The sequence below is a fragment of the Xanthomonas hawaiiensis genome (genome assembly GCF_031834635.1).
Taxonomy (GTDB): Bacteria; Pseudomonadota; Gammaproteobacteria; order Xanthomonadales; family Xanthomonadaceae; genus Xanthomonas_A; species Xanthomonas_A sacchari.
Genome location: NZ_CP115873.1, coordinates 1688996 through 2145937 on the forward strand (window position 1 = coordinate 1688996; position 456942 = coordinate 2145937).

The 456942-nt window shown below is 69.1% G+C and carries 388 protein-coding genes, 6 tRNA genes, 1 other RNA gene and 1 pseudogene (2 of these 396 only partly in view); 214 read left to right on the forward strand and 182 right to left on the reverse strand.

Going from position 1 to position 456942, the window contains the following annotated elements:
* On the reverse strand, nucleotides 1-1460 hold the 5' portion of the coding sequence (locus tag PG878_RS07350; RefSeq protein WP_209029754.1) for an aminotransferase class III-fold pyridoxal phosphate-dependent enzyme. It extends 37 nt beyond the left edge of the window; 1460 of the gene's 1497 nt are visible here — the first part of the coding sequence; the start codon lies at nucleotides 1458-1460; its stop codon lies off the left edge, out of view.
* Between the two features lie 128 nt (nucleotides 1461-1588).
* Here PG878_RS07350 and PG878_RS07355 point away from each other — a divergent pair, with 128 nt between their 5' ends.
* The 3 genes from PG878_RS07355 to PG878_RS07365 all read left to right on the forward strand — a co-directional run bounded on the left by PG878_RS07355 (nucleotide 1589) and on the right by PG878_RS07365 (nucleotide 5368).
* Nucleotides 1589-2020, forward strand: coding sequence for an Lrp/AsnC family transcriptional regulator (locus PG878_RS07355; RefSeq protein WP_010344072.1), 432 nt, complete (start codon nucleotides 1589-1591; stop codon nucleotides 2018-2020).
* Nucleotides 2021-2152: 132 nt separating this feature from the next.
* Nucleotides 2153-3202 (forward strand): tRNA preQ1(34) S-adenosylmethionine ribosyltransferase-isomerase QueA, encoded by a 1050-nt coding sequence (gene queA / locus PG878_RS07360; RefSeq protein WP_209029755.1) that lies wholly within the window; start codon nucleotides 2153-2155, stop codon nucleotides 3200-3202.
* Nucleotides 3203-3520: 318 nt separating this feature from the next.
* Nucleotides 3521-5368, forward strand: coding sequence for a S8/S53 family peptidase (locus PG878_RS07365; RefSeq protein WP_209029756.1), 1848 nt, complete (start codon nucleotides 3521-3523; stop codon nucleotides 5366-5368).
* Nucleotides 5369-5619: 251 nt separating this feature from the next.
* Here the strand turns inward: PG878_RS07365 and PG878_RS07370 are convergent, their stop codons facing one another.
* Nucleotides 5620-7431 carry a DUF885 domain-containing protein gene (locus tag PG878_RS07370; RefSeq protein ID WP_209029757.1) on the reverse strand — a complete coding sequence of 604 codons (1812 nt, stop codon included), beginning with the start codon at nucleotides 7429-7431 and terminating at the stop codon, nucleotides 5620-5622.
* A gap of 255 nt (nucleotides 7432-7686) precedes the next feature.
* Between PG878_RS07370 and PG878_RS07375 the strand changes: the two genes are divergently transcribed.
* Nucleotides 7687-8514, forward strand: coding sequence for a DUF4349 domain-containing protein (locus PG878_RS07375; protein WP_209029876.1), 828 nt, complete (start codon nucleotides 7687-7689; stop codon nucleotides 8512-8514).
* 370 nt (nucleotides 8515-8884) lie between these two features.
* Here PG878_RS07375 and PG878_RS07380 read toward each other — a convergent pair whose 3' ends face one another.
* From PG878_RS07380 to PG878_RS07395, 4 genes are all read right to left on the reverse strand, one after another.
* Nucleotides 8885-9178, reverse strand: coding sequence for a hypothetical protein (locus tag PG878_RS07380; RefSeq protein ID WP_010344067.1), 294 nt, complete (start codon nucleotides 9176-9178; stop codon nucleotides 8885-8887).
* A 66-nt stretch (nucleotides 9179-9244) separates the two neighbouring features.
* Nucleotides 9245-10675, reverse strand: coding sequence for a DUF2867 domain-containing protein (locus PG878_RS07385; protein WP_209029758.1), 1431 nt, complete (start codon nucleotides 10673-10675; stop codon nucleotides 9245-9247).
* 30 nt (nucleotides 10676-10705) lie between these two features.
* Complete coding sequence (locus PG878_RS07390; RefSeq protein WP_017909067.1) at nucleotides 10706-11020, reverse strand: metalloregulator ArsR/SmtB family transcription factor; 315 nt, start codon at nucleotides 11018-11020, stop codon at nucleotides 10706-10708.
* Between the two features lie 230 nt (nucleotides 11021-11250).
* The gene (locus PG878_RS07395) at nucleotides 11251-12192 is read right to left on the reverse strand and encodes a LysR substrate-binding domain-containing protein (protein ID WP_209029759.1); all 942 of its coding nucleotides are present in this window, start codon (nucleotides 12190-12192) and stop codon (nucleotides 11251-11253) included.
* A 213-nt stretch (nucleotides 12193-12405) separates the two neighbouring features.
* Here PG878_RS07395 and PG878_RS07400 point away from each other — a divergent pair, with 213 nt between their 5' ends.
* Both PG878_RS07400 and PG878_RS07405 read left to right on the forward strand, forming a co-directional pair.
* Nucleotides 12406-13332 carry a DMT family transporter gene (locus PG878_RS07400; protein WP_244663448.1) on the forward strand — a complete coding sequence of 309 codons (927 nt, stop codon included), beginning with the start codon at nucleotides 12406-12408 and terminating at the stop codon, nucleotides 13330-13332.
* Nucleotides 13333-13410: 78 nt separating this feature from the next.
* Complete coding sequence (locus PG878_RS07405) at nucleotides 13411-13923, forward strand: DinB family protein (RefSeq protein ID WP_209029760.1); 513 nt, start codon at nucleotides 13411-13413, stop codon at nucleotides 13921-13923.
* A gap of 30 nt (nucleotides 13924-13953) precedes the next feature.
* Here the strand turns inward: PG878_RS07405 and PG878_RS07410 are convergent, their stop codons facing one another.
* Together PG878_RS07410 and PG878_RS07415 are read right to left on the reverse strand one after the other, a co-directional pair.
* Nucleotides 13954-14874, reverse strand: a complete 921-nt coding sequence (locus tag PG878_RS07410) for a peptidylprolyl isomerase (RefSeq protein WP_244663447.1) — start codon at nucleotides 14872-14874, stop codon at nucleotides 13954-13956.
* A 101-nt stretch (nucleotides 14875-14975) separates the two neighbouring features.
* Nucleotides 14976-16706: an XVIPCD domain-containing protein gene (locus PG878_RS07415; RefSeq protein ID WP_209029761.1), complete on the reverse strand. Its 1731-nt coding sequence runs from the start codon at nucleotides 16704-16706 to the stop codon at nucleotides 14976-14978.
* Nucleotides 16707-16875: 169 nt separating this feature from the next.
* On the opposite strand from PG878_RS07415, the gene PG878_RS07420 reads away from it, so the two are divergent.
* Nucleotides 16876-17241: a PadR family transcriptional regulator gene (locus PG878_RS07420; protein WP_017912024.1), complete on the forward strand. Its 366-nt coding sequence runs from the start codon at nucleotides 16876-16878 to the stop codon at nucleotides 17239-17241.
* Nucleotides 17238-18167 carry a sensor domain-containing protein gene (locus PG878_RS07425; RefSeq protein WP_209029762.1) on the forward strand — a complete coding sequence of 310 codons (930 nt, stop codon included), beginning with the start codon at nucleotides 17238-17240 and terminating at the stop codon, nucleotides 18165-18167. Before PG878_RS07420 ends, PG878_RS07425 begins: the two co-directional genes overlap by 4 nt.
* Before the next feature lie 50 nt (nucleotides 18168-18217).
* Here PG878_RS07425 and PG878_RS07430 read toward each other — a convergent pair whose 3' ends face one another.
* Together PG878_RS07430 and PG878_RS07435 are read right to left on the reverse strand one after the other, a co-directional pair.
* Nucleotides 18218-19528, reverse strand: coding sequence for a polyhydroxyalkanoate depolymerase (locus PG878_RS07430; protein WP_209029763.1), 1311 nt, complete (start codon nucleotides 19526-19528; stop codon nucleotides 18218-18220).
* A 63-nt stretch (nucleotides 19529-19591) separates the two neighbouring features.
* Nucleotides 19592-20197, reverse strand: a complete 606-nt coding sequence (locus tag PG878_RS07435; RefSeq protein WP_209029764.1) for a class I SAM-dependent DNA methyltransferase — start codon at nucleotides 20195-20197, stop codon at nucleotides 19592-19594.
* Between the two features lie 79 nt (nucleotides 20198-20276).
* Here PG878_RS07435 and PG878_RS07440 point away from each other — a divergent pair, with 79 nt between their 5' ends.
* Complete coding sequence (locus PG878_RS07440; protein ID WP_010344054.1) at nucleotides 20277-20732, forward strand: CopD family protein; 456 nt, start codon at nucleotides 20277-20279, stop codon at nucleotides 20730-20732.
* Nucleotides 20733-20875: 143 nt separating this feature from the next.
* Here the strand turns inward: PG878_RS07440 and PG878_RS07445 are convergent, their stop codons facing one another.
* From PG878_RS07445 to PG878_RS07560, 24 genes are all read right to left on the reverse strand, one after another.
* Entirely contained in the window at nucleotides 20876-21835 is a 960-nt protein-coding gene (locus PG878_RS07445; protein WP_209029765.1) for an acetyl-CoA carboxylase carboxyltransferase subunit alpha, read from the reverse strand.
* A gap of 80 nt (nucleotides 21836-21915) precedes the next feature.
* On the reverse strand, nucleotides 21916-22848 hold the full coding sequence (locus tag PG878_RS07450; protein ID WP_209029766.1) for a hypothetical protein: 933 nt from the start codon (nucleotides 22846-22848) through the stop codon (nucleotides 21916-21918).
* The gene (dnaE, locus tag PG878_RS07455) at nucleotides 22836-26426 is read right to left on the reverse strand and encodes a DNA polymerase III subunit alpha (protein ID WP_209029767.1); all 3591 of its coding nucleotides are present in this window, start codon (nucleotides 26424-26426) and stop codon (nucleotides 22836-22838) included. Before dnaE ends, PG878_RS07450 begins: the two co-directional genes overlap by 13 nt.
* A 159-nt stretch (nucleotides 26427-26585) precedes the next feature.
* Entirely contained in the window at nucleotides 26586-27281 is a 696-nt protein-coding gene (locus PG878_RS07460) for a ribonuclease HII (RefSeq protein WP_209029768.1), read from the reverse strand.
* Nucleotides 27278-28561, reverse strand: a complete 1284-nt coding sequence (gene lpxB, locus PG878_RS07465; protein WP_209029769.1) for a lipid-A-disaccharide synthase — start codon at nucleotides 28559-28561, stop codon at nucleotides 27278-27280. The genes PG878_RS07460 and lpxB overlap by 4 nt, the downstream gene beginning before the upstream one ends.
* Before the next feature lie 23 nt (nucleotides 28562-28584).
* The gene (gene lpxA / locus PG878_RS07470; protein WP_209029770.1) at nucleotides 28585-29376 is read right to left on the reverse strand and encodes an acyl-ACP--UDP-N-acetylglucosamine O-acyltransferase; all 792 of its coding nucleotides are present in this window, start codon (nucleotides 29374-29376) and stop codon (nucleotides 28585-28587) included.
* A 19-nt stretch (nucleotides 29377-29395) separates the two neighbouring features.
* Complete coding sequence (gene fabZ / locus PG878_RS07475) at nucleotides 29396-29866, reverse strand: 3-hydroxyacyl-ACP dehydratase FabZ (RefSeq protein WP_209029771.1); 471 nt, start codon at nucleotides 29864-29866, stop codon at nucleotides 29396-29398.
* Nucleotides 29863-30885 carry a UDP-3-O-(3-hydroxymyristoyl)glucosamine N-acyltransferase gene (lpxD, locus tag PG878_RS07480; RefSeq protein ID WP_209029772.1) on the reverse strand — a complete coding sequence of 341 codons (1023 nt, stop codon included), beginning with the start codon at nucleotides 30883-30885 and terminating at the stop codon, nucleotides 29863-29865. The genes fabZ and lpxD overlap by 4 nt, the downstream gene beginning before the upstream one ends.
* A 341-nt stretch (nucleotides 30886-31226) precedes the next feature.
* Entirely contained in the window at nucleotides 31227-33647 is a 2421-nt protein-coding gene (gene bamA / locus PG878_RS07485; RefSeq protein WP_209029773.1) for an outer membrane protein assembly factor BamA, read from the reverse strand.
* Between the two features lie 80 nt (nucleotides 33648-33727).
* Entirely contained in the window at nucleotides 33728-35086 is a 1359-nt protein-coding gene (gene rseP, locus PG878_RS07490) for an RIP metalloprotease RseP (protein WP_209029774.1), read from the reverse strand.
* A 26-nt stretch (nucleotides 35087-35112) separates the two neighbouring features.
* The gene (dxr, locus tag PG878_RS07495) at nucleotides 35113-36318 is read right to left on the reverse strand and encodes a 1-deoxy-D-xylulose-5-phosphate reductoisomerase (RefSeq protein ID WP_209029775.1); all 1206 of its coding nucleotides are present in this window, start codon (nucleotides 36316-36318) and stop codon (nucleotides 35113-35115) included.
* 5 nt (nucleotides 36319-36323) lie between these two features.
* Nucleotides 36324-37148, reverse strand: coding sequence for a phosphatidate cytidylyltransferase (locus PG878_RS07500; protein ID WP_209029776.1), 825 nt, complete (start codon nucleotides 37146-37148; stop codon nucleotides 36324-36326).
* Entirely contained in the window at nucleotides 37145-37885 is a 741-nt protein-coding gene (uppS, locus tag PG878_RS07505; protein ID WP_160970844.1) for a polyprenyl diphosphate synthase, read from the reverse strand. The genes PG878_RS07500 and uppS overlap by 4 nt, the downstream gene beginning before the upstream one ends.
* A 38-nt stretch (nucleotides 37886-37923) precedes the next feature.
* The gene (gene frr / locus PG878_RS07510) at nucleotides 37924-38481 is read right to left on the reverse strand and encodes a ribosome recycling factor (protein WP_209029777.1); all 558 of its coding nucleotides are present in this window, start codon (nucleotides 38479-38481) and stop codon (nucleotides 37924-37926) included.
* A 195-nt stretch (nucleotides 38482-38676) separates the two neighbouring features.
* Nucleotides 38677-39399 carry a UMP kinase gene (gene pyrH, locus PG878_RS07515; protein WP_010344040.1) on the reverse strand — a complete coding sequence of 241 codons (723 nt, stop codon included), beginning with the start codon at nucleotides 39397-39399 and terminating at the stop codon, nucleotides 38677-38679.
* An 81-nt stretch (nucleotides 39400-39480) separates the two neighbouring features.
* Nucleotides 39481-40977, reverse strand: coding sequence for a GGDEF domain-containing protein (locus tag PG878_RS07520; protein WP_209029778.1), 1497 nt, complete (start codon nucleotides 40975-40977; stop codon nucleotides 39481-39483).
* Nucleotides 40978-41095: 118 nt separating this feature from the next.
* Nucleotides 41096-41974: a translation elongation factor Ts gene (gene tsf / locus PG878_RS07525; RefSeq protein WP_209029779.1), complete on the reverse strand. Its 879-nt coding sequence runs from the start codon at nucleotides 41972-41974 to the stop codon at nucleotides 41096-41098.
* A 153-nt stretch (nucleotides 41975-42127) separates the two neighbouring features.
* Nucleotides 42128-42925 (reverse strand): 30S ribosomal protein S2, encoded by a 798-nt coding sequence (gene rpsB / locus PG878_RS07530; protein WP_017908839.1) that lies wholly within the window; start codon nucleotides 42923-42925, stop codon nucleotides 42128-42130.
* Nucleotides 42926-43200: 275 nt separating this feature from the next.
* Nucleotides 43201-43914: a fimbrial biogenesis chaperone gene (locus tag PG878_RS07535; RefSeq protein ID WP_209029780.1), complete on the reverse strand. Its 714-nt coding sequence runs from the start codon at nucleotides 43912-43914 to the stop codon at nucleotides 43201-43203.
* A gap of 17 nt (nucleotides 43915-43931) precedes the next feature.
* The gene (locus PG878_RS07540; protein ID WP_209029781.1) at nucleotides 43932-44252 is read right to left on the reverse strand and encodes a hypothetical protein; all 321 of its coding nucleotides are present in this window, start codon (nucleotides 44250-44252) and stop codon (nucleotides 43932-43934) included.
* An 81-nt stretch (nucleotides 44253-44333) separates the two neighbouring features.
* Nucleotides 44334-45356, reverse strand: a complete 1023-nt coding sequence (locus PG878_RS07545; RefSeq protein ID WP_209029782.1) for a Csu type fimbrial protein — start codon at nucleotides 45354-45356, stop codon at nucleotides 44334-44336.
* Nucleotides 45353-47722, reverse strand: coding sequence for a fimbria/pilus outer membrane usher protein (locus tag PG878_RS07550; RefSeq protein WP_209029783.1), 2370 nt, complete (start codon nucleotides 47720-47722; stop codon nucleotides 45353-45355). Before PG878_RS07550 ends, PG878_RS07545 begins: the two co-directional genes overlap by 4 nt.
* Complete coding sequence (locus tag PG878_RS07555) at nucleotides 47673-48413, reverse strand: fimbrial biogenesis chaperone (RefSeq protein ID WP_209029784.1); 741 nt, start codon at nucleotides 48411-48413, stop codon at nucleotides 47673-47675. Before PG878_RS07555 ends, PG878_RS07550 begins: the two co-directional genes overlap by 50 nt.
* Before the next feature lie 14 nt (nucleotides 48414-48427).
* Nucleotides 48428-48931 (reverse strand): Csu type fimbrial protein, encoded by a 504-nt coding sequence (locus PG878_RS07560; protein ID WP_048491225.1) that lies wholly within the window; start codon nucleotides 48929-48931, stop codon nucleotides 48428-48430.
* Between the two features lie 225 nt (nucleotides 48932-49156).
* On the opposite strand from PG878_RS07560, the gene map reads away from it, so the two are divergent.
* From map to PG878_RS07605, 9 genes and pseudogenes are all read left to right on the forward strand, one after another.
* The gene (gene map, locus PG878_RS07565) at nucleotides 49157-49933 is read left to right on the forward strand and encodes a type I methionyl aminopeptidase (protein WP_010344028.1); all 777 of its coding nucleotides are present in this window, start codon (nucleotides 49157-49159) and stop codon (nucleotides 49931-49933) included.
* A 29-nt stretch (nucleotides 49934-49962) separates the two neighbouring features.
* Nucleotides 49963-52563, forward strand: coding sequence for a [protein-PII] uridylyltransferase (locus PG878_RS07570; protein ID WP_209029879.1), 2601 nt, complete (start codon nucleotides 49963-49965; stop codon nucleotides 52561-52563).
* Nucleotides 52563-53573 carry a 2,3,4,5-tetrahydropyridine-2,6-dicarboxylate N-succinyltransferase gene (gene dapD / locus PG878_RS07575; protein WP_209029785.1) on the forward strand — a complete coding sequence of 337 codons (1011 nt, stop codon included), beginning with the start codon at nucleotides 52563-52565 and terminating at the stop codon, nucleotides 53571-53573. The genes PG878_RS07570 and dapD overlap by 1 nt, the downstream gene beginning before the upstream one ends.
* Before the next feature lie 752 nt (nucleotides 53574-54325).
* Entirely contained in the window at nucleotides 54326-54907 is a 582-nt protein-coding gene (locus tag PG878_RS07580) for a nuclear transport factor 2-like protein (protein WP_311186031.1), read from the forward strand.
* A gap of 228 nt (nucleotides 54908-55135) precedes the next feature.
* On the forward strand, nucleotides 55136-55492 hold the full coding sequence (locus PG878_RS07585) for an arsenate reductase (RefSeq protein WP_209029786.1): 357 nt from the start codon (nucleotides 55136-55138) through the stop codon (nucleotides 55490-55492).
* On the forward strand, nucleotides 55489-55947 hold the full coding sequence (locus PG878_RS07590) for a GNAT family N-acetyltransferase (protein WP_209029787.1): 459 nt from the start codon (nucleotides 55489-55491) through the stop codon (nucleotides 55945-55947). Before PG878_RS07585 ends, PG878_RS07590 begins: the two co-directional genes overlap by 4 nt.
* A gap of 161 nt (nucleotides 55948-56108) precedes the next feature.
* Complete coding sequence (dapE, locus tag PG878_RS07595; protein ID WP_209029788.1) at nucleotides 56109-57239, forward strand: succinyl-diaminopimelate desuccinylase; 1131 nt, start codon at nucleotides 56109-56111, stop codon at nucleotides 57237-57239.
* Between the two features lie 253 nt (nucleotides 57240-57492).
* Nucleotides 57493-59184: an asparagine synthase B gene (gene asnB / locus PG878_RS07600; RefSeq protein ID WP_209029789.1), complete on the forward strand. Its 1692-nt coding sequence runs from the start codon at nucleotides 57493-57495 to the stop codon at nucleotides 59182-59184.
* Nucleotides 59185-59219: 35 nt separating this feature from the next.
* A pseudogene (locus PG878_RS07605) lies at nucleotides 59220-59792 on the forward strand (LysE family translocator).
* Between the two features lie 86 nt (nucleotides 59793-59878).
* On the opposite strand, the gene PG878_RS07610 reads toward PG878_RS07605, so the two are convergent.
* The 4 genes from PG878_RS07610 to PG878_RS07625 form a co-directional block, all read right to left on the reverse strand.
* Complete coding sequence (locus PG878_RS07610; RefSeq protein WP_209029792.1) at nucleotides 59879-60964, reverse strand: GGDEF domain-containing protein; 1086 nt, start codon at nucleotides 60962-60964, stop codon at nucleotides 59879-59881.
* 220 nt (nucleotides 60965-61184) lie between these two features.
* The gene (locus PG878_RS07615; protein ID WP_209029793.1) at nucleotides 61185-62261 is read right to left on the reverse strand and encodes a GGDEF domain-containing protein; all 1077 of its coding nucleotides are present in this window, start codon (nucleotides 62259-62261) and stop codon (nucleotides 61185-61187) included.
* 334 nt (nucleotides 62262-62595) lie between these two features.
* On the reverse strand, nucleotides 62596-63642 hold the full coding sequence (locus tag PG878_RS07620; protein ID WP_209029794.1) for a right-handed parallel beta-helix repeat-containing protein: 1047 nt from the start codon (nucleotides 63640-63642) through the stop codon (nucleotides 62596-62598).
* An 82-nt stretch (nucleotides 63643-63724) separates the two neighbouring features.
* Nucleotides 63725-66109, reverse strand: coding sequence for a penicillin acylase family protein (locus PG878_RS07625; RefSeq protein ID WP_209029795.1), 2385 nt, complete (start codon nucleotides 66107-66109; stop codon nucleotides 63725-63727).
* A gap of 190 nt (nucleotides 66110-66299) precedes the next feature.
* Here PG878_RS07625 and bfr point away from each other — a divergent pair, with 190 nt between their 5' ends.
* From bfr to PG878_RS07680, 11 genes are all read left to right on the forward strand, one after another.
* The gene (gene bfr, locus PG878_RS07630; RefSeq protein ID WP_026143459.1) at nucleotides 66300-66791 is read left to right on the forward strand and encodes a bacterioferritin; all 492 of its coding nucleotides are present in this window, start codon (nucleotides 66300-66302) and stop codon (nucleotides 66789-66791) included.
* A gap of 566 nt (nucleotides 66792-67357) precedes the next feature.
* Nucleotides 67358-67801: a DUF2147 domain-containing protein gene (locus tag PG878_RS07635; protein WP_425510498.1), complete on the forward strand. Its 444-nt coding sequence runs from the start codon at nucleotides 67358-67360 to the stop codon at nucleotides 67799-67801.
* A gap of 117 nt (nucleotides 67802-67918) precedes the next feature.
* Nucleotides 67919-68812, forward strand: a complete 894-nt coding sequence (locus tag PG878_RS07640; RefSeq protein WP_209029882.1) for a TorF family putative porin — start codon at nucleotides 67919-67921, stop codon at nucleotides 68810-68812.
* Between the two features lie 3 nt (nucleotides 68813-68815).
* Complete coding sequence (locus PG878_RS07645; protein WP_209029796.1) at nucleotides 68816-70459, forward strand: xylulokinase; 1644 nt, start codon at nucleotides 68816-68818, stop codon at nucleotides 70457-70459.
* On the forward strand, nucleotides 70446-71087 hold the full coding sequence (locus PG878_RS07650; protein ID WP_209029797.1) for a class II aldolase/adducin family protein: 642 nt from the start codon (nucleotides 70446-70448) through the stop codon (nucleotides 71085-71087). Before PG878_RS07645 ends, PG878_RS07650 begins: the two co-directional genes overlap by 14 nt.
* 49 nt (nucleotides 71088-71136) lie before the next feature.
* Nucleotides 71137-72585, forward strand: coding sequence for an aspartate aminotransferase family protein (locus tag PG878_RS07655; RefSeq protein ID WP_209029798.1), 1449 nt, complete (start codon nucleotides 71137-71139; stop codon nucleotides 72583-72585).
* 3 nt (nucleotides 72586-72588) lie between these two features.
* Nucleotides 72589-73227, forward strand: a complete 639-nt coding sequence (locus PG878_RS07660) for a hypothetical protein (RefSeq protein ID WP_209029799.1) — start codon at nucleotides 72589-72591, stop codon at nucleotides 73225-73227.
* Between the two features lie 84 nt (nucleotides 73228-73311).
* Entirely contained in the window at nucleotides 73312-74463 is a 1152-nt protein-coding gene (locus PG878_RS07665) for an MFS transporter (protein ID WP_209029883.1), read from the forward strand.
* A complete protein-coding gene (locus tag PG878_RS07670) occupies nucleotides 74453-74596 on the forward strand; it encodes a hypothetical protein (RefSeq protein ID WP_209029800.1) in 144 nt (47 codons plus the stop codon). Before PG878_RS07665 ends, PG878_RS07670 begins: the two co-directional genes overlap by 11 nt.
* Nucleotides 74586-76028: an aldehyde dehydrogenase family protein gene (locus PG878_RS07675; protein ID WP_209029801.1), complete on the forward strand. Its 1443-nt coding sequence runs from the start codon at nucleotides 74586-74588 to the stop codon at nucleotides 76026-76028. The genes PG878_RS07670 and PG878_RS07675 overlap by 11 nt, the downstream gene beginning before the upstream one ends.
* A gap of 145 nt (nucleotides 76029-76173) precedes the next feature.
* Nucleotides 76174-76836: a TetR/AcrR family transcriptional regulator gene (locus PG878_RS07680; RefSeq protein ID WP_209029802.1), complete on the forward strand. Its 663-nt coding sequence runs from the start codon at nucleotides 76174-76176 to the stop codon at nucleotides 76834-76836.
* 167 nt (nucleotides 76837-77003) lie between these two features.
* Here the strand turns inward: PG878_RS07680 and PG878_RS07685 are convergent, their stop codons facing one another.
* From PG878_RS07685 to PG878_RS07695, 3 genes are all read right to left on the reverse strand, one after another.
* Nucleotides 77004-77897: a hypothetical protein gene (locus PG878_RS07685; RefSeq protein WP_209029803.1), complete on the reverse strand. Its 894-nt coding sequence runs from the start codon at nucleotides 77895-77897 to the stop codon at nucleotides 77004-77006.
* 65 nt (nucleotides 77898-77962) lie between these two features.
* Nucleotides 77963-80206 carry a DNA topoisomerase IV subunit A gene (gene parC, locus PG878_RS07690; protein ID WP_010344001.1) on the reverse strand — a complete coding sequence of 748 codons (2244 nt, stop codon included), beginning with the start codon at nucleotides 80204-80206 and terminating at the stop codon, nucleotides 77963-77965.
* A gap of 57 nt (nucleotides 80207-80263) precedes the next feature.
* The gene (locus PG878_RS07695; RefSeq protein WP_244663444.1) at nucleotides 80264-81148 is read right to left on the reverse strand and encodes a helix-turn-helix domain-containing protein; all 885 of its coding nucleotides are present in this window, start codon (nucleotides 81146-81148) and stop codon (nucleotides 80264-80266) included.
* Nucleotides 81149-81289: 141 nt separating this feature from the next.
* On the opposite strand from PG878_RS07695, the gene PG878_RS07700 reads away from it, so the two are divergent.
* From PG878_RS07700 to PG878_RS07720, 5 genes are all read left to right on the forward strand, one after another.
* Nucleotides 81290-81739, forward strand: coding sequence for a MarR family winged helix-turn-helix transcriptional regulator (locus tag PG878_RS07700; protein WP_209029804.1), 450 nt, complete (start codon nucleotides 81290-81292; stop codon nucleotides 81737-81739).
* A 10-nt stretch (nucleotides 81740-81749) separates the two neighbouring features.
* Complete coding sequence (locus PG878_RS07705; protein WP_209029805.1) at nucleotides 81750-83234, forward strand: efflux transporter outer membrane subunit; 1485 nt, start codon at nucleotides 81750-81752, stop codon at nucleotides 83232-83234.
* A gap of 10 nt (nucleotides 83235-83244) precedes the next feature.
* Nucleotides 83245-84426: an HlyD/EmrA/EmrK family protein gene (locus PG878_RS07710; RefSeq protein WP_209029806.1), complete on the forward strand. Its 1182-nt coding sequence runs from the start codon at nucleotides 83245-83247 to the stop codon at nucleotides 84424-84426.
* An 8-nt stretch (nucleotides 84427-84434) separates the two neighbouring features.
* Complete coding sequence (locus PG878_RS07715; protein WP_209029807.1) at nucleotides 84435-86012, forward strand: DHA2 family efflux MFS transporter permease subunit; 1578 nt, start codon at nucleotides 84435-84437, stop codon at nucleotides 86010-86012.
* A gap of 191 nt (nucleotides 86013-86203) precedes the next feature.
* Nucleotides 86204-87736, forward strand: coding sequence for a GDSL-type esterase/lipase family protein (locus PG878_RS07720; protein ID WP_209029808.1), 1533 nt, complete (start codon nucleotides 86204-86206; stop codon nucleotides 87734-87736).
* A gap of 328 nt (nucleotides 87737-88064) precedes the next feature.
* On the opposite strand, the gene PG878_RS07725 is transcribed toward PG878_RS07720, so the two are convergent.
* The gene (locus PG878_RS07725; RefSeq protein WP_209029809.1) at nucleotides 88065-88412 is read right to left on the reverse strand and encodes a helix-turn-helix domain-containing protein; all 348 of its coding nucleotides are present in this window, start codon (nucleotides 88410-88412) and stop codon (nucleotides 88065-88067) included.
* Nucleotides 88413-88662: 250 nt separating this feature from the next.
* On the opposite strand from PG878_RS07725, the gene PG878_RS07730 reads away from it, so the two are divergent.
* Entirely contained in the window at nucleotides 88663-88860 is a 198-nt protein-coding gene (locus PG878_RS07730) for a hypothetical protein (protein WP_010343993.1), read from the forward strand.
* Nucleotides 88861-88934: 74 nt separating this feature from the next.
* Here PG878_RS07730 and PG878_RS07735 read toward each other — a convergent pair.
* The 3 genes from PG878_RS07735 to PG878_RS07745 form a co-directional block, all read right to left on the reverse strand.
* Nucleotides 88935-89019 (reverse strand) — tRNA-Leu (locus PG878_RS07735).
* 189 nt (nucleotides 89020-89208) lie between these two features.
* Nucleotides 89209-90723, reverse strand: a complete 1515-nt coding sequence (locus tag PG878_RS07740) for a hypothetical protein (RefSeq protein WP_209029810.1) — start codon at nucleotides 90721-90723, stop codon at nucleotides 89209-89211.
* Between the two features lie 141 nt (nucleotides 90724-90864).
* Complete coding sequence (locus PG878_RS07745; protein ID WP_209029811.1) at nucleotides 90865-91320, reverse strand: VirK family protein; 456 nt, start codon at nucleotides 91318-91320, stop codon at nucleotides 90865-90867.
* Between the two features lie 351 nt (nucleotides 91321-91671).
* Here PG878_RS07745 and PG878_RS07750 point away from each other — a divergent pair.
* The 5 genes from PG878_RS07750 (at nucleotide 91672) to PG878_RS07770 (ending at nucleotide 99623) form a co-directional block, all read left to right on the forward strand.
* Nucleotides 91672-91756 (forward strand) — tRNA-Leu (locus PG878_RS07750).
* Nucleotides 91757-91995: 239 nt separating this feature from the next.
* A complete protein-coding gene (gene rnr / locus PG878_RS07755) occupies nucleotides 91996-94335 on the forward strand; it encodes a ribonuclease R (RefSeq protein WP_425611777.1) in 2340 nt (779 codons plus the stop codon).
* Nucleotides 94336-94440: 105 nt separating this feature from the next.
* A complete protein-coding gene (locus PG878_RS07760; protein WP_209029813.1) occupies nucleotides 94441-94908 on the forward strand; it encodes a GFA family protein in 468 nt (155 codons plus the stop codon).
* A gap of 341 nt (nucleotides 94909-95249) precedes the next feature.
* On the forward strand, nucleotides 95250-95996 hold the full coding sequence (gene rlmB / locus PG878_RS07765) for a 23S rRNA (guanosine(2251)-2'-O)-methyltransferase RlmB (protein ID WP_209029814.1): 747 nt from the start codon (nucleotides 95250-95252) through the stop codon (nucleotides 95994-95996).
* Nucleotides 95997-96680: 684 nt separating this feature from the next.
* On the forward strand, nucleotides 96681-99623 hold the full coding sequence (locus PG878_RS07770) for a ligand-binding sensor domain-containing diguanylate cyclase (RefSeq protein WP_209029815.1): 2943 nt from the start codon (nucleotides 96681-96683) through the stop codon (nucleotides 99621-99623).
* A gap of 71 nt (nucleotides 99624-99694) precedes the next feature.
* On the opposite strand, the gene PG878_RS07775 is transcribed toward PG878_RS07770, so the two are convergent.
* The 13 genes from PG878_RS07775 to pstS (PG878_RS07835) all read right to left on the reverse strand — a co-directional run bounded on the left by PG878_RS07775 (nucleotide 99695) and on the right by pstS (PG878_RS07835) (nucleotide 110251).
* Nucleotides 99695-100123 carry a hypothetical protein gene (locus PG878_RS07775; RefSeq protein ID WP_209029816.1) on the reverse strand — a complete coding sequence of 143 codons (429 nt, stop codon included), beginning with the start codon at nucleotides 100121-100123 and terminating at the stop codon, nucleotides 99695-99697.
* Nucleotides 100124-100139: 16 nt separating this feature from the next.
* Nucleotides 100140-100760, reverse strand: a complete 621-nt coding sequence (locus PG878_RS07780; protein WP_209029817.1) for a hypothetical protein — start codon at nucleotides 100758-100760, stop codon at nucleotides 100140-100142.
* A gap of 32 nt (nucleotides 100761-100792) precedes the next feature.
* Nucleotides 100793-101125 carry a low molecular weight protein tyrosine phosphatase family protein gene (locus PG878_RS07785; RefSeq protein ID WP_209029818.1) on the reverse strand — a complete coding sequence of 111 codons (333 nt, stop codon included), beginning with the start codon at nucleotides 101123-101125 and terminating at the stop codon, nucleotides 100793-100795.
* 107 nt (nucleotides 101126-101232) lie between these two features.
* Complete coding sequence (rnt, locus tag PG878_RS07790; RefSeq protein ID WP_010343983.1) at nucleotides 101233-101886, reverse strand: ribonuclease T; 654 nt, start codon at nucleotides 101884-101886, stop codon at nucleotides 101233-101235.
* Nucleotides 101887-101927: 41 nt separating this feature from the next.
* Nucleotides 101928-102674 carry an HvfC family RiPP maturation protein gene (locus PG878_RS07795; protein ID WP_209029819.1) on the reverse strand — a complete coding sequence of 249 codons (747 nt, stop codon included), beginning with the start codon at nucleotides 102672-102674 and terminating at the stop codon, nucleotides 101928-101930.
* On the reverse strand, nucleotides 102671-103522 hold the full coding sequence (locus PG878_RS07800) for an HvfB family MNIO-type RiPP peptide maturase (protein WP_209029820.1): 852 nt from the start codon (nucleotides 103520-103522) through the stop codon (nucleotides 102671-102673). Before PG878_RS07800 ends, PG878_RS07795 begins: the two co-directional genes overlap by 4 nt.
* A complete protein-coding gene (locus PG878_RS07805) occupies nucleotides 103509-103910 on the reverse strand; it encodes an HvfA family oxazolone/thioamide-modified RiPP metallophore (protein WP_209029821.1) in 402 nt (133 codons plus the stop codon). Before PG878_RS07805 ends, PG878_RS07800 begins: the two co-directional genes overlap by 14 nt.
* 178 nt (nucleotides 103911-104088) lie before the next feature.
* Nucleotides 104089-104799: a phosphate signaling complex protein PhoU gene (gene phoU / locus PG878_RS07810; protein WP_209029822.1), complete on the reverse strand. Its 711-nt coding sequence runs from the start codon at nucleotides 104797-104799 to the stop codon at nucleotides 104089-104091.
* A gap of 130 nt (nucleotides 104800-104929) precedes the next feature.
* Nucleotides 104930-105757 (reverse strand): phosphate ABC transporter ATP-binding protein PstB, encoded by an 828-nt coding sequence (gene pstB / locus PG878_RS07815; protein WP_209029823.1) that lies wholly within the window; start codon nucleotides 105755-105757, stop codon nucleotides 104930-104932.
* A 19-nt stretch (nucleotides 105758-105776) separates the two neighbouring features.
* Nucleotides 105777-106643: a phosphate ABC transporter permease PstA gene (pstA, locus tag PG878_RS07820; RefSeq protein WP_160965750.1), complete on the reverse strand. Its 867-nt coding sequence runs from the start codon at nucleotides 106641-106643 to the stop codon at nucleotides 105777-105779.
* Nucleotide 106644: 1 nt separating this feature from the next.
* Nucleotides 106645-107619 carry a phosphate ABC transporter permease subunit PstC gene (gene pstC / locus PG878_RS07825; protein ID WP_209029824.1) on the reverse strand — a complete coding sequence of 325 codons (975 nt, stop codon included), beginning with the start codon at nucleotides 107617-107619 and terminating at the stop codon, nucleotides 106645-106647.
* A gap of 238 nt (nucleotides 107620-107857) precedes the next feature.
* Entirely contained in the window at nucleotides 107858-108955 is a 1098-nt protein-coding gene (gene pstS / locus PG878_RS07830; protein WP_209029825.1) for a phosphate ABC transporter substrate-binding protein PstS, read from the reverse strand.
* 282 nt (nucleotides 108956-109237) lie between these two features.
* The gene (gene pstS / locus PG878_RS07835; protein ID WP_010343974.1) at nucleotides 109238-110251 is read right to left on the reverse strand and encodes a phosphate ABC transporter substrate-binding protein PstS; all 1014 of its coding nucleotides are present in this window, start codon (nucleotides 110249-110251) and stop codon (nucleotides 109238-109240) included.
* Between the two features lie 258 nt (nucleotides 110252-110509).
* Between pstS (PG878_RS07835) and PG878_RS07840 the strand changes: the two genes are divergently transcribed.
* From PG878_RS07840 to PG878_RS07855, 4 genes are all read left to right on the forward strand, one after another.
* Complete coding sequence (locus PG878_RS07840) at nucleotides 110510-111760, forward strand: porin (protein ID WP_209029826.1); 1251 nt, start codon at nucleotides 110510-110512, stop codon at nucleotides 111758-111760.
* Nucleotides 111761-111976: 216 nt separating this feature from the next.
* Nucleotides 111977-112276 (forward strand): hypothetical protein, encoded by a 300-nt coding sequence (locus tag PG878_RS07845; protein WP_311186032.1) that lies wholly within the window; start codon nucleotides 111977-111979, stop codon nucleotides 112274-112276.
* 106 nt (nucleotides 112277-112382) lie between these two features.
* Nucleotides 112383-113072, forward strand: a complete 690-nt coding sequence (locus PG878_RS07850) for a carbonic anhydrase (protein WP_209029828.1) — start codon at nucleotides 112383-112385, stop codon at nucleotides 113070-113072.
* Between the two features lie 10 nt (nucleotides 113073-113082).
* Entirely contained in the window at nucleotides 113083-114660 is a 1578-nt protein-coding gene (locus PG878_RS07855) for a SulP family inorganic anion transporter (RefSeq protein ID WP_425611765.1), read from the forward strand.
* 277 nt (nucleotides 114661-114937) lie between these two features.
* On the opposite strand, the gene nth is transcribed toward PG878_RS07855, so the two are convergent.
* Genes nth through PG878_RS07870 form a run of 3 tightly spaced genes read right to left on the reverse strand, consistent with a single transcriptional unit; the run spans nucleotide 114938 to nucleotide 116798 of the window.
* The gene (gene nth, locus PG878_RS07860) at nucleotides 114938-115621 is read right to left on the reverse strand and encodes an endonuclease III (protein WP_209029829.1); all 684 of its coding nucleotides are present in this window, start codon (nucleotides 115619-115621) and stop codon (nucleotides 114938-114940) included.
* Nucleotides 115618-116004: a hypothetical protein gene (locus PG878_RS07865; protein WP_209029830.1), complete on the reverse strand. Its 387-nt coding sequence runs from the start codon at nucleotides 116002-116004 to the stop codon at nucleotides 115618-115620. Before PG878_RS07865 ends, nth begins: the two co-directional genes overlap by 4 nt.
* Nucleotides 116005-116015: 11 nt before the next feature.
* On the reverse strand, nucleotides 116016-116798 hold the full coding sequence (locus PG878_RS07870) for an enoyl-CoA hydratase/isomerase family protein (RefSeq protein WP_209029831.1): 783 nt from the start codon (nucleotides 116796-116798) through the stop codon (nucleotides 116016-116018).
* Between the two features lie 160 nt (nucleotides 116799-116958).
* Between PG878_RS07870 and PG878_RS07875 the strand changes: the two genes are divergently transcribed.
* The 5 genes from PG878_RS07875 (at nucleotide 116959) to PG878_RS07895 (ending at nucleotide 121659) form a co-directional block, all read left to right on the forward strand.
* Nucleotides 116959-117660 carry an FKBP-type peptidyl-prolyl cis-trans isomerase N-terminal domain-containing protein gene (locus PG878_RS07875; RefSeq protein ID WP_010343966.1) on the forward strand — a complete coding sequence of 234 codons (702 nt, stop codon included), beginning with the start codon at nucleotides 116959-116961 and terminating at the stop codon, nucleotides 117658-117660.
* A gap of 113 nt (nucleotides 117661-117773) precedes the next feature.
* Nucleotides 117774-118574, forward strand: a complete 801-nt coding sequence (locus PG878_RS07880; protein ID WP_010343964.1) for an NUDIX hydrolase — start codon at nucleotides 117774-117776, stop codon at nucleotides 118572-118574.
* The gene (locus tag PG878_RS07885) at nucleotides 118571-119452 is read left to right on the forward strand and encodes a sulfurtransferase (RefSeq protein WP_209029832.1); all 882 of its coding nucleotides are present in this window, start codon (nucleotides 118571-118573) and stop codon (nucleotides 119450-119452) included. The genes PG878_RS07880 and PG878_RS07885 overlap by 4 nt, the downstream gene beginning before the upstream one ends.
* Nucleotides 119453-119505: 53 nt before the next feature.
* The gene (locus PG878_RS07890) at nucleotides 119506-120441 is read left to right on the forward strand and encodes a DUF1684 domain-containing protein (protein WP_244672447.1); all 936 of its coding nucleotides are present in this window, start codon (nucleotides 119506-119508) and stop codon (nucleotides 120439-120441) included.
* A 294-nt stretch (nucleotides 120442-120735) separates the two neighbouring features.
* Nucleotides 120736-121659, forward strand: coding sequence for an IS110 family transposase (locus PG878_RS07895; protein ID WP_311185984.1), 924 nt, complete (start codon nucleotides 120736-120738; stop codon nucleotides 121657-121659).
* Nucleotides 121660-121752: 93 nt separating this feature from the next.
* Here PG878_RS07895 and PG878_RS07900 read toward each other — a convergent pair whose 3' ends face one another.
* The gene (locus PG878_RS07900; protein ID WP_209030307.1) at nucleotides 121753-122328 is read right to left on the reverse strand and encodes an N-acetylmuramoyl-L-alanine amidase; all 576 of its coding nucleotides are present in this window, start codon (nucleotides 122326-122328) and stop codon (nucleotides 121753-121755) included.
* Between the two features lie 22 nt (nucleotides 122329-122350).
* Here PG878_RS07900 and PG878_RS07905 point away from each other — a divergent pair, with 22 nt between their 5' ends.
* From PG878_RS07905 to rlmKL, 5 genes are all read left to right on the forward strand, one after another.
* Complete coding sequence (locus tag PG878_RS07905) at nucleotides 122351-122842, forward strand: MOSC domain-containing protein (protein ID WP_209030308.1); 492 nt, start codon at nucleotides 122351-122353, stop codon at nucleotides 122840-122842.
* On the forward strand, nucleotides 122839-123366 hold the full coding sequence (locus tag PG878_RS07910) for an alpha/beta fold hydrolase (RefSeq protein WP_209030309.1): 528 nt from the start codon (nucleotides 122839-122841) through the stop codon (nucleotides 123364-123366). Before PG878_RS07905 ends, PG878_RS07910 begins: the two co-directional genes overlap by 4 nt.
* A 14-nt stretch (nucleotides 123367-123380) precedes the next feature.
* Complete coding sequence (locus tag PG878_RS07915) at nucleotides 123381-123884, forward strand: GNAT family N-acetyltransferase (protein WP_209030337.1); 504 nt, start codon at nucleotides 123381-123383, stop codon at nucleotides 123882-123884.
* A gap of 166 nt (nucleotides 123885-124050) precedes the next feature.
* Nucleotides 124051-125664 (forward strand): ABC-F family ATP-binding cassette domain-containing protein, encoded by a 1614-nt coding sequence (locus PG878_RS07920; protein WP_209030310.1) that lies wholly within the window; start codon nucleotides 124051-124053, stop codon nucleotides 125662-125664.
* A gap of 404 nt (nucleotides 125665-126068) precedes the next feature.
* On the forward strand, nucleotides 126069-128243 hold the full coding sequence (gene rlmKL, locus PG878_RS07925; protein WP_209030311.1) for a bifunctional 23S rRNA (guanine(2069)-N(7))-methyltransferase RlmK/23S rRNA (guanine(2445)-N(2))-methyltransferase RlmL: 2175 nt from the start codon (nucleotides 126069-126071) through the stop codon (nucleotides 128241-128243).
* 223 nt (nucleotides 128244-128466) lie between these two features.
* Here rlmKL and PG878_RS07930 read toward each other — a convergent pair whose 3' ends face one another.
* The 3 genes from PG878_RS07930 to PG878_RS07940 form a co-directional block, all read right to left on the reverse strand.
* Nucleotides 128467-129513: a response regulator gene (locus PG878_RS07930; protein ID WP_209030312.1), complete on the reverse strand. Its 1047-nt coding sequence runs from the start codon at nucleotides 129511-129513 to the stop codon at nucleotides 128467-128469.
* A 22-nt stretch (nucleotides 129514-129535) separates the two neighbouring features.
* The gene (locus PG878_RS07935) at nucleotides 129536-133612 is read right to left on the reverse strand and encodes a CHASE domain-containing hybrid sensor histidine kinase/response regulator (RefSeq protein WP_209030313.1); all 4077 of its coding nucleotides are present in this window, start codon (nucleotides 133610-133612) and stop codon (nucleotides 129536-129538) included.
* A 297-nt stretch (nucleotides 133613-133909) separates the two neighbouring features.
* The gene (locus tag PG878_RS07940; protein ID WP_425611766.1) at nucleotides 133910-135211 is read right to left on the reverse strand and encodes a DUF445 domain-containing protein; all 1302 of its coding nucleotides are present in this window, start codon (nucleotides 135209-135211) and stop codon (nucleotides 133910-133912) included.
* 159 nt (nucleotides 135212-135370) lie between these two features.
* On the opposite strand from PG878_RS07940, the gene PG878_RS07945 reads away from it, so the two are divergent.
* Nucleotides 135371-135751 carry a VOC family protein gene (locus tag PG878_RS07945; RefSeq protein WP_209030320.1) on the forward strand — a complete coding sequence of 127 codons (381 nt, stop codon included), beginning with the start codon at nucleotides 135371-135373 and terminating at the stop codon, nucleotides 135749-135751.
* A gap of 39 nt (nucleotides 135752-135790) precedes the next feature.
* On the opposite strand, the gene PG878_RS07950 is transcribed toward PG878_RS07945, so the two are convergent.
* From PG878_RS07950 to aptA, 5 genes are all read right to left on the reverse strand, one after another.
* The gene (locus PG878_RS07950; protein ID WP_209030321.1) at nucleotides 135791-136633 is read right to left on the reverse strand and encodes a ParB N-terminal domain-containing protein; all 843 of its coding nucleotides are present in this window, start codon (nucleotides 136631-136633) and stop codon (nucleotides 135791-135793) included.
* Nucleotides 136634-136795: 162 nt separating this feature from the next.
* The gene (locus PG878_RS07955) at nucleotides 136796-137110 is read right to left on the reverse strand and encodes an EthD family reductase (protein WP_019801912.1); all 315 of its coding nucleotides are present in this window, start codon (nucleotides 137108-137110) and stop codon (nucleotides 136796-136798) included.
* Between the two features lie 222 nt (nucleotides 137111-137332).
* Nucleotides 137333-138838, reverse strand: a complete 1506-nt coding sequence (locus PG878_RS07960) for a CoA-acylating methylmalonate-semialdehyde dehydrogenase (RefSeq protein ID WP_209030323.1) — start codon at nucleotides 138836-138838, stop codon at nucleotides 137333-137335.
* A 26-nt stretch (nucleotides 138839-138864) separates the two neighbouring features.
* Complete coding sequence (gene ald / locus PG878_RS07965) at nucleotides 138865-139974, reverse strand: alanine dehydrogenase (protein ID WP_209030339.1); 1110 nt, start codon at nucleotides 139972-139974, stop codon at nucleotides 138865-138867.
* A gap of 67 nt (nucleotides 139975-140041) precedes the next feature.
* Nucleotides 140042-141430 carry an omega-aminotransferase AptA gene (aptA, locus tag PG878_RS07970; protein ID WP_425611767.1) on the reverse strand — a complete coding sequence of 463 codons (1389 nt, stop codon included), beginning with the start codon at nucleotides 141428-141430 and terminating at the stop codon, nucleotides 140042-140044.
* A 185-nt stretch (nucleotides 141431-141615) separates the two neighbouring features.
* Here aptA and PG878_RS07975 point away from each other — a divergent pair, with 185 nt between their 5' ends.
* Both PG878_RS07975 and PG878_RS07980 read left to right on the forward strand, forming a co-directional pair.
* Entirely contained in the window at nucleotides 141616-142164 is a 549-nt protein-coding gene (locus PG878_RS07975; protein ID WP_017912340.1) for a cupin domain-containing protein, read from the forward strand.
* Nucleotides 142165-142234: 70 nt separating this feature from the next.
* Nucleotides 142235-143737, forward strand: coding sequence for an aldehyde dehydrogenase (locus PG878_RS07980; protein ID WP_209030327.1), 1503 nt, complete (start codon nucleotides 142235-142237; stop codon nucleotides 143735-143737).
* 163 nt (nucleotides 143738-143900) lie between these two features.
* On the opposite strand, the gene PG878_RS07985 is transcribed toward PG878_RS07980, so the two are convergent.
* A complete protein-coding gene (locus PG878_RS07985) occupies nucleotides 143901-144422 on the reverse strand; it encodes a DUF1203 domain-containing protein (RefSeq protein ID WP_209030328.1) in 522 nt (173 codons plus the stop codon).
* 169 nt (nucleotides 144423-144591) lie between these two features.
* The gene (locus PG878_RS07990) at nucleotides 144592-145185 is read right to left on the reverse strand and encodes a hypothetical protein (RefSeq protein ID WP_209030329.1); all 594 of its coding nucleotides are present in this window, start codon (nucleotides 145183-145185) and stop codon (nucleotides 144592-144594) included.
* A gap of 590 nt (nucleotides 145186-145775) precedes the next feature.
* Between PG878_RS07990 and fdhD the strand changes: the two genes are divergently transcribed.
* The 5 genes from fdhD to PG878_RS08015 all read left to right on the forward strand — a co-directional run bounded on the left by fdhD (nucleotide 145776) and on the right by PG878_RS08015 (nucleotide 155585).
* Nucleotides 145776-146615 (forward strand): formate dehydrogenase accessory sulfurtransferase FdhD, encoded by an 840-nt coding sequence (gene fdhD, locus PG878_RS07995; protein WP_209030330.1) that lies wholly within the window; start codon nucleotides 145776-145778, stop codon nucleotides 146613-146615.
* Nucleotides 146612-148960 carry an FdhF/YdeP family oxidoreductase gene (locus PG878_RS08000; RefSeq protein WP_209030334.1) on the forward strand — a complete coding sequence of 783 codons (2349 nt, stop codon included), beginning with the start codon at nucleotides 146612-146614 and terminating at the stop codon, nucleotides 148958-148960. The genes fdhD and PG878_RS08000 overlap by 4 nt, the downstream gene beginning before the upstream one ends.
* Nucleotides 148950-149198, forward strand: a complete 249-nt coding sequence (locus PG878_RS08005) for a hypothetical protein (RefSeq protein ID WP_209030335.1) — start codon at nucleotides 148950-148952, stop codon at nucleotides 149196-149198. Before PG878_RS08000 ends, PG878_RS08005 begins: the two co-directional genes overlap by 11 nt.
* Before the next feature lie 668 nt (nucleotides 149199-149866).
* The gene (locus PG878_RS08010; RefSeq protein ID WP_311186033.1) at nucleotides 149867-153931 is read left to right on the forward strand and encodes an Ice nucleation protein; all 4065 of its coding nucleotides are present in this window, start codon (nucleotides 149867-149869) and stop codon (nucleotides 153929-153931) included.
* Nucleotides 153932-154301: 370 nt separating this feature from the next.
* Nucleotides 154302-155585, forward strand: coding sequence for an MFS transporter (locus PG878_RS08015; protein WP_209031096.1), 1284 nt, complete (start codon nucleotides 154302-154304; stop codon nucleotides 155583-155585).
* Here the strand turns inward: PG878_RS08015 and PG878_RS08020 are convergent.
* The 3 genes from PG878_RS08020 to PG878_RS08030 all read right to left on the reverse strand — a co-directional run bounded on the left by PG878_RS08020 (nucleotide 155566) and on the right by PG878_RS08030 (nucleotide 159775).
* Nucleotides 155566-156903, reverse strand: a complete 1338-nt coding sequence (locus PG878_RS08020) for a diguanylate cyclase (protein WP_209031097.1) — start codon at nucleotides 156901-156903, stop codon at nucleotides 155566-155568. The two genes, PG878_RS08015 and PG878_RS08020, sit on opposite strands and share 20 nt — an antisense overlap.
* A 79-nt stretch (nucleotides 156904-156982) precedes the next feature.
* The gene (locus PG878_RS08025) at nucleotides 156983-158290 is read right to left on the reverse strand and encodes an NAD(P)/FAD-dependent oxidoreductase (RefSeq protein ID WP_244672600.1); all 1308 of its coding nucleotides are present in this window, start codon (nucleotides 158288-158290) and stop codon (nucleotides 156983-156985) included.
* Between the two features lie 105 nt (nucleotides 158291-158395).
* The gene (locus PG878_RS08030) at nucleotides 158396-159775 is read right to left on the reverse strand and encodes a glutamine synthetase family protein (protein ID WP_209031098.1); all 1380 of its coding nucleotides are present in this window, start codon (nucleotides 159773-159775) and stop codon (nucleotides 158396-158398) included.
* Between the two features lie 244 nt (nucleotides 159776-160019).
* On the opposite strand from PG878_RS08030, the gene PG878_RS08035 reads away from it, so the two are divergent.
* From PG878_RS08035 to PG878_RS08085, 11 genes are all read left to right on the forward strand, one after another.
* Nucleotides 160020-160775 carry a gamma-glutamyl-gamma-aminobutyrate hydrolase family protein gene (locus tag PG878_RS08035; RefSeq protein WP_209031099.1) on the forward strand — a complete coding sequence of 252 codons (756 nt, stop codon included), beginning with the start codon at nucleotides 160020-160022 and terminating at the stop codon, nucleotides 160773-160775.
* Between the two features lie 5 nt (nucleotides 160776-160780).
* Nucleotides 160781-162163 (forward strand): glutamine synthetase family protein, encoded by a 1383-nt coding sequence (locus tag PG878_RS08040; protein WP_048489867.1) that lies wholly within the window; start codon nucleotides 160781-160783, stop codon nucleotides 162161-162163.
* 858 nt (nucleotides 162164-163021) lie between these two features.
* Entirely contained in the window at nucleotides 163022-164386 is a 1365-nt protein-coding gene (locus PG878_RS08045) for an aspartate aminotransferase family protein (RefSeq protein WP_209031100.1), read from the forward strand.
* Nucleotides 164387-164475: 89 nt separating this feature from the next.
* Nucleotides 164476-165612: a polyamine ABC transporter substrate-binding protein gene (locus PG878_RS08050; protein ID WP_209031101.1), complete on the forward strand. Its 1137-nt coding sequence runs from the start codon at nucleotides 164476-164478 to the stop codon at nucleotides 165610-165612.
* A 559-nt stretch (nucleotides 165613-166171) separates the two neighbouring features.
* Nucleotides 166172-167425: an HlyD family secretion protein gene (locus PG878_RS08055; RefSeq protein ID WP_209031102.1), complete on the forward strand. Its 1254-nt coding sequence runs from the start codon at nucleotides 166172-166174 to the stop codon at nucleotides 167423-167425.
* Nucleotides 167422-168999: a DHA2 family efflux MFS transporter permease subunit gene (locus PG878_RS08060; RefSeq protein ID WP_209031103.1), complete on the forward strand. Its 1578-nt coding sequence runs from the start codon at nucleotides 167422-167424 to the stop codon at nucleotides 168997-168999. The genes PG878_RS08055 and PG878_RS08060 overlap by 4 nt, the downstream gene beginning before the upstream one ends.
* Before the next feature lie 13 nt (nucleotides 169000-169012).
* Nucleotides 169013-170503 (forward strand): efflux transporter outer membrane subunit, encoded by a 1491-nt coding sequence (locus PG878_RS08065; RefSeq protein ID WP_209031440.1) that lies wholly within the window; start codon nucleotides 169013-169015, stop codon nucleotides 170501-170503.
* A gap of 174 nt (nucleotides 170504-170677) precedes the next feature.
* Complete coding sequence (locus tag PG878_RS08070; RefSeq protein ID WP_209031104.1) at nucleotides 170678-171820, forward strand: ABC transporter ATP-binding protein; 1143 nt, start codon at nucleotides 170678-170680, stop codon at nucleotides 171818-171820.
* Between the two features lie 83 nt (nucleotides 171821-171903).
* Nucleotides 171904-172779 (forward strand): ABC transporter permease subunit, encoded by an 876-nt coding sequence (locus PG878_RS08075; protein ID WP_209031441.1) that lies wholly within the window; start codon nucleotides 171904-171906, stop codon nucleotides 172777-172779.
* The gene (locus tag PG878_RS08080) at nucleotides 172776-173627 is read left to right on the forward strand and encodes an ABC transporter permease subunit (RefSeq protein ID WP_209031105.1); all 852 of its coding nucleotides are present in this window, start codon (nucleotides 172776-172778) and stop codon (nucleotides 173625-173627) included. The genes PG878_RS08075 and PG878_RS08080 overlap by 4 nt, the downstream gene beginning before the upstream one ends.
* Nucleotides 173628-173931: 304 nt before the next feature.
* Nucleotides 173932-175296, forward strand: a complete 1365-nt coding sequence (locus PG878_RS08085) for an NAD-dependent succinate-semialdehyde dehydrogenase (protein ID WP_209031106.1) — start codon at nucleotides 173932-173934, stop codon at nucleotides 175294-175296.
* A gap of 173 nt (nucleotides 175297-175469) precedes the next feature.
* Here the strand turns inward: PG878_RS08085 and PG878_RS08090 are convergent, their stop codons facing one another.
* The 10 genes from PG878_RS08090 to PG878_RS08135 all read right to left on the reverse strand — a co-directional run bounded on the left by PG878_RS08090 (nucleotide 175470) and on the right by PG878_RS08135 (nucleotide 183941).
* Nucleotides 175470-176465, reverse strand: a complete 996-nt coding sequence (locus PG878_RS08090) for a magnesium and cobalt transport protein CorA (protein WP_209031107.1) — start codon at nucleotides 176463-176465, stop codon at nucleotides 175470-175472.
* 50 nt (nucleotides 176466-176515) lie between these two features.
* Nucleotides 176516-177601, reverse strand: a complete 1086-nt coding sequence (locus PG878_RS08095) for a lipoprotein N-acyltransferase Lnb domain-containing protein (protein WP_425611778.1) — start codon at nucleotides 177599-177601, stop codon at nucleotides 176516-176518.
* Nucleotides 177602-177792: 191 nt separating this feature from the next.
* A complete protein-coding gene (locus PG878_RS08100; RefSeq protein ID WP_019801191.1) occupies nucleotides 177793-178674 on the reverse strand; it encodes a CorC family transporter in 882 nt (293 codons plus the stop codon).
* A 111-nt stretch (nucleotides 178675-178785) separates the two neighbouring features.
* Nucleotides 178786-179415 carry a hypothetical protein gene (locus PG878_RS08105; protein ID WP_209031109.1) on the reverse strand — a complete coding sequence of 210 codons (630 nt, stop codon included), beginning with the start codon at nucleotides 179413-179415 and terminating at the stop codon, nucleotides 178786-178788.
* Between the two features lie 174 nt (nucleotides 179416-179589).
* Complete coding sequence (gene ybeY, locus PG878_RS08110; RefSeq protein WP_209031110.1) at nucleotides 179590-180075, reverse strand: rRNA maturation RNase YbeY; 486 nt, start codon at nucleotides 180073-180075, stop codon at nucleotides 179590-179592.
* 53 nt (nucleotides 180076-180128) lie between these two features.
* Nucleotides 180129-181010 (reverse strand): hypothetical protein, encoded by an 882-nt coding sequence (locus PG878_RS08115; RefSeq protein WP_244672601.1) that lies wholly within the window; start codon nucleotides 181008-181010, stop codon nucleotides 180129-180131.
* 106 nt (nucleotides 181011-181116) lie between these two features.
* On the reverse strand, nucleotides 181117-181671 hold the full coding sequence (locus tag PG878_RS08120; RefSeq protein ID WP_311186034.1) for a hypothetical protein: 555 nt from the start codon (nucleotides 181669-181671) through the stop codon (nucleotides 181117-181119).
* An 8-nt stretch (nucleotides 181672-181679) separates the two neighbouring features.
* Nucleotides 181680-182666 (reverse strand): PhoH family protein, encoded by a 987-nt coding sequence (locus tag PG878_RS08125; RefSeq protein WP_209031112.1) that lies wholly within the window; start codon nucleotides 182664-182666, stop codon nucleotides 181680-181682.
* 364 nt (nucleotides 182667-183030) lie between these two features.
* Nucleotides 183031-183447 carry an ACT domain-containing protein gene (locus PG878_RS08130; RefSeq protein ID WP_209031113.1) on the reverse strand — a complete coding sequence of 139 codons (417 nt, stop codon included), beginning with the start codon at nucleotides 183445-183447 and terminating at the stop codon, nucleotides 183031-183033.
* On the reverse strand, nucleotides 183444-183941 hold the full coding sequence (locus PG878_RS08135; RefSeq protein ID WP_209031114.1) for an OsmC family protein: 498 nt from the start codon (nucleotides 183939-183941) through the stop codon (nucleotides 183444-183446). The genes PG878_RS08130 and PG878_RS08135 overlap by 4 nt, the downstream gene beginning before the upstream one ends.
* 71 nt (nucleotides 183942-184012) lie before the next feature.
* On the opposite strand from PG878_RS08135, the gene PG878_RS08140 reads away from it, so the two are divergent.
* Complete coding sequence (locus tag PG878_RS08140; protein WP_209031115.1) at nucleotides 184013-184675, forward strand: ArsR/SmtB family transcription factor; 663 nt, start codon at nucleotides 184013-184015, stop codon at nucleotides 184673-184675.
* Nucleotides 184676-184692: 17 nt separating this feature from the next.
* On the opposite strand, the gene miaB is transcribed toward PG878_RS08140, so the two are convergent.
* Together miaB and PG878_RS08150 are read right to left on the reverse strand one after the other, a co-directional pair.
* Nucleotides 184693-186117, reverse strand: a complete 1425-nt coding sequence (miaB, locus tag PG878_RS08145) for a tRNA (N6-isopentenyl adenosine(37)-C2)-methylthiotransferase MiaB (RefSeq protein ID WP_209031116.1) — start codon at nucleotides 186115-186117, stop codon at nucleotides 184693-184695.
* A 66-nt stretch (nucleotides 186118-186183) separates the two neighbouring features.
* Nucleotides 186184-186801 carry a glutathione S-transferase family protein gene (locus PG878_RS08150; protein ID WP_209031117.1) on the reverse strand — a complete coding sequence of 206 codons (618 nt, stop codon included), beginning with the start codon at nucleotides 186799-186801 and terminating at the stop codon, nucleotides 186184-186186.
* 76 nt (nucleotides 186802-186877) lie between these two features.
* Here PG878_RS08150 and PG878_RS08155 point away from each other — a divergent pair, with 76 nt between their 5' ends.
* The 7 genes from PG878_RS08155 (at nucleotide 186878) to PG878_RS08185 (ending at nucleotide 193000) form a co-directional block, all read left to right on the forward strand.
* Nucleotides 186878-187852 carry a helix-turn-helix transcriptional regulator gene (locus tag PG878_RS08155; RefSeq protein ID WP_209031118.1) on the forward strand — a complete coding sequence of 325 codons (975 nt, stop codon included), beginning with the start codon at nucleotides 186878-186880 and terminating at the stop codon, nucleotides 187850-187852.
* Nucleotides 187853-187951: 99 nt separating this feature from the next.
* Nucleotides 187952-188908, forward strand: a complete 957-nt coding sequence (locus PG878_RS08160) for a lytic transglycosylase domain-containing protein (protein ID WP_209031119.1) — start codon at nucleotides 187952-187954, stop codon at nucleotides 188906-188908.
* Nucleotides 188909-189054: 146 nt separating this feature from the next.
* Nucleotides 189055-189684, forward strand: a complete 630-nt coding sequence (gene petA / locus PG878_RS08165; protein WP_209031120.1) for a ubiquinol-cytochrome c reductase iron-sulfur subunit — start codon at nucleotides 189055-189057, stop codon at nucleotides 189682-189684.
* Nucleotides 189685-189687: 3 nt separating this feature from the next.
* Entirely contained in the window at nucleotides 189688-190950 is a 1263-nt protein-coding gene (locus PG878_RS08170; protein WP_152243390.1) for a cytochrome b, read from the forward strand.
* Nucleotides 190943-191689, forward strand: a complete 747-nt coding sequence (locus PG878_RS08175) for a cytochrome c1 (RefSeq protein ID WP_209031121.1) — start codon at nucleotides 190943-190945, stop codon at nucleotides 191687-191689. The genes PG878_RS08170 and PG878_RS08175 overlap by 8 nt, the downstream gene beginning before the upstream one ends.
* A 170-nt stretch (nucleotides 191690-191859) precedes the next feature.
* Nucleotides 191860-192495, forward strand: coding sequence for a glutathione S-transferase N-terminal domain-containing protein (locus tag PG878_RS08180; RefSeq protein ID WP_010342124.1), 636 nt, complete (start codon nucleotides 191860-191862; stop codon nucleotides 192493-192495).
* A 73-nt stretch (nucleotides 192496-192568) separates the two neighbouring features.
* Nucleotides 192569-193000, forward strand: a complete 432-nt coding sequence (locus tag PG878_RS08185) for a ClpXP protease specificity-enhancing factor (RefSeq protein WP_010342123.1) — start codon at nucleotides 192569-192571, stop codon at nucleotides 192998-193000.
* 248 nt (nucleotides 193001-193248) lie between these two features.
* On the opposite strand, the gene PG878_RS08190 is transcribed toward PG878_RS08185, so the two are convergent.
* From PG878_RS08190 to PG878_RS08205, 4 genes are all read right to left on the reverse strand, one after another.
* The gene (locus PG878_RS08190) at nucleotides 193249-193593 is read right to left on the reverse strand and encodes a DUF3301 domain-containing protein (RefSeq protein ID WP_209031122.1); all 345 of its coding nucleotides are present in this window, start codon (nucleotides 193591-193593) and stop codon (nucleotides 193249-193251) included.
* Between the two features lie 271 nt (nucleotides 193594-193864).
* Nucleotides 193865-194980 carry a DUF2272 domain-containing protein gene (locus PG878_RS08195; RefSeq protein WP_209031123.1) on the reverse strand — a complete coding sequence of 372 codons (1116 nt, stop codon included), beginning with the start codon at nucleotides 194978-194980 and terminating at the stop codon, nucleotides 193865-193867.
* 407 nt (nucleotides 194981-195387) lie between these two features.
* Nucleotides 195388-196266, reverse strand: coding sequence for a carboxylating nicotinate-nucleotide diphosphorylase (gene nadC, locus PG878_RS08200; RefSeq protein ID WP_209031124.1), 879 nt, complete (start codon nucleotides 196264-196266; stop codon nucleotides 195388-195390).
* Nucleotides 196263-196532: a Trm112 family protein gene (locus tag PG878_RS08205; RefSeq protein WP_010342118.1), complete on the reverse strand. Its 270-nt coding sequence runs from the start codon at nucleotides 196530-196532 to the stop codon at nucleotides 196263-196265. Before PG878_RS08205 ends, nadC begins: the two co-directional genes overlap by 4 nt.
* A gap of 58 nt (nucleotides 196533-196590) precedes the next feature.
* On the opposite strand from PG878_RS08205, the gene purE reads away from it, so the two are divergent.
* Together purE and PG878_RS08215 are read left to right on the forward strand one after the other, a co-directional pair.
* Nucleotides 196591-197094, forward strand: a complete 504-nt coding sequence (purE, locus tag PG878_RS08210; protein WP_209031125.1) for a 5-(carboxyamino)imidazole ribonucleotide mutase — start codon at nucleotides 196591-196593, stop codon at nucleotides 197092-197094.
* Nucleotides 197091-198239: a 5-(carboxyamino)imidazole ribonucleotide synthase gene (locus PG878_RS08215; protein WP_209031126.1), complete on the forward strand. Its 1149-nt coding sequence runs from the start codon at nucleotides 197091-197093 to the stop codon at nucleotides 198237-198239. Before purE ends, PG878_RS08215 begins: the two co-directional genes overlap by 4 nt.
* A gap of 95 nt (nucleotides 198240-198334) precedes the next feature.
* Here PG878_RS08215 and PG878_RS08220 read toward each other — a convergent pair whose 3' ends face one another.
* The gene (locus tag PG878_RS08220; protein WP_209031127.1) at nucleotides 198335-198910 is read right to left on the reverse strand and encodes a Fe-Mn family superoxide dismutase; all 576 of its coding nucleotides are present in this window, start codon (nucleotides 198908-198910) and stop codon (nucleotides 198335-198337) included.
* 125 nt (nucleotides 198911-199035) lie between these two features.
* Between PG878_RS08220 and grxD the strand changes: the two genes are divergently transcribed.
* From grxD to ppnN, 6 genes are all read left to right on the forward strand, one after another.
* Nucleotides 199036-199356: a Grx4 family monothiol glutaredoxin gene (grxD, locus tag PG878_RS08225; RefSeq protein WP_010342114.1), complete on the forward strand. Its 321-nt coding sequence runs from the start codon at nucleotides 199036-199038 to the stop codon at nucleotides 199354-199356.
* Nucleotides 199353-200093: an SDR family NAD(P)-dependent oxidoreductase gene (locus tag PG878_RS08230; protein WP_209031128.1), complete on the forward strand. Its 741-nt coding sequence runs from the start codon at nucleotides 199353-199355 to the stop codon at nucleotides 200091-200093. Before grxD ends, PG878_RS08230 begins: the two co-directional genes overlap by 4 nt.
* A complete protein-coding gene (locus tag PG878_RS08235; RefSeq protein WP_209031129.1) occupies nucleotides 200090-200689 on the forward strand; it encodes a MarC family protein in 600 nt (199 codons plus the stop codon). Before PG878_RS08230 ends, PG878_RS08235 begins: the two co-directional genes overlap by 4 nt.
* A 265-nt stretch (nucleotides 200690-200954) precedes the next feature.
* Nucleotides 200955-203336, forward strand: coding sequence for a TonB-dependent receptor (locus PG878_RS08240; protein ID WP_209031130.1), 2382 nt, complete (start codon nucleotides 200955-200957; stop codon nucleotides 203334-203336).
* A 662-nt stretch (nucleotides 203337-203998) separates the two neighbouring features.
* Entirely contained in the window at nucleotides 203999-207220 is a 3222-nt protein-coding gene (locus PG878_RS08245) for a TonB-dependent receptor (protein ID WP_209031443.1), read from the forward strand.
* A 109-nt stretch (nucleotides 207221-207329) separates the two neighbouring features.
* Nucleotides 207330-208718 carry a nucleotide 5'-monophosphate nucleosidase PpnN gene (gene ppnN, locus PG878_RS08250; RefSeq protein ID WP_209031131.1) on the forward strand — a complete coding sequence of 463 codons (1389 nt, stop codon included), beginning with the start codon at nucleotides 207330-207332 and terminating at the stop codon, nucleotides 208716-208718.
* Here ppnN and PG878_RS08255 read toward each other — a convergent pair.
* The gene (locus PG878_RS08255; protein ID WP_209229328.1) at nucleotides 208711-209817 is read right to left on the reverse strand and encodes a sensor histidine kinase; all 1107 of its coding nucleotides are present in this window, start codon (nucleotides 209815-209817) and stop codon (nucleotides 208711-208713) included. The genes ppnN and PG878_RS08255 overlap by 8 nt on opposite strands.
* Before the next feature lie 169 nt (nucleotides 209818-209986).
* Here PG878_RS08255 and PG878_RS08260 point away from each other — a divergent pair, with 169 nt between their 5' ends.
* The 7 genes from PG878_RS08260 to PG878_RS08290 all read left to right on the forward strand — a co-directional run bounded on the left by PG878_RS08260 (nucleotide 209987) and on the right by PG878_RS08290 (nucleotide 216830).
* Nucleotides 209987-210451, forward strand: coding sequence for a GspH/FimT family pseudopilin (locus tag PG878_RS08260; protein WP_311186049.1), 465 nt, complete (start codon nucleotides 209987-209989; stop codon nucleotides 210449-210451).
* Nucleotides 210448-210957 carry a type IV pilus modification protein PilV gene (gene pilV, locus PG878_RS08265; protein ID WP_209031444.1) on the forward strand — a complete coding sequence of 170 codons (510 nt, stop codon included), beginning with the start codon at nucleotides 210448-210450 and terminating at the stop codon, nucleotides 210955-210957. Before PG878_RS08260 ends, pilV begins: the two co-directional genes overlap by 4 nt.
* Entirely contained in the window at nucleotides 210954-211910 is a 957-nt protein-coding gene (locus tag PG878_RS08270) for a PilW family protein (RefSeq protein WP_209031134.1), read from the forward strand. Before pilV ends, PG878_RS08270 begins: the two co-directional genes overlap by 4 nt.
* On the forward strand, nucleotides 211907-212467 hold the full coding sequence (locus PG878_RS08275) for a pilus assembly PilX family protein (RefSeq protein ID WP_209031135.1): 561 nt from the start codon (nucleotides 211907-211909) through the stop codon (nucleotides 212465-212467). Before PG878_RS08270 ends, PG878_RS08275 begins: the two co-directional genes overlap by 4 nt.
* Entirely contained in the window at nucleotides 212464-216147 is a 3684-nt protein-coding gene (locus tag PG878_RS08280; protein ID WP_244672602.1) for a pilus assembly protein, read from the forward strand. Before PG878_RS08275 ends, PG878_RS08280 begins: the two co-directional genes overlap by 4 nt.
* The gene (locus PG878_RS08285; RefSeq protein ID WP_280515123.1) at nucleotides 216140-216589 is read left to right on the forward strand and encodes a type IV pilin protein; all 450 of its coding nucleotides are present in this window, start codon (nucleotides 216140-216142) and stop codon (nucleotides 216587-216589) included. Before PG878_RS08280 ends, PG878_RS08285 begins: the two co-directional genes overlap by 8 nt.
* Nucleotides 216590-216753: 164 nt before the next feature.
* Nucleotides 216754-216830, forward strand: a tRNA-Asn gene (locus PG878_RS08290).
* 44 nt (nucleotides 216831-216874) lie between these two features.
* Here PG878_RS08290 and PG878_RS08295 read toward each other — a convergent pair.
* A complete protein-coding gene (locus PG878_RS08295) occupies nucleotides 216875-217411 on the reverse strand; it encodes a GspH/FimT family pseudopilin (protein WP_209031136.1) in 537 nt (178 codons plus the stop codon).
* Nucleotides 217412-217545: 134 nt separating this feature from the next.
* Here PG878_RS08295 and uvrB point away from each other — a divergent pair, with 134 nt between their 5' ends.
* The 21 genes from uvrB (at nucleotide 217546) to PG878_RS08400 (ending at nucleotide 238377) form a co-directional block, all read left to right on the forward strand.
* On the forward strand, nucleotides 217546-219576 hold the full coding sequence (uvrB, locus tag PG878_RS08300) for an excinuclease ABC subunit UvrB (protein WP_019799001.1): 2031 nt from the start codon (nucleotides 217546-217548) through the stop codon (nucleotides 219574-219576).
* Nucleotides 219577-219674: 98 nt separating this feature from the next.
* Nucleotides 219675-219749 (forward strand) — tRNA-Val (locus PG878_RS08305).
* 179 nt (nucleotides 219750-219928) lie between these two features.
* Nucleotides 219929-220165, forward strand: a complete 237-nt coding sequence (locus PG878_RS08310) for a hypothetical protein (protein ID WP_425510502.1) — start codon at nucleotides 219929-219931, stop codon at nucleotides 220163-220165.
* 295 nt (nucleotides 220166-220460) lie between these two features.
* A complete protein-coding gene (locus PG878_RS08315; protein ID WP_425611768.1) occupies nucleotides 220461-222095 on the forward strand; it encodes a type IV secretory system conjugative DNA transfer family protein in 1635 nt (544 codons plus the stop codon).
* A 401-nt stretch (nucleotides 222096-222496) separates the two neighbouring features.
* Complete coding sequence (locus PG878_RS08320) at nucleotides 222497-222919, forward strand: hypothetical protein (RefSeq protein ID WP_209031139.1); 423 nt, start codon at nucleotides 222497-222499, stop codon at nucleotides 222917-222919.
* A 60-nt stretch (nucleotides 222920-222979) separates the two neighbouring features.
* Nucleotides 222980-223993, forward strand: a complete 1014-nt coding sequence (locus tag PG878_RS08325; protein WP_209031140.1) for a VirB8 family type IV secretion system protein — start codon at nucleotides 222980-222982, stop codon at nucleotides 223991-223993.
* A complete protein-coding gene (locus PG878_RS08330) occupies nucleotides 223990-224751 on the forward strand; it encodes a TrbG/VirB9 family P-type conjugative transfer protein (protein ID WP_209031141.1) in 762 nt (253 codons plus the stop codon). The genes PG878_RS08325 and PG878_RS08330 overlap by 4 nt, the downstream gene beginning before the upstream one ends.
* Nucleotides 224748-225920, forward strand: coding sequence for a TraB/TrbI/VirB10 family type IV secretion system protein (locus PG878_RS08335; protein WP_209031142.1), 1173 nt, complete (start codon nucleotides 224748-224750; stop codon nucleotides 225918-225920). The genes PG878_RS08330 and PG878_RS08335 overlap by 4 nt, the downstream gene beginning before the upstream one ends.
* A gap of 19 nt (nucleotides 225921-225939) precedes the next feature.
* Nucleotides 225940-226983, forward strand: a complete 1044-nt coding sequence (gene virB11 / locus PG878_RS08340) for a P-type DNA transfer ATPase VirB11 (protein ID WP_209031143.1) — start codon at nucleotides 225940-225942, stop codon at nucleotides 226981-226983.
* Nucleotides 226984-227127: 144 nt separating this feature from the next.
* The gene (locus PG878_RS08345; protein WP_209031144.1) at nucleotides 227128-228003 is read left to right on the forward strand and encodes a lytic transglycosylase domain-containing protein; all 876 of its coding nucleotides are present in this window, start codon (nucleotides 227128-227130) and stop codon (nucleotides 228001-228003) included.
* Between the two features lie 68 nt (nucleotides 228004-228071).
* The gene (locus PG878_RS08350) at nucleotides 228072-228479 is read left to right on the forward strand and encodes a TrbC/VirB2 family protein (protein ID WP_425510534.1); all 408 of its coding nucleotides are present in this window, start codon (nucleotides 228072-228074) and stop codon (nucleotides 228477-228479) included.
* On the forward strand, nucleotides 228472-228783 hold the full coding sequence (locus PG878_RS08355) for a VirB3 family type IV secretion system protein (protein WP_160967317.1): 312 nt from the start codon (nucleotides 228472-228474) through the stop codon (nucleotides 228781-228783). Before PG878_RS08350 ends, PG878_RS08355 begins: the two co-directional genes overlap by 8 nt.
* Nucleotides 228784-228955: 172 nt before the next feature.
* Entirely contained in the window at nucleotides 228956-231427 is a 2472-nt protein-coding gene (locus tag PG878_RS08360; protein WP_209031146.1) for a VirB4 family type IV secretion/conjugal transfer ATPase, read from the forward strand.
* Nucleotides 231428-231493: 66 nt separating this feature from the next.
* Entirely contained in the window at nucleotides 231494-232267 is a 774-nt protein-coding gene (locus PG878_RS08365) for a hypothetical protein (protein WP_209031447.1), read from the forward strand.
* Between the two features lie 81 nt (nucleotides 232268-232348).
* Nucleotides 232349-233428, forward strand: coding sequence for a TrbL/VirB6 family protein (locus PG878_RS08370; RefSeq protein WP_209031147.1), 1080 nt, complete (start codon nucleotides 232349-232351; stop codon nucleotides 233426-233428).
* Nucleotides 233429-233460: 32 nt separating this feature from the next.
* A complete protein-coding gene (locus tag PG878_RS08375) occupies nucleotides 233461-233949 on the forward strand; it encodes a DUF4189 domain-containing protein (RefSeq protein ID WP_209031148.1) in 489 nt (162 codons plus the stop codon).
* A 412-nt stretch (nucleotides 233950-234361) separates the two neighbouring features.
* The gene (locus tag PG878_RS08380; protein ID WP_209031149.1) at nucleotides 234362-234850 is read left to right on the forward strand and encodes a DUF4189 domain-containing protein; all 489 of its coding nucleotides are present in this window, start codon (nucleotides 234362-234364) and stop codon (nucleotides 234848-234850) included.
* Nucleotides 234851-234973: 123 nt separating this feature from the next.
* Nucleotides 234974-235519: a DUF4189 domain-containing protein gene (locus tag PG878_RS08385; RefSeq protein WP_209031150.1), complete on the forward strand. Its 546-nt coding sequence runs from the start codon at nucleotides 234974-234976 to the stop codon at nucleotides 235517-235519.
* 220 nt (nucleotides 235520-235739) lie between these two features.
* A complete protein-coding gene (locus PG878_RS08390) occupies nucleotides 235740-236006 on the forward strand; it encodes a DUF4189 domain-containing protein (RefSeq protein ID WP_244672620.1) in 267 nt (88 codons plus the stop codon).
* Between the two features lie 199 nt (nucleotides 236007-236205).
* Nucleotides 236206-236541, forward strand: coding sequence for a hypothetical protein (locus PG878_RS08395; protein ID WP_209031152.1), 336 nt, complete (start codon nucleotides 236206-236208; stop codon nucleotides 236539-236541).
* Nucleotides 236542-236766: 225 nt separating this feature from the next.
* Nucleotides 236767-238377 carry an alpha-glucosidase gene (locus PG878_RS08400; protein WP_209031153.1) on the forward strand — a complete coding sequence of 537 codons (1611 nt, stop codon included), beginning with the start codon at nucleotides 236767-236769 and terminating at the stop codon, nucleotides 238375-238377.
* 773 nt (nucleotides 238378-239150) lie between these two features.
* Here the strand turns inward: PG878_RS08400 and PG878_RS08405 are convergent.
* The gene (locus tag PG878_RS08405) at nucleotides 239151-241913 is read right to left on the reverse strand and encodes a TonB-dependent receptor (protein ID WP_209031154.1); all 2763 of its coding nucleotides are present in this window, start codon (nucleotides 241911-241913) and stop codon (nucleotides 239151-239153) included.
* Between the two features lie 487 nt (nucleotides 241914-242400).
* Nucleotides 242401-244494 (reverse strand): glycoside hydrolase family 97 protein, encoded by a 2094-nt coding sequence (locus tag PG878_RS08410; RefSeq protein WP_209031155.1) that lies wholly within the window; start codon nucleotides 244492-244494, stop codon nucleotides 242401-242403.
* A 239-nt stretch (nucleotides 244495-244733) separates the two neighbouring features.
* Between PG878_RS08410 and PG878_RS08415 the strand changes: the two genes are divergently transcribed.
* From PG878_RS08415 to PG878_RS08425, 3 genes are read left to right on the forward strand one after another with little or no spacing between them, the layout of a single operon-like run.
* Entirely contained in the window at nucleotides 244734-246935 is a 2202-nt protein-coding gene (locus tag PG878_RS08415; protein ID WP_209031156.1) for an alpha-L-rhamnosidase-related protein, read from the forward strand.
* Nucleotides 246932-248416: an MFS transporter gene (locus PG878_RS08420; protein WP_209031157.1), complete on the forward strand. Its 1485-nt coding sequence runs from the start codon at nucleotides 246932-246934 to the stop codon at nucleotides 248414-248416. The genes PG878_RS08415 and PG878_RS08420 overlap by 4 nt, the downstream gene beginning before the upstream one ends.
* An 8-nt stretch (nucleotides 248417-248424) precedes the next feature.
* On the forward strand, nucleotides 248425-250098 hold the full coding sequence (locus PG878_RS08425) for an alpha-amylase family glycosyl hydrolase (RefSeq protein WP_209031448.1): 1674 nt from the start codon (nucleotides 248425-248427) through the stop codon (nucleotides 250096-250098).
* Between the two features lie 133 nt (nucleotides 250099-250231).
* Here PG878_RS08425 and PG878_RS08430 read toward each other — a convergent pair whose 3' ends face one another.
* Entirely contained in the window at nucleotides 250232-251296 is a 1065-nt protein-coding gene (locus PG878_RS08430; protein WP_209031158.1) for a LacI family DNA-binding transcriptional regulator, read from the reverse strand.
* Nucleotides 251297-251627: 331 nt separating this feature from the next.
* On the opposite strand from PG878_RS08430, the gene thrS reads away from it, so the two are divergent.
* The 22 genes from thrS (at nucleotide 251628) to PG878_RS08540 (ending at nucleotide 274802) form a co-directional block, all read left to right on the forward strand.
* On the forward strand, nucleotides 251628-253532 hold the full coding sequence (thrS, locus tag PG878_RS08435; RefSeq protein WP_209031159.1) for a threonine--tRNA ligase: 1905 nt from the start codon (nucleotides 251628-251630) through the stop codon (nucleotides 253530-253532).
* Nucleotides 253533-253580: 48 nt separating this feature from the next.
* Nucleotides 253581-254120, forward strand: a complete 540-nt coding sequence (gene infC / locus PG878_RS08440) for a translation initiation factor IF-3 (protein ID WP_081613216.1) — start codon at nucleotides 253581-253583, stop codon at nucleotides 254118-254120.
* A gap of 396 nt (nucleotides 254121-254516) precedes the next feature.
* A complete protein-coding gene (gene rpmI, locus PG878_RS08445; RefSeq protein WP_010342861.1) occupies nucleotides 254517-254714 on the forward strand; it encodes a 50S ribosomal protein L35 in 198 nt (65 codons plus the stop codon).
* A 10-nt stretch (nucleotides 254715-254724) separates the two neighbouring features.
* The gene (gene rplT, locus PG878_RS08450) at nucleotides 254725-255084 is read left to right on the forward strand and encodes a 50S ribosomal protein L20 (RefSeq protein ID WP_010342859.1); all 360 of its coding nucleotides are present in this window, start codon (nucleotides 254725-254727) and stop codon (nucleotides 255082-255084) included.
* A 204-nt stretch (nucleotides 255085-255288) separates the two neighbouring features.
* Nucleotides 255289-256284 (forward strand): phenylalanine--tRNA ligase subunit alpha, encoded by a 996-nt coding sequence (pheS, locus tag PG878_RS08455; RefSeq protein WP_010342858.1) that lies wholly within the window; start codon nucleotides 255289-255291, stop codon nucleotides 256282-256284.
* 130 nt (nucleotides 256285-256414) lie between these two features.
* The gene (gene pheT / locus PG878_RS08460) at nucleotides 256415-258793 is read left to right on the forward strand and encodes a phenylalanine--tRNA ligase subunit beta (RefSeq protein WP_209031160.1); all 2379 of its coding nucleotides are present in this window, start codon (nucleotides 256415-256417) and stop codon (nucleotides 258791-258793) included.
* Between the two features lie 23 nt (nucleotides 258794-258816).
* Nucleotides 258817-259116 carry an integration host factor subunit alpha gene (locus PG878_RS08465; protein ID WP_003466661.1) on the forward strand — a complete coding sequence of 100 codons (300 nt, stop codon included), beginning with the start codon at nucleotides 258817-258819 and terminating at the stop codon, nucleotides 259114-259116.
* On the forward strand, nucleotides 259097-259453 hold the full coding sequence (locus PG878_RS08470) for a MerR family transcriptional regulator (protein WP_009597860.1): 357 nt from the start codon (nucleotides 259097-259099) through the stop codon (nucleotides 259451-259453). The genes PG878_RS08465 and PG878_RS08470 overlap by 20 nt, the downstream gene beginning before the upstream one ends.
* A gap of 100 nt (nucleotides 259454-259553) precedes the next feature.
* Nucleotides 259554-259630, forward strand: a tRNA-Pro gene (locus PG878_RS08475).
* 572 nt (nucleotides 259631-260202) lie between these two features.
* A complete protein-coding gene (locus PG878_RS08480) occupies nucleotides 260203-260895 on the forward strand; it encodes a polysaccharide biosynthesis/export family protein (protein ID WP_150409446.1) in 693 nt (230 codons plus the stop codon).
* Nucleotides 260892-262325, forward strand: a complete 1434-nt coding sequence (locus tag PG878_RS08485) for a GumC family protein (RefSeq protein WP_209031161.1) — start codon at nucleotides 260892-260894, stop codon at nucleotides 262323-262325. Before PG878_RS08480 ends, PG878_RS08485 begins: the two co-directional genes overlap by 4 nt.
* Nucleotides 262326-262638: 313 nt before the next feature.
* Nucleotides 262639-264099 carry an undecaprenyl-phosphate glucose phosphotransferase gene (locus PG878_RS08490; RefSeq protein WP_209031162.1) on the forward strand — a complete coding sequence of 487 codons (1461 nt, stop codon included), beginning with the start codon at nucleotides 262639-262641 and terminating at the stop codon, nucleotides 264097-264099.
* 178 nt (nucleotides 264100-264277) lie between these two features.
* Nucleotides 264278-265558 (forward strand): polysaccharide biosynthesis protein GumE, encoded by a 1281-nt coding sequence (locus tag PG878_RS08495; protein WP_209031449.1) that lies wholly within the window; start codon nucleotides 264278-264280, stop codon nucleotides 265556-265558.
* Nucleotides 265555-266652, forward strand: a complete 1098-nt coding sequence (locus tag PG878_RS08500) for an acyltransferase family protein (protein WP_209031163.1) — start codon at nucleotides 265555-265557, stop codon at nucleotides 266650-266652. The genes PG878_RS08495 and PG878_RS08500 overlap by 4 nt, the downstream gene beginning before the upstream one ends.
* A complete protein-coding gene (locus tag PG878_RS08505) occupies nucleotides 266649-267782 on the forward strand; it encodes a glycosyltransferase family 4 protein (RefSeq protein ID WP_209031164.1) in 1134 nt (377 codons plus the stop codon). The genes PG878_RS08500 and PG878_RS08505 overlap by 4 nt, the downstream gene beginning before the upstream one ends.
* Nucleotides 267779-268828, forward strand: coding sequence for a glycosyltransferase (locus PG878_RS08510; RefSeq protein ID WP_209031165.1), 1050 nt, complete (start codon nucleotides 267779-267781; stop codon nucleotides 268826-268828). Before PG878_RS08505 ends, PG878_RS08510 begins: the two co-directional genes overlap by 4 nt.
* Nucleotides 268825-270327 carry a lipopolysaccharide biosynthesis protein gene (locus PG878_RS08515; RefSeq protein WP_209031166.1) on the forward strand — a complete coding sequence of 501 codons (1503 nt, stop codon included), beginning with the start codon at nucleotides 268825-268827 and terminating at the stop codon, nucleotides 270325-270327. Before PG878_RS08510 ends, PG878_RS08515 begins: the two co-directional genes overlap by 4 nt.
* A gap of 52 nt (nucleotides 270328-270379) precedes the next feature.
* A complete protein-coding gene (locus PG878_RS08520; protein WP_209031167.1) occupies nucleotides 270380-271567 on the forward strand; it encodes a GumK N-terminal domain-containing glycosyltransferase in 1188 nt (395 codons plus the stop codon).
* A gap of 53 nt (nucleotides 271568-271620) precedes the next feature.
* Nucleotides 271621-272412 carry a polysaccharide pyruvyl transferase family protein gene (locus PG878_RS08525; RefSeq protein WP_209031168.1) on the forward strand — a complete coding sequence of 264 codons (792 nt, stop codon included), beginning with the start codon at nucleotides 271621-271623 and terminating at the stop codon, nucleotides 272410-272412.
* Nucleotides 272399-273190, forward strand: coding sequence for a WecB/TagA/CpsF family glycosyltransferase (locus tag PG878_RS08530; protein WP_209031169.1), 792 nt, complete (start codon nucleotides 272399-272401; stop codon nucleotides 273188-273190). The genes PG878_RS08525 and PG878_RS08530 overlap by 14 nt, the downstream gene beginning before the upstream one ends.
* Before the next feature lie 74 nt (nucleotides 273191-273264).
* Nucleotides 273265-273735, forward strand: a complete 471-nt coding sequence (locus PG878_RS08535) for a cupin domain-containing protein (protein WP_209031170.1) — start codon at nucleotides 273265-273267, stop codon at nucleotides 273733-273735.
* A 68-nt stretch (nucleotides 273736-273803) separates the two neighbouring features.
* Nucleotides 273804-274802: a TraB/GumN family protein gene (locus PG878_RS08540; protein WP_209031450.1), complete on the forward strand. Its 999-nt coding sequence runs from the start codon at nucleotides 273804-273806 to the stop codon at nucleotides 274800-274802.
* 130 nt (nucleotides 274803-274932) lie between these two features.
* Here the strand turns inward: PG878_RS08540 and dxs are convergent, their stop codons facing one another.
* The 8 genes from dxs to PG878_RS08580 form a co-directional block, all read right to left on the reverse strand.
* Nucleotides 274933-276846, reverse strand: coding sequence for a 1-deoxy-D-xylulose-5-phosphate synthase (gene dxs, locus PG878_RS08545; protein WP_209031171.1), 1914 nt, complete (start codon nucleotides 276844-276846; stop codon nucleotides 274933-274935).
* Between the two features lie 150 nt (nucleotides 276847-276996).
* A complete protein-coding gene (locus PG878_RS08550) occupies nucleotides 276997-277656 on the reverse strand; it encodes an HNH endonuclease (protein WP_026143548.1) in 660 nt (219 codons plus the stop codon).
* A 112-nt stretch (nucleotides 277657-277768) separates the two neighbouring features.
* A complete protein-coding gene (locus tag PG878_RS08555; RefSeq protein ID WP_209031172.1) occupies nucleotides 277769-279553 on the reverse strand; it encodes an acyl-CoA dehydrogenase C-terminal domain-containing protein in 1785 nt (594 codons plus the stop codon).
* Nucleotides 279554-279656: 103 nt separating this feature from the next.
* Nucleotides 279657-280304, reverse strand: a complete 648-nt coding sequence (locus PG878_RS08560; RefSeq protein ID WP_209031173.1) for a response regulator — start codon at nucleotides 280302-280304, stop codon at nucleotides 279657-279659.
* Nucleotides 280305-280416: 112 nt separating this feature from the next.
* On the reverse strand, nucleotides 280417-281127 hold the full coding sequence (locus PG878_RS08565) for a sensor histidine kinase (RefSeq protein WP_209031174.1): 711 nt from the start codon (nucleotides 281125-281127) through the stop codon (nucleotides 280417-280419).
* Nucleotides 281124-284357: a serine/threonine-protein kinase gene (locus tag PG878_RS08570; protein WP_209031175.1), complete on the reverse strand. Its 3234-nt coding sequence runs from the start codon at nucleotides 284355-284357 to the stop codon at nucleotides 281124-281126. Before PG878_RS08570 ends, PG878_RS08565 begins: the two co-directional genes overlap by 4 nt.
* The gene (locus PG878_RS08575; protein ID WP_209031176.1) at nucleotides 284354-285199 is read right to left on the reverse strand and encodes an FHA domain-containing protein; all 846 of its coding nucleotides are present in this window, start codon (nucleotides 285197-285199) and stop codon (nucleotides 284354-284356) included. Before PG878_RS08575 ends, PG878_RS08570 begins: the two co-directional genes overlap by 4 nt.
* 46 nt (nucleotides 285200-285245) lie before the next feature.
* Nucleotides 285246-286073 (reverse strand): DUF6689 family protein, encoded by an 828-nt coding sequence (locus PG878_RS08580; RefSeq protein ID WP_244672603.1) that lies wholly within the window; start codon nucleotides 286071-286073, stop codon nucleotides 285246-285248.
* Nucleotides 286074-286314: 241 nt separating this feature from the next.
* Between PG878_RS08580 and PG878_RS08585 the strand changes: the two genes are divergently transcribed.
* The gene (locus PG878_RS08585) at nucleotides 286315-287718 is read left to right on the forward strand and encodes a S8 family serine peptidase (protein WP_209031178.1); all 1404 of its coding nucleotides are present in this window, start codon (nucleotides 286315-286317) and stop codon (nucleotides 287716-287718) included.
* Nucleotides 287719-288342: 624 nt separating this feature from the next.
* Entirely contained in the window at nucleotides 288343-290823 is a 2481-nt protein-coding gene (locus PG878_RS08590; protein WP_209031179.1) for a S8 family serine peptidase, read from the forward strand.
* Nucleotides 290824-291123: 300 nt separating this feature from the next.
* Here PG878_RS08590 and PG878_RS08595 read toward each other — a convergent pair whose 3' ends face one another.
* The 5 genes from PG878_RS08595 to PG878_RS08615 form a co-directional block, all read right to left on the reverse strand.
* Complete coding sequence (locus PG878_RS08595) at nucleotides 291124-292122, reverse strand: HlyD family secretion protein (RefSeq protein ID WP_209031180.1); 999 nt, start codon at nucleotides 292120-292122, stop codon at nucleotides 291124-291126.
* An 8-nt stretch (nucleotides 292123-292130) separates the two neighbouring features.
* Nucleotides 292131-292337, reverse strand: coding sequence for a DUF1656 domain-containing protein (locus PG878_RS08600; protein WP_209031181.1), 207 nt, complete (start codon nucleotides 292335-292337; stop codon nucleotides 292131-292133).
* The gene (locus tag PG878_RS08605) at nucleotides 292321-294489 is read right to left on the reverse strand and encodes an FUSC family protein (RefSeq protein ID WP_209031182.1); all 2169 of its coding nucleotides are present in this window, start codon (nucleotides 294487-294489) and stop codon (nucleotides 292321-292323) included. Before PG878_RS08605 ends, PG878_RS08600 begins: the two co-directional genes overlap by 17 nt.
* On the reverse strand, nucleotides 294486-294983 hold the full coding sequence (locus PG878_RS08610; protein WP_019799679.1) for a MarR family winged helix-turn-helix transcriptional regulator: 498 nt from the start codon (nucleotides 294981-294983) through the stop codon (nucleotides 294486-294488). The genes PG878_RS08605 and PG878_RS08610 overlap by 4 nt, the downstream gene beginning before the upstream one ends.
* Before the next feature lie 280 nt (nucleotides 294984-295263).
* Nucleotides 295264-295740: an LEA/WHy family protein gene (locus PG878_RS08615; protein ID WP_209031183.1), complete on the reverse strand. Its 477-nt coding sequence runs from the start codon at nucleotides 295738-295740 to the stop codon at nucleotides 295264-295266.
* A 325-nt stretch (nucleotides 295741-296065) separates the two neighbouring features.
* On the opposite strand from PG878_RS08615, the gene PG878_RS08620 reads away from it, so the two are divergent.
* The 3 genes from PG878_RS08620 (at nucleotide 296066) to PG878_RS08630 (ending at nucleotide 297376) form a co-directional block, all read left to right on the forward strand.
* Nucleotides 296066-296141 (forward strand) — tRNA-Phe (locus PG878_RS08620).
* 314 nt (nucleotides 296142-296455) lie between these two features.
* A complete protein-coding gene (locus PG878_RS08625) occupies nucleotides 296456-296734 on the forward strand; it encodes a hypothetical protein (RefSeq protein WP_244672604.1) in 279 nt (92 codons plus the stop codon).
* Nucleotides 296735-296830: 96 nt separating this feature from the next.
* Nucleotides 296831-297376: a lipocalin family protein gene (locus PG878_RS08630; protein ID WP_209031184.1), complete on the forward strand. Its 546-nt coding sequence runs from the start codon at nucleotides 296831-296833 to the stop codon at nucleotides 297374-297376.
* Between the two features lie 217 nt (nucleotides 297377-297593).
* On the opposite strand, the gene PG878_RS08635 is transcribed toward PG878_RS08630, so the two are convergent.
* The 3 genes from PG878_RS08635 to queG are packed head-to-tail and all read right to left on the reverse strand — an operon-like array spanning nucleotide 297594 to nucleotide 300503.
* The gene (locus PG878_RS08635) at nucleotides 297594-297980 is read right to left on the reverse strand and encodes a hypothetical protein (RefSeq protein ID WP_209031185.1); all 387 of its coding nucleotides are present in this window, start codon (nucleotides 297978-297980) and stop codon (nucleotides 297594-297596) included.
* A gap of 28 nt (nucleotides 297981-298008) precedes the next feature.
* Entirely contained in the window at nucleotides 298009-299349 is a 1341-nt protein-coding gene (gene xseA / locus PG878_RS08640) for an exodeoxyribonuclease VII large subunit (RefSeq protein ID WP_209031186.1), read from the reverse strand.
* A 26-nt stretch (nucleotides 299350-299375) separates the two neighbouring features.
* Entirely contained in the window at nucleotides 299376-300503 is a 1128-nt protein-coding gene (queG, locus tag PG878_RS08645; RefSeq protein WP_209031187.1) for a tRNA epoxyqueuosine(34) reductase QueG, read from the reverse strand.
* A 23-nt stretch (nucleotides 300504-300526) separates the two neighbouring features.
* Between queG and PG878_RS08650 the strand changes: the two genes are divergently transcribed.
* The 6 genes from PG878_RS08650 to PG878_RS08675 all read left to right on the forward strand — a co-directional run bounded on the left by PG878_RS08650 (nucleotide 300527) and on the right by PG878_RS08675 (nucleotide 308089).
* Entirely contained in the window at nucleotides 300527-302014 is a 1488-nt protein-coding gene (locus PG878_RS08650; protein WP_209031188.1) for an NAD(P)H-hydrate dehydratase, read from the forward strand.
* Nucleotides 302011-302493, forward strand: coding sequence for a tRNA (adenosine(37)-N6)-threonylcarbamoyltransferase complex ATPase subunit type 1 TsaE (tsaE, locus tag PG878_RS08655; protein ID WP_209031189.1), 483 nt, complete (start codon nucleotides 302011-302013; stop codon nucleotides 302491-302493). Before PG878_RS08650 ends, tsaE begins: the two co-directional genes overlap by 4 nt.
* Nucleotides 302494-302573: 80 nt before the next feature.
* A complete protein-coding gene (locus tag PG878_RS08660; RefSeq protein ID WP_209031190.1) occupies nucleotides 302574-304154 on the forward strand; it encodes an N-acetylmuramoyl-L-alanine amidase in 1581 nt (526 codons plus the stop codon).
* A gap of 134 nt (nucleotides 304155-304288) precedes the next feature.
* Nucleotides 304289-306169, forward strand: a complete 1881-nt coding sequence (mutL, locus tag PG878_RS08665; RefSeq protein ID WP_209031191.1) for a DNA mismatch repair endonuclease MutL — start codon at nucleotides 304289-304291, stop codon at nucleotides 306167-306169.
* Nucleotides 306169-307098, forward strand: a complete 930-nt coding sequence (locus tag PG878_RS08670; protein ID WP_209031192.1) for a DUF1684 domain-containing protein — start codon at nucleotides 306169-306171, stop codon at nucleotides 307096-307098. Before mutL ends, PG878_RS08670 begins: the two co-directional genes overlap by 1 nt.
* A gap of 13 nt (nucleotides 307099-307111) precedes the next feature.
* The gene (locus tag PG878_RS08675) at nucleotides 307112-308089 is read left to right on the forward strand and encodes a TraB/GumN family protein (RefSeq protein WP_209031193.1); all 978 of its coding nucleotides are present in this window, start codon (nucleotides 307112-307114) and stop codon (nucleotides 308087-308089) included.
* 180 nt (nucleotides 308090-308269) lie between these two features.
* Here PG878_RS08675 and phaR read toward each other — a convergent pair whose 3' ends face one another.
* The 3 genes from phaR to gluQRS all read right to left on the reverse strand — a co-directional run bounded on the left by phaR (nucleotide 308270) and on the right by gluQRS (nucleotide 310718).
* The gene (gene phaR / locus PG878_RS08680; protein WP_010342976.1) at nucleotides 308270-308782 is read right to left on the reverse strand and encodes a polyhydroxyalkanoate synthesis repressor PhaR; all 513 of its coding nucleotides are present in this window, start codon (nucleotides 308780-308782) and stop codon (nucleotides 308270-308272) included.
* A 208-nt stretch (nucleotides 308783-308990) separates the two neighbouring features.
* Nucleotides 308991-309731 carry a beta-ketoacyl-ACP reductase gene (gene phbB, locus PG878_RS08685; protein ID WP_209031194.1) on the reverse strand — a complete coding sequence of 247 codons (741 nt, stop codon included), beginning with the start codon at nucleotides 309729-309731 and terminating at the stop codon, nucleotides 308991-308993.
* Nucleotides 309732-309791: 60 nt separating this feature from the next.
* Nucleotides 309792-310718, reverse strand: coding sequence for a tRNA glutamyl-Q(34) synthetase GluQRS (gene gluQRS / locus PG878_RS08690; RefSeq protein WP_209031195.1), 927 nt, complete (start codon nucleotides 310716-310718; stop codon nucleotides 309792-309794).
* A gap of 104 nt (nucleotides 310719-310822) precedes the next feature.
* On the opposite strand from gluQRS, the gene htpX reads away from it, so the two are divergent.
* Nucleotides 310823-311707 carry a protease HtpX gene (htpX, locus tag PG878_RS08695; protein WP_010342979.1) on the forward strand — a complete coding sequence of 295 codons (885 nt, stop codon included), beginning with the start codon at nucleotides 310823-310825 and terminating at the stop codon, nucleotides 311705-311707.
* Between the two features lie 96 nt (nucleotides 311708-311803).
* Here the strand turns inward: htpX and PG878_RS08700 are convergent, their stop codons facing one another.
* The 3 genes from PG878_RS08700 to PG878_RS08710 form a co-directional block, all read right to left on the reverse strand.
* Nucleotides 311804-313876, reverse strand: coding sequence for a GGDEF/EAL domain-containing response regulator (locus PG878_RS08700; RefSeq protein WP_209031196.1), 2073 nt, complete (start codon nucleotides 313874-313876; stop codon nucleotides 311804-311806).
* Between the two features lie 188 nt (nucleotides 313877-314064).
* The gene (locus PG878_RS08705; RefSeq protein ID WP_209031197.1) at nucleotides 314065-315261 is read right to left on the reverse strand and encodes a BaiN/RdsA family NAD(P)/FAD-dependent oxidoreductase; all 1197 of its coding nucleotides are present in this window, start codon (nucleotides 315259-315261) and stop codon (nucleotides 314065-314067) included.
* Nucleotides 315258-315803, reverse strand: a complete 546-nt coding sequence (locus PG878_RS08710; protein WP_209031198.1) for a YaeQ family protein — start codon at nucleotides 315801-315803, stop codon at nucleotides 315258-315260. The genes PG878_RS08705 and PG878_RS08710 overlap by 4 nt, the downstream gene beginning before the upstream one ends.
* Nucleotides 315804-316287: 484 nt before the next feature.
* On the opposite strand from PG878_RS08710, the gene PG878_RS08715 reads away from it, so the two are divergent.
* Both PG878_RS08715 and PG878_RS08720 read left to right on the forward strand, forming a co-directional pair.
* Nucleotides 316288-316497, forward strand: a complete 210-nt coding sequence (locus PG878_RS08715; protein ID WP_209031199.1) for a cold-shock protein — start codon at nucleotides 316288-316290, stop codon at nucleotides 316495-316497.
* A 206-nt stretch (nucleotides 316498-316703) separates the two neighbouring features.
* A complete protein-coding gene (locus tag PG878_RS08720) occupies nucleotides 316704-317396 on the forward strand; it encodes a glutathione S-transferase family protein (RefSeq protein ID WP_209031200.1) in 693 nt (230 codons plus the stop codon).
* 33 nt (nucleotides 317397-317429) lie between these two features.
* Here the strand turns inward: PG878_RS08720 and PG878_RS08725 are convergent, their stop codons facing one another.
* Nucleotides 317430-318323: an alpha/beta hydrolase gene (locus PG878_RS08725; protein WP_209031201.1), complete on the reverse strand. Its 894-nt coding sequence runs from the start codon at nucleotides 318321-318323 to the stop codon at nucleotides 317430-317432.
* Between the two features lie 671 nt (nucleotides 318324-318994).
* On the opposite strand from PG878_RS08725, the gene PG878_RS08730 reads away from it, so the two are divergent.
* Nucleotides 318995-320566: a protein adenylyltransferase SelO gene (locus PG878_RS08730; RefSeq protein WP_209031202.1), complete on the forward strand. Its 1572-nt coding sequence runs from the start codon at nucleotides 318995-318997 to the stop codon at nucleotides 320564-320566.
* A gap of 18 nt (nucleotides 320567-320584) precedes the next feature.
* Here PG878_RS08730 and PG878_RS08735 read toward each other — a convergent pair whose 3' ends face one another.
* Entirely contained in the window at nucleotides 320585-321289 is a 705-nt protein-coding gene (locus PG878_RS08735; protein ID WP_244672605.1) for a TetR/AcrR family transcriptional regulator, read from the reverse strand.
* Nucleotides 321290-321351: 62 nt separating this feature from the next.
* Here PG878_RS08735 and PG878_RS08740 point away from each other — a divergent pair, with 62 nt between their 5' ends.
* From PG878_RS08740 to PG878_RS08750, 3 genes are all read left to right on the forward strand, one after another.
* A complete protein-coding gene (locus PG878_RS08740) occupies nucleotides 321352-322509 on the forward strand; it encodes an efflux RND transporter periplasmic adaptor subunit (protein WP_209031203.1) in 1158 nt (385 codons plus the stop codon).
* A gap of 6 nt (nucleotides 322510-322515) precedes the next feature.
* Nucleotides 322516-325638: an efflux RND transporter permease subunit gene (locus tag PG878_RS08745; protein ID WP_209031204.1), complete on the forward strand. Its 3123-nt coding sequence runs from the start codon at nucleotides 322516-322518 to the stop codon at nucleotides 325636-325638.
* Between the two features lie 84 nt (nucleotides 325639-325722).
* Nucleotides 325723-326280 (forward strand): adenine phosphoribosyltransferase, encoded by a 558-nt coding sequence (locus PG878_RS08750; protein WP_209031205.1) that lies wholly within the window; start codon nucleotides 325723-325725, stop codon nucleotides 326278-326280.
* Between the two features lie 48 nt (nucleotides 326281-326328).
* On the opposite strand, the gene PG878_RS08755 is transcribed toward PG878_RS08750, so the two are convergent.
* The 3 genes from PG878_RS08755 to PG878_RS08765 form a co-directional block, all read right to left on the reverse strand.
* Nucleotides 326329-326835: a DUF6985 domain-containing protein gene (locus tag PG878_RS08755; RefSeq protein WP_311186035.1), complete on the reverse strand. Its 507-nt coding sequence runs from the start codon at nucleotides 326833-326835 to the stop codon at nucleotides 326329-326331.
* 8 nt (nucleotides 326836-326843) lie between these two features.
* Entirely contained in the window at nucleotides 326844-328220 is a 1377-nt protein-coding gene (gene dbpA, locus PG878_RS08760) for an ATP-dependent RNA helicase DbpA (RefSeq protein WP_209031207.1), read from the reverse strand.
* Nucleotides 328221-328426: 206 nt separating this feature from the next.
* On the reverse strand, nucleotides 328427-329116 hold the full coding sequence (locus PG878_RS08765; RefSeq protein ID WP_209031208.1) for an alpha/beta fold hydrolase: 690 nt from the start codon (nucleotides 329114-329116) through the stop codon (nucleotides 328427-328429).
* A 139-nt stretch (nucleotides 329117-329255) separates the two neighbouring features.
* Here PG878_RS08765 and PG878_RS08770 point away from each other — a divergent pair, with 139 nt between their 5' ends.
* Nucleotides 329256-331154, forward strand: coding sequence for an ATP-binding cassette domain-containing protein (locus PG878_RS08770; protein WP_209031209.1), 1899 nt, complete (start codon nucleotides 329256-329258; stop codon nucleotides 331152-331154).
* 161 nt (nucleotides 331155-331315) lie between these two features.
* On the opposite strand, the gene PG878_RS08775 is transcribed toward PG878_RS08770, so the two are convergent.
* The gene (locus PG878_RS08775; protein WP_209031210.1) at nucleotides 331316-331759 is read right to left on the reverse strand and encodes a barstar family protein; all 444 of its coding nucleotides are present in this window, start codon (nucleotides 331757-331759) and stop codon (nucleotides 331316-331318) included.
* Complete coding sequence (locus PG878_RS08780) at nucleotides 331756-332226, reverse strand: guanyl-specific ribonuclease (RefSeq protein WP_209031211.1); 471 nt, start codon at nucleotides 332224-332226, stop codon at nucleotides 331756-331758. The genes PG878_RS08775 and PG878_RS08780 overlap by 4 nt, the downstream gene beginning before the upstream one ends.
* 296 nt (nucleotides 332227-332522) lie before the next feature.
* On the opposite strand from PG878_RS08780, the gene PG878_RS08785 reads away from it, so the two are divergent.
* The gene (locus PG878_RS08785; protein ID WP_209031212.1) at nucleotides 332523-333134 is read left to right on the forward strand and encodes a superoxide dismutase; all 612 of its coding nucleotides are present in this window, start codon (nucleotides 332523-332525) and stop codon (nucleotides 333132-333134) included.
* A 422-nt stretch (nucleotides 333135-333556) separates the two neighbouring features.
* Here the strand turns inward: PG878_RS08785 and PG878_RS08790 are convergent, their stop codons facing one another.
* The 3 genes from PG878_RS08790 to PG878_RS08800 all read right to left on the reverse strand — a co-directional run bounded on the left by PG878_RS08790 (nucleotide 333557) and on the right by PG878_RS08800 (nucleotide 338715).
* Nucleotides 333557-334444: an endonuclease/exonuclease/phosphatase family protein gene (locus PG878_RS08790; protein WP_209031213.1), complete on the reverse strand. Its 888-nt coding sequence runs from the start codon at nucleotides 334442-334444 to the stop codon at nucleotides 333557-333559.
* A 172-nt stretch (nucleotides 334445-334616) separates the two neighbouring features.
* Nucleotides 334617-336866, reverse strand: coding sequence for a beta-glucosidase family protein (locus PG878_RS08795; protein ID WP_209031214.1), 2250 nt, complete (start codon nucleotides 336864-336866; stop codon nucleotides 334617-334619).
* A 76-nt stretch (nucleotides 336867-336942) separates the two neighbouring features.
* Nucleotides 336943-338715, reverse strand: coding sequence for a M14 family metallopeptidase (locus PG878_RS08800; protein ID WP_209031215.1), 1773 nt, complete (start codon nucleotides 338713-338715; stop codon nucleotides 336943-336945).
* A 155-nt stretch (nucleotides 338716-338870) separates the two neighbouring features.
* Between PG878_RS08800 and PG878_RS08805 the strand changes: the two genes are divergently transcribed.
* Nucleotides 338871-340427, forward strand: coding sequence for a POT-type proton-dependent oligopeptide transporter (locus PG878_RS08805; protein ID WP_209031216.1), 1557 nt, complete (start codon nucleotides 338871-338873; stop codon nucleotides 340425-340427).
* A gap of 8 nt (nucleotides 340428-340435) precedes the next feature.
* On the forward strand, nucleotides 340436-341071 hold the full coding sequence (locus tag PG878_RS08810) for a rhomboid family intramembrane serine protease (RefSeq protein WP_209031217.1): 636 nt from the start codon (nucleotides 340436-340438) through the stop codon (nucleotides 341069-341071).
* A gap of 148 nt (nucleotides 341072-341219) precedes the next feature.
* Here the strand turns inward: PG878_RS08810 and PG878_RS08815 are convergent, their stop codons facing one another.
* Entirely contained in the window at nucleotides 341220-341426 is a 207-nt protein-coding gene (locus tag PG878_RS08815; protein WP_209031218.1) for a hypothetical protein, read from the reverse strand.
* Between the two features lie 230 nt (nucleotides 341427-341656).
* Between PG878_RS08815 and PG878_RS08820 the strand changes: the two genes are divergently transcribed.
* The 3 genes from PG878_RS08820 to PG878_RS08830 all read left to right on the forward strand — a co-directional run bounded on the left by PG878_RS08820 (nucleotide 341657) and on the right by PG878_RS08830 (nucleotide 343556).
* On the forward strand, nucleotides 341657-341941 hold the full coding sequence (locus PG878_RS08820) for a GNAT family N-acetyltransferase (protein WP_209031219.1): 285 nt from the start codon (nucleotides 341657-341659) through the stop codon (nucleotides 341939-341941).
* Between the two features lie 104 nt (nucleotides 341942-342045).
* Entirely contained in the window at nucleotides 342046-342879 is an 834-nt protein-coding gene (locus PG878_RS08825) for a DUF3298 and DUF4163 domain-containing protein (protein WP_209031220.1), read from the forward strand.
* Between the two features lie 143 nt (nucleotides 342880-343022).
* Nucleotides 343023-343556 (forward strand): MarR family winged helix-turn-helix transcriptional regulator, encoded by a 534-nt coding sequence (locus tag PG878_RS08830; protein ID WP_209031221.1) that lies wholly within the window; start codon nucleotides 343023-343025, stop codon nucleotides 343554-343556.
* Between the two features lie 191 nt (nucleotides 343557-343747).
* On the opposite strand, the gene PG878_RS08835 is transcribed toward PG878_RS08830, so the two are convergent.
* Both PG878_RS08835 and PG878_RS08840 read right to left on the reverse strand, forming a co-directional pair.
* The gene (locus PG878_RS08835; RefSeq protein WP_244672606.1) at nucleotides 343748-344530 is read right to left on the reverse strand and encodes an anti-sigma factor; all 783 of its coding nucleotides are present in this window, start codon (nucleotides 344528-344530) and stop codon (nucleotides 343748-343750) included.
* On the reverse strand, nucleotides 344527-345060 hold the full coding sequence (locus PG878_RS08840) for an RNA polymerase sigma factor (protein ID WP_040902346.1): 534 nt from the start codon (nucleotides 345058-345060) through the stop codon (nucleotides 344527-344529). Before PG878_RS08840 ends, PG878_RS08835 begins: the two co-directional genes overlap by 4 nt.
* Nucleotides 345061-345141: 81 nt before the next feature.
* On the opposite strand from PG878_RS08840, the gene PG878_RS08845 reads away from it, so the two are divergent.
* Both PG878_RS08845 and PG878_RS08850 read left to right on the forward strand, forming a co-directional pair.
* Nucleotides 345142-346449, forward strand: coding sequence for a S8 family serine peptidase (locus PG878_RS08845; RefSeq protein WP_209031222.1), 1308 nt, complete (start codon nucleotides 345142-345144; stop codon nucleotides 346447-346449).
* Nucleotides 346450-346553: 104 nt separating this feature from the next.
* Nucleotides 346554-347339: a hypothetical protein gene (locus PG878_RS08850; RefSeq protein WP_209031223.1), complete on the forward strand. Its 786-nt coding sequence runs from the start codon at nucleotides 346554-346556 to the stop codon at nucleotides 347337-347339.
* A gap of 177 nt (nucleotides 347340-347516) precedes the next feature.
* Here PG878_RS08850 and PG878_RS08855 read toward each other — a convergent pair whose 3' ends face one another.
* On the reverse strand, nucleotides 347517-349703 hold the full coding sequence (locus PG878_RS08855) for a M3 family metallopeptidase (protein WP_209031224.1): 2187 nt from the start codon (nucleotides 349701-349703) through the stop codon (nucleotides 347517-347519).
* A gap of 331 nt (nucleotides 349704-350034) precedes the next feature.
* Here PG878_RS08855 and PG878_RS08860 point away from each other — a divergent pair, with 331 nt between their 5' ends.
* Entirely contained in the window at nucleotides 350035-350526 is a 492-nt protein-coding gene (locus tag PG878_RS08860; RefSeq protein WP_209031225.1) for a glutathione peroxidase, read from the forward strand.
* A 252-nt stretch (nucleotides 350527-350778) separates the two neighbouring features.
* On the opposite strand, the gene PG878_RS08865 is transcribed toward PG878_RS08860, so the two are convergent.
* From PG878_RS08865 to PG878_RS08875, 3 genes are all read right to left on the reverse strand, one after another.
* Nucleotides 350779-351558, reverse strand: a complete 780-nt coding sequence (locus PG878_RS08865) for a ferredoxin--NADP reductase (protein ID WP_026143480.1) — start codon at nucleotides 351556-351558, stop codon at nucleotides 350779-350781.
* Nucleotides 351559-351662: 104 nt separating this feature from the next.
* Complete coding sequence (locus tag PG878_RS08870; protein ID WP_010344394.1) at nucleotides 351663-352061, reverse strand: hypothetical protein; 399 nt, start codon at nucleotides 352059-352061, stop codon at nucleotides 351663-351665.
* 25 nt (nucleotides 352062-352086) lie between these two features.
* On the reverse strand, nucleotides 352087-353970 hold the full coding sequence (locus tag PG878_RS08875; protein ID WP_209031226.1) for an ABC transporter ATP-binding protein: 1884 nt from the start codon (nucleotides 353968-353970) through the stop codon (nucleotides 352087-352089).
* Nucleotides 353971-354119: 149 nt separating this feature from the next.
* Between PG878_RS08875 and PG878_RS08880 the strand changes: the two genes are divergently transcribed.
* Complete coding sequence (locus PG878_RS08880; RefSeq protein WP_209031227.1) at nucleotides 354120-354380, forward strand: hypothetical protein; 261 nt, start codon at nucleotides 354120-354122, stop codon at nucleotides 354378-354380.
* 411 nt (nucleotides 354381-354791) lie between these two features.
* Here PG878_RS08880 and PG878_RS08885 read toward each other — a convergent pair whose 3' ends face one another.
* From PG878_RS08885 to PG878_RS08895, 3 genes are all read right to left on the reverse strand, one after another.
* Nucleotides 354792-355694 carry a dimethylarginine dimethylaminohydrolase family protein gene (locus PG878_RS08885; protein ID WP_209031228.1) on the reverse strand — a complete coding sequence of 301 codons (903 nt, stop codon included), beginning with the start codon at nucleotides 355692-355694 and terminating at the stop codon, nucleotides 354792-354794.
* A 303-nt stretch (nucleotides 355695-355997) separates the two neighbouring features.
* Complete coding sequence (locus tag PG878_RS08890) at nucleotides 355998-356438, reverse strand: carboxymuconolactone decarboxylase family protein (protein WP_209031229.1); 441 nt, start codon at nucleotides 356436-356438, stop codon at nucleotides 355998-356000.
* An 84-nt stretch (nucleotides 356439-356522) separates the two neighbouring features.
* Nucleotides 356523-357401 (reverse strand): RNA polymerase sigma-70 factor, encoded by an 879-nt coding sequence (locus PG878_RS08895; RefSeq protein ID WP_209031230.1) that lies wholly within the window; start codon nucleotides 357399-357401, stop codon nucleotides 356523-356525.
* Between the two features lie 101 nt (nucleotides 357402-357502).
* On the opposite strand from PG878_RS08895, the gene PG878_RS08900 reads away from it, so the two are divergent.
* Nucleotides 357503-359023 (forward strand): fumarate hydratase, encoded by a 1521-nt coding sequence (locus PG878_RS08900; protein WP_209031231.1) that lies wholly within the window; start codon nucleotides 357503-357505, stop codon nucleotides 359021-359023.
* A 109-nt stretch (nucleotides 359024-359132) separates the two neighbouring features.
* On the forward strand, nucleotides 359133-359768 hold the full coding sequence (locus PG878_RS08905) for a glutathione S-transferase family protein (protein ID WP_209031232.1): 636 nt from the start codon (nucleotides 359133-359135) through the stop codon (nucleotides 359766-359768).
* Between the two features lie 177 nt (nucleotides 359769-359945).
* Here the strand turns inward: PG878_RS08905 and PG878_RS08910 are convergent, their stop codons facing one another.
* On the reverse strand, nucleotides 359946-361097 hold the full coding sequence (locus tag PG878_RS08910; protein ID WP_153750421.1) for a phospholipase A: 1152 nt from the start codon (nucleotides 361095-361097) through the stop codon (nucleotides 359946-359948).
* Between the two features lie 142 nt (nucleotides 361098-361239).
* Complete coding sequence (locus PG878_RS08915; RefSeq protein WP_209031454.1) at nucleotides 361240-361725, reverse strand: DUF456 domain-containing protein; 486 nt, start codon at nucleotides 361723-361725, stop codon at nucleotides 361240-361242.
* Between the two features lie 239 nt (nucleotides 361726-361964).
* Here PG878_RS08915 and PG878_RS08920 point away from each other — a divergent pair, with 239 nt between their 5' ends.
* On the forward strand, nucleotides 361965-362183 hold the full coding sequence (locus PG878_RS08920) for a cold-shock protein (RefSeq protein WP_209031233.1): 219 nt from the start codon (nucleotides 361965-361967) through the stop codon (nucleotides 362181-362183).
* A gap of 78 nt (nucleotides 362184-362261) precedes the next feature.
* Here PG878_RS08920 and PG878_RS08925 read toward each other — a convergent pair whose 3' ends face one another.
* Both PG878_RS08925 and PG878_RS08930 read right to left on the reverse strand, forming a co-directional pair.
* Nucleotides 362262-362744 carry a glycine zipper 2TM domain-containing protein gene (locus tag PG878_RS08925; protein ID WP_010344410.1) on the reverse strand — a complete coding sequence of 161 codons (483 nt, stop codon included), beginning with the start codon at nucleotides 362742-362744 and terminating at the stop codon, nucleotides 362262-362264.
* A 360-nt stretch (nucleotides 362745-363104) separates the two neighbouring features.
* Nucleotides 363105-363539: a hypothetical protein gene (locus tag PG878_RS08930; protein ID WP_209031455.1), complete on the reverse strand. Its 435-nt coding sequence runs from the start codon at nucleotides 363537-363539 to the stop codon at nucleotides 363105-363107.
* 130 nt (nucleotides 363540-363669) lie between these two features.
* Here PG878_RS08930 and PG878_RS08935 point away from each other — a divergent pair, with 130 nt between their 5' ends.
* The gene (locus tag PG878_RS08935) at nucleotides 363670-364482 is read left to right on the forward strand and encodes a tRNA threonylcarbamoyladenosine dehydratase (protein WP_209031234.1); all 813 of its coding nucleotides are present in this window, start codon (nucleotides 363670-363672) and stop codon (nucleotides 364480-364482) included.
* Here the strand turns inward: PG878_RS08935 and PG878_RS08940 are convergent.
* The 3 genes from PG878_RS08940 to PG878_RS08950 all read right to left on the reverse strand — a co-directional run bounded on the left by PG878_RS08940 (nucleotide 364479) and on the right by PG878_RS08950 (nucleotide 367426).
* Complete coding sequence (locus PG878_RS08940; protein WP_209031235.1) at nucleotides 364479-365918, reverse strand: putative bifunctional diguanylate cyclase/phosphodiesterase; 1440 nt, start codon at nucleotides 365916-365918, stop codon at nucleotides 364479-364481. The genes PG878_RS08935 and PG878_RS08940 overlap by 4 nt on opposite strands.
* 470 nt (nucleotides 365919-366388) lie before the next feature.
* Nucleotides 366389-367183 carry a TatD family hydrolase gene (locus tag PG878_RS08945; protein WP_209031236.1) on the reverse strand — a complete coding sequence of 265 codons (795 nt, stop codon included), beginning with the start codon at nucleotides 367181-367183 and terminating at the stop codon, nucleotides 366389-366391.
* Between the two features lie 6 nt (nucleotides 367184-367189).
* The gene (locus PG878_RS08950; protein WP_209031237.1) at nucleotides 367190-367426 is read right to left on the reverse strand and encodes a DUF6116 family protein; all 237 of its coding nucleotides are present in this window, start codon (nucleotides 367424-367426) and stop codon (nucleotides 367190-367192) included.
* A gap of 173 nt (nucleotides 367427-367599) precedes the next feature.
* On the opposite strand from PG878_RS08950, the gene PG878_RS08955 reads away from it, so the two are divergent.
* The 6 genes from PG878_RS08955 to PG878_RS08980 all read left to right on the forward strand — a co-directional run bounded on the left by PG878_RS08955 (nucleotide 367600) and on the right by PG878_RS08980 (nucleotide 373338).
* The gene (locus PG878_RS08955) at nucleotides 367600-368415 is read left to right on the forward strand and encodes a glycine zipper 2TM domain-containing protein (protein WP_209031238.1); all 816 of its coding nucleotides are present in this window, start codon (nucleotides 367600-367602) and stop codon (nucleotides 368413-368415) included.
* Between the two features lie 111 nt (nucleotides 368416-368526).
* Nucleotides 368527-369690 (forward strand): acyl-CoA dehydrogenase family protein, encoded by a 1164-nt coding sequence (locus tag PG878_RS08960; RefSeq protein ID WP_244672607.1) that lies wholly within the window; start codon nucleotides 368527-368529, stop codon nucleotides 369688-369690.
* Nucleotides 369691-369738: 48 nt separating this feature from the next.
* A complete protein-coding gene (locus PG878_RS08965) occupies nucleotides 369739-370278 on the forward strand; it encodes a GNAT family N-acetyltransferase (protein WP_209031240.1) in 540 nt (179 codons plus the stop codon).
* A 94-nt stretch (nucleotides 370279-370372) separates the two neighbouring features.
* On the forward strand, nucleotides 370373-371050 hold the full coding sequence (locus PG878_RS08970) for a glutathione S-transferase family protein (protein ID WP_209031241.1): 678 nt from the start codon (nucleotides 370373-370375) through the stop codon (nucleotides 371048-371050).
* 52 nt (nucleotides 371051-371102) lie between these two features.
* On the forward strand, nucleotides 371103-371657 hold the full coding sequence (locus PG878_RS08975) for an NADPH-dependent FMN reductase (protein WP_017909019.1): 555 nt from the start codon (nucleotides 371103-371105) through the stop codon (nucleotides 371655-371657).
* 262 nt (nucleotides 371658-371919) lie between these two features.
* Nucleotides 371920-373338 carry a replicative DNA helicase gene (locus PG878_RS08980; protein WP_048491354.1) on the forward strand — a complete coding sequence of 473 codons (1419 nt, stop codon included), beginning with the start codon at nucleotides 371920-371922 and terminating at the stop codon, nucleotides 373336-373338.
* Nucleotides 373339-373418: 80 nt separating this feature from the next.
* On the opposite strand, the gene PG878_RS08985 is transcribed toward PG878_RS08980, so the two are convergent.
* A complete protein-coding gene (locus tag PG878_RS08985; protein ID WP_209031242.1) occupies nucleotides 373419-373913 on the reverse strand; it encodes a hypothetical protein in 495 nt (164 codons plus the stop codon).
* Nucleotides 373914-374411: 498 nt separating this feature from the next.
* Here PG878_RS08985 and PG878_RS08990 point away from each other — a divergent pair, with 498 nt between their 5' ends.
* From PG878_RS08990 to PG878_RS09000, 3 genes are all read left to right on the forward strand, one after another.
* Nucleotides 374412-375833 (forward strand): cryptochrome/photolyase family protein, encoded by a 1422-nt coding sequence (locus tag PG878_RS08990; RefSeq protein WP_209031243.1) that lies wholly within the window; start codon nucleotides 374412-374414, stop codon nucleotides 375831-375833.
* Between the two features lie 94 nt (nucleotides 375834-375927).
* The gene (locus tag PG878_RS08995) at nucleotides 375928-377382 is read left to right on the forward strand and encodes a WS/DGAT/MGAT family O-acyltransferase (protein WP_209031244.1); all 1455 of its coding nucleotides are present in this window, start codon (nucleotides 375928-375930) and stop codon (nucleotides 377380-377382) included.
* A 94-nt stretch (nucleotides 377383-377476) separates the two neighbouring features.
* Nucleotides 377477-378181 (forward strand): YiaD family glycine zipper/OmpA-like lipoprotein, encoded by a 705-nt coding sequence (locus PG878_RS09000; protein WP_425510506.1) that lies wholly within the window; start codon nucleotides 377477-377479, stop codon nucleotides 378179-378181.
* 90 nt (nucleotides 378182-378271) lie between these two features.
* On the opposite strand, the gene PG878_RS09005 is transcribed toward PG878_RS09000, so the two are convergent.
* Nucleotides 378272-379375, reverse strand: a complete 1104-nt coding sequence (locus PG878_RS09005; protein WP_209031246.1) for a LysR family transcriptional regulator — start codon at nucleotides 379373-379375, stop codon at nucleotides 378272-378274.
* Nucleotides 379376-379501: 126 nt separating this feature from the next.
* Here PG878_RS09005 and PG878_RS09010 point away from each other — a divergent pair, with 126 nt between their 5' ends.
* The 6 genes from PG878_RS09010 to PG878_RS09035 all read left to right on the forward strand — a co-directional run bounded on the left by PG878_RS09010 (nucleotide 379502) and on the right by PG878_RS09035 (nucleotide 387227).
* A complete protein-coding gene (locus PG878_RS09010; RefSeq protein ID WP_209031247.1) occupies nucleotides 379502-379726 on the forward strand; it encodes a hypothetical protein in 225 nt (74 codons plus the stop codon).
* Complete coding sequence (locus PG878_RS09015) at nucleotides 379723-380496, forward strand: SDR family NAD(P)-dependent oxidoreductase (protein ID WP_209031248.1); 774 nt, start codon at nucleotides 379723-379725, stop codon at nucleotides 380494-380496. The genes PG878_RS09010 and PG878_RS09015 overlap by 4 nt, the downstream gene beginning before the upstream one ends.
* Nucleotides 380497-380507: 11 nt before the next feature.
* Complete coding sequence (locus tag PG878_RS09020; protein ID WP_425611779.1) at nucleotides 380508-381701, forward strand: efflux RND transporter periplasmic adaptor subunit; 1194 nt, start codon at nucleotides 380508-380510, stop codon at nucleotides 381699-381701.
* 135 nt (nucleotides 381702-381836) lie between these two features.
* Nucleotides 381837-385007 carry an efflux RND transporter permease subunit gene (locus tag PG878_RS09025; protein WP_209031250.1) on the forward strand — a complete coding sequence of 1057 codons (3171 nt, stop codon included), beginning with the start codon at nucleotides 381837-381839 and terminating at the stop codon, nucleotides 385005-385007.
* 31 nt (nucleotides 385008-385038) lie between these two features.
* On the forward strand, nucleotides 385039-385773 hold the full coding sequence (locus PG878_RS09030; protein ID WP_209031251.1) for an SDR family oxidoreductase: 735 nt from the start codon (nucleotides 385039-385041) through the stop codon (nucleotides 385771-385773).
* Nucleotides 385767-387227, forward strand: a complete 1461-nt coding sequence (locus PG878_RS09035; RefSeq protein ID WP_209031252.1) for an efflux transporter outer membrane subunit — start codon at nucleotides 385767-385769, stop codon at nucleotides 387225-387227. Before PG878_RS09030 ends, PG878_RS09035 begins: the two co-directional genes overlap by 7 nt.
* Before the next feature lie 391 nt (nucleotides 387228-387618).
* On the opposite strand, the gene PG878_RS09040 is transcribed toward PG878_RS09035, so the two are convergent.
* The 4 genes from PG878_RS09040 to PG878_RS09055 all read right to left on the reverse strand — a co-directional run bounded on the left by PG878_RS09040 (nucleotide 387619) and on the right by PG878_RS09055 (nucleotide 392709).
* The gene (locus tag PG878_RS09040; protein WP_209031253.1) at nucleotides 387619-388611 is read right to left on the reverse strand and encodes a GGDEF domain-containing protein; all 993 of its coding nucleotides are present in this window, start codon (nucleotides 388609-388611) and stop codon (nucleotides 387619-387621) included.
* A 509-nt stretch (nucleotides 388612-389120) separates the two neighbouring features.
* The gene (locus PG878_RS09045; protein WP_209031254.1) at nucleotides 389121-389294 is read right to left on the reverse strand and encodes a hypothetical protein; all 174 of its coding nucleotides are present in this window, start codon (nucleotides 389292-389294) and stop codon (nucleotides 389121-389123) included.
* 461 nt (nucleotides 389295-389755) lie between these two features.
* The gene (locus tag PG878_RS09050) at nucleotides 389756-390649 is read right to left on the reverse strand and encodes an SDR family oxidoreductase (protein ID WP_209031255.1); all 894 of its coding nucleotides are present in this window, start codon (nucleotides 390647-390649) and stop codon (nucleotides 389756-389758) included.
* Nucleotides 390646-392709 carry a glycoside hydrolase family 15 protein gene (locus PG878_RS09055; RefSeq protein ID WP_244672608.1) on the reverse strand — a complete coding sequence of 688 codons (2064 nt, stop codon included), beginning with the start codon at nucleotides 392707-392709 and terminating at the stop codon, nucleotides 390646-390648. The genes PG878_RS09050 and PG878_RS09055 overlap by 4 nt, the downstream gene beginning before the upstream one ends.
* A gap of 11 nt (nucleotides 392710-392720) precedes the next feature.
* Between PG878_RS09055 and PG878_RS09060 the strand changes: the two genes are divergently transcribed.
* From PG878_RS09060 to PG878_RS09070, 3 genes are read left to right on the forward strand one after another with little or no spacing between them, the layout of a single operon-like run.
* A complete protein-coding gene (locus PG878_RS09060) occupies nucleotides 392721-394079 on the forward strand; it encodes an alpha/beta hydrolase (protein ID WP_209031256.1) in 1359 nt (452 codons plus the stop codon).
* Nucleotides 394076-395599 carry a GMC family oxidoreductase gene (locus PG878_RS09065; protein WP_209031257.1) on the forward strand — a complete coding sequence of 508 codons (1524 nt, stop codon included), beginning with the start codon at nucleotides 394076-394078 and terminating at the stop codon, nucleotides 395597-395599. The genes PG878_RS09060 and PG878_RS09065 overlap by 4 nt, the downstream gene beginning before the upstream one ends.
* Before the next feature lie 37 nt (nucleotides 395600-395636).
* Nucleotides 395637-396440, forward strand: coding sequence for an SDR family NAD(P)-dependent oxidoreductase (locus tag PG878_RS09070; protein WP_209031258.1), 804 nt, complete (start codon nucleotides 395637-395639; stop codon nucleotides 396438-396440).
* A 403-nt stretch (nucleotides 396441-396843) separates the two neighbouring features.
* Here PG878_RS09070 and ssrA read toward each other — a convergent pair.
* Nucleotides 396844-397195, reverse strand: a transfer-messenger RNA (tmRNA) gene (ssrA, locus tag PG878_RS09075).
* Nucleotides 397196-397756: 561 nt separating this feature from the next.
* On the opposite strand from ssrA, the gene PG878_RS09080 reads away from it, so the two are divergent.
* Nucleotides 397757-400006 carry a S8 family peptidase gene (locus tag PG878_RS09080; protein WP_209031457.1) on the forward strand — a complete coding sequence of 750 codons (2250 nt, stop codon included), beginning with the start codon at nucleotides 397757-397759 and terminating at the stop codon, nucleotides 400004-400006.
* Between the two features lie 630 nt (nucleotides 400007-400636).
* On the opposite strand, the gene smpB is transcribed toward PG878_RS09080, so the two are convergent.
* The gene (gene smpB, locus PG878_RS09085; protein ID WP_010344270.1) at nucleotides 400637-401140 is read right to left on the reverse strand and encodes an SsrA-binding protein SmpB; all 504 of its coding nucleotides are present in this window, start codon (nucleotides 401138-401140) and stop codon (nucleotides 400637-400639) included.
* A 58-nt stretch (nucleotides 401141-401198) separates the two neighbouring features.
* Between smpB and PG878_RS09090 the strand changes: the two genes are divergently transcribed.
* On the forward strand, nucleotides 401199-401630 hold the full coding sequence (locus tag PG878_RS09090; RefSeq protein ID WP_148828116.1) for a type II toxin-antitoxin system RatA family toxin: 432 nt from the start codon (nucleotides 401199-401201) through the stop codon (nucleotides 401628-401630).
* 5 nt (nucleotides 401631-401635) lie between these two features.
* On the forward strand, nucleotides 401636-401890 hold the full coding sequence (locus PG878_RS09095; protein WP_209031259.1) for an RnfH family protein: 255 nt from the start codon (nucleotides 401636-401638) through the stop codon (nucleotides 401888-401890).
* Nucleotides 401891-401917: 27 nt separating this feature from the next.
* Here PG878_RS09095 and PG878_RS09100 read toward each other — a convergent pair whose 3' ends face one another.
* On the reverse strand, nucleotides 401918-402316 hold the full coding sequence (locus PG878_RS09100) for an outer membrane protein assembly factor BamE (RefSeq protein WP_010344267.1): 399 nt from the start codon (nucleotides 402314-402316) through the stop codon (nucleotides 401918-401920).
* Nucleotides 402317-402419: 103 nt separating this feature from the next.
* On the opposite strand from PG878_RS09100, the gene fur reads away from it, so the two are divergent.
* On the forward strand, nucleotides 402420-402842 hold the full coding sequence (fur, locus tag PG878_RS09105) for a ferric iron uptake transcriptional regulator (RefSeq protein WP_026143876.1): 423 nt from the start codon (nucleotides 402420-402422) through the stop codon (nucleotides 402840-402842).
* A gap of 922 nt (nucleotides 402843-403764) precedes the next feature.
* Here the strand turns inward: fur and recN are convergent.
* The gene (gene recN, locus PG878_RS09110; RefSeq protein ID WP_209031260.1) at nucleotides 403765-405426 is read right to left on the reverse strand and encodes a DNA repair protein RecN; all 1662 of its coding nucleotides are present in this window, start codon (nucleotides 405424-405426) and stop codon (nucleotides 403765-403767) included.
* 111 nt (nucleotides 405427-405537) lie between these two features.
* Between recN and hrcA the strand changes: the two genes are divergently transcribed.
* From hrcA to PG878_RS09140, 6 genes are all read left to right on the forward strand, one after another.
* Nucleotides 405538-406596: a heat-inducible transcriptional repressor HrcA gene (gene hrcA / locus PG878_RS09115; RefSeq protein ID WP_209031261.1), complete on the forward strand. Its 1059-nt coding sequence runs from the start codon at nucleotides 405538-405540 to the stop codon at nucleotides 406594-406596.
* Between the two features lie 161 nt (nucleotides 406597-406757).
* Nucleotides 406758-407279, forward strand: coding sequence for a nucleotide exchange factor GrpE (gene grpE / locus PG878_RS09120; RefSeq protein WP_010344263.1), 522 nt, complete (start codon nucleotides 406758-406760; stop codon nucleotides 407277-407279).
* 143 nt (nucleotides 407280-407422) lie between these two features.
* On the forward strand, nucleotides 407423-409348 hold the full coding sequence (dnaK, locus tag PG878_RS09125; RefSeq protein WP_209031262.1) for a molecular chaperone DnaK: 1926 nt from the start codon (nucleotides 407423-407425) through the stop codon (nucleotides 409346-409348).
* 159 nt (nucleotides 409349-409507) lie between these two features.
* The gene (gene dnaJ / locus PG878_RS09130) at nucleotides 409508-410638 is read left to right on the forward strand and encodes a molecular chaperone DnaJ (protein ID WP_209031263.1); all 1131 of its coding nucleotides are present in this window, start codon (nucleotides 409508-409510) and stop codon (nucleotides 410636-410638) included.
* Between the two features lie 423 nt (nucleotides 410639-411061).
* Nucleotides 411062-411982 carry a pyridoxal kinase gene (gene pdxY, locus PG878_RS09135; RefSeq protein ID WP_209031264.1) on the forward strand — a complete coding sequence of 307 codons (921 nt, stop codon included), beginning with the start codon at nucleotides 411062-411064 and terminating at the stop codon, nucleotides 411980-411982.
* Nucleotides 411979-413091: a prephenate dehydrogenase gene (locus PG878_RS09140; RefSeq protein WP_209031265.1), complete on the forward strand. Its 1113-nt coding sequence runs from the start codon at nucleotides 411979-411981 to the stop codon at nucleotides 413089-413091. The genes pdxY and PG878_RS09140 overlap by 4 nt, the downstream gene beginning before the upstream one ends.
* A 330-nt stretch (nucleotides 413092-413421) precedes the next feature.
* Here the strand turns inward: PG878_RS09140 and PG878_RS09145 are convergent, their stop codons facing one another.
* The 5 genes from PG878_RS09145 to PG878_RS09165 all read right to left on the reverse strand — a co-directional run bounded on the left by PG878_RS09145 (nucleotide 413422) and on the right by PG878_RS09165 (nucleotide 417856).
* Nucleotides 413422-413634: a hypothetical protein gene (locus PG878_RS09145; RefSeq protein ID WP_209031266.1), complete on the reverse strand. Its 213-nt coding sequence runs from the start codon at nucleotides 413632-413634 to the stop codon at nucleotides 413422-413424.
* A 118-nt stretch (nucleotides 413635-413752) separates the two neighbouring features.
* Nucleotides 413753-415519, reverse strand: a complete 1767-nt coding sequence (locus tag PG878_RS09150) for an ABC transporter transmembrane domain-containing protein (protein ID WP_209031267.1) — start codon at nucleotides 415517-415519, stop codon at nucleotides 413753-413755.
* Nucleotides 415516-416109, reverse strand: coding sequence for an IMPACT family protein (locus tag PG878_RS09155; protein ID WP_209031268.1), 594 nt, complete (start codon nucleotides 416107-416109; stop codon nucleotides 415516-415518). The genes PG878_RS09150 and PG878_RS09155 overlap by 4 nt, the downstream gene beginning before the upstream one ends.
* A gap of 56 nt (nucleotides 416110-416165) precedes the next feature.
* The gene (locus PG878_RS09160) at nucleotides 416166-417305 is read right to left on the reverse strand and encodes a hypothetical protein (RefSeq protein WP_209031269.1); all 1140 of its coding nucleotides are present in this window, start codon (nucleotides 417303-417305) and stop codon (nucleotides 416166-416168) included.
* A complete protein-coding gene (locus PG878_RS09165) occupies nucleotides 417302-417856 on the reverse strand; it encodes an RNA polymerase sigma factor (protein ID WP_010344250.1) in 555 nt (184 codons plus the stop codon). Before PG878_RS09165 ends, PG878_RS09160 begins: the two co-directional genes overlap by 4 nt.
* A 219-nt stretch (nucleotides 417857-418075) precedes the next feature.
* On the opposite strand from PG878_RS09165, the gene PG878_RS09170 reads away from it, so the two are divergent.
* Nucleotides 418076-420961, forward strand: a complete 2886-nt coding sequence (locus PG878_RS09170; protein WP_209031270.1) for a bifunctional diguanylate cyclase/phosphodiesterase — start codon at nucleotides 418076-418078, stop codon at nucleotides 420959-420961.
* 353 nt (nucleotides 420962-421314) lie between these two features.
* On the opposite strand, the gene PG878_RS09175 is transcribed toward PG878_RS09170, so the two are convergent.
* The 9 genes from PG878_RS09175 to PG878_RS09215 all read right to left on the reverse strand — a co-directional run bounded on the left by PG878_RS09175 (nucleotide 421315) and on the right by PG878_RS09215 (nucleotide 433702).
* Nucleotides 421315-421908 (reverse strand): LOG family protein, encoded by a 594-nt coding sequence (locus PG878_RS09175; RefSeq protein WP_010344248.1) that lies wholly within the window; start codon nucleotides 421906-421908, stop codon nucleotides 421315-421317.
* Between the two features lie 145 nt (nucleotides 421909-422053).
* On the reverse strand, nucleotides 422054-423490 hold the full coding sequence (lpdA, locus tag PG878_RS09180) for a dihydrolipoyl dehydrogenase (RefSeq protein WP_209031271.1): 1437 nt from the start codon (nucleotides 423488-423490) through the stop codon (nucleotides 422054-422056).
* A 148-nt stretch (nucleotides 423491-423638) separates the two neighbouring features.
* Entirely contained in the window at nucleotides 423639-424853 is a 1215-nt protein-coding gene (gene sucB, locus PG878_RS09185; RefSeq protein WP_209031272.1) for a dihydrolipoyllysine-residue succinyltransferase, read from the reverse strand.
* A 47-nt stretch (nucleotides 424854-424900) separates the two neighbouring features.
* Nucleotides 424901-427726, reverse strand: coding sequence for a 2-oxoglutarate dehydrogenase E1 component (locus PG878_RS09190; RefSeq protein WP_209031273.1), 2826 nt, complete (start codon nucleotides 427724-427726; stop codon nucleotides 424901-424903).
* A 185-nt stretch (nucleotides 427727-427911) separates the two neighbouring features.
* Nucleotides 427912-428811 carry a GNAT family N-acetyltransferase gene (locus PG878_RS09195; RefSeq protein ID WP_209031274.1) on the reverse strand — a complete coding sequence of 300 codons (900 nt, stop codon included), beginning with the start codon at nucleotides 428809-428811 and terminating at the stop codon, nucleotides 427912-427914.
* 7 nt (nucleotides 428812-428818) lie between these two features.
* Nucleotides 428819-430060, reverse strand: coding sequence for a ribosomal protein uL16 3-hydroxylase (locus PG878_RS09200; RefSeq protein ID WP_209031275.1), 1242 nt, complete (start codon nucleotides 430058-430060; stop codon nucleotides 428819-428821).
* Between the two features lie 249 nt (nucleotides 430061-430309).
* Nucleotides 430310-430912 carry a DUF3060 domain-containing protein gene (locus PG878_RS09205; RefSeq protein ID WP_209031276.1) on the reverse strand — a complete coding sequence of 201 codons (603 nt, stop codon included), beginning with the start codon at nucleotides 430910-430912 and terminating at the stop codon, nucleotides 430310-430312.
* Nucleotides 430913-430979: 67 nt separating this feature from the next.
* Nucleotides 430980-432347, reverse strand: a complete 1368-nt coding sequence (gene purB, locus PG878_RS09210; protein ID WP_209031277.1) for an adenylosuccinate lyase — start codon at nucleotides 432345-432347, stop codon at nucleotides 430980-430982.
* Nucleotides 432348-432382: 35 nt separating this feature from the next.
* Nucleotides 432383-433702, reverse strand: coding sequence for a hemolysin family protein (locus tag PG878_RS09215; RefSeq protein WP_209031278.1), 1320 nt, complete (start codon nucleotides 433700-433702; stop codon nucleotides 432383-432385).
* Between the two features lie 373 nt (nucleotides 433703-434075).
* Here PG878_RS09215 and PG878_RS09220 point away from each other — a divergent pair, with 373 nt between their 5' ends.
* Both PG878_RS09220 and PG878_RS09225 read left to right on the forward strand, forming a co-directional pair.
* Nucleotides 434076-435068 carry a YiiG family protein gene (locus tag PG878_RS09220; RefSeq protein ID WP_209031279.1) on the forward strand — a complete coding sequence of 331 codons (993 nt, stop codon included), beginning with the start codon at nucleotides 434076-434078 and terminating at the stop codon, nucleotides 435066-435068.
* A gap of 324 nt (nucleotides 435069-435392) precedes the next feature.
* Nucleotides 435393-436826, forward strand: coding sequence for a class II fumarate hydratase (locus PG878_RS09225; RefSeq protein ID WP_209031280.1), 1434 nt, complete (start codon nucleotides 435393-435395; stop codon nucleotides 436824-436826).
* Between the two features lie 225 nt (nucleotides 436827-437051).
* Here the strand turns inward: PG878_RS09225 and PG878_RS09230 are convergent, their stop codons facing one another.
* The 7 genes from PG878_RS09230 to PG878_RS09260 form a co-directional block, all read right to left on the reverse strand.
* Nucleotides 437052-437492: a hypothetical protein gene (locus tag PG878_RS09230; RefSeq protein ID WP_209031281.1), complete on the reverse strand. Its 441-nt coding sequence runs from the start codon at nucleotides 437490-437492 to the stop codon at nucleotides 437052-437054.
* Nucleotides 437493-437646: 154 nt separating this feature from the next.
* Entirely contained in the window at nucleotides 437647-438207 is a 561-nt protein-coding gene (locus tag PG878_RS09235) for a DUF2884 family protein (RefSeq protein WP_209031282.1), read from the reverse strand.
* A 41-nt stretch (nucleotides 438208-438248) separates the two neighbouring features.
* Nucleotides 438249-439073, reverse strand: a complete 825-nt coding sequence (locus PG878_RS09240; RefSeq protein WP_010344233.1) for a DUF4097 family beta strand repeat-containing protein — start codon at nucleotides 439071-439073, stop codon at nucleotides 438249-438251.
* A 43-nt stretch (nucleotides 439074-439116) separates the two neighbouring features.
* Nucleotides 439117-440109: an ABC transporter permease gene (locus PG878_RS09245; RefSeq protein ID WP_209031283.1), complete on the reverse strand. Its 993-nt coding sequence runs from the start codon at nucleotides 440107-440109 to the stop codon at nucleotides 439117-439119.
* Nucleotides 440106-440987, reverse strand: coding sequence for an ABC transporter ATP-binding protein (locus tag PG878_RS09250; RefSeq protein WP_209031284.1), 882 nt, complete (start codon nucleotides 440985-440987; stop codon nucleotides 440106-440108). The genes PG878_RS09245 and PG878_RS09250 overlap by 4 nt, the downstream gene beginning before the upstream one ends.
* On the reverse strand, nucleotides 440984-441346 hold the full coding sequence (locus tag PG878_RS09255) for a GntR family transcriptional regulator (protein ID WP_209031285.1): 363 nt from the start codon (nucleotides 441344-441346) through the stop codon (nucleotides 440984-440986). The genes PG878_RS09250 and PG878_RS09255 overlap by 4 nt, the downstream gene beginning before the upstream one ends.
* A gap of 2 nt (nucleotides 441347-441348) precedes the next feature.
* On the reverse strand, nucleotides 441349-441591 hold the full coding sequence (locus PG878_RS09260) for a hypothetical protein (RefSeq protein WP_209031286.1): 243 nt from the start codon (nucleotides 441589-441591) through the stop codon (nucleotides 441349-441351).
* Between the two features lie 128 nt (nucleotides 441592-441719).
* Here PG878_RS09260 and PG878_RS09265 point away from each other — a divergent pair, with 128 nt between their 5' ends.
* The 7 genes from PG878_RS09265 (at nucleotide 441720) to PG878_RS09295 (ending at nucleotide 448674) form a co-directional block, all read left to right on the forward strand.
* Entirely contained in the window at nucleotides 441720-442286 is a 567-nt protein-coding gene (locus tag PG878_RS09265) for a glutathione peroxidase (RefSeq protein ID WP_209031287.1), read from the forward strand.
* Nucleotides 442287-442382: 96 nt separating this feature from the next.
* The gene (locus PG878_RS09270; protein WP_209031288.1) at nucleotides 442383-443333 is read left to right on the forward strand and encodes an FKBP-type peptidyl-prolyl cis-trans isomerase; all 951 of its coding nucleotides are present in this window, start codon (nucleotides 442383-442385) and stop codon (nucleotides 443331-443333) included.
* A gap of 15 nt (nucleotides 443334-443348) precedes the next feature.
* The gene (locus PG878_RS09275; RefSeq protein WP_209031289.1) at nucleotides 443349-444695 is read left to right on the forward strand and encodes a UDP-glucose dehydrogenase family protein; all 1347 of its coding nucleotides are present in this window, start codon (nucleotides 443349-443351) and stop codon (nucleotides 444693-444695) included.
* Complete coding sequence (locus PG878_RS09280; protein ID WP_010344225.1) at nucleotides 444685-444921, forward strand: SlyX family protein; 237 nt, start codon at nucleotides 444685-444687, stop codon at nucleotides 444919-444921. Before PG878_RS09275 ends, PG878_RS09280 begins: the two co-directional genes overlap by 11 nt.
* Before the next feature lie 27 nt (nucleotides 444922-444948).
* On the forward strand, nucleotides 444949-445638 hold the full coding sequence (locus tag PG878_RS09285) for a DUF2058 domain-containing protein (RefSeq protein WP_209031290.1): 690 nt from the start codon (nucleotides 444949-444951) through the stop codon (nucleotides 445636-445638).
* A gap of 2 nt (nucleotides 445639-445640) precedes the next feature.
* Nucleotides 445641-447785, forward strand: a complete 2145-nt coding sequence (locus tag PG878_RS09290) for an acyltransferase family protein (protein WP_209031291.1) — start codon at nucleotides 445641-445643, stop codon at nucleotides 447783-447785.
* A 115-nt stretch (nucleotides 447786-447900) separates the two neighbouring features.
* The gene (locus PG878_RS09295; protein WP_209031458.1) at nucleotides 447901-448674 is read left to right on the forward strand and encodes a transporter; all 774 of its coding nucleotides are present in this window, start codon (nucleotides 447901-447903) and stop codon (nucleotides 448672-448674) included.
* Nucleotides 448675-449199: 525 nt separating this feature from the next.
* Here the strand turns inward: PG878_RS09295 and PG878_RS09300 are convergent.
* The 4 genes from PG878_RS09300 to PG878_RS09315 all read right to left on the reverse strand — a co-directional run bounded on the left by PG878_RS09300 (nucleotide 449200) and on the right by PG878_RS09315 (nucleotide 455153).
* Nucleotides 449200-450111, reverse strand: coding sequence for an NAD-dependent epimerase/dehydratase family protein (locus PG878_RS09300; protein ID WP_244672610.1), 912 nt, complete (start codon nucleotides 450109-450111; stop codon nucleotides 449200-449202).
* Nucleotides 450112-450191: 80 nt separating this feature from the next.
* A complete protein-coding gene (gene metH / locus PG878_RS09305) occupies nucleotides 450192-452948 on the reverse strand; it encodes a methionine synthase (RefSeq protein WP_209031292.1) in 2757 nt (918 codons plus the stop codon).
* Nucleotides 452949-453021: 73 nt separating this feature from the next.
* Entirely contained in the window at nucleotides 453022-454167 is a 1146-nt protein-coding gene (locus PG878_RS09310; protein ID WP_209031293.1) for a homocysteine S-methyltransferase family protein, read from the reverse strand.
* A complete protein-coding gene (locus PG878_RS09315) occupies nucleotides 454164-455153 on the reverse strand; it encodes an ArsR/SmtB family transcription factor (RefSeq protein ID WP_209031294.1) in 990 nt (329 codons plus the stop codon). The genes PG878_RS09310 and PG878_RS09315 overlap by 4 nt, the downstream gene beginning before the upstream one ends.
* 126 nt (nucleotides 455154-455279) lie before the next feature.
* Here PG878_RS09315 and PG878_RS09320 point away from each other — a divergent pair, with 126 nt between their 5' ends.
* The gene (locus tag PG878_RS09320) at nucleotides 455280-456428 is read left to right on the forward strand and encodes an acyl-CoA dehydrogenase family protein (protein WP_010341462.1); all 1149 of its coding nucleotides are present in this window, start codon (nucleotides 455280-455282) and stop codon (nucleotides 456426-456428) included.
* 356 nt (nucleotides 456429-456784) lie between these two features.
* Here PG878_RS09320 and PG878_RS09325 read toward each other — a convergent pair whose 3' ends face one another.
* Nucleotides 456785-456942 carry the 3' end of a multidrug efflux RND transporter permease subunit gene (locus tag PG878_RS09325; RefSeq protein WP_209031295.1) on the reverse strand. 3016 nt of this gene lie beyond the right edge of the window, so only the last 158 of its 3174 coding nucleotides appear in the window; the start codon falls outside the window, past its right edge; its stop codon occupies nucleotides 456785-456787.

Here is a 456942-nt window from a genome sequence, read left to right on the forward strand (position 1 = left end):
CGCAGGGCGCGGCCGATCAGCCCGACCAGCAGGTCCAGCTCGTCGCTGTCCATCGCGAAGTGCGGGGTGAAGCGCAGCGAATTCTCGCCGCCGTGGATCACGTTGACGCCGTGCTGGCGCAGCCACTCCTCGGTGGAGCCGGCGCCGTAGCACTTGTACTGCGGGGCCAGTGCGCAGGAGAACAGCAGGCCGGTGCCCTGCACCTGGGTGATGGCGCCGCCGAGCTCGGCCTTGAGCTTCTCCAGCTTCTGCACCGCCTCGGCGCCGCGCTCGCGGATGTTGGCGCGCACCTGCGGGGTCAGTTGCGCCAGGGTGGCGGTCGCCACGTCCAGCGCGCGCGGATTGCTGGTCATGGTGTTGCCGTAGGTGCCCTTGCGGTACACCTGCGCCGCGTGCTCGGTCACCGCCAGCACCGACAGCGGGTACTGCGCGGCGTTGAGCGCCTTCGAATAGGTCTCCAGGTCCGGCGGGTCGAGCTGCTCGAAGCCGGGGTAGTCCACCACCGACAGCACGCCGTGCGCGCGCAGGCCCGCCTGGATCGAGTCGACCAGCAGCAGGCTGCCGTGGCTGCGGGTCAGTTCGCGTGCGGCGGCATAGAACGCCGGCGGCAGCGCGCGGCCGGGGTCGCCTTCGCCCATCACCGGCTCCAGGAACACCGCCTCGATGAAGCAGCCGTGCTGCTCGGCCTCGGCGAAGGCGCGGCGCAGCGCCTCCACGTCGTAGGGCGCGATGGCGATCAGCGCGTCGTCGCCGCGGTAGCTGGCCAGGTGCTGCAGATAGGTCTTGCGGCTGGAATCGGAATACATGCCGGGCCGGTCGGTGCGGCCATGGAAGCTGCCCTTGACCACCAGACGCTTGATCTTGGCGCCGGCGTGGCGCGCGCCCGGATCGGTCTGCAGCTTGGCGTTGATGTCGACGATGCGCGCGGCCAGGCCCACCGCTTCGGAGCCGGAGTTGAGGCACATGAAGCGGGCGTACGGGCAGCCGCCGCGGCGGTGGCCGATCTCCGCGCGCAGCGCGCGCTCGAAGCGCAGCTGCGCCAGGTTGGGGGTCATCACGTTGGCCATCACCTGCGGCCGCGCCATCGCCTCCAGCACCGCTTCCGGGGTGTGGCCGAAGCCGAGCATGCCGTAGCCGCCGGCGTCGTACAGCACGGCGCCCTTCAAGGTCACCACCCACGGGCCGCGCGCGCTCAGCGCCACGTACGGGGTCACCGCGTCGTCGGCGTAGAAATTGACGAAACCGGCCTGCAGGTGGCGGATCTGCTCGGCCTCGTCCAGTTCCAGCAACTCGGCGAATTCGGCAGCGATGCGCGCGTAGTCGTCGCCCGCCGCCTCGATCGCCGCGCGCAGCGCCGGATGCGAGGCCGCCAGGCGTTCGATGCTGGCGTCGTCCAGGCCACGGGTCAGGCGGTCGCCGGCATGGGCACGGAGCGGGGCGAGGGGGCCGAGTACGGTCATGGGCGATCTCCTGAAGGCGGGCTGTCTGGTGACGATCCTGTCTATTATCGGGACAGGATCGTCGAATGGCAGCGTGAATCCGTGCAGGAATTGACGCGATTTCGTCGATTCGACGAAAATCGCGGGTCATGAAGATCACCGCCTCCGACGACGCCCTGCTGTCGCTGCTGCGCGAGGACGCGCGCGCCTCCACCGCCCAGATCGCCCGCCGCCTCGGCCTGTCGCGCACCACCGTGCAGAGCCGGATCGAGCGCCTGGAGCGCGAGGGGGTGATCTGCGGCTACACCGTGCGCACCCGCGACGACTACGAACAGGGCCACATCCGCGCGCACATCCTGATCACCGTGCTGCCGAAGAAGATGACCTCGGTGGTCAAGGCGCTGCGCGAGATCGACGCGGTGCGTGTGCTGCATTCGGTCAGCGGCTCCTTCGACCTGATCGCGCTCGGCGTGGTGCCGGGCGTCAACGACATGGACGAACTGACCGACCGCATCGGCGCGCTGGATGGGGTGGAGCGCACGACCTCGTCGATCATTCTGTCCACAAAATTCGAGCGGTGAAGCGCAGGGATTCGGGATTGGGGATTCGCAAGAGCAGGAGCGGGTTCCCCGGGCTTTGCCAATCCCCACTCCCGAACCCCCAATCCCGGCGCCGCTACAATGGCCGGCCCCATTCCCGATCTCCCCGGCGCCTTGAAAAAGTCCGATTTCCACTACGACCTGCCTGAAGACCTGATCGCGCAGGCGCCGCTGGCCGAGCGCTCGGCCAGCCGGCTGCTGCTGGTGCCACCGGCGCCGGCGCCCTTCGCCGATCGGCACGTGCGCGACCTGCCCGAGTTGCTGCGTGCCGGCGATCTGTTGATCTTCAACGACACGCGGGTGATCCCGGCGCGGCTGTTCGGGCAGAAGAGCACCGGCGGGCGGGTCGAGATCCTGATCGAGCGGCTGCTCGGCGGCCAGCGCGCGCGGGCGCAACTGGGCGTGAGCAAGTCGCCCAAGGCCGGCGCACGCATTGCCCTGGATGCCGGCGGCGAGGCCGAGGTGCTGGGCCGCGATGGCGAGTTCTACCAGTTGCAGTTCCATGTGGACGGCGCGCTGGAGCACTGGCTGCAGCAGGCAGGACGCTTGCCGTTGCCGCCGTACATCCGCCGCGAGCCGGGGCTGGACGACCGCGAGCGCTACCAGACCGTGTTCGCGCGCGAGGCCGGCGCGGTCGCCGCGCCGACCGCGGGCCTGCATTTCGACGCGCCGCTGCTGCAGGCGCTGCAGCAGCGCGGGGTCGAGGTCGGGCATGTGACCCTGCACGTGGGCGCCGGCACCTTCCAGCCGGTGCGGGTGGAAGCGCTGGAACAGCACCAGATGCACCGCGAGTGGCTCAACGTCGGTGCCAGCCTGGTCGAGCAGGTGCGGCGCACGCGCGCGGCCGGCGGCCGCGTGATCGCGGTCGGGACCACCGTGGTGCGCGCGCTGGAGAGCGCGTCCAAGGACGGCGAACTGCATCCGTTCGCCGGCGAAACGCAGATCTTCATCCTGCCCGGCTACCGCATCCGCAGCGTCGACGCGATGGTGACCAACTTCCATCTGCCCGAGAGCACGCTGCTGATGATGGTCTCGGCCTTCGCCGGCCGCGAGCGCATCTTCGCTGCGTATCGCCACGCCATCGCCCAGCGCTACCGCTTCTTCAGCTACGGCGACGCGATGCTGCTGTGGAGCAGCGAGACGCCGGCAGAACGCGCCGGATAACGCGCCGCGTCGCCGCGCCCGCACACTGGCGCGCTGCGGCGCCTCGCGCCCTGGATCTGCGCATGCCAGACAGCGCGCATGCGCACGCGATTGCGTCATCGCATCGCGACCTCGGTGCTCACTCCCGATCGTCTTGCCGACGCTGCCGCATCGATGCGACACATGCGCGGACTGTGATGCGCGGCGTGCAGCGTCTGCCTGAGTAGACGATGCCGCGCATGCGGTAGGGGAGCTGCGCATGCCTCTCGTCCTTGTTGGTTGGAACCCCTGTTCCGGTGCCCCGATGAGCGGGGCATCCCCCAGTCAAAGGATGAGTCCATGAAGAAGACATCGACCGAACTGCTGCTGGCCGCGCTGCTGGCGAGCCTGGCCGTCGCCTCCGCGCACGCGCAGCCGCAAGCAGCCGGCGGCGGCAAGTTCCCGGCCAAGCGCATGCTGCAGGAAGCGACCATGCCGCGCACCGATACGCAGGGGCGACGCCTGTACGCGATCGACCTCAACCCGTTCGTGCTGCAGGAGACCACACGCCTGTACGCCAAGTCCCGTCCCTCGGACTACCGCACGCTGGATCCGGCGATCCGTGCGCACGAGAACAGCACCGGCATAGTCCACTTCGCCGACCAGATCGCGCAGTTGCCGGGGGTGAAGATCGAGCGGGTGCTGTCGACGGTCTCCAGCACCGTCTATGCCTGGATGCCGGAGCGCACCGCGACGCAACTGCTCAAGGCCGACTGGGTGGTGTCGGTGCGCGGGGTCGAGGCGGCGCACGCCACGTTCTCGGCCGCGGGCGACATCGTCAATGGTGGCGAGATCACGTCCTGGGCGCTGCCGTATACGCAGACCAACGACGGATTCACCACCTCCAATCCCGCTTATCTGCTCGATGCGGTACTGGACAATCCGCCGCATCCCGAGCTCAACGTGGTGTATCGCCAGGATTTCCCGACGCTGTCGCCCAACCCGCTGCACAGCACCGCGACGGCCGGCCTGATCGGCGCCAGGCAGAATGGGCAACTGGTGCGTGGCGTCAATCCAGGCCAGCCGATCAAGGCGTTCGGCCTTGCCGATCTGAACGAAAGCACGGTGGCCACGGCGCTGGATGCCGCAGTGCGCTACGCCGAGGCGTCGGGCGAATTCGCCGTCTTGAACATGTCGTTCAATCAGAGCCCGGGCGGGACCTACAACCCGTTCAACGCCAGCAATCGCTGGGGCCGCCGCATGCGCGCGGCGAGCAATCGCTTCTTCATCACCCAGTCGGCGGGCAATGCCTACACGGTCGGGCTCTCGCCGCTGGAGCAGGACGCGTGCAAGGTGGCGTTCGGCTACGTCGATCCGCAGACCCAGCAAGGGTTTGCACGCGACATGGACGGCATCGTCGTGGTCGGTGGACTGCAGCGCGACGGCTCGCGTTTCGGGGGCGCCGAGAATAGTTATCGGTGGGGCGGCTATGCCAAGGGATCGACGGTCGGGCCCTGCATCGAGGCGTGGGCACCCGCGCACGAAATCACCAACCTCATTTACGATGGCGGCACCGAAGCGGTTTCCGGCACCTCGTTTGCCGCGCCGATCGTCGCCGCGATCGCCTCGCGCTACGGCAACACTCAGACCCGGCCGATCGAACGCGAGGCCTACATCAAGGCCGGCCTCAGCAACACCGGCTACAGCGAGGCGGGCCTGCCGCTGCGCAAGGTGCAGTACGTCGCGCCGTCCTCGCTCAACCTGATCAAGCGCCTGCCGATCATCGGTGCGACCTCGCCGACCAATTCGGACAACCTGGCCTCGCTGTACGACGGCCGCTTCTTCAGCGACACGGACTATTGGAACGCCCGCACCAACTGGGGCAGCGTCACCGTGAACCTGGGGCAGATGCGCAAGGTCACCGGCGTGCGCATCACCGTGCGCACCGCCGCCAGCGAAACCGCGGGCACGCCGCAGCCGATCGACTTCGCCGTTTCCGCTGGCCGTCACGGCGCGGTGTTCGGCGGGAGCTCCAGTCCGGGACCGGTGTACTTCGACAATCCGCAGTACTACACCGAGCCCGACCAGTCGGACGTGGCGCCGGTGTACATCGCCCTGGATGGCAGTGTCTCCCAGTACCTGAAGATCGAGGCCAACAACCTGTACTCGTGGCTGGCCTACTCGGAAATCGAGGTCTACGGCGAGTGAAGCGTACAGGCGCCGCGGCTGAGCGCGGCGGCGCCTGCAACGCCTTGCTGATGGTTATGCCCTGGGCTGATGCGGTCACGGCCTAATCGTGGCGAGAAGACCACCGCGCGCTATGCGCATTCAACCGCGCTCACGCTTCCGTTTGCACATCTTCGCCTCCTTCGGCAGCCCCCTCACCCGAGGGGGCGCTTCTCCAACTGCCTCAGCGACCGGGACGTTACCAATCCCAAATCCCGACTCCCCAATCCCCGTTACTTGATCGGCTCGTCCAGCATCAGCTCACGCACGAACCGCACCGGCGGCGCGCCGTAGGACAGCACTTGGTCGTGGTAGGCCTTGAGGTTGAACTTGGCACCGAGCTTGTCCTGCATCGCCTTGCGCAGGTCCAGGTGTTCCTGCACGCCGACGAAGTAGGTCGGCAGTTGCGCCGAGGTCAGCTGCGCGCGGACCCACTTGCCCTCGGCCTCGCTCTGCTGCTGGAAGGTGTCGTGGACCATCAGGTGCAGCGCCTGTTCCTTGCTCCAGCCGTCCACGTGCACGCCCTGGTCGAGCAGCGCGTTGGCGATGCTGCGCAGGTAGAACTTCAATTGCACCAGGTGGAACAGCGGATCGTTGTCCAGATAACCCTGCTCCTGCATCATCCGCTCGGTGTACACCGCCCAGCCTTCGGCGAACACGCCCGAGCGCAGCACGCCGCGCAGCGTGGACGGGAACTTGGCCGAGTGCCAGCCTTCCACGTAATGCCCGGGCACGCCCTCGTGGATGCTCAGCAGGTGGATCATGCGGCTGTTGTATTCGCGCAGGAACGAGTCGGCCTGCTGCGCGGTCCAGTCGTCGGGAATCGGCGACACCGCGTAGAAGGTCTTCAGGTTCTTGTCCAACGGGCCCGGCGAATCGCAGTACGCCACCGCCACGCCGCGCTGGAACTCGGGCATGAGGATGATGTCCACCGGCGCGTCGGGCAGGGTCACCAGATCCTTCTTGCGCACGAAGTCGGTGGCGTCGGCAAGCGAGGCCTTGGCGGCCTCGACCACCTTGTCGCGCGCCGGATGCTGCGCATAGGCCAGCTCCAGCGCCGCCTCGATCGCCTTCTGCTGCTGTTCGTCGCTCGGCGCGTCGACCAGGGCCGGCGCGCCGGGGGTGTCCTTGAGCACGGTGCGGGCGATGCCGTACATGTCCTGGCGCACGCGCGTGAGCTCGGCCTCGGCGCGCTGCTTGATCTCGGCGCGCGACAGCGACGAGTTGAGCGCGAACTTCAGTTTCTGGTCGTACTTCTCTGCGCCGAGGCGGAAGTCGCCTTTGGCGTTGGGCACCAGGGTCTGGTCCAGCCAGGTCTGCTGTTCGGCCACGGCCTTCTTCAGGCCCTCGATCGCCGCCTGCAGGCGCTGCGCGTCGGCCTGCGGCAGTTCCTGGATGTGCGGGACGATGAAGCTGTCGACGATGCTGAGGATGCCGCGGTTCTGCTTGGCCACGGTCTTGGCGCTGATCTCCGACACGCGGGCCGGGTCGAGGTTGGCGCGCGCTTGCGCGAACAGCGCCGGGATCTTTTCCATGCGCGCGGTGGCCGACTTCAGCCGCTCCGGCAGCGGTGCGAACTCGCGCGCCATCAGCCCGTAGATCGCGCCGCCGGCCAGGCCGTTGTAGACCTGCGGGTCGGTCGCCCAACCCTGCGCCACCTCGCTGTTCCAGATGTCCGACTGCAACTGGTTGCGCAGGATCGCCGCGTCCACCTGGTTCTCGCGCGAGAGCTTGGCCACGTCGAGCTTGTCCAGCTCGGCCAGCAACTGCTTGCTCGCGTCCAGGCTCTTCTGCCGGCCGGCGGCGCTGAGGTCGTCCAGTTCGCTGTCGTAGCGATGGTCGCCGGTCTGGGTGGCGCCGACCGGGGACAGCTGCATCCAGGTGTCGACGGCGCGCTTGGACAGCGCGGCGAAGCTGGCGTCGGCGGCTGCGTCGGGCGCGGCGGCGGCCTGGCCGGTGGCGTTGCTGGCGGCGGGCGCGTCGGCGGGTTTCTGGCAGCCGGCGAGGGCGGCGAGCAGGGCGGCGGCGAGCAGGTGCTTGCGCATCGGGGTTCCTGGTATGGGTCGATCCGCCAGGGTAGCGCCGCTGTGGCTGCCGGCGCCCCTGCCATTGGATTACCCTTGATGCTTTCGCCATTCAGGAGCACCGCAATGCAGGACAAGGGACGTCGCCATCATGGCCATGTCGCACGCGATACCGTGTTCGATCCGGAAGCCGCGGCCGCAGCGGCTGGCACGGTCGCTGTCGTAGCGCCTGCGCGTCGGCGCTGGTGTCGCTGGGCCGCCTCCCTGGCGCTGGCGGTGTCGATCGCGGCCTGCAGCCGCGGCGGCGAGAGCGCGGCGCTGCCGGCCGCCCATCTCTATTCCGCCGATGCCGCCAGTAGCGCGGCCAGTGCCGCCGAGGCTGCGGCGCAGGCGGCAGACGCGGCCGTCGCAGCGCCGCCGCCGAGTCCCGGCGCTTCCGCCATGCCGTCCCTGGCTTATGAGCACGAGGTCGATGTGGCGCTGCCGGCGGCGCAGATTCCCGCACGGCTCAAGCAGTTGCAGGAACGCTGCCGGACATCCGGTTTCGGCGCATGCACGGTGTTGCAGGTCGAACAGCGCGGCGGCGAGCGGCCGCGCGGCGAACTCAGCGTGCGGATCGCGCCCGCCGGGGTCGAGCCGTTGATCGCGCAGGCGGGACAGGGCGGCCAGATCGAGAGCCGCACCACCCATGCCGAGGACCTGGCGCAGGCGGTGCAGGACAACGATGCGCAGCGCCAGCGCCTGCAGGCCGAGCAGCGGCGCCTGCAGGAGTTCCAGCAGCGCCGCGATCTCAGCGTGGCCGACATGATCGCGCTGTCGGAGAAGCTGGCCGCGGTGGAGACGCAACTGCTCTCCACCAGCCAGGAAGCCGCACAGCAGCGCCGGCGCCTGGATACGCAGCGGGTGACGCTGACGTTCTCGGCGCCGACCGCCGAGCGGAGCCGTAGCGACATCGGCGATGCGCTGCACGACAGCGGCGAAATCTTCGCCGGATCGATCGCCTGGGCGATTCGCGCGGTGGTGGGGCTGGCACCGTTCGTGCTGCTCGGCTATGCGGTGTGGCGGCTGATCGCCTGGCGCCGACGTCGGCGTCGTTCGGCCTAGGAGACAGGAACTGTTCCCGTCCGATGGGATCGGGCGGGAGTGGATGGAGGTGAGTGCGCGCGGTGTTGCCACGCGTTGCCGACGGAACGGTGGCACGCCATCCAGCAGCCGTGGACGATGATGGGTGGCGGGTCGCGGCTGAAGCCGCTCCTACCGTTCTTCTCGTCTGACACTCAAGCGCGAGCAACAGCAAGACGACTCCTGCTGGGGCTCGCGATACCTTGGCTCGGGGCACTGTGGGAGGGACTTCAGTCCCGACGCCTTAAGGTCGGCTACCTGGGGCACGGCTGGCGTCGCTGGAAAGCAAGGATGCTGGCCATGGGCATGCCAGGACGCTGCGCCATGCGGCGCAACGCCCCGGATGCAGGCCTCAGCCCTCGTCCTGTTCGAACTCCACGACCACGTCCAGTTCGAACGCCAGGGCTTCCACGGCCTCGCGCACCTTCTGTGCGGTGGCGGCATTACCGGCGTCCACTTCCACTTCGTGGGTGCCCGGTCCCTGGTCGTCGGGCAGGCCGGCGGAACTGGAATCGTCGTCGTCCATGTGCGGCATCAGATCGTCGATTTCCTCGACGTGCTCGATGCCGTCCAGGCTCGACAGCAGGTTGATGATGGCGCGGGCGTCGTCCTCGCTGCCGGTGATGCGGATGCGGAGCTGGGGCATGGGCCTTCCTCTTGGGGGGAAGGCGCAGGCTAGGCAGGCATCGGCTAAGGCGGGGTGATGACGCGCTCAGCGCGCCGGCGCAACGTCCGGGCCGGCATGCTCGGCCACCGGCAGCAGCAGCGCCTCGGCGGCCGCGCGCAGCATGGTCGGGGCGATGTAGCGGCGATGCGCGGCGGCGATCAGCGTCATGTATAGGTGGCCGAAGCGATTGCGGCAGGCCACGCGCGTTTCCAGGCTCAGCTCGGCGCTGCCGTCGTCGCGCAGCGTCACGCCGACGCAACTGCGGAACACCAGGTGGCGGTCGTCGGCACCGAGCAGCACCTGCACGCGTCGCGCCTGTGCGGACGAGGCCTGCGCCAGCACCGGGAACCGCCCGGCGAACAGCTGATCGCGCTGCGGCGACAGCAGCGAGGACACCGGGCAGCCCAGCGGCGAGGTGCGTAGCCGCAGCGGTGCCACGAGAAGGTTGCGCAGGCGCATCAGCCAGGTCACGCCACGCGGCGGGTGCTGCAGGAAACCGTCCAGCAACGCCGTCATCAGCGCATGCGCCCCCAGCGGCCGCAGCGCCTGCGCCGGCACCGTCAGCCGCACGCTGTCCTGGTGATGATGCGTGGGCAGCTGCGGTTCGAGCAGCGAGCCGGGCAGCAACTGCGGCGTCACCTGCGCACGCGACAGGCGCGGCGCCAGCGTCGCGAAGCCGGCCGGATGCCGCCAGGCGCCCAGCGCCTGCCGCAGGCGTCCGCTGAGCGCACGCAGACCGGCGCACCAGGCCAGGCGCCGGCTGCCCGGCGAGGCCGCCAGCGACAGCCGGACCGTCGGCACGGATCGCGCCTGTGCCTGCGGCGATGCCAGCAGGGCAGCGACCGGGGCCGGCAGCAGTTCGGTGAGGGTGGCGATGTCGGCGGTACCGGCCAATACCTGCGCGCGCACGTCGTCGGCAAGCGCGCCACCGGCTTCGTCGCTGTGGCAGGACAGGGCGAAGAACGCCGGGTGCCCGGACTGCGCGCGCAGCGGCGCGAACTGGTGCCAGGTGCCGCCGCCGAAGCGCACGCTGAACAGGCAATCGGCGGGCAATTCGACATGGCGCAGCGCGGCGAGGAAATGCTGCGGATCCTGCTCCAGTTGCGCCGGCGAGGCGGTGCTGAAACGCAGCAGCGCGCCGCCGCTGCCGGTGATCGCGGTGAACATGCGATGCCCGGCATGGCAATGGAACGGATGGCCGCCGGCGCCGACCGCGAACGAGTACAGCGCGGTGGACTCGCCGTTGCCGAAATCGGTGCCGGCCAAGCGCGCCGAGGGTTCGTCCAGGGCGTCGCGGAATTGCGGATGCGCACGCTGCCGCAGGCAGGCCTGGGCGATCAGCGGATCGCCGGCGCCGACCCCGAGCTGGGCGATCAGGATGACCTCCACCGGCAGGCCGCCGCTGTAGGAGGGCAGGCGCACCGAGGGGAATCCGGTTTGTGCGGCGGCGTGTTCGCTGAGCGGTGCGGCGGTCATCGGCGGACTCCTGTTGCCGTGGCGGAAGGATCAGGCGGTGCGCTTGGCCTGCCTGCGCGACTCGCGCTTGAGCGGGCCGGCGCTGGGGCAGATCTCGAAGGCGAACCCACTGAGGGTGTTGACCAGGTTGTCGGGGGTGAGCCGGTAGACCACGAACTGGCCGCGGCGCTCGCTCGCCACCAACCCGGCCGCTTCCAGCACCGACAGGTGCCGCGAGATCGCCGGCGCGCTCATCGCGAAGCGCTGCCCGATCTCCCCAGCGGTAAGTTCCTGGGCCGACAGGTAGGCCAGGATCTCGCGGCGCGGGCGCGAGGCGAGGGCTTCGAAGACGCGGTCGATGGACATCGGGACTTAGCTAATTAACGAATTGGTTAATTAATGGCGTGGTATGTGCCGCTTGTCAATGGTGTTTGGCTGGCAGCCCGTGGTTGAGTCGATGCGCGCGTGGTTTCCCGTAGGAGCGGCTTCAGCCGCGACGGGCTTTACCGGTAGCGCCCCGTCGCGGCTGAAGCCGCTCCTACGGCGCGATCGATACCGCGCGCTCCTGCACGTGTGTCCTGCGACACACGGCAGCGCTAACCCGCCTTCGGCGGCAACCCGAGCAGTTCTGCCGGCAGCGCCGGCATCGGCGTGCGTTCGTCCAGCGCCTCGCGCTTGAGCCAGTCGATGAAGTGGCTGGCGGCCGGGCTGAGCAGGCGGTGGGTCGGATGCACGATGTAGTAGGAATAGCGCGCGGTCAGCGCCGGCCCGGGCAGGCGCACCAGCTCGTAGCGCTGCAGGTAGGGCTGGGCGATGTGCTTGCGCGCCAGCACGGCGCCCACGCCGTAGACGGCCGCGCGCATCGCATCGGTGCTGTCGTTGAAGGTGTGCATCGGCGGCAGCGCCACGCCGCGCACGCCGGCGGCGCGGAACCAGTCGCGCCAGCCCTGCGGCGACATGTCGGTGAGCAGCGGCAACTGCGCGATCTGCTCGGGCCGGCGCAAGGTCGCCAGTTGCGGCAGGGCCGGCGAGGCCACCGGGAACAGGGCATCGTCCATCAGGTGGTGCGAGGTCAGCCCCGGCCAGGCGCCCTGGCCATAGCGGATGCCCAGATCCGGGCCGCCCTCCTCGAAGCGCGAGAACGCCGCATCGGTCTGGATGTCCAGGCGCACGTGCGGATATGCCTGGCAGAAGCGCGGCAGGCGCGGCAGCAGCCAGCAGTACGAGAGCGAGCGCAGCGTGGTGATGCGCAGCGGTGCGGTGTCGGCCTGCGGATGCAGGTTGCCGGCCACCGCGGCGATGTCGGCCAGCGCCGCGCTGGCGGCATCGGCCAGTTGCCGGCCTTCGGCGGTCAGCTTGACCCCGCGCGCATGGCGCTGGAACAGCGTCGCGCCGAGCAGGGCTTCCAGGCGCCGCACATGGTGGCTGACCGCACTGGCGGTGAGATGCAGTTCCTCCGCGGCATGGGCGAAGTTCTGGTGGCGCGCGGCGGCGGCGAACACGCCGAGCGCGGGCAGCAGGGACGGACGCAGTTGCACGGTCAGACACGCGGCAGATTTGTGGCTCGCGACGATACTACGCGCTTGTAGCCCCTGCTGCACCGCGCGATGCTGGCAGCCGAACACGACATGCGCGGCCGGTGGCGATGCGAGGTCGGTGCAGGGGCACCGACGGGCGTTCGCCGCCGGCAGCCGATGCGTGGCGTCGCACGATCGCTGCGGCGCGTTGCCGATCGACCGCGAGCCTCCGCCATGCCCACCGCCGAACCCCCCTTGCAGCCGGCCATCGCCTCGGCCTCTCCCACGCCTGTGTCCGACCCCGCAGTACCGCGCGACTGGCGCACCCCGCTGGAGCTGGGGTTCCTCGGCGTCGTCTGGGGCTGCTCGTTCCTGTTCATGCGCGTGGCCGCGCCGCAGTTCGGCGCGTATGCGCTGGTGGAACTGCGCCTGGCGCTGGGCGCGGCGGTGCTGCTGCCGTTCCTGTGGCTGGCGCGGGCGCGCTTCCCGCTGCGGCGCTGGCCGACCCTGGCGGCGATCGGCGTGCTCAACTCCGCGCTGCCGTTCCTGTTGTTCGCCTGGGGCGCGCAGCATGCGCCGGCCGCGATCGGTGCGATCTGCAATGCGATGACCGTGCTGTTCACCGCGTTGATCGCCTTCCTGTTCTTCGGCGAGCGCATCGGCACCCGGCGCGCGCTGGCATTGCTGGTCGGCTTCATCGGCGTGCTGGTCTTGGCCACCGGCAAGTCGGCCGGGCTCAGCGTCGGTCCGTCCGCCTTCGCCGGCGCCACCGCCTCGCTGCTGTACGGCATCGGCTACAACCTGGTGAAGCGGCACATGGGCGACCTGCCGCCGGCTGCGTCGGCGGCGGCCACGCTCGGCTGCAGCGCGCTGCTGCTGGCGCCGCTGGCGTGGACGCATTGGCCGACCGCGCCGGTGTCGGCGCTGGCCTGGGCCTGCGCGGGCGGCCTGGGTGTGGTCTGCACCGGCCTGGCCTACCTGATGTACTACCGGCTGATCCAGCGCATCGGCCCGGCCCGCGCCTCGACCGTGACCTACCTGATCCCGGTGTTCGGCGCGCTGCTGGCCTGGTGGTTCCTGGGCGAGCCGCTGACCTGGACCATGCTGCTGGCGGGCATGCTGATCCTGGGCAGCGTCGCCTTCAGCCAGCGCGCACGCTAGCAGCACAGCTTGCGGGCGTGCGCGAGGACGCCGATGCTGGCGCCCGCGGCCCATTCCCTTCGCCTGGAGAACGACGCAATGACCGATTCCCTGCTCGCATCGCAGTTCGCGTTCAAGGCCTGGGCCAACGCCGAACTGCTGCAGGCGCTGGCGCAGATCGATGCGGTTGCGTATCCGGCGCAGCGTCAACGCGCGATCCGGCTGCTGAACCATACCTACGTGGTGGACCGGATCTTCGCCGCGCACCTGGAGGGCGGCACGCACGCATACACGGCCAGCAACACGCCGCAAATGCCGGAACTGGAGGCGCTGGGTGCGGCGGTGGCCGAATCGGACCGATGGTATGCCGATTACGTCGCCCGGCTCGACGCGCCCGCCTTGCAGCAGACGCTCGCGTTCCGTTTCACCGATGGCGATGCCGGCCGCATGAGCCGGCAGGAAATGCTGTTCCACGTGCTCGCGCATGGCGCCTTCCACCGCGGCAACATCGCCATGCTGCTGACCGAGTGCGCGGTGGAGCAACCGCGCGAACTGTTCACTCGCTTCCTGCACACGCAGCAGCCGCAGCGGCGCAGCGTCGGCGACGCCTGAGCGCGCGCCGTCCGCCGCGCGCATGCAGCGTCACTGCGGCGGCGCGCGCACCGGCAGCGGCACGTTGCACAGGTCGATATGCCCGGCCGGACGCTTGTAGAAATCGTCGCGGCGGTTGCGCCGCGCCTCGGCCACCTCGCGGAAGGTGCGGCTATCGGTGCGCAGCAATTGCAGCGGGGTGCGCTCGGCGTCCGGCACGTCGCTGGCCAGGCGGATCGCGCGGATCGGCGTGCGTTGCTCGGGTTTTTCGTAGAAGCCCATCGGGTCCGGTCCGCGCGGGATCACGCTGAGCAGTTCCATGCCCTTGACCACGCGGCCGACCACGCTGATGTTGCGGTCCAGTTGCCGCGGCGATTGCCCGGTGACCACATACAGTTCGGCGCCGATGCTGCTGTCTTCGTCGTTGTTGCGGCCGGCACCCACGGTGCCGTAGCAATGCGCCAGCCAGGCGGTGCCGGCCTTGGGATCGCGCGCCACCTGAAAGCCGTCGACGAAGCCCACCTGCGGCGCCCAGCCGTCGCGGTCGGGCAGGGGCTGGAACGCCAGGCCCGCGGCCGCGCGCTGGAATTCGGCGGGCAGGTGGGTCCTGGCGCTGCCCAGCGACTTGGCCTTGCCCGGCTCCTCGCCATCGGGGTCGCCGAACTGCACCACGAAATTGTCCTGCGAGCGGTAGATGCTCAGGCCGTCCCAGAAGTGCTCGTGGGCCAGGGTGCGGATGTTGCCGACGTGCTGTGGCGCGAACGCCGGTGCCAGTTCGATGATCACCCGGCCGGTGTCCAGCTCCAGGTACAGCGTGTTGGCCGGATCCAGCGTGCGCCAGTCGCTGGGCTTGGAGGCGTCCAGGATCTGTTGCGGGCTGCGGTACGGCACGGCCGGCGGTGGTGCCCCCGCCCATGCGGCGGAGGCGGACAGCGACAACGCGAGGGCGAGCAGGGAAGTGCGCAGCGGCATGAGGGCGGCCCGGTCGGTGAGCGCTCGATTCTCACCGAAGCGGCCGCCGCTGCCAATGCGCCGTCGGCACGGCGCGACGGCCGTGCCGGTTTCAACGCGGCTCAGGATAGCGCGCGCCGCTGCGGTTCCTGCGTGTCCTGCACCGGCGCCTGGGTCGGCACCGGCGGCAGCGCGGCCAGTTGCCTGGCGCTCTCGGCGGCCGGGATGGTCGCCGCCTGCGCGGCGTCCACGTAGGCCACGCGCTTGTCGGCGGACATCGGGTCGCCCTGTACCGCGAATACGCGGCCGTTGTCGTTGCGCAGGACGTGATCGACCTGGGTCAGGCCATCGCGCCGCGCCGCCAGCAGCAGGCCGCTCGCGACGTTGGCGTCGTAGGGCGTGAGCTTGCGCTCGATCGCCTGTTGCATCGCCTGCTGTTGCGGATCGGCGGCGGCGCGCGTGGGCGCTGACGGTGATGGCGGGTCGGGGCGGTCGACCTGCGCGTCGATGCGGACCAGGTCGCCGCCCGGCGTGCCGCCGGCGCTGCTGGACACGCGGAACAGGCGCTCGCTCAGCCCGTACTGGGAATTGCCCAGGTTGCGCGCCAGGCCGATCGCGAAGTCCTGCGGACTCTGCTTCGCATATTCCGCCGCCTCGTGCGCGGTCATCGGACTGGCCTGGGCGGCGCGCTGGTACTGCTGGCGCAACGCGTCCATCTGCTGTTCGGAGAAACGCAGGGTGGCGTTCTGGCCAACCCTGATCGGTGGGTTGGCCGTGTCGGTGTCCTTGCCGGTGAGCGCGGCGTTGAGCAGTTGCGCCTGGTTGTGGTCGACCTTGTCGAAGGTGAACTGGTAGCTGCGTTCGTCCACGCGCTCCTTGCCCGCCGGGTCGAACTGGCGGGTCAGGGTCATCGGCACGTTGCCGGCGTACTGCAGCTTGCCGACCACGCTGGAACTGCCGTCGGCATAGGTGGTGCGCACGTTCTCGCCAGTGTTGCGCTGGCCGCCCAGTTCGGCCTTGAACGGACCCAGGCCGAGTTGCGCGCGGGTCTGCGAGCTCATGGTCAGGCTTTCGACTTTCTGCACGTCGCCGACGCCGGGCGCGTTGGTCGCGAGCTTGCCGCTGGCCAGGAAGTCGCGATAGGCGGCTTGTGCCTGCGGCTCGCGCAGGTCGAAGGTGGCGGTGCGCATGGTCGCCTGGCCCAGCGCATCCTGGCGGCCGAGCATGGCCTGGGCGACGTCGGTCTTCAGCCCCACCGCTTCCAGACGCTCCACCGCCTGGGTGGGGCCGACCGCGACGCGCACGTGGTCGGCATCCACGCGCTGCACCGCATAGCTGATGCCGGCCGCGTCGGTGCGCTCGCTGGACGTGGCGAAGCCGCGGAACGCGGCCTCCATCGAGGTCTTGGCGAACACCTGGCCATCGAGCTTGACGCTGCCGCCTTCCGGAATGGTCAGCGGGTTGAAGGGATTGACCTGGGCGGCGGCCTCGGCGTTGGCCTGACCGGGCAGGCTGACCTCGTAGCGGCCGCGTTCGCCGGCGACCTGGCTCAGGCTGCCGTCGGCGGCCAGGCGCCCGGCCTTGAAGGAGCCGCCGATGCGCTGGCCCTGGGTGAACTCCATTTCCACGTTGAACACGGTGTTGCCGTTGTCCTGCTTGCTGCCGGCGCCGACCTTGCCGGTCTGCACGACCGCGTACTCCAGCGGGCCGCGCCGAGCCTCCACGACGTTCCGGCTGGACTCGACCGAGGCGGAGTCGGCGGCGGGATCCCATTTGATCGGGCCGTTGGAGAACTGGTTGCCGGAACTGGCGAAGCTCGCTTCGGTGGCCTGCCCGGGGTGTGGGGAACTCATGCGTGACCTCCTGGATGGCATGCACAAAGGAAGGTCCGGCAGTGTAGTCAGCGCGGTGTTGCCGAAACGTTTGTCGCCGGCAACGCCAGCGCGAGCGGCCCTATGACCAACGGCACAGGGACTATGTCGAACTATGCACTAGTATCCACCTCAACCTAGCGGGGGCGCCATGGTCGAGCCGGATGCACAGCTGAAGAAATTCCAGAAGGAACTGAGCGCCGGCACCGTGTCGCTGGCCTTGCTGGCGGTGCTGGCCGCGGCCGAGGCGCCGCTGTACGGCTACCTGATCGCCAAGCGCCTGGAGCAGGTGGGCGAGGGCGTGCTCAGCGGCAAGCAGAGCGCGCTGTACCCCGTGCTGCGCAACCTGGAGGCGGCGGGGCTGCTGTCCAGCCATGTCGAGCCGTCGGTGGCCGGACCGCCGCGGCGCTATTACCGCATCACCGCGGCGGGCCTGACCACGCTGCGGCAATGGGCCGCGGCGTGGCGCGCCACCCGCGATTCCGTCGATTCCGTGCTGAAGGGGATTTCAGAATGAGCAGCGCACACGCCACACCGCGGCCCTTGCCGACCACCATTCCCGACTACCTGGCGCAGCTGCGCGCGGCGCTGGCCGGCGCCGACCCCGCGCTGGTCCAGGACGCGCTGTACGACGCGGAGGAATACCTGCGCTCGGAGCTGGCCGAGCAGCCCGGCAAGAGCGAGGCCGAGGTCATCGCCGGCGTCGCCGGCAGCTACGGCGCGCCCGAGGAGGTGGCCGAGATCTACCGCGAGACCGAAGTGACGGTGAACCGCGCGCTGAAGCCGCCGGCGCCGCCCAAGCGCAAATCGTTGCTCGGCCGCTTCTTCGGCGTGGTCGCCGACCCGCGCGCCTACGGCAGCCTGTTCTACATGCTGCTGTCGCTGGTCACCGGCATCTTCTACTTCACCTGGCTGGTGACCGGCGTCAGCGTGTCGGCGGGCTTGCTGATCCTGATCGTCGGGGTGCCGCTGCTGGTGCTGTTCTTCGGTTCGGTGCGGCTGCTGTCGCTGGTGGAGGGCCGCGTGGTGGAAGTCCTGCTGGGCGAGCGCATGCCGCGACGGCCGCTGTACAGCGCACCCGAACAGCCGTGGCTGCAGCGCATCGGGCAGATGTTCACCGATGCGCGGACCTGGACCACGATGCTGTATTTCCTGCTGATGCTGCCGCTGGGGATCTTCTACTTCACGGTGTTCGCGGCCTTGCTGAGCACGTCGCTGCTGATGCTGCTGGCGCCTGCCGCGCTGTTCGCCCCGGATGTCGCGGATCTGACCGTTCATGTCGGTCCGCTGCACTGGATCGGCAGCGAGGCGTGGCTGCCGTTGCTGCTGGTCAGCGTGCTGGGCGCAGCGCTGTTCTTCGTCACCCTGCACCTGTCGCGCGGCTTCGGCAAGGCGCATGGCCTGCTCGCCAAGCACCTGCTGGTGCGCAGCGAGGCGCCCTGACGTCCTGATGCAGGATCGCCCGCGGCGGAGCGCCGCGGGCGAGTTGCCGCTCAGCCCGCCTTGCGGCTGCCGCGGCGCTTGAGCGGGGTGACGTTGCCGGCCGCCGGCGCGCGGCTGGCGCCGGCATTGGCGGCGATGAAGCTGCGCACCTGCGGATACACGATGTCGCGCCAGCGGCGGCCGCTGAAGATGCCGTAATGACCGGCGCCTTGCACTTCCAGATGCTGGCGGCGCGCGGCGGGGATGCCGGTGCACAGGTCCTGCGCGGCCGCGGTCTGGCCGAGGCCGGAGATGTCGTCCAGTTCGCCCTCGATGCTGAGCAGCGCGGTGTCGCGGATCGCGGCCGGGTCGACGCGTTCGCCGTCGATCACCCATTCGCCGCGCGGCAGCAGGAACTCCTGGAACACCACGCGGATGGTGTCCAGGTAGTAGGTGGCCGGCATGTCCAGCACCGCGTTGTACTCGTCATAGAAGCGGCGGTGCGCCTCGGCGTCCTGCAGGTCGCCCTTGACCAGGTTGGCGTAGAAGTCCCAGTGCGACATGAAATGCCGGCTCGGGTTCATCGCCAGGAAGCCGATGTGCTGCAAAAAGCCCGGGTAGACCTCGCGACCGTGGCCGGGGTAGGCCGGCGGCACGGTGTGGATGACGTTGTGCTCGAACCAGGACAGCGGATTGCGCGTGGCCAGGTTGTTGACCTCGGTGGGACTGCGGCGCGCGTCGATCGGCCCGCCCATCATCACCAGCGAGCGCGGCGTGGTCTCGCCGCGTCCGGCCATCAGCGACACCGCCGCCAGCACCGGCACGGTGGGCTGGCACACGCTCATCACGTGCAACGACTCGGCGCCGATGTGGCGGATGAAGTCCTGCACGTAGCGCACGTAGTCGTCCAGGCCGAAGTCGCCCTCGGCCTGCGGCACCATGCGCGCGTCGATCCAGTCGGTGACGTAGACCTTGTGGTCGCGCAGCAGGGTGCGCACGGTGTCGCGCAGCAGCGTGGCGTGGTGGCCGGAGAGCGGCGCCACCACCAGCACGGCCGGCTGCTTCTTGAGTCCGTCCACCACCTTGGCGTCGTCGCTGAAGCGCTTGAAGCGCAGCAGGCGGCAGAACGGCTTGCGCAGCACTTCCTGCTCGACGATCGGCAGCGCGTGGCCGTCGACCTCGACATGGTCCAGCGCCCAGGCCGGCTTCTCGTAGTCCTTGCCCAGGCGGTGCATCAACTCGTTGCTCGCGGCCAGGCGCTCGGCGCCGGGCAGCGTCGACCACAGGCTGTTGGGATCGGAGAAGATCTTGGCGTTGGCTTCGGCCTGGTGCACCCAGGGGGCGAGCAGGTTACGGGTCAGTTCGTGCCACTGGTAGAGCATGCCGGTGTTTCCATCCTGAGCGTATGCTGCCGTGCAGCATAACGCATCCGCGCGGTTTGCACCTTAATGGGGCACCAGACCAATCGTCTCCAGGGCCGCCGCATCGCCCGCCAGCGCTGGCGCCAGCCAGCAATGACTGCCCACCGGGCGCAGCCCGAGCGCACCGAACTGACGCCGGTACCAGCGCGCCGCGCGTGGCTGGAAGCCGGCATGGTCGCCGTAGAAGTCGTCTTCGGCGGCGAAGGTCTCCAGGAACGCCACGCCGCCGCACAGTTCTACCAGGCCGGGCAGGCCCTGGCGCAGTTCGCGGCTGGGCACGTAGTGCAGCACGTCCGAGCACACCAGCAGGTCCACCGGCGCGCACGGCCGCAGCCAGGCGAAATCGCCGAAGCGCGCCGGGTGCAGGTTGCGGTGGCGGCCATAGCGGGCGACGGCGTAATCGCTGCTGTCGAAGCCGAGATAGCGCAGCTTCGGCCGCAGCTTCAGCAGCGGCGCGCGCCAGGCGCCTTCGCCGCAGCCGATGTCGAGCACGCTGCGGATCGGCCGTTCCAGGTAGTACTCGGCCTGGGCCACGGCGAGCGCGACCTTGCGCGCCAGGCGCGCGGCATCGCCGATGCCGTCGCGGCGATACCAGCGCTGGAAGTAGTCGGCGTCGTACTGTTTGTCCATGCGGGCGTGTGGTCCGTGCGGGCGCCGGACGAATCGGCGAAAATGGCCGCACATCCTACGCCAGCGACCTGGAGCCAGCATGCAACTCTACCTGTGGATCAAATCCTTGCATCTGCTGTTCGTGATCGCATGGATGGCGGCGGTGTTCTACCTGCCGCGGATCCTGGTCAACATCGCCGAGAGCGCGGGCCAGCCGCAGGTGCAGGAACGCCTGGCGCTGATGGGGCGGCGCCTGTACCGCTTCGGCCACAGCATGTTCGGCCTGGCGCTGCTGCTGGGGCTGACCCTGTGGCTGGGCTACAAGGTGCTGCCGGACTTCCCGACCATGGTCGCGCCCGGCCACAGCGGCTGGCTGCACGCCAAGCTCGGCCTGGTCGCGCTGATGCTGGCCTACTACATCTTCACCGGCCGCTGGCTCAAGCGCGTCGGCCAGGCCGGCGCGCTGCCGTCCTCGCGCGCCCTGCGCCTGTTCAACGAGGTGCCGGTGCTGGCGCTGCTGGTGGTGATCTGGCTGGTGCTGGCGAAGCCGTTTTGAGCGGGGATTGGGGAGTCGTAAAAGCGGGTCCCGTGCTCCGTGTTGCATCACGGAGCAACCCATAGCAGTTCGGTGCCCATGGGATCCGCTCTTGCGAATCCCCAATCCCGAATCCCCAATCCCGAGGCGCCGCGCGCGGCGCCTCAGGCCGTCTCGTACGCCCCGTAGCTGCGCAGGCGCGCGTAGCGCTTCTCCAGCAGTTGTGCGATCGGCAGCTTTTCCAGGGCGTCCAGTTCGTTGAGCAGGACCGCCTTCAGGCGCTTGGCCATCTGCGTGGGGTTGCGGTGGGCGCCGCCGATCGGTTCGCGGATCACCTTGTCGACCAGGCCCAGCGCGGACAGGCGCTTGGCGGTCAGGCCGAGCTGCTCGGCGGCATCCTTGGCCTTGGCCGCGTCCTTCCACAGGATCGAGGCGCAGCCTTCCGGCGAGATCACCGAGTACGTACCGTACTCCAGCATCAGGGTGCGGTCGCCCACGCCGATCGCCAGCGCGCCGCCGGAGCCGCCTTCGCCGATCACGGTGCAGATCACCGGCACCTTCAGTTCGGCCATCTCCAGCAGGTTGCGCGCGATCGCCTCGCTCTGGCCGCGCTCTTCGGCACCGATGCCGGGGTAGGCGCCGGGGGTGTCGATGAAGGTCAGCAGCGGCAGCTTGAAGCGCTCGGCCAGCTTCATCAGGCGCAGTGCCTTGCGATAGCCCTCCGGGCGCGGCATGCCGAAATTGCGCGCGATCTTGCTCTTGGTGTCGCGGCCCTTCTGGTGGCCGATGATCACCACCGCGCGGCCGTCGATGCGGCCGAGGCCGCCGACGATGGCCTTGTCGTCGGCGAACGCGCGGTCGCCGGCCAGCTCCTGGAACTCGTCGCAGAACACGTTGATGTAGTCCAGCGTGTACGGGCGCTGCGGGTGCCGCGCCAGCTGCGAGATCTGCCACGAGGACAGGTCGCGGAAGATCTGCGCGGTACGCACCCGCAGCTTGTCCTCCAGCGCGCCCACCTCGGCGTCGACGTTGACCGCCGGGCCGGTGCTGGCATTGCGCAGTTCCTGGATCTTGGCTTCCAGATCGGCGATGGGTTGCTCGAAGTCGAGGTAGTTCGGGTTCATTGGAAGCCGTGGAGAACGTGAAGTGGGGAGTTTAGCCGAATGCCGCGTGGCGGCCCGTACGCGGCCGTCCGGTACCCGGCTCAGGGGCCGGTCACCAGCGCAGGGCTGTTCATGATCTGCTGGATGCCCTCGACGAAGTCGTTGACGCGTTTGTTGTCGTCCACCGACAGGCCGCTGAACAGGCGCGCGGTGGCATGGGTGAAGTCGATCTGCGTGGACACGTAGGTCTTGCGCAGGCGCTGTTGCTCGGCCGGATCGGTCGCATGCAGGTAGGCATTGACCAGCGCGCGCAGCGGCCCGGCGTGCGCCTCCATCACTGGCGGCAAGGCCGGCAGGCGTTCGGCCGCGGGCGTGACCCGGCGCTGCGGCGGCTGCCAATCGCGCGGCTGATGCGCCGCGACATAGCCAGGGGCATCGTGGCTGCTCTCGACGTAGGCGACGAAGTCATCGGGCGCGAAAATCTTGCGCATGCGCCGGCCGCCGCTGCTGTCGACTGCGCCGACGGCATTCTCGGGGAATGGGGTATGCACGTCGAAGTCCCAGTCCTTGACGATGAACAAGTCGTGGACTTGCCCGTAGCGGCCTTTCAGTGCCACGCCCCGCACCTCGACGACCCCGTCGCCCTGAAACTCGCGCGGACGGGCGGTGCTGGTCCAGTAGATCTCGTCGATCCAGTAGTAATCCGACAGGGTGGGGTTGACCAGGGTGCCGTCGTGATCGGCGTACACGATGAAGGGCACGCGTCCGAGTTGCGCGGTCTGCAGGGTGTGCGCGCCCGGCGCCAATTCCAGGGCCAGTTCGGCATGTGCGGGGATGCTGTGCGACTGTCCATCGACCTGGATCGGCAAAGCCTGCCCGGTCGGATTGTCGAAGCGGAAGGTTTGCGGACCCTTGCCGCAGGCAGTCAACAACAAAATGCAGCAGGACAGAAGCAAAAAGCGCACGCGGATATCCAGAACGTAGGGAAAAAAGAGACGGTAGATTCGGCTTGCAGCGAGGGTCAACTCGCCCACGGCGGGCTGTACTTGACCTTCACCGCACGCACCGCCGGGTCGCCGCGCAGGGCGTCCAGCAGTTGCGGATCCACACGCACCGAATGGCTGCCGTTGAGGTCGAGCATGCCGGCGATGCCGCCTTGCGCCGACTGCAGCAGCAGATCCAGGCGCAACGGCGTCTTGCCAGGGCGGTGGCGGGCCAGCAGGCCGTCGATGCGTGGCCAGGCGCTGCGCTGGCGCAGGTCCAGGCGCAGCGACAGGCGCTGCGCGTGGTGCGTGCAGATCTGCTCGTAGTCCCAGCACTGGCGGATCCGCATCGCGTAGCCGCCGTTGAATTCGTCCTCGCGCACGCCGCCCTTGACGATGAGGATGCGGTCGCGGGTCAGCAGGTGGCCGAATTCGGCGATGGCGTCGGAGAACGCGCTGCACTCGATGCGGCCGCGGCCGTCCTCCAGTTGCACGAACACCTGGCTGTCGCCCTTGCGGCGCACGCCGACCACCTGGCCGGCGAGGATCGCGCTGACCTCCGGGCGCCAGGCGCGCTTTTCGCCGTCGCCGCCGCCACCGCGGCCGCCGCCGGACTGGGCGCAGATCTTCTCCAGCGCGCCCAGGTCGCAGCCGACCAGCTCGCGCACTTCGTCGCGGTACGGATCGAACGGATGGCCGCTGAGGTAGAAGCCCAGCGTCTCGCGCTCGCCGGCCAGCAACTGGCCCAGCGGCCATTCCTTGCTCTCCGGCAGGTCCAGGCGCAGCGCCGGCGCGCTGGTATCGGCGCCGCCGAACAGCGAGTTCTGCCCGGAGGCGCGCTCGCGCGCCATCTGCTCGGTGGCCTTCATCACCTCCGGCAACTGCAGCATCAGCGTGGCGCGGTTGGCGCCCAGCCCGTCCATCGCGCCGGCGTTGATCATCGCCTCGAGGGTGCGCTTGTTGAGCTTGGCCGATTCCACGCGGGTGCAGAAATCCAGCAGCGAGGCGTACTCGCCGCCGCGCTCGCGCTCGGCCACGATCGCCTCGCAGGCGCCGCGGCCCACGCCCTTGATCGCGCCCAGGCCGTACTGGATGGTGTCCGGCGTGGCCGCCTCGAACATGTACGCCGAGGCGTTGATGCGCGGCGGCAGCACGGTCAGGCCGAGGTTGCGCACCTCGTCGAGGAAGCCGACCACCTTGTCGGTGTTGTCCATGTCCGAGGACAGCGTGGCCGCCATGAACTCGGCCGGGTAGTGGCGTTTCAGCCACGCGGTCTGGTAGCTGACCAGCGCGTAGGCGGCGGCGTGCGACTTGTTGAAGCCGTAGCCGGCGAACTTCTCCATCAGGTCGAAGATTTCGTCGGCCTTGGCCTCCCCGACGCCGCCCTTGGCCGCACCCTCGCGGAAGATCTCGCGGTGCTTGGCCATTTCCGCCGGCACCTTCTTGCCCATCGCACGGCGCAGCAGGTCGGCGCCGCCCAGCGAGTAGCCGCCGACGATCTGCGCCATCTGCATCACCTGCTCCTGGTACACCATGATGCCGTAGGTGTCCTTCAGGATCGCTTCGGTGCGCGGATCGGGATAGACGATCTCCTCCTGCCCGTGCTTGCGCGCGTTGAACGAGGGAATCAGGTCCATCGGGCCGGGGCGGTACAGCGACACCAGCGCGATGAGGTCCTCGAAGCGGTCGGGGCGGGCGTCCTTCAGCAGCCGGCGCATGCCCGAGGATTCGAACTGGAACACCGCGCCGGTGTTGCCCGAGGCGAAGATGCCTTTGTAGGTCGGCGCATCGTCGAGCGGGATCGCGGCGATCTCCACCGGCGGGATGCCGGCGCGCGCGTGGCGCACGTTGATCGCCTTCACCGCCCAGTCGATGATGGTCAGGGTGCGCAGGCCGAGGAAGTCGAACTTGACCAGGCCGACCTGCTCGACGTCGTCCTTGTCGAACTGGGTGACCGGATTCCTGCCGAGATTGTCGACGTCGTGTTCGGCGAACAGCGGGCAGAAGTCGGACAGCGGCGTCGGCGCGATCACCACGCCGCCGGCGTGCTTGCCGGCGTTGCGGGTCAGGTCCTCGAGCTGCCGCGCCAGGTCCATCAGGTCGCGGACGTCGTCCTCGGCCTGGTAGCGCTGGATCAGCTCCGGCGAGGCCATCTCGCTGTCCTTGCCTTCGCCCATCGCGTCCTTCAGCGTGATGCCGAGGATGTTGGGGATCAGCTTGGCGACGCCGTCGACCAGGCCGTACGGGAAGCCGAGCACGCGGCCGCAGTCGCGCACCACCGCCTTGGCCGCCATGGTGCCGTAGGTGATGATCTGGCTGACCCGGTCGCGGCCGTACTTGCGCGCCACGTAGTCGATCACCTCGTCGCGGCGATCCATGCAGAAATCGATGTCGAAGTCGGGCATCGACACGCGTTCCGGGTTGAGGAAGCGCTCGAACAGCAGGTTGTACGGCAGCGGATCCAGGTCGGTGATCTGCAGCGCCCACGCCACCAGCGAGCCGGCACCGGAACCGCGGCCCGGGCCGATCGGGATGCCCTGGTTCTTGCCCCATTGGATGAAGTCGGCCACGATCAGGAAGTAGCCGGGGAAGCCCATCTTGATGATGGTGTCCAGCTCGAACTCGAGCCGGTCCACGTAGTCCTGGCGGGTCTTGCCGGGCGCCAGCGGGTTCTTCTCCAGGCGCGCGGCCAGGCCGTCGCGCGACTGGCTGCGAATCCAGCTGTCCAGCGTCTCGTCGTCGGGCACCGGATAGGCGGGCAGGAAGTAGGTGCCCAACTGCATCTCGATGTTGCAGCGTTGCGCCAGCGCCAGCGTGTTGTCGATCGCGTCGGGGATGTCGGCGAACAGCGCGGCCATCTCCTCGGCCGACTTCAGGTATTGCTGGTCGCTGTAGTCGCGCGGGCGCTTGGGGTCGTCGAGCACGCGGCCGGAGGAGATGCACACGCGCGCCTCGTGCGCGGCGAAATCGCTGGCGTACAGGAAGCGCACGTCGTTGCTGGCGATCACCGGCAGGCCGCGGGTGCCGGCGGCGTGCAGGGCGAACTGGTTGAACGCCTCCTCGCCGTCGCGGCCGGTGCGGGTCAGCTCCAGATGCAGGCCGTCGCCGAAGATGCGCTGCCAGTCGGCCAGTTGCTGCTCGGCCAGGTCGTGGCGGCCTTCGCTGGCCAGGCGCCCGGCCAGGCTCTCGCGGCCGGCCAGCGCGAACAGGTTGTCGCTGCCGGTCTGCAGCCATTCCGGGCGCAGCGCCACGCCGCCTTCGCTGCGGTGGCCTTCCAGCCAGGCGCGGGTCAGCAGCCGCGACAGGCTCAGGTAGCCGTCGCGATTGCGGCACAGCACGGTCAGCCGCCACGGCGCCTGGGTGCCATCGGCGATCAGCAGGTCGGCGCCGGCGATCGGCTTGATGCCCACGCCCTCGGCGGCCTTGTAGAACTTGACCAGCGCGAACAGGTTGTTGAGGTCGGTGACCGCCAGCGCGGGCAGGTCCAGTTCCACCGCGCGGCTGAGCAGGTTGGCCTGCTTGGCTTTCTTCGGGTCGGCCTGATCCGGTTTCTCGGGCACACGGATGGTCGAATCCGCCAGCGAGAACTCGGTGTGGATGTGCAGATGGGCGAAGCGGGAAGTGGACATGCGGAACCAGAGCGATGCCCGGGCAGGGTAGCGGCGGGGGGCGAGCCGGGCAAGGCTTGACAGCGAGGGGCGGGGATTCGGGATTGGGGATTGGGGATTCTTTTGCGGTCTCACTGCACGTTGAGTGCGCGTGGTTGCCCGCCTATCCCGCCGAACGTCCTACGCGAGTTGCAGCGATTCCAGTGGCTCCGCAATCTTCGCGGCAGACTCCTGGCCCGCCAGGGCCATCCGCACGGGCGCGAAGCTGCGTCGATGGTGGATGCAGGGGCCATGCGTGGCCAGCGCCGCCAGGTGCGCCGGGGTGGCATAGCCCTTGTGCAGGTCGAAGCCGTAGTGCGGGTGTTCGTCGTGCAGGCGCTGCATGATCCGGTCGCGGGTGACCTTGGCCACGATCGAGGCGGCCATGATCGCGCGGTCCAGGCCGTCGCCGCCGACCAGCGCCTCGGCGGCGCAGGGCAGGCCCTTGGGCACGCGGTTGCCGTCGATGCGGGCGAAGCCGGCCACGTGGGCCACGCCCTCGACCGCGCGGCGCATGCCCAGCATGGTCGCCTGGTAGATGTTCAGCCGGTCGATCTCCTCGGCCTCGATCAGCACCACCTGCCAAGCCAGCGCCCGCTCGACGATGCGCGCATACAGCGTCTCGCGCCGCGCCGCGGTCAGCTGCTTGGAATCGTCCAGCCCGTTGATGCGGGTGCGCGCCGGATCGAACACCACCGCCGCCACCGCCACCGGCCCGGCCAGCGGGCCGCGCCCGGCTTCGTCGACGCCGGCGTAGAGCCGGGAATCGGGAGTGGGGAATGGGGAATGGGACAAAAGCGACTGCTGCGGCGACGGCGGGGAAAGGGAGCGCTTCATGCCGTTGCTCCTGACGAATCCCGAATCCCGATTCCCGAATCCCGGCCTTCCAGCAATTCGAGCACCGCATCGGCCGCGCGCGCCGAGGCGTCCTGGCGCAGCAGCAGGTGCAGGCGTTCGTATTCGGGCTGCAGCGCCGCCACCGCCTGCGGGTTGCGCAGCCAGTGCAGCAGCGCGGCGGCCAGGGCGTCGGGGGTGCAGGCGTCCTGCATCAGTTCCGGCGCCAGGTCGTGGCCGGCGAGGATGTTGGGCAGGGCGTAGCGGTCGACCTTCAGCAGGCCCAGCGCCTTGACGATGCGGTAGGTCAGCGGGGCGACCTTGTAGCCCACCACCATCGGCCGCTTCACCAGCATGGCTTCCAGGGTCGCGGTGCCGGAGGCCAGCAGCACCGCGTCGGCGGCGAGCAGCGCGGCGCGCGCGTGGCCATCCAGCACCTGGGTGGCGGCCGGCGGCAGGGCCGAGCGCGCGAGTTGCTCGGCGATCAGCGCCTTGCACGCGGCATTGGCGGCCGGCACCAGCACGCGCGCCTGCGGAAGCTGTTGCAGCACCTGCGCGGCGGCGGCGAAGAAGGTGTCGCCGAGCTTGCCGATCTCGCCCAGGCGGCTGCCCGGCAGCACCGCCAGCACCGGCACGTCGGCCGGCACGCCCAGGGACGCACGCGCCGCGCCGCGGTCTTCGTGCAATGCGATCGCATCGGCCATGGGGTGGCCGACGAAGCGCGCGTCCACGCCGTGTCTGGCGTAGATCGGCGGCTCCATCGGGAACAGGCACAGCACCCGGTCGGCGCTGGCGCCGATCTTGGCCGCGCGCTGCTCGCGCCAGGCCCACACCGACGGACTGACGTAGTGCACGGTGCGCAGCCCGCGCTGTTTCAGCCAGCGCTCCACGCCGAGATTGAAATCGGGAGCGTCGATGCCGACGAACACGTCCGGGCGCCAGGCCAGCAGCCGCTCGCGTAGCGCGCGGCGCAGTTTCAGCAGGCGCGGCAGATGCCGCAGCACTTCCAGCAGGCCCATCACCGCCAGTTCGCTGGCATCGAACCAGGTCTGGCACCCGGCCTGGCGCATCGCCTCGCCGCCGACCCCGGCGAATTCCGCGTCGGGATAGCGCGCGCGCAGCGCCTCGATCAGCCCCGCGCCCAGCAGGTCGCCGGAGGCTTCGCCGGCGACCAGGGCGATGCGCAGCTTGGCTGCGCCGGGAATGGGGAATGGGGAATGGGGAATGGTAGAAGCAACAGCGGAGCCCGGGCCGGGCGGGCGACCGCTCTTCCCATTCCCCATTCCCGATTCCCCATTCCCGGCACTCATCGCAACAACGGCCGCTCGCTGGACTCGATGAATTCCAGCATCGCGCGCACGTCCTCGCTGCCTTCGGCCAGCACCGCCAACTGGTGCTTGGCCTCGGCCAGCGGCAGGCCGGCCACGTACAGCGCGCGGTAGGCGCGCTTGATCGCGGCCACGCGTTCGGGGTCGAAGCCGCGGCGCTTCAGGCCTTCGCTGTTGATGCCGCGCGGGCGCCCCAGGGAATTGCCGCCGACCATGGTGAACGGCGGCACGTCGCCGTTGATCAGTGCGCCCATGCCGAGGAAGGCGTGATCGCCGATGCGGCAGAACTGGTGCGCGCCGGCGAAGCCGCTGATGATCACGTGATCGCCCACTTCCACATGCCCGGCGAGGGTGGTGTTGTTGGAGAACACGCAGTGGTTGCCGACGATGCAGTCGTGGGCGACGTGGGTATAGGCGAGGAACCAGTTGTCGCTGCCGACCCGGGTGATGCCGCCGCCGCTGCCGGTGCCGCGGCTGACGGTGACGAACTCGCGGATCACGTTGCGGTCGCCGATCACCAGTTCGGTGCGTTCGCCAGCGAACTTCTTGTCCTGCGGGTCGCCGCCGAGCGCGACGTGGCCGACCAGGCGGTTGTCGCGGCCGAGTCGGGTCGGGCCGACGATGCTGCAATGCGAGCCGATCTCGCAACCTTCGCCGATCTCCACCTCGGCGCCGATCACGGTGAAGGCGCCGACGCGCACGTCGGCGGCGAGTGTCGCGCCGGGATCGATGACCGCGGAGGGGTGAATCAGGGGGGCGTTGGCGCTCATCGCAGATCTCCTGCCAGGGTCATTCGCGGGTGCCGGCGCACAGCACTTCGGCGCAGGCCACGACCTTGCCGTTGACCTTGGCCTCGCCGTAGTACACCGCCATGTTGCGGATCACCCGCTTGATTTCCACATGCAGTTCCAGCACGTCGCCTGGCACCACCTGGCTGTTGAAGCGGGCGTTGTCGACCTTGACCATGTAGAACAGCTTGGACTGCGCGTCGCGACCCATCGCCAGCTGGGTCAGGATGCCGCCGGCCTGCGCCAGCGCCTCGATGATCAGCACGCCCGGCATGATCGGCTGGCCCGGGAAGTGGCCCTGGAAGTACGGCTCGTTGATGCTGACGTTCTTGTGCGCGATGATCCGGCGGTTCTCGAAATCCAGCGAGACCACCTTGTCCACCAGCAGGAACGGGTAGCGGTGCGGGAGCAGTGCGCGGATCTGGTTGATGTCCGGCAGGGTGGCGTCCGGCAGGGGCTGATCGTGGCTCATTCCTTCTCCTTGCTGACAGACAGGATGCGACGGGCCAGGGCATCGAGCTGTTTGAAGCGCGCGGCGTTCTTGCGCCACGTGCGGTTGTCGGTCAATGGGGTGCCGGACGAGTACTCGCCCGGCTCGTGGATGGAGTTGCGCACGACCGACTTGCCGGTGACCACGACCTTGTCGCAGATCTCCAGGTGGCCGACCACGCCGACCGCGCCGCCGAGCATCACGTAGCGGCCGATCCTGGCGCTGCCGGCGATGCCGGTGCAGCCGGCGATGGCGCTGTGCGCGCCGATGTGCACGTTGTGCGCGACCTGCACCAGGTTGTCCAGGCGCACGTCTTCTTCGAGAGTGGTGTCTTCCAGCGCACCGCGATCCACGCAGGTGTTGGCGCCGATCTCGCAATCGTCGCCGATGCGGACGCCGCCCAACTGCGGCACCTTGATCCAGCGGCCGGCGTCCATCGCCAGGCCGAAACCGTCGGCGCCGAGCACCGCACCGGGGTGCACGCGCACGCGCTGGCCCAGGCGCACCCGGGTGACCAGGGTGACGCGGGCGATCAGTTCGCTGCCGGCGCCGACCTGGCAGTCCTCGCCGATCACGCAGCCGGGGCCGATCACGCAGCCCTCGCCGATCGTGCTGCGCGCGCCGATGCTGACGAACGCGCCGACGTGCGCGCTGGCCGCGACCTGCGCGCTGGGATCGATGCTGGCGCTGGGATGGATGCCGGGCGGCCGCAGCGGCGCCACGTCGAACAGCGCGGCGATCTTGGCGAAGGCGACATACGGGTCGCGCGCGATCAGCGCGGTGCCCGGCGCGGCCTCGGCATCGTCGGCGCGCAGCACCACGATCGCCGCGGTGCTGTCGGCCAGTTGCGCGCGGTAGCGGGGATTGGCCAGGAAGCTGAGCTGTCCCGGGCCGGCTTGCGCCAGCGTGGCCACGCCATGCACCGCGACGCTGCCGTCGCCATGCACCTGCAGGCCGAAACGCTCGGCGATCTCGTCAGCGGTATAGGTCGAAGTATTCACCGGGAGATTCTACCGTGTGCCACCAGCACGGTCATACGTACGGCCGCGTAGGGCGCGCCGACACAGCGTGCACTGCCCGACCCTCATCCGCCCCTACAGGGCACCTTCTCCCGATGGGAGAAGGGAGTCAGCCCCTCTCCCATCGGGAGAGGGGTTGGGGTGAGGGTACGGCCACAAGCGACACACTCGCAGGCGCGGGAGCGTGGGGCGTCAGCGCGAATGCGGTGACGAGCTCGGGGCGCGCCGAAGCGCGGGGATTAGGCAGGCCAAGCCCCAGCAGGGTTTCGCGCAGCGAAAACCTGGCTGCCAGGGCGACGCCCTGGCAGCGGGTGGGCAGTTCGTCAGAACTGCCCACCAAAGGTGAACTGCAGACGCTCGATCTCGTCGTTGTCTTCCTTCTTCAGCGGAATCGCGTAGCTGATCGAGATCGGACCGACGGGGGCGCGCCACAGCAACGCGATACCGGTGGAGGCACGCAGTTGATTGGACTTGAAGTTGTCCACGCCGTTGAACACGTTGCCGACGTCCACGAACGCCGAAATGCGCGCCGACGGGCTGTCGAACAGCTTCGGGAAGTACATTTCCGCCGAGCCCACGGTCTTGAACGAGCCACCCAGCGGCTGGCCGCGGCTGTATGAGGCGGTGGCCTCCGAGCGCGGGCCGAGGGTGTTGTCCTCGAAGCCGCGCACCGAGTTGGTGCCGCCGGCGTAGAAGTTCTCGTAGAACGGCAGGCCCGACGCCGTCACGCGGCGGACCAGGTTGGTGCCGTCGCAGGCCTGCGCCGTGTACACCGGCGTGCCGGAGCTGTTGGTGGTGGTGGTGCCGCAGATATCGCGCGACACGTCGCTGCCGTAGCTGTCGCCGTAGCCGAATTCGGCGCGCGTGTTGAGCACCAGTGCCGGCGAGATCGGCCAGTACTTGGAGATCTGGTAGTTGAGCTTCCAGTACTCCACGGTCGAGCCGGGCAGGGTGGCTTCCAGACCCACGCGCTGGTACATGCCGCGGGTCGGCATGAAGTAGTCGTTGCGGGTGTCGCGCGCCCAGCCCAGTTCGCTGCGCCAGGCGTGGAAGGTCTTGGTCCCCATCGCATCGATGTAGTTGATGATCGCCTGCGGGGTGTAGCCGGGGTAGGTGGTGATCTGGTTGCTGTCGATGCCGAACATCAGCGAGACGCTGTCGGTCTCGGTGATCGGCACGCCGAAGATCACCTGCGCCGCGCCGTTGGTGCTGTTGTACTGCGCGGTGCCGAAGTCGGAGTAGTCCAGCTTGCGCCACGACAGGTTGTAGCCCAGCGACACGCCGTCGTCGGTGAAGAACGGGTTGGTGTAGGAGAACGCGTAGCGCTCCTGGTAGCTGCTGCGCGAGGCGTCCACCGCGACGCGGTTGCCGCCGCCGAGGAAGTTGTTCTGCGACAGCTGCACCGAGGTGGTGACGCCGTAGGTCTGCGAGTAGCCCAGGCCGAAGGTGAAGCTGCCCGAGGTGGTCTCCTTGACGTTGTAGACCACGTCGACCTTGTCGTTGCTGCCCGGCACCGGCGGCGTTTCCACGTCCACCGACTCGAAGTAGCCCAGGCGCTGCAGGCGGATCTTGGAGCGGTCGATCGCCGCCTGCGAGTACCAGGTGTCCTCGAACTGGCGCATTTCGCGGCGCAGCACTTCGTCGGAGGTGCGGGTGTTGCCGCGGAACACGATGCGCCGCACCGACACGCGCGGGCCCGGGGTCACCTGCAGGTTCACCGCCACCGTGCGCTTCTCGCGGTCGGTGGTCGGGATCGGGGTGACCTTGGCGAAGGCGTAGCCGATGTTGCTCAGGGTGTTGGTGATCGCGTCGGAGCTGTATTCCAGCAGCGCGCGCGAGAAGGTGTCGCCGGCCTTGGGAATGACCAGCTTCTCGATCTCTTCCTGCGGCAGGATGGTGTCGCCGGTGACCTTGATGTCGGAGATCTTGTACTGCTCGCCTTCGGTGATGCCGGCGGTCAGGTACATGTCGCGCTTGTCGGGGCTGATCGCCACCTGGGTGGAGTCGACGCTGAAGTCGACGTAGCCGCGGTCCAGATACCAGGAGTTGAGCTTCTCCAGGTCGCCGGACAGCTTCTCCTTGGAGTACTGGTCGTCGCGGCGGTACCAGGACAGCCAGTTGTGCTCGCGCGACTCCCAGTTCTCCAGGATGTCCTGGTTGAGGAACTTCTCGGTGCCGATCAGGTTGACGTGGCGGATCTTGGCCGCCTTGCCTTCCTTGATCGCGATGGCCACGTCGACGCGGTTGCGGTCCAGCGGGCTCACCGTCGGGGTGATCTCGACGTTGTACTTGCCGCGGTTGTTGTACTGGCGGGTCAGCTCCTGGGTCACCCGGTCCAGGCTCAGCCGGTCGAAGGTGCCGCCCTCGCTGAGGCCGATGTCGGACAGGCCCTTGAGCAGTTCCTCGCTCTTGATGTCCTTGTTGCCGGTAACGGTCAGCTTGTTGATCGCCGGACGTTCCTTGACTGTGACCACCAGGATGTTGCCCTGGCGGTCGACGCGCACGTCCTCGAAGAAGCCGGTGCGGTACAGCGCGCGGATCGCCTCGGCGACCTTGGCGTCGTCCACGGTGTCGCCGCGTTCCACCGGCAGGTAGGTGAACACGGTGCCGGACGAAATGCGTTGCAGCCCGTCGACGCGGATGTCGCTGGCGGTGAAGGGCTCCGCTACCTGGGCCAGGGCCGGCAGGCTGAGGCTGGCGGCGAGGGCGAGGGCAAGCAGGCGGCGAGTGGGAAATCTCGTCATGTCACGTCCGGTAGAGGTCGATATCGTTGTTGCATGGGCGCCGGCGCAAGACGACAGCGGGTCGAGTGGATCGGCGCGGGTCATCGCAGGGCCTGCCCGAAGAGGTCGTTGTAGAACGCCAACCCCATCAGTCCTGCCAGCAACGTCAGGCCCACGAACTGCCCCGCCGCCATGGCGCGCTCGCTCAGCGGGCTGCCCTTGACCAACTCGATAAGGTAATACAGCAAGTGCCCGCCGTCCAAGATCGGGATCGGCAGCAGGTTCATGATCGCCAGGCTCAGCGACAGCAGCGCCAGGAAATTCAGGAACCCGTCCGGCCCTTCCTTGGCCGAGATGTTGGCGACCTTGGCGATGGTGATCGGGCCGGACACGTTCTTCAGCGAGGCGTCGCCGGTCAGCATGCGGCGCAGGATGCCGAGGGTGTCCCCGGCCAGCCGGCCGGTCTCGCGGAAGGCCATCGGGATCGCCGCCAGCGGGCCGTAGCGCAGGGTGGCGTCGTAGGCCGGCCGGCGCTGCTCGCCGATGCTCACGCCCAATTGCCAGGTCGGCGCGCCCTTGCCGGCGGTCGGCTTGAGATGGACCTCCAGCGCCAGCCGCTCGCCGTTGCGCTCGACCTCGATCAGGCCGTTGCCGCCCTCGCGGCCCAGCGCCTGCACCCGCGGCGCGACCTGGTCGGCGCTGGTGATCGGGCTGCCGTCCACCGCCAGCACGCGGTCGCCGGGGCGCAGCACGCCGTCGGCGGCCGAGCCGGGGGCGACGTTGGCGATCACCGCCGGCTGCAGGGTGAAGCGCCAGGTCAGGCCGGCCAGCGCCGGCACCTGCCGCTCGTCGAAACCGACCGGGAGCTGCGACAGGCGCAGGGTCCGGGTATGGCTGGCGCCGTCCTGCGCGTCCTCGGTCTGCACCGCCACGTCCTCGCGGTCCATGGCGGCGACGGTCAGCTGCATGGCGGCCTCGCTCCAGGTCGCAACATCGCGGTCGCCGACGCGGACGATGCGCTCGCCGGCCTGGAACCCGGCCTGCTGCGCCAGACCCTCGGCGCGGCCGACGAGGGGCGCGTAGTCCTGCTTGCCGATGACGAACATCGCCCAGAGGAACGCCACGCACAGGATCAGGTTGGCGATGGGGCCGGCGGCGACGATGGCGATGCGCTGCCACACGCTCTTGTTGTTGAAGGCCTGCGCGCGCTCGGCCGGGTCGACCTCGGCCTCGCGTTCGTCGAGCATCTTCACGTAGCCGCCGAGCGGGATCGCGGCGATCGCGAACTCGGTGCCGTGGCGGTCGTAGCGCGACCACAGCGGCTTGCCGAAGCCCACCGAGAAGCGCAGCACCTTGACCCCGCAGCGGCGGGCCACCCAGAAATGCCCGAACTCGTGGAACGTCACCAGGATGCCCAGGCTGACCAGCATCCACCAGATGGAGCCAACGAAATTACCCATGCGCGTGGCTCATGGCGGCGTGGGCATCAAGCATGGGCGAAGTGGCGGGCAATGGCGAGTTCGGTGATCGTGCGCGAGTGCGCATCCGCCGCCAGCAATGCGTCCAGGGAATCGGCCGCGACCGCAGGCAGCTCGGTCAGGGCGTTCTCGACCAGCGCAGGAATCGATAGGAAACCGATTCGGCCCTGAAGAAAGGCTGAAACAGCCACTTCGTTGGCCGCATTCAGGATCGCCGGAGCGCTGCCGCCGGCCTGCATCGCGCGCCAGGCCAGGCCCAGGCACGGGAAAGCGTCCAGGTCCGGCGCCTCAAAGTCCAGCCGGCCCTGCGCCAGCAGGTCCAGCCCGGCGACCCCGGAGGCGATGCGCTCCGGCCAGCCCAGGCCCACCGCCAGGGTGGTGCGCATGTCCGGCAGACCCATCTGCGCCAGGGTGGAACCGTCGATGAACTCGACCAGCGAATGCACCAGGCTCTGCGGGTGCACCAGCACCTCGATGCGCTCGGGCGCCAGCGCGAACAGGTGGTGGGCCTCGATCACTTCCAGGCCCTTGTTCATCAACGTCGCCGAATCGACCGAGATCTTCGGTCCCATCGACCACTTCGGGTGCGCCACGGCCTGCGCCGGGGTCACCGCCTGCAGGCGCGCACGGTCCCAGCCGCGGAACGGGCCGCCGGAGGCGGTCAGCAGCACCCGCCGCACCTCGGCGCCGGTCTGGCGCGAGCGCAGGCACTGGAAGATGGCGTTGTGCTCGCTGTCGATCGGGATGATCTCGGCACCGGCGGCCGCGGCCGCCGCGGTGACCAGTTCGCCGGCCAGTACCAGCGCTTCCTTGTTGGCCAGCAGCAGGCGCTTGCCGGCGCGGGCGGCGGCCAGGGTCGAGGCCAGGCCGGCGGCGCCGACGATGGCGGCGACCACGCTGTCGCAGGCGTCGCTGGCCACCAGTTGGTCCAGTGCGGCGTCGCCGGCATGCGCCTGGGTTGACAGCCCGGCCGCGCGCAGGCCGTCGCGCAGCGCCGGGTACAGCGCCGGATCGGCGATCACCGCATGCGCGGGGCGATGCGTGGCGCACAGCGCCAGCAGCGCGTCGACGTTGCGCCCGGCCGCCAGCACGCCGGCGCGCAGGCGCTGCGGATGGCGCGCGATCACGTCCAGCGCCGAGGCGCCGATCGAGCCGGTGGCGCCGAGCACGGCGATGGTGCGGACCGCCGGGTCCTTGCTGTGCTGCGTGTTCACTGGCCTCAGAACCCGAAGATGTCCTTGCCCAGGGCGAAGATCGGCAGCGCCGCCAGCACCCCGTCGATCCGGTCCAGCACGCCGCCATGGCCGGGAATCACGTTGCCCGAGTCCTTGGCGCCGACGTGGCGCTTGAGCAGGCTCTCGAACAGGTCGCCGACCACCGAGGCCAGCACGCTGACCGCGGCCACGATCAGCAGCCCGGGCAGGTGCGGCAGGGTTACCCCGGCCAGCCAGCCGAAGCCGGCGGCCACGATCAGGCCGGCCAACAGTCCGCCGATCAGGCCTTCCACGGTCTTGTTCGGGCTGATCCGCGGCGCCAGCTTGTGCTTGCCGAACTGGCGGCCGGCGAAATAGGCGCCGGAATCGGCGGCCCACACCGTTGCCAGGGCGGTCAGCAGCCAGCGGTGGCCGTTCGGCTCGCTGGCGTGGATCAGGCCCAGCGCGGCCCAGGCGGGCACGATCGCCAGGGTGCCGGCGGCGAGCTTGAACACCCGCGCATAGGTGGCGTGGTCGGAGCCGAAGCGGTAGAAGCCCAGCCACAGCAGCGCCACGCACCACCAGCCGGCGCCGATCAGGGTGGTCAGCTGGAACAGCACCAGCGAGCCGGCCGAGGCCCACACCAGCAGCACCATCAGCAGCAGGTTGAGCATCAGCAGGATGGTGCGCGGCAAGGTGTCGTCGACCTCGGCCAGCTTCAGCCATTCCCACAGGCCGATCAGGAAGATCAAGGCGGCCAGCGCGACCAGCCACTGGGTCGGCAGCAGCAGGATGGCGCAGATGGCCAGCGGGGCCATGATCAGCGCAGCGATGACGCGGGTACGGGTCATGCGGAAACGTTCTCCGTCGCCGCTTCGGCGACCTGCGCGCTGGTGAGGCCGAAACGCCGCTCGCGGCGGGCGTAGTCGTCCAGGGCTTGTTGCAGCACCTCGGGGCCGAACTCGGGCCAGAGGGTCTCGGTGAACCACAGTTCGGTATAGGCCAGCTGCCACAGCAGGAAGTTGCTGATGCGCAGGTCGCCGCCGGTGCGGATGAACAGGTCCGGCGGCGGCAGGTCGGCCAGCGCCATGCGCGCCGACAGCGCGTCCTCGTCGATCTGCTCCGGGCGCAGGCGCCCGGCGGCGACGTCCTCGGCCAGCGCGCGCGCGGCCAGGGCGATGTCCTGGCGGCCGCCATAGCTGGCGGCGATCGACAGGTGCAGGGCCTGGTTGTCGCGGGTGCGCGCCTCGGCCTGGGCCATGCGCTCGCACAGCGACGGCGCGAAGCGCGAGCGGTCGCCGATGAAGCGCACGCGCACGCCGCGCCGCTGCAGCTCTTCGACCTCGCGATCGAGCGCGTGCAGGAACAGCTTCATCAACGCATCCACTTCCTCCTGCGGGCGCCCCCAGTTCTCGCTGGAAAAGGCGAACAGGGTCAGCGCGCCGATGCCGCGCTCCAGGCAGAAGTCGATGGTGCGGTTGACCGCACGCGCGCCGGCGCGGTGGCCGATCACGCGCGGCCGGCGGCGGCGCTGCGCCCAGCGGCCGTTGCCATCCATGATGATGGCCAGATGGCGGGGCAGGGACATGGGGATGGGGTCGGAAGGCATGGCCGGCAGGCGCAGGCTCAGACCGCCATCAGTTCCTGTTCCTTGCCCTTGACCACGTCGTCCACGTCCTTGATCGCCTTGTCGGTCAGCTTCTGGATGTCGTCCTCGCTGGCGCGGGCCTCATCCTCGGTGACCTTCTTGTCCTTCAGCAGATCCTTGACCTGCTGGTTGGCGTCGCGGCGGATGTTGCGGATCGCGACCTTGGTGTCCTCGCCTTCGCCGTGCACGACCTTGGACAGTTCGCGGCGGCGCTCCTCGGTGAGGGCGGGCAGGTTGAGGCGGATGGTGGTGCCGGCGGTGTTCGGGGTCAGGCCCAGGTCCGAGGCCAGGATCGCCTTCTCGACCGCGCTGACCATCTGCTTTTCCCACGGGGTAATGGTCAGCGAGCGGGCGTCGGCGACGGCGACGCTGGCGACCTGGCTCAGCGGCATGTCCGAGCCGTAGTAGTTGACTTTCAGGTGCTCGACCAGGGCGGTCGACGCGCGCCCGGTGCGCACCTTGATGAGCGTATGACGCAGCGCGTCGATGCTCTTGGCCATGCGGGTCTGTGCGTCTTGCTTGATTTCGTTGAGCATCGCCGGTGTCCGTGCTGAATCTGAATCGGACGATTATAGCCTGCTGGGAGTGGGGAATCGGGAATGGGGAATGGCAAAGGCGGATCCCTGCGCGCCTAACTGAACGCCAATGTTGTGAGAATCGGGGCTAGCGCCAATGTTGCAGTGCGCAACGCTGTCGCGATTCCCTAATCCCGATTCCCCATTCCCAGCTTTTCAGCCCCGACCCTTCACCAACGTGCCGATCTCGGCGCCGCGCAGGATCTTCAGCAGTTCGCCGGGCTGGCCCATGTTGAAGATGCGCAGCGGCAGGTCGCTGTCGCGGGCCAGGGCGAAGGCGGCGGTGTCCATCACTTCCAGGTTGCGGGCGATGACCTCGTCGTAGGTCAGGCTGTCGAAGCGCACGGCGTCGGCGTGCTTCTTCGGGTCCTTGTCGTACACGCCGTCGACCTTGGTCGCCTTCAGCAGCAGGTCCGCGCCGATCTCGATCGCGCGCAGCGCCGCGCCGGAGTCGGTGGTGAAGAAGGGGTTGCCGGTGCCGGCGGCGAAGATCGCGATGCGGCCTTTTTCCAGGTGGCGGATCGCGCGGCGGCGGATGAAGTCCTCGCACACGTCGTTGATCTTGATCGCGCTCATCACCCGCACCTTGGCGCCGAGCTTCTCCAGCGCGTCCTGCATCGCCAGCGCGTTGATGACGGTGGCGAGCATGCCCATGTGGTCGCCGGTGACCCGGTCCATGCCGTTGGCTGCAAGGCCGGCGCCGCGGAAGATGTTGCCGCCGCCGATCACCAGCGCCACTTCCGCGCCGGCCTGCTGGGCCTCGATCACCTCATGCGCGAGGCGGTTGATGATCTTGGGATCGATGCCGTAGTCCCCGTCTCCCATCAGCGCTTCGCCGGACAGTTTCAACAGGATACGGCGATAGGCGAGCTGGGACATGGCGACCTCGTTGGGGGATGACGGGCAAACCACACGATTTTAGCCGATGCGCGCCAGTGCGTCTGCGCCGTCGGCGATGCTTCAGCGTTGCGCCTCCCCGCACGAGCGCGCGGTGACGCGATTGCGGCCGCCGTGCTTGGCGCTGTACAGCATGTCGTCAGCCGCCTGCAGCAGTTCCTGCGCGCTGTTGAAGCGCTCGCGGCCGCCCTGGGTGGCCACGCCGGCAGAGAAGCTGATGTGCAGCGGCCCCTGCTTGGTCTCGGCCATCGGCCGCTGCGCGATCTCGGCGAGGATGCGCCGCATCACGCCCAGCGCGGCCTCTTCGCCGGTGTTGGGCAACAGCACCAGGAATTCCTCGCCGCCGAAGCGCGCCACGGTGTCGCTGGCGCGCAGCATCGGCTGCAGGGTCTGCGCGAATGCGCGCAAGACCTGGTCGCCGACCAGGTGACCGTGCGCGTCGTTGATCTTCTTGAAATCGTCCAGGTCGATGAAGGCCACCGACAGCGGCCAGTCGTGGCGATTGGCCAGTTCGAACTGCTGCTTGAGCAAGGTATCCAGCTGGTGGCGGTTGAACACGCCGGTGAGCGCGTCGCGGCTGGCCTGCTCGGCCAGGCGCCGTGCGTGCTGCTCGTACTCGTCGGCGCGCTGGCGCACGCGGTTGGCTTCCTGCACTTCGCGCAGGTTGCGCAGCACCATCAGTTCGCGGGCATGGCTGATGATCGCGTCGACCCGCTCCGGCTGTGCGATGCGCACATCGAAGATCGGGCTGACCGCCGGCAGCGCCTCGGCGATGTGGCCCACCACCTCGTCGAAGCGGCGGCTATCCAGTTGCAGGTCGCGATAGGCGCGCTGCATGGCGTGGGTGCGTGCGGCTTCGGGATCGTCGCCGAGCCAGATGTCGGCGATGGCGCCGGACAGCCGCACGCAGATGTCGAAGGGCTCGGTCGCGGGGGTGGCATCGCTGCCGCTGCCGATACTGCGCTGCAGGTAGCTGGGCAGCTTCCACTTGTGCGCGAGCCAGGCGCCGACCTCGGCGCGGTCGGCGCCCAGGTGCTCGCGCTCCAGCGCACTCAGCCGCTGCGGATCGCCGGCGGCCTCGTGCAGCAGGGCGGCGTAGCGGTCGTGGCAGACGTGCAGCAGGGCCAGCGCGCCCATGTCCTGCAGCAATCCGGCCAGCATCAGTTCCTCGTGCTTGCGCAGCCCGGCGGCCTGGCCGAGCAGGCGGCTGGCCAGCGCCGCCAGCACGCTGCGTCGCCACAGCCGTTCCTGCGGCTCGCCGCTGCCGCCGCGCAGGCTCTGCACCATCGAGAAGCCCAGCGCCAGGCTCAGCGCGGCGTTCAGGCCGAGCATGGTCAGCGCCTGGCCCAGGTTGTCGACGCGGCGCCGGCTGGCGTACAGCGGGGAATTGGCGATGCGCAGCATGCGCGCGCTCAGTGCCATGTCCATGGCGATGGCATCGGCGGTGGCGGCCAGATCCACGTCCGCATCCTGTGCCAGTTCGATGATGCGCAGCGCCACGCCGGGCGGCGAGGGCAGGTCGCGGGAGTGGCTCAGGATCGCTTCGAGTTCAGGATGCATGCACTTCCGATACGGCGTGGAATGAGAGATGGGGAGGAGCTTGTCCTGGCCTGCGCAGCGTACACCCGTAAAAAAAAAGCCGCGACAATGCGCGGCTCTTTTCTTCCCGGGCGCGGGATCAGGCCAGGCCGGCCTGCTTCATCACTTCGGCGGCGTAGTCTTCCACCACCTTCTCGATGCCTTCGCCCACGGCCAGGCGCTGGAATCCGACCACGTCGGCGCCGGCGGCCTTCACCGCCTGCTCCACGGTCTGGTCGGTGTTCAGCACGTAGGGCTGGCCGTACAGGGTGACTTCGTTGACGATCTTGGCGATCTTGCCGCTGATGATCTTCTCCAGGATGTCGGCCGGCTTGGCCTTGTCCTTCTCCGACATCTTGGCCAGCTCGATTTCCTTTTCCTTGGCCACGAACTCGGCCGGGACGTCGGACGCCTTGATGTGCGGCGGGTTCATCGCCGCGATGTGCATGGCGATGCCGCGGGCCAGGTCGGCGTCACCACCCTTGACCTCGACCAGCACGCCGATGCGGCCGCCGTGCACGTAGGCGGCGACGTTGTTGGCGCTGTCGATGCGCACCAGGCGGCGCACCTGCACGTTCTCGCCGACCTTGGCGATGACCGCGGCGCGGGCTTCCTCGACGGTCTCGCCGCCGGGCAGCTTGGCGCTCTTCAGCGCCTCGACGTCGGCGGCGCCGGAGGCCAGGGCGGCCTGCACGACGGCGTCGGTGAAGGCCAGGAAGTTGTTGTCCTTGGCGACGAAGTCGGTCTCGGAGTTGATTTCGACCAGGACCGCCTTGCCGCCGTCCTGGGCCATCGCGATGCGGCCTTCGGCGGCGACGCGGTCGGCCTTCTTGTCGGCCTTGGCCAGGCCCGACTTGCGCAGCCACTCGGCGGCGTTGTCGATGTTGCCGGCGTTCTCGGTGAGCGCCTTCTTGCACTCCATCATGCCGGCGCCGGTGCGCTCGCGCAGTTCCTTGACCAGGGAAGCAGTGATTTCCACGGGATGTCCTCACGAAAGGTGGGAAAAGGCCGGCTTGCGGCCGGCCGGTAGATCTGGGAAGCGGGCGCCGCACAGGCGGCGCTCGCGAAGCCGGGCGCGCCGAACGCGCCGGGTGGCGGCTGCGCATGATCGCGCAGCCGCATGGCGCGCCGGTTACTCGGCGGCGGGAGCGGTCTCTTCGGCCTTCTTGCCGTTCTTGCGCGGGCCGCGGCCCTTGTCGTCGCCGCCTTCGGCGAACTCTTCCTCGCGCACGCTGGCGGCGTTCGGCGCAGCGGCCTTGCCTTCCAGCACGGCGTCGGCGGCGGCGCGGGCGTACAGCTGCACGGCGCGGATGGCGTCGTCGTTGCCCGGGATGGCGTAGTCCACCAGGTCCGGGTTGTAGTTGGTGTCGACCACCGCGATCACCGGGATGCCGAGCTTCTTGGCTTCCTTGATGGCGATGTCTTCATGGCCGATATCGATGACGAACAGCGCGTCGGGCAGGCGGTTCATTTCCTTGATGCCGCCCAGCGAGGCTTCCAGCTTGTCGCGCTCGCGGCGCAGGGTCAGCACTTCGTGCTTGACCAGCTTGTCGAAGGTGCCGTCGGTCTCGGCCGCTTCCAGCTCCTTCAGGCGCGCCACCGACTGCTTGACGGTGCGGAAGTTGGTCAGCGTGCCGCCCAGCCAGCGCTGGGTCATGAACGGCTGGCCGCAACGCTCGGCTTCTTCCTTCACCGCGTCGCGGGCGCTGCGCTTGGTGCCCAGGAACAGGATGGTGCCGCGCTTCTGCGCGACGCTGGAGATGAAGTTCATCGCGTCGTTGAACAGCGGAACCGTCTTCTCGAGGTTGATGATGTGGATCTTGCCGCGCGCGCCGAAGATGTACGGCGCCATCTTGGGGTTCCAGTAGCGGGTCTGGTGGCCGAAATGGACGCCGGCTTCCAGCATCTGACGCATGGTGACCTGGGGCATTGCAGTGACTCCTGATGGGGAACCGGCCGTGCGCGGGCAGGAATGGGTGAAGCGCGCGCATGACGGCGGCCTTGCGGGCCGCACGACGATTCCGGGGTTGGGCCTCCCTGCCGCCTCCGTGGCCGAACTCCTTGCGGAGCACCCCGGCACGGGCGATGGCGGCAGGTGTGAATTCGCCGGTGCGTCCGGCGTGGACGGTCCATCGGCCCATGACGGGCACGACGAAGCCGCGCACTATACCTGGCGGGGGCTGGTGGCGCAATGTGCCGGGCGGTTCACTCGGCGGGCAGGGCCTGCAGCGGCGTCTCGTCGTCGAGCCTGGCCGCGAAGTGGCCGCCGGGCGCGGTCGCGGCGGCCGGCAGCGGCCAGCGCTTGTAGGCGCCGGCCAGGACGTAGCCGGAGAGGCTGGGGAACAGTGCCAGGGTGCGGCCGTCGGCGCCGACGAAGCTCAGGTCGCTGAGCCGGGCGTGGGCGCTGCCGCGGTTGTGCACCACCAGCTCCGGCCCGCGCGCGCCGGCGCTCAGGTGGGCGCTCAGGCGCGGCACGGCTGCCGGGTCCGCCGCGCTCAGGAATACCGGGGTGGAATAGCGCAGCAGCAAAGGCGGGGGTTGCGTGGCGGGCGCCGGTGCGGCCGGGTCGGCTGGGGCGGGGCGTTCCTCCAGCACCAGGCGGTAGGCGCTTTCGTCGGCGCTGGCCGGTCCGGGACGCACCAGCCGCAGCAGTTGCCGCCCCTGCGCCGGGATGTCGATCGATTGCGGGCTGGTGCGGACCTCGTCGGTGCGCTCAAGGTCGTCCATCCCGTCGGTCTGCCGCCACCGGTACACCTGCACCTGGGCCTGCCAGGGGCGGTCCTGGGTATTGCTCAGCCAGATCTCGGTGCTGGTCTCGCCGGGAGCCAGTTGCACCAGGGTCGGGCTGATCCGCACCCCGGCCGCATCGGCACTGCCGGCCAGCGCCAGCAGCAGCGCCGGCAGCAGGCGCGCGCGCATGCGGCGGGCGCGGCCCACTAGAACGCGACCGTGGCGTAGCGCGCCGGGATGCGCGGCGCGGCGCCGGCCGCGGGCAGGCTCAAGGCCAGGGCGGTGGCGGCGTCGGGCGCGGGCACGCCGTCGATGCTCACCTGGTAGGCCAGTGGGCGGTTGCAGGCGACCGTCGGCAGCGCCCCGGGCTGCGGACGCGCCGCAGCGCCGATTTCGCAACTGCGCTCGATGCGGATGCCGATCCGCAGCATGGCGGCGCCGCTGCCGGCCCCTGGCTGCGCCGAGGCGTCGACGCCGGCCACGCACAGGCTCGCCAACAACAGCGGTCGCAGGAACGGCACGGTCATCGAGCGGGACTCCGGGGAGGACACAGCCAATAGCGGCCCGCCCCCCGGCAACTTGACCGGCGCGACGGCGCCGTTCAGGCATCAGTAGGTGACGGTGACCTTGACCACGTCGCTGTAGCTGCCCGGGGCGGGGGTCTGCCGCGCAGGCACCCGCCCGTACAGGGTCAGCGACTGTGCGCTGCCGGTCCCGGTACCGGTCTGGGTATCGGTATTCAGGGTGCTGCCCCAGCGTTGGGTGCGCGCGGCGTCGCGGTACAACTCGTAGGTCAGGTACTGGCCGCTGGCGCTGCGCATGCGGCGCACGTTGCCGCTGGCGTTCTGGCCGTTGTCCAGGCTCACCTGCCAGGCGGTGCGGGCGCGGCAGTTCATGCTGAGCGTGGTGGTGTAGTTCAGCGCATTGTCGATCAGGCCCGATTGGGTGCCGAAATCCAGGTCGGCGATGCTGGCGATGGTGCAGGTCGGCGCGGCGGTGGCGCTGGCCACGAACGGGAACTGCACCGAGGTGCCGCCGCCCTTGCCGCCGGTGGTGCAGGAGGCGGGAATCACCGCGGGGTTGCCGACCAGCGGCTCGTCGTAGCGGTACTGCAGGTTGGTGTACACGCCGCTGAAGCTGTTCTGGTAGGTCCCGGTGGCGATGCCGCTCTGCAGCGGGACGCGCGCATAGATGACGTAGGTGGCGGTGCCGGTGCCGCCGGTCGCCAGCGACGCGTAGGTCAGGTCCACCTGCAGCGGGGTGGAGCCGCTCAGGGCGCTGCCCCAGATCAGGCTGCGCGCGCTGTCGCGGTAGAGCTGGAAGCCGAGGATGTCGTTGAGCGGATTGAGCATGCGCCGCGGGGTGATGCCGAAGCCGGCGCCCTGCGCGCCCTCGCCGATGTTCAGACACATGCGCACGTAGATCGTGCCCAGCACGCTGATCGCGCCGGTCTGGCAGGTCACCAGGATCTGCGCGGTGGTGTCGGTGGCGGCGGTGTCGGAGAGGGTGCCGAAACTCGCCGCCGTCGCCTGTGCGGTGCAGGTGGTGGTGGCGGCGGCGCGCTGCGGCAGCAACGCCACGGCCGCCAGCAGCAGCGCCGTCAGCGCCATCGGCCAGGCACGCGCGCTCATGGCGTCGTCTCCTGCACGCAGCGCAGCGGACCCAGCCGGGTGGGCGGCGCCTGCGCCGGGCGTTCGATCCGCAACCGGCAACGGCGTCCTTGCATGTCCACCTCCAGGTCGTTGCGGCCGGGCGCGAGTCCTTCCACATAGGCCTGGCCATCGTAGCCCACCACGGTGTCGACGCCGGTTCCGCGCACCCGGCTGCCGACCGGCAGCGGTGTGTCGGCGGCATCGTGCAGTTGCACCAGCACGCCGTCGCTGCGACGGATCGGAAACGCGACCACCACCCCGGTGCGGTCGCGCGGTACCACGATCTGGTCGACCTGCTCCGGCCGCAGCTCCGCCGGCAGGCGCATCGGATCGATCGACAGGCGGTTGTGCTGCCATGCCAGCAGTGGCGTGACCAGCAGGAAGCCGCGCGCATCGGTGCGGCCGATCGGCCGGTTCTCCAGCAGCACCGGCACGTCGGCGACGCCGCCTGTGGAGACCAGGGCGAAGGCCTGGTCGAGGTCGCGGCCGCGGAACCAGCCGCCGCCGATCCAGGCCAGGCCGCCCGAGGCTTCGGCATAGCCGTAGCGTTGGCCGCCGGCGCTGGCGATGCCGCCGGCATAACGGGCGCTGGCGCTGCGCCAACTGGCTTCGGCGAGCCCGCCGCCGCCGTCCTGGCCGCCGCGTGCCTGCAGCCGCCAGCCGCTGCCGCCGTCGGCGGCGGCCGCCTGGCTGAGGTCCGCCGTCGCACTGGTGCGCGCGCCGATGCGCTGCATGGCGACGCCCGCCTGACGGCGGCCGTCCAGTGCGATCGACCAGCCCAGGTACACGCTGCGGTCGCTGGCCTGGTCCAGGTTCTGGTTGATGCTCAGGTTCAGCGACGATTGCCGCGGCAGGGCGCGGGTCCAGAACAGGCTGGCATAGCGCTGGTCGCCGCTGTCGGGATAGGCCAGGCGCACGTAGCTCAGGGCGATGTTGCCGACGCCGTCCCAGGTGCTGCCGAACAGGGCGCGTTCGCTGACCCGCGGCGGCGCGGCGCCGTAGCGCGCGGCCACGTCGCGATAGCCGGCCTGTGCGCGCTGGGTGTCCATGGCCAGGTTGAAACGGCCGTTGTTCCAGCGGTAGCTCAGCGCGTACTGCAGGCCGTGCTGCCCGGCCGCGCCGCCGTGCGCCAGCGAGGCGCCGAACACGCCGGCGCGCGGCAACAACCACAGGCTGCCGACCCCGGCATTGCGCACGCCGGCCCCGGCCTCGGCGTGGGCCTCGGCAGTGAAGCGCGGACCGAGGCCGCGCCGCCAGCTGGCGCTGCCGACGGTGTCGCCGGCATAGGCGAAATCGGCGACGCCGTACTGCTCGCGTACCCTGCCCAGCGCCAGCGACCAGTCGGTCAGCCCGCTGGCCAGCAGGTCCTGGGTCGCATAGAACGGAAAGGCCAGCGAGCGGGTGCGCCCGTAGGCGTCGGTGATCACCACCTGGGCATTGCCGGCGCCGTCCACGCCCGGCGCCGCGGACAACTGGAATGGCCCGGCCGGCAACTGCGCGCCGTACTGGCGGATGCCGTTGACGTACAGATCCACGCTGGACGGCACGGCCACCTCGCCGAGGAACTCCGGCAACGGGGTGATGGCGCGATACGGCTGCAGGCCGAAGTCGCTGCCCACCCGGACGCCGCCCAGGCGCACGGTGCGGCTCCAACTGGTGCTGCTGCTGAAGGTGTCGCCCAGCACCACGCTGGTCATGCGCTCGGGCAGCGACCACTGCCATTGCGTGTCCAGGCGGATCGCCTGGGCGCCCCAGTCGCGTTGCGGCTCGCGGTACAGGCGGCCGACGAAGGACTGCCGCAGCAGGCCCGCGCCCAGGCCGAACACGCGCAGCTCGCCGCTGGCGGTGAGATTGCTGGCGCCGCCCTGGCGGCTGGCGTAGAGGTCGTAGTCGAGCAGGGCGCCTGGGGAACTGGTCGCCGGCAGCGACGGGACGCCGCCGCGCGCGTCGATCCGGGTGGTGGCGACGTCCAGCAGCGCCACCGGTGCGTCGATCTCCACCTTCTGCAGGCTGGCGTCGTAGCGGAAGCGCACGCCGTCCAGGTCGCCCAGGGCGATCGCTGCGGTGGCGTCGCTGCCGTCCACGCGCAGGCCGAGCTGGCGCAGGGTGGCGGCGCTGGCGCGCAGTTGCGCGCCGTCGCGCTGGAACTGGAACAGGCCGGGCTGGCGGGTCTGGTTCAGGGTGACCTCCAGGTACAGGGTCTCCTGCGCCGGTGCCGCGGCCTGGGGCTGGGGCGCGGCCTGCGGCTGGGCGACGGCGAGCGCGGCAGTGCCGACCCACAGCGCCAGCAGCAGTTCAAGGCGCCGCGGTGTCCACGACCAGCGACTGCGCGTGCGGCTCGCCATTGATCCTTGCCTCGAACGTTCCCTGTATCTGCGCCAGCGCCGCCGGCAGCGGCCAGCGCTTGCGCTGGCCCGGCAGCACGTAGCCGGCCAGGCCGTCGGCGATCGCGGTGCGCCGGCCGTCGCCGGCGACGAACTGCAGGTCCACCAGTTGCGCGTGGCCGTTGCCCTGGTTGGCCACTTCCAGCGCCGCGGCGGCGCCGTCGCGGACCAGCCGCGCGCGCAGCGTCGGCGCGGTGGCGATGGCGGGCTGCAGGAACACCGGCACCGAATAGCGCAGCACGAACTGCAACCCGGCGCTGGCGCCGCTGGCGGGATCCTGGCCGGGCAACTCGTCAACGAGGATGCGGTAGGCGTCCTCGTGCGCGCCGGGCGCGGGGTCCAGGCGGATCACCCGCACCAACTGCCGCGCGTGCGGCGCCAGTTCCAGCATCGGTGGGCTGAGCGCGATGCGGTCGCTGGGGTCGAGCACATCCTCGCCGTCGCGCTGCTGCCAGCGGAACACGCGCACCTGCGCGCGCAGCGGCACGTCGCCGCTGTTGCTCAGCCACAGGCCCTGCGCGGTCTCCTCGGCACGCAGGGACACCGAGGTCGGCGCCACCTGCAGGCTCGCGGCGACAGCCGCGCCGGCCGCCGCCAGCCACAGTGCGGCGAGCGCGGGCAGGCGCAGGAAGGAAGGCAGTCGCGAACGCATGCAGGCGGCTCCGGTTACCAGGTGACGGTGGCGGTGACGACGTCGCTGTACGAACCGGCAGGGTAGTTGGTGCTGGCGACCTGGCCGTAGACGGTGATCGGTTGCACTGCACCATTGCCGGTGCCGGCCTGGGTGTCGGTACCGATGGTCGAGCCCCAGTTCTGGGTGCGCGCGGCATTGCGGTACAGCGCGTACGGCACGCGTGCGGTATTGCTGACGTCGGCGCTGCCCATGGTGCGGGTGGTGACCGTGGCACCGGAGCCGGAACCGGCGTTGAGCGCGATGTTGTACGGCGTGCCGGAGGTGCAGCGCACGTTCAAGGTGCCGGTGCTGTTGATCGCGGTCTGGGTGGAATTGACGCTGCCGAAATCGACGTCGGTGGGCGCGGTCTGGATGTCGCAGACGCTGGTGATCTGGATCTTGACGTTGAAGGTGCGCGAGTCGGACTGGGCCCAGGCCAGGCCGGTCCCGGCGGCGAACAGCACGAGGAAGGCGAGAACGCGATGGAAGAGGTACATGGCAGGGTTCTTCGGTGAGGGCGGACAACCGCCGGTGCCGATGCAGTGCAAAATGCGCGCCAGTTCACACTATTTTGGATCGCTATCCAGCTTCCACATGAGATGACGACCACAACACGTCGCGTTCATCACGGTGAAGGCGACGAGGGGCAAGGCCGCGTGCCAAAAAGCCGGCAAACCGCCCGGCGCGTTCAGCCAGGGCCGGGATGAGCGATAATGACGGCCATGACCGTCAATCTGAAAACTCCGCAGGACATCGAGAAGATGCGCGTGGCCGGCCGCCTGGCCGCCGAGGTACTGGACCTGATCGGCCCGTACGTGAAGCCCGGCGTCACCACCGCCGAGCTGGACCGCATCTGCCACGACCACATCGTCAAGGTGCAGGGCGCCGTCCCGGCCAACGTCGGCTACCGCGGCTATCCCAAGACCGTGTGCACGTCGGTGAACAACGTCATCTGCCACGGCATCCCCAGCGACAGCAAGGTCCTCAAGGACGGCGACATCGTCAACATCGACGTCACCGTGATCAAGGACGGCTGGCATGGCGACACCAGCCGCATGTACTGCGTCGGCACGCCCTCGGTGATGGCGCGGCGCCTGATCGAGGCCACCTACGAGGCGATGTGGCGCGGCATCCGCGCGGTCAAGCCGGGCGCCACGCTCGGCGATGTCGGCCATGCCATCCAGCAGTACGCCGAGAGCGAGCGCTTCAGCGTGGTGCGCGAGTACTGCGGCCACGGCATCGGCAAGGTCTACCACGACGAACCGCAGGTGCTGCACTACGGCCGGCCGGGCGACGGCCTGGTGCTGAAGCCGGGCATGACCTTCACCATCGAGCCCATGATCAACGAGGGCACGCGCTACACCCGCGTGCTGCCGGACGGCTGGACCGTGGTGACCAAGGACCGCAAGCTGTCCGCGCAATGGGAGCACATGGTCGCCGTCACCGACGATGGGGTGGAGGTCCTGACCCTGTCGCCGGGCGGCCTCGGCGAGCCGTGAGCCTGCTGCCGGCCGGCGCCGATGCCGGCATGCCCGGCGCCGGTGTCGACGACGCCGGCTGGGCGGCCGCAGTCCGGCAACTGCTGGCGCAGACCGATGCGCGGCTGAGCAAGCGTTTCGACCAGGGCGACGACATCGACCGCCTGCTGGCGCTGCGCGCCCGCGCCCTGGACCAGTTGATCCGCCACGCCTGGAGCCGCTGCGTGCCGCGCGAGGCCGGGCTGGCCCTGTTCGCGGTCGGCGGCTATGGCCGTGGCGAACTGTTTCCCCGCTCGGACATCGACCTGCTGGTGTTCGGCGAGCTCGACCCGGCGCACGAACCGGCGCTGGCGCGGCTGTTCCCGCTGCTGTGGGATGCCGGCGTGCCGGTGAGCCATGCGGTGCGCTCGGCCGCGCAGTGCACCGCCGCCTGCGCCGACCAGACCGTGCTGACCGCCTTGATCGAGGCGCGCCCGTTGCAGGCCGACGCCGCGGCCAAGGCGGCGCTGGCGGTGGCCATCGCCCCGCAGCGGGTGTGGCCGCCGCGCGAATTCTTCATGACCAAGCGCGAGGAACTGCAGGCCCGCCACCAGCGCTTCGGCGACACCGCCGACAACCTGGAGCCGGACATCAAGGACGGCCCCGGCGGCCTGCGCGATCTGCACACGCTCGGCTGGATGGCGCTGCGCGCGTTCGGCGTGCGCGACCTGGAGCCGCTGATCGGGCTGGGCCACGTCGGCGGCGACGAAGCCGCGGCGCTGCGCCGCGAGCGTCGCGAACTGGCGCGCCTGCGCTACGGGCTGCACCTGGTCGCCAACCGCCCGGAAGAGCGCTTGCGCTTCGATTACCAGAAGGCGCTGGCGCAGCGCCTGGGCTTCTCCGACGACCCCGAGAGCCTGGGCGTGGAGAAGATGATGCAGCGCTTCTACCGCAGCGCGGCGATCGTGCGTCGGCTCAGCGACCGCCTGCTGCAGCGCTTCGAGGAGCAGTTCGACGGCGAGGCGCAGCCGCAGCCGCTGGACGGCGGCTTCTCGCTGCGCCGCGGTTACCTGGCCGCCGACGACGAGCGCTGGCCGCAGGCCGACCCGGTGCAGGTGTTCGCGTTGTTCGCCACCTGGGCCGCGCACGGCGAGATCCGCGGCCTGCATTCGCTGACCGCGCGCGCGCTGGCCGAGGCGCTGCCGCACCTGCCGGCCTACGCCGACGCCACGACCACCGCGCGCGAGCGCTTCCTGGCGCTGCTGCGCGGCCCGCGCGCGGTGCAGACGCTGACCCGGATGGCGCGGCTGGGCGTGCTCGGGCAGTGGATCCCGGCGTTCGCGCAGGTGTCCGGGCGCATGCAGTTCGACCTGTTCCATGTGTACACGGTCGACCAGCACACGCTGATGGTGCTGAAGAACATGGCGGTGTTCGCCAACGCGCGCGCCGACGAGCGCTTCTCGATCGCGCATGAAGTGTGGCCGCGGCTGCGTAAGCCGGAACTGTTGCTGCTGGCCGGCCTGTTCCATGACATCGCCAAGGGCCGCGGCGGCGACCATTCGGAACTGGGCGCGGTGGATGCGCGCGCGTTCTGCGCTGCGCATGCGCTCAGCGCCGCCGACACCGACCTGGTCGCCTGGCTGGTCGAGCAGCACCTGCGCATGTCGGTGACCGCGCAGAAGCAGGACATCGCCGATCCGGAGGTGATCCATCGCTTCGCCAGCCTGGTCGGCGACCGCGAGCGGCTGGACTATCTGTACCTGCTGACCTGCGCCGACATCGCCGGCACCAGCCCCAAGTTGTGGAACGCGTGGAAGGATCGGCTGCTGGCGGACCTGTACTTCGCCGCGCGCCGCGCGCTGCGCGAAGGCCTGGAGCATCCGCTGCCGGTGGCCGAGCGCCTGCAGGAAGCGCGCGAGGCCACGCGCGCGCTGATGCACATCCAGGGCCACGATGACGTCACCATCGACCGCCAGTTCGCCGGCATGCCGGACGAGAGCTTCCTGCGCTTCCGCCCCGAGCAACTGGCCTGGCAGGCGACCTCGCTGATGGAGGTGGAACTGGGCGGCACCCTGGTGAAGGTGCGCCCGGTCACGCCCGACGACGCGGCGCTGGAAGTGTTCGTGTACTCGCCCGACCGCGACGGCCTGTTCGCCGCGATCGTGATGACCCTGGACCGGCTCGGCTACGGCATCCATCGCGCGCGGGTGCTCGACGCCCCGCACGGCGCGATCTTCGACACCTTCGAGGTGATGCCCGCCGATGCCTTCGCCAGCGGCGACCTGGCGCAGTTGCAGGCAGGGCTGCGCGAGGCGCTGGCCGGCGACCTGGCGCGCCTGCGCCCGGCGCGACGGGTGGTGCCGCGGCAACTGCGGCATTTCCGCTTCGCCCCGCGCATCGAGTTCCGCGAGAGCCTCGACGGCCGCCTGACCCGGCTCGGCCTGGTCGCGCCGGACCGCCCGGGACTGCTGGCGGACGTGGCCCAGGTGCTGCGCCGGCACCACCTGCGCGTGCACGACGCACGCATCGCCACCTTCGGCGAGCGCGCCGAGGACCTGTTCCACATCACCGACGAGCACAACCTGCCGTTGCCCGAGGCCGCCCGCCAGGCGCTGCAGGCCGCGCTGCAGGCGTGCCTGGACCCCGATACCCCGCCTGGAGACCCCCGCTGATGGCCACCAAGAAGCCTGCCGCCAAGAAGTCCGCTGCCAAGACGGCGGCGCCCGAGAAGACGGCCCCGAAGAAGACCGCCAAGCCGGCTGCGGCCAAGCCTGCGGCGCCGACCGCGTCAGCCAAGCCGGCCAAGCCCGCGCCGAAGCCGCTGCGCGCCAAGCCGGTCGCCGTGCCCAGCGCCGACGAACTGAAGTTCACCATCGACAGCGCCTTCGAGCGCCGCGCCACGCTGACCCTGGACGAGATCGAGGGATCCACCCGGCCGGTGGTCAACCGTGTCATTGACGGCCTGGAAAGCGGCGAGTTCCGCGTCGCCGAGCCGGACGGGCACGGCGGCTGGAAGGTCAACGAGTGGCTGAAGAAGGCGGTGCTGCTGTACTTCCGGGTCAACGAGATGGCGGTGGTGGAAGCGCAGCCGGCGCCGTTCTGGGACAAGGTGGAGGCGCGTTTCGCCGGCTATCACGAAGCCGAGTTCCGCAAGGCCGGGGTGCGCGTGGTGCCGGGCGCGGTGGCGCGTCGCGGCAGCTACTTCGGCAAGGACGTGGTGCTGATGCCGAGCTTCACCAACATCGGCGCGCACGTCGGCGAGGGCACCATGGTCGACACCTGGGCCACGGTCGGCTCCTGCGCGCAGATCGGCAAGCACTGCCACCTGTCCGGCGGCGCCGGCATCGGCGGCGTGCTTGAACCGCTGCAGGCCAGCCCGACCATCATCGAGGACCACTGCTTCATCGGCGCGCGCTCGGAGGTGGTGGAGGGCGTGGTGGTCGGCCACCACAGTGTGATCGGCATGGGCGTGTTCCTGGGCCAGAGCACGCGCATCTACAACCGCGCCACCGGCGAGATCTCCTACGGTTATGTGCCGCCGTACAGCGTGGTGGTGTCCGGGCAGTTGCCGTCCAAGGACGGTTCGCACTCGCTGTACTGCGCCGTGATCGTCAAGCAGGTCGACGCCAAGACCCGCAGCAAGACCAGCGTCAACGATTTGCTGCGCGGGCTGGCTGATTGAGGATGGCGAGACCGGGGCCAGCCCGGTCTCGCTTTGGCGTGCTGCTTCTAAAGCCCTTCTACATAGCCTTGAGCTCAAGGTAACAGCAAGGGCTTTCGCCTTGCGGCGAGTTACTTTTCTTTGCTTGTGCAAAGAAAAGTAACCAAAAGAAAGCACACCCTGCCTACGCGCCCTCCGCGCTGCGCGCTCCGGGTCCGCGGATGCACCGGGGATCCGCGGAAGGGGCATCCTGCCCCTGCCGCGGACGGCGCACATCCATGTGCGCCGCCCTTCGGGTGTTTCCCCGGTCCATCCGCCGCTGCGGAAGGGAACCCAGTAGATCAAAAGCAAACGCAAAGGCGGTAAAGCACGCAGGGGCTTCCGTCATCATCGGAGTGCCGGTATGTCGAACCTCCGGCGAATCCAATGCCAGTGTGCCGTCTGCGGGCAGACCGCACACCCGGCGTACATCGGTGGCCGGATACGCTGCCACACGCGGATTTGAGCGCTGCCGAGGCAGTGTGCATCGGATCGACATGCCCGGGCAGATGTTGCCGGGTGCTGCACTGCCACGACAGGAGACGCCAATGCGGAGGATGAAATGGGCTTGCTGGATGACGGTAGCGGTCGCGCTGTCCGGGTGCGGTCGCGAGGGCGCGTTGGCGCAAACGGCACCTGCGGGCGGCCACGCGCCTACCGCGGCCGACGCTTCGCCAAGCCCCGCGTCGGCCGCGACGGCTGCGCAAGCGCCTGCGACGACGGAGAGCGCCAGCGTGGCAAGTGAACCATTGTCCTGCGCTGCCGAGATCGGTGCCGACGCGGCGGCGGCGCGCGTGGCGACCTGTCGCTCGGTGTCGCCGGCCACGCATCCGCCCTGCAACGCCGCCAACAGTTGCGCGATGATCGACGACGAGATCGCCCGCAGTTGCGCGCTGCTCGGCCGCGACGGACCAACCACGGCCGGCTGCGGCCCGGCCGCCGACAGTCCGCAGGCCGCGGCCGACGTGGTGCGGCGCTACTACGCGGCGATCAATGCGCGCGACTACGCCACGGCCTGGCAGCAGTGGGGCGAGGACGGACGCCCGGGGCAGTCCTACGCTGCGTTCGAGGCCGGCTTCGCGCAGACGCGCGCGGTGAAGGCGACGATCGGTGCGCTGGGCCGCAGCGACGGCGCCGCCGGCTCGGTGTATCAGCCGGTGCCGGTCACCGTGGAGGCGACGCTGGCCAACGGCACGCGGCAACGCTTCCGCGGCCACTACGTGCTGCGCCGGGTCAACGGCGTGGACGGGGCTTCGGCGGCGCAACTGCGCTGGCGGATCGACTCGGCGCAGCTCAAGGGAGTGCCGACGCAGTGAGGCAGGGGGCTTCTTCTTGCGCCTGGGAGGCCGATGGCGCACGCGGCGGGTAAGATCACGCGCGCTGCTGCCTGTCGATGACGGAGTGCCCCGGTTCGTCTCCTGATGGCATCGACCGCCGAAAGGCTGTGTGTGGCGCGTTGGGGTCGATCTGTCCTGGGCCGACCGACCCTCACCCCAACCCCTCTCCCGGTGGGAGGGGCTTTATTCGCTTGATGGAACATTTCGATGACGACGTTGTACGGATTGAAGAACTGCGACACCTGCAAGAAGGCGACGAAGTGGCTGGACCGCTTCGGCGTGTCCTACACCTTCGTCGACTACCGCGAGCACAAGCCGACCCCGGAGACCCTGCTGGAGTGGGCCGGGCAGGCCGGTGGGTTCGACGCGCTGGTCAACAAGTCCTCCACCACCTGGCGGCAGTTGCCCGAGAACAAGAAGACGCCCGGCTCCGATGCCGAGTGGAAGCTGCTGCTGCGCGAATACCCGCAGTTGATCCGGCGACCGGTGGTGGTGACCGACGACGGCAAGCTCAGCCAGGGCTTCTCCGACAACGGCTTCAAGCAGCGGTTCGGGATCGCGTGACCGTCCGCCCGTACCGGGCCGAGGACTGGGCGCGCCTGTGCGCCATCCACGATGCCGCGCGCCTGGAAGAACTGCAGGCGGCGGGCCTGCCCGATGCGTTCCTGCCGCTGCCGATCGCGGCCGAGCGCGAAGGCCTGTTCGACTACCGCGTGCAGGTCGCCGAGTGCGATGGCCAGGTGCTCGGCTTCGTCGCCGACGATGGCGCGGAGCTGGCCTGGCTGTACGTGGATCCGGCCGCGCGCCGGCGCGGCATCGGCCAGGCGCTGGTGGCCGCGGTGCAGGACGCCAGCCCGGCCGGCCTGACCCTGGAACTGCTGGAGGGCAATGCCGCGGCGCTCGCGTTCTACCGCGCCTGTGGCTTCGTCGAAAGCGGCCTGCAGCGTGGGCGCATGCCCGGCAACGAGGCCTTCGCGGTGCGCGTGCAGTGCATGCGCTGGCCGGGCGTCGCGTCGTAGCGACGGCCGCGCCTGCGCCGCGCATCCGCCAGGCGACACTGGCCGATGCTTCGAATCCGCCAGCACCACTCGTACACTGCGTTTGCGGTGTCGCCCGCACGCGACGGTGTCGCTGGCGATCGTCATCGCGTCCCCCTCGTGTCTTCCAACGGTGTTCCTGCATGTCCGATGTCCTTGAACTCGCCTGCGACCTGATCGCCCGCCCGTCGGTCACCCCCGACGATGCCGGCTGCCAGGCACTGATCGCGCAGCGGCTGCAGCGCGCCGGTTTCGCCATCGAGCGGCTGCGCTGCGGCGAGGTCGACAACCTGTGGGCGACCCACCGCGGCGGCGATGGCCCGGTGCTGGCGCTGCTCGGGCATACCGACGTGGTGCCGCCGGGGCCGCGCGAGGCCTGGAGCAGCGATCCGTTCGCGCCGCAGGTGCGCGATGGCGTGCTGTACGGGCGCGGCGCCGCCGACATGAAGGGCAGCGTGGCCGCCTTCGTGGTCGCCGCCGAGCGGTTCGTGGCCGTGCAGCCGCAGCACCCGGGTACGCTGGCGCTGCTGCTGACCAGCGACGAGGAAGGCGATGCGATCGACGGCGTGCGCCACGTGGCGCGCGTGTTCGCCGAGCGTGGCGAGCGCATCGACTGGTGCATCACCGGCGAGCCCTCGTCCACCGAGCGGCTCGGCGACCTGCTGCGGGTCGGTCGTCGCGGCAGCCTTTCCGGCACCCTGCGCGTGCGCGGTGTGCAGGGGCACGTGGCCTATCCGCACAAGGCGCGCAACCCGATCCACCTGGCTGCGCCGGCGCTGGCCGAGCTGGTCGCGCGGCATTGGGACGACGGCTACGAAAGCTTTCCGCCGACCAGCCTGCAACTCTCCAATATCCATGCCGGGACCGGCGCCAACAACGTGATCCCCGGCGAACTGCAGGTCGCCTTCAACCTGCGCTACACCCCGCACTGGGATGCGCCGCGGCTGGAAGCGGAGATCGCCGCGCTGTTCGATCGCCATGGCCTGGACTACGCGCTGCGCTGGCACCGCAGCGGCGAGCCGTTCTACACCCCGGAAGGCACGCTGCGCCGGGTGGCGCGCGAGGTGCTGGGCGAGGTCGCCGGCGCGCCGCCGGAGGAGAGCACCGGCGGCGGCACCTCCGATGCGCGCTTCATCGCGCCACTGGGCGCGCAGTGCATCGAGGTCGGCCCGGTCAACGCCAGCATCCACCAGGTCGACGAGCACGTGCGCGTGGCCGACCTGGAGGCGCTGCCGGATCTGTACCTGCGCCTGATCGAACGGTTGCTGCGGTAACAGTTGCGCCGACCCGCGCGCCGGGTTACGGTCGCTGCATGACCTCGCTGTCCGTCCTCCGCTCGATCAACGCCAACGGCCGCAATAATGCGCTGGCGAATAATCGTGCGCGGCCGATGCGGGTCTGCGACTAGGCGCTACCAGAAACACCACGCCCAGCCACCAGAAAACCCGCATCGGCCGATGCGGGTTTTTTTGTGCCTGGTGTGTGCCTCTCCCTTCGCACCAACACCCCACGATCAGGAGTTTCCCCATGTGTTCGATCTTCGGCATCTTCGGCCTGCAACCGGGCGACGACCTGCAGGCGCTGCGGCGGCAGGCGCTGGACTGCTCGCAGCGGCAGCGCCACCGCGGCCCGGACTGGAGCGGCGTGTATGTCGACGACGGCGCGATCCTGGTCCACGAGCGGCTGGCCATCGTCGATCCGGCCGGCGGTTCGCAGCCGCTGCTCTCCGACGACGGGCAACTGGCGCTGGCGGTCAACGGCGAGATCTACAACCATCGCGAACTGAAGAAGCAACTCGCCAAGCCCTATGCCTTCCAGACCGGCTCGGACTGCGAGGTGATCAACGCGCTGTACCGCGAGACCACGCCGGAGGCGCTGCTGAACCGCCTCAATGGCATCTTTGCTTTCGCGCTGTGGGACAAGGCCGCCGGCCGTGTGCTGATCGCACGCGATCCGATGGGGGTGTGCCCGCTGTACTGGGGGCATGATGCGCAGGGACGGCTGCGGGTGGCCTCGGAGATGAAGTCGCTGGCCGACAGCTGCGCCGATGTCGCCCAGTTCCCGCCGGGTCACTATTACGACAGTGCCAGCGGCGAACTGGTGCAGTACTACCGCAAGCCGTGGCGCGACTACGCGGCGGTGCAGGGCGTGGAGGTGAGCAAGCAGGAACTGCGCGAGGCCTTCGAGCGCGCCGTGCATCGCCAGTTGATGACCGACGTGCCGTACGGCGTGCTGCTGTCCGGTGGACTGGATTCGTCGCTGGTGGCGGCGGTGGCCGCGCGCTTCGCGCGCAAGCGCATCGAGGAGAACGACGAGGCCGAGGCCTGGTGGCCGCGCCTGCACTCGTTCGCGATCGGCCTGAAGGGCTCGCCGGACCTGGCCGCCGCGGCGATCGCCGCCGAGGCGCTGGGCACCGTGCATCACGGCTTCGAATACACCTTCGAGGAAGGCCTGGACGCGCTGCCGGAGGTGATTCGGCACATCGAGACCTACGACGTCACCACCATCCGCGCCTCCACGCCGATGTTCCTGCTGGCGCGGCGGATCAAGGCGATGGGGGTGAAGATGGTGCTCTCCGGCGAAGGCAGCGACGAGATCTTCGGCGGCTATCTGTACTTCCACAAGGCGCCGAACGCGCGCGAATTCCACGAAGAGCTGATCCGCAAGCTCGACGCGCTGTACAACTACGATTGCCTGCGCGCCAACAAGTCGATGATGGCCTGGGGCGTGGAGCCGCGCGTGCCGTTCCTGGACGTGGAGTTCCTGGACGTGGCCATGCGCATGGACGCCCAGTACAAGATGGCCGGTACCCGCGCCGACGGCAGCAAGCGCATCGAGAAGGCGGTGCTGCGCGAAGCCTTCGAGGGCTACCTGCCCGAGTCGATCCTGTGGCGGCAGAAGGAGCAGTTCAGCGACGGCGTCGGCTATGGCTGGATCGACGGGCTGAAGGCGCATGCCGAGGCGCAGGTGAGCGACCGCGAACTGGCCGCGGCCGACAAGCGCTTTCCGGTGAACCCGCCGCAGACCAAGGAAGCCTATTACTACCGCAGCCTGTTCGAACGCGTGTTCCCGACTCCGGCCGCGGCCGAGACCGTCCCCGGCGGCAAGTCGATCGCCTGCTCCTCGCCGGCGGCGATTGCCTGGGACGCCAGCTTCGCGGCGATGGCCGATCCCTCCGGCCGCGCGGTGGCCGGGGTGCACGCGCAGGCGCTGGGGTGACCGGCGCCAGCCTGCTGGCGATCGCCGGGGTGCTGATGTTGGGGGCGATCAGCCCCGGCGCGAGCTTCTTGCTGGTGGCGCGGCTGGCTGCCGGACGCTCGCGCGCGGCCGGGTTCGGCGCGGCACTGGGCATGGGCGTGGGGTGCGCGCTGTTCGCGTTGGCGGCGTTGCTCGGCCTGCAGGCGTTGCTGGAGCGGGTGCCGGCGCTGCATCGCGCGTTGTCGGTCGCCGGTGCCGCCTATCTGCTGTGGCTGGCCTGGCGGGCGTGGCGCACGCCGGCGCCGGCCGTCGCGCCGGAACAGTAAGTCCCGGCGGTGCGTTCGGCCTTCGTCATGGGCCTGCTGACCCAGCTCGGCAATCCGCAGACTGCGCTGGTGTTCGCCAGCCTGTTTGCCGCACTGCTGCCGGTGCAGCGCGTCGCGGTCGAGTATGTGGCGCTGCCGCTGCTGGCCTTCGCCATCGATGCGTGCTGGTTCGCGCTGGTGGCCGCGGCGCTGTCCGCGCCGGCGCCGCGGCGCTGGTGGATGCGCGCGCGGCGGCCGCTGGACCTGCTCAGTGCGGTATTGATGAGCGGGTTGGGTCTGCGCCTGCTGTGGCGCGCGGTGTAGCCGCGGAGCGCAATGCCGCGTCGCAAAGCCTGTCGCGGTCGCGTCTGCCGCTGGATGCGCGCGTGCAACGGCGAGCGATCCTGCAGCTATGCCGAATCCATGGCCTGCGTCGTGGTGTCGGACGGATGCTGCAGGGCGGCCAGGGGCGCTGGCGGCGCGTGACCGTCCAGGCGGATCCGGCTCTTGCCGTCGCGCTTGGCCGCATACAGCGCACGGTCGGCACGCTTGAGCAGATCGGAGATGTCGCCGTCCGGGCGCAGGCGTGCGACACCGGCGCTGAACGTGAAGGCCACACGCTTGTCGCTGGTCCGCTGCACCCGTTCCAGCAACCGCTGCAAAAGATCCTCGGTCTGCGTGTCGCTCATGCCGTCGAGCACGATCCCGAATTCATCGCCGCCGAGTCGGCCGGCCCGGCAGCCTTGCTCCAGCCTTGTCAGTTCCGCGGCCAGCGCACGCAACACGGCATCGCCGACATCGTGGCCATGGGTGTCGTTGACCTGCTTGAAATCGTCGATGTCCAGCATCGCGAATTGCAGCGTGCCGCAATCGCGGCGCGCGCTCGCAAGCGCGTGCAACTGCGCCATCAGGGCGCGGCGGTTGGCCAGCCCGGTGAGCGCATCGGTCTCGGAAATGCGTCGGTAGTCTTCCTTCAACCGGTAGGTGGTCAGCATGCTGCGCGCGAACGTGCGGTTCATCGCCAGGCCGATCAGCGACACCGCCACGACCAGCAGCCCCAGCAGCGTTGGATCGCCATCGGCGGCCAGCGGCAGCGGTCGACCGATCAGCATGATCGTCCAGATGTAGGCCAGCGCCAGCAGGTAGTCTCGGGTAAAGGGGAACAGGAGGTTGATGCCCAAGCACAGCGTGGCGGTCGTCGGCAGCCACCAGAATGTGCCGTGTAGGCCCATCTGGCGCAGTTCGACCTGGTACGCCCACGACAGCAGCAGCACGTACAGTGCGCCGCTCATACGCCATTGCCAGAAACGGCGAACCAGCAGCGTGCTGGCCACGGCGCCCAGCAGGGCGGCGAGCAGCATCGCGTTGACCAGGGTCCATGGTCGCTGCAGATACGGATTGAGCAGCAGCGTCGCCACCCAGATCGACAGGGTCAGCGCCTGGATGGCGGTGGTCGAGCGGCCCAGCAGGTGGCGGATGTGCTCCGGGTACGTCATGTGCTGCGCAATGCTGCGTCCCGGCGGGTTGGTGAAGTGCGGGCGCCGACGCGCAGGCACTGGAGCGGTGCGAGCTTATCGGCATCCCGGCGCGTGAGCTTGAGCGGTGGCGACGCGCCCGGCTTGGCCCGCCTGTTCGCAGCGCCGGCATTGGCCATTGCGCTTGCGCCCGTCACGCCGTGGCGGAGACGGACGCCGTCACGTCCACCGACGTCGCGCGCTACAGCGGCGTGGCCGCCGGCAGGCCGGGATCGTGCGCGAACGCCGCGGGCGTGCCGGCCGCGGCCGGCGTGGCGCCGTCCAGGCCAAGGCTGCCCTGGCCCGCGTGCCGGGCCGCGGCCAACGCGCGGTCGGCCCGTGCGAGCAGGTCGGACACCTCGCCGCCGGCCGGCAACGAGGCCAGGCCGATGCTGCAGGTGAACGCGGCCCCGTCCACGCGCAGGTTGCGGATGCGCTGCTGCAGGCGCTGCAGCCGTTCGCTCGCCTTGGCTTGCGACACGCCCTCGAACAGCAGGCCGAATTCCTCGCCGCCGAGACGGCCGACACGGCAGCGCGGATCCAGCCGCACCAGCTCCGTCGCCAGCGCCTGCAGCACCGCATCGCCGACGTGGTGGCCGTGCTCGGCGCCGATCCGCTCGAACTCGTCGATCTCCAGCATGGCCAGCTGCACGGCGTGCCGAGCGCCGATCGCGGCCTCCAACTCGGCGATGAGCGCACGCCGGTTGGGAAGGCCGGTCAGCGCATCGGTAGCGGCCAGGCGTCGATCGTTTTCCTGATGCGCGTAGTGGCTGCGCAGGGCGGTGACGACGACGTGGTTCATGGCCAGCCCGATGATCGTCACCGCCGCCACCAGCAGTTCCAGCAGCGGCAGGTCGGCCGCGGTCGGCACCAGGCTGTCGTGCCAGCTGAGCATGATCGCCCAGGTGCAGGCCAGGGCCAGCAGATAGTCGCGGGAGTGGCAGAACAGCACGCTGTAGCCCAGGCTCAGGGTCACCGCCACCGGCAGCATCCAGGTCGCGCTGGCGCCGCCCATGTGATGCAGCTGCAGCCGGAACGCGGCGTCGAATGCGATCGCCGACAGGAAGGCGCCCAGCCGCCATTGCCAGGATTGCCTGGCCATGCGCATGACCGCGGCGCTGCCAAGCATGGCGACGAACGCCAGCGCGTAGCGCGGGTCCAGTGGATGGCGCAGGTCGGGGTTGCATAGCAGCAGCGCCAGCCACACGCACAGGGTCAGGCCCTGGATCGCCAGGATCGGCCGGTCGAGGGTACGGCGGACATGAAGGTGGTAGTTCATCTGCTCTCCCAGAGCGCGCCGCGGCACTCCAGCGCCTGCAGCACGGCCGGTCGGTGGTCCAGCGCGGTCCGTCGGTCGCTGGGGCGTCGTCACCGGTTAGCGGCCGCTGCAGGGAGAGCTTGAGCGGCTTTGCCGCGTTCGCCGACGCACCCGTCGTGGTCGGCGCGGCGGGCAGATGTCTGCTGCCGGATGGGCGAGGCAGGGGACGCAGGCCGCACAGGCCCGGGCGTGGTCATGCGCAGGCGCGAAGGCTGGCGGTCGCCTGCCGCGTCAGGCCGCCACGCCACCCTGCCGAAGCAGGGCGGTGTGCCGCAGGCGCGGCGGCCGCGTGCGCCTACTCGAAGCGCACGCAGTGGCCGTAGCGTTCGGGCTGGATGTCGATGCCCGAGGCATCGGCCTGGTTGTTCTTGCGCCACAGGTTGGGGCGGAAGTCCGGGCCGGTGCAGTTGGCCGCGCTGTCCACGCCGATGGTGTAGGTGTAGGGATTGCCGCGGAAGGTGTTGTTCTCGAAGGTGTTGTCCTGGCTCATGCTGTTGTCCCAGCACAGGATCTGCGGCGTGCGCTGGCGGATCGAGCAGGTCAGGTAGAGACCGGCGCCCTTGTTGTCGATGAACTGGTTGCCCGCGAACAGGTTGCGTCGCGCGTCGGCCAGATAGACGCCCTGGCTGCCGTTGCGCTCCAGGCGGTTGTCGCGGATCTCGCTGTCCTCCAGGTGCTCGGTGGTGATGCCGGCGGCGACGTTGTCGTGGATCACGTTGTCGATCAGCTTGACCTTGGCGGTGCGGTTGAACGACACCCCGTCCCAGGTCGCGCCGGACACGTCGTTGTGCGCGATCAGCAGGTCGCGGCTGTCGAACTCGCTGAGCAGGCAGGCGCTGCGGCACTTGCTCACGCGCAGGTGGGTCAGCTGGATGTTCTGGCCGTTGCGCACCACCACCAGGCTGTTGCTCAGGTACGGGCGCTCGGGCATGAACTCCTTGTCGATGGTGCCGCCGACGATCTGCAACTGCTCCACGCGCACGTCGCGGATCGGCCGGATCGGGCGCTCGTTCTGGTAGTCGCCGATGACGATGGTGGGTTGCTGCACGTGGTCGCGCATGCGCAGCACGGTGCTGTCGCCCTGGCCGCGCAGGCGCAGGCCGTCGCGCTGGATCGAGATCAGCTTGCCGACCGGGAATTCGCCGGCGCTCAGGCACACGGTGGCGGGCTTGCCGTCGTTGGGGACGCGGTCGATCGCGGCCTGCAGGTCGTCGCCGGGTTCGGCGCGCACGCTGCAGTCGGCGGCGGCAGTGGGCGCGTCGGCGGCCGGCGCGGCGCTGGCGGAGAACGACACGGCCGCGGCGAGCGGCAGCAACAGGGCGAGCAGGGGAGGGCGCTTCATCGGTAGGCAGACTCGGCAGTGGGGGGAGGGAAGGCGGCAGGCCAGCGCATGCGGGCAGACGCCAGCGCGGACCGAGATCAGGTCATTGTGGTGCGGACGGGCTTAATGTCAGCGTGTACAAGGTCGGGCCGGGCAGGAACTTTGTGGCACGGCCCTGCACCCAGTCGGCGTGGCCGGCGCCCCAGAACGGCGACAGCGGATGGCCGCTCTGGCCGCCCGGCATGTGCACGATGCCGTCGGCCTCGTGGCCGGGCGCCACCACCATGCGTTCGGAGGCGCCGAATTCCGGGCGCTGCACCCGCGGCATGTTGTCGTCGCCGGGGAGCGGGGTGTCCGGCATGCACAGCCAGCCGCGCAGCGGCCCGGGCAGGCCCTGCGCCAGCGGATGGCAGATCGCCGCGCGGTTCTCCAGGCCCCAGCGGCGCGTGTCCAGCGGGCCTTCGGCCTGCAGGTGCGTGCGCACCTCGGCGGCGGCGTCTTCCAGCAGCGCCTGCCAGCTGCCGTAGCGGCGCGGCAGCAGGTGCAGCGGCTGTTGCTGCAGCAGCGGCCAGGCCACGCCTTCCAGTTGCGGCAGCGCCGGTGGTGCGGCATCGGCCTCCGATCCTGTACGCGCCGGTGCGATCAGGCCGTCGCGGATCCGGGTCAGCACCGCCAGGCGCCAGGCGCGCACCAGGGTGTAGCTCGCCGAGCCGATGCTGGCGCGGCCTTCCCAGTGCTTGGACGCTTGCGCCACGGCGTGCAGCGCCGGCGTTGCCGCACCGGCATCGCGTTGCTGCAGCAGCGCCCACCAGCGCTGCAGGAACAGGGCACGGTCGTCGAGCTGGATCGCCAGCAACTGCCGTTCGTCGAGGTGCGGATGCAGGCGCAGGTCGTCGCGGATCTGCTGCGCGCGTGCGCCCAGCGCGTAGCCGCCGTCGCCGAGCGGCGCCTGCGCGGCACCGCCCACCACGCGGGCGTTGGCGGTCCACAGTTGCCCGTCGGCGGGGTCGATGCGCTGCGGCGACTGGGTGGTGGACAGCGGCCACGGCGCGCAGCGCGCGTCCGCCGGCACCGACGCGCGCACGTCGTGCGTCACCGCATCGGCCGCGCAGTGCGCGCCGCGTAGCGGCAGCGGGCCGAGTACGCGCCAGCCGATGTGGCCGTCGCGGTCGGCCAGCACCAGGTTCTGCGCTGGGGTGGCGATGCTTTGCGCGCGTGCGAAGGCATCGGGAAGGGACGTGGCACGGGCGAAGTCGGCCAGGCCCAGGTTCAGCGCGCCCGGCAACTGCGCCGCCCAGCGCTGCGCCAGGGCGCTGCCGTCGGGTTCATGCTGCAGGATCGGACCGTAGGCGGTGTCTTCCACCTGCAGCACGGTGTCGGGCGCGCCCGACACCCGGATCCGTTCGCGGTGCACGGTCACTGGCGTGCAACCAGGCTGCGGCGTCGCGGTGCAGGGCGTGAGCCGGTACCAGTCGGCGGTATCGGCATAGCTGTTGGTGAAGCCCCAGGCGATGTGGCCGTTGCTGCCGACGATCACCGCCGGCAGGCCGGGCAGGGAGAAGCCCGATACGTCCACGCGGCCGCCCGGCGCCTGTGCATCGGCATAGCGCAGGCGCACCCGGAACCACAGGCTGGGCGCGCGCAGGGCCAGGTGCATGTCGTTGGCGACGATGGCGCGGCCGTCGGCGGTGCGGCTGCCGGCAATCGCCCAGTTGTTGCTGCCCGGGGCAGTGGCGGCCACCGCGTCGGCGTTGGCCTGTGCAGCCCCGTCCGGCAGCCTGCGCAGATCGACCTGGCCGGCGTCGGGCAACACCGCGTCGCCGACGGCGCTGCCATCCAGCGCGGCGTCCCAACTGCTGCCTTCGTGGCGCAGCAGGGCGTACAGCGGCGCCGGCAGGCGCTGCTGCAGACGGTACAGGTCCAGCTTGCGATCGAGCTGCTTGCCCTGCAGGTCGAAGTACATTGCCTGGCCGGCCAGCGCCGAATCCACCGGCTGCCACTCGCGCGGCGCGGCGAACAGCAGCAGATACGGCCACGGCCGCACCCGCAGCGCGTGCAGGCCCTGGTTGACCCCGGCGCTGTAGGCCTGCAGCGCCGCCGCATGCGTGCCGGCGAACGCGGCCAGCTGCGCGCTGCTGCGGGCGCGCAGGCGCTGCGCACGGCGTGCCTTGTCCACGCCCAGCGCATGCGGGCCGACCAGCTCGGACAGTTCGCCGGCCGCGGCGCGGCGCAGCAGGTCCATTTCGAAGAAGCGCTCCTGCGCGTGGACGTAGCCGAGCGCGCGCATCGCATCGGCCTCGTCGGCGGCCTCGATGGTGACCGTGCCCAGTGCGTCGCGCTGGATGCTCACCGGTGCCCGCAGGCCTTGCAGCGGCGCGTTGCCGTCCAGCGTGGCCAGGCTGCCGCGCAGCAGCAGCCAGACGCCCAGGACCAGGGCGGCCGCCAGCAGCAGCGTGCCCAGCAGCAGGCGTTTCCATCGACTGCGCATCGTCTCTCTCCGGTGACAAGTGTCCGATTCTAGACACGCGTGCGTGTCGTTCCCGCGTAGGTGCGGCGCGCTGTGCGCGGGGTCACGCATCCCGGGTGGTGCGACTCGGGATGTGAATGATTCCGATTGGAACGCGGCGCGGCGGCATCGGGCACTATGGCGCCCTCAGTCGACCCCACGGAGCCCGCCCATGAAGGGACACCCCGACGTTGTGCAATGCCTCAAGGAGCTGCTGCGCGGCGAACTGGCCGCGCGCGACCAGTATTTCATCCACTCGCGGCGTTACGAGGACCAGGGCCTGCTGGCGCTGTACGAGCGCATCAACCACGAGATGGAAGAGGAGACCGAGCACGCCGATGCGCTGCTGCGGCGCATCCTGTTCCTGGAAGGCGACCCGGACATGCGCCCGCATGCGTTCGAGCCCGGGCGCACGGTCGAGGAAATGCTGGAGAAGGACCTGAAGGTCGAGTACGAAGTGCGCGCCAACCTGGCCGCAGGCATGAAGCTGTGCGAGCAGCACGGCGACTACGTCAGTCGCGACGTGCTGCTGGCGCAGTTGCGCGACACCGAGGAAGACCATGCCTGGTGGCTGGAACAGCAGCTCGGTCTGATCAAGCGCATCGGCATGGCGCTGTACCAGACCTCGAAGATCGACGGGCACGTGTCCGGCAAGGACGCCTGATCCAGACGCGCGCCTCCCGCCCGCGGGAGGCGCCGATGCATTGAGCGGGGAATTTCCCCGCCACCGCGGCCGTGCGATCGCCGGCTGCCTGCGACCGGCCGCTGGTGCCGGTCGGCACCTCTCTCGCTGTGCCGCATCGGCAATGCCGCCCCGCATGCGCGGCGGCCCATTCTCGATGCGATGGCGGTTGTCGCCGCGGTCTGCTGGCCGCAAACGCCGACCAGCGTTCTGTCCCCCGCGTTTTTCGACGCTGCCGATCCAGTCGGATCGCGCGCCGCGCCCGGCTGTTTCGTCGGCTGGTGTGGCCGACGCGGTCGCCGCATGCGCTGCGATGCCGTGGCCGTGGCGTGCGATGGATGGCCGCCGTGTTCGCTATGGGTTGTTGCAATGCCGCAAAGATCGGCCGGCACATGCCTGGCGCCGCACAGGCAATTCCTTTGAATCCAGGCGGTTGCGCGCTTCGTCGCGCCCGTGGCGAACGCCGCGCGGACAATGCTTGCAAAACGCTAGTGATCGCTATACGGTAGTTTTCACTACTTAATTGCGCGATGGCGAGGGGGCGTTCGATGCAGGCGAGTCTGGGAATCAAGCGGTATGGCGCGGTGGGTGTGGCGGTCGCGGGATGGCTGCTGGCGCCGGCCATGGCAGGTGCCGCACCGGCCGCGGCGCAGGGGCTGTGGCTGACTGCGGCCAAGGACGCAGTGGTGGAGTTCGCGCCGTGCGCGGATGCGGCCACGGCCTTGTGCGGACGCATCGTCTGGGACAAGGACGCCGGCACCGCCACCGATACCTGCGGCGTGCAGATCGCGCGCCTGGGGCGCGAGGACGGCGACACCTGGCGCGACGGCTGGGCGTTCGATCCGCGCAGCGGCAAGCGCTACAAGGCGACGCTGCGGGCCAGCGGCAAATCGTTGGACCTGCGCGCCTTCGTCGGCGTGGAAGTGCTCGGCGAGACCGAGCGCTTCACCCGCGTGCAGGCGCTGCCCAGCACGCCGGTCTGCGCCAAGTAGTCCACCGCCGCGCGCGCAACGCGCCGGCGCCATCGACGTGCGGGGCCAGCGACGGCCACCGCGCGTCCCACCTTCCTCAGCGAACCAGGGGAGATTGAGATGACGGCAGTCCGCTTCATGGCGACCCTCGCGGGCGCACTGGCCCTGCACGGCGCGTGCTGCGCCCAGGCCCACGCCCAGCAGGCCGACACCGATGGCATGGTCAACTACGAGTTCCAGAACCAGATCAAGCTGATGAGCGAGCAGCGCACGCGCGGCGTGTCCGACTCGCTGATGCGCCCGTCGCTGAAGTGGACCACCCAGTTCGTGCACGCCAGCGGCTTCGTCGCGTTGCTGGAGGTGGCCAAGGTCAGCAAGAAGCAGTTCCTCGACGGCGATGGCTTGGGCATCACCGCCGCGGCCGGCTACCGCTTCGGCAATCCCGATGCCTGGCATGCCGGTGTCGGGCTGGCCACCGAGCGCTTCCCCGGCGCCAGCTTCCTGGCCCCGCACCGCATCGACCTGGAGATCGGCACGCCAGAGGACTTCCGCCGCACCGACTACGACAGTAACTTCGGTGTGCTCGAACTCGGCTACGGCGCGATCGAAGGCCGCGTGCTGTACGTGTTCTCCAAGACCTACCGCGGCGCCGACACCGGCGGGGTATGCGCGCAGATCCTGCAGTTCGCCGCCGATCCGACGACGGCGCTGCGTTGCTTCGCCCGCGGCGAGCACGATTCGCGCGGCACCCTGCTGGGCGATCTCAACTACCAGACCCCGCTGCTGCCGTCGGTATTGCCGTCGACCACGCTGCGCCTGCACGCCGGCTACCAGAAGCTGCACAACTTCAGCGAGGGCAGCTTTGCCGACTACCAGATCGGCGTCACCCACAAGCGTTGGGGCCTGGACTGGAACCTGGACTGGGTCAGTACCCGGGTCAACGCGCATGAGCTGTACTGGGTGCAGGACGGCGCGCGCATCCGCAAGACCGATGGCGACACCCTGGTGGCCTCGATCGGCTACACGTTCTGACCCATGCGCAGCGAACTGCTCGATGCCGACCGGGGCGGCGACCAGCCGCTGGTGCTGGCGGTGGACCTGGGAACCTCCGGCTGCAAGTGCGCGCTGGTCACCCTGGACGGCCAGGTGATCGCCTGGGCGTTCGAGCCGGTGCCGCTGCATGTGCACGGGGTCTGCGCCGAGCAGGATCCGCGCGACTGGTGGAACGCGCTGCTGGTCACTGCCGCGGCGGTGCTGCAGGGCGGCGAGGCGCTGCGCCGACGGGTGACCGCGGTGTGCTGCTCGACCCAGGGCGAATGCACCGTGTGCGTGGACCGCGACGGCCAGGCGCTGGGCAACGCCATGCTGTGGCTGGACATGCGCGGGCAGGCGGCGATCGCGCGGCGCCTGCGCGGGCGCTGGCTCAACGTGCGCGGCTACGCGCCGCTGAAACTGCTGCGCTGGTTGCGCCTGAGCGGCGGCGCGCCGGCCGGCAGCGGCAAGGACTGCGCCGGCCACATCGCCTACCTGCGCGACCACGAGCCGCAGCGCTACCAGCGCACGCACAAGTTCCTCAACGCGCTGGACTATCTCAACCTGCGCCTGACCGGGCGCTTCTGCGCCACCGCCGATTCGGTGCTCACCACCTGGGTCACCGACAACCGCGACCCGATGCGCATCCGCTACGACGACGGCCTGCTGCGCTTGCTCGGCATCGAACGCGACAAGCTGCCGGACCTGGTGGCCTCCACCGAGGTGCTGGGGCCGTTGCTGCCGCAGGTGGCGGCGCAACTGGGGCTGTCGCCGCAGACCCGGGTGATCGCCGGCGCCATCGACAACTCGGCGGTGGCGGTGGCCGCGGCGGTCGAGGACTACGCCGCGCATCTGTACCTGGGCACCTCGTCGTGGCTGGGCGCGCACGTGCCGCGGATGAAGACCGATGTATTCAGCAACATCGCCGCGGTGCCGTGCGCAGTGAGCGGGCGCTACCTGGCCACCGCGCTGCAGTCCACCGCCGGCGCCAACCTGTCGTTCCTGCGCGACCGCATCCTGTTCCATCCCGACGAACTGCTGCGCGACGAAGAACGCCCGGACGTGTACGAGGTGCTCAACGTCATCGCCGCGCGGGTGCCGGCCGGGGCCAACGGCCTGGTGTACATGCCGTGGCTGTTCGGCGAGCGCACCCCGGTGGAGGACCACAGCCTGCGTGCCGGGCTGGTCAACCTGTCGCTGATGCACACCCGCGAGGACATCATCCGCGCCTTCATGGAAGGCGTGGCGTTGAACACGCGCTGGATGATGGAGCCATTCGGTCGCCTGCTCGGCCGCGATCCCGGCGTGATCGCTGCGGTCGGCGGCGGCGCGCAGTCGGACCTGTGGTGCCAGATCATCGCCGACGTCGGCGGCCAGCCGATCCGGCAACTGCACAACCCGATCCAGGCCAATGCGATCGGCGCCACCTTCATCGCCGGCGTGGGCCTGGGCCGGCTGCGCTTCGCCGACCTGCCGGCGCTGCAACGCGCGCGCCGGGTATACGAGCCGTCGCCGCACAACCGCGCGCTGTACGACGACCGCTATGCGACGTTCCGCGAGTTGCAGCGCACCCTGGCGCCGATCTACCGGCGCATGAATCCCGTTCCCGAATGCGTGCCGGAGGTTCCCCAGCATGGTGGCCCATGAACAACGTGCGCGCGTGGTCGCGCTGTGCGTGGAACTGTCGCGGCGCGGCTACCTGGCCGGCACCGGCGGCAACGTCGCGCTGCGCCTGGATGCCGAACGCTTCGCGGTGACGCCGTCGGCCATCGATTACCTGGCGATGCGCGCCGAGGACATCTGCGTGGTGCGCCTGGCCGACCTGCGGCACCTGGAGGGTGACGCCACGCCGTCGGTGGAGACCGGCCTGCATGCGCAGGTGCTGCGCCGCCGGCCCGACGTGGCCTGCAGCATCCACACCCACCAGCCGGTGGCCAGCGCCTGCGCGCTGCTCGGTGCGGCGCTGCCGGTGGAGGATCCGGCATTGCAGGCGGCGATCGGCACGCGCGTGCCGATGGTCGGCTACTTCCCGTCCGGCACCGGGCTGCTGGCCTGGCTGCTGGCGCGGCAACTGCGGCCGTCGAGCAACGCCTACCTGATGCGCAACCACGGCGTGCTGTGCTGTGGCCGCAGCCTGGAACTGGCGGTGCAGGCGGTCGAGGCACTGGAGCAGGTGGCGCGCGATCACCTGGCGCGCCGCATCGAACGCCGCGCGCTGCACGACGCCGGCCTGGCCGCACCGTTGCGCGCCGTCCTCAACGCACTGGAGGCCTGACCACATGCACGCCTTTTCCGTTTCCGTTCCCCCGAACCCGGCACCGACCATGAGCCAGACCCCCGCCATTTCGCAGTGGCCCGATGTGGACCAGTTGTACGCGCGCTTCCATGCGCTGGTGAACCAGCCGATGCGGCCGATCGGCGCGGCCGGCATGGCCAAGGTGATGCGCTACTTCGACGAGCGCTGCCAGGGCTCCAAACGCCTGGGCGAGGCGGCAAAGCAGGTGATCCCCGGCGGCGTGCAGCACAACCTGGCGTTCAACCATCCGTTCCCGCTGGCCATGCACAGCGCCGAGGGCGCGTACCTGACCGACGTCGACGGCAACCGCTACATCGACTTCCTGCAGGCCGGCGGCCCGACCCTGCTCGGGTCCAACCCGCCGGAACTGCGCGAGCATGTGCAGGCGGTGCTGGACCAGTGCGGCCCGGTGACCGGCCTGCTGCACGAATACGAGGTCAAGCTGGCCGAACTGGTCTGCGCCAGCATGCCGGCGGTGGAGATGCTGCGCCTGCTCGGCTCCGGCACCGAGGCGGTGATGGGCGCGGTGCGCCTGGCCCGCACCCACACCCGCAAGAAATGGATCATCAAGATCGGCGGCGCCTACCACGGCTGGAGCGACCAGCTGGTGTACGGCATGCGCCTGCCGGGCACCGGGCGCATGGAGGCGATCGGCATCCCGCGCGGCGCCACCGCCTACACCCAGGAATGCCACCCCAACGATCTGGAGGCATTGCGCCGCAAGCTGCAACTCAACCGCCTGCGCGGCGGCACCGCCGCGGTGCTGCTGGAACCGCTGGGGCCGGAGAGCGGCACGCGGCCGGTGCACCACGACTACAACCGGCAGGTGCGCAAGCTCTGCGACGAGTTCGGCGCGCTGTTGATCTTCGACGAAGTGGTCACCGGCTTCCGGCTGGGGCCGGGCGGTGCGCAGGGCTACTTCGGGGTCCTGCCGGACATCACCGTGCTCGGCAAGTGCCTGGCCGGCGGCTATCCGATGGCCGGCGCGATCGGCGGCCGCCGCGAGGTGATGATGAGCCTGGTCGGCGGCATCGGCACCACCGCGCGGCGGGCCTTCGTCGGCGGCACGCTGTCGGCCAATCCGCTGTCTTGCGTGGCCGGCTACCACGCCTTGCTGGAGGCGCAACGCAGCGACGCCGCCGGCCAGGCCGGCCGCGCCGGCGATCGCCTGCGGCAGGGCCTGGAGGCGATCATCCGCCGCCTCGGCCTGCCATACGTGGTCTACAACATGGGCTCGATCGTGCACCTGCAGACCTCCGGCGTGCTGCTGCTGGACACCGGCAATCTGTACAAGCTGTGGCGCGTGCGCAACGAGGCCAAGGAGCGCAAGCACATGATGGAGGAGATGGGCGCGGCGTATTCGGCGCACGGGCTGATCACCCTGGCCGGCAGCCGCATCTACACCAGCCGCGCCGATACCGATGCGGTGGTCGACGAGGCGTTGAACCGCTTCGACGACGTGTTCAAGCTGGTATAGCGCATGCCCACCCTCTCGCACATCGAAGCGCTGTGGCTGCAGACCCGCGAGCGGCTCGCGGCCAAACGCCTGCTCGGCGACGATGCGGCGGCGCTGGCGTTGCGCTGTCCGGGCACCACGGCGATGTGCTGCGGCGCGCTCGATACGGAGCGGCCGCAGTGGCTGGACTGGCGCGACCCGGCGCTGCCGGCCGCGGCGCAGGTGCACGCGCAGGTGTACGCACGGCGTCCGGATGTCGGCGCCAGCGCCTGGTCGGCCGGCCTGTTCGGCCTGCGCCTGGCCGACGTCGGCGGGGTGCTGCCGCAGGTGTTCGACGAGCAGGCGCGGCACATCGGGCCGATGCCGGCGCCGCTGGCGGGGGCCGATGCGCTGGCGACGGTACCGCCGGATGGCGGCAGCGCGCTGCTGCTCGGCGGACGCCCGCTGTGCCTGGGCATCACCGCGCAGCGGCTGGCGTTGAACGTGGAATTGTTCGAGAAATGCGCCAAGGCCTATGTGCTTGCCGCGGCCACTGGCGGCCAGGTGCGGGAGCTGCCCTGGTGGGTCCGGCGCATCGCCAACGGGCGCCTGCGCAAGGACCAGAGGCGCGCCGCCGCGGCCTTCGCCACGGGCGAACTGCCGGCCGAAAGCAAAGGCTACTGAGGGTCCACTGCGATGACCGCCATGCCATCTCCGTCTTCCAGCGCGGCAAGCGCCGTCCAGGCGAGGCGTCCGCTCGCGGCGGCCTTGTCGATCGGCGCCATCGCCCTGCTGATCCTCGGCGTGCAGCCGATCGTGCTCGGCGCGCTGGTCGAGCAGCGCCTGATCACCCTGCCCGGCGTGGGCGTGGTGGCGATGGGCGAGATCATCGCCCTGGGCATCGGCGTGGCATTGGGCGATGCGCTGCTGCCGGTGTCCTGGCAGCGCGCCACCGCGATCGTGGCGGCGTTGCTGGCCGCGGCGCTGAACCTGGCCACGGTGCAGGCGCAGGGCGATGCGGCCTTCGTCGCGCTGCGCGCGGTCGCCGGCCTGGCCGAGGGCCTGCTGGTCTGGGTGGCCACGGTCAGCATCGTGCGCGCGGCCACCCCGGACCGGGTCACCGCGGTGTTCATGGTGCTGCAGGCGCTGGCGCAGATCGCGCTGGCGGCGGCGCTGGCGCTGTGGGTGTTGCCGGCCGCCGGCTGGCAGGGCGGCTTCGTGGCCATGGCCGCGACCTGCCTGCTGGTGCTGCCGCTGGCGGCGGCCCTGCCGGCAGCGGCGAGCCAGGCTCCCGCCGCCAGCGCCCAGTGCGCGGCGACCGCCACCGCCAGGCTGCGCTGGTCGCCGGCGACGCTGGCGCCGCTGCTGGTGGCGTTCCTGCAGATGTCGGCGATCGGCGCGCTGTGGGCCTACCTGGAGCCGCTGGCGCTGCGCGCGGGGCTGGACGCGCATGCGGCGCAACTGCAGACCTCGTGGGTGCTGGGCATGCAGATCGTCGGCGGGCTGGCGGCGATCTATTGGGTGCGGCGACTGTCGGTGACGGCGACCCTGACCCTGGGCAGCGTGGCGCTGTGCCTGGTGGCCGCGGCGATGTACCGGGTTCCCGGCAATGCGGCGCTGGGCTTTGCCGCGGTGTGCGTGGCGTTCGGTTTCGCCTGGATGTTCCTGATGCCGTTCCATGTCGGCCTGGCGCTGCGCGCCGATGCGCAGGGGCGGGTGGCGGTGCTGGTGCCGGCCGCGCAATTGATCGGATCGGCCTGCGGCCCGCTGCTGGCCTCGCTGCTGCTGCACGCCGACGATCCGGCGCCGGTGCCGCTGGTCGGCCTGGCTTTTGCGGCGGCCGCGGCGTTGCTGGCGCTGTGGATCGGCCGGCGGCAACGCCACGCGACTGCCTTGCAGGCCGGCTCGCATGCGCGGTGATGAGCGCCATGCGCGTGCGCCGATCGCCGCCGCGATGCGTGCCGGCATGCCGTGCGTGGCGCAGGGCAGGGCGCTGCTGCGTGCAGCAGGATCGCCGACTACCGCCAAGCAGGAGAACGGCGATGTCGCCTGAGTCCGTGCAGGACACCGCGCCGGAGACGATCGCGGCGCTGTTCGCCGCGCAGCAGGCCACCGCGCTGGCCTGGCGCGACGCCTCGGCGAACGCGCGGCGCGCGCGCCTGCGTGCGCTGCGCGATGCGCTGCTGGCGCGACGGCAGGCGCTGATCGCCGCCTTCGCCGCCGATTTCGCCAAGCCGGCGCTGGAGGTGGAGTTGACCGAAGTGCTGCCGGTGGTCGACGAGATCGCCACCGCCATCGCCCAGCTGCCGCGCTGGATGCGTCCGCGCAAGGTCGCGCCGACCCTGCTGGCCCTGGGCACGCGCGCGCGCATCGCGTTCCAGCCCAAGGGCCGCTGCCTGATCATCGGACCCTGGAACTATCCGGTCGCCACCGTGCTGGGGCCGCTGGTGTCGGCGTTGGCCGCCGGCAACACGGCGCTGATCAAGCCCTCCGAATTCACCCCGCAGGTCAATGCGGTGCTGCAGGCGGTGCTGGAGGAAGCGTTCGCGCCGGAGGAGGTGGCCCTGGTGCAGGGCGGCGCGGCGACCGCGCAGGCCTTGCTGGCGTGTCCGTTCGACCATGTGTTCTTCACCGGTTCGGCGTCGGTGGGCCGGCAGGTGATGGCCGCGGCGGCGCGGCAGTTGACCCCGGTGACGCTGGAGCTGGGCGGCAAGTCGCCGGTGATCGTCGACCGCAGCGCCGACCTGCGCCGTGCCGCCGAGGTGATCGTCTGGGCCAAGCTGGTCAACGCCGGCCAGACCTGCATCGCACCGGACACCTTGTTCGTGCATCGCGATGTCAGTGCGCGCCTGCTCGCGCACTGCCGCGCCCTGCTGGCGCAACGCTACGGTGCCGACGCGCAGGCGGTCGCCGCCAGTCCGCATCTGGCGCGCATGATCCACCCGGCGCATGCCGCGCGCGTGGCCGCGCTGATCGACGAGGCGCGCGCCAGTGGGGCACAACTGCTTGCCGGCGGTGAGCACGATGCGGCGCGACGCTACGTGGCGCCGACGCTGCTGGCGCAGGTGCCGGCGCAGGCGCGCATCGCGCAGGAAGAGATCTTCGGCCCGGTGCTGCCGGTGGTCGAGTTCGATCACCTCGACGAGGTCCTCGACCGGCTCGATGCCGCGCCCAAGCCGCTGGCGCTGTACCTGTGGAGCCGCGACCGCGCCGGCATCGCGCGGGTGCTGGCGCGCACCAGCTCCGGTAGCGCGGTGGTCAACCACTGCCTGCAGCAGTTCGTGCACAGCGGTTTGCCGTTCGGCGGGGTCGGCGCCTCGGGATTCGGCAGCGCGCACGGCGTGCACGGCTTTCGCACCTTCTCGCACGAACGCGCGCTGCTGCACGGCGGGCGCCTGCCGATCGTCAAGGCGTTCTTTCCTCCGTATACCGCCTTGCAGCAGCGCTTGGCCGCCGGCCTCAGCGGCTGGCTGGCGCGACGCTGAGCGTCGTTGCCGATGGGCGAGGGACGCGCGCGGTAAGATGCGATGTCGGCGCGTGCAGCGGCGTTGCGGCGCATGACGCGCACGCAGGACCGCGGCGATGCGCGCCGCCACGCGGCCTCTGCCGCGCCATCACCATCGAGATCCCATGTCCGCCGACACGCCGCGTTCCCCCGCACCGCACCGCCCGCGCCTGACCGGGAACAAGGTGCCGGCCCAGCATCGCGCCACCGAGACGTACGAACAGATCCTCTCGGTCACCGCGCAACTGCTTGGCGACGTCGGCGTGGAGCGGCTGTCCACCAACCTGGTGTGCGCGCGCGCCGGGCTGACGCCGCCGGCGCTGTACCGCTATTTCCCCAACAAGTACGCGCTGCTGTCGGAACTGGGCCGGCGGCTGATGGAGCGGCAGAACCAGCTCATCCCCAAGTGGATCACCCTGCAGGCGATGAGCGGCACGCGCGAGGAACTGCAGCGCGCGCTGGCCGGACTGGTGCTGGATACCTACCGGGTCACCAAGGCGACCGAGGGCGGGGTGTGGGTGCTGCGCGCATTGCGCGCGGTGCCGGCGCTGCAGCAGGTGCGCCTGGATTCGCATGCGCAGGTGACCAAGGGCCAGGTGCGCTTCCTCAGCGAGGCCTTCCCCGACGCCGACCCGCGCCAACTGCGGCTGGTCAGCCGCATCGTGGTCGACCTGATCTATGCGACCGTGGAGTTGCTGTTCGACACCCGCCTGAGCGCCCGCGCGGTCGCCGACACCGTGGCGGCGATGATCGCTAGCCATATCGAGCAGTTGCGCGATGGGATTTAGCGAGAGCGTCTCGCACTCGAGAACGGGTGCGCAGACCATTTGTGCTTCTTATCGCCGGAGCGGCCGGCGCTAGCCGCGACACGCTGAGGTGTCGCGGCTGAAGCCGCTCCTACGATGGAAGCGGATCCACGTCGGTATTCCCCGTAAATTCCGATCCCGCGGATGTCTCACCAAGAGGCGACGACGGTGCCCTTCTTGACCAGTTCCACCTTGTCGCTCGCGCTGTTGTAGCGCAGATACACGCTGCCGTACTTCTCGAAGATGATGCGCTGATTGGCATTCATCCTCAGGCTGTTGTCACCAAGATCAATGCCCATGTTGTAGGTGGACTGGTCAAAGTTGATGCCGACATTACCTAGCGCGCCGCTGTCGAAGTGAATGCCGTTCTGCCAGCCGTGCGTGCCTGGCTGGATCTGGATCGCATGCGTGCCGGCAACGCTCGAGCCAGGCGTGTTCAACAGATTGAGGCCGATCGTCGACCCGCCGTTTGTATACGAGGTCAGTTCGCCATTGAACAGGATGCTGGTGCCGTTCGTTGCCACGTTGCGCTCTGCGATCCCGTCGTAACCATGGAACAGTTCGCTGTGGAAACCCGCCAGCCAGGGCGAACCGGTGCTGCGCTGGAATGCGCGAACGGTAGCGCCCACGCTCTGCGAGCTGTCTTGCGTGGCATTGGGGTGCGTGGTCGCGTTGAGCTGGATGTAGAGCGGCCAACTGTAGGAATTCTGCTGATCGGACTCGGAGATCAACGACAGGATCTCGTTGGTGTAGCCAGGGCCGACATTGGATGTATCGCGCCGCCCCCATCGCACCGAGGTGTCCAGCGCCGGCGAGGACACCGGCGTACTGGAAAAATCCATGTACTGGCTCAGTTGTTCGCCGACGCTGGTAATGGCACCGGCGTTGGCGGCCACCAGGACGGCGACACCGAACAGCATCACCCGGTTGACCGTCACCACACGGCGCAGGCGTTGGTCCTTAGCCTGGAGTTGTTGCTCCAGCCGCTCCACCCTGGCAATCAGGGAAGCGTCATTGCCGGCATTGCTCACGTTCTCGTTCATCGTTGCGGTCCTTCGTTGAGGTGATTGCCATGCCGGCGCTCGACGAGTGTCCTGCGAAGCTACGCTTACTCCACCGCCAGATCGTCGACCTTCTGCCAGCCGCGCGGCAGCAGCCCGCCGCGGCTGGCGCGGGCGCCGAGGTAGGCGTCCAGGTCCTTGAACGACAGCGACATGGTGCGCTGGCCGCTCTTGACCAGCAGCGTGTTGCCCGGCGCCACCGCGGCGATCGCCACCACCCGCTCGGTGCTGAGCTTGGCCTTGGGGATGTCGATGATCTTGTTGCCCTTGCCCTTGTCCAGCTCGGGCAGGTCGGCCACCGGGAATGCCAGCAGATGGCCGGCGCTGGTGACCGCGACGATGCGGTCGCTGCCGGCGCCGCTCACCGGCGCGGGCGGCAGCACCTTGGCGTTCGGGGTCAGGTTGAGCATGGCCTTGCCGGCCTTGTTGCGGCTGGTCAGGTTCTCGAAGCGGGTGACGAAGCCGTAGCCGTGCGAGGACGCCAGCACCAGGCGGCTGTCGTTCTCGCCGCTGGCGATGGCCTGGAACGACGCGCCGGCCGCGGGCGAGAAGCGCCCGGTCAGCGGCTCGCCGTTGCCGCGCGCCGAGGGCAGGGTGTGGACCAGGGTCGAATAGGCGCGGCCTTCCGAATCCAGGAACGCCACCTGCTGCGTGCTGCGCGCGCGCACCGCCGCCAGCAGGCCGTCGCCGTCGCGGTAGGACAGCGCCGCCGGGTCCACGTCGTGGCCCTTGGCCGCGCGGATCCAGCCCTTCTCCGACATCACCACGGTCATCGGCTCGCTCGGCACCAGCTCGGTCTCGTCGATGGCCTGGGCCGCGCCGCGCTGCACCAGCGGCGAACGCCGCGCATCGCCGAACTTCTTGGCGTCGGCCGTCAGTTCGTCCTTGATCAGCTTCTTCAGCTTGGTCTTGCTGGCCAGCAGCGCCTGCAGTTGCTCGCGCTCCTTGGCCAGCGCGTCCTGCTCGCCGCGGATCTTCATCTCTTCCAGCCGCGCCAGCTGGCGCAGGCGCGTTTCCAGGATGTAGTCGGCCTGTTCCTCGCTGAGTCCGAAGCGCGCGATCAGGGCGGGCTTCGGCTCGTCCTCGGTGCGGATGATGCGGATCACTTCGTCCAGGTTGAGGAACGCGGTCAGCAACCCTTCCAACAGGTGCAGGCGGCGCTCGACCTTCTCCAGCCGGTGGTTGAGGCGGCGCACCACGGTGTCGCTGCGGAAGCGCAGCCATTCCTCCAGCAGGGTCTTGAGGTTCTTGACCTGCGGGCGGCCGTCCAGCCCGATCACGTTGAGGTTGACCCGGTAGCTGCGCTCCAGGTCGGTGGTGGCGAACAGGTGGCCCATCAGCTGCTCGGCGTCGACCCGGTTGGAGCGCGGCACCAGCACCACCCGCACCGGGTTGGCGTGGTCGGACTCGTCGCGGATGTCTTCCAGCCACGGCAGCTTCTTGGCGCGCATCTGCTGCGCGATCTGTTCGATCACCTTCGACGGCGACACCTGGTAGGGCAGCGCCGTGACCACGATGTTGGCGTTTTCCTTCTGGTAGGTGGCGCGGGCGCGCACGCTGCCATGGCCGGTTTCGTAAATGGTGCGGAGGTCGGCGGCCGGGGTGATGATCTCGGCGGTGGTCGGGTAGTCCGGGCCGCGCACGTGTTCGCACAGGTCGGCGACGCTGGCGTCGGGGTCGTCGAGCAGGCGGATCAGCGCGCTGACGATCTCGTTGAGGTTGTGCGGCGGCACGTCGGTGGCCATGCCCACGGCGATGCCGGTGGTGCCGTTGAGCAGCAGGTGCGGCAGCCGCGCCGGCATCCAGGTCGGCTCGTCCAAGGTGCCGTCAAAGTTCGGCGACCAGTCCACCGTGCCCTGGCCGAGTTCGCCCAGCAGCACTTCGGCGATCGGGGTCAGCTTGGACTCGGTGTAGCGCATCGCCGCGAACGACTTCGGGTCGTCGGTGGAACCGAAGTTGCCCTGGCCCTCGATCAGCGGGTAGCGGTAGGAGAACGGCTGCGCCATCAGCACCAGCGCTTCGTAGCAGGCGCTGTCGCCGTGCGGGTGGTATTTGCCGATCACGTCGCCGACGGTGCGCGCGGACTTCTTCGGCTTGGCCGTGGCGTTCAGGCCCAGCTCGCTCATCGCATAGATGATGCGCCGCTGCACCGGCTTGAGTCCGTCGCCGAGGAACGGCAGGGCGCGGTCCAGCACCACGTACATGGAGTAGTCGAGGTAGGCGCGTTCGGCGTATTCGCGCAGCGGCAGCTGTTCGAAACCATGGAAGGCGGGGCGGGCGAGATCGGTCATGCGCGGGAAGTACCTATAGGGGAACGCGGCGCCAGGCGCCGCAGGTCAGCCGGTCGATTATCCGGATGCGGCTGGCGATGCCAAGCCGCGCGTGCCGCCGGCGCTGGCCAGGTAACGGGCCGGAGGATGGCCGAAGCGGCCGCGAAAGGCGGTGACGAAGGCGCTGGGGCTGCTGTAACCCAGGCGGAAGGCGGTGTCGGCGACGCTGGCGCCGTCGCTGAGCCGGCGCAGCGCCTCGGCCAGCCGCGCCTGCTGGCGCCAGCCGGCGAAGCCGAACCCGGTCTCGTCGCGGAAGTGCCGGCTCAGGCTGCGCGGCGACAGCCCGGCCCAGTGCGCCCATTGCGCCAACGAGCGGTCGTCGGCGGGGGTTTCCAGCAACTGGGTGGCGATGCGCAGCAGGCGCCGGTCGCGCGGCATCGGCAGGTGCAGGTGCTCGACCGGGGCGTTGCGCACCTCGTCCAGCAGCACCGCGCACAGGCGCTGCTGCGCGGCCTCCAGTTCCAGCGGCACGCCCCACTGGGTCATCCGCCGCAGTACCTCCCGGAACAGGCCGTTCATGCCGATCACGCAGGTCCGCGGCGGCAGGTCGGCGCAGACGTCGGGGCGGATCAGCACCAGGTAGCTGCGCACCCGCCCGGACACCTGCACCGTGTGCAGTTCCTGCGGCGGCATCCAGCCGGCGCAGCCCGGCGGCAGCGACCACTGGCCGTGGGCAGTGCGGGTGCCCAGCACGCCGTCCTCCACGTAGATCAACTGGCCGCGCAGGTGACGGTGCCAGTCCACCTCGCGCCGCAGCGACACCGGCGAATGCGCCAGGAACGCGACCGCCGGCGGCCCATCGGCGCGTTCGAACCACTCCAGGGCGCGCGGGTCCAGGGCGCTGTCGGAACCGTTCGCGACCGGGGAGGGGACGGCATGGGTTGGCGCGATTTCGATATCCATTGTCCGGATTGTAATACCGAGCCAGGCGCGGCCACCGCTACAGTGCGCTCGCCGTCAGTGTTCCTCCGCTGCAACGCAGCATCTAATTTCCATGGGGATATTTTCTTGACATATATTTCTAAATGAAAATAATAGGTGCCCATGAACTGCGCTCCCTCCCTGCCTGGCCCGCCCTCGTTCGGCCTGCTCCTGCGCCAGGTGCGTGACGGCCTGATGCGCCGCCTCGACCAGGCCATGACCGGGCTGGAGCCGGACCTGGGCTTCAGCCACTACCTCGGCATGAAGGCCCTGGCCTACATGGCGCCATGCACCGCCAACGAACTGGCCCAGGCCATCGACCAGAACCCCAGCGCGGTGACGCGCCTGCTGGACAAGCTGGAAGACCTGGGCTGGGTGCGCCGCGAGGCGCATGCGCAGGACCGCCGCGCGCTGCAGATCGTGCTCACCGACGACGGCCGCGCGCTGTGGCAGCAGCTCAAGCAGCGCGGCGACGACGCCATCGCCGACGCGCTGCGCGATCTGTCCGCCGAAGAGCGCGAGCAACTGTTCTCGTTGTTGGCCCGCGTCCGCGACTCCCTCAATTCGCACTGAACCCGCCCACATGACTCTGTCTTCTTCTCCTTTCCGCCTGCGTCCATTCGCGGTCGCGGCCCTCACCCTGGCGCTGGCGGCCTGCGCCAGCAGCCGTGGCCTGGAACCGCAGGGGCGCCGGCTCGATGCCGACCGCCAGTTGCACATCGACAAGACCCTGGCCGCCGACGCACTGGCGCCGGCGCCGTGGCCGCAGCAGGACTGGTGGAAGGCGCTGGGCGATCCGCAGCTCGACGCGCTGATCGCCGAGGCCCTGCAGGGCACGCCCAGCCTGGGCGCCGCCGACGCGCGACTGCGCCTGGCGCAGGCGCAGGCCGGCGCCGCCGATGCCGACCGCGGCGCCAAGCTGTCGCTGTCGGCCGGCTACACCGGCCTGCAACTGCCCAAGGGCCTGGTCGGCGACGAGATCGGCGGCAAGTACATCCACAACGAACAGGCGCTGCTGGACTTCAGCTACGGCTTCGACCTGTGGGGCGGCAAGCGTGCGTCGTGGGAGGCGGCGGTGGACCAGGCGCATGCGGCCGAGGTCGACGCGCAGGCCGCGCGCCTGGACCTGTCGGCCGGCGTCGCCCGCGCCTACGCGCAGCTGGGCTACGCCTGGCATCTGTATGACCTGGCCGGCGCCGAACTGGCGCGCTCGGAGAACAGCCTGACGCTGGTGCGGCAGCGCCGCGATGCCGGCATCGACAGCAACCTGCAACTGCGCCAGGCCGAGGCGCGGGTGCCGGCGGCGCGCCAGCAGCAGGCGGCGGCGCAGCAGCAGATCGACGAAGCGCGCACCGCGCTGGCGGCCTTGCTCGGCCGTGGCCCGGACCGCGGGCTGCAGATCGAGCGGCCGCGCCTGCTCGATCCGCAGGCCGCGCGGGTGCCGTCGGTGCTGCCCAGCGACCTGCTCGGCCGCCGGCCCGACGTGGTCGCCGCGCGCTGGCGGGTGGAAGCCGCCTCGCAGGGCATCCATGCGGCCAAGGCGCAGTTCTATCCCAGCATCAATCTGAGCCTGCTGGGCGGCGTCGCCGCCACCAACCCGGGCGACCTGTTCAAGAGTTCCTCGGTGCTGGGCCTGCTCAGCCCCGGCGTGAGCCTGCCGCTGTTCGACAGCGGGCGGCTGCGCAGCCAGTTGGCCGAGCGCGACGCGCAGTACGACCTGGCGGTGGCCAACTACAACCAGACCCTGGTGGCGGCGCTGCGCGAGGTGGCCGACCAGGTCAACGCCGCGCGCTCGCTGGCCGAGCAGGCGCAGCAGCAGGCGCAGGCGCTGGAGACCGCGCAGGCCGCCTTCGACCTGTCGCAGCAGCGCTACCGTGCCGGCATCGGCAACTACCTGGACGTGCTCAGCGCGCAGCAGCAGTTGCTGGACGCGCAACAGCGCCTGGCGTCCCTGCAAGCCAATCAGATCCTGGTCTCGGTGCGCCTGAATCAGGCGCTGGGCGGCGGCTACGACGCCACCTCCGCCGCTGACGCGCCGAGCTCTTCTTCCGCACCTTCGCATTCCTGAGATCGCTGCAATGAATCAGACAACGACCCCCGCTTCCTCCGCTCCCGCCCCCAGCCGGCGCGGCAAGCTGCTGCGCGGCCTGGCCGTGGTAGTGGTGCTGGTGCTGATCGCGCTGGCGATCTGGTACTTCCTGGTCGGCCGCTGGCACGAGGACACCGACGACGCCTACGTGCAGGGCAACCTGGTGCAGATCACCCCGATGGTGGCCGGCACCGTGGTGCGCATCGACGCCGACGACGGCATGCGCGTGGAGCGCGGCCAGCCGCTGGTCAAGCTCGACCCGGCCGACACCGAGGTCGCGCTGCAGCAGGCCGAGGCCAATCTGGCGCGGACCGTGCGCCAGGTACGCGGTCTGTACCGTTCGGTCGAGGGCGCCCAGGCCGAACTGTCCGCGCAGCAGGTGACCCTGCAGCGCGCCCGCGCCGACGTCGCCCGCCGCGCCAGCCTGGTCGCCACCGGCGCGATCTCCGCCGAAGAGCTGGCGCATGCCCGCGACCAGCTGGCCGCCGCCGAGGCCGCGGTCAGCGGCTCGCGCGAGACCCTGGCGCGCAACCGCGCGTTGATCGACGAGAACGGCGTGGCCGACCAGCCCGACGTGCAGGGCGCCGCCGCGCAGGTGCGCCAGGCCTTCCTCAACAACGCCCGCAGCGCCATCGTTGCGCCGGTGTCCGGCTACGTGGCGCGGCGCTCGGTGCAGGTCGGCCAGCGCGTGCAGCCCGGCACCGCGCTGATGGCGGTGGTGCCGCTGAACCAGGTGTGGGTGGACGCCAACTTCAAGGAAACCCAGCTCAAGCACATGCGCCTGGGCCAGCCGGTGGAACTGGAGTCGGACGTGTACGGCGGTGCGGTGACCTACCGCGGCACCGTGCAGAGCCTGGGCATCGGCACCGGTAGCGCGTTCTCGCTGCTGCCGGCGCAGAACGCCAGCGGCAACTGGATCAAGATCGTGCAGCGCGTGCCGGTGCGCATCGCCATCGACGCCAAGCAGTTGGAGCAGCACCCGCTGCGCATCGGCCTGTCGATGAAGGCCGACGTCAACCTGCACGACCAGAACGGCGGGGTGCTGCCGACCAAGCCGGCCAGCGGCACGCTGCTGGATACCGACGTCTATGCGCAGCAGCTGCAGCAGGCCGACGCGGCCGTGAAGCAGATCATCCACGCCAACCTGCCCGACGCCGCCAAGGCGAACTGAGCCCGGCCATGTCCAACCAAGCTGCCGCTCCTGCCGCGCCCGGGGCTCCGGGCGCACCGGCCGTCGGGTTCCGCCCGGCCAGTGTGGCGTTGTGCACGGTGGGCCTGGCGATGGCCTCGTTCATGCAGGTGCTCGACACCACCATCGCCAACGTGTCGCTGCCCACCATCGCCGGCAACCTCGGCGCCAGTTCGCAGCAGGCCACCTGGGTCATCACCTCGTTCGCGGTCAGCAATGCCATCGCGCTGCCGCTGACCGGCTTCCTCAGCCGCCGCTTCGGCGAGACCAAGCTGTTCGTGTGGGCCACGCTGGCCTTCACCGCGGCCTCGCTGCTGTGCGGCCTGGCCCAGAGCATGGGCATGCTGGTGGTGTCGCGCGCCCTGCAGGGCTTCGTCTGCGGCCCGATGTACCCGATCACCCAGAGCCTGCTGGTGTCGATCTACCCGCGCGAGAAACGCGGCCAGGCGCTGGCGCTGCTGGCGATGATCACCGTGGTCGCGCCCATCGCCGGGCCGATCCTCGGCGGCTGGATCACCGACAACTACAGCTGGGAATGGATCTTCCTGATCAACGTGCCGCTGGGCATCATCGCCGCCACCGTGGTCGGCGCGCAGTTGCGCGATCGTCCCGAGCCGACCGAACGCCCGCGCATGGACTACGTCGGCCTGATCACCCTGATCATCGGCGTGGGCTGCCTGCAGGTGGTGCTGGACCTGGGCAACGACGAGGATTGGTTCAATTCGACCAAGATCGTCGTGCTGGCCGCGATCTCGGCGGTGGCGCTGGCGGTGTTCCTGATCTGGGAACTGACCGACAAGGATCCGATCGTCGACCTGCGGCTGTTCCGCCACCGCAACTTCCGCGCCGGCACCATGGCGCTGATCGTGGCCTACGCGGCGTTCTTCAGCGTGTCGCTGCTGATTCCGCAGTGGCTGCAGCGCGACATGGGCTACACCGCGATCTGGGCCGGCCTGGCCACCGCGCCGATCGGCATCCTGCCGGTGATCATGACCCCGTTCGTCGGCAAGTACGCCTCGCGCTTCGACCTGCGGCTGCTGGCCAGCATCGCCTTCATCTTCATGGCCACCACCAGCTTCATGCGCTCGGACTTCAACCTGCAGGTGGATTTCCCGCACGTGGCCGGGGTGCAGTTGCTGATGGGCGTGGGCGTGGCGCTGTTCTTCATGCCGGTGCTGCAGATCCTGCTCTCGGACCTGGACGGGCGCGAGATCGCCGCCGGTTCCGGCCTGGCCACGTTCCTGCGCACGCTGGGCGGCAGCTTCGCCGCCTCGCTGACCACCTACCTGTGGGCCAAGCGCACGCAGCTGCACCATGCGCACCTGACCGAGCACATCTCCACCTACACGCCGGGCATGCAGGAACAGGTGCAGATGATGGGCAACGGCAGCCTGCAGAACGGCGCGGCGCTGCTCAACAACACCATCAACCACCAGGCCTCGCAGATGGGCTTCAACGACATCTTCTACCTGCTGGGCTGGACCTTCCTCGGGATCATCTTCTTCCTGTGGCTGGCCAAGCCGCCGTTCGGCGGCGGTGGTGGCGCGGCGGCGGCCGGCGGCCACTGAGGCCGGGGTTCGGCCGGCGCGGACCGGAGACAGTCCGCGCCGGCGATGCGATCGCGTCGCGTGCGTTCCATTGCACGATGGCGTGTCGTCCAGCATGCGTGCCCGGGGTGGCGCCCCGGCGCCGCGACACTTGCCGCTGCCGCGGCCCGCGCACCAGAATCGGCGCTCCGCAGCCTTCGGCAGCCCCCCCCATGCAGCGTCTTCTCCGCGCCCTCGGCGCCCGCTTCGTCACCGCGTTTCCGGGCGCGGCCGTCTTCGCGCTGCTGTGCCTCGGCGCGCAGCCGGCGCATGCGCAGGCCGCGTCGCCGCCCGCGGCCTCGCCGGTGCCGGTGACCCCGGCCGATCGCCTGCAAGAAGCCTGGTGGGCCGAGCGCCACCAACAGGTGCTGGCGCAGGTGCGTGCGCATCCGGAGGCGCCGCTGCTGCTGATCGGCGATTCGATCACCCAGAACTACGAAAAGGCGCAGGCGCCGGACGAGGACTTCCAGTCGACCTGGCAGACCTTCTACGGCAGCCGCGGCGCGCTCAACCTCGGCTTCAGCGGCGACGCCACCGAACACGTGCTGTGGCGCCTGCAGCACGGCGAAGTCGACGGCCTGCGGCCCAAGGTCGCGATGGTGCTGATCGGCACCAACAACACCGGCCACGAGGGGCAGGGCGCGGCGGACACCGTGCGCGGCATCGACGCGGTGGTGGCCACGCTGGAGCAGCGCCTGCCGCGCACGCGCATCCTGTTGCTCGGCCTGCTGCCCAGCGGACTGTCGGCGCAGAAGAGCGCGCGCGATGCCGAGGTCAACCGCGCGCTGGCAGTGCGCTACGGCGACAACCCGCGGGTGACGTACCTGGACATCGGCACCGTGTTCCAGCGCGCCGACGGCACGCTGGAACAGGGCCTGTTCTACGATCCGCGGCAGCGGCCGGGCAGCGGCGCGCTGCACCCGGACACGCGCGGGCAGCGGCGCATGGCCGAGGCCATCGAGCCGACCCTGGCGCGGCTGCTCGACGAGGCGCCACGGGTGCCGCTGGACGCGATGACCGACGTCGACACCGCACGCATCGCGGTGCCCTGGCTGGAGCAGGATTCCTACGACTGGTACGGCCGCCACCATGCCGCGCTGGACGCGGCACGCCAGCTGCAACCGCAGGTGGTGATGCTCGGCGACTCGATCACCCATTTCTGGGCGGGCGCGCCGCAGGCGATCCGGGTGAACGGCGCGCAGGCCTGGCAGCGCACCTTCGGCGGCGCGCGCGTGCTGAACCTGGGCTTCGGCTGGGACCGCACCCAGAACGTGCTGTGGCGGCTGCGCCAGGGCGAGGTCGACGGCCTGGCGCCGCGCTGGGTGGTGATCAACCTCGGCACCAACAATCTCACCGGCACCGAGCATGCGCGCGCCAACACGCCGCAGGAGACCGCCGACGGCGTGGCCGCGGTGGTGGCCGAGATCCGGCGGCGCCTGCCGCGCAGTCGGATCGTGCTGATGGGCATCTTCCCGCGCGGCTTCGCCGCCGATGCGCCGCAGCGCGCGCCGATCCTGCAGACCAACCGCCTGCTGGCCGCGCGCTTCGGCCACGACCCACAGGTGCGCTGGCTCGACATCGGCGCGCGGTTCCTGCAGCCGGACGGCACGCTGCCGGCGGCACTGATGCCGGACAGCACCCATCCCAGCGAAGCCGGCTACCGCATCTGGGGCGATGCCCTGCGCGAGATCGGCGTCGGCGGCTAGAAAGCAGTCGCAGACAACGCGCTTCGCCGCCGCTCAGCGGGTAGGTCGTCGTCCTCGTGGGAACGGTTTCAGCCGCGACGAGGCGCTGCCGACGATGTCGCGTCGCGGCTCTAATAAATCGTTTTGCCGCAGATCAAGCAGGCACGTCGTGACACCCTCGTAGGAGCGGCTTCAGCCGCGACGGGTCTTCCCGAGAACGCCTGTCGCGGCTGAAGCCGCTCCTGTGGCGGGCTTGCGTCGTTGTTGGAGGCGCCCTGAAGCCGCTACTACGCGCGGCCTTCCTTCATGACGCGATGTGCCACAAGGCGGCCGCGGCCGCGAGTGCGCCTCAGCCGCCGCTTGGCTTGAGCAGTTGCAATACCGCTTCGCGGTGGCCCGGCGGCGCGTTGCGATAGCGCGCCAGCAGCGCGCGCTCCTGCGCATCCTGCGCCAGCAACGGATAGTCGGAGGGCAGATCCTGCACGCGCTTGCCCGGTCCCACGCCGCACACCAGTTCGTCGAGCGAGCGGTTCAGCACGCTGCGCAGCGTCGGCAGCAGGCGGAAGCTGGGCGTTTCGCGGTCGTTCTCCCAGGCCGAGACCGACGACTTGGTGACGTCCAGCGCGAAGCCCAACTGCTCCTGGGTGAGCCCTGCAGCTCTTCTGGCTTCGCGCAAGCGCTCGCCGAAGCTATTCATCGCGGTGGGCCTCGGGGACGGCGGGCCTACCAAGATATGGAGCATCCGCCGGCTTGTCGTACAGCTGCGCTTGACTCGAATTGTTTGGAAATACAATACTCGCGCGGTGCGGAACGCACGGACGCGCGAGGATGCGCATGCAGGACAAGGACGTCATGGACACGAGGGTGTCGGCGCCGCGGTGCGCCGCCGCGCTGCGCCGGCCGACAACGGCACGACACGGCGACCGCCGGTGCGTGGGGGAGGGCGCATGGCCACCTACGAAGTGAGACTCCGGCGCGTCGCGCAACTGGAGCCGTCCTTGCAGGTGCTGGTGCATGCCGCCAATGCCTACCTGGCCGCGCGTGCGGCCGAGCGCCACAACCCCGGCTACCGTGCCTACAAGGTGGCGGTGTGGGTGAAGGGCGTGCGTGTGGACATCGGTCCGTTGCGTCCGCCGCAGCGCTGAGCGTCGCGGCCTGCATGCAGCCAACAAAAAACCCGCCGAAGCGGGTTTTGAGATCATGCTCGACCTGTCGGTCGTGGTGCCCAGGAGAGGACTCGAACCTCCACGGTTTTACCCGCTAGTACCTGAAACTAGTGCGTCTACCAATTCCGCCACCTGGGCAACTCAGAACGAGAATTGTGCGCGTGGCGGCGGACGCTGTCAAGCGCTTTGTCGCGCCAATTCGGTCGGCAGGGATGCGCCCTTGGCGGCGCTCGCTCCGGACCACGGCACCGCCGATGCGTGACGCCGCAGCGCTCGTCTCGTGCGATGGCTGCGCGCATGCGCCTCGGCAAGGGCGCAGCTTCCGCCTCAATAGCGCAGCACGGCTGCCAGGATCTTCGTTGCACGCGGCTCCGGCAGGTCGGCAGTGCGTTCGGTGATGGCGTCCAGCAGCGCGCGCTTGCGTCGCTCGCCCAATGGCGTATAGGTGTCGCTTCGGTCGATCCAGTCGTCGATCGCCAGCAGCCACCAGTGACGGTCCGCTTCGCCGACGTGCAGTGCCAGCAGCTGCGTCAGACCGTCCCAGAGGCTGCGCATGCGCATGAGTCTGTGCAGTCGCGCGCGGCAAGCGGCATCCGTCGCTGCATCGCCAAGGACGTGCAGGATCAGCGCATCGTCGAGCGTCACCGCGCTGTTCCGAATGGCGTCGTGCACTGTCTCCATGACCCTGCCGCCACCCAGTTGCAGCAGTCGGGCGATGGTCGCCGTGGGGAGCGGTTGCCCCAGGCGCAACAGGCCCTTCAGTGCCTGCTGGCGCACGCTCGCGCGCGTGGCGAGCAGGCGCATGCGCAGGCGCGCCGCATCTTCGGGCTCGGCTTGTTCGGCAAGCGATGTGAGGGCGCCGAGCTGGGCGTCCTGGCTGTCCTCATCCAGTGCCGCGCGCCATGCGATGCGCGGGTCGGCGCCTTGTTCGCGCGTGAGATAGGCCGCCAGGCGGCGGACGCCGGACGCGCGATCCAGCAGCGCGCGCGGCAGCGCAGCGGCGGCGGTCGCCGGGTCCGCCGACGCAAGTGCCTGCAGGCATTCCCGGCGCACGGCAGGGTGCGGCGCATGCAATCCGGCCGCGGCGATCGCCACGATGGATGCCGCATCGAGCGTCGCCTGGGCATGGCGCAGCGCATGCAGACCGATGCGCGGGTCTTGCTGCATGAGCGCCTGCCCGTGCAACTGGGTGTTTTCGCGTTCGATCGACGCCCTGTAGGCCCAGGCGCGCAGCGCCGGATCGGTGGACGCACGCGCCCGCTGAAGCAGAGCGTCGTTGGACGGGTCCAGCATCCAGCCTTCCACGTTCGCTTCGAGCCATCCGTCGGATGCGCGCTCCCATCGCTGCAGCCGCAGGACCAGCGGCCACGCGTCCAGCACCGCATCGGCGCTGCAGCCATCCAGCAGTCGCTGGACCGCTTCGCGCGCGGCGAAGCGCACTTGCGGCACCCAGTCGGCGGATCGCAACAGCGCAGCGACCAGGCTCAGATAGCAGGGGAACTGGCCGAGATTCCAGACCGCCTTCTGCCGTTCCCGGCCATCCGGATGCGCGCACGCCAGGAACAGCAACGACTGCCGCGCGTCCTCGCGCATCGGACACGACAGAATGTTCTGCAGCGTGTCGGCCGACCAGGTTGCGTAGGCAGCGCTGGTCCAGGCACGCAGCCGTTGGTCGATGATTGCCAGGCCGTTCGCGCTGGTCGTGGGCAGGAACGTTTCCGTGACTTCGGGGCGACGGTTGCCCATCAGCGGAGCCAGCGCCTGCAGCAGGAGCTGCGGCAGTTCGGCGCAAGCCGTGGCAGGCGCAGGTGGCTGTTTGGAGTGCCGGAACAGGGCGGCCACCAGGGACGAAGGCGAGGCAGGAAGTCTCGCACCGGCGCGGACGGCTGCCAAGTTCGCGGGGCGCCCCTGAGATGAGGCGGCCCGCGAGTCTGCGGCAGGCATCTTCCAGACGCCTGCTGCCCTGCCTGCTGGCCGAGCGGGTCAGTAACCGACGTTGAAGCGCAGGCCCTGGTTGATCGCGCAGCGATAGCCCAGGGTGCTGCCGGTTTGCTGGTAGCTGGGCAGGGCGAACACGACCATGCTGAAGTCCACGGTGTTGTCCGGATGCACCTGGTAGCGCAGGAACTGCTGGATCGGCTTGCCGTCGCGACCGACGGTGACGTGCTCGTCGGCGAAGGACAGGGTGCCGTCGGCGGTGACGCGGTAGGCGCCGATGCGCAGGCCGCCGCGGGTCTGGCTGGGCGTGGCGCCGCCGGAGGTGGGCGTGCACTGGCTCAGGTCGATCGCCACGGCGACCGAGGCGCCGCTGTCCAGGGCGCGCTGGATCTCGGTGAGGGAGTTGAGCGTGGCGTCGTCGGCGCCGGCCGTGGCGGCGGAGGCGCTGGCGGCGCTGGCGAACAGGACGGCGGCGAGCAGGGAGGCGGACAGGCTGTGCATGGGGATGCTCCGGAGCGTGGGGGAGGGCGACGGATTGCCGGATGCAAACTAGCGGGGCGCCGATCCGGGTCAACCGACAAAATCGCGAACTTCCGGCGCCGTCACGCCGGATCTTCGAAGCGGGTCCGCTTGTGACAGCGCCGTGTCGGCATCCGCATCGCACCTGCGGTTTTGCGCCGATTGCGTGCACCGCCGACGCGTACGCACTGGCACCGCTGCGCGACGGTCGGCGCATGCGCGTGCGGCGGCTTGCCCCGGCGGGATCACGGCATCGGCGCCGGCGATCGCGAGCGGATGCGAAATAGGCGTTGACAAGGTGGCGCGGGCACCGCAGAATTCGCGGCCTTCAGCGCCCAGGTGGCGGAATTGGTAGACGCACTAGTTTCAGGTACTAGCGGGTAAAACCGTGGAGGTTCGAGTCCTCTCCTGGGCACCAAGAGCAAGACCGCGAGAGCGCTGAACTCTCGCACCGACCGGCCCGCTGACGCGGGCTTCGTCGTTTCTGGGGCGCATACCCGCGGGGCCAGTCCCACCCGATTCGGGTGATGCCCCCCTGCATGGGAGTACCATGCCCGGATGACAACCCGCAAAAGCAAGTCCGGCAAGCCCGGCAAATCCGCCTCCAGCGACGCTTCCACCCCCGACACGCCGAAGAAATCGCGTTTGCCCGCCTGGATGCCCAGCTTCCTGCGCCGTGGCCCCAAGCCGCCGCTGCAACCCCTGCACCCGCCGTCGCCGCCGCGGGGAGTTGCGCCTGAGGTGGCCCCCGCACCCGCCGCGCCGATCCAGGACCCCTACGCCGCGCGCGAGGCCGAGCGCTATGCGCAGCCGATCGCCAGCCGCGAGGCGATCCTGCAATTGCTCGAACGCTGCGACGGCCCGCAGACCCTGGACGAACTGGCCGAGCAGCTCGGCCTGACCGAGCCGACGCGCAAGGAAGCGCTGAGCAAGCGCCTGGGCGCGATGCTGCGCGAGGCGCAACTGGTGCAGAACCGCCGTGGCGGCTACGCGCCGCTGCAGCAGACCAACCTGATCCCCGGCGTGGTGATCGCCAATCCCGATGGCTTCGGCTTCCTGCGCCCGGACGAGGGCGGCGACGACCTGTTCCTGCCGCCGTACGAGATGCGCAAGGTGCTGCACGGCGACCGCGCGTTGGCCAACGTCACCGGCATCGACCGCCGCGGCCGCCGCGAAGGCAGCATCGCGCGCGTGCTCGAGCGCGGCCTGACGCGGATGATCGGCCGTTTCAGCCTGGAAGCCGGCATCGCCTTCGTGGTGCCCGACGACAAGCGCATCCAGCGCAACGTGCAGATCCCTGCCGACGCCGTCGGCGAGGCCCGCGATGGGCAACTGGTGGTGTGCGAACTCACCTCCGCGCCGGACGCGCGGCGCCCGCCGATCGGCAAGATCATCGCCGTGCTGGGCGACAAGCTGACCCCGTCGCTGCTGGTGGAAGCGGCGATCCACGGCCACGAGCTGCCCTACGAGTTCCCGCAAGAGGTGCTGGACGAAGCCGCAGCGGTGCCGCTGACGGTGGAGCCGGCGGCGATCAAGGGCCGCGTGGACCTGCGGCAGACGCCGCTGGTGACCATCGACGGCGCCGACGCCAAGGACTTCGACGACGCGGTGTTCTGCGAGCCCAACGCCGACGGCTTCCGCCTGGTGGTGGCGATCGCCGACGTGTCGCACTACGTGCGCCCGGGTACGCCGCTGGATACCGAGGCGGTCAAGCGCGCGACCTCGGTGTACTTCCCCGGCTTCGTGGTGCCGATGCTGCCGGAGACGCTGTCCAACGGCATCTGCTCGCTCAACCCCAAGGTCGACCGCATGTGCTTCGTCTGCGACATGCAGATCGATCGCCAGGGCGAGGTGGCCGGTGCGCGCTTCTACGAGGCGGTGATGAACTCGCACGCGCGGCTCACCTACGAGCAGGTGTGGCAGGCGGTGGGCGAGAAGGACGAACAGGTGCGCAAGGACGTGGCCGCGGTGCTGCCGCAGCTGGAGCGGCTGCACCAGCTGTACCAGATCCTGGCCAAGGCGCGTGCGCGCCGCGGCGCCATCGAGTTCGAGACCGCGGAAGTGCGCTTCGTGCTCGACAACACTGGCGAGGTGACCCAGGCCGGCATGCTGGTGCGCAACGACGCGCACAAGCTGATCGAGGAATGCATGATCGCCGCCAACGTGGCCGCGGCGCGCTACCTGCTGGAGACGCACATCCCGGCGCCGTTCCGCGTGCACGAACGGCCGCCGGAATCCAAGTACGCCGACCTGCTGGAGTTCCTCAAGGAGTTCAAGCTGAGCCTGCCGGCGTGGAGCAAGGTGGTGCCGGGCGACTACACCAAGCTGCTGAAGAAGGTGCGCGAGCGCCCGGACGCGGCGCTGCTGGAATCGGTGCTGCTGCGCAGCCAGAGCATGGCGGTGTACTCGCCCGACAACGCCGGCCACTTCGGCCTGGCGCTGGAGGCGTACGCCCACTTCACCTCGCCGATCCGCCGCTATCCGGACCTGCTGGTGCACCGCGCGATCAAGTACGCGCTGACCCGCGGCGCGCCGGACAAGTACCTGTACGCGCCGCGCGCGATGGCGGCGCTGGCGCTGCAGTGCTCCGAGCGCGAGCGCCGTGCCGACGAGGCCGAGCGCGAGGTCGACGAGCGCTACCGCGCGGCGTGGATGGAGAAGCACGTCGGCGGGCAGTTCGACGGCGTGGTCAGCGGCGTGACCAGCTTCGGCCTGTTCGTCGAGCTGGACCAGTCCAAGGTCAACGGCCTGATCCACGTGACCCAGTTGCCGCAGGACTATTACCAGTTCGACGCCACCCGCAAGACCCTGACCGGCGAGCGCCGTGGGCGCGAGTTCCGCCTGGGCGACCGCGTGCGCATCGTGGTGCTGAAGGCGAGCATGGAGGAGCGCAAGATCGACTTCCGGCTGGTCGAGGAAGGCGCGTCGGCACACGACGAGTTGCCGCCGCCGCCACCGCGTGGGCAGCCGGCCAAGCGCAAGAAAAAGAAGTACTGACGGCGCAGCGTCGCGGCCGGCCGCCTGGCGGCCGCCGCGATCGCGTCTGCCTTGCATCGCGCGGGGGCGACACCTGCGCGATGCGGTCCGCAGCGGAGAGCAGACATGGAGCAGGAGTACGGCGGCGGTTGCCAATGCGGCGCGGTGCGCTTCCGGGTGCGTGGAAACCTGCACGACGCCTCGATCTGTCACTGCCGGATGTGCCAGAAGGCGTTCGGCGCCTACTACGCGCCGCTGGTCTCGACCCGCGGCGCGGAACTGACCTGGACCCGCGGCACGCCCAGGCGCTTCGCCTCGTCCAACCTGGTGCAGCGCGGCTTCTGCGCCGACTGCGGCACGCCGCTGACCTACGAGGCCCCGGACGGCGTCGCCATCGCGGCCGGCGCCTTCGACCATCCGGAGGCCTTGCCGCCGACGATCCAGTACGGCATCGAGGCGAAGCTGCCGTTCGTGGACACCCTGCATCGCCTGTCGGCGATCCGTACCGAGGGCGATCTGGCTGCCGCCCCGTTCCTGGCCGATGTCGTCTCGCGCCAGCATCCGGATCACGATACCGAGCGCTGGCCGGTTTGAGGTACTACCGGCGGTGCCGACGTCGCGTCGAGCGTCGTCGGGAGATCTCTGGCGACGTCGGGTAATCGGGGTCAGGCAGCACACCGGGGCTCTCACCGTCATCGCGTCGGGACTGAAGTCCCTCCCACAAGGCCGCGCCGCGACCTGTGTGATCGCGTTGCATCGGCGATCCTGCAGCCGCGACAGCATGCCGCGGACCTCGCGGGAAACAGAAGGTCCGGCCAAGCCGCCTCTACCAATCCCGAATCCCCAATCCCCAATCCCCAATCCCGGCCCCCAGGCATGACGCCAGCGGCCGCAACCCCTACCATGCCCGCTTTCCTTTCGCGTAGTCCCGCCTCATGAGCAAGCAGAACCAGTGGATCGTCGGCGTCAATGCCGTGGCCTCGTCGATCGAGAACGACGCGGACAACGTGCGCGAGGTGCTGGTGGAGGCGGGCAGCAAGAATCCGCGCCTGCAGGAGATCGAGGAGAACGCGCGGCGCAAGGGCATCGACGTGCGGCGGGTGAACACGCAGGCGCTGGACGGTGTCGGCGGCGCGGTGCGCCACCAGGGCGTGGCCGCGCGCTACGCCGCGGCGCGGACCTGGTCGGAAAACGAGTTGGAAGGCCTGGTCGGCGCCGCCGAGGGCCGTGCCCTGCTGCTGGTGCTGGACGGCGTGCAGGACCCGCACAACCTCGGTGCCTGCCTGCGCAGCGCCGCCGCGGCCGGGGTGACGGCGGTGGTGATTCCCAAGGACAAGTCGGCCCCGGTCAACGCCACCGTGCGCAAGACCTCGGCCGGCGCCGCCGACCGCCTGCCGATCGTGGCGGTGACCAACCTCGCGCGCTGCCTGCGCGAGCTGCAGAAGCAGGGCGTGTGGATCTACGGCCTGGCCGGCGAGGCCGAGACCTCGCTGTACGCGCAGGACCTGCGCGGCAACGTGGCGCTGGTGCTGGGCGGGGAGTCCGACGGCCTGCGCCGGTTGACCCGTGAGCATTGCGACGGCCTGGTGCGGATCCCGATGCCGGGCGAGATCGAGAGCCTCAATGTCTCCGTCGCCGCCGGCGTGACCCTGTTCGAGGCAGTGCGCCAGCGCATGGGCTGAGTGCCCAAAAGCCCCTCTCCCTCCAGGAGAGGGGTTGGGGTGAGGGTCCGGGGGCGAAGCCCCTCGCGCACCAGGCCGACACCAAGCTTCGCCCTTTTGCCCTCATCCGTCGCCGCAATCGGCGTTTCCCCAGGCTGCGCCCGTACCCTCATCCGCCCCTGCGGGGCACCTTCTCCCGGAGGGAGAAGGGAGGCGCCAGCGCCCCTCTCCCTCCGGGAGAGGGGTTGGGGTGAGGGTCCGGGGGCGAAGCCTCTCGCGCACCAGGCCGACACCAAGCTTCGTCCTTTTGCCCTCATCCGTCGCAGCAATCGACGTTTCCCCAGGCTGCGCCCGTACCCTCATCCGCCCCTTCGGGGCACCTTCTCCCGGTGGGAGAAGGAGGCGCTCGCTCGCGCTGACCAGCCCGGCTTAACCGTCGCGCAATCTTCACGCGTTCTTTTTCGGTGGCCTGCTACCGCCTGCACCCGCAGCGCCGCATTTTTGCCTACCATGGGCGCTCGTCCCGTGTTCTGTTCCGGTAATGAGTCTGCGTCGCCCCCGTCCCCTTGACGCTGGCCCCCCGCGCCAGGGTCCTGTCGCGCCCCGTCTGCGTCGGATCGGGTCGGGACAGTGAACGTCGCCAGGGGGAAGGGGGAAGCGGCGCGCGCACGCGACCGCGGGCGCGCGTGGCCGCCTGCATGGCCGGTGTTGCTGATCCTGTTGCTGGTGCTGGGCGTGGCGTGGCGCGCGGTCGCCGCCGACGGCGCCGCAGACGGCGTGCCCCCGCTGCGCGATTACGCGATCGATTCCTGGACCTCGCGCAACGGCCTGCCGCACAACTCCCTGCGCGATCTGGCGCAGACCCCGGATGGCCGCCTGTGGTTCGCCACCTGGGAAGGACTGGTGCGCTACAACGGCCTGGACTTCACCGTCATCGACCGCAGTACCCACCCCGGTCTGCCCGACAACGGTGTCGGCTCGCTGTACGTGGACCGCGCCGGCGCGCTGTGGCTCAGCGATTCGCGCGGCAATCTCGGCCGCCACGATGCGGCCGGCCAGTGGCGCTTCTGGCGGCAGCCGCCGGGCTGGCCGCATGCGCTGATCCACGCCATGACCCAGGACCGCGACGGCCGCATGTGGCTGCTGTTCGAAGGCAACGGCCTGGGTTGCCTGTGGCCGGACGGCCGTTTCGATTACCAGCCGGCGCCGCGCGACCTGCCGTTGGCGGCGAGCTTCCCGCACCTGGCCGCCGACGACCAGGGGCGGGTCTGGATCGGCAGTCTCGACGGCTTGCTGTATCGCGACGCGCAAGGCGTGCTGCGGCGTGCGCCGGCCGCGTTCGGTCTGCCGCCCGGGCTGGCCTGGCCGTATCGGGCGCCGGACGGCTCGCTGTGGCTGGTGGCGGGAGAGAACCTGTACCGGATGCAGGGCGAGCGCGCGGTGCTGGTGCAGCACCTGCCGGGCTACGGCCATTTCACTTCGATGCTGCGCGATCGCGATGGCGCGATCTGGCTCGGCACCGAGAACCAGGGGCTACTGCGGATCAGTGCGCATGGCATCGAGCGCATGCTGCCGGGCGACGTGCTGCCCAATGGGCGCATCGTCAGCCTGCTGCAGGATGCCGAGGGCAGCGTCTGGATCGGCGCCAATGGCGGCCTGTTCCGCCTGCGCGAGACCCTGTTCGCCGGCTACACCCGCCGCGACGGACTTAGTGGCGACTACGTGCGTGCGCTGCTGGAGACGCCGGACGGCGCGCTGTGGATCGGCAGCGCCGCCGGGCTGGACCGGATGGCGCCGGACGGTCGCATCGCCCCGGTCGCGCTGCACGACGCGCCCTCGGTGCTGAGCCTGGCGCGCGGCAGCGACGGCGACCTGTGGATGGGCACCTATGCCGATGGCGTGTTCCGCCTGCGCGATGGTCGGGTGGTGCGCCATTACGGAACGCGCGAGGGCCTGCCCAGCGGGCAGGTGCGTGCGCTCAGCGTCGATGCCGCGGGCACGGTCTGGATCGGCACCCGCAGCGGAGTGATGCGCATCGACGGCGATCGACTGTCGGCGCCGGACGTGCCGGGCCTGCCGCACGGCCTGATCACCGCGCTGGCCAGCGTCGACGGCGCGCTGTGGATCGGTTCGGTGGAAGGCGCGGCGGTGCTGCGCGACGGCCGGGTGCGGACGCTGGCGCTGGAGCCGCTGGGCGGCGCGCGCACCGTGTTCGGGTTCCAGGCCTTGGGCCGCGACATGTGGATCTCCACCGATCGCGGCCTGCACCGCGACCGCGACGGCCGCCTGGCACGGGTGGGACTGGAGCAGGGCATGCCGGTGGATACGGTGTTCCAACTGGTCCGCGACCGCCTCGGCAACGTCTGGATCAGCAGCAACCGCGGCGTGCTGCGCACCACCGCGGCGGCGCTGGACGCGGTCGCCGACGGCCGCCAGGCGCGGCTGCAGGTGAGCCGCTACGACGAGATCGACGGCATGTCCAATGCGCAGGGCAACGGCAGCTCCGGGCCGTCGATGCTGCTGCGCCACGACGGCACGGTGTGGCTGGTCACCGCCGGCGGCGTCAGCATGGTCGATCCGCGGCGCCTGGCGCGCTTTCGCGATCGCCTGCCGCCGCCGGCGGCGATCGAGAGCGTGTTGCTGGACGGCCAGCCCTTCCCCTGGCAGACCAGGACGGAACTGCCTGGCGCCAAGCGCATCAGCGTGTCCTATGTCGGCCTGAGCTATCTGCTGCCCGAGCGCATCCGCTACCGCACCCGCCTCGACGGCCTGGACAGCGGATGGATCGACCGCGGCAACCAGCGCAGCGTGGAGTTCATCGGCCTGCCGCCGGGCGACTACACCCTGCACGTGGCCGCGGCGCATCCGGACGGTGCCTGGAGCACCCGCGAAGCCGTGTGGCGCTTCAGCGTGGCGCCGCTGTGGTGGCAGCGGCACAGCGTCCATGCGGCCGCCGCGGCGGCGCTGCTGCTGGCGCTGGTGCTGCTGTACCGCTACATGATCGCGCGCTACAAGCGCCGCGCTCGGCGCCTGGAGCAACTGGTGGCGCGACGCACCAGCGCGCTGCGGCTGCAGACGGAGCGCCTACTGCAGGCCGATGCCGAAAAGAGCCAGTTGCTGGCGGAACTGCAGCGCCAGGCCACCGCGTTCGAGCGCCTGGCGCACGAGGATGCGCTGACCGCCTTGCCCAACCGACGTCACTTCGACGAGGTGCTGGTGCATAGCATGCAGCGCGCGCAGCGCAGTGGCGCGCCGCTGTGCCTGTTGGTGATGGACATCGACCGCTTCAAGCAGATCAACGACGGTTACTCGCATGCCACCGGCGATGCGGTGCTGCGCGAGGTCGGGCAACTGCTGCTGAGCGCCTGCCGCGCCTCCGACCTGCCGGCGCGCCTGGGCGGCGAAGAGTTCGCGGTGCTGCTCGGCGACACGCCGCTGGCCGACGCCGAGCGCCTGGCCACGCGCCTGCGCGACCTGTTCCATGCACGCCTGCAGTGGGCGCCCGAGGCGCCGGCGCTGCGCGTCACCTTCAGCGGCGGCCTGGTCGCGCTACGCCCGGACGACACGCCGAGCCAGTGGCTGGAACGCGCCGATGGCGCCCTGTACCGCGCGAAAGGGTTGGGGCGCGATCGGGTGTGCGTGGGCTGAGGGCATGCGACCGGGCATGCCGATCGGGCGCCGTCGTTCTACCTTGTACCGTGATCGCAGGCGCGCGCGTTTCAGCGTGTGGCGTGACGGTCCAGCATCTCCAGCGCCATCTGTGCTGCCTCACGGGTGTCTGGATGTTCCGACCGCAACGACAGCGCCAGCCCCGCGCGCAAGGACGGATCCGCAAAGGCGGCGGCCAACTGCGTGACCCAGTAGCGGCTGCCGTCAGGTAGCGCCGGATCGTCCAGCGCCTCGCGGATCGCGGCAACGGCGGCGTTGCGGTCGCAGGCATGGAACACGTCCTCGACCAGCGGGTAGACGCCCCAGCCATCGCCGTTGCCGAAGGAGCGCAGGAACAGCGACAACGCGGCGCGCTCGGGAGCGGAGAGAAACAGGCGTCTCGCCGCGTCGTAGGCGTCGACCAGGTCCTGGGTGAGCTGTTCGTCGTCGGGCAGCGGTTGATGCGCGCGCAGGAAGGACAGGGCGTCGGTCGTGTTCACTGGGAGGCGTTCGGCGTCACGGCGCGCCATGAGGCGCGTTGTCCTGCGGTGGTGCAGTGCCTGCTTCAGTCGCTGCAGCGTCAGTGGCGGTGCCAGGACGGTTGCGCAGTTGCCGCCCCAGGAACAGCACGATCGCCAGCGCGAACAGGTTCACGCCAAAGAAGAGCGTTGTGCCCGACTGGAACAGAGTGAACGTGAAGCGGCTGCCGAACAGAAAGTTCGCGCTGGCTTTGAACGGGGCGAACTGCACGACGGCGGTGAGGTGGAAGCCGCAGTTGAACACGTAGCTGGCGAGCGGGCTGCCGAAGGTGGGCACCTGCGCCAGCCAGAACGCCCGGTTGACGCGGACCGCGTTGGGCCGGCCTTCCAGTAACTGGATGCCGCAGTAGATACCCCAGCTGTAGAGCGCGGCGAACGCGGCGCAGATGAGCCAGTCGGCCGGCTGCCGCAGATTCGGCACCTGGCTGACGATGGCAAGAACGCCGATGACGGCGCCGCCGATGTCGAGAATGCCGATGCTGCGGCGCTTCCATGCTTGCATGACGCGGTCGTCCTGGTGGGGCGCCTTGGCCGGCGCGGCGGCGAGCGTAGCACGCGTGCCGGCGTGTCTCGGGATGGCGGTCGTGCTTGTGCGCATGCACGCCTCGGAGCGGTCGCCGAGGACCAGGATCAGCGCGCAGGCAGGTGGCGCGATACCTTCGCGGTCAGCACCTGCACCAGTGCCGGGTCCATGTAGCCGTAGTCGTCGGGGATGTCGAGGCAGACGATACGCGCGCGGCCGAGGTGGCGTTTGAAGCGGCGCGACAGCTCGGCGTGATGCATCGGTTCCATGACGAAGACGATGTCCGCCCATTCCAGCAGTTCCGGCGTGACCGGGGTGTTCGCATCGTGGTCGACGCCGGCCGAGGCGGTTTCCACGCCGGGCCAGGTGGCGAACACCTGTTCCGCGGTCGGGCTGCGCAGCCGGTTGCGGCTGCACACGAACAGCAGGTGGCGGGTCATGCGCGCCGCTGTCGGCGTGTGCGCGGCGCTACCACGGGTGGCTCGGCCGCAATGCCGCCGGGCCAACGGGACGGCGGCGCGCGCGTGTCGTGCAATCCATGCCGCGGCTACGGCGCCACGCCGACCTGCGGCGCCGGCCAGGCGTTGGCGATCTTGCAGAACAGGCGCGCGGTCTGCTCGGTGTCGTAGACCGCGCTGTGCGCGTCGGCGGCGTTCCAGTCGAAGCCGGCGGCCTGCACTGCGCGCGCCAGCACGGTCTGGCCGTAGGCGATGCCGGCCAGGGTGACGGTGTCGAACACGCTGAAGGGATGGAACGGATTGCGCTTGTGACCGCAGCGGGCGACCGTGGCGTTGAGGAAGTTGAGGTCGAAATGGGCGTTGTGGCCGACCAGGATGGCGCGCTGGCAGCCGTACTTCTTCACCGCCGCGCGCACCGGCGCGAACACGTGGTCCAGCGCCTCGCGTTCGGGCTTGGCGAAGCGGAACGGGTGGTCCAGGACGATGCCGGTGACCTCCAGCGACTTCGGATCGATCAGGGTGCCGGGCGCCGGCACCACGTGCGCGCTGGCGGTGACGCCGGGATACAGCTGGCCGAAATCGTCCATCTCGATCGGCACCACCGCGATCTCCAGCAGCGCGTGCTTGTTCCAGTCGAAACCGCCGGTTTCCACGTCCACCACCACCGGCAGGTAGCCGCGGAAACGCCGCGACATCGGGGTGATGACCAGGGGTTGCGAGGGACTGTCGACCGAATCGTTCATCCGCCAAGGTTAGCAGAGCGCGGCCGCCGGCCGCCGGGGCGTTACGCAGGCAAGCGCGTGCCGAGCACGCTGTCCTGCGCGCGCAGCCGTTCCAGCAGAGCCGCGCCCTCGTGCAGCAGGGCGTCCGGCGCAAGGCTGTGCGCGGCGGCCAGCTCCAGCAGCAGCGCCCGCCCGCTGCGCGTGCCCGGCGGCAGCGCCGCCAGCACGGCGTAGGCCAGCGGCGCCAGTTCGGCGAAGCGGACCTGGCCGTCGGGTTCGCGCCGCGCCAGCAGGCAGGTCGGCTGCGCCGGGGCCGTGTCCGGCTGCCAGGCCGGGCCGATGCGCTGCACCGGCCAGCGGTAGCGCAGCAGGCGCAGCCACGGCGACAGCAGCGGAATGCCATCGAGCAGGTCGCCGCGCGGATCGTGCGGCGGCAGCACGGCGTCGTCGATCTGCACCTGCAGTTCCACGGTTTCGTAGTGCGCCAGTTCGGCCAGCCAGGGACGCTGCGGATCGGGTGCGCGCTGCTGCAGGAACGCCACCATTTCCTCGCCCAGGCGCGGGAACAGCGGCGTGCGGGCGCGGTGCTCGGCGCAGAACGCGCGCAGCAGCGCCGTCCAGTCGGCGTCGCCGAGGGTGGCGCGCAGTACCGGGAACTGGCCGCCCAGCAACTGCGCCAGGTTGTCGAAGAACAGGGCGCGATACACCGCCAGGCGCTGCGGCGGGATGCCCGCCGGCGCCGGGTAGCGCTGCGGATCGCGCAGGTGCCGGGTCAGGGCGAATTGCTGCGCGCGCAGGGTCTCGCTCATGCAGGCGAAGACGGCGCATGTGCCTGCGCGGTGCGGATGCACTGCACTTCGTCCAGCAGTTCGCGTAGCGGCGGGAACTGGCCGTCGCGCTCGAGCACGGTGGGGCGCACGCCGTGCAGGCGGTAGGCAGCGGCGAGCAGGTCCCATACCGGGTCGGCCACCGGCGCAGCGTGGGTGTCGATCTTCAGCCCGCTGGCGGCGTCGTCGCGATGGCCGGCGACGTGGTACGAGGCGATGCGCGCGCTGGGCAGGGCGGCGAGGAAGGCCAGCGCGTCGTCGCCATGGTTGCACGCGTTGACGTGCACGTTGTTGACGTCCAGCAGCAGGTCGCAATCGGCCTCGTCCAGCACTGCGGCCACGAACGCGGCCTCGCTCATCGCCTGGCCCGGCGCGGCGTAGTAGGAAACGTTCTCCACCGCGATGCGCCGGCCCAGCGCGTCCTGGACCTGGGCGATGCGCGCGCCGACGTGGCGCACCACCTCATCGGTGAATGGCAGAGGCAGCAGTTCGTAGAGGTGGCCGTCGTCGGCGCTGTAGCTGAGGTGTTCGCTGTACAGCGCGACCCGGTGCCGGTCGAGGAACTGGCGGGTCTGCTGCAGCAGGGTGGTGTCCAGCGCCGCCATGCCGCCCAGCGACAGGGACAGGCCGTGGCAGCTGAGCGGATGGCGCGCGCTCAGCGTCTGCAGCAGTTCGCCGGGGCGGCCGCCGACGCCGATCCAGTTGTCCGGCGCGCATTCGAGGAAATCGAACGCATCCGCCGGCGCCTGCAGCAGGTCCTGCAGCAGGCCGCGACGCAGTCCGAGGCCGGCACTGGCCGCGGCCAGCGGCCTCGGTTCAGAGGCTGCCACCGCATTTGCCCTCGCCGCACTTGCCTTCGGCCATGGCCTTGTCGTCGTGCTTGGCCTCGGGCGTGGCGGCGGCGCCGGCCGCCGCGGGCTTGGCCGGCGTCGCCGCCGGGGCGTGCGCACCGCAGCTGCCGTCGCCGGCCTTGGCGCCGCAGCCACCTTCGCTGGCCTTGGCCGGGTCGGCGGCCTGCCCGGTAGGCGCCGTCGGCGCGGGCGGCGGCGTTGCCGGCGTGGTCGATCCGCTGTCTTGCGGCGGGGGCACGGCGGCCTGCGCGCCCAGCGCATAGCCCTGGGCGAGGTCTGTCATGGCCAGGGCGGAGGTGGACAGGCCGATCCCGCCGAGCAGGACCGCACCGACGAGGGCAGAGGACGAACGGGACGCGTTGGACATGCGCAGGCTCCTGGCGATGGGCGGACGCCGGCCATGGCGGCCGACAGTGCGCCAAGCCTACTCGCTGGCGCACGCCGCTGCATGCGGCAGTGCGTGGCGACAAAAAAGGCTCCGCTGCGCACGGAGCCCGGGGTGCCGCGACAGCGGAACGGCGCAGGGCCGGTCCGCAGGGCAGGGGTCAGATGCCGCTGGTGGAACTGGTTTCGTCGCGCTTGTCGCGCGGCGGCAACGGCTCGTCGCCATGCACCAGGAACCACACGTTTTCGGCGATGTTGGTGGCGTGGTCGCCGATCCGCTCCAGGTTCTTGGCCATGAACAGCAGATGCGTGCACGGTGTGATGTTGCGCGGGTCTTCCATCATGTAGGTCAGCAACTCGCGGAACAGCGCGGTGTACTGCGCATCGAGCTGCGCGTCACCCTGGCGCACCCGCAGCGCGGCGTCGGCGTCGTTGTTCTGGTAGGCGGCCAGCGCGGCGCGCACCTGCTGGGCGGCGAGCTTGCCGAGCTGGCGCAGGCCCAGGGTCTGCGGCATCGGCGGCGACATGTTCAGCGCGATCGAGCGCTTGGCCACGTTGGCGGCGTAGTCGCCGATGCGTTCGACGTCGGCGGGGATGCGCAGGCCGGCCAGGATCTCGCGCAGGTCGCGCGCCATCGGCCCGCGCAGCGCCAGGCGCATCACGTCGTGGCTGATGGCGTGCTCGAGCGCGTCGATCGCTTCGTCGTTGACGACGATGCGCAGCGCGGCGTTGTCGTCGCGGCGTTCGACCACGTCCAGCGCCGCTTCCAACTGCGCCACCGCGGTTTCGCCCATGCGCACGATCTCGGCGGCGAGGCGATGCTGTTCTTCGTCGTAGCTCTTCACGATGTGCTCGTTGGGCTGAGTGTTCATGTCGTAGGTCCAATAGGTGCGTTGGTGTCGCCGCGGCCATGCCTGGCGCTGCGGTGCTGGCGTCGCCGGGCGCCCGCCCGGAGGGCGACGGGCGCCGCCGCTGCGGCGAGGCAGCGGCGGCCGCGGCGGCTCAGCCGAAACGGCCGGTGATGTAGTCTTCGGTCTGCTGCTTGTTCGGCTGCGAGAAGATGATTTCGGTGCGGTCGTGCTCGATCAGGTCGCCCAGGTACATGAAGGCGGTGTAGTCGGACACGCGCGCGGCCTGCTGCATGTTGTGGGTGACGATGACGATGGTGTAATCGTTCTTCAGCTCTTCCACCAGTTGCTCGATGCGGCTGGTGGAGATCGGGTCCAGCGCCGAGGTCGGCTCGTCGAGCAGCAGCACGTCCGGGCGCAGCGCCACGGCGCGGGCGATGCACAGGCGCTGCTGCTGGCCGCCGGACAGGCCCAGCGCGCTCTGCCCAAGCTTGTCCTTGACCTCGTCCCACAGCGCGCCCTGGCGCAGCGCCTGCTCGACGCGGTCGGCCATGTCGGCCTTGGACAGCTTCTCGTGGTGGCGGATGCCGTAGGCGACGTTCTCGAAGATGGTCATCGGGAACGGCACCGGCTTCTGGAACACCATGCCGACCTTGCTGCGCAGGCGGTTCATCGGGTACTTCGGCGACAGGATGTTCTCGCCGTCCAGCATCACTTCGCCGCGCGCTTCCAGCTTCGGGTACAGCGCATAGATGCGGTTGAAGATGCGCAGCAGGGTGGACTTGCCGCAGCCGGACGGGCCGATCAGCGCCGTGACGCGCTTCTCCGGCACTTCCAGGTTGATGCCCTTCAGCGCGTGGTACTTGTCGTAGTAGAAGTCCAGGCCGCGCGCGGCGATCTTGACCGGCGACGGCGCCAGTGCGGTGTGACCGTGGGGCATGGCGATGCGATGCATCGGTGCGGCGTTGTGGTGATCGTTCATGGCCGGGTCCATAGGGGGCTCAATCGTTGGATGTCTTGTAGCGCCGCAGAATGCCGCGGGCGCCGAGGCTGACCAGCAGCACGAACACGGTCAGCACCAGGGCGCCCGACCAGGCCAATTGCTGCCAGGTGGGGTAGGGGCTGCCGGCGAAGGAGTTCATCACCACCGGGACGCTCGCCATCGGCTGCATGATGTTGTTGTTCCAGTACTGGTTGCCGAACGCGGTGAACAGCAGCGGCGCGGTCTCGCCGCTGATCCGCGCCAGCGCCAGCAGCACGCCGGTGACGATGCCGGCCGAGGCGCTGCGGTACAGCACCTGGATGGTCACCTTCCATTGCGGAATGCCCAGGGACAGGGCCGCTTCGCGCATCTGCGCCGGCACCAGCCGCAGCATCTCGTCGGTGGTGCGCACCACCACCGGCAGCACGATGAAGGCCAGCGACAGCGCACCGGCCATGGCCGAGAAGCGCCCGCCGGTCTGCATCACGTACAGCGTGTACACGAACAGGCCGAGCACGATCGACGGCGCCGAGAGCAGGATGTCGTTGACGAAGCGCACCACCTGGCCGGTCTTGCGCGCGTTGCCGTATTCGGCCAGCCAGGTGCCGGCGGCCACGCCCAGCGGCGTGCCGATCAACAGCGCCAGGCCGCACATCACCGCGCTGCCGAAGAACGCGTTGGCCAGGCCGCCTTCTTCGCCCGGCGGCGGGGTCATGCGGGTGAACAGGTCCACGTTGATGCCGGAGATGCCCTTGGCCAGCAGGGTCCACAGGATCCAGCCCAGGAACACCAGCCCGAACAGCGCGGTGAGGCAGGACAGCAGCAGCGCGAACACGTTGATCACGCGGCGGCGGTTGTACAGGCGGTGGGCGACGTCGGCGGCCATCTCAGTTGCCCTCCTTGCGCGACAGTTGCGCCAGCATCAGGCGGGCGATCGCCAGCACGATGAAGGTCACGATGAACAGCACGAAGCCCAGCAGCAGCAGCGCCGAGCGGTAGGTCTCGGTGGCTTCGCCGAAGTCGTTGGCGATCAGCGCGGCGATGGTGGTGCCCGGCTCCAGCAGCGACGGCGACAGCCGTACCGTGTTGCCGACCACGAACGCCACCGCCATGGTCTCGCCGAGCGCGCGGCCCAGGCCCAGGAAGATGCCGCCGATCACCGCCGAGCGGGTGTAGGGCAGCACGATGTCCCAGCTCACTTCCCACTTGGTCGAACCCAGCGCGTAGGCCGATTCCTTCAGCCGCGTCGGCACGGTCAGGAACACCTCGCGCATCACCGAGGAGATGAACGGGATCACCATGATCGCCAGCACGAAACCGGCGGTGAGCAGGCCGATGCCCAGCGGCGGCCCCTGGAACATCGGGCCGATCAGCGGCAGCGTGCCGAGGTGGTCGTTGAGCCACGGCGTGCCGTACTCGGTCATCACCGGGACCAGCACGAACAGGCCCCACATGCCGTAGATGATCGACGGGATGCCGGCCAGCAGTTCGATCGCGGTCCCGATCGGGCCGCGCAGCCAGCGTGGCGACACCTCGGTGAGGAAGAAGGCGATGCCGTAGCTCACCGGCACCGCGATCAGCATCGCGATCAGGGCGGTCACCAGGGTGCCGTAGATCGGCGCCAGCGCGCCGTACTTGTTCTCGACCGGATTCCATTCGGTGGAATAGAAGAAGCTCAGGCCCTGCATCTGCAGGGCGTGGCGGCCGCCCCACAGCATCGACAGCGCCGCACTGGCCAGGGCGACGAGGACGAACACGACGGTGGCGGTGAGGATCCAGCGGAACAGACGGTCGGCACGGGCGTCGCGCAGGTCGCGTCCGCGGGGCGCAGTGATCGCTTCGGGAATGACGGTGGCGTTCATGGGCTCGGTATGTGTCGGAGTGCGCGGCGGCGCGATCCGATCGTGGCCGCGGCGGGGGTGGCCGCGCGCGGTGGGTGGCTGCGTCGCTCCCGCACAGGCGGGAACCCGAAAGTCCGAAGTACGTGATGCCGAGACGGCGACCGGCGATGCACGATGCAGCGCCGGTGCCGGCGCGCGCGCGACGCCTCACGCGTCCGCGCGCGTGCTTCCGCCGGCGAGGGCGGAAGCGCTGTCGCGCTTACTTGAACTCCTTGGCCCAGTACGCCTCGATCTGCTGCACCAGTTCCGGCGGCAGCGGCACGTAGTGCAGGGCGTCGGCCTGCGGCTGGCCCTTCTCGAAGGCCCACTTGAAGAAGTCCAGGGTCGCCTTGCTGCGCGCCGGGTCCTTGGCCTGCTTGTGCATCAGCATGAAGTTGGTGGCGGTGATCGGCCAGGCCTGCGCGCCCGCGGCGTTGGTGATGACCAGGTTGAAGTCCTTGGCGTTGGCCCAGTCGGCCGACGCGGCGGCCGCGGCGAAGCTCTCGGCGTTGGGCTGCACCCAGTTGCCGGCGGCGTTCTGCATCGATGCGTACGGCATCTTGTTCTGCAGCGCGTAGGCCAGTTCGACGTAGCCGATCGAGCCCTTGATCTGCTGCACGTACGAGGCCACGCCTTCGTTGCCCTTGCCGCCGACGCCGCCCGGCCACTGCACCGAGGTGCCTTCGCCGACCTTGCCCTTCCACTCCGGGCTGACCTTGGACAGGTAGTTGGTGAAGTTGAAACTGGTGCCCGAGCCGTCGGAGCGGTGCACCAGGTTGATCTTGGCGTCGGGCAGGGTCACGCCCGGGTTCAGCGCGGTCAGCGCCGGGTCGTTCCACTTGCTGATCTTGCCCAGGAAGATGTCGGCCAGCACCGGGCCGGTCAGGCGCAGCTTGCCCGCGTCCATGCCGTCCAGGTTGACCACCGGCACCACCCCCCCAATCGCCGAGGGGAACTGGCCGAGGCCGGCCGCGGCCAGTTCGGCGCTGTCCAGCGGCTTGTCGGAGGAACCGAAATCGACCGTGCCGGCCTTGATCTGGGCGATGCCGCCGCCGGAGCCGATCGACTGGTAGTTGATCTTGTTGCCGGTGGCCGCGTTGTAGTCGGCCGACCACTTGGAGATCAGCGGATAGATGAAGGAGGCACCCGCACCGGAAATCTCCGCCGCGGTCTTGGCGCCGGCGGCCGGGGCGGCAGCGGGCGACCCGCCCGCCGCGTCGGCGGCACCCTGCTTGTCGCCGTTGCCGGGCTGGCAGGCGGTGACGGCGAAGGCCAGGGCGAGGGACAGGACGGCAATGCGCGCCGGCTGCAGTTTCATGGGGGTCACTCCGTAGCGAAGAGCGCCGGGACATCCGGCGGATGCTCGCTATGAAATGATATTTTTGTTACAGCCAGATGACTTGCGGATTGGGTGGCGGACGCCATCACGGGATGCGGCGTTCGCGCCGCCCCGCAAGGCCTGCGCGGGGCAGGGGGCATGCCACCCGTCGGCGTCGCGACGGCGCCGCCAGCGGGCACAAAAAAAGACGCGGACCCTGCGGTCCGCGCCCTGGAGTATCGCCGTGCCGGGCGCGTGCGCCGGCACGGGCGAGACGCCGGCTTACTTCATGTTCTGCGCCCAGTAGGCTTCGATCTGCTTGACCAGCGGCTCCGGCAGCGGCACGTAGTCCAGCGCCTTGGCCTGCGCCTGACCCTGCTCGAACGACCACTTGAAGAAGTCCAGCGCGGCCTTCGACGACGCCGGCTTCTTGGCCTTCTTGTACATGATGGCCCAGGTGGTGGCGGTGATCGGCCACGCGTCCTGGCCCGGCGCGTTGGTCATGATCAGGTTGAAGTCCTTGGCCGACTTCCAGTCCGCGGTGGCGGCGGCAGCGGAGAAGGTCTTGTCGTCCGGCATCACGAAACGACCGGCGGCGTTCTTCATGCCGGCGTAGCTGAGCTTGTTCTGCAGCGCGTAGGCGTACTCGACGTAGCCGATGCCGCCGCGGATCTGCTTGACGTAGGCGGCCACGCCCTCGTTGCCCTTGCCGCCGATGCCGGCCGGCCACTGCACGGCGGTGCCTTCGCCGACCTTGCTCTTCCACTCCGGGCTGACCTTGGACAGGTAGTTGGTGAAGTTGAAGCTGGTGCCCGAACCGTCGGAGCGGTGCACGATGGTGATCTTCAGGTCGGGCAGGGCCAGGCCCGGGTTCAGCGCGGCGATCGCCGGGTCGTTCCACTTGCTGATCTTGCCGAGGAAGATGTTGGCCAGCGTGGTGCCGTCGAGCTTCATCGCGCCCGGGGCCACGCCCGCCACGTTGAACACCGGCACGATGCCGCCGATCACGACCGGGAACTGGCCCAGGCCGAACTTGTCCAGCTCCGCGCCGCTGAGCGGCTTGTCGGAGGCGCCGAAATCGACCGTGGCCGCCTGGATCTGCGCGATGCCGCCGCCGGAACCGATCGACTGGTAGTTGACGCGGTTGCCGCTTTTCTCGGCATAGGCAGCCGACCACTTCGACAGCACCGGATAGACGAAGCTGGAGCCTGCGCCGGTGACATCGGTGGCTTGCGCCGCGAGCGAAAACGTAGCGACCGCGGCGGCTGCCAGCAGTCGGAGCTTGAGGGAACGCATCGGGAGAACTCCTGGAATAGGTGGGAAGCCGGCACCCCTGCCGGCATCGGCTGCATTCCAAGACTTTTTCATGAACGTCTGAAGAAAATCAGATGTCAGTCCGGTGACAGCCTTCCCGGACGGGGATGCCTTCGTTTCGAAACGAAGCTGACTCAAAACCGTCATGTCTTTGACGGAATCTTTACAAATGGTCGGGCCGTCGCACTGGGGCCGCACCGCACCCATACCACCCTGCCACCACCCATCGGAGACATCCTAATGCGTTCTCATGTTCTCGCCACGGCGATCCTCGCCAGCCTCGGCCTGGCGGCCGCGCCGCAGGCGTTCGCGGCGAAAGCCAAGGCCAGCAGCAACCCGCCCGCCGTCAGCGCTGCCCAGTTGCAGCAGCTGCAGGCCCAGATCGAAGCGCTGCAGACCCAGGTCCAGCAGCTGCAGGCGCAGTCGGAGGCCTTGCAGGCGCAGTCCGACGCGCAGTCGGAAGTGAATGTCGTGCAGGCCCAGGCGACCGAATCGGCGCAGGCCAGCGCCGCCAAGGTCGACAAGCTCGCCAAGCTGGTCAACGACAACAAGATCGGCGGCCGCATGTTCTTCGACCTGACCAACATCGACCGCACCAGCGGCGGCGCCAAGACCGCCGCCAGCGGCACCGGTCTGGACGTCAAGCGTTTCTACCTGACCGTCGACCACAGCTTCAACGAGATCTGGTCGGCCAACCTGACCACCGACTTCCAGTACAGCTCGGCGCTGTCCAACACCCAGCTGTTCGTCAAGAAGGCCTACGTGCAGGGCAAGTTCGACGACGCCTTCGCGCTGCGCATCGGTGCCGCCGACATGCCGTGGGTGCCGTTCGTCGAGAAGTACTACGGCTACCGCTACGTCGAGAACACCCTGACCGACCGCCTGAAGTACGCCAACTCTTCCGACTGGGGCCTGCACGCCTTCGGCGACCTGGGCGCGCAGGTCAACTACGCGATGTCGGTGGTCAACGGTGCCGGCTACAAGAACCCGACCCGCGGCAAGGGCATGGACGTGGAAGGCCGTGTCGCCTACATGCCGATGCAGAACCTGGCCATCGCCGTCGGCGCCTACTCGGGCAAGTTGGGCAAGGAAACCGACATCCTCGACGCGCAGCACGACTACACCCGCGCCGATGCGATGGTCGCCTACGCCGATTCCAATTTCCGTCTGGGCGGCGAGTACTTCCAGGCCAAGAACCTCAACAACGTGCTGACCCCGGCCACCGACAAGTCCAGCGGCTGGTCGGTGTGGGGCAGCGTGGCGCTGACCGACGGCGGCATCAACGCCTTCGCCCGTTACGACAAGACCGACCTGAGCAAGACCATCGACCCGACCCTGGCCGACAAGTACTGGAACGTCGGCGTCGAGTTCCCGGTGCTGAAGAACCTGAAGCTGGCGACCGTGTACAAGTACACGCACCAGGACAACGCCAGCAAGAAGACCGACGTGGAAACCAAGGAATTCGGCGTCTGGGGCGACCTGTCGTTCTGATTCGCGGAGATTCCGCACGATGTACGGAAGGCGGCGCAGTGCGCCGCCTTTCTTTTTTTGCGGCATGCGCGCCAAGGCCCACGCGATGGGGCGCGTGCCGGGGTGCCCTTCACGGTTCGCGTCGACCGCCGTGGACGATGCGATGAATTGTGCGGCGCAGCACTTGTCATCGCCGATGCGCCTTCCTACTGTCGAAGCATGCTCGCTCGCCTGTCCATGCTGCTGTTGACCGCGTTGCTGGCGCTGTCCGCGATCCGTGCAGGATCGGTCGCGGCAGCGGCACTGGCGGCGCTGTGTGCGAGCGCCTGCGCCAGCGATGTCGACGCCGGCCTCGGTGAGATCCCGCCCGCGCTGGAAGCGCCCGACGTCGATCCCGATCCATACGACGCACCGCTCGCGGTCGCGCCCGCGGTGTTTCCGCCGGCTCTGCTGATCGGGCCTGTCTTGGCCGCGCGGGCGGCAGCGCCTTGCCGCAGCTATCGCCGCCCCGCGCTGCGCCCTCCATCCCGGGCCTGACGCCTGCATCGCCGCTGGCGATGCCGATCCCTCGCTTCTGCTGCCTGCGTCTGCGTCGTACCCGCTGCGGTGCGGCCTCTCTCCCCCCGTGCCTGGAGATATCCCCATGCAACGTCTGCTCGACGGCTTTCGCCATTTCCGCAACGAGGTCTATCCGCGCCAGCGCGGACTGTTCCGGCAACTCGCCGCCGGCCAGACCCCGCACACGCTGTTCATCACCTGTGCCGATTCGCGGGTGATGCCGGAACTGATGTTCGCCGCGCAGCCCGGCGAGCTGTTCGTCTACCGCAACATCGGCAACGTGGTGCCGCCGTACTCGCAGCACGTCAGCGGCGTGGTCGCGGCGATCGAGTACGCGGTGGCGGTGCTGCAGGTCGAGCACATCGTGATCTGCGGCCATACCGATTGCGGCGCGATGAAGGCCGTGCTCAATCCCGCGTCGCTGCAGGACGTGCCGACCGTGGCGGCCTGGCTCAAGCACACCGACAGCGCGCGCCAGGTCGCCGCGCAGCATGGCCATGCCGCCCATGCCGAGGAGGCGCTGCACTGCCTGACCGAAGAGAACGTCGTGTCGCAGCTGGACCACCTGCGCACGCAGCCGGTGGTGGCGGCGCGGCTGGCGCGCGGCGCGCTGCGCATCCACGGCTGGATCTACGACATCGGCCATGGCGAGATCCGCGCCTTCGACGCCGAGCAGGGGCGGTTCCTGCCGCTGCTGCCGGACGCCGGACGGCGCCCGCCCGATGCCACGCCGCCGCCGCGCCTGGCGCCGGTCCTGCGCAACGTCGCCGTCTGAGGAGCCGCCCATGCACACCATGACAGAGCACGCTCCGGCCGGCGCCTCCGCGCTGGCCCGTTACCTGCGCGGCGGCGCCTTCGGCCGCGACCTGCTGGCCTCGGTGGTGGTCTTACTGGTCGCCTTGCCGCTGTGCATGGGCATCGCGATCGCCTCGGGCATGCCGCCGGCTGCCGGCCTGATCACCGGCATCGTCGGCGGCCTGGTGGTCGGGCTGATCGCCGGCTCGCCGCTGCAGGTCAGCGGCCCGGCGGCGGGGTTGGCGGTGCTGGTGTTCGAACTGGTCCGCGCGCACGGCGTGGCGGCGCTGGGGCCGGTGATCCTGCTGGCCGGCGCGATCCAGCTGGTGGCCGGGCTGTGTCGCGCCGGCGTGTGGTTCCGCATGACCTCGCCGGCGGTGGTCGCCGGCATGCTGTCAGGGATCGGCATCCTGATCGTCGCCTCGCAGGCGCACGTGCTGCTGGATGCGGCGCCGCAGGCGCGTGGCCTGGAGAACTTCGCCGCGTTGCCGGCGGTGCTGTGGCGCGCGCTGGACGCCGGCGTGGGCCGCGCCGCCTTGCTGGTCGGCCTGGGCACCATCGCGATCATGCTGGCGTGGGAGCGCTTGCGTCCGCAGCGCCTGCGCTTCGTTCCCGGCGCCTTGCTGGCGGTGGTGGCGATGACCGCGCTGGTGCAGGTGCAGGCGCTGGACGTGCGCAAGGTCGACGTGCCGGCCAACCTGCTCTCGGCGATCCGGGTGCCGAGCCTGACCGACATGCTCGGCGTGCTCGATGCCACACTGCTGCTGTCGGCGCTCACCTTCGCCTTCATCGCCAGCGCCGAGACCCTGCTGTCGGCGGCGGCGGTGGACCGCATGCACCAGGGGCCGCGCACCCGGTACGACCGCGAACTGGCCGCGCAGGGCGTGGGCAACATGCTGTGCGGCTTGCTCGGCGCGTTGCCGATGACCGGGGTGATCGTGCGCAGCGCTGCCAACGTGCAGGCCGGCGCGGCCACGCGCGTGTCGACCATGCTGCACGCGGGCTGGCTGCTGGTGTTCGCGTTGCTGCTGCCGTGGCTGCTGCGGATGACGCCGGTGGCGTGCCTGGCCGGCATCCTGGTCTACACCGGGCTGAAGATGGTCAAGCTGGGGCAGGTGCGCGAACTGGCTGCGTATGGCCGCGGCACCGCCGCGATCTACCTGGCGACGACTTTCGCCATCGTCGCCACCGACCTGCTGACCGGCGTGCTGATCGGCTTTGCGCTGTCGTTGCTGCGGCTGGCGCTGCAGCAGTCGCGGCTGACGGTCGGGGTGCATGCGCATGAAGACGCCGCTAGCGACGCGGGAGCGGGCGAGGGGGGCGGCAAGCTGCGCCTGTCGCTGGAGGGCTCGGCCACCTTCCTGCGCGTGCCGACGATGGCACGGACCCTGGAGCGGCTGCCGCCGAATACCGAACTGCACCTGGACGTGGCGCGGCTACGCCACGTCGACCATGCGTGCCTGGAACTGCTGCGCGACTGGAGCCGCAACGCCGCGGCCCGCGGCTGCGCGCTGGTGGTGGACTGGAAGGAACTGGACCGGCGTGTGGAGGGGCAGCGTGCGGCGTAGTCGGTGGCGTGGCCGGCCGTGTTTCCTGTGAGCGATTCGAAGATCTGTAGGAGCGGTTTCAACCGCGATGCGCAGACGAGGCAGTGTCGGCGGCGGAGAATGTCGCGGCTGAAGCCGCTCCTACAAGTGCTGCATCCAGCGAGCGCTTCGGTGGAGGTGTAGGAGCGGTTTCAACCGCGACGAACGCAGCGGCGGACGTCGTGTCCGGTTCACCTTGCCGGAGCCGAAGGCCCGCAGCTCTGCGCCGGCCAAAACTCCAGACCATCCTGCAGTCCGCTCAACCCGGCGTCTTGTCCTTGTACCGGCACAGGTCGCGGATCGCGCACTGCGGGCAGTCGGGCTTGCGCGCCTTGCACACGTAGCGGCCGTGCAGGATCAGCCAGTGGTGCGCGTCGTGCAGGAACTGCGCCGGCACGCGCTTGAGCAGGGAATCCTCGACCGCGCGCACGTCCTTGCCCGGGGCCAGCCCGGTGCGGTTGGCGACGCGGAAGATGTGCGTGTCCACCGCCATGGTCGGTTCGCCGAAGGCGGTGTTGAGCACGACGTTGGCGGTCTTGCGGCCGACCCCGGGCAGCGCTTCCAGCGCGGCGCGCGCACGCGGCACCTCGCCGCCGTGCTGCTCGACCAGGATCTTGCAGGTGGCGATGACGTTCTTGGCCTTGGCGTTGAACAGGCCGATGGTGGAGATGTAGCGCTTCAGCCCGTCCTCGCCCAGTGCCAGGATCGCGGCCGGGGTGTTCGCCACCGGATACAGGCGCCGCGTGGCCTTGTTGACGCCGACGTCGGTGGCCTGCGCCGAGAGGATCACCGCGATCAGCAGTTCGAACGGGGTGCTGTATTCCAGCTCGGTGGTCGGGCTGGGATTGAGTTCGGACAGGCGCGAGAACAGCTCGTGGATCTCGTCCTTGCTCAGCAGGCGTCCGCGCCGTGCAGGCGTGCTTGCGCTCGCGGTCGCGCTCATCGGCCGCCTCGCTGTGCGGCCTTGGCCTTGGCGCGGGCCAGGATCGCCGCGGCGGCCGCAGGCAGGGCCGGCGCGCTCGGTGTGGCCGTGGTCGAGGCGGCCGGTGTCGCCGCCGCACGTCGTGCCTGGCGCGCATTGGCGCGCCGTTGCATCCGCGCGGTGCGCGCCCGGTAGCGTGCGCGTGCGGCCCAGGCATCGCGCAGGCGCTGCTGCGCGGCGAGCAACTGCGCGCGCAGGTGCGGATGCGCCGGGTCCAGCGCGTCGTCGCCGGGATCGGTGCCCGGGTAGTCCATCAGGCCGCCGTCGATCGCGGCATCCAGATCGTCGTCCAGGATCCAGCGCAACAACTGCAGCGGCGAGGCGGGAGCGGGGGCGTGCGACATCGTGCGCGGGCTCAACGGTTGCGGAACTGCGGCGGGCGCCGCTCCAGGAAGGCGCGGGTGCCTTCGCGCATGTCCTCGCTGGAGAACAGCAGGCCGAACTGCGCGGTCTCGTACTCCAGCCCCTGTTCGATCGCGCTTTCGCCGCCGATCTGGATCGCGTCGAGGATGCCGCGCAGCGCCAGCGGCGCGGCATCGGCCAGTTGCTGCGCGAGCTGCAGCGTGGTCGCCTGCAGGTCGCCGGCGGCGACCACGCGGTTGACCAGGCCCAGTTGCAGCGCGCGCGCCGCATCGATCGGCGCGCCGAGCAGGCACAGTTCCAGCGCCGCGGCGCGGCCGACCAACCGCAGCAGGCGCTGGGTGCCGCCAAAGCCGGGAATCAGCCCGAGATTGATCTCCGGCTGGCCCAGGCGCGCGCCCTCGGCGGCCACGCGCAGGTGGCAGGCCATCGCCAGTTCCAGCCCGCCACCGAGGGCGAAACCGTTGACCATCGCCAGCACCGGCTTGGGCATGCGCTCGATCCGGCGCATCAGGCGTTGGCCCAACTGCGAGAAATCGCGGCCCTGTACCGGTGTCAGTTCGTTCATTTCGGCGATGTCGGCGCCGGCCACGAAGGCCTTTTCGCCGGCGCCGGTCAGCACCACCACGCGGATCTGCGGGTCGTTCGCGGCGGCGGCGAAGGCCGCATCCAGCGCCTGCAAAACCTGGCGATTCAAGGCGTTGAGCTTGTCGGCTCGATTCACGGTGAGGATGCGGATCGCACCCTGGGTAGCGGCGAGGACCGGCGTGCCGGACATGTGCATTCCTGGTTGTTAAAAAAAAGTAATGGGAACTCTGGGCGGGCCGCATCAGTCAGAGCAGCGTCGTCGGTAGCGGTTACGCGCCGCGGCGGCTATCCTAACGCGTCATCTCAGGCGGCACGGGCCGCCCTGTGCCACCACCCTGGAGAATTGTTTGATGAAGTTGCGTTCTATTGCGGTCGCTGTCGCGGCCCTCGCCCTGAGCGGCAATGCGTTCGCCCAGGACACCTCGTCCGAGAAGGGCAAGCTGAGCTATTACTTCGGCTACGACTACGGCAACAACCTTGCCGAACTCACCGGCCGCGGCGAGCAGCTCGATATCAATGCGGTGGTGAAGGGCTTGCAGGACGCCTACGCCAAGAAGCAGCCGGCGGTCAGCGCCGACCAGCTGAAGCCGGCGGTGGAAGCGTTCCAGAAGCGCGAGCAGGCCCGCGCCCAGCAGGCCAAGGCCGACTACGAGAAGGCCGCTGCCGAGAACAAGACCAAGAGCGACCAGTTCATGGCCCAGAACAAGGCCAAGGCTGGCGTGCAGACCCTGCCCAGCGGCGTGCAGTACCGCGTGATCGAGGCCGGTACCGGCGCCAAGCCGACCCAGGCCAGCACGGTGCAGCTGGAAGTGGCCGGTCCGTACCCGTTCGGCCAGCGCCCGGCGCAGGCGCGTCCGGCGCAGCAGATCCCGGCGATCAAGGTCAGCGAAGTCGAGATGCAGGCCATGCGCGACACGCTGCTGCAGATGCCCGCCGGCTCCAAGTGGGAAGTGACCCTGCCGCCGGACAAGGCCTACGGTGCCGACCCGCGTACGCCGTTCCCGCCGAACGTGGCGGTGCAGTTCGAGATCAAGCTGGTCAGCGTCAAGTAAGCACGCTGTTTCAGTGCACGACGATTGCGCCGGCAGCGATGCCGGCGCAATTTTTTTGGGCAGGCGACGACGGCGCCGACGAATCGCGCTAGGCTGGCAAGGTGTCGAATCCGATGGATCCCGTTCCGCATGCCCCGCTCACGCCCTGCATCGGTATCTGCCGTCTCGATGCGCAGGGCTATTGCACCGGCTGCCTGCGCAACGGCGACGAAATCGCAGGCTGGCGCCGCATGAGCGACGCCGAACGCCGCCGCTACATGGACGAGGTGCTGCCGGGCCGCGGCTGGTCGCCGTCGCCGGGGCAGCGCCTGGCCGAACGCGCGCACCTGCTGCGCGCGCTGCATCCGTTGCAGCAGCCGCCGACGGGGCCGGGCTGGAACCACCACGAACTGCAGGATCTGCTGCCGGACGGCGCGCCGGTGGAAGCGGCGGTGCTGGCCGGTCTGGTGCCGCGCGCCGACGGCACCCACGTGCTGCTGACCCGGCGCACCGACAGCCTGCGCCACCACGGCGGCCAGGTCAGTTTTCCCGGTGGCCGCATCGAGGCCAGCGACGCCGATGCGGTGGCCGCGGCGCTGCGCGAGAGCGAGGAAGAGATCGCGCTGGCGGCGTCCCAGGCCGAGCCGTTGGGGTATCTGGATCCGTTCGTCACCATCAGCGGCTTCCGGGTGATGCCGGTGGTCGCGGCGATCGATCCGCGCTTCGTGCCGCAGCCGCATCCGGGCGAAGTGGCCGAGGTGTTCGAAGTGCCGCTGGCCTACCTGATGGCGCCGGACAACCTGCGCAGCATCGAGACCGATTACCGCGGACGCCCGCGCGTCGTGCTGGAGTACGGCTGGCCCGGCCAGCGGATCTGGGGCGCGACCGCGGCGATCCTGCTCAACCTGCGCCGCCGACTGGAGCAAGCCGCATGACCGCAACGTCCCCCGCATGGCACATCCTGGTCGAGGCGCCGGCAGTAGCCGCCGCGCTCGGCGATCCCGCGCTGCGCCTGGTCGATGCGCGGTTCGCGCCGGCGGCGCTGCTCGATCCCGCCGCTGCAGCGGCCGCGCGGGAGGCCTATGTGCAGTCGCACCTGCCGGGGGCGGTCTACGCCGATCTGAACGCCGATCTGTCCGATCTCGGCCGTCCCGGCCTGGGTCGGCACCCGTTGCCGGACGCCGCGGCGTTCGCGCGTACCCTGGGCGAGTGGGGTATCGGCCCGCAGCACCAGGTGGTGGTGTACGACGCCGGCGACGGCAGCATGGCCGCGGCGCGGTTGTGGTGGATGCTGGGCCTGCTCGGCCATCGCCGGGTCGCCGTACTCGACGGCGGTCTGGCCGAATGGCGCCGGCTGGGCCTGCCGGAAACCGACGCGGCCTCCGCGCCGTCGCCGCTGCCGCCGTATCCGCAGGTCTTCGATGCCGCGCGCATCGTCTCCGCCGAGGAGGTCGCCGCACGTCTGCACGAGGCGCCGGGCTGGTTGCTGGATGCGCGCCCCGGCGAGCGCTTCCGTGGCGAGGTGGAACCGATCGACCCGCTGCCCGGGCACGTGCCTGGCGCGCTCAACCGGCCGCTGGCGCAGAACCTGCGCGACGGCCGCCTGCGCCCGGCGCAGGAACTGCGCGCGGAACTGCAGCCGTTGCTGCAGGGGCGCGATCCCCGCGAGGTGGTGCTGATGTGCGGTTCCGGCGTCACCGCCTGCCATCTGCTGCTGGCGCTGGAGCATGCCGGCCTGCACGGCGCGCGCGTGTATGCCGGCTCCTGGAGCGGCTGGATCGCCGATCCGGCGCGGCCGCGCGCCGTCGGCTAGGGCCGCGGCACACACCGAACGCATGCACGATGGCGCACCACAGGGGGAGCACCATGCGCTGGCGTGAGGCCTGCGGGCTGGCGTTGATGCTGGGCCTGGCGGCCTGCGGCGAGCGGCGCGGGTCGGCCGATGGCGCCGACGCCTCGCCGCGCGCGCAATCGGCCACGCATTATCGCGAGGCGGTGGAGCGCAGCCGCGCGCAGCGCCTGGCGACGTTGCGCGCGCCTTCGGGCTGGTTGAGTTTCACCGGCTCCGGGCGTCTGCACAGCGGCGTGCACCGGGTCGGCAGCGCACCGGACAACGACGTGCAGTTGCCGGCCGGTCCGGCGCATCTGGGCATGCTGCAGGTGGATCTGCAGGAGGGCGTGCACTTCCAGCCCGCCGCGGACGCGACGGTGCAGGTGAACGGCCAGCCGTTCGCCGGTGGGCGCCTGGAGACCGACGCGGCGCACGACACCCAGACCCGGCTGGCGCTGGGGGCGCAGGAGTTCTACGTGGTGCGCACCGGCAACCTGTTCGGCTGGCGCTTCCGCGATCCGCAGGCGCCGGCGCGCGCGCGCTTCCGCGGCATCGACTACTTCCCGATCGATCCGCAGTGGCGGGTGGTGGCCGACTGGCATCCGGTGCCGGCGCCGCAGGCGATGGTGCTGCTCACCTCGATCGGCACCCCGCAACCGCTGGCCCTGGTCGGCAGCGCCGAGTTCGTGCTGCGGGGGCGGCGCTACCGCCTGCAGGTGCTGCGCGACGGCGCCAGCCAGCGCCTGTTCCTGCCGTTCTCCGATCGCACCAGCGGCCGCGAGAGCTATGGCGGCGCCCGCTATCTGTTCGTGCCGGCGCCGCAGGGCGATCGCATCGTGCTGGATTTCAACCTGGCGCAGAACCCGCCGTGCGCGTTCACCCCGCACGTGGTGTGTCCGCTGGCGCCGGTGGGCAATCGCCTGGACGTGCCGGTGACCGCCGGCGAGAAGAACTATGTCGGCGCGCATTGAGCGCGCAGGAATCTCGTAGGAGCGGCTTCAGCCGCGACCGTGCCGTTCCAGGTGAAGCCAGATCGCGGCTGAAGCCGCTTGTGTCAAATGAGGGTCTATCGTTGCAGGTGAGAGCGGAGTGCGGCAGGCCGTTTAGCCGCAGTGCCAGCAAGCACGAGTAGGAGTCAGCGCCGCCGCACCCCGTATCTCCTGCCTCATCAGCCCGAACAGTTGCCCGAGTCGCGAGCTCGAACTCCACAAGCATGGGCGTCGGCAGGAGTGCTCTCGTGCCTGAGTCTACTGCGGAGAACGTCTATGCGACGCTATGTCGGGATCGATGTATCCAAGGCCGAACTGGTCATTCATGTCCTGCCGGACGAGCAGACCTGGACCCAAGCCAATACGCCACAGGGGCAGCGTGCGCTGGCCCAACGCCTGGCCGAGCTGGGCTGCGAGCGGATCGTGCTGGAAGCCAGTGGCGGCTACGAACATGCCGTGCTGCAGGTGCTCCGAGAGGCGGACCTGCCGGCAGTGCGGATGGCCGCTGATCGTCCGCGCAAGCTAGCCCAGGCCTTGGGCCTGCATGCCAAAACCGATGTCCTGGACGCGCGCCTGCTGGCCATCGCCGCCCAGCACATCCCGACCACCCCCACGCCCGTGGTGCCCGGGCACCAGCAGTCTCTTCGCGAACTGCTGGACCTGCGTGCCACCCTGGTGGGCCAGCGCGATGCCCATCGGCGGCGCCTGGAGCACATCACCCGCCCTGAGGTGCAACGCCACTGCCGAGAGGTGATCGCCCTGCTGAACCAGCAGATCCAGACGTTGACGCAGGAGATCGGGCAGCAGGGCAAGACCTGCTCGAGCCTCCCTAAGGTGCCTGGGCTCGGCACGATCCTGCGCGCGGTTCTGGCCGCGCGGTTGCCAGAGCTGGGCACGCTGCCGCCACGCAAGCTCGCTGCCCTGGTCGGGCTGGCCCCGTTCAATCACGACAGCGGCTGCTGGAAAGGCCAACGCCGCATCAAAGGCGGACGTGCCGACGTGCGGCGCGTGCTGTACATGGCCACCTGGGCCAGCATCCGCGCCGAATCCCCCTTGGCCAACACTTACGCGCGCATGCGCGCAGGCGGCAAACCGGCCAAGGTCGCCATCGTCGCCTGCATGCACAAGTTCCTGCGCTGGCTCAACGCCATCGCGCGCGATCAGGCCCCGTACGCTCCTCCTGCCATCGCAGGTGCATGACAGTTGACTCCTACGGGAGCGTGCGAATGCGACGCTGTCTGCCACTCCATCGCGGCCGGCATCAGCCGTTCCAATCCAACGCCTACAGGGCGGTCACGCAGGCGGCGCATACGGCGCCAGCGCCACCGCCTCCAGTACCTGCGGCCAGGGGAAGCGCGGCCCCGGATCCAGCTTGCGCTGCACCTGCCGCGTCGGATCGTCGCTGGCCGGTTCCAGGCTGCGGTCCAGCGCCTCGTGTCCGGCGATGTGGCGCAGCTGCGGCAACTCCGCACGCAATTGCTGCAGCAAGTCGATGAGTGCCTGGATCTGCGCCGGGGGGTAGTCCTCGCGCATCGCCTGGTGGCGCGAATCCAGCCACAGCGGATAGCGCCCGCGGTTGACCAGTTCGATGCCCAGCGACTGCGGGTTGTAGCCGCGCACGTGATGCGCGATGCGCTCCGCGGGCACGTAGCGATGCACGCTGCCGTCGCGGTCGATGTAGAAGTGGCCGCTGTTGCCGGTGCCCGACGGATACAGCACACGCTCGCCGTACAGGCGCGCGCTGGCCAGGTCCGGCAACTCGGTGCAGTGGATCACCGCCAGCGTGATGCTGTCCGGCGCGCGCTCCTGCAGCAGGCCGACGTAGGGCAGGGGCGCATCGTGGATCGGCAACGGCGAGGTGGGCGACATGCGCGGATGCTAGCATTCGCCGATGACCCTGAATTCCGAAAGCCCGCTGGCGACCCTGCTGGCCACACTGCCGCGCGCCGGACGCGTGGAATGGATCGGCCTGCGCCCGGCGCGCGACGTGCCGATGCACGCCGTCGACGCCGCCACGGCGCAGACCGAGGGCGGCCTGCACGGCGACCGCTATGCCGGCCGCAACGGCAAGCGTGGCGTGACCCTGATCCAGGCCGAACACCTGCCGGCGATCGCCGCGCTGGCCGGCCATGCGGCGGTGGCGCCGGCGACCCTGCGGCGCAACGTGGTGGTTTCCGGCATTCCGCTGATCGCCCTGAAGGGGCGCCGCTTCCGCATCGGCGAGGTCGAACTGGAAGGCATCGCGCCGTGCGATCCGTGCTCGCGCATGGAGCAGGCGCTGGGGCCGGGCGGCTACAACGCCATGCGCGGCCACGGCGGCCTGTGCGCGCGCATCGTGCAAGGCGGCACGCTGCGGTTGGGCGATGCGGTGGTGGCGCTGTGAGCCGCGGCCACTGCATCCTCTCGCACGGCTTCGAGAGCGGGCCGGACGCGATCAAGGTGACCGCACTGGCCGAGGTCGCGGAGCGTCTGGGCTGGACCCATTCGCGCCCGGACTACACCGACCTGGACGCACGCCGCGACATCAGCCCGCTCGGCGACGTGCCAACGCGCCTGCAGCGCCTGCTCGAATTGGCGCAGGCGGCGGCGCAGCGCGGGCCGCTGGTGCTGGCCGGTTCCAGCCTCGGCGCCTACATCGCCGCGCAGGTGTCGCTGCACGTGCCGGTGCGTGGTCTGTTCCTGATGGTGCCGCCGACGCGCATGGGCCACCTGCCGGCGCTGGACGCGGCGCCGGTGCCGACCTCGGTGGTGCACGCCTGGCGCGACGAGCTGATTCCCGCCGCCGAAGTGATCGCGTGGGCGCAGGCGCGCGCGGCGCGGCTGCTGCTGGTCGACGACACGCATCGCCTGGGCGAGCACGTGGCGACCTCGGCGCAGGCCTTCGCCGAGCTGCTGGAGCGTCTGTGAGCGCATCCGGCGACATGTTGCTGCGCGCGGAGCGGCCGGCCGACGCGGCGGCGATCGAGGCGCTGACCCTGGTCGCCTTCTTCCGCGTCACGCACAGCCGCCACGACGAGCAGGACATCATCGAACGGCTGCGCGCGGACGGCGCGCTGACCCTGTCGCTGGTGATCGAGCACGAGGGCTACGTGGTCGGCCACGTCGCGGTCTCGCCGGTGCGCCTGTCCGACGGCAGCCACGGCTGGTACGGCCTTGGGCCGCTGTCGGTGGGGCCGGGCCACCAGGGTCAGGGCCTGGGCGCGCGGCTGGTGCGCGAGGCGCTGGCGCAGTTGCAGGCGCTGGGCGCGGCCGGCTGCGTGGTGCTGGGCGATCCGGCGTATTACGCGCGCTTCGGTTTCCGTCCGGAACCCGGGCTGACCCTGCCGGGCGCGCCGATCGAGGCCTTCCAGGCGCTGGCCTTCGGCGAGCGCCTGCCGCCGATGGCCGAGGTGGAATACCACCCGGCGTTCCTGTCCGCGGCCTGAGCCTGCACAGCGCGATATCGCCCGGCGCGGGTCGGGTGCGCTAGCATCGTCGCTCACCTCCATCGAGGATTCCGCCGATGCGCCATTGATGCCGCCGTCTTCGCGACGGCCTTCGTCCTTCCTGCCGAGCGATCGGCGGGCACGACCGGCATCCATGGAGGTTCCCATGACGCATCCGCTGCTTGCGCTGGACAGCGCGACGTATCTCCTGCCCGATGGCAGGACCCTGTTTTCCGATCTGCACTTCGCGCTCGACGCGCGCCGCACCGGCCTGGTCGGGCGCAACGGCGTGGGCAAGAGCGTGTTCGCGCGGCTGCTCGCCGGCGAACTGGCGCCCAGCGCCGGACGCTGCGTGCGCCACGGCCGCCTGCATTACGTGCCGCAGCAGATCGCGCCGGCGCTGCACGCCACCGTCGCCGACCTGGCCGGCGTGGGACCGGCGCTGCGGGCGTTGGCGCGGATCGAGGCGGGCAGCGCCGACGCGGCGGATTTCGACGCGCTCGGCGAGCGCTGGGACATCGCCCAACGCCTGCAGGCGCACCTGCACGCGCACGACCTCGGCGCGTTGCAGCCGCACCGCCTGGCGGCCACGCTCAGCGGCGGCGAGGCGATGCGGGTGGCGCTGATCGGCGCCTTGCTGGCCGAGGCCGATGCGCTGATCCTGGACGAGCCGACCCTGCACCTGGACGCGGTCCAGCGGCAGCGCCTGCGCGAGATGCTGCAACGCTGGCCGGGCGGCCTGCTGGTGATCAGCCACGATGCGCTGCTGCTGCAGGACATGCAGCGCACGCTGGAGCTGTCGCCCGGCGGGCTGCGCGACTACGGCGGCGACTACGCGTTCTACCTGCAGTGCCGGGCCCGCGAGCGCGACGCCGCGCAAGCCGAACTGGCCCAGCACAAGCTGCAGCACGCGCGCGACAGCGCCGCCTGGCAGGCGCAGCACGACCGGCAGCAACGGCGCAGTGCGCGCGGCCGGCAGCAGGCCGGCACGGCCAACCAGGCGCCGATCCTGCTCGGCCGGCAGAAGCAGCGCAGCCAGGACAGCGCCGGCAAGCGCGTGCGCGACCATCAGGCGACGCAGGCGCGCAGCCTGGCACGCATCGCCGAGGCCGCGCGCCAGGTGCAGCCGGACGCGCCGGTGGCGCTGTTCGCGCCGCCGCCGGCCGATGCGGCCAGCCGTCGCCTGGTCGAGCTGCGGGCAGTGCGGCTGCCGTTCGCGCCGGCGACGCGGCAGCCGCTGGACCTGGTGGTGCAGTGCGGCGCCCGCATCGGCGTGGTCGGGGCCAACGGCAGCGGCAAGTCGACCCTGTTGCGGCTGCTGGCCGGGCAGGTGGCGGCGCTGTCCGGCACCTGCCGGGTGCGCGCCGCCAGCGCCTACCTGGACCAGTCGTTGGCGGCGCTGGACCCGGACGCCACCGCGCTGGCGCAGGTGCAGGCCGCCGCGCCCGGCAGTGCGCTCGCCGAACTGCGCACGCGGCTGGCCTTGCTCGGCCTGGACGCGCAGCGCATCGGCTTGCCCTGCGGCCAGCTCAGCGGCGGCGAACGGCTGAAGACCGCGCTGGCCTGCGCCTTCTACCGCACGCCGCCGGCCGAACTGCTGTTGCTGGACGAGCCGGACAACCATCTTGACCGCGAGGCCCGCGACGCGCTGCGCGCCGTGCTGTTGCAGTATCCCGGCGCGCTGCTGGTGGTGTCGCACGATGCTGGCTTCCTCGACACGCTGCGCCTGCAACAACGCTTGCAGGCCGATCCCGAGGCGTGGCGGCTGACGCCGTGGTGAGTGGCGTGTGCTGTCGTCGGCGTGGTCGGTCGCCGGCCATGCCCGGCGCCGGATTCGCGGCCTCGCAGTGAGCGATGCGTCGCGCACCACGGCTGCGGGTGCGCGCGTCTGCAGCGCCAACTGCATCTGCCGCGGCACGAGGCGGGCGAGGCGAACGCCGGCCGGCGACGTCGCTGTGCCCGTCGCACGAGGCCAGTGACGGCCGCGGCGCACCCTGCGCCAGGGCATCGCGCAGCAGGCAGGGGTGCGCAGGCCCTGTGGTATTCTGCGCGCCGTTCCGGTGCGGTGCGTTCGCGCGCTCATCCCCGATCCGCGGCCGCGGCAACGCCGGATCCGGCGCCGGCGATGCGCCACGCGCGCGGCGCACGCCGTGCCTCCCTCCCGTCCGTCCTGGTCCGCCTTCCGTGAAATTCTTCGTCTCCTGCGCCAAGGGCCTGGAATACCTGCTCGTCGATGAACTGCTCGCGCTCGGCGTGGCGCAGGCCACCGCCACCGTCGCCGGGGTCAATGCCGAAGGCACCCTGCAGGACGCGCAGCGCGCGGTGCTGTGGTCGCGCCTGGCCAGCCGTGTGCTGTGGCCGTTGCAGTCCTTCGACTGCCCCGACGAGGCGGCGCTGTACGCCGGCGTGGCCGCGCTGCCGTGGCGCAGCCATCTGGCGCCGCAGCACACCCTGGCGGTGGACGCCCATGTGTCCGGCACCGGCATCACCCATGCGCGCTTCGCCGCGCAGCGGGTCAAGGATGCGGTGGTGGACACGCTGCGCGGCGAGGGCCTGGAGCGGCCGTCGGTGGACGTGGAGCACCCGGACCTGCGCCTGAACCTGTCGCTGCGCAAGGGCCGCGCGACGTTGTCGGTGGACCTGGGCGGCGGCTCGCTGCACCGGCGCGGCTGGCGCCAGGCGCAGAACGAGGCGCCGCTGAAGGAGAACCTGGCCGCGGCGGTGCTGCTGCGCGGGCAGTGGCCGGCGCTGTACGCGCAGGGGGGCGGGCTGCTGGATCCGATGTGCGGCAGCGGCACGCTACTGATCGAAGGCGCGCTGATGGCCGCCGATGTCGCACCGGGCCTGCTGCGCGGCGAACTGGCGGCGCAGCAGCGCGGCGACGCCGATGCCGATGCCGCGCCGAGCCGCTGGCTGGGGTTCGACGTGACCGCCTGGCGCACGCTGCTGGCCGAGGCGCGGCAGCGCGCCCAGACCGGTCGCGCCGCATTGCGGCCGGTGCTGTACGGCAGCGACCTCGACCCGCATGCGTTGCGCGCCGCGCGCGAGAACGCGCAGGCCGCCGGCGTGGCCGAGGCGATCGCCTTCGCCGTGCACGATGTCGCCGCGCTGCCTGCGCCGGACCAGGCGCTGGGCACGGTGGTGTGCAATCCACCCTACGACGAACGCCTGGCCGCCGACGCGGCGCTGTACCGGCGCCTGGGCGATGCGCTCAAGCGCGCGGTGCCGCAGTGGCGCGCCAGCCTGCTGTGCGGCAGCGACGAACTGGCCTATGCCACCGGCCTGCGCGCGGCCAAGAAGTACCAGATGTTCAACGGCGCGCTGGAGTGCCCGTTGATCGTCTGCGACCCGATCGCGGTCGCGCCGCGCGCCGGCGTCACCGAGGAGCCGCGTGCGCTCAGCGACGGTGCGCAGATGGTGGCCAACCGCCTGCGCAAGAACCTGCGCAAGTTCAAGACCTGGCGCGCGCGGGCGGGGATCGGTTGCTACCGCGCCTACGACGCCGACCTGCCCGAGTACGCGGCCGCGATCGACGTGTACCAGGAAGACGGCGGCCAGGCGCGCACCTTCCTGCACGTGCAGGAGTACGCGGCGCCGGACAGCATTCCCGACGCGGACGTGCGCCGCCGCCGCAACGAACTGCTGGCGGCCGCGCGCGAGGTGTTCGCGGTGCCGGCCGAGCAGGTGGCGCTGAAGACCCGCGAGCGCGGCAAGGGCGGCAGCAAGTACGGCCGCTTCGAGCAGCGCGGCGAGTTCCTGGTGGTGCGCGAGCACGATGCGCTGCTGCGGGTGAACCTGTTCGACTACCTGGATACCGGGCTATTCCTGGATCACCGCCCGCTGCGCGGCGTGATGGCGCAGCAGGCGCGCGGCAAGCGTTTCCTCAACCTGTTCTGCTACACCGGCGTGGCCAGCGTGCAGGCGGCGGTGGCCGGCGCCGATTCCACCACCAGCGTGGACCTGTCCGGCACCTACCTGCAGTGGTGCGCCGACAACCTGGCGTTCAACGGCAAGGGCGGCGCCCAGCACCGGCTGGTGCAGGCCGACGCGCTGAGCTGGCTGGAGGCGGAGAAGAACCGCTACGACGTGATCTTCTGCGACCCGCCGACCTTCTCCAACTCCGCACGCGCCGAGGATTTCGACATCCAGCGCGAGCATGTGCGGCTGTTGCGCGCGGCGGTGGCGCGGCTGATGCCCGAGGGCGTGCTGTACTTCTCCAACAACTTCCGCCGCTTCAAGCTGGACGAGAACGCGCTGGCCGAGTTCGCGGTGTGCGAGGAAATCAGCGCGCAGACCATCGACCCGGACTTCGAGCGCAACCCGCGCATCCACCGCGCCTGGCGCCTGCAGCGGCGCTGAGCGCGCGGCGCCGCGCCTGTTCTTGTAGGAGCGGCTTCAGCCGCGATGGGCGTTACCGGTAACGCCCATCGCGGAGCGTAGTGCGCTGTTCCTTCTCCATCCGGGAGATGGTGCCCCGATGGGGGCGGATGAGGGTAGGGGCGAAGCCTTGTGTCCTCAATCTCTGCGAGTCGCTTCGCGTCGTACCCTCACCCCAACCCCTCTCCCGGGGGGAGAGGGGCTTTTATCGGTTGCCGTGATGCCGCAGCGCGGCCTGCGCCTGGCCGCTTGGCGGCCGGTCGTCCTCGCCCTCGCGTTCGTTCCAGTACGCCTGGATCTGCAGGATCTGCGGCAGGATCGCCTCGAACAACGCGACCAGGCGCGGCTCGAACTGGCTGCCTGCCTTTTCGCGGAACAGGTCCATCGCCTGTTCCAGTGGCCACGCGTCCTTGTACGGGCGCGGCGAGGTGAGCGCATCGAACACGTCGGCCAGCGCCACGATCCGCGCCGATTCGGGAATCTGCGTGCCGGACACGCCGGCCGGGTAGCCGCCGCCGTCCCAGTGCTCGTGGTGGTACAGGGAGACCTCGGCGGCCAGGCGGAACAGCGGTGCGCTGCTGCGGCTGAGGATGTCGTAGCCGATCCGCGGGTGCCGCTTCATCACCTGCCATTCGGCGGCGTCCAGCGGCCCGGGCTTTTTCAGCACCGCATCGGGGATGCCGATCTTGCCGGTGTCGTGCATCGGCGCGGCCTGTTCCAGCAGGTCGGCGTCCTCGCGCGACCAGCCCGCGGCCAGGGCCAGTGCACGGGCGTAGGCGGCCATGCGCCAGATGTGGGTGCCGGTGTCCGAGTCGCTGTAGTGGCCGGCCATGCCCAGCATCTCGATCGCGGCGCGGTGGCTCTCGGCGAGGCTGGCGGTGCTGACCAGCGACAGGTGGGTGCGCACCCGCGCGCGCAGGATGCTGGGCGAGTACGGCTTGGTGATGTAGTCCACGCCGCCGGCGTCGAAGCCGATGCTCTCGTCGGTGTCCTTGTCCTTGCCGGTGACGAAGATGATCGGGATCGCCCTGCTGCGCGCATCTTCCTTCAGGGTGCGGGCGAGGGTGTAGCCGTCGACGTCGGGCAGGTCGACGTCGAGCAGGATCAGCGCCGGGCGATGCTTGGCCACGCCGCGCAGCGCTTCGGCGCCGTTCTTGGCGAACACCAGCGCGTAGTCCTCGCGCAGCAGTTGCCGGATCAGCGCCAGGTTGCTGGGTTCGTCGTCGACACAGAGAATGCACGGCTGGGTCATGGTGGTGTCTCGTTACGCGTGCTCAGTCATGTGCCTCGGCCAGCCATTGCCTGACCCTGGCCTCGGCGTCACGGAAGGAAAAATTCTCCAGCAACTGCTGCAGTTCGGCGGTGTGCGCCGCCGGCAGGACCGCGGCCAGTTGCCGCAGCGTGTGGTCGATGCGGTCCGGATCGTCGCTGTCCAGCACCTGCAACACCTGGTACCAGGACGCCTGCAGCGTCGCCGGGTCCACTGCTGCGTCGGTTGCCGCCGCAGGCGTCGTGGCGATCTGGGTGGCGTCGGCGAAGCGCAGCACTTCGGCGGCGGTGTCGGCCATCGCCGCGGCCAGCGCCGCGATCTCCCCTGCGGCCTCCGCTGGCGCCGTGCTCAAGCGTTCTTCGAGAGCGGCGCTGGCGACGCTCAATGCCGGCAACGCCAGCGATCCGGCCGAGCCGCGCAGCTTGTGCGCCAGCGAGACCGCCTCGCCCGGTCGCTGCGCCTCCAGCAGGGCGCGCACGCTCGCCGCGGGGTCGGGATACTCCTGCAACAGCTTCAGCAGATAGCGCCGGTACGGATCGCGCTCGCCCCACAGCCGCTGCGCCTGGACGGTATCGAGCAAGGCGGGGTCGCTGGCCGGCCAGTCGTCCGTCGGCCGCACCGACGGCGGCAGCGCCAGCGGCAGCAGCGGCAGCGCGGCCAGGTTCGGCGGCAGATGGCGGCGGATGATCGCGATCAGGTCCTCGACCTGGAATGGTTTGGCGATGAAGTCGTTCATGCCGCTGGACAGCGCCATTTCCTGCTGCTGGCGATAGGCGCCGGCGGTCAGGGCGATCACCGGTACGTCGGCCAGTTCCGGGTCGGCGCGCAGTTGCCGGGTGGCTTCGTAGCCGTCCATGGTCGGCATCTGCACGTCCATCAGCACCACGTGGAAGCGGCCGGGATCGCGCCGTAGCCGCTGCAGCGCCTGAGCGCCGTCCTGTGCCAGGTCGACCAACGCACCTTCGCCTTCGAGGATGCGCTGGGCGACCTCGCGATTGATGTCGCTGTCGTCGACCACCAGCAGGCGGGCTCCGGCCAGGCGCGCGACGCTGTCGCCGGGCGATGGCGCGGGCAGGTCGCCGTTGCGGCGCGCCAGCAGCATGGCGATGGTGCGCTGCAGGGCCGAAGCGGTGACCGGCTTGGTCATCACCGCATCCACGTCGGCCACGCCGGGCTGCTGCTCCTGGATCATGCGCCGCTCGTAGGCGGTGACCATCACGATGATCGGCTGCCGGTCCGGCGCCGATTGCGCGCGAATGCGCTGGGCCACGCTCAGCCCGTCCAGGTCCGGCATGCGCCAGTCCAGCAGGATCACGTCGAACTCGGCGTGTTCCGGCGCGGCCGCGGCCAATGCGGCGGAGCCGCTGGACACCGCTTCCACCTGCCAGCCGAACCCATTGGCGATGTCGGTCAGACTGCGCCGCACCAGTTCGTGGTCGTCGGCGATCAGCACCCGTCGCGTCTGCGCCGGTTCGGCGTCGTCATCCGCTGCCGGTGCCACCGCGAACGGAATGACGAAGTAGAAATCGCTGCCCTGGCCGGGTGCGCTCTGCACTTCCAGTTGCCCGCCCATCAGCTCCACCAGGCGCCGGCTGATGGTCAGGCCCAGGCCGCTGCCGCCATAGCGGCGGCTGGTGGAGGTGTCGGCCTGCAGGAACGGCGAGAAGATCAGGCTCTGCTTCTCGCGCGCGATGCCGATGCCGGTGTCGCGCACCGAGAACAGCAGCTTGAGCTTGCCGGGTTCGGCGCCGGGGAAGGCGCGCACCGACAGCACCACCTCGCCCTGTTCGGTGAACTTGATGGCATTGCCCACCAGGTTGATCAGCACCTGGTTCAGGCGCAGCGCGTCGCCGTGCAGCCAGCGGCAGCCCGGCGGCAGCGGCTCGACGATCATTTCCACCGACTTGGCGCTGGTCGCCGAGGTCATCAGCGCGGCGATGTTCTCCAGCAGTTGGTTGAGGTCGAACGGCGCCGATTCCAGGTCGATGCGCCCGGACTCGATCTTGGAGAAGTCGAGGATGTCGTTGATGATCTCCAGGAGGTTGCGTGCCGACAGCTCGATCTTCTGGATCATGTCCTGCGCCGCCTGCGACAGGGCGCTGTGCCGCAGCAGATACAGCATGCCCAGGATCGCATTCATCGGCGTGCGGATCTCGTGGCTCATGTTGGCCAGGAAATCGCTCTTGGACTGGTTGGCGGTTTCGGCCGCGTCGATGGCCAGGCGCAGCTCGCGCTCGTGGCGCTTCTGCTCGGTCAGGTCGACGGCGATGCCGAGATAGCCGATCACCCGGTCGTCGTCGTCGCGCAGCGTGCTCAGGGTGAGCAACACCGGGAAGGCATGGCCGTCCTTGCTCAGGTAGGTCCATTCGCGGGTATCGCTGCGCCCCAGCGTGGACAGCGCCGCTACCGATTCGAACGAGGGCTGTACCGGCATGCCGGACTGCGTGGCCATGCGTTCGGCACGCGCGGCCAGTTGCTCCGGATCCAGGAACAGGCCGGTGGCCTTGCGTCCGATCAGTTCGTGCGCGGCGTAGCCGAGCAGGGTCTCGGCGGCCGGGTTGAACAGGGTGATGACGCCGTCCGGGTCGGTGGCGACGATCGCGTAGCCGGCATTGGCCAGGATCGCGCGCTGCAGCGCCGAATAGGTGACCAGTTCGCTGGTGCGCTCGGCCACCTGCTGTTCGAGCGTGGCATTGAGTTCCAGCACCCGCGCCTGCGCGCGCACCTGCTCGGTGACGTCGTGCAGCAGGTGCGAATGGCCGATGGTGCCGCCGCCGGTGCCGACGATCGGCGAGACGCTGGCCAGCACGCTGACCGCATGGCCGTCGCGGTGACGCAGTTCGCGCACGCCGTCGCCGCCATTGGCTGGATCGCGGATCTGCGTGCCCAGCAACTGCTGCAGCGGCTGGCCGATGGCCTGCTCCGGGGTGTAGCCGAAGATGCGCATGGCCGCCGGGTTCCAGTGGGTCACCCGGCCGTGCAGGTCTTCGGCGACGATCGCCTCGCTGGTGCCGGCGACCAGCGCGGCCAGCTGGCTCTGCTCGCTGAGGATCAGGTCGCGCCGGCGCAGGCTGGTCAGGAACACGTACAGCAGCGCGGCCAGCAGCAGCGCGATGCCGGCGGCGATGCCACCGGCGAACAACGGCGAGACTTGATCCAGCGAGCGCACGAAGCCCGGCGTGGCCTGCACCCCGATCCGCCACTGGCGGCCGTACACGTCGAGGGTGCGCTCGGCGGCCGGCCCGCCGGCCAGGATCGGCGTGGCGTCGTCGCGGTAGAACGGCTGTGCCGGGTTCTGGCTGTCGGCCAGGCTCAGGCGCAGCTCGTTGCTGTGATCGTCGGAGGAGGCCAGCACCTCGGCGATGTTCAGCGGTGCATAGGCCCAGCCGGTGGTGGCCTGCCAGCGTTGCTCCGGCGTCTGCAGCGGCATGCCTTCGCGGTATATCGGCAACAGCAGCAGGAACCCGCCCTGGCCGAGTCCCGGCGTCTGTACCAGGCGGATCGGCGCAGTGATGGTGGGCGCGCCCGAGCGGGCCGCGGCGATCGCCGCGGCCCGCCGTGCCGGCTCGGAGGCGATGTCGAAGCCCTCGGCGGTGTTGTTGGAGCGGAGCGGCTGGATATAGACGATGACGAAACGGTCGCCGTCGTGCGGGGCCAGTTCGCCGATCCGCAGCGACGGCGCGCCGTCGGCGTGGACCTGCTGCAGGAACGCCGCCTCGTCCGCGCGCGACACCCGCTGGATGTAGCCGAAGCCGCGCACGCCAGGAAACTCGCGCAGGTAGTCGCGCGAGGCGCTGTAGCGGGCGAAACGCTCGCGCGAGATGTGCTCGCCGCCGGCGGCGATCACCGCGCCGCGCGCGCCGCGCAGGCCGTGCTCGTACATGTCCAGGCGTTGCCGCAGGTCGCTGGCCACGTGCGAGGCCAGTTGATCGAAGCGCGCCTGCGCCTGTGCGCGATTGCGCTGCTGCACGCCGTGCGCGATCAGCAGCGCGGCGATCAGGCCGACGGCCAGCACGGCCAGGGCGGCAAACCGCGCCGGACGCGCAGGGCCGGCGACGGGTGTCCGGCGTTGATTCGACATGCTCCCCCTTCCTTTGGCGAACGCGCGAGCCGCACGCGGAACGGCTTCCCCGGGTTGGTTGCGGAATGGCGTTCACGGTGGCGGCGAACGTCCCGCGGGTCGTCCCTCAACGCTAGCGCGGGCGCGGCGGTCGCGCCAGCCCTCCAGGCCGAAGAGCCGAGGCGTGTCTACACCTTGCTGCGCGGATGGCAGGTCTGCCGTGGGCACGCGGTCCGCCGAGCGGCGTGTCCGCATGGCGTGGTGCGTCGACGGCGGGCCGGCCGCTCGCGCAGCGCAGTGCATCCTTGCCAGCCACGCTCAGCCAAGCAGCGTGACGGCAGCGTGCAGCGCCAGCCCGATCAATCCGCCGACCAGGGTGCCGTTGAAGCGGATGTACTGCAGGTCGCGGCCCACGCTCAGTTCCAGTTGCTCGACCAGGTGGCGTTCGTCCCAGCCCTTCACGGTCTGCGCGATGTGCTCGGTGACGCCGCTGCGCAGGCGCTGGGTCAGCCGCTCGGCGCCGCCGAGCAGGTGCTGGTTGAGCGCCTCGCGCAGGGCGGGATCCTGCGCCAGCGACTGGCCGAGCGCACCGAGGGCGCGCTGCAGGTGCTGCACCAGCGCGCCGTCCTGGCGCGACAGGTCTTCGCGCAGCGCAGCATGGATCTGGTCCCACAGGCCCTGCACGTATTCCTGCACGCCGGGGTGGTCGATCAGCCGCTGCTTCAGCGCCTGCACCTTGTCGGCGGTAGCCGGATCGGTGCGCAACCGCTGGACGTAACCGCCGAGCCAGCGCTCGTAGTCCTGGCGCAGCGGATGCTGCGGTTGCGACAGCACCTCCTGCAGTTCCTCCAGCAGCGCATGCGCCAGGCGCTCGGCGAGGGTGTCGGCGATGCCCTCGACCGGCTTCACCCACTCCACGGTGCCGACCAGCTTGGGCCACTCGCGGCGCGCGTACTTGACGATCATCGCCGACACCCGCTGCTTGACCGCGGCATCGTCCAGGTGCCGGCCGAGCCGGGTCAGCGCTTCGTCGAGCAGTGCGTGGTGGCGGCCGTCGGCGGTAAGCAGGCCGAGCAGCTCGCCGGCGGTGGCGGCCGCGTCCCAGTCGCGCAGGCGCGCCACCACGAAGCCGTGGATGCGACGCCGCACCGCGGCTTCGTCGAGCAGGTCCAGCGCCTGTAGCGCCCAGCCGCGGGCGAGGTCGGCCAGCCGCGCGGACTGCGCCGGTTCGGCCAGCCACTGGCCCAGCCGTGCCGCCGGATCGAAGGCGCTGAGCTTGGCCAGCAGCGCGGTCGGCTCCAGGAACTGATCGCGCACGAACACCGCCAGGCTGTCGGCGATGCGCGCCTTGCCGTGCGGGATGATCGCGGTGTGCGGAATCGGCAGGCCCAGCGGATGCCGGAACAGCGCCACCACCGCGAACCAGTCGGCCAGCGCGCCGACCGTGGCCGCTTCGCAGAAGGCGCCGACCCAGGCCCAGACGCCGTGCAGTCCCATGGCGTGGCTGAGCAGGAAGCCGCACAGCATCGCCAGCAGCAACAGCGCCGCCAGCAGCTTCATGCGCCGCAACTGTGCGCGACGCGGATCGGGGGGCAGGGGAAGGCCGGGAGACACGCTCATGCGGCCGAGTCTACGCAGTGCGCGGTGAGCGCGGTTGCATGGCAGCGTTGGCGTTGGCGTTGGCGTTGGCGGCAAGGCGCTGACGGGTGCGCAGCGGCCGGTACGCCGGGGCCGGGCACGGTGCTACAGTCGCGCGCGGTATTGCTGCGGAAATGCGCCATGCTCGCCGATCACGTGCCTTGCGGTTTCCTCGCCGTCGACGACATCGACCGCGCCCGCGCCTTCTATGAAGGCGTGTTGGGCCTGCGCTGCCGGGGGTTCGATGGCTTCGCCCTGCGCTTGGAGGCCGGGCCGATCCGGCTGCGCATCGTCAAGCCGCCCGCGCGGGTGGTGGCCGACTACACCGTGTTCGGCTGGGAGAGCGCCGATCTGGCCGCCGATGTGGCCGCGCTGGCGACCAGGGGCGTGGCCTTCCTCCGCTACCCGTTCTTCGGCGACAGCCAGGATGCGCAGGGCATCTGGACCGCGCCGAACGGCGACAAGGTGGCCTGGTTCCGCGATCCGGACGGCAACGTGCTGTCGCTGGCCCAGCACGTCTGAGGGTGTCGGTGCGCGGCACTGGCCGCGCACGCATGCGGATCAGCCTGGCAACTGCGCGCGCAGCGCCGCCAGTTCATCGCGCAGCGCCTGGTTCTCGGCTTCGAGCGCAGCCACGCGCTGGCGCAGCGCGGCCGTCGTGTCGCCCGCGGCGTCCGCTGCCGGGGCCGCGCCCTCGGGGGCGTCCGCAGGCGCCGGCCTGGGCTTGCGCTTGGACTCGCGGGCGCGCTTGGCGGCCTGCTTCAGTTCGTCCTTGCCGGCCATCGCCGCGGCGCGCTGTTCCTCTTCGGGCAGGCTGGCCACCGCCGCGGCGGCATTGATCGAGATCGCACCGGACTTGACCGCCTCGACCACTTCGGCGGCGGCCTGCTTCTGGATCTTCTCGATCTGCACCACCTGGCTGTTGCTCAGCCGCGCCACGCGCGCCAGTTCGGCGCGGCTGAGCGGTGCCGGTGCGTCGGCCCAGGGCGGCGTGTCGGTGTCGCTGGCGGCCTCGGCGGCGGCCGCGTCCGGATCGGCGGCGTCGGCCGCGGGGGCATCCGCGGCGGCCGCGCTGGCGCGCCGCTCGGCGAGGATCTCGCGCTTGCGCAGCGCCAGCACGCCGCGTTGGAAGTCGGAAACGCTGCGCCGGCCCAGGTGCTGGTCGATCATCCACAGATGCACGTCCTGCAGCGACTGGAAGCGGGTGTTCTGCACGGTCTGGAACGGCAACCCGTGCTTCTGGCAGATGCCGTAGCGGTTGTGTCCGTCGACCAGGATGTCGCCCCACAGCACCAGCGCGTCGCGGCAGCCTTCGGCCAGCAGGCTGCGTTCCAGGGCGGCGTATTCGTCGGCGGTCAGTGGATCGATGTAGGCCTTGAGGTCTTCTTTGACAACGATGTTCATCAACGGGGCGGTGCGGCGTGGCGACGGGGGCGGCATTGTAGAGGCCGGGAATCGGGAACGGGGAATCGGGAATGGCAACAGCGTGCGCCCCTGCCGCATCGCGCGGTCGTTGGAGCATGCGGCGCGTTGCGATTCCCTATTCCCGTTTCCCCATTCCCGGCTTCAGCCCACCACCACCTCACTGATCTGCATCACCGGCGTCAGGTCGGTGTAGTTCTTGATGTCGCCGAGGATTTCCTCCGCATGCGGGCCGAAGCCGGCCTGGAAGGCCTCCACCGAGTCGCTGAAGATGTGGCACATGCCGACATAGGTCGGGTCGCTGCCCGGGGTGCCGCCGGACAGGCCCTTGTCCACGGTGTAGCGCAGGCAGGCGGCGCCCATGCGCGCCTGCAGCAGCGGCATGTGCGTGTCGCGGTAGTAGGCATGGTCGAAACGGGCGCCTGGCGTGTACGGGTACATCACGCTGACCTTGATCATGGAGCGGCTCCTGTGGCGGCGGTGGACCCCGGCCGGGCGCCGGGGTGGCGCAAGGCTACACCCAGGCATGGCCGGCGCGTGTTGCGCTGCGGCGGGCGCTTGGCCGGGAATGGGGAATGGCAACAGCAACATCAACAGCAAGTGATGCGGCTGCCCGGTTGCCCGATGCGTGCGCCGCGGCGCTTTTGCGATTCCCTATTCCCGATTCTCCATTCCCCTCCATCACATCGTCGGCATCGCGAACTCGGCGCCGCCCGCGGCCTCGGGCCAGCGTGCGGTGACGGTCTTGAGCCGGGTGTAGAAGCGCACCCCGTCCGGGCCGTGCACGTGCAGCGGCCCGAACAGCGAGCGCTTCCAGCCGCCGAAGCTGTGGAAGGCCATCGGCACCGGGATCGGCACGTTGATGCCGACCATGCCGGCCTGCACCTGCCGTGCGAACGCACGCGCTGCGCCGCCGTCGCGGGTGAACACCGCCGCGCCGTTGCCGTAGTCGTGGTCGGCGATCAGGCGCAGCGCGGCGGCGGCGTCGGCCACCCGCACCACGCACAGCACCGGGCCGAAGATCTCCTCGCGGTAGATGCGCATGTCGCTGCGCACGTGGTCGAACAGGCTGCCGCCGAGAAAGAAGCCGTCCGGGTGGTCGGGCGCACACGCCGGGCGGCCGTCGACCACCAGCCGTGCGCCCTCGGCCACGCCGCTGTGGAGGTAGCCGAGCACGCGCTCGCGGTGCGCAGCGCTCACCAGCGGGCCCATGTCCGGCTCGTCGCGGCCGGCGTCGGCCCGGCCCGCGCCCAGGCGCAGCGCAGCCACGCGCGGCGCCAGTCTGGCCACCAGCGCATCGGCCAGCGCGTCGCCCACGCACACCGCCACCGAGATCGCCATGCAGCGTTCGCCGGCCGAGCCGTAGCCGGCGCCGAGCAGGGCGTCGGCGACGTCGTCCAGGTCGGCGTCGGGCAGCACCACCAGGTGGTTCTTGGCCCCGCCCAACGCCTGCACGCGCTTGCCCAGCGCACTGCCGCGCGCGTACAGGTCGGCGGCCACCGCGGTGGAGCCGACGAAGCTCAGCGCCTGCACCTGTGGATGCGCCAGCAGCGCGTCCACCGCCGGCTTGGCGCCGTGCACGACGTTGCACACGCCGGCCGGCAATCCGGCCTCGTGCAGCCATTCGGCCAGGAGCAGCGACGCCGAAGGCGCGTGTTCGGAGGGCTTGAGCACGAAGCTGTTGCCGCAGGCCAATGCCACCGGCAGCATCCACAGCGGCACCATCGCCGGGAAGTTGAACGGGGTGACGCCGGCCACCACGCCCAGTGGTGCGTATTCGCTCCACGCATCCACGCCGCGACCGACGTCGTGCGAATGCTCGCCCTTGAGCAGGTGCGGGATGCCGCAGGCGAACTCCACCACCTCCATGCCGCGCACCACCTCGCCGCGCGCATCGGTGACGGTCTTGCCGTGCTCGGCGCTGATGCAGCGGGCCAGTGCATCAGCATTGCGTTCCAGCAGTTCGCGGAAGCGGAACAGCACCCGCGCGCGCTGCAGCGGCGGCGTCGCAGCCCAGCCGGGAAAGGCCGCACTGGCGGCGCGCACCGCCATCTCCACCGCATGCGCGGCGCCCAGCGGCACGTGGCGCTGGACGGCGCCTGTCGCCGGGTCGAAGACCTCGGCGTGCGCGTCGCCGCGGAACGCGACGGGCTGGCCATCGATGTAGTGGGACAGGATCTCGCCCATCGTGTTCGATCCTCGCATGGACACCATCAGCCCAGTGCGTCCAGCGGCCGCACGAAGTCCTGGCCCAAGGCCTGCGCCACCGCGCGGTGGGTGAGCTTGCCGGCATGCACGTTGAGGCCGTTGCGCAGGTCCTGGTCGTCGCGCAGCGCCTGCAGGCCGTGTTCGGCCAGCAGCAGCACGAACGGCAGGGTGGCGTTGGTCAGGGCGAAGGTGGAGGTGCGGGCGACGCCGCCGGGCATGTTGGCCACGCAGTAATGCACGATGCCGTCGACCTCGTAGGTCGGTTGCTGGTGCGTGGTCGGGTGGCTGGTCTCGAAGCAGCCGCCCTGGTCGATCGCCACGTCCACCAGCACCGAGCCGGGCCGCAGCAGCGCCAGTTGGTCGCGCGACACCAGCTTGGGCGCGGCGGCGCCGGGGATCAGCACCGCGCCGATCACCAGGTCGGTGTGCGGCAGACACTGCTCGATCGCATCGCGGGTGGAGTACAGCGTGGTCAGTTGCTGGCCGTAGAGTTCGTCCAGGTACTTGAGCCGCTCCAGCGAGCGGTCCAGCACGGTCACCCGTGCGTGCAGGCCCATCGCCATGCGCGCGGCGTTGATGCCGACCACGCCGCCGCCGATCACCAGCACCTGCGCCGGCTTGACCCCGGGCACGCCGCCGAGCAGCACGCCGGAGCCGCCCTGTGCCTTCTCCAGCGCATGCGCGCCGGCCTGGATCGCCATGCGCCCGGCCACCTCGCTCATCGGCGCCAGCAGCGGCAGGCCGCCGTGGCCGTCGGTGACGGTCTCGTAGGCGATGGCGGTGCAGCCGGAGCGCTGCAGCGCCGCGGCCTGCTGCGGATCCGGCGCCAGGTGCAGATAGGTGAACAGCAATTGCCCGGGGCGCAGCAGCGCGCATTCCTCCGGCTGCGGTTCCTTGACCTTGACGATCATCTCGGCCTGCGCGAACACGCTGGCCGCATCCTCGGCGATGCGCGCGCCGGCGCGTTCGTAGTCGGCATCGGTCAGGCCGATGGCCTGGCCGCCGCCGCGCTGCACCAGCACTTGGTGACCGTGCAGCACCAGTTCGCGCACTCCGGACGGGGTCAGCCCGATCCGGTATTCGTGGTTCTTGATCTCTTTCGGAACGCCGACCAGCCTGAGCGGTTCTCCAGGCAGACGGGGCGCGTGGGGAGCGCGTGCGGTGGGGTGGGTGAGGGAGGGGTCAGGGCGTGCTGCGGATCATGTCCGCCAGCACCGCGAAGATGCGCTCGATGTGCGCGGCTTCCACGATCAGCGGCGGCGACAGCGCGATGGTGTCGCCGGTGACGCGGATCAGCAGGTCGCCTTCGTGGAAGCAGCGCTCGAAGATCTCGTAGGCGCGCGCGCCGGGCGCGCCCTTGCGCGGCGCCAGTTCGATCGCGCCGATCAGGCCGAAGTTGCGGATGTCGATGACGTGCGGCAGATCGCGCAGCCGATGGATGGCCTCCTCCCACACCGGGCCCAGCTCGATCGCCTTGTCGAACAACTGTTCCTCGGCGTAGGTGTCCAGCGTCGCCAGCGCCGCGGCGCAGGCCAGCGGATGGCCGGAGTAGGTGTAGCCGTGGAACAGGTCGATGGCGTTGGCCGGGCCGTGCGCGAACGCCTCGTGGATGGCGTGGGACACGAACACCGCGCCCATCGGCACGCAGCCGTTGGTCAGGCCCTTGGCGGTCGTCATCATGTCCGGGGTCACCCCGAAGCGCTGCGCGGCGAAGGCGTGGCCGACGCGGCCGTAGCCGGTGATGACTTCGTCGAAGATCAGCAGGATGCCGTGCTTGTCGCACAGTTCGCGGATGCGCTGCAAATAGCCGTGCGGCGGCAGCACCACCCCGGCCGAGCCGGAGATCGGCTCGACGATCACCGCGGCGATGGTGGAGGCGTCGTGCAGCGTCACCAGCCGCTCCAGGTCCTCGGCCAGTTCCGCGCCATGCGTCGGCAGCCCGCGCGAGAACGCGTTGCGCTCCAGGTCGAGCGTATGCCGCAGATGGTCCACGCCCGGCAGCAGCGGGCCGAACGCCTTGCGGTTGTTCGGCAGGCCGCCGACCGAAATGCCGCCGAAGCCGACCCCGTGGTAGCCCTTCTCGCGGCCGATGAAGCGGGTACGTTGGCCCTCGCCGCGGGCGCGGTGATAGGCCAGCGCGATCTTCAGCGCGGTGTCCACCGACTCGGAGCCGGAGTTGGTATAGAACACGTGGTCCAGGCCCGGCGGCGCCAGTTCCACCAGGCGTTCGGCGAGCACGAACGGTAGCGGCGAGCCCATCTGGAAGGTCGGCGCGAAATCCAGCGTGGCGATCTGCCGCGCCACCGCCTCGACGATGCGCGGCCGCGCGTGGCCGGCGTTGCAGCACCACAGCCCGGCGGTGCCGTCGAGGATCTGGCGCCCGTCCACGCTGCGGTAGTGCATGCCCTCGGCCGAGGCCAGCAGTCGCGGCCGCGCCTTGAACTGGCGGTTGGCGGTGAACGGCATCCAGAACGCGTCCAGCGTGTCCGGCTCGCGGATCGCCTGCGCGGCGTAGTGGTCGGACAGCGCCTGGGACGACAGGGGCGGCTGAGGGCGCATCGCAGGCTCCACGCGAGGGATGTTGAAAAAACTTTACACCATGCCGCTGTGCCGGAGGTGACCCGACGTGGCGCAGTTCGCGCAAGTGGTGCCGGCATTTCCTGGTTGCGCCGCAACACGGGCGCGCCGCGCGAAATTGACCGCCTGGAGCGGGTGTGTAAAGTATCCGGCAACACCGTCACCGGCGTTCCCCCGCGATGGACATCGGCGCCCGCCTGCACCGGGTTCGCACCGCCCACGGGCTGAGCCAGCGCGAGCTGGCCAAGCGGGTGGGCGTGACCAACAGCACCATCTCGCTGATCGAGCAGAACAAGGTCAGCCCGTCGGTCAGTTCGCTGAAGAAGGTGCTGGACGGCATCCCGATCTCGCTGGCCGAATTCTTCACCCAGGATCTGGACCCGGGCGAGGCCGATGCGCCGTTCTACCGCGCCGACGAACTGCCCGACGTCGGCAGCGACGGCATCCATTACTACCTGGTCGGCCAGCACCGCCCGCAGCGGCAGATGTGCATCCTGCGCGAGGTGATGCCGCCGGGCAGCGACACCGGCAGCGCGATGCTGGTGCACGACGGCGAAGAGGGCGGGGTGGTGGTGGCCGGCGAGGTGGAGATCACCGTCGGCAGCCAGGTGCGGGTGCTGCGCGCCGGCGAGGGCTACTATTTCGAAAGCCGGGTGCCGCACCGCTTCCGCAACGTCGGCCGCGAGACCGCGGTGCTGGTCAGCGCCAACACGCCGGCCACGTTCTGAGTCGCATGCGCGCCGTGCCGCCGCCCGCCGTCGCGTCCTTCCGATCCTTCCGCCGCCGCAGGAGTCCCCGATGACCGCACCCCGCACCCGCGACGCCTGGCAGGCGCTGGCCGACACGCTGCGTCCGCGGACCCAGGCCTTCATCGACGGCCGCTACGTCGACGCCGCCAGCGGCAAGACCTTCGACTGCATCAGCCCGATCGATGGCCGCCTGCTCGGCCGCGTGGCCGAGGGCGAGGCCGCGGACATCGACCGCGCGGTGGCCGCGGCGCGGCGCAGCTTCGAGGCAGGGCACTGGTCGCAGGCCAAACCCGCGCAGCGCAAGAAGACCCTGCTGGCGCTGGCCCAGTTGGTCGAACGCCATGCCGACGAACTGGCCTTGCTGGAATCGCTGGACATGGGCAAGCCGGTGCGCGACGCGCGTGCGGTGGACCTGGCGGCGACGGTGCGCTGCCTGTCCTGGACCGCCGAGGCGGTAGACAAGCTGTACGGCGAAGTGGCGCCGACCGGGCAGGACGAACTGGGCCTGATCACCCGCGAGCCGCTGGGCGTGGTCGGCGCGATCGTGCCGTGGAATTTCCCGCTGCTGATGGCGGCGTGGAAGATCGCCCCGGCGCTGGCCGCGGGCAACTCGGTGGTGCTGAAACCGTCGGAGAAATCGCCGCTGAGCGCGCTGCGCCTGGCCGAACTCGTTGCCGAGGCGGACATTCCCGACGGCGTGTTCAACGTGGTGCCCGGCTTCGGCAAGGGCGCCGGCGAACCGCTGGCGCTGCACATGGATGTGGACGGGCTGGTGTTCACCGGGTCCACCGCGGTCGGCCGGCGCCTGCTGCAGTGCGCGGGGCTGTCGAACATGAAACGCGCGTATATGGAATGCGGCGGCAAGAGTCCGAACCTGGTGTTTGCCGATGCGCCGGACCTGGAGCAGGCGGCGCAGGCGGCGGCCGCGGCGATCTTCTACAACCAGGGCGAGGTCTGCACCGCGGCGTCGCGGCTGTTGGTGGAGCGTTCGATCAAGGACCGCTTCGTCGAACGCGTGGTCGCCGCCGGCCGCGCGCTGCAGCCGCGGCATCCGTTCGAGGGCGACGCGGCGATGGGCGCGCTGGTGGACGAGACCCAGACCCATCGCGTGCTCGACTACATCGCCCGCGGCAACGCCGAAGGCGCGCGGCTGCTGCTCGGCGGCAAGCGCGTGGAGGTGGTGCCCGGCGGCTGCTACGTGGAGCCGACCATCTTCGACGAGGTCGGCCACGAACACACCATCGCCCGCGAGGAGATCTTCGGCCCGGTGCTGTCGGTGATCGCCTTCGACGACGAGGCGCACGCCCTGCGCATGGCCAACGACAGCGACTACGGCCTGGCGGCGGGCGTATGGACCCGCGACATCGGCCGCGCGCACCGCGTGGCGCGCAAGCTGCGCGCCGGCAGCGTGTGGGTGAACTATTGGGACGGCGGCGACATGACCGCCCCGTTCGGCGGCTACAAGCAATCGGGCAACGGCCGCGACAAGTCGCTGCACGCCTTCGACAAGTACACAGAGATGAAGGCGACGTGGATCAATCTGGGTGGGTAGCGGGGAGTGGGGAGTCGGGATTGGGGATTGCTGAAGCGCTTGGCCGCGGTCGGGATGTCGTAGGAGCGGCTTCAGCCGCGACAGGCTTTCCCGGGAAGGCCCGTCGCGGCTGAAGCCGCTCCTACGACGGCAACGGCGGCGTTTCAGATCGCGGTGCAGCCACTCATCCCCAATCCCGGCTTTCAACAGCCGAATGGCTGGTCATCCCCAATCCCGGCTCTCTCTCCACCCGGCACGCAAAACAGCCCTGCCGCGCGTGATGCAGGTGCAGGTAACGCACCTGCGGATCGGCGAAGGCGCAGGCGATCGCGGTGGCGATGCGCTCGCCGGGCTGCACGTCGGCGGCGATCAGCATGTCGTGGGCGTCGTAGCCGCGCAGCGAGATCAGGCGGCGGACGATCGCATCGGGCACCTCGCCCGGCGCCGGCGTGGCGGTGGCGACGTCGCGGCGCACGTAGATCGGGCCAGCCGCGCGGTACGGCGTCTGCGCGGGTTGGTGCAGGTAGTGCAGCAACAGCAGTTCCTCGCCGGGCCGCGCGTCCTCCAGGCTGATCCTGCACGGATAGCCGAGCGCGCTGTCGGCGCGCAGGCGCCGCGCGTGGTGCGCCTGCAGTTGCGCGTCGTCGAGGTCGAACAGGGGAGCGAACTGGGCGGCCGGCAGGCCGACGCAACGGAAGCTGGACATGGAGGCTCCGGGAACGGATGGAGCGCGCAGCGTGCCGTTCGCGGCGACGTGGTGCTGGCCGCTTTCGGACGCGGCATTGGCCATGGGCCGTGCGCGGTGCGTCGCCGCCAGGGCCGGCGAGACGCCGCGATGTCGCGGGCGCGCCGCCGGGAGGGCGCGCCTGCCGCCTTCAGCGCGGAACGTAAGCGGCGAAATCCACCGGATGTCGCGGATCGGCCGACTGCACCTGGTCGCCGTCCTTGACCAGCGCCTCGGCATCGGGCGAGGGATTCGGATTCAGCTCCCAGCGCTGCTGGATGCGCTTGTGGAACAGCCACTGCTTGCGCTGCGGCTCGTAGCGGAAGGTGATGAAGTCGGTCCAGTGCTGGCCGCAGGAGACCCCGTTCTGCACGGTGAAGTAGCGACCCTTGGCCGCGAACGGTTCGTCGCCATCGGTGAACGGATCGCACTGGCCGCCCTCGTCGCGCTTGAGGATCACCCGGTCGTTGCGCGCCGCCAGCCGATAGTGGCCGTCGCCCTGCTGCACGAAGATCAGCAGCGGTCGCGCCGGGGCCGGATCGCGCTGCGCCTCGCCGCGCTGCTGCAACGCGACCAGATAATCGGCGCGGCCATCGCCATCGAGATCGGCCTGCAGCTGCGCCAGCGGCAGGTAGCCGGCCGGCACCTGGCGCAGTACCTCGGCGGGCAGGTCGGCGGCGTTGGCGGTGTGGGTGCCGAGCAGCGCAAGGCCGGCGGCAAGGCAGAGGCGGAACGGGATGGGCATGGGACAGTTTCGCAAGCGTGGGGCCGCAAGCCTACCCGACCGGCGGGTGATGGCGGCGCGCGCCTTGCGCTGGGGCTTCTTGCAGTGCACAAGGAAAGGCGCCTGCTGCGCGCCGTGGCTCCGATCGCAGCCGGGTGCGGGCGCGGCTGCTGAAAGGGTGCGGCGTCCGTCGCGGGCCGCTGGGTGTGGCTGCGCGGGCGCTGGGCACCGGCAGTGCTGCCCACGGGCGCGGGCGACCGCGTGGCTCGGCCAGGCGCTGGCCGGCGCTTCAGCCCGCACGTGCGCGGGTGGCGTTGGCAGGGCGTGACCCGCGCTGCCAGTGGCGATTGGCCTGTCGCCCTCACAGGTGTACAACACGACGCTGTAGCATCCTTGGCGGGTAGCAAGGCGTGTCCGATTGGGCGCCCGCATGAAGCTGATCGCGGGCCGACGCGGGGAGGCGGCGGCCGCGGAAGGCCTTCCGGCTTGCGACACGGTCGCCGACGACGGCCAGCGCTGCCGCTGGTGCGGCCGAGCGACGGGAGTGCCCCGGCATCCCTGTCGCACGGCAGAATGCGTTGGTGCTGTTCCACTGAGTCCGGAGGGTCGCGATGTATTCGGGTGCGTCATCCAGGCCAGGGGCAGTCGCGCGCGGCATGCGTCGCCACCGCGACGGGCGCACGGCCATCGCCCAGGACCTGGTCGCGGCCGAGGTGCCGGTGGCGTTCGCCTATAACGACACGCCGTTCGTGGTGATGATGGCCACGCCGGAAGACCTGGAGGATTTCGCGCTGGGCTTCTCGCTCAGCGAAGGCATCGTCGCGGCGCCGGCGCAGTTGCGCATCGAGGCGGTGGAAACCTATCTGGAAGGCGTGTCGCTGCGTCTGCGGATCCCGCCGGCACAGGCCGCCGCACTGCAGGCACGGCGCCGCAACCTGGACGGGCGCAGCGGCTGCGGCGTGTGCGGCAGCGAGTCGCTGGAGGCGGTGCTGCGCACGCCGCGTCCGGTGCCGGCCGGCGTGCCGATCGCGGCCGACGCGCTGGCCCGGGCGCTGCGCGACTTGCGCGCGCGGCAGACGCTCAACGCGCTCACCGGCGCCACCCATGCCGCGGCCTGGGCCGATGCGCAGGGCGAGTTGCAGCTGATCCGCGAGGACGTCGGCCGCCACAACGCGCTGGACAAGCTGATCGGCGCGCTGGCCGGCGCCGGCCTCGATCCGGCCGCCGGCTTCGCGGTGGTCACCAGCCGCGCCAGCTACGAAATGGCGATGAAGGCCACCCAGGCCGGCATCCCGCTGCTGGCCGCCATTTCCGCACCCACCGCGCTGGCCATCGCGCTGGCCGACAGCGCCGGCCTGACCCTGATCGGCTTCGCCCGCGATCACGATTACGTCGTCTACAGCCATCCGCAGCGCCTAGCGCAGACCGAACCCGCCGGAGAGCCCGCATGAGCAAGAAAACCATTCAGCCCTATACGCAACCGGCCGGCGGTTGGGGCGCGCTGCGCTCCGTGGCCAAACACCTGATGGAGCAGGACGTGGCGGTGCAGGGTGCCAAGACCTTGCTGCATGCCAACCAGCCCGACGGCTTCGACTGCCCTGGCTGCGCCTGGCCCGACCGCGACCATACCTCGACCTTCGAATTCTGCGAGAACGGCGCCAAGGCGGTGGCCGCCGAATCCACCGCACGGCGCGCCACCCCCGAATTGTTCGCGCAGCACAGCGTCGCGCAACTGGCCAAGTACAGCGATTACTGGCTGGAAGGGCAGGGCCGGCTGACCCAGCCGCTGCGCTACGACGCGGACAGCGACCACTACGTGCCGGTGGACTGGGACGCGGCGTTCGCGCTGATCGCCCGGCACCTCAGCGGCCTGGCCTCGCCGAACGAGGCGATCTTCTACACCTCCGGCCGCACCAGCAACGAGGCCGCGTTCCTGTACCAGTTGTTCGTGCGCGAGTTCGGCACCAACAACTTTCCGGACTGCTCCAACATGTGCCACGAGCCGTCCGGTACCGCGCTCAGGGCGCAGATCGGCAGCGGCAAGGGCACCGTGTCGCTGCAGGATTTCGATCTGGCCGATGCGATCTTCATCTTCGGCCAGAACCCGGGCACCAACCATCCGCGCATGCTCGGCGAACTGCGCCGGGCGGCCAAGCGCGGCGCGGCGATCGTCTCGTTCAATCCGCTGCGCGAACGCGGCCTGGAGAAGTTCGCCGATCCGCAGGACAAGCTGCAGATGCTGCACAACGGCTCCACGCGCATCTCCTCGGACTATTTCCAGCTCAAGATCGGCGGCGACCTGGCGGCGGTCAAGGGCATCATCAAGCATGTGCTGGAGCGCGACGCCGAGGCGGCCAGCAGTGGCCAGCCGCGGCTGCTGGACCTGGAGTTCATCGCGCATCACACCGTCGGCTTCGAGGCCTTCGCCGCCGAGGTCGCGGCCGAGCCCTGGGACACCATCGTCGAGGAATCCGGGCTGAGCGAGGCCGAACTGCGCAAGGCCGGCGAGATCTACCTCAAGGCCGAGCGGCTGATCGCCTGCTGGGGCATGGGCATCACCCAGCACAAGCATTCGGTGGCGACCATCCAGATGATCGCCAACCTGCTGCTGCTGCGCGGCCATCTCGGCCGTCCCGGTGCCGGCGCCTGCCCGGTGCGCGGCCACAGCAACGTGCAGGGCGACCGCACCATGATGATCTACGAGAAGCCGCCGGAGGCGTTCCTGGACCGGCTGCAGGCGGTGTTCGGCTTCGCCCCGCCGCGCGCGCCCGGCTACGACACCGTGGGCGCGATCGAGGCGATGGCCGACGGCCGCGCCAAGGTGTTCTTCGCCATGGGCGGCAATTTCGCCACCGCCACGCCCGATACCGACGCGACCCATCGCGCGCTGCGCCGCTGCGAGCTCACCGTGCACGTCACCACCAAGCTCAACCGCAGCCACCTGGTGCATGGCCGCGACGCGCTGATCCTGCCGTGCCTGGGCCGCACCGAGATCGACATCCAGGAGGGCGGGCCGCAGCAGGTCAGCGTCGAGGATTCGATGAGCATGGTGCACCTGTCCGGCGGCATCAATCCGCCGGCCTCGCCGCACCTGCTGTCCGAGCCGGCGATCGTGGCGGGCCTGGCCGAGGCCACGCTCGGTGCGCGCAGCGCGGTGCGCTGGCGCTGGCTGGTGGCCGACTACGACCGCATCCGCGACCTGATCGGGCAGATGTTCGACGACTTCGCCGACTTCAATGCGCGGGTGCGGGTGCCGGGCGGCTTCCGCCTGTCCAATGGCGCGCGCGACCGCGTGTGGGACACGCCGGAGGGCCGTGCGGTGTTCAAGCCGCATGCGGTGCCCACCGACAACCCGATCCACCGCGCGCGGCGGGCGCATCCGGGCGAACTGGTGTTCACCCTGGCCACCACGCGCTCGCACGACCAGTACAACACCACCATCTACGGCCTGGACGACCGCTACCGCGGCGTGTTCGGCGAGCGCCGGGTGCTGTTCATCAACGCCGCCGACATCGCCGACCTGGGCATGCACGCCGGCGACTGGGTGGACCTGCACAGCCTGTGCGAGGACGGGGTGCCGCGTCAGGCCAAGCGCTTCATGCTGGTCGAGTACAACATTCCGCGCGGCTGCCTGGCGGCCTATTACCCGGAGACCAATGCGCTGGTGCCCTTGTCCAGCTTCGCCGACGAGGCGCGCACGCCCACCTCCAAGTCGATTCCGGTGGTGGTGACCGCGCATTTGGCCGACGCCGCCGCGGCCGCCCCGCGCGACATCGGTGTGGCGCTTGTCCGCTGATCCACTGCTGACCGCGCGCCTGCTGCCCTTGCTGGCCGAGGCACCGGAGGGCATGGCGCTGGCCCGGGTCTGCAAGCGCCTGGACGTGCGCATGAGCGTGTTGTTGCGCACCCTGGCCTGGCTAGGCGATGCCGAACTTGCCGGGCAGGCGGGGCCGGGATGGGTGCGGGTGGAACGGGCGGGCGAGCGCGAGCTGGCGGTGCTGACTGCCGCAGGTCGCGCACAACTGCCGCGTTGAGCGCGAAGCGGCAGCGATTTCAGATCCGTCCCACTACCTGCACTCTGCGACGTCGGCTCCGTCGCGAGCGGGCTGCAGCCCCCGCCCCCGACCGGGCGATCGGCGTTGGATATCGACAGTGGTACGCGTGCACTGCCGGCATGTCTGCAGCGGGCGGTCATCGCACCATTTGGAAAAGCGCGTTGCGCTTGCGCGCCTCCAGCTCCGTCGCTCCGGCAACGAGTAGGTCCCTTTTTTTCGTTAACGGAAGCACGCGGAAATTGATAATCAATTCTCGTCGCGTGGAAACAGTATTTTAATACTTTCCCGTGGTAAGTGATCCAGTGGCGATTTAGTGCTTTTGGAGCGTGGACGTCTTTCCCTGTCTCAATCCGTGAGAATTCCGGATCCGACGCTGCAGGTTGTTTCCACGAAGAGGGCCGGCGCAGCCGATCGAACACGCGACTGGGCCGAGATCCGGATTCTGCCAGGCGGCGTGGCTTTGCGGTGACGACCCACCCCCATTTCGTGGAAACGCGGCAGGTCCCTCGCCAGGCGCCTCTGGCGGTGGCCATGCCCGTTGACCGTCGCAGCCGGAGTGGATGCGATGCAGCCGCGTTTTCCGTTGCAGGTCGCGGATCCGTCCTGGGAAAACATCCTGTTTTTCATGCCCATAAGAGGATGATGCGATGAACACTGGAAAGATTCTGGCGTTGCGCACCTGTGCCAACAATATGGCCGATCACTGTGGCTTGATCTGGCCGATATCGGGTGATGTGGAATGCAAATACTGGAAACCGTCCCGATTGCACGAGAACGGCCTGACGGGCCTGTTGTGGGGAATAGGGGACTGGGCACATCTGAGTGCGCATGCCGATGCCCGCTGGGTCGTCTGTGAAGTCGACGCTGGCGACACGCTGCCGTTGCCAGAGGAGGGGATGATCAAGTTCCCGCGTGCGGCCGTGCTGCTTGTCGGGAATCGGAACGAGGCGCTGGACTATATTGCGCACAACCTCCAGTTCTACGAGGCGGCACGTCAGGTATCGGTGCCTGCCCAACCGGCGGACATGCCGAGCCCCGGATTGGCGCTGTCTGCGCGGACGACCCAGGCAACACTGGGGACTCAACCCACCCTGCCCACCCCGCCGACCTTGGCAACAGCGGCAACCCCGGTTGCCACGGTCGTTGCGGCGCATGCTGTCGAATCGCGCCACGACGCCGTCGCAAGGAAGACCGAAACAGGTGTCTATGGCAGTACGCTCACCGGCTCCGACCAAAGCCGGCTGGTCGCTGGCTACGGCAGTACCGAAACCGCCGGCGATCACAGCGATCTGATCGCCGGCTATGGCAGTACCGGAACCGCGGGATCCGACAGTTCCATCCTTGCCGGATACGGCAGCACCCAGACCGCCGCCGTCAGGAGCACGCTCATTGCGGGCTATGGCAGTACCCAGACGGCGCAGGAAGGCAGCCGCCTGACGTCCGGCTATGGCAGTACCGCGACCACGGGTGCCGACAGCGCCGTGATCTCCGGCTACGGTAGTACACAGACCTCGGGCAGCGACAGCTCGCTGACGGCCGGGTACGGCAGTACGCAGACCGCGCGGCAGGGCAGCGACGTCACTGCCGGCTATGGCAGCACCGGTACCGCGGGTGCGGACAGCACATTGATCGCCGGCTACGGCAGCACCCAAACCGCGGGCAGCGACAGCTCGCTGACGGCCGGTTACGGCAGCACGCAGACCGCGCGGCAGGGCAGCGACGTCACTGCCGGCTATGGCAGCACCGGTACCGCGGGTGCGGACAGCACATTGATCGCCGGCTACGGCAGCACCCAAACCGCGGGCAGCGACAGCTCGCTGACGGCCGGTTACGGCAGCACGCAGACCGCGCGGCAGGGCAGCGACGTCACTGCCGGCTATGGCAGCACCGGCACCGCTGGCGCGGACAGCACGTTGATCGCCGGCTACGGCAGCACGCAGACTGCCGGCAGCGACAGCTCGCTGACGGCCGGTTACGGCAGCACGCAGACGGCGCAGCAAGACAGTTCGCTCACCACCGGCTACGGCAGCACCTCCACAGCGGGTCACGACAGTTCGCTGATCGCGGGCTATGGCAGTACCCAGACCGCCGGCTACGACAGCGTCCTGACGGCGGGTTACGGCAGCACGCAGACGGCACAGCAAGACAGTTCGCTCACCACCGGCTACGGCAGTACCTCGACGGCCGGCGCGGACAGCACGTTGATCGCCGGCTACGGCAGCACGCAAACCGCCGGCAGCGACAGCTCGCTGACGGCCGGTTACGGCAGCACGCAGACCGCTCGGCAGGGCAGCGACGTCACCTCCGGCTACGGCAGCACCGGCACCGCGGGCGCCGACAGTTCGCTGATCGCTGGCTATGGCAGCACGCAAACCGCCGGCAGCGATAGCTCGCTGACGGCGGGTTATGGCAGCACGCAGACGGCGCGGCAGGGCAGCGACGTGACCGCCGGCTACGGCAGTACCGGCACCGCGGGTGCGGACAGTACGCTGATTGCCGGCTATGGCAGCACGCAGACCGCGGGCGGCGACAGTTCGCTGACGGCCGGTTACGGCAGCACGCAAACAGCGCGGCAGGGCAGCGACGTGACCGCCGGCTATGGCAGTACCGGCACCGCGGGTGCTGATAGCACGCTGATCGCCGGCTATGGAAGCACGCAAACCGCCGGCAGCGACAGTTCGCTGACGGCCGGTTACGGCAGCACGCAAACGGCGCGGCAGGGTAGCGACGTGACCGCCGGCTACGGCAGTACCGGCACCGCGGGTGCCGACAGTTCGCTGATCGCCGGCTATGGCAGCACGCAAACCGCCGGCAGCGACAGCTCGTTGACGGCCGGTTATGGCAGTACGCAGACCGCGCGCCAGGGCAGCGACGTCACCTCCGGCTACGGCAGTACCGGCACCGCGGGTGCCGACAGTTCGCTGATCGCTGGCTATGGCAGCACCCAGACCGCCGGCAGCGACAGCTCGCTGACAGCCGGTTACGGCAGTACGCAGACCGCACGCCAGGGGAGCGACGTCACCGCCGGCTATGGCAGTACCGGCACCGCAGGTGCGGACAGCACGCTGATCGCCGGCTACGGCAGCACGCAGACCGCCGGCAGCGACAGCTCGCTGACAGCCGGTTACGGCAGTACGCAGACCGCACGCCAGGGCAGCGACGTCACCGCCGGCTATGGCAGTACCGGCACTGCAGGTGCGGACAGCACGCTGATCGCCGGCTACGGCAGCACGCAGACCGCCGGCAGCGACAGCTCGTTGACGGCCGGTTATGGCAGTACGCAGACCGCGCGCCAGGGCAGCGACATCACCGCCGGCTATGGCAGTACCGGCACCGCAGGTGCGGACAGCACGCTGATCGCCGGCTACGGCAGCACGCAGACCGCCGGCAGCGACAGCTCGTTGACGGCCGGTTACGGCAGCACGCAAACGGCGCGGCAGGGCAGCGATATCACTGCGGGCTATGGAAGCACCGGCACTGCCGGTGCCGACAGTTCGCTGATCGCCGGCTACGGCAGCACCCAGACCGCGGGCTACAACAGTAGCCTGACCACGGGCTACGGCAGCACCCAGACCGCGCGGGAGAGCAGCTCCCTCACCGCCGGCTACGGCAGCACCTCGACGGCGGGCTACGACAGCACGTTGACCGCGGGCTATGGAAGCACGCAAACCGCCGGCTACAAGAGTACGCTGACCGCGGGCTATGGCAGCAACTCGACCGCCGGCCACGACAGCTCGTTGATCGCCGGTTATGGCAGTACCCAAACCGCCGGCTATGAGAGCACGTTGACCGCGGGATACGGCAGTTCGCTGACCGCGCAGCAGAACAGTTCGCTGACCGCCGGCTACGGGAGTACCGAGATCGCCGGCTACGCCAGCACGCTGATCGCCGGCTACGGCAGTTCCCAGACCGCCGGGTACGAGAGCACCCTGACCGCCGGCTATGGCAGTACCCAGATGGCCGAACACAGCAGTTCGCTGACGGCCGGCTACGGCAGCACCGGCATCGCCGGGCAGGACAGCTCGCTGATCGCCGGCTACGGCAGCAGCCTGACCAGCGGCGTGCGCAGCTTCCTGACGGCGGGCTACTGCAGCAACTTGATCGCCAGCTACGGTAGCTCGCTGATCGCCGGCCACGACTGTATCCAGATCGCCGGCCACAAGAGCATGCTGATCGCCGGCAAAGGCAGCTCTCAGACGGCGGGGTCGCGCAGCACCCTGATTGCAGGCGCCGAAAGCGTGCAGACCGCTGGCGACCGCAGCAAGCTGATCGCCGGCGCAGACAGTACCCAAACCGCCGGCGATCGCAGCAAATTGTTGGCCGGACGCAACAGCCATCTCACCGCCGGCGACAGGAGCAAGCTCACCGCCGGGGACGACAGCACGCTGATGGCCGGCGATCGCAGCAAGCTCACCGCCGGCAAGAACAGCGTCCTGACCGCCGGCGCTCGCAGCAGGCTCATCGGCAGTCTGGGGTCGACGCTGACCGGCGGGGAGAATTCGACGCTCATTTTCCGCTGCTGGGACGGCGAGCGCTACACCAACGTCGTGGTCACGACCGGCGAGCAAGGCGTGGAAGCCGATATGCCGTATCAGGTCGACGAGCAAGGCAACCTCGTCGGAAAGGCCGATGCCGCCGAGGTGCTGGAGCTGGTGCCGTGCGTGCCCTTGGACCGTGATCCAGATACCCTGGAGGACGTGCGCGATGTCTGAAGTGCGAGGTGACGGCGCAGGTCGTGGTCGCAACGGGACTGAGGATGCGTCGGAGGTCGCCCGGTTGCGCGGGTAGTTGGATTGCCTGGTTTTGCGGCCGCTCCCGGATGTGCGCGTGCGAGGGGCGCACGCGCACATCCGTGGTCGATCGTCGCGGTGTGGTGGGTGTCGTGCGACACGCCCTTGCGGTGTGCCCCTCGCCCGTTGCAACCGTCGCGGCAGTCACCCGCGTCCGGACAGATGATTTCACTTGCGGCATGGTGCACGAGGGATTCCAGGCGGCGGCAGCGCGGCACGCAACGGCTGCGCTACGCTGCGAAAGGCAGGGCGATCTGCCAGAATCGGCCGGTTGCCCGTCGATACCGCCTCCATGACCGTTGCCGCGTCTGCCGTTCCGCCCGTCAACTCGCCGCGCCGCGTGCTGCTGGCCAGCCTGGTCGGCACCACCATCGAGTTCTTCGATTTCTACATCTACGCCACCGCCGCGGTGCTGGTGTTCCCCACGTTGTTCTTCCCCAAGGGCGACGCCGATGCGGCGCAATTGCAGTCGCTGGCGACCTTTGCGGTGGCCTTCATCGCGCGGCCGTTGGGGTCGGCGCTGTTCGGCCATTTCGGCGACCGCGTCGGGCGCAAGGCGACCCTGGTGGCGGCGCTGCTGACCATGGGCCTGTCCACGGTGCTGATCGGCCTGCTGCCCAGCTACGACCGCATCGGCCTGTGGGCGCCGGCGCTGCTGGTGCTGTGCCGCTTCGGCCAGGGCCTGGGCCTGGGCGGCGAATGGGGCGGGGCGGTGCTGCTCGCCACCGAGAACGCGCCGCCGGGCAAGCGCGCCTGGTACGGCATGTTCCCGCAGTTGGGCGCGCCGCTGGGGTTCCTGCTGTGTTCGGGTATCTTCCTGCTGCTGGGGGCGCTGCTGGACGAGGCGCAGTTCCTGGACTGGGGCTGGCGCATCCCGTTCGTGGCCAGCGGCCTGTTGGTGATCACCGGGCTATGGGTGCGCCTGCGCATCCACGAGACCCCGGACTTCCAGCGCGCCCTGGACCGCAACGAGCGCGTGCGCCTGCCGATGCAGACGGTGCTCTCGCAGCACATCGGCGCGACGCTGCTGGGCACGTTCGCGGTGCTGGCGACCTTCGTGCTGTTCTACCTGATGACGGTATTCGCGCTGGAGTACGGCACCAAGACGCTGCACTACAGCCGCGAGCAGTTCCTGCTGCTGCAGATGGTCGGCATCCTGTTCTTCGCCGCCGGCATCCCGTTGTCGGCCTGGTATGGCGACCGCCGCGGCACGCGCCCGGCGATGCTGATGGCCACCGTGGCCATCGTCGTGTTCGGGGCCGTGTTGTTCGCGCCGCTGTTCCAGGCCGGGCATCCCTGGCAGGTGCTGGCCTTCCTGGCCCTGGGCTTCTTCTTCATGGGCCTGACCTACGGCCCCTGCGGGACGCTGCTGGCCGAACTGTTTCCGGTGCCGGTGCGCTACACCGGCGCCTCGCTGGCGTTCAACCTCGCCGGCATCCTCGGCGCGGCGCCGGCGCCGTACGTCGCGGTGCGGCTGGCCAGGGAGTTCGGCCTGCCGTGGGTGGGCTACTACCTCAGCGCGGCGGCGCTGCTGACCTTGCTGGCGCTGCTGGCGATCAGGCGGCCGCGTCGCTGAGCGCCGGCGGCGCAGACGCTGCGTATTCGACCCGGTTGCGGCCACCGGCCTTGGCCAGGTACAGGTGCTTGTCGGCCTCGGTCAGCAGCGGATGCAGGGTCTGCCGCTGCGTGCCGCTGCTGCTGACGCCGATGCTGATGGTCAGGCGCAGGGTCTGCGTGCCGACCGGGATCTTGAGGTCGGCGATGCGCGCACGCAGGGTCTCGAAATAGTCGGCGGCCGCGGCCGCGTCCAGGCCCGGCACCAGCATGCAGAACTCTTCGCCGCCGAAGCGCGCCACCATGTCCTGCGGGCGCGCGTGCGCGGCCAGGGTCGCGGCCACCGCGCGCAGCGCCTCGTCGCCGGCCTCGTGGCCCCAGGTGTCGTTGATGTGCTTGAAGTGGTCGATGTCGAGCATCGCCACGCTGACCGGTTCCTGCCGCGCCAGCCACTGCGGCAGCATGCGCTGGCTCTGTTCGAGGAAGTGCCGACGGTTGGGCAGGCTGGTGAGGAAATCGCGCGTGGCCAGGTCCTGCAGAGTGCCGATCAGCTCCAGCTGGTCCACGTTCTGCGAGACCCGGCAGAAGAATTCCTCGCGCGAGAAGGGCTTGCGCAGGAAGTCGTTGGCGCCGTTCTTGAGGAAGCGCGGCACCAGCGAAGGGTCGTTGTTGCCGGACAGGCCGATCACCGCCAGCATGTCGCGTGCGCGCAAGGTGCGCAGCCGGCGGGTGAACTCCACGCCTTCCATGCCCGGCATCTCCTGGTCCACCACGGCCAGGCGGATGGACGGGTTGGCCTCGATCGCGCGCAGCCCAGCGGCGCCGTCGGCGGCCTCCACCACGCGGTAGCCATACATCTTCAGCAGCGAGGCGGCGTAGGCGCGCGCCGACGGCGAGTCGTCCACCACCAGTGCGGTGATGGCGCGGTTGCGCGCCAGTCGTTGTACCAGCCAGGCCAGGTAGTCGATGCTGTCCGGCGCGTTCTTCAGCACGAAGTCGATGATCTGCTGGGTCAGGATGCGCTTGCGCAGGCTTTCGTCGTAGACCCCGCTCACGACCACCGTGGGCAAGCCGCGCGCGACGAAGAAGTCCACCACGGTGTCGCGGTCGCCGTCGGCCAGCACCAGCCCGGTCAGCGCCAGGAACCAGGAGCCGCCGTCGTCCAGCGCGGCGGCCGCCTCGGCCAGGGTGGAGACCACCACGACCGGCAGTTCGACCCGTTGCGCGATCGCCGCGCGCAGCAGGTCGGTGAAGGTCCGCGAGTTTTCCACCAGCAGGATGCGCTGCTGTGCGGGGCTGCCGTCGGGGGCGATCGGGGCGATCGACAACGGGTGCGACATGCATGCCTCGCGGGCGGCAATCCAGGGGTGGAACCCGGTTAGCGGCCGCGCGCGCGCAAACTTGAGGGCGACGCGGCGGCTACCACAGCGCGTCGCGCAGCTTGTACCAGGACATCGCCGCCACCAGCAGCGGGGTGCGCAGCAGGCGACCGCCGGGGAAGGGCGCGTGCGGAATCCGCGCGAACACGTCCAGCCGCTGCGCCTGCCCGGCGATCGCCGCGGCGATGACCGCCCCGGCCAGGCCGGTGGCGGCCACACCGTGGCCGGAGAAGCCCTGCGCGAAGTACACGTTCGGGGTCAGCCGGCCCCAGTGCGGGGCGCGGTTGCGGGTGATGTCGACGTAGCCGCCCCACACCGAGTCCATCTCGACCTGGCGCAGCTGCGGGAACACCCGGCGCATCCGCCGGGTCATCACCCCGCGCAGGCCTGGAGGGGGCAGCGACGAATAGCTGGCGCGGCCGCCGAACAGCAGGCGGTGGTCGCGGCTGAGGCGGAAGTAGTCCAGCGCCCAGTTGACGTCGGCCACCGCCATGTCGTTGCCAATCAGTTCGCGGGCCAGCGCCTCGCCCAGCGGCGCGCTGGCGCCGATGTAGGTGCCGACCGGCATGATCCGCGACTCCAGCTCCGGGGCGATGCCGCGCAGCCAGGCATTGCCGGCGAGAATGGCGAACTCGCCCTCGACCTCGCCGTGCGCGCTGCGCAGGATCGGCTGCGCGCCGCGCACCAGGTGCGTGACCGGCGTCTGCTCGTAGATGCGCACGCCGGCAGCCAGCGCCGCCCGCGCCAGGCCACGCGCGTACTCCAGCGGATGCAGGTGGCCGCTGGCGGCGTCGTACATCGCCCCCAGATAGCGCGGGCTGCGCAACTGCGACTGCAGTTGCGCGCGGTCCCACCATTGCAGCGGATAGTCGTAGCGCTGCGCCATCTCGATGATGCCGGCGCGCAACGCGCGTTCCTGCCGCGGCTTGATCGCCACGTGCGCATGCCCGTCGCGCCAGTCGCAGGCGATGCCATGGCGGGCGATGCGGCTGCGCAGCAGGTGCATGCCGTCGCGGGAGAAGTCGAACAGCAGCCGCGCATCGTCCTGGCCGAGCAGGGCTTCGAGGGTGTGCTGCTCGCAGCCGTAGCCGACGATGGCCTGCCCGCCGTTGCGCCCGGACGCGCCCCAGCCGACCCGCTGCGCCTCCAGCACCACCACCCGATACCCGGCCTCGGCCAGGGCCAGCGCCGCACTCAGCCCGGTATAGCCGGCGCCGAGGATGCACACGTCGGCGCGTACCTGGCCGCGTAATGGCTCTTGTTTCGGGAACGGCGCGGCGCTGTCGAGATACCAGGACGCGCCGGGAGTCGGGAATCGGGGATCGGGAACCGGAGAAGCGTTGGTCATGGCGGCGAACCGCTGCGATGGCCCAGGCGCACCATGCGCTGGGCTGCAGGCGCATTCGCTGTGGCTGCTTTCGATTCCCGTTTCTCCATTCCCGATTCCCGGCCTTCAAACCGTCCGCAGATACCAGCGATAGTCCACATCGCTGACCTGCGCCTGGAAATCCAGCAGTTCGCGGCGCTTCTGCTGGCCGTAGATGTGCCGGAAGCGCGTGCCGAAGGCGGTGGCGGCGAAGTCGCTGTCCAGGAAACGGCCGATCGCGCCGCGCCAGTCCGGCTCGCGTGCGGCGTGCTGCGCGTAGGCATTGCCCTGCGTCGGCGGCCCTGGATCGAGGCCTTGCGCCAGGCCGTGCTCGATGCCGGCCAGCACCGCCGCGGCGACCAGGTAGGGATTGGCGTCGGCGCCGGCGATGCGGTGTTCGATGCGGGTGTTGGCCGGGTCGCTGTGCGGTACCCGCATCGCCACGGTGCGGTTGTTGAAGCCCCAACTGTCGTTGAGCGGGACGAAGGCGTTGGCGACGAAGCGCCGGTAGCTGTTGGCGTGCGGGGCGAACAGCAGCAGGCAGTCCTCGGCGCTGTGCTGCAGCCCGCCGATGGCATGGCGCAAGGGCGCGGCCGGTGCCTGCGGGGTGCCGGCGAACACGTTGTCACCGGCACTGTCCAACAGGCTCACGTGCAGGTGCAGGCCGCTGCCGGACTGCGCGGCGAACGGCTTGGCCATGAAGCTGGCGAGCAGGCCCTGCTGCTGCGCGATCGCCTTGATCGCGCGCTTGAGCAGAACCGCATCGTCGCAGGCGGCCAGCGCATCGGCGCGGTGCTTGAGGTTGATCTCGAACTGGCCGGGCGCGTACTCGGCGACCGCCGTGTCGGCCGGAATGCCCTGCGCGCGGCAGGCCTGCGCGACCGCGTCGGTGAAGCCGCGCTGGTCGTCCAGTTCCTGCATGTAATAGACCTGGGTGCTGTCGCTGCGCAGCCCGCTGTGCGCGTGCAGCGGCGGCTGCGGGCGGCCCTGCGCATCGGCATGCGGGTCGAACAGGTAGAACTCCAGTTCCACCGCGATCACCGGCGTCAGCCCGCGTGCCTGCAGCCGCGCCAGCACCTGCGCCAGCACCTGGCGCGGGGCGAAATCGAGCGCGCCGCCGGCGCCGTCCTGCATCGTCAGCAGCAGTTGCGCCGACGGCACCGGCGCCCATGGCACCGGCCGCAGGCTGCCGGGTACCGGGACGCACAGCCGATCCTCGTCGCCGATGTCGTAGCCCAGCCCGGTTTCCTCGACGGTGTTGCCGGTGATGTCGGTGGCGATCAGCGACATCGGCAGGCACACCCCGTCGCGGTAGACCTTGTCCAGCGCGTCGCGGGCGATGCGCTTGCCGCGCAGCAGGCCATTGCAGTCCGGCAGCAGCAGGTCGATCTGCTCGCAGCCGGCGATGCGCTGCAGGGTCTGGGCATCGTCCTGGGGCAGCAGCGGGGCATCGTGCATGCGGGTCATCGCGGCGGACGGCGGGAGTGCTTCGAGCTTAGCAGAGCACCATGGCGTCAAGAATACTCAACAGCCGCGGAGCGCGACGTGCCAACGGTCGGCCACACTGTCGTCACGCTGCGGCAAGCTTTCGCGGCGTTGCGTGCGCAATGCAGGCGCCGCGCATGCGGTCTGTGCCGCGTTCTGCAGTGCGTCGTGTTGTAAAAATAAAACGCCCGCGGTAACTTGCGACGACGCCACACGAGTTCTTCGCATGGCCGTATCGCCCCTGGTCGGCGTGCCGACCGACCGCAAGCTCATCGGCCACCATCCGTTCCTGGCCGCGGGCGAGAAGTATCTGCGCGCCGCCGTCGATGGTGCGGGGGTGACCCCGGTCCTGCTGCCGTCGCTGCAGCCGCCGGTCGATGCCCACGCCTGGTTGACCCGGCTCGACGGCCTGCTGTTGACCGGTGCGGTCAGCAACATCGAGCCGCACCACTACAGCGACGAGCCGAGCTGGCTCGGCAATCTTCACGACCCGGCGCGCGACGCCAACACGCTGGACCTGATTCCGCAGGCGATCTCGCTGGGCCTGCCGATCCTGGCGATCTGCCGCGGCTTCCAGGAGATCAATGTCGCCCTCGGCGGCACCCTGCACCAGAAGGTGCATGCGCAGCCGGGGCTGTCCGATCATCGCGAGGATCCGCAGGCGCCGCTGGAAGCGCAGTACGCGCCGGCGCACGAGGTGACGCTGAGCCACGGCGGCTGGCTGGAGGAGATCGCCGGCTGCGACCGGGTGCGGGTCAACTCGCTGCACGGGCAGGGCGTGGCCCGGCTCGGCGGCGACCTGATCGTCGAGGCGCTGGCGCCGGACGGCCTGATCGAAGCCTTCCGCGGCATCGGCCCCGGCTTCCTGCTCGGCGTGCAATGGCATCCGGAGTGGCGGGTGCTCGACGACGCGTTCTACCTCGGCATCTTCCAATCCTTCGGCGACGCGTGTCGCCACTATGCGGCCACCCGCAGGCATTGAGTCCCATGGCCAGTCGACCCCGATCGCGCAAGCACACCCCGGAACAGCAGGAAAGCTCGCTGCGGCGCTGGCTCAAGGAACGCCACATCACCGAGGTCGAATGCCTGGTGCCGGACATCACCGGCAACGCCCGCGGCAAGATCATTCCCGCCGCCAAGTTCTCGCACGACTACGGCACGCGTCTGCCCGAGGGCATCTTCGCCACCACCGTCACCGGCGATTACCCGGACGACTACTACGACCTGACCTCGCCGTCGGATTCGGACATGCAGCTGCGCCCGGACCCGGACACGGTGCGGATGGTGCCGTGGGCCGCCGACCCGACCGCGCAGGTGATCCACGATTGCTACACCAAGGAGGGCCAACCGCACGAACTGGCGCCGCGCAACGTGCTGCGCGGGGTACTGGCGGCGTACGCGGCGATCGGCTGCAAGCCGGTGGTGGCGCCGGAGCTGGAGTTCTTCCTGGTGCAGAAGAACACCGACCCGGACTTCCCGCTGCTGCCGCCGGCCGGCCGCTCGGGGCGGCCGGAGACGGCGCGGCAGTCGTACTCGATCGACGCGGTCAACGAGTTCGATCCGATCCTGGACCTGATGTACGACTATTGCGACGCGATGGAACTGGACGTGGACACGCTGATCCACGAATCCGGCGCGGCGCAGCTGGAGGTCAACTTCACCCACGACGATGCGCTGTCGCGCGCCGACCAGGTGTTCCTGTTCAAGCGCACCATGCGCGAGGCGGCGTTGCGCCACGGCGTCTACGCCACCTTTTTGGCCAAGCCGATGGAGAACGAGCCGGGCAGTGCGATGCACATCCACCAGAGCCTGGTGGACAAGCACGGCAAGAACGTCTTCAGCGGCCGCCGCGCCGGGGAGTACAGCCGCACCTTCGCCCATTACCTGGCGGGCCTGCAGAAGTACGTGCCGATGGCGATGGCGTTCTTCGCGCCCAACGTCAATTCCTACCGCCGGCTGATGTTCGGCGAGGTCTCGCCGAGCAATGTGCTGTGGGGCTTCGACAACCGCACCTGCGGCCTGCGCGTGCCGATCGACACGATCGAGAACATGCGCGTGGAGAGCCGCTTCGCCGGTTCCGACGCCAATCCCTATCTGGCGATGGCGGCGACGCTGGCCTGCGGCCTGCTCGGGATCCGCGAGAAGCTCGAGCCGACCGAGCCGACCACCGGCAGCGGCAAGGAGATGGGCTATCAGTTGCCGCGCTCGCTGGGCGAGGCGCTGGACGAGCTTGAGCGGTGCGCGCCGTTGCAGGAGTTGCTGGGGCCGCGGTTCGTGCGGGCGTACATTTCGGTCAAGCGCAAGGAGTACGAGACGTTCTTCCGGGTGATCAGTTCGTGGGAGCGGGAGTTTTTGTTGTTGAACGTGTGAGTTCCTGGTGCCTTTCGTGGCTCGCGTGACGCATCGTTTGCGACGAAATTGCCTACGCGCTATGCAGCAGATTCGATCCTGCCGTTGCCGTTGCCGTTGCTTTGCTGTTGCTTCGGTTGTTGCTTTTGACTTACCGGGTCCCCTTCCGTAGCGGCGGCCATCGCGGGGAAACACCCGAAGGGCGGCGTACATGGATGTACGCCGTCCGCGGCAGGGGCAGGATGCCCCTTCCGCGGATCCCCGTGATGGACGCGGACCCGGAGCGCGCAGCGCGGAGGGCGCGAAGGCAGGGCGCGCTTTCTTTTGGTTACCTTTTCTTTGCGCGAGCAAAGAAAAGTAACTCGCCCGTCAGGGCGAAAGCCTTTAAAGCTTTTGCTGTTGCTACTGCTGTTGATTGAAGTTTGTCTGTAGGACGAGAAGATCTGTAGGAGCGGCTTCAGCCGCGACAGGCACAATGACTTCCGCTGTCGCGGCTGACGCCGCTCCTACAATTCAGCCGCGGCGGCAGCATCTTCAAGAGCAAAGCTTTCGCCTGGCGGCGAGTCACTTTTCTTTGCTTGTGCAAAGAAAAGTAACCAAAAGAAAGCACACCCTGCCTACGCGCCCTCCGCGCTAACGCGCTCCGGGTCCGCGTCCATGCCGGGGATTCGCGGAAGGGGCATCCTGCCCCTGCCGCGAACGGCGCACATCCATGTGCGCCGCCCCTTCGGGGTTTTTCCCCGGCACGGCCGCCGCTTCGGAAGGGAACCCGGCAAGTCAAAAGCAACGGCAACAGCCAACAGCAACAGCAAGAACAACAGCAAGAGCAAGAGCAAAGCTTGGCCGCGTTGCGGCCTTGGTGCCAACATTGGAGTGGACATGGACCCGATCGATACGCGCACCCTGCAGGACCTGGATGCCGCGCACCACCTGCACCCGTTCAACGACAACGCCGCCCTGGCGCTGAAAGGCACCCGCATCCTCACCCGCGGCGACGGCGCCTACGTCTGGGATGCCGACGGCAACCAGTTGCTGGACGCCTTCGCCGGCCTGTGGTGCGTCAACGTCGGCTACGGGCGCAAGGAACTCGGCCAGGCCGCCGCGCGGCAGATGGAACAGCTCGCGTACTACAACAGCTTCTTCCAGTGCACCACCGAACCCACCATCCGCCTGGCCGCCAAGCTCGCCGAACTGGCGCCGGGCGACCTCGACCATGCCTTCTTCACCAACTCCGGCTCCGAGGCCAACGACACCATCCTGCGCCTGGTGCGACATTTCTGGGCAGTGCAGGACCAGCCGCAGAAGACCATTTTCATCGGCCGCCACGACGGCTACCACGGCACCACCATGGCCGGCGCCAGCCTCGGCGGGATGAAGGGCATGCACCGCCAGGGGGGCCTGCCGATCCCCGACATCCACCACATCGATCCGCCGTACTGGTTCGGCGACGGCGGCGACATGGACCCGGAGGAGTACGGCCTGCTGGCCGCACGCCGGCTCGAAGACAAGATCCTGGAACTGGGGCCGGAGCGGGTGGCCGCGTTCATCGGCGAACCGATCATGGGCGCGATCGGCGTGTACATCCCGCCGCGCAGCTACTGGCCGGAGATCGAGCGCATCTGCCGCCGCTACGACGTGCTGCTGGTCGCCGACGAGGTGATCTGCGGCTTCGGCCGCACCGGCGAGTGGTTCGGCTCGCAGCACTTCGGCTTCCAACCCGACGTGATGACCATCGCCAAGGGCATCACCTCCGGCTACATCCCGCTCGGCGCGGCGATGTTCGGCACGCGCGTGGCCACGGTGCTGAAGGAGCAGGGCGGGGAGCTGGCGCACGGCTGCACCTATTCCGGCCACCCGGTGTGCGCGGCGGTGGCGCTGGAGAACCTGCGCCTGCTGCAGGACGAAGGCATCGTCGAACGCGCGCGCCGCGAGATCGCGCCGTACCTGGCGCAGCGCTGGGCCGAGTTGGGCGAGCACCGGCTGGTCGGCGAGGCGCGCATCGTCGGCATGATCGGGGCGCTCGAGCTGGTGCCGGACAAGCCGCGCCGGCACTACTTCCCCGAGCGCGGCAAGGTCGGCGCGCTGTGTCGCGACCATGCGCTGCGCCGCGGCCTGATCCTGCGCGCCACCCACGACGCGATGCTGCTGTCGCCACCGTTGATCCTCAGCCGCGCCCAGGTCGACGAACTGTTCGACAAGGCCTGGCGGGCGCTGGAGGACACCGCGCAGGCCCTGGGCAAATAGCCCGGCGCTGGGTAGTCTGGACCGTCCCTCGGATCGGCGCGCGTCACCGATCCTTCCCCCTCTTGCCCATGGACCCGCGGAGACCTGCCATGACCTTGCGACTGCTCACTCTTTCCCTGGCCACGGCGCTGCTCGCCGGCTGCGGCGGCTCCGGCGGCGATGCGGACAAGGCGGGGCAGGGCGAGGCGGGGCAGGGCGAGGCGAAGGTGCTCAACGTGTACAACTACTCGGACTACATCGCCGAGAACACGATTCCCGACTTCGAAAAGCAGACCGGGATCAAGGTCACCTACGACGTCTTCGACAGCGACGAGATGGTGGAGACCAAGCTGCTGGCCGGCGGCAGCGGCTACGACGTGGTGGTGCCGACGCTGAACTTCTTCGGCCGGCAGATCCAGGCGGGCGTGTTCCTGCCGCTGGACAAGAGCAAGATCCCCAACCTGGCCAATCTCGATCCGCAGATCATGCAGCGCATCGCGCAGCAGGATCCGGGCAACAAGTACGGCGTGCCGTACATGGTCGGCACCACCGGCATCGGCTACAACGTGGACAAGGTCAAGGCCGCGTTCGGCAGCACCGACATCGCCAACAGCTGGGACCTGGTGTTCAAGCCGGAGAACCTGTCCAAGCTCAAGGACTGCGGCGTGACCCTGCTGGACACGCCCTCGGACCTGATCCCGATCGCGCTGCACTACCTGGGCGAGGATCCGCACAGCACCGACCCGGCCAAGATCGAGCAGGCCGCGGCGCTGATCAAGCGCATCCGCCCGTACGTGCAGAACTTCCACTCCTCGCAGTACGTGACCTCGCTGGCCAACGGCAGCACCTGCCTGGCGGTGGGCTGGTCCGGCGACATCATCCAGGCCCGCGACCGTGCCGAGGAGGCCAAGAACGGCGTGCACGTGGCCTATTCGATTCCCAAGGAAGGCGCGCCGCAGTGGTTCGACATGCTGGCCATTCCCAAGGACGCCAAGCATCCGGAGAACGCCTACGCGTTCATCAACTACCTGCTGACGCCGAAGGTGGCCGCGGCCAATACCGACTTCATCCACTACGCCAACCCGGTGCCGCAGGCGACCCCGCTGGTGGACGCGGCGATCCGCAACGACCCCACCATCTATCCGCCGCCGGAGGTGGCCGCGAAGATGTTTACCTATTCGATCAACCCGCCCGAAGTGGACAAGCTGTACACCCGCCTGTGGACGGAGATCAAGACCGGCCGTTGAGCTGGCCTGTGTAGTCCCGGGCGATGCGTTGTCGTTGATCCGGGCGGAGCAGCACGACACGCTTGCCCGCGCCGGCGATGCCAGATGCAAGCGGCTGTTGTGGGAGGGACTTCAGTCCCGACGCGATGCTGCCTGGCACGCATCGCGTCTTCGTTCGTCGGGGCTGAAGCCGCTCCTACCCCGTTTGCCGGTGCGCGCAGGTACCGCGCCGGCACGCTCCCCCGGTCGAGACCGAGCCGGGCACCCCCCTCTCCCGTAGGAGCGGCTTCAGCCGCGACAGGCCTTCCCGCTAGCGCCCCTTTGCGCGGCTGAAGGGCGCCTCTGCGCATGGCGCCCCTTCGGGATGCGCGACTGGGAAATCGCTCCCTCGACGCACGCGGCCGGGTCGGGCGCCGCACAGCCTCCGCAATCGCGGAGACGCTGCAGCGCCACCGCCACGCGATGCTCACACACTCTGTACTCGCCGGTACAAATAATGCGCCGGCCGGCGTACGCTACCGTTTGGTGGTGTCGCCGTCCCGACCCGGCGACGTTCTTCCTCTCCCCAGGAATCCGCGACTTGAGCAACCACGACCCAGACTCCTCGCAGGCGCCGCGGCAGGCCGCCGCGCACGACGCCCACGCCGACCAGGACCAGTCCGGCAAGCGCCGGGACGACGCGGGCGGCAACGACGCCGGCAAGGCCGACACCCCGTCGCCGCTCAAGAACCCCAAGGTCAAATGGACCCTGCTGCTGATCGGCCTGCTGGTGGTGATCGGCCTGGTGGTGTGGCTGATCTACTACCTCACCACCGGACGCTACCTGCAGGAGACCAACAACGCCTACCTGCAGGCCGATACGGTGGCGGTGGCGCCGCGGGTCAACGGCTACGTGACCGCGGTGTACGTGCGCGACAACCAGCGCGTGGCCGCCGGGCAGCCGCTGCTGGAGATCGACCCGCGCACCTACCGCGCCACCCTGGAGCAGGCGCAGGCCGCCATCGCGGTGCGCCAGGCCGACATCGCCGCCGCCGAGGCCGGGCTGCAGGCGCAGCGCGCCAGCCTGTTGCAGGCGCGCACCCAGGTGACCGCGGCCGCCGCCAGCCTGCGCTTCGCCCAGGGCGAGGCCAAGCGCTTCGGGCCGTTGGCCGCCTCCGGTGCCGACACCCACGAACACTACGAAAGCATCCTCCACGACCGCGACCGTGCGCAGGCGCAGTTCGACGCGGCCAAGGCCCAGGTGGTCGCCGCCGAGAGCCAGGTGCAGGGCACCGGCGCCCAGCTCGACCAGGCGCGCGCCGCGCTGGTGCAGGCGCAGGCTGACGCCGCGCAGGCGCAGGTGGCGGTGGAGGACACCCGCCTCACCGCGCGTATCGCCGGCCGCATCGGCGACAAGACCGTGCAGGTCGGCCAGTTCGTCGCCGCCGGTACCCGGCTGATGAGCGTGGTGCCGGTCGAGGCGCTGTACCTGAGCGCCAACTTCAAGGAAACCCAGGTCGGGCTGATGCGGCCCGGGCAGCCGGCGCGGATCGAGGTCGATGCGCTGTCCGGGGTGGAACTGGACGGCGTGGTCGAGAGCATCGCGCCCGGCACCGGGTCGCAGTTCGCGCTGCTGCCGCCGGAGAACGCCACCGGCAACTTCACCAAGGTGGTGCAGCGGGTGCCTGTGCGGATCCGCCTCAAGGCCGGCGCCGAGGCGCGCAAGGTGCTGGTGCCGGGCATGTCGGTCACGGTGACCGTCGACACGCGCAGCGCCAAGGATGCCAAGGAGCGCGTGGAGGAAGAGGACGCGCAGGGCCAGGATGCGGTCGCGCCGCGCGGACGCACCCCGTGAGCGAAGCGGCCGCGGCGGCCGGCGCGCAGGCGCCGCAAAAGGCCGACACCGGCGCGTGGCTGGCGGTGGCCGCCGGCACCATCGGCTCGTTCATGGCGACGCTGGACATCTCCATCGTCAACGCCGCGCTGCCGACCATCCAGGGCGAGGTCGGCGCCAGCGGCACCGAGGGCACCTGGATCTCGACCTCCTACCTGGTCGCCGAGATCGTGATGATCCCGCTGACCGGCTGGTTCGTGCGCACCCTCGGGCTGCGCAACTTCCTGCTGATCTGCGCGCTGCTGTTCACGTTTTTCTCGGTGGTGTGCGGGCTGTCCAACAGCCTGACCATGATGATCCTCGGCCGCGTCGGCCAGGGCTTCGCCGGCGGCGCGCTGATCCCCACCGCGCTGACCATCGTCGCCACGCGCCTGCCGCCAGCGCAGCAGACCCTGGGCACGGCGCTGTTCGGCATGACCGTGATCCTGGGTCCGGTGATCGGGCCGCTGCTGGGCGGCTGGCTCACCGAGAACGTCAGCTGGCATTACGCGTTCTTCCTCAACGTGCCGGTCTGCGCCGGCCTGGTGGCGCTGCTGCTGCTCGGCCTGCCGCACGAGCGCATGTATCTGCGCGGGCTGCTCGACGCCGACTGGCTCGGCATCTTCGGCCTGACTGCGGGACTGGGCGCGTTGACCGTGGTGCTGGAGGAGGGCCAGCGCGAGCGCTGGTTCGAATCCACCGAGATCGTGCTGCTGAGCGTGGTGTCGCTGGTCGGCTTCATCGCCCTGGTGGGCTCGCAGTTCCTCAGCCGGCAGCCGGTGATCCGCCTGTCCATCCTGCTGCAGCGCAGTTTCGGCGCGGTGTTCGTGATGGTGATGGCGGTGGGCATGATCCTGTTCGGGGTCATGTACATGATCCCGCAGTTCCTGGCGGTGATCTCCGGCTACAACACCGAACAGTCCGGCTACGTGGTGCTGCTGTCGGGCATTCCCACGGTGCTGCTGATGCCGATGATGCCCAAGCTGCTGACCACGGTGGACGTGCGCGTGCTGGTGCTCGGCGGGCTGACCTGCTTTGCCAGCGCCTGCTTCGTCAACATGCACCTGACTGCCGAGTCGGTCGGCATGCATTTCGTCGCCGGGCAACTGCTGCAGGGCTGCGGGCTGGCGCTGGCGATGATGTCGCTCAACCAGGCGGCGATCTCCTCGGTGCCGCCGGACCTGGCCGGCGACGCCTCGGGCCTGTTCAACGCCGCGCGCAACATGGGCGGCTCGATCGGCCTGGCGCTGATCTCCACCTTCCAGGAGCGGCGCATGGTGTTCCATACGCAGATGCTCGGCAGCGGCACCACCGCCAACTCCCCATTGGCGCAGGACTATCTGCACGGCATCAGCGCGCAGCTGCAGTCGGTCTCCAGCGCCGGCGCGGCGATGCAGTCGCTGGCGCAACTGGCGCGGCTGGTGCAGCAGCAGGCGCTGGTGATGACCTACAACGACCTGTTCTGGATCTTCGGGGTGATCGTGGTCTGCACGATTCCGCTGGCGTTCCTGCTCAAGCCGCTGCCCAAGGGCGGCGCTCCGCTCGCGATGCATTGAGGATTCCATGGCCCTGCGTTTCTCCCGCGTTCTCGTCGCCGCCGCGCTGCCCTCGCTGCTGTCGGCCTGCCTGCTCGGCCCGGACTACGTGAAGCCGCCGCCGGTGGCCGAGGCGGCGCTGGCGCAGCCGCGCCTGCACCGCGCCGACGCCACCGCTGCCGCCGCCGGCGTGGTGCCGGCGCCGCCGCCGCAGCGCTGGTGGGACACCCTGCACGACCCGCAGCTGACCATGCTGGTCGATCAGGCGCTGCAGCGCAGCCCCAACCTGCGGGTGGCGCAGGCGCGCCTGCGCGCCTCGCGCGCGCTGGTCGACCAGCGCCACGCCGAGCAGTTGCCCAGCGTCGGCGCCAACGCGGCCTACCTCAACGCGCGCGCGCCGGATGCGCTGACCGACCGCCTGGGCAGCATCGCCGCCGGCACCGGCCAGCCGGTGGAGATCGATCCGCGCATGCAGCTCTACAGCGTCGGCATCGATGCCAGCTGGGAACTGGATTTCTTCGGCCGCCGCCGCCGCGCCAGCGAAGGCGCACTGGCCGACGCCCAGGCCGACGAGGCCGACCTGGCCGACACCCAGGTACAGATCGCCGCCGAAGTGGGGCAGGCCTACCTGGGCTACCGCAGCACCCGTGCACGCATGGCCATCGCCCAGCGCAACCTGGAGGCCGCGCGGCAGACCCTGCAACTGACCCGCCAGCGCCGCGAGCGCGGCGCCGACGCCGACCTGCAGGTGGAACGGGCGCAGGCGCAGTTGCAGCAGCAGGAAGCGGTGCTGCCGGACCTGCAGGCGCAGGCGCAGGTGGCGCTGGACCAGTTGGCGCTGATGATCGGCCGCGAGCCGGGCGCGCTGGACGCCGAACTGGCCGCGGACCGGCCGTTGCCGACGCTGCCGGCGACGGTGCCGGTGGACGATGCCGGCGCGCTGATCCGCCGGCGCCCGGACGTGCGCCGCGCCGAGCGTCAACTGGCCTCGTCCTCGGCGAAGATCGGCGAAGCGCTGAGCGCGTATTTCCCGCAAGTGCGGCTGCTCGGCAACATCGGCATGGCCGCGACTTCGCCGGGCGATCTGGGCCGCGATGCGGTCAACAGCGTGGTGGCGCCGTTCCTGCAATGGTCGATCTTCGATTTCGGCGGCACCCGCGCCAAGGTCGAGCAGGCCCGCGCCGGCAACGATGCGCGGCTGGCGGCCTACGAGGGCACGGTGCTGGCCGCGCTGCAGGACGCCAACGGCGCACTGGCGCGGTTCGGCGCCGCGCGCCAGCAGGCGTTGGCGGCGGACAAGGCCGCGGCCTCGGCGGACCGTTCCGCCGCGCTGCTGCAGCAGCGCTACGCCGCCGGCGCCTCGTCGCTGATCGATGCGCTGGACGTGCAGCGCCAGCAGGCCTCGGCCCAGGACAGCGCGCTGCAGGCGCACACCCAGGTGCTGCTGCGCTACGTGGCCTTGCAGAAGAGCCTGGGCCTGGGCTGGGCGGCACCTGCGGCATCGGCGCCAACCACGACGCAGTAAGCGCGCACCGCTTTTACGAATCCCCACTCCCGACTCCCGAATCCCGCGCCGCCGCGCGGCGTGGCCGCCGCGGTATCGCTGACGCGGCGCCCACCGCTACACTGACGATCACCGCGCCACGGTCGCCGCCGCATCGGCGCTGCGCACGACGGCGTGCTTCACGGGGAATCACCGATGGCGTTGAGCGACGCGAAAACCGACCATCTGCCGGCGCCGCCGCCGGCCAAGGGCGCCGGCTATGTGTCCATCGCCGGCCTGCGCAAGGAGTTCGACGGGTTCGTCGCGCTGGACGACATCGACCTGGACATCGGCCAGGGCGAGATCTTCGCGCTGCTCGGCGGCTCCGGCAGCGGCAAGTCCACGCTGCTGCGCTGCCTGGGCGGGTTCGAGCAGCCCAGCCGCGGCCGCATCGTGCTCGACGGCCAGCCGCTGGATGGGCTGCCGCCGTACCAGCGTCCGCTCAACATGATGTTCCAGTCCTACGCGCTGTTCCCGCACATGAGCGTGGAGCAGAACATCGCCTTCGGGCTGAAGCAGGACGGGCTGTCGCGCAGCGCCATCGCCAGCCGCGTCGGCGAGATGCTGGAGCTGGTACGGCTGGGCACGCTCGGCAAGCGCAAGCCGCACCAGCTCTCCGGCGGGCAGCAGCAGCGCGTGGCGCTGGCGCGCTCGCTGGCCAAGCGACCCAAGCTGCTGCTGCTGGACGAGCCGATGGGTGCGCTGGACAAGAAGCTGCGCTCGCAGATGCAGCTGGAACTGGTCTCCATCATCGAGACCTCGGGCGTGACCTGCGTGATGGTCACCCACGACCAGGAGGAGGCGATGACCATGGCCACGCGCATCGCGCTGATGGAGCAGGGCCGCATCCGCCAGGTCGGCACCCCGGGCGACATCTACGAGTCGCCGAACAGCCGTTTCGTCGCCGAGTTCATCGGCTCGGTGAACATGTTCGAGGGCCGCATCGGCGAGGACCATCCCGACCACGTGACCGTGCTGTGTCCGCAGTTCCCGGTGCCGATCTACATCAGCCACGGCATCACCGGCGTGGAAGGGCAGGAGGTGGCGTTCGCGGTGCGCCCGGAAAAGGTCTGGATCACCAAGGGCGAACCGGAGCAGACCTACAACAAGGCGCGCGGCACCATCGAGGACATCGCCTATTTCGGCAGCCACTCGATCTTCCACGTGCGCCTGCCCAGCGGCATCCGCGTGCAATCCAACTTCGCCAACCAGAAGCGCTGGGATAGCGAAGGCATGACCTGGGGCGACACGGTGTGGGTGTCGTGGGACGACAACGACGGCGTGGTGCTGACCGCATGAGCGCGCCCGTCGTACCGGTGCCGCCCGAGCCGGCGCCGCGGCTGCGCCTGCAGCAGCGGTGGCGCCTGCGCTCGCTGCCGGCCATGCGCTGGCTGGTGATCGCCGCGCCGTACCTGTGGCTGCTGCTGTTCTTCGCGATCCCGTTCCTGATCGTGCTGCGCATCTCCTTCGCCGAGCAGGCGATCCGCAGCCCGCCATACAGCGAACTGCTGGAGGTCCGCGACGGCGTGCTGACGCTGAAGCTGACCCTGCAGAACTACCTGGCGCTCCTGCGCGACCACCAGTACATCGAGGCCTACTGGGGCTCGATCAAGATCGCCGGCATCTCCACCGTGCTGACCCTGCTGATCGGCTATCCGATGGCCTACGCGATCGCGCGGCTGTCGCCGTCGGCGCGCAACATCGCGATGATGCTGGTGGTGCTGCCGTCGTGGACCTCGTTCCTGATCCGCGTCTACGCCTGGATCGGCATCCTCGACAGCAACGGCGTGCTCAATCGCGCGTTGCTGGCGCTGGGCCTGATCGATGCGCCGCTGCACATCCTGTACACGCCGATCGCCGCTTACATCGGCATCGTCTACTGCTACCTGCCGTTCATGGTGCTGCCGTTGTACGCGACCCTGGTCAAGCTCGACCAGCGCCTGCTTGAGGCCGCCTACGATCTCGGCGCGCCGCCGTGGAAGGCGTTCCTGACCGTGACCCTGCCGCTGTCGCGGCCGGGCATCGTCGCCGGCTGCATGCTGGTGATGATCCCGGCGGTGGGCGAGTTCGTGATCCCGGAGATGCTCGGCGGCCCGGACACGCTGATGATCGGCCGGGTGCTGTGGGGCGAATTCTTCAACAACCGCGACTGGCCGACCGCCTCGGCGGTGGCGATCGCGATGCTGGCGCTGCTGATGGTGCCGATCCTGATCTTCAACCGCTACCAGCAGCGCCAGCTCGAAGGCGGTCAGGCATGAGCGGCGCGCGCGGCGGCATGGGCGCGGTGCTGCGCTGGACGGTGCTGGGCGCCGGCTTCGCCTTCCTGTACCTGCCGATCCTGCTGCTGATGGTGTATTCGTTCAACGCCTCCAAGCTGGCGACGGTGTGGGCCGGTTTCTCCACCAAGTGGTACGGCGAGTTGCTGCGCGACCGGCAGATCCTGCAGGCGGCGTGGATCAGCCTGAAGGTGGCGTTCTGGACCGCCACCGCGTCGATGGTGCTCGGCACGCTGGCGGCGATGGCGATGACGCGCTTCCGCCGCTTCCCCAGCAAGAGCCTGTTCGGCGCCTTGGTGACCGCGCCGCTGGTGATGCCGGAAGTGATCATCGGCCTGTCGATCATGATGATGCTGGTGTCGATGGGCGGCGTGCTCGGCATCCCGCCCAAGGGGGTGATGGCGATCTGGGCCGCGCATGTCACCTTCACCCTGTCCTTCGTCACGGTGGTGGTGTCCTCGCGCCTGCAGGAGCTGGACCGCTCGCTGGAAGAGGCGGCGATGGACCTGGGCGCCAACCGGCTCAAGGTGTTCTTCCTGATCACCGTGCCGATCATCGCCCCGGCGCTGGTGTCGGGCTGGCTGCTGGCGTTCACCCTGTCGCTGGACGACGTGGTGATCGCCAACTTCGTCGCCGGCCCGGATTCGACCACGCTGCCGATGACCGTGTTCTCCTCGGTGCGCATGGGCCTGAAGCCCAAGATCAACGCCCTGGCCACGCTGATGGTGCTGGCGGTGTCGATCGCCGCGTTCGTCGGCTGGTGGCTGATGGCGCGCAGCGAGAAGCGGCGCCAGCGCGATATCCAGCTTGCCCAGCAGCAGGCGGGCTAGGGCGCTACGTTGCTCCACGTAGGAGCGGCTTCAGCCGCGACAAGCCTTGCCGGCCATGCCTGTCGCGGCTGAAGCCGCTCCTACAGGCTTTGCGGCGATCTTGCCGGGTGCACTGCGGGAGGGACTTCAGTCCCGACGCATTGCGCCAACGGAAAGCGCGGCGCGTCGCGCGTGGCGGCTGCATGACGGTTGACGCCTGCATGGCGCGCGGAACACTGTGAGCCATCGCCCGCCACGGCATCGCCACGTCGCGGCAACGTCCACGGCGCTAGGCTGGCCGGACATTTTTCCAGGAGTCCGCGCGATGCCTTACGACACCGTCAACCCGGCCAATGGCCAGGTCGAATACAGCCTCGAGCTGATGGATGCCGCCGCCGTCGAACAGCGCCTGGTCGCCGCGGCGCAGGCGTTCCCGGGCTGGGCGGCGACGCCGCTGGAACAGCGTGGCGCGCTGCTGCGCAAGGTCGGTGCGCAATTGCGCGAACAGCGCGAGCCGATCCAGCGGGTGATGACCGCGGAAATGGGCAAGCTGCGCAAGGAGGCCCTGGCCGAACTCGACAAGTGCGCCGCCGCCTGCGACTACTATGCCGAGCACGCGGCCGACTACCTGCGCGAGCAGGCGGTAGCCACCGATGCGCAACGCAGCTACGTGCGCTACGAACCGCTGGGCTGCGTGCTGGCGGTGATGCCGTGGAACTTCCCGATCTGGCAGGTGTTCCGCTTCCTGGCGCCGGCGCTGATGGCCGGCAACGTCGCCCTGTTGAAGCACGCCAGCAACGTGCCGCGCTGCGCCGACGCGATCCGCAAGGTGCTGGCCGACGCCGGCGTGCCGGACGGGGTGTTCGACGTGCTGCACATCGACAACGACCAAGCCGCCGAGGTGCTGCGCGATGCGCGCGTGGCAGCGGTGACCCTGACCGGCAGCGAGCGCGCCGGCCGCTCCATCGCCGCCAATGCCGGTGGGCAGCTCAAGAAGTGCGTGATGGAGCTGGGCGGCAGCGACGCCTTCGTGGTGCTGGACGACGCCGACCTCGACGCCACTGTCGCCGCAGCGGTGAAGTCGCGCTTCGACAACGCCGGACAGACCTGCATCGCGGCCAAGCGTTTCGTGGTGGTGGAGACGATCGCCGACGAGTTCGTGCGCCGCTTCGCCGCCGCCGCCGCCGAGCGTCGCCTCGGCGACCCGCAGGACGAGGCGACCACGCTGGCGCCGATGGCGCGCCAGGACCTGCGCGACGAACTGCACAAGCAGGTGCAGGCCAGCATCGCCAAGGGCGCCAAGCCGCTGCTCGGTTGCGAGCCCGAGCGCGACAGCCACGCCGGCTATCCGGCGTCGATCCTCGACCAGGTGGTGCCGGGCATGCCGGCCTACGACGAGGAACTGTTCGGCCCGGTCGCGGCGATCCTGCGCGTGGCCGACGAAGCAGAAGCCGTGCGCGTGGCCAACGACACCACCTTCGGCCTCGGCGGCAGCGTCTGGACCGCCGACCGCGCCCGCGGCGAACGCGTGGCCTGCCAACTGCAGTGCGGCGCCGCCTTCGTCAACGCCATCGTCAAGAGCGACGTACGCCTCCCGTTCGGCGGCATCAAGCGCTCCGGCTTCGGCCGCGAACTGGCCGAGCATGGCATCCATGAGTTCATGAACATCAAGTCGGTGTATGTGGCGTAAGGCAGGGAATTGGGAGTGGAGAATGGGGAATGGGAAAAGCGGCGGCGCCCGATGGGCGCCGTCTGTCGCGGATGATTACTGCACGCCGATGGTTGCAGCACTGCAGCACGCCTGCAGCGCGCTGACCATTCCCGATTCACGTTTCCCCATTCCCGCCGCCGCTGCGCGGCGGCTCACAGCCACCTTGCCCGCTTGAACGCCACATACAGCGCCACGCACACCGCGGCGACGCCGCCGACCATCAGCGGGTAGGCCCAGGGCCATTCCAGTTCCGGCATCTGCTTGAAGTTCATGCCGTACCAGCTGGTGATCAGGGTCGGGGCGGCGAGCAGGGCGGCCCACGCGCCGAGGCGCTTGACCGTCTCGCCCTGGGCCAGGGTGACCAACGACAGGTTCACGCTCAGCGCGGTGCCCAGCATCTCGCGCAGGGTGTCGATGGCGTCGTTGGTGCGCACCGCGTGGTCGAGCACGTCGCGCACGTACAGCCGGACTTCCTCGGCGATCAGCGGGCCGGGGTGGCGCTTGAGGTGCGCCAGCACGTCCTGCAGCGGCGCCACGCCCAGGCGCATCTGGTTGAGTTCGCGCTTGAGTTCGTACAGGCGGATGGCGGTGTCGCGGCGATAGGCCTCGGCGAAGATGTCCGTTTCCAGGCGTTCCAGGCTCTGCCGGAATTCGTCGAGGATCGGCTGGTAGTTGTCGACGATGTAGTCCAGCACCGCGTACAGCGCGTAGGACGGGCCCAGTTTCATCAGCGACGCCTCGCGTTCCAGCCGCTCGCGCACCGGCGCGTAGGGCAGCGAAGCGCCGTGACGCACGGTCAGCAGGAAACGCTCGCCGAGGAAGGCGTGGGTCTCGCCGTAGACGATGCGCTCGTCGATCACCTGCGCGGTGTGTACCGCCAGGAACAGCGAGTTGCCGAAGGCCTCGACCTTGGGCCGCTGGTGCGCCTTGCGGGTGTCCTCGATCGCCAGTTCGTGCAGCTGGAATTCTTCCTTGAGCTGCTGCAGCACCGCGTCGCCGGGCTCGTACATGCCGACCCAGACGAAGCCGTCGTCGTGGCCGGCCAGCACGTCGCTGATCTGCTCCAGGGCGATGTCGTGGCGACGGCCGTGGCCGTCGTAGTGCACGCAGTTGATGACGCAGGCGGGATTGGTGGTCGCGGAGGCCATGGCGGGAGCGGGTTCGGCGGAGGCGCGCGGGGCGAGTGGAGTCGACGGTATCAGCGCTGCGGGCGAGGGCGGGTGAGCGCCCAGGCCAGCGCCGCGTGCACCGGCAGCAGCAGCGCGATCCATTGCAGGTTGAACTGCGGCTGCAGCATCGACAGCCAGTGGATCAGCAGCGCGGCGCCGGCCAGCGCCACCACCAGCCACAGCATCACGTCGAACCATCGGCCCGGACGGCGCCCGCGCAGCAGCGCCACGCCACCGACCAACAGCGGCAGGCACAGCGGGTCCAGCAGCAACAGGTTGCGGTTGCCCCAGGCGGCGCGATGCTCGCTGAAGCCCCACAGGTACAGCAGGACCGCACCGCCCAGCGCGCACAGCAGCCAGAACGGCAGCGCCAGCGCGGCCAGCCAGCGCGGGCGGCGGCCCAGCGCCAGCACGCCTGCCGCCGCGGCCAGCCCGACCAGCAGCCACGGCCACCAGTGCCGCAGCTGTTCCGGCGGTTCCGGCGGCAGCCGTTGCGGCAGCAACTGCTGGCGCGCCTGTACCAGCGGGCGGCCTTCGCTGTTGCGCACTTCGTTCAGGCTCTCGGCCAGGCGCATCGGCACGAAGGCCTCTTCCCAGCGCGACAGCGGCTTGTCGGCGTACGGGCCCAGGCCCAGGTCGAAGCCCAGCCACATCCACGGCGCCGGCGAGGCCAGGCGCACCGACTCGCTGCGGTAGGTATTGCCGCGCGAGCGGCCGGACAGCTGCGCGTGCAGCGCGCCGCCCATGGCCCGGTCCAGCGCATCGCGGACCATCGTGGCGCAGTTGGCGGTGTAGTAGTCGTAGCGGTAGCGCGCGTTCTCCGGACGCGCGCGCCAGGCCAGCGCCTGCTCGAGCGCGCGTGCCTGCGCCGGCGCCAGGTCCAGCCACTGGATATCCACGCCGCGGCCGGCCTCGCGGTACTGCTCCAGGTCCTCCTGCAGCGGCAGGGCGACCAGGTAGTAGCGCATGTCGCCGGCGGCGAAGCGGCCGACGAAGCCGGGTTCGCTGGGGTCGAAGAAGCCGAAGTTGTACGAGGTGGCCTGGCCCGTGCGCGGATCCAGCACCACGATGGCGTCGTGGCCGAAGCGCTCGAAGAACACTTCGCCGGGCTGCATCGTGGCCACGCCGATGCGCGGCGCCGGGTCGCTGGCGTCGGCTGCGGAACCTGTCGGCGCCGGCGGGGCGGCCAGCGGCGGCGGTGCCGCCGGATCTGCCGACGCGGTCTGCGCGAACGCCAACCCAGCCCACAGCGCCAGCAGCAATCCCAGCCAGCACGCCGCGCGCGTGCGCGGCAGTGTGCGCGCGCTCAAGCGCCGTCCTGCTCGGCGGGCGGCAGGATGGTGACGTGGAACGCCTGCACCCGACGCGCATCCGCCTTTGCCACGCGGAACGCGAACCGCCCCAGGGTCAGTTCCTCGCCGGTCTCGGGCAGGTGGCCGATCGCCTCGGTGACCAGCCCGCCGACGGTGTCGTAGTCGTCGTCGGGGAAGTCGGCGCCGAAGCGCTCGTTGAAGTCCTCGATCGGGGTCAGTGCGTCCACCACGTACTGGCCGTCGGCCTGCGCGGCGATCAGCGAGGCCTCGTCCTCGGCGTCGTCGTGCTCGTCGTCGATGTCGCCGACGATCTGCTCCAGCACGTCCTCGATGGTCACCAGCCCGGCCACGCCGCCGTACTCGTCGACCACGATCGCCATGTGGTTGCGCGAGAGCCGGAACTCCTTGAGCAGCACGTTGAGCTTCTTCGACTCGGGAATCAGCACCGCCGGGCGCAGCAGTTCGCGCACCGTGCCCGGGCCGTGGTCGGCGACCACGCCGCGCAGCAGGTCCTTGGCCAGCAGGATGCCGAGGATGTCGTCCTTGTTCTCGCCATGCACCGGGAAGCGCGAGTGGCCGGATTCGACCACCTGCTTCATCAGGTCGAGGAAGCGCGACTCCACCGGCAGCGAGACCATCTGCGCGCGCGAGACCATCACGTCGCCGACGGTGAGTTCGGAGACCGACAGTGCGCCCTCCATCATGCGCAGCGTATCGGCGGCGATCAGGCCATCGTGCTGCGCGTCGCGCAGCACCTCGACCAGATCGTCGCGGGTGTGCGGGTCGCCGGAGAACACCGAGGTCAGGCGTTCCAGCCAGCCGCGGCGCTTTTCGTGGGGTTCCGGGGAGGAGCTACTCGGTCCGTCTTCAGACATGTTCTGTGGTCAGGCGCCCGGTCGAACGGGCGGTAGCGGCAAGTCTAGCAGGGCGGTCGCGACAGCATCGCGACGCCGGCGGCGCATGCCGGCAGGCCCGCCGGCGCGGGTTCAGCCACCCTTGGGCGGCGTGTGCAGCGCGTCCGGCGCGGGCGGCGCGCCCGGCTCCTCGGGCAGGTCCAGGCTGTAGCTGCAGCCGGCCAGGGTCTTGCCGGGGTGCGATTTCACCGTGGACACGCTGAGGATGATCGACTCGATCATCGGCTCGCCGGTCTTGGGGTCGTGCACGTCGCGGCTGAGCACCTCACGGCCGAACATGGCCTTCTCCGGGGTATCCACCGCCGCTTCCAGATTCAGGCGCTTGGCCAGCGGCCGCGGGTCCGGCAGGTCCAGGATCGCCATCACGCTGGCGCCGGAGAAGGCGATGCGCTCGCTGCTGTAGCCGAACACCTGGATCGGCCGGACCAGCGCGTATTCGGTCATGAACGGGTTGGATTGCGGCAGCGGCCGCCAGCCGTGCGCCACCGCCTTCAGCGGATCGGCCAGCAGCGGCGCCAGCGCCGCGAAGTCGGCCTCGTGCTGGCGGCATTCCAGCAGTGCCGGCAGGTCGATGGCTGGATCGGTGGCCGCAGCGGCGGCGGGCGCTGCCGCTGGCGGCGCAGCAGCCGCGGCAAGCGCCGCGGCAAGCGCCGCGGGAGCGGTGCAGGCGAGCGCGAGCAGGACGAGCGAGGGACGGATCAACGCACGGAACCTCGGAGGAAAGCGGGGCTGCGGCGATCGCCGCGCGGCCACGTTACCGCCGGCGCCTGCGCTTGACCAGCGCGAGGGCAGGCGGGCGACACACCGAGCCCCTCTCCCCCCCGGGAGAGGGGTTGGGGTGAGGGTCGGTCGCGGCAGCGAGCGTGGGATATCGGATCAACGTTCGCCAGCGTAAGGATCTGACACGCCGAGGTCGGCCAGGATCTCGCGCTCCAGTTGCTCCATCGCCTCGGCTTCCTTGTCGTCCTCGTGGTCCCAGCCGAGCAGGTGCAGCACGCCGTGCACGGTCAGGTGCGCGTAGTGCGCGCTGAGCGGCTTGTCCTGTTCGGCGGCTTCGCGCGCCACCACCGGCGCGCAGATCACCAGGTCGCCGAGCAGTGGCAGCTTCACGCCCTTCGGCAGCCCCTCCGGCAGTTCGGCCGGGAAGCTGAGCACGTTGGTGGCGTAGTCCTTGCCGCGGTAGTGCTGGTTGAGGGCGCGGCCTTCGCGGTCGTCGACCAGGCGGATCGCCAGGTCGGCCTCGCGGATGCGGCCCTTCAGTGCCGCGGCGACCCATTTGCGGAAGCTCGTCGCCGCCGGCAGCCCGGCACGGGGCAGGGCGTAGCTGACGCCGACATCGAGGCGGACGGGACCTTTGGTCATGGCGGAACGGCCGGGTGCTGCGGTGGGGGCCACAGTATCGCGCTAACGCGCGCTCAGGGCGACGCCCAGTCGCCGGCGTCGTAGGCGATCTCGATCACGGCGGCATTGCCAGCCGTGCGATCGATGCCGGCGTCCGCGGCCGATTTGCGGCAGTTGAAGCCCTGGTAGAGGGTGCTCTGGCGAACGAGCTGCAGCGCCATCTGGTCCGGCCTGCCGTTCGGGTCGATCTGGATGGTCGGGATCGCGCAGCCGCCGACATTGGTCACCTGGATGGCGGGCACGAGCGCGCGCGCCGCCTGGTCGGCGAGGGTGTCGAAGGCATCCGGTCCGATGTCCTGCGCAGCGGCCGACACGCGCACCTTGAAGTAGTAGAGCTGTTTGTAGAACAGGTAGCCGTTGGAGCGGGCCGGTGCGTCCTCCGGGTCGAGGCGCAGCTCCATCCGCAGCTTTTCTCCGGGGACACGTTCTGCCTCGGCGATCGCCGCGACGAGCGTCTTGTCCAGGGCGCTGGCGGCCTTCGGGGCGGGTTCGGCCACGGCGCCCAGTACGAACGGCTGCGCGCCCAGTTCGTGCAGTTCGGCGTAGGTGCCGCCGGAGACCGCTGCGGCCAGATCGGCGCGGAAGCCCGCCATGCCGTCGGCGATGGCCCGCGCCGATTCCTTCTGTCCGGCCGGATAGACGAACACGTTGATGGTCAGCTCCGGATGGCCGTTCAGCACGTAGAGAAAGCCGGCACCGGCGGCCTTGGCGGCCGGGTCGTACTTGCTGCTGCGCAGGCTCAAATCGCCAACGGTGTCGGGCGCGACCACGTAGCTGGTTTCGACGAAGGGCCGCGCCGGCGTCGATGCCGGCGGCGCGGCCGCAGCGGCGGTTACGGAGCAGGCGGCCAGAATCGGCCACAGCAGACAAGCGGACAGCGACGATCGCTGGAACATGGCACCTCCCCGTGCACGGCAGCAGCATCGCAGTGTACGTCGGTCACTGCCGTGCGGTGCGTGCGCGGTCGCTACGGAGTGCCGCAGCAGGCGCGCGGCAGCAGGCTCAGGTCACGCATGCGACCAGAAACAGCAGCGGCGTTTTTTCGCCGTCGATGCGGTATGCCACGCTGCCCATCGGGCCTCGCTGGCACTGCGGGTTGTCGCGCCGGATCTCCACCGTGGCGGCGAAGCGCCCCGAAGCGGGCCGCCACACCGCGGCCTGGCCGTGTTCGAGCAGTTGGCCGACGAGGTAAAGGCTGTCCGCTGGCACCTTGGCGTAGGCCAGCGCGTTGCAGCCGAAGCGGTCGCGCGTCGCGCCGACGGCCTCGGCCGCATCGAGCAGCGCTTGCGCCCGCGTGCCGGCGATCCAGGCCAGGCGTTGCGCTTCGTTGCCGCGCGGCGCAGTCGGCGAAGTGCGGGCGATCGCCGCGGCGCGCTCGAGCACATCGCGCGGCAGGCCGATGCTGGCCGTGTCCTGCACGATCAACAGGCAGGGCGGGGTCAGCGATTGCGCCAGGGCGCTGCGCTGCGGCGCCGGATCCTGCGCTGGCGTTGTGTCGGGCGTCTGGCCGCCGGCACTGCCGGCCACGCCGAGCAGCGCTGCCAGCAGGGCGGGCACGACCCGGATCACGCGGTGGGGCCGCTGGCGCGGTCGACGACGTCGCGCTTCTCGTAGGCGTTGACGATGCGCGCCACCAGCGGATGCCGGACCACGTCGCGCGCCTCGAAGAAGGTGAAGCTGACCCCGTCCACCTCGTGCAGCACCTCGACGGCATCGCGCAGGCCGGACTTGACGTGCTTGGGCAGGTCGATCTGGGTCAGGTCGCCGGTGACCACCGCGGTGCTGCCGAAGCCGAGGCGGGTCAGGAACATCTTCATCTGCTCGATGGTGGTGTTCTGCGCCTCGTCCAGGATCACGTAAGCGTCGTTGAGAGTGCGTCCGCGCATGTACGCCAACGGCGCGATCTCGATGACGTTCTTCTCCAGCAGCTTGACCACCTTCTCCACGCCCAGCATCTCGTACAGCGCGTCGTACAGCGGGCGCAGGTAGGGGTCGACCTTCTGGCTGAGATCGCCGGGCAGGAAGCCCAGCTTCTCGCCGGCCTCCACCGCCGGGCGCACCAGGATCAGCCGCTGCACCCGCGATTCGTTCAGCGCTTCCACCGCGCTGGCCACGGCCAGGAAGGTCTTGCCGGTGCCGGCCGGGCCGATGCCGAAGTTGATGTCGTGGGTGGCGATCTGGTGCAGGTACTTGGCCTGGTTGGCGCCGCGCCCGCGCACCGTGCCGCGCCTGACCTTGATCGCCACCTCCTGCGGCTGGTAGGCGCGCTGCGCCACCTGGTCGACGTTGGACTGGTTGAGCCGCAGGTGGATTTCCTGATCGTCGAAGGCCACGTGGTCGGCCTCGGCGTACAGCGCCTGCAGCAGGCGCTCGGCCGCCGCCACCGCCGGCTCCGGCCCGGTCACCCGGTACACGTTGCCGCGGTTGGAGATCTCCACGCCCAGGCGCAGTTCGATCTGCCGCAGGTGCGCATCGAACGGGCCGGCCAGATTGGCCAGGCGCTCGGTGTCGGCGGGATCCAGGGTGAAGTCGCGTTGCGCAGGGGTGGTCATGGCGGGCGCACGCCGCCGACGGCAGCGTAGAAAAACCAGGGGCGCAAAGGGTAGCGCGCACCGCGTAGCCGGGCCAGTGAAGAGCGCGCGGCGGCGACGTCGGTGCGCGCGCGTCGACGTGGTCGCCGCGCGCCTCGGGGAGCAGCGCCGAGCAGCGCCGCGCCACGTCTGCGCTCATCCCGGCTGCGGCGATGGCAACGTTGTCCACAATGGATGTGGATCGATTGTCCAAAAGCCTGTGGACAACCGCTCGGACGCCTTGCCACGCAAGGCGCAGGCCCGCGGTGGCGAAAAAAACCGCATCGCTCCGGCCGCGACCCGTGAGTGGCCGCGGGACTCGTCCTCGCGGAATCGGCGGCGGGCCTCAGCGACACCGACCGTCGCTGCGCCCGTCGCGCGCCTGCATCCACGCGTCCGCGATCGCCCGTGCACCGGCAAGATCGTCCACCACCAGCACCAGCTGGCCGTGGTGATCGCTGTACTGCACGGCGATGTCGATGCCGGCGTCGCCCAGCAGGCCAGTCAGCAGGCCGAGTTGTCCCGGCGTTTCCTGGTCCAGGCGCAGCAGCACCGCGGGGCGCTCGGCGGCAACGCGGATCCCGTGCGCCTGCAGCGTGTCGCGCACCGGCGCGGCAGCATCGAACAGGAAGTGCGCGACCGCGTGGCCATCCACGCGCCACACGCCACCGCCTTCGATGCTGATGCCGGCCGCGCCCAGCGCCTTGGCCATCGCCGCCAGTGCGCCGGGGCGATCGTCGAGGTGGATCTCCACGTCCTTCATCGCAGCGCCTCCGCCGTCGCTTCGCCGTGCACGATCGTCGCCTCGCAGCGCACCGCCACCGCGCAGCTGTTGGCGATGAAGCACTGCGCGTGCGCTTGTGCGTGCAGCGCGTGCGCGCGGGCCGCATCGCTGTCCGCGGCAATCGTCACCCGTGGTGCCAGCGCCACCTCGCGGAAGCGCCCGCCGCGGCCGGGATCCAGCTCCAGCCAGCCTTGCGCCTGGTCGTGATAGGCCAGGACCCGGATGCCGGCATGCGCGCACAGCGCCAGGTAGGTGAGCATGTGGCAGGCGGCGAGGGCGCCGACGAACAGGTCTTCCGGGTTGTGCAGCGCCGGGTCGCCGCGGAACGCCGGATCGGCGCTGCCGGCCAGCGCCGCCTTGCCAGGGACCTGCAGCGTGTAGTCGCGGCCGTAGCCGGCGTAGTCGGCGGTGCCGTCGCCGCGGTTGCCGGTCCAGTGCAGTCGCGAAACGTAGTGGTGGAGCGTGTCGGCCATGTGCCTGCCTCGTGTGGGAAGCGGACACGGTAGGCGCCAGCGCGGCGTCATGCTTCGTCTAGAATCGAAGCATGAGCGAAGCCACGCCGCTGTCCCGTGTCGCCTTCCTGCTGGGCGACGCCGCGCGCAGCCGCATGCTGGCGGCGTTGATGAGCGGACAGGCGCGCACCGCCACGGAACTGGCCCTGGACGGTGGCGTGGCGCCGTCCACCGCCAGTCGGCATCTGACGCAACTGGTCGAGGCCGGCCTGCTCGCGGTGGTGCGTCAAGGCCGGCACCGCTATTTCCGCCTGGCCGATTCGCGGGTTGCCGCGGCAGTCGAGGCGATGATGGGACTGGCGCCGCCGCAGACCCGGCGGGTCGGCCCGACCGATTCCGGCCTGCGCCGGGCGCGGGTGTGCTACGACCACCTCGCCGGCGAGCTGGCGATCCGCTGGCGCCAGCAGATGGAAGCGCGCGGGTATCTGCTGTGCAGCGACGGCATGGCCCTAAGCGCGTCCGGCGCGGCCTGGTGCGCGGCGATCGGCATCGACGTGGTGGCGCTGCGCGCATCGCGCCGGCCGTTGTGCCGGCCGTGCCTGGATTGGAGCGAGCGCCGCGACCATGTCGCCGGCGCGCTGGGCAGCGCCGTGCTCAAGTACCTCTTCGACACTGGCCTGGCCCGGCGCGTGCCGGATTCGCGTGTGGTGCAGATCGGCGCGCGCGGCGAGGCGTTTCTCAGCGCGCTCGATTAGGGCCCGTCCGCCGCCGCTCAGGCCGCGGCGTCGTCCTCGGCCAGGTGCAGGCGGCCGCGCAGCGAATTGCTCAGCGCCTCGGTGATCGTCACCTCGACGAACTGGCCGATCAGGCGCGGGTGGCCGGGGAAGTTCACCGAGCGCATGTTCTCGGTCTTGCCGGTCAGCTCGGCCGGGTTCTTCTTCGACGGCCCTTCCACCAGCACGGTCTGCACGCTGCCGATCATGCCCTGCGAGATCTGCTGCGCATGCGCATTGATGTGCGCCTGCAGCCGCGCCAGCCGCGCGTGCTTGACCGCCTCGGGGGTGTCGTCTTCCAGGTCGGCGGCGGGCGTGCCCGGGCGCCGCGAATAGATGAAGGAGAAGCTCTGGTCGAAGCCTACGTCCTCGATCAGCTTCATGGTCTTGTCGAAGTCGGCGTCGCTCTCGCCGGGGAAGCCGACGATGAAGTCCGAGCTGATCGAGATGTCCGGGCGCACCGCGCGCAGCTTGCGGATCTTCTGCTTGAACTCCAGCGCGGTGTAGCCGCGCTTCATCGCGCTGAGGATGCGGTCGCTGCCGGCCTGCACCGGCAGGTGCAGGTAGTTGGCCAACTGCGGCACGTCGCGGTAGGCCTCCACCAGCGAGTCGCTGAACTCCAGCGGATGCGAGGTGGTGAAGCGGATGCGGCCGATGCCCTCGATCTGCGCGATGCTGCGGATCAGCAGGCCCAGGTCGGCATGCTGCGTCTCCTCGCCGGCCTCGGCGTCGGCGTAGGGGCCGCGGTAGGCGTTGACGTTCTGGCCGAGCAGGTTGATCTCGCGCACGCCCTGCGCGGCCAGCTGCGCCACTTCCACCAGCACGTCCTCGAACGGCCGGCTGATCTCCTCGCCGCGGGTGTAGGGTACCACGCAGAACGAGCAGTACTTGGAGCAGCCTTCCATGATCGACACGAAGGCTGACGGACCCTCGGCGCGCGGCTCCGGCAGGCGGTCGAACTTCTCGACCTCGGGGAAGCTGATGTCCACCTGCGACTTGCCCGATTCGCGCCGCGCGCGGATCAGTTCCGGCAGCCGGTGCAGGGTCTGCGGGCCGAACACCAGGTCCACGTAGGGCGCGCGCTTGACGATGGCCTCGCCTTCCTGCGAGGCCACGCAGCCGCCGACGCCGATGATCACCGGCTTGCCGCCGGCCTTGAGCGCCTTCCAGCGGCCGAGCTGGCTGAACACCTTTTCCTGCGCCTTCTCGCGGATCGAGCAGGTGTTGACCAGGACCACGTCCGCTTCTTCGGGGTTGTCGGTCAGCTCCAGGCCTTCGGACGCGGCGAGCACGTCGGCCATCTTGGCCGAGTCGTACTCGTTCATCTGGCAACCGTGGGTCTTGATGTACAGCTTGCCGCGCACCGGCGCGGGTGCGGCGGCGGTGCCGGCGGAGGGCAGGGGATGCAGGACGGTCCCGGGCATGGCGCTTAATCCAGGCGGGTGGAAAGGAAGCCGGCTAGTTTACTCGTGCCGGCGCGTGGGCGCAGGTCAGCCGCCCGCGGCATCCACCGCCAGCGCGCGCTGCACCGCCGGCCGCGCCGCCATGCGCGCGGCGTAGGCGCGGGTCGGCGCCGGCGGGTCGAGCAGGCCGAACTGCAGCATCCAGCCCAGCGCGCTGCCCCAGAGCACGTCGGCGGCGCTGCAGCGCGCGCCGAGCAGGTAGTCGTCGCGCGCCAGTTGCGCGTCCACCACCGCCAGCACGGTGTCGCAGTCGGCATACGGCGACATCGCCCGCGGTGGCGGGGCGCGCTCGAGCGCGCGGTCGACCAGCGCCGGTTCGAAGCAGGCGCCGTAGAACGCCAGCCAGCGCAGGTAGGGGCCACGCAGCGGGTCGCCGATCGGCGGTGCCAGCCCGGCTTCGGGATACAGGTCGGCCAGGTAGGGGTAGATCGCGCCCTGTTCGGTGACCACCGCGCCGGCATGCACGATCGCCGGCACCTTGCCCATTGGGTTGATCGCCAGGTAGTCCGGCGCCAGTTGCGCCTGCCGCTCGAAGTCGATGCGCGCGATGGTGTAGTCGGCGCCCAGTTCCTCCAGCAGGATCAGCACGCCGCGCGAGCGCGAATGCGGGTTGTGGAACAGGGTGATGTGGCGGTCGGGGGGCATGGGCGGCTCCTGGTTGGTCGGTCCGGGCAGCCTAGCCCCCATTGCGGACGAATCCTGTCCGCAATAGCGTGCGCCGATGTCATCGCCCGCCGCCCGCCTGTTGCGCCTGATCGCCCTGCTGCAGACCCGCCGGCTGTGGTCCGGCGCCGAACTGGCGGCGCGGCTGGGGGTGGACCGGCGCAGCCTGCGCCGCGACGTGGAGCGGTTGCGCGCGCTTGGCTACGCGGTGGAGGCGGCGGCCGGGGTCGGCGGCGGGTACCGGCTGGCCGCGGGAGCGCAGATGCTGCCGCTGCTGTTCGAGGAGGACGAGGCGGTCGCGGTCGCGGTGGCGCTGCGCGCCGCCTGCGCCAGCATGGCCGGCCTGGAGGACACCGCGGTGCGGGTGCTGGCCAAGCTCGAACCGCTGCTGCCGGTGCGGGTGCGGCAGCGCGCCGAGGCCTTGCAGGGGGCGACCCTGGCGCTAGGCCAGGATCCGCTGCGGCCGGACACGCGGGTGCTGATCGGGGTCGCCAGCGCTTGCCGCGACCGGCGCCTGCTCGGCTTCGCCTACCGCGACCATGCCGGCCGCGCCAGCGAGCGGCTGGTCGAGCCCTTGCGCCTGGTCAACGCCGGCCGCCGCTGGTACCTGCTGGCCTGGGACCGCGACCGTGCCGACTGGCGCACCTTCCGCGCCGAGCGCATCGCGCCGCCCTTGCAGCTCGGCGCGGCGGTGGCCTTGCGCCTGCCGCCGCAGGAACCGGCGGCCATGGTCGACGCGGCGACCCGCTACAGCCCGCAGGCGATGGGCTTCGCCCTCAGCGTGCGGCTGCGTGGCAGCGCCGCCGAGCTCGGCGCGCGCATTCCGCTGTGGTGCGGCACCCTGCAGGACGAGGCCGACGGCCACTGCCGGCTGTCGCTGCTGGCCGATGCGATGCCGTGGCTGGCGGCGCAGTTGCTGACCATCGGTGTGCCGTTCGCCGGGCTGGAGGCCACGCCCGAGGTGCGGACGGCGCTGCGCGCGGCGCTGAACGTGTTGCTGGAGCAGGTGCCGGAGCCGGCACCGGCGGAGTAGGTAATGCGGCCGGGGAGGGCGCACTGGCCGCCCGGCGCTGCCGCGGCCCCGGGCGGCGCGGACTTGGCAAGCGCCGGGGAAGTTGGGACACTCGCCGCCATGAAGGGGATGCAGTGGCTCCTGGGGCTGGGACTCGCCACGTTGACGGCTGCGCCGGCCAGCGCCGGCACCCTGTACAAGTGCACCGGCAACGACGGCGTGCCCAGCTACGGCAGCAAGCGCGTCTCCGGCGCCAGCTGCAGCGTGATCGGCCGCTACACCCCCGATCGCCGCGCCGCGCGTGCCACCCCGGCGCCTGCACCGGCCAGGGCCAGCGCCGAGCGTGCGCCCAGCCGCGGCGTCATCGCCACCGCCGGCACGGTGGCGCCGGCCACCCTGATCAGCGCCCCGGTCGCCGCGCCGGCCCCGGTCACCGCCAACGCCGTGCCCAACCGGGTCGCCCCGGTGTCGCCCAGCAGCAGTGGCGCGCCACGGCGCCTGGTCAGCGGCCAGCTGTATTCGTACATGAAGGACGGCGTGCGCCACTACACCAGCGCGCGCCCGACCCAGGTCGCCAACCTCGGCGCGGTGCGCACGATCCGCTACAGCTTCATGGAAACCTGCTACGCCTGCGCCAACCCCGGGGTCAACTTCGGTGCGGTGCGCCTGAACACCACCGCCTACCAGAGCGAGATCGCCGCGGCCGCGCGCGAGTACGGCGTCGACGAGGCGGTGGTGCGCGCCATCATCCACGCCGAGTCCGCCTACAACCCGACGGCGCTCAGCCGCGCCGGCGCGCAGGGGTTGATGCAGCTGATGCCGCCCACCGCACGCCGCTTCGGCGTCAGCGATTCGTTTGATGCAGCGCAAAACATTCGCGGCGGCGTGCAGTACCTGGCGTGGCTGCTGAAGCGCTTCAACGGCAACCTCAGCCTGGCCGCGGCCGGCTACAACGCCGGCGAGGGCGCGGTAGACAAACACGGCGGGATCCCGCCGTACAGCGAGACCCAACGCTACGTGCAGCGGGTGGGCGTGCTCGCCGAACGCTACCGCGGCGTGCTGGCGACCGCGCATTGAGCCGTCGCCGCGGCCCGGCAGGAGGCGTCGCGCGTCCATTGTCGTCGCGTTAAGGGTTCCGCTACACTGCAGTGGATTCAGTGCGGCTCGACCCCCACCGAGCTGCTGGCAGCCTCACGCTACCCAATCACAGATCGGAGTGCCGGATGGCCAACGATGGGGTCAACGATTCTGTAAACGCAGGACGCCGCCGCTTTCTCACCGCCACCACGTCCGTCGTGGGCGCGGTCGGTGCGGGGTTCGTGGCGGTTCCTTTCATCAAGTCCTGGAATCCGAGCGCAAAGGCCAAGCTGGCCGGCGCGCCGGTCACCGCCGACATCAGCGCCCTGCAGGAAGGCCAGCGGCTGATCCTGGAATGGCGCGGCCAGCCGATCTGGATCGTCAAGCGCTCCAAGGCGATGCTCGATGCGTTGCCGTCGCTGGACGGCCGGCTCAAGGATCCGGAGTCCACCAACAAGGATCAGCAGCCGGACTACGTGCTGAAGAACCCGGAGTACCGCTCGATCAAGCCCGATGTCTCGGTGCTGGTCGGCCTGTGCACGCACCTGGGCTGCTCGCCGGAAATGGTCGCCGAGATCCGCCCCGAGCCCTACGACCCCGACTGGAAGGGCGGCTATTTCTGCCCCTGCCACAAGTCGCGCTTCGACATGTCCGGCCGCGTGTTCCAGGGCGTGCCGGCGCCGATCAACCTGCTGGTGCCGCCGCACCACTACCAGGACGACAACACGCTGGTGATCGGCGTGGACCCGAGCGCGTCCGCGAAGGGAGGGGCGTAAGTCATGGCCGACAACATCCTCACCCGCACCGCGGGCAACGTGTTCGACTGGGTCAACGAGCGCGCCCCCGGGCTGATGCCGTTCTACCGCAAGCACGTCACCGAGTACTACGCGCCGAAGAACTTCAACCTCTGGTACTACTTCGGCTCGCTGGCCATGGTGGTGCTGGTCAACCAGATCGTCACCGGCATCTTCCTGACGATGCACTACAAGACCAGCGCGGCGGAGGCGTTCAACTCGGTCGAGTACATCATGCGCGACGTCGAGTGGGGCTGGCTGATCCGCTACATGCACTCCACCGGCGCCTCGCTGTTCTTCATCGTGGTGTACCTGCACATGTTCCGCGGGCTGATGTACGGCAGCTACAAGAAGCCGCGCGAACTGGTGTGGATCCTGGGCATGCTGATCTACCTGGTGCTGATGGCCGAAGCCTTCATGGGCTACGTGCTGCCCTGGGGGCAGATGTCGTTCTGGGGCGCCAAGGTGATCATCTCGCTGTTCGGCGCGATCCCGGTGATCGGCAACGGCCTGACCGAGTGGATCATGGGCGACTACCTGCCGTCCGACGCCACCCTCAACCGCTTCTTCGCCCTGCACGTGATCGCCCTGCCGCTGGTGCTGCTGTTGCTGGTGGTGCTGCACCTGGGCGCGCTGCACGAGGTCGGCTCGAACAATCCCGACGGCGTGGAGATCAAGAAGGGGCCCAAGGGCAACCGCTGGAGCCCGAACAAGCCGGCCGATGGCATCCCGTTCCATCCGTACTACACGGTCAAGGACCTGGTCGGCGTCGGCTTCCTGCTGATGATCGGCGCCTTCATCATCTTCTTCGCCCCCGGCTTCGGCGGCCTGTTCCTGGAGCACGACAACTTCACCGAGGCCAATCGCCTGGTGACGCCGGAGCACATCAAGCCGGTCTGGTACTACACCCCGTACTACGCGATGTTGCGGGTGGTGCCGAACAAGCTCGGCGGCGTGCTGGTGATGTTCTCGGCGATCGCGATCCTGTTCCTGGTGCCGTGGCTGGACCGCGCCAAGGTCAAGTCGATCCGCTACCGCGGCTGGATCTCGCGGGTGATGCTGGGGATGCTTGCGGTGTGTTTCGTCTGGCTGGGCGTGATCGGTTCCGGCCCGGGCACCGAGATCATCGAGACCTACATCGGCCGCGTGCTGACCGTGCTGTATTTCGCCTTCTTCCTGACGATGCCGATATGGACCTCGCTGGATCGAACCAAGCCGGTGCCGGAGCGGGTGAGCAGCCATGACTAAGCGCCTGATCGCTGTGCTCGCCGGCGTCGCGTCGGCCTTGCTGCTGTCCGCCTCGGCCATGGCCGCCGAGGGCGGCGCCACCCTGCAGGCCGGCAACGACCTGGGCGACCGCGCCTCGCTGCAACGCGGCGCCAAGCTGTTCATGAACTACTGTTCCGGCTGCCATTCGCTGAAGTACCTGCGCTACCAGCGCATGGCCGAGGATCTGGGCCTGAGCGAGGACGAGGTGATGCACAACCTCAACTTCACCGGCGCCAAGATCGGCGAACACATCGAGACGGCGATGCCGCACGATGCGGCGACCAAGTGGTTCGGCAAGGCGCCGCCGGACCTGAGCCTGATCGCCCGCGTGCGCGGCACCGACTGGGTCTACACCTACCTCAAGTCGTTCTATCTCGACCAGTCGCGGCCGCTGGGCTGGAACAACAAGCTGTTCGCCAACGCCTCCATGCCCAATCCGCTGTGGGACCTGCAGGGCCTGCAGCAGCCGGTGTACGGCAAGGCCGAGCAGCCGGGCGTGGACAAGCCGGTGGAGCGGCTGCAACTGGCCACGCCGGGCAAGCAGAGCCCGGCCGAGTTCGACCAGACGGTGCGCGACATCAGCAATTTCCTCGAGTACGCCAGCGAACCGGCGGCGCTGAAGCGGCAGAACCTGGGTGTGTGGGTGGTGCTGTTCCTGGCGCTGCTGACCTTCCTGGCCTATCTGCTCAAGAAGGAATACTGGAAGGACGTGCATTGAGCGGCGGCCGTTTCGGCCGCACCCCGGCTGCACCGTTGCTGAGCCGATCCCCTGTTCATCCTATTGGCTTTTGTGAGCGAGGGTTGCACACTCAGGGGCCGTGACGACCGTCCGCAATGTGCGGGCGGCGTCGATGCGGCCGGCGGATTCCGGCCGTCGGAGAGCCTTGAATGGCGGCGAGTTTGCGCATGCGAAATACCTTGACGTTGTTTTCCTCCACGGATGATGTCCTGTGCCACCGCGTCCGCCTGGTGCTCGCGGCCAAGGGCGTGACCTACGATTTCGTGGCGGTGGATCCGCAGAATCCGCCGGAAGACCTGATCGACCTGAATCCCTACCATTCGGTGCCGACGCTGGTGGAGCGCGAACTGGTGCTGTACGCCGCCTCGGTGGTCAGCGAGTACCTGGACGAACGCTATCCGCATCCGCCGCTGATGCCGGTCGACCCGCTCTCGCGTGCGCGGCTGCGCCTGGCGATGCTGCGCATCGAGCACGACTGGGTGCCGCAGGTGCAGGCGATCCAGCTCGGCAACAAGGCCCAGGCCGAAGCCGGGCGCAAGCGCCTGAAGGAACTGCTGACCGCCTCGGTGCCGTTGTTCAAGGCCAGCAAGTTCTTCCTCAATCCGGAGATGAGCCTGGCCGACTGCGCGATGGCGCCGATCATCTGGCGCCTGCAGGCGCTGGATATCCCGCTGCCGAAGGACGGCAAGGCGATCGAGGATTACGGCAACCGCATCTTCCGCAATCCCGGTTTCATCCGCAGCCTGACCGACCAGGAAAAGAAACTGCGCGACCTGCCGGCATGATGCCGTGCGCCGCGCCGTCCCCGCTGTGTTCCGAGCTGTACCGGCGCTGCGCGCCGGCACGTAGAATGGGCGCATGACTGAAGACACTTCCCGCATGACCAGCCATCGCCCGTACCTGCTGCGGGCGCTGGTGGAATGGATCAACGACAACGGCATGACCCCGCATATCCTGGTGGATGCGGGCCTGCCCGGCGTGCAGGTGCCGCCGAGCGCGGTCAAGGACGGGCGGGTGGTGCTGAACATCGCCGAGCGCGCCGTGGTGCGCCTGCAGATCGACAACGACGGGGTCAGCTTCACCGCCCGCTTCGGCGGCGTCAGCTACCCGGTGCAGGTGCCGATGTCCGCGGTGCTGGCCGTGTATGCGCGCGAAACCGGGCAGGGCATGGCGCTGCCGGACGACATCCACGGCGCCAGCGAGCCGCCGGGCGACGACACCCCGCCACCGCCGCGGCCGGGCGGTTCCGACGACGCCGGCAAGCGTCCGCGGCTGCGCGTGGTCAAATAGCCAGTCGATGCGCGACCTCGGTGGTCGCGCTTCACCCACTCAAGGGTTGGCGTTTCCGGTGTACGTGCATCGCGCACCGCGTTGTTCTGCCGTAGGAGCGGCTTCAGCCGCGACCGGCGCTACCGGTAACGCCCATCGCGGCTGAAGCCGCTCCTACAGCAAGCGGGATGGCGCACTGCGGTCGCCGCCCATTCCACGTGGCATGCCATCGACCGCGCACGCACCTGCGCTGTCGCCGTGGGCTTGGCTCACTCGCGCTGCGCGCGCGCTTCCTGCAGGCTGCTCACACTGGCCACCGACGGCCCGGTGAAGGCGATCAACTGGTCGCCGAGCAGCACCAGGCGGCCGCTGTGGCGGTCGCTGCCGTCGTAGGAATAGTCGAAGCGGAAGCTGCGTTCGAAGCCGAGCCAGCCGTTGGGCAGGCGGCGCAGGCGCAGGCCGGTGCCGTGCACGCTCTGGTCCAGCCACTGCACGTCGGCGGCCTTGCAGGCGTTGCGGCCGAGGATTTCGGCGCGTTCGGCGGCGGCGCGCGAGGCGTTCCAGAACGCGAACACCGCGGCGCCGGCGATCATCAACAGGATCAGGCTGGGCATGGCGCCACTGTAGCGAGGCGCCGGTGGGGGGGCAATCGGGCTGGGATTGGGGATTGGGGATTGGGAGGTGCGTCGGCGGCTGTTGGGGCGGTGCACTGCCGGTCGATGCTGCGTGTTCGCGCGCCTGCAGGTTGTTGGGGGCGCGCGGAGCCGAAGTGCGCTCACCGCCCTCATCCTGCTGGGCAAGGCTCGCACATTGCCTTGATTGCACGATGTGCCTACCTGCAGGAATCTTTTGGGCAAACCTTGCGGTGGGTCGCGCGTGTTTCCGCTAGGACTGCGGTTCGGTCTTGGGTGTGTCGTTACTTGAGGGCGCGGCGGGTTGTGGCGAAGCAGGCGCTGCGGCGGGCGCCGGTGGCGGGACCTGCGGGTTCGGCGCGGAGGGCGGTGCTGGCGGTACGGCCGGCGTGCCCGGTGCCGCGCTTGCTGGCGTCGCGGGCGGCGGCGTGATCGGCATGGAGGCAGGCACGGTGGGCGGCAGTAGCTGCGCCTGCGGTTGCAGCTTCAGCAGGGCCGACCAGTCCTGGCGGTTGACGTCGCACAGCTCCTCGTGGCCCGGCGTGCATTCGAGGGCGGCGCCTTCGTCGTTCTGCTCCTGCGCCAGCGGCGCATCCAGTTGCAGGCGCCCGCTGCGGTCCAGCTTGAGCTTGCGCATGGTCACCGCGTTGAACACGTTGCCGCCGATCAGGTACAGGGTCTGGTCGCCGCCGACGTTGGCCGCGACCACGATGTCGCAATGCGATTCCCACGGCAGCGGGCGCCCGCGCGCCAGCGCCTCGCGCAGGCCGGCGGCGCCGACCGGCTGCCGGTGTCCGCGCAGGAAGCACAGCAGGTCGCCGGGGGCCGGCTTTTCCTGCTGCGGGTCGGCATAGCGGTAGGGCAGGCCGTCCGCGCCGGCCTGGTAGGCGGCGCGGATGTAGTCGATATGGCGGATCGAGGTGCGAAAGCCGGCTACCCCGGCGCGCACCATCACGTAGGACACGAAGGCCGCCGACCATGGATTGTCGACGATGAAGGCGCGGCAGTCGTTCTCGCGGTAGCGCGATCCGTCCAGCTGCTGGCAACTCGCGGCGCCGTCGATTTGCCCCATCGCGCCGAGTGTGCCGCTGTCGCGCCAGTATGCCGCCACGCGCTGCCAGGCTTCGATGCCGTCGTCGGCAAGGTCGGCGCGCTCGGCCTCGGTGACGCGCAGGCCGGCCAGGCGGCCGTCGCGATCGATGAACGGGCGCCACCACAGCCGGTGTTCGTTGCAGGCGGTGCGCACGATCGCCACCGCCGCCGGCGTCAGGCCGAAGCGCGGCGGCAGATCGCAGACTTCCGCGGCCGCGGCGCGGCCGGCGGGAAACAGGGCGGCGACACACAGCAGCGCGAACCAGGGGCGGAACATCGGCGAACTCGGCGGGGAGAGGAACACGCAGCGTCGCAGAGCGGCGTCGGCGGTGCCGTGAAGTGTAGAGTGCGCCGCGCGGTCCAGGCAGGCAGCGCCGTGCTGACTAGCGTGTTGGCCGGCGGATCAGGCGCTTGGCGGTTTGCCCTTGGGGTGGTGGGACAGCCGCGAAATGCGAAGTGGTGTGCTTTCCGACAGTGCAATGCGTCGGGACTGAAGTCCCTCCCACAGTGATCCTCCGACGAGGCCGACGCCGCTCCCACACGAGGGGGAGCCGCGTACGCGGCTCATCCAGCGGGGGCTGACGTGCTCAACGTCGTAATGCGTCCTGCATACAGGGTTGCGCCACGAAGGTGTGTCGGTGGTAGATTCGCCGCGCGGTCGCCTCGTCCGCGCGGCTCCGGCCGCTACTGCGGCGGCGTTCCGAGTTTCAGCGACAGATCCACGGCCTGCACATGCTTGGTCAGGGCACCGATGGAGATGCAGTCGACGCCGTCCTGCGCGATCGCGCGCACCGCCTCCAGGTCGACGCCGCCGGAGACTTCCAGCGGAATCGCACGGTGGAACGGCGCGCCCGCAGCGATCGCCACCGCGGCGCGGCGCTGTTCTGCCGTGAAATCGTCGATCAGGATGCGGTCGCAGCCGGCCTGCAGCGCTTCGCGCAACTGCTCCAGGGTTTCCACCTCCACCACCAGCGGCAGCGCCGGCCACTGCGCGCGCGCGGCGGCCACCGCCGCGGGCAGCGAGCTGGCGGCGTGGATGTGGTTTTCCTTCAGCATCACCGTGTCGTACAGACCGATGCGGTGGTTGTCGCCGCCGCCGCAGCGCACCGCGTACTTCTGCGCCAGGCGCAGGCCGGGCAGGGTCTTGCGCGTGTCCAGGATGCGCGCGCCGGTGCCGGCGACCGCGGCCACGTAGGCAGCGGTGGCGGTGGCTGTGGCGGACAAGGTCTGCAGGAAGTTCAGCGAGGCGCGCTCGGCGCTGACCAGGGCGCGGCTGCGCCCGTGCAGCAAGGCCAGCACGGTGCCGGCGGGCACGCGCTGGCCTTCGGCCACCTGCCAGTCGATGCGGACCTGGGGATCCAGCGCCCGGTGGCAGGCGTCGAACCAGGGCCGGCCGGCGATCACCGCGTCCTGCTTGCACAGCAGGTAGGCGCTGTCGGCGCGGTCGGGCAACAGCGCGGCGGTGACGTCGCCGCTGCCGAGGTCCTCGGCCAGGGCGCGCGCCACATCGGCGGCGATCAGCTCCGCGGCGGGCGCCTGCGGCGGCGCCGTGTCGCGGCTCATTTGGCCGGGAAGTCGGCGAGCTGGGCAGTGCCGATGGCTTCTTCGGCCAGCAGCACCGGGATGCCGTCGTCGACGCGGAACACCTGCTTGCGGTCGCGGGTGATCAGGGCTTCGCGCAGCGGTTGCGCCTGCGCACTGCCATCGGCGCGCTGCACGCCGCCGGCGGCGATGGCGCGGTTCAACGCCTCCAGGCCGCGCGCCTCCAGCAGCGCCAGCGGTTGGCGGGTGTCGGGCGAGCACAGCAGGTCGAGCAGTTTGCGGTCCATCCGGTCTTCGTCTTGCGTGGAAGACGGCTAGAATACGTCTTTAAGGCAGGGGACGGCCATGACCTCCAAGCAAACCGCGCCGCTCGTCGGCATCGTGATGGGTTCCCGCTCCGACTGGGAGACCATGCAGCATGCGGCGCAGAAACTCGATGCGCTGGGCGTGCCCTATGAAGTGAAGGTGGTGTCGGCGCACCGCACGCCTGATGTGCTGTTCTCCTATGCCGAGCAGGCCGCCGGGCGCGGCTTGCGCGCGATCGTGGCCGGTGCCGGCGGCGCCGCGCACCTGCCGGGCATGCTCGCGGCCAAGACCGCGGTGCCGGTGCTGGGCGTGCCGGTGCAGTCCAAGGCGCTCAACGGCATGGACTCGCTGCTGTCGATCGTGCAGATGCCGGCCGGCATCCCCGTGGCCACCTTCGCGATCGGCAATGCTGGCGCGGCCAACGCCGCGCTGTTCGCCGCGGCGCTGCTGGCCCACGACCACGCCGGGATCGGCACCGCGCTGGGCGAGTTCCGCCAGCGCCAGACCGACGACGTGATGGCCAAGGACGATCCGCGCCAATGACCACCGTCGGCATCCTGGGAGCGGGGCAGTTGGCACGCATGATGGCCGTGGCCGGCGTGCCGCTGGGCCTGCGCTTCGCGCTGCTGGATCCGGCGGCCGACGCCTGTGGCGGGCAGGTGGCGCCGCTGCGGGTCGGCGACTATGCCGACGAGACCGCGCTGGCCGCGTTCGCGGACGCGGTCGACGTGGCGACCTTCGATTTCGAGAACGTGCCTGCGGCCAGCGCCGGTTGGCTGGCCGGTCAGGTGCCGGTGTTCCCGAGCCCGGATGCGCTGGCCGTGGCGCAGGACCGCCTGGCCGAGAAGACACTGTTCCGCGAGCTCGGCATCCCGGTGCCGGGCTTCGCTGCGATCGAGACGCGCGCCGATCTGGACGCGGCGCTGGCGCAGGTCGGCACGCCGTGCATCCTCAAGACCCGCCGGCTCGGCTACGACGGCAAGGGCCAGTTCCGCATCGCGTCCGCTGCCGATGCCGATGCGGCCTGGGACGCGCTGGGCGCGCAGGCGGCCAGCGTGGGCCTGATCGCCGAGGCGTTCGTGCCGTTCCAGCGCGAGGTCAGCGTGGTGGCGGTGCGCGGCCGCGACGGCGAGTTCCGCACCTGGCCGCTGACCGAGAACTGGCATGTGCACGGCGTGCTGTCGGCCAGCCTGGCGCCGGCGCAGGCCGATGCCGCGCTGGAGCAGGTGGCGGTGGCGCATGCGCGCGCCCTGGCCGAGCGCCTGCAGTACGTCGGCGTGTTCGCGCTGGAGCTGTTCTGCCGCGACGGCGAACTGCTGGCCAACGAGATGGCCCCGCGCGTGCACAACTCCGGCCACTGGACCATCGAAGGCGCGGAGACCTCGCAGTTCGAGAACCACCTGCGCGCGGTGCTGGGGCTGCCGCTGGGCTCCACGCGCATGCGCGGCCATGCCTGCATGCTCAACTGGATCGGCGCGATGCCCGATGCCGCACCGGTCCTGGCGCAGCCCGGCGGGCATTGGCACGACTACGGCAAGCAGCCGCGCGAAGGCCGCAAGGTCGGCCATGCCACCCTGCGCGAGGACACGCCGGAGGCGCTGGCGCAGGCCCTGCAGACCGTGGGCGCGCAGTTGCAGCGCGAGTCCCAGGTCGCCCCGGTGATCGCCGCCCTGCGCGGCCAGCGCTGAACCCGCATCACGAAGCGCGGGCGACCCCGGGGCAAGGAGCGGCGGCCACGGCCGCCGCTCCTGCGAATCCCCAATCCCGAATCCCCAATCCCCGCTCAACGCAGATTGGACGCCGCGAACTCCCAATTGACCAGTTTCCAGAACGCCTGCAGATAGCGCGTGCGGTCGCCGGGATGGTCGGTGTAGTAGGCGTGTTCCCAGACGTCGCAGGCCAGCAGCGGCGTGTCGTCGCCGGTCAGCGGGGTGCCGGCGTTGGCCGTGCTCACCACGGCCAGGCTGCCGTCCGGGCGCTGCACCAGCCAGATCCAGCCGGAGCCGAACAGCGCCAGCGCCATGCGCTCGAACTCGGCCTTGAACCGGGCCACGTCGCCGAAGCTCTTGGCCAGACGTTCGCCGAGGGCGCCGCCGGGTTCGCCGCCGCCGCGCGGGCGCAGGCCGCGCCAGTAGAACGCGTGGTTCCAGACCTCGGCCGCCTCCTGGAACAGGCTGCCCTGGGCGCGCCGCAGCAGGTCCGGCAGCGCCAGCTCGGCCAGGTCGCTGCCGGCCAGGCGCGCATTGAGCCGTTCCACCAGGGCGCGCTCATGGGCGTGGTGCTGTTCCACCGCGGCGGCGGACAGATGCGGGGCCAGCGACGCGGCGGCGTAGGGCAGGGGAGCGAGTTCGATGGGCATGGATCCTCGGGCGGTTTCGGGTGCGTGTCGCGGTACTGCCGCGCGCAGGGCTTACACTATGCGGCTACGCGAGAGTCTAGCCGACCGCCAAGGTCGTTCTTTCGCCCCAGCAGGAGAGAACCCGCATGCAGGTGATGGAGCGCATCCAGGCCGACGTCGAACGCCATCCCATCGTGTTGTTCATGAAGGGCACGCCGCAGTACCCGATGTGCGGCTTTTCCAGCCGCGCATTGCAGGCGCTGCTGGCCGCCGGCGCCGACCGCCTGCACACGGTCAACGTGCTCGACGAGCCGGAGATCCGTGCGAATCTGCCGCGCTATTCGAACTGGCCGACGTTCCCGCAGCTGTTCATCCATGGCGAGCTGATCGGCGGCTGCGACATCACCATGGAGCTGTTCGAGTCCGGCGAGCTGCAGCGCATCGTCACCGAGGCCTACCAGTCGTGACGGCGCCTGCGTCGCCGCAGGCCGGCGCGCTGGCGCAGCGGGTGATCCTGGTCAGTGGCGCCGCCGGCGGGCTCGGCAGCGCCGCGGCGCTGGCCTGCGCCCAGGCCGGGGCCACGGTGGTTCTGCTCGGGCACAAGCCGGCACGCCTGAACCGGGTCTACGACGCGATCGCCGCGGTCGGTGCCGCGCCGCTGCTGTATCCGCTGGACCTGCTCGGCGCCACCCCGCCGGACTACGCGACCCTGGCCGAGCGCCTGCAAGGCGAGCTCGGCCGCCTGGACGGGCTGCTGCACTGCGCGGCCGACTTCGTCGGGCTGACCCCGTTCGAGCATGCCGATCCGGCCCAGTTTGCGCGCGCCCTCCACGTCAATCTGACCGCTGCGGCCTGGCTAACCCAGGCCTGCCTGCCGTTGCTGCGGCAGGCCGAGGATGCCGCGATCGTATTCGCGGTGGACGATCCGGCGCGGGTCGGCCAGGCCTACTGGGGCGGCTACGGCGCGGCCCAGCACGGCCGCCGCGGCCTGCTGGCGAGCCTGCACGGCGAGCTGGCCGCCTCGCGCGTGCGCGTGGCCGGGCTGCAGCCGGGGCCGATGCGCACCGCCTTGCGCGCCCGCGCCTATACCCATCAAGAAGACCGCGACGCGGTCGATCCGGCGCACTACGCCGGCGCCTGCGTCGAACTGCTGTCGCCCGCCGGCGCCGCGCACCGCGGCGCGATCTGGAATCCCCTGGCATGACCATCCTGTCGGCAGCGCTGCTGCTGTTCCTGATCCTCGACCCGCTGGGCAACATCCCGGTGTTCCTCAGCGTGCTCAAGCCGCTGCCGGCGCGGCGCCAGCGCATCGTGCTGGCGCGCGAACTGCTGATCGCGCTGGGCGTGCTGATGGGCTTCCTGTGGGGCGGCAAGTACGCCCTGGAAGTGATGCACCTGCGCCAGGAATCGGTGGCGATCGCCGGCGGCATCGTGCTGTTCCTGATCGGCATCCGCATGATCTTCCCGCGCCCGGAAGGGCTGATGGGCGAGATTCCCGACGGCGAGCCCTTCATCGTGCCGCTGGCCATCCCGCTGGTGGCAGGCCCCTCCGGCATGGCCGCGGTGATGCTGATGGGCAGCAACGAGCCGACCCGGCTGGGCGAATGGAGCCTGGCGCTGATCCTGGCCTGGCTGGCGACCTCGGCCCTGCTGTTCTCCGGCACGCTGCTGTACAAGTTGCTCGGCATGCGCGTGCTGACCGCGGTCGAGCGGCTGATGGGCATGCTGCTGGTGGCGATCTCGGTGCAGATGTTCCTGGACGGGCTGACGGCCTACCTGAAATCGCCGGTCGCCGGTTGAGCGGGGCGTGCGCGGCCGGTGCCGCGCGTCGCCCCGGCCTGGCCTCTGTGCGCCAGCGCTGCGACGTACCGTGCGTCTGCGGCAATTCGATGACATTCGCCGCGCTTTTTTTTGCCCGCGCTTGCCGCGGCGTGCCGGCAGATTAAGTTTTCGTCAACGCCCGAGGCATACGCGGGCGAAATAGCCTGCCTACCTTAGCGCCCTCGAAGCGGCAGGTGCCCGTGCGCCCGCTGCTGCCGCTCCCACGTTGCTCACAGGCGCTCCGATGACGTTCCGTTCCACACATGCTCTTTCCACGCTTTGTCTGGCGCTGGCGACCGCGCTCTCGGCGCGTCCGGCCCATGCGCAGGAGGCCGACACCGACGCCGTGCAGCGGGCGGCCGCCGCCTCCAGCACGTCCAATACCACCGCCGCGTACGAGACCAAGCGCGTGCAGCAACTGGACAAGGTCAACGTCAGTGCCGACAAGGGCAGCTACGTGCTCGGCGGCGGCAACATGACCGTGCAGACCGCCAGCAAGGCGATGTCCACGGTGACCCGCGAAGCGATCGTGCAGGCGTCCGGCGGCAGCAACTTCACCCAGATGATCGATGCGATCCCGGGCGTGGACGCCTCCACCAGCGACGTGACCGGCCTCAACAACGGCAACTACAGCCTGCGCGGTTTCGATTCCTCGGCGATCGGCATCACCGTCAACGGCGCCCCGGTGACCGACAGCGGCAGCTATTCGGTCTATGCCACCGAATACGGCGATGCCGAGAACTACAACGACATCACCGTCACCCAGGGCACGCCGAACGTGGACCAGCCGGAGATGGGCGCCACCGGCGGCCAGATCGCCTGGTCGACGATCGATCCCAGCCATGCGTTCGGGGTGGATTTCAACCAGAGCTTCGGCAGCAACGATTACCGGCGCACCTTCGTGCGGGTCAACACCGGCGATACCGGTCCGCTGCGCTCGTGGGTGTCGTATTCGACCAACGGCGCGGACAAGTGGAAGGGCAATGGCGACATGTCGGTCGGAAAGATCGATGGCAAGAGCGTGTGGGACATCAGCCCGGGCAACTCGATCAGCGCGTCGTTCCAGTACAACCGGCAGTCAAACTATTCCTACAACACCGCCAGCAAGGCGCAGTTGGCCAGCGACTACGCCTACGACTACAACGCGACCTGGGGCGGCGGCGGCACCTCCGCCGACCAGTCCTACTGGAAGCTGCGCCGCAATCCCTACAGGAGCCTGCTGGTCAGCCTGGATGGCGAGTTCACCCTCGGCGACACCCTGCGTCTGTCGGTGGTGCCCTACGTGTGGTGGGGCGAGGGTGGCGGTTCCAGCGCCGCGTCGGTGTACCCGTCCAGCGGCAACGGCAATGTCTACGGCGCCTCCAGCAGCGTGAGCGGCAGCCGCGACGTGGACTACACCTATTCCTACTCCGCGACGGTGCGCCCGGGCGTGGTCGCCAAGTTCTTCCAGGACATCGGCATGGACCACAACCTGGTCTACGGCCTGTGGTACGACCGCTCGCGCAAGAGCCAGAACAGCAGCATCGTCAAGACCGATCAGAGCGACGGGCAGCCGTGCGACGTGTGGGCCGAGAGCGAGGGCTGCTTCCTGACCTATGCCGACGGCCAGGTGCAGCAGAGCTACCGCACCTACACGATGACCGACGTGCAGAAGTACTTCATCCAGGACAACTGGACCCCCGCCGACGACTGGGCGGTCAACTACGGCGTGTCCTGGATCCATGCCACGCGCAAGGGCCACAACTATCAATGGCCCGACAGCACCAAGGAGATCGGCGTGGACTTCGACAACAGCTACAGCAAGCTGCTGCCGGCGTTCGGCATCAAGTACGCCCCGGACAGCCGCTCCCAGTTTTACTACGGCGTCGCCAAGACCTTCCGCGTGCCGGCCACCAACTCGATCTCGATCAACCTGTCGGCGGCGCAGGAGATCCCGCAACCGGAATCGGCCTGGACCAACGATCTGGGCTGGCGCTACTACGGCGACCGCTTCTCGCTGTCGGCGATGCTGTACCAGAGCAATTACCGCAACAAGCAGATGTCCAGCTACGACCAGACCACGGCGCTGACCACCTACATCTCGATCGGCAAGGTGCGCATGCGCGGCTTCAACGGCGAGGCCAGCTACACCATCACCGACAACCTCAAGCTGTACGGCTCCTACACCTATACCCAGGCCAGGATCCTGAGCGACGCGTTGACGGTGGGGACCTCCAGCGGCAGCTACGACTACGCAGTCGGCGGCAAGCAGTTGGCCAATACGCCGAAGAACCTGGCCAATCTGCGCCTGAGCTACAGCATCGGCGATTTCTGGGTCGCGCTGAAGGGCCGCTACTCCGGCTCGCGCTACGGCGACTACATGAACACCGAACGGGTGGGGGGCTACACCACCTTCGGCGCCGACGCCGGCTACACCTTCGCCGACTGGGGCTGGCTGAAGAAGCCGTCGATCAAGCTCAACCTGTACAACCTGACCGACAAGCAGGCCGTCACCTGGGTCAGCACCAGCCAGGTGCTGGCGGCGTCCGGCGCCAGCGACTACCCGGACGGGGCGGCCACCGGCACCCCGTACTACTCCGTGCTGGAGCCGCGTGCGTTCGCGGTGACCTTCGGCGCCTCGTTCTGAGGCACCGCCGGCCCGCACCCGGGCTGGACCAGGCAGGACGCAAACGGCCGGGGCCATCGCCCCGGCCGTTTGCGTTTGCGGGCGTGCGATGTCGGGGAACGTCGCCGGCCTGACCATGGGCGTGTGGATCCCAAGCCGACATGCCGTCGGCCGCCCGCCGCCGGTTCGGCGGAATCCAGGGTGCCTCACCAGGGCAGCGCCAAGGGGGAGCAGGGTCTGGCGCCGGGCGCCGCCACATGGACCGGATCGCGCCGGCCTCCCGAAACTGCCTGATCGGTGGGGCTGACGCCAGCGCACCTTCGACGCTGGAGAGTTGGAGAGTGGGGCCGCCCCGGTCACCGCGCTGCTGGCGTCGCGCTCGCCTCATCCGCCACCCACGCTGGCCGAGAGGACGGCGCGCCCATGCGCGCTTGTGCCATCCCATGACCGAATGCAGCCAAGAAAACTGGGATCCATGGCAGGTCATGTCCATTTGTGCCCGGTTGTCACGTTTCGGCAACAAATTGGCCCTATGGTGTTAAACTCATGTTAACCCTTGCGGGGAATCGGCAAGGGTGACCAGCCCCCATCCCGCGGCCGTGCGCCCGTACTCGCGCGGCACTGCCATGCGCATTTCGTCAAACTCCATCGAGGCTATTGCAATGATTCAACCCCGTCTGCGGATGTCCAAGCTCACTCTGGGCCTCGTTGCGGCGCTGGCCGCGGCGCCGGTGTTCGCCCAGAGCACCTCCGCCGGTGTCGGCGGCGTGGTGACCCATGGCGGCCAGCCGGTCGCCGGCGCCGAGGTGACCATCACCCACGTCGAGTCGGGCACGGTCAGCCGCGCCACCACCGATGCCGCCGGTCGCTACAACGCGCGCGGCCTGCGCGTCGGCGGTCCGTACAGCATCACCATCACCAAGTCGGGCGACGGCACCAAGACCGAAGACGGCGTGTACCTGAGCGTCAACCAGAACGCCACCATCAATGCCGACCTGACCGGCGACATGGCCGCGCCGACCACCCTGGAGACGGTCAATGCCGTCGCCGTGGCCACCGGCTCGGAAGTGTTCAGCGCCACCAAGACGGGCTCGGGCACCAACATCGGTCGCGAGCAGATCGAAGCACTGCCGTCGATCAACGGCAACATCCAGGACTACATGCGCCTGGATCCGCGCGTGGCCTTCGTCGATCGCGCCTCGGGCACGATCAGCGCCGGCGGCCTGAATCCGCGCTACAACTCGATCAACATCGACGGCGTCTCGGCCAGCGACACCTTCGGCCTGGAAGGCAACAACATGACCACCCGGCGTCAGCCGGTGTCGATGGAAGCCATCGAAGCCATCGACGTCAACCTGTCCAACTACGACGTCAGCATCGCCAGCGCCGCCGGCGCCACCGTCAATGCGGTGACCAAGTCCGGTACCAACGAGTTCCACGGCTCGGTGTACGGCAGCTATCGCGATGGCGACTGGTTCGGCGACAACCCGGACGGCACCAAGTTCAACGGCTTCACCAAGGAGAAGACCTACGGCGCGACCTTCGGCGGCCCGATCGTCAAGGACAAGCTGTTCTTCTTCGCCAACTACGAGAAGTTCCAGCAGGACGCGCCGGGTGTCGACCTCGGCAGCACCGCGCTGGGCAAGGCCAACGCCAAGTACGGCATGGCCGACGTGACCCGCGCCCAGCAGATCGCCAAGAACTACGGCTTCGATGCCGGCGGCCTGGACAGCGACGGCAACACCGACCTGAAGGAATACGCGCTGAAGCTCGACTGGAACATCAGCGACAACCACCGCGCCAGCTTGCGCTACAGCAAGCTCGACCAGAGCAAGCTGCGCATCAACGGCGCCGGCAGCTCCAGCCAGGCGTCGCTGAGCTCGTACTGGTACCAGCACGAGAAGTCGGTCGAGAGCTATGTCGGCCAGCTGTTCAGCGACTGGTCCGAGAACTTCTCCACCGAGTTCAAGGTGTCCTACCGCGACTACTCCGCGATCCGCGTGGTGCCGACCGATGCGCCGAGCATCGCCGTGTACTTCGACGGCTCGGTCGCCAACCCGACCGGCGACGTGCTGTACCTGGGCACCGAGACCAACTCGCAGGGCAACATCCTCACCACCAAGACCTGGAACTACTACGGTGCGGGTACCCTGACCCTGGACAACCACAACCTGAAGTTCGGCGTCGACTACAGCACCAACGACATCTACAACCTGTACGGCCGCAACAGCTGGGGCGTGTACACCTTCTTCGGCCTGGACAACTTCGCCAGCGGCCGCTGGAGCTCGTACCAGCTCAACCAGGAGCGTAGCCCCGGCTCGATCGCGGCCGACTACAAGAACAGCAACCTCGGCCTGTTCGTGCAGGACACCTGGTACGTCAACAACAACCTGACCCTGACCCTGGGCCTGCGTGGCGACCGTCCGCAGGTGAGCCCGGATCCGACCTACAACGCCGCGGCGCAGGCCTACTTCGGCTACGACAACAGCAAGATCTTCAAGAGCGACTTCCTGATCCAGCCGCGCTTCGGCTTCAACTACACCTTCGACACCGACCGTCCGACCCAGCTGCGCGGTGGCGTCGGCCTGTTCCAGGGCGATGCGCCGCAGGTGTGGATCGGCAACAGCTACTCCAACACCGGCTTCAACTACAACGCTTATAGCCTGACCACGTACGATCCGACGGTGCCGTTCAGCGCCAACAAGGATACCCAGCCGGTCCCGAATCGTCCTGGTTCGGCGACCCAGGGCGTGAGCTTCGTCGGCAACGACTTCAAGCTGCCGTCGCTGTATAAGGCCAACCTGGCCCTGGATCACGAGCTGCCGTGGTACGGCATCGTCGCCTCGGCCGAGTTGCTGGTGACCAAGGTCAAGGACGGCCTGTACTACAAGAGCCTGAACATCGGTCGCGTCAACAGCCCGGGCCAGGATCCGAGCCCGGCCTACTACGGTCCGGACGGCCGCGCGCTGTACTGGAACCCGGCGCGTACCGGCCGCCCGTGGGCGACTAGCGACAACCGCTACAACCGCAACAGCGCGTACAGCGACGTCTACCTGATCGACAACACCGACAAGGGCAAGACCCAGCAGTTCACCGTGTCGCTGTCCAAGCCGTTCAGCGAAGGCGGCGACTGGTCCTGGACCCTGGGCTACACCTACACGCACGCCACCGAAGTCGGCCCGCTGACCAGCTCCACCGCCAGCTCGGGCTGGGGCTACCAGTACGCCTTCGACGCCAACTCGGAAACCGAGAACCGCTCGCGCTACGAGATCAAGGACCGGATCTCCGGCTCGCTTGACTGGAAGCACATGTTCTTCGGCGACTACGAGACCCGCGTGGGCCTGGTCTACGAAGGTCGCAGCGGCCGTCCGTACAGCTACGTGTTCAACGGCGACGCCAACGGCGACGGTCGCACCACCAACGACCTGTTCTACGTGCCGAAGGGTCCGGGCGACGTGCTGTTCGGCACGCTGAGCAACACCGGTGCGTTCACCGCCAACCCGGCGCTGCAGCAGCAGTTCTTCGACTGGCTGGCCAGGAACCCGCAGCTGGCCAAGTACGCCGGCAGCTACGCTCCGGCCAACGGCTTCCGTTCCGGCTGGATCAACACCTTCGACGTGCGCATCACCCAGCAGCTGCCGGGCTTCTTCAAGGGCCACAAGTCCGAGATCTGGCTGGATATCCAGAACGTGGGCAACCTGCTGAACAAGAAGTGGGGCCGGATCGAAGACTACGGCTTCTATGCCGACGCCCGCGTCGCCAACCTGCAGGGCATCTACCAGGGCAAGTACGTGTACAACACCCTGTACACCGACCAGCCCACGGCGGCCAATTCCGACGCCGACGGCTTCAACATCGGCGTGTCGCAGTGGTCCATGCAGCTGGGCTTCCGCTATCAGTTCTGATCGCGGCGCAAGCTGAAGCGTTGGAAACGGCCGGGGCGACCCGGCCGTTTTCTTTTTGCGGGGGCTGACGTTAAAGTCGCCGGCTGACGACACCGACAAGACATTCGATATGACGACCAGCAATACGGCGGCGCGCGCGCTGCCGGTAGTGGATGCGCGGATCTACCCGCGCGGCGGCCTGGACATCCTCTCGCGCGTGGAAGTGGCGCGCCTGCGCGATGCGTCCAGCGGCGGCCTGCACGAACTGCTGCGGCGCTGCGCGCTGGCGGTGCTGACCAGCGGCAGCGCCTCCGACGATCCGCGCGCGGCGCGCGACCTGTATCCCGACTTCGACATCCAGGTGGTGCAGCGCGACCGCGGCGTGCGCATCGACCTGCTCAATGCGCCGGCGATGGCCTTCGTCGACGGCGAGATCATCAACGGCGTGGCCGAACTGCTGTTCGCCGTGGTCCGCGACCTGGCCTACATGGCCATCGAACTCGGCCCCGAGTCGACCACCGACCTGCAGTCCAGCGAAGGCATCACCAATGCCGTGTTCGGCCAGTTGCGCAACGCGCGCATTCTGCAGCCGAACGATCCGAAACTGGTGGTGTGCTGGGGCGGCCACTCGATCTCGCGCGACGAATACCTGTACACCAAGCAGGTCGGCTACGAGCTGGGCCTGCGCGGGCTGGACATCTGCACCGGCTGCGGTCCGGGCGCGATGAAGGGCCCGATGAAGGGTGCCACCATCGCCCACGCCAAGCAGCGCAAGCACGACAACCGCTACATCGGCGTGACCGAGCCGGGCATCATCGCCGCCGAATCGCCGAACCCGATCGTCAATCACCTGGTGATCATGCCGGACATCGAGAAGCGCCTGGAGGCCTTCGTCCGCATCGGCCACGGCATCATCGTGTTCCCGGGCGGCGTCGGCACCGCCGAGGAGATCCTGTACCTGCTCGGCATCCTGCTGCGCGAGGAGAACCGCGCGCTGCCGTTCCCGCTGATCCTCACCGGTCCGACCATCGCCGCGCCGTACTTCGAGCAGATCGACCGTTTCCTGCGCCTGACCCTGGGCGAAGCGGCGACCTCGCGCTACGAGATCGTGGTCGGCGACCCGGTGGCGGTGGCGCGCAAGATGGCCGCCGGCATCCAGCAGGTGCGCGCGCACCGCAAGGAGCAGAAGGACGCGTTCTACTTCAACTGGTCGGTGGACATCCCGCTGGAATACCAGCGTCCGTTCGAGCCGACCCACGAGGCGATGGCCGCGCTGGATCTGCACCATGGCCGCCCGCCGCATGCGCTGGCGGCCGACCTGCGCCGCGCCTTCTCCGGCATCGTCGCCGGCAACGTCAAGGAAGACGGCATGCGCCGCATCGAGCAGCACGGCCCGTTCGAGATCCATGGCGATGCGGACATGATGCAGGCCCTGGACGAACTGCTGCGGGCCTTCGTCGAGCAGCGCCGGATGAAGATTTCCGGCGAGTACCGGCCCTGCTACCGGGTCGTCACTTGATGCGAAGCGGGCGCCAACGGCGTGTGCTCGGAGCGGCTTTGGCCTGTAGCGGAATGTCGATGGTCACGGTATAGCGTTCGTCGCAATCTTCGATGTGCAGGTGCGCGCAGGGGTGCAGGTCGGAGATCCTCCTGCGGATCGAGGACTGCCCGATGCCATGACCGCGGCTGTCCGGCCGCGCCTGGCGCGGCAGCGTGTCGTTGCTGACCGCGATCCGCACGCCGTCGGCGTGCCGGGCGATCTCAACGACCACCTTGCTGGCTGCGGTGCGTGGTTCCACACCGTGCCGGATCGCGTTCTCCACCAACGCTTGCAGGCACAGCGTCGGCAGGCGCAGCGATGGCAGCGCAGGCTCGATGCGCCACTCCACGTCGAGCCTCGGACCCAGCCGTAACTGCTCGATCGCCAGGTAGCGGCGTGCGAGCTCGATCTCTTCCTCAAGCGGCATTTCGTGCTGGCCCTGGAGGCTGGCTCGGAACAGATCGGCCAGGTCGAGCAGCAATCGCTCAGTCGCATCGGGCTGCCTGTGCACGAGCGCGGCCCCCACGTTGAGGGTGTTGAACAGGAAGTGCGGGTGCGTACGCGCCTGCAGTGCCTCCAGCTCGGCGCGCACGGCGCGCACCGACAGCGCCTGGACGCGCAGATGGTTGCGGATTGCCACCAGGCCCAGCAGCCCGGCGATGAAGGCGATACCCATCGTATTCAGGATCCCTGGCAGGGCGCCGGCCAGGGAGGGGGAGGGGGCCTCGCTGCCGAACAGCAGCAGGAAGCAGATCTGCGTCAGCCCGGTGGAGGCGACCATCGTCAGCAGCGCGCCGCCGAGTTGCACGCCGACTGGCCATCGTTGCAGCCATCGCCGCGCCAGGTGCATGGCCAGCAGCGTGGACAGCGCGACCCATTGGATCAGCAGCGAGGCGATCCCGAAGACAATCAACCGCTCGCCCGCGTTCCCCGGCGCCAGCGCCAGGATGCATGCGAGGGCCTCGCCGGTGATCCATATCCCGATGATGGTTGCCGGCTGTTGCAGGCCCTCCAACAAGGACGGCGCATAGGGTTCTGACTGTGGCATCGTATGATGGAAGCTGGTCGAGTCCCTCATCATGCCACTCGTGCGGCGCATCATGCCGCTTGTCGCCAAGTGTTTGCCGGCCTTCGGTCGCACAATCTACGGTGGCGAGGGTAATCGAGGGGAAGGGGTAATGGGCGAGGCAGGCTTGCTTCCGGACGGTTCTGCATGCCGTCGCGGGGGATTTACCTTGGTGGAGTTGATGGTCACGCTGGCGGTGCTGGCGGTGCTGTCTGCAATCGCCATTCCTTCGTTCACCTCCCTGATCAACAGCAACCGGCTGTCGGCGGCTTCTGACGACATCCTTTACGCGCTGCAGTTCGCCCGCAGCGAGGCGATCAAGCGCAACGCGCCGGTGAGCGTCTGCGGCAGCAGCGATGGCACTACCTGCGGCAGCGCGTCCACCTGGCAGGGCTGGCTGGTCGTGACTGGCAGCGCCGATAGCGTGTTGCAGTCCTACAAGGCGCGCTCGCCGTTGGGTGTCACTGGGCCAGCCACGCGCATCACCTATGGCGCCAACGGGACCCTGAAGACCAGCAGCGCCGTGTCGGTCATCGCTTGCATTGCGACCAACCGCCCTGCGGAGAATCAGCGTGCGGTAGCGCCGACCTCCGCCACCCGGGTCGCGGTGAGCAGTGTCAATGGTAGCGGAGCATGCCCATCATGACCGTTCGCGCGATGGTAAACCGCCGGCGGCAGGCAGGCGTGAGCCTGCTCGAGGTGCTGATCTCCGTCCTGATTCTGGGAGTGACCCTGCTCGGCATAGCCGCGATGCAGGCACGCGCGTTGAACAACGGCCAGAGTTCGTTCGAGAACAGCCAGATGGTCATTCATACCTACTCGATCCTTGAGGCCATGCGTGCCAACCGCAGCGCGGCCACGAGCGGCGCCTACAACCTGGCGATGACCTGTAGCCTGCCCGCGGTCGGCGGCACGCTGGCGTCCGCGGACATACGCGCGTGGCTCGAAAGCATGAAGACCGGGCTCAGCGGCGCCGCCAACGTGTCCACCGATACCACGACATGCGGTTCGATCGCCTGTAACAGCTCGGCCTGCACGGTAACCGTGCAGTGGGACGATAGCCGGGGGCGCGCGGTGAATACGTCCACTGCCGAGTCGGCCACAGGCACCGGCAGCAGCACCCGCCAGCTGGTGACGGTGGCCCGGCTATGACCAGTGCCGTCCCGCGCCGCCCTGCTGCCATGCACGGCCTGTCGCTGATCGAGCTGATGATTGCAATGGTGCTGGGCCTGATGCTGGTGGGAGCAGCGATCAGCATTTTCCTGTCCAACCAGCGGGTATTCCGTACGGTCGAGGGCATGGGCTGGGCCCAGGATGGCATGCAGACCACCTTCGAACTGATGGCGCGCGACCTGCGCGAGGCTGGCGGTAATCCGTGCGACGGAACCCTGCCGGTGGCCAATGTCATCAACAACGCCAGCAGCAATTGGTGGACGAATTGGAACTTTCCAGTCGTCGGCTACGAAAACGGCGCATTGAGCGGAAGCGCGAGCGGAACCGACGCCATCCAGGTCCTCACGCTCGATCCCCATCTTGCCAACGTCACCACTGCACAGAGCTCGACCAACATCACCGTGGACGATGCGAGTGGCCTGAGCGCTGGCAACACGGTCATGATCTGCGACAACACCCAGCTGGCGTTGTTCGTGGCTGGCAGCGTGACCGGCAATGTGATTAGCCATGCCAGCAGCGCGAACTGCAGCAACAACAGCCTGAACGTGCTGCCGGCGGTTTGCTCCGGCAGTGCGGTGGCCTATTCCTATGGCGTGAATTCGGTGGTGAGTCGGCTGCGCGGCATCCGTTGGTACGTGGCGAGCAACGCCGCCGGCGGGCGCTCGTTATATCGCAAGATCGACAATGGCGCGGCTGAGGAGATGGTCGAGGGGGTGCAGGACATGCAGATCACCTACCTGACCACAGGGGCAACTGCCTACCAGACCGCATCCACGATCGGCGCCGCCTCTCCCCCAGACGCCGCGTGGGGCAACGTCATCGCCGCGAAGCTGGTGCTGACCGTGCGGGGCGGCAACAAGACCGGTTTCGGTGGCCAGCAACTCGACCGCACCGTCCAATACGTGATCAACCTGAGGAATCGCACGCTATGAGGGCGATCGCGCAATCGCACGCCATCTGCCGCCGCCCGCGCGGTATCTCGCTGATCGTTGTGCTGATCTTGATGTTGGTGATGATCGTGGTGGGTCTGGCGGTGATTCGTGGTGTCACGCTGCGCGAGAAAATGAGTTCGAACATGCTCGACCGCAGCCTGGCATTCCAGTCCGCGGAAGCGGCGCTACGGGCGGGCGAGGAAGCGATCAAGACAGCGGTGGCTTCCGGCGGAAGCATCGGGGTCGATTGCAGTGGCGGCGCGTCCTGTCCGATCCCTCCGGCGGGCACCTACACCGACACGGGAACCGGCTGGGTCAATGCAAGTCCTATCCAATCGATCGGTGCGACGACGCCGCAATACTACGTACAGTACCTGGGCCAACGCACGAGTCGTCAGCAGTTGTCGCTGGGCTACAGCGCCAACTCCAACCAATACGGATCCGGCAGCAGCGCCGTGCTGCAGTCGGTCTATCGGGTGATCGCGCGCAGCCAGGATCCCACGCTGGCCGATGGCCGGTCGGTGGTGGTGCTGCAGTCGAACGTGACTGTCCAATGAGCAAGTCATTTCCCGCGATGGAAACCCGCGATATGAAACCAGGCGATAGCATGCGTCTTGGCGTGGCCAGATCCGAAATAGTGCAGCGCCGACGGACGCGTTGGCTGGCGTTCGCGACCGGAGCCTTCGCGGCGCTGTGTTCGGGCAACGGCGCTTCGATCGATCTGGGCACGCGTCCGATCTCGCTGCCGACAGACGTTCCCGGCGCGCTTACGCTGGTGCCTTCGGTCGAATACCCGACCATCATCAGCCAGGCCAACCTGGGGAACTACAGCAACGCTTCGGAATATGCGGGCTACTTCGATCCGGTCAAGTGCTACGGCTACAGCTACGACCTCCTCAATGGGATGGCTTACTTCGTGCCGACATCCAAGAACAGTGCGGGCGGACATACCTGCAGTGGTTCGTGGAGCGGCAACTACCTGAACTGGGCGGCCACCCAGACCATCGACCCGTTCCGCTCCGCCCTGACCGGTGGCTATCGCATCATCGACCAGGTCGGGCTGACCGTGCTGCAGAAGGCCCGCCACGACCGCGACAGTGACTTCGCCGACCGCACGATCTCCAGCTCTGTCTCCTCGCTGACGCCGTTGCCGTCGGGCTGGTCCAGCGTCAGGACCCGGGTCAGTGGCCTGGGCCGCGAAATGTGGTTCACCGGCTCCGGCGACCTGCGTACAAGCGCCAATAACGTGATCGACTACAACCCGGCGTCGCTCATCAAGCCCGATCCGACCAAGGTGTACCGGGTCTTCGTGCGGGTGAAGGTCTGCGATCCGAACATCGGCGTGGAGTCCAACTGCACGCAGTACTCCAGTACCAACTACAAGCCGGAAGGGCTGATCCAGGAATATGCCAACAAGATTCGCTACAGCATCTTCGGCTACCTGAACGATTCGACCGTCAGCCGTGATGGTGGCGTGCTGCGCGCCCGCATGAAGTTCGTCGGTCCCAACACCTATTACCCGGAGATCGACAGCTACAGCAACCCGCGCAGGGAGTGGGATCCTGCCACCGGTGTGCTCTACAAGGATCCGGACAGCAATGCCGACAGCAAAATCGGCGTAGGGAATGTCCATAGTGGCGCACAGATCGATACCAGCGACAGCAGTGGCAGCCGCAACAGCGGCGTCATCAACTACCTCAACAAGTTCGAGGAATTGACCACCAGCCAGGCCAAGTCGTTCGATCCGGTCAGCGAGCTCTACTACGCCGCGATCCGCTACTTCAAGAACCTGGGTAACGTCGCCTCCTATTCCGCGCTGAGTTCGAACTTGGCCACGGCGAAGGTCCAGGCGGATTATTTCCCGGTGATCACCAGTTGGGACGACCCGATCCGCTACAACTGTCAGGTCAATGCCATCCTCGGCATTGGCGATGTGAACACGCACCGGGACAAGAATCTGCCAGGAAATACCGTTGCCGCTTATCGCACGGATGAGCCTGCCATGCCTCCCGAGGTTGCCGCCGACACCAGCGTGAATGTCATCACCAGTACGCAGAAGGTGCTGGCGATGGAGGGGCTGAGTACGACGATTTCGGATAGCTGGACTGGCCGATACAACTCGGCCTTCATCGCCGGTCTGGCCTACGATTCGCACACCGTGGACATGCGTCCGGACGTCAGTAGCCAGATCAACACCATTGGAAGGCAGACGGTAAGCACCTACTGGGTGGACGTGCGCGAGGCGCAAGTCCTGGAGGGTCCTGCCAAGAACATGTACTGGCTCGCGTCCAAGTACGGCGGCTTCGCCGTGCCTGCGGGCTTTTCCCCTTACGCTGCGACTACCACCGGATTGCAGCCGGGCTGGTGGAACACCACCAGCGACACGTTGTCCCCCACTAGTGGCGGCACCTATCCGCGGCCGGATAATTTCTACGTGGCCAGCGACGCCAAAAACATGGTCGCCAGCCTGAGAAACGCGTTCTCGCAGATCCTCAAGAACGCCACCGGATCGGTCGCGGCGCTGGGGTCGGACGCGACCGCCCTGGATACCGGTTCGGTGTTCTACCAGGCTCAATACACCGTAGGCGATGCCAATCAGTGGAAAGGCGAGCTGACCGCATACAAGGTCGATGATGCAGCCGGTACGCAGACCGCGATCTGGAGCGCCAACGCCAAGCTGCCCGCGTATGCGAGCCGCAAGGTGCTCTATCCCAGCAATGGCAGCCTGGTGAATTTCACAGGAACCGTGGGGAGCCTGAGCAGCGACCAGGTCGACTACATCCGCGGCAGGCGCGACCGGGAAGTGAGTGCGGGCGGCAGCTTCCGCAATCGCCTCGCCGTGCTTGGCGACATCGTCAATTCGCAGCCGCTCTACGTAGGTGCGCCCAATCCGTCGCTCTACAGCGGCAAGAGCTTTTCCGGTGCCGGCGTGTATCCCCAGTTCGCGGCCAATAATTCCGGGCGTACTCCTGTGGTGTACGTCGGCGGAAACGACGGCATGCTGCATGCCTTCAATGTCAACACCGGCGTTGAACTCTTTGCGTTCGTGCCGACCGAAGCGATCTCCAAGCTTTCTTCCTCGGGCTTCACTTCTCCGGACTATACCCATGCCTATACGGTCGACGGGTTGCTGACGGCGGCCGATGTCTACCTCGGTGGTGCCTGGAAGAGCGTCCTGGTCGGTACGATGGGGCGAGGGGGCAAGAGCGTGTTCGCGCTCGACGTGACCAACCCGGCGTCGCCGAGCTTGCTGTGGGAAGTGAACAACGGCGCCCTCGGCAACGTGCTGGGACAACCCGTCATCGCCCAGGTCGCCGACGGCTCCTGGAGCGTGTTGCTCGGCAACGGCCCGAACAGTTCCTCGCAAAACGCGCAACTGGTTCGGATCGACATCGCCACCGGCACGGTGGCCTCGGTGGACACCGGTGTAGGTGGCGACAATGGCCTGAGTGGCGTCAATGCCTGGTCCTCCGATGGCAGTGGCATCGTCGACAAGGTGTACGCGGGTGATCTGAAGGGCAACCTGTGGCGATTCAGCAAGACCGTTAGCGGGTGGAGCGCCGGCCAGCTTTTCGTGGCAGGCAACAGCAAGCCGATCACCGCCACGCCGCTGGTGGCGCGCAACCCTACGACGCTCGACACCTGGGTGTTCGTCGGAACCGGGCGTTATCTCACCAGCGCGGACCTGGCCAATACCGACCAGCAGACCTGGTATGGCCTGATCGACAAGGGCAGCACGATCAGCGCGTCCAATCTCAAGCAAATCCGGATCCTGTCCGATACCACCCTCAACGGCTACAACGTGCGGACGATCGAGTCGTCCACCGGTGCCGGTACCAGCGGTTGGTACATGGATTTCTACGAGACAGGAGAGCGCATGGTGGTGGCGAACTACTTCCAGGGGCTCTATCTGGTAGGCAGCACGCGCATCCCGGATTCGAGCGATGTATGCAGCCCGAGCGGCAAGGGATACACGATGGTGATCAACCCCTTCACCGGCGGCCGCTTGTCGTCGTCGTTCTTCGACGTGAACGGCGATGGCGTCTTCGACAGCAACGATGCCTTGAACGGCGTCCCAGTGTCCGGCATCGGCACCAGTAAGGGGTCGAGCGGGTCGACCTTCATCGGTAGCAAGATGATTTCCAATCTGGACAACGCCTCCACGGAGTCGATCTCGACCAATTCGTCATCCGGAACGGTGACGCGGGTGCAATGGAGGGAGTTGATCAATGACTGAATCCTGTGATCGCCGTCGGATGGTGGCGCGTCCTGGCGTGGCCGGGCCCGGCAATGGCTTCACTTTGGTCGAGCTGATGATCGTGGTGGCGGTGGTCGCGATCCTTGCCGCTATCGCGTATCCGAGCTATGTGGCACATATCGTGAAGGCGCGCCGTGCCACTGCTGCTTCCTGTTTGATGGAGCGCAGTCAAGACATGGAGCGTTACTACACCACGCGTCTGAGCTACGTCTCGGCACCCACTCCGACCCAGTGCGACGGTGTGACCGATTTCTATACGCTTTCCTTCAATGGTTCGGTCAATGCGAAGGCCTACAGTCTTCAGGCCGTGCCCAAGGGCGCTCAACTGGCACGCGATACCAAATGCGGCACGCTCTATCTCAACCAGAAGGGCGAGCGCACGGTGAGCGTGTCCGGTACCGACCCGATGTCCTGCTGGTGAGCGGCGCGCTCAGCATCGGCCAGAAGGGCGCGCGCACTACATCCACCGGCGCAGGCGAGGGCACGTGCTGGTGAGGTCGGCTGAGTAGGGCGCAGCTACAGTCGGAAAAGCGCACTCTTCACCCCTTGCGATTGTCATGGGGCCTCTATACAATGCGCCTCCCCGCCCGAATAGCTCAGCCGGTTAGAGCACTTGACTGTTAATCAGGGGGTCGTTGGTTCGAGTCCAACTTCGGGCGCCAAATCCGCAAAGGCCGCGAGCAATCGCGGCCTTTGCTTTTGCGCGTCAGTCCGGTGTGCTGCAGGGCATCGGTTCGGTCGCTTTTCGCGTGCGGATGCGTCCGGTGTTGTTCACCACCACCGCTGCGCGTAGCCGGCCGCGTTCGCAGATATTGACGGTCAGGTTGCTGCCGGCGCTGCGTCCATCGGGCAGGAAGCGGATCGAGGGACGGCCTTGGTTGGAGCGCAGCACCAGCCCGCCCGCGCCCGGTGCGCGGCCTTCGCTGAGGATGCTGTCCGGCGCGATCGGCTGGCCTTGCCGTTCCGGGTCGCGGAAGACCAGCCAGCCCTGGCTCCAGTCGCTGTCGCCGCGGCAGTTGCCGTTCCCGTCGGATGGGCAGGCGCTAACCGGGGCGCCCGAGCTGATGGCACTGCTGCGCGCCAGGGCGAAGTGCGCGCTCAGCTGGTGGGTCGCCGTCGTCAGGCGTTGGCTCGCCAGCAGTTCCCGGAACGCCGGCAGGCCGATGCCGGCGACCAGGCAGAGCACCGCCATCACGATCATGGCCTCGAGCAATGTGTAGCCTTTGATTGCAGCGTTCCGCATGTCCGTCGTCTCCCGGTGCGAGGCCGCCAGTCTCGCCGTGGGACGGCAGGGCTTGAATGAGGGGGTTGTGCGTTCCCATGTAGGAAATCTCCCCGGCGCGGGGTCGGCCCCGCTCCCCACCTTGAGGCTTGTGCATGTCCGACCGTTTCCAACTCGTATCGCCGTATTCGCCGGCCGGCGACCAGCCGCAGGCGATCGAGAAGCTGGTGGCCGGCTTCGAGGCCGGCCTGGCCAAGCAGACCCTGCTCGGCGTGACCGGGTCGGGCAAGACCTACACCATCGCCAACGTGGTCCAGGCGATCCAGAAGCCGACCCTGGTCATGGCGCCGAACAAGACCCTGGCGGCGCAGCTGTACGGCGAGTTCAAGGCGTTCTTTCCCAACAACGCGGTCGAATACTTCGTCAGCTACTACGACTACTACCAGCCCGAGGCCTACGTGCCGTCCTCGGACACCTTCATCGAGAAGGACAGTTCGATCAACGAACACATCGAGCAGATGCGCCTGGCCGCGACCAAGACCCTGCTGTCGCGGCGCGATGCGCTGGTGGTGGCGACGGTCTCGGCGATCTATGGCCTGGGCGCGCCGGAGGACTACCTGTCGCTGCGGCTGATCCTGTCGATCGGCGAGCACGTGGAGCAGCGCCAGCTCATCCGCCACCTGACCGACCTGCAGTACACCCGCAACGAATACGAGCTGCACCGCGGCAGTTTCCGCGTGCGCGGCGAGGTGATCGACGTGTTCCCGGCCGAATCCGACAGCGAGGCGCTGCGCATCGAGCTGTTCGATGGCGACGTGGAGCAACTGACCCTGTTCGATCCGCTGACCGGCGAAACCCTGCGCAAGCTGCAGCGCTACACCATCTACCCCAAGACCCACTACGCCACCACCCGCGAACGCACCCTCAGCGCGGTGGACACGATCAAGCTGGAGCTGAAGGACCGGCTGGAGCAGCTGTATGCGCAGAACAAACTGGTGGAGGCGCAGCGGCTGGCGCAGCGCACCCAGTTCGACCTGGAGATGATGGCCGAGGTCGGCTTCTGCAACGGCATCGAGAACTACTCGCGGCATCTTACCGGCAAGGCGCCGGGCGAGCCGCCGCCGACCCTGTTCGACTACCTGCCGCCGGATGCATTGCTGGTGGTGGACGAGTCGCACGTCACCGTGCCGCAGATCGGTGCGATGTACAAAGGCGACCGTTCGCGCAAGGAGACTCTGGTGGAATTCGGTTTCCGGCTGCCGTCGGCGCTGGACAACCGGCCGCTGCGCTTCGAGGAATGGGAGGCGCGCTCGCCGCGCAGCATCTACGTGTCGGCCACGCCGGGTCCCTACGAATTGCGCGAATCGGCCGGCGAGATCACCGAGCTGGTGGTGCGCCCGACCGGACTGATCGACCCGGAAGTCGAGATCCGGCCGGTGGCGACCCAGGTCGACGATCTGTTGTCGGAGATCAACCTGCGCGTGGCCGATGGCGACCGCGTCCTGGTCACCACGCTGACCAAGCGCATGGCCGAAAACCTCACCGAGTACCTCGGCGAGCACGGGGTGAAGGTGCGCTACCTGCACTCGGACATCGATACGGTCGAGCGCGTGGAGATCATCCGCGACCTGCGCCTGGGCAAGTTCGACGTGCTGGTCGGCATCAACCTGCTGCGCGAGGGCCTGGACATGCCAGAGGTGTCGCTGGTCGCGATCCTCGACGCCGACAAGGAGGGCTTCCTGCGTTCCACCGGCTCGCTGATCCAGACCATCGGTCGTGCCGCGCGCAACCTGCGCGGCAAGGCCATCCTCTATGCGGACAAGATGACGCGTTCGATGCAGGCCGCGATCGACGAGACCGGGCGCCGCCGCGAGAAGCAGGTGGAGTACAACCTGGAGCATGGGATCGTTCCGAAGTCGGTGGCGCGTCCGATCGTGGACATCCTGGAAGGTGCGCGCGACGACGTGGCCGAGGCCAAGTCGGGCAAGGGCAAAGGCAAGGGCAAGGCGCGCCGGGTCGCGGAGGAGCCGGCCGACTACCGGGCGCTGGCCCCGGCGGAGATCGCCGCGCGGCTCAAGGCCCTGGAGCAGGAGATGTACCAGCACGCACGCGACCTGGAGTTCGAGGACGCAGCGCGGGTCCGCGACCAGATCAAGAAGCTGCGCGACGCCAGCCTGGTGGGCTAGGCGGCGTCGCAGCGCACCCGATCGGATGATGGGTATTGTTCTTGTCCGCCAGGTGGGCTAAGATTCGCGCCCCTGCAGCGGTGCGCCGCGGCAGAGACGGGCGGTTAGCTCAGCGGTAGAGCACTACCTTGACATGGTAGGGGTCACAGGTTCGAACCCTGTACCGCCCACCACGACGCGAAGATGCGAGCGTGGAAACGACGAAGCCGGCGCAAGCCGGCTTTTTTGCGCCTGCGCGATGGCCATCGGCCGGCTCGCAAGCAGAGCGCTGGCCGCGCGACCAGGCTTGCTTTAGCATCCGAGTGGACGATCAGGCGAGGAGGCCAGGCGCATGGTGGAATACCATCATACGGTGCAAGTCAAAGGACGCTACCAGCTCGTGGCGTTGACCCGGGAGCCGGAGTACAGCCCGGCCAACGTGGTCGGCTATGCGGTCACCACCGACGGCGGCGCCCGCGTGGATCCGCACGACATGTCCTGGGACGAGGCGCGGGTCTTCCTGGACAGCCTGGTCGAGCGCGATCGGGACGCGGTCAGTGCGGAAAAGAAGCCGTCGCGGAACAGGCCGAGCACGCGGCAGCGCCGCTGAAACGTAATGCCTCCATCGAGGCCGTGGCGTCGCCCGCGCAGGCCGGCAGGGCGGGAAAGGCGAGCCGCAGCCATTGGAGGGGGGGGGGGGGCACCGTGGCCATGGGTGGCTTGGCGGCCGTCCTTCAACGATGCGCTGTTCCGGGCGAGACTGCGCCAGGCACTCCTGCTGGCCTCGCAGACTGTCGACACGAGGCGTCTCAAAATACGGAACTCGCTCTAGAATATTCGCCAGGATGGATCAGGGAGGATAGGGCTTGTCGAATCGTAAACTCGTTGCGGCGGCGCTCGTCGTCGTGCTCACGGCCGTCTGCGGCTATTTCCTGTCCGGCTACCTGGTCCTGCTGCTGCTGAAGCTGGACACGCGGATGTTCGGGCTTGGCACCTATTACCAGTACGTCCACGCCATCGGCTTGCCGGAGGTGGCTCCCTACGTCGGCAAGATCAAATGGGCCGGCTACCTCGGCTTCGGCGCGCCAGGCCTGGTGGCCCTGCTGATCCTGGTGCTGATGTTCAAGCCGCCCAAGCGCAGCCTGCATGGCGACGCGCGCTTTGCCGGTGCGGCCGACCTGTCGAAGCACGGGCTGTTCAAGACCAGCGGCGACGGCATCGTGGTGGGCAAGTTTCGCGGCAAGCTGGTGCGCCTCAGCGGCCAGCAGTTCGTGATCCTGGCGGCCCCGACCCGGTCGGGCAAGGGCGTCGGCGTGGTCATCCCGAACCTGCTCGAGTACCAGGAATCGGTGGTGGTCCTGGACATCAAGCAGGAGAACTTCGACCTGACCAGCGGCTGGCGCGCCAGCCAGGGCCAGGAAGTGTTCCTGTTCAATCCGTTCGCCGAGGACCGCCGCACCCATCGCTGGAACCCGCTCAGCTACGTCTCCGGCGACCCGGCGTTCCGCGTGTCGGACCTGATGAGCATCGCCGCCATGCTGTACCCGGACGGCTCGGACGACCAGAAGTTCTGGGTCAGCCAGGCGCGCAACGCGTTCATGGCGTTTTCGCTGTACCTGTTCGAGAACTGGGACGACGAGCGCAACATCGGCTTCCCCGGCGGTCTCGGCACGCCGACGCTGGGTGCGATCTATCGCCTGTCTTCCGGCGACGGCACCGATCTGAAGAAGTACCTGAAGTCGCTGTCGGAGCGGCGCTTCCTCAGCGGCAACGCCAAGTCGGCGTTCTCCAACCTCCTGTCGCAGGCGGACGAGACCTTCGCCTCGATCATGGGCACGCTCAAGGAGCCGCTCAACGCCTGGATCAACCCGGTGCTGGATGCGGCCACCAGCGACAACGACTTCCTGCTCACCGACCTGCGCAAGAAGAAGATGACCATCTACATCGGCATCCAGCCCAACAAGCTGGCCGAAAGCCGCCTGATCATCAACCTGTTCTTCAGTCAGATCATCAACCTCAACACCAAGGAACTGCCCAAGAGCAATCCGGCGCTGAAGTACCAATGCCTGCTGCTGATGGACGAGTTCACCGCCATCGGCAAGGTCGACATCATCGCCTCGGCGGTGTCATATATGGCGGGCTACAATGTCCGCCTTCTGCCGATCATCCAGAGCATGGCCCAGCTCGATGCCACCTATGGCAAAGACATCTCGCGGACCATCATCACGAATCATGCACTGCAGATTCTCTACGCTCCGCGCGAGCAGCAGGACGCCAACGACTACTCCGAGATGCTCGGCTACACCACCTTCCGCAAGAAGAACGTCACGCGCGGCAAGGACGTGACCCGGAGCGTGTCGGAGGAGAAGCGGGCGCTGATGCTGCCGCAGGAGTTGAAGGCGATGGGCAACGATCAAGAGGTGTTCTTGTACGAGGGCATTCCGCACCCTGTGAAGTGCGACAAGATCAAGTACTACAAGGATCGCCACTTCACCGCACGACTGCGGCCGAAAGTCGACATTCCGACGCTCTCGATTTGAAAGTGTGACGGAAAACACCTATTTTTTGGGCGTATTTATCATTTGAACGTTTTTTTGCCAAATGCTTGACGTGAGCATGCCCCTCCGGCACATTCTCGCGAGTATGGCGGTGCGTTGGTAACAGAAACAGGAACAGGGGCGTGGGTCGAACAGGCGCACGTAAGGGGTGACATGGAAGGTTCGTTGTCAAATTCCGTTTTCTTCGGCGCCGATCGCGCGGCCTCGGGCGTGTCCCGTTGCCTGCCGCGGATCCGCGTCCGCGCCGTTCCCGGCAGCTTCCTTCTTGCGACGCCCGTGTCGCGTCGTTGCGTCGAATTCCGCCATCCAGCAGTGGGCCGCCTGCGCGCCGCCCGCTCTCTACACGTTTCCGCAATTCAGAGGCTCGCGTGAAAAGAACGCATATGTTTCGGCTGATCGCTACGTTGAGTGCCGTCGCGCTGTTGAGCGCCTGTGCAACCAGGCCCGCGCCCGACTTTCGCGGCAAATGGAAGCCGGTCAACCGTTTCTCCGAGTCGACCATGGAGATCCCGCTGTACTCGTCGTACGTGTACCAGGCGATTCCGATGGACGGCACGCTGAAGACGATGCTCGAGCGCTGGGCCAAGGATTCGAACATGCAGCTGTCCTACGGCATACAGTCCGACTACACGCTGTATGCGCCGGTGGCCAAGATCAATACCACCAGCATCCAGCAGGCAGTCGCCGAGTTGAGCGTGGTCTATGCACAGGAAGGTCTGAGCGTGACCGCCGCGGGCAATCGCATCCTGGTGCAGCCGTCGTCGTCGGTGAGCGGTACGCCGGCGGCAAGCGACAGCGCGAAGTGACGTCACCGCCGGTGTGCACGCTGCGCGCCGGCAGCCATATTACGAACCTGGTGAAGTCTGATGTTCGGTAAAAAACAGGCCGAAAGCGAAAACGTCAACAAAGCGGTCGCGAAGGCGGTCAACTACGAGATCAGCATTGCGGATCTGGCGCGCCGCAGCGAGCGCCGCGCATGGTGGGTCGCCTTCGGCGCGATCATCATGTGCCTGCTGTTGGGCGGCGGGTATTACTACATGCTGCCGCTGAAGGAGAAGGTGCCGTATCTGGTGATGGCGGATGCGTACACCGGCAATTCCACGGTGTCTGTGTTGCGTGATGTTGGCGAGGTTCGCAGCGTCACCAACAGCGAGGCGTTGGCCAGGAGCAACGTGGCACGTTTCATTACCGCCAGAGAATCCTACGATTCAGAGATGATGGGGCTCAACGATTGGAATCTGGTGTTTTCGATGGCACCACGCGATACGGGGGTAGGGGCGGAGTACTTCAGCCTTCACGCGCCCAATAATCCCTCGGCGCCCTACTACATTTATGGCAAGACGCGGTCCATTCGGGTGAAGATCCTGAGCATCTCGTTGCTCGGCGGCAGCGGCAAGCCATACACGGGTGCAAATGTGCGCTTCCAGCGCAGCATCTACGACAAGAGAACCGGTCAATCGACCTTTCTCGACAATAAGTTCGCCATTCTCGGTTTCCGTTACAACAATAACCTGGCCATGGACGAGGATCTGCGGACGCAGAATCCACTGGGTTTTCAAGTGACTGATTATCGTGTGGACAACGATTATTCGGCCATGCCGGTTCCGCCGTCGCCTGCCGTGCAGGCGCCTGCAAGCGGAGCAGCGCAACCGCAACAGCCGCCGGCCGGTCAGATGCCGGGCGCTGCCGGACAACTGCCAACGCAGCAAATACCCGGTCAGCCGGTCGTGCCGGCGGGCGGCGCAATGCCCGCCCCGCAGCAGGCACCGGTGGTCAATCCGGGGGGCGCGCCCGTCTATCCGGGGACGCAGCCCGCTGCGGCCCCTCCTGCACCCAACGTTGCACCTCAGCACAATGGTAATGGAGCGAACGTTCGATGAGTTTCCTGACGAAAACCGGTTCGGCGCATATTGCGTTGCTGGCTCTGGGCCTGTTCGCGCCGATCGCGTCGGCGCAGGTGGTCCAGCAGTACGAGTACGAGCCTGACAAGATCTATCAGGTGCGGACCGGTCTGGGCATCACCACCCAGATCGAGCTGAGCCCGAACGAGAAGATCCTCGATTACAGCACCGGTTTCACCAGTGGCTGGGAACTCAGCCGTCGCGAGAACGTCTTCTATCTGAAGCCGAAGAACGTCGACGTCGACACCAACATGATGATCCGCACCGCCACCCATTCCTACATCCTGGAATTGAAGGTGGTGGCGACGGATTGGCAGCGGCTGGAGCAGGCCAAGCAGGCCGGCGTGCAGTACAAGGTGACCTTCACCTACCCGAAGGACACCAGCTTTGCCGCGGCCAGCGACGAGGTGAAGGATGAGTCGCAGCTCGATACGCGGCTGACCAAGGACCGCCATTACTACTTCGACTACGACTATTCCACGCGCTCCAAGCAGACGTGGATCGTGCCGAGCAGCGTCTACGACGACGGCAAGTTCACCTATATCAAAATGGATCTGACGCGTTTCCCGACAGGCAATTTCCCGGCCGTGTTCGGCCGTGAGAAGGAGAGCGACGAGGATTTCCTGGTCAATACCACAGTCGAGGGCAATACCCTGATTGTCCACGGGACCTATCCCTTCCTGGTCATCCGCCACGGCAAGAATGTTGTCGGCTTGCGTAGGAACAAGCAAAAGTGAACTCGAATCTACCTCCGTCTGACGAAAACTACGGCCGCGATAACGGCCAGCCGCGCAATCCGCAAGCGGACGACGCGCCGCGCGAGAATCCCTATTTCGCTCGCCAGCAGCAGACCGCCGATCCGGACCTGGACGCCAACGAGCCGGTGCTGCGCTCCAGCGACCTGAAGAAGCTCAATCGCAAGGCGCTGGTGTTCCTCGCTGGCATCGCGGCCCTGCTGATCCTGGCGATCTTCTGGCTGGTGAGTGGCAGCAGCAAGCCAGAAGCGGCGCCGAAGCCGCGCCAGGAAGCGGTGGTAGCGCCTGCGCTGCCGCAGACCGCGGCGCCGCCGCCGGTGCAGCCGGCCGAGCCGGTGCCACTGGCGGAACAGCCGAGCTTGCCGCCTTTGCCGCCGATGCCTACCGACAATGACCCCTCGCTGCAGCCGTCTCGGCAAGAGCGAGGGCCGTCGTTGCTTGAGCGCCGTATGGCGGGTCTGCAGCAGGATTCGGGTGCTGGGCAGGGTATCGGTGGCATGCCGCAGGCGCAGGAGCAGGGTGGCGCACCACAGGATCAGGTGACGTCGGCAAAGCCGATCGCCAATCCGGATGGTTTGCTGGTGCGCGGCACTTATATCCGCTGCGTGCTGGAGACCCGGATCATCACCGATTTCCCGGGCTTCACCTCCTGCATCATCACCGAGCCGGTGTACTCCATCAACGGCCGCCGCCTACTGCTGCCGAAGGGATCGAAGATCCTCGGCCAGTATGGCGCCGCGGAGCCGAGCGGCCCGCGCATGCAGGTGGTCTGGGACCGCATCACCACGCCGACCGGCATCGATGTGACCTTGGTCGGACCCGGCGTGGACAACCTCGGCAGCGCCGGTCACCCGGGCCAGTACAGTGCGCACTGGGCCAGCCGTATCTCGTCTGCCCTGATGATCAGCATGCTCAGCGACGCCTTCAAGTGGGCGGCGGCCGAGCACGGCCCGAAGACCACCACCACCGGCCTCAATTCCGGCATCGTCACCGAGCAGCCGTTCGAGAGCAACACGGCGCAGTCCATCCAGCGTCTGGCCGACCAGGCACTGGATCGTCGCCGTCCCGCCACCGTGACCATCAACCAGGGCACCATCGTGAACGTCTACGTCGCCAAAGACGTCGACTTCACGGCCGTGTTGCCGCGTTGATCGAGATCGAGACAGCGACGTGACGTTCGACGACTCTCCGACCGCGCAGATCTCCACGGATTTCCTGGATTACCAGTACTCGGTGCTGGGCATCCTGGATTATCTGAACTCGCCGGAAGTGACGGAAATCTGCATCAACCGTCCCGGCGAGCTGTACCTGGAGACCCTGCGCGGTTGGCAGCGGATGGACATCCCGTCGCTGACCTTCGATCGCGCCCGGCAGTTCTGTACGGCGGTGGTCAACGAGAGCAATACCGGCCAGCGCATCACCGATGCCGATCCGGTGGTGTCGCTGACCTTTCCCACCGGGCAGCGCGCGCAGTTCGTGATCCCGCCGGCCTGCGATGCCGGCAAGGTGTCGATCACCATCCGTCTGCCGTCCAAGCACACCAAGACCCTGGAGCAGTACAAGGAGGACGGCTTCTTCCAGGAGATCCTGGAGGTGCAGTCGGGGCTCAGCGAGCAGGACCTGGAGTTGCTCGAGTTGCGGCGGCAGCGCGATTACGCTGAATTCTTCAAGAAGGCGGTGCTGTTCAAGAAGAACATCGTGGTCGCCGGCGCCACCGGTAGCGGCAAGACCACCTTCATGAAGTCGCTGGTGAATCACATCCCGCACGAAGAGCGGCTGGTGACGATCGAGGACGCGCGCGAACTCTTCATCAGCCAGCCCAATTCCGTGCATTTGCTCTACTCGAAAGGCGGACAAAGCACGAGCAACGTCACCGCGAAGAGCTGCATGGAAGCGTGCCTGCGCATGAAGCCCGACCGCATCATCCTCGCGGAGTTGCGTGGCGACGAGTCGTTCTACTTCATCCGCAACTGCGCCTCCGGTCACCCCGGTTCCATCACCAGCTGCCATGCTGGCAGCATCGGCCAGACCTGGGACCAACTGGCGTTGATGGTCAAGGCCTCGGCCGAAGGCTCAGGCCTGGAATTCGCCGTCATCAAGCGGTTGCTGATGATGACCATCGACATCGTTGTCCATATCAAATCGCACGCGGGCCGGCGCTATATCACCGGTATCGATTTCGATCCCGAGCGCACGCATTCGGGTGGAGGGTGAATATGTTCATTGAAGTGATAAGGCGAAAATCCGCCGATTGACTTTGAATTTTTCTTCCAACACGATTGATTTGCGACACTGCGGCGTTCCGGGCGATTGCCATGACGCCGATGCATAGGGAGTAACCACGGCATGTTGCCAGGCATGGAACTACTCAGCTGTCCGGAAATGGCGGTTCCGGCTGAAGTCATGCAGCACGTTGTGCGCGTCGAGTCGTCGCACAACCCGTTCGCGATCGGCGTGGTCGGCGGTCGCCTGGTGCGCCAGCCGCAGAACCTGTCCGAAGCGGTGGCCACGGCGCGGATGCTGGAAGAGAAGGGCTACAACTTTTCCCTCGGCCTGGGGCAGGTCAATCGCTACAACCTGATCAAGTACGGCCTGGATACCTACGAAAAGGCATTCAAGACCTGTCCCAACCTGCAGGCCGCGTCGAAGATCCTGGCCGAGTGCTACAGCCGCTCGGGCGGCAACTGGGGCAAGTCGTTCAGTTGCTACTACTCCGGCAACTTCGAGACCGGGTACCGCCACGGCTACGTGCAGAAGGTCTACGCGTCGATCAACCAGGGCAGGGCGCTGGCGGCATCCACGGCTGGTGCGATTCCGGTGATCCCCGCCGGAAGCGTGCGTCGTGCGGTCAACGACTCGGTGAAGGCCACGGTGGTGCGCGAAGTCGATTCGATCGTGTCGCGGCGCATCGACTCGGCGGCCGATCGACTCGCCAACGGGCTCGCTGCGCACGCTGAGCCCTCCCTGCGTCCCCAGGCAGCCCTGGCGGCGCAGCAACCGGCGGGTGTGGTGGGCGCTGCGGTTGCTCCGATGCAGCCGGCTGCCGCGTCCGACTCCGATCTCTATGTGATACGACCGACAGGCGCCGGCAAAGGAGTGGCGGTTCCTGCAGGTGGCGGAGCGCCCCCCGCTTCGCACGTTCCCGCGTACGCGCCTCAGGCCGTGGCGGGAGCGGCCGTTCCTGGCACAAGTACGCCGCCGCCGACGTCTGGCGACGGAGCTTTCGTATTCTAGCCAGATGCAGTAAGCCGGCCATACAAATGGCTTCTACCCCCTGTTTCCCAGTCAAGGAGATACTCATGATGTTCAAGAAAGGTGAAGTGAATTCGAACGCCAAGATTGTCGGCATGGCGGCCCTGAAGGCGGCATTGTTCACCGCCGCCGTGTTCGCTTCTGGCGTCGCGATGGCGACCGGCAACACTTATGCAGGCACCGATACCAAGGTCTGCGGTTTCCTCAACAATACCAATGGCATCTTGAACATGGCGTCCGTCCTGGTGGTGACCATCGCGGTCATCTTCGCCGGTTACCAGATTGCGTTCGCACACAAGCGGGTGGCAGAAGTGGCGCCGGTGCTGCTCGGTGGTGTGCTGATCGGTGCAGCGGGACAGCTGGCGAAGATGCTGATCGGCAAGGATGCGGGGAATTGCGACGGCACCGCCGCGTCCGCGAGCATCCAGTTCATCCAGCACGTACTGCACTATGCATAAGAATGTACTTTTCCGGGGCTGCACCCGGCCTGCCATGTTTTTCGGGGTGCCCTACATCCCGTTCTTCATTGGCGCGGGCGGCGGCTTCCTGATGGGTATCTATTTCGACATGCGGTTGCTGCTGCTCATTCCGATCGTCGTCTTCGTCATGCAGCAGATGACCAAGCGGGACGAGATGATCTTCCGCATGCTCGGGTTGCGCTGGATGATGAGGATGCGCGTGCGCAACCTGCAGCGCTATTCCGGCATGTGGGTGTTCTCGCCGAATGAGTACAGGAAAGAGGTGCCGGGCGCCAAGCGCTAGCTTGGAACCGGGCACAGGGTCTCGACCCCATGCACGACGCTGATGTCGTGCATGGGGTTGTTCGGTTTTTCGTGTCGACTCGCCGGCACTGCTGGTGTGAGCGAGGTCGGCGGTTCCCGGTGCATGTGCGCCGGGCCTTGGCAAGACGAAACGGATTCTGAGTCACTTCATTATGTTCATCCCCGATACTTCGATCAGCGAGTTCATCTCCATCTCCACACATGTGGCGCCGTCCGTGCTGAAGACGACGGGAGGAGATTTCATGCTGGTCTGGCACCTGGGCGGGCTTCCGTTCGTGGGCCGCGAAGAGTGGGAGATCGAACACCGGCACAACACGTTCAACCGCATGCTGCAGACGTTGCGCGCTCCGGACTTCGCCAACGTGGCGTTCTGGGTGCACGACGTGCGCCGCCGCCGCCGCATCAAGAACGGCGGCAAGTTCAAGCAGGCGTTCAACCAGGCCTTGTCTGATCAGTACTACGGGACGTTGTCCTCGCAGAAGATCATGCAGAACGAGCTGTACATGACCATGATCTATCGCCCGGTGGTAACGGGCAAACGTCTCATGGATAAGTCGTCGAACATTCCCCAACTGCAGTCCGAGCAGGACCAGGCGATCGCCAAGGTGCTTGAGCTCGCTGGCAACGTCGAAGCCGTGCTGAAAGACTACTCGCCTTACCGGCTCAGCATGTACGAGGCCAGTAACGGGGTGGTGTTCTCCGAGGCGCTGGAGTTCTTCGGCTATCTGATCAACCGCATCGACGAGCCGGTGCCGGTGCTGCAGGCGCCGGTGCCCGCCTATCTGCCGGTCAGCAAGCACATGTTCGCCAACAAGACTGGCGACTTCGTGATTAAGACGCCGGAGGGCGTCAATCATTTCGGCGCCATTCTGAACATCAAGGAATACACCGACGGGACCTATCCGGGCATCCTCAATGGTCTGAAGTATCTCGACTTCGAGTATGTGGTGACCCACTCCTTCAGCCCGATGGGGCGGCATGATGCGCTGAAGGTGCTCGATCGCACCAAGGGCATGATGGTGTCCTCCGGCGACAAGGCGGTCAGCCAGATCCATGAGCTCGATCTGGCGATGGATCAGCTGTCGTCGGGCAATTTCGTGTTGGGCGAGTATCACTTCACCATCGCCGTTTACGCCGAGACGCAGGAGAAGCTCGCGCAGCAGGTGGCGACGACGCGCGCCGAGCTGTCCAACGCCGGTTTCGTCTCGACCAAGGAGGATCTGGCGGTCGCCTCTTCGTTCTACGCGCAATTGCCAGGTAACTGGCGCTATCGCACGCGTCTGGCCAATGTCAGCTCGCTGAACTTTCTCGGCCTGTCGCCGCTGCATAACTTCGCCCAGGGCAAGCGTGACAACAATCCGTGGGGCGAGTGCGTCACCACCTTGCAGACCACCAACGGTCAGCCTTATTACTTCAACTTCCACGCGACGCATCCGGCGGAAAACTCGCTCGGCGAAAAAGCGATCGCCAACACCATGGTGATCGGCAAGTCGGGTACCGGTAAGACCGCGTTGATCAATTTCCTGCTCAGCCAGGTGCAGAAGTTCGATCCGATTCCCACCATCTTCTTCTTCGACAAGGATCGCGGCGCCGAGATCTTCGTGCGCGCCTGCGGCGGCAACTACCTGGCGATGGAGAACGGCAAGCCCACCGGCTTCAACCCGTTCCAGTGCGAGCGCACCGAGGCGAACGTGCAGTTCCTGGCAGACCTGATCAAGGTCCTGGCCGGCAAGCTCGAATACACCTCGCGCGAGGAGGAGGACATCTTCCGCGGTGTGGAAGGCATGCTCGATACGCCGATGCATCTGCGCAGCATGACCAATTTCCGCAAGAGCCTGCCCAACATGGGCGACGACGGCCTGTACGCGCGCATGCGCAAGTGGACCGCCGGCAACTCGCACGGCTGGGTGTTCGACAATCCGGTCGATACGATCGATTTGGAGAAGGCGAGCATCATCGGCTTTGATTACACCGACGTCATCGACAACCCGGAAGTGCGCGTTCCGGTCATCAACTATCTGCTGCATCGACTCGAGGCCCTGATCGACGGCCGGCCACTCATCTACGTGATGGACGAGTTCTGGAAGATTCTCGATGGCAAGGGCGGCCTGAAGGAATTCGCCAAGAACAAGCAGAAGACCATCCGTAAGCAGAATGGCCTGGGCATCTTCGCCACCCAGAGCCCGGAGGATGCGCTGGCCAGCGACATTTCCGCCGCGTTGGTCGAACAGACCGCGACCATGATCCTGCTGCCCAATCCCAATGCCAGCAAGGAAGACTACATGGATGGCCTCAAGCTCACCGAGGCCGAGTACCAGGTCGTGGTCAGCCTGGACGAGCGCTCGCGCTGTTTCCTGGTCAAGCAGGGCCATGGGTCGTCGGTGTGCCAGCTCAATCTGCGCGGCATGGACGACGCCCTGTCGGTGATCTCGGCCTCGACCGACAACATCGAAATCATGCACCAGGTGCTGGAGCGCAAGGCCAAGGAACATGGCGTCGCGCCGGACGATCTGACGCCCGAGCAATGGTTGAACGAGTTCTACGCGAAGCGCAAGGGGTCCGGAAAATCAGGTCCGGCGAGGTCGATGTCTTCGGATAATCGCGGGGCGGCAGCGGTCAGCTGACCGCTTCGTCCACATCACGCATGGCGGTTTTTCTACAAGATCTGTGTTGAGGTGTCTATGAACAAGATGACGAAAGCCTTCACTCGTATGCGCATTATGGGTGCGGTTGCCTTGCTCGCGCTGCTTCCGGCGACGGCGTTTGCGCAATGGGAAGTGATCGACAACAAGCAAATCGAGGAGAACGGGAAAAATACCGAGAAACTCCACGACAAGCTGGATGAGATCTACAAGTCCGGTCTCATCGGCAAAAGCACCGGAGAGAAGCCCAGCGGCGAAGAGGTCGACAAGCCGAAGGAGAAGCTCCAGAAGGTCGACGACAATTACGGTGTCTCGGCCTGTGCCAGCACGACATCCGGCACGCCTGTTTCCAGCGAGCAGCAAAAGACGTGTGAGCTCATTCAGCGCACCCGCAATTCGCAGTACAACTACATGGTGGCGATGTACGACATCACCGAGAAGCGCTTGCAGCGGCTACGGGATATCGAAAAGGAACGTCAGAACATCAAAGCCGAGCAGATCGGCTTGCTGGAAGACAATACCAACAAGCTGATCGCGCTCAAGACGCTGATGGACATCGATCGTCAGCAGACCGAGTCGGCCATGTTCGCTTACGAGAAACGGCTCGCGTTCCTGACCGAAGTGCAGTCGGCTGGAGCCCGTGCGGCAATGACTGGTCAGACGCCGCCGTCGGCTACCGAAACGGGAGGCGGTGGCTTGTTCCCAGGTTGGAGCGGTCTTGGCGACATCGCGAGCAAGGCGATCGGCGGTGCGGTGGTGATCGGTGCGTTGGAGGCGATTAAGTCGGACGGCAAGTTCCATAAACTGAGTATCGACGATTAGCTTGCATGTCTCCCATTTTCTAAAGGACCGGTTTGTGGCAACGATGCTTGATGATGCGGATGCCCGCGCGATGGAGTTTTCATGAATTTTTTAACGGATTTGGGTAACTATGTAGTATTTACCCGCATCAACGCATTCCTGCGCGACGAGATCGATTACTTCCAGTGGTCGCTGTTGCTGCGTATGTCCTGGTGGGTCTCCGTGACGGCGATGAGCGCGCTGACACTGTGGGTGCTCTACAAGGGCTACCGTGTGGCCACTGGCCAGTCGCGCGAGTTCGCGATGGATCTGGTGGTGACCTCGCTGCGTTCGTCACTGATCGTGATTGCGGCAATGAGCATGGTGTCTGCGAGCAACCCCGAAGGTGACACGAATAGCCTCTATTGGCGGCTCACCGATGGATTGAGCAGCGCTATCGTGAAGACAGTCACCGGCAGCTCGGATAGTCCCTACAAGGAGATCGACAGGAACTTGGCGCTCATGCAGGTGGGCATGACGGTCATCGACCAGATCAATACGGCCGGCGATCCGGAGCGCCAGAGCGAGAAGGATCGTGCGCGGATGTTCACTGGCATCGGCATGGCGGGCCCGGCGATCGTCGGTGGGTCGTTGCTCCTGTTGAACAAGTTGGCGATGGCGTTGTTCGTTGGTTTTGGGCCGTTGTTCATCCTGTGTCTGCTATTCGATGCCACAAAATCCTTGTTCCAGAGGTGGCTCTTGTACGGGATCGGAACGGTGTTCTCGTTGTCTGTCCTGACATTTACCGTCGCCCTCGCGACAAAGGTGACGACGGCGGTGGCATCCGGCTTCATCGCGGCTTGGGCAGCGTCAAATGGCTCCGGCGAGGGCGTGACAAGCATGTCGTTGCAGCAGGGCGGAATCGGCTTGGTACTGAGCACCTTGATCATCACGGCACCCCCGATGGCAGCTTCGTTCTTCCAGGGCACCCTGGGCCAGTTCAGTGCCTATTCGGCGTTCGGGCAGCTTGGGCGAGATCCGGCTAGTGGTAGGCCCTATACGCCGCAGCCGCCTGTAAGCAGCGCCACACAAAACCAAGAGGTGGCTAGGAATAACACGGGTGGTACTTTTTCTGGTGCACAAACGTCTTCACCTAGTCAGCAACCGGGCTGGTTAGGCCAAGCAAATAAGCCTAACGCCTAGGATCTCCAACTAGGCTGAGGGGAGATCGTGATATGAATTCCAAGAAAATCGGGTTGGCTGCTGGTTTTTTTCTTCTTTTGAATTTCGGTGGCACTGCATTCGCACAGACACGTTGTCCTGTAGGAGCGCAGGCAGGAAGCGCTCAATGTCTTCCTGACGATGAGGCTTCCGCACCCTCACGCCCTTCGGGCGAATGGATTAAGACATGGGGTGCCATTGCGACCTCGCCAAGTGGAAATGGTGGAGTTAGTTCAGGTCGCTTTTCAAAAGACGAAGCCCAGAGCGTTGCCTTACAGAATTGTCAAAATGCTGGTGTGAAAAACTGCACTGTCGAGTTTGTGTATTACAATCAGTGTGTTGCTTTAGTGTATCCACCTGGTGGCAATGGCGGCATATTTTACAGCGCAGCGACGGTTAAAGAGGCGGTTGACTTGGCTAAATCAAGGTGCGAGGCATCCGCGAAAGCTGAATGTAAAGTTGCGATATCTGAATGTTCTAGGCCGGTGTTTAAGAAATATTAATTATTTATGCATTGCTTGATGATTTTTTGATTTGCGTCGCTTCTCATTTCTAGTGATGCGCTGGACTAGGCTAAAGTCTAATGGTTGTAAAGATGTGCTGTAAATTTCATATTTTGGAAGCGGCGCTTGGCTGTTGCATCGCGGATAATGATGTGACTCAGGTGGTGCGGAGCGGTAGTGCAGTCTGGAAAAGGCAAAAGCGGTAGCTTGGATATGTGTAAGGAAAATGGTGGCCTTGGATGTTGCGTGATTTGCAGCGATTGTATAGAGCCTGCTTTGGTAAACTCTAGTCTTGCTGAGGTCTATTTTTGTTAGGCAGTTCAGGATGATCGTACGATCAAGACTGACGGCGCCGAAAGCGAGAGTTAATTGCAAACTGGGAGTGGTAGTGCCTACGGGAAAAGGTTGATTTATGAGTGAGGGTATATTTAGATCCATCTCATTTTTGACATTTTTTTTCGTTTCTTTGGGCGCGTTTGGCCAGACCCGTTGCCCATTGGGAGCGCAGGCTGGGAGTGCGCAATGTCTTCCAGATGATGCGGGTGATGCGCCTCCACGCCCTACTGGTGAATGGATTAAAACTTGGGGTGCACTGGTCAGCTCAAATACGGCACATGGAGCATGGACATCTAAAGGAAAATTTTCCAAGGATGATGCCGTTAGTGATGCTTTAGGTAGATGTCAAGCTACCGGTGCTCCCGACTGTCATATTGATTCGACTTATTTTAATCAATGCGTGGCGGTCGTCGGTTCGCCTGATAAGATGGGACTATCAATTTCCAAGGCGAAGAACGAGCCTATAGCAAAAAGTGCTGCATCTGCTGATTGCCAGCAGAGAGGAGGGCGGCAGTGTGAAGTGAAGTTTTCCGACTGCACTGAGCCATTCTTCAGGAAGTTTTGATGTCTGGTTGTGATGGCAAGAAAGTTTTTGGCTGTGCTTTAGACGCTCCAGCTTAGTAGAGTAACCAACAGAAGGCGACTAGTTGGTGCGGGTGATCTAGATCGCGACATGGTAGGCGGGGGCATGAGAAAAATCTTCGATTTTGAAATTGATGTTTCCAGGCCTCATAGGGTCGAAATGTATGGTATTTCGATGCGCAGCCTAGTTATATTTTTTGTCGGAGCTTTTCTTCCAGTAACTCTGTTTGCACAAACACGTTGTCCGGTTGGAGCGCAAGCGGGAAGCGTTCAGTGTCTCCCTGACGAAGAAAGCTCCTCATCTGCTCGTCCTACAGGGGAATGGATTAAAACGTGGGGTGGTATTGCTAGCGCCCCAAATGGGGAGGGTGGGGTAAGTTCAGGGCAATTGTCCAAGGCGGATGCTGAAAATGTCGCTCTCCAGAACTGTAGAGCGACGGGTGCCGGTCAATGTAAGGTTAACTTCGTCTACTACAATCAATGCGTTGCTCTGGCATACCCGGTGGGTAGTGCGGGTGGCTTTTTTCGTACAGGGAAGACTATTGATGAGGCAGTGAAGTTGGCGGTCGTTGATTGTGAGAAAGAGATGGTCGGGCACCAGTGCAAAATTAAGGTGAACGAGTGTACGGATCCTGTTTTTAGAAAGTATTAGAATGATTTTGCGCATCTTGTCGGCTTTTTTGCTCCTGGGGTGCGCATGCGTCGCCAGCTCGCAAACGCGTTGTCCTGTTGGTGCTCAGGCCGGAAGTGCACAGTGCTTGCCTGATGATGAGATGTCTGGCCCCCCACCTGGGCCAACAGGGGAATGGATTAAAGCGTGGGGAGCTATTGTCAATGCCGATAGCACGCAGGAGGCTTGGGCATCGTCCAGAATGCTATCGAAAGAGCAGGCAGAAGACGACGCACTGGATCAGTGTAGGGTCGCTGGTTACAAAGAATGCACTGTAACCTTCACTTATCGAAATCAGTGTGTTGCCATCTCATCGCCAAGTAGCGGTGCAACTCAGGGAGGAATTGCGGGTAGGGCGGATTTGGCAAAAGCGAAATCTGCGGCTGTGGGTATATGTAAGAAAAATGGCGGCTCTGGATGCTCTGTGATCTATAGTGGATGTTCAGAGCCTGTTTTTAAGAAGTTCTAGTTTTTTAGAGGTCCTGAACTTTTCACTGGTCTTTTAGGGGTGTACGCAAAGCTGTAATGGCTGCAGAATTGCACTCGAGACGATCAACAAAGGTAAAGACAATTCGGTTTCGGTGGATTCGGTTTCGGTAGATTTGATGGGTCGCGTCGTCGTCAAAGACGACGAGTATCGGAAAGAAATATTTGAAGGGAGCAAGTCCATGAAAAAGTTGCTGCTGGTGATACTGTGTTCCACTGCGTGGAGTGCGACGGCGCAATCCTCCCAGGAACATCTTCGCTATCGGAACGACGATCCGTTCGTGTTCTGTACCGAGGGCCAGAAGGATCCGGGCAAGTGTTGGGTGCCGCTGCCTCCTTACACCACGGGCGCCTACATGACGATGCCCTACTGTCAGCCCGTCGATCCGTACGGAAAGCCTTGGACGCCGCAGGACTACGATTCGCTCGGGCAGTATCAGCGCGTCTGTCCGCTTGCATTGAAGTCCGGTGGCTGGACGGGGAAGAAGCCTGCAAATATGTCGCCAACGGAGCACTGAGCAAGGCATGCTTGGTGAGGTGTTTTTCTCGGTTGAACTGAGTTGGCTGTCGGCGACCAGGGATGTCCACACGATCCGGTCGCCAAAACTGGCGATTGAGACCGGTGGCGGCGCAGTGTTGAATACGTATGCAAGCACCACTGAGATTCCTGCATCAACGCTACTCTAACGCAGCGTTTCGCGTGCCCGTCGCACGCGCGATCTCTGCCCGAAGGGGGGCGTTGCATGTCTCAGGCTCCATGGTGGCGCGGTGCCGTCATCTATCAGATCTATCCGCGTAGCTTCCTCGACGCCAATGGCGACGGTATCGGCGATTTGCCGGGCATCGTGCGCAAGTTGGACTACATCGCGACATTGGGTGTGGATGCGATCTGGATCTCGCCGTTCTTCAAGTCGCCGATGGCCGATTTCGGCTACGACATCGCCGACTACCGCGAGGTCGATCCGCTGTTCGGCACCATGGCCGACTTCGATGCGCTGCTGGCCAAGGCGCATGCGCTGGGCCTGAAGGTGATGATCGACCAGGTGCTCAGCCATACCTCGGTGGAGCACGACTGGTTCAAGGAGAGCCGGCAGAGCCGCGACAATCCCAAGGCCGATTGGTACGTGTGGGCCGACGCCCGCGAGGATGGGACGCCGCCGAACAACTGGCTGTCGATCTTCGGCGGTGTGGCGTGGCAGTGGGAGCCGCGCCGTGGGCAGTACTATCTACACAACTTCCTGGCCTCGCAGCCGGATCTGAACTTCCACAATCCGCAAGTGCAGCAGGCGACGCTGGACAATGTGGAGTTCTGGTTGGCGCGCGGCGTCGACGGCTTCCGGCTGGATGCGATCAATTTCTGCTTCCACGATCCGCAACTGCGCGACAACCCGCCCAAGCCGCCGGAAAAGCGCGTCGGCCGTGGCTTCAGCCCGGACAACCCATACGCGTTCCAATACCACTACTACAACAACACCCAGGCGGAGAACCTGCCGTTCCTGCAGAAGCTGCGCAGCTTGCTCGATCGCTATCCGGACACGGTGAGCCTGGGCGAAATCTCGTCGGAGGATTCGCTGGCGACCACCGCCGAGTACACCCGGGCCGGGCACCTGCACATGGGCTACAGCTTCGAACTGCTGACCGACGATTTCAGCGCCGCGTACATCCGCGAGACGGTCTCGCGCCTGGAAGCGGCGATGACCGAAGGCTGGCCGTGCTGGGCGATCTCCAATCATGACGTGCAGCGCGCGGTGACGCGCTGGGGGCAGGGCGCGGAGACGCCGGCCTTCGCGCGGCTGCTGATCGCGATGCTGTGTTCGCTGCGTGGTTCGGTGTGTCTCTACCAGGGCGAAGAGCTGGGCCTGGGCGAGGCGGAGGTGCCGTTCGAGGCGCTGCAGGATCCCTATGGCATCGCGTTCTGGCCGAACTTCAAGGGCCGCGACGGATGCCGGACGCCGCTGCCATGGGATGCCGGCGAGCACGCCGGTTTCAGCACTGGCACGCCGTGGCTGCCGGTCGCGCCGGCGCATCGCGCGCAATCGGTGGCGGCGCAGGAGGCAGACCCGGATTCGGTCCTGCTTGCGATCCGCCAGTTCCTGGCCTGGCGCAAGCGCCATCCCGCGCTGCGCGAGGGCGACATCCTCTTCCACGAGACGGCCGAGCCGGTATTGATGTTTGAGCGTCGCCACGCCACGCAAACCTTGTTGCTGGCGTTCAACCTGTCCGCCGAGGCCGTCGACGTGGCCGTGCCCGAGGGACGTTGGCAGACGGTGCAGGTCCCGGGTGTGGTGCCTGGCGCCGTCAATGAGCGCTTGCGCTTGCCCGGCTATGCGATGGTGTGCCTGCAGGGCGCGTGAGCGCGAAGGGTGACGGCTTTGCCGGGGCGCCATTGACGCATCTGCGGCACAACAAGCATGCCGTTGGGTGAAGAGGCGACCCGGCGACGCCTTGCGCCGGATTGGGCAGCGTGCAGGCGGTCGTGGTGTCTGCGCCCGATTGAAGCGCACTCATCCGGCATGCCGCCATCCGTTGGCGGGGACCGGATTCGCCACGAGATCGCGGCAGTTGGCCGGCTGCGGTCAGAGAGTCAATCCAGAGCCTGCGTTGCCGGCCCGCGCGGTAAATGGTCTCGTCATGCCACGTTGCCGACGCTGGCGCTACTGCCACGACGTGCCAAGGGACGTATGCCGCACTGTCGGACATCGCCAGGGAATCGACAAGCGCGCGCGTCGCCAGGTCAATGCGATTCCCTCCAGCAGCGCCAGCGGCACACTTGCCGCCTTCTGGTTGCAAGCCATGCATCGGCGATGCTGACCTCATCTTGATCGGCGGCCGTAGCGCCGCTCTCCGGAGCCGATGGCCCGGAGGATGACCAGCGTCGGTGATTCGGATTGCCGATCGGAGGTGCGGGGATGGAGCTGTCCCACCTTCGTGAAGCGTAGCAACGAGTGCCTGCAAACCTCGCATCTTCCCTCTGCTTCGCAACGCAGACCGCCACTGCGATGCGATCGCGCTCCTGCTTCGCCGCTCGGCATCCCGGCGCTCGACAATACCGCAGCCCGCAATCGCCCAAAGAAAACGCCCGCCGGGTGTGCGCCGGCGGGCGTCGTCTGCGTGCTCTACGCTGGGCTCAGAACTTGTAGTTCACGCCGAGCATGTAGGTGCGTCCCCATTCGACGTACTCCAGCGGGCGATCCTTGGTGCCGGCGTAGGTGCGGTAGGGCGAGTTGGTCAGGTTGCTCGCTTGCAGCAGCAGGCTCAGCCCGGCCAGGGTGCTGCCGTCGGCGAAGGTGTAGCTCACCTGGGCATCGGTGACGTTCTCGCCGACCACGTAGCGCAGCGTGCGGTTGCCGTTGAAGTTGCCGATCTCGCCGATGAAGTCCGAGCGCCGCCGCTGGCTGACACGCGCCTCGAAGCCATTGCGCTCGTAGTAGGCGGTGAAGTTGTACACGCGCTTGGACAGGCCGGGGAGATCGATCGGCGCCGAGCCGACGCTGGAGGCGCTTTCGGGGTCGACGATCTTGATGTCGCTGTCGTTGAACGTGGCGCTGGCCTGGATGCCGAAGCCGCGCAGGCTGTCGGTGAACATGTCCAGTGGCAGCGAGGCGGTCAACTCCAGGCCGCGCAGGGTGCCGCCCTTGCCGTTCTGCGGCGCGGAGAAGGTGCCGGTGGTCTGTACAGGCACGGTCATGTTGGGCGGGCGCACGTAGCTGGCGAGCAGGGCGGAGAAGTCGTAATCGTCGCGCGATTGCGTGTAGATGTAGCTCTTCAGGTCCTTGTAGAACACCGCCGCGGCGACGTAGGCCTTCTCGCCGAAATACTTCTCGTACGACAGGTCCAGCGCATTGGCGCGCCACGGGTCGAGCAGCGGGTTACCGCCGCTGCCGCCGGGCTTGCCGGTGGAGGTGTCCACGCCGAAGTCCAGGCCGGCGCGCATCTGGTCCACACGCGGCCGCGCCACCTGCTTGGCCGCGGCGAAGCGCAGGGTTTGCTGGTGCGGGAACAGGAAGGCCAGGTTGAGACTCGGCAGCCAGTCGTTGTAGGTCTTGCCGGCGTCGATCGGCAGCACGTTCTGGCCGGCCGGACGGGACTGGTCGAAGTAGCTGGACTGCGAGCTCTGATCGGCGTGCTGCAACTGCACGCCGATGTTGCCGCGCACGCCGACCTCGCCGATGTCGGTGTTGATGTTGGCGCGGAGCCAGGCCGTGGTGATCTTCTCCTGCACGGTCCACGACTTCGGAATCAGGTAATCCAGGTTGGTGACCGGGTTGAAGGTCATGTAGCGCGAGACCGCCGCCGGCACGTTCCAGGCCGGGATGGTGCCGATGCCGGCGAAGCCGAGGTTGACCGGGTCGTACTGCAGATCGCTGGCGATGCTGGTGTCGCCCTGTGCGCCGAGCAGGATGTTGCCTTCGGCCTGGGTCTTCTGCTTGCGCCGGTCGGCGTAGTTGACGCCCACGTCGATGTCCGAGAACCAGGTCAGCGCCTGCGGTGCCGGCAGCGTCGCCGCCAGGCGGCCGCCCTTCAGCCGGTCCTCGACCTCCGGCACCTTGCCGTAGCCGGAGCCGTAGATGGTGTTGGTCAGGAACAGGTTGTTCGGGTCGGAGTAGTCGCGGCCGGGGGTGATCTGCGAGAAGCCGTTTGGATGGAGGGTGATACCGATCGAATCGAACTGGGGCCGCGGGATCAGCTGCAGGTTGTTTTCAAGGTTCAGCTCGTCACGGGTGGCCTTGGAGTAGTTCAGATCCGCCATCAGCCTGACGCTCCCCAGATTGAACTCGTTGTTCCAGCCGAACGCGTCGATCTTGTCCTTGCGCTTGTTGTACATGCCACGAACGAGTGGATAGGCGTTTTTGATGGTGCCCCCTGTGAAAGTTCCATCGGCGTTACGGCTGACATTGGTGAACAAAGGGAGGATGGCCGCGGGGTTGTTTGGATCTTCGCCATTGCCGCTGAGACTCAGCTCAAACTGATTGGCGGTATCGATCTGTTCGGCTTCGGTATGGAACGCATCAAACGTACTGGTCCAGGTGCTGGATGGCCGGAATTGCACGGTTGCCATCACGCCATCGCGCTTGTTGTTGCCGGTACGGCGCAAAGCCTTGATGCCATCTGAAAAAAAGGTGCCTTGCGGAACACCGCGGCGCTCGCCCTTGTCGGTCTTCTCGGTTGTCCACGGCTCGTACAGGCCGACCTGGTTTTCCTGGATCGGCATGTCGCTGTGGGCATAGCCGATCGAGAAACCCAGGGTGTTGTCCAGGAACTGGTCGATGTAGCTGGCGCTGAAGCGGTTGCCGAAGGCGTCGACGTCGGCGGCCTTGCCGAGCGAGCTCTTCTGCAGGCGGCCGCTGACGGCGATCACGCGGTCCGGGAAGCTCAGCGGACGCACGGTCTGCATGTCGATGGTGCCGGACAGGCCCTGGCCGACCAGGCCGGCGTCGGGCGTCTTGTACACGGTCACGCCGTTGACCAGTTCCGACGGATACTGGTCGAACTCGACGCTGCGGTTGTCGCCGGTGCTGACCACTTCGCGGCCGTTGAGCAGGGTGGTGGCGAAGTCGGGGGACAGGCCGCGCACGCTGATCACCTGGGCGCGGCCGGCGACGCGCTGCGCGGCCAGGCCGGGCAGGCGGCCGAGCGATTCGGCGATGCTCACGTCCGGCAGCTTGCCGATGTCCTCGGCCGAGATCGCTTCGACGATGGACGTCGAATCCTGCTTGATCGCGATGGCGTTCTCGATGCCGCGGCGGATGCCGGTCACCTGGACCTTGTCCAGCTCGGTGACCGGATCGTTGGACGTGGTGGCGGTGGTCTCGGATTGTGCCGCAGCCAGCATCGGCGTCATCGCGACGGCCAGCGCCAGCGTCAGCGCGTTGCGCTTGTGGTTCAACATTTTCCCCTCCCAGGCAATGTTGTCTTGCGAATGTCTGAACCGGCGAGGCGGCCGGATGTGCGTGTCGCGCAGCCGCAGGGCGGTGTCGCGATTGCGCTGTATGGTAGACACGCGGCTTCGTCGCGAACGTCCGCTGCATACGTATTCACTGGCCTGCATCGCATTGGAAGCGCTTTCAGGATCGCAATGTCGTGCATGCCGCGCTATGCCGATGCGGCGGTGAACATCTGCGTGGGTGTCGCCGAGGGCGTCCATCGCGCACACTCGGTGCTGCTCGCCAGGATGAGGTCGTTCCGCACAGGGCTGCGCGTTCTCTGCGGCATTGTCGCGAGCCGGCGCAGCCACTGGCTCGTCCCAGGCGGATGCCCTGCGCCGTGGCGCTGTCTTCGATGCAGTGATCGGGCACCGAGCGCATCCATCGCGGGGCGCGCCGCTGGCGCCGAACCAGCGGCATGGTGGCGTGGCGGCGCGGCGACGCCGTAGCGCGTCAGTGCGACGCGGCCGAGCCGGCCGAGGCCGACGCCGGGTCCAGCGGGACGAAACGGATCGCCTGGCCGCCGCCGGGCGCCAGCTTCAGCTGCAACTGATCGCGGCTGCTGACCTCGCGCTGTTCGCGGACGAAGTCGAATGGATTGTGCCGGTAGTCGGCAGCGTCGCCGTCGCGGTAGATCTCGGCGCGATAGCGCACGCCCGGTTCGAGGAAGCCCAGCGCGATCGGCAGCACGCGGCCGTGTTCGTCGGTGATGCTGCCGAGGAACCAGTCGCGGCTGCGGCGGTCCTTGCGCACGATGGTCACGTACTCGCCGATCTCGCCGTCGAGTACACGGCTGTCGTCCCAGTCCACTGCCACGTCTTCGATGAAGCGGAAGGCGTCACGGTGCTGCAGGTAGTGCTCGGGCAGGTCGGCCGCCATCTGGATCGGGCTGTACAGGGTCACGTACAGCGCCAGTTGCCGCGCCAGCGTGCTCGGAATCGCGCGGCCGCCGCGGCCCTTCAGGCTGAGGATGCCGGGGGTGTAGTCCATCGGCCCGGCCAGCATCCGCGTGAACACCAGGTTCACTTCGTGTTCCGGCGGGTTCGGCGGCTCGCCCCAGGCGTTGTACTCCATGCCGCGCGCACCTTCGCGCGAGAGCCAGTTCGGGTAGGTGCGGCGCAGGCCGGTGTCCTTGATCGGTTCGTGGGCATTGACCGACAGGTGGCGCCTGGCCGCTTCCTGCACCACCTTGAGATGGTGGCGGGCCATGAACTGGCCGTCGTGCCATTCGCGCCTCAGCGGGCCGCCAGCGGGATTGCGCCGGTCCACCTGGCCATCGTCGCAGACGTAGCCGGTCTTGAAGGTGTCCACGCCCAGCCGTGCGTACAGCTCCAGCGCCGCATCGAGCTGGTCTTCGTAGTGCTCCACTGCGCAGCCGGTCTCGTGGTGGCCGATCAGGTGCACGCCTTTCTTCGCCGCGTAGGCACTCAGGGCTTGGATGTCGAAGTCCGCGGTGGCACGGGTGAAGTCGAAGTCGTTTCCATTGCCGACCCAGTTGCCGTCCCAGCCGGGGTTCCAGCCTTCGACCAGCACGCCACGAAAGCCATGCGCTGAGGCGAAGTCGATGTAGCGGCGGGTATTGGCGGTGGTGGCGGCATGCCTGGGGCCGCGCGCCCAGGTTTCCTGGTTCAGGTGCATCGACCACCACACGCCGACGTACTTGGCCGGGTGCACCCAGCTCACGTCGCCCAGTGCGTTGGGTTCGTTGAGGTTGAGGATCAGGTTGGAATCGACCAGGCCGCCGGCGGTGTCGCTGATCTGCAGCGTGCGCCACGGCGTGTCGAAGGGCAGGGACCGGCGCACCTTCCAGCCTTCCGCCGACGGCGACAGTTGCGCATGCAGGCGCTGGCCTTCGCCGCGGCGCAGCCACATGCCGGCGTAGTCGACCAGGGCCGCCTCGTGGATGGCCAGGTGCAGGCCGTCCTGGCTGCGCAGGGTGAACGGCGTGTGCGCCAGCGGCACTTCGCGCAGCGGCGTGCGCCGGTACAGGTATTCGTAGTGGATGGGGGCGCCGGCGGGAATCCACCAGGCGGTCGCATCGGGGACGATGTCGAACTCGGTGAGCTCCTCGTCGATCACCGCCTCCTGCATCCCCGCCTGCTGCGGAAAGCTGTAGCGGAAGCCGAGCCCGTCGTCGTAGACCCGGAACACCACCGCGAAGCGGCGCTGGCGGCCGCCGCGCTCGCCCAGTTCCACGCGCAGCTCGTTGTAGTGGTTGCGCACGTAGCGGCGCTCGCCCCAGGGTTGTTCCCAGGTGTCGTCGACACTGCGGCTGCGCTGGTCCAGCAGCGTCAGGTCGCGATCCAGGGCGCCATCGCGCAGCTGGAAGCCCAGCCGCGATTCGCCGATCACCGCCTCGCCCAGCCGCTGCACGCGATAGCTGGGGCGGCCGTCGTCCAACTGCAGGGAGACGCGCAGGATCTTGCCCGGCGAGTCCACGCTGGCCACCGTCTGCGGCGCGGCATGCAGGCATGGCGCAACGCACCACAAGACGCTCGTCAGCAACGACGGCAGACCCAGGCGCGACAAGACCTCAAACAGCGGCATATCCCCTCCCAGGGCGACCGTGGCAGCGCATCGACTATAGCGACGCGGTCCGGGGCCGCCGTGGCGCACGCGATGAATACGTATGCAACTGCACGCGTCGCGGTGCCGCCCGTCTACCATGTCCGCAGCGCCCCGCGATGCGGAGGCGGCGACCGCAGCGCCGGCGTGCCGGCCTGTGCTTCCACCATGCAGGCAAAGAGGGAGGGAGGTCGATCGGTGCGAGCCGGTCTGCCGCTTCGATGCTGAAGATGATTTGCTTGGCCGCCACCTTGGGTGCCGCGGCATCGGCGTCTGCTGGACAGACGTCATTGCAATGGCGTGGCCAGACCGCGCAGGCCGAGGCCACGGCCGATGGCGGTTTCGTGCTGCACGCGGCGCAGGGCACGCGCACGCTGCCGGCACAGCCACTGCGCAGCGAGACCGACAGTCCGTTGTTCGATGCGCTGTTCGCGCTGGCGCAGCAGGAATTGCACGACGACCAGGTGCAGGCGATCCGCGATCCGGCGTTCGATCACGGCAAGCCGTTGCCGTGCGATTGCTACCAGACCGGCGAGCGCTGGCCCTATGTGTGGACCCGCGATGTCAGCTATGCCGCGGACCTGGCCCTGGCGCGGCTGGATCCGGAGCGCACGCGGCGCTCGCTGCGCTTCAAGCTGTCGCCGATGCGCGGCACCGACGCGCTGCCGGGGCTGTTCGTGGCGCAGGACACCGGCTCTGGCGGCAGCTGGCCGGTGAGCAGCGACCGCGTGGTGTGGTTCCTGGCCGCGCGGCACCTGCTGGACGATCCGGGCTTCGCTGCCGATACCCGCGCCGCGCTCACTGCCACGCTGGCGCAGGATCGCGCGTTCGCGTTCGATCCGCGCCTCGGCCTGTACCGTGGCGAGACGTCGTTCCTGGACTGGCGCGAGCAGACCTATCCGGCCTGGACCCGCGAGGACGTCGGCTTCATCGCCAGCTCCTTCGCGTTGTCGACCAACGTGCTGCACTACCAGGCGCTGCGCCTGGGCGAGCGTCTGGCCCGGGAGCAGGGCGACACGCAGGCGGCCGCGCGCTATGCCGGCTGGGCCGACGCGCTGCGCCAGGCGATCGCGCAGCGTTTCTGGCGCGAGGACCGCGGCACCTACGTCGGCTACATCGGCACGGCCGAGCATCCGGTGCGCTACGAACGCTACGATCTGCTCGGCCTGTCGCTGGCGGTGCTGGCCGACGTGCTGCCGCCCGCGCGCGCACGCCAGGCGCTGGCGCGCTATCCGGCGGTGGAGGCGGGCAGCCCGGTGGTGTGGCCGCAGCAGCGCGAGGTGCCGATCTACCACAATCGGGCGATCTGGCCGTTCGTCAGCGCCTATGCGCTGCGCGCGGCGCGGCAGACCGACGACAGCGCGCGCATCGCGCTGGAAGTGCGCTCGCTGTTGCGCGGCGCCGCGCTGGCCGGCTCGAACATGGAGAACTACGAGTTCCTGAGCCAGGCCGCGCATGTCGACGACGGCTCACTGAGCGGTCCCGTGGTCAATTCGCCGCGGCAGCTGTGGTCGGTGGCCGGCTACCTGGCGATGGTGATCGAGGGCGTGTTCGGCGTGGAGGACGACGGCCGCGTGCTGCCCAAGCTGCCGGCCAGCCTGGTCCCGCTGTTGTTCGGCGAGCGCCAGGAGATCGCGTTGCAGCTGAAGGACCGGCGCATCGTGTTGCGGCGGCCGGCACAGCTGCAGGGCGACCTGCTGGTCGCCGGCAAGACGCACAGCCAGAACGGCGTCACCACCATCGACCTGGTGGCGCGCCACACCGGCAGCGCGCCCCTGCAGATGCTGACGGCCGATGACGCCTTTGCACCGCTGGCCCCGCCGGCACCGCAGGCGCGGCGCGAGGCGCAAGGCTGGCGTGTGCAGGCGGCCGCGGACACGGTGCTGTACATCGATGGGCAAGCACGTCAGGGGAGTGCCGATGGCGTCCTGCTGCCGCTGACTGAGCGCGTGCAGTGCCTGAGCCTGACCCGGCTCGGGGCGCGTTGGGAGTCGCTGCATAGTCCTACCGTCTGTGTCGGCGATGTGGTGCGCGTGGAGGGCGCCGACACGTGGACGTGGACGGCACCGCACGATGGCGAATACCGGCTGAGCCTGCGCTACGTCAATGCGCACGGTCCGATCAACACCGGCGTCACCGCCGCGGTCAAACGCCTGCAGGTGCAGTGCGGCGCCGCGCCAGCGCAATCGCAACCGCTGGTGATGCCGCACAGCGTCGGCGAGCAGACCTCCACGGCGGCACTGTTCGCGCTGCAGGCCGGGCAACGTTGCGTCGTGCGGCTGCTGCCGGCGGCGAACATGAGCGCACTGCAGCACTTCGCGCGCTACACCGGTGGCCAGGGCGGCGCCGATGGCGTGGTCAATGCGGCCGATGTCGCCGCGCTGCTGATCGCGCCGGCCGGCCCGATCGGGGAGCGCCCATGAGCGCCGTGCCACGCGCCAAGCCGGCGCTGTCGTTCTGGCAGATCTGGAACATGTGCTTCGGCTTCCTCGGCATCCAGTTCGGCTTCGCGCTGCAGAACGCCAACGCCAGCCGCATCTTCCAGACCCTCGGCGCGGACATGGAGCAGGTGCCGGGACTGTGGATCGCCGCACCGCTGACCGGCCTGATCGTGCAGCCGATCGTCGGTTACCTGTCCGACCGCACCTGGAACCGCTTCGGTCGGCGTCGGCCGTACTTCATGGTCGGCGCGCTGTTCACCACGCTGGCCTTGCTGGTGATGCCGAACTCGCCGACGCTGTGGGTGGCGGCCGGGACGCTGTGGGTGCTGGACGCCTCGATCAACATCTCGATGGAGCCGTTCCGCGCCTTCGTCGGCGACCAGTTGCCGACGCGCCAGCGCGCCACCGGCTATGCGATGCAGAGCTTCTTCATCGGCGTCGGCGCGGTGGTGGCGAGCATGCTGCCGTGGCTGCTGGCGCACTGGGGCGTCAGCAACACCGCCGCCGCCGGCGAGGTGCCGGCGACGGTGCGCTACGCGTTCTATTTCGGCGGCGCGGTGCTGTTCCTGTCCATCGGCTGGACCGTGCTGCGCACCCGCGAGTATCCGCCCGAAGACCTGCACGGCTTCGACGTCGCCACGCCAGCCGCCACGGCGGCGCAACCGCGCCGTGTCGATGGCGCCGCTGCGCTGTGGTGCGCGGTGGGCATTGCCGGCGCGGCGGCCATCGCCTGGTGCCGCGGCGACCGCATGCTGTACGTGCTGGCCGGCCTGTGCATCGGCTACGGCGTGCTGCAGGGCGTGGCGCCGCGCCTGCGCCGCGGACACATGCTGGCGGCCATCGTCTGCGATCTGCAGACCATGCCGCGGGCGATGCGGCGCCTGGCCGGAGTGCAGTTCTTCTCCTGGTTCGCGTTGTTCGCGATGTGGATCAACACCACCGCCGCGGTCACCCAGACCCACTACGGCACCCAGGACGTCACCTCGGCCGCCTACAACGAGGGCGCCAACTGGGTCGGCGTGCTGTTCGCCGCCTACAACGGCTTCGCCGCACTGGCCGCGATCGCCATTCCGCTGCTGGTGCGCGCCTGCGGGCTGCGCGTGAGCCATCTGCTCAACCTGTGCCTGGGGGCGGCCGGCCTGCTGTCGTTCCTGTGGATCCGCGATCCGCAGTGGCTGCTGCTGTCGATGGTCGGGGTCGGCTTCGCCTGGGCGTCGATCCTGTCGCTGCCCTACGCCTTGCTGTCGGACAGCGTGCCGGCGGCGAAGATGGGCGTGTACATGGGCATCTTCAATTTCTTCATCGTGATCCCGCAGTTGGTCGCGGTCAGCGTGTTGGGCTTCGTGCTCACGCACTGGCTCGGCGGCCGGCCGCTGTACGCGCTGGCGATCGGCGGCGGCAGCCTGCTGGTGGCGGCGCTGTGCGTGCTGTGGGTGCCGTCGGATTCGGGAGCGAACGCATGATCGATCGGATGTCGCTGTTGGCGCTGGCCCTGCTGGGCGCCTGCGCCGCGTCGGCGCAGGCCCAGGCGCCGGCGCAGGAGGAGTTCTACGGCACGCTGGAGCCGTTCGCCAGCGAGGCGGTGTACTTCGTGGTCACCGACCGCTTCGTCAACGGCGATCCGGGCAACGATCATCGCGACCAGGGCGGCGCGCATCGCACCTTCGACATCCCGATCCCGGCGCCGCCGGGCGAGAGCGACAACATCGGCTACCTTGGCGGCGACTTCAAGGGCGTGGTCGACAACGCCGGCTACATCCGCGACCTGGGCTTCGGCGCGGTGTGGATCACGCCGATCGTCGACAACCCGGACGAGGCCTTCACCGGCGGCAAGCCGATCACCTGGGGCAGCTCGCTGAGCGACCGCGGCAAGACCGGTTACCACGGCTACTGGGGCGTGAACTTCTACAAGCTCGACGAACATCTGCCGAGCCCCGGTCTGGATTTCGCCGGCTTCACCCAGGCCATGCACGCGCAGCAGCTGAAGGTGGTGCTGGACATCGTCGGCAACCACGGTTCGCCGGCGTGGACCATGCCCAAGCGGCAGCCGATGTTCGGTCAGGTGTTCGACCGCGACGGCAAGCTCATCGCCGACCACCAGAACCTGCCGCCGTCCAAGCTGGACCCGGTGCACAACCCGCTGCACGCGTTCTACAACACCGGCGGCAATCTGGCGCAGCTGTCCGATTTCAACGAGCGCAACCCGGCGGTGATGGAGTACCTGGTCGGCGCCTACTCGCAATGGCTGGGGCAGGGCGCCGATGCGTTCCGCATCGACACCATCGGCTGGATGCCGGACAGCTTCTGGCATGAGTTCGTGCGCCGCATCCGCGCGCAGCGCCCGGGCATGTTCATGTTCGGCGAGGACTTCGACTACAACGCGCACAAGATCGCCGGCCACACCTGGGCCGACAACGCCGGCGTCAGCGTGCTGGATTTCCCGCTCAAGCAGGCGCTGGCGGCGACGTTCGGCCACGCCCAGCGCGGTTACGAGACGCTGCAGCCGGCGCTGTACCTGGAGCGCGGCCCGTACGCCAATCCGTACGAGTTGATGACCTTCTACGACAACCACGACATGGCGCGGCTGGATGCCAGCGACGCCGGCTTCATCGACGCGCACAACTGGCTGTTCACTGCGCGCGGCATCCCGGTGATCTACTACGGCTCGGAGACCGGCTTCATGCGCGGTCGCGCCGAGCACGCCGGCAACCGCAACTACTTCGGCCAGGAGCGGGTGAACGCGGCGCCGAGCAGCCCGATCTTCGCGCCGCTGCGGCGCATCGCCACGCTGCGCCAGCGCAGCCCGGCATTGCAGCGCGGCCTGCAGCTCAACCTGCAGCTGTCCGGCGACGAGGCGGTGTTCTACCGGGTGTTCCAGCATGCGGGCAGCACCCAGACCGCGCTGGTGCTGCTGAACAAGGGCGACGCGCCGCGCACGCTGGAGGTGCGCCGCTACCTGCAGCCCGGCACCTGGCACGACGGCTTCGACGGCAGCGCCACCGAGGTGACCGATGCGTTGCGCGCCGAGGTGCCGGCACACGGGGTGCGCGTGTTCCTGTCCGATGCGCCGATCGTGCGCCCGGACCTGCGCGCGCGGCTGCGCTGGCTGATGGCGGCCAAGGACGGGGTGGCGCCGACCCACTGAGCGCGGCGCGGCAGGCGCCGCGTAATCGCGCAGGGCTAGGGGACTCGGCGTGCAGCGTGTGTGCCTGCGCCGGTTCTCTGAGGTCCCGGGCTGCCGACAGGCGGTTGTGCTGCCGCGACGCAGGCCGGCCGCGTCAACTGCGCAGCGAGGAGCCGCGCAGCGCGAGCGTGACCGGCAGGGTGCGGCTGCTCACCGGTTGCCCGGCGATCTGCGCCAGCAGGGTGTCCACCAGCACCGCGCCGGCCAGCTTGGTGTCCTGCTGCACCGTGGACAGCGCCGGGTCGACGCTGGCGGCCACCGGGATATCGTCGAAGCCGGCCAGGGCCACGTCCTCGGGCACGCGCAGGCCATGCTCGCGCAGCGCCTTCAGCGCGCCGATGGCGATCAGGTCGCTGGCGGCGAACAGCGCATCGAAGCGCTCGCCGCGGCCGAGCAGGGCCAGCGCCGCGGCGTAGCCGGACTGCTCGGTGGTGATCGCATCGACCTGCAGCGCCGGCGTGGCCTCGGCGCCGGCCGCGCGCAGCGCCTGCAGATGGCCGCGGTAACGCTCCAGGAACTCGGGGTAATGGTTGGAGGCGTCGCCGAGGAAGGCGATGCGGCGGCGGCCCTGCGCCAGCAGGTGCGCGGTGATGTCGTGGCCGCCCTGGAAGTTGTCGCTGCCGATCGACACCCCCGGCTGCCCGGGCAGCACCGCACCCCAGCGCACGAAATGCGTGCCCTGGTCGACCAGGTGCTGCAGCCGCTGCTGCGCCTGCAGGTAGTCGCCGTAGCCGAGCAGGATCAGCCCGTCGGCCTTCTGGCTGTCGCCGTAGTCGGCGCGCCAGTTGTCCGACAACTGCTGGAACGACACCAGCAGGTCGTAGCCGTGGCGGGCGCAGGCGCGGGTGATCGACCCCAGCATCGAGTGGAAGAACGGGTTGATCAGCGAGTCGTCGGTGGTCGGGTCTTCGAAGAACAGCAACGCCAGGGTGCCGGCATTGCGCAGGCGCAGGCTGGAGGCGTGCTTGTCGACCTTGTAGTTCAGTTCGCGCGCGATCGCCAGGATCTTGCGCCGGGTCTGCTCGTTGACCGCCGGACTGCCGCGCAGCGCGCGCGAGACCGTGGGTTGCGATACGCCTGCCAGATAGGCGATGTCCAGCGATGTGGCCTTGCCTTTGATGACGGTGCGTCCGGTGCGGAGAAAACGTCGGCGAAGCATGCCATGGTGGCTGTCGTAGCTCTTGCTGCGGCGCAGCGAAGGCCTGGGGTGCGTACCAGGAATGACCGTTTTGGTAAAAGGCCGCAATTACCATTTTGGTAAAAGCTGGTTTACCATTCCTCATCTATCGACCTGATCCGGACATGGGTGGCCCGCGGCGACGCCGGCCGAGCGTGCGACATGAGCACTACCACCGCCCTCGCTTGAGTTCCCGACCAAGGCTGTCCGAGCAGGCGCCCTTGTGGCGCCTTCTTTCTGTCCCGCGCCCAGACTGGCCTGCCGCCGACGTGGCGCCGACGCCGTCCTCCCGTTTCCCTTTCCGCCGACTCCCATGATCACGATCACGCTCCCCGACGGCAGCCGCCGCGAATTCGAACACCCCGTCAGCCCCATGGACGTGGCCCAGTCCATCGGCCCCGGGCTGGCCAAGGCCACCATCGCCGGCCAGGTCGACGGCCGCCTGGTCGACGCCTGCGACCTCATCGACCACGACGCAAGCCTGCGCCTGATCACCGCCAAGGACGCCGAGGGCGTGGAGATCATCCGCCACTCCTGCGCGCACCTGGTCGGTCACGCGGTCAAGCAGCTGTATCCCGAGGTCAAGATGGTGATCGGCCCGGTCATCGCCGAGGGCTTCTACTACGACATCTACAGCGAGCGCCCGTTCACCCCCGAGGACCTGGCGGCGATCGAGAAGCGCATGCAGGAGCTGATCGCGCAGGACTACGACGTGATCAAGAAGGTCACCCCGCGCGCCGAGGTGATCGCGCTGTTCCAGCAGCGCGGCGAGGACTACAAGCTGCGTCTGATCGAGGACATGCCCGAGGACGTCACCGCGATGGGCCTGTACTACCACCAGGAATACGTGGACATGTGCCGCGGCCCGCACGTGCCGAACACGCGCTTCCTCAAGGCCTTCAAGCTGACCCGCATCTCCGGCGCCTACTGGCGCGGCGACGCCAAGAACGAACAGCTGCAGCGCATCTACGGCACCGCCTGGGCCGACAAGAAGCAGCTCGAGGCCTACATCCTGCGCATGGAGGAGGCCGACAAGCGCGACCACCGCAAGATCGGCAAGCAGCAGGACCTGTTCCACCTGCAGGAAGAGGGCCCGGGCCTGGTGTTCTGGCACCCGAAGGGCTGGTCGATCTGGCAGGTGGTCGAGCAGTACATGCGCAAGGTCTACCGCGACAGCGGCTATGGCGAGGTGCGCTGCCCGCAGATCCTGGACGTGTCGCTGTGGCAGAAGTCCGGCCACTGGGACAACTACCAGGACAACATGTTCTTCACCGAGTCGGAGAAGCGCACCTACGCGGTCAAGCCGATGAACTGCCCCGGCCACGTGCAGGTGTTCAACCAGGGCCTGCACAGCTACCGCGACCTGCCGATCCGCTACGGCGAGTTCGGCGCCTGCCACCGCAACGAGCCGTCCGGCGCGCTGCACGGCATCCTGCGCGTGCGCGGCTTCACCCAGGACGACGGCCACATCTTCTGCACCGAGCAGCAGATCGAGGCCGAGGTCACCGCCTTCCACCAGCAGGCGCTGAAGGTCTACGGCGACTTCGGCTTCGACGACATCCAGATCAAGATCGCCTTGCGCCCGGAAAAGCGCCTCGGCGACGACGCTACCTGGGACAAGGCCGAGGCCGCGCTGCGCGCCGCGCTCGGTGCCTGCGGGGTGGAGTGGCAGGAACTGCCGGGCGAGGGCGCGTTCTACGGCCCGAAGATCGAGTACCACCTGAAGGATGCGATCGGCCGCACCTGGCAGCTCGGCACCATGCAGGTGGATTTCATGATGCCCGGCCGCCTCGGCGCCGAGTATGTGGACGAGCACAGCCAGAAGAAGCATCCGGTGATGCTGCACCGGGCCATCGTCGGTTCGATGGAGCGCTTCATCGGCATCCTGATCGAGCACCACGCCGGCATGTTCCCGGCCTGGCTGGCGCCGGTGCAGGCCGTGGTCATGAACATCACGGACGCGCAGGCAGACTATGTAGACAACGTGCGGAAACTCCTTGCAAATCAAGGCTTCCGCATTGAGGCCGATTTGCGGAACGAAAAAATCGGTTATAAGATTCGCGAACACACGCTGCAGCGGGTGCCGTACCTGTTGGTCGCAGGTGATCGCGAGACGGAAAACGGCGCGATTGCGGTCCGTACGCGATCGGGGGAGGATCTGGGCACCATGTCGGTCGCCGCCTTCGCCGAACGGCTGCGCGCCGAGCAGTTGGCGTGACACCACCCTGGTGCGGACGGAGCCTCCGTCCGCGCCAGTCCGATTCCCCTGGGAGATTGCAACATCAGTACCCCTGACAACAAACAGAACCGCAAGAACCAAGAGATCCGCGTGCCGCGCGTGCGCGTGATCGGCGCGGACGGCGAGATGGTCGGCGTGTTGACCCGCGACGAAGCGCTGGCGCTGGCCGAAGAGGACGGGCTCGACCTGGTCGAGATCCAGCCGCAGGCCGATCCGCCGGTCTGCAAGATCATGGACTTCGGCAAGTTCAAGTTCGAGCAGCAGAAAAAGGCCAACGAAGCCAAGAAGAAGACCAAGCAGGTCGAGATCAAGGAAATCAAGTTCCGTCCGGTCACGGACGAAGGCGATTACCAGATCAAGCTGCGCAACATGCGCCGTTTCATCGAGGAAGGCGACAAGGTCAAGGTCAATATCCGCTTCCGCGGTCGCGAGATGAGCCATCAGGAGCTCGGTCGCGAAATGGCCGCGCGGATCGAGGCCGATCTGGGCGAGGACATCGTCATCGAGTCGCGCCCGCGCCTGGAAGGCCGGCAGATGGTGATGATGATCGCGCCGAAGAAGCGCTGACGCAGGTCAGGATCGCGCCCCGCCCAGCGCGGGCGCGCGACCAACCGGTCGCCCACGTACCCGCCGGCATCGTCGTTACGGTGCTTTGTGCCCCAGCGCAGGCTGCTTGGGCACGTCGTGTGCGCTCCGTTTTCGATTCCCCATTCCCCATTCCCCATTCCCCATTCTCGATTCCCGGCGCGCCAGCGCGCGTCCACCCGAACCGCATGATTTGCAAGGCATTCCAAGCCCTGGCATAATGCGCGGCCCAGTTCATCGGGTTTGCCGCTCGCGCGGCAATAGGACCCGCCCGGATCCTCAGTGGATCAAGGGCTTACAAGCAGGTAAGGGCACGGACGGAAAGTGTGGCGCAGCCACCGCCCTGACCAGTGACAAAACACCATCAAGGACATTGCAATGCCCAAGATCAAGACCAACCGGGCGGCGGCCAAGCGTTTCCGCAAGACCGCCTCCGGCAAGTACAAGGCCGGCCACGCCAACCGTAGCCACATCCTCACCAAGAAAGCGACCAAGCGGAAGCGCAACCTGCGGCAGACGAACCACGTCCGTGCCGAGGACGCAGGCCGTCTGGACCGTATGCTTCCCTACCTCTGAGGACTGAACCATGGCTCGAGTCAAGCGTGGCGTCCAGGCGCGCCGTCGTCACAAGAAAGTTCTGAACCTCGCCAAGGGCTACTACAACGCCCGTCGCAAGGTCTTCCGCGTCGCCAAGCAGGCGGTGATCAAGGCGCAGCAGTACGCCTACATCGGCCGCAAGCAGAAGAAGCGCAATTTCCGTTCGCTGTGGATCACCCGCATCAATGCGGCGGCCCGCATCAACGGCATGAGCTACAGCCGCTTCATGAACGGCCTGCTCAAGGCCGGCATCACCCTCGACCGCAAGGTGCTGGCGGACATCGCCGTGCACGACGCGCAGGGCTTTGCCGCCCTGGCGGAGAAGGCGAAGGGCGCGCTGGCGGCATAAGTTTGCGAATCCCCGCAGGAACCCGCGCGTCCGCGTGCGGGGTCTCGACGGGAGCAATCGCAGGTATGCAGGGGAAGGGCGCAAGTCCTTCCCCTTTTGCGTTTTTGGGCACCCCGGCGACGGGGTGCCTGCCGGGTAGGGAGGTTCCGCATCGGCGGGACACGGTGGCCACGGGTTCGGCCGGAGCAGTGAGGCGCGAGTGCAATGAGTGAGATCGATTCCCTGAGCGGGCAGGCGCTGGCGGACATCGCCGCGGCGCAGAGTCCGGAGGCGCTGGAGCAATTGCGGGTCGCGCTGCTCGGCAAGAGCGGCAGCATCACCGCCCAGCTCAAGCAGCTCGGCGCGCTGGCGCCGGAGCAGCGCAAGCTGGCCGGCGAGGCGATCAACCGCGCGCGCGACACGGTGTCCGCCGCGCTGGCCGAGCGCCGCACGCTGCTGGAAACCGCGGCGCTGGACGCGCGCCTGGCCGCCGAGCGCATCGACGTGACCCTGCCGGGTCGACGCGGCGAACGTGGCGGGCTGCATCCGGTCACCCGCACCCTGGAGCGCATCACCGAGATCTTCGCGCGGCTGGGCTACGAACTGTCCGACGGCCCCGAGATCGAGGACGACTGGCACAACTTCGAGGCGCTTAACTTCCCGCCGCACCACCCGGCGCGGGCGATGCACGACACCTTCTATTTCGGCGACGGCCGCCTGCTGCGCACCCACACCTCGGGCGTGCAGGTGCGCTACATGGGCGAGCATGCGCCGCCGCTGCGCATGATCGCCGCCGGCAAGGTCTACCGCAGCGACAGCGACCAGACCCACTCGCCGATGTTCCACCAGGTCGAAGGCCTGCTGGTCGACGAGCACGCGACCTTCGCCGATCTGAAGGGCACCCTGGCCGAGTTCGTGCGCGCCTTCTTCGAGCGCGATTTCCAGATGCGTTTCCGTCCCAGCTACTTCCCCTTCGTCGAACCCGGCGCCGAGGTCGACATCGCCTGGCAGCAGCCCGACGGCAGCACCCGCTGGCTGGAAGTGCTCGGCTGCGGCATGGTGCACCCGAACGTGCTGCGCAACGTCGGCATCGACCCCGAGCGCTACACCGGCTTCGCCTTCGGCATGGGCGTGGAGCGCTTCGCGATGCTGCGCTACGGCGTCAACGATCTGCGCGCCTTCTTCGAGAACGACGTGCGGTTCCTGCGGCAGTTTGCTTGAGGCTGAGAGTCGGGAAACGGGAATTGGGAATGGGCAAAGCAACGCAAAAGCTCGTTTCCCCTCTTCGTTTCCGTTCCAGTAGACCGCGCTTTCGATTCCCCATTCTCCATTCCCGATTCCCGGCTCTCCAATGAAATTCAGCGAAAACTGGCTGCGTAGCCACGTTCCGACCCAGGCCTCGCGTGAGCAGCTCACCGCGACCCTGACTGCCATCGGCCTGGAGGTCGAGGAGGTCGTGCCGCTCGGCGACGGCCTGCAGCAGGTGGTGGTGGCGCGGATCGTCGAGGCCGCGCCGCATCCCGAGGCCGATCGGCTGCAGGTGTGCCGGGTCGATGCCGGGCAGGGCGAGCTGCTGCAGATCGTCTGCGGTGCGCCCAATGCGCGCGCTGGACTGGTCGCGCCGCTGGCGCTGGTGGGCGCCCAGGTCGGCGGCATCGCGATCAAGCCGGCCAAGCTGCGCGGGGTCGCCTCCAACGGCATGCTGTGCTCGGCCAAGGAGCTGGGGCTGGACAGCGACGCGTCCGGGCTGTTCGAGCTGCCCGACGATGCGCCGGTCGGCCAGGCGCTGACCGAATACCTGGGGCTGCCCGACGCCAGCATCGAGATCAAGCTCACGCCCAACCGCGCCGACTGCTTCGGCGTGCGCGGCATCGCCTACGACGTGGCCGCGGCCTGCGGCAGCGACGTGCTGCCGTTGGCGGTGACGCCGGCCGCGGTGAGCAGCGAGCGCACGCTGGCGGTCGCGCTGGACGCGGGTGCCGACGCGCCGCGCTACTGCGGCCGCGTCGTGGAGGACCTGGATCCGGCGGCGAAAACGCCGCTGTGGATGGCCGAACGCCTGCGCCGCAGCGGTGTGCGTCCGCTGTCGCTGCTGGTGGACATCACCCAGTACGTGATGCTGGAGCTGGGCCAGCCGATGCATGCCTTCGATCTGGACACCTTGCAGGGCCCGATCGGCGTGCGCCATGCACGCGCCGGCGAGACCCTGACCCTGCTCGATGGCCGCGAGGCCGCACTGGATCCGGGCTTCCTGCTGGTCACCGACGCCGATCGGCCGGTGGCGCTGGCCGGGCTGATGGGCGGCCACGCGACCCGCGTCACCGAGACCACCCGCCACGTGTTCCTGGAGGCTGCGCACTTCGCCCCGGCGGCGATCATGGGCCGCGGGCGCAAGCTCGGTCTGCACACCGATGCCGGCCACCGCTTCGAGCGCGGCGTGGACCCGGCGTTGCCGCGGCAGGCGCTGGAGCTGGCCACGCGGCTGGTGCTGGAGCTGGCCGGTGGCCGCGCCGGCCCGGTGATCGAGGCCGCCTTGCCCGAATTCCTGCCGGCGCCGGCGCCGATCGCGCTGCGCCGCGCGCGCATCCTGCGCGTGCTCGGCATCGAGATCGCCGATGCCGACGTCGAGCGCATCCTGCGCGCGCTGGGCATGGACGTGGTCGCGTCGGCCGATGGCTGGCAGATCACCGCGCCCAGCCGCCGCTTCGACATCGCCATCGAAGAAGACCTGATCGAGGAACTGGCGCGGATTCACGGCTACGACCGCCTGCCGACCACCTTGCCCGGCGGCGCCACGCGCATCGCCATGGACAGCGAGACCCAACTGGACGAGCGCAGCGTGCGCCGGCAGTTGCTGGCCCGCGAGCTGCTGGAAACCATCAACTACGCCTTCGTCGACGCCGCGCTGCTGGACCAGTGGGGCCTGCACGACGGACGCGTGGCCCTGGCCAATCCGCTCAGCGCCGAACTGGCGGTGATGCGTCCGTCGCTGTTGCCGGGGCTGGTCGCGGCGCTGGGCCGCAACGCCGCGCGCCAGGCCGGGCGCGTGCGCCTGTTCGAGCTGGGCAAGGTGTTCGCCGCGGCGGCGGAAGCCGGCGCGGCCCCGACCGAGACCCAGCGGGTGGCGGCGGCGGTGTGCGGCGATGCCGATGCCCTGCAATGGGGCCTGCCGGCGCGCAAGGTCGATTTCCATGACCTCAAGGGCGACCTCGAGGCCCTGGCCGCCGCGTCCGGCGCGCGCCTGGACTACCGGCCGTCGACGCACCCGTTCGCGCATCCGACCCGATCGGCCGACGTCTATCGCGACGAGACGCGGATTGGCTGGATCGGCCAACTGCACCCGCGGCTGCTGCAGGCGATGCAGATCGACGTCGACGTGCTGGCGTTCGAGCTGGACCTGGCGCCGTTGGCTGCGCGCGCCTTGCCGCGCGCGGCCGAGCTGTCGCGGTTCCCGTCGGTGCGCCGCGACCTGGCCTTCGTGGTGCCGGACGCGGTGAGCTGGGCGGCGTTGGCGCGCAGCGTGCGCGCGGCGGTAGGGCCCTTGCTGCGCGAGGTGGTGCTGTTCGACCGCTACGTCGGCGCAGGGGTCGAGGCAGGTTGCAAGAGTCTCGCTATGGGCTTGATTTTGCAGGACAACACGCGCACTCTGACAGACCGCGACGTGGAGGCGGTGGTCGCCGATGCGGTGGCCGCGCTGGCGCGGGAACACGACGCGCGCATGCGTGGTTGAGAAGGACAGGGGATAGCAGGGCAATGGCGTTGACCAAAGCGGAAATGGCCGAGCGGTTGTTCGACGAAGTCGGGCTGAACAAGCGCGAGGCCAAGGAATTCGTCGATGCGTTCTTCGACGTGCTGCGCGATGCGCTCGAGCAGGGGCGGCAGGTGAAGCTGTCCGGTTTCGGCAACTTCGACCTGCGCCGCAAGAACCAACGGCCCGGCCGCAATCCCAAGACCGGCGAAGAGATCCCGATTTCGGCGCGGACGGTGGTGACCTTCCGTCCCGGACAGAAGCTCAAGGAGCGAGTGGAGGCATATGCTGGACCCGGGCAGTAACCGCGAACTTCCGCCGATTCCGGCCAAGCGCTACTTCACCATCGGTGAGGTCAGCGAGCTGTGCGACGTCAAGCCGCACGTGCTGCGCTACTGGGAGACCGAATTCCCCAGCCTGGAACCGGTCAAGCGGCGCGGCAACCGACGCTACTACCAGCGCCACGACGTGCTGATGGTGCGGCAGATCCGCAGCCTGCTGTACGAACAGGGCTACACCATCGGCGGCGCGCGCCTGCGCCTGGAAGGCGAGGGCGCCCGCCAGGAGTCGGCGCTGAGCAACCAGATCATCAAGCAGGTGCGGCAGGAGCTGGAAGAAGTCCTGCAGTTGCTGCGGCGGTGAGCCAGGGCGGCGGCGGCGCTAGGAATGCCCGCGGCAAACCCGCTATAATCGCCAGCTCGCCGCGAGGCGGGTCCGCCATGACGGCGGAGACGCAACACACCGGGGTATAGCGCAGCCTGGTAGCGCACTAGTCTGGGGGACTAGTGGTCGTCGGTTCGAATCCGGCTACCCCGACCATCTTTCGAAGGCCCATGTCTGCGACATGGGCCTTTTTGTTTGGCCACACCGGGCATGCGGGCCTCCACGCGCCGTAGACGGGCACGGCCTTTCCCGGCGCGGGCGCCGGCGCGTGGCAGCGGTGCCGAAGCCGACGATCCGTAACATTCTTTGGGGGTCGAACGCATCCTCGTAGACAAAATTCGCAGGAATGCGCCATGGCTGCGCGCCGGCGTCGCCTCGCCAGACCGGAAAGCCGCGTCAGAACTGGGAGCGATGCAGCGTCAATGCGTTGACATTGATCACGTTAACATTGCGTCGATGGAACGTTCACCGGCCCTTGCTACGCTGAATCGCCGGACATGTAGTTGAACCCTCCTGTTACTGCGTCAAAAAAATGTCGGGTAACGCCTTGGTGACGGCAGATGGCTGTGCCATAGTGCGTTGCAACACGAAGCTTCGCTGTTGGCCAGGGCCGTTCGTCCCGGGCAGGAATTGACACCGTGATCATCCTCTGGCCGGGACGGAGCCCTGGCCGGTTGGACGAGTGCGGCGCTTCGAAAACCATTCGACAGAGGGCATCAGCATCGCGCATGGGTAAACTTTCCGTGACCTTCCACTGGGCGCTGGCCCTGTTCTGCCTGGGGCTGCTGTCTGCATGCAGCAGCGGGCCGGCGATGCGTACCGACCTGCCGGCGGGCGATCCGCTGGCCGCGTCCATGGGCAAGCCCGAATATCTGCTCGGCCCGGGCGACCTGCTGACGGTCAAGGTGTTCCAGGTCGACGACCTGGAACGGCAGGTGCGGGTCGACAACGAGGGCCGCATCTCGCTGCCCCTGATCGGCGACGTGAAGGCCGCCGGCTCCAGCGTCAATGCGCTGCAGAAGGAGATCGCCGACCGCTACCGCAACGGCTATCTGCAGAACCCGCAAGTGTCGGTGCTGGTCGACGAGTTCACCGGCAACCGGGTCACGGTCACTGGCGCGGTCAGCGAGCCGGGTATCTATCCCATCCAGGGCTCCGCGCTGACGCTGCAGCAGGCGCTGTCGCTGGGCAAGGGCGTCAGCGACGTGGCGAGCCGGGGCAACGTGGTGGTGTTCCGTACCGTCGACGGGCAGAAGATGCTGGCCCGTTTCGATCTGCGCGAGATCCAGAAGGGCGCGGCCCCGGATCCGGCGATCTACGGTGGCGACATCGTGGTGGTGTACCGCTCCGACGCGCTGGTGTTGCTGCGGACCGTGGTGCAGCTGACCCCGTTCGTGATGGTCTGGAGGGCCTACCGATGAGCGCCTCCACCTTGCCTCCCGCCTCCGCGCCGCGCGCGCGCGCCGTGGGCACGCCGCTGAGCCCGGCCGACATCGGCCTGCTGGATTACTGGAATGCGCTGTACCGCCAGCGTTGGCTGATCGTCGGCATCACTGCGGCGGTGGTGCTGCTGGCGCTGCTGGCGCTGCTGCTGATGACGCCGAAGTACCGCGCCACCAGCGTGCTGCAGATCGAGCGCGAATCGCTCAACGTCGCCAATGTCGCCAACCTGATGCCGGTGGAATCGCCGCAGGACCGCGACTTCTACCAGACCCAGTACGAGCTGCTCGGCAGCCGGTCGCTGGCGCGGCAGGTGATCCGCGAGGCCAAGCTGACCCAGGAACCGGCGTTCAAGCCGCTGGTCGACGAAGCCCTGGAGAAGCTGCAGGACAACGGCGACGGGCGTGCGCCGACGCCGCAGGCGCGTGCCGCCGCGGCCGAGAATGCGCTGGTCGGCCCGGTGCTGGATGCATTGACCATCGAGCCGGTGCGCGACTCGCGGCTGGTGCGGATCAACTTCGATTCGCCCGACCGGGTGCTGGCCACGCGCGTGGCCAACACCTACGCCAAGATGTTCATCGCCTCGACCCAGGAGCGCCGGCTGCAGGCGTCCTCGTTCGCCGCGCGCTACCTGTCCGAGCGCCTGGCGCAACTGCGCGACAAGGTGGAGGAGTCGGAGAAGAACGCCGTCGACTATTCCAGCCAGGAACAGATCGTGTCGATGGGCGACGACAAGCCGTCGCTGCCCACGCAGAACATGAGCGAACTGAATGTGCGCCTGGCCGCGGCGCAGGATGCGCGGATCAAGGCCGAGGCGGCCTGGCGCCAGGCCGGCATCGGCGACGGCATGGGCCTGCCGCAGGTGGTCAGCAACCCGTTGATCCAGAATCTGCGCGCCGAGCAGGCCAAGCTGACCGCCGACTACCAGCAGAAGCTGGCGACGTTCCAGCCCGGCTACCCGGAGATGCAGCGGCTGCAGAACCAGATCGCCGAGACCAAGCGGCAGATCGCCGACGAGGTCGCCAACATCCGCAGCGCGCTGAAGAACGACTACGAGTCGGCGCGTCAGCAGGAAACCTTGCTGGCCGACCGCATCGCCGCGCTGAAGAACGACGAACTGGACCTGCAGACCCGCAGCATCCGCTACACCATGCTGCGCCGCGAGGCCGACACCAACCGCCAGCTCTACGACGCGCTGCTGCAGCGTTACAAGGAGATCGGCGTGGTCGGCAATGTAGGCACCAACAACATCTCGATCGTCGACCGCGCCGATGTGCCCGGCAAGCCGAATTCGCCGAAGAAATTGCTCGGCCTGGCGCTGGCCTTCGTGTTCGGCCTGTTCCTGGCGATGGCGGTGGCGCTGGTGCGCTATTTCATCCGCGAGGCCGAAGCCGCGGCGGCGGCGACGTGACATGTCGCAGCGTCCATGGCACGCCGCACCGCGCAATGCGCGAGCGCGTGCCGCAACGCACACGCCGGCTTCGGTTCGACGCACAGACTTTCAGTGAGGTGATACGTGGTTCAGCTAGGCAATAAAGTGTTCCGTTATTTTCCAGCGCGGTTGTACGAAGACGTTCTTCTGTTGAAGTAATCACGGGCTGCCGTGGACCTGGGGTCGGCGAGGGAGGCGCCGCAGCGGTCCACAGGCAGGCGAAATCGAGGCCCGGCGGCGTCGCATGTTCCCCCGCATGCCGATCGACCGGGTTTGGATAGGAATCCCGATCATGCTTTTGGCAGACCTGAGTAGCGCCACCTATACGACCTCCTCGCCGCGCATGCTGTCCAAGTACGCGGCCGCGGCAGACATCCTGTTGCGCGTGTCCGATCTGACCGTCATGGTCGGCGGCGCGTTGCTGACCCACCGGCTGCTGTTCGGTACCTGGATGCCGGAACCGGCATACCGGGTGGCGATCGGCACCACGTTGCTGTACGCGGTGATCTGCTTCGCCTTGTTCCCGCTGTACCGCAGCTGGCGCGGGCGCGGCCTGCTGCGCGAGATGATGGTGCTGAGCCTGGCCTGCGGCGGCGTGTTCGCCCTGTTCGCCGTGCATGCCTTCGTGGTGCAGTTCGGCCAGCAGGTCTCGCGGCTGTGGATCGGCACCTGGTTCGTCACCAGCCTGGCGACACTGCTGCTCTCGCGTACCCTGGTGCGCGGCGTGCTCAACCGGCTGCGCTCGGAAGGCGTGGACGTGCAGCGCGTGGTGGTGGTCGGCCTGCGCCATCCGGTGGTGAAGATCCACAACTACCTGAGCCGCAACCCCTGGGTGGGCATGCAGGTGATGGGCTACTTCAGCAGCGACTACGACCTGTCGGTGGCCGACCATCCGCAGAAGCTGCAGTGCCTGGGCGAGGGCACCGCCGACGCGCTGATCGACTACCTCGACGACCATCAGGTCGAGCAGGTGTGGATCTCGCTGCCGCTGGGCGAGCGCGACCACATCAAGCAGCTGCTGCAGCGCATGGACCGCTATCCGATCCAGGTCCGGCTGATTCCCGATCTGTTCGACTTCGGCATGCTCAACCAGTCCGGCGACCAGATCGGCAACGTGCCGGTGATCAACCTGCGCCAGGGCGGCGTGGACCGAAACACCTACTTCGTGGTCGCCAAGGCGCTGCAGGACAAGCTGGTGGCGCTGGCCGCGCTGGCGGTGCTGTGGCCGCTGATGCTGGCGATCGCGGTGGGCGTGAAGCTCAGCTCGCCGGGCCCGGTGTTCTTCCGCCAGCGTCGCCACGGCCTGGGCGGGCGCGAGTTCTACATGTACAAGTTCCGCTCCATGCGCGTGCAGCAGGAGCCCAGCGACGTGGTGGTGCAGGCCACGCGCGGCGACAGCCGGGTGACCCGATTCGGTGCGTTCCTGCGCCGCACCAGCCTGGACGAATTGCCGCAGCTGTTCAACGTGCTCGGCGGCAGCATGTCGGTGGTGGGGCCGCGTCCGCATGCGGCGCAACACAACACCCACTACGAAAAGCTGATCCACCATTACATGCAGCGGCACTACGTCAAGCCGGGCATCACCGGCTGGGCGCAGGTGAACGGCTTCCGCGGCGAGACGCCGGAACTGCGCACGATGAAGAAGCGCATCCAGTACGACCTGGACTACATCCGCCGCTGGTCGTTGTGGCTGGACACGCGGATCATCGTGCTGACCGCGTTCAAGGTGCTCGGGCAGAAGACCGCCTACTGATGCGCCCGATGCGTCTTCTTCCCGCCGACCGTGTGCAGCGTCGGCGTCGCTTCCGCGTCGCCGTCGTTCCTGCACTGCCTGCACCGAATGGGCTTGCGCGCCGCATGCCGGCGCCACGCCCGGCGCGCGTCCAGCGTGGCGTCGTCGCGCGATGCGCCGTCGCCGCAGTGGGGTGCGCATGCTGAGCGTGGCGGACATGCCGCTGCGCGAGCAGCGCCGCAACCTGCTGATCGAGCTGGTGCTGCTGTTCGCCGTCGGCTACAACTTCGTGCTGGCGGTGATCAACGCCAAGGTGTTCCGGGTCAGCCCGGCGATGACCTATGCGGTGGAACTGGCGGTCTATGCGGCCTGTTTCCTGCTTGGCATGCGCGCGCTGGACCGCAAGCGCATGGCGATGGTGTTCACCGGCATCGCCATGCTGGCGCTGCTGATGCTGGTGCGCCTGTTCATGGCGTGGACGCTGGATCCGAAGTTCTTCCGCGATGCGCTGATCCCGTTCGCCTTCCTGCTGCTCGGCGCGGCGTATACCGGCTCGCTGCCGCGCATGTTCGTGCGCATGGCGCTGCTGGTGTCGCTGGTGGCGGTGTTCGAGCTGGCCCTGCCCAAGGTCTACGGCGACGTGGTCAACCCCAAGAGCTATTTCGTCAACGCGCGCGGCGCCAGCGCGTCGAGCTTCTGGAACCAGGACAGCAATCTGTTCGTCAGCGCCACCAGGCCCGGCGCGCGCAACTTCCTGCCGTCGTCGAACCTGCCGCGCGCTTCCTCGGTCTTCATCGAGCCGGTGACGATGGGCAACTTCATCATCTTCTTCACTGCGATCCTGCTGACCTTCTGGCGCTGGATGCGGCCGCTGGCGATCGTCGCCTCGGTGGCGATGATCGGCTTCCTGATCGTGGCCTCGGACGGGCGCCTGGCTGCCGGCACCTGCGTGATGATGGCGCTGCTGAGCCCGTTGCTGCTGCGCACCGACCAGCGCCTGGGTTTTTTGATCTTCTTCCTGGTGATGGGGAGCGCGTGGCTGCTGGTATGGGCCTCGGGCATCCAGAGCTACGAGGACACCACACTGGGGCGGGTGTTCTTCACCGTGGATTCGATCCGCAGGATGAGCGCCGATGCGTGGATGGGGCTGGACGTGGACCAGCCGTACCGCTACTTCGACAGCGGCATCGCCTACTTCATCTCCTCGCAGTCGGTGCTGCTGGTGCTGGCGTTCCTGCTGGCGTACTCGTTCGCGATGCTGATGCGCACCATCGAAGGGCAGTTGTTCAAGAACCTGCTGATCTTCGCCTTCTCGCTGAGTCTGCTGGTCTCCAACGGCTACTTCTCGATCAAGACCGCGGCGCTGTGGTGGTTCGTGTGCGGCTGCCTGTGGCAGATGGCGCCGCGCCTGCGCGATGCGCCAGCGCTGCCGGCGACAGCGGCAAAGCCGGCGCCGCGTCTCCCGGCGGTGCCGGCATGAGCGCGCCCGCGACGGCGGTTTCCGCGTCGGTGCCGGCGCAGACGCGCACCGCGCGGACGCGCGCGCCGCGCGACATGCGCATCGACGCGGCCAAGGCGATTGCGATCCTGCTGGTGGTGTTCGGGCATGCCAAGGGCATTCCGCACGCCTACGTGATCCTGGCCTACAGCTTCCACGTGCCGATGTTCTTCCTGTTGTCGGGCTGGGTCGGCGAGGCCTTCGGCAATCGGCCACTGACCCTGGCCACGGTCGGCAAGCTGGCGCGCAGCCTGCTGCTGCCGTACGTGGCGTTCTTCTTCATCGCTTACGCGTACTGGATGCTGACCCGGCACATCGGCAGCAAGGCGCAGCTGTGGGGCGACCGGCCGTGGTGGGAGCCGCTGCTTGGCCTGGTCAGCGGCATCGGCCCCAAGCTCTACGTGATGCCGGCGCTGTGGTTCCTGCCGGCGCTGTTCGTGACCACGCTGGCGTATCTGGCGCTGCGCCGGACGCTGGCGTTGCCTGTGCTGGCCGGGCTGTCGTTGCCGCTGGCCTGGGGCTGGGCCTGCTGGTTCCCGGGGCAGGACATGCGCCTGCCGTTCTCGCTGGACGTGCTGCCGGTGGCGCTGTGCTTCTTCGCGATCGGTGCGCTCGCAGCCACGCGGGCGCAGTGGTGGCCGGCGCGGCCGGCCGGCAATGCGCTGGCGGCGCTGCTGCTGGGCGCGGCCTGGTTCGCGATCGCCTGGCACAACGGTCGCGTGGACGTGAACATGCTCAAGTTCGGCGATTTCCCGCTGGGCTTCCTCGCCGCCAGCCTGCTCGGCAGCGCCATGGCGCTGTGTGTCGCCGGCCTGCTGCAGCACTGGGCGTGGTTGCAGTGGATCGGGCGCAACACCTTGTTGATCCTGTGCACGCACACCTTGTTGTTCTCGGTGATGGCCGGCGTCGCCGCCCGCACCGGCCTGGTCCGCGGCGATGCCTGGGGACCGGCCTGGGCAGTGTCGGTGAGCGTGCTGGCGGTGCTGGCCAGCGTGCCGATGCGCGCGGTGCTGGTGCGGATTGCGCCGTGGATGATCGGCGTGCGTCGCAGCGCGGTTGCGGGAGCCACGGCATGAAGGTGGTGCACGTGGTGCGACAGTTCCATCCGTCGGTCGGCGGCATGGAGGAGGTGGTGCTGAACATCGCGCGCCGCCATCTGCAGCAGGGCCGCGACCAGGTCGAAGTGGTGAGCCTGGACCGGGTGTTCACCGATCCGCAGCAGCGCCTGGCCCCGCGCGACAGCCACCAGGGCGTGCCGATCGTGCGCTTGCCGTATCGCGGTTCCTCGCGCTACCCGCTGGCGCCGTCGGTGCTGTCGGCAGTGCGCGGTGCGGATCTGCTGCATGTGCACGGCATCGATTTCTTCTACGACTTCCTGGCCCTGACCCGGCCGCTGCACCGTGTGCCGATGATCGTCTCCACCCATGGCGGTTTCTTCCATACCACCTATGCCTCGCGCCTGAAGATGCTCTGGTTCAAGACCCTCACCCGCGCCTCGGCGCTCGCCTACGCGCGGGTGGTGGCGACCAGCGAGAACGATGGCCGGTTGTTCTCGCAGGTGGTCGCGCCGCAGCGGCTGCGGGTGATCGAGAACGGGGTGGACGTGGACAAGTTCGCCGGGCAGGGCAGCGCCACGCCCGGACGCACGCTGATCTACTTCGGGCGCTGGTCGGTCAACAAGGGCCTGTTGGAGACCCTGGACCTGGTGCGCGCGCTGGCCGCGCAGGATCCGGCCTGGCAATTGATCGTGGCCGGGCGCGAGTACGACTTCAGCATGGCCGACCTGCAGCAGGCGATCGCCGAGCGCGGCTTGCAGCAGCGGGTGCGCCTGCAGGTGGCGCCGACCCAGGCGCAACTGGCGCAACTGCTCGGCAGCGCGCAGTACTTCGTGTGCCTGTCGCGGCACGAGGGGTTCGGCCTGGCCGCGGTGGAGGCGATGAGCGCGGGACTGCTGCCGATCCTCAGCGACATCCCGCCGTTCGCGCGCCTGCACCGCGAGTCGGGGCAGGGCGTGCTGGTCGACCCGGCCGACCCGCAGGCGGCCGCGGCCACGGTGCGTACCTTCGCCGCGGGCACCGATGCGGACTTCGCCGCGCAGCGCGCCGCGGCGATGGCGTATGCGCATCGCTACGACTGGGATCGCGTGGTCGGCACCTACCTGGACGAATACCGCCTGGCGCTTGGTGGCGCGGAGGGCGGCCGATGAGCGGCGAGCGCCAGCACCACGGCGCCTCGCAGCAGGCCGCGCCGGCGGTCACCGTGCTGCTGTCCACCGAGCGCCCGACCGCGACCACCAATCCCTACCTGACCCAGCTCTACGCGTCACTGCCGCCGCAGGTGCAGCTGCGCTTCTTCTCGATGCGCGCGGCGCTGCTGTCGCGCTACGACGTGCTGCACCTGCATTGGCCGGAGTACCTGCTGCGGCATCGCACCGCGCTCGGCACGCTGGCCAAGCAGGCCTGCGTCGCCGTATTGCTTTTGCGCCTGCGCCTGGCCGGGACACCGCTGGTGCGCACCCTGCACAACGTCGCGCCGCACGAGGACAAGGGCTGGCGCGAACGCCTGCTGCTGCGCTGGATCGACCGCCAGACCGCGCGCTGGATCCGCATCAATGCGACCACGCCCGAACGCACGCCGGCCACCGACACCATCCTGCACGGCCATTATCGCGACTGGTACGCGCCGCTGCCGCAGCCGCCGCGGGTGCGCGGGCGCCTGCTGCACTTCGGACTGCTGCGCCCGTACAAAGGCGTGGAGACGCTGATCGCGACGTTCCGCGCATTGCCCGATCCCCAGCTCAGCCTTCGCATCGCCGGCAATCCGATCGACGCGCAGATCCGCGGTGTGGTCGAGCGCGCCTGCGCCGAGGATCCACGGATCAGCGCACGCCTGCAGTACGTCGAGGACGCGGTGCTGGCGCAGGAGGTCGGCGAGGCCGAACTGGTGGTGCTGCCGTACCGGCAGATGCACAACTCCGGCACCTTGCTGCTGGCGCTGTCGCTGGCGCGCCCGGTGCTGGCGCCGTGGAGCGAGGCCAATGCCGCCATCGCCGACGAGGTCGGTGCGCAGTGGGTGCAGCTGTACCAGGGCGAGCTGGACGCGGCGCAACTGGCGCAGGCCCTGGCGCACGCGCAGCAGCTGCCCGTCGATGCCGTGCCGGACCTGTCGCGGCGCGACTGGAACGGCATCGGCCTGCAGCACTACCGCAGCTATCTGCAGGCGCTGACCGCGCGCCATGGGGAGGGCGCATGAGCAGCGCCGAGACCTCGCGGTCGGCTGCGCCGCAACCCGGCCTGGGCGCGCGCGCCGCCGGCGGCGCGGCGGTGACCATGGCCGGGCAACTGGCCAAGATGGTGGTGCAGTTCGGCGGCATCATTCTGTTGGCGCGGCTGCTGACGCCCTACGACTACGGCCTGATGGCGATGGTGACGGCGATCGTCGGCATGGCCGAGATCCTGCGCGACTTCGGCCTGTCCTCGGCGGCGATCCAGGCCAAGCACGTCAGCCGCGAACAGCGCGACAACCTGTTCTGGATCAACAGCGGCATCGGCCTGGCGCTGGCGATCGTGGTGTTCCTGTCCTCGTCGTGGATCGCGCACTTCTACCGCGAGCCGGCCCTGCTCGGCATTTCCCAGGCGCTGGCGGTGACCTTCCTGCTCAACGGCATGACCACGCAGTACCGCGCGCACCTGAGCCGTGCCTTGCACTTCGGCAAGGTGTCGCTGAGCGACGTCGGCGCGCAGGTGCTGGGCCTGCTGGCCGGCGTCGGCGTGGCCCTGGCCGGCTACGGCTACTGGGCGCTGGTCTGGCAGCAGGTGGTGCAGGCGCTGGTCAATCTGTTGATCGCCGGCGCCTGCGCGCGCTGGCTGCCGCGCGGCTACCGGCGCGATGCGCCGATGCGTACCTTCCTCAGCTTCGGCTGGAACCTGATGGCGGCGCAGTTGCTCGGCTACGCCAGCCGCAACGTCGGCCAGGTGATCATCGGCCATCGCATCGGCGCCGAGGCGTTGGGCCTGTACAACCGGGCGTTCCAGCTGCTGATGATGCCGCTGAACCAGATCAACGCACCGGCGACCTCGGTGGCGCTGCCGGTGCTGTCGCAGCTGCAGGACGACCCGCCGCGCTTCGGCAACTTTCTGCTGCGCGGGCAGACGGTGATGGTGCACCTGATCGTGGCGCTGTTTTCCTTCGCCTGTGCGCTGGCGATGCCGCTGATCGTGCTGGTGCTGGGCGAACAGTGGCGCCCGGCGGTACCGCTGTTCCAGGTGCTGACCCTCGGTGGCATCTTCCAGACCGCGTCCTACGCCACGTACTGGGTGTTCCTGGCGCTGGGTCTGATGCGCCAGCAACTGGTGTACTCGGTGGTGGGGCGGGTCATGCTGATCGCCTGCATCTTCGCCGGCTCGCTGTGGGGCGTGATGGGCGTGACGGTGGGCTACACGCTGGGTCTGCTGGTGATGTGGCCGCTGTCGGTGATCTGGATCGCGCGCATCGCGCCGCAGATTCCGGCCTGGGAGCTGTTCAACAACGCCTTGCGCGCGGTGCTCGGCTACGGCGTCTGCGGCGTCGCCGCGTACTTCGCCGCACAGCAATGGGGTGGCGCGTCGCTGTGGCTGCAACTGATCGTCGGCGCGGTGGCGATGGCGCTGGGGTGCCTGCTGGTGTTCGCGCTGTGGCCGGCGTTCCGCCGCGATGTGGTGGCCATCCTGCAGATGCGCACGCTGTTGCGCCAGGCACGGGGAGCGCGATGAGCATCGGCCGGCCGTGTCTTCCCTTTCCTTCATTCCGCACAGGAGCGAGCGCATGAGCGATTCTTCCGCAGCGGCGCTACCCGCATCGGCACCGGCCGCGGCCGCCAGCGGGCGTGCGCCGTGCTATCTGGTGCTGTCGGCGCACGACTACCGCACGCCGCGCCGCGCCAACATCCATTTCATCGCCGATGAACTGGCCAAGCGCGGTACCACGCGGTTCTTCTCGCTGCGCTACAGCCTGCTGTCGCGGCTCAAGGGCGACCTACGCCTGCCGCTGGACGCCACCGCCAACCAGGTGGTCCGTCACAACGGCGTGGACTGCTACCTGTGGCGCGCGCTGCTGCATCCGTTCAACACCCGGCGGCGCTGGCTGCGGCCGCTGGAAGACCTGATGTTCAAGGTCTACGCGGCGCGCGCGCCGGCCACGCTGATCCGCTGGATGCGCGAGGCCGACGTGATCGTGTTCGAGAGCGGCATCGCGGTGGCCTTCATCGCGCTGGCGGCGCGGATCAACCCGACTGCGCGCAAGGTGTATCGCGCCTCCGACGGCTTGAGCACGATCAACGTCGCCGACTACATCGAGCGCGAGTTCGACCGCGTGGCGCCGAGCCTGGACGTGATCGCACTGGTGTCGCCGGCGATGGCCGAGGAGGTCGCCAGCCGCCACAACGTGTACCACGTCGGCCATGGCGTGGACCACGACCTGCACACGCTCGGCGATCCGTCGCCGTACGGGGAGGGCATCCATGCGGTGGCGGTGGGCTCGATGCTGTTCGATCCCGATTTCTTCGTCGCCGCCAGCCGCGCCTTCCCGCAGGTCACCTTCCACGTGATCGGCTCGGGCATGGGCCGCGCGCCGGGCTATGGCGACAACGTGGTGGTGTACGGCGAGATGAAGCACGCCGAGACCATCCGCTACATCAAGCACGCGCGCTTCGGCATCGCCCCGTACGCGTCCGAGCAGGTGCCTGCATATCTGGCCGACAGTTCGATGAAGCTGCTGCAGTACGACTTCTTCGGCCTGCCGGCGGTGTGTCCCAATGCAGTGGTCGGCCGCTATCCGTCGCGCTTCGGCTACACCCCGGGCGACGAGGCATCGATCGTCGCCGCGATCGGGCAGGCGCTGCAGGCGCCGCACGTGCGCCATCGCCAGTGCCTGAGCTGGTCCGAGACCACCGACCGGGTGCTGGACCCGGCCGCCTACCCGGAGACGCGCTTGTTCGCCGACGGCGTGGCCTGAGTCCACGCCCCCGGCATGTCTGCCGTACACCCCCGCGCAACCAAGGAGGACCGATGTCCGCATTGCAAAAATGGATCGATTACCAAGAGCGCCGGGCGCTGTTCTGGTGGAAGCCGAAGAATGGCGAGATCAACGTGGGCGATCATCTTTCCAAGATCATCGTCTCCAACGTGCTCGGCCAGCGCGACCGCACCCTGCTGGACAAGCGCGACAAACGCACGCGGCTGATCGCGATCGGCTCGGTGCTGCATTTCGCCCGCGACGGCGACACCGTGTGGGGCAGCGGCGTCAACGGCAAGATCCCCGCCGACCGCCATACCTTCCGCCAGCTCGACGTGCGCGCCGTGCGTGGGCCCAAGACCCGCGCCTTCCTGCGCGAACGCGGCCTGCAGGTGCCGGAGGTGTACGGCGATCCGGGCCTGCTGATGCCGCTGTTCTTCCCGCGCGAGGCGCTGGCGCCGCCGCCGGCACGGCGGTCGGTCATGGTGGTGCCGCACTTCAACGAATCCCTGGACAAGTATGCGCAGTACAAGGAACACCTGGTGCTGCCGAACCGCCAGCCGGCCGCGTTCGTGCGGCAACTGCTCGGTGCCGAACTGGTCGTGTCCAGTTCCTTGCACGGGCTGATCCTGGCCGAAGCCTATGGCGTGCCGTCGGTGTACCTGGACTGGGGCAACGGCGAGGACCGCTTCAAGTACGACGACTATTACGCCGGCACCGGCCGCAGCCGCTGGCATGCCGGGCAGACGGTGGAGGAATGCATCGCGCTGGGCGGCAATACCGTCTTCGACCTGGCCGCGGTGCAGCGCGGCCTGCTGGAGAGCTTTCCGCATGATCTCTGGTGAGCGCGCAGCGGGCGAGGTGCTGGCACTGGGCGGTTATCCGATCCTGCGCAGCACCGAAGCCGATTTCGTCGCCAGCTTGCTGCAGGCGCTGGCGCGTGGCGAGCGCCGCCAGGTGTTCTTCGCCAACACCAACTTCGTGGTGCAGTGCCAGGCCCTGCGTGCGCAACTGGCCGCGCCGGACGTGTGCGTCGTCAACGACGGCATCGGCATGGACCTGGGTGCGCTGCTGGTGCATGGCCGCCGCTTCGCCGGCAACCTCAACGGCACCGACCTGATTCCGGCGCTGTGCCGGCAGAGCCCGCGGCCGCTGCGCTTCTTCCTGCTCGGCGGCCGTCCCGGCGTCGCCGACACCGCGGCGCAGACCTTGCGGCAGACGCTGGGGCAGGAGGTGGTCGGCACCTGCGACGGCTATGCCCAGTTCGCCGCCGCCGGCGCCGGCCTGGCCGCGCGCATCAACGCCAGTGGCGCCGATGTGCTGCTGGTGGCGTTCGGCAATCCGTTGCAGGAGCGCTGGCTGCTGCAGCACGCGGCGCAACTGCAGGTGCCGCTGGCGTTCGGCGTGGGCGCGCTTCTGGACTTCCTGTCCGGCACCGCGCGGCGCGCGCCGGCCTGGGTGCGCCGGCTGCGCATGGAATGGATCTATCGCCTGCTGCGCGAGCCGCGACGTCTGCTCAAGCGCTACAGCTGGGATCTGCTGGTGTTCTTCGCGCTGTGCCTGCGCCACGGCCGCCACCTGGCCACCACGCCGCCTGTCCGGGACTCGCTGCGCCCCTCGTGACGTCGACCGGCTGTCGCCGACAAAAGGGCGTTGCCTGACATTCGCACGGCCACGCGCGCGATTAGACTGGACGCATGTCCAGCGCCGCCGCCTTCCGAATCGCCACCCTGGTGCGCGACCTGTCGCTGCTGCCGCACCCGGAAGGCGGTCGCTATGCGCGCGTGCATACCTCGGCCCTGACGGTGCAGCACGCGCAGACGCTGCGCCCGGCCTGCACCGCGATCCGCTTCCTGCTGGAGCGCGGCGAAGTCAGCAACTGGCATCGCATCGATGCCGACGAGACCTGGCAATGGGAAGAAGGCGGGGCGCTGGAGCTGTTCGGCTTCGACCCCAATCACGGCCTGCAGCGCTACCGCCTGGACGCCAGCGAGCGCGGCGGCATGCCCTCGGTGGTGATCGCGGCCGGCACCTGGCAGGCGGCGCGACCGCTGGCCGACTACTGCCTGGTGCGCTGCGTGGTGGCGCCGGGCTTCCTGTGGGAACGCTTCGAACTGCTGGCCGAGGCCGATCCGCTGGCTGCGCACCTGCCGAAGCTGGCGGACTGATGCCGGGACCGGGCGCGGCGCGCGCGGCGACCGCGCCGGGACCCGTCGCGCGCCGGCGCGGCCCGGTGATGTGCCTGGTCGCGGCCTTGCTGGCGGCAGCTGTCCCCGCCGTGCAGGCGCAGACCGCGGTGTCGCCCGCGCCCGCGAACCCACCGGTGGTCGACCTGGAAGCGGTACTGGTGAGCGGGCGCCAGCCCGGCCCGGGCCTGTGGAAGGTCCGCCGCGGCGATCACGTGTTGTGGATCCTCGGCACGGTGTCGCCGTTGCCCAAGCGCATGCAGTGGGAATCGGGCGAAGTGGAGCGGGTGATCGGCCAGTCGCAGGAAGTGATCGCAGCGCCGAGCGTCACCCTGGACTCGGGCCTGGGCATGTTCCGCAGCCTGATGCTGCTGCCGTCCTTGCTCAAGGCGCGGCGCAATCCCGACGACCGCACCCTGCAGCAGGTGCTGCCGCCTGACCTGTATGCGCGCTGGCTGCCGCTGAAGGCACGTTACCTGGGCCGCGATGCCGGCGTGGAACGCTGGCGGCCGGTGTTCGCGGCGCAGGAGCTGTACGAGGCGGCGATGCGCACCTCCGGCCTGAGCCTGGGCAGCGTGGTGCAGCCGGTGATCGAGCGTGCGGCCAAGCGCGCCAGGGTGCCGATCGTGCCTGTGGTGGTGGAGGTCCAGGTCCCCGACGCCAAGCGCGCGCTGCAGGAATTCCGGGCGACCTCGCTCAACGACAGTGCCTGTTTCGCGCGCACCCTGCAGGTCATCGATCGCGACCTGGAGACGATGCGCCAGCGGGCCAACGCCTGGGCCGAGGGCGACCTGGACACGCTGGCCACGCTGCCGGCCAACGATCAGTACCGGGTCTGCCTGGACGCGGTCGGCGAAGCGGCGATCGCGCGCAAGCTGGGCCTGGGCGATGTGCGCCAGCGGGCGCAGGCGGCCTGGCTGCAGGCGGCCGAGCGGGCGCTGGCGCAGAATCGTTCCAGTTTCGCGGCGTTGCCGATGCAGACCCTGCAGGAGCCGGGTGGGCCGCTGGACCGGCTACGCGCCAGCGGCGCCGAGGTGATCGCGCCCTAGCGCGTACGCGAGACGTGTCGACCCATGGACGCGCCGCGATTGGGGAGGGCGTGCGCAGCTGCGCGCGCAGGCGCAAGCGAGCGGAGACGGCAATGCGCTGACGCCGTGCCGTCTCCGATGACCGCGGCGGTCAGCCCGCCGCAGTGCGCGGTGCGCTGGCGCTGGCGGCCAGTTGCGGCCAGCGCTGCAGCACCGCGGCACGGATGCCGGCGGCGTCGATGCCGGCTTCGGCGAGCAGTTGCTCGCGGCTGGCGTGGTGCTGGAACGCGTCGGGCAGGCCCAGGTGCAGCACCGGACGCAGCACGCCTTCGGCGTTGAGCAGTTCGGCAACGCCGGAGCCGGCACCGCCGGCCACCACGTTGTCCTCGATGGTCACGAAGCCTTCGTGGCTCTGTGCCAGTTCCAGCAGCAGGGCGCGGTCCAGCGGCTTGACGAAGCGCATGTTGACCACCGTCAGGCCCAACTCGCGGCCGACCTGTTCGGCCGCCGCCAGGGGCGCGCCGAACGCCAGCAGCGCCACCGTATGTCCCTGCGCGCGCAGCTGCGCCTTGCCGATCGGCAGGGTATCCAGCGTGGACCCCGGCGCGAGCCCGGGGCCGGTGCCGCGCGGGTAGCGCACCGCGGCCGGACCGGGATGGCGCAGGCCGGTGCTGAGCAGTTGCCGGCACTCGGCTTCGTCGGCCGGCGCCATCACCACCAGGTGCGGCACGCAGCGCAGGAAACTCAGGTCCAGGTTGCCGGCATGGGTGGCGCCATCCGGGCCGACCACGCCGCCGCGGTCGACCGCGAACAGCACGTCGAGCTGCTGCACCGCCACGTCGTGCACCAACTGGTCGTAGCCGCGCTGCAGGAAGGTGGAATAGATCGCCACCACAGGTTTGGCGCCGTGCACGGCCATGCCCGCGGCCAGGGTCACCGCATGCTGCTCGGCGATGGCCACGTCGAAATAGCGCTGCGGATACTCCTTGCTGAAACGCACCAGGCCCGAGCCCTCGCGCATCGCCGGGGTGATCGCCAGCAGTGCCGGCTCGGCCGCGGCCATGTCGCAGATCCAGTCGCCGAACACATCGGTGTAGGTCGGCGCCTTGGCGCCCGGCTTGGCCACCAGGCCCTTGCTCGGGTCGAACGGGCCGACCGCGTGGTAGCCGATCTGGTCGCCCTCGGCCAGTTCGTAGCCCTTGCCCTTGGTGGTGATGACGTGCAGCAGCTGCGGACCCTTCAGGGTCTTGAGCGTCTTCAACGCGCCGAGCAGCGCCGGCAGGTCGTGGCCGTCGATCGGGCCGGTGTAGTGGAAGCCCATTTCCTCGAACAGCGTGGACGGCACGAACATGCCCTTCCAGTGCTCTTCCCAGCGGCGCACGAAGCGCGCGGTGGGATTGCTCTTCTTGTCGCCGAGGATCTTCTTGCCGCCCTCGCGGATGGCGTTGAGGGTCTTGCTGCCGCTCATCCGTCCCAGCATCTTGGTGACCCCGCCGACCGCCTCGGAGATCGACATGCGGTTGTCGTTGAGGATCACCAGCAGGTTCGGTTCCGGGTCCATGCCGCCGGCGTGGTTCAGCGCTTCGTAGGCCATGCCCGCGGTCATCGCGCCGTCGCCGATCACCGCCACCACCTTGCGCTCGTCGCCCATGCGCTGCAGCGCCACCGCCATGCCCAGCGCGGCCGAGATCGAGGTGGAGGAATGGCCGACGCCGAAGGTGTCGTACTCGCTTTCCTCGCGCTTGGGGAACGGCGCCACGCCGTCGGCCTGCTTGACCGTGTGGATGCGGTCGCGGCGGCCGGTGAGGATCTTGTGCGGATAGGTCTGGTGCCCGACGTCCCACACCAGTTGGTCGACCGGCGTGTCGTACAGGTAGTGCAGGGCCACGGTGAGTTCGATCACGCCCAGTCCGGCGCCGAAATGGCCGCCGCTCTTGCCGACGCACTCGATCAGAAAGGCGCGCAGTTCCTCGGCGATGGCTGGCAGCTCCGATTCATCGAAGCGACGCAGTTCTTCGGGGACCTGGATGCGCGAGAGGCGCGGATAGCGGGTGGGGTCGATCATCGGAATGGAGGTTCAGCGGACCTGTCATTTTCCTCTCCATTCCGGGCACACGCAATCAACCCGTTCAGTCGCGGGAACGTGGATGGCCTGTTCTGGCCGGGGTGCGGCAATCCGTCGCAGCGGGCGTGACGGCGGCGTGAGGCCGTGCGGCTACAACGAGAGCTTCGAGCGCTTCGGCAACTGCGCCTTCAGGAACGACATCTGATCGGCCAGGATGTTGCGGTTGGACAGGATCAGATGCTCGATCCAGCTCGGCCGGTACGGTACCGCCAGCAGCGGCATCGATGCCTGCTGCGGGGTGCGATTGCCCTTGCGCGAATTGCAGTGGAAGCACGCGGTGACCACGTTCTCCCAGATGTCGCGGCCGCCCTTGGACACCGGCAGTACGTGGTCGCGGGTCAGTTGCGGGCGGCTGAACTGCTGGCCGCAGTACAGGCACAGCTGCGCGTCGCGGGCGAACAGCGCGGTGTTGGTCAGGGTCGGGGTGGGGTCGAGCGCACGCGCATGCGCGTGGCCGCGCGCGGCGATGATCGGGTGCAGCTCCAGCACGCTGCGCTCGCCGCTGGCACGGCAGATGCCGCCGTGGATGTGCAGGCACGGCTCGCCGAGGGTCCAGGCGACCGCGCCGCGCGCGTACAGGCAGGCGGCGTCCTGCCAGTTGATCCAGTCCAGCACGCGGCCATGCGCATCCAGCGACAGCAGCCGGACCGAAGGCAGGTGAGAAGGGGACGCCGCAGGCGACGGGACCGCGGCCGAGGCGCCGCAGGCCCCGGTATCGATCAGACCAAGCGTTGTTGTGTCTGTCTCCATCGGGAAAACAGCTTATACCCGATTGGTGACGGTTTGTGTATCCGTCGCGGCGGGCCGTGCGGCCCCGGCACGGCGTGCGTGCCGGGGCTGCGTTCGGACCTGGATGTGCGACTCAGAACTGCGCGTCGGCCAACGTCATCAGCGGCGCGGCGCCGCTGTCGATGGCCGCGGCGTGGGTCAGCGTGCGCGGCAGCAGACGCGCGTAGTAGAAGCGTGCGGTCTCGCGCTTGGACTGCTTGAACGCCTCGCCATGCGCCGAGGCCTCGGCCGCGGCGACGCTGCGCGCCCACCAGTAGGCCAGCACCACGTAGCCGGAATAGAACACGTAGTCGTAGCTGGCCGCGCCCAGTTCCTCGGGATTGCCGGCGGCGCGCTGCAGGATGCGCTTGGTCAGCGCCGCCCACTCGGCGGCCTTCTCGCGCAGCGGGGCGACGAATTCGGCCACCGCCGGGTTGTCGGCGTGCTCGGCCAGGAAGGCCTCGATCTGCGCCAGGAACAGCTTCAGCCCCGCGCCCTGGCTGGACGCGGTCTTGCGCCCGATCAGGTCCAGTGCCTGGATGCCGGTGGTGCCTTCGTACAGGGTGGTGATGCGCGCGTCGCGGGCCAACTGCTCCATGCCGTGCTCGTGGATGTAGCCGTGGCCGCCGAAGCACTGCAGCGCGTGGTAGGTGTTCTCCACCGCCCACTCGGTCTGGCAGGCCTTGGAGATCGGGGTGAGGAAGCTGACCAGCACGTCGGCCTGCTCGCGCTCGGCCGGATCCTGCGCGCTGTGCGCGATGTCGATCAGTGTCGCGGCGTGCAGCGCCAGCAGGCGGCTGCCTTCGGTCAGCGCCTTCACCGTCAGCAGCATGCGGCGCACGTCCGGATGCACCAGGATCGGATCGGCGGGTTTCTCCGGCAGCTTGGCGCCGCTGAGCGAACGCGACTGCAGGCGCTCGCGGGCGTAGCGCAGCGCGTTCTGGTAGGCGCGCTCGGACAGGCCGATGCCCTGCAGGCCGACGCCGAGGCGTGCAGTGTTCATCATGGTGAACATGGCCTGCAGGCCCTTGTGCGGCTGCCCGACCAGGTAGCCCTGGGCGCCGTCGAAGTTCATCACGCAGGTGGACGAGCCGTGGATGCCCATCTTGTGTTCCAGCGAGCCGCAGCGCAGCGCGTTGCGCTCGCCGACGCTGCCGTCGCGGGCGACCTTGAACTTCGGCACCACCAGCAGCGAGATGCCCTTGGCCCCGGCCGGCGCGTCCGGCAGCCGCGCCAGTACCAGGTGCACGATGTTGTCGGTGAAGTCGTGCTCGCCGGCGGTGATGAAGATCTTGGTGCCGCTGACCGACCAGCTGCCGTCGGCATTGGGTTCGGCGCGGGTCTTGAGCAGGCCCAGGTCGGTGCCGCAATGCGGCTCGGTCAGGCACATGGTGCCGGTCCAGCGGCCGTCCACCAGCGGCTTCAGGAACATCTCCTGCTGCCAGGCCTCGCCGTGCTGCTTGAGTGCCTCGACCGCGCCGTGCGACAGCAGCGGGAAGTTGCCCCAGGCCAGGTTGGCGGCGTTGACCATCTCGTTGAGCGGCACGCCCAGGGTGTGCGGCAGGCCCTGGCCGCCGAACTCGGCGGCGGCGGTCAGCCCGGTCCAGCCGCCCTCGGCGAACTGCTTGTAGGCCTCGCGGAAGCCGGGGGCGGTGGTCACCGCGCCGGTGGCCTTGTCCAGGGTGCAGCCGTGCTCGTCGCCGACCCGGTTCAGCGGCGCCAGCACGGTGCCGGTGAAGCGCGCCGCTTCCTCCAGCACCGCGTCGATCAGTTCGGCATTGGCGTCGGCATGGCCGAGGCGGGCGAACAGCGCCTCCACCTGCAGTACGTCGTGCAGCGCGAAGCGGAGATCGGTCAACGGGGCTTGATAGGTGCTCATGCGATCGCTCGTGACTAGGGCCGCGGCGCGGCCGAGGGCGTCAGGATACTATGGCGTATGGAGTATGCGCAGCCGCGGCGAAGGCGCGGCTGCGTGGGGCCGTTCAGTCGAGCAGGCGGTGACGCACGGCGTAGCGCACCAACTCGGCGGTATTGCGCATGCCCAGCTTGTTGAGCACGCGGAAGCGGTGGTTCTCGGCGGTCTTCACGCTGATCTGCAGCACCCGGGCGATTTCCTTGGTGGTGCGGCCTTCCACGATCAGGTGGAACACCTCGCGTTCGCGTGCGGTCAGGCTGCGGTAGGGGTCGGGCGGCAGCGCCTGCGGCTGCTGCATCTGCGTCACCAGCGCCTGCGCCGCCTGCGGCGAGAAGTGGCCGCGGCCGGCGTGCAGGTTGCGCACTGCGGCGATCAGGTCGGCGCTGGCGCTGTCCTTGAGCAGGTAGCCGGAGGCGCCGGCGCGCACCGCGTGCAGCACGTACTCGTGTTCCTCGTGCATGGTCAGCACCAGGATCCGCGCCAGCGGCACGATCTCGCCCAGCCGCCGCACCACGTCGATGCCGTTGAGCCGCGGCATGGAGATGTCCACGATCGCCACGTCCGGGCAGGTCGCCTCGGCCTTGGCCAGCGCCTCGATGCCGTCGGCGGCCTGCGCCACCACCTGGATGCCGGCCACGGCGTCGAGCACGGCGACCAGGCTTTCGCGCACCAGGGTGTGGTCGTCGGCGATGAGGACACGGATCGGGGCGTTCATGCCGGTGCGCGTCCGTGGTGGTCGCCGGGGCGGCAGGCGACCCGTTGCGGCGATGCCGATCGCGTTGCCTGCGGGGCCGTGCGGTTGCCGGCATGGGGTAGGGCGATGACGTTCAATCGGCCTCCAGCGGGACCCGGATCTGCACGCAGCAGCCTTCGCCCGGCGACGATTGCAGGCGCAGGCTGCCGCCGCTCAGGCGCAGGCGTTCGCGCAGGCCGCTCAGGCCGCTGCCGCCGGCCGTCAGCGCCTGTTGCGGATCGAAGCCGCGGCCGTCGTCGAGTACCTGCAACTGCGCCCAGCCGTCGCGTGCGACCAGCCGCAGCAGCACCGACTGCGCAGCAGAGTGCTTCAGCGCATTGGTCAGCGCCTCCTGCGCGCTGCGGAACAGCAGGGTCTGCAGCGCTTCGTCCAGCACCGGCAGCGGGCCGATCTCGACCGCGACCGGGATGGCGCCGGCGGCGGACTGGCTGCGGCCCAGCCAGCCCAGCGCGGCCTCCAGCCCCAGGTCGTCGAGGATCGGCGGGCGCAGCAGCCGCGACATCTGCCGGGTGTCGTCCAATGCCTGCGTGCACAGCTGGATGGCGTCCTCCAGCGGCGCGCGCAACGCCGCGTCGGCGCTGCCGAGCGCCGCGCCCAGTTGCGCCAGCCGGTGCTTGAGCACGGTGAGGTTCTGGCCGACGCCGTCGTGCAGCTCGCGCGCCAGGCGCCGGCGCTCGTCCTCCTGGACCTTGACCACGGCGCGGCCGAGCCGGCGGAACTCGCGCTCGTTGGCTTCCAGGCGCTGCAGCAGCAGGCGGTAGCGGTCGGCGGCGGCGTCGGTCATGGCGTGGTGCCTGCGCGTGCGACAGACGAACCGTCGGCGGCCTGCGCCGCGGCGCGGCGGGCGCGTTGCGCGGCGGCGTGGTCGCCGAGCGCCTCCAGGCGTTGCGCGGCCTGTGCGTGCAGCGTCGCGGCAAACAGCGGGCTGCCGCGCAGCAGCAGGGCCTGCGCCTGCGCATAGCGCGCCGCCACCTGGTCGGCCGCACCGTAGCGCAGCGCCTGCTGCAGATAGCGCAGGCGCAGCCCGGCGTTGCCCAGGCGGGCGACGTCGCCCTCCAGCGCGGCCAATGCGGTTTCGTCGTGCGCCGCGTGCACCTGCACCTGCAGTTGCAGCAGGCGGGTGCCGCTGGCGCGTGCCAGCGCCTCGGCCTGGCGCAGCGACGCGGCGGCTGCCGCGGCGTCGCCGTCGCGTTCGTCCAGTTGCGCCTGCAGCAGCGCGGCACTGGCGCGCTGTTCGCTGGACACCGAGGCGGGCGCTTGCCGCTGCACCTGCTGCAGCGCCAGCCGTGCCTGCGCCGGGTCGTCCAGCGCCAGCCACACCTGCGCGCGCAGCAGGGCGATGTCGGTCTGGCCGCGCTGGTCGCGGCTCTGCTGGAACAGCCGCTGCGCCTGGTCCAGTTCGGTCAGCGCCACCGCGCGCTGGCCCTGCCAGAACGCCAGTTCGGCCAGGTTGCGCCGGCTCACCGCCACTTCCTCGAGCATCTGGTGGCGTTCGGCCTCGCGCAGCGCCTGGGTCAACAAGGTCTGCGCCTGCGTCCAGTGCCCGCGCGCCGTGGCGAGCAGGCCGAGGTTCTGCGCGGTGCGCACGCGGCCGGTGGCGTCGTTGAGGTCGGCGTAGGCGCGCGCGGCCTGTTCCCAGAACGCCTGCGCGCTGTCCAGGTCGCCCAACTGGAAGTGCGCGAAGCCGATATTGTTGAGTGTCTCGGCGACCCCGTGCGCATCGCCGAGCGCGCGCCAGGCCGCCAGCGCACCGCGGAACGCCTGCAGCGCCTGCGGATAATCGCCACGCTCCTCGGCCAGCAGGCCGAGTTCGTTGGCGGCGGCGGCCTGACCGTCGCGGTCGCCGAGTTCGACGTACAGCGCCTGCGCCTGCTGCAGTTTCTGTTCGGCCTCGGCGAAGGCGCCGCCGATGCTCAGCGTGCCGGCCAGGTTGCGCAGGCTGGTGGCGACGCCGCGCCGATTGCCGACCTGTCGGCGCAACTCCACGGCGCGCAGGTACTGCGCCTGCGCCTGCTGCGCCAGGCCCAGGCGGCCGTAGCCCACGCCCAGCGCATTCACGGTTTCCGCTTCGCCATAGAGGTCGCGGCCGCGGCGGAACAGCAGTTGCGCACGCAGCAGGTCCTCGTCCACCGCGGTGGCGGCGTTGCCGCTGAGGATCGCCAGCTTGCCCAGCGCCAGCCACAACCGCGGGTCGTCGGGATCGCGCTGCGCCAGCGTGCGCAGCCGGTCGCGCGCCGCGTCCAGGTGGCCGGCCTGCGCCTGGAGGCGCGCGACCTGCAGTTGCACCTCGCTGTCGTCGGGCCGGGCCGTGGCCAGCGCCTGCCAGGCGCGGTCGGCGGCGGCGAGATCGTCTTCGGCTTCCAGGCGCAGCGCCGCCAGCAGCGCCAGGGTGCGCGGCCGTGCCGGCGCCGCGGGCGCGCGCGCATCCAGCGCCTCGCGCGCCTTCTGGTCCTCGCCGATGGCCTGCGCCGCGACCACCTCGGCCAGGCGCAACGGCGCGGACTGCGGCGCCTGTGCGCTGGCCGCGGCGAACTGCTGCAGCGCCTGCGCGCTGTCGTCGCGTTGCCGCGCCGCCAGGCCGCGTGCATAGGCCTGCAGTGCGGCGGGCGCGGGCAGGTCGTCGGGCAGGGCGGCGCCCTCGGCGAGCAACGCCCTGGATGCGATCGGCAGCCAGGCGGCGTAGGCCGCGGCCGGATCGGTGGCGGTCGGTCCATCGATGTGCTGCGCCGCGCCGCTGGGCGGATGCAGCAGCGCCTGCAGGCGCCAGCCGGCGCCCTGGCGTTGCAGGCTCGGCTGCAGCACGCGCTGCGCCGAGGCGAGCCGGCGCAGCGCCGCCACGTCCAGCGGCGCCTGACCGGTGGGGTCGTACTGGCGCAGCGCCTGGCGGGTACGTTCGTCGTCGACCACGGTCAGCGTTTCGCCCAGGCTGCCGCGCAGCCAGGCGCCCAGCGCCAGGCGTTGTTCGGCGCTGGCCGGGTCGCCGGCCAACGGCAGCACCAGCAGGCGCGGCAACGGCTCCACGGCGGCCACCGGCGGCGCACTGGTGCGTTGCGCCTGCCATTGCCAGGCGCCGGCGCCGAGCAGGGCGGCGCCGGCCAGAGTCGCGGCCAGGCCCAGGCCGACCCGGCGCCAGCGCCGGCGATCGCGCGGCAGTTGCCGGCGCTCGATCGCCACGATCACCTCGCCGGCGTCCTGCAGCCGATCGCGCGGCTGCGGACGCAGCAGCCGCTGCAGCAGCCGCACCAGCCAGGCCGGCACGTCCGCGCGCAGCCGGTCCACCGGCGGCGGCTCGCGCAGCATGCGCTGGGCCAGGGTCTCGGACAGGGTGCCGCCGGCGAACGGCACCTGCCCGGCGAGCATCTCGTACAGGATCAGGCCCAGCGCGTAGAGGTCGCTGCGCGGGTCGAGCGCATCGCCGCGTGCCTGTTCCGGTGACAGGTAGGCGGGCGTGCCGATGACGTTGCCCAGGGTCGCGCCGAGGCCGCTGCTGGCCATCGAACAGGCCACGCCGAAGTCGCTGATCAGCGCATCGCCGTCGCGCTGCAGCAGGATGTTGGCCGGCTTGAGGTCGCGGTGCACGACGCCGCGCGCATGCGCCACCTGCAGGCCGCGGGCGATGCCGCCGGCGATGCGCAGGGCGCTGTCGACGTCCAGCCGTTCCTCGCGCTGCAGCCGCGCTTCCAGCGACTCGCCGTCCACGTAGTCCATGCTGATCAGCCAGCGCCCGGCGTGTTCGGCCAGGTCGTGGATGCGCACCACGTGCGGGCTGGAGACCTGCCGCGCCAGCAGCAGTTCCTGGCGGAAGCGGGCGAAGGCCTGCGGCCGTTGCGCCAGTTCCGGGCGCAGCAGCTTGACCGCCACGTCGATGCCCAATGCCTGGTCGTGGGCCAGGTACACCAGGCCCATGCCGCCGATGCCGAGCAGGCGTTCGATGCGGAAGCGGCCGGCCAGCACCTCGCCCGGGGTCAGGCTTTCCTGCGCATACAGGCCGGTGGCGGTGGCGGCGTCGCTCATGCCGGCCCGACCTCGGCACCGCTGTCGCGCAGCGCCTGGCGTGCGGCGATCCACAGCGCGGCGCGCTCGCAGAAGGCCTCGAGCAACTGCATGTCCAGCGCACCGATGGCGCTGCCGGCGCGACGGCTGTCGGCATAGATCGCGCCGAGCACGCGCGTGCCGTCGCGCAGCGGCAGGCACAGCACGGTGCGCAGGCCGGCGGCGCAGACCGAGGCACGCTCGGCCAGCCAGGGCACGCCGCCGACGTCGTGGGCCACGGTGGCCTGGCCGTCGCGCAGGGCCCGTTGCAGGGCGCCCTCGCTGCCGGCGAGGCCGCGCTGCAGCGGCATCGGCCCGGTGCCGTGGCTGGCTGCGATGCGCGGGCCATGCGGTTCGGCCAGGACCAGCATGCCGCGCTCGGCCTGGGCCAGTTCGACCACCGCGTCCAGGCTGGCGTCGAGCAGGTCGTCGAGTCCGCCGACCTGGGCCAGCCCCTGGGTGAGCGCGGTGGCGCGATCGCAGCGGGCGCGCTGGCGGCGCTCGGCCAGTTCCGCATCGGCCGCGCTGAGCGGGGCGAATTCGGCGTAGATGTCGCCGAAGCGCAGCCAGGTCGCCGTCTCCAGCGCGATCGGTGCGGCCACGCGCACCCCGTCGCGGAAGCTGCCGTTCTTGCTGCCCAGGTCGTGCAACTGCCAGTGGCCATCGGCCTGCGGCTGCAGCCGTGCGTGCCAGCGCGACACCGAGGGATGTTCCAGCGCCAGCGCGTTGTCCGCCGCGCGGCCGATCGCCAGCGTCTGCCCGGTGGCGAGCAACAGCGTCGGCGCCGGCGCGTCGGGCAGGTAGGCGGTCAGGCGCGCGGGCATCGCGGGATGTCCTGGGTGGCGCCGTGCGTGACCGGTCCCGCAGCGCTCAAGGCGCGTAGAGGCGTTGGTAGTCGATTGAGAAGCGCAGCGTCGCCGCGCCGGCCAGCAGTTCGCCGGCGGGGTTGCCCTCGCTCATGCCGGCGTTCCAGGTCTGCGCGATGCCCTGGCCGGCGCGCGCCGACACCTGCTCGCGGAACCCGTCCAGCGCCACCGTGGCGGCGGTGTAGTCGGCGTTGGCCAGGGCGCTCTGCACGCTGTTCAGCATGCTCGCCAGCGGCGCCGCCTCATTGGCGGGCAACTGCGCCACCAGCGCCTGCAGGCGGCTCAGCTTGGCGGCGACCACGGTGGCGGTCGGGCGCAGGTCGTGGATCACGATGAACTGCGAGAAGCCGCCGGTGGTGCCGCGGGCGCGCACGCTGCCGGGCGCGATCTCGTCGGTGATGTCGCGGAAATCGCCGCCAAGCGGCGCCTTGACCAGCCGCAGGGTGCTGTCGGCGGTGTAGGCCAGCGCATGCGTGTGCAGTTCCACATGCACGACCCGGCGGAACGACAGGCCGCCGTTCGGCGGCGGCGTCACCGTGATCAGCAGCGGCAACTGCGACGGCACCTGGCCGGCTTGCGTGCTGGGCAGCCGCGGCAGCAAGGCAGCGACCTGGGCCGGGGTCAGCAGCTCTGCGCTCAGGCCCAGGCTGCCCGGGTTGAGGTCGCTGGCGCTGTCGAATTCCAGCGTCACCTCGGCCAGCGGGTGCGGACCGGCGCCGATCGCCGCCGTCGCCACATTGCCGCTCACCTCCACCTGCACCGGCAGCGGTTGCGCGGCGAGCCCGCCGGACGCCGCCACGGCGCAGAACAGCAGGCAAACCCTTGCGAACATCGTGTGCATCTGAACCCCCCTGTTGCATGTGCCGGCACCGCGCACCGCACCCGCGTTCCGCCCGGCGACGCGGCGAGGCAGCGGCCTACGCCTGGATCATACCGCTCCGTACGGGCGATGCACGCGGTCCTGGGTGTTTCCACTCACGACCGCTAGGGGCGATCCCGGATAGGCGCCGCCGGGCCGCCGCGTCAGGCTGCAGTCACCCGCCCGTCCCGGGCCCACTCACCGGAGATTCCAGATGCCCATCCGTCGTCCCGCACTCGCCATCGGTATTTGCGCTGTCCTCGCCAGCGGCATCTTGGCCGGCGGCAAGGCCGAAGCCGCCGCGCATCTGGACAGCCTGCTGGAGTCCAAGCTGGTCAACACGCCGCTGACCGACGAACTGCAGATCGTCATCACCTACAAGCAATCCAAGCCGGTGTCGGCGGCGCAGCTGACCGCGCTGCAGGCGCTGGGCATCACCCGCGGCGTCAGCATGCGCACGCTGCCGATCGCCGGTGCGCTGGCCACCCCCGAAGAGATCCTGGCGCTGGCCGAGCGCGACGACGTCGCCTCGATCTACTACAACGCGCCGTTGCGCTACTTCAACCAGGACGCGCGCGAGGCGACCGGGGTCGACCGCGCGCAGAGCAATCCGGGCGACTTCGGCCGCACCGTGCCGTACACCGGCCGCGGCGTCGGCGTGCTGATCAACGACTCGGGCATCGACGCCACCCACCGCGACCTGGCCTACGGCGACCGCGTGGTGCAGAACGTGCTGGCCAACACCAACCTGCACAATCTGAATTCGATGCTGCCGGTCACCTACACCGAAGGCGTGCCGAACACCGACGCCGGCTCCGGCCATGGCACCCACTGCGCCGGCACGGTCGGCGGCAACGGCGCGCAGTCCGGCGGCAAGTACCGCGGCGTGGCGACCGGCGCCAGCCTGGTCGGCTACGGCTCCAGCGGCGTGCTGCTGGTACTGGACGCGGTCGGCGGCCTGGATTACGCGGCCTCGCACCAGAACAGCTTCAAGGATCCGATCCGCGTCGTCAGCAACTCCTGGGGCACGTCCGGCAAGTTCGACCCGGCTGACCCGGTCAACGTCGCCACCTACGAGCTGTACAAGCGCGGCATCGTCAGCGTGTTCGCCGCCGGCAACGACGGTCCCAAGGAAGACACCCACAACCCGTACGCACAGGCGCCGTGGGTGATCTCGGTCGCCGCCGGCAACGTCGACGGCACGCTGGCCGACTTCTCCTCGCGCGGCAAGGCCGGCGAGCGCGATACCTTCACCACCGCCGACGGCAAGAGCTGGACCCACATCAACGAGCCCAGCATCACCGCGCCGGGCGTGGACATCATTTCCACCCGCGCCTCCACCGGCCTGCTGCCGCCGCTGGCGGCACAGAAGGACGAGAAGCTGATCGCGCCGGCGCAGTTGCCGTTCTACACCACCATGAGCGGCACCTCGATGGCCACGCCGCATGTGGCCGGCGTGGTAGCGCTGGTGCTGGAGGCCAATCCGAACCTGACCCCGGACCAGGTCAAGGACCTGATCGAGCGCACCGCCACGCCGATGGCCGGACGCGCGTCCTGGGAAGTGGGCGCCGGCTACCTCAACGCCTACTCGGCGCTGCGCGAGGCCAGCAAGAAGTGACCGTCTCGGGCGGACGCCACCGTCCGCCCGATCCGCCGCAAGCGCCGTCGACAGTCGTGTCGGTGCTTGCGATGCAGTCCGGACGCCGCCGTTCTCCCACGGCGTGAAGCGCCGTCCGAGCGACTGATGTCGTCGACGTTTTCGCGGTTGCCTTCGATCACGCTGTCGCCGTTCGGCGGCGTGGTCGGCAGCTTCCGCGATCCCCCGTGCCGGACGTGCGGGGTTCCACCGCTCCCCGGAATGGCGTCCGGGAATCGGAAGGGCCCCGCACGTCCTGCATCTCCTTTCGGCCGCACCGTGCGCCGCATGCGCCGGATCCGGCACGCCGCTGCCGCACCCTGTCTTTGTCGCATGTCGGTACCCGCTGCCGGGAACGCGTCCTGTTTCCGCTCCAGCCACAGTGGTCGTTGGAGCGCATGCCCGATGTGTGGGTCGCCGTGCGACGCCGATTGCCGCGCGCGGCGACAGGGGGCGCGCCCTCCATGCCGTGGTGTGTGCATGCGCCGCGGCTGGGTGTTTCCACCTGGCCGGCCTGGGTGCGATACCGGATTGGCTGCGCATCGGCGCCCCCGGCACGCTGCGGCGACCGCCCGTTACGGGCTTCGACGATCCGGAGCGTCCGCAATGTCCATTCGCCGTCCCGTCCTTGCCATCGGCATCTGCGCCGTCCTTGCCGGTGGCACCTTCGCCGGTGGCGACGCCCTGGCCGCCGCGCATCTCGACCAACTGCTGGAGGCCAAGCTCGCCGCGGCGCCGGCCGAAGATGCCCTGCAGATCGTCATCACCTACGATCAGTCCGGGCCGGTGTCGGCCTCGCAACTCACTGCGCTGCATGCGCTGGGCATCACCCGCGGGATCACCATGCGCACGCTGCCGATCGCCGGTGCGCTGGCCACGCCGGCGGAGATCCGCGCGCTGGCACAGCGCGACGACGTGGCCTCGATCTACTACAACGCGCCGCTGCGCTACTTCAACAAGGAAGCGCGCGAACTGACCGGTGTGGACCGCGCACAGGGCAATCCCGGCGATTTCGGCCGCGCGCTGCCGTACAGCGGCCGCGGCGTCGGGGTGATGATCAACGACTCCGGCATCGATGCCACCCATCGCGATCTCGCCTACGGTACCCGCGTCGTGCAGAACGTGCTGGGCACCACCAACCTGGCCAACGTCGATGCGATGCTGCCGATCACCTATGCGGAGGGCGTGCCCAACACCGACCTCGGTTCCGGCCATGGCACCCATTGCGCCGGTACGGTGGGCGGCACCGGTGCCCAGTCCAACGGCGATTACCGCGGCGTGGCCACCGGCGCCAGCCTGGTCGGCTACGGGTCCGGCGCGGTGCTGCTGATCCTGGACGCGGTCGGCGGCCTGGACTACGCCGCCACGCACCAGTTCAGCTTCAAGGACCCGATCCGCGTCACCAGCAATTCCTGGGGCTCGTCCGGCAAGTTCGATCCGCAGAATCCGGTCAACGTCGCCACCTATGAGTTGTACAAGCGCGGCATCGTCAGCGTGTTCGCCGCCGGCAACGACGGCCCCAACGAGGACACCCACAATCCGTACGCGCAGGCACCGTGGGTGATCTCGGTGACCGCGGGCGAGAAGGACGGCACGCTGGCCGACTTCTCCTCGCGCGGCAAGCGCGGCGAGAGCGGCAGCTTCACCATGGCCGACGGCAAGACCTGGACCTATCTCAACGAGCCGACGATCACCGCGCCCGGGGTGGACATCGTCTCAACCCGCGATTCCACCGGCGCACTGCCGCCGCTGGCCGCAGACAAGGACAGCAAGCTGATCGCGCCGGCCCGGCTGCCGTTCTACACCACGATGAGCGGCACCTCGATGGCCACGCCGCATGTGGCCGGCATCGTCGCGCTGCTGCTGGACGCCAACCCGGACCTGACCCCGGACCAGGTCAAGGACCTGCTCGAACGCACCGCCACCAACATCCCCGGGCGCACCTACTGGGAGGCCGGCGCCGGTTACGTGAATGCCTATGCCGCGCTGCTGGAAGCGAGCAAGCAGCGCAACGGCTTCGGCAAGACGGTCAACGCGCTGCATCCGTTCAACAGCAACGCGCTGGTGCTGCCCGGCGGCAGCCAGCCGTTCGAAGTGGCGTTCTCGCCGGTGGGCACGCCGCAGACCCAATCGTTCACCGTCGGCAAGGACGTCGCCTGGGTCAGCGCCAAGGCCACCATCGATGCCAACACCCAGGCGCTGGTGCTGACCGATCCCGACGGCGTCAGCCACGGTTCGCCGGTGGCGCTGCCGTTGCTGGGCAGCACGGTCAGCGTCGGCGCGCCCGGCAAGCCGGGCACCTGGACCATCAGTGCGCGCGGCATCGGCTCGATCAGTGGCGTGCCGGTGGCACCCAAGGGCAGCAATGGCGTGGCGGCCCCGGGCACGGTGCGCGGCACCCTGGATTTCCTGCTCAGCGGCGGCTACACCGGCCTCAACGACGTCGCCAGCGGCGATCGCGATCGCGGCGCGGTGGAGTACGCTGTCGCCAACCGCTTGATGGACGGCTACGCCGACGGGCTGTTCCGTCCGCAGAATCCGCTCAAGCGCGCGGAACTGGCGCGCTATCTGGTGATGGGCGCCGGCGTGCGCCAGGCGCTGCCGGCCGCGCCCAGCTTCAGCGGGCTCGGCCGCAACGACCCGGCCTATCCGTTCGCCGAGGCGGCGGTGGGCAAGGGCGGTGCTCTGCGCGACCTGCAGCAGAACCAGGCGGCGGTGATGGGGCTGGTCGCCGGCGAGTTCCGCCCCAACGACGCGGTCAGCAAGCTGCAACTGGCGTATTCGCTGGTGCAGGCGCTCGGCCTGCAGACGCAGGCCTTGGCCTTCGACGGCACCCTGTCGGTGAGCTACAACAACCAGCGCCTGCCGATCGAGGATGTCGCGGCGATCCCGAGCAACCTGCGCGGCTACGTGCAACTGGCGCTGGATGCCGGCATCCTCAATGCGCGCTTCGCGGTGACCCAGGGGCCGCAGGACCTGCAGCCGACGCTGCATGCCTACTTCGATCCGGGCAGCGCGGTGTCGCGCAGCGGCTATGCGGTGATCGCGGGGAGGTTTCTGGGCGTCAATCGGCAGGCCAAGGACTGAGCGCCGCGGCCGCTGCAACGGCAGCAGGCACGCAAGTGCAACGCCTGCGTCGTGGTGCTTTCGGCGGCAGGCGTCCGCTGCCGCCATGAACGCCCCTGGCAACGCGCCGTTGCCGCGGCTCGGCGAGATCTGTGGTTGCAACTTGTAGGAGCGGCTTCAGCCGCGACGCGGTCGGCCAGCAACGCGCGTCGCGGCTGAACCCGCTCCTGCACATGGCGTTTCGTCATTGCTGGAGCGGCCCTGAAAGCCGCTCCCTACGCGCGAGTTCCCTGATCACCAGAGGCTTCCATTGGCGCGGCATCAGTTTTGCCGCGGATGCACGCTGACCGTGGCGGTCATGCCCGCAGCGAGCAGGGTCCCCTGAGGCACGCTGGCCGGATCGATGCGGATGCGCACCGGCACGCGCTGCGCCAGGCGGATCCAGTTGAAGGTGGGGCTGACGTCGGCCAGCAGCGAGGTGCCGGTCGGATTGTCGCTGTCGGAAATGCCGCGGGCGATGCCCTCGACCTGGCCGTGCAGCATCAGCCCGCCGCTCATCAGGCGGATGTCGGCACGATCGCCCACGTGCACGCGCGGCAGCTTGGTTTCTTCGAAATAGCCGTACACCCACATCGCGTCGTCGCGCACCAGCGCCAGGCGCGCACCGCCGGCCTGGGCGTAGTCGCCCACGCGTACTTCCAGGTTGGTGATGTAGCCGTCGGCGGTCGCGCGGACCTGGGTGCGCTGCAGGTCCAGCTCGGCCAGGTCGAGCGCGGCCTGCGCCTGCTCCACGGTGGCCACCGCCTGCGCCTGCGCCGCGGTGGCCTGCCCGCGCAGCGCGGCGCTGCGGTGCACATCGGCCTGCGCCGAACGCGCGGTGGCTTCGGCATCCGAGCGCGCCTCGGCGGAGATCACCGCAGCGGCGCGCGCGCGCCGTTCGGCCTGGGCGCGACGCATCTGGAACTCGGCTTCGCTGGCCGCCTGGGTGGCTGCCGCCGCCGACAGGCTGGCGCCCGCCGCACGCGCCTGCGCCTGCGCGACCGCGAGGTTGGCGCGGGCCTTTTCCAACGCCAGTTCGTAGCGCTTGCGGTCCACGCTGAACAGCAGGTCGCCGCTCGTGACGTGCTGGTTGTCGCGCACCGCCACCGCATCGACCAGGCCGGACACGTCCGGCGCGATCCGCACCACTTCCGCGCGCACGCGGCCGTCGCGGGTCCAGGGCGAGAGCATGTAGTGGCGCCACAGCGCATGCGCCAGCAGGGCGGCGACCAGCACCACGATGGCGGTCAGGGCGAAACGGATCAGGGCAGGGGTCTTCATGGCGGGACTCACGGAAGAAGGAGCAGGCCGAGCGCGGCGAACGCGCCCACGTAGATGGCCAGACGGAACAGGGAGGGGTGCCAGGCGTAGCGGTACAGGCCGGCGCGGCCGGCGACCGCGTCCAGCGCCCAGGCCACCAGCAGCAGGACCAGGCCCAGCACCAGCAGGCCGGGCACGTACACGCCGGCGATCGAGAGTTCAGCGGGCAGCAGCATCGTCGGCTCCTGGCGTGGTGGTGGTCGGCGCAGGCGTGTCAGCCAGCGCGGCGAGAACGGAATCGGCGTCGAGCAGTGCGCCGCGCAGCAACAACAGGTGCTCGCGGGTGGGCTTCCAGCGCAGTGGCACCGCGCCCTCCACCTGGCTGGCGGCCAGCGCGGCCTCCACCCGCTGCAGGGCCTGGCGGTGCCGCTGCGGGCCGGGGGCGAGATACAGGTCGGCCAGCGCCTGCACGGCGCCGTCCACCGCGGTGGCCAGTGCCGGCGACAGCGTGCCTTCGGCGGCGTCGCGGCGCAGCTCGACCAGGGTGCGCCCGGTTTCGTGCACCGACAGCGCCCAGCCGAGCAGCTCGCGCAGTTCGTCGCTGCCCGGCGGGGTGTGCGCCACGATCTGCTGGAACAGGTCGCGGTTGACGCTCTCCAGGCGCAGCGCCAGCCCCGGCAGCGGCGCACGCGCGGCCAGCGTGGTCTGCCGCCGCAGTCGCTCCAGCAGGCGCCGGCGCTGCCAGCGGGTGCCGATCACCGGCGGCACGAACACGAACGTCGCGCTCACCGCCAGGGTTCCCAGCAGCAGCGGCACCACGCTGTTGAACGTGGCCGCGGCGTTGAAGCTGGGCGTGGGCTGGACCGCCAGGATCGAGACGAAGGCCAGGTTGGCGCCGGTGGCGAAGCCGTACAGCGCCGGTTTCGAGGCCAGGTACAGGGTCACCAGCAGGAACGGCAGGGTGCCCGCGACGAACAACACGTAGCCGTCCATCTGCGGCAGCACCAGCAACTGGCAGACCACGCCCAGTGCGATGCCGAACACGAACCCATTGAACAGCGAGCGCGCAGCGGCCGGTGCATTGGCGCTGGACGACAGGATCGCGCTCAGCGCCACCGCTTGGAACACCGCCGTGGCGCCGCTGATCCAGCCGGCCTGGATCCACAGCCAGCACATCGTCGCCACCAGCAGCGCGCTGCGCAGCGCGGTCAGCGCCGCTGCGGCGTAGTCGTTGCCGCGCACGAACACCGCGGTGTCGCCACGGTCCTGCGGCGTGCGCCACTGCTGCGGCGCGACCAGGGTCGCCTCGGTCGCCACGTAGTCGTGCAGGTCGGCGAAGAACCGCTGCAGCAACGACACGCCGGTGTCGAAACCTTCGTGCTGGGCAGTGGGCATCGGCGCACGCGCCGCGGACGCCCGCGTCGCCAGCGCATCGCGGCACGTGGCCAGCTTGCGCGCGGTCGCGGCGGCGCCCTCGCGTCCGCCGCGGTCGCTGAGCGCGGCCTTGAGCGGCCGGTACAGGCCGATCAGCGCCTCGGCCACGTTGCCATCGCCGCTGCGCAGCAGCCGGTTGATGTAGTGGTGCAACGCCTGGAAGCTGGTCGACACCGCCATGAAGCGCTGGTTGAGCAGGCGCAGGCGGCCGCTGCGCACCCGCGCCTCCGGATCTTCGAACACCACCGAACTGCGCAGGTCCTCGATGGTCACCGCGTCGCGCACGAAGCGCAGGTGCGCCTGCTCCATCGCCTCGCGCGGCAGCTGGCCGCCGGTGGCGTCGCGGACGAAGTCCAGAAAGCCGTCGGACGCGCGGCGCACGGTGTCGCGTAGGGTCTGGCGCAGACGGCTGGGGAACACCACGTCGCTGACGATGCCGGTCACCAGCAGGCCCAGCACCACCTCGGTCACCCGCGCCACCACCAGGTTGAACACGTTCTGCGGCTGGTTCACCGCCGGCAGCGCGATCAGCGCCACCGTGTAGCCGGACAGCACGAAGGCGTAGGCCTTGAAGTTGCGGTACAGCAGCGCGCCGCCGGTGCAGGCGCCGATCCACAGCGACAGCACCAGCACGAACAGCACCGGCTCCTGCGGGAACAGCGCCACCATCGTCAGCGCGGCGACGCTGCCGATCAGCGTGCCCAGGATCCGGTAGAAGCCCTTGGCGAAGACCATGCCGGTCTGCCGGTGCATCACCACCACCACCGTGATCATCGCGGTCATCGGCGACGCCAGGTCCAGGCGCAGCGCGATCCAGCCGGCCAGATAGATCGACAGCAGGGTGCGCAGCACGAACAGCCAGGCCTCGCCTTCGCCGCGCAGGGCGTCGGCCAGCAGGGTGCGCAGGCCGGGGGTGGCGTCGGCAGCGGCGGCAGTGGGCTGCGGCGTGCTCATGCCGCGTCCTCGACGCCGCGCAGCAAGGCCTTCAGCAGCGTCTGCAACTGCGCCATCGCCGCCGGATCCAGGTGTCGCACGTAGGCGTCGAGCTGGGCGCACAGGGCCGGGATCAACGCGTCGATCAGGCGCTCGCCGGCGTCGGTCAGGCGCAGCAGCAGCATGCGCCGGTCCTCGGCGCTGGGCGTGCGCTGGATCAGGCCCTTGTCGACCAGTTGCGTGGTGAGGCGGGTGATGTTGGCGGACTTCTCGCCGGCCGCGTCGCCGAGCTGGGACGGGTTCAAGGTCCCGTCCGGGCTGGCGTCGATCATCATCAACACGTTGTATTCGGCATAGCTCAGCCCATAGGGCCGCAGCACCTCGTTGCTCTGGTCCAGGCTCAGCTTGTGCAGCAGCTTGATCAGCCGCAGCAGCAGCGCGGCTTCGCGCGGGAAGGGCGGATGCTTGCGCGCGGTCACGTCCAGGCGCTGCTCGGTGGCGGCAAAGCGACTCATGGCCGGCTCGGAATCTTATACATATGTAGATAATACATTTATGTATTAATTTTGCGGTAATCCTGGCTGAACGGGGTCGTTACAAGACAGGGATGCGAAACGCGCACGCGTGGGCGGGCGCCGACGACCCGGTCGTGCGCCAGCGTGGCAAGGGACAGGTCGAGAACGCGCCTGGATGCGGTGAAGCGCAGGTCGACGCGCAGGCGTGCGACGCCCCGGAAGCCGGCGGCGGGGCGTTCGAAAAGAGCGGGTCGGGTGGCGCCTCAGCGCCACCGCGCGGTCAACGCAGCACGCCGTCCAGGCCGGGCGCCGGCGAGAGCATGTTGCGGGCGTCGATGTCGAAGCTGCGCTGCTTCTTGTCCTCGGGCGTGGCGGCGATGCTGCCCTTGAGGGTGTACTCCAGGCTGCGGCGGCCGGCCAGGGCATCGGCCACGGCCATGCGCGCGCTGGAGCTGGGGCGAAGCGCGACGCTCACCACGTCCGCCGTCTCCGGGCCGATCGAGATGCCGGGGGCCGCCTGCAGGCTGCCGGCCGCTTCGCCGCCCACACCCAGGTCCAGGCGCAGGCTGTCGTAGCGCATCGGGATGCTGCTGTAGTTCTGCAGGCGCAGCTCCACCTTCCAACTGCCGTCCACGTTGACCGTCAGTTGCTGCACGCTGGCGGCCGGATCGGACACGCGCCGCACCATGCCGTCGCTGCAGGCGCCGAGCAATGCGGTGCACAACACAAGCAAGCCGAGGCGGAGCGGGTGACGCATGAGCGCAATCCATGGATGAGAAGACCGGCGAAGACTACACCACACCCCGGTATCGATGGTGGCGCAGCGATCGCAGGCCGGAGTGCCCGCAGGGCGCCTGTCCCTGAGCGGTCCTCGGCGATCCGGCCGGCGGCCATCACCGTGCGTCCCTGCCGTGCGCCAGCCGGATGCCGAGGACGCGCTCAGCATCGCCGGTGCAGGATTCGGGCGCCGTCGGTGCGAGCCGCGACGACGGGTAGGAAAATTCTGCAACATTGCGCTTGCCCAATCCCGATCGCCTCGCTATGATGCGCGTCCTCGCACCGGTCCTGCCGCGTTGCGCAGCGGCCGAGTAGCTCAGTTGGTAGAGCAGGGGATTGAAAATCCCCGTGTCGGCGGTTCGATTCCGTCCTCGGCCACCATTCATATCAAGGCTCTACAGCGATGTAGGGCCTTTCTTTTTTCAGGCTTGCGCCGGTTTTGAGCCATGCCGCGTGGCGGGTCGGCGGATGGTGCCCGCAGCGCTGCGCCTGGGGAAGGTGCCGACTTCCGCGCTATGCAGATTTCCGCATGCGGTGAGGCTGCCTTGAAGGCCTTGAGGCCTGAGGTCGCGTGAAGAAAGCGTGTCCACGCTTGTAGACAAACGTGCCCAGTTCACGTTTTTTCGGGATATTCCGCTCAATCAATGACGCTGCCTGTCGTAATCATAGGCACGGGCGATCGGGGGAACCTGCCAATGACCAGTGGATTCGGACGGAGATGGAGCGGCGTGGCGCTGCTGTGGGTCATGGCTGGCGCGGCCATGGCGGCCCCCGCCGAGCAGGGGGAGCATGCCGGCGAGCAAGGCGGTCCCGGCGCCGATGCGCCTTACATCGAGCAGGTCGGCTCCGAGTGCGTCATGGTCAACACCTATCTGCAGCGGCACGACGGCGTGGTCGAGCGCGTGGTGCTGCGCGAGCCTGTGCAATGCGCCGGCCAGCCGGACCAGCGCGCCATGGCCGATCTGAGCCACTGACCATCCACGCCATCGCTGCCGGCGTCCCGCGCCACGCTTTACATCGCTGCGCAGCTCCTGCATAAGCTGCTGTTTCCCGTCCATCGGAACCTGCGCATGCGTCTGTCGCCGATCGCGCTGCTGTTGCTGGCGTGCCTGTTGTGCCTCGCACCGCCGCTGCGTGCCGCGCAGCCGGTCAGTTCGGTCGCCGCGCTCGATCTCGGCCGCTATGCCGGGCAGTGGCACGAGATCGCGCACCTGCCGGTCTCCTTCCAGAAGAAATGCGTCGGCGACGTCACCGCGGCCTATGTGCTGCGCGACGACGGCCAGATCGGCGTGCGCAACGCCTGCCGTACCGCCGACGGCGCCACCGTGGCGGCCGAGGGCGTGGCACGGCGGGTGGAGGGTCATCCTGGGCGGCTGCAGGTGCGCTTCGCGCCGGATTGGCTGTCCTGGCTGCCGATGGTGTGGGCCGACTACTGGGTGATCGCGCTCGATCCGGATTATCAGTGGGCGCTGATCGGCGAACCGGGCCGCAAGTACCTGTGGGTGCTGTCGCGCTCGCCGCGCATGCAGCGCAGCGTGTTCGAGGAGATCAAGGCCAAGGCGGTGGCGATGGGCTACGACCTCGACCCGCTGCTGGTGGTCGCGCCGTTGGAGTGAGCGACACTGCGGCGTACGCGTTGGCGCGCGCGTCGGGTTGCCGCATGGCGCCGTATACGCGCGCCGATCGACGCCAGTGGTCGGGTAAGCCAAGCCGCCGCTCGTGCAGCGCGCGCCAGTGTCCACCAGGCGCACGTCGGCGCTGACCGGCGGCGTATCGCGCAACTGAGGCAGTACGTTCTGAGGCAGGGGCGACGGGTGCCTGGGCCGATCGGCCTCAGGCGGGAAACGCCGCCAATGCGGTGGCCAGCAGCGTCGCGCTGTCGCCGTCGCGCAGCGCCTGCAGGGCACCGCGGCCGTCTGTCAGGCGCAGCTCCCGCAACCACTGCGACAGCTTCGCCAGATCGCTGCCGCAGCCGTTCCAGGCCACGCAGATGGTGTCGCCGACATTGTGCAGGTCCGTCTGCTGCAGGTGCGCCAGGGTGCCGTCGTGCGCCAGCCAGGCGAGCGCCCGCTGCGCATCCTCGGGGGCGCCATAGGCGGCGCCGTCGATCAGCGACAACAGGTCGCTGCTGTCGGCGCGTCGCTCGGCTCGACGCCGTTCGGCGCGGCGCATGCCGTGCAGGATCGCCTTGATCCGGTCTTCGTGGAGGCTGTCGGTCATGCGCGCGGGGACGAGGCGGGCAGCGGCATCACTCTGCCCGCTCGGCACGCAGTTGCAGTTCGCCGTCTGCCAGGCGCGCGCGCAGCCGATCGCCGGGCGCCACCTGCGCGGCCGAGCGCACCACGCTGCCGTCGTCGACGCGGGTCAGGATGCTGTAGCCGCGCGCGACGGTGGCCAACGGGCTGACCGTCTCCAGGGCGCGCGCCAGCGCGCGCAGGCGCTGCGCATCGGCCTGCAGTTGCCGCGTCATCGCCGCCTGCGGACGCCGGCCCAGCGCCAGCAGCCGCACCCGCAGCATCGCCAGCCGCCGTTGCGGCTGTGCGGCGCGCAGTACCGCGGCGGCATGGCGCAACTGCGCATGGCGGCGCTCCTGCTGCTGCCGCCACACTGCCGCCAGCCGCCGTCCGATCTCGTGCTGGCGGCGCTGCAGCAGTTGCAGGCGCATTTGTGGACTTTGCGCCTGCAGGCGCAGCAAGGCGCGGTCGGCGCGCTGCTGCGCTTGCCGCAGCCGGTGCTGCTGCCAGCGCAGCAGCGCGGCGTGCTGGGTACGCAGGCGCGCGCCGAGATCGCGCTGGTCGGGCACCAGCAATTCGGCGGCGACCGACGGGGTGGGCGCACGCAGGTCGGCGGCGAAATCGGCCAGGGTCACGTCGGTCTCGTGGCCGACCGCCGACACCACCGGGGTGACCGCGGCAGCGATCGTGCGTGCCAGGTGTTCGTCGTTGAACGCCCACAGGTCCTCCAGCGAGCCGCCGCCGCGGGTCAGCAGGATCGCGTCGTAGCGGCCGCTGGCGTCGGCCTGGCGCAGCAGCGTGGCGATCTGCGCCGCGGCGCTGTCGCCCTGGACCAGGCTCGGCAGGATGTCCACCTGCAGCAGCGGCATGCGTCGGCCGAGCACGCTCAACACGTCGCGCACGGCGGCGCCGCTCGGCGAGGTGATGACCGCCAGGCGTCGCACGAAGCCGGGCAGGGCGCGCTTGCGCTCGCTGGCGAACAGGCCCTCGGCGGCGAGCCGCGCCTTCAACTCCTCGAACGCGCGGCGCAGCGCGCCTTCGCCGGCTTCCTCCAGATGGTCCAGCACCAGTTGGTAGTCGCCGCGCGCTTCGTACAGGGTCAGGCGCCCGCGCGCGAGCACGCGCAGACCTTCGCGCGGCACGAACCGCAGCCACTGGCTCTTGGGCTTGAACATCGCGCAGCGCACCTGCGCGCGCGCATCCTTCAAAGTGAAATACAGGTGGCCGGACGAGGGCCGGGTGACATTGCCCAGTTCGCCCTCCACCCAGGCCAGCGGGAAGGCGCTCTCCAGCAGGTCGCGGGCCAGTGTGTTGAGCTGGCTGGGGCTGAGGATCTGGTCGGCGCGATCGGGCATGCGGGCAGTGCAGGGCGTACGGGCGCCTATCCTCGCACGTTCGCTTTCGGCATCGGCGCTGCCGGCGCTGCCGCCACACGGGTCGGCGCCTGCGCATGCTGCGCCAGCGCCCACTGCACGTGCTCGCGTACCAGCGGCGAGGGATGCTGCGCGCGCGCGCCGAGCGCGGTCAGCACCTGCGGCGTGGTCGGCGCGTTGCCCAGCGCGACGGCGAGATTGCGCAGCCAGCGTTCGTGGCCGCTGCGGCGGATCGCGCTGCCTTCGGTACGGCGCAGGAACTCGTCTTCCTCCCAGGCGAACAACTGCGCCAGCGTGGCCTTGTCCAGGTCGTTGCGCGCGCGGAAGTCCGGCTCGTCGCTGCGCTTGGCGAACTTGTTCCAGGGGCAGATCAGCTGGCAGTCGTCGCAGCCGAAGATGCGGTTGCCGATCGCCGGGCGCAGTTCCTCGGGAATCGCGCCGTCGTGCTCGATCGTGAGGTAGGCGATGCAGCGGCGCGCATCGAGCCGGTACGGCGCGACGATCGCCTGGGTCGGGCAGACGTCGATGCAGCGCGTGCAGGTGCCGCAGTGCGCGCTGGCCGGCGGGTCGATCGGCAGCGGCAGGTCGACGTAGATCTCGCCGAGAAAGAACCAGGAACCGCCGTTGCGGTCGATTAGGCAGGTGTGCTTGCCGATCCAGCCCAGGCCGGCGTCGCGTGCCAGTGCGCGTTCCAGCACCGGCGCCGAATCGACGAACACGCGGTGGCCGAACGGGCCGATCTCGTCCTGGATGCGGTCTGCAAGCTTCTGCAGGCGGTTGCGCATCAGCTTGTGGTAATCGCGGCCCAGCGCATAGCGCGCGACGTAGGCGCGCTCGCCGTCGTGCAGCGTGTCCCAGGCCGAATCGTCGTCGTTGCGGCCGTAGTCCAGGCCCACCGAGATCACCCGCAGCGTGCCCGGGATCAGCTCCGCCGGGCGCGAGCGCTTGTCGCCGTGCTGGGCCATCCAGTGCATCGTGCCGTACAGGCCCTGCTCCAGCCAGTCGCGCAGATGCGCCTCGTCCTGCTGCAGTTCGATGCCGGCGATGCCGCAGCGCTGGAAGCCGAACGTGTGCGCCAGCGCGCGGATGCGTGCGGCCGCGGCGTGGGGATCGGCGATGTCGAGACGGGCGGACATCGCGCAAGTATAGAATCCCGGGCATGTACGACTGCTTCGATCTCTACGCCACCGCGGACGCGCGCCGCATCGACGCGCAGGCCACGGCGCTGCTCGGCGGCGACGGCTACACGCTGATGCAGCGCGCCGGTCAGGCCGCCTGGCAGACGCTGCTGCAGCGCTGGCCGCAGGCGCAGCGCATCCTCGTGGCCTGCGGCAGCGGCAACAATGGCGGCGATGGCTATGTGCTGGCGCGGCTGGCGCATCGCGCCGGACGCCAGGTGCGCGTGCTGCAGTTGCCCGGCCGCGGCCCGCAGTCGCCGCTGGCGCAGCGCGCCTGCACCGGCTACATCGGCGTCGGCGGTCGCATCGAGGAGTTCGACACCGCACTGGCGCCGGCCGACGTGGTGGTCGATGCGCTACTCGGCATCGGCCTCAATCGCGCGCCGGATGCCGAACTGGCGGCGTTGCTCGGCGCGCTGGGCGGGCTTGGCGCGCCGGTACTGGCGCTCGATGTGCCCAGCGGCGTGGACGCCGAGTCCGGCAGCGTGCCCGGCGCGGTCCTGCCGGCGACGCTCACCCTGCAGTTCATCGTCGCCCATGCCGGCCTGCATACCGGTGCGGCCTTGAACCATGTCGGCGAGCGCGCGCTGGCGACGCTGGAGGTGCCGCCGGCCGCATTCGCCGGTTGCGCGCCGCGCGCGCAGGCCTGGGCCGTCGGCGCCTTGCGCAGCCGTCTGGCGCCGCGCCGGCAGGACAGCCACAAGGGCGATTCCGGCCATGTGCTGTGCGTGGGCGGCAACCTCGGCAGCGGTGGGGCGGTGATGCTCAGCGCCGAGTCGGCCCTGCGCAGCGGCGCCGGCCTGGTCAGCGTGGCCACCCGTGGCGCGCACGTGGCGCCGCTGCTGGCGCGCTGTCCGGAGGCGATGGCGCATGCGCTCGACGATGCGGCGGCACTGGTGCCGTTGCTGCACAAGGCCAGCGTGGTCGCGCTTGGACCCGGACTGGGCCAGGACGATTGGGCGCAGGCGCTATGGCAGGCGGTCCTGGCCGACGCGGACCGCGCGCTGGTCCTGGATGCCGATGCATTGAACCTGCTGGCGCAGGCGCCGCGGCCCGTCCCGCAGGCGGTACTGACCCCGCATCCGGGCGAGGCCGGGCGGCTGCTCGGCCTTGCCACCGCCGAGGTGCAGCGCGATCGCTTCGCGGCCGCTGCGGCCTTGGCCGAACGCTATCAAGCCGCGGTGGTGCTGAAGGGCGCCGGCAGCCTGGTCGCCGCGCCGGGGCAGACGCCACGGGTGATCGCCGCCGGCAATCCGGGCATGGCGGTCGGCGGCATGGGCGATCTGTTGACCGGGGTGATCGCGGCGCTGCGCGCGCAAGGCCTGCCGGCATTCGAGGCGGCCAGCGTCGGCGCGCTGCTGCACGCCGGCGCCGGCGATCGCGCGGCTGCCGCGGGCCAGCGCGGGCTGCTGCCCACCGACCTGTTGCCGGCGCTGCGCCGCCTGTCCAATCCGGAATCCGAACCATGAGCCTCACCTTGTTCCTACCCGACAGCGAGGCCACCGAACGTCTCGGTCGCGCGCTGGCCGCGACCCGCCCGACGCAGGCCTCGGTGCATCTGCACGGTGATCTGGGCGCCGGCAAATCGACCCTGGCGCGGGCGCTGCTGCGCGCGCTCGGCGTGCAGGGCGCGATCCGCAGTCCCACCTATACCTTGGTGGAGCGCTATCCGCTGGCCGATGGCGAAGCCTGGCATCTGGATCTGTACCGCATCGGCGCGGCCGGCGAGCTGGATTTCCTGGGGTTGGACGAGGGCGGCGCCACGCTGTGGCTGGTGGAATGGCCGGAACGCGGCGGCGATGTGCTGGCGCCGGCCGACCTGGACGTGCGGCTGGCGGTACACGGCGGCGGGCGCAGCGTCGCCCTGCAGGCGCGCACCGAGGCGGGCACCGCCTGGCTGGCTCGGGTGGGCGGACAGGCCGACTTGCAGGGACTTTTTGCCGGCTGACGCTAGAAAGTGAAGGCAGGTTATGGATTATTAAGGGAAAACCGCTTGCCTTTGACTCCCGGCGATGTTTGAATCGCGTTATGCGCCCGGGGATCCGTTTTTTCGCCAGTTTCGCCGCTGCCGCAGGCTGGTGCCTGGCGGTGCAGACGGCGTTTGCCGGACAGGTGCAGTCGGTCTCGCTCGACAACGGCGCCACCGGCACCCGCGCCGAGATCCGTCTGCAGGGCAGCGGTGGCTTCAGCACGCTGTCGCTGGCCAACCCCAATCGCCTGGTCGTCGATCTTCCCGATTCCTCCGCTGCCAAGGGCCTGAAGCTGCCGGCCGGCGGCGGTGTGGTGAGCGCGGTGCGGACCGGGCATCCGGTCCCGGGCACCTTGCGCATCGTCTTCGACCTGAGCAGCCAGGTGGTGGCGTTCAAACCGCAGATGCAGACCATCGGCGGCAGTTCGGTCTTGGTGATCGAGTGGCCGGGCGAGGCGCCGGCGGGCAAGGCGGTGGCGGGCGACTTGCCGGCAGCCGCAACCCCGGTGCCGCAGCCTGCGCCCGTCCCGACGCCGAAGCCGGCGGTGGATGCGCGCGCCGAAGCGGCACGCGCGACCGCGGCGCTGACCTCGTCGGTGGTGCAGCGTGCCAACCAGCCGGCGCCGACCCCGGTCCCGCCGCCAGTGGCGACGACGCCCGCGCCGACCGTCGCGCCCTCCGCACCGAGCGTTGCTGCGGCGGTGCCCGGCCGTCCCGTGCCCGGCGTCGTGCCGGCGCCAGCACCTGCGACGGTCGCGCCGCCGGCGAGCGAGCCGCCAGAGCGTGACGACGCGGACGACGACGCGGCGGTGGCCGCAGCCGCCGAAGCGCGCCCGGTGATGCCCAGCGCGGCGGCGCGGGTGAAGATGGCGCCGGGCATGCGCCCGCTGATCGTGGCCATCGATCCCGGCCACGGCGGCCAGGACCCGGGCGCGAGCGGCCCGAGCGGCAAGCACGAGAAAGACGTGACCCTGGCGATCGGTCGCGAACTGGCGCGTCAGATCAACGCCACGCCGGGCATGAAGGCGTACATGACCCGCACCACGGACGTGTTCATTCCCCTGCCGATGCGCGCGCAGAAGGCGCGTGCGGCCAAGGCCGACATCTTCATCTCGATCCACGCCGACGCGGCCGAGAACCGCAGCGCCACCGGCTCCTCGGTCTACGTGTTGTCGACAAAGGGCGCGTCCTCGCAGCGTGCGCGCTGGCTCGCGGACAAGGAAAACGCCGCCGACCTGATCGGCGGCGTGCGCCTGCAGAAGACCGACAGCACCCTGGCCAACGTGTTGCTGGACCTGGCCCAGAGCGGCCACATGAAGGCCTCCGAAGACGCGGCCGGGCATGTGCTGGGCGGGCTGAAGCGGATCGGCAACAACCACAAGCCCGAGATCGAGCGCGCCAACTTCGCGGTGCTGCGTACCTCGGACATGCCGGCGATGCTGGTCGAGACCGCCTTCATCTCCAACCCGGACGAAGAGCGCCGGCTGACCGATCCCGCCTACCAGCGTCGCATCGCCGGCGCCGTGCTCGACGGCGTCAGCACCTTCTTCACCCGGCAGCCGCCGCCAGGCACGCTGTTCGCCGCGCGCGCGCAGGCCGAGGCCGAAGCGGCCAGCACCGTGGCCGGCGGTAGCCGCTGAGGCGCTATCATTAACGGCTGATCCTCGATGACGGCGTCCGCGCCGCGAGCCGTGCCGATGTTCTTTGCCTGCTGTCGTTTCCCTCCCGTCGCCAAGACCGGTGTGTGCCTGCGCGCGCGTGGAGCGAAGACCGCATGAGCATCCGTCAGCTGCCCGAGATCCTGATCAACCAGATCGCCGCCGGCGAAGTGGTGGAGCGGCCGGCCTCTGTCGTCAAGGAACTGGTGGAGAACGCGCTGGACGCCGGCGCGCACCGCGTCGACATCGATCTGGAAGAGGGCGGCGTGCGCCTGATCCGCATCCGCGACGACGGCGGCGGCATCGCCCCCGAGGAACTGCCGCTGGCGGTGTCGCGGCACGCGACCAGCAAGATCGCCTCGCTGGACGACCTGGAATCGGTGGGCACGCTGGGCTTCCGCGGCGAGGCGCTGCCGTCGATCGCCTCGGTCAGCCGCTTCACCCTGGCCTCGCGCCGCGCCGGCGACGAACACGGCGCGGCCCTGCATGTCGAAGGCGGCAAGGTCGGCGAGGTGCAGCCGCGCGCACTGCCGCCGGGCACCCTGGTCGAGGTCCGCGAGCTGTTCTACAACGTGCCGGCGCGGCGCAAGTTCCTGCGCGCCGAACGCACCGAACTTGGCCACATCGAGGAGTGGCTGCGCTCGCTGGCGCTGGCGCGCCCGGACGTGGAACTGCGCGTCTCGCACAACGGCAAGCCGTCGCGGCGCTACAAGCCGGGCGACCTGTACTCGGATGCGCGCCTGGGCGAGACCCTGGGCGAGGACTTCGCACGGCAGGCGCTGCGCGTGGACCACAGCGGTGCCGGCCTGCGCCTGCATGGCTGGATCGCGCAGCCGCATTACTCGCGCGCCAGCGCCGACCAGCAATACCTCTACGTCAACGGCCGCTCGGTGCGCGACCGCAGCGTCGCCCACGCGGTGAAGATGGCCTACGGCGACGTGCTGTTCCATGGCCGCCAGCCGGCCTATGTGCTGTTCCTGGAACTGGAACCGGCGCGGGTCGACGTCAACGTGCATCCGGCCAAGCACGAGGTGCGCTTCCGCGACGCGCGGCTGATCCACGACTTCGTCTATCGCACGTTGCAGGACGCGCTGGCGCAGACCCGTGCCGGCAGCCTGCCTGGCGCGCTCGGTGCCGAAGCGGCGGCCGCGGCGCCTGCCGCGGGTGCTGCGGCCTGGGCGCCCGCGGGCATGCAGGGCAGTGGGAGTGGCGCAGGCGGCGGCGGGCAGGGCTATGGTTACGGCGCGCAGTGGCGCCCGGCGCAATCGCCGCTGGGCTTGCGCGTGGAAGAGGCGCCGGCCGCGTATGCGGCGCTGTACGCGCCCGCCGCGGAGGCGGGAAGCGCCACCGGCCTGCCGCGGCAGACCCAGGATCCGGCCGGCGGCCTGCCGCCGACAGCCGCCGACAGCGGCGTGCCGCCGCTCGGCTACGCCATCGCGCAATTGCACGGCATCTACATCCTGGCCGAGAACGCCGACGGTCTGATCGTGGTCGACATGCACGCGGCGCACGAACGCATCGGCTACGAGCGTTTGAAGACCGCGCACGACGGCATCGGCCTGCATGCGCAGCCGCTGCTGGTGCCGATCACCCTGGCGGTCGGCGAACGCGATGCCGACACCGCCGAGCGCGAGGCGGAGACGCTGGCCGCGCTCGGTTTCGAGATCACTCGCAGCGGACCGCAATCGCTGCACGTGCGCAGCATTCCCGCACTGCTCGCGCAGGCAGAGCCGGAGGCCTTGCTGCGCGACGTGCTGACCGACCTGCGCGAACACGGCCACAGCGGCCGCGTCGCCGGCGCGCGCGATGCGTTGCTGTCGACCATGGCCTGCCACGGCGCGGTGCGCGCCAACCGTCGCCTCACCATTCCGGAAATGAACGCGCTGCTGCGCGACATGGAGGCCACCGAGCGCTCCGGACAGTGCAATCATGGGCGTCCGACCTGGGCGCGGTTCACCCTGGGCGAGATCGATCGTTGGTTCTTGCGGGGGCGATGATGGACAAGCGGATGTGGACGACGGCGCTGCTGGCGGCGCTCGTCGCCTTGAGTGGCTGCGGCAAGCAGGCGCCGGCACCGGCCGCGCCGAAGGCGATGGACGCGCGGTTCGTGGCCGACGAGCAGGCCTGGCGCGCGCAGCGCCAGCACGAACTGCAGGCGCCGGACGGCTGGACCAGCCTGGTCGGCCTGCACTGGCTGGAATTGAAGGAGCACTACATCGGCAGCGGCGCGGACAGCGGCATCCGCCTGGCGGTGGGGCCGGCGCGGATGGCGCTGGTGTCGCAGGCGCAGCGCGAGGTGTATCTGACCCCCGAGCGCGGCGCCGCGCTCAGTGTCGCCGGCGCGCCGGTGCAGGGGCGGATCCGCGTGTACAGCGACCACGATCCGCAGCCGACGGTGGTCGACTTCGACGACGGCAAGGGCAAGCTCAGCCTGATCGAACGTGGCGGCCGCTATGCGCTGCGGGTCAAGCACGCCGATGCGCCGACCCGGCTCAACTTTGCTGGCGTGCCGTACTGGCCGCTGGCCGAGTCCTGGCGCGTGCACGGGCGTTTCGTGCCCAATCCGCCGGGCACGACCCTGCCCATCGTCGACATCATCGGCGTCACCACGCCATCGCCCAATCCCGGCGCGCTGGAGTTCGAGCGCGGCGGCAAGCGCTACCGCCTGCAGGCGATCGGCGAACCCGGCCAGCCGCTGTTCGTGGTGTTCGCCGACCGCACCAGCGGTCACGGCAGCTACCCCGCCGGGCGCTTCCTGGACGTGGACCCACCCGCGGCCGACGGCAGCGTGGTGCTGGATTTCAACCGCGCCTACGATCCGCCGTGCGCGTTCACCCCGTTCGCCACCTGTCCGTTGCCGCCGCCGGAGAACCGCCTCGACCTGGCGGTGGACGCCGGCGAGAAGGCCTACGCCGCTGCCCATTGACCCGAGGATGCCGATGACCCCGTTCCCGCGCCTGTTGCGCCGCCTGCTGCTGGGCCTGTCGCTGTGCCTGGTGCTGCCGGCACTGGCCCGCACGCCGCCGCCGGTGGCCGCGACGCCTGTCGCTCCCGCTGCAGCGCCCACGGTGGTACCGCCCACGCCGCTGTTGTGGAAGGTCAGCGGCACGCGCGGCACGCTGTACCTGCTGGGCTCGTTCCACATGCTCAAGGCCGACGACTATCCGCTGGCGCGCGAAGTCGATGCGGCCTACGCGGCGTCGCCGCGGCTGCTGTTCGAACTGGCGCCGAAGGACGTGGACGCGCCGCGGCTGGGTGCGCAGATGCTGCAGGCGGCGCAGCGCCACGACGGCAAGCGACTGCAGGACGATCTGGACCCGGCGACCTGGGAGCGGCTGCGCCGCTATGCCGTCGGCCACGGCCTGCCGCTGGCGCAGATGAGCGGCTTCGAGCCGTGGTTCGTCGGCCTCAGCATCAGCATCGCCGACATGAAGGCGCAGGGCCTGGAGGCCGATGCCGGGCTGGATCGTCATTTCATGACACTGGCCGTGCAGGACGGCAAGAGTGCCGAGGGCCTGGAGACCGCGCAGGCGCAGATCGACCTGCTCGACGGCATGGACCCGGTGGAGCAGAAGCAGATGCTGACCGAGGCGCTGGACGATGCCGAGCAGGGCGCGGCGCAGACCCTGCGCCTGCACGACGCCTGGCGCCGCGGCGACGAGCGCCAGCTGTGGCAGGAGATCGGCGCGCAGATGAAGCGCGACTACCCGCGGCTGTACCAGCGCATCGACGTGGAGCGCAACCAGGCCTGGCTGCCGCGCCTGGAGCAGCGCCTGAAGGACGGCGGCGGCGACACTCTGGTGGTGGTGGGGGCGCTGCACCTGCTCGGGCCGGACGGCGTGGTCGATGGCCTGCGCGCACGCGGCTACAAGGTCGAGCGGATCTGCGGGAACTGCAAGCCGGCGAAGTCGCGCTGACATACGCCTGCGAGGCTTCGCCCGTACCCTCATCCGCCCCTGCGGGGCACCTTCTCCCGAAAAGGGGGCCATGGTCCCGAGGGGAGAAGGGAGAAGCCGGCGCCCCTCTCCCATCGGGAGAGGGGTTGGGGTGAGGGTAGGGCGCGAAGCGCCCCGCCGAATCCCACCCTGTAGCAATCTTCAGCGCGGACGCGACTTCGGCGCGGCACCCGCCGGCGGTTCGCCGGGCTTGCCGGTGCCGGCGGCCGGGCGGCCGAAGCCCGCGCCGAGGTTGCGCTGGAACTCCTGCCACAGCTCCAGATTGCGCTCGGTGAGCTGGTTCATCATGGTCCACGGGGTCTGCCCCAGCAGGTTGCCCATCTGCTGGCGGAACTGCTGCTGCTGGTCGAGGAACACCTGCATGCTGCGCTCCAGGTAGTTGCCCATGAAGCCCTGCAGCGAGTCGCCGTAGAAGCGGATGATCTGGCTGAGCAACTGCGTGGACAGCATCGGTTCGCCGTCCTGTTCCTGGTCGGCGATGATCTGCAGCAGGACGGCGCGGCTGAGGTCTTCGCCGGTCTTGGCGTCGCGGACTTCGAATTCCTCGCCGTCGATGATCAACTGGCGGACGTCTTCGATGGTGATGTAACTGGAGATCTCGGTGTCGTAGAGGCGGCGATTGGGATACTTCTTGATGATGCGAATCTCAGCCATGAAGCGATCGCTCTGTGACGGTAGGCGCGCAGCATGGCGCAGCGCAGCAGGGCTTGCAACCGCCGAAAGTCCCTGAACACGCGTGTGCAGCAAAAAAATCATGCTGCGCAACATTTGCAGCGCAACAACGGGCGCCAGATCGCCCATGATGGCCGACGGAGGGTAGCGTTACCTCGCGCGAGCGCCGCCGACCGAGCGGATCAGCCGCTCACCACCCCATGTGGTGGCCGCCGTTGATGTCCAGATTCGAACCGGTGATCCACGCGGCTTCTTCGGCGACCAGGAACGCCACGGCGTAGGCGATCTCTTCCGGCTTGCCGAGGCGCCCGGTGGGAATGTCGGCAGCGATCTTGGCACGCACCTCCTCCGGCACCGCCATCACCATGTCGGTGGCGACATAGCCGGGCGAGACCGTGTTGACGGTGATGCCGTAGCTGGCGTTCTCGCGCGCCAGGGAAATGGTGAAGCCGTGCATGCCGGCCTTGGCCGCGGCGTAGTTGGCCTGGCCGTACTGGCCCTTGAGGCCGTTGATCGAACTGATCTGGATGACCCGCCCCCAGCGCTTCTGGCGCATGCCCTCGATCACCGGACGGGTGACGTTGAACACCGAGTTGAGGTTGGTGTTGATGACCTCGTGCCATTGCTCGGCGGTCATCTTGTGGAAGGTGGTGTCGCGGGTGATGCCGGCGTTGTTGATCAGGATCTCGACCGGGCCGAGCTGGCGTTCGACCTCGCGGATGAGGCTTTGCGCGTGTTCGGGCGAGGCGACGTCGCCGGGAACGATGGCGACCTCGTGGCCACGCTCGCGCATGCGCTGCTGCCAGGCCAGGGCCTTGGCCTCGTCGCGGTAGTTGCTGGCCACGCGATGGCCCTGTGCGGCCAGCCGCTCGCAGATCGCGGTTCCGATGCCGCCGGTGCCGCCGGTGACCAGCGCAACGCGTGATGTCATGGATGTCGCTCCGGATAGGGAAAGAAGAAGGGCGGCCGCGGCGCGGCCCAGGGTGCGATTCTAGTCAGCCTTGATGTCGCTGGGGATAGCGAGCGCGGCCGGTGCTGCGGCGTCCATGCGTCGGTCCTGCGCCGGCAGCCGCGCCGGGTCGAAGCTGCGCAGCGCGCAGTCCAGCAGCGTCCGTACCGATCCGGCGCCTGCCAGCGCGGCAGGCGGCTGGCCCAACGTCGCCCAGGCCAGGCGCAGCGCCGGCAGCGGGTCGGCGTCGTCCAGCGGTAGTGCGGCATGCGACTTGGACAGCTTGCGGCCGTCGGCGCCGAGCAGCAGCGGCAGGTGCAGGTAGCGCGGCGTCGGCAGGCCCAGCGCGCGCTGCAGCAGGATCTGCCGCGGTGTGGAATCGAGCAGGTCGGCGCCGCGCACCACGTCGGTGATGCCTTGCGCGGCATCGTCGACCACCACCGCCAGTTGGTAGGCCCAGCAGCCGTCGGCGCGCAGCAGCACCACATCGCCGACCTCGGTGTAGACGTCCTGGCGCAGCCGGCCGCGTACGCCGTCGTCGAAGGCGACCACGCTGGCCGCGCCGGGGGGCACGCGCAGGCGCAGCGCCGGGTGCGCGCGTGCCTGGGGCGCCACGCAGGCGTGGTGCACGCCGCCTTGCGCCGCCAGGTCGCTGCGGCTGCAACTGCAGGGAAAGGCCAGTCCGTCCTGCAGCAGTCGCTGCGCCGCTTCCCGGTAGACCGGGTCGCGCTCGCTCTGCCGCAGCACCGGGCCGTCGGCTTCCAGGCCGCAGGCGCGCAGGCTGGCCAGTTGCCGCTCGGCGGCGCCGGGCACGCTGCGCGGGCGGTCCACGTCCTCGATGCGCAGCAGCCATTGACCGCCGGCGTGACGCGCCAGCAGCCAACTGCCGAAGGCGGCGAGCAGCGAACCCAGGTGCAGCGGGCCGGTGGGTGAGGGCGCGAAACGGCCGCGATAGGGAGGCGGGGACATGGACAAGCTGAATCCTCGGTCAGGTACGCGCTTGAATTCAAGCGGCCGACACCGCAGATTCGGTGCAACCCTTCCATTTAATCTTCTGCGGAGCGCGCGCTCACATGTTCAATCGCATCGTCCTGTTCCTCATCACCAACCTGGCGGTGCTGGTACTGGCCGGCATTGTCATGTCCGTGTTCGGGGTCAACCCCAACCAGATGGGCGGCCTGCTGGTGATGGCCGCGATCTTCGGCTTCGGCGGCTCGCTGGTGTCGCTGCTGCTGTCCAAGTTCATGGCCAAGCGCGCCACCGGCGCGCAGGTCATCACCGAGCCGCGCAACCACACCGAACGCTGGCTGCTGCAGACCGTGCAGCGCCAGGCGCAGGCCGCCGGCATCGGCATGCCCGAGGTCGCTGTGTACGACGGCCCGGAGATCAACGCCTTCGCCACCGGCGCCAACCGCAACAACGCGCTGGTCGCGGTCTCCACCGGCCTGCTGCAGAACATGACCGAGGACGAGGCCGAGGCGGTACTGGGCCATGAGATCAGCCACATCGCCAACGGCGACATGGTGACCATGGCGCTGCTGCAGGGCGTGCTCAACACCTTCGTGATCGTGCTGGCACGCGTGGTCGGCGGCGTGGTCGACAGCTACCTGTCGGGCAACCGCGACGGCCGTCGCGGCCTGGCCTACTACGCGATCGTGATGGTGCTGGAACTGGTGTTCGGCCTGTTCGCGACCATGATCGCGATGTGGTTCTCGCGCTACCGCGAGTTCCGCGCCGACGCCGGCGGCGCCAGCCTGGCCGGCCGCGCCAAGATGATCGCGGCGCTGCAGCGCCTGGAGCTCAACCACGGCCAGAGCACGCTGCCGTCGCAGGTGCAGGCGTTCGGCATCGCCGGCGGCCTGGGCCAGGGGCTGCGCAAGTTGTTCATGAGCCACCCGCCGCTGGCCGAGCGCATCGCCACCCTGCGCGCCTCGCACGTCAATGCGACAGTGAGCTGATTGATCGCGGGATCGACGGCGCCGGCCGGCGGAGCGTAGGCTCCGCCGGCCGTTGCTTTTGCGAATCCCCAATCCCCAATCCCGAATCCCGGCCCCTCAGGCAAAATCGAACGTCATCCCCGGCGCCGCCAGGCCGACGAACTCGCCCTGCACGTAATCGACGCCGGCACTGAACAGCAGGCTCATCGACGTGGCGTCGGAGACGAACTCGGCGATGGTGCGGATGCTCGCCGACTGCGCGCGCGCGGTGATCTCGCGGATCTTGTCCTGGTGTTCGCGGGTCTGGGTCAGGTCCTGGGTGAAGCCGCGGTCCAGCTTCAGGAACGAGGGCTGGAAGTGCGCCAGCAACTGGAACGAATCCAGGCCGGAGCCGAACTGTTCCAGCCCGACCTTGCAGTCCAGGGCGGTGGCGTCGGCCAGGAATTGCTGGGCGTTGCGCAGGTGGGTGAACACCTTGGCTTCCGGCGTCTGCAGCCACAGGCGATCGCCCGGCACGCCGTGCGCCGCCAGTTCGCGGCGGATCAGGTCGACCATCTGCGTGTCGGCGAAGGCCTCCGGGCTGACCTTGACCAGCAAACTGGTGGCATGGCCGGCGCGCTGACGCTCGCCGATCACGGCGATCGCACGAGAGACCACCCAGCGGTCGATCTCGGCGGTCAGACCGTGCTCGGCGGCGATGCCGAGGAAGGTCGACGGGCCGATCAGCTCGTCGTTGCGCTCCAGGCGCAGGTAGGCCTCGTACAGCTCGTGCTGGTCGCCCTGCAGGTTCAGCACCGGCTGGTAGTGCAGCAGGAAGCCTTCGCCGGCCAGGGCCTCGCGCAGGTGCTGGACCCAGCGCTGCACGCGCTCCTCTTCGAGGCGATCGGCCGCGCCCGGGTCGAAGATCTTGCAGGCGTTGCCGCCCAGTTCCACGGTCGCCTGCACGTTCTCGCTGGCACGGGCCAGGACCTGGCCGACGCTGGCGATCTTCTCGCCGATCTGCACGCCGCCGATGCTGACGGTGACCGTGGCCGAGCGCTCGCCGACGCTGAACACCTGGCTGGCATAGGCCTGCAGCAGGCGTTCGGCCAGCGCCGCGGTGCGCGCGTAGTCGCCTTCCAGCAGCAACGCGAAGTTGTGCTCGCCGAAGCGCGCCGCCTGCACGTCGCCGTCGATGGCCGCGGCCAGGTGCTGGGCCAGCGCCGCGACCAGCGCGTCGGCCGAGTCCAGGCCGATGTCGGCCAGCAGCCGCGCGTAATGATCCGGTTCGACCAGCAGGAAGCCGTACTGGCCCTCGCCGCGGCCGACCTGGGCCACGGCGGTTTCCAGCGCCAGCATGAAGGTGGGGCGGTTGAGCAGGCCGGTGACCTGGTCGCGCTGGCGCAGGTCCTCGACCTCGCGCGCCAGTTCCGGGTCGAACTCCTCGCGGCGGCGGAACACCACCTGCACGCAGGCCTCGCCCTCGTAGCTGGCGGTGGCGAATTCCATCGTCGCCGGAAAGCTGTCGCCTTCCAGGGTGCGTGCGTCCACCTGGTACTGCGTCGGCGGCGGCTCGCCCTTGCTCAGCGACTTCAGCAACTGCTTGAAGCCTTCCACGTGCTGCGGGGCGACCATGTCCAGCAGCGACACGCCTTCGACGTCATCGAACGTGTCGAACCCGAACATCTCCAGGTAGGCGTCGTTGGCGCGGATGTGCATGCCTTCGTGGATGTAGGCGATCGGATCGCGCGAGGAGGCGATCAGCGCATCGCAGCGGCGCTCGGTCTCGCGCATCTGCGCCTCGATCCGGCGCAGCCCGCGCCGCGCCTGCAGATCGGCCCAGGTGGTGCGCACCACCGCCAGCAGGTGCTCGGGGCGCTGCCGCAGCGCGATCGCGCGTGCGCCACCGGCCACCGCCTCCAGCCATTCGTTCTCGTCGATGCGCTCGGCCAGCACGATGACCGGGATGTCCTTGCCGCTGGCCGCGACCCGCTGCAGCACCTGCGGCAGGGGGATCGACTGGGCCTGTGCGCTGAGCACCAGGTCGATCGGCTGCGCGGCCAGCATCGCCGACAACTCCTCGGCGTGCTGCGGCCGCGACGGACGCACCGCGATGCCGCTGTTGCGCAGGCTGCTGACGATCGCCTCGGCGTCTTCGCCGCTGTCGTCGACGATCATCAGGCGGAGGGTGATGTCTTTGCCTGTGTGCATGAAGCCTCCCGGGGACGGGGTTTAATACACGATGCCCGCTTTCGCGTCCATGTTGTTCGGGAATGGGGAATCGGGAATGGGGAGTCGCAAGAGTCGGCTGTCGTGTCTGAACGTTCGCGGGCGGACCGAGACGCGCGCGCATTGAGCGGTGTTTCGATTCCCCATTCCCGATTCCCCATTCCCAGCCGCTAGGCCGCCAAGCCCGCCGCATGGCCCGAGGCCCAGGCCCACTGGAAGTTGTAGCCGCCCAGCCAGCCGGTGACGTCGAGCACTTCGCCGACGAAGTACAGGCCGGGCACGCGCCGCGATTCCATGGTCGAGGACGACACCTGGTCGGTGTCCACGCCGCCCAGGGTGACTTCGGCGGTGCGGTAGCCCTCGGTGCCGCTGGCCACCAGCGGCCAGGCGCCGAGCAGCTCGGCGGCGGCGCGCAGTTGCGGCTCGTCCAGTTGCCGCACGGGCTTGTCCGGCAGCCACACCTCGCACAGGCGTTGCGCGAAGCGGCGCGGCAGGGCATCGCCGAGCACTGTGCGCAGTTCGGCGGCGCCGCGCAGGCGCTTCTGTTCGCGCAGCCAGGCCGCCGCGTCCTGCCCCGGCAGCAGGTCCAGGCGCAGGTCGTCGCCCGGCTGCCAATAGGAGGAGATCTGCAGGATCGCCGGGCCGCTGACGCCGCGGTGGGTGATCAGCATGAAGTTGCGGAAGCTTGCGCCGTTGCAACGGGCCTCCACCGGCAAAGCCAGGCCGGACAGGTCGTGCAGGCGTTCCTGGTGCTTGCCGCTCAGGGTCAGCGGCACCAGGCCGGCGCGGGTCGGCAGCACGGCGTGGCCGAACTGCCGCGCCAGTTCATAGCCGAAGCCGCTGGCGCCGAGGCTGGGGATGGACAGGCCGCCGGTCGCCACCACCAGCGATTCCGCGTGCACCGGGCCATCGTCGGTGTCCAGGCGGAAGCCCTCGCTGCCGCGTTCCACCGCGCGCACGCTGCAGTCCGTGCGCACCGCGACGCCGGCTGCGGCGCACTCGTCCACCAGCATGCGCACGATCTGCTTGGAGGAGATGTCGCAGAACAACTGCCCCAGTTCCTTCTCGTGATAGGCGATGCCGTAGCGTTCGACCAGGTCGATGAAGTCGGCGGGGCGGTAGCGGGCCAGCGCCGACTTGCAGAAGTGCGGGTTGGCCGACAGGAAGTTGCCCGGCCCGGTGCCGGTATTGGTGAAATTGCAGCGGCCGCCGCCGGACATCAGGATCTTCTTGCCGACCTTGTTGGCGTGGTCGATCACCCGCACCCGGCGCCCGCGCTGGCCGGCGGCGATCGCGCACATCAGCCCGGCGGCACCGGCGCCGATCACCACGACATCGGCGCGGAGGGGGGCGGTCCCGGCGCTCATGCCGCGGCTTTGCGCACCGTGGGGGTGAAGGCAACGCTGCCGCTGTCGCCCAGCCACTGCACCTCGCCGTCCTGGATCACCACGTCGAAACGCATGCTGCGCTGGATCAGCTCGGCCGCCGCGGCCACGGCGTTGGCCGGCAGGTCGATCACCTGCACCTGCTTGAGCTTGCCCAGCGCCGAGGCGTTCTTGTCCCACCAGATGTCCGCGGCGCGGCCGCCGTAGTTGGCCACCACCACCGAACGCGCCCGCCCGCAGGCCTTGCGCACCCGCGATTCGTCGGGCTGGCCGACTTCGATCCATTGCTCGATCGCGCCGGTGTAGTCCATCCGCCACAGGTCGGGTTCGTCGTCGCTGCTCAGGCCCTTGCCGAACAGCAGGCGCTCCTCGGCGTACAGGGCGAAGGTCAGCAGGCGCGCCATCAGCCGCTGGTCGGTTTCGGACGGATGTTGCGCCAGGGTCAGGGAGTGGGCGGCGTAGTAGCCGCGGTCCATGTCGGAAATCTGCAGCTCCGCCTTGCGGAGGGTGGCGGTGAGGGCCATGCGGCTACCGGGATCGAGGGCGCAATAGGATACGGTGTGTCGGGCCGCCGCCGACCCGTGCCGCGGGTGGGGTCCAAGGATCGAGGCCGGGTGGGCATGGCAGAGGCGAGCAGGGGAGCGCTGTGGGATCGGCGGTGTCCGCGGCGCTCATCGCCTCAGTCGCCGTTGCCCGGCAGGCGGCAGATTTGCGCAGTTTTTGCGGATCGGCAGCAGGATCGGCCGCGCTGGCGCTAACTTTAGGGTGGGGTTCAGCTTCCTTGTGGTGGATCCCGGTTTGTCTACACAAAGATGTCGCTTTTTGATCGCGACCCGCGTATGGTGGCCCCACTGTGTTTGCTAGAGTCACCGTGAATCGTGGCTTGGTGCAGTAGATCTCGCGATCCACTTCATCGTTCCGCTCGCTTTACTAACGCCTGCAACTCAGTCTCGGCCTCGATCTCCGATGGCTGCGATTTCTTCAATTTAATGTTTCAGGAGTTAGCAAATGTCTGATCGTCAGAACGGTATCGTGAAGTGGTTCAATGATGCCAAGGGCTTCGGCTTCATCACCCCGGAAAGCGGCCCGGACCTGTTCGTGCACTTCCGCGCGATCCAGGGCACCGGCTTCAAGTCGCTGCAGGAAGGCCAGAAGGTGACCTTCGTCGCCGTGCAGGGCCAGAAGGGTATGCAGGCTGACCAGGTGCAGGCCGTCTAAGGACGCCCGCCACCGCAAGGTGCCGAACGCCGGAAGCGCAAGCTTCCGGCGTTTTTGTTTTGGGCGATGCTGGCGTCGGGCGCGCGTTCGCGCCAGCTGTGGCCGTTCGCGGCCCAGCGCCGGGCTGCGGCGATGCCCATGCATACGCCGGTTCACCCCCGCATCCGGCTACGATGGCGGCCCCCCACGTCGCCGGAGCCGTCGCCATGATCACCGTGCATCACCTCAACCAGTCCCGGTCGCAGCGCGTGCTGTGGTTGCTGGAGGAACTGGCGCTGCCGTACCAGGTGATCAAGTACCAGCGCGACCCCAAGACCATGCTGGCGCCACCGGAGCTGCGCGCGATCCATCCGCTGGGCAAGTCGCCGGTGCTGGTGGACGACGGCCACGTCCTAGCCGAGTCCGGGGCGATCCTCGACTATCTGGTGGACCGCTACGACACCGGCTGCACGCTGTCGCCGGCGCCGCAGCCGCTGGATTCGCCCGAACGCCTGCGCTACCGCTACTGGATGCACTACGCGGAGGGCTCGGCGATGCCGCCGCTGCTGATGAGCCTGGTGTTCGGGCGGATCCGCTCGGCGAAGATGCCGTTCTTCGCCCGGCCGATCGCCAAGGGCATCGTCGACAAGGCGATGCGCAGCTTCGTCGGGCCGCAGATGCGCCTGCACCTGGACTGGATGGAGCGCGAGCTGGCGGCCACCGGCTGGTTCGCCGGCGACCGCTTCACTGCCGCGGACGTGCAGATGAGCTTCCCGGTGCAGGCCGCGGCGGCGCGCATCGGCCTGCAGGCGCATCCGAACCTGGCCGGGTTCGTGCAGCGGATCGAGCAGCGCCCCGCCTACCAGCGCGCGCTGCAGCAGGGCGGCCCGTTCGAACTGCTCGGCGGCGCGAACGACTGAGCCTGCCTCGCGCCGGCCATGCCTCCCGCGCGGTCAGCGGACGGCGGGGCGGGCCGGGCAGGCGCGTACGAAGGCGATGCTGTCGGCCATGACCGGGAGCGCCGGGTCGTCCTTGCGCAGCGCCAGCACCAGGCGCATGTGGCCGACGCCGGGATAGGTCTTCAGTTCCGCCGGCACTCCGACACGCTGCAGCGCGGCCTGCAGCGATTGGCTGTTGTGCGGCTCCACCACGGTGTCGGCATCGCCGTGCAGCAGCAGCGCCGGCGGCTCGTCGCCGTCGACGAAATTCACCGGCTGCGAGCGCCGCTGCTGCGCCGGGTCCTGGCCGAACATGCCGATCAGGTCCGGGTCGGTCAGCGGCAGGAAATCGTAGGGACCGGCCAGCCCGACCAGGCCGCACAGTTGCCGCGGCGACAGGCCCTGCGCCTGCAGCCAGTGGCCGTCGGTGGCCAGCAGTGCGGCGATGTGCGCGCCGGCGGAGTGGCCCATCAGCACCAGTCGCTGCGGATCGCCGCCGTACTCGGCGGCATGGCGCTGGCTCCAGGCCACCGCGGTGGCGGCGTCGCGCATGAAGCCGTCCAGGGTCACCTGCGGATACTTGCGGTAGTCCGGCACGATCGCGACCACGCCGTGCCGTGCCAGCGCTTCGCCGGCCCAGCGGTAGTTCTGGCGGGTGCCGGTCTTCCAGGTGCCGCCGTGGAAGAACACCACCACCGGCGCGTGCTGGACCCCGGCCGGGCGGTACACGTCCAGCGCCAGGCCGTGCGCGGCGTCGTAGACGATGCCGCGCTGCTCGCTGAGGCCATGACGCGAGGAGCCGGCGTTGAGGCCGCCGAAGAACAGGCTGCTGCAGGCCGAGACCAGCAGCGAGGACAGGGCGATCAGGGCGTTGCGCGGCCAGCGCGGCGAAGACGGTCGGTCGGACATGGGCGATCCCGGAGAGGAGCGCGGAGCATGCCGGATGCCCATGTCGGCGGCGAGTGGAGGTGGGGCGGGGATTGGGGAGTGGGGATTGGTAAAAGCGTGGCTTTCTGCGCGTGCGTCGTGCCTTGGTGGCTGACCGACCCTCACCCCGACCCCTCTCCCGGAGGGAGAGGGGCTTGTACCCCCTTCTCCCTCCGGGAGAAGGTGCCCCGAAGGGGCGGATGAGGGTCCGGGCGAAGCCTCGTGCAGTCGAGACACCGCATGCGCTTCGCGCCCCGACCCTCACCCCGACCCCTCTCCCGGAGGGGAGGGGCTTGTACCCCTTCTCCCTCTGAGAAGGTGCCCCGAAGGGCGGATGAGGGTCCGGGCGAAGCCTCGTGCAGTCGAGACACCGCATGCGCTTCGCGCCCCGACCCTCACCCCAACCCCTCTCCCGGGGGGAGAGGGGCTTGTACCCCCTTCTCCCTCCGGGAGAAGGGGCCCCGAAGGGGCGGATGAGGGTCCGGGCGCCGCCTGGTGCAGTTGAAGCGCCGCATGCGCTTCGCGCCCCGACCCTCACCCCCAACCCCTCTCCCGGAGAGAGGGGCTCTGCGGGCACGCGTGCCACCGGGCGTGCACTGGATGCTCACCTTGCAGACTTTCCAATGAAGCCTGCGACTTCTACGCTGTCTCCCATGTCTTCCTTGCGTTTCGACAATCGCTTCGTCGCCGAGTTGCCTGGCGACCCGGAAACCGGGCCGCGGCGCCGCGAGGTGCTGGGGGCGCTGTGGTCGCCGGTCGCGCCGACGCCGGTGGCGGCGCCGCGGCTGCTGGCGTATTCGCCGGAGGTGGCGGCCTTGCTCGGGCTGTCCGAGCAGGAGGTGCGGGCGCCGGAGTTCGCCGCGGTGTTCGCCGGCAATGCGCGTTATCCGGGCATGCAGCCTTATGCGGCGAATTACGGCGGTCACCAGTTCGGGCATTGGGCCGGGCAACTCGGCGACGGCCGCGCGATCTCCCTGGGCGAGGCCCTGGGCGTGGACGGGCGGCGCTGGGAGCTGCAACTCAAGGGCGCTGGGCCCACGCCGTATTCGCGCGGTGCCGATGGCCGCGCGGTGCTGCGCTCCTCGATCCGCGAGTTCCTGTGCAGCGAGGCCATGCATCACCTGGGCGTGCCGACCACGCGCGCATTGAGCCTGGTCGGCAGCGGCGAGACCGTGGTGCGCGACATGTTCTACGACGGTCATCCGCGTGCGGAACCGGGCGCGGTGGTGTGCCGGGTGGCGCCGTCGTTCGTGCGTTTCGGCAGTTTCGAACTGCCGGCCGCGCGCGGCGACATCGCGTTGCTGCGGCGCCTGGCCGACCTGGTGATCGCGCGCGATTTCCCGGAACCGCCGGGGACCGGCGGCGCGCGCGACGCGGCCTGGTTCGCCGAGATCTGTGCGCGCACCGCGCGCATGGTGGCGCACTGGATGCGGGTCGGCTTCGTGCACGGGGTGATGAACACCGACAACATGTCGATCCTGGGCCTGACCATCGACTATGGCCCGTATGGCTGGGTCGACGACTACGACCCGGACTGGACGCCCAACACCACCGATGCGCAGGGGCGCCGCTACCGTTTCGGCACCCAGCCGCAGGTCGCGTACTGGAACCTGGGGCGGCTGGCGCAGGCGCTGGCGCCGCTGTTCGACGACGTGGCGCCGCTGCACGACGGCCTGGAACGGTTCCGCGCCGAATATGCGCAGGCCGAGCGCGACAACATCGCGGCCAAGCTCGGCCTGGCGACCTGCGGCGACGCCGATGTGGCGTTGATGCACGCGTTGCTGGACTTGCTGCAGCTCGGCGAGGTCGACATGACCCTGTGGTTCCGCGGCTTGAGCGCATTGCCACTGCAGCCGTGGACGCCGGCGCAGGCCCTGGCGGCGCTGACCGAGGCGTTCTACGACCCCGCCAAGCTGGCGGCGCAGGCGCCGGCGTTCGAGGCGTGGCTGACCAGCTATGCGCAGCGCCTGCAGCAGGATCCGCTGCCCGCCGCCGCGCGCGCGGAGAAGATGCGCGCGGCCAACCCGCGCTACGTGCTGCGCAACTACCTGGCGCAGCAGGCGATCGACCGCGCCGAGCAGGGCGACACCGGCGGCATCGATGAGCTGCTGGAGGTGATGCGGCATCCGTACGCCGAGCAGCCCGGGCGCGAGGCCTTCGCGGCGAAGCGTCCGGACTGGGCGCGCAGCCGGGCCGGCTGCTCGATGCTGTCGTGCAGTTCCTGAGCGGGCCGGCGCGTGCGCTCAGGACGCGGTCGCGCCACGGTAGCGCCAGGCGGCCAGGAAGGTCGCCACCACTTCGTCCGCCAGCGCCTGCTGGGCGACCGCGTCCGGCGCCTGCCCGTTGAGCATGGCACTGGGATAGGCATAGCCGAAGGTGGCGCCGATGAAGGCGGTGGCGGCGAGGAAGGGCGCATCGACCTGCACGTCGCCACGCGCGTGCAGGGTCTGCAGCAGGGCGCACAGGCGCTCGCGCAGGCGGCCGGCACGGCGCTGGTGCAGCGATTGCAGCAGATCCGGCATCTGCGCGCTGGCCTGCACCAGCAGGCGATGCAGGCGCAGGGCGTCGGGTGCGTAGAGGTGTGCCGGCACGGTCACCGCGATCTGCCGCAGGGTCGCCGGCAGGTCCTGCGCGGTAGCGCTGCCGATGTTCTCCAGGCGGGTCTGCAATTCCTCGCCCAGGGCCTCGAACACCTGCATCAGCAGCTCGGCCTTGCTGGAAAAGTGGTTGTACAGGCTCTGCCGGGTCAGCCCGGCCTGGCTGGCGATCTGTTCCAGCGACACGTCCAGCCCATGCTCCAGCAGCAGCGTGCGCGCTGCCGCCAACAGGCGCGGGCGCGCCAGTGCCGGGCGGCCGCGCGGCCGAGCGGGCGCGGCCGACGCCGTCGCCTCGGGCGTCGCAGTCGTTGCTTGCGCACCCGGCTGGCGAAGGGTTGTGCTTCCCTTCATGAATGTTTTTTTGTCTTTGAGTAAATTAAATGATCCTCCTCGTCGTTCCCAGGATCAAGCGCATGCCCGCGCCTCTCGTCCAGCGCCGCTGCGCGCTGCCGTTGCTGCTGTCCGTCGTCGTGCTCGCGTTCGCCGGCTGCAAGGGCGGAGGCAAGGCGCCGGCGCCGGCAGCGAAGACGGTGGAGGTGGTGACCCTGCAGCCGCAGAGCGTGCCGTTGAGCGTGGAGCTGGCCGGGCGCACTGTCGCCTCTGAGGAATCGGAGGTACGGCCGCAGGTCAGCGGCATCCTGCGCCAGCGGCTGTTCGAGGAGGGCGCCGTGGTGCGGGCCGGGCAGCCGTTGTTCCAGATCGAGCCGACCCTGTACCAGGCCGCGGCCAACCAGGCGCAGGCCAACCTGGCCACCGCCGAGGCCACGCTCGCCGCCGCCACGTTGCGCGCCGAGCGTTACCGCACCCTGGGCAAGACCCAACTGGCCGCGCAGCAGGACGTGGACGATGCGCAGGCCGCCTACAAGCAGGCGCTGGCCAGCCGCGACGCGCAGCGCGCGGCGCTGGACACCGCACGCACGCAACTGCGTTTCGCCACGGTGCTGGCGCCGATCGGCGGGCGCATCGGCCGCGCGCGGGTGACCCCGGGCGCGTTGGTCACCGCCAACCAGACCGATGCCATCGCCAAGATCCAGCAACTGGATCCGATGAACGTGGACATCACCCAGTCCGGCAATCAGTTCCTGGCGCTGCGCCGGGCGATCGCCGCCGGCGGCGTGCAGCCGGCCAGCGCGCAGGTGCGGCTGACCCTGTCCGACGGTACCGACTATCCGCTGCCGGGCACCCTGGAGTTCGCCGACATCGACGTGGAGGAGACCACCGGTGCGGTGACCCTGCGCGCGCGCTTCCCCAATCCCGATGGGCAACTGCTGCCGGGCATGTACGTGCGTGCGCTGGTCGGGCAGGGCGTGCGCCAGCAGGCGCTGCTGGTGCCGCAGTCGGCAGTGGACCGCACCCCGCGCGGCGAGGCGGTGGCCTGGGTGGTGGGCGCCGACGACGTGGTGCGCCAGCGCGAGTTCACCACGCTGCGTGCGGTCGGCGACCGCTGGCTGGTCGGCGATGGCCTCAAGCCCGGCGAACGGGTGGTGGTGGCGGGCCGGCAAGGCCTCAGCGACGGCGCCAAGGTGACGGTGAAGACCGCCGCCGCCGCGCCTGCCGCCGGCCAGGGCTGAGCCGGCATGCTGCCGCGTTTCTTCATCCACCGCCCGATCTTCGCCTGGGTCCTGGCGATCTGCATCATGGCCGCCGGCGCCATCGCCGTGTTCACCCTGCCGATCGAGCAGTACCCGGACATCGCGCCGCCCTCGGTCAACGTCACCGCCACCTACAACGGCGCGTCGGCGCAGACCGTGGAGGACAGCGTCACCCAGGTGATCGAGCAGCAGATCAAGGGCATCGACCACCTGCTGTACTTCTCCTCGACCAGTTCCTCGTCGGGGCAGGCACGGATCAGCATCACCTTCGACCAGGCGGCCAATCCGGACATCGCCCAGGTGCAGGTGCAGAACGCGGTCAACCAGGCGCTCAACCGCCTGCCGCAGGAAGTGCAGCAGCAGGGCGTGACCGTGGCCAAGTCGCAGGGCGACAGCCTGATGGCGGTGGCGATCTACGACCGCACCGACCGCATGGACAACGTCGATATCTCCGACTACCTGGTCAGCACCCTGCAGGACCCGATCAGCCGCATCAACGGCGTCGGCGAGATCAACGTGTTCGGCGCGCAGTATGCGATGCGGGTGTGGCTGGACCCGCACAAGCTCAACGCCTACCAACTGATGCCCGGCGACGTGCGCAGCGCGATCCTGGCGCAGAACACCCAGGTCACCGCCGGCGAACTCGGCGCGCTGCCCACCGGCGCAGAGCAGGAACTCAATGCCACGGTCACCGCGCAGTCGCGGCTGCAGACGCCCGAGCAGTTCCGGCAGATCATCCTGGCCACGCGCGCGGACGGCTCCAGCGTGCGCCTGGGCGATGTGGCGCGGGTGGAGATCGGCGCGGAGAACTACCAGAACAACGCCACCCTCAACGGCCACCCGGCGTCCGGCTTCTCGGTGACGCTGTCGGCCGGCGCCAATGCGATCGCCACCTCCGATGCGATCCACGCCACCATCGAACGGCTCAAGCCGACCTTCCCGCCGGGCCTGGACGTGGCCTATCCGCGCGACAGCACGCCGTTCGTGCGGATCTCCATCGAGAACGTGGTGCACACCCTGGCCGAAGCGATCGTGCTGGTGGTGGTGGTGATGTTCCTGTTCCTGCAGAACTGGCGCGCCACGCTGATTCCGGCGATCACCGTGCCGGTGGTGCTGCTCGGCACCTTCGGCATCCTTGCCGCGGCCGGTTTCACCATCAACACGCTGACCCTGTTCGCGATGGTGCTGGCGATCGGCCTGCTGGTCGACGACGCCATCGTGGTGGTGGAGAACGTCGAGCGGATCATGCACGAGGAGCACCTGCCGCCGCGCGAGGCCACCGAGCGCTCGATGGGCGAGATCACCGGTGCGCTGATCGGCATCACCGTGGTGCTGGGCGCGGTGTTCCTGCCGATGGCGTTCTTCGGCGGCTCCACCGGCATCATCTACCGGCAGTTCTCCATCACCATCGCCTCGGCGATGGCGCTGTCGGCGCTGGTCGCGCTGACCCTGACCCCGGCGCTGTGCGCGACCCTGCTCAAGCCGGTGGAGCAGGAGCGCAAGCTCGGCCGCTTCTTCCAGTGGTTCAACCGCAGCGTCGAGCGCGGCCAGCAGGCCTACCAGCGTCGCCTCGGCGGCGTGCTGCAGCGGCCGCGGCGCTGGCTGGCGCTGTATGCGCTGGTGGCGCTGGCGATGGTGGTGCTGTACATGCGCATGCCCACCGGCTTCCTGCCGGTGGAGGACCAGGGCCAGGTGCAGATCCAGTTCACCACGCCGGAAGGCACGCCGCTGGCCAAGACCCAGGCCCTGGGCGAGCGCATCAGCGACTACTTCATGACCCACGAGAAGGCCAATCTCACCGCGATCTTCATGGTGGTGGGCCGCAACAACGCCGGCACCGGGCAGAACGCCGGCCAGGCCTTCGTGGCGCTCACGCCGTGGGGCGAGCGCAACCGCGACAACACCGCGCAGGCCATCATCGACCGCGCCAACGCGCATTTCCGCGGGGTCAGCGATGCCAAGATCAGCGTGCTGTCGCCGCCGGCGGTGCGTGGCCTGGGCCAGTCCAGCGGCTTCGAGCTGTGGATCCGCGACAGCGACGGCGCCGGCCGCGCGGCGTTGCTGAAGGCGCAGCAGCAGGTGCTCAAGGAGGCCGGCGACGATCCGCAGCTGACCGCGGTGCGGCTCAACGGCCTGGGCGACAAGGCGCAGTTGCAGGTGGACATCGACCATGCCCAGGCCAGCGCGCTGGGCCTGGCGCAGAGCGACATCAACGCGACCCTGGCCACCGCCTGGGGCGGCAGCTACGTCAACGACTTCATCGACCGCGGCCGGGTCAAGCGCGTGTACGTGCAGGGGGATGCGCCGTATCGCGCGCTGCCGGAGGACATCGCGCAGTGGTACGTGCGCGGCGGCGGCGGGCAGATGGCGCCGTTCGCCAGTTTCGCCAGCACCCACTGGACCCGCGGCCCGCAGTTGCAGCAGCGCTTCAACGGCCTGCCGGCATCGCAGATCCAGGGCGGCGCGGCGGCCGGCAGCAGTTCCGGCGAGGCGATGCAGCGGATGCAGGCGATCGTGGCCAAGCAGGAAGGCTTCGACCTGCAGTGGAGCGGGCTGTCCTACCAGGAGCAGTTGTCCAGCAACCAGACGCTGTGGCTGTACACGGCCTCGATCCTGTTCATTTTCCTGTGCCTGGCGGCGCTGTACGAAAGCTGGTCGATCCCGGTGGCGGTGCTGCTGGTGATTCCGCTGGGCGTGGTCGGCACGGTGCTCGCGACCACCCTGGCCGGGTTCGTCAACGACATCTATTTCCAGGTCGGCCTGCTGACCACGATCGGCCTGTCGGCGAAGAACGCGATCCTGATCGTGGAATTCGCCGAGGCGCGGCAGCGCGCGGGCATGCCCTTGCTGGAGGCGACGCTGGAGGGCGCGCGGTTGCGCCTGCGGCCGATCGTGATGACCTCGCTGGCGTTCGTGGCCGGTGTGCTGCCGCTGGCGCTGTCGACCGGCGCCGGCGCCTCCAGCCGCCGCGAGATCGGCGTGTGCGTGATCGGCGGCATGGTCACCGGCACCGCACTGGCGGTGCTGCTGGTGCCGCTGTTCTTCGTATTGGTGCGCCGTCTGTTCCACGGTCCGGCGCGGCAGGACGCGAGCGCTGCGGCGGCGTAAGCCGTAGACCGGCGAGGCGGCCCCGCGACGCGGTGCCGCCTTGCGACTAGACTTTGCGTTTCCCCCACGCCATACGACCGCGCGATGAACGATTCCTCCTGTTGCGGCGCGCCCAGCGACGCACCGGCCCACTGGTCCGACCGCATCCGCGATATCGCCGATTTCCCGAAGCCGGGCATCGTGTTCAAGGACATCACTCCGCTGCTGGCCGACGGCCCGGATTTCGCCTCCGCCGTGGATGCGCTGGCCCAGCCCTGGCGCGGCACCCCGCTGGATGCGGTGCTGGGCATCGAGGCGCGCGGCTTCATCCTCGGCGCGCCGCTGGCGCACGAACTGCGCACCGGGTTCGTACCGGTGCGCAAGCCCGGCAAGCTGCCGGCGCAGACCCTGGCCCAGGATTACGGACTGGAATACGGCCGTGACCGCATCGAGATCCATGCCGATGCGCTGCAGCCGGGCATGCGCGTGCTGCTGGTCGACGACGTGCTGGCCACCGGCGGCACCCTGCTGGCGGCGCTGGCGTTGGCGCAGCGGATGGGCGCCGAGGTAGTCGCGGCGACGGTGCTGGTGGAACTGGCCGGACTCGGTGCGCGGGCGCGCTGGCCGGCGGAGATTCCGCTCACCGCGCCGCTGCGTTACTGACGCCGCGCATGGGCGAAGACGGGATCGGCTGCGCCCGCGACCGGCGGCTCAATGCGGGTAGATCACCTGTTCCAGCGCCGGGTCGGCCTGCGCGGCGGCGTGGCTCAGCTGGCCATCGAACGGACCGACCTTGCAGATCCGCCCGTCGTCGGCGAACACCAACTGCAGCCCGTGTTCCGCTTCCCAGTCGCAGTTGCATTCCAGGCTGATGCGCAGGCGGCCGTCGCGATAGCGGCTGACATAGGCTTCGCTGCCGAACTGCACGTGCGCCCACACCTCGGCGGGGCCGGCGATCTGCGGCGAAGGCCACCCGTACTTTGCGCACAGCGCCTGCGTGTGCCGGTAGTAGGCGAACACGTGTGGCGCGGCGGCGGCGAACACTGCGGCGTCGAGCTGCAGGAAGGTCGCGATGGAGGACGCTGCGTCGGCCGGAATGTCGCCGGCGTCGCCGTCCTCCAGGATGAAGCAGCAGGTGCCGCGCATCCACGGCACCGGGACCGCGTCGCTCCACAGGGCACCGTCCTCGTCCGGGCGCAGCGACGCCAGGACCTGCACCGCCGCGCTCACAGCTTGGCGACCCGGAAGCGGCGGCCCTTGATCTTGCCGGCCTGCAACTGCGCCAGCGCCTTGCCGGCGTGGGCGCGGGCGATGGCGACGTAGGAGCGGGTGGGGTAGATGGCGATCTTGCCGATCGCCGCGCCGGACAGCCCGGCATCGCCGGTCAGCGCACCGAGGATGTCGCCCGGACGCAGCTTGTCGGTCTTGCCGCCGTCGATGCGCAGGGTGACCATCGCCGCCTGCGGCAGCTGCGCCGGCCGTGCGGTGGCCAGCGGTGCGCGCGACCAGCGCAGCGGCTGGCCCTGCTCGGTTTCCAGCGCCTGCGCGCGCGCGGTCTCGCGCGGCGCCACCAGGCTCAGCGCCAGGCCATGCTTGCCGGCGCGCGCGGTGCGGCCGATGCGGTGGCGGTAGGTCTCGCTGTCGGTCGGCAGTTCGTAGTTGATCACCGCCGCCAGGTCTTCCACGTCCAGCCCGCGCGCGGCCACGTCGCTGGCGACCAGCACGTTGCAACTGCGGTTGACGAAGCGCACCAGCACCTCGTCGCGGTCGCGCTGTTCCATGTCGCCATGCAGCGCCAGCGCGGAGAAGCCGAACTGCTGCAGCGACCCGGCGACCTCGTCGACCTCCTTGCGCGTATTGCAGAACACCACGCTGGACTCGGGGGTGAAGCGCAGCAGCAGGCCGGCCACCGCCTTCTGCCGGTAAGTCGGGTCGACCTCGAAGAACTGCTGGTCGATCTCCGGTGCGCTGTCGGCGCCTTCGACGGTGATTTCCGCCGGTTCCTTCAGCAGGTCGCGCGCCAGTGCGCGGATTTCATCGGGGAAGGTGGCCGAGAACAGCAGGCTCTGCCGGTGCTTGTCGCACCGGCTGGCGATCTCGCGGATCGGCTCCTCGAAGCCCATGTCGAGCATGCGGTCGGCCTCGTCCAGCACCAGCGTGCGTACCCCGCCCAGGTGCAGCGCCCGCTTGCGCGCCAGTTCCTGGATGCGGCCGGGCGTACCGACCACTACCTGCGGGTCGTGCGCCTCCAGCGAGGCCAGTTGCGGCGCCAGCGGCATGCCGCCGGTCAGTACCACCAGTTTCATGTTGGGAATGCCGGTGGCCAGCTTGCGCAACTGCTTGCCGACCTGGTCGGCCAGTTCGCGCGTCGGGCACAGCACCAGCGCCTGCGCGCGGCTCAGCGTCGGGTCCAGCTTGTGCAGCAGGCCCAGGCCGAACGCCGCGGTCTTGCCGCTGCCGGTGGGCGCCTGCACGATCGCATCGCGTCCGGCCAGGATCGGCGGCAGGCTCTGCGCCTGCACCGGGGTCATGCGGGTGTAGCCGAGTGCGTGGATGCCGGGCGCGAGCGCCGGGGAGAGGGAGAGGGTGGCGAAATCGGTCATGCGGCATTTTAGCCGGTGAGAGGCCGGGATTCGGGAGTGGGGATTCGGGATTGGGTGGTCCGGCGAGCGCTGGGCGTCTCGCGATGCCTGTTGGCGTCGTAGGGGCGGCTTCAGCCGCGACGGGCGTATCTCTGAAACCCGGAGGGTAGGTCTAGTTGCAAACCAAAGGAAACGGCATCTGCATCACTTCGAAGGCAGGTGCCCGCTCAGCCCACCGCGGCGAACCAATCGGCAATGGTGCGCGCGCTCGCAGCAGGGGCGGTCTGCAGCAGCAGGTGCGGACCGGGCAACTCGATGCAGCGGGCGCCGGCAATGCCGGCGAGGATCGTGGCGCCGGCCGTGCGATGCATCAGCCGGTCGTGGCTGGCGCGCAGGTACAGCGTCGGCACGGCGATGTCGGCCAGACGGGGGCTGACGTCCACGCGCAGGGCGCTGGCCGCGCGGTCGCGCAGTACCGCCGGGGCGACCCCGCGCAGCGTGCGTGCCAGTTGCGTCTCCAGCGCCGGCGTGGACCAGCGGCCGAGCAGCGACCAGCGCAACGCGGCGGTGGGCAGGCGATGTGCCGGTGCGAAACGCGTCAGCGCCGCGAACGGCGCCAGCGCCGGGACCGGGTTGCGGGCAAAGGTGGTGGACAGGACCAGGCCAGCCAGCCCGGCGGGGCGTTGCGCCGCGAGCGACACGGCCACGGGGCCGGAGAACGATTCGCCGAGCAGGACGAAGCGCTGCTGCGGCAGCGATTGCCGTGCCAGGTGCTCCAGTTCCGCGTACGAGGCCAGTCGGTCGCGCGGATAGGTCGCCACCGTCACCTGCGCGAAGCGTCGCCGGGCTTCGGCGACGAATTCGGTTAGCAGTTCGCTGGTGCCGTCCAGGCCGGGCAGGATGACGAGTGCCGTCATTGCAGTGTCGGGCGCGGGCAGGCGGCCGCGGCGAGGCGGCGACGGCATGAGGGCATGGCGAACAAACGGGCAAGGTCCAGGTGCGGGGTGGGTGCGGCAGTCGGCGTCGGCGCAGGGCGCATCCACGTACAATAGCGCGATGCCTCTTATCACTCTGCAGAACCTCGACTACAGCGTCGGCGGCCCCTTGTTGCTGGAAAAGACCGACCTGTCGATCGAGCCGGGCGAACGGATCGCCCTGATCGGCCGCAATGGCGCCGGCAAATCCACCCTGATGAAACTCATCGCCGGCGAGCTCAAGCCCGACGATGGCGAGGTGCGCGTGCAGCAGGGCGTGCGCATCGCCCGGCTGGAGCAGGAGGTGCCGCACGGCGCCGCCGGCAGCGTGTTCGACGTGGTCGCCGACGGCCTGGGCGAGCTTGGCCATTGGCTGGCCGAGTTCCATCGGCTCAGCCATGCCGCCGAGTTCGACGGCGATGCGCTGGGCGCGGTGCAGTCCAAGATCGATGGCGCCAATGGCTGGGCGCTGGACCAGCGGGTCAACGAGACCCTGACCCGCCTGGAGCTGGACGGCGACGCCGAATTCGCGCGGCTGTCCGGCGGCATGAAGCGTCGCGTGCTGCTGGCGCGCGCACTGGTCTCGGCGCCGGACCTGTTGTTGCTGGACGAGCCGACCAACCACCTCGACATCGAGGCCATCGACTGGCTGGAAGGCTTCCTCAAGGGCTGGAACGGCAGCGTGGTATTCGTGACCCACGACCGGCGCTTCCTGCGTGCCCTGGCCACGCGCATCGTCGAGATCGACCGCGGCCAGGTCAGCAGTTGGCCGGGCGACTGGGCCAACTACGAGCGCCGCCGCGAGGAGCGGCTCAATGCGCAGGCGCAGGAGAACGCGCGCTTCGACAAGCTGCTGGCGCAGGAAGAAGTGTGGATCCGCCAGGGCATCAAGGCGCGGCGCACCCGCGACGAGGGCCGGGTGCGGCGGCTGGAAGCCATGCGCCGCGAGCGCACCCAGCGCCGCGAACTCGGCGGCAACGTGCGCATGGAGGCGGCGCAGGGCGAATCCTCCGGCAAGAAGGTGATCGAAGCCAAGGACCTGAGCTTCGCCTTCGGCGCGCGCAGCATGGTGCGCGATTTCTCCACCACCATCCTGCGCGGCGACCGTATCGGCCTGATCGGCCCCAACGGCAGCGGCAAGACCACGCTGCTGAAGCTGCTGCTGGGCGAACTGGCCCCGGACGCAGGCGAAGTGCGTGCCGGCACCAATCTGCAGGTGGCGTACTTCGACCAGTACCGCGCCACCCTGCGCGAGGACTGGAGTGCGATCGAGAACGTGGCCGAGGGCCGCGACTTCATCGAGGTCAACGGCAAGCGCAAGCACGTGCATGCCTACCTGCAGGATTTCCTGTTCACTCCCGAGCGCGCGCGTGCGCCGATCACCCGCCTGTCCGGCGGCGAGCGCAACCGCCTGCTGCTGGCGCGGTTGTTCGCGCAGCCGTCCAACCTGCTGGTGATGGACGAACCCACCAACGACCTGGACGTGGAGACCCTGGAGCTGCTGGAAGAATTGCTCGGCGACTACAGCGGCACCTTGTTGCTGGTCAGCCACGACCGCGACTTCATCGACAACGTGGTGACCTCGACCATGGTCATGGAAGGCGACGGTCGCATCGGCGAGTACGTCGGCGGCTACAGCGACTGGGTGCGCCAGCGCCCGGCGGCGCCGGCCAGCGCGATGGCGGTGGCGAAGGCGTCGGCCACCGCCGCGGCGACCACGCCGGTGGCGGCGGCTGCGGTGCCCCCCGCGCCCGCGCCGGCCAAGCGCAAGCTCAGCTACAAGGACGCGCGCGAACTGGAACAGTTGCCGGCGCGGATCGAAACGCTGGAACAGCAGGTCGCGGCGCTGACCGAGGCGATGACCGACCCGGCGTTCTACCAGCGCGACGCGGCCGCGGTGAACGCGCACACGCAGGCGCTGAGCCAGGCGCAGGCCGATCTGGATGCGGCGTATGCGCGGTGGAGCGAACTGGACGGTTGAAGAGCCAAGGCTCGGGCAACGACCAAGGCGGCCGCTTTACCGAGATCAAAGACCTGATGCGTGGGCGTTGGGGGGGGGCGCGTCGGGGCTGAAGCCCCTCCCACAGGAGGGGCACGTGCGATGGCCCTGTTGTGCGAGCGGTTCGGCGCAGCGCGGTCAGGTCAATCCGATTCGACCGGCGCTTCCGCTTCCTCGCTGCCGCCCACGAACGCGACGAAGCTGACGCCGTCCTGCGCCCACTCGCGGGCGACGTCGTCCAGGATTTCCAGCAGCACGTCGAAGGCCGGCTGCGCCACCGCCTGCAACTGCCCGGCGTCCTCCAGCAGCAGCGCGTAGCCGCGCGGGGAGGGCAGCCAGGACAGGTCGCGCAGGCCGTCGGTCAGCGCGTCCCAGTTGCGGCCGAAGCCGGGCGGGAAGTCCAGTTGCGCGGCCAGCCGCATCAGCAGCATGGCCTTGCCGGTGCAGCCGTGCAGGTCGATCCGGCACAGCCGCAGGCCGGCGTCGCGGGCCAGGGCGGCGACGCTGTCCAGATCGCGGTTGGCGACGCGGTAGACGCCGGAGGCGGCAGGCTCGGCGAGATTCAGCGCGAACGGGAAGCCGCTCATGGCGTCGGCCCCGTGCCGCCGACATGGAAGCTGCGGAAACTGTCGTAGTGGTCGTCGCTGTAGTACCAGACCTGCGGCGGCGTGCCGCCGGTGACGATGCGGCGCGCACCGCGATGCGACAGGCCCGGCGTCTCGACGGTGTATTCGCGGTAGTAGCCGCGCGGTTGTGCCGGTAGCCGGTTCTCGCGATTGCCGAACACGCTGCCGTCCTGGCGGTGCGGGAACGGGCCGCCGCGCAGGATCAGCGCCACCGTGGCGCGCGCTTCGGGCGGCAGGAACGCGGGAAGGTCCGGCGCTGCCGTGTCGGCAGCGGGCGTGGCCTTGCCGGGCGCGGTGTAGGGCGTCTGTGCAGCCGCGTCGAGCGAGGGCGCGAACTGCTGGTGCGGCGGATGCTGCAGCTCGCGGATGCCCCACAGCCCGCCCACCAGCAACACGATGGCGGCGATCAACAGCACGGGCTTGCGCATGGACTCTCCTGCAGGAACGGCGGCGGCGCGCAGCAAGGCGCCCTCGCGCACAGTATGGGCCGGCCTGCCTGTTCCCGCTCTAAACGCCGCCGGTCACGCCGGTGACCCAGGCGATTCACACCCGACTAACCGGGGCGTGGGGCATGGTAGGCGCCGATTCGCAAGGCCGGTCGGCACCACCCGCCGCGGGATGGGACGATGTTTCCCCAGCCGCGCCCTTGGTAAGGTCGCCGACCGTCCCTACCATTGCTCACGCAACGCTCGTCCTTTCGACGGCGAAAGTCCAGGAGAACCGCATGGCCTACACCCTCCCCAAGTTGCCCTACGCCTACGACGCGCTGGAACCGCACATCGATGCGCAGACGATGGAGATCCATCACACCAAGCATCACCAGACCTACATCAACAACGTCAACGCCGCGCTGGAAGGCACCGAGTACGCCGACCTGCCGATCGAGGCGCTGGTGTCCAAGCTGAAGTCGCTGCCGGAGAACCTGCAGGGTCCGGTGCGCAACAACGGTGGCGGCCATGCCAACCATTCGCTGTTCTGGACGGTGATGGCGCCGAATGCCGGCGGCACCCCCGGCGGCGACGTCGGCAAGGCGATCGACGCCGAACTGGGCGGCTTCGACAAGTTCAAGGAAGCCTTCACCAAGGCCGCGCTGACCCGCTTCGGCAGCGGCTGGGCCTGGCTGAGCGTCACCCCGGACAAGAAGCTGGTGGTGGAAAGCACCGCCAACCAGGACAGCCCGCTGTTCGAGGGCAACACTCCGATCCTGGGCCTGGATGTGTGGGAACACGCCTACTACCTGAAGTACCAGAACCGCCGCCCGGACTACATCGGCGCGTTCTTCAACGTGGTCGACTGGAAGGAAGTGGAGCGCCGCTACCACGCCGCGATCGGCTGATCGCGCACCAGCGCCGCAGCAGAGAAGGCCGGGTTCGCCCGGCCTTTTTGTGTGTGTCAGACAGAAGCGCTGGAGGTGCGGGCGGGGCGTGGCAGCGAGGTGCAGAGAGGCGTCCCTTCGCGCGCGTGAGCAGCGTGCTTCGGCAGCGATGGCGGTCTGCGCCGCATCGGTCACCGCTTGCGCCGCTGCGTCGTCAGGGCGCCTCGAATAACCTAGGGACGCACCTGTAGGAGCGGCTTCAGCCGCGATGGGCGTTACCGAGAATGCCCGTCGCGGCTGAAGCCGCTCCTACAACAGATGCGGTGATGCGTGACGAAAGCAGGGCATTAGCGGTGCACGATCGTTGCGTGCAATGGCACACCGCCGGTCCATCCCCACGCGCCGTATCGCACGGCGTGCGACCACGTCCAGCGTGCCGTCCGCTACGGCGCCGGTTGCAGCGATGTCGGCATCGGGTCCAGCGGCTGCAGCGCCATCAGCAGGCCGCGTGCGCCGGCCGCGGGCAGGTCCGGCGCCGGTGCGAACAGGCGTGCGCCGTGCAGCGGGCGGAAGTGGCCGCGTTCGAAGAACACGTGGTCGGCCGCGGCCGCGGTGCCGGGCGCACGCACGTCGATCCGGTTGCGAGCCGATTCGCCACGCACGCTGCCGTCCTCGAAACGCGCCGCCAACGGCGCCAACTCGGGCGCACGCGCCGTGGCGAAGAAGCCACCCGCCAGCAGCGACGGCACGCCCTCGGCGGTGGCATCGATCCATGCCATCAGGTCCTCGGCCTGTTCGCGGCGGCTGGCGCCTCCGTCGCGCGCGGCGTGCAGGCGGGTGAAGTACAGGTTCACCGGCTGTCCGTGCAGATCCACCCGTACCAGGCCGGCCACGCTGTAGTCCTCCAGCGGGTGCAGCAGGGTCTCGGCTTCCTCCAGCACCGGCAGGCGGGTCAGCAGTGCATTGCCGCGGCGTTGCGACCGGCTCGGCGGGTCGGGACTGATGAAATGGCAGTGGTAGCCCAGGCGCGCGGCCAGCCATTGCGCCTGGTTGGGGATCTCGGGCGTCTGCACCACCTCCTGCAGGGCGATGGCGTCGGGATGCAGGCGTTGCAGGGCCACGACGATGCGCTCGCGGCGCGCGCTCCAGTCGTCGCCGTCCTGCGGCGCGTGCGGATCGCCGGCCAGCGTGAGGGTGACCACGGTGAGCGGGCTGTCCGCGGGCGCCGCGATCGTCGGCATCGCGTCCGGCATCGCCTGCGCGTGTGCCAATGCCGCCACGGCCAGCAACAGCCAGCCGGTGCGATGCCATCGGAAGACGCGCAGGTTCATGCGGACGATGCTACGGCGCGGGGCCTCAGATGGACGTATACAGTCGGCGGCGCTGCGGCGTCCGCCACACAATCGATGCTGCGCAAGCGGCAACGACGAACATCGCCCCGCCTCCGATGCGCACGGGCGCGGAGGCGGGGCCGGACCGCGGCGCGCACGCCGCGGCCCTCGCTCAGGGCTGCAGCACGCCGTCCTTCAGGTGCAGCGGCGCGCGCGCCTCCACCTGCGTCGCCGAACGGCCCAGCAACAGCTCGTAGTCGCCGGCGGCGATGTGCCAGTGGCGCTTCTTCGGATCGAAGTCGGCCAGAGTCTTGGGCTCGGCGACGATGCTGACGTGGCGGCTCTCGCCCGGCTTCAGCAGCACCTTGTCCCAGCCGACCAGGCGGATCGGGGTGTGGTGGCCCTGCGGCAGGCGCAGATACAGCTGCGGCACGTCGGCGCCTTCGCGATCGCCGGTGTTGCGCACGTCGAAGCTGGCGACGACCTGGTGACCGTCGGCCTGCACCTTGAAGTTGCTGTAGGCGAACGTGGTGTAGGACAGGCCATAGCCGAACGGATACACCGGCTCCAGGCCGCGTGCGGCGAACCAGCGGTAGCCGACGTTGGCGCCTTCGATGCTGTAGTCGACATTGCTGCCGGCCGGTTGCGCCGGCTTGAAGCCCAGCCCGGGAATCGACGGCCGCGGCAGTTGCGACACGTCGCGCAGCCAGGTCACCGGCAGGCGCCCGGACGGATTGACCTCGCCCAGCAGCAGCCGCGCCAGGCCTTCGCCGCCACGGATGCCCGGATACCAGGCCTCCAGCACCGCCGGCACCTGCTGCAGCCAAGGCATCGCCACCGGGCCGTTGGTTTCCAGCACCACCGCCGTCTTCGGGTTGGCCTTGGCCACCGCCGCGATCAGCGCGTCCTGCTTGTCGGGCAGGGCGATGTCCGGCAGGTCCACCGACTCGGCCGACCATTGCGTGGCGAACACGATGGCCACGTCGGTCTCGCGCGCGAGCTTGGCCGCCGCGGCCGGGTCGTCGCCGCTGGCATAGTCGATCTGCGCGTCGGGCAGGGCCTTGCGCAGCGCCTGCAGCGGCGAGGACGGATGGAACATCACCGGACCCGGCCAGGTGGTCGGGGCGATCCCCGGCACCGCGTTGCCGCCGTTGACGGTGACCCCGACCATCGACGAGCCGCCGCCGCCGATCACGCCCTTGTCGGCATGCCCGCCGATCACCGCGATGCGGCGCACGTTGCGCGACAGCGGCAGCAGCTTGCCCTCGTTGCGCAACAGCACCGTGCCTTCCTCGACCACGCGCTGCGCGGCCAGACCGCCGGCGGCATCGTCGATCGGCTGGTGCTGCGGCGGGTTGTCGAAGCTGCCGGTGGCGAAGAACGCGCGCAGGATGCGCTTGACCATGTCGTCCAGGCGTGCCTGCGGCACGGTGCCGGCGGCCACGGCCATGCGCAGCGGCTGGTCGAAGTACACCGCCTTGTCGAACACTTCGCCGGCCGACTGCTGGTCCAGGCCGGCCAACGCCGCCTTGGAGCCGCTGTGCACGCCGCCCCAGTCGGACATCACGTAGCCGGGGAACTTCCATTCCTGCTTCAGCACCTGGTTGAGCAGGTAGTCGTGCTCGCAGCCGTACACGCCGTTGATGCGGTTGTACGAGCACATCACCGAGCCGGGCTGGCCGATCTTCAGCGCCAGCTCGAAGGCCAGCAGGTCCGACTCGTGCATGGCCTGTTCGCCGATGTCGGCGCTGTGAGTGTTGCGCCCGGTCTCCAGGTCGTTCATCGCGAAGTGCTTCATGGTCGAGACCACGTGCTGGCTCTGCACGCCGCGGATCGATTCGCCGACCATCGTGCCGGCCAGCAGCGGATCCTCGCCGGCGTACTCGAAGTTGCGGCCGTTGCGCGGGTCGCGCTGCAGGTTGACGCTGCCGGCCAACAGCACGTTGAAGCCCTGCTGCCAGGCTTCGCGGCCCATGGTGGCGCCGCCGGCGAAGGCCAGTTCGCGGTTCCAGGTCGCGGCGGTGGCGGGGCCGGAGGGCATCGCGGTGGCGTGGTCGCCGGGGCGGATGTTGCCGGGATTGGTCACGCCGACGCCGGCATCGGCCAGCTGCTGCGCGGGGATGCCCAGGCGTTCGACCGCCGGCACGTAGCCGGCCGAGCCGACCGCGCCGGGCGGGCGCGGGCCGCCGTCCTTGCCGAGGCCGAAGTAGCTATGCAGCAGTTGGAACTTCTCGTCCGGGGTCATCGCCTGCACCAGCAGCGCGGCGCGCCGGTCCGGCGACAGGCTGCGGTCGTTCCACGGGCGCTGCGCAGCGGCGGTGTTCGGCGTTGACGCCGTGCCCGCGGCCGTCGCCGGCGGCGCGGCGACGGCAGGCGAGGCCAGCGCGAGGGTCAGGCAAAGGGGTCCTGTAAACGTTTTCATATCGGGGCGAACAGCCTCTCTAGCAGATCAAAGGGAAGGCGCATCGGGGGGAGTGAGGGGAGGGTGGAACCGCGCGTCAGGACGGTGCTTCGTCGCTGCGCATGACCGGGTACAGGCGGTAGCGCTCGTCCCAGGAGCTGTGGCGGCGGTAGAAGAACTCCAGCCGCGCCTGCGGATCCTTGGCGAAGGCCGCGTCGTGTTCGAGCTTGTCCTCGAACTCGGCCTTGAGCGCCGGGTCGCTGGCCAGCATCTGCCGTGCCACGTCCTCGGCGACGTAGTCTTCCATGTACTCGGCGCGCTCGAACGCGCTGTTGAACTCGCCCCATTGCAGCAGCGAGTCCGGCGCCTGCGGTTCCAGCAGCGTCATCAGCAGCCGTGCCTTGGGCTGGGCGATCGGCACGAACAGCGTGCCGGCGCCGATGGCGCGGGTTTCCGGCTTCCAGGCACCGGTGACGCTGAGCCGCTGGTGGCCTTCGGACGAGCGGGCGGCGAAGCTGGCCTCGTCCGCGCGGAAGGTCTGCACCGGCAGGGTGGCGTCGTGCTCCAGCGTGCGGAAGACGATGCCGTGCTGGCGCAGCTTGGCGCCGACCAGGGCGGCCTGCGCCGCCGGCACCAGGTAGCCGGCGCGCGGCGCGGCGACTTCGACGCTGGGCACGACCTGGTCGCGCAGCGGCACGCGCCATATCTGCGGGGTGCGCTCGTCGTAGCGGGTCATCAGCGCGCCGGAGACCGGTGAGGGCGTGCGGGTGTAGGCGTAGCCGCGGAAGTCCACCAGGTGCGAGGCCTCGGTGGTGCGGTAGTCCAGCGCCACGGTCTTGCCGCCCAACGCTTGCGCGCGGGCGTCGGCGGCCAGCGCGTCGGCGCGCCACTGCGCACCATGTCGTGCCACCTGCTGCAGCACCGAGACGATGGTGTTGCGGGTGATGCGCACGCGCTCGGGGTAGCGCTTCCACGAATGCGTTTCCACCAGCATGCCGAAGCGGTTGCGCAGCTGGAAATAGCCGTGCGAGAAGCGCGGCGTCGGCACGCCGTCCTCGAAGCCCGAGGCCGGGTCGTCGTTGACCACGAACGAGGGGTAGTAGGGCAGCGGCAGCGAGCCCTGCCGCTTCAGGTCGGCGAGCACGCCGTCGCGCAGGCGCAGGCCGTCGCCGCGCAGCGCGGTGTCGCCGGCGTGCAGCGGTTCCACCTGGATCGACACGTCGTGCTCGAACTGCGCGCCGTCGGTGACGTGCAGGTCCACGTACAGCAGCGGATCCCACTGTTCGACCAGGCGCAGCATCGCCTGCATCTCCGGCGCGTCGGCCTTGACGTAGTCGCGGTTGAGGTTGAGGTTCTGTGCGGTGGTGCGCCAGCCCATCTGCTCCGGGCCGCGCTGGTTGGGCCGGTTCCAGGCGCCGAAGCGCTCGTGCCCGTCGACGTTGAACACCGGTACGAACAGCCACACTTGCCTGTCCAGTGCGCCGCGCGCGGCCTGGCCGTCGAGCAGTTGGCGCAGCGCCAGGAAGCCGGCGTCCTTGCCGTCGATCTCGCCGGCGTGGATGCCGCCTTGGATCAGCACCACCGGCAACTTGCGCGCCTGTGCGGCCGCCGGATCCAGTGCACCCGAGGTCGACACGGCCAGCGCCTTCATCGGCCGGCCTTCCGGGGTGGTGCCGAAGTCGAAGCAGCGCACCGCCTGCGGATAGCGCTGCGCGAACGCATCGCACAGGGCGATGGTTTCGGCGTAGCGGCCGGTGCGCGCGAATCCGCTGCGCTCGGCTTCGGTGGACAGGCCCGCCTCGCTGGCCAGCGACGGCATGCTGCACAGCAGCATCGGCAGCAACAGGGTGGCCAGCCAGGGTCGGATCATCTCGGTACCGTCTCGGGACAGACCCCCATGATGCGGGCAGCGCGCCGATTGCGAAAGCACCCGCGGTTCGATTCGCCGGAACGATCGGGTAACCTTCTGAAAATTTTGTCTGGACGAGGGCCCGTGAGCAGCCAAGCCACCACGAGACACGCCGCATGAGCGCGGCGCAGGAGCGCGCCACTGCGCGCATGCCGCGGCAGATTCCGTACATCATCGGCAACGAGGCCTGCGAGCGCTTCAGCTTCTACGGGATGCGCAACATCCTGGTGCAGTTCCTGATCACCTCGCTGCTGCTGCAGGAAGTGACCGCGCCCGGCCGCGAGGCCGAAGCCAAGCACATCATGCACAGCTTCATGATCGGCGTGTACTTCTTCCCGCTGCTCGGCGGCTGGCTGGCCGACCGTTTCTTCGGCAAGTACAACACCATTCTCTGGTTCAGTCTGGTCTACTGCGTGGGCCACCTGTGCCTGGCGCTGTTCGAGGGCCACCGCAACGGCTTCTTCCTCGGCCTGGGCCTGATCGCGCTGGGCGCGGGCGGGATCAAGCCGCTGGTGGCCTCGTTCATGGGCGACCAGTTCGACCAGGGCAACAAGCACCTGGCCAAGCTGGTGTTCGACGCCTTCTACTGGATCATCAACTTCGGCTCGCTGTTCGCCTCGCTGCTGATCCCGCTGGCGCTGAAGAACCTGGGCCCAGCGTGGGCGTTCGGCATCCCCGGCATCCTGATGCTGGTGGCCACCCTGGTGTTCTGGGCCGGGCGCCACCGCTATGTGCGCGTGCCGCTGCCGCCCAAGGATCCGCACGGCTTCGGTCAGGTGGTGCGCACCGCGCTGCTGCGGCAGGCGCCGGGGCAGGGGCGTCCCGGCCTGGCCCTGGCCGGCGTGGCGGTGCTGCTGGCACTGGCGACGTTCGCCCTCGTGCCGACCCTGGGCCTGGTGATCTGCCTGTGCCTGGCGCTGGTGCTGCTGCTGGCCGGCATCGGCGGCGGCACCTGGTGGCAACTGGAACGCGCCCGCGCGGTGCATCCGGACGCCGCCGTGGACGGCGTGCGCGCGGTGCTGAGGGTGCTGGTGGTGTTCGCGCTGGTCACCCCGTTCTTCTCGCTGTTCGACCAGAAGGCCTCCACCTGGGTGCTGCAGGGCCAGCAGATGCAGATGCCGGACTGGTTCAGCGCCTCACAGATGCAGGCATTGAATCCGGCGCTGGTGATGCTGCTGATCCCGTTCAACAACCTGGTGCTGTACCCGCTGCTGCGCCGGCGCGGCTACGAGCCGACCGCGTTGCGGCGGATGACCGCCGGCATCGCCTTCAGCGGCCTGGCCTGGATCGTGGTCGGGACGCTGCAGGTGATGATGGACGGCGGCGACGCGCTGTCCATCGCCTGGCAGATCCTGCCGTACGCGCTGCTGACCTTCGGCGAAGTGCTGGTCTCGGCGACCGGCCTGGAATTCGCCTACAGCCAGGCGCCGCAGTCGATGAAGGGTGTGGTGATGAGTTTCTGGAACCTCACCACCACCGTCGGCAACCTGTGGGTGCTGCTGTCCAACGCCGCGGTGCGCAATGACCGCGTCACTGCGCACATCGGCAGCACCGGGCTCAGCGAGACCGCCTTCCTGATGTTCTTCTTCGCCGCCTTCGCCTGCATCGCCGCACTGCTGTTCGGGCTGTACGCGCGCCGCTACCGCATGGTCGACCACTACCGCCCCGCCTGAGACCCCGCATGCCCTCCGTCACCCCCGTCAACCTGATCCTGATCGTCCTCACCGTGCTGGTGTCGTGGGCGGCGTTCAACAACCGCCGGCTGCTCGACCGGCTGATCCTGTGGCCACCGGCGATCGATCGCCACAAGCAGTACGACCGCCTGGTGACCTACGGCTTCATCCACGCCGATTTCCCGCACCTGCTGTTCAACATGGTCACGCTGTATTTCTTCGGCGGCCCGATCGAGGTGCTGATGGAGCGGCACACCGGCAACATGCTGGTGTACCCGCTGTTCTACCTGTCGGCGCTGGTGGTCTCGATCCTGCCCAGCTACCTGAAGAACCAGAAGAACCCCAACTACATGAGCCTGGGCGCCTCCGGTGCGGTGTCGGCGGTGCTGTTCGCCTTCATCCTGATGGCGCCGTGGACCGGGATCTTCTTCTTCTTCATCCCGATTCCGATCCCGGCCATCGTGTATGCCGTGTTCTATGTCGGCTACAGCATCTGGATGGACCGCCGCGGCGGCGACAACGTCAACCACAGCGCGCACCTGGCCGGCGCGGCGTTCGGTGTGATGTTCCTGCTGATCATGGAGCCGTCGGTGCTGCAGCACTTCCTCGACGAGCTGGCCAACCCGCGCTTCGGCCGCGGCTGATCCGTGGCCCCACGGCGCCTGCACGGGAGTGCGGCGCCGGATCGGTGCGTGCCTGGTTCGCTGCGCGGGCTGGGCACCATGGCGTCGATGCGGTCGTGGGCATGCATCGCGCTTGGGCAGGCGGCGGTCCGTCGGGCCGCCCTTCGGTTCAGCGGGTCTGCTGCCCGCGCAACTGCACCTTGGCGCTGCCGATGCCGGCGTTCTCGTAGGTGCGCTTGAGGCGCTGGTAGACCTCGTCGTCGAGCTGCTGGAACTCGCCGCCCTGCTGGTCGCCGCTCACCGACAGTTGGAACAGCCCTTCCAGCAGGGAGGCGTTGTGGTCGCCCAGGTCGTATTTGCTCTCGTTCTCGCTCATGCGCGTGGTTCCCTGTTGGATCGCTGCGTGACGGGAGCTGCAACTCCCATGCCAGGTTTTCGGCCTGTCTCTGGGTTATCGGCGGCGCGCGGCGCGACTTGAGTGGTACGACGTGAGCGGCGGACGGCTGACGCGCCGTGTCGAAGGCATGACGCGTTGGGGCAGGTGCTTCACATGGTCGCGGCGAGCGGCAGCGGACACTGCGTTTTCCGCGCCACACGTCTTTGCCCATGTCCGCAGCCAACCTCCCGATCGCGCACGATCCGCAACAGCGGCGTTTCACCCTGGAGGTCGACGGCCACCGCGCCGAGCTCGACTACGTGCTGGAACAGGGACGCATGGTCATCACCCACACCGGGGTGCCCGGCCCGATCGGCGGTCGCGGCCTGGCTGCGCAACTGGTGACCGCCGCGCTGGAGCACGCGCAGGCGCAAGGCTGGAAGGTGGTGCCGGCGTGTTCGTACGCCGCGGTGTTCATCCAGCGGCATCCGCAGTACGCCGCGCTGCTCGGTTGAGCGGGCGGCATCGCAACGGCGCGATAATGCGCGCCACTTCCATAGGCATTGCAGGAACAGGGGCAGTCGACGTGAGCAGGGCAGAGACGATGGGCAACGGGCGGATGGCATGGACGGCACTGGCGGTCGCGGCGGCACTGGCACTGGCCGGCTGCAAGCGCGAGGAACCGGCCGCCGCACCGGCGCCCACGGCGGCGCCGGCACAGAGCGAGGCCGCCGCGCCGACGGCGCCGGAGCAGGCGCAGACCGCGCCGCCGGAACTGAAGGACATCGTCGAGCACAGCCCCAGCTATGTGGTCGGGATCACCTTCCCGCCATCGATCAACCGCTACCCGGGACTGGCCGAGGCGGCCAACCGCTACGCGCAGAGCGCGCGCAGCGAACTGATGGAAGCGGTCGACGGGCTTGGCAACGATCGTCCGCGCGCGCCCTACGAACTGTCGCTGCAGTTCGAGATGCCGCTGGAGCGCCCGGACCTGGTCGCGCTGAGCGCCGACGGCAGCCGCTACACCGGCGGCGCCCACGGCGAACCGCTGGTGGCGCGCTGGGTATGGCTGCCGCAGCAGCAGCGCATGCTCACCGCCGACACGCTGATCCCGGATGCGTCGCACTGGAAGCCGGTGGCCGGCTATGTCGCTGCGCAACTGCGCCAGGCGGTGCAGACGCGGGTCGATGCCGAGCAGGTGCCGCCGGAGGACCAGGATGAGCAGGTCCGCAGCGCCAGCAAGATGATCGCCGAGGGCACCGAGCCGCAGCCCGGCAACTTCAGCCAGTTCCAGCCGCTGGTCGACGCGGCGGGCAAGATCACTGCGCTGCGCTTCGTGTTCCCGCCGTACCAGGTGGGGCCGTATGCCGATGGCACGCAGACCGTGGACGTGCCGGCCAGCGTGCTGCGCGAACTGGTGGCGCCGGAGTACGCGCCGCTGTTCGCTACCTGAGCGCTCGCCGGCGCGCATGCGCGCGTCGGCAACGGCGTGCGGTGCATCGCGTCGACAGCATGCCGGAACGCACCCCATGCCCTCGTCGGGGCGATGCGCAATGGGTAGCATTGGCGGCTACCCCACTTGCACTCGATTTCCTCATGGGCAGTTTCGATCAGACCGAGCGGCGTGTCGCGCACACCTGCGCACGCTATCCCGCGTTCCCGCGCGAGCCTGCCGTGCTGGTCCGCTTGGTCAAGCATCTGTACAAGCGCGTGCATGCCAACGCCAGCGGCATGCTCAAGGCGTACGGCATCAGCCCGCCGGAATACGAGATCCTGATGATGCTGTACGGCACGCCCGAGCAGTGCATCACCCCCACCGAGGTGGCCGAGGCCGCCAGCGAGAAGCCAGCCAACATCACCCGCCTCACCGACAGCCTGTGCAGCAAGGGGCTGCTGTCGCGCACGGCCAGTCCGGACGACCGGCGCAAGGTCACGCTGACCCTGCAGCCGGCCGGCATCGCCCTGATCGAGCGGCTGCTGCCGGACGTGTGCGCGTTCCTGGATGCGGAAACCGCGGCACTGGATGCGGGCGAGCAGCAGCAGTTGGAGACGCTGCTGAAGAAGATGCTGGCCGGCATCGACGGCCTCGATGCCGCCGCCGGCGCGAAGACGCCGGCGGCGCTGCCGTAAGGGCACCTCGAAGAAGGTGCGTCTGCGGCAATCGAGCGTGAGGCGGTTTCCCTCGTAGGAGCGGCTTCAGCCGCGACGGGCGTATCGGAAACGCGTCGCGGCTGAAGCCGCTCCTACGGGACGCGTCCCGGCATGATCCAGAGGTGCGAAGGTGCGTTGTCCCGCCGAGCCGGCAGGACGTCGGACGGTTCCTAGCGCCAGCCGCGCGCGCGGGCGCGCTGTTCACCGTCCGCATCCAGCGCTTCGCCGGCGATGCGCGCATCCACCGCCTGCAGCACCGTGGCCGGCATCGGGCTGGCCGCCATGCGCATGCCGCCGCCGCCGTTGCGTTCGCCGGCGGGCACCAGCAATTCCACCCGCCACGCGCCGTCGCGCTGGCAGGCCAGGCCGGCGCTGGTGCGCGGCATGGCGAAGGTGCGGCAGTAATGGCCGTCGCGATCGCGGAAGCTCAGGCCGATGCGCACGCTGCCCTGGGGCTGGCCGGACAACTGCTGCGTCAGTGCCTGCGCCAGCGCGCCTTCGGCAACACCGCCCTGGGTGGCCGCGACCGTGGGACCCGGCGCGGCGTCTTGCGGCAATTGCCGCTGCGCGATCCACAGCCCCAGCAGCAGCGCCGCCGCCAAGGCCGCCGGCAGCGCCCAGCGGCGGCGCGCGCGTGGCCGCAGCGGCGTCGGCCGGCTTGCCTGCGCCGCGGCATGAACGGGCGAGGGCGGCAGCGCCGCGACAGCGGCGTCCTCGCCGGGCGCGTCGGCCGGCCGTGCGCGCGCCGCGGCGAGCAGGCGCGCCGGCACCGGTTCGTCCAGCACTGGCGCGAAGCCGGCACGCAGCCGCGCCTGCAGGCTGCGCAGCCGCTCCAGGGCCTGCGCCAACTGCGGGTCGGTACGCAGCGCCGCTTCCACTTGCGCGGCCTGCACCGCGTCCAGTTCGCCGTCGGCGTAGGCCTGCAGGGTGAGTGAATCGATCGTGGTGGTCATGCGGTCGCCTCCAGTGACGCCTGCAGCGCTTCGCGTCCGCGCGCGAGCCGGCTGGTGAGTGTGCCCAGCGGAATCTCCAGCACCGCCGCGGCATCCTTGTAGGACAGGCCTTCGATCAGCACCAGTGCGATCGCCAGGCGTTGTTCCTCGGGCAGGCCGGCCATTGCGGCCTGCACCGCCATCCAGTCCTGCTGCCGCTCCAGCGGCGTGTCGCCGACATGTTCGCCCTCGGCGGCATCGACGAACACCTGCCGTCGCCGCCGCTGCGCCCGCACCTCGTCGATCCAGGCGTGGCGGATGATGCCGTACAGCCAGTACTGCAGCGGCGTTTCCGGCCGCCATTGCGCGGCGCGGCGCAGGGCGCGTTCGATCGCGATCTGCAGCAGATCGTCGGCGTCCTCGCGATGCCCGGCGACGGCACGCGCGAAGCGCCGCAGCTGCGGCAGCAGGGTACAGATGCCGTCGCCGACGGCGGCCGTGGGATCGGCGTGCATGTGGGGGATACGTTCGGCGGAGGCGTTTTCTTCCATGGGCGCGGCGCGGCGTTCACGGCGGGTCGGGATGGCAGGATTAGTGTGGCACGCCAACAGGGGCGGACAACGGAGCGGGACATGGCGACGGGCAGGCGAGTGCGCTGGGTGGCCGTGGCATGGCTGGCGGTGGCGACACCTGCGCTGGCGCAGTTGGCGTTGCCGTCGGCGGGTGGGCTGGTGCAGGACGTCACCCAGGGCGTGCAGGGCGGCATGAATCGGTTGGGGGAATCGCTGCAGGACGCGCGCGGCGATCTCGAACGGCTGCGCCTTAAACGCCTGCAGGCGCTGCTGCGCAGCGATCCGCGCGGGCTGGAGCGCGACGAAGGCGGCGCGGTGGTGATGCGTGGGCAGGTGGTGGCGCTGGAGCCGGAGCCGGCCGCGCTGCAGGCGGCGCAGGCGGCCGGCTTCGCCGTGCTGGAGCAGCGCAGCTTCGGCGAATTCGGGCTGCGCCTGGTGGTGCTGCAGGTGCCCTCGGGCCTGTCCACGCGCCGCGCCCTGCAGCAATTGCGCGAGCGCGATCCGCAGGGCGAGTACGACTACAACCACGTCTACAGCGGATCGGCGGCCGCACCAGCGGCGACGCCACCGGCAGCGGCCAGTGCGTCCACCGCACCGGCAGTCGCGGGCGCCGCGACCGGCGGCTTCGTGGTCGGCCTGATCGACAGCGGCGTGGACGCGGCGCATCCGGCGCTGGCCGGTGTGCAGGTGCAGACCTGGGGTTGCGACGGGCAGGTGCGCGCGCAGCCGCATGGCACCGCTGTCGCCTCGCTGCTGGCCGGACGCGCGGTGGCGCACGGGCCGTTCGCACGCACCCTGTATGCGGCCGACATCTATTGCGGCCAGGCCGATGGCGGCACCGTGGTCGAGCTGGTCGGGGCACTGGCATGGATGGCACAGCAGCAGGTGCCGGTGATCAACATCAGCCTGATCGGCGGCCCCAACCGCGCCCTGCAGCTCGCCGTGCAGCGCATGCTCGCGCGCGGCCACGTGCTGGTCGCGGCGGTCGGCAACGACGGCCCGGCGGCCCCGCCGCTGTACCCCGCGGCCTATCCCGGGGTGATTGGCGTCACCGCGGTGGATGCGCGTGGGCGGGTACTGCCGGAGGCGGGGCGTGGGCCGCAGGTGGCCTTCGCCGCGGTCGGCGAATTGATCGCCGCCGCGCCGCAGGGCCGCTGGCAGACGCAGCGCGGCACCTCCTTCGCGGCGCCGCTGGTGGCACGGCTGGCGGCGCAGGCACTGGCGCAGCCGAATCCGCAGGCGGCCGCGCAACTGCGCACGCAATTGCAGGCGCAGGCGCGCGATCTCGGTGCGCCCGGCGCCGATCCGGTGTACGGCGCCGGCCTGATCGGTGCGGACCTGGCGCTGCAGCGCGCGCCGGGCGGCTGAACGCATTCTGTCTGTGTCCCTCGTGCATGGGATGTTCTGCGTCGTTCGCTTCGTAGGACCACATGAGAGCCGCAGATGGCCTGCGGCGACACGAGGAGAATGCGATGAACGGCAAGACTCTGTTGGCGAGCGCGGTGCTGGTGGCGTCGGTGGCGCTGATCCCGGGCGTGGCCGGCGCGCAGGTGCTGGGCGGTGCGGGCAGCGTGGGCGGTGCCGTCAATGGCACCCTGGGCGGCCTGGGTGGCGGCAGCCTCGGCGGCAACGGCATGGGCGCCGGCCGCCTGGACGCCGGAGTGCCGCTGGATGGCGCGCGTCGCGGCATCGAGCAGTCGTCGCAGCGCGCGCGGATGGCGGCGCAGCGGGCGGCGGCGCGTGGCGCGGCCACCGCGGACGGTGCGGCGCAGACCGCAGGCGCTGCGGTGAACCAGGGCCGCACGCTGGCCGGCAATGCCGCGGCCAGCGGCAGTGCGGCGGCACGCAGCGCGGCCACCAGCGCGATGGGCCAGGCCGACGGCGCGCTCGGCGCGGCGACCAGCGCGGCCAACCCTACGGCGGCACTGTCGACCGCCGGCAATGCCGCCGGCGCAGTCGATGGCGTGACCGGTCACGGTGCGGCTGCCTCGAGTGCGGCCGGTAACGGCAGCGGCAACGGCGCCGCGAGCGGCGGCAACCTGCCGACCGTGCCGGCGCTGTCCGGCAGCGGCAGTGCCAACGGTGCGGCCAGCGGCAGCGCCTCGCACAGCGCGGGCACGCATGGCGGCTCGGTGTCGGGCCAGGCGGGTGCGGGCGGCCAGGGCGGTGCGCAGGCCGGTAGCGGTCAGGCGCAGGGGCAGGCCGCCGGCAATGCCTCGCTGGGTGCCAGCATCAACGCCTCCAGCGACGGCCAGTAAGTCGCTGATGGCCACGCGCGATGTGCCGCGCGCCGCCATCGCGATTGCTGGCTAGAAACACGACGCCCGGCTGAGCCGGGCGTCGTGCGTTTCGGGGCATGTGGGTCGGTGGTTGGGGCGTCCCAACCACGTCGTCGCGGCGTCGCGGCACGGCCGGGGGCCGTGCCGCAGTGCGCTTCAGCGTGCGCTCGGCGTCGTCGCCGGCGCAGCGTTGAGGCCGCGCTTCTCCAGCAAGGGCTCGATCTGCGGTGCGTGCCCGGCGAAGTCCTGGAACAACTGCATCGCATCGACGCTGCCACCGCGCGAGAGCAGGGTCTTGCGGAAGCGGTCGCCGTTGGCGCGGCTCAACCCGCCGTGCTGCTTGAACCACTGCTGGGTATTGGCGTCCAGCACCTCGGCCCAGATGTAGGCGTAGTAGCCAGCCGCGTAGCCGCCCATGATGTGGCTGAAGTACGGCGTGCGGTAGCGCGGCGGCACCGGCGGGTAGGCGATGCCGTCGGCCGCCAGCGCCTTGGCCTCGAAGTCCATCACGCCCGAGGCCGGCGGCACCTGGCCGGCGCCGAGCTGGTGCCAGCGCTGGTCCAGCATGGCCGCACCCAGGTACTCGGTGGTGGCGAAGCCCTGGTTGAACTTGGCGGTGGCCACCACCTTGTCCAGCAACGCCTGCGGCATCGGCGCGCCGCTCTGGTAGTGCTTGGCGTAGTGCTTGAGGATGGCCGGATCGTCGGCCCACATCTCGTTGACCTGCGAGGGGAACTCGACGAAGTCGCGCGGCACGCTGGTGCCGGCGAAGTAGGGGTACTTCACGTTCGAGAACATGCCGTGCAGCGCGTGGCCGAACTCGTGGAACGCGGTGGTGACCTCGTCCCAGGTCAGCAGGGTCGGCTGGCCGGCCGGCGGCTTGGGGATGTTGAGGTGGTTGGCGACCACCGGCTTGTCGCCGGTCAGCGCCGACTGCGAGACGTAGGAGCTCATCCAGGCGCCGCCGCGCTTGGACTCGCGCGCGTACATGTCGGCGATGAAGATCGCCAACTGGCTGCCGTCGGCGTCGAACACGTCGTAGACCAGCACGTCGTCGCGGTAGGTCGGCAGGTCGGTGCGCTGCTTGAAGGTCAGCCCGTACTCCTGATTGGCAGCGTAGAACACGCCGTTCTCCAGCACGTTCTTCAGTTCGAAGTAGGGCTTGAGCTGGCCTTCGTCGAAGTCGTACTTGGCCTGGCGCACCTTCTCGGTGTAGTAGGCCCAGTCCCAGGCCTCGAGCCTGAAGCTCGGCTTGCCGGCGGCCTTCTGCTCCTGGTCGATCATCGCCTGCAGGTCGGCGGCCTCACGCTTGGCGTTGGCCACCGCGGCCGGGGCCAGCTTGCCGAGCATGGCGTTGACCGCTTCGGGGGTCTTGGCGGTCTGGGTTTCCAGGGAGTAGGTGGCGTGGTTCGGATAGCCGAGCAGCTTGGCGCGGTCGGCGCGCAGGGTCATGATCCGCGACACCAGCGCGGTGTTGTCGTAGGGGCCGCCGTGGCTGCCGCGCGACACCGAGGCCTCGTAGATCTTCTGGCGCAGGGCGCGATCCTTGAGTTGCGCCAGCGGCGGCTGGCCGGTGGTGTTGAGCAGGGCGATCACGTACTTGCCGTCCAGCTTGCGCGCCTTGGCCGCTTCGGCGGCCGCGGCGATCTGCGCGTCGGACAGGCCGTCGAGCTGCTTGACGTCGTCCACCACCACCGCAGCGGCGTTCACTTCGGCCAGCACGTTCTGGCTGAACTTGGTGCCCAGTTCGGCCAGTTCGGCGTTCATCGCCTTGAGTTTGGCCTTGTCGGCGTCGTTGAGCTTGGCGCCGTCGCGGACGAAGTCGCTGTGGTACTTCTCGATCAGGCGCACGCCCTCCGCGTCCAGGCCGAGCTGGTTGCGGGTGTCGTACAGCGTCTGGATGCGCGCGAACAGCTTGGGGTTGAGCGCGATCGCATCGCGGTGCGCGGCCAGCTTGCCGGCGTACTCGGCCTGCAGCTTCTTGCGGGTGTCGTTGGTGTCGGCGCCGACCAGGTTGAAGAACACGGTGGTGGCGCGGTCCAGGATCTGCCCGCTCTTCTCCATCGCCACGATGGTGTTGTCGAAGGTCGGCTTGGCGGTCTGGTCCGCGATGGCCTGCACTTCCTGCAACTGCTGCGCCATGCCGGCGTCGAACGCGGGCGCGAAATCGCTGTCCTTGATCCTGTCGAACTGCGGGTAGTGCAGCGGCAGCGGGCTTTCGGCGAAGAACGGGTTGGCCTGCGTGGTCGCCGTGATGGCGGTGGGCGTGGTGGCCGGAGCGGCGTAGGCGGGCATGGCGAGTCCGAGCGTGGCGGCGAGGGCAAGGGCGAGGCGAGAGGTCATCAAGCGGTATCCGCAATCATGGTGATCGGGCAGGCTACCCCAGGCCGGCAGGCGTGACCCGTGACGAAAGCCATGGGCGCACTGCAGCATAGGCGCGTGTTTCTCGAGGCTTTGCGGCATCTGGCGTGAACCTTGATGCAGTGCGCTCTCCTGCGTGGTTGTGCCGATGCAGGCCCGCATCGGTGGTGCGCTGGCGGTGCGTTGGCTCGTTCGCGCCGACGTCTGCGACGCGGCCTCGCGCATCGGCTCCGGCCTGCTGGCGACGCCTGCGGCCACCGCGTAGCATCGCCTCGAACCAGCGCCGCTGCGGCGCGCCGTACCACGAGGATCCATGGACACGCCGACCACCGCCTACGCCTTCACCGCGACCACCTTGGATGGGCAGGAGCAGCCGCTCGCCGAGTACGCCGGCAAGGTGCTGCTGATCGTCAACGTCGCCTCCAAGTGCGGTTTCACGCCGCAGTACGCCGGGCTGCAGGCGCTGTGGCAGCGCTACCGCGATCGCGGGCTGGTGGTGCTGGGCTTTCCCTGCGATCAGTTCGGCCATCAGGAGCCGGGCGATGCCGCGGAGATCCGCCAGTTCTGTTCGCTCAGCTACGACGTCGATTTCCCGATGTTCGCCAAGGTGCAGGTCAACGGCGACGGCGCGCATCCGCTGTGGCGCTGGCTCAAGCAGCAGAAATCCGGGCTGCTCGGCATCGCCGCGATCAAGTGGAATTTCAGCAAGTTCCTGGTCGGCCGCGACGGCCAGGTGCTGGCGCGCTATGCGCCGACCGACAAGCCGGAAGCGCTGGCCGACGAGATCGAGCGGGCGTTGGGCTGACGATTCGGCGGGGAACTCCCGGCGTGATCCCGGGAGGCCGTGATGCGGCGCTTGTGGGAGGGACTTCAGTCCCGACGCCCTTAAATCCAACGCGCCGGGACTGAAGTCCCTCCCACACACGATTTCGCCACTATTCGCCTTGGCCTGCCGCCATGTCGCTTACGCCGGTAGGAGCGGCTTCAGCCGCGATGCTTTACCGGGAAAGCCCGTCGCGGCTGAAGCCGCTCCTACGACGGGAGACGCGCAGCGGTGTCACTTCTCGACGAACGCGCGCTCGAACACGTAGTGCCCCGGCGAGCCGATGCGCGGCGAGGCGACGAAGCCGCGGGCGTCCAGGGTGTGGCGCAGGTCGGCCAGCATCTGCGGGCTGCCGCAGATCATCGCGCGGTCGTGTTCCGGGTTCAGCGGCGGCAGGCCGAGGGTGCGCTGCATTTCGCCGCTCTCGAGCAACTCGGTGAGGCGGCCGCGGTTGCGGAAGTCCTCGCGGGTCACCGCCGGGTAATACAGCAGCTTCTCGCGGATGGTCTCGCCGAGGAACTCGTGCTGCGGCAGTTCCTTCTCGAAGTAGTCGCGGTAGGCCAGGTCCTTCTCGAAGCGCACGCCGTGGGTGAGGATCACCTTGTCGAAGCGCTCGTAGGTTTCCGGGTCCTTGATCACCGACAGCCACGGCGCCAGCCCGGTGCCGGTGCCCAGCAGGTACAGGTGGCGGCCCGGGTGCAGGTCGCTGATCAGCAGAGTGCCGGTGGGCTTCTTGCCGACCAGCACCGAATCGCCGGGCTTGATGTGCTGCAGGCGCGAGGTCAGCGGGCCGTCCGGCACCTTGATGCTGAAGAACTCCAACTGCTCTTCCCAGTTGGCGCTGGCGATGGAGTAGGCGCGCAGCAGCGGCCGCGTCTCCGTCTCCAGGCCGATCATCACGAACTGGCCGTTGTCGAAGCGGAAGCCGTCGTTGCGGGTGGTGGTGAAGCTGAAGTAGTCCTCGGTCCAGTGGCGGACATCGAGCACCGTTTCGGGGCCAAAAGCGGAAGACATGCCGTTGATCGTGATGGGGAAGGAACGGTCGCCATTCTACCCCATGCCGGCTCAAATGAGATCAAATCTCATTTGTGGCCTGGTGCCGATCACGGCGATCCGGCTCACTTCTCGAACGAGACCTCGTAGGACAGGTACAGCGGCGCCTGCGGCGGTGCCAGCAGCGGACGCTGGCGCAGGAAGCGTTCCAGGCACAGGGCGAGCGGCGTGGTGCCGTTGCGCCAACTGGCGCCGACACTGCCGTCGGCCTGCACCTGCACCACCACGGTGAACGGCGAAGTGTCCGGGCGCGGCGTGGCGCAACTGGCCACGCCCTCGTCCAGCGCCGCGCGTTGCAGGGTCTGCAGGCGTTCCTCCATGGCCGCCGGCAGGCTGGCTTCGTCGCGGTCGGCCAGGGCCTTGGCCGCGGCGTAGTCGGAAGGCGCCGGCGTGTCCGCGGCGGGAGCGGCGAGCGCCGGGACGGCGAGGGCGGCGGCGAACAGACAGGGCAGGGTGCGGAGCATGGCGGTGTCGGAAGGGGCGGACGGGCTAACGATACCCAGCGGCCTGCAGTTCGAACAGTTCCGCGTAGCGGCCGCCCTGCGCCATCAGTTCATCGTGGGTGCCGCTGGCCTCGATCCGGCCGTCGGCCAGGACCAGGATGCGGTCGGCCATGCGCACGCTCGAAAAGCGGTGCGAGATCAGCACCGCGGTGCGGTTGTCGGACAGCTCCTTGAAACGCTGGAACACCTCGAACTCGCTGCGCGCGTCCAGCGCGGCGGTCGGCTCGTCGAGGATCATCACCTGCGCGTCGCGCATGTAGGCGCGGGCGATGGCGATCTTCTGCCACTGCCCGCCGGACAGGTCCACGCCGGTCTTGAAGCGGCGCCCGATCACCTGCGCGTAGCCCTGCGGCAGGCCGTCGATCAGCTCGGCGGCCATCGCCCGTTGCGCGGCGGCGCGGATCCGCGGCGCGTCGTCCAGCGCGTCCACCTGGCCGACGCCGATGTTCTCGCCGGCGCTGAAGTGGTAGCGCACGAAGTCCTGGAAGATCACCCCGAGGTTGGCGCGCAGGTCGTCCAGGTCGTAGTCGCGCAGGTCGCGCCCGTCGAGCAGAATGCGGCCCTCGTCCGGGTCGTACAGCCGCGCCAGCAGCTTGACCAGGGTGGTCTTGCCGGCGCCGTTCTCGCCGACCAGGGCCAGCACTTCGCCGGCGCGCAGGGCGAAGTCCAGGTGCCGCACCGCCCACTGTTCGGCATCCGGATAGCGGAAGCCGACGTTCTCGAACACGAAGCCCTGCCGGATCGGCCGCGGCACCGGCACCGCGCCGGGGCGGGTGCGGATCTCCGGGACGATGCGGAAGAACGAATACAGGTCGTCCAGGTACAGCGCCTGCCCGGCCACCTGCGAGAAGCCGATCAGCAGGCCTTCCAGCAACTGCCGCAGGCGCAGGAAACTGCCGGCCAGGAAGGTCAGGTCGCCGATGCTGAAGTCGCCGCGCACGGTGCGCCAGGCGATGTAGCCGTAGGCGCCGTAGTAGCCCAGCGTGCCCAGCGCCGCCAGCAGCGTGCCCCACAGCATGCGCTTGCGCGCCAGCGCGCGGTTGGCCTGGAAATAACGATCGGCCAGGGCGCGGTAGCGCGCGATCAGGAAGTTGTGCAGGTTGAAGATCTTCACTTCCTTGGCGGTCTCGACGCTGGCGCCGAGCTGGCGCAGGTAGTCGAGCTGGCGGCGCTCGGCCGTCCACTGGAAGTTGAGCGAGTAGCCCAGCGCGTTGAAGTGCGCCTCGCCGATGAAGGCCGGCACCAGCGCCACCGCCAGCAGGGCGATCAGCCATGGCGCGTAGACCAGCAGGCCGACCGCGAAGCTGACCACGGTGATCGCGTCCTGCACCTGGCCGAACAACTGGCTCATCAGGTTCATCCGGCCCATGGTCTGGCGCCGCGCGCGGTCGAGCCGGTCCTGCTGCTCCGGGTCCTCGAAATCTTCCAGGTCCAGTTGCGCGGCGTGCTCCATCAACTGCACGCTGGTGGTGTTGTTGAACAACTCCGACAGCAGCGTGTCGGCATAGCTGACCAGCCGCCCGAGCAGGTCCGAGGCGATCGCCAGCGCCAGCTCCAGGCCCAGCAGTTCCAGCAGCCGGTTCAGGCGGCCGCTGGCCAGGGCCTGGCCCAGCGAATCGAAGCCGGGCGATTGCCCGACCAGGTGGATGGCCTCGTCGATGATCAGCTTGCCGACGTACAGCGAGGCCACCGGCAACAGCGCCCGGATCACGCGCAGGCCGATGCTGCTGAGGGTCAGCCAGCGGCTGGTCTGCCAGATCTGGCGCAGGAACGGCGGCAGGTTGCGCATCGCGTCGAAGCGCTCGCGCAGGCTCGGGCCGGTGCGTGGCGCGGTGCCGGCGCCGCCATGAGAGGGGGAGGAGGATGCCATCGGCGCATTGTGCCGGGGGCGGGTGTGCGCGGGGAGTGTGGGCTGCGCTGGGACGGCGGCTGAGCCGGCGCTGACGCGGGTGGCTGGCGCGCGCTTGCTGAGGGCGAGGCATGGGTTAGCCTCGTCGATGTCCAGCCAAGGCCGTTGTCATGTCCGTCCCTGCCGCCTCTGTGTTCGCCCGCCTGCGTGCGCACCTGCCGTCGTGGCGCGAACTGCTCGGCTGCACGATTTTCGCCCTGGTGGCCACTGCGCTGCTGCTGTGGGGCAACGCCGCCGCATTGGTGTTGACGCTGTCGTATGTCGCTTTCGCGATCGGCTACAGCCTGTTTCGCCTGTTCGGCGGGCGCGGCGGCATCGACCTCCAACAGTTGTGGCGCGATGTGCTCGATGCGGTGCTCAGTCTGTGCTGATGGATGCGGATTGCGGCAGGTCTGTCCGGCGCGACGGCCGGGTCATGCGTCGGCACGCACCCTCACCCCAACCCCTCTCCCGGTGGGAGAGGGGCTTGCGTCCTTCTCCCGCCGGGAGAAGGTGCCCCGAAGGGGCGGATGAGGGTACGCGCGAAGCCTCCAAATGCTTGCTAACGTCAGGCGTTCCATGGCGGCCGTACCCTCAGCCCAACCCCTCTCCGGGTGGGAGAGGGGCGAGCGCTTTTTCCTTCTCCCGCGGGGAGAAGGTGCCCCGAACGGGGCGGATGAGGGTACGGGCGAAGCTTCGAAATGCTTGCTACCGCCAGGCGTTCCATGGCGGCCGTACCCTCACCCCAACCCCTCTCCCGGTGGGAGAGGGGCTGATTCTGCGGCTCGCGGGAGCCTCTCGGCTTACTCGTCCAGCCGCAGCGTCAGGCACTTGGCGGCGCCGCCGGCCTTGAGGAATTCGTCCAGCGGGGTCTGCACCACGCGGTAGCCGATCGTCGCCAGCGCGGCGCACAGCGCCGGCGAGGCACGGTTGAGCAGCAGGGTGTCGTCCAGATCCACCGCATTGCAGGCGAAGGCGAGGGCGTCTGCCTCGCTGACCACGATGCGCCGCGACGCCGGGATGTGTTGGGCGATCGCCTGCTGCGCATCGGCGTCGAACGCAGCCGGGTAGTACAGCAGGTAGCCGTCGCGCAGCGGGCAGAAACAGGTGTCCAGGTGATAGAAGCGCGCGTCGACCAGGCGCAGCGGCACCACCTCGATGTCCAGCAGGTCGGTCAGGTCGTGCGCGGCGGCCAGGTCGCTGCGGTGGCCGTGGCCCATCCACAGCCGGCGCGCGCCGCGGTCCAGCAGCGCGTCGCCGGCGCCTTCGAAATACACCTGCTCGGGCAGTTCCTGGATGCGCAGGCCGGCCTGGCGGCACCAGGCGGTGAACAGGGCTTCCTCGCCACGGCGTTCGGCGTGGCGGAAGCGGCTGGGCACGAAGCGGTCGCCGAGCACCAGGCCGGCGTTGGCGCTGAACACCATGTCCGGCAGGCCCGGCGCGGCAGCGATGCACTCGACGCGTGCACCGGCCGCCTCGGCGGCAGCCACCAGCGCATTCCACTGCGCCTGCGCACGCGCGCGGCTGGCGGCGTGCACGTTGCCTTCCATCCAGGGGTTGATCACGTAGTCCACCGCGAAGTGCTGCGGCGCGCACATCAGCAGGCGGTGGCGGTAGCTGGCGCCGGCGCGGGACTGCGGTTCGGGGGAAGCGAGGGCCAGGTCGGTCTCATCGGCCAGGCCGACAGCAAGGACGTTCTCGATCATGCGCGCGCTCCGCGTCGGGGATGCGCGCCACGCTAGCGGCGGCGTGTTGCGAAGACATGTCGGTGGACTGGTGGCGGGATTGGGGATTCGGGATTGGGGATTCGTGTAAGCAGAACCGCGCACGCTGCGGGCCTGCCTGGCGTCGGCGCGTGGGTAGTACGTCCCGTTGCCAGCACTCGGGATTCGGAAGCGCCACGCCTCCTTGTCGACTACGCGATCCTGCCTCCGAATCCCCAATCCCCAATCCCCAATCCCGAATCCCGAATCCCGAATCCCGAATCCCGAATCCCGGCGCGCAGCGCCTTACGGCAGCGCCGGCTGCAGGCCCACGCCCAGCCGGTTCCAGGCGTTGATCACGGCCACGGCCATGGTCAGTGCGCTGATCCCGGCCGGATCGAACTGCGCCGCGAGTGCGTCGTAGACGGCCTGCGGCGGCGCGCCGGCGGGCAGCGTGGTCAGTGCCTCGGCCCAGTCCAGCGCGGCGCGCTCGCGGGCGTCGAAGAAGCGGCTGTCGCGCCAGGCGGAGAGGGTGTCGAGCTTGCGCGGTTCGGTGCCGGCGCGGCGCAGGGCGGTGGCGTGCATGTCGATGCAGTAGGCGCAGCCGTTGAGCTGGGAGACGCGCAGGAACACCAGTTCGGTGAGGGCGCTGCCGAGCGTGCCGTTGTGGACCTGCTGGCTGGCGCCGAGCAGGGCGCGGTAGGCCTCGGGTTCGTGGCGGGTGTAGTCGATGCGATGGAAGGGCATGGTAGGTCGCGCATGGCGGCCACCATGGCCGCCTTCCCCTCCAGGACGCGGCGGCGCGTCGCGGCGTGACAGCGCCGGCGCAGGTCAGTCGCGACCAGTTGCAGGCGCCGTCGGCGTCGGCAGCTTGTCCGGATTCATCAGCGTCAGCACCTCGGCGATGCGTTCGCCGTCGATCACCAGCGCGGTCACCGACTGCAGCCGTGGCCCAAGAAAACGCAGGATCGCCGGTTCGCCGTTGACCGTGCCGATCCGCGCCTGCAGGCCCAGGTCGCGTCGCGCCACGGCCCAGTACAGCCGGCCGATGCGCTCGGCGCCGCGCAGCGGGCGCAGGCTAGCGGTGACCTTGCCGCCGCCGTCGGAGCGCAACTGCGCGTCGGCATGCAGCAGGGCGGCGATGGCGGCGCGGTCGCCGCGCTGCGAGGCGTGCAGGAAGCGCTCCAGCAACTGGCGGTGGCGCTCGGGCGTGACCGCGAAGCGCGCCTGGCCCTGGCCGAGCCGCTCGCGCGCCCGGTGCACCAGTTGCCGACAGCCGGCTTCGCTGCGCTCCAGGGTGCGACCGATCTGCGCGTAGTCGTAGTCGAAGGCTTCCTTCAACAGGAACGCCGCGCGCTCGTGCGGGCCGAGCCGCTCCAGCAACGCCAGGAACGCCAGCGACACCTGCTCGGCGCGGTCATGGCGCTCGGCCGGGTCGGCCTCGTCGGCGATCTCCAGCGGTTCTGGCAGCCACGGGCCGATGTAGTGGACGCGGGCGCTGCGCGCCGCGCGCAGGCGGTCCAGGCCGAGCCGGGTGGTGGCGGTCACCAGCCACGCCTCTGGGTCGCGGATCGTGCTGCGGTCGCTGGCCTGCCAGCGCAGCCAGGCGTCCTGCACGGTGTCCTCGGCGTCGGCGCGGCTGCCGAGCAGGCGGTAGGCCAGGCCGAACAGCCGGGCGCGGTGGGATTCGAAGGTCGGATCGTGGGTCATGACGACCAGGACGGAACAGGGCGTGCCGGCGTGACACCGGGCGGGGCCGCCACTTTGCCCTAAAATGGGCGGGTTTCCCCCCGCCAGCCGCAGAGCCAGCCGTGACCTCGATCAAGCAGGAAGACCTCATCCAGTCCGTCGCCGACGCGCTGCAGTACATCAGCTACTACCACCCGGTCGACTACATCAAGAACCTGTCCGCGGCCTACGAGCGCGAGCAGTCGCCGGCGGCCAAGGACGCCATCGCGCAGATCCTGATCAATTCGCGCATGTGCGCCGAGGGCCACCGGCCGATCTGCCAGGACACCGGCATCGTCACCGTGTTCCTCGAGATCGGCATGAACGTGCGTTGGGACGACGCCACCATGGGCGTGGAGGACATGATCAACGAGGGCGTGCGCCGCGCTTACAACCATCCGGACAACAAGCTGCGCGCCTCGGTGCTGGCCGATCCGGCCGGCAAGCGCCAGAACACCAAGGACAACACCCCGGCGGTGGTCAACGTGAAGGTCGTCCCCGGCGACACCGTCGACGTCATCGTCGCGGCCAAGGGCGGCGGCTCGGAGGCCAAGAGCAAGTTCGCCATGCTCAACCCGTCCGATTCCATCGTCGACTGGGTGCTCAAGACCGTGCCGACCATGGGCGCTGGCTGGTGCCCGCCGGGCATGCTCGGCATCGGCATCGGCGGCACCGCCGAGAAGGCGATGCTGCTGGCCAAGGAAGCGCTGATGGAGCCGATCGACATCGTCGACCTGCAGGCCCGCGGCGCGTCCAACCGTGCAGAGGAACTGCGCCTGGAGCTGTACGAGAAGGTCAATGCGCTGGGCATCGGCGCGCAGGGCCTGGGCGGCCTGACCACGGTGCTGGACATCAAGGTCAAGGATTACCCGACCCACGCCGCCAACCTGCCGGTGGCGATGATCCCCAACTGCGCGGCCACCCGCCATGCGCACTTCACCCTGGACGGCAGCGGCGCGGTGATGCTGGATCCGCCCTCGCTGGAAGACTGGCCCAAGCTCACCTACAACCCGACCAACGCGCGCCGGGTGAACCTGGACACCATCACCCGCGAAGAAGTGGCCAGCTTCAAGCCGGGCGAGACCATCCTGCTCAACGGCAAGCTGCTGACCGGCCGCGACGCCGCGCACAAGCGCATGATCGACATGCTCAACCGCGGCGAAAAGTTGCCGGTGGACTTCACCAACCGCTTCATCTACTACGTCGGCCCGGTCGATCCGGTGCGCGACGAAGTGGTCGGCCCGGCCGGCCCCACCACCGCCACGCGCATGGACAAGTTCACCCGGCAGATGCTGGAGCAGACCGGCCTGCTGGGCATGGTCGGCAAGTCCGAGCGCGGCGATGCGGCGATCGCCGCGATCCGCGACAACAAGGCGGTGTACCTGATGGCGGTCGGCGGCTCGGCCTACCTGGTGTCCAAGGCGATCAAGGCCAGCAAGGTGCTGGCGTTCGAAGACCTGGGCATGGAGGCGATCTACGAGTTCGAGGTCAAGGACATGCCGGTGACCGTGGCGGTCGATTCCAGCGGCGAGTCGGTGCACAAGACCGGCCCGCGCGAGTGGCAGGCGCGCATCGGCAAGATCCCGGTGGTGGTCGAGGCCTGATCGGCCGCATCGCGAACGCCGGCGCGAACGCCGGCGTTCCGCATCGCGCTGGCGGCTTGCCGGCGTCGCGGCAATAATCGGCGCTGGTTCCGTCTCCGGGGAAAGCATCGTGTCCATCGTCCTTTACGGCTCGCCCAGTACCGCCTCCTTCGTCGTGCACTGGTTGCTGATCGAACTGCAGGTCGATTTCGAGCTGCGCATGCTCGATTTCGACCGTCAGGAGCAGAAGAGTCCCGAGTACCTGGCGATCAATCCGCAGGGGCGGGTGCCGACGCTGGTGCTGGACGGGCAGGTGCTGACCGAATCGGTCGCCATCGCCATGCACCTGGCCGACCTCTATCCGCACGCCGGCCTGGCGCCGCCGCCCGGCACGCCCGAGCGCGCGGCCTACTACCGCTGGATGCTGTTCGGCGCCTACACCCTGATGCCGGCCTACCGCGCCTGGTTCTATCCCGACGAACCCGCCGGCTCCGACAACGCCGAGCCTGTGCGTGCCAATGCCCGCGCCTTCCTGGAAAAGGCCTGGGACGAGGTGGCGAGGCACCTGGAGCAGGGCGGCCCGTATCTGCTGGGCGAGCACTGCAGCGCCGCCGACTTCGTGCTGGTCATGCTGATGCGCTGGTCGCGCAACATGCCGCGGCCCACCGACAGCTGGCCGGCGCTGAAGGCGCTGGCCGACAGGATGAAGGCGCGCCCGGCGTTCCACGAGGCCTATCGGCGGGAAGGCATCACCGACTGGGTGTGAGCCCGGCGGGTCGCGTCGCCAAGCAGCGCGCGCTGCCAGCGCTCGGCCGGTGAAGGCGCCGGCCACGTTCCGCGGCAACGAAAAAGGGCTTGCGGAAGATCCGCAAGCCCTTGGCTTTTCCTGCGGCCGAACCTGGACGCGATGCGATGCCCAGGGGCGCTCAGGCCAGATGCCGGCTCAGAACCACTCCAGCAGCGAGATGCCGACGCCGACATAGGTGGCGCGGTGGTTGTAGTCGATCATGCTCTCGCCGTAGCCGTCGAACACCTGCACATGGCCGCGCAGCAGGTTGCTGATCGGGAAGCCCCAGTCCAGCTGTACCGCGCCGTGCGAGCGGTCGCCGCCGCGCAGCGAATGCCGCGCCATCAGCGCCACCTCGTGGCCGTTGCGGTTGTAGATCAGGGTCGCGTCGCCGCGGCCCATGTAGTCCTCGATGTCCGGGTTGTTGTCCTGCTTGCGGCTCTCCGGGATGCGGTACCAGGGGCGCAGCACCAGCGCCCAGTTGTCCCGGTCCAGGCCGATGTTGAGCATCGCCCGGTTCCAGCTGCGCGACAGCGGATCGCTGCGGCCGTTGGACTGGTGGGTCAGCTGGATGCCGGTCATCCGTCCCTTCCAGCCGAACAGGCTGTAGTTGTTGCGGAACACCAGCATCAGTTCCGGCTCGTAGTTGGTCTCGCGGAACGGCCGCGACTGCTCGGAGTTGTAGACCTGCCAGCGCGAGCTCTGGGTATACGCGCCCCACAGGTCGCCGTTGTCGCCGAAGATGTTCTCCACGATCTTGGTCTTGAAGCTCAGCTGGAACTTCGCCTCCACGCTGTCCAGCGGCTCGGCGGTGGTCACCGTGTTGACCGGGTTCGGCGAGGACGGCAGTTCGTTCTTCTTGCTGGTCCAGAACGCCGGCAGCAGGTACACCGGCTTGTAGGCGCGCAACTGGAAGGTGCCCAGCTTGGAGTCCTTGGCCAGTTCCCAACGGCTGTCCAGCAGCGAACCCTTGCCGGCATTGGCAATGGTGCTGTCGTAACGGTCCTGTTTGAAGATCGCGGCGGCGCGCTGGCGGGTGCGCTCGGCGACGCCGGCATCCTCCGGCACGCTGGCGTCCAGCTGTTGCTTCTGGCGTTCGCTGGCGGCCTGCGCCGCGGCGTCGGCCGCCTGCGGGTCGGCGGTGCGGCGCGACAGCGCCTGGTCGTAGCAGGCCAGGCGGGCGGCGTCGCTGGAAATCGCCACGCAGGCTTCCGGCGAGGCGGGGGTGGGCAGGACTTCCTGTGCGTGCGCAAGCGGCACGGCCGCGATCGACAGCAGCAACAGGGGACGGACCTGGCGGTGGGACATGCGGTTCTCGCTGCAACGGGCGGCGCGGGCGGGTGGTGCGCTGCCGGGGTGAATGGCCGGCAGCGAAAATACAGGAAGTGACGACAACGGGGTCATCACACGTTCATGCTGTCGCCGCGACGCCGTCTTCAGGCCTGCTGCGTCAGAGCAGCCAGGCCACCGCGAACACCGCCAGCATCGCCAGCGCCAGGCCGAGCTTGGCGGCGGTGCCCAGCACGATGCCGAGCCAGGTGCCGACGCCGACCCGCGTCGCCTGGCGCAGCTCGCGCCCATGCCAGTACTCCCCGGCCAGCGCGCCGACGAAGGGGCCGACGAACAGCCCGATCGGCATGAAGAACATGCCGGCGATCCCGCCCAGCACCGATCCCCACAGCGCCTTGCGGCTGGCGCCGACCCGCTGCGCGCCGAATGCGGTGGCCAGCAGGTCGACCAGCAGCGACAACGCGGTGAGCACGCCCAGCACGGTCAGCGTCGGCCAGCCCATCCGCTGGAAGCCGTCGGCCCAGGCCGCCAGCACCATCCCGGCGAACATCAGCGGCGTGCCGGGCAGGGCCGGCAGCAGCACCCCCGCCAATCCGACCAGGACCAGCAGACCGGCACAGACGTAATAGATGAACGCAGGGTCCACGTGGCTCACCGCGGGGGAGATTTGGGGGTTGACAGATGGGGCATTTTTGCTGATTGCATTTTCATTTTGACCGGGGTAAGTTGCAGCCGCTGCGTTTGCAAAGGTCACCGTGAATCGTGGCCTGATGCGGTAGATCCACCGATCCGCTACATCGTTATACCTCGCTTCCTCCTTGCAACCAGCCGCCGCACCCCACGGCGTACCCACCCCTGAGACGTGTTCCAAGGAGTAAGTCGATCATGACCGGCACTGGCAATCGCGAAAACGGCATCGTGAAGTGGTTCAACGACGCCAAGGGTTTCGGTTTCATCAGCCGCGAAAACGGCGAAGACGTGTTCGTGCACTTCCGGGCGATCCAGACCCAGGGCTTCAAGAGCCTGAAGGAAGGTCAGAAGGTCAGCTTCACCGTGGTGCAGGGCCAGAAGGGCCTGCAGGCCGACGCGGTGCAGCCGCTCTGACGGGTTGTCGCGCGCAGCGCAGCAAAAAGGCCCGCAGTGCGGGCCTTTTTGCGTTTCAGGGCAGGGCGGCGAGGCCGATCAGCGCGGTACGACGCGCCCGTTGACCACGCGCACGTAGGTGTTCTCGCGCACGCCGGCCAAGTCGCGCTGGTTGACCACGATCACCCGGCCGTCGTCCATCTGCACATGCACATCGTAGGTGTCGCTGGTGACGTTCTTCTGGATCTCGTTGCCGGCCAGCGCGCCAGCCGCCGCACCGGCCACCGCCGACACGTTCTGGTTGCCCTTGCTGCCGCCGGTGTGATCGGAAATCTCGTGGCCGGCGACCGCGCCGACGATGCCGCCGAGGATCGCGCCGGTGGCCGACGGCGCAGTGCGGCCCGACGGCACGGTGTCGATGCGGGTGACGATGCCGCAGTCGGCGCAGCGGGTCTGCGTGTAACCGCCGCGCGCCGGCTGGCTGTAGCCGCCGCCGTAACCGCCGCCGTAGCCGGGGGACGTGGCGCAGCCTGCCAGCGCCAGGGTCGCCACGGCAGCGGTGGCCATCAGTTGGATCTTCATGGGTGCTCTCCTCGACAGACAGTGATGGAGCGCGGCGGCAGCGCCGCGTTCGCACGCATCCTGTCCACCCCTGCGTGAATGCAACGCCAACCCTGGCAGGCGCCGTTCAGCCTCGCGGCAGCCGGCGTCAGCGGCAATTCATGCAAGGATGAGGGAGGGTCTCGCTACCAGCGTCGGGACGAAAACGTGCTGGCCGTGTATCCGAAAGCGCGATGCGGGAGACCCTGAGACCGCTGCCGGCGGAGCATCGAAGCAGCGCGATCACACATCGCCGGCAAGCGGCGCCGGCAGGCTTCGACACGGGCAACGGAAATTCAGCCAGGCACCAGCACCCGCGTCGGCATCGATCGCGCCAGGCGTTCAGCGGAAATCGCGGTGGCAGGCGTCGCAGCGTTCGTCGATCTGCTGGCGGGCCTGCGCCAGTGCCGCGCAGTCGGCCGGCGGCTGTGCCAGCGCCGCGTCCACGCCGGCGCGCAGCGCAGCGGCGTGCTCGCGGAAGCGGCTGTCGTCGGCCAGGTCGGGGAACGCGGTGTCCAGTTCGTCGCCGAGCAGGCGCAACGTGCGCAGTCGCGCCTGCGGACCCGCGCCGCTGCATTGCCGGTGCGCAGCGTCGCGTTCGAGCAGCGCCAGTTGCTTGCCCATGACCTGCATCAGGCTGCGTGGGAACGGATCCTGTCGCGCCTGCACTGCACGCAGCGCCATCACCGTCAGCACCAGGCCGAGCAGCAGCCCGGCCAGCAACACGAACAGATAGCGGGACGCGGAAGCGGGCGGGAATGAGGGCGGCTTGGCCATGGCGGGCATGCGCAGCGGGATGGAGCGCCGATGGTACGCCTGCTGCAAGGCGGCGCGCGGACGCCAGGCGCGAATCCCCAATCCCCAATCCCCAATCCCGGCCGCACCGGCAATCCCCTAAAATGTGCGGATGAACGAACAATGGCGCGAGCGCTTCGCCGGCATCGACCGGCTCTACGGACAAGGCACGATCGCGCGGCTGGCGCAGTGCCGGGTGGCGGTGGTGGGCATGGGCGGGGTCGGCTCGTGGGTGGTGGAGGCGCTGGCGCGCTCGGCGGTCGGGCATCTGACCCTGATCGACGCCGACGACATCTGCGTGTCCAACACCAACCGGCAGTTGCCGGCGCTGGCCGGGCAGTACGGGCGCAACAAGGCGGTGGCGATGGCCGAGCGCTGCGTGGCGATCAATCCGCAGATCGAGGCGGTGGCGGTCGAGGCCTTCCTGACCCCGACCAACATCGCCGAGCTGCTCGATGCCGGCTTCGACCTGGTGATCGACGCCTGCGACAGCTTCCGGGTCAAGGTCGAGACCATCGCCTGGTGCCGCCGGCGCAAGCTGCCGCTGCTGACCGTCGGTTCGGCCGGTGGGCGCACCGATCCGACCCTGGTGCGGATCCGCGACGTGTCGCGGACCGAGCATGACGCGATGCTGGCGCTGATCCGCAAGAAGCTGCGCAGCGAATTCAACTTCCCCAAGAACGCGCAGCGCTATTTCGGCGTGCCGGCGGTGTACTCGCTGGAGAACGTGCGCTACCCGCAGGCCGACGGCAGCGTCTGCGGACTGCGGCCGGTGCTGGGGCCGGATGCGGCCTTGAACCTGGACTGTGGCGCCGGACTGGGCGCGGCCACCCACATCACCGGTGCGTTCGCCTTCGCCGCGGTCGGCAAGGCGCTGGAGATGCTGTTGAAGCGCGCCGCGGCGCGCGAGGTCGCGGCCGCCTAGCGCTTGCCGGTGGGCGGCTGCGGCGCATCCGGTGCGCGGGTCGCCGCGCCGCTCATCAGGTTGCGCTCGGTGCTGGCCTGCAGGAGCGCCAGCCGTTCCAGGTCCTGCGCCGGCTGCGGCCGGCCGAACAGGAAGCCCTGGAAGTGCCGGCAGCCCATCGCCGAGAGCATCTCGCACTGCTGCGCATCCTCGATGCCTTCGGCCAGCGCGACCATGCCCATCACCTCGGAGATCTCCACGATCTTGGCCAGCAGGCGCCGCGAGGACTCGTCGGCCCTGGCGTCGTTGACGAATTGCCGGTCGATCTTGAGCTTGGTGACCGGCAGCGTCCGCAGCATCGCCAGCGACGAGAAGCCGGTGCCGAAGTCGTCCAGCGCCCAGCCGATACCGAACGCCTTGAGCTCGTGCATCTTGGCGCGTACCCCGGCGGTATCCACGTACAGCGCCGACTCGGTCAGCTCGAATTCCAGCGACGCCGGCGCCACCCCTTCGCTGGTGATCACCTGCTTCACCGTGGACACGAAATTGGGGTCGAGCAACTGCACCGGGCTGACGTTCACCGCGACCACCAGCGCACGCAGGTCCGGGTCGTGCGACCAGCGTCGCAGCGTCGCGCAGGCCTGGCGCAGCACTTCCAGGCCCACGTCGCGGATCAGCTGGCTCTCTTCGGCCAGCGGGATGAACTTGTCCGGGGTCAGCAGCTTGCCGCTGGGATGGCGCCAGCGCACCAGCGCCTCGGCGCCGAGCATGCTGCCGCTCGCGCTGACCTGCGGCTGGTACACCACCTCGATCTCGCCGTTGCCGACCGCGCGCGCCAGTTCCCGCTCCAGCGAGATGCGCGCGTTCACGTCGTTGCGGTAGATGTGCAGGATCGCCGCCAGCAGGCCGGCGGCGCAGGCCATGTTGCAGATGGCGCCGAGCCGGCGCATCCGCTGCGGTGGCGATGCATGCGGCGCCAGCCAGTCCAGTTCGCCCGAGCCGAAGGCGACGAAGGCGGCCAGGCACGCCATGGGAAACACCAGTGCGCGGTAGCGGCGGCTGCGGTCGAACACGAACAGCGCGCCGGCCGCCAGCGGCAGGAAGAAGGTATGCACGGACCGCGGCACCGTGCCGATCGGCGCGTCGATGATCGAGATCACCAGGACCACGACGAAGACGCCGTGCGCGACCAGCGACAGCGAGCCCTCGTCGCAGTGGCGGCGGCGGCCCAGCGCGAGCAGGCCGACCGCCGTCAGCCCGACGAAGGCGATCGCCAGTTCCGGCCGGCCGTAGTACAGGTAGCACACGGTCCACAACGCGCCAAGCGAGGTGCACGAGACCCCGGCCAGGGTCATGGTGCTGCGCATCTTGCGGCTGCGATTGCTGTCGCGGAATTTCAGCGAAACCCAGCTTTCGCCGTTGGAGGCGTGCTTTTCCGAACCTGCGCCGCTCTTCATTGCCGCAGCGCTCGCATGCGCGACGGCGCCGTTCGCGCCGGAGCGGCCGCGGAGGAGGCGATCGCACGCGGGCGCCGCGCGCTGGGGAGAAGCGGGTAGGGGATGCGGCTTGCCGATTGTTTCACGCCAGGATGATCCGATCTGCCAGAACGCGTGCCATCGAGCCGGCCGCCGAGCCTTTGCTGAGAGCGAACGGGTTCGCACTCCGGTGCCTGGCGAACAAAGCGCCGCTCGCCGTTTCAGCGCGGTGCACAGTAGCAGAAGCAAGTGCACCGAAACTCGGTCGAAAGGCGTGCATCCGCCTGCCCAGGTCACAGTTTCGGACGAAAGCCGTTTTGCCGGGCGATGTGCCGCACCGACCGCCTTTCAGGCATGCATTGCGCGGCCGACGTGTGGCGTCTGTTCCTGTGTCAGTGCGTCAAAAAGCGACGCGCAGCGTCGGAATGTGCGGTGTGCAGGAATGCGCTGGGTCAGGCCATCACGGGCGTGCCGGCGCGCGTGTCGGGCAGGCCGAACAGGCGCCGCGCATTGGCCGTGGTCTGCGCGGCAATGGAGGCGACAGGTGCGTCGCGCAGTTCGGCGATGGTGTCCAGCACCGTGCGCAGTCGCGCCGGTTCGTTGCGCTGCCCGCGGATCGCGGCGTCGGGCTGGTCCGGCGCATCGGTTTCCAGCAGCAATTGCTCCAGGGGCACCGTGGCGGCGAGCCGGCGCAGGCGCTGCGCGCGTTCGTAGGTGACCGGCCCGCCCAGGCCGATCAAAAAATCCAGCGATCGCAACTGTGCGGCCTGCTCGGCGCTGCCAGCGAAACTGTGCACCACGCCACGCACCTGCCCGACCTTGCGGATCGCCAGGATCACCGCGTCCACCGCGCGTCGCGCATGCACGATCACCGGCAGGTCGAAGCGGCGCGCCAACTGCAGTTGCCCGACGAAGTAGCGGTGCTGCTCGGCCGCGTCCAGGCCTTCGACGAAGAAGTCCAGGCCGCATTCGCCGATCGCGCAGGGCCGCTCGCGTGCGATCCAGTCTTCCAATGCCTGCAGGTGGTCAGGGCGATGCTCGGCCAGGAACAGCGGATGCAGGCCATACGCCGGGTACAGGCCGGGCGCGGCCGCGCAGACCGCACGCAGCTTCGGCCAGGACCCCGCGGTCACCGCCGGCACCACCTGCGCCTGCACGCCCGCCGCCTGCGCGCGCGCGATCACCGCGTCGCGGTCGGGGTCGAACTCGGCCGCGTCCAGGTGGCAATGGCTGTCGATCACCTGCATCCGTACTCAGCGGCGCACGCGTTGCGCGGTCGAGCGCAGCGGCGCGTTGGCCTGCGCCGGCGTGCGGGTCTTCCAGTTGGCCAGCAGCAGCGTGCCCAGGCCGAACACGATCTCGTCGATGAAGGGCACCGGGTCGGGCAGCAGCACGCTCAGCACGAACAGGCTGGCGGTGATCTTGAACAGCGTCGGGTAGCGCAATTTGCCCGCCCAGCGCAGCAGCGGATACACGATCGGATTGGGCACGGCACGTTCTCCGGGGGAGCGGTGGAAACGCTAACAGCCTCGATATGGCGACGTTCCGCGGGTGTTACCAGCCGTGTGTCCGCCACGTTACTGAATAGGGAGCGGATCGGTTCAGCTTCGGCATGGTAATCACAGCACCGTAGACAACGCGGTCAGCCCGCAGGAGAGCACACATGAAAAGCACTACGACAACCGTTCTGGTCGCGGCTGGCGCCTTGCTGGTCGGCGGCGTCGCCACCGCGGCCTTCATGAACAATCGCGACAAACCGGTGGACGTTGCCAGCAGCGACGTGCGCCCGGCCCTGGACAATACGCGCGGCGACAGCGCGATGGACAACAGCGTCGGCGGCAAGCTCGAGTACGCCGACGTGGTGCGGGTCGATCCGATCACCCAGAAGCAGCAGCGCTACGCCGAGGTGATCGGCACAGAGCCGCTGCGCGAGACCTCCACCACGACCACGCCGCGCCAGGTGTGCAACGACGTGGTGGTGCAGGAGCGCCTGCCCGAGCGCGACGGCAACGTCGGCGGCACCGTGGTCGGCGCGGTGGTCGGCGGCCTGCTCGGCAACCAGATCGGCCACGGCAACGGTCGCAAGGCCGCGACCGCGGCCGGCGCGGTGGCCGGCGGCTTCATCGGCAACCGCATCGACCAGAACCACGTCGGCGGCCGCGTGGTCGACCGCACCGAGCGCCAGTGCCATACCGAGAACAGCACCGCGCAGTCCTCGACCATCACCGGCTACAACGTGACCTACCGCAACGACGACGGCACCACCGGCACCATGCGCATGGACAGCAAGCCGGGCAACCGCATCGCCATGGGCACGCAGGACGTGGTCAAGGGCTACGACGTGACCTACCGCTACGACGGCCAGGAAAAGACCGTGCGCATGGACGACCGCCCGAACAGCGACCGCCTGCCGGTGCTGGACGGCCGCCTGGTCACCCAGACCGCCTCGGCCGGCGACGTCGCCGTCAGCCAGCGCTGAGTCGCAGTTCCGTTGCTCCCCGAAGGCCGGCGCTTGCGCCGGCCTTCTTCCATTTGCGGGCGGTGGCGCAGGCGGGGCCGATACAATGCGGCTTTCGCCGTGGACACCGCCATGCCCTTGTCTTGCGATGATCTGTTCAACGTAGCTGCGCTGCTCAGCGAGGAGGAGCGCGCGATCCAGCAGGCGGTGGCGCGCTTCGTCGATGCGAAGGTGCTGCCGGCGATCGGCGAGGCCTTCGACCAGGCGCGCTTCCCGCGCGAACTGGTGCCGGACCTGGCGGCACTGGGGCTGCTCGGCGCCAGCCTGCCGGCCGGGCAGGGCGGCGGCGGCCTCAACGCGGTCTGCTACGGCCTGATCTGCCAGGAGCTGGAGCGCGGCGACAGCGGCCTGCGCAGCTTCGTCAGCGTGCAGTCCTCGCTGTGCATGTATCCGATCCACGCCTACGGCAGCGACGCGCAACGTCAGCGCTGGTTGCCGGCGATGGCCGCCGGCACCGCGATCGGCTGCTTCGGCCTGACCGAATCCCAGGGCGGCTCCGACCCGGCGGCGATGCAGACCCGCGCCGTGCGCGACGGCGACGGCTGGCGCCTGAGCGGCAGCAAGATGTGGATCACCAACGGCAGCATCGCCGACGTGGCGATCGTGTGGGCGCAGACCGAGGGCGGCATCCAGGGCTTCCTGCTTGAGGCCGGCACCCCGGGCTTCGGCACCCAGGACATCGCGCACAAGATGAGTCTGCGCGCCTCGGTGACCTCGGCGCTGTTCTTCGACGACGTGCGCCTGCCCGACAGCCAGCGCCTGCCCGGCGTGCGCGGGTTGAAGGGCCCGCTTGGCTGCCTGACCCAGGCCCGTTACGGCATCAGCTGGGGGGCGATCGGCGCGGCCATCGCCTGCCTGCGCGAGGCGCTGGCCTACGCCGGCGAACGCATGCTGTTCGGACGGCCGCTGGCGGCCACGCAGAGCGCGCAGATCAAGCTGGCCGACATGGCGCGGCGTATCGCCACCGCGCAGTTGCTCGCGCTGCAGCTGGGCCGGCTCAAGGACGCAGGCACGCTGCAGCCGGCGCAGGTGTCGCTGGCCAAGTGGAACAACGTGCGCATGGCGCTGGACATCGCCCGCGAATGCCGCGACCTGCTCGGCGGCGCCGGCATCACCACCGACTACGGCGCGATCCGGCATGCCCTGAACCTGGAATCGGTGATCACCTACGAGGGCACCGAGACCGTGCACCAACTGGTGGTCGGCCGCGAGCTGACCGGCATCAACGCGTTTTGAATCCTCGCCCGCGTGCGGCTGCGGGCCCGTTTTGCAGGAGATCCGACGATGAGCGTGTTCGATGTGCGTGTGGAGACCGAGCGCCTGTTGCTGCGCCCGCCCACTGCCGAGGATTTTGCGGCGTTCTGCGCCTTTTCTGCCGATGCCGAGACCATGCACCACCTCGGTGGCGTGCAGGTGCCGTCGGTGGTCTGGCGCAGCCTGACCTCGCTGGTCGGCAGCTGGCAGTTGCAGGGATTTGCGATGTTCTCGGTGATCGAGAAGCGCAGCGGGCAGTGGATCGGCCGGGTCGGCCCCTGGCAGCCGCACGACTGGCCGGGCCCGGAAGTCGGCTGGGGCATCGCGCGTGCGTTCTGGGGCCAGGGCTATGCGCCGGAAGCGGCGACCGCGTCGATCGACTGGGCGTTCGCGCAGTTGGGCTGGACCGAGGTGATCCACACCATCGTCCCCGACAACGCCAATTCCAAGGCGGTGGCGGCCAAGCTCGGGTCGCGCTACCTGCGCCAGGACCGCCTGCCCGAGCCGCTGCAGGCGTTCGAGGTGGAGGTGTGGGGCCAGTCGCGCGCGCAATGGCAGGCGCGGCGCTGATCCACGTCCGCGGCGGAGAGCCTTGTGCGTCGCCCGCTCTTGCGACTCTCCATTCCCCAACTCCCCAATCCCGACCCCTCAGCAGGAGCGATGCATGGCAGCCGAACGTTTCCCCCTGACCGTGTACGGCATGGCGCTGTCCGGCAACTGCTACAAGGTGCGGCTGCTGCTGGACCAACTCGGCTGCGGCTACCGCTGGGTCGAGGTCGACAGCGCCAACGGCCAGACCCGCACCCCGGCCTTCCTGGCCAAGAATCCCAACGGCAAGGTGCCGCTGCTGGAGCGCGAGGACGGCCGTGTGCTGGCCGAATCCAACGCCATCCTGTGCTGGCTGGCCGAGGGCACCGGTTATCTGCCCGCCGATCCATGGCAGCGCGCGCAGGCGCTGAGCTGGCTGTTCTTCGAGCAGTACAGCCACGAGCCCTACGTGGCGGTGGCGCGCTTCGTCTGCGGCTGGACGCCGCCCGATTCGCCGCGGCGCGCCGAGCTGCCACGCCTGCGCGAGGGCGCGATGCGCGCGCTGGCAGTGATGGAGCAGCACCTGCAGGCGCAGGCCTGGTTCACCGGTCCGGCCTACGGCATCGCCGATATCGCGCTGTTCGCCTACACCCATTGCGCCGGCGATGCCGGCATCGCGCTGGCGCAGTATCCGGCGCTGTGCGACTGGCTGCAGCGGGTGCGCGCGACGCCGGGCTTCGTGGCGCTGCCGCCACTGCCGGAGGACGTGCGCGCGCGCCTGGCGCTGGCCGGGACGGCGGCAGCGTTCACCTGACTGCCGCGCGGCGGCGGCTAGCCTGAAGATCCATTCAGTCTGGAGCTACGCCATGAGCCAGTACCGCATCGCCGTGTTCGTCGGCAGCCTGCGCAAGGAATCGTTCAACCGGCGTCTCGCACACGCACTGGAGCGACTCGCCGGCGACCGTGCGCGCTTCGAGTACGTCGAGATCGGCGACCTGCCGCTGTACAACCAGGACCACGACCACGACTATCCGGCGCAGGGCCGGCGCCTGAAGACGCAGGTCAGCGGCGCCGACGCGGTGCTGTTCGTCACCCCCGAGTACAACCGCTCCATCCCCGGCGTACTCAAGAACGCCATCGACCTGGGCTCGCGTCCGTACGGCGAGAGCGCCTTCGCCGGCAAGCCGGCGGCGGTGTGCGGCACCTCGCCCGGGGCGATCGGCACCGCCCTGGCGCAACAGCACCTGCGCAACGTGCTGGCCTACCTGGACATGCCGGTGCTGGGGCAGCCGGAGATCTTTCTGCAGTTCAAGGAGGGGCTGATCGCCGAGGACGGCGCGATCGACGACGAGCGCACCCGCAAGTTCCTCGCCGGTTTCGTGGACAAGTTCATTGCCTGGATCGACGAACTGCAGGCCTGAGCGGCATCCGGGCGCATGCCGTGGCGCGCGGATGGGGCAGGGCGGGCCTTGTGGGCTGGGGCACCGGCGAGGTTTTCAACCGCTTGTCCCCAGACTTGTCCCCAGCCTCTGATGCGCGGTGGCGACGTACGTACCGCCGCTCGCGCCGGTGCCTTGTGTTAAGCGTCGCCCTAGCCGCCGCCGGGCGCGGCGACTAAAATCGGCGCCCGGGCCGCGGTGAGGCCGCGCCCGGCGTCCGCGCCCCACAGAGAAGACCCAGCCTATGTCCGCCCGTCCCGGCTACCGCGGCGATCGCAAGAGCGAGCGCAGCGAACGCAGCGAGCCGCGTCTCGACCAGTTGCGCGTGCCGCCGCACTCGACCGAGGCCGAGCAGGCCGTGCTCGGCGGCCTGATGCTGGCGCCGGACGCCTACGACCGGGTCAACGACCAGCTCACCGACAACGATTTCTACCGGCGCGATCACCAGCTGATCTACCGCGCGATCCGCGAGCTGGCCGAGAAGGGGCGCCCGTTCGACGCGGTGACCCTGGGCGAGTGGTTCGAATCGCAGGGCAAGCTGGAGATGGTCGGCGACGGCGCCTACCTGATCGAGCTGGCCAGCACCACGCCGTCGGCGGCCAACATCGTCGCCTACGCCGAAATCGTCCGCGACAAGGCGGTGCTGCGGCAACTGATCGAGGTCGGCACCACCATCGTCAACGACGGCTTCCAGCCGGAAGGGCGCGAGAGTTCGGAGCTGCTGGCGTCGGCGGAAAAGGCCGTGTTCCAGATCGCCGAGGCCGGCGCGCGCGGGCGCAGCGACTTCGTGGCGATGCCCGGCGCGTTGAAGGACGCGTTCGAGGAACTGCGCAACCGCTTCGAGAACGGCGGCAACATCACCGGCCTGCCGACCGGCTACAACGACTTCGACGCGATGACCGCCGGCCTGCAGCCGACCGACCTGATCATCCTCGCCGCGCGTCCGGCGATGGGCAAGACCACCTTCGCGCTGAACATCGCCGAGTACGCGGCGATCAAGTCGAAGAAGGCGGTGGCGGTGTTCTCGATGGAAATGTCGGCCTCGCAGCTGGCGATGCGCCTGATCTCCTCCAACGGCCGCATCAACGCGCAGCGCCTGCGTACCGGCCAGCTCGAGGACGAGGACTGGGCGCGCGTCACCGGCGCGATCAAGATGCTCAAGGAGACCAAGATCTTCATCGACGACACGCCGGGCGTGTCGCCGGAAGTGCTGCGCTCCAAGGCGCGCCGGCTCAAGCGCGAGCACGACCTGGGCCTGATCGTGATCGACTACCTGCAGTTGATGTCGGTGCCCGGCAACAGCGAGAACCGCGCCACCGAGATCTCGGAGATCTCGCGCTCGCTCAAGGGCCTGGCCAAGGAGCTGGGGGTGCCGGTGATCGCGCTGTCGCAGCTCAACCGCTCGCTGGAAACCCGGACCGACAAGCGCCCGGTGATGGCCGACCTGCGCGAATCCGGCGCGATCGAGCAGGACGCGGACATGATCGTGTTCATCTACCGCGACGACTACTACAACAAGGAAAACTCGCCGGACAAGGGCCTGGCCGAAATCATCATCGGCAAGCACCGCGGCGGCCCGACCGGGTCGTGCAAGCTCAAGTTCTTCGGCGAGTACACCCGCTTCGACAATCTCGCCCACGACTCGGTGGGCGCGTTCGAGTAAGCCACCGCTGCGGGCAGCGGGCGCGACGCACGGCGTCCGCAAGGCTGCGGACGCCGGCGTGCTTGCGGAGACGGCGCAGATCAGTAGGGGATGTCGATCTGGGCGTTGCTGGTGGTGTCGTAGGTGTTGGCGCCGTACTCGGCGTGGTGGGTGCAGACCACGGTGATCTTGCGGTAGATCCCATAGACGAAGTTGGACGTGAAGTGCACGTCGACCAGGGCGCCGTTGCCTTCCTCGTCGTAGTCGGTGGTGTAGCCGTTGCCGTACGGGTCGTAGGCGTTGCAGCGCACGTTGATGTAGTTGGCGTCGACGCGGTCGTTGTTGGCGTTGGCGAAGCGCGAGTAGGCGCGGATCTTCAGGCGCTTGCCGCCGGCCGGCCGGTTGTCGGACTCGTAGCCCTGGTTCTGGATCACGCCCTGCAGCGTGTAGACCGGCGTGCTGCCGCCGCCGCTGCCCGGCGGCTGGTAGCCGCAGGAGCCAGGGCCTTCCTCGATGTCGGTGCTGCAGGCCATCGCCAGCGGGGCGGCGAGGCTCAGTGCGAGGGTGAGGGCGGCTGTTGCGATGCGCTTGTCCATGGGTCTTGCTCTCCTGAAATCATTGCGGATGTCGGCGATGGGCGTGGCCGTGCTGCGCCGTTTGCTGCCCGCAGCGCGTCGCGGCCCTGTCGATGCAGGTCCGGGCGCGGGCGGTTCGGGGCGCACGCAACCGCGCTCGCCGGCCGTGGTGGCCGTGAGATCGCAGAGGCGATGGCGAATGTTTCCCCGTGCGCGCGAGACGGCCGTGGCCATGTCGTGCGCGGTGCAGCGAAAGCACGGATGACGTCCTTCCCCGGAACGTCATCCACCAGCAGCGGTCGCGGCACCGTTTCGACATGACGGTGCCCGCCACGGCGTTATAGCAGGGCGGGCGCGGCACACGTAGGCGGCGCGCGGCGATGTCTACGAAATCCGGCCAGTGCGGCACGCGTCGCGTCAGGATCGGCAGCGTCGAAGCACGTGCGACTCGCGCCGCATGCTCACCTGGCCGCTGCATCCGATCCGTATCATGGCGCGTCCTTCGCTGCGTCCCCTCGCATGAGCTACGCCATCGTCTGGTTCCGGCGCGACCTGCGCCTGCACGATCAACCCGCCCTGCAGGCCGCGCTGGATGCCGGGCATACGCCGGTCCCGGTGTACCTGCACAGCCCGGAGGACGAGGGCGCCTGGGCCGCGGGCGCGGCCTCGCGCGCCTGGCTGCAGCGCTCGCTGGCGGCGCTGGACGCGCAACTGCGCGCGCGCGGTTCGCGCCTGATCCTGCGCCAGGGCCCGGCCGAGACCGCCTTGCGCCAGGTGATCGCCGACTGCGGCGCGGAGGCGGTGTACTGGAACCGCCGCTACGAGCCGGCCACGCAACCGCGCGATGCGCGGCTCAAGCGCGACCTGCGCGAACAGGGTCTGGAGGTGCACAGCCACAACAGCGCGCTGCTGTTCGAGCCCTGGCAACTGGCGACGCAGCAGGGCGGCCCGTACAAGGTGTTCACCCCGTTCTGGCGCAGCGCGCTGAGCCACTGGCAGGTGCCGGCGGTGCAGGCCGCGCCGAAGACGCTGCCAGCGCCGCCCGCGACGCTGGACAGCCTGCCGCTGGAGCGGCTCGGCCTGGCGCCGGCGCTGGACTGGGACCGCGGCTTCTGGGAGGTCTGGCAGCCTGGCGAGGCGGGCGCGCACGAAGCGCTGGACGTGTTCGTCGACGGCGCGCTGCGCGACTACCTCGATGGCCGCGACCGCCCGGACCAGGTCGGCACCTCGCGGCTTTCGCCGCATCTGCATTTCGGTGAGATCGCGCCGTGGCGCATCGTCGCCACCCTGGAGCGCCATCGCCGTGCCGCCACCGCCGCGGCCATCGACGGCTACATCCGCCAGCTCGGCTGGCGCGACTTCGCCCATCACCTGCTGCACCATTTCCCGGACACGCCCGAGCGCAACCTCAATCCGCGCTTCGATCGCTTTCGCTGGGCCAAACCCGATGCGGAGCAATTGCACGCCTGGCAGCGCGGACGCACCGGCGTGCCGATCGTCGATGCCGGCCTGCGCGAGCTGTGGCACACCGGCTGGATGCACAACCGGGTGCGCATGATCGTCGCCAGCTACCTGTGCAAGCACCTGCGCGTGCACTGGTCCGAAGGCGCGCGCTGGTTCTGGGACACCCTGGTCGATGCCGACCTGGCCAACAACACGCTGGGCTGGCAGTGGGTGGCCGGGACCGGCGCCGACGCCGCGCCGTATTTCCGCGTGTTCAATCCGGTGACCCAGGCACAGAAGTTCGATCCGAAGGGCGAGTACATCGCGCGCTGGGTGCCGGAGCTGGCGGCGCTGCCGGTGGCCGATCGCTTCGCGCCCTGGCAGGCGCCGCAGCGGTTGGCGCAGGCGGCGCCGCAGTATCCGCGGCAGCCGATCGTGGACCTGGCCGCCGGCCGCGACGCGGCGCTGGCCGCCTACCGCGAGACTGCCGCCGGTTGAACGTCGCGCCGCGTTGCGCGGCGCAGCACGGCGCAGGCGCGATTGACGCCCTTCGCGGGGCCATGATTCACTCCGGGCTCGGACAGGAGCCCGCATGGCCACCAGCTCAGCTCGCCGCAAGCCGCAGCGCGAACCGATGTCGCGCGTGGACACCGCCTGGTTGCGGATGGACCGGCCGACCAATCCGATGATGATCACCGGCGTGCTGATGTTCGACGAGCCGCTGACCCTGCCCGCGCTCAAGCAACTGGTGCGCAAGCGCTTCCTGGCGTTCCCGCGGTTCCTGCAGAAGCCGGTGGAGACCGCCACCGGCGCCTACTGGCAACGCGACGACGATTTCGATCTGGACTGGCACGTGCGCCTGTCGGCCTTGCCCGGGCGCGGGCAGAAGAAGGCGCTGGAGCGCTTTGCCGGGCAGATGGCGTCCACGCCCTTGGACAAGACCAAGCCGCTGTGGCAGTTCCACCTGATCGAACGCTACGAAGGCGGCTCGGCGCTGGTGGCGCGCATCCACCACAGCTATGCCGACGGCATCGCCCTGGTGCAGGTGCTGCTGTCGCTGACCGATACCCAGCGCACCCCGGAGCCGTCGGCCCAGCTCGAGCGCGCCTGGCTCAAGGACGACGGCAAGGAAGTGGTGCGCCGGGTCGGCGCGGTGGACCGCTACCTCAAGCTCGGCGGGCGCATGCTCGACAAGGGCCGGGCGATGGCACAGGACCCGAACCTGCCGCAGATGCTGGCGCGCGAAGGCGGGCTGATCGGCCGCGAACTGGTCAATGCGCTGCTGCTGGCCGACGATCCGCCGACGCTGCTGCGCGGGCGCCTGGGCGTCAGCAAGCGCGTGGCCTGGGCCGAGCCGCTGGACCTGGACGAGGTCAAGGCGGTCGGCCGCGCCTGCGACTGCACGGTCAACGACGTGCTGATGGCGACCATGGCCGGCGCCTTGCGCGACTACATGCTCGAACGCGGCGAACGCCTGGACGGGGTGACCCTGCGCGCCACGGTGCCGGTCAACCTGCGCCCGCTGGAGCACGCGCGCAAGCTCGGCAACCACTTCGGCCTGGTGTTCCTGGACCTGCCGGTGGGCGAGGCCAATCCGGTGCGGCGGCTGCAGTGCGTGGCCGAATCGATGCAGCAGCTCAAGCAGTCGCGGCAGGCGATGGTGGTGTTCGGCCTGCTCGCGGCGGTGGGCATGGCGCCGGCGGCGCTGCAGTCGGCGGCGCTGGACCTGTTCAGCCGCAAGGCCACCACCGTGGCGACCAACGTGCCGGGGCCGCAGCAGCCGCTGTACCTGGCCGGCAGCCGCGTGCGCGAGATGATGTTCTGGGTGCCGCAGACCGGGTCGATCGGCGTCGGCGTGTCGATCATGAGCTACAACCACCGCGTGCACTTCGGCCTGATCGGCGATGCGCGGCTGATTCCCGATCCGGACGCGGTGATGCGCCGGGTCGGCGCCGAATTCGAAAAGCTGCTGTACCTGGCGCTGATGAGCGATTGGGAGCAGCCGTTGGGCGCGGCCGACGCCGAGACCCTGCTGCCGTCTTCCTGAACCTGGCGCATCGCGCGCCGCATCGCGTTCATCCGCGCCTCGCGTGACGCTGTTTATGCTGCGGCCACGTCCATCCAGGTTCGGAGAGAACATGATGAAAACGACCGCCCTTCGCGGCATATCCGTGGCCCTGACCAGTGCGCTGGTGCTGTCCGCCTGCGCCACCGGCGGCTCCTACGTGCAGCGCGACCAGTACGGCAATCCCACCGAGCAGCAGAACCGCACCGGCCGCGGTGCGCTGATCGGTACCGCGGTCGGCGTGGCCGCCGGCCTGCTCAGCGGCAGCAGCGCCACCGAGCGCCGCCAGCACGCGATGATCGGCGCCGGCATCGGCGCGCTCAGCGGCGCGGCGATCGGCAACTACCAGGATCGCCAGGAGCGCGCGCTGCGCGAGCGCACTGCCAACACCGGCATCGACGTGCGTCGCGACGGCGACAACATCACCCTCAACCTGCCCGACGGCATCACCTTCGACTTCAACCAGTCCACGCTCAAGCCGCAGTTCTATTCGGCGCTCAACGGCGTGGCGCAGACCTTGGGCGAGTACAACCAGACCATGATCGAAGTGGTCGGGCACACCGACAGCATCGGCAGCGATGCCGTGAACCAGCGCCTGTCCGAACAGCGCGCCTCCTCGGTGGCCGCGTACCTGACCGCGCAGGGCGTGCAGCCCGAGCGCATCCAGACCCTGGGCGCCGGCAAGAAGTATCCGATCGCCGACAACAGCACCGAGGCCGGCCGCGCGCAGAACCGCCGCGTGGAGATCCGCGTGGTGCCGCTGCGTTCTTCCGCCGGCTGACCGACCCGCCGACCGCAACGACGAACGGGCCGCGCTGCGGCCCGTTCGCGTTTCCGTACTGCCGATGCGAAGCGCCGCGTGCCGCGCGGCTCAGACCAGCGCGGCGTCCTCTTCGTCCTCGGCTTCGGTTTCCGATGCCGCATCCGCAGAAGCGGGCGCAGGCACGGAGGCGACGCGCGGCAGGGTGGCCAGCGACTGCGTGTTCATCGCCACGCCGCTGCACAGGGTGAACTCGGCGCCGTCCTCGGCCTGCTGGGTGGCCAGCTTGGCCGGGCACTGCGCCATCATGTAGCTGACGTCGAAGTTGAGCTTGTCGACCAGGAAGTCGACGAAGGCGCGCACCTTCGGCGAGAGCATGCGCCCGCCCGGGAACACCGCGTTGAAATCCAGGTCCGGCCCGACCCAGCCGCCGAGTACGCGCCGCGCCTTGCCGGCCTCAATCAGCGGCTTGATCGTCGCATCGCTGGCCAGCACCAGGCCTTCGCCGCAGACCAGGCCGCCGATCAGCGCGGCCGAATCGTTGGCCAGCAGGATCGGCTGCACCAGGAACTCGCCGCTCTGCTTGCCGTTGCGCAGCGGCCAGCACAGCCGGTTGCCGCCGCCGCGGCCGTTGCTCAGCGCCAGCGTGCGGTGGTGCTGCAGGTCGTCCGGATGCAACGGTTCGCCGTGGCGCTCGATGTAGTAGGGGCTGGCGAAGACCTGGGTGCGGAAGGTGGCGAGCTTGCGCGCGACCATGGTCGAATCCGGCAGCGTGCCCATGTGCAGGGCCACGTCCACGCCTTCGGCGATGGGATCGACCTTGTCGCTGGTCATGATCATCTCCAGGCGCACTTCCGGGTGCTGGCGATGGAATTCGCCCAGGATCGGCGCCACCCAGGAGATGCCGGCCGAATAGGGCACGCTGAAACGCAGCCAGCCGCGCGGGCCGGCCTGCAGTTGGCCCACCGCGCTCTCGGCTTCCTCCAGTTCGCGGGCGATGCGCTGGCAATGCTCGTGGTAGACCGCGCCGGCCTCGGTCAGCCCGAGCCGGCGCGTGGTCCGGTGCAGCAGGCGCGCGCCCAGCCGCGCTTCCAGATCCTGCACTTTGCGGCTGACGGTGGTCTTGGGCAGGCCGAGGGCATTGGCCGCGGCGATGAAGCTGCCTTGCTCGACCACCTTGACGAAGATCAGGGTGTCGTTCAGATCGTGGCTCATGGCGGTTCCTTGAGGTGGAGACGATTGGACCGATAGCGGGACGATTATTCCCCTTAATTCGGACTAATCAAGTGCGGCTTTGGCGCCTAATTTGTCCGCATTCGCCATCACCGACGGTCTTTGCCCATGTCGATGCGCACCCTGTTCCAGTTTTTCGCCTGCCCCGATCGCCAGTCGCGGCGCCGTTCCGCGTCCGTGGCGACGGCGCAATCCCTTTACCCGAAAGCGTTTCGCGAGTTCACGCCGCCGCCGCGGCGGCAGGGCGGCAGCAGTCTGCGCCTGGGCGCGTCCGGCACCGACCGGTTGGGACGAATCGCGATTGTCCCGTCGGCGGGAGGAAAAGTCCCGTGAGCGGGACGTTGGCCCCCGAGGTGCTGGTCCTCGGCGGCAGCGGCACGGTCGGGCAGGGCGTGGTGCAGGCGCTGCTGGAAGCGGGCAGCCCGGTGCTGGCGGTGGCGCGCGACCGCGCCCGCCTGGCCGCGCTGCGCGAACGCCACCGCGACGAACCCGCCCTGGACGTGCTGTCCGGCTCGGTCGCCACCGATGCGGCCGCCGCGGCCCTGGTCGCCGAGGTCGCGCAGCGGCCGCGGCCGCTGGCCGGGGTGGTCGCCGCGCTCGGCAGCCCGCTGCGACCGGGGCGCCTGCTGGAACGGCCGCTGGGCGCGCTGCGCAAGCGCCTGGATGCCGACCTGCTGCCGCACCTGGCTGCCGCCCGGCATCTGCTGCCGCTGCTGGCGCAGCACGAGCGCGGCGCCCGCTACGTGCTGCTGGGCAGTCCTTGCGCGCTGCGCGCCTGGTCCGGGCATGGCGACAGTTCGGTGGCGGCGGCGGCGATCCGCATGCTCGCCCAGGTGCTGCACGAGGAAGCCAAGCCGCTGGGCGTGCGCGTGCACCTGCTGTCGCTCTCCGAGCCGGTGTGCCGCAGCGACGCCGCCATCGACGACTGTCCGGAGTGGTTCACCACCCTCGGCGTCGGCCGCGCCGTTGTCCACCTGCTGGCCGAACCACAGCGGCCGGACCGTGCGCTGGTCGAGATCGACCGCCGCCACTTCGCCCAGCCGCGCAGCGCCTTGCTCACCCCCTTGCCGTTTTCCTTCTCCACCCACGAGGTCTCTCCATGAATCCGATTCCGATGCCGTCGCGCCTGCTGCCGGTCGCCTTGCGCCCGCTGGCGGTGGCGCTGCTGGTCGCCACGCTCGCCGCCTGCGGCGGCAAGGCCAACGAACAGGGCGCGCCGCCGCCGCCGAGCGTGGGCGTGGCGCCCGCGCTGCAGAAGCAGATCAGCCAGTGGGACGAGTTCAGCGGCCGCGTCGAGGCGGTGGAGCACGTCGACCTGCGCCCGCGCGTGTCCGGCTACATCGACAAGGTCGCCTATGTCGAAGGCCAGGAAGTGAAAAAGGGCCAAGTGCTGTTCACCATCGACGCGCGCAGCTACCGCGCCGACCTGGCGCGCGCCGAGGCCGACCTGGTGCGCGCGCGCACCCAGGCCAAGCTCAGCGCCAGCGAGGCCGCGCGCGCCAAGACCCTGTCCGAGCAACAGGCCATCTCCACCGAAAGCTGGGAGCAGCGGCGCGCCGCCGCCGAGCAGGCGCAGGCCGACGTGTTGGCCGCGCAGGCGGCAGTGGACAGCGCACGCCTGAACCTGGAATGGACCCAGGTGCGCGCGCCGATCGACGGCCGCGCCGGCCGCGCGATGGTCACCGCCGGCAACCTGGTCACCGCCGGCGACAGCGCCAGCGTGCTGACCACGCTGGTGTCGCTGGACAAGGTGCACGTGTACTTCGATGCCGACGAAGGCACCTTCCTGCGCTATGCGCAGATGGCGCGCGACGGCCAGCGCCCGAGCGAACGCGACGGCAGCCTGCCGGTGCAGGTCGGCCTGGTCGGCGAGGACGGCTATCCGCATGCCGGCAAGGTCGATTTCCTCGACAACCAACTGGTGCGCAGCACCGGCACCATCCACGTGCGCGCGCTGCTGGACAACGCCGACCGCCGCTTCACGCCCGGCCTGTTCGCGCGGGTGCGGCTGCTCGGTAGCGGCCGCTTCGACGCGGTGCTGATCGACGACCGCGCCGTGCTCACCGACCAGGACCGCAAGTACGTCTACGTGGTCGACAAGGACGGCAAGGCGCAGCGGCGCGACGTGCAGCTCGGCCGTAGCGCCGAGGGCCTGCGCATCGTGCAGAGCGGCCTGTCCGCCGGCGACAGGGTGATCGTCGACGGCGTGCAGAAGGTGTTCATGCCCGGCATGCCGGTGCAGGCCAAGCCGATCGCGCTGCAGACCACGTCCCCGGCCGCGCCGCGCCAGGCCGTCGCCCTCGACTGAGTCGCGGGCGCCGACGCAGCACCGGCCGCGTCGTACCGGCCATACCCGCCGAGCCCGCCATGGCCCGGCGCCGCCACCGGCATGCCTGCGTCCGCGCCCGGCCTCCCGTTTCAACCGTTTCCAGGACCACCACCCATGGACTTTTCCAGATTCTTCATCGACCGGCCGATCTTCGCCGCCGTGCTGTCGATCGTCATCTTCGCCGCGGGCCTGATCGCCATCCCGCTGCTGCCCATCGGCGAATACCCGGACGTGGTGCCGCCTTCGGTGGTGGTGCGCACGGTGTATCCGGGCGCCAACCCCAAGGTCATCGCCGAGACCGTCGCCACGCCGCTGGAGGAAGCGATCAACGGCGTGGAGAACATGATGTACATCAAGTCGGTCGCCGGCTCCGACGGCGTGCTGCAGATGACCGTGACCTTCCGTCCGGGCACCGATCCGGACGATGCCGCGGTGAAGGTGCAGAACCGCGTCGCGCAGGCGCAGGCGCGCCTGCCCGAGGACGTGCGTCGGCAGGGCGTGACCACGCAGAAGCAGTCGCCGACCTTCCTGATGGTGGTGCACCTGACCTCGCCCAAGGGCAAGTACGACAGCCTGTACCTGCGCAACTACGCGCGCCTGCACGTCAAGGACGCGCTGGCGCGGATCCAGGGCGTGGGCGATGCGCAGGTGTTCGGCGGCGGCGACTACGCGATGCGCGCCTGGCTGGACCCGGAACGGGTGGCCGCGCGCGGGCTCACCGCCAGCGACGTGGTCGCGGCGATGCGCGAGCAGAACGTGCAGGTGTCCGCCGGTCAGCTCGGCGCCGAGCCGATGCCCGAAAGCAAGTTCCTGACCCTGATCAACGCGCAGGGCCGCCTGCGTACCGAACAGGAGTTCGGCGACATCGTGCTCAAGGTCGGCGCCGACGGCCAAACCGTGCGCCTGTCCGACGTGGCGCGCCTGCAACTGGGCGCCGGCGACTACACCCTGCGCGCGCAGCTGGACGGCAAGAACGCGGTCGGCATCGGCATCTTCCAAGCGCCGGGCGCCAATGCGCTGCAGATCCGCGACCAGGTCATCGCCAAGATGGACGAGCTGACCAAGCAGTTCCCCGACGACGTGAAGTACGAGGCGGTGTACGACACCACCATCTTCGTGCGCGACTCGATCAGCGCGGTGGTGCACACCCTGCTGGAGGCGGTGCTGCTGGTGGTGCTGGTGGTGATCCTGTTCCTGCAGACCTGGCGCGCCTCGATCATTCCGCTGATCGCGGTGCCGGTGTCGGTGGTCGGTACCTTCGCCGCGCTGTACCTGCTGGGCTTCTCGATCAACACGCTGACCCTGTTCGGGCTGGTGCTGGCGATCGGCATCGTGGTCGACGATGCGATCGTGGTGGTGGAGAACGTGGAGCGCAACATCGAGGAGGGGCTGAGCCCGCTGGCCGCGGCGCACCAGGCCATGCGCGAGGTGTCCGGGCCGATCATCGCGATCGCGCTGGTGCTGTGCGCGGTGTTCGTGCCGATGGCGTTCCTGTCCGGGGTCACCGGGCAGTTCTACAAGCAGTTCGCGGTGACCATCGCCATCTCCACGGTGATCTCGGCGATCAACTCGCTGACCCTGTCGCCGGCGCTGGCCGCGCGCCTGCTGCAAAGCCACGACGCGCCCAAGGACCGCCTGTCGCGCGGCATGGAGCGGCTGTTCGGCAACTGGCTGTTCCGCCCGTTCAACCGCTTCTTCCACCGCAGCTCCGACCGCTACCAGGGCGCGGTGTCGCGCATCCTCGGCCGCCGCGGCGCGGTGTTCGCGGTGTACGTGGTGCTGCTGCTGGTCACCGGGCTGATGTTCAAGGCGGTGCCGGGCGGCTTCATCCCGACCCAGGACAAGATGTACCTGATCGCCGGTGTGAAGCTGCCGGAAGGCGCCTCGATCGAGCGCACCGACGCGATGCTGCGCAAGGTCGCCACCATCGCCATGCAGACCGACGGCGTGGCCCACGCGATCTCGTTCCCCGGCCTCAACGCGCTGCAGTTCACCAACACGCCCAACACCGGCGTGGTGTTCCTGCCGCTGAAGCCGTTCGCCGAGCGCCACCGCAGCGCGCTGGAGATCAATGCCGAGATCAACCAGCGCATCGCGCAGCTGGGCGAGGGCATGTCGTTCGCCTTCATGCCGCCGCCGATCCTCGGCCTGGGCAACGGCAACGGCTACCAGCTGTTCATCGAGGACCGCGCCAACCTCGGCTACGGCGCGCTGCAGAACGCGGTCAGCACGATGCAGGGCGCGGTGGCGCAGACCCCGGGCATGAGCTTCCCGATCGGCACGTACCAGGCCAACGTGCCGCAGCTCGATGCCGAGGTCGACCGGGTCAAGGCCAAGGCGCAGGGCGTGGCCCTGACCGACCTGTTCGACACCTTGCAGACCTACCTGGGCTCGACCTACGTCAACGACTTCAACCAGTTCGGCCGTACCTGGCAGGTGATCGCCCAGGCCGATGCGCCGTTCCGCGAGAGCGTGGAGGACATCGCCCGGCTGCGCACCCGCAATGCCCAGGGCGAAATGGTGCCGATCGGCTCGATGGTGACCATCAAGCAGACCTACGGCCCGGACCCGGTGCTGCGCTACAACGGTTATCCGGCCGCCGACCTGGCCGGCGAAGCCGATGCGCGTGCGCTGTCCTCGGCCGAAGCGATGGCCAAGATCACCCAGATCGCCAAGCAGGTGCTGCCCAACGGCATGGAGATCGAGTGGACCGACCTGAGTTACCAGCAGGCGACCCAGGGCAATGCGGCGCTGGTGGTGTTCCCGCTGGCGGTGCTGCTGGCGTTCCTGGTGCTGGCCGCGCTGTACGAGAGCTGGACGCTGCCGCTGGCGGTGATCCTGATCGTGCCGATGACCCTGCTGTCGGCGCTGTTCGGGGTGTGGTTGAGCGGCGGCGACAACAACGTGTTCGTGCAGGTGGGCCTGGTGGTGCTGATGGGCCTGGCGTGCAAGAACGCGATCCTGATCGTCGAGTTCGCCCGCGAACTGGAGCTGCAGGGCAAGGGCATCGTCGAATCGGCGCTGCAGGCCTGCCGCCTGCGCCTGCGCCCGATCGTGATGACCTCCATCGCCTTCATCGCCGGCACGGTGCCGCTGGTGTTCTCGCATGGCGCGGGCGCGGAAGTGCGCTCTGCCACCGGCATCACCGTGTTCGCCGGCATGCTGGGCGTGACCCTGTTCGGTCTGTTCCTCACCCCCGTGTTCTACGTCGCCCTGCGCAAGCTGGCCGGGCGGCCGCTGGTCTCGCATGCGCCGGCCCACGCCGACGCGCCGGCGCACGGCTGATTCCTTTCCCATCCTTCTCTGGAGTTTCGCAATGAACGCAGCACACAAGATCGCCCTGGTCACCGGCGCCACCCGCGGCATCGGCCTGCACACCGTGCGGCAGTTGGCCGAAGCCGGCGTGCACACCCTGCTGGCCGGGCGCGACGCGACCCGCGCCAGCGCCGCGGCGCTGGAACTGCAGGGCGAAGGCCTGCCGGTCGAGCCGCTGACCCTGGACGTCACCGACGCCGCCAGCATCGCCGCCGCGGTGGAGACGGTGCGCGCACGCCATGGGCGGCTGGACATCCTGGTCAACAACGCCGGCATCCTGCGCGACGATCTGCGCCTGAGCGTGTCGCAGCAGTCGCTGGAGACCTGGCGCGAGACCTTCGACACCAACCTGTTCGGCCTGATCGCCGTCACCCAGGCGTTCCTGCCGCTGCTGCGCGAGGCCCCGGCCGCGCGCATCGTCAACGTCTCCAGCCTGCTCGGCTCGATGACGCTGCACAGCCAGCCGGGCTCGCCGATCTACGACTTCAAGGTGCCGGCGTACAACGTGTCCAAGAGCGCGGTGAATGCCTGGACCGTCCAACTGGCCTACGAACTGCGCGAGACCCCGATCAAGGTCAACACCATCCACCCCGGCTACGTGAAGACCGACATGAATTCGGGCGAGGGCGAGCTGGAGGTGGCCGACGGCGCGCGCAGCAGCGTGATGATGGCGCTGCTCGACGCCGACGGCCCGACCGGCAGCTACACCCATGTCGGACAGGTGCTGCCATGGTGATCCGTCCCGTTTTCGGCGTACTGGCGCTGGCGCTGCTCAGCGCCTGTGCCAGCGTCGGCCCCGACTACCACGCACCGGCGCAGCCGCCGGTGACGCTTCAGGGAACGGCGTCGCCGGTGTTCGCGACCGATTCGCCGGTCGCCTCCTGGTGGGCGCAGTTCGACGATCCGGTACTGGAACAACTGGTGCACGACGGCCTGGTCGCCAACCTGGACCTGCGCATCGCCCTGGCGCGCGTGCACGAGGCACGCGCGGTTTTCGCCGAGCAGCGCTTGGACCAGGCGCCGCACGTCACCGCCGGCGGCGACTACACCCGCGGCAAGGCCCCGGACGCGGATGCCGGCGGCGCGCGCGTGCTCACCGAGAGCTACCGGCTCGGCTTCGATGCCGCCTGGGAGCTGGACCTGTTCGGGCGCCAGCGCCGTGCCAGCGAAGCCGCGCGTGCGAACCTGGAAGCCGAACAGGCCGGCCTGGCCGACGCCCAGGTCACCGTGGCCGCGGAGGTGGCGCGCAACTACTTCGCCCTGCGCGGCACGCAGAAGCGCATCGCGCTGGCGCGCACCACGCTGGACAACCTGCGCGACACCCAGCGGCTGACCGAAACCCGTTGGCGGCTGGGCGCGGGCAGCGAGCTGGACGTGCAGAGCAGCCGTGCGCGGCTGAAGGCGATCGAGGCCGACATCCCGTTGCTGGAAGTCGACGCCGCACAGGCGCGGCACCGGCTGGCGGTGCTGCTGGGCAAGCCGCCGGGCACGCTCGACGCATTGCTGGCGCCGCAGCCGACCCCGGCCTATGCGCGGGCCCTGCCGCTGGGCGACACCACGCAGTTGCTACGCCGGCGTCCCGACGTGCGCATCGCCGAACGCCGCCTGGCGGCGGCGACCGCGCGGGTGGGCGTGGCCACCGCCGACCTGTTCCCGCGGATCAGCCTGTCCGGCTTCGTCGGCTTCTTGTCCGGCGACGCCGGCGCCTTGCTGCACGGCCGCAGCAAGGCCTGGTCGCTGACGCCCTCGATCCAGTGGGCGGCGTTCGATCTGGGCAGCGTGCGGGCGCGCCTGCGCGCGAGCGAGGCGCAGGCCGACGGCGCCGCCGCCGACTACGAGAAGGCCGTGCTCGGCGCGCTGGAGGACACCGAGAACGCCTTGACCGCCTACGCCCACGAACAGGCGCGGCTGGCGATCGTGGCCGAGCAGGCGCAGGCCGCGCAGCGTGCCGAGGCGCTGGCGCAGATCCGCTATCGCGAAGGCTCCGAGGATTTCCTGACCCTGCTCGATGCGCAGCGCACGCAACTCACCGCCGAGGCCGACCTAGCCGACGCCGAGGCGGCGGTGAACATCGGCGTGGTGCGGGTGTACAAGGCGCTCGGCGGCTGGGGCCAGGATGCGGGCACGGACGCCGGCAACAGGGACGTCGCGACCGCCGCGGGGGCGGCGTCTGCGCTGCAGGCACGCTGAGCGGGAGGCCGCGAAGGCCGCGATGCGGGCCGACTGCACGCACCGTGGCCTTCTCGGCACCTCTTTTCATCTGCTTTTTGCCAGCATCAGGCCGGTACGGGGTTTCCTGTAGGAGCGGCTTCAGCCGCGACGGGCATTCCCGGTGTGGCCCTTCGCGGCTGCATGACAGTCGACTCCCAATCGCTTGCGGCGAACCCTCCGTGTGCACTGTGGGAGGGACTTCAGTCCCGACGCATTGCGCCATCGGAACGCACAACACTTCGCGCGGCATGACAGTTGACTCCCACAGGAAGCTTCCCGCCATTAGCGCCGTCCTGGTGACGGCTACCGGGGCGAAGACTGGCCGGGCAACGCGGCAGATCGCGCCGCGTCCGTCTGCGCTGCCCGCCGCTCAGTCCTGCGCCACGTCCTCGGCGATCACGTAGCGGTCGCGCCCGTTGTTCTTGGCCTGGTACAGCGCGGTGTCGGCACGCGAGAACCAGTCGTGCCACTGCGCCTCGTCGCAGAGCATGGCCGCGCCCAGCGACACGGTGATCGTGCCATTGGGACCAAGCAGCGTGGTGCGTGCGGCGTCGTGCAGGCGCCTGGCGAAAGCGGACAGTTCGGTCGCCGACTGCAGCCGCGCCACCACCACGAACTCCTCGCCGCCGAACCGGAACACCTCGTCCGGCGCGCGCACCTGCGCGCGCAGCAGGGTGGCCAGTTCGACCAGCACCCGGTCGCCCTCGGCATGGCCGTAGAGGTCGTTGACCTCCTTGAAGTGGTCGATGTCGAGCACGATCAATCCGTGCCGACGGGTCGCGCGGCGCGGATCGGCCACACGCTGCGAGAGGCTGCGCTCAAGCATGCGCCGGTTCGGCAACCCGGTCAGCGAATCGTGCGAGGCCAGTTGCTCCAGTTGCACGCGATCGCCCTCCACCCGCATCGCCAGCATGTAGCCCAGCCCGGTGATCAGCATCGACACCGACACCATCGAGAAGAAATGCTCGGCGCCCAGCGTGCTCGGGGTGACCACCAGCAGTACCGCGATCAGAGTGGCGTTGCAGGCCAGCGCGACATTGCGCGTCACCGCGAAGAAGTTGCTCATCATCACCAGGTACAGCCACGGCACCGCGGCATGGCGCAGCGCATGGCAGGCCAGGGCGCTGCCGAGCAGCCAGCTCAGCGACAGCAACGGATCCATGCGGCCATCGCCACGGTGCAGCGCCAGCCAGGTCGCCAGTGCGGCCAATCCGGCCAGTGCAGTGCCGACCAGCGCGGTCAACGGCGCGCCGATCGCCATCTGGTAGACGGCGAACAGCAACAGCACCGCCGCCGTGGACGGGCCCAGGACCTTGATGATGCCGAGCCGGAAGTGCCGGCGCAGGGTCAGGCCCGCGCTCACGGAGAAGCGCTCCGGCACGGCGCACGGTCGTGGCGGGCGGGTGAAGCGGGGCGGGCGGCGAACATGGCGACGTCAGAGTGGCGGAAGAGTGTTGCAATGCCAGAGGCAAGTTCCATGCCTGGATTTCTTTTGTGGTGGGTATCCCGTGCTGACCCGGGAAAGGTGGGAGTGCCCACACCAGGCGCGCCGCAAAGGCGTCACATTGGCGCGGGGCGTGGAGTCGTGCCGATGGCCCTGCGTCACGCGGCAGGCGGTGTCTGGTCGCGGTGAGCGGGGCAGCGTTGCTGAAGCAAGCTCGCCTGTTCCTTGTCCCCAACTCTCCTCGCGTGAGAAGTGGCGTGCAGCGCAGGATGGAGAGGCGAAGCCTGGCGCGCACCTGGGCATGCATGCCGCGGTCGTATCGGGGTCGATTGCATCCACGACGGAGCAGGCTGCGGCGCTGCCGTGCATGCGGCACCGGTCGCGTTATCAGCGAGGGGATGAGCGCAATATCCCCGCCAGGGGACAGGCTATGCGTCGCTGCCGTCGATGGCCTTCAGCCCTTTCTGGCTCAGCGCGAGATCGCCGTCCTCGCCTTGCGCCGCATAATTTTCGCGCACCGCCCAGTTCGCTTCCGCTTCGCTGACCGGTGTGGTGGCGTGGATGTCCTGCAGGATGCGCAGTTGTTCCTGGGTCAAGGGCATGGCAGGCGGTCTCGGATCGGAAAGGGCATTCCACCCTACAGGCCGCGGGTGACGGACATGTCGGTGCGTTGCCGCACGTCACGCTGCCGGATGTCACGCTCGTCTCACGGCCACGACGCCGCCGACATCATTCCGCAACGCCTCGAGGACGCCGGCGTAACGCACCCCCACGCATCATGCGCCTACCAGCTGTGCGGCCGGGGCGATGCCTGGGGCTGCTTCAAGGATGCAGGCATCCGCGGCTGGACCACCTTCTCCCGCATCGGCAGGCTCGCTGGCCTGCCGATGCTGTTTTGTACCAGCGCGTCGAGGACGATGCGCGGTGGCGGTGGTCCTCGCGCTGGTCCGCCACAGCACCTTGGTTCGCGGCCCCGTCCCGGAAGACGCATATCGCCCACCGGACACGCAATGACGCGCCTGGGCGCGCCATTGCATGGACGATGCGTCGCTGTCGTCAGGCGTCAGGCGACGCCGGCACCGCCGGTCGCGCCGAACACTTCGCCGGTCAGGTAGCTGCCTTCCTGGCTGGCGAGCAGCACGTACAGCGGCGCGATTTCGACCGGCTGGCCCGGGCGCTTGAAGTGGGTCTTCGAGCCGAACTGGGTGACCGCCTCCATCGGTTGGCCGCCGGAGGACTGCAGCGCGGTCCAGAAAGGACCCGGGGCCACCACGTTCGCCCGGATGCCCTTTTCGCTCAGCTGCGCCGCCAATGCCTTGGTGTAGGCGACGATGCCGGCCTTGGTGGTCGCGTAGTCGAGCAGGATCGCCGACGGATCGTACGCCTGGATGGAGGCGGTGGTGATCACCGCCGCGCCCGGCGGCAGGTGCGGCACCGCGGCGCGGCAGATCCAGTGCATGGCATAGAGATTGGTCTTCAGCGTCTTGTCGAAATCCTCGTCGCTCACTTCGCCGATCTCTTCGCGATATTGCTGCCGGCCCGCGTTGATCACCAGGATGTCCAGGCCGCCCAAGCCGGCCACCGCTTTATCGACCAATTGCGCGCACCACTGCCGATCGGTGATGTCGCCCGGGAGGCTGATCGCCTTGCGTCCTTCGGCCTCGATCAGGGCGATGACGTCCTGTGCGTCCGACGCTTCCTCGGCAAGGAAGGAGATGGCCACATCGGCGCCCTCGCGCGCGAACGCGATCGCCGCAGCGCGGCCGATGCCGCTGTCGCCGCCGGTCACCAGCGCCCGGCGGCCCGCCAGCTTGCCCGATCCGCGATAGCTGGTCTCGCCGTGGTCGGGCACCGGGTCCATCTCCGAGGCCTTGCCCGGCACCGGTTGCGGCTGCGGCGGGAAGGGCGGCTTGGGGTACTGCTCGCGCGGGTCCTGCATCTTCAGTCGATCGTTCATCGCGTCTTCCTCTTCTTGGCGTGTGGTTGCAGTTTTACCGGGTTGGTTTTCGTGTTCTCGATGCTCGACATCGCCATGATCTGCGCCAGATGGCTCAGTCCTTGCGGAAAGTTGCCGAGGAATCCGCCGGAGTGCGGATCGACCATCTCGCTCAACAGGCCGTTGCAGCGATCGAGCGCGTCGTTGAGCTGGGTCAGCCGTTTTCTGGCCTTGGCTTTCTGTCCCAGGCGCGCATAGGCTTCGGCGATCCAGTAAGAGCAGGCGACGAAACACCCTTCTTCCTGCGCCATGCCTGAATAGCGGTAATGGAACACGCCGGCCCCCAGCGCGCGGTCGATCGCGTCGAGCGTGGCCAACAGGCGCTCCTTGCCGTCGAAGCGGAAGCGCGCGGCCAGCGCCACCGACGCATCCAGCTTGTCGCTGCCCGGATACATCACGAACGCCTGTTGCGCGTCCGACCAGCAATGCAGTTCGATCCAGTCCTTGATCCTGTCGCGTTCGCGTTCCCAGCGATCGCGGCACGTCGTCGGCAGCTGGCCCTGGTCGGCCAGTTCGACGGCCCTGGCCAGCGCCTGCCAGCAACTGACCTTCGACATGGTGTAGTGCTGCAGTTCGGGCAATTCCCAGATCCCCGAGTCGGCCTTGCGCCAGCGATCGGCGCATTGGTCGGCGAGCCGGGACAGCAGTTCGGCGCTGGAGGCGTCCAGGATGTTGCCGCGGCTCACGAAGCAATAGGCGGTCTCGAAGATGTCGCCGTAGATGCCGTGCTGGTGCTGCCCGCCGGCGAGATTGCCCCGCACCACCGGCAACGTGTTGCGATAGCCGGCGGCCTCCAGTTCGATGACGTCGGGCACCAGCCCGCCATCCAGGGTGAACACGACTTTCGGGCCATGCTGGCGCAGTTGCCGGATCAGCCAGGTGAACGCGGCCTTCGATTCCGCTTCCAGTCCCGCGGCGAGAAACGCCTGGATGGTATAGCCGGCATCGCGGACCCAGGCGTAGCGATAATCGAAGTTCTTGTCGCCGCCGATGCGTTCGGGCAGCGACGTCGTCGCGGCCGCGGCGATGGCGCCGGAAGGCGAATAGAGCAGCAACTTGAGCGCAAGCGCGCTGCGCACGAAGAAATCCCGGCCATCGCGCGGGAAGGTCACGTTCTTCGACCAGGCCCGCCATTCCTTGTCGGTCAGATCGATGCGGCTGTCGATCTCCTCGATGGTGGGCGCGACCAGCGGCTCGTCCTCGCCGACGACCAGGGCGATCGTCGCGCGTTGTCCCTGCGCGACGGTGATGTCGCCGCGAACGCCGTGGTCCGACCACGCGCACCTCAGCCTGTCGTCATGGATCATGACGCCAAGCAGGCGGTCGACATGGAACACGGTGTGCGGGCCGATCGCCGCGCAGTAGGGGCTGGCGTTCTGCGCGCGCAGGCTGAATTTCAGTTCCAGCCGGAAGCGCATTGTTCCGCGCTGGCACTCGATGCGGCGTGCAAGCTCGCACCAGGGCAGTCGCCCCGCATGCCCGCTGTTGAGCGATTCGGTCAGCGTCGCCTGTCCGGAGACGGTAGTGAACGTGGTGACCAGGACATTGCTGTCTTTCCGATAGTGCCGCTCGGTGCGGAACGGCTGGTCCGGGGCGAGGACGAAGTAGCCGCCTTGCTCGGCATCCAGCAGCCGGTCGAACAGTGGCGCGCTGTCCATGTTGGGCGCGCACCACCAATCGATCGATCCGTCCGCCCCGGTCAGGGCGACCGAGCGTCCTTCGCCAAGCGCGCCGTAGTGCTCGATCGGCAGTGCGCCCTCGGTGCGGTCGCTGTTGGAGCTCGCGCGGCGCCGCCTGGCTGTTGTGGGCACGTGCTCAGGCTCCACGCCAACAGGCGTCGAGGCCGCGCTGGCGCGCCGTCGTTTCCGGCATGACGTGTCGAGGAAGCATGGGGGCAGTGCGAAAAGGAGGGCAGCCCGACGGTAGTGGCCCTTCTGCGGAGGCCCGGTGAAGACGGCATGCGCCTGCACTGGCCTGCACGTGGCGTGGACGAGGGCTGTTCCATCGTGCGTGACCGTCATCGAGGTGCGCCATGGGAAAACCGGTCCTGTACTTCCTGCACGCGCTCGGCTCGAGCGGGCGCGAGTGGTCTTCGGTGATCGATCTCCTGGGCGCGCGCTTCGATTGCATCGCATTGGATATTCCCGGCTTCGGCGATGCGCCGGCATTGGACCGACCCGATGTCACGGCGCTGGTCGACTGGTTCGCAGGCGAAGTCGCGCGCGACAGGCCGGATTGCTGGTATGTCGTGGGCCACAGCATGGGCGGGAAGATCGCCACCCTGGCCGCCGCGCGCGCCCGCGACGGCATGACCGGGCTCGCCGGCCTGGCCGGGGTCGTGCTGGTGGCGGCATCGCCGCCCGCGCCCGAGCCGATGGACGAATCCCGGCGGCGGACCATGCTGTCCTGGTTCGACGCCGGAGATCCCACACGGCAGCAGGCCGAACAGTTCATCGACGACAACTGCGCGACGCCGTTGCCGACGCCGCCGCGCGATGGCGCCGTCGACGACGTCCTGCGCAGCAGTGCGCGCGCGTGGAACGCCTGGCTCACCCATGGCAGCCGCGAGGATTGCGCGGCGCGCGCCGGCTGCATCGAGGTGCCCGCGCTCATCGTCGCAGGCAGCGAGGACGGCGATCTCGACGAGGCAGCGCAGCGACGCTGGAACCTGCCCCATTACCGCGATGCGCGCCTCACCGTGGTGGCGCAGGCGGCGCACCTGATTCCCTACGAGCGACCGCAGGCACTCGCGGGGCTGATCGCCGCGCATGTCGATGGCACTGCGGCACGTCGGTTGCCCGACGACTTCGTGGCGTTGCTCAACGCCGAGCGCGTCGCCGCGACGATGCGCAAGACGCTGCTGCATCGCCATGCCGGGCCGTCGCGTGCGGCGAAAGGAATCTTGAGCGAGCGCCAGTCCGACACGCTGGCCGCCGTGATCGAGCGCGTCCTGGACGGTGCGGGCGACGCCCGCGATATCGCACGCCGCATCGACGTCGATCTCGCCAATGGGGTGGGCGATGGATGGCGGTTCGCCGACCTGCCGCCCGACCGTCTCGCCTGGCCGATGGGGCTGGATGCGCTGGACGCGTTGTCGGGCGGGTTCGCCGCCTTGCCCGCACCGGACCAGGAGCGCTGGTTGCGCGCCATTTCCCTGCGCGAGGCGGGCGATTGTTCCGATTGCGGATGGAACGCGGCACAGCTCGCGGCCTGGTTCGAAGACGTGCGCGCCGAAACCGTGCGGATCTGGACGAGCCTTCCGGTCACCATGGCCGCCCTGGGCTACGACGGGTTCGCCGTGGGCGGATTGGGCGCAAGCAGCCCCGGTTACCAGGAGACCGCCGCCAATCGGCGCGAGGCCTGGCAACTGCTGCCCACGGCGCATCCATGACTGCCGCATCGACTGCGGCGGTGGATGCGGTCGTGGTCGGCAGCGGTGCCGGCGGCGGACCGTTGGCCGCGCGGCTGGCGCAGGCCGGCGTCTCGGTGGTGGTGCTGGAAGCCGGCGCCGCGTTCGGCCCGGACGCGCATCGCGCGGACGAACTGGCGACGGACATCTACTGGATGGAAGAGCGCCTCAGCGGCGGGCGGACGCCGACGGCCTTCGGCCCGAACAACTCCGGTACGGGGCTGGGTGGATCGACGCTGCACTGGGGCGCGTTCTGCCCGCGCCCGGATCCGCGCGATCTGCAACTGCGCACGCAGACCGGGCAGGGCGAGGACTGGCCGATCCCGCACCGGGAACTGCTGTCCTATCTCCAGCGCGTCGAACGCTTCATCGGCGTGTCCGGGCCGGCGCTCTACCCATGGGACGGCGAGCGCTGCTATGCGTTCCCGCCGGCCCAGCGCAACGCGCCCGCCGAGGCAATGGAGCACGGCTGCCGTGCCCTCGGCATCACCGCCGCCGATGCGCCGGCCGCGCTGGTCACCCGCGCGCACGAACAGCCGCACTGGGGCACGCGGGTGGCGTGCAACAACTGCGGTGCCTGTCATCAGGGTTGCAGCAACGGCGCCAAGGTCAGCGTGGACACGACCTGGCTGCCGCTGGCACGCGCGCACGGTGCGGACCTGCGCAGCGATTGCCGGGTCGTCGACATCGAGCGCAACGGCCTGGGCGCGGTCACCGGCGTGGTCTACCGGCAGGGCGAGCGCGAACTGCGCCAGCGTTGCGCGGCCTTGTTCCTGTGCGCCGGCGGGGTGGAAACACCGCGCTTGCTGCTGAATCTCGGACTGGCCAATTCCAGCGGACAGGTCGGGCGCAATTTCATGGCGCACGTCGCGACCCAGGTCTGGGGCACGTTCGACATGGACATGCGCATGAATCGCGGCTACCCCTCGTCGTTGATGAGCGAGGACATGCTGCGTCCCGCGCAGGCCGATTTCGCCGGCGGCTATCTGATCCAGAGCCTGGGCGTGCAGCCCGTGACCCTCGCCAATACGCTGGCGCGCGGCGCCGGGCGCTGGGGCGCCGCGCTGGTGCAGACCATGACGCGCTACAACCGCCTGGCCGGCATCGGCATCAATGGCGAATGCCTGCCGCAGGACGCCAATCGCCTGACGCTCGCCGACGAGCGCGACGCCTTCGGCCTGCGCAAGGCGCGGGTCGACTTCAGCTACGGCCCGAACGAACAGGCGCTCGATGCCCACGCCAGACGCACGCTGCAGGCGATCTGGGAGGCGGCCGGCGCCGATGACATCTTTGCCGCCGCGCGCTCGGCGCACACGCTCGGCACCTGCCGCATGGGCCGCGATCCCGCGCAGGCCGTGGTCGATCCGGACGGTCGCGCGTTCGACATCGACAATCTCTACGTCTGCGACAACTCCGTCTTTCCCAGCGCACTGGCGGCCAATCCGGCCCTGACACAGATGGCACTCGGCCTGCGCACGGCCGAGCGGTTTCTCGCCCACTAGGCGATTGCCTCCCCCTTTACCCAACGAGGAAAACGACATGGACCTTGGAATCAACCAGCGGATTGCGCTGATCAGCGGCGCCGACTCGGGCATGGGCAAGGAGACCGCCCGCCAACTGCTGCAGGCCGGCGTACGCGTGGCGATCACCGACCGTGCGGACGGCACGCTCGATGAGTCGCTGTCCGAGCTGTCGGGCCTGGGCGAGGTCATCGCCGTGGCGGGCGACGTGACGCGTGCGGACGATGTCGCGGAGCTCTGGGCGCAGGTCCGGGCGCGACTGGGCGATCCGGATATCTACGTCAACGCAGCCGGTGTCACCGGCGCGACCGGCGATTTCCTCGACGTGAGCGATGCGGGGTGGCTGGAAACGCTGGACATCAACCTGATGGGCGCGGTGCGGATGTGCCGCGAAGCGATTCCCGCGATGCGCCGAAACGGCTGGGGGCGCATCGTCCTGTTCGCGTCCGAGGACGCCGTACAGCCCTATGTGGACGAACTGCCGTACTGCGCGTCGAAGGCGGGGATTCTGAGTCTGGCCAAGGGCCTGTCCAAGGCGTACGGCGGCGACAACGTGCTGGTCAATACGGTCTCGCCCGCCTTCATCCATACCCCGATGACCGACGCGATGATGCACAAGCGCGCGAAGGAGAAGGGCATCACCTTCGATGAAGCGGTGTCGTCATTCCTGGACGAAGAGCGTCCCGGCATGGTGCTCAAGCGGCGCGGTCGACCGGAGGAGGTGGCCGCGGCGGTCGCATTCCTTTGCTCCGAACGTGCCAGCTTCATCAATGGCGCCGGCATCCGGGTCGATTCTGGGTCTGTGCAGACCATTGCGGGGTGAGCCGGGACTGACATCGGGACGAAGGCATGGCTCCTTCACGTCTCGCAGGAGCGGATGGTCGTCGTTGGAAGTGTTTTCGGCTGCGGAGTCGCCGACATCGGCTGTCGCTCCAGCGAGGGGAGCGCTGAGCCGTCTGGCGGGTAGGGCGCCTTTGTTGTCCGCAACGCGGGCAACTCCTGCTCGGCACATCGTGCTGCATGCGCGTCGCCTTGTCCGTCGATGTGTGAGGTGGAGAGGGGTTGGGGGTACCAGATCCGGGATGCCACGACGTACCCCCAGAAGTACCCCCGCCCACGCGCCGACTGGCACGCGTTGGCTCGTGCTGCTCGGAGCACAAAAAAAGCCGGAAACCCGTGTTTTACAGGGATTCCCGGCTTTTCTCGGACCTGCTCGGTCTCTTCATTGGTGGAGGTGGGCGGAATCGAACCGCCGTCCGAAGGCACTCCATCCCCGGCACTACATGCTTAGCTCATCGTTGGATCTCGCCCCGGAACAGCACGATGTGCGAAGCGCATCCCGGGACCAGCCTGCTTGATTTAGCCAATGGCTGACAGGCAGCCACCACCGGCGATTCCGTGATAATGACCCTACGTCGCGAGCACGGACACAAGCGATTTCGGGGCTAGGCCTTAAGCGGCCAGAGCGTAGTTGTCGTCGTTGGCAACTATAAGTTTGCGGCTGGATTTACGAGGAAAGCTGCCCCCTCGGCATGCGCCAAGCGATTTTGCAACCCCCGTCGAAACCAGTGCACCCCCGGGGACAACGTCAAACGCTGACCTGCACAGTGTAGGGATCGGGGAGGGCAGTCACAAGTCTTGAGACGGGCCGCGCTTAAGCTGGCTTCACTGCGACGCCGGCCCTGTCACGCCGCCGTCCCCCAGGCATTCCCCCAGGCATGGAGCAGCGCAATGGCAAGCAGACAGCCGCGTGGCCGCAGCAGCGGGCGCGCGCCCAAGGCCCCCGTCACGTCCTCGAGCTCCAAGCCCGGCAAGGCGCCGGCCAAGGCGCAGGCGCCATCCGCCGCCAAGCCGAGGGCGGCAGTGCGCAAGACGGCAGCAGGCGGCGCAGGTGCTGCCAAGCGGGCGCAGAAGACGACGCCGGCAGGAGAGACTGCGCCGGCAAGGCCCGCAACCGCGTCCCGCTCCAACGTCTCGGCTCCCGGCGCCAGCAGGCCTGCCTCGGCGACGCGCGCCGCGACGCCGCCGGCGCGCACCGCGCTGAGACCCAAGGCCACCGGCGAAGGCTCGCTGGCGCAGGGGCAGGCGCGCACGGTCGTCTACATCCATGGCATCGGCAACAAGCCACCGGCCGAGGTGTTGCGCTGCCAATGGGATCGCGCGCTGTTCGGCCGCGCGATGGGCGAGCGCACGCGCATGGCCTATTGGGTCAATCGGGAACGCTATCCGTCGCCGGAGCCGGGCGATTGCCAGGATCAGGACCGCGGCCCGGTGTTGAACCAGGCCGAGCAACGCATGCTGAGCGCGCTCGGCGTGGCGCCGCAACTGGCCGATCTGCGCCAGCTCGCCGACACCCTGGCCACCAGCGATGCCGAGCGCGCGCGCCTGCACCAGGTGCTGGACGAGGTGGAGACGGCGGCGCCGCCATCGGCGGCGGGGACAGCCGAGGTGCATGCGCAGGGCGTGATCGACGTGTTCAACCGCGCGCTGCTCAAATTGATCTCCGCGGCGCTGCTGCAGGACGTGCACGATTTCTTCTTCGTGCCGGCGCGACGCGAGCAGATGCGCGACAGCCTGCTGCAGCGCATCCGCGCCGGTGGCGGCCCATTCGTGATCGTCGCGCACAGCCAGGGTTCGCTGATCGCCTACGACGTGCTGCGCGAGCTGCAGCCGCAGGACTGCGAGGTGTCGCTGTTGCTCACGCTCGGCTCGCCGCTGGGACTGCCGGTGGTGCGCAGCATGTTCAAGGAGTGGACCGGAACGCCGAAGCTGCCGTTCCCGCCCTGCGTGGCGCGCTGGGTCAACGTCGCCGAACGACGCGACCCGGTGGCCCTGGACGCCGATCTCAGCGACGACATCGCCGATGCCGGCGGGCGCTTCCACAACATCGCCGGGTCGAAGATCAACCCGGATTGGCAGCACAACCCGCATTCGGCCGCCGGCTACCTGTCCATTCCCGACGTGCGGGCCGAGGTGCGGCGCGCGGTGGGCGTGGGTTTCGATCAGCCGATCGCGCACCCGGTGTTGATCAAGGATTTGTCCGACCAGTTGGAAGCGCGTGCGCCGGACTATCGCCACGAGGTGCTGATCGAACTGGAGCGGTTGTCCGACGCCGGCGATCCGGCACAACGCAAGCACGAGCTGATCGCCGCGTTGCGTGCGCTGACCGAGGCTTCCACCGGCCTGCACGGCGAGGCGCTGGATGCGCAGATCGAACTGGAAGACACGATGCAGCGCTACGTGTCGGCGCGGCTGACCCGGTTCGAGATCGAGAGCCTGCGCGAGCGCTATCGCGACCTCAACCTGAAGCGCCTGTGGCGCGATGCGGGCAAGCGCGCGCTGATCTACCAATCGCGCAGCACGATCCAGGTGGACGCGGCGCAGGTGGCCTACCGCGCCCTCGGCAGCGGCATCGGCTGGGCGGTGCTGGACAGCGGCATCGCCGCGGCGCATCCGCACTTCCACGCGACCGGGCAACCGGCGACCGTGCTTGCCCAGTGGGACTGCACCCAGCGCGGCCGCCCGCGCGCGCTGCGCCCGGGAGAGGCCGGCTTCGACACGCTCGACGGCAACGGCCACGGCACCCACGTGGCCGGCATCATCGCGGGGCAATGCGAGGCGCCGCTACCGGGTGTGCCGGCCACGGCGCCACTGCAGTTCGCCGGCATGGCGCCGCTGGCGCGGCTGTACGGGTTGAAGGTGCTGGACGACGACGGCAACGGCCGCGATTCCTGGATCATCAAGGGCGTGCAGCAGGTCGCCGAACTCAACGAGCGCGCCGGCGAACTGGTGGTGCACGGGGTCAACCTGAGCCTGGGCGGCTACTTCGATGCCGAGAGCTACGGCTGCGGCTTCACCCCGCTGTGCAACGAGTTGCGCCGGCTGTGGCGGCAGGGCGTGGTGGTGGTGATCGCGGCCGGCAACGACGGCCTGGCCTGGCTGATGCAGGGCGACGGCGAGGCCTACCCGCTGAACCTGGACCTGAGCATCGGCGACCCGGCCAACCTGGAGGAATCGCTGGCGGTGGGTTCGGTCCACAAGAGCAGTCCGCACAGCTACGGCATTTCGTATTTCTCCTCGCGCGGCCCCACGGCCGATGGCCGCTACAAGCCGGACCTGGTCGCGCCGGGCGAGAAGATCCTGTCGGCGCACCACGGTTTCGTGGTCGCCGATCCCGGCACCTGGATGGTGGAGATGAGCGGCACCAGCATGGCCGCGGCGCACGTGTCCGGGCTGATCGCCGCGTTCCTGTCGGTGCGCCGCGAGTTCATCGGTGCCCCGGATCGGGTCAAGCAACTGGTGCTCGCGCAATGCCTGGATCTGCGGCGCGATCGCTACATGCAGGGCAGCGGGTTGCCCAGCTTGATGCGAATGCTTGGCGGGACGTGAGTGGGGCGGGGAGTGGGGAGTCGCAACAGTGGCTCCCCGGGTCGCCCGGGCGCTTCGCTAGTGCGGCCTTGGCGGTGAGGCTGGGATTAGGGATTAGGGATTCGCAACGACGGTTTCCTGGATTGGGCGGTCTCCCGTGTGGGAGCGGCTTCAGCCGCGACGCGGTGAGGCGGTGATCGAGGGACGGAACAGGCTCAGAGGCCGCATCGTCTTTCATGGCGGAATCTGCTTTCGCCGCAATGGCGGGCTGCCAATGTTTCCGGATGAGGGCATGAAACGGGCTGCGCGTCTTCTGCGTCCAGAGCGGCCGAATCACGTCGAGATTCCGGCGTCATCGCGTCGCGGCTGAAGCCGCTCCCACAAGGGCATTCATGCACAGCGGTGCGCTCTTGCGGCTGCCGTGCCACGGCGCTGCGGCGTCGCACTTGCGGCTGAGCTTGTGGGAATGGGAGACGCGGTTGCGACTCCCCAATCCCCAATCCCGGCCTCACCGCGTCGCGGCTGAAGCCGCTCCTACGGGAAAGGCGAGGCGGGCAGGACAGCCGGGGCGGGCAGGAGATCTGCTGTTGCGACTCCCCAATCCCGACTCCCAGGCTTTTCAGCAGCCGAATGGCTGATCATCCCGGCCCCTCAGGCATTCTTGTTGTGCCGGCGCATGATGCGCTGCTTGTCGCGGGCCCAATCGCGGTCCTTGGCCGCGTTGCGCTTGTCGTGGTCCTGCTTGCCCTTGGCCAGCGCGATCTCGAGCTTGATCTTGTTCTTGCTCCAGTACATCGCGGTGGGCACGAGGGTGTAGCCATCGCGCTCGACACGGCCGATCAGCTTGTCGATCTCGTTCCGGTGCAGCAGCAGCTTGCGCGTGCGGCGGTCGTCGGCCACCACGTGGGTGGAGGCCTGGATCAACGGGGTGATCTGCGCGCCGAACAGGAACAGCTCGCCCTGGCGCACGAAGGCGTAGCTCTCGCCGATGTTGGCGCGGCCGGCGCGGATCGACTTCACCTCCCAGCCCTGCAGGGCCAAGCCGGCCTCGTAGCGGTCCTCCAGGTGGTATTCGTGGCGCGCGCGCTTGTTCAGGGCGATGGTCTTGTTGGCCGTCGCGCCGTTTGCTTTATCCTTGGCGGGTTTCTTGCTCATCTTGCTATTGTCTCCGATTCGGGGCCTCCCGAACGTCTTGGTCCCACTTCCGTCCCGAATGCCTATCATCCGCCGCAGCGCTCTGGTCGAACACGCCGCAACGCGCATGTTCGATCTGGTCAACGACGTCGCCGCCTATCCGCGCCGGTTCGCCTGGTGCGATGCGGCCCATATCCTCGAGCAGAACGACCGCGTCCTGGTCGCGCGGCTGGATCTGGGGCTGGGTTCGTTCCGCACCTGGTTCACCACCGAGAACAGCCTGCAGCGCCCGGATCGCATCGATATGCAGCTGCGCGACGGCCCGTTCAAGCGCCTGCAGGGGCAGTGGACCTTCCAGGGCTTCAACGACCATGCCAGCAAGGTCAGCCTGATGCTCGACTTCGAACCCGCCTCGCGCCTGCTGGGGCCGGCGCTGGCGCTGGGCTTCCAGAGCCTGGCCGATCGCATGGTCAACGACTTCGTGCGCGTGGCCGACCGGGAACAGGCCTAGCCGCCATGCAGATCGAGGTGGTGCTGGCCTGGCCGGAGCGCTTCGTGTCGCAGCGGTTGGACCTGCCGGAGGGCGCGACCGTGGCCGATGCGCTGGCCGCCGCCGCATTGCCGGGTGCGACGCCCGGCATGCCATGCGCGGTCTACGGTGAAGTCGCCGCACCGACGCGGCTGCTGGAGGAAGGCGACCGCGTGGAACTGCTCAGGCCGCTGCTGATCGACCCCAAGGACGCCAGGCGGCGCCGCGCCAAGCCGCGCTGAGCGGCGGGACGCGACGCGGACGCCGGCTCATTCGCCGCGGCGCTGCTTCTTCTTGTCCTTGGCCAGGTTGCGGCCGAACTGGCGCACGCTGTTCTTGGCCAGCTCTTCGTCCTGATCCGGGAAGTAGTCGCCTTCCCAGCGGGTGACCATGTCGTTGTCGAAGAACACGACGAAGTTCTTGATCTCGGTATGGCCGACGCGATCGATCCGCTCGGTGGAGGTGTAGTCCCAGCGCTGCGCGTGGAACGGATCCGGGATCGAGGGGCTGCCCAGCAGCGCGCTGACCTGCTGCTTGCTTTGCCCGACCTTGAGCTGCTCCACGGCCGACGGCTTGATCAGATTGCCCTGGTAGATGGGCTGCTTGTAAATGATGCCGCAGCCAGCGGTGGACAGGGCAACAGCGGCGACCAGCAGGAGATTGCGCATCGGGGACAGGGCTGAATGAAATCACGTCGATGATACACTCCCGGCGACCGCCGCGACCCATTCCCAGGCAGCTGGCGATAAACCAGCTATGAACGGAGACGCCATGGAATCCCACGATCTGCGCAAAGTCGGCCTGAAGGTCACGCACCCCCGGATGCGCATCCTCGAGCTGCTGGAGCAGAAATCGGCGCGGCACCACATGACCGCCGAGGAGATCTACCGGCAGCTGCTGGACCACGGCGACGAGATCGGCCTGGCCACCGTGTACCGCGTGCTGACCCAGTTCGAGGCGGCCGGGCTGGTGCTCAAGCACAACTTCGAGGGCGGCCAGGCGGTGTACGAGCTGGACCGCGGCGGCCATCACGATCACATGGTGGACGTGGACACCGGCAAGATCATCGAGTTCGAAAGCGCGGAGATCGAGGAATTGCAGCGCAAGATCGCCGCCGATCATGGCTACGAGCTGGAAGAGCATTCCCTGGTGCTGTACGTGCGCAGCAAGCGGCCGAGCGGCAAGAAGGGCTGAGTTCTGCGGTCGGGCGGCTCGTCCGGCCTGTGTCCCCTTGGTGCAGGTGCGCTAGGGCTTCGCCACGTACCCTCACCCCAAGCCCTCTCCCGGCGGGAGAGGGGCTATGGCTTCTCCCTTCTCCCATCGGGAGAAGGTGCCCCGCACGGGCGGATGAGGGTCGGTCAGAGCCTGCATAGCTGGGGCGTGCTGCGTGCGCCGAACCCTCACCCCAACCCCTCTCCCGACGGGAGAGGGGCTACGGCTTCTCCCTTCTCCCATCGGGAGAAGGTGCCCCGCAGGGGCGGATGAGGGTCCGGGTGTCGCCGCATGGATCACGTCAGCGGGTCGCTCCGCGCCGTACCCTCACCCCAACCCCTCTCCCGGCGGGAGAGGGGCTATGGCTTCTCCCTTCTCCCATCGGGAGAAGGTGCCCCGCAGGGGCGGATGAGGGTCGGTCAGAGCCGGCATGGCTGGGCGTGCCGCGTGCGCCGTACCCTCACCCCAACCCCTCTCCCGGCGGGAGAGGGGCTACGGCTTCTCCCTTCTCCCACCGGGAGAAGGTGCCCCGCAGGGGCGGATGAGGGTCCGGGTACCGCAGCGTGGGTCACGTCAGCGGGTCGCTCCGCGCCGAACCCTCACCCCAACCCCTCTCCCGGCGGGAGAGGGGCTATGGCTTCTTCCTTCTCCCATCGGGAGAAGGTGCCCCGCAGGGGCGGATGAGGGTCCGGGTGTCGCCGCGTGGGTCACGTCAGCGGGTCGCTCCGCGCCGTACCCTCTCACGGCTGGAGAGGGGCTTTATTCCCGCGGCTGGCGCGTACCGGATTCCGCCTCGCGCGCATTCGCGCAAGCGCCGAACGCGAGAGCTCAGTCAACCCATGATCGGGCGTCGACCGCCGCGGCATGCGCGGGGCAGGGCACCCCGAATCCCGCCGCCAGCCGCTCAGCCCGCGCTGAGCAGCAGGCGCTTGGCCGCGGCGCGGGCCTCCTTGCTGACCTCGACCCCGCCCAGCATCCGCGCCAGTTCTTCCTCGCGTTGGCGCGGCGCCAGCAGTTCCACCGAGCTCTGGGTCATGCCCTCCACCGGCGCCTTGCTGACCCGGTAGTGGGCGTGGCCCTGGGCGGCGACCTGCGGCAGGTGGGTCACGCACAGTACCTGGCGCTGCTCGCCGAGCGCGCGCAGCTTCTTGCCGACGATGTCGGCGACGGCGCCGCCGATGCCCGAGTCCACTTCGTCGAAGACCATGGTCGGCACCGCGTCCAGGCCCAGCGCGGCAACCTCGATCGCCAGCGAGATGCGCGACAGTTCGCCGCCGGAGGCGACCTTGCGCAGGGCGCGCGGCGGCTGCCCGGCGTTGGCGGCGACCAGGAACTCGACCCGCTCGGCGCCGGCCGGGTCCGGCCGTTCGGTGTCGTGCGGCTCTAGCTGGATCAGGAAGCGGCCGCCGCCCATGCCCAGTTCGCCGATCAGCGCGGTGGTGTCGTGCGAGAGCGCCTGCGCGCCGCGGTCGCGGGTGGCGGTCAGGGCGGCCGCGGCGTCGCGCCAGGCCTGGGTGGCCTGGGCGATCTCGGCGTCGAGCACGTCCAGCCGCTCGCCGGCGCCGCGCAGGCTCTCCACTTCGGCGAGCAGGGCATCGCGGTGGCCGGCCAGCGCGTCCACCCCGATCCGGTGCTTGCGCGCCAGGTCGTGCAGGCGGCCGAGCTTGCGTTCCATCTCATCGAACTGCGCCGGGTCGGCATCCAGGTCGTCGCGGACCCGGTCGATCAGCGCCAGCGCTTCCTCCAACTGGATGCCGGCGCTGTCGATCAGCGCCTGCACCTCGGCCAGGCGCGGGTCGTACTCGCCGACCTTGCCGAGTTCGTGGCGGGTCTGCTGCAGCAGGTCCAGCACCGCCGGCGCCTCGTCGCCGTTGAGCCGCTGTGCTGCGCCCTCGCATGCGCCGATCAGCGCGGCGGCGTGGGCCTGGCGGCGGTGGTTGGCGTCCAGCGCGGCGATCGCCGCCGGGTCCAGGTCCTCGCGCTGCAGCTCGGCCAACTGGTGCTGCAGGAAGCCGATGCGGTCGCTGACGTCGCCCTGCGCCAGCAGGGTCTCGCGCTCGCTGAGCAGGCCCTGCCAGCGGACGGCGGCGGCGCGCACCGCCGCGCGTTCGGCCTCGTTGCGGGCGTAGGCGTCGAGCAGGCCGAGCTGGCTGCCGCGCGAGAGCAGGGCCTGGTGTTCGTGCTGGCCGTGGATCTCGACCAGGTGGCCGGCCAGTTCGGCCAATTGCGACAGGGTCACCGGGCGGCCGTTGATCCAGGCGCGGGAGCCGCCGTCGGCGCGGATCACCCGGCGCAACTGGCAGTGTTCCTCGTCGTCGAGTTCGTTCTCGCGCAGCCAGGCGCGAGCCTGGGCGGGGGGCACGAACTCGGCTGACAGTTCGGCGCGGTCGGCGCCGTGGCGGACCACGCCGCTGTCGGCGCGCAGCCCGGACAGGAAGCCGAGCGCGTCCACCATCAGCGACTTGCCGGCGCCGGTTTCGCCGGACACCACGGTCATGCCTGGGCCGAATTCCAGTTCGGTGCCGCGGACGACGGCGAAATCCTTGATCGAGAGATGTCTGAGCATGGGGTCTGCTTCCGGGGCCGCGCAACGCTAGCATGCGCGGGTAGGTGGGCCAATGACTTGCCAAGCCGGCGTGCAGCCATTATCTAAGGACCAGTCTCACGGGTTGATTCCATGCGCGCTTCCCAGGTCCATTCCAGCCTCGATCCGCGTGCCCGGCAGCTGCTGCGGACGCTGATCTCGCGCTATATCCGCGACGGCGAGCCGGTCGGCTCGCAGACCCTGGCCCGGCATGCCGGGCTGGACGTGAGCCCGGCGACGATCCGCAACATCCTCGCCGACCTGGAGGACGCCGGCCTGCTCAGCTCGCCGCACACCTCGGCCGGGCGCGTGCCCACCGCCACCGGCTACCGGGTGTTCGTCGACAGCCTGGTGCAGATGCGCCCGCCGGCCGAAGGCGAGGTGGCGCGGCTGCGCGCGGAGATGGCCAACGCCGCCGGCACCCAGGCGCTGCTCGGCAGCGCCTCGGAACTGCTGTCGGCCATGACCCACTTCGTCGGCGTGGTCAGCGCGCCCAAGCGCGAGCAGTTCGCGTTCCGGCACATCGACTTCGTGCCGCTGGATGCGCGGCGGGTGCTGGCGATCCTGGTGTTCGCCGACAACGAAGTGCAGAACCGGGTGATCGAGCCGCGAAAGGCCTACGAGCCGGCCGAACTGGAGCGGGTGGCCAACTATCTGAACCGGCATTTCGCCGGGCGCGCCCTGGCCGACATCCGCGCCAGCCTGCTGCGCGACCTGCGCCACGCGCGCGACGAGATGGAGCAGTTGCTGGCGCACAGCGTCGAGCTGGCCGAGCAGGCGCTGGCCCCGGCCGGCGACGACATGGTGCTGGCCGGGCAGACCAAATTGATGGGCGTGCAGGACCTGTCGGACCTGGAGCGGCTGCGCGAACTGTTCGAGGTCTTCGCCAGCAAACGCGAACTCCTGCAACTGCTCGAACGCACCATCCGCGCGCCGGGCGTGCGCATCTTCATCGGCGAAGAGACCGGCATGGTGCCGTTGGAGAGCGTGTCGCTGGTGACCGCTCCGTACATGGCCGGCGGTCAGGTGCTGGGCGTGCTCGGCGTGATCGGCCCCAAGCGCATGGACTACGACCGGGTCATCCCCCTGGTCCAGACCGCCGCCGACGTCCTCGGCGCCCGCCTGGACCCATCCCCGCCCAGCGACCGCTGAGCGCAGCGCTGGTCGAAGCGCCGCCGCCTCATCCGTCAGCAGGCCATCCAGCCGCGCCCGGGCGAATCTCCAGTCCCCAACCCCGGCCTCACTTGAATCCGCCCACACCGCCCACATAGGTGGTCCGGTAAGGCGGGACGTACCCCGCCAGGGACCCGGACATGACGCAAGAGCACCCTGAATTCGATTCCGAACACCTGACCGAGGCGCAGCAGCCCTCGACCGATCCGCTGCAGGCGGAGATCGAGACCCTGCGCAGCGAGCTGGCCCTGGTCAAGGCCGACGCCCTGCGCGAGCGGGCCGACCTGGAGAACCAGCGCAAGCGCATCGCCCGCGACGTGGAGCAGGCGCGCAAGTTCGCCAACGAGCGCCTGCTCGGCGACCTGTTGCCGGTGTTCGACAGTCTGGATGCGGGGCTGAGCGCCGCCGGCAGCGAGCCCAGCCCGCTGCGCGACGGCCTGGAGCTGACCTACAAGCAGTTGCTCAAGGTCGCCGCCGACAACGGCCTGACCCTGCTCGACCCGACCGGCGAGCCGTTCAACCCCGAGCATCACCAGGCGATCAGCCAGGCCGAGGCCGAGGGCGTCGCCCCGGGCCATGTGATCCAGGTGTTCCAGAAGGGCTACCTGCTCAACGACCGCCTGCTGCGGCCCGCCCTGGTGGTGGTGGCCAAGCACGACTGAGCGCCGGCCGCCCGCGCCTGAACCCGGCGCGGCAGCCGTGGAACGCTAATTTGCGGCGATGGCTTGAATGACCCGCGGCCATCCCTATATCCGAACCAGATCCCGGCACTGGCCGGCTACACGACCTTTCAGGAGTCATTGCAATGGGCAAGATCATCGGCATCGACCTGGGCACGACCAACTCGTGCGTGGCGATCATGGACGGCGGCAAGGCCCGCGTCATCGAGAATTCCGAGGGTGACCGCACCACGCCTTCGATCGTCGCCTATACCAAGGACGGCGAAGTCCTGGTGGGCGCCTCGGCCAAGCGCCAGGCCGTCACCAATCCCAAGAACACCTTCTATGCGGTCAAGCGCCTGATCGGCCGCAAGTTCACCGACGCCGAAGTCCAGAAGGACATCGGCCTGGTGCCGTACAGCATCGTCCAGCACGACAACGGCGACGCCTGGGTGGCCACCGCCGACGGGCGCAAGCTGGCCTCGCAGGAAATCTCCGCGCAGGTGCTGGAGAAGATGAAGAAGACCGCCGAGGCGTTCCTGGGCGAGACCGTCACCGAGGCGGTCATCACCGTGCCGGCGTACTTCAACGACAGCCAGCGCCAGGCGACCAAGGACGCCGGCCGCATCGCCGGCCTGGACGTCAAGCGCATCATCAACGAGCCGACCGCCGCGGCGCTGGCCTACGGCCTGGACAAGGGCCAGGGCGGCGACCGCAAGATCGCCGTGTACGACCTGGGCGGCGGCACCTTCGACGTGTCAATCATCGAGATCGCCAACGTCGACGGCGAGAAGCAGTTCGAAGTGCTGGCCACCAACGGCGACACCTTCCTGGGTGGCGAAGACTTCGACAAGCGCGTCATCGACTACCTCGTCGAAGAGTTCAACAAGGACCAGGGCATCGACCTGCGCAAGGATCCGCTGGCGCTGCAGCGCCTGAAGGACGCTGCCGAGCGCGCCAAGATCGAGCTGTCGTCCTCGCAGCAGACCGAAGTCAACCTGCCGTACGTCACTGCCGACGCGTCGGGCCCGAAGCACCTCAACATCAAGCTGACCCGGGCCAAGCTCGAGGCGCTGGTGGAGGACCTGGTCAAGCGCACCATCGATCCGTGCCGCACCGCGCTGAACGACGCCGGCCTGCGCGCCAGCGACATCACCGAGGTGATCCTGGTCGGTGGCCAGACCCGCATGCCGAAGGTGCAGCAGGCGGTGGCCGAGTTCTTCGGCAAGGAGCCGCGCAAGGACGTCAACCCCGACGAGGCCGTGGCGCTGGGCGCGGCGATCCAGGGCGGCGTGCTGGCCGGCGACGTCAAGGACGTGCTGCTGCTCGACGTGACCCCGCTGAGCCTGGGCATCGAGACCCTGGGCGGCGTGTTCACCAAGATCATCGAGAAGAACACCACCATCCCGACCAAGGCTTCGCAGGTGTTCTCCACCGCCGAGGACAACCAGTCGGCGGTGACCGTGCACGTGCTGCAGGGCGAGCGCGAACAGGCCCGCTACAACAAGTCGCTGGCCAAGTTCGACCTGTCCGGCATCGAGCCGGCGCCGCGCGGCCTGCCGCAGGTGGAGGTGTCCTTCGACATCGACGCCAACGGCATCCTGCATGTGTCGGCCAAGGACAAGAAGACCAACAAGGAACAGAAGGTCGAGATCAAGGCCGGTTCCGGCCTGTCGGACGACGAGATCCAGCGGATGGTCGCCGACGCGGAAGCCAACCGCGAGGAAGACAAGAAGTTCCACGAACTGGTGCAGGCGCGCAACCAGGCCGACGGCCTGATCCACGCCACCCGCAGCGCGATCACCGAGCACGGCAGCAAGGTCGGCGGCGATGTGATCGGCAAGGTCGAGTCGGCGCTGGCGGACCTGGAAACCGCGATGAAGGGCGACGACAAGGGCCAGATCGAGGCCAAGACCAAGGCGCTGGAAGAGGCCGGTCAGTCGCTGTACGCCGCCGCGGCGGCGGGCGAGCAGCAGCCGGGCGGCAACGCCGGCGGCGCGCATGCCTCCTCGACCCAGTCCGACGACGTGGTCGACGCCGAGTTCACCGAAGTCAAGGACGACAAGAAGTAAGGCCGGGATTGGGGATTTGGGATTGGGTATTCGCAAAGGCCTTGGCCTGTTGGTTCCCACTCCCATCCCTGTCCATCAAGTTTGTAAAAGCGGAAGAGCCGAGGCTCTCCGCTTTTGCATTGAACGAATCCCGACTCCCGAATCCCGAATCCCCGCCCCATGAGCAAACGCGACTATTACGAAGTGCTGGGTGTGGCCCGCACCGCCAGCGACGACGAGCTGAAGAAGGCCTATCGCCGTTGCGCGATGAAGTACCACCCGGACCGAAATCCCGGCGACCAAGCCGCCGAGGCCGCGTTCAAGGAATGCAAGGAAGCCTATGAGGTGCTCTCCGACGGCAACCGCCGGCGCATGTACGACGCGCACGGCCATGCCGCGTTCGAGCACGGCATGGGCGGGATGGGCGGCGGCCCTGGCGGCCCGGACATGGGCGATATCTTCGGCGACATCTTCGGCAACATCTTCGGTGGCGCCGGCGGTGGCGGGCGTGCACCGCGGCGTGGCGCCGACATCGGCTACGTGCTGGAGCTGGACCTGGAAGAAGCGGTGGCCGGCATCGAGCGCCGCATCGAGATCCCGACCCTGAGCGAGTGCGCGCACTGCCACGGCAGCGGCTCGGAGGACGGCAAGGTCGAGACCTGCGGCACCTGCCACGGGCGCGGCCAGGTGCGCATCCAGCGCGGCATCTTCGCCATGCAGCAGACCTGCCCGCATTGCGCCGGCCGCGGCCAGATCGTGCAGAACCCGTGCGGCGAGTGCCATGGTGCCGGGCGTGTGGAAGAGACCAAGGTGCTGTCGGTGAAGATCCCCGCCGGCGTCGACAACGGCGATCGCATCCGCCTGTCGGGCGAGGGCGAGGCCGGTCCCGCCGGCACCCCGCCGGGCGATCTGTACGTGGAAGTGCGGGTGCGCGAGCATCCGATCTTCCAGCGCGACGGCGACGACCTGCACTGCGAGGTGCCGATCCGCATCTCGCAGGCGGCGCTGGGTGACACCGTGCGCGTGGCGACCCTGGGCGGCGAGGCGGAGATCCGCATCCCGGCCGAGACCCAGACCGGCAAGCTGTTCCGCCTGCGCGGCAAGGGCGTGCGCTCGGTGCGCAGCCGCAGCGAAGGCGACCTGTACTGCCGCGTCGTGGTGGAGACCCCGATCAACCTCACCGCCGACCAGCGCAAGCTGCTGGAGCAGTTCGAGTCCACCTTCACCGGCGAGGACGCGCGCAAGCATTCGCCGAAGTCGGCGACCTTCATCGACGGCGTGAAGGGGTTCTGGGACCGGATGACGTCGTGAAGCCGGGATGATCAGCCATTCGGCTGCTGAAAAGCCGGGGATTGGGGATTCGGGATGACAGCCTGCGGCTGTTGAAAGCCGGGATTCGCAATTTTCCAAACATTCCTGGCCGCTGCCAGGCTTTTTGTGGGAGGGGCTTCAGCCCCGACGCTTTACTGTCAAAAGTATCGCGGCTGAAGCCGCTCCTACGGCGGAATGTCGTGCTGAAATGCTTCGCCCGCTGCGTGCAGCGGAGATATCAGGATTTTCGATTCCGGATGGTGGACCTCCTTCCGCATCCCGACTCCCTGTTGTAGGAGCGGCTTCAGCCGCGACGCTTTCTCGTCGGAGCGTCGCAGCTGAGGCCGTTGTTGCTGAAAGCCCCCGCAACACGGCACATGCACGCGCCTCTTGGCGTCCTTGCACCGGCGCTACACTACGGCGATGAACGCCTCCGCCGACAGCTCCGCTGCAAGTCATCTCATCCATGGCCGCCGCCAGCGGCCCGACGGCCCGGTGCCGGTCGACGTCATTTCCGTGCAGTCGCAACTCGTCTATGGCCACGCCGGCAACAGCGCGGCAGTGCCGCCGTTGCGCGCGCTGGGCCTGCGCGTAGCCGAGATCCCGACCACGCTGCTGAGCAATGCGCCGTTCTACGCCACGCTGCGTGGCAAGGTGCTGCCGTCGGACTGGTTCGCCGATCTGCTGCTCGGCGCCAGCGAACGCGGCCTGCCGCAACGTGCGCGCATGCTGGTGTCCGGCTATTTCGGCAGCGTCGGCAATGGCGCCGCCTTCGCCGACTGGCTCGACGCCATGCTGCCGCAGTGTCCGACGCTGCGCTACTGCCTGGATCCGGTGATCGGCGATACGCACACCGGCCCCTACGTGGAACCGGGCCTGGAAGCGATCTTCGCCGAGCGCCTGTTGCCGCATGCGTGGCTGGTGACGCCGAATGCGTTCGAGCTCGGCCGCCTGACCGGCATGCCGGCGCTGGCGCAGGACGACGCGATCGCCGCGGCGCGCGTGCTGCTGGCGCGCGGCCCGCAGTGGGTGCTCGCGCACAGCGTCGGCGGCGATGCCGGGCAACTGGTGACGCTGGCGGTGAGCCGCGAGGCGGTCTACCGCTGGTGTTCGCCCTTGCTGCCGGTGGATGTCGCCGGCACCGGCGATGTATTGATGGCGCTGCTGGTGGCCTTCCTGCTGCGCGGCGACAGCTTCGAGGCGGCGATCGGCCGCGCCATCGCCGGCGTGCATGCGGCGCTGGAGGCGACCCTGGCCGCGGACGTGGAAGAACTGGACGTGCTGGCGGCGGCGCCGGCCGCGCTGGCCACGCCGCTGCGCTTCGTCGCCGAGCGCCTGGCGTGAGCCTGCGCCCGGTCGTCGGCATCGTCGGCAGCGCCGGCGCCTATGGCCGCTGGCTGAGCCGCTTCTTCCGCGAGCGCATGCAGGTGCAGGTGATCGGCCACGATCCGGCCGACCCGCAGTCGCTGGCGCCGGAGGCGCTGCTGCAGCAGGCGCAGGTGCTGATCTTCTCCGCGCCGATCCGGCACACGCCGGCGTTGATCGGCGAGTACGTGCGGCGCGCCGGCGGCCGCGAGCGCGACCAGCTATGGCTGGACGTCACCTCGGTCAAGGCCGCGCCGGTGGCGGCGATGCTGGCCTCGCAGGCGGAAGTGGCCGGCCTGCATCCGATGACCGCGCCGCCGAAGTCGCCCACGCTCAAGGGCCGCGTGCTGGTGGTGTGCGAGGCGCGGGTGGCGCACTGGCAGCCCTGGCTGCAGCAGCTGTACGCGGCGCTGGAAGGCGAGTGCGTGCGCGCCACGCCAGAGCACCACGACCGGGTCATGGCGCTGGTACAAGCCATGGTCCACGCCACGCACCTGGCCCAGGCCGGCGTGCTGCGCGCGCATGCACCGGCGCTGGGGCCGTTGCAGGCCCTGCTGCCGTACCGCTCGGCCTCGTTCGAGCTGGATACCGCGATCATCGCGCGCATCCTGGCCCTGAATCCGGCCATCTACGAAGACATCCAGTTCGGCAATCCGCACGTTGGCGATGTGCTGGACGGGCTGATCGCGCAGCTGTCGCGGCTGCGCGCGCAGGTGGGCCGCGGCGACGATGCCGCACGCGCGCAGTTCCGCGCCGAGTTCCTCGACGCCAACCGCCAGGCATTGGGCGAGGCGGCGATCGCGCAGGGCAACTACAGCTACGAGCGTGTCGGTTATCTGCTGGCCGATCTGACCGAGCAGTCCACGCTCAGCGTCTACCTGCCGGAGGACCGCGCCGGCTCGCTGCGCGCGCTGCTGCATGTGTTCGAGCGCCATGGGGTCAACCTGGCTTCGATCCATTCCTCGCGCACGCAGGCGGGCGAACTGCATTTCCGGCTCGGCTTCGATCCGGCCAGCGATGCGCGGGCCGTGCGCGGCGCGGCGGCGGAAATCGATGCCAGCGGGATCGGGCGGGTGTTGGCGGGCTGACGTCTGCGGTCGTTCGCCGTTTGCGTGATCGCGAGTACGTGCGTGCGGTCGCGGCTGAAGCCGCTCCTACGAAAGCACGCAACGCCCGTCGTAGAAGCGGCTTCAGCCGCGACCGTGCAACTCGCGAGACGCGTGCAGGGGAACCACAAATACCTGCCGCAATTCATCCACAGCGCATGTGGATGGTCACTGCGCAAACATGTGGATAACTGTCGGCGCGCCTTGCCGGGCAAGCCTGTCAAGCGGGGTGGCGAAAAATTCACCAGCTTGCCGCCAGTGCCCCGAACGCCAGTGGCGATGACGTGGCACGGCGGCGTACCGGTGGTGACGCTAGACCGCGGTCAGGGTCAACTCGCCGCCGGTGGTGACGAACTGCTGGCCGCGGCGGATCAGCTTGCGGCCGTCGGCCAGTTCGTAGCGCAGTCCGCTGTCGGCGTGCGGGTCGTGCTGCGCCTGTTGCTGGCGCGGCGTATCGTCCTGGAACTCGGTGATCAGATAGGCCTCGCCGTCGGGACCGAGGGCGGGCAATTGGCGAAAGGACATCGGAAGCCTCCTGTCGAACGCTGCATCGAATGCGGGACGCTGGAGCGGCGGCCGCGGGCGCGCGGACCGCAGCAGACGCGGTCCCGACCGTAGTCCCGCTGTCGTTAGCGCGGCGTGCTCAGTCGATGAACTGCAGGCGAGCGAGTTCGGCGTACAGCCCGTCCTGCGCCAGCAGCTCGGCGTGGGTGCCCTGGGCGACGATGCGGCCCTGGTCCATCACCACGATGCGGTCGGCCTTGAGCACGGTGGCCAGACGGTGCGCGATCACCAGGGTGGTGCGTCCGGCCATCAGCCGCTCCAGCGCCTGCTGCACGGCGTGTTCGCTCTGCGCGTCCAGGGCGCTGGTGGCCTCGTCCAGCAGCAGGATCGGCGCGTCCTTGAGCAGGGCGCGGGCGATGGCGATGCGTTGCTGCTGGCCGCCGGACAGGCGCGCGCCGCGTTCGCCCAGTTCGCTGGCGTAGCCGTCGGGCAATTGCCGCAGGAACGCGTCGGCTTCGGCCGCGCGCGCGGCGGCCTCGACCTCGGCCGCGCTCGCCTCGAGCCGACCGTAGCGGATGTTGTCGGCGGCGCTGGCGGCGAACAGGGTCGGGTGCTGCGGCACCAGTCCGATCGCCGCGCGCAGCTGCGACGGGTCCAGCGTGCGCAGATCCAGGCCGTCCACCTGCACGCTGCCCGACTGCGGATCGTGGAAACGCATCAGCAGCGCCAACACCGTGCTCTTGCCGGCGCCGGAGGGGCCGACCAGGGCCACGCTCTCGCCGGGTCGCACGTGCAGATCGAAGCCGTCCAGCGCCGGCTGATCGGGGCGCTGCGGATAGCGGAAGCTGACGTTGTCGAAGCGCACCTCGCCGCGCAGCGGCTGCGGCAGCGCACGCGGCTGCGCCGGGGCGACGATGTCGGGACGTTCCTGGAACAGTTCGGCGATGCGGCCCATGCCGCCGGCCGCGCGCTGCAGGTCGTTCCAGACTTCGGCCAGCGAGGCCACCGAACCGCCGCCGAACATCGCGTACAGCAAAAACTGGCCCAGCGCGCCCGCACTGAGTTCGTGGGCGGCGACCTCGTGCGCGCCCAACCACAGCACCAGCACGATGGCGCCGAAGATCAACACGATGGCCGCGGCGGTGATCAGCGCCTGCGCGCGGACCCGGCGCCGCGCCACCGCCACGGTCTGCGCCAGCGCCTCGCCGAAGCGGCCGCGTTCGTAGCCTTCGCGCGCGTAGGCCTGCACCGTGCGCACCGCGCCCAGGGTCTCAGCGGCCAGGGTGTTGGCATCGGCGACGCGGTCCTGGCTGGCGCGCGAGATCTTCTGCAGGCGCCGCGCGCCGAGCACGATCGGCAGCACCGCCACGGGGATGCCGAGCAGGGTGTAGGCGGCCAGGTGCGGGCTGGTCACGCACAGCATCACCACGCTGCCGACCGCGGTGACCGTGCTGCGCAGCGCCACCGACATGGTGCTGCCGATGACCCCGCGCAGCAGTTCGCTGTCGGCCGACAGGCGCGAGACCAGTTCGCCGCTGCGGTTGCGGTCGTGGAAGCCGGCATGCAGGCCGATCAGGTGCGTATACAGGCGCTCGCGCAGGTCGGCGACCACCTTCTCGCCGAGCAGCGACACGAAGTAGAAGCGCGTGGCGGTGGCCACCGCCAGCACCACCGCGACCGCGAACAACAGGGCGAACGACTGGTTGATGAGGCCGACGTCCTCGAAGCCGTGGTCGATCATCTGCCGTACCGCGACCGGCAGGCTCAGCGTGGCGCTGGAGGAGATCGCCAGCGCCACCAGCCAGGCGATCAGCAGGCCGCGCCGGCGACGCACGAACGGCCACAGGGTGCGCAGGCTGCCGAGTCTGCGCAGCGACTTGGCCTGGTCGGCCGAAGGGGTGTTCATGCGGGGGCGGTTTCCGAACAGCGGACCCGATTGCGAGTGGCGTCGCGCAGGCGGGTTTTCAAGGCGTCGACGCGATCGCGGGGAAGGCGCAGGCGCAACTCGACGCCGCCGGCATCGAAGCGTTCATCGAGTTTTTCCGCGGCGCAGGCGCTCAGCGCGGCATGCACCGCGCCCAGGTCGTCGAAGCCGCAATGCAGGGTCAGCAGGCTCAACGCGAGCAACGGTTGCCGCGGCGCCAGGCGCAGGCATTCGGCCGCGCTGCCGCCATAGGCGCGGACCAGGCCACCGGCGCCGAGCTTGATGCCGCCGTACCAGCGCGTGACCACCACCACCACGCGGTCGAAGCCCTGGCCGTCGATCGCGGCCAGGATCGGCCGGCCGGCGGTACCGGCGGGCTCGCCGTCGTCGCTGGAGCGGTATTCGTCGCCATGGCGGTAGGCCCAGCAATTGTGGGTGGCGTCGGCCACCATCACCTGCTGCACGAACGCCAGCGCCGCGCCGGCGTCGGCGATCGGCGCGGCGTGGGCAATGAAGCGACTGTGCTTGATCTCCACGCTGTGGCTGACGGGGTGCGGAAGCGTGTCGGGCATCGGCGGCATTGTAGACGAGGTGCGGCCTCGGCCCGCCGTGGCGGTCGCGGCGCAGCTCAGTCCGGCAGCAGCGGGCGCAGATCTTGCGGGATCGACCGCTGCGGATGCGCACGCTGGAAGCGCAGCAGGCTGGCGCGCGCGGCGTCCAGTTCGCCCTCCTCGCGGCGCTCGCGGATCCGCTGCAGCCAGCGCCGCGGCGATAGCTGCGCATCGGCCTCCACCGCGGCCGCTACGGCGCTGGTGTCGGACTCCGGCAATGCCGCGGCGGGTGCCGCAGCGGATGTCGAGGGGCGCAGCGAGAGGGTGTCCGCCGTCTCGGCGGCAGCGGCTTTCGCGCGCGCGGAGGTCGCCAGCCTGGACGGGTTGGCGGTGTCGGCGGGCGCACTGCGCGCCAAGGCGTCCTGCGCCGTTTCCGCGCGCGCTGGTGCGCGCAGCGGCATTCCGGCCGGCGCAGCTTGCTGCTCGGCGGCGGACGCATTGCGGTCGGCCGCAAAGGCCTGCGGTGGCGGGGCCGGGGCCGCTGGAGCGGCGGGCGCCACCATGGCCGCTGGCGCAGGCGGAAGCATGTTGCGCGTGGGCGCCGGCTTGTGCATCGGCGCCTGCGCACGTTCGGACAGCGGCGCGTCGGCTGTCTCGGTCGCGATGCGCGCGGAGGCCGCGGGGGCGGGCGTTGCCGGGGTGGCGCCTACCGGCGCGGGGGCCGCCGGCGCCGGCTCCGAGGAGGGCGGTGCCGGCGATGCGACGGGGGCAGGGGCGTCGTCGCCGGCGGAAGTGGCCGCCGGTGACGGGGCAGGTGCCGCCGCCGGCGTGGGTGCGGAGGGCGTCGGTGGGCGTGCGCGCCAGGCGATGCCGGCCACCAGCACCAGCGAGGCGGCCAGGCCGAGCCAGGTCGGCCAGCGTGACCGGGACGCCGGCGGGGCGGCACGCGATGCCGGCGCCGGGTCTGGCTCGACCGAGTCGGCGGTCGCGATGGAGGCGGGCGCGGACGCGGGCATCGTCGCGGCGGCCTGCGCCCGCGCGCGCTCCGCGGCGCTGCTGGGATAGTCCGGGACCTCGGCAGCCCCAGGCGCGACTGCCGCACGCGCGGCAGCCAGGATCGCCGCATCCAGCGCCGGCGGCGGCAATGCCTGCCGGCCCTGGCGCAGGCGCTCAGCCAGCGCGCGTTCTTCCGGGGTCAGCGGTTCGTCGGCGCTCATCCGCCCAACCTCGCGCGCAGTTTGTCCATCGCATAGCGCAGCCGCGATTTGACCGTCTCGCGGCCGACGCCGGTGATCTGCCCGATCTCGTCCAGGCTCAATTCCTGCTCCAGGCGCAGCAGCAGCACGTCGCGTTGCTCCTCGGGAAGCGCATCCAGCGCCAGTTGCAGCTGGCGCCGCTGCTCGAAGGCGGACAGTTGCCGCTCCGGCGTGTCGGGGTCCTGCACGCGCGCGGTGCGCAGGTCGGCGTCGGCCGGCGCCGGCGGGCGATGCTTGGCGGCGCGCCAGTGGTCGCCGAGCCGATTGTGGGCGATGCGCAGCAGCCAGGTGGTGAACGCGGCCTGCGGTTGCCACTCCAGGCGTGCGGCGATCACCCGCTGCCACACGTCCTGGAACAGCTCTTCGGCCAGCGCCCGGTCGCGCAGTTGTCGCAGCAGGTACTGGTACAGGCGGCCACGGTGGCGCAGGTACAGGGTCTCGAACGCGCGCGCGTCGCCGGCCGCGTAGGCCAGCATCAGGGCTTCGTCGCTCGCTTCGACCGGGGCGTCCACGGCGGCAAGCCTAAGCGTTCGCCGGGCCGCCGCATAGTCGGGAGGGAGGGTGCCGGTGGAGGGTGGCGAGGGCGGAAATGCTGACAACATATGTAGACAAACGCCCATCTCGTCGCTTCGGGGTCGATCGGCCGTTGATCGGTCCATGCAACAGGTATGCTGATGATGAAGGGCGAGCGTGGAGCAGTTCCGGGGGGCCCTGCAGGAGAATCGTTGTCGATGCTGTTCAATTCGTCCGCCACCGCCCGCGAAGACGCATCCGGCGGCCATGCGCCCGCCCGCACGGCGCAGGCCTTGTGCGGGCTGCTGCCGCCCGGCAGCGCCGTGGTGATCGGCTGTGGTGACAGTGTGGTCGGGCGCCTCCACGGCGCCAGCGCCGAGGCGCCGGAGTGGCTGCAGGCGCTGGTCGCGCAGACGCTGGCCGCCACCGAGTTGCCGCCGTCGACGACACCGACGGTGCTGCACGTGCACCGCACCGCCGAGGGTGCCTGCGTGGCCATCGGCGCGCAGGTGAAACAGCCGATGGACGCAGCGTATCGCGCGGCCTGGTCCGAGGCCGCGGTCGCGTTCGGTCTCAACCTGCTCGACACCGAGCGCATGCGCGCGCGCATCGAAGGCCTGGAAAAATCCAAGCAGTTGCAGCAGGCGCTGTACGAGATCGCCGACCTGGCCGGCGCCGATCTGGAAATGGGCCAGATGCTGCAGCGCGTGCATGCGGTGCTGGAATCGCTGATGTACGCGGAGAACTGCTACATCGTCGAATACGACGAAGACCAGCAGAGCATGCGCTTCCTGTACTTCTCCGACCGTCACGACGACTTCGTCGCCGATCCGGAGAAGACCTACCTGCTGCGCGACATGCCGAACAGCCTCACCGTGGGGCTGCTGCGCCACGGCCGCGCGGTGCGTGGGCCGTCGGAACAGGTGCGCGAACGCCTGCAGGTGGGCTACAACGCCGAACACGGCCCGGACAGCCGCGACTGGCTGGGCGTGCCGATGTTGCGCGAGGGCCGCGTGTGCGGGGCCATCGTGGTGCAGAACTACGACTACGCGTTGCGCTACACCGATGCCGACCGCGCGTTGCTGGCCTACGTGGCGCAGCACGTGCAGACCGCGATGGACCGGCGGCATGCGCAGGTGCAACTGGAGCGGCGCGTGCACCTGCGCACCCAGGAACTGCAGCGTGCCAACCACGACCTGCAGGAGGAGATCCAGGAGCGCAAGCGCGCCGAGACCCTGCAACTGGCGCTGTTCCGCATCGCCGAGCTGGCGATCCGTTCGGAGAGCCTGCAGCAGTTCTACACCGAGGTGCACGCCATCGTCGGCGGGCTGATCGACGCGCGCAATCTGTACATCGCGTTGCTGTCCGACGACGACACCATGCTGGAGTTCGTGTACTCGGTGGACGAGTTCACCCCGTACCGGCCGCAGCGGCGCCGCGGCCGCGGACTGACCGAGTACGTGATGCGGGTGCGGCGCCCGCAACTGCTCGAACTTCCCGACATCGACGCCTTGCTGGCGCAGGGCGAGGTGCAGGAATACGGCCAGCGCCCCTACAGCTGGCTCGGCGTGCCGCTGTTCGACGAGGGCGAGGTGATCGGCGCGATCGTGGTGCAGAGCTATATCGCCAAGGTGCGTTTCACCGACCACGACCAGCGCCTGCTGACCTTCGTCGCGCACAACGTGGGCAGCGGCCTGGCGCGGCAGCGCGCGCAGGAACGGCTGCGGCTGGCCCACGCGGAGCTGGAACAGCGCGTGGAGGAACGCACTCGCGAACTGGCCGAGGTCAACGAACAATTGCTCGCGCAGATCGCCGAACGCTGGCGCGCCGAACAGCGGCTGACCCACCAGGCGCTGCACGATGCGCTCACCGGCTTGCCGAACCGCTCGCATCTGCTGGACCGGCTCAGCGAGGCGATCTCTCGCGCGCGCGGCGGCGGCAGGACCTTTGCCGTGCTCTTTCTGGATCTGGACCGGTTCAAGCTGGTCAACGACAGCATCGGCCACGCCGCTGGCGACGAGATGCTGGTGCAGGTGGCCAAGCGCATCGTGTCCACGATCCGCGGCCAGGACGTGGTGGCGCGCCTGGGCGGCGACGAGTTCGCGGTGCTGACGCCGAGCGAGCACGGCCTGGACGGCGCGCGCGAACTGGCGCGGCGCCTGCTGCACGTGCTCGGCCAGCCGATGTGGGTGGCCGGGCGCGAGTTGTTCCCATCCGGCAGCCTGGGCATCGCCGCTTGGCATCCGCGCTACCACAACGGCGAGGAGATGCTGCGCGACGCGGACGCGGCGATGTACCGGGCCAAGGCGCAGACCCAGGACCGCTGCGTGGTGTTCGACGAGGCCATGCGCGAGGCGGCGCTGCGCAGCCTCGACCTGGAGGCGGACCTGCGCCGTGCGATCAACAACCGCGACTTCGAGCCGTTCTACCAGCCGATCGTGCGCCTGTCCGACGGCGAGGTGATCGGCCACGAAGCCCTGTTGCGCTGGCGCCACGAAAGCCGCGGACTGCTGGTGCCGAGTCAGTTCATCGATCTGGGCGAGGAGAGCGGCCTGATCGAGCAGGTGGACTGGCTGCTGTACGCGCAGGTGATCCGACGCCTGGCCCAGAGCGAGGGCGGTTACGTCTCGGTCAACGTCTCGCCGCGGCACTTCCGCTCGCCGGACTTCACCGAGCGGCTGTTCGGGCTGATCGATACCGCCGGCGCCGACCCGCGCCGCTTGCGTGTGGAGATCACCGAGGTGGCGCTGCTCGACGACGCGCCGCGCACCCTGGCCATCCTGCAGGCGCTGCGCGAGCGTGGCGTATTGGCGCAGCTGGACGACTTCGGCACCGGCTTCTCGGCGCTGTCCTATCTGCACCGCTTCCCGATCTCGGTGCTGAAGATCGATCAGAGCTTCGTCGCCGGCCTGCAGGACGAACGCGGCACCGGCAGCCACGCGCTGGTGCGCGGCATCCTCGCCCTGGCCAGCACCCTGGGCATCGAGACGGTGGGCGAGGGCATCGAGACCGAGCAACAACTGGCGACATTGCGCGAGTTGGGCTGCAATTACGGGCAGGGTTATCTGCTGGGGCGCCCGGCCGCCGCACCGCAGCAGCTTTGAAGCGATCGAGTGCGGAGCGCGGCGCCACGTGCTCGTTGTTCGCGCTTCCGATGCTGGAGCGACTGAAGGTGCCGCCATGCCGGGTTGCCGCGTAGGCGCGGCTTCAGCCGCGATGGGCTTTACCGGGAACGCCCGTCGCGGCTGAAGCCGCTCCTACAGGACACGTCCTGTCGGTATGGGCGGTGGCCTGAATCGGTCGCCACGCACCAAGCGCCTGCCGCCGATCCGATGATGTTCTCAACGCAACGCGTTGCGACGCTTCTCGCCGAGCCGTGTCGTAGGAACGATGAGGCGCCAGAATCTGTAACGCGTCGCCACGCGCCAGGTGTGCTTACCGCCGATCAGGGAGGCTTTCAGCGCAACGCGTTGCGACGCTTCTCATCAATCCACTTCGACGCCTGCGCCGGCGTGTAGTCCCGCATCCAGCCCAGCATCGTGTCGATGTCGCTGCCGTACCACAGGTCGGCGCGCTGGTCCGGGTGCAGGAAGCGCTCCTCGACCATGCGGTCGATCATGCCGATCAGCGGCGCGTAGAACCCTTCCACGTCGAGGAAGGCGCAGGGCTTGTTGCCGATGCCGAGCTGGCGCCAGGTCAGCATCTCGAAGATTTCTTCCATGGTGCCGAAGCCGCCGGGCAGGGCGACGAAGGCGTCGGAGAGGTCGAACATGCGCGACTTGCGCTCGTGCATCGAACCGACGATCTCCAGTTCGGTGAGGCCGCGGTGCGCCACTTCCCAGTCGGCCAGTTGCTTGGGAATCACGCCGGTGACCTCGCCGCCGGCAGCGAGCACCGCATTGGCCACGGTGCCCATCAGGCCGACATTGCCGCCGCCATAGACCAGGCGCAGCCCTTGCTCGGCGATGCGTGTGCCCAATTCGGTTGCGCGCTCGACGTAGGCGGGCTTGTTACCGGCGTTGGAGCCGCAGTAGACGCAGATGCTTTTCATCGGGAATGGAGAGTCGGGAATGGGGAATGGGGAAAATCAAAAGCCGAAACGCACAACGCCGGACCTGGGTCCGGCGTTATGCAGTGGGAATGCAGTGCTGGGAATGCGCTTGCGATTCCCGATTCTCCATTCCCGTTTCCCGGCGTCAGTTAGCCTTATGGATCGCCCGCTTGCTCACCGCCATGGCCGCGTCGTGGATCGCTTCGGACAGGGTGGGGTGGGCGTGGCAGATGCGCGCCAGGTCGTCGGCCGAGCCGTTGAACTCCATGGTCAGCACGCCTTCGTGGACCAGTTCGGAGACGCCGACGCCGACCAGGTGCATGCCCAGCACGCGGTCGGTCTCGGCGTGGGCGATGACCTTGACGAAGCCCGCCGGCTCGCCCATCGCCACCGCACGGCCGATCGCCGCGAACGGGAAGCTGCCGGCCTTGTACGGCACGCCTTCGGCCTTGAGCTGCTGCTCGGTCTTGCCGACCCAGGCGATTTCCGGCTCGGTGTAGATGACCCACGGGATGGTGTCGAAGTTGACGTGGCCGGGCAGGCCGGCGATCAGTTCGGCGACCGCGATGCCTTCCTCGAAGCCCTTGTGCGCCAGCATCGGCCCGCGCACGCAGTCGCCGATCGCCCACACGCCGTCCACGCCGGTGTGGCAGTGCGCATCGACCTCGATCTGGCCGCGCTCGTTGACCTTGACGCCGGTGCCGTCGGCCAGCAGGCCCTTGGTGGCGGCGCGGCGGCCGACGGCCACCAGCAGCTTGTCCACGTTGAGGGTCTTCTCGCCTTCGCCATCGCTGTAGGTGACGACCACTTCCTGCTTCTTGCCCTTGCCGGTGACTTCAGTCTTGGACACCTTGGCGCCGAGCTTGATGTCCAGGCCCTGCTTCTTGAATTCCTTCAGCGCGGTCTTGGCCACTTCGGCATCGGCCAGGGCCAGGAAGTCCGGCAGCGCCTCGAGGATGGTGACTTCAGCACCCAGGCGCTTCCACACGCTGCCCAGTTCCAGGCCGATCACGCCGGCGCCGATTACCGCCAGGCGCTTGGGCACTTCGGTGAAGTCCAGCGCGCCGACGTTGTCGACGATGGTCTCGCCGTCGAACTTGGCGAACGGCAGTTCGATCGAATCCGAGCCGGCGGCCAGGATCACGTTGGTGCCCTTCAGCTCGACTTCGCTGCCGTCGTGTTGCTTGACCTTGACCACGTTGCCCGGCTGCAGCTCGCCGAAGCCGTAGTACGGGGTGATCTTGTTCGCCTTGAACAGCATCGCGATGCCGCCGGTGAACTGCTTGACGATCTTGTCCTTGCGCCCGACCATCGCCGCGACATCGATCTTGGCATCCTTGAAGCTGATGCCGTGCTCGCCGAACAGGTGGCCCATGTTCCAGAACTGGCGCGAGGAATCCAGCAGCGCCTTGGACGGGATGCAGCCCACGCGCAGGCAGGTGCCGCCGAGCGCCGGCTTGCCGTCCTTGCCCAGCGCCGCGTCGATGCACGCGGTCTTCAGGCCCAACTGGGCGGCACGGATGGCCGCGTGATAGCCGGCGGGGCCGGCACCGATGACGACGACGTCGAATTGTTCGCTCATTTCATTCGCTCACACGGGAATAGGGAATGGGGAATAGGGAATGGCAAAAGCGCATGCGCCTGCCGTTTCCCATCCAGGTCCAGGCGGGAATGGAGCGGCGGATGGGCGCTGGTCCCATTCCCGTTTCTCCATTCCCGATTCCCGGCTTTTACAGACCGAACAGCATCCGGCCCGGGTTTTCCAGCTGGTTCTTGATGTCGACCAGGAACTGCACCGAATCCTTGCCGTCGATGATGCGGTGGTCGTAGGACAGCGCCAGGTACATCATCGGCGCGATCACGACCTGGCCGTTCTCGGCGATCGGACGCTCCTTGATCGCGTGCATGCCCAGGATCGCGCTCTGCGGCGGGTTGATGATCGGGGTCGACAGCAGCGAGCCGAAGGTGCCGCCGTTGGTCACGGTGAAGGTGCCGCCCTGCAGTTCCTCCAGGCTCAGCTTGCCGTCGCGCGCCTTCTTGGCGTAGTCGGCGATGCCCTGTTCGATGTCGGCGAAGGACTGCCGCTCGACGTTGCGCAGCACCGGCGTGACCAGGCCCTTGTCGGTGGACACGGCGATGGAGATGTCGCTGTAGCCGTGATAGATGATGTCGTCGCCGTCGATCGAGGCGTTGACCAGCGGGAAGCGCTGCAGCGCGTTGGCCGCGGCCTTGACGAAGAAGCTCATGAAGCCGAGCTTGATGCCATGGGCCTTCTGGAACTCGTCCTGCAGTTCCTTGCGCGCCGCCGAGACCTTGGCCAGGTTGACCTCGTTGAAGGTGGTCAGCATCGCGGTCGAGTTCTTCGACTGCATCAGGCGCTCGGCGATGCGCTTGCGCACGCGGGTCATCGGCACGCGCTCTTCCGGGCGCGCACCGCCGGCCTTGCCGGCGCCGCCGTTCTTGGCGTAGTTGAGGATGTCTTCCTTGGTCACCGCGCCGCGGCGGCCGGTGCCTTCGACCTGCGACGGATCCACGCCTTCGGTGATGGCGCTGAAGCGCGCGCCCGGCGGCAGGCTGGACACATCGCCGGTCGCCTTCGGCGCCTCGGCCTTGGCCGCCTTCGGCGCTTCCGCGGCGGCGGCCTTGGGCGCTTCGGCCTTCGGTGCCTCGGCGACCTTGGCCTCGGCCGGGGCCGCAGCGGCGGTCGCGCCTTCCTCGATGATCGCCAGCAACTGCGAGCTGGTCACAGTGGCGCCGGCCTCGAACTTGATCTCCTTCAGCACGCCATCGACGGGCGAGGGCACTTCCAGCACGACCTTGTCGGTCTCCAGATCCACCAGGTTCTCGTCGCGCTTGACCGCGTCGCCGGCCTTCTTGTGCCAGCTGGCGATGGTGGCGTCGGATACGGATTCGGGCAGTACCGGAACTTTGACTTCGGTGGCCATTGCAGGGGGCGTCCTAGTGGTGTCTTTTTTGAAGTGTGAAAGGGTGTTTATTCAGCGACTTGGTCGTTGAACGGATTCAACAGCGCATCGGCGACCAGCTTCAGCTGCTCTTCCACGTGCTCGGCGAAATGGCCGGCGGCGGGAGACGGCGAGCGGGCGCGGCCGGCGTAGTGCAGGCTCTGTCCGTCGGCCAGGCAGGCCTGCAGGTGGTGCTTGATCTGGTACCAGGCGCCCTGGTTCTGCGGCTCTTCCTGGCACCAGACCAGGTCGGTGGCATTGCTGTAGCGCTTCAGTTCGGCCGACAGCAGCTCGCGCGGGAACGGATACAACTGCTCCACGCGCAGGAGGGCGACGTCGTCCTGGCCGCGCTTGGTCTGGTCCTCGAGCAGGTCGTAGTAGACCTTGCCCGAGCATGCAACCACGCGCTTGACCTTCTTCGGGTCGGCCTTGGCGTCCGGGATCAGGTGCTGGAACTCGCCGTCGGCCAGTTCTTCCAGGGTCGACACCGCCAGCTTGTGGCGCAGCAGCGACTTGGGCGTCATCACCACCAGCGGCTTGCGCGTGGACATGCGCATCTGCCGGCGGATCATGTGGAAGGCCTGGGCCGGGGTGGTCGGCACGCAGACCAGCATGTTCTCCAGCGCGCACAGCTGCAGGAAGCGCTCCAGGCGCGCGGAACTGTGCTCCGGACCCTGGCCTTCGTAGCCGTGCGGCAGGAACAGCGCCAGGCCGGTGATGCGGCCCCACTTGGCCTCGCCGGCGGCGATGAACTGGTCGATCACCACCTGCGCGCCGTTGGCGAAGTCGCCGAACTGCGCTTCCCAGATGCACAGCGCATTGGGGTCGGTGGTGGAGTAGCCGTACTCGAAGCCCATCACCGCTTCCTCGCTGAGCAGCGAGTCGATCACGGTGGCGTCTTCCGGGTTCTCCACCAGCTGGCGCAGCGGCAGGTAGTAGCTGTCGGTCTTCTGGTCGTGCAGGATCGCGTGGCGGTGGAAGAACGTGCCGCGGCCCGCGTCCTGGCCGACCAGGCGCAGCTTGTGGCCTTCGCCGAGCAGGGTGGCGTAGGCCAGGTTCTCGGCGAAGCCCCAGTCGCCCGGCAGTTCGCCGGCGGCCATCTTCACCCGGTCCTCGTAGATCTTGGCCACGCGCGGGTGCAGCTCGACGCCGCCCGGGATGGTGGTGATGATCTTGGCCAGCTGGTCCAGGGTCTTGCGCTTGACCGTGGTGTCGACCTTGTCCGTCAGCTTGCCCGACAGGTACTTGGACCAGTCGATGGCGAATTCGTCGGGCTTGCGGGTCGCCAGCTCGGTGGTGTACTCGCCCGAGTCGAGCTTGTTGCGGTAGCCGTCGACCAGCGCCTGGGCCTCGCCGGCCTGCAGCACGCCTTCGCTTTCCAGCTGGGCGGCGTACAGCTCGCGGGTGGTCTTGTGCTTGCGGATGGTCTGGTACATCACCGGCTGGGTGGCCGCCGGCTCGTCGGCCTCGTTGTGGCCCCAGCGGCGGTAGCAGACCAGGTCGATGACCACGTCCTTGTTGAACTGCTGGCGGAAGTCATAGGCCAGGTTGGCCACGAACGCCACCGCATCCGGATCGTCGCCGTTCACATGGAACACCGGCGCGCCGATCATCTTGGCCACGTCGGTGCAGTACAGCGTGGAACGGGCGTCGTCGCGGGCGCTGGTGGTGAAGCCGATCTGGTTGTTGACCACGATGTGCACGGTGCCGCCGACCGCGAAGCCGCGCGCCTGCGACATCTGGAACAGCTCCATGACCACGCCCTGGCCGGCGAACGCGGCGTCGCCGTGGATGATCACCGGCAGCACCGACTTGCGCGCGGCGTCGCCGTAGCGCTCCTGGCGCGAGCGCACGCTGCCGACCACGACCGGGTCGACGATTTCCAGGTGCGAGGGGTTGAACGCCAGCGCCAGGTGCACCGACTTGCCGTCGGCCACCGCCACGTCGGCGGAGAAGCCCATGTGGTACTTCACGTCGCCGGTGTGGGCGCGGTCGTCATGGGCGTGCTCGAACTTGCCTTCGAACTCGTCGAACAGCTTGCGCGGGTTCTTGCCCAGGGTGTTGACCAGCACGTTGAGGCGGCCGCGGTGGGCCATGCCGACCACGATGTCCTTGACCGCGTCGTTGCCGGCGCGCTGCACCAGCACGTCCATCATCGGGATCAGCGAGTCGCCGCCTTCCAGCGAGAAGCGCTTCTGGCCGACGTACTTGGTGTGCAGGTAGCGCTCCAGGCCCTCGGCGGCGGTGATCCGCTCCAGGGTGCGGCGGCGGCTGGCGGCGTCGCCGGCGATGTTGCCGCCCGCGTTCTCCAGGCGCTGGTAGATCCACTGGCGCTGTTCGAACTCGGAGATGTGCATGAACTCGCTGCCGATCGACCCGGTGTAGGTCGCCTTCAGCCGCGCCAGCAGGTCGCGCAGTTTCATCCGCGGCTGGCCGCCGAGGCCGCCGGTGCTGAACTCGCTGCCCAGATCGCTTTCCGACAGGCTGTGGAACGGCAGGCCCAGGTCCGGCGGGTTCACCGGCGGGGTCAGGCCCAGCGGATCCAGCCGCGCGCCTAGGTGGCCGCGCGAACGGTAGGCGGTGATCAGGCGGCCGACATGGCGCTCGCGCTCGTCGCCGCTCGGGCCGGTGCCGCTGTTGGCGGCCTGGCGCGCGGCGCTGGCGATGTGGGCGATGACCGCAGAGTGGGGAACGTCACCGGCATCGCGGCCCTGGAAGCCGTCGAAGTAGGTTTTCCACTTGGGATCGATGCTGTCGGGAGAGACCAGATACTGTTCGTACAGGTCTTCGATATAGGCGGCATTGCCGCCGGCGAGTTGCGATGACTGCGCAAACTGCTTGAGTAGATTGTCCACGATGGTGGGGTGCGGTCGCTTTGTTTGGGGTGGCTTGCGGTAGGAACCGGCGGACGCGAGGGCCGCGCGGGCGTAATCAAGCGCAAAAATTATACCCCCATGAACCAGCCGGGGTGTGCATTCGGCGTGGTCAAGGCCGATCCCGGTTCATCCGTGGCCGTTGCGGCGGCGTGGCCGCGGCCGTCTCACCAGCCCAGTGCGCGCAGTTCGCTGCAGGGCCGGGCACGCTCCCAGACGCGGTCGAAGGTGGCGCGCAACTGGCGCGCGCGGCCGCCACCGAGCAGGTCGGTCTCGCCGTCGTAACGGTGACCGAGTCCACGGAAGTAGTAGCCGCCGCCGTCGTCGACCAGGTAGGCGGTGGCATCGCTGCGGTCCACCGGGTCGCTGACTTCGCGGAACTGGAACACGCTGGGCAAGCGCTGTGCCAGCGCCAGCAAGGGGGCGCCGGCGCGTTGCGGCGCGGCCGCGTCGTGCAGCAACACACGCACCTGCTTGGCATGCGCGGCGACCGCGAAGCGGCGCATCTGTTCCACCACACGGGCATCGTCGAGCAGGCCGGGATCCAGCAGGCGGCTGTGGATCAGCACCTGGCGGCGGGCCTGCGCCAGCACCGCGATGCTGGCGGCGATCGCCATCGCCGCATCCTCCACCACCACGGCGCCGTCGAAGCGGCGGCGCAGCGGCAGGGCCTCCGCGGAGGCGGCCACGCCACCCGGCGGCGGCAGGAAGCCGTGGCGGGCATGGAATGCCAGCGTCGCGGCGGGCGCATGCAGTTCCAGCTGCGGCCAGCCCCGCTGCTGCGCCTGCGCGATCAGGCCGCGCAGCAGCGCGCTGCCGACGCCGCGTCCACGCCAGTCCGGCAACACGGTCAGCGCGGCGATCCGCCGGTCCGCGCCGAGCCGGGCCGCACCGACCACCTGGCCGTCGTCGCTGCGCGCGACCAGGTGCTCGCCCAGCGCGTCCTGCGCTCCGCTTGTGGGGCCGGCCGGGTCCGCGATGGTGCCGGCCGCGGCACGCAGCGCGCGCAGGTCGGCGCCGTCGTGGACGGGATCCAGCGCAGCGATGCGGAAACCGGGGCCGGGCATGGTCGGATCAGGCCGCGTCGACGTCCTCGTCGGTGGCGTCCTCGGCCTCCAGCGGCTGGTAGAAGCCGCCTTCGATCAGTTCCAGCAGGGTCTGCCTGCCGGCTGCCGACAGCGCCGCGTAGTCGGTGCCGTCGATGTGTTCGGCCGCGGCCAGGCGCTTGGCGTCCTTGACCGGCAGGGCGAACTCCAGGCCGCTGCAGAACAGCATGGCGCCGCGGCTGGTGCGCCGCCACGCCGGCCGCGCCCAGGGATGCCGCTGCAGGACCAGGCCCTGTTCCAGCGCCGCGGCGATCTCCGCCGCCGGCGGCAGCCCGGCCGGCGGCAGGATCTCGCCGGCGGCGCGGTAGGTGGTGATGAAGCGGCCGAACCAGGCGCCCAGCTTGTCCGGGTCGTTCATGCGCAGCGCGTTCAGCGCCTCGACCACGCGGCCCATCGCCGCCGCATCGATCTCGTACGGATCGGCCGGCGCCTGCAGGTCTTCGTCGTGGTAGCGCAGCGCCTCGTCGGCGCCGTCGATCAGGGTGTCCAGGTAATCGGCGATCAGCTCGGCCGAGGACGGCGCGCGCATGCCCACCGAGAAGGTCAGGCAGGCGTCCTCGGCGACGCCGTGGTGCGGCACCAGCGGCGGCAGATACAGCATGTCGCCCGGCCCCAGCACCCAGTCGTGGGTCGGCTCGAACTGGCGCAGCAGCTTCAGTTCCACGTCGTCGCGGAAGTCGGTCGGCGGCGCCGGCCGGCCCAGCGCGACGCTGGCGTTGATCTGCCAGCGGCGGTGGCCGTGGGCCTGCAGCAGGAACACGTCGTAGTGGTCCACGTGCGCGCCGACCGAGCCGCCGCGCGCGGCGAAGCTGACCATCACGTCGTCCACCCGCCAGCGCGGCAGGAAGCGGAACTGCGCGAGCAGGGCGCGGATGTCCGGATCCCACTTGTCCACGTCCTGCACCAGCAGGGTCCAGTCGTGGTCGGGCATGCCGGGGAACTCGTGCTCCTGGAACGGGCCGCTGCGCACCCGCCAGCGGTCGTTGGCGCGGTCGTGCTCGACCAGCCGCGACAGCGCCGCCTCCTCGCAGGCCAGGCCGGCCAGGTCGCCGGGCTCGATCGGCGAGACGAAGTCGGGGAAGGCGTTGCGGATCAGCAGCGGGCGCTTGTGCCAGTAGTCGCGCAGGAAGGTCGCGGCGGGCATGCCCAACGGTTGCCCGGGGCGGGCGTGGAGTTCGAAGGCGGGAGCGGCGGTCTTGCGGGCAGCCATGTGCGGTGGGGTCCTTGCAACGCGGAAGGAAGGGGCGGGCGCGCAACGGCGCCGGCCGGACCCAGCCATTGTCCGCCGGTTTGGCCCGTGGGGCCATCGCGGCTGCTAGCGGATCGCCGTCGGCCATGGCGGTGGCGATCCGGCGACCGGGTTCCGGCGCATGCGTGCATGCAGGGGGCGCGTCGCCGGCTGTGCGGGATGTCCGCGGCGCGTGGCAGCCGCGTCGCGGGCGGGCGCGGCGCTGTGGCGTTATTGGTCGAGGATGCGGTTGTCGCGGCCGCTGTCGTCGACCTGGGCCCTGCCGCTGCGCTGGACGATGGCGTTGTCGTTGCCCTGCAGGGCGATGGCGCCGATCGCGCTGGCCTGCAGCTGGTTCTGGTCGCCCGACACTTCCAGCGTGGCGATGCGCGCCATCTGCAATCGGCCGTGGCGGCCGAACAGCGCGACCTGGCCGGCGTCGCCGCGCACCGTCACCTGCGCGTTGTCGCCGAGCACGCGCAGGGTGTCGGCCCGTTCGATCTGTAGGTTGCCGTTGCGGCCGAACAGGCTGACGGTGGCGCAGTGCCCGTGCAGCACCAGGGTGGCGTCGCGGCCGACGATGTTCAGGTCGCGGCCGTCGCAATCGATGTCGCCGCTGGCCGAGGCGGCCATGCGGATCGGCGGCTCGGCGTCGCGCTCGTCGCCATCGGCAATGTCGCCGACCGACGGCGCCGCCGCGATCGGCGGCGCGGCCTGCATGACCACGGTGCGCGGGGCGGCGGTGTGCGCGCCGTCGCCGGCCGGCGGGCGTGGCGCCTGCGCGCAGCCGGCCAGGGCCAGCAGCGGCAACACAAACAACGGGGTGCGGTTCATCGCGGGGCTCTGCTGTGAGTCCCCAGCATGCCCCTTGCCGATTAACCCAGGATGGACGGGGCCTAGCTCAGATGTTGCGCGCCAGCCGCTCGGCCAGGCCGACGTAGCCGCCCGGGGTCAGGGCGCGCAGGCGCTGCTTGGCGTCCTCGGGCAGGTCCAGGGTCTCGACGAAGGCGCGCATCGAGTCGGCGGTGATGCCCTGGCCGCGGGTCAGCGCCTTGAGCTGCTCGTAGGGATTGGGCAGGCCGTGGCGGCGCATCACCGTCTGCACGGCTTCGGCCAGCACTTCCCAGGCCGCGTCCAGGTCGGCGTCCAGGCGCTCCGGGTTCACGGTCAGCTTGCCCAGGCCCTTGGCCAGCGAGTCCAGCGCCACCTGGGTGTGGCCGAAGGCGGTGCCGAGCGCACGCAGCACGGTGGAGTCGGTGAGGTCGCGCTGCCAGCGGCTGATCGGCAGCTTGGCCGAGAAGTGCTCGAACAGGGCGTTGGCGATGCCGAAGTTGCCTTCGGCGTTCTCGAAGTCGATCGGGTTGACCTTGTGCGGCATGGTCGAGGAGCCGACTTCGCCTTCCTTGAGCTTCTGCTTGAAGTAGCCCAGCGAGATGTAGCCCCAGATATCGCGCGCCAGGTCGATCAGCACGGTGTTGGCGCGGCGGGTGGCGTCGCCCAGTTCGGCGACGTTGTCGTGCGGCTCGATCTGGGTGGTGTAGGGGTTGAACACCAGGCCCAGGCTTTCCACGAAGCGCTGCGCGAAGCCGGGCCAGTCGACGTCCGGGTAGCTGGCGACGTGGGCGTTGTAGTTGCCGACCGCGCCGTTGATCTTGCCGGTCAGCTCGACCGCGGCGATCTGCCGGCGCTGGCGCTCGAGGCGGGCGACCACGTTGGCGATCTCCTTGCCCAGGGTGGTCGGCGAGGCGGTCTGGCCGTGGGTGCGTGACAGCATCGGCTGTGCGGCCTGCGCATGGGCCAGGGCGCGCAGTGTCGCGATCACCGCGTCCAGGGTCGGCAGCAGTACCTCGCGCCGGGCCTGCTCCAGCATCAGCCCGTAGCTGAGATTGTTGATGTCCTCGCTGGTGCAGGCGAAATGCACGAACTCCAGGGCCGGGCCGAGTTCGGCGTCGTCCTTGAGTTGCTCCTTGATGAAGTACTCCACCGCCTTGACGTCGTGGTTGGTGGTGCGTTCGATCTGCTTGACCCGCGCCGCGTGCTCCACGCCGAAGCCGTCGGCCAGCGCGCGCAGGCGCTGCGCCGCCGCCGGCGAGAACGCGGCCAGTTCGCCGATGCCCGGCTCGGCGCCCAGCGCCAGCAGCCATTCGATCTCCACCTTCACCCGCGCCTTGATCAGGCCGTATTCGGAGAAGATCGGCCGCAGGGCGTCGACCTTGCCGGCATAGCGGCCATCGAGCGGGGACAGGGCGAGCAGGGCGGAATCGGACATGGCGGGGCGTGGGGGGTGTCGGCGGGGGCGCCATTCTACGTCGGCGCGGGCTCGGCCGGCGCCAGGCGGACGGTCACGGCCTGGATGCGGTGACCGGCCATGCGCTTGACCGTGAACAGGTGGCCGTCGATCTCCAGGCGCTCGCCCTCCTCGGGCAGGCGCTGCAACTGGTGCACGATCAGCCCGCCGACGGAGTTGAGGTGCTCCGGCGCGCGCAGGTCGCGGCCGAGCAGGCGCTCGAGGCGGAAGATCGAGGTCGAGCCGGCCACCAGCACGCTGCCGTCGGCGCCGCGGGTCGGCGCGTCCTTGACCACGTGCGGGTGCTCGTCCTCGATGTCGCCGACCACCACTTCCAGCAGGTCTTCCAGGGTGAAGTAGCCGAGGATGCGGCCGTGCTCGTCCACGCACAGCGCCATGTGCGTGGCGCCGGTGCGGAAGCGCTCCAGTACCAGTGGCACGGGGGTCTCCAGGGCGATCAGGTTGGCCGGGCGCAACAGCGGACGCAGGTCGTCGCTGCGCCGGCCGCCGGCGATCTCCACCAGCAGGTCCTTCATGTGCAGGATGCCGAGCACCTGTTCGCCGTCGCGGTCGAACCATGGATAGCGGCTGTAGCGGCTGTCGGCGAACTCGGCCATCACCGCGTCCAGCGCCATGCCCTCGCGGAACCCGCGCAGATGGTCGCGCGCGCGCATCAGGTCGCCGGCCACCAGCTCCGGCAGTTCCAGCGCGTGGCTCATCAGGGTCAGTTCGTGGTCGGGCGCGCCGCCGGCGGGGTGCTGGCGGCCGACGATCAGCTTCAGTTCCTCGCGCGAATAGCGGTGCGAGGCATGCTCGACCTCGCCCCAGCCCACGGCCTTCAGCAAGCCGTTGGCGCTGGTGTTGAGCAGCCAGATCGCCGGATACATCGCCCAGTAGAACAGGTACAGCGGCGCCGCGGTCCACAGCGACATGCGCTCCGGGCGGCGGATCGCCATCGACTTGGGCGCGAGTTCGCCGAGCACGATGTGCAGGAACGAGATCACGCTGAAGGCGATGATGAAGGCGCTCAGGCGCGCCGCCTCCTCGCTCAGCCCCAGCAGATCGAACAGCGGCTGCAGCAGGTGCGCGAAGGCCGGCTCGCCGACCCAGCCCAGACCCAGCGAGGACAGGGTGATGCCGAGCTGGCAGGCCGACAGATAGGCGTCGAGATGGCCGTGCACGTTGAGCAGCAGGCGGCCGCGCCAGCCGTGGTGCTCGGCCAGGCCGACGGCCTGGGTGTGGCGCAGTTTGACCAGGGCGAACTCGGCGGCGACGAAGAAGCCGTTGAGCAGCACCAGCAGCATCGCCAGCGCCAACAGCAGGAGGTTGCCGATCATGTGCGTTCCCCGGCGCGCGTCGCTGGGGCGTCAGCGCGCCAGGCGGGCAGGATGGAAACGGCGGGGGGTGTGGCCCGGCGCAGCGTGCGCCGGCATCTACAGTCTGAATCGTCGCCCATGGCGGCGTGGAAGTTCCATCGGTGATACGTCGCTGCAGTCTAGCCGATGCCCCGCGGCGGTGGCACCTGCACGCGCCGTCTCGCGCATTCGGTCACAAGGCAGCACAGCGACATGCACCATGGATCAGCGCGCATAACCGCTGTGACGAATCCCCAATCACCACGCCCGGATCCCCGCACTCAACCATCACGTCGCGACGATCTTTTCGTTTGCTAGACTTTCTGTAACCGTTTTCAACATCAACGTTTCCCCCATGAAATCTTCTTTGCGTCTTGCGGCGCTGGCCGCCGCTGTGTCCGTTTTCCTCACCGCCTGTGGCGGCAAGCCCTCGGCCACGCCGACCGACGCCGATGCCGGCCATGCTCCCGCAGACGCTGCCGCCGACGAAGCGGACCAGGCGTTGACCCGCAAGCTCAACGCCTACATCGAATGCTTCAACAAGGTCGATGGGCGCATCCACGAAGGCGCGCAGCAGTACATCCGCTGGATGGCCGACCCCAAGGCCGGCCCCACCGGCAAGGAAACCAGCGTGTACGGGCCTGCGCCGATCGACGAGTACGCCATGAAGCAGTGCGACGCGCCGATGACCGAGGCGATCGCAGCCAAGCCGGCGTTGCCGGCGCTGGATGCGGCGGCCAAGCGCTATCTGGCCGCGTTGAAGACGCTGCAGCCGCTGGCCAACCAGGCGCGCGACTACTACGACCGCGAGGACTACCAGGACGACCAGTTCGCCAAGGGCAAGCAACTGCATGCGCCGCTGATGGCCGCGCTGTCCGAATTCCATGAGGCCAGCGACGCCTTCAGCCACGAACTGGAGGCGCAGAACGACGCCGCGCAGCGCGAGCAGTTGAAGGCGATGGAGAAAGCCGAGGGCCGCACCCGCGACTTCTACCGGCTGTCGATGATGCTCGAGGCCAAGGACATCGTCGGGCTGATGCAGGACGACGACTTCGATACCGCCAAGGCCACTGCGCTGGTGGCCGACTTCAACCGCCTGTCCGACGAAGCGCACGCCAAGGTCGCCAACCAGGAGCCGGGCAAGTCCGACTGGAGCGGTTTCGAGACCGCCGCTGAGAATTTCCGCAAGGAATCCAAGGCGCGGATCAAGCGGGTGGCGGACAAGGTTCCGTACAGTGCATTCGAGCAGCGCGCGTTGGACAATCCGATCGTCGCGCCGGAAGGCTCGCCGGCACGTTTGATGAAGAGCTATAACGACCTGGTGTTCCAGAGCAACCGGCAGCGGTAAGCGTCCTGGCCGGCGGCGCAATGCCGCCGGTCCTTCCGCGGCGGTCGCCATGGCCGCCCCGCGCGCCGCGGCGTCTTGCCAGCGCTTCGGCCGGCCACTGCGTACCGTCGGCAGGCATCGCGGCGACTGCCTGCATCCGCCCATCACCGCGCTCGCACGCCTGGCACGCCTCCAGACATTCCTAACATCCGCCGGCGCACACTGCTGACGCCGGGCGCTGCGCCGCGGATAATGCGTGCGCCAGCCGCAATCCCGCCAGCCTGCCCCCCGGACGTCCGACGACGGTGCCGATGGATTCCTTTTTGCAGATGCGGAGATTGCGCGATGAGTGACACATTCAGGGTCGAACACGACAGCATGGGTGAACTGCAGGTGCCTGCAGAGGCCTTGTGGGGTGCGCAGACCCAGCGTGCGGTGCAGAACTTCCCGGTGTCCGGGCGCCCGATGCCGCGCGGCTTCATCCGCGCGCTGGGCCTGATCAAGGCCACCGCGGCCGGGGTCAACGCCGACCTGGACCTGCTGCCGAAGGCGGTCGCCAAGGCGATCCAGGCCGCGGCGCTGGAGGTGGCCGACGGCCGCCACGACGCGCACTTCCCGATCGACATCTACCAGACCGGGTCGGGCACCTCGTCGAACATGAACGCCAACGAGGTCATCGCCACGCTGGCCAACCGCAGCGCCAAGGGCGACGGCAAGCACGGCGGCAAGGCGCTGCCGACGGTGCACCCCAACGACCACGTCAACCTCGGCCAGAGTTCCAACGACGTGGTGCCGACCGCGATCCGCGTCGCTGCGGTGCTCGCTGCGCGCGAGCACCTGCTGCCCTCGCTCAAGCACCTGCGCAAGACCATCGACAAGCGCGCCAAGCAACTGCAGGGTGTGGTCAAGACCGGACGTACCCACCTGATGGACGCGATGCCGCTGACCTTCGGCCAGGAATTCGGCGCCTGGTCGGCGCAACTGGTGTCGGCGCAGGCGCGCATCGACGACAGCCTCAAGCGCCTGCGCCGGCTGCCGCTGGGCGGCACCGCCATCGGCACCGGCATCAACGCCGATCCGCGCTTCGGCGGCAAGGTCGCCAAGGCGCTGTCGGCGCTGACCGACTGCACCTTCGAGAGCGCCGAGAACAAGTTCGAGGGCCTGGCCGCGCAGGACGATGCGGTGGAGCTGTCCGGCCAGCTCAACGCGCTGGCGGTGGCGCTGATCAAGATCGCCAACGACCTGCGCTGGATGAATGCCGGGCCGCTGGCCGGCCTCGGCGAGATCGAATTGCCGGCGTTGCAGCCGGGCAGCTCGATCATGCCGGGCAAGGTCAATCCGGTGATTCCCGAAGCCACGGTCATGGCCTGCGCGCAGGTCATCGGCCACCACACCGCGATCACCGTGGCCGGGCAGACCGGCAACTTCCAGTTGAACGTGACCCTGCCGCTGATCGCCGCCAACCTGCTGGAGTCGATCCAGTTGCTGGGCAACGTCGCGGTGCTGCTGGCCGATTCGGCGATCGCCGGACTCAAGGTGCGCGAGGAGCGGGTCCGCGAGGCGCTGGACCGCAACCCGATCCTGGTCACCGCGTTGAACCCGATCATCGGCTACGAAAAGGCCGCGGCGATCGCCAAGCGCGCCTACAAGGAGAACCGGCCGGTGCTGGAGGTGGCCAAGGAGGACAGCGGCCTCGGCGAGGACGAATTGCGCCGGCTGCTGGATCCGGCTGCATTGACCGAAGGCGGCATCCACGCCGGTGCGGGGGGCGGTGGTTGAGCCGCGACGGAGTGCAGGCCGACGTTGAACCTGGCAGCCGTCGGGACTGAAGTCCCTCTCACGGTGCGCCCAGACACCGCACTGCAAGCCTCCGTAGGAGCGGCTTCAGCCGCGACGGGCCTTCCCGGGAACGCCCATCGCGGCTGAAGCCGCTCCTACAGGAAGGCCTCCCTCTTTTTTTACTGGAGGCGCTCTTGTGCCGGCACTTGCGCGTGCCGGCACGCCTCAGCGGCGCTCGGCCTGCAGATTGCCGAAGCTGTCGCGGTACGGCTGCAGCGACGGAATGTCGCGCAACACCGCCGCCTGCGCTTCGGTGATCTCCGGGGTCGGCGCGAAGCCGACCGAGCGCATGTTCGGGTCCGGCGCCGCGGTCTCCAGGGTGCGCTGGCGCTGCATCTGCAGGTGCATGAACAACTGCTGCAGTTCGGTGCGCTGCGCGGGCGGCAGCGGCAGTTCGATGTCGTCGATGCGCAGGCTGCCATCGGGTCCGATGGTGGCGTTGGCGGCCGGGGCGCGGCGCAGCATCACGTTCATGCTGTCCACCGCCACCCGCGGCTTGCTGCGCTCGGCGCGCGAAGAGGCGGTCTCGCCGCCGCGTCCGCCGCAGGCGGCGAGCAGCAGGCACAACGACAGCAGCGAGAACCAGGCGAACAGCGTCTTCTTCATGGCGGCGATGGAGCGGGGGGAATGCCGCCCATTCTAGAGCGTGTGGCTGTGGTGCGGCGTGCGCCCGCATGTCGCAGGGACCCTCCGGCCGCTCGCCGCAGGCCATGCAAGGCCGACCCGGCACGCTTGCGCGCACCGGGTCGGTGTGGCGGCCTTACGCCGCCGAGTGCTTGCAGTCGCTGACGTCGCTTTCGTCGAGGGTGGAGTAGGGACGGAACGCCGGCACCTTCTGCATCAGCGCATCCTGCGCGGCGCGCAGCGCGGCGACCTGGTCGCAGATCTTCAGCGCCGCCTGCTTGATCTTGTCGGCCTGCGCCTCGACCCGCTCGCCGATATGGTCGGTGTCGCCGCTGAGCACGCCGCTGATCGCATCGCCGGCCGCTTTCACGCCCAGCGCCGCGCCGGCCTTGCCCACCTCCACACCTTGCTTGCCCACCGCTTCGATCTGGCTGCGGTAGGCCAGCAGCAGGCGTTGCTGCTCGGCGTCCAGGGCGACCGGCTTGCCGTCGATCAACAGCTTGCCGTCGCGGGTGATGGTGGCCGGCGGCTGACCATTGGCCTTCAGGGTGAGGTCGCCGTTGAGGAAGGTCAGGCTTTGCGCGCCGCCGTGGTCGACCACGACGCGGTCGTTCGACGAGGCCGAGCGCTGGCAGGCGCTGAGCGAGAACAGCACGGCAAGGGCGACACCGGCCAGGGACAGGGAACGGAATTGCATGGGCGTGTCCTCGTGCGGAAGGGAGAAAGTGGCGCGTCGGATCAGCGCGGTTTGGGCAGGTTGATGCTGCCGCGCACGCCGTGGTGGGTGACGTCGCCGCTGCCGACCTTCTGCACGCTCAGGTTGCCGCCGACGGTGCCCACGTCCAGATCGCCGGAACCCACGGTCTGCACCGCGACGCTGCCGCTGACATCGCGCAGTTGCACGTCGCCGGAGCCGACGCTGTCGACCTGGACGCTGCCGCGCACCCCGTGCACGGTCAGGTCGCCGGAGCCGACCGTGCCGACCTTGACGTCGCCGCCGACCTGGTCGGCCTTGACGTCGCCCGAGCCCAGCGTCGGCAAGGCCACGCTGCCGACATTGCGCAGTTCGATGTCGCCGGAGCCGACCGTGGCGCTGACCGCACCGCGGATGTTCTGCGCATGCAGGTCGCCGGAGCCGATCTTGGCGTCGAGCGAGGCCACGCCGCTGATCTCGGCATCGCCCGAGCCCAGTTGCAACTGCACCGGCAGGTTGGCCGGAATGCTGCCGGCGACGTTGAGATAGGCGTAGCGGTTGCCGACGCTGATGCCGTGGATCTTGCCCTCGTGCTTCAGCGTCACCACCAGGGTGTCGCCGTCGTGACGCTGGCGCAGGGTCAACTCCTTGAGCATGTCCGCGTCGGAGGCGCAGGCGCGGCCGCGCAGGGTGGAGTCGCCGCCGCTGGCGCCGGTGAGCTTGAGGTCGTTCTGCTGCACGTCCAGCAGCACCGACTTGACGCCGGCCAGGTCCAGCTTCAGTTCGCGCGGTTCGGAATACTTGCAGTCGTCGGCCATGGCGACGGCCGGCAGCGACAGCAGGGCACACAGGGCGAGAGTCTTGTGCATCGGGAAACTCCTTGCGGAAAAGGGAAGGGAGACGGCGCTGCGATCAGGCTTCGTCGCGCCAGCGGCGCACATAGATCGCGGCGACGATGAAGGCCACGCCGACCGCGGCGCCGATCCAGATGTCGGGGTCGCGGAACAGCACCCAGGCGTCGCCGAGATGGATCGCGTTGACCAGATCCTGCGGACCGCTGATGTGGGTTTCGGCCACCTGTTCGTTCAGCACCGGACCCCAGCTGCCCGGCAGCACGCTGAGCAGGCCGCGATAGACCACGGTGTACCAGATCAGGTTGTGGTTGACGTTGAGCATCGGCAGGATGCCCATCATGCTGGCGGTCACGCAGCCCAGGATCGGGATCAGCACCGCCCACAGGAACGGCTTGCTGCGCGCCCAGGCCGAGCACAGCATCAGCCAGCCGATCGCCGGCAAGGACCAGAGCACCTGCACCGGCAGCGCGGCCAGGACCATGCCGATGATGCGCAGCGGGTGCGATTCGGTGAACACCGCGGTGCTCTGCGGGATGCCGTTGACCGACAGGGTCAGGGCGGTGACCACCCACAGCGCCAGGCCGATCAGCAGGCCGACGCCGATCGCCAGCAGCGGCGCCAGCAACAGCGCCCAGGCCGCCTTGGACAGCACGGTGCTGGTGTCCGACAGCGGCAGCGACTTCCAGAACAGCACGCTGCGGTCGCGACGGTCGTCGTACAGCGCGCCCAGCGCATAGAAGAACACCACGAAGCCGACCACGATGCAGGCCAGGACCACGCCGGCGAGCATGGTGCCGTCGCCCACCGCGCCGATGATCTGGTGGGCGTTCTGGGTCTGGCCGTCCCACTGCACGTCGTTCAGGCGCGAGCTGCCGCCATGGTTGCGGCCGGCGATGCTGCCGATGATCGACAGCACCGTGTACAGCGTGGCGACGATGCCGCCGGTGATGACCGGCGCCCACAGGAAGCCGCCGCGGTGTTCCCAGAATTCGCGCTTGAGCAGCCACTTGAAGGTGGACACGGAAGAGATTGTCTTGGCGGGAGCGTTCATGCGTAGGTGCCCTTCATGATGGCGACGAACAGGTCGGCCAGGCCGGGAGTGCGGGTTTCGCCGAGCGCGGCCAACTGCGCCTGCGGCACGCCGTCGTACAGGAACACCGACTTGCCGAACGGCAGGCCGCGTTCGTCGATCGGCTGCAGCGCGCGCGCCGCCTCGATGCGCTCGGCCGGCACCAGCAGTTCGGTGTAGCGGGTGGCCATGTGCTCCATGTCGGCGCTGAGCACGATGCGGCCGTCGCGGATGAACAGCACGTCGGTGAGGATGTGCTCGATCTCCTCCACCTGGTGGGTGGTGATGACGATGGTCTTCTGCTCGTCGAAGTAGTCTTCCAGCAGGCGCTGGTAGAACTCCTTGCGGTACAGGATGTCCAGGCCCAGGGTCGGCTCGTCCAGCACCAGCAGGCGCGCGTCGATCGCCATCACCAGGGCCAGGTGCAGCTGCACGATCATGCCCTTGGACATCTCGCGCACCCGCAGCTTGGGCGAGAGCTTGGTGTTGGCCAGGAAGCGCTCGCACTTGGCGCGATCGAAGCGCGGATGCACGCCGGCGACGAAGTCGATCGCCTCGCTCACCCGCATCCAGCGCGGCAGCACCGCCACGTCGGCGATGAAGCACACCTCGTTCATCAGCGCGTCGCGCTGCTTGCGCGGGTCCATGCCCAGCACGCGCAGTTCGCCTTCCACGGCGGTCAGGCCCAGCACCGCCTTCAATGCGGTGGTCTTGCCGGCGCCGTTGGGGCCGATCAGGCCGACGATGCGGCCGGGCGCGATGGTGAAGGACGCATCGGCCAGGGCCGGCTTGTGGTTGTAGGTCTTGCGCAACCCCTGCGCGTAGACGACGGATTCGGATGCGGCGACAGCGGCAGTCATGGCGTTTTCCCCGGTGGCAACAAGTCTTCCAATGTCAGGCCCAGGCGCTGGATGCGTTCCAGCACCAGGGGCCACTCTTCGTTGAGGAAGCGCTCGCGCTCGCTGCCGCGCAGCTTCTGCGCCGCTTCCTCGGTCATGAACATGCCCAGCCCGCGGCGCTTCTCGACCAGGGCCTCGTCGGCCAGTTCCTGGTAGGCGCGCGAGACGGTGATCGGGTTGAGCTGGTATTCGGCGGCCACCTGGCGCACCGAGGGTAGGGCGTCGCCGGGCTTGAGGATGCCGTCGAGCATCATCGCGATGACCCGGTCCTTCAACTGGCGGTAGATCGGAGCGCCGTCGCTCCATTGGATGTCGCTCATGGTCAGCTCCGTGGGCGCAGGGTGCGCGCGAAGGAGAAATAAGGCACGGACAGCGAGGCCCGCAGGCGCCGCACCGCCGGGACGGTGGAGGGTGCGGCGCCGGCGGCGCTGTCGTCGTGCGGCGTGCTGGCGCCATAATCCTGCGGCCGTCCCTGGTGGCGTTGGGCGCCGATCCAGCTCGCGCAGAGCAGGGTGCCGACGATGACCAGGGCCGGAAGACTGCGCTGGAGGCGTTTGAGATGCATCGTGGGACCTGCTCTGGGTGAGTGGTGTTGTATTTAACTATAACACCGTTACACAGCATGTCAACACGTTGCGGACCCAACTTCCGACATGGTCGTGCGCGACTTCCTTTTCTCTTCGACGGTGCCCCATGAAAATTTCCAAGCGTCTGTTTTTCCTCGCGATCCTGGCGGCTGCCGGCACCGTGGGCAGTGCCTGGGCGGGCTCCCTGCTGGACCGGGACTACCGTCCGCTGGCCGGCAAGGACAAGGTGAACCTGAACAAGACCTACGGCGGCAAGGTGCTGCTGGTGGTCAACACCGCCAGCAAGTGCGGCTACACCCCGCAGTACGACGGCCTGGAGAAGCTGCAGCAGCAGTACGCGGCGCAGGGCTTCAGCGTGCTCGGCTTCCCGTCCAACGACTTCAAGGGCCAGGAGCCCGGATCGGAGAAGCAGATCCAGGAATTCTGCACGCTCACCTATGGGGTGAAGTTCCCGATGTTCGAGAAGGTGCATGTGATCGGCGACGACGCGACGCCGCTGTACAAGCAGCTGACCCAGGCCACCGGCGTGGCGCCGGGCTGGAATTTCCACAAGTATCTGATCGCGCGCGACGGGCATGTGGTCGCGCAATTTCCGAGCAAGGTCACGCCCGACGATCCGGCCTTGCGCAGTGCCATCGAACGCGAACTGAAAGCGCAGCCGGCGTCGCACTGAAAGCGGGTCAACATCTCGGCCGCGCGTGCGACAATGCCGGCCTCCGCGCCACCCCGGCGCATCCAGTACACAGTTCACTTCCAGGGAAAGTAGCGAATGAAGATGGGAATGCGCGGCGCCGTGGCGTCGCTGGTGGTGGGGATGGCGATGGTCGCCGGTCATGCGTCCGCGCAGGCGCCGGCGGCCGGCAGCACGGCGACGACGCTGAGCACGGAAAAGCAGAAGGTCAGCTACGCGATCGGCATGGATGTGGCGCGCTCGTTCGAGCCCATCGCCCAGGACATCGACGTGGACGCGATGCAGCGCGCGATCGAGAACGCCTTCAAGCAGGGCAAGCCGCTGCTGTCCGATGAGCAGACCCAGGCCACCGATACCGCGCTGCGCACGCAGCTGGCCGCGCGCAACGGCCAGCCGGTGCCGGGCATGGCGCCGGGCACGCAGCCGCCGCCGGTGTCCAAGGAGAACGTGGGCCTGATGCTGGGCGACCGTGCGGTCGGTCCGTCGCTGGCGCGGATCCAGAACGACATCGATCTGCCGACGCTGATGGGCGCGGTGCGCACGGTGTTCGCCAAGGGCCAGACCGCGATGACCCAGGAGCAGGCGATGGCCACCCTGCAGGCCTTCGGTGCGTCCAAGCAGGCCGCGGTGGCGACCAAGAACAAGCAGGAAGGCAATGCCTTCCTGGCGCAGAACAAGAACCAGAAGGGCGTGATCACCACTCCGTCCGGCCTGCAGTACATGGTGCTGCGCGAAGGCAGCGGCCCGCGGCCCACCTCCACCAGCAAGGTGCGGGTGAACTACGAAGGCAAGCTGCTCGACGGCACCGTGTTCGACAGCTCGTACAAGACCGGCCAGCCGGCCGAGTTCGCGCTCAACCAGGTCGTGCCGGGTTGGAGCGAGGGCGTGGCGCTGATGCCGGTGGGGTCCAAGTACCGTTTCTGGATTCCGTCCAACCTGGGCTACGGCCCGCAGGGAACGCCGGGCGGCCCGATCGGCCCGGATGCGATGTTGACCTTCGACGTGGAACTTTTGAACATCCTTCAATAACCGAAAGGAGATTACATGCGCGTAGCGATATTCGGCACCGGCTATGTCGGGCTCGTCACCGGAACCTGTCTGGCCGAAGTCGGCCACCACGTGGTGTGCGTAGACATCGACCAGGCCAAGGTGGATGGGCTCAACAAGGGCGTGGTCCCGATTTACGAGCCTGGCCTCTCGCCGATGGTCAAGGCCAACCACGCCGCACGGAGGCTGTTCTTTACCACCGACGCGGCCAGCGCCATCGCGCATGGGGATATCGTGTTCATCGCCGTCGGCACGCCGCCGGACGAGGACGGTAGCGCAGATCTGCAGTACGTCCTGGCGGTGGCTCGCACCATCGGCCAGCACATCCAGGGGCCGACCATCGTGGTCAACAAGTCCACGGTGCCGGTGGGCACCGCGGACAAGGTGCGTGCGGCGATCGCCGCCGAACTGGAAGCGCGCGGCGAAGCGATCGAGTTCGACGTGGTCTCCAACCCGGAGTTCCTGAAGGAAGGCGATGCGGTCGCCGACTGCATGCGGCCGGACCGCATCGTCATCGGCAGCAGCAAGCCCGGCTCGGCCGCGCGCCTGCGCCGCCTGTACGCGCCGTTCAACCGCAACCACGACCGCATCGTGGAGATGGATGTGCGCTCGGCCGAACTGACCAAGTACGCGGCCAACGCCATGCTGGCGACCAAGATCAGTTTCATGAACGAGATCGCCAACATCGCCGAGCGCGTCGGCGCCGACGTGGAGAAGGTGCGCCAGGGCATCGGCTCGGATCCGCGCATCGGCTGGCACTTCATTTACCCGGGCGCCGGTTACGGCGGCTCGTGTTTCCCCAAGGACGTGCAGGCGCTGGCGCGCACCGCGCAGCAGTACGGCCATGCGCCGAGGCTGCTGGACGCGGTGGAAGCGGTCAACGAGGCGCAGAAGGGCCATCTGTACGAGCTGATCCAGCGCCACTACGGCGCGGCGCAACCGCTCAAGGGCAAGACCTTCGCGGTGTGGGGCCTGGCGTTCAAGCCCAACACCGACGACATGCGTGCCGCCTCCAGCCGCCGCCTGCTGGCGCAACTGTGGGAAGCGGGCGCAACGGTCCGCGCCTACGATCCGGAGGCGACCGAGGAGGCCAAGCGCATCTTCGGCGAGCGCGCCGATCTGCACTTCTGCGAGGATGCCTTCGACGCGCTGGAAGGCGCCGATGCGCTGGCGGTGGTCACCGAGTGGAAGCAGTTCCGCAGCCCGGACTTCACCCGCATGAAGGAGCTGATCGGCGATGCGGTGGTGTTCGACGGCCGCAATCTCTACGATCCGCAGGAAATCGAGAGCTTCGGCCTGGCGTACTACGGCATCGGCCGCGGACGTTCGATCCATGCAGCATGATTTTTCCACCCAGGATCGGTTGCTGGAGAACCGCCTGATCGAGCTGGAAACGCGCCTCTCCTTCCAGGAGCAGGCGCTGGCGGAAATGAGCGATGCCCTGGCCGAAGCGCGGATCGAAAGCCAGCGCAACGCCGAGTTGCTGCGTCACCTGCTCGAGGATCTGGGCAAGGTGCGCAGCACGCTCTACGCCGACCCGGCCGACGAACCGCCGCCGCCGCATTACTGATCCCCCGAACCGACCGATGCCGTCCCGATGAGCGATACCCTCCGCGACCAGTTGCTGGGCCTGGGCTTCAAGCCTGCGCCGAAACCCGAACGCAAGGCCCCGCCTGCCGCGCCGCGGCCGCAGGGACGGCCGGGCCAACGCCCGGCACCGGCCGGGGCGCGCGGCGAGCGCGCTCCCGGCGGCGCGCCCAACGCCGGCAAGCCCGGCGGCGGGCGCGGCCGGCCGCACGGCAATGCCCACGGCAAGCCGCAGGGCGCGGGTGGCCAGCCGGCGCGGCCGCCGCGCAGCCGCGAGGACATCGATCTGGCCAAGGCCTACGCGATCCGCGCCCAGCGCGAGAAGGACGAGCGCATCGAGGCCGAGCGGCAGAAACAGGAAGAAGCGCGCCTGCGCCGCGAGGCGCGGGCCAAGCTCGACGAACTGCTCAAGGGCCAGGCGCTGAACCACGCCGAGGCCGACATCGCCCGCCATTTCCCCTACGGCGGCAAGATCAAGCGCATCTACGTCACCGCCGACCAGCTCAAGGCGCTCAACGCCGGCGAGCTGGGCGTGCTGCAGCAGAACGGCCGCTATCTGCTGGTGACCGCGGCGCTGCTGGACCAGGCCGAAGCGATCTTCCCGGCGGCGGTGGCGCTGCGGGTCGACCCGAACGCGCCGGCCGAGGAAGACCCCTACGCCGATCCCAAGTACCAGATCCCCGACGATCTGGTCTGGTAAGCGTGGCGCTGCCAGGGACGGGCACGCAGGACGCCGGGCGCGGCCGCACGCCGCCGCACGCGCACACCGGCGGCGGCTATCTGCCGTACGTGGACGGGCTGCGCGCGATCGCGGTGCTGGCGGTGATCGCCTACCACCTCGATCCGGCGTGGCTGCCGGGCGGGTTCGTCGGCGTGGACATGTTCTTCGTGATCTCCGGCTTCGTGGTCAGCGCCTCGCTGCAGCGCCTGCCGGCGGCCGGACAACCGGGCGTGTTCGCGCAGTTCTATGCGCGGCGCATGCGCCGCATCGCGCCGGCACTGGTCGCGTGCCTGCTGGTCACGGCGTTGGCCAGCGGCCTGTTCATTCCCGAGTCCTGGCTCAGCGAGACCAGCGCCAAGACCGGACGCATGGCCTTCGTCGGCCTCAGCAACTGGGTGCTGGCCGCGACCGGCAACGACTACTTCTCGCCCAAGGCCGAATTCAATCCGTACACGCACACCTGGTCGCTGGGCGTGGAGGAACAGTTCTACCTGCTGTTCCCGCTGCTGTTCCTGGCCTGGAACCGCGGCGGCCGCGGCCGGCTGTGGTCGACGCTGCTGGTGGCGCTGGCCTCGGCTGCGTCGCTGGCGTTCGCCTGGCTGCGCAGTCGCGATGCCGGCGATGCGGCGGCGGCGTTCTACCTGACCACCGCACGCTTCTGGCAACTCGGCAGCGGCGTGCTGCTGTACCAGGTGCTGGCATTGTGCGGACGCTTCGACGCCGGCACGCAGGCGCCGCCGCCGGGCGCCTGGCGCTGGCGCTCGCCGCTGCTGGCGGTGGCGCTGGGCGCGATCGCGTTTGGCCTGTGGTCTGCGCGTCCCGGTCACTCGCCTTGGCCGGATGGGCTGTGGCCGGTAGTGGGCACGCTCGGCCTGCTGGCGCTGCTGCACGGTGCCCCGGCCGGCTGGACCCGCCGCGCGCTGGCCCACCGCGTGCCGGTGGCGATCGGCCGCCTGTCCTATTCGCTGTATCTGTGGCACTGGCCGGTGTTCGTGCTGCTGCGTTGGACCGTGGGCCTGGAATCGGCGGCGACCAGAGTCGCGGCGCTGCTGCTGGTGGCGGCGCTGGCGCTGGCCTCGTACCGCTGGGTGGAACGGCCGTGGCGGCATGGCCGGATCGGCCGCGCACGCACCCCGGTACGGACCATCGCCGCCGGAGTGGGGCTGGTGCTGCTCGCCGCCGGCATGCAGGCGCTGCTGCAGGACACCCAGCGCTACTACGGGCTGAGCACGGTCAGCCGGCATCCGCTGGACTGGTATGCCTATGCCAAGGGCCTGCGCCGGGAGTTCCCGCAGTGCACGCTGCAGACCCGCCAGGTGCCGGTGCAGGTGGGCAGCGCCAAGCTGTTCGAGCGCGGCGCCTGCACGCTGCACAACCGCGATGGCGGCCAGTTGTTCGTCGCCGGCGACTCGCATGCGCTGGCCTACAACGAACTGCTGCGGCGCTTCTCACTGCAGAGCGGGGTGCCGGTGCGCCTGTACGGCGTCGGCGGTTGTCCGATCATCGGCCTGCAGGCCTGGCAGGCCGGCAATCCCGGTTGCCAGGCCTACGAACGCAGCGCCCTGGCCGACGTCGCCGCGCATGCACGCAGCGGCGACGTGCTGTTCCTGCCCGCGTTGCGGGTGCTGCGGCTGGCCGATCAGGACCGCCTGTTCGACGAGACGGCGGTGATGGCCGAGCAGGAGGGCGCTGCCGCGCAGGCCGCGCGCAGCGCGGGCGAAACCGCTGCGGTGGCGCTGCTGCAGCCGCTGGCGCAGCGCGGCGTGCGCATCGTCTTCGAGGCGCCCAAGCCGGTGCTGCGTGCGCCGCCGTACCGCTGCTCGGACTGGTTCAACCGCGGCAATCCGATCTGCGCGCACGGCATCCCGATCCCGCGCGCGACCATGGAGCGCTACCGCGCGCCGGTGCTGCAGAGCCTGCAGCGCATCGCCGCGCAACTGCCGCATGCCTCGGTGTGGGATCCGTTGCCGCTGCTGTGCGACGCCCAGCAATGCACGGGATTCGGCGACGGGCGCCCGCTGTTCTTCGACGCCGACCACCTCAGCGGCTACGGCAACCGCGTGCTGCTGCCAGGCTTCACATCTCATTTCGCTGCGATTCAGGCAAACTCGCCGCCGGTGCCCTGAGACGCAGCCCTGCGCCTCCCGCGTCGCAAGGAGTTCGCGCATGCCCGTTCCACGTTTTCTCGCGCCGCGTCTAGCGCCGGTCGTCCCGTCATCCGTTGCCTGTCGCCGGCCGCTGTTGCGCCGCCGAGGCGATGCGCTGCTGCGCGGGGCGCTGCTGCTGGCCGCCCATGCCGGTGCCGCCGGTGTCGCCTGCGCCGAGGACGCGCCCGGGTTCGACCGGCCCGGCATCGGCTTCGCCTCGACCACCCTGCAGCGCGGACAGGTGGCCTGGGAGCAGGCGTTCTTCGACGGCAGCTACGACCGCGACGGCGACGTGCGCAGCACCGAGTACGTCGCCAACAGCCGTCTGCGGTTCGGCCTGAGCGCGCGCACCGAATTGCAGTTGGCGATCGACAGCCAGGTCTGGCAGCGCGTGCGCGGCGGCGGGCAGGATCGGCGCGGGCACAGCGGCGGCGACGCCAGCGTCGGCATCAAGCAGGCGCTGCCGAGCGCCAGCGTCGGCTTCACCTGGGCGCTGCTCGGCAGCGCCAGCCTGCCGGTCGGGCGCGCGCCGTACGGCGACGCCGGCCACCGTTACGACCTCGGCGTGAGCGCCGGCTGGGACCTGCCCGAAGGGCGCAGCCTGGCGCTGTACGGCAATGTCAGCGATAGCGAGGACGGCTCCGGCTGGAGCGTGTCGCCGAGCTATACCTTCTACGCCGGGGACACCCTCAGCGCCTACGTCGAGGCCGGCATCGGCGGCGGCGAGGACGACATGCGCGCGCTCGGCAGCGGCGTCACCTGGCTGTTCGCCAAGCGCGTACAACTGGATCTGTCGGTGCTGCGCGGCCTGTCGTCGCAGACCTCGGACTGGCAGGGCGGCCTCGGCATTTCGGTGTTGCTGCGCTGAGCCCGAAGCCCCTCTCCCGTCGGGAGAGGGGTTGGCGTGAGGGTCCGGCGCGAAGCGTCTTGTGGTGTTCGGGTTGACGTGGCTGCGCCCGTACCCTCATCCGCCCCCTTCGGGGCACCTTCTCCCGAGGGGAGAAGGGAACAGCCGAAGCCCCTCTCCCACCGGGAGAGGGGTTGGGGTGAGGGTACGGAAACACCGCGATGCCCCAGAACTTGGTGCATCTCCCCGCACCCTCATCCGCCCCTTCGAGGCACCTTCTCCCGAGGGGAGAAGGGAAAAGCCGAAGCCCCTCTCCCACCGGGAGAGGGGTTGGGGTGAGGGTACGGAAACACCGCGATGCCCCAGAACTTGATGCATCTCCCCGCACCCTCATCCGCCCCTTCGGGGTACCTTCTCCCGAGGGGAGAAGGGAACGGCGGAGTCCGCGTGCCCCTCTCCCGTCGGGAGAGGGGTTGGGGTGAGGGTCGGCGCGCAGCGTCTCGTGGAGCCGGAGTGCGCGAGATTCTTGCCCCTGCCGCCGCATGCTTACTCGCGCGCGGCCTCGCCGTCGCCGGGCGGCAGGACCTCCGGGACGTGCTGGTCGTACTGCGCCAGCACCTCCTCGAAACCGTAGCGCGGTCGCCAATCCAGCGCCTGCATCGCGTGCTGTGCCGAGTAGACGCGGTCGATCCGCTCCGGGAGCGTCCAGCCGCGTTGCTTGAATGCATCCACCAACTCGGGTGCGCGGCGCTGCAGGACCGCCGGTGCGGCGCTGTGCAGCGCGGTGCAATCCTCGCGCTGGAATGGCGTGGCGCCGGAAATCACGAACGTCGCGCTCGCTGGCCCGGCATGCCGCAATGCCGCGGCATGGGCCTCGGCCACGTCGCGCGCGTCGATGCCGCGATGCAGGCGGAACGCGGCCATCACGTTGACCGGCTCCGGGAAGCAGCGCGACATGCGCAGGATGCGTACGCTCGGCCCGCCCTGGTCGGCGGCCTCGCGGAGCAGCGCCTCGGCCTCCAGCTTGGTGTGGTGGTAGATGGTCCGCGGCTGCGGCGCCAGCGTCTCGTCGACCCAGGCCGCGGTGCCGTCGGGCGTGGCGGCGCTGCCGTACAGCGCGGTGGTGCTGGTGAACACGATGCGGCGCACGCCGGCTGCCGCCGCGGCATCCAGCACACGGCGCGTGCCGTCGACGTTGACCTGGCGGAAGCGCGCCGCCGGCACGTGCGCGACGTGCGGCGCATGCAGCGCCGCGGTGTGGATCACCGCGTCTGCTCCCTGTAGCGCCCGCGCCAGCAGGGCGGCATCGTCGAGATCGCCGACCCAGTCGGCGGTGGAGCAGGGCGTGCGGTCGAATCCACTGACGCGGTGCTCGCGGGAGAGCCGGATGTGGATCGCGCGGCCGACCCGGCCGGCACTGCCGGTGACCACGATCTTCAGCGGGGAGGCGATGGACATGGGCATCGGCGATAGGCGCGAAGGCGGTTGGGGGAGTGCCGATGCAGGCGCTGGTGCGCGCAGCGGCGGCGGCTCCCGGCTCACTCCGGGTCGTAGTCCAGGTTCGAGGCCAGCCAGCGCTCAGCCTGCTGCAGCGAGACGCCCTTGCGCCGGGCGTAGTCGGCGAGCTGGTCCTTGCCGAGCCGGCCGACCACGAAGTACTGGCTCTGCGGGTGGCTGAAGTAGTAGCCGGACACCGCGGCGGTCGGCAGCATCGCGAAACTCTCGGTCAGCGACATGCCGGCGTTGCGTCCGGCGTCGAGCAGCGCGAACAGGGTCTGCTTCTCGCTGTGGTCGGGGCAGGCCGGATAGCCAGGCGCGGGACGGATGCCGCGGTAGCGCTCGGCGATCAGCGCCTCGTTGTCCAGCGCCTCTTCGCCCGCATAGCCCCAAAACTCGGTGCGCACGCGCTGGTGCAGGCGCTCGGCCAGCGCCTCGGCCAGGCGGTCGGCCAGCGCCTTGAGCAGGATCGCGTTGTAGTCGTCGTGCGCGGCCTCGAAGCGCGCCACGTGCGGCTCGATGCCGATGCCGGCGGTGACCGCGAACGCCCCGATCCAGTCCTGCTTGCCGCACTCGCGCGGGGCGATGAAGTCGGCCAGGCAGAAGTCCGGGCGCTCGGCGGGCTTGTCGACCTGCTGGCGCAGGAAATGCAGGGAATGGGGAATGGAGAATCGGGAATGGTCGAGCGGCGCAGTCCCGCCTGACGATTCCCCGTGCCCGTCTCCCGATTCCGTCAGGACCACAACATCGTCGCCCACCGACTGCGCCGGCCACAGCCCGAACACGGCCTTGGCGGTCAGCCATTTCTCCTCGACGATCCGCTGCAGCATCGCCCGTGCGTCCTGGTACAGCTCGCTGGCCTGCTGGCCGACGATCTCGTCGGTGAGGATGGCCGGGAACTTGCCGGCCAGTTCCCAGGCCTGGAAGAACGGCGTCCAGTCGATCAGCGGGACCAGGTCGTCCAGCGGGTAGTCGTCGAACACGTGCAGGCCGGGCTGCCTGGGCGCCGGCGGGGTGTAGGCGTCCCAGCCGCCGTCGAAGCGCTGGCCGCGCGCGTGGGCGAGCGACACCAGGCGCTTGGCGTCGCCGCGGTTCTTGTGGCGCTGGCGGATCTCGGCGTAGTCGGCGTCGTTGGCGGCGACGAAGGCCGCGCGCAGGTCGCGCGAGATCAGCGACTGCGCCACGCCGACCGCGCGCGAGGCGTCCTTCACCCACACCGTCGGTGCCGCATAGTGCGGGTCGATCTTCAGCGCGGTGTGCGCGCGCGAGGTGGTGGCGCCGCCGATCAGCAGCGGCATCGAGAAGCCCTGCCGCTGCATCTCGCGGGCGACGTGGGTCATCTCTTCCAGCGATGGGGTGATCAGCCCGGACAGGCCGATGATGTCGGCGTTCTCGGTGCGGGCGCGGTCGAGGATGGTCTGGGTCGGCACCATCACCCCCAGGTCGATCACGTCGAAGTTGTTGCAGGCCAGGACCACGCCGACGATGTTCTTGCCGATGTCGTGCACGTCGCCCTTGACCGTGGCCATGATGATCTTGCCGTTGGACTTGCCGGTGTCGCCGCTGCGCAGCTTTTCCGCCTCGATGTAGGGCAGCAGGTAGGCGACCGCCTTCTTCATCACCCGCGCCGATTTCACCACCTGCGGCAGGAACATCTTGCCGGCGCCGAACAGGTCGCCGACCACGTTCATGCCGTCCATCAGCGGGCCTTCGATCACATCCAGCGGGCGCGTCGACTGCTGCCGCGCCTCTTCGGTATCGACCTCGACGAACTCGTCGATGCCATGCACCAGCGCATGGCTCAACCGCTCGCGCACCGTCTTCTCACGCCACGCCAGCTTTTCCCGATTCCCGATTCCCGACTCCCGATTCCCCGCCTTTTTGTAACGCTCGGCGATCTCCAGCAGGCGTTCGGTGGCGTCGCGGCGGCGGTTGAGGATCACGTCCTCCACGCGCTCGCGCAGCTCCGGGTCCAGCTCGTCGTAGATCGGCATGCCGCCGGCATTGACGATGCCCATGTCCATGCCGGCGGCGATGGCGTGGTACAGGAACACCGAATGGATCGCCTGGCGCACCGTCTCGTTGCCGCGGAACGAGAACGAGACGTTGGAGACGCCGCCGGAGACGTGGCAGTGCGGCAGGGTGCGCTTGATCTCGCGGGTCGCCTCGATGAAATCGACCGCGTAGTTGTCGTGCTCCTCGATGCCGGTGGCCACGGCGAAGATGTTCGGATCGAAGATGATGTCTTCCGGCGGGAACCCGACCTGCTCGGTGAGGATGCGGTAGGCGCGGGTGCAGATCTCCACCTTGCGCGCGCAGGTGTCGGCCTGGCCGACCTCGTCGAAGGCCATCACCACCGCGGCGGCGCCGTAGCGCAGCACCTTGCGCGCGTGTTCGACGAACGGCGCCTCGCCTTCCTTGAGCGAGATCGAGTTGACCACGCTCTTGCCCTGCAGGCACTTCAGCCCGGCCTCGATCACGCTCCACTTGGAGGAGTCGACCATCACCGGGATGCGCGCGATGTCCGGCTCGGACATGATCAGGTTGAGAAAGCGCACCATCGCCTTCTCCGAGTCGATCAGGCCCTCGTCCATGTTGACGTCGAGGATCTGCGCGCCGTTGGCGACCTGCTGGCGCGCCACCTCCACCGCCTCCTCGTAGCGCTCTTCCTTGATCAGTTTGCGGAACTGCGCGCTGCCGGTGACGTTGGTGCGCTCGCCGACGTTGACGAACAGCAGGTCCGGGGTCAGCAGCAACGGCTCCAGGCCGGACAGGCGGGTGTGGCGGACGGAGGACATGGTCAGCGTTCCGGAAACAGGGAGGTGCAGGCGCGCACGCAGGTGGCGACGGCGAGGGTGCGCGCGGCGTTCATCAGGCGGCCTGCGCCTGCGCCGCCAGCGGCACGCGCGGCGGCAGCCCGCGCACCGCCTCGGCGATGGCGCGGATGTGCGCCGGGGTGGTGCCGCAGCAACCGCCGACCAGATTCAGCAGCCCGGACTCGGCGAACTCGCGCAGCGTCGCCGCCATTTCCTCCGGCGTCTCGTCGTATTCGCCGAAGGCGTTGGGCAGGCCGGCGTTGGGATGCGCGCTGACGTAGCCGTCGGCGATCCGCGCCAGGGTCTCCACGTGCGGGCGCAGGTCCTTGGCGCCGAGCGCGCAGTTCAGCCCCACCGAAAGCGGCCGCCCGTGCGCGACCGAGGCGTAGAACGCCTCGGCGGTCTGCCCGGACAGGGTGCGGCCGGAGGCGTCGGTGATGGTGCCGGAGATCATCACCGGCAGGCGCCCGCCGCGCGCGTCGAACACCTCTTCGATCGCATACAGCGCGGCCTTGGCGTTGAGCGTGTCGAAGATGGTCTCCACCATCAGCGTGTCGGCGCCGCCGTCGATCAGGCCGTCGATCGCTTCGCGGTAGGTGGCGCGCAGTTCGTCGAAGCTGGTGTTGCGGAAGCCGGGATCGTTGACGTCCGGGCTGATCGAGGCGGTGCGGCTGGTCGGGCCGAGCACGCCGATCACGAACCGCGGCTTGTCCGGCGTCAGCGCCTCGACCGCGTCGCAGCAGGCGCGCGCGACCTGCGCGCCGGCCTTGTTGAGTTCGTACACCAGATGCTCCAGGTGGTAGTCGGCCTGGCTGATCGCGGTGGCGTTGAAGGTGTTGGTCTCGAGCAGGTCGGCGCCGGCGTCGAGGTAGGCGCGGTGGATCTCGGCGATCACCTCCGGCCGGGTCAGCAGCAACAGGTCGTTGTTGCCCTTCAGGTCGTGGCCCTGCGGCGCGTGGTCGCAGCCGGGGCCGTGCACGTGCCCGGCCTGCGCGTCGTAGCCCTCGGCGAAGCGCTCGCCGCGGTAGTCGGCCTCCTGCAGCCCATGGCGCTGGATCATCGTGCCCATCGCGCCATCGATGATCAGGATCCGCTCGGACAGGGCCTGCAGCAGTTTGTGCGTGCGCTCCGGGTTTAGCCAGGGCAGGCCCGGGAGTGGGGATTGGGGATTGGGGATTGGTGAAACGACTCTGCCGTTCATGCTTCGACTCCCGCCTTGGCGGTTGCTTTTTCGATTCCCGATTCCCCATTCCCGATTCCCGGCTTCCCTGCAATCAGGGAGATCACCTCGAAATGCGGCGGGCGCTTCTCGCGGGTGACGGTTTCCAGACTGGAGACCTCGAGACCGGCCTTGCCGACGAACTTGCGCAGTTCCTTGGCGGCGAAGCCGAGGTTGACGTGGCCGTAGGCCTGCACCGCGGCCTTGTGTTCGTGGCGCGCCAGGCTGCACAGCAGCAGGCGCCCGCCCGGACGCAGCACTCGCGCCGATTCGCACACCGCCTGCGCCGGCTTGGTGGCGTAGGTCAGGGCGTGCATCATCACCACCAGGTCGAAGCTGGCGTCGGCGAAGGGCAGGGCGTGCATGTCGCCCTCGCGCACTTCCACGTTGCCTAGCCGACGCAGGCGCTCGCTGGCCGCGGCCACCACCCGCGCGCTGGTGTCGATGCAGACGTAGCGGCGCGCGTGCGGCGCGACCAGTTCGGCGAGCACGCCGTCGCCGGAGGCGATGTCGAGCACGTCGCCGGTCTCCAGCAGCGGCAGGGCGGTGCGCGCCAGCGCTTCCCAGGTGCGGCCGGGGGAGTAGTGGCGTTCCATGTCGCCCGCCACCGAGTCGGCCCAGTTCTGGTCGGCGGCGCGGTTGGCCAGCACCGCGGCCACGCGTTCGGCGTCCTGGCGCAGCAGCGGGTCGTCGCTGCCGGTGCTCAGCGCCAGCCACAGCGCGCGCTGCGCCGGGTCCAGCAGGGTCTCGTCGAAGCGATAATAGGCCGACACGCCGGCGCGGCGGTCGCGCACCAGCCCGGCCTCCTTGAGCTTGGCCAGGTGGGTCGAGACCCGCGGCTGCGCCAGGCGGGTGATGGCCGACAGCTCGGCCACGGTCAGCTCCTCCTGCTCCAGCAGCGCCAGCAGGCGCACGCGGGTGGCGTCGGCGAAGACCTTCAGCCGGGACGACCAGTCCTCCAGATCCATAAATATCTTCCTATCGCGATATAGAGATATTTTGGTCCGGACGGCGGTTCCGGTCAAGTTGCACACGCCGGCGTATGGTCGGCACGGCTACAATGGCCGCACCAACAAGCCCGGGAGGGGTTCGACGTGGATTTCAGCTTTACCGAAGAGCAATTGATGATCCAGGACGTGGCGCGGCGCATCGCCCAGGAGCGGATCGCCCCCAGCGCCGAGCACCACGACCGCACCGGCGAATTCCCGCTGGAGAACATCCGCCTGCTGGGCGAGAACGGGCTGATGGGCATCGAGGTGCCGGAAGAATACGGCGGCGCCGGCATGGACCCGATCGCCTACGTGCTGGCGATGGTCGAGATCGCCGCTGGCGATGCGGCGCATTCGACCATCATGTCGGTCAACAACTCGCTGTTCTGCGCCGGCATCCTCAAGAACGGCAACGAGGAGCAGAAGCAGAAGTACGTGCGCGCCATCGCCGAGGGCCGCGAGATCGGCGCCTTCGCGCTGACCGAGCCGCAGTCCGGCTCCGACGCCACCGCGATGCGGTGCCGCGCGGTGCGCCAGGACGACGGCAGCTTCGTCATCAACGGCAAGAAGAGCTGGATCACCTCCGGCCCGGTCGCCAAGTACATCGTGCTGTTCGCGATGAGCGAGCCGGACAAGGGCGCGCGCGGCATCACCGCCTTCGTCGTCGACACCGACAAGCCCGGCTTCCACCGCGGCAAGACCGAGCCCAAGCTGGGCATCCGCGCCTCGGCCACCTGCGAGATCGAGTTCCAGGACTACGTGGCCAGCGCCGACGAGGTGCTCGGCACGCCGGGCGAGGGCTTCAAGATCGCGATGAGCGTGCTCGACGCCGGCCGCATCGGCATCGCCTCGCAGGCGATCGGTTTGGCCCGCGCCGCCTACGAGGCCACCCTGGAGTACGTGAAGGAGCGCAAGGCGTTCGGTTCGCCGATCGGCGCGTTCCAGATGACCCAGGCCAAGATCGCCGACATGAAGTGCAAGCTGGACGCGGCGCTGCTGCTGACCTTGCGCGCGGCCTGGTTGAAGGGGCAGGGCCAGCGCTTCACCACCGAGGCCTCGGTGGCCAAGCTGACCGCCTCCGAGGCAGCGATGTGGATCACCCACCAGGCGGTGCAGATCCACGGCGGCATGGGCTATTCCAAGGAGATGCCGCTGGAGCGCTACTTCCGCGATGCCAAGATCACCGAGATCTACGAGGGCACCAGCGAGATCCAGCGTCTGGTGATCGCGCGCAACGAGACGGGGTTGCGCTGAGGCCGGGATTCGGGATTGGGGATTCGCCGGTTCCCGAATCGGTTGAGGCATCAGGAGAAGCGGCCGCAAGGCCGCTTTTTCTTTTGTTGAAAAGGAATGAGTGGCGTTCGGACTGCAATGCGTCGGGACTGAAGTCCCTCCCACAAGGAGCGCTCGGCCTTCAATGAGCTCTCTGCCCGCATGGGGTGTTGGGTCGCGCTTCCCGACCAGATGCACGGACAACAAAAAGCAGCCTTGCGGCCGCTTTTTGTTTGCCTCTACGAGGGGAAAGGATCAAGTCCGAGAGGAGGATTCGCGAATCCCCACTCCCGAATCCCCGGCTTTTCAGCAGCCGAATGGCTGCTCATCCCGGCTCCTCAGCGATCCGGCTGATGCCGCGCCAGTCCGGCTTCCTGCAGTTGCGTGAACTCCTTCGACGGTTCGTCCAGCTTGTCGCCGAGCATGCGCCGCACCATCACGAAGAACAGCGGGATGAACAGCACGCCCAGCACGGTGGCGAACAGCATGCCGCCGA

Excerpts from the sequence above, each read along its gene's own strand:
- PG878_RS08570 (WP_209031175.1), bottom strand. The coding sequence starts at position 284,357 with ATGAGCGACGCCGCCACCGCCACCGGCCTGTATGCGCAGGAAAGCCTG.
- PG878_RS08650 (WP_209031188.1), top strand. The coding sequence starts at position 300,527 with ATGTACGACTGCTTCGATCTCTACGCCACCGCGGACGCGCGCCGCATC.
- PG878_RS07620 (WP_209029794.1), bottom strand. The coding sequence starts at position 63,642 with ATGAAGCGCCCTCCCCTGCTCGCCCTGTTGCTGCCGCTCGCCGCGGCC.
- PG878_RS08860 (WP_209031225.1), top strand. The coding sequence starts at position 350,035 with ATGGACACGCCGACCACCGCCTACGCCTTCACCGCGACCACCTTGGAT.
- PG878_RS09260 (WP_209031286.1), bottom strand. The coding sequence starts at position 441,591 with ATGCATCTCAAACGCCTCCAGCGCAGTCTTCCGGCCCTGGTCATCGTC.
- nadC (WP_209031124.1), bottom strand. The coding sequence starts at position 196,266 with ATGAGCCGCGACACGGCGCCGCCGCAGGCGCCCGCCGCGGAGCTGATC.
- PG878_RS08085 (WP_209031106.1), top strand. The coding sequence starts at position 173,932 with ATGCCTTACGACACCGTCAACCCGGCCAATGGCCAGGTCGAATACAGC.
- pstS (WP_010343974.1), bottom strand. The coding sequence starts at position 110,251 with ATGCGTTCCCTCAAGCTCCGACTGCTGGCAGCCGCCGCGGTCGCTACG.
- PG878_RS07760 (WP_209029813.1), top strand. The coding sequence starts at position 94,441 with ATGGAGCAGGAGTACGGCGGCGGTTGCCAATGCGGCGCGGTGCGCTTC.
- PG878_RS08980 (WP_048491354.1), top strand. The coding sequence starts at position 371,920 with ATGTCCGCCCGTCCCGGCTACCGCGGCGATCGCAAGAGCGAGCGCAGC.
- PG878_RS08555 (WP_209031172.1), bottom strand. The coding sequence starts at position 279,553 with ATGAGCACCTATCAAGCCCCGTTGACCGATCTCCGCTTCGCGCTGCAC.
- PG878_RS08215 (WP_209031126.1), top strand. The coding sequence starts at position 197,091 with ATGACCACCGTCGGCATCCTGGGAGCGGGGCAGTTGGCACGCATGATG.
- PG878_RS09020 (WP_425611779.1), top strand. The coding sequence starts at position 380,508 with ATGCCGTCGCGCCTGCTGCCGGTCGCCTTGCGCCCGCTGGCGGTGGCG.
- PG878_RS08035 (WP_209031099.1), top strand. The coding sequence starts at position 160,020 with ATGGCCGTATCGCCCCTGGTCGGCGTGCCGACCGACCGCAAGCTCATC.
- PG878_RS08845 (WP_209031222.1), top strand. The coding sequence starts at position 345,142 with ATGGCGACGGGCAGGCGAGTGCGCTGGGTGGCCGTGGCATGGCTGGCG.
- PG878_RS08820 (WP_209031219.1), top strand. The coding sequence starts at position 341,657 with ATGTCCGCAGCCAACCTCCCGATCGCGCACGATCCGCAACAGCGGCGT.
- PG878_RS08550 (WP_026143548.1), bottom strand. The coding sequence starts at position 277,656 with ATGGAGACAGACACAACAACGCTTGGTCTGATCGATACCGGGGCCTGC.
- PG878_RS08560 (WP_209031173.1), bottom strand. The coding sequence starts at position 280,304 with ATGAACGCCCCGATCCGTGTCCTCATCGCCGACGACCACACCCTGGTG.
- PG878_RS08180 (WP_010342124.1), top strand. The coding sequence starts at position 191,860 with ATGGCGGCGAGTTTGCGCATGCGAAATACCTTGACGTTGTTTTCCTCC.
- PG878_RS08325 (WP_209031140.1), top strand. The coding sequence starts at position 222,980 with ATGTTCGGTAAAAAACAGGCCGAAAGCGAAAACGTCAACAAAGCGGTC.
- PG878_RS07520 (WP_209029778.1), bottom strand. The coding sequence starts at position 40,977 with ATGCATCCTGAACTCGAAGCGATCCTGAGCCACTCCCGCGACCTGCCC.
- PG878_RS07885 (WP_209029832.1), top strand. The coding sequence starts at position 118,571 with ATGACCGCAACGTCCCCCGCATGGCACATCCTGGTCGAGGCGCCGGCA.
- PG878_RS09150 (WP_209031267.1), bottom strand. The coding sequence starts at position 415,519 with ATGAACACCCCTTCGGCCGACCAGGCCAAGTCGCTGCGCAGACTCGGC.
- PG878_RS08480 (WP_150409446.1), top strand. The coding sequence starts at position 260,203 with ATGGGTAAACTTTCCGTGACCTTCCACTGGGCGCTGGCCCTGTTCTGC.
- PG878_RS08605 (WP_209031182.1), bottom strand. The coding sequence starts at position 294,489 with ATGAGCACGCCGCAGCCCACTGCCGCCGCTGCCGACGCCACCCCCGGC.
- PG878_RS08725 (WP_209031201.1), bottom strand. The coding sequence starts at position 318,323 with ATGTCCGACCGACCGTCTTCGCCGCGCTGGCCGCGCAACGCCCTGATC.
- PG878_RS07975 (WP_017912340.1), top strand. The coding sequence starts at position 141,616 with ATGGACATCGGCGCCCGCCTGCACCGGGTTCGCACCGCCCACGGGCTG.
- PG878_RS08000 (WP_209030334.1), top strand. The coding sequence starts at position 146,612 with ATGAGCAAGAAAACCATTCAGCCCTATACGCAACCGGCCGGCGGTTGG.
- PG878_RS09090 (WP_148828116.1), top strand. The coding sequence starts at position 401,199 with ATGCCTATCATCCGCCGCAGCGCTCTGGTCGAACACGCCGCAACGCGC.
- PG878_RS07380 (WP_010344067.1), bottom strand. The coding sequence starts at position 9,178 with ATGCCCCAGCTCCGCATCCGCATCACCGGCAGCGAGGACGACGCCCGC.
- PG878_RS08925 (WP_010344410.1), bottom strand. The coding sequence starts at position 362,744 with ATGAAGATCCAACTGATGGCCACCGCTGCCGTGGCGACCCTGGCGCTG.
- PG878_RS07655 (WP_209029798.1), top strand. The coding sequence starts at position 71,137 with ATGAGCCAGACCCCCGCCATTTCGCAGTGGCCCGATGTGGACCAGTTG.
- uvrB (WP_019799001.1), top strand. The coding sequence starts at position 217,546 with ATGTCCGACCGTTTCCAACTCGTATCGCCGTATTCGCCGGCCGGCGAC.
- sucB (WP_209031272.1), bottom strand. The coding sequence starts at position 424,853 with ATGGCCACCGAAGTCAAAGTTCCGGTACTGCCCGAATCCGTATCCGAC.
- PG878_RS08190 (WP_209031122.1), bottom strand. The coding sequence starts at position 193,593 with ATGCCCAGCCTGATCCTGTTGATGATCGCCGGCGCCGCGGTGTTCGCG.
- PG878_RS08525 (WP_209031168.1), top strand. The coding sequence starts at position 271,621 with ATGTCCGCATTGCAAAAATGGATCGATTACCAAGAGCGCCGGGCGCTG.
- PG878_RS08775 (WP_209031210.1), bottom strand. The coding sequence starts at position 331,759 with ATGAGCGGCTTCCCGTTCGCGCTGAATCTCGCCGAGCCTGCCGCCTCC.
- PG878_RS08285 (WP_280515123.1), top strand. The coding sequence starts at position 216,140 with ATGACTGAATCCTGTGATCGCCGTCGGATGGTGGCGCGTCCTGGCGTG.
- dapE (WP_209029788.1), top strand. The coding sequence starts at position 56,109 with ATGTCCGATGTCCTTGAACTCGCCTGCGACCTGATCGCCCGCCCGTCG.
- dbpA (WP_209031207.1), bottom strand. The coding sequence starts at position 328,220 with ATGACCGATTTCGCCACCCTCTCCCTCTCCCCGGCGCTCGCGCCCGGC.
- PG878_RS07405 (WP_209029760.1), top strand. The coding sequence starts at position 13,411 with ATGACCGATTCCCTGCTCGCATCGCAGTTCGCGTTCAAGGCCTGGGCC.
- pyrH (WP_010344040.1), bottom strand. The coding sequence starts at position 39,399 with ATGTCCCAGCTCGCCTATCGCCGTATCCTGTTGAAACTGTCCGGCGAA.
- PG878_RS09285 (WP_209031290.1), top strand. The coding sequence starts at position 444,949 with ATGAGCGATACCCTCCGCGACCAGTTGCTGGGCCTGGGCTTCAAGCCT.
- PG878_RS07705 (WP_209029805.1), top strand. The coding sequence starts at position 81,750 with ATGACTCTGTCTTCTTCTCCTTTCCGCCTGCGTCCATTCGCGGTCGCG.
- PG878_RS08815 (WP_209031218.1), bottom strand. The coding sequence starts at position 341,426 with ATGAGCGAGAACGAGAGCAAATACGACCTGGGCGACCACAACGCCTCC.
- bamA (WP_209029773.1), bottom strand. The coding sequence starts at position 33,647 with ATGACGAGATTTCCCACTCGCCGCCTGCTTGCCCTCGCCCTCGCCGCC.
- petA (WP_209031120.1), top strand. The coding sequence starts at position 189,055 with ATGGCCAACGATGGGGTCAACGATTCTGTAAACGCAGGACGCCGCCGC.
- PG878_RS08885 (WP_209031228.1), bottom strand. The coding sequence starts at position 355,694 with ATGATCGAGAACGTCCTTGCTGTCGGCCTGGCCGATGAGACCGACCTG.
- PG878_RS08495 (WP_209031449.1), top strand. The coding sequence starts at position 264,278 with ATGCTGAGCGTGGCGGACATGCCGCTGCGCGAGCAGCGCCGCAACCTG.
- PG878_RS07710 (WP_209029806.1), top strand. The coding sequence starts at position 83,245 with ATGAATCAGACAACGACCCCCGCTTCCTCCGCTCCCGCCCCCAGCCGG.
- PG878_RS07365 (WP_209029756.1), top strand. The coding sequence starts at position 3,521 with ATGAAGAAGACATCGACCGAACTGCTGCTGGCCGCGCTGCTGGCGAGC.
- PG878_RS08260 (WP_311186049.1), top strand. The coding sequence starts at position 209,987 with ATGGTCACGCTGGCGGTGCTGGCGGTGCTGTCTGCAATCGCCATTCCT.
- PG878_RS09045 (WP_209031254.1), bottom strand. The coding sequence starts at position 389,294 with ATGCCCTTGACCCAGGAACAACTGCGCATCCTGCAGGACATCCACGCC.
- PG878_RS08270 (WP_209031134.1), top strand. The coding sequence starts at position 210,954 with ATGACCAGTGCCGTCCCGCGCCGCCCTGCTGCCATGCACGGCCTGTCG.
- PG878_RS08590 (WP_209031179.1), top strand. The coding sequence starts at position 288,343 with ATGTCCATTCGCCGTCCCGTCCTTGCCATCGGCATCTGCGCCGTCCTT.
- PG878_RS07730 (WP_010343993.1), top strand. The coding sequence starts at position 88,663 with ATGGCCACCTACGAAGTGAGACTCCGGCGCGTCGCGCAACTGGAGCCG.
- PG878_RS07700 (WP_209029804.1), top strand. The coding sequence starts at position 81,290 with ATGAACTGCGCTCCCTCCCTGCCTGGCCCGCCCTCGTTCGGCCTGCTC.
- grpE (WP_010344263.1), top strand. The coding sequence starts at position 406,758 with ATGACGCAAGAGCACCCTGAATTCGATTCCGAACACCTGACCGAGGCG.
- PG878_RS09240 (WP_010344233.1), bottom strand. The coding sequence starts at position 439,073 with ATGCACAAGACTCTCGCCCTGTGTGCCCTGCTGTCGCTGCCGGCCGTC.
- pdxY (WP_209031264.1), top strand. The coding sequence starts at position 411,062 with ATGAACGCCTCCGCCGACAGCTCCGCTGCAAGTCATCTCATCCATGGC.
- PG878_RS08875 (WP_209031226.1), bottom strand. The coding sequence starts at position 353,970 with ATGGCATCCTCCTCCCCCTCTCATGGCGGCGCCGGCACCGCGCCACGC.
- PG878_RS07535 (WP_209029780.1), bottom strand. The coding sequence starts at position 43,914 with ATGCGCGCGCGCCTGCTGCCGGCGCTGCTGCTGGCGCTGGCCGGCAGT.
- mutL (WP_209031191.1), top strand. The coding sequence starts at position 304,289 with ATGAGCATCCGTCAGCTGCCCGAGATCCTGATCAACCAGATCGCCGCC.
- PG878_RS09065 (WP_209031257.1), top strand. The coding sequence starts at position 394,076 with ATGACTGCCGCATCGACTGCGGCGGTGGATGCGGTCGTGGTCGGCAGC.
- PG878_RS09050 (WP_209031255.1), bottom strand. The coding sequence starts at position 390,649 with ATGAACGATCGACTGAAGATGCAGGACCCGCGCGAGCAGTACCCCAAG.
- PG878_RS08095 (WP_425611778.1), bottom strand. The coding sequence starts at position 177,601 with ATGCAGCCCGGCGAAGTGTTCTTCGAGCGCTTCGGCCACGACGCCATC.
- PG878_RS08385 (WP_209031150.1), top strand. The coding sequence starts at position 234,974 with ATGAGAAAAATCTTCGATTTTGAAATTGATGTTTCCAGGCCTCATAGG.
- rplT (WP_010342859.1), top strand. The coding sequence starts at position 254,725 with ATGGCTCGAGTCAAGCGTGGCGTCCAGGCGCGCCGTCGTCACAAGAAA.
- PG878_RS08410 (WP_209031155.1), bottom strand. The coding sequence starts at position 244,494 with ATGCCGCTGTTTGAGGTCTTGTCGCGCCTGGGTCTGCCGTCGTTGCTG.
- PG878_RS09205 (WP_209031276.1), bottom strand. The coding sequence starts at position 430,912 with ATGAACCGCACCCCGTTGTTTGTGTTGCCGCTGCTGGCCCTGGCCGGC.
- PG878_RS08140 (WP_209031115.1), top strand. The coding sequence starts at position 184,013 with ATGAGCGAAGCCACGCCGCTGTCCCGTGTCGCCTTCCTGCTGGGCGAC.
- lpxB (WP_209029769.1), bottom strand. The coding sequence starts at position 28,561 with ATGGGGAATGGGAAGAGCGGTCGCCCGCCCGGCCCGGGCTCCGCTGTT.
- PG878_RS07435 (WP_209029764.1), bottom strand. The coding sequence starts at position 20,197 with ATGGACAAACAGTACGACGCCGACTACTTCCAGCGCTGGTATCGCCGC.
- PG878_RS08720 (WP_209031200.1), top strand. The coding sequence starts at position 316,704 with ATGATCACCGTGCATCACCTCAACCAGTCCCGGTCGCAGCGCGTGCTG.
- PG878_RS09255 (WP_209031285.1), bottom strand. The coding sequence starts at position 441,346 with ATGAGCGACATCCAATGGAGCGACGGCGCTCCGATCTACCGCCAGTTG.
- phoU (WP_209029822.1), bottom strand. The coding sequence starts at position 104,799 with ATGAACACTCAGCCCAACGAGCACATCGTGAAGAGCTACGACGAAGAA.
- PG878_RS07660 (WP_209029799.1), top strand. The coding sequence starts at position 72,589 with ATGCCCACCCTCTCGCACATCGAAGCGCTGTGGCTGCAGACCCGCGAG.
- PG878_RS07840 (WP_209029826.1), top strand. The coding sequence starts at position 110,510 with ATGCGTTCTCATGTTCTCGCCACGGCGATCCTCGCCAGCCTCGGCCTG.
- PG878_RS08500 (WP_209031163.1), top strand. The coding sequence starts at position 265,555 with ATGAGCGCGCCCGCGACGGCGGTTTCCGCGTCGGTGCCGGCGCAGACG.
- recN (WP_209031260.1), bottom strand. The coding sequence starts at position 405,426 with ATGCTCAGACATCTCTCGATCAAGGATTTCGCCGTCGTCCGCGGCACC.
- PG878_RS08125 (WP_209031112.1), bottom strand. The coding sequence starts at position 182,666 with ATGACCACCCCTGCGCAACGCGACTTCACCCTGGATCCCGCCGACACC.
- PG878_RS08805 (WP_209031216.1), top strand. The coding sequence starts at position 338,871 with ATGAGCGCGGCGCAGGAGCGCGCCACTGCGCGCATGCCGCGGCAGATT.
- PG878_RS07920 (WP_209030310.1), top strand. The coding sequence starts at position 124,051 with ATGACGCATCCGCTGCTTGCGCTGGACAGCGCGACGTATCTCCTGCCC.
- fabZ (WP_209029771.1), bottom strand. The coding sequence starts at position 29,866 with ATGAGCCACGATCAGCCCCTGCCGGACGCCACCCTGCCGGACATCAAC.
- PG878_RS08955 (WP_209031238.1), top strand. The coding sequence starts at position 367,600 with ATGAAAAGCACTACGACAACCGTTCTGGTCGCGGCTGGCGCCTTGCTG.
- PG878_RS08795 (WP_209031214.1), bottom strand. The coding sequence starts at position 336,866 with ATGAAAACGTTTACAGGACCCCTTTGCCTGACCCTCGCGCTGGCCTCG.
- PG878_RS09170 (WP_209031270.1), top strand. The coding sequence starts at position 418,076 with ATGCTGTTCAATTCGTCCGCCACCGCCCGCGAAGACGCATCCGGCGGC.
- PG878_RS08030 (WP_209031098.1), bottom strand. The coding sequence starts at position 159,775 with ATGACCCGCATGCACGATGCCCCGCTGCTGCCCCAGGACGATGCCCAG.
- PG878_RS08995 (WP_209031244.1), top strand. The coding sequence starts at position 375,928 with ATGGCCACCAGCTCAGCTCGCCGCAAGCCGCAGCGCGAACCGATGTCG.
- PG878_RS07415 (WP_209029761.1), bottom strand. The coding sequence starts at position 16,706 with ATGAGTTCCCCACACCCCGGGCAGGCCACCGAAGCGAGCTTCGCCAGT.
- PG878_RS08425 (WP_209031448.1), top strand. The coding sequence starts at position 248,425 with ATGTCGCTGTTGGCGCTGGCCCTGCTGGGCGCCTGCGCCGCGTCGGCG.
- PG878_RS08865 (WP_026143480.1), bottom strand. The coding sequence starts at position 351,558 with ATGTCTTCCGCTTTTGGCCCCGAAACGGTGCTCGATGTCCGCCACTGG.
- PG878_RS08135 (WP_209031114.1), bottom strand. The coding sequence starts at position 183,941 with ATGGCCGACACGCTCCACCACTACGTTTCGCGACTGCACTGGACCGGC.
- thrS (WP_209031159.1), top strand. The coding sequence starts at position 251,628 with ATGATCACGATCACGCTCCCCGACGGCAGCCGCCGCGAATTCGAACAC.
- PG878_RS07420 (WP_017912024.1), top strand. The coding sequence starts at position 16,876 with ATGGTCGAGCCGGATGCACAGCTGAAGAAATTCCAGAAGGAACTGAGC.
- PG878_RS07900 (WP_209030307.1), bottom strand. The coding sequence starts at position 122,328 with ATGTCGCCCACCTCGCCGTTGCCGATCCACGATGCGCCCCTGCCCTAC.
- PG878_RS07355 (WP_010344072.1), top strand. The coding sequence starts at position 1,589 with ATGAAGATCACCGCCTCCGACGACGCCCTGCTGTCGCTGCTGCGCGAG.
- PG878_RS08295 (WP_209031136.1), bottom strand. The coding sequence starts at position 217,411 with ATGCGGAACGCTGCAATCAAAGGCTACACATTGCTCGAGGCCATGATC.
- parC (WP_010344001.1), bottom strand. The coding sequence starts at position 80,206 with ATGACCGATCTCGCCCGCCCCGCCTTCCATGGTTTCGAACAGCTGCCG.
- PG878_RS07540 (WP_209029781.1), bottom strand. The coding sequence starts at position 44,252 with ATGACCGTGCCGTTCCTGCGACCGCTGTTGTTGGCGAGCCTGTGCGTG.
- metH (WP_209031292.1), bottom strand. The coding sequence starts at position 452,948 with ATGTCCTCCGTCCGCCACACCCGCCTGTCCGGCCTGGAGCCGTTGCTG.
- PG878_RS09195 (WP_209031274.1), bottom strand. The coding sequence starts at position 428,811 with ATGCCCGGCCCCGGTTTCCGCATCGCTGCGCTGGATCCCGTCCACGAC.
- rnr (WP_425611777.1), top strand. The coding sequence starts at position 91,996 with ATGCCCAGCTTCCTGCGCCGTGGCCCCAAGCCGCCGCTGCAACCCCTG.
- PG878_RS07785 (WP_209029818.1), bottom strand. The coding sequence starts at position 101,125 with ATGACCCGCCACCTGCTGTTCGTGTGCAGCCGCAACCGGCTGCGCAGC.
- PG878_RS08275 (WP_209031135.1), top strand. The coding sequence starts at position 211,907 with ATGAGGGCGATCGCGCAATCGCACGCCATCTGCCGCCGCCCGCGCGGT.
- PG878_RS07585 (WP_209029786.1), top strand. The coding sequence starts at position 55,136 with ATGACGACGTTGTACGGATTGAAGAACTGCGACACCTGCAAGAAGGCG.
- PG878_RS07695 (WP_244663444.1), bottom strand. The coding sequence starts at position 81,148 with ATGGATATCGAAATCGCGCCAACCCATGCCGTCCCCTCCCCGGTCGCG.
- PG878_RS08515 (WP_209031166.1), top strand. The coding sequence starts at position 268,825 with ATGAGCAGCGCCGAGACCTCGCGGTCGGCTGCGCCGCAACCCGGCCTG.
- PG878_RS08965 (WP_209031240.1), top strand. The coding sequence starts at position 369,739 with ATGAGCGTGTTCGATGTGCGTGTGGAGACCGAGCGCCTGTTGCTGCGC.
- fdhD (WP_209030330.1), top strand. The coding sequence starts at position 145,776 with ATGTATTCGGGTGCGTCATCCAGGCCAGGGGCAGTCGCGCGCGGCATG.
- PG878_RS07685 (WP_209029803.1), bottom strand. The coding sequence starts at position 77,897 with ATGAACGAGAACGTGAGCAATGCCGGCAATGACGCTTCCCTGATTGCC.
- PG878_RS08220 (WP_209031127.1), bottom strand. The coding sequence starts at position 198,910 with ATGCCCATCGAACTCGCTCCCCTGCCCTACGCCGCCGCGTCGCTGGCC.
- dxs (WP_209031171.1), bottom strand. The coding sequence starts at position 276,846 with ATGATCGACCCCACCCGCTATCCGCGCCTCTCGCGCATCCAGGTCCCC.
- PG878_RS08585 (WP_209031178.1), top strand. The coding sequence starts at position 286,315 with ATGCCCATCCGTCGTCCCGCACTCGCCATCGGTATTTGCGCTGTCCTC.
- PG878_RS07635 (WP_425510498.1), top strand. The coding sequence starts at position 67,358 with ATGCAGGCGAGTCTGGGAATCAAGCGGTATGGCGCGGTGGGTGTGGCG.
- PG878_RS08840 (WP_040902346.1), bottom strand. The coding sequence starts at position 345,060 with ATGGAAGAAAACGCCTCCGCCGAACGTATCCCCCACATGCACGCCGAT.
- PG878_RS08930 (WP_209031455.1), bottom strand. The coding sequence starts at position 363,539 with ATGGCCAAGCCGCCCTCATTCCCGCCCGCTTCCGCGTCCCGCTATCTG.
- fur (WP_026143876.1), top strand. The coding sequence starts at position 402,420 with ATGGAATCCCACGATCTGCGCAAAGTCGGCCTGAAGGTCACGCACCCC.
- PG878_RS08800 (WP_209031215.1), bottom strand. The coding sequence starts at position 338,715 with ATGATCCGACCCTGGCTGGCCACCCTGTTGCTGCCGATGCTGCTGTGC.
- miaB (WP_209031116.1), bottom strand. The coding sequence starts at position 186,117 with ATGCCCGGGACCGTCCTGCATCCCCTGCCCTCCGCCGGCACCGCCGCC.
- PG878_RS08810 (WP_209031217.1), top strand. The coding sequence starts at position 340,436 with ATGCCCTCCGTCACCCCCGTCAACCTGATCCTGATCGTCCTCACCGTG.
- PG878_RS07780 (WP_209029817.1), bottom strand. The coding sequence starts at position 100,760 with ATGCGCACAAGCACGACCGCCATCCCGAGACACGCCGGCACGCGTGCT.
- htpX (WP_010342979.1), top strand. The coding sequence starts at position 310,823 with ATGTTCAATCGCATCGTCCTGTTCCTCATCACCAACCTGGCGGTGCTG.
- PG878_RS08355 (WP_160967317.1), top strand. The coding sequence starts at position 228,472 with ATGCATAAGAATGTACTTTTCCGGGGCTGCACCCGGCCTGCCATGTTT.
- PG878_RS09160 (WP_209031269.1), bottom strand. The coding sequence starts at position 417,305 with ATGAGCGCCGACGAACCGCTGACCCCGGAAGAACGCGCGCTGGCTGAG.
- PG878_RS07370 (WP_209029757.1), bottom strand. The coding sequence starts at position 7,431 with ATGCGCAAGCACCTGCTCGCCGCCGCCCTGCTCGCCGCCCTCGCCGGC.
- PG878_RS09315 (WP_209031294.1), bottom strand. The coding sequence starts at position 455,153 with ATGGATCTGGAGGACTGGTCGTCCCGGCTGAAGGTCTTCGCCGACGCC.
- PG878_RS07430 (WP_209029763.1), bottom strand. The coding sequence starts at position 19,528 with ATGCTCTACCAGTGGCACGAACTGACCCGTAACCTGCTCGCCCCCTGG.
- PG878_RS07650 (WP_209029797.1), top strand. The coding sequence starts at position 70,446 with ATGGTGGCCCATGAACAACGTGCGCGCGTGGTCGCGCTGTGCGTGGAA.
- PG878_RS08360 (WP_209031146.1), top strand. The coding sequence starts at position 228,956 with ATGTTCATCCCCGATACTTCGATCAGCGAGTTCATCTCCATCTCCACA.
- PG878_RS07680 (WP_209029802.1), top strand. The coding sequence starts at position 76,174 with ATGTCCGCCGACACGCCGCGTTCCCCCGCACCGCACCGCCCGCGCCTG.
- PG878_RS09060 (WP_209031256.1), top strand. The coding sequence starts at position 392,721 with ATGGGAAAACCGGTCCTGTACTTCCTGCACGCGCTCGGCTCGAGCGGG.
- PG878_RS08045 (WP_209031100.1), top strand. The coding sequence starts at position 163,022 with ATGGACCCGATCGATACGCGCACCCTGCAGGACCTGGATGCCGCGCAC.
- PG878_RS08520 (WP_209031167.1), top strand. The coding sequence starts at position 270,380 with ATGAGCGATTCTTCCGCAGCGGCGCTACCCGCATCGGCACCGGCCGCG.
- PG878_RS08530 (WP_209031169.1), top strand. The coding sequence starts at position 272,399 with ATGATCTCTGGTGAGCGCGCAGCGGGCGAGGTGCTGGCACTGGGCGGT.
- PG878_RS08935 (WP_209031234.1), top strand. The coding sequence starts at position 363,670 with ATGAACGAACAATGGCGCGAGCGCTTCGCCGGCATCGACCGGCTCTAC.
- PG878_RS08490 (WP_209031162.1), top strand. The coding sequence starts at position 262,639 with ATGCTTTTGGCAGACCTGAGTAGCGCCACCTATACGACCTCCTCGCCG.
- PG878_RS08390 (WP_244672620.1), top strand. The coding sequence starts at position 235,740 with ATGCTATCGAAAGAGCAGGCAGAAGACGACGCACTGGATCAGTGTAGG.
- PG878_RS08990 (WP_209031243.1), top strand. The coding sequence starts at position 374,412 with ATGAGCTACGCCATCGTCTGGTTCCGGCGCGACCTGCGCCTGCACGAT.
- PG878_RS08705 (WP_209031197.1), bottom strand. The coding sequence starts at position 315,261 with ATGAGCGCCGGGACCGCCCCCCTCCGCGCCGATGTCGTGGTGATCGGC.
- PG878_RS08910 (WP_153750421.1), bottom strand. The coding sequence starts at position 361,097 with ATGTCCCACCGCCAGGTCCGTCCCCTGTTGCTGCTGTCGATCGCGGCC.
- PG878_RS07930 (WP_209030312.1), bottom strand. The coding sequence starts at position 129,513 with ATGACCCAGCCGTGCATTCTCTGTGTCGACGACGAACCCAGCAACCTG.
- lpdA (WP_209031271.1), bottom strand. The coding sequence starts at position 423,490 with ATGAGCGAACAATTCGACGTCGTCGTCATCGGTGCCGGCCCCGCCGGC.
- dnaE (WP_209029767.1), bottom strand. The coding sequence starts at position 26,426 with ATGTCCACTTCCCGCTTCGCCCATCTGCACATCCACACCGAGTTCTCG.
- pheT (WP_209031160.1), top strand. The coding sequence starts at position 256,415 with ATGAAATTCAGCGAAAACTGGCTGCGTAGCCACGTTCCGACCCAGGCC.
- PG878_RS07895 (WP_311185984.1), top strand. The coding sequence starts at position 120,736 with ATGCGACGCTATGTCGGGATCGATGTATCCAAGGCCGAACTGGTCATT.
- PG878_RS08595 (WP_209031180.1), bottom strand. The coding sequence starts at position 292,122 with ATGAAGACCCCTGCCCTGATCCGTTTCGCCCTGACCGCCATCGTGGTG.
- PG878_RS09200 (WP_209031275.1), bottom strand. The coding sequence starts at position 430,060 with ATGGCTGCCCGCAAGACCGCCGCTCCCGCCTTCGAACTCCACGCCCGC.
- PG878_RS08240 (WP_209031130.1), top strand. The coding sequence starts at position 200,955 with ATGACGTTCCGTTCCACACATGCTCTTTCCACGCTTTGTCTGGCGCTG.
- PG878_RS08565 (WP_209031174.1), bottom strand. The coding sequence starts at position 281,127 with ATGACCGACGCCGCCGCCGACCGCTACCGCCTGCTGCTGCAGCGCCTG.
- pheS (WP_010342858.1), top strand. The coding sequence starts at position 255,289 with ATGAGTGAGATCGATTCCCTGAGCGGGCAGGCGCTGGCGGACATCGCC.
- PG878_RS08405 (WP_209031154.1), bottom strand. The coding sequence starts at position 241,913 with ATGTTGAACCACAAGCGCAACGCGCTGACGCTGGCGCTGGCCGTCGCG.
- PG878_RS08610 (WP_019799679.1), bottom strand. The coding sequence starts at position 294,983 with ATGAGTCGCTTTGCCGCCACCGAGCAGCGCCTGGACGTGACCGCGCGC.
- PG878_RS07675 (WP_209029801.1), top strand. The coding sequence starts at position 74,586 with ATGTCGCCTGAGTCCGTGCAGGACACCGCGCCGGAGACGATCGCGGCG.
- lpxA (WP_209029770.1), bottom strand. The coding sequence starts at position 29,376 with ATGAGCGCCAACGCCCCCCTGATTCACCCCTCCGCGGTCATCGATCCC.
- PG878_RS08895 (WP_209031230.1), bottom strand. The coding sequence starts at position 357,401 with ATGACCCACGATCCGACCTTCGAATCCCACCGCGCCCGGCTGTTCGGC.
- PG878_RS08510 (WP_209031165.1), top strand. The coding sequence starts at position 267,779 with ATGAGCGGCGAGCGCCAGCACCACGGCGCCTCGCAGCAGGCCGCGCCG.
- gluQRS (WP_209031195.1), bottom strand. The coding sequence starts at position 310,718 with ATGTCCCCGCCTCCCTATCGCGGCCGTTTCGCGCCCTCACCCACCGGC.
- PG878_RS08940 (WP_209031235.1), bottom strand. The coding sequence starts at position 365,918 with ATGAAGAGCGGCGCAGGTTCGGAAAAGCACGCCTCCAACGGCGAAAGC.
- rnt (WP_010343983.1), bottom strand. The coding sequence starts at position 101,886 with ATGAACGATTCGGTCGACAGTCCCTCGCAACCCCTGGTCATCACCCCG.
- PG878_RS09250 (WP_209031284.1), bottom strand. The coding sequence starts at position 440,987 with ATGACTGCCGCTGTCGCCGCATCCGAATCCGTCGTCTACGCGCAGGGG.
- PG878_RS07545 (WP_209029782.1), bottom strand. The coding sequence starts at position 45,356 with ATGAGCGCGCGTGCCTGGCCGATGGCGCTGACGGCGCTGCTGCTGGCG.
- PG878_RS08070 (WP_209031104.1), top strand. The coding sequence starts at position 170,678 with ATGGCGTTGAGCGACGCGAAAACCGACCATCTGCCGGCGCCGCCGCCG.
- PG878_RS07610 (WP_209029792.1), bottom strand. The coding sequence starts at position 60,964 with ATGACGTACCCGGAGCACATCCGCCACCTGCTGGGCCGCTCGACCACC.
- PG878_RS08420 (WP_209031157.1), top strand. The coding sequence starts at position 246,932 with ATGAGCGCCGTGCCACGCGCCAAGCCGGCGCTGTCGTTCTGGCAGATC.
- PG878_RS08050 (WP_209031101.1), top strand. The coding sequence starts at position 164,476 with ATGACCTTGCGACTGCTCACTCTTTCCCTGGCCACGGCGCTGCTCGCC.
- PG878_RS07625 (WP_209029795.1), bottom strand. The coding sequence starts at position 66,109 with ATGCGCAGTCGATGGAAACGCCTGCTGCTGGGCACGCTGCTGCTGGCG.
- PG878_RS08970 (WP_209031241.1), top strand. The coding sequence starts at position 370,373 with ATGGCAGCCGAACGTTTCCCCCTGACCGTGTACGGCATGGCGCTGTCC.
- PG878_RS08470 (WP_009597860.1), top strand. The coding sequence starts at position 259,097 with ATGCTGGACCCGGGCAGTAACCGCGAACTTCCGCCGATTCCGGCCAAG.
- PG878_RS08710 (WP_209031198.1), bottom strand. The coding sequence starts at position 315,803 with ATGGCCCTCACCGCCACCCTCCGCAAGGCGGAGCTGCAGATTTCCGAC.
- PG878_RS08195 (WP_209031123.1), bottom strand. The coding sequence starts at position 194,980 with ATGTTCCGCCCCTGGTTCGCGCTGCTGTGTGTCGCCGCCCTGTTTCCC.
- PG878_RS07795 (WP_209029819.1), bottom strand. The coding sequence starts at position 102,674 with ATGAGCGAGACCCTGCGCGCGCAGCAATTCGCCCTGACCCGGCACCTG.
- PG878_RS08730 (WP_209031202.1), top strand. The coding sequence starts at position 318,995 with ATGTCTTCCTTGCGTTTCGACAATCGCTTCGTCGCCGAGTTGCCTGGC.
- PG878_RS07725 (WP_209029809.1), bottom strand. The coding sequence starts at position 88,412 with ATGAATAGCTTCGGCGAGCGCTTGCGCGAAGCCAGAAGAGCTGCAGGG.
- PG878_RS08345 (WP_209031144.1), top strand. The coding sequence starts at position 227,128 with ATGGAACTACTCAGCTGTCCGGAAATGGCGGTTCCGGCTGAAGTCATG.
- PG878_RS09265 (WP_209031287.1), top strand. The coding sequence starts at position 441,720 with ATGAAAATTTCCAAGCGTCTGTTTTTCCTCGCGATCCTGGCGGCTGCC.
- PG878_RS08395 (WP_209031152.1), top strand. The coding sequence starts at position 236,206 with ATGAAAAAGTTGCTGCTGGTGATACTGTGTTCCACTGCGTGGAGTGCG.
- PG878_RS08985 (WP_209031242.1), bottom strand. The coding sequence starts at position 373,913 with ATGGACAAGCGCATCGCAACAGCCGCCCTCACCCTCGCACTGAGCCTC.
- PG878_RS09215 (WP_209031278.1), bottom strand. The coding sequence starts at position 433,702 with ATGATCGGCAACCTCCTGCTGTTGGCGCTGGCGATGCTGCTGGTGCTG.
- PG878_RS08770 (WP_209031209.1), top strand. The coding sequence starts at position 329,256 with ATGCCTCTTATCACTCTGCAGAACCTCGACTACAGCGTCGGCGGCCCC.
- PG878_RS07955 (WP_019801912.1), bottom strand. The coding sequence starts at position 137,110 with ATGATCAAGGTCAGCGTGATGTACCCGTACACGCCAGGCGCCCGTTTC.
- PG878_RS08330 (WP_209031141.1), top strand. The coding sequence starts at position 223,990 with ATGAGTTTCCTGACGAAAACCGGTTCGGCGCATATTGCGTTGCTGGCT.
- PG878_RS09175 (WP_010344248.1), bottom strand. The coding sequence starts at position 421,908 with ATGAAAAGCATCTGCGTCTACTGCGGCTCCAACGCCGGTAACAAGCCC.
- PG878_RS07960 (WP_209030323.1), bottom strand. The coding sequence starts at position 138,838 with ATGGGCGAGATCCTGTCCCACTACATCGATGGCCAGCCCGTCGCGTTC.
- rpsB (WP_017908839.1), bottom strand. The coding sequence starts at position 42,925 with ATGCCCCAGGTCACCATGCGTCAGATGCTGGAAGCCGGCGTCCATTTC.
- PG878_RS08375 (WP_209031148.1), top strand. The coding sequence starts at position 233,461 with ATGAATTCCAAGAAAATCGGGTTGGCTGCTGGTTTTTTTCTTCTTTTG.
- PG878_RS07425 (WP_209029762.1), top strand. The coding sequence starts at position 17,238 with ATGAGCAGCGCACACGCCACACCGCGGCCCTTGCCGACCACCATTCCC.
- PG878_RS08750 (WP_209031205.1), top strand. The coding sequence starts at position 325,723 with ATGAACGATTCCTCCTGTTGCGGCGCGCCCAGCGACGCACCGGCCCAC.
- PG878_RS09230 (WP_209031281.1), bottom strand. The coding sequence starts at position 437,492 with ATGAAGAAGACGCTGTTCGCCTGGTTCTCGCTGCTGTCGTTGTGCCTG.
- xseA (WP_209031186.1), bottom strand. The coding sequence starts at position 299,349 with ATGCCCGATCGCGCCGACCAGATCCTCAGCCCCAGCCAGCTCAACACA.
- PG878_RS07400 (WP_244663448.1), top strand. The coding sequence starts at position 12,406 with ATGCCCACCGCCGAACCCCCCTTGCAGCCGGCCATCGCCTCGGCCTCT.
- PG878_RS08535 (WP_209031170.1), top strand. The coding sequence starts at position 273,265 with ATGTCCAGCGCCGCCGCCTTCCGAATCGCCACCCTGGTGCGCGACCTG.
- nth (WP_209029829.1), bottom strand. The coding sequence starts at position 115,621 with ATGAGCGCGACCGCGAGCGCAAGCACGCCTGCACGGCGCGGACGCCTG.
- PG878_RS08960 (WP_244672607.1), top strand. The coding sequence starts at position 368,527 with ATGCCCTTGTCTTGCGATGATCTGTTCAACGTAGCTGCGCTGCTCAGC.
- PG878_RS08785 (WP_209031212.1), top strand. The coding sequence starts at position 332,523 with ATGGCCTACACCCTCCCCAAGTTGCCCTACGCCTACGACGCGCTGGAA.
- PG878_RS08945 (WP_209031236.1), bottom strand. The coding sequence starts at position 367,183 with ATGCAGGTGATCGACAGCCATTGCCACCTGGACGCGGCCGAGTTCGAC.
- PG878_RS08870 (WP_010344394.1), bottom strand. The coding sequence starts at position 352,061 with ATGCTCCGCACCCTGCCCTGTCTGTTCGCCGCCGCCCTCGCCGTCCCG.
- PG878_RS07980 (WP_209030327.1), top strand. The coding sequence starts at position 142,235 with ATGACCGCACCCCGCACCCGCGACGCCTGGCAGGCGCTGGCCGACACG.
- PG878_RS09225 (WP_209031280.1), top strand. The coding sequence starts at position 435,393 with ATGAGTGACACATTCAGGGTCGAACACGACAGCATGGGTGAACTGCAG.
- ybeY (WP_209031110.1), bottom strand. The coding sequence starts at position 180,075 with ATGACCAAAGGTCCCGTCCGCCTCGATGTCGGCGTCAGCTACGCCCTG.
- PG878_RS08850 (WP_209031223.1), top strand. The coding sequence starts at position 346,554 with ATGAACGGCAAGACTCTGTTGGCGAGCGCGGTGCTGGTGGCGTCGGTG.
- PG878_RS08975 (WP_017909019.1), top strand. The coding sequence starts at position 371,103 with ATGAGCCAGTACCGCATCGCCGTGTTCGTCGGCAGCCTGCGCAAGGAA.
- pstS (WP_209029825.1), bottom strand. The coding sequence starts at position 108,955 with ATGAAACTGCAGCCGGCGCGCATTGCCGTCCTGTCCCTCGCCCTGGCC.
- grxD (WP_010342114.1), top strand. The coding sequence starts at position 199,036 with ATGCAGGTGATGGAGCGCATCCAGGCCGACGTCGAACGCCATCCCATC.
- PG878_RS08830 (WP_209031221.1), top strand. The coding sequence starts at position 343,023 with ATGGGCAGTTTCGATCAGACCGAGCGGCGTGTCGCGCACACCTGCGCA.
- PG878_RS09070 (WP_209031258.1), top strand. The coding sequence starts at position 395,637 with ATGGACCTTGGAATCAACCAGCGGATTGCGCTGATCAGCGGCGCCGAC.
- purB (WP_209031277.1), bottom strand. The coding sequence starts at position 432,347 with ATGTCCGATTCCGCCCTGCTCGCCCTGTCCCCGCTCGATGGCCGCTAT.
- PG878_RS07440 (WP_010344054.1), top strand. The coding sequence starts at position 20,277 with ATGCAACTCTACCTGTGGATCAAATCCTTGCATCTGCTGTTCGTGATC.
- PG878_RS07560 (WP_048491225.1), bottom strand. The coding sequence starts at position 48,931 with ATGTACCTCTTCCATCGCGTTCTCGCCTTCCTCGTGCTGTTCGCCGCC.
- PG878_RS08015 (WP_209031096.1), top strand. The coding sequence starts at position 154,302 with ATGACCGTTGCCGCGTCTGCCGTTCCGCCCGTCAACTCGCCGCGCCGC.
- PG878_RS08280 (WP_244672602.1), top strand. The coding sequence starts at position 212,464 with ATGAGCAAGTCATTTCCCGCGATGGAAACCCGCGATATGAAACCAGGC.
- PG878_RS09300 (WP_244672610.1), bottom strand. The coding sequence starts at position 450,111 with ATGTCCATCGCCTCCCCGCTGAAGATCGTGGTCACCGGCAGTGCCGGC.
- PG878_RS09000 (WP_425510506.1), top strand. The coding sequence starts at position 377,477 with ATGAAAACGACCGCCCTTCGCGGCATATCCGTGGCCCTGACCAGTGCG.
- PG878_RS08540 (WP_209031450.1), top strand. The coding sequence starts at position 273,804 with ATGTGCCTGGTCGCGGCCTTGCTGGCGGCAGCTGTCCCCGCCGTGCAG.
- dnaJ (WP_209031263.1), top strand. The coding sequence starts at position 409,508 with ATGAGCAAACGCGACTATTACGAAGTGCTGGGTGTGGCCCGCACCGCC.
- PG878_RS07865 (WP_209029830.1), bottom strand. The coding sequence starts at position 116,004 with ATGTCGCACGCCCCCGCTCCCGCCTCGCCGCTGCAGTTGTTGCGCTGG.
- PG878_RS08715 (WP_209031199.1), top strand. The coding sequence starts at position 316,288 with ATGTCTGATCGTCAGAACGGTATCGTGAAGTGGTTCAATGATGCCAAG.
- PG878_RS08370 (WP_209031147.1), top strand. The coding sequence starts at position 232,349 with ATGAATTTTTTAACGGATTTGGGTAACTATGTAGTATTTACCCGCATC.
- PG878_RS07940 (WP_425611766.1), bottom strand. The coding sequence starts at position 135,211 with ATGAGCGTGTCTCCCGGCCTTCCCCTGCCCCCCGATCCGCGTCGCGCA.
- PG878_RS08010 (WP_311186033.1), top strand. The coding sequence starts at position 149,867 with ATGAACACTGGAAAGATTCTGGCGTTGCGCACCTGTGCCAACAATATG.
- PG878_RS08740 (WP_209031203.1), top strand. The coding sequence starts at position 321,352 with ATGCCCGCGCCTCTCGTCCAGCGCCGCTGCGCGCTGCCGTTGCTGCTG.
- PG878_RS08245 (WP_209031443.1), top strand. The coding sequence starts at position 203,999 with ATGTCCAAGCTCACTCTGGGCCTCGTTGCGGCGCTGGCCGCGGCGCCG.
- hrcA (WP_209031261.1), top strand. The coding sequence starts at position 405,538 with ATGCGCGCTTCCCAGGTCCATTCCAGCCTCGATCCGCGTGCCCGGCAG.
- PG878_RS09145 (WP_209031266.1), bottom strand. The coding sequence starts at position 413,634 with ATGTCCTTTCGCCAATTGCCCGCCCTCGGTCCCGACGGCGAGGCCTAT.
- PG878_RS09220 (WP_209031279.1), top strand. The coding sequence starts at position 434,076 with ATGAAATCTTCTTTGCGTCTTGCGGCGCTGGCCGCCGCTGTGTCCGTT.
- PG878_RS07990 (WP_209030329.1), bottom strand. The coding sequence starts at position 145,185 with ATGCCCATCCCGTTCCGCCTCTGCCTTGCCGCCGGCCTTGCGCTGCTC.
- PG878_RS08890 (WP_209031229.1), bottom strand. The coding sequence starts at position 356,438 with ATGCCCTTCCATCGCATCGACTACACCCGCCACGAACCCGAGGCCTAC.
- PG878_RS07845 (WP_311186032.1), top strand. The coding sequence starts at position 111,977 with ATGCTGCTGTTGACCGCGTTGCTGGCGCTGTCCGCGATCCGTGCAGGA.
- PG878_RS07950 (WP_209030321.1), bottom strand. The coding sequence starts at position 136,633 with ATGAACATCGTTGTCAAAGAAGACCTCAAGGCCTACATCGATCCACTG.
- PG878_RS09275 (WP_209031289.1), top strand. The coding sequence starts at position 443,349 with ATGCGCGTAGCGATATTCGGCACCGGCTATGTCGGGCTCGTCACCGGA.
- PG878_RS08080 (WP_209031105.1), top strand. The coding sequence starts at position 172,776 with ATGAGCGGCGCGCGCGGCGGCATGGGCGCGGTGCTGCGCTGGACGGTG.
- PG878_RS08130 (WP_209031113.1), bottom strand. The coding sequence starts at position 183,447 with ATGAAGGACGTGGAGATCCACCTCGACGATCGCCCCGGCGCACTGGCG.
- PG878_RS07500 (WP_209029776.1), bottom strand. The coding sequence starts at position 37,148 with ATGACCCGTACCCGCGTCATCGCTGCGCTGATCATGGCCCCGCTGGCC.
- PG878_RS08670 (WP_209031192.1), top strand. The coding sequence starts at position 306,169 with ATGGACAAGCGGATGTGGACGACGGCGCTGCTGGCGGCGCTCGTCGCC.
- PG878_RS07890 (WP_244672447.1), top strand. The coding sequence starts at position 119,506 with ATGCGCTGGCGTGAGGCCTGCGGGCTGGCGTTGATGCTGGGCCTGGCG.
- map (WP_010344028.1), top strand. The coding sequence starts at position 49,157 with ATGACCGTCAATCTGAAAACTCCGCAGGACATCGAGAAGATGCGCGTG.
- PG878_RS09270 (WP_209031288.1), top strand. The coding sequence starts at position 442,383 with ATGAAGATGGGAATGCGCGGCGCCGTGGCGTCGCTGGTGGTGGGGATG.
- PG878_RS08155 (WP_209031118.1), top strand. The coding sequence starts at position 186,878 with ATGTCATCGCCCGCCGCCCGCCTGTTGCGCCTGATCGCCCTGCTGCAG.
- queG (WP_209031187.1), bottom strand. The coding sequence starts at position 300,503 with ATGTCCGCCCGTCTCGACATCGCCGATCCCCACGCCGCGGCCGCACGC.
- PG878_RS07385 (WP_209029758.1), bottom strand. The coding sequence starts at position 10,675 with ATGACCGCCGCACCGCTCAGCGAACACGCCGCCGCACAAACCGGATTC.
- PG878_RS08185 (WP_010342123.1), top strand. The coding sequence starts at position 192,569 with ATGACTGAAGACACTTCCCGCATGACCAGCCATCGCCCGTACCTGCTG.
- asnB (WP_209029789.1), top strand. The coding sequence starts at position 57,493 with ATGTGTTCGATCTTCGGCATCTTCGGCCTGCAACCGGGCGACGACCTG.
- PG878_RS08835 (WP_244672606.1), bottom strand. The coding sequence starts at position 344,530 with ATGACCACCACGATCGATTCACTCACCCTGCAGGCCTACGCCGACGGC.
- PG878_RS08175 (WP_209031121.1), top strand. The coding sequence starts at position 190,943 with ATGACTAAGCGCCTGATCGCTGTGCTCGCCGGCGTCGCGTCGGCCTTG.
- PG878_RS09030 (WP_209031251.1), top strand. The coding sequence starts at position 385,039 with ATGAACGCAGCACACAAGATCGCCCTGGTCACCGGCGCCACCCGCGGC.
- PG878_RS08660 (WP_209031190.1), top strand. The coding sequence starts at position 302,574 with ATGCGCCCGGGGATCCGTTTTTTCGCCAGTTTCGCCGCTGCCGCAGGC.
- PG878_RS07615 (WP_209029793.1), bottom strand. The coding sequence starts at position 62,261 with ATGAACTACCACCTTCATGTCCGCCGTACCCTCGACCGGCCGATCCTG.
- PG878_RS07570 (WP_209029879.1), top strand. The coding sequence starts at position 49,963 with ATGCCCGGCGCCGGTGTCGACGACGCCGGCTGGGCGGCCGCAGTCCGG.
- PG878_RS07870 (WP_209029831.1), bottom strand. The coding sequence starts at position 116,798 with ATGTCCGGCACGCCGGTCCTCGCCGCTACCCAGGGTGCGATCCGCATC.
- PG878_RS08630 (WP_209031184.1), top strand. The coding sequence starts at position 296,831 with ATGCGTCTGTCGCCGATCGCGCTGCTGTTGCTGGCGTGCCTGTTGTGC.
- PG878_RS07445 (WP_209029765.1), bottom strand. The coding sequence starts at position 21,835 with ATGAACCCGAACTACCTCGACTTCGAGCAACCCATCGCCGATCTGGAA.
- PG878_RS08400 (WP_209031153.1), top strand. The coding sequence starts at position 236,767 with ATGTCTCAGGCTCCATGGTGGCGCGGTGCCGTCATCTATCAGATCTAT.
- phaR (WP_010342976.1), bottom strand. The coding sequence starts at position 308,782 with ATGGCTGAGATTCGCATCATCAAGAAGTATCCCAATCGCCGCCTCTAC.
- pstB (WP_209029823.1), bottom strand. The coding sequence starts at position 105,757 with ATGAACGATCACCACAACGCCGCACCGATGCATCGCATCGCCATGCCC.
- PG878_RS08025 (WP_244672600.1), bottom strand. The coding sequence starts at position 158,290 with ATGACCAACGCTTCTCCGGTTCCCGATCCCCGATTCCCGACTCCCGGC.
- PG878_RS09310 (WP_209031293.1), bottom strand. The coding sequence starts at position 454,167 with ATGAACGGCAGAGTCGTTTCACCAATCCCCAATCCCCAATCCCCACTC.
- PG878_RS07670 (WP_209029800.1), top strand. The coding sequence starts at position 74,453 with ATGCGCGGTGATGAGCGCCATGCGCGTGCGCCGATCGCCGCCGCGATG.
- PG878_RS08780 (WP_209031211.1), bottom strand. The coding sequence starts at position 332,226 with ATGCGCAAGCCCGTGCTGTTGATCGCCGCCATCGTGTTGCTGGTGGGC.
- PG878_RS08790 (WP_209031213.1), bottom strand. The coding sequence starts at position 334,444 with ATGAACCTGCGCGTCTTCCGATGGCATCGCACCGGCTGGCTGTTGCTG.
- PG878_RS07945 (WP_209030320.1), top strand. The coding sequence starts at position 135,371 with ATGCTCGCCGATCACGTGCCTTGCGGTTTCCTCGCCGTCGACGACATC.
- PG878_RS07645 (WP_209029796.1), top strand. The coding sequence starts at position 68,816 with ATGCGCAGCGAACTGCTCGATGCCGACCGGGGCGGCGACCAGCCGCTG.
- PG878_RS08430 (WP_209031158.1), bottom strand. The coding sequence starts at position 251,296 with ATGCTTCGCCGACGTTTTCTCCGCACCGGACGCACCGTCATCAAAGGC.
- PG878_RS08700 (WP_209031196.1), bottom strand. The coding sequence starts at position 313,876 with ATGCACACAGGCAAAGACATCACCCTCCGCCTGATGATCGTCGACGAC.
- PG878_RS08675 (WP_209031193.1), top strand. The coding sequence starts at position 307,112 with ATGACCCCGTTCCCGCGCCTGTTGCGCCGCCTGCTGCTGGGCCTGTCG.
- PG878_RS09280 (WP_010344225.1), top strand. The coding sequence starts at position 444,685 with ATGCAGCATGATTTTTCCACCCAGGATCGGTTGCTGGAGAACCGCCTG.
- PG878_RS07555 (WP_209029784.1), bottom strand. The coding sequence starts at position 48,413 with ATGCGTTCGCGACTGCCTTCCTTCCTGCGCCTGCCCGCGCTCGCCGCA.
- PG878_RS07850 (WP_209029828.1), top strand. The coding sequence starts at position 112,383 with ATGCAACGTCTGCTCGACGGCTTTCGCCATTTCCGCAACGAGGTCTAT.
- PG878_RS09025 (WP_209031250.1), top strand. The coding sequence starts at position 381,837 with ATGGACTTTTCCAGATTCTTCATCGACCGGCCGATCTTCGCCGCCGTG.
- PG878_RS09245 (WP_209031283.1), bottom strand. The coding sequence starts at position 440,109 with ATGAACGCTCCCGCCAAGACAATCTCTTCCGTGTCCACCTTCAAGTGG.
- purE (WP_209031125.1), top strand. The coding sequence starts at position 196,591 with ATGACCTCCAAGCAAACCGCGCCGCTCGTCGGCATCGTGATGGGTTCC.
- PG878_RS08040 (WP_048489867.1), top strand. The coding sequence starts at position 160,781 with ATGGCCAGTCGACCCCGATCGCGCAAGCACACCCCGGAACAGCAGGAA.
- PG878_RS08235 (WP_209031129.1), top strand. The coding sequence starts at position 200,090 with ATGACCATCCTGTCGGCAGCGCTGCTGCTGTTCCTGATCCTCGACCCG.
- PG878_RS08635 (WP_209031185.1), bottom strand. The coding sequence starts at position 297,980 with ATGACCGACAGCCTCCACGAAGACCGGATCAAGGCGATCCTGCACGGC.
- PG878_RS08075 (WP_209031441.1), top strand. The coding sequence starts at position 171,904 with ATGCGCTGGCTGGTGATCGCCGCGCCGTACCTGTGGCTGCTGCTGTTC.
- tsaE (WP_209031189.1), top strand. The coding sequence starts at position 302,011 with ATGAGCCTCACCTTGTTCCTACCCGACAGCGAGGCCACCGAACGTCTC.
- PG878_RS08205 (WP_010342118.1), bottom strand. The coding sequence starts at position 196,532 with ATGGACCGCAAACTGCTCGACCTGCTGTGCTCGCCCGACACCCGCCAA.
- rpmI (WP_010342861.1), top strand. The coding sequence starts at position 254,517 with ATGCCCAAGATCAAGACCAACCGGGCGGCGGCCAAGCGTTTCCGCAAG.
- PG878_RS08465 (WP_003466661.1), top strand. The coding sequence starts at position 258,817 with ATGGCGTTGACCAAAGCGGAAATGGCCGAGCGGTTGTTCGACGAAGTC.
- PG878_RS07715 (WP_209029807.1), top strand. The coding sequence starts at position 84,435 with ATGTCCAACCAAGCTGCCGCTCCTGCCGCGCCCGGGGCTCCGGGCGCA.
- bfr (WP_026143459.1), top strand. The coding sequence starts at position 66,300 with ATGAAGGGACACCCCGACGTTGTGCAATGCCTCAAGGAGCTGCTGCGC.
- PG878_RS09155 (WP_209031268.1), bottom strand. The coding sequence starts at position 416,109 with ATGCCCGACACGCTTCCGCACCCCGTCAGCCACAGCGTGGAGATCAAG.
- PG878_RS07880 (WP_010343964.1), top strand. The coding sequence starts at position 117,774 with ATGGATCCCGTTCCGCATGCCCCGCTCACGCCCTGCATCGGTATCTGC.
- PG878_RS08580 (WP_244672603.1), bottom strand. The coding sequence starts at position 286,073 with ATGTTCGCAAGGGTTTGCCTGCTGTTCTGCGCCGTGGCGGCGTCCGGC.
- dnaK (WP_209031262.1), top strand. The coding sequence starts at position 407,423 with ATGGGCAAGATCATCGGCATCGACCTGGGCACGACCAACTCGTGCGTG.
- PG878_RS08485 (WP_209031161.1), top strand. The coding sequence starts at position 260,892 with ATGAGCGCCTCCACCTTGCCTCCCGCCTCCGCGCCGCGCGCGCGCGCC.
- PG878_RS08255 (WP_209229328.1), bottom strand. The coding sequence starts at position 209,817 with ATGAGGGACTCGACCAGCTTCCATCATACGATGCCACAGTCAGAACCC.
- PG878_RS08380 (WP_209031149.1), top strand. The coding sequence starts at position 234,362 with ATGAGTGAGGGTATATTTAGATCCATCTCATTTTTGACATTTTTTTTC.
- PG878_RS08880 (WP_209031227.1), top strand. The coding sequence starts at position 354,120 with ATGTCCGTCCCTGCCGCCTCTGTGTTCGCCCGCCTGCGTGCGCACCTG.
- smpB (WP_010344270.1), bottom strand. The coding sequence starts at position 401,140 with ATGAGCAAGAAACCCGCCAAGGATAAAGCAAACGGCGCGACGGCCAAC.
- PG878_RS08600 (WP_209031181.1), bottom strand. The coding sequence starts at position 292,337 with ATGCTGCTGCCCGCTGAACTCTCGATCGCCGGCGTGTACGTGCCCGGC.
- PG878_RS08365 (WP_209031447.1), top strand. The coding sequence starts at position 231,494 with ATGACGAAAGCCTTCACTCGTATGCGCATTATGGGTGCGGTTGCCTTG.
- PG878_RS08920 (WP_209031233.1), top strand. The coding sequence starts at position 361,965 with ATGACCGGCACTGGCAATCGCGAAAACGGCATCGTGAAGTGGTTCAAC.
- PG878_RS08150 (WP_209031117.1), bottom strand. The coding sequence starts at position 186,801 with ATGCCCCCCGACCGCCACATCACCCTGTTCCACAACCCGCATTCGCGC.
- PG878_RS08825 (WP_209031220.1), top strand. The coding sequence starts at position 342,046 with ATGGCATGGACGGCACTGGCGGTCGCGGCGGCACTGGCACTGGCCGGC.
- PG878_RS07935 (WP_209030313.1), bottom strand. The coding sequence starts at position 133,612 with ATGTCGAATCAACGCCGGACACCCGTCGCCGGCCCTGCGCGTCCGGCG.
- PG878_RS08625 (WP_244672604.1), top strand. The coding sequence starts at position 296,456 with ATGACCAGTGGATTCGGACGGAGATGGAGCGGCGTGGCGCTGCTGTGG.
- PG878_RS07460 (WP_209029768.1), bottom strand. The coding sequence starts at position 27,281 with ATGAAGCGCTCCCTTTCCCCGCCGTCGCCGCAGCAGTCGCTTTTGTCC.
- PG878_RS08575 (WP_209031176.1), bottom strand. The coding sequence starts at position 285,199 with ATGCCCGCGCGCCTGACCGCCTACCTGCCCGACGCGCCGGCGCCGACG.
- PG878_RS09235 (WP_209031282.1), bottom strand. The coding sequence starts at position 438,207 with ATGCAATTCCGTTCCCTGTCCCTGGCCGGTGTCGCCCTTGCCGTGCTG.
- PG878_RS08415 (WP_209031156.1), top strand. The coding sequence starts at position 244,734 with ATGCTGAAGATGATTTGCTTGGCCGCCACCTTGGGTGCCGCGGCATCG.
- pstA (WP_160965750.1), bottom strand. The coding sequence starts at position 106,643 with ATGGCCGCCGACGTCGCCCACCGCCTGTACAACCGCCGCCGCGTGATC.
- PG878_RS07410 (WP_244663447.1), bottom strand. The coding sequence starts at position 14,874 with ATGCCGCTGCGCACTTCCCTGCTCGCCCTCGCGTTGTCGCTGTCCGCC.
- PG878_RS08855 (WP_209031224.1), bottom strand. The coding sequence starts at position 349,703 with ATGACCTCTCGCCTCGCCCTTGCCCTCGCCGCCACGCTCGGACTCGCC.
- PG878_RS09010 (WP_209031247.1), top strand. The coding sequence starts at position 379,502 with ATGTCGATGCGCACCCTGTTCCAGTTTTTCGCCTGCCCCGATCGCCAG.
- PG878_RS08615 (WP_209031183.1), bottom strand. The coding sequence starts at position 295,740 with ATGCGTCACCCGCTCCGCCTCGGCTTGCTTGTGTTGTGCACCGCATTG.
- pilV (WP_209031444.1), top strand. The coding sequence starts at position 210,448 with ATGACCGTTCGCGCGATGGTAAACCGCCGGCGGCAGGCAGGCGTGAGC.
- PG878_RS08170 (WP_152243390.1), top strand. The coding sequence starts at position 189,688 with ATGGCCGACAACATCCTCACCCGCACCGCGGGCAACGTGTTCGACTGG.
- PG878_RS08115 (WP_244672601.1), bottom strand. The coding sequence starts at position 181,010 with ATGTTCCAGCGATCGTCGCTGTCCGCTTGTCTGCTGTGGCCGATTCTG.
- PG878_RS07805 (WP_209029821.1), bottom strand. The coding sequence starts at position 103,910 with ATGTCCAACGCGTCCCGTTCGTCCTCTGCCCTCGTCGGTGCGGTCCTG.
- PG878_RS08735 (WP_244672605.1), bottom strand. The coding sequence starts at position 321,289 with ATGAAGGGAAGCACAACCCTTCGCCAGCCGGGTGCGCAAGCAACGACT.
- PG878_RS08100 (WP_019801191.1), bottom strand. The coding sequence starts at position 178,674 with ATGTCTGAAGACGGACCGAGTAGCTCCTCCCCGGAACCCCACGAAAAG.
- dapD (WP_209029785.1), top strand. The coding sequence starts at position 52,563 with ATGGCCACCAAGAAGCCTGCCGCCAAGAAGTCCGCTGCCAAGACGGCG.
- PG878_RS08020 (WP_209031097.1), bottom strand. The coding sequence starts at position 156,903 with ATGTCGCACCCGTTGTCGATCGCCCCGATCGCCCCCGACGGCAGCCCC.
- PG878_RS08350 (WP_425510534.1), top strand. The coding sequence starts at position 228,072 with ATGTTCAAGAAAGGTGAAGTGAATTCGAACGCCAAGATTGTCGGCATG.
- PG878_RS09100 (WP_010344267.1), bottom strand. The coding sequence starts at position 402,316 with ATGCGCAATCTCCTGCTGGTCGCCGCTGTTGCCCTGTCCACCGCTGGC.
- phbB (WP_209031194.1), bottom strand. The coding sequence starts at position 309,731 with ATGACATCACGCGTTGCGCTGGTCACCGGCGGCACCGGCGGCATCGGA.
- PG878_RS08765 (WP_209031208.1), bottom strand. The coding sequence starts at position 329,116 with ATGACGGCACTCGTCATCCTGCCCGGCCTGGACGGCACCAGCGAACTG.
- PG878_RS08320 (WP_209031139.1), top strand. The coding sequence starts at position 222,497 with ATGTTTCGGCTGATCGCTACGTTGAGTGCCGTCGCGCTGTTGAGCGCC.
- pstC (WP_209029824.1), bottom strand. The coding sequence starts at position 107,619 with ATGAACGCCACCGTCATTCCCGAAGCGATCACTGCGCCCCGCGGACGC.
- PG878_RS07855 (WP_425611765.1), top strand. The coding sequence starts at position 113,083 with ATGCACACCATGACAGAGCACGCTCCGGCCGGCGCCTCCGCGCTGGCC.
- PG878_RS07915 (WP_209030337.1), top strand. The coding sequence starts at position 123,381 with ATGTTGCTGCGCGCGGAGCGGCCGGCCGACGCGGCGGCGATCGAGGCG.
- PG878_RS09035 (WP_209031252.1), top strand. The coding sequence starts at position 385,767 with ATGGTGATCCGTCCCGTTTTCGGCGTACTGGCGCTGGCGCTGCTCAGC.
- PG878_RS07985 (WP_209030328.1), bottom strand. The coding sequence starts at position 144,422 with ATGTCCAGCTTCCGTTGCGTCGGCCTGCCGGCCGCCCAGTTCGCTCCC.
- PG878_RS07905 (WP_209030308.1), top strand. The coding sequence starts at position 122,351 with ATGACCCTGAATTCCGAAAGCCCGCTGGCGACCCTGCTGGCCACACTG.
- frr (WP_209029777.1), bottom strand. The coding sequence starts at position 38,481 with ATGCTCAACGAAATCAAGCAAGACGCACAGACCCGCATGGCCAAGAGC.
- rlmB (WP_209029814.1), top strand. The coding sequence starts at position 95,250 with ATGAGCAAGCAGAACCAGTGGATCGTCGGCGTCAATGCCGTGGCCTCG.
- PG878_RS08160 (WP_209031119.1), top strand. The coding sequence starts at position 187,952 with ATGAAGGGGATGCAGTGGCTCCTGGGGCTGGGACTCGCCACGTTGACG.
- PG878_RS09005 (WP_209031246.1), bottom strand. The coding sequence starts at position 379,375 with ATGAGCCACGATCTGAACGACACCCTGATCTTCGTCAAGGTGGTCGAG.
- PG878_RS08745 (WP_209031204.1), top strand. The coding sequence starts at position 322,516 with ATGCTGCCGCGTTTCTTCATCCACCGCCCGATCTTCGCCTGGGTCCTG.
- PG878_RS08090 (WP_209031107.1), bottom strand. The coding sequence starts at position 176,465 with ATGGCCTCCGCGACCACCAATCCCGCCTGCGTCATCAACTGCGTGCAC.
- PG878_RS07720 (WP_209029808.1), top strand. The coding sequence starts at position 86,204 with ATGCAGCGTCTTCTCCGCGCCCTCGGCGCCCGCTTCGTCACCGCGTTT.
- PG878_RS07390 (WP_017909067.1), bottom strand. The coding sequence starts at position 11,020 with ATGTCCATCGACCGCGTCTTCGAAGCCCTCGCCTCGCGCCCGCGCCGC.
- PG878_RS09055 (WP_244672608.1), bottom strand. The coding sequence starts at position 392,709 with ATGACGGTCACGCACGATGGAACAGCCCTCGTCCACGCCACGTGCAGG.
- PG878_RS09095 (WP_209031259.1), top strand. The coding sequence starts at position 401,636 with ATGCAGATCGAGGTGGTGCTGGCCTGGCCGGAGCGCTTCGTGTCGCAG.
- PG878_RS07550 (WP_209029783.1), bottom strand. The coding sequence starts at position 47,722 with ATGGCGAGCCGCACGCGCAGTCGCTGGTCGTGGACACCGCGGCGCCTT.
- PG878_RS08505 (WP_209031164.1), top strand. The coding sequence starts at position 266,649 with ATGAAGGTGGTGCACGTGGTGCGACAGTTCCATCCGTCGGTCGGCGGC.
- PG878_RS07875 (WP_010343966.1), top strand. The coding sequence starts at position 116,959 with ATGAAGTTGCGTTCTATTGCGGTCGCTGTCGCGGCCCTCGCCCTGAGC.
- PG878_RS07640 (WP_209029882.1), top strand. The coding sequence starts at position 67,919 with ATGGCGACCCTCGCGGGCGCACTGGCCCTGCACGGCGCGTGCTGCGCC.
- ppnN (WP_209031131.1), top strand. The coding sequence starts at position 207,330 with ATGACGACCAGCAATACGGCGGCGCGCGCGCTGCCGGTAGTGGATGCG.
- uppS (WP_160970844.1), bottom strand. The coding sequence starts at position 37,885 with ATGTCCCTGCCCCGCCATCTGGCCATCATCATGGATGGCAACGGCCGC.
- rseP (WP_209029774.1), bottom strand. The coding sequence starts at position 35,086 with ATGGGTAATTTCGTTGGCTCCATCTGGTGGATGCTGGTCAGCCTGGGC.
- PG878_RS07745 (WP_209029811.1), bottom strand. The coding sequence starts at position 91,320 with ATGCACAGCCTGTCCGCCTCCCTGCTCGCCGCCGTCCTGTTCGCCAGC.